The organism is Acidithiobacillus thiooxidans ATCC 19377, assembly GCF_009662475.1.
Classification (GTDB): domain Bacteria; phylum Pseudomonadota; class Gammaproteobacteria; order Acidithiobacillales; family Acidithiobacillaceae; genus Acidithiobacillus; species Acidithiobacillus thiooxidans.
The window spans coordinates 2,541,492-2,992,572 of record NZ_CP045571.1 but is presented as its reverse complement, the minus strand read 5'-3'; the positions used below and the strand labels follow the sequence as shown (position 1 = coordinate 2,992,572).

The following is a 451,081-nucleotide window of genomic DNA, read 5'->3' as shown; positions in this document are numbered from 1 at the left end:
TGGACGATTTCACGGGGGGTCATTTCAGACATGCTCATAGTTCTTCAATCGTATGGTTGTGGTTGGTATAAATGCAGATGTCCCCGGCGATGCCCAGCGCCCGTTCGGCGACCTCACGGGCTGGCAACTCGGTATTTTCAAGCAGGGCACGGGCTGCAGAAAGGGCAAATGGACCGCCGGAGCCAATGGCAATAATGCCGAATTCCGGTTCCAGCACATCGCCCTGGCCGGTAATAATCAGACTTTGTTTATCGTCCGCAACGGCCAGCATCGCCTCCAGGCGCCGCAATACCCGGTCGGTGCGCCACTCTTTGGCGAGTTCAACGGCCGCCTTGGCCAGTTGTCCGGGATGGGCTTTCAGTTTGGCCTCAAAGCGTTCGAGCAGGGTAAAAGCATCGGCGGTGGCCCCCGCGAAGCCAGTCAATACGCCCGGTTCAATGCGGCGTACCTTGCGGGCATTGCCTTTCATGACGGTATTGCCAAAAGTTACCTGACCATCTCCGGCCATCACCACATTGCTGCCGCGACGCACGCAAAGTATGGTGGTGCCGTGCATGGGTAATGCATCTGTCATAACTTGTCCTCGGTTTCCGGGCGTTTTGTGTGTCTGGCGCGCGGGTGAGCCGCATCATATACATGCGCCAACTGCTGGTAGTCCATATGGGTATAAATTGCCGTGGTTGCAATACCTGCGTGTCCCAAATACTCCTGCACGGCGCGCAAATCTCCGGCGGACTGGAGAAAATGGCTGGCTGCACTATGGCGCAGGGTGTGGGGATGAATATGCTGCCCCAGGCGTTTTTCTCCCATTTCCTTTATGCGGATCTGAATGCTGCGAACACTGAGGCGATGACCAGCGGCGTTGAGCAGTAAAGCGTTTTCTTCAAGCAGATGCTTGTCCATAAGCAGAGCATGACGGAGGGGTAAATACAGATCGAGCATTCGCCAGACGGTTTTTCCGGCTGGAACAATGCGCTCCTTGCTGCCTTTGCCCATGACCCGCACGGTCCCGCCATGACGATCCAGATCCTGCAGGTCCAATCCCGCCAGTTCACTGACGCGCAGGGCGCTGGAATAGAGCAGTTCCAGGATCAGTTGATCACGGCTCTGCGCAAAATTGGGGGCTGTAGAGGGCTTTTTGACAGGGTCCATCAACTGTTTGGCCTGATCGACGGTCAACCAGTCCGGCAGGCGTTGTTCGGATTTAGGCATCATGATGCCCTGCACCGGATTCGACAAATCCGGTGATGCCTTTTGCAAATGCCGATACAGGGCACGCAGGGCGGCGAAGCGTCTGCGCAGGCTGCGCACGGCCACTCCACGACTGCGTTCCGCCATCAGATAAGCGCGCAAATCGCCGGGCTGAATATGGGCAATGTCCTGATGTCCACGGCTTTGCATAAAGTGCAACCAGCCTTGTAAGTCGCGATGATAAGCCGCGACGGTGGCAGGGCTGCTGCGCCCGTTGCGGGCAAGCGTGTCTGTGAAGTCGTTGACTGCTTCCTGCATCAACATGGGGTCAGGCAGCGATCCAGAGCGGCCGTCACCAGACGGGCAATTTGATTGAGCAAATCCGCACCCGCATCCTTGGCATAACGCATAGGATCTTGACTGCCCAGCACAATGCCCGCCTGAATATGCTGGCCGACCAATGGAATCAGGGCAAAAGATTCCAGAGCCGCGCCCTCGGCTGCAAACAAGGTACTTCGCAATGTCGGATTGAGAGATAGGCCGGTAGCCGCTTGGGTGGGCGGCGAGCCGTCCAGTATCTCCAGAAAATCCGCTTCTTCAAGCGCCGTAAACTGGGGTAGACCCGACACCGGCGTGCGGGCAATTAGGGCCAGCGCCTCCACCTGAAAACCTTCGTGCAGCCGGGTCAGTACGGTATTCAAGGTAGCCGGACAGTCCGGCGTGTTCAGCAATTCGGTGGCCAGATCAGAAAGGTGCAGGCCCAGCGCCGCATTTTGTTGGGCGGCACCCAGCAGGGCGGCAATGCGCTGCTGCAGGCGGCTATTTTCGTCGCGTAAAACCTGTGCCTGTCTTTCCAGCAGGGAAGAAGCTGACCCGCGACCGACATGGGGAAGGGTCAGGGACAGTAACAAATCTTCCTGATCCCATAAATATTGCGGATGTTCGAGCAGGTACTGGCGGACTTGTTCTGCCTGATCATCGTGTTCGGGGGCTGTTGCCAACTTAATCATCCTCCCAGTGGGTGTCGCTGTAGCGTTCGGGGGCACTGTGTACTTCCAGCGCCGCGATCAGATGGGCGAGGGTTTCGCCTTCCTGATCTGTCAGTTTGTGCAGAAAAGCCAGATCCCGGGCGTCGCAGTTCAGGCTGTCAGCTATGGCTTGTACTGTGGTGTTCTGCATGAGGATGTTCCCCTTTGTCTGTCAAACAATGCGTTATAAGGGCCAGGTTCCGTCAAAAACCACCTGCGCTGGTCCTGTCATCATAACGGCTTGTCCTGGTCCTGCCCATTGAATGTGCAAGCGACCCCCCGGAAGATCTACCGCAACGGCCGGGTCCAGCGCTCCCCAGCGGATCCCGGCCACCACCGCCGCACAGGCATTACTGCCGCAGGCCAGGGTTTCTCCGGCACCACGTTCCCAGACCCGCAGACGAATATGGGAGCTGTCACAGATTTCCATGAATCCGACATTGCAGCGCTGCGGAAAATCCGGGTGCTTTTCGATTTGTGGCCCGAGCTGGGTGACGGGTGCTGTGGCCACATCCGGCACGCGCAGCACGGCATGGGGATTACCCATGCTGAGTGCGGCCAGGCGCAGGGTGTCATGATGGACTTCCAGCAGGTATTCGGGGCCTTCTTCCAAGGTTTTAAAAGGAATGGCCTCCGGAGCAAAACGCGGAGCCCCCATATTGACGCTTACCTCGCCATTTTCGAGAATACGCAGTTGCATTTGTCCGGATTGGGTTTCTACCTGAATGACTTCCTTGTCACTGAGCCCCGCGCGGCGGACAAAAACCGCAAAGCAGCGCGCACCATTACCACACTGAGCAACTTCACCGCCGTCCGCATTGAAAATGCGATAACGAAAATCACAGTCCGGGGACTGGGGGTTTTCTACCAGCAGGATTTGATCGCAGCCGATACCAAAATGGCGGTCAGCCATGGCGCATATTTGTTCTGGCGTCAGATGGACCCGCTGGCGGATACCATCGAACACGACAAAATCATTGCCGAGGCCATGCATTTTCGTGAAATTCAGTACGCTGCGGGCAGTTTGATCGGTTTTAGCTATCATGGACAAGAGTTTAGCACGGACTAAGGCGGAAGGCTCGAAAAGGGTCAGTGTCATCATGGCAACAAAAAAGCGCCAAGGAAAAACCTGGGCGCTGCTATGTTCTTGGCTGGGGAACGTGGATTCGAACCACGGTTAGCGGAGTCAGAGTCCGCTGTCCTGCCGCTAGACGATTCCCCAAGAGTGGCGGCGATGATAGCTTCAGGCCAGCTTCCCTGTCAAACCGGATTGCCGGATCAGGTGAAAATAACCCTGGCTTTGTATTTATTTTGCCGACGTTGTAAAAAAGGTGTTGTCAAAATGTTTCATAGTGTCCACACCGGTGCTATAACTTGCACCGTAGTATCCAAACAATGCTCTCGAGGAGGAGCTTTATCATGAAGAAGAATCTTATCGCTTTGGCCGTTGCGGCCGCAGTTTTGGTTCCTGGAGTGGCTTTTGCTGCAGATAGTGACACTTCCAGCAAGGTATTTCTGCCTGAGAACTCCCAGGATACCGGTCCTATCCTCTATGGATTTGCCCAGATTACCGGTAGTCAGCAGTTTGGTACGCCCGGAAACGAGGGTCTTATTTTCGGTGCGCATCGCATTCGTCTGGGTGTGAAGGGTACCGCTGTTCCCGGCGTGACCTATAACTTCCAGTACAAGTGGGATGGTGCTTGGATGAGTGGCGGTTCTTTGGAAAATGCCAACAAAATTTTCCCAGGTGTGAGTGGTGAGTCTGGCGTTCAAGATGCCGAAATCAATTTTGGTTTCATTCCTGAAGTCCAGCTGAAAGTCGGTAAGTTCCGTGTCCCGGTCGGCATGGAGCGGACCCAGTTCGGTGGTGATGACTTGTGGTTTATCCAGCGTTCTATGAATCAGTCCTTGGGCGCCGACCGTAGTGCTGGCATTATGTTCCATAGCCCCGACGTAATGAATACAGGTGTGTACTACAGCTTGGGTGTGTTTGATAATCATTCTCTGGATGGAAACAATGCATTTACACTGTTTGGTAACGGTAACCCGACAGGTATAGCTAATGTTGGGGTTCCCTTTGTAAAAACCACAGCACAGACAAGTGTGGGCGGAGTATTGACGCAGGGTTCTGGCCGTTATTTGTTTGCGGGTATGGTGGGATACAAGCTGAATCCGTTATTGAATATTGAGCTTTCTGGTGCGCGTGCGGATGCTTTGAATGCTGGCCCAGGTCTGGCTAATTCCATTACAGCGTGGAACGTGGGTGCCCGTGGTGGAATGATGGGCCTCAAGTACATGGGTGAGTATAGTCATGTCACCAGTTACCAGGGTGTTGGCGGATTGAATGCCAATGATTGGTACGTCGCTTTGGCTGCTAATTTGCATGAAATGACCTTGACCCCAGATTGGTTGGATATTGAGCCAGCAGTTCGTTTCGAGCGTTTCAACTGGAACTACAATGGTCAAGCGCAATACCTCAACAATACGACACTTGGTATCAACTACTCTGTGAATCCTGACAACCCCTACGCTGCCCGTATTCAGTTGAACTACGTGATTCCCACGCAGGGTGCTGCCTTCCGCACTGCATATGCTGAGGGTAACACAGGTGCAGTTCCTACTAACGGCTACATCTACAACACCTTGGTGTTGCAGTTCCAGGCTGGTTTCTAAGTCAAAGCAATTCCCGGGCGGCTTCGGTCGCCTCCTTGCCGCCCCTTCGGGGGCGGTTTTTATTTGCTTTTTGAGCAAGATACCGTTATAAGAAAACCCGCTGCGGGGAGGTTTTATCCCGCGTTTTTTCTTATGACCGTTTTGGGGAATATCAGTGGCTCGTCAAATTCGTAATATCGCTATCATCGCCCACGTTGACCATGGCAAAACCACGCTGGTGGATCAGTTGCTCCGTCAGTCCGGTACTTTTGCCGCACACCAGCAGCTGGAAGAGCGGGTGATGGACAGCAACGATCTTGAAAAAGAGCGCGGCATTACCATTATGGCGAAAAACACGGCGGTGCAATGGGGCGATACCCATATCAACATTGTCGACACTCCCGGACATGCGGACTTCGGTGCCGAGGTGGAGCGGGTGCTGGGCATGGTGGATGGCGTACTGCTGCTGGTGGACGCTGTCGAAGGCCCGATGCCGCAGACCCGCTTCGTGACCCGCAAGGCCCTGGAGCTGGGTCTGAAACCTATTGTCGTTATTAATAAAGTAGACCGCCCCGGCGCTCGCGCCGACTATGTCATCAGCGCCACTTTTGATCTTTTCGATAAACTCGGTGCTACCGAAGAACAACTGGATTTCCCGGTTATTTACGCCTCTGGTCTGCAGGGCTATGCGGGTGAAGATCCTGAGGTGCGCTCGGGTGACATGAAACCCCTATTCGAGATGATTCTGACCCATGTGCATGCCCCGGAAGGTGATCCGGAAGGCCCTTTGCAAATGCAGATTGCCGATCTGGATTACTCCAGTTATGTGGGTCGTATTGCTATTGGCCGGATCCGCCGTGGTTCCATGAAACCCGGTCAGGATATTGTCCTGATTCATGGTGTGGATCAGACCCAGACCAAGGCGCGGATTTTGCAGTTGCTGGGTTTTGATGGCCTCAAGCGGGTGCCCTGGGAAACGGCCACGGTGGGCGATATTGTGGCGGTGACCGGTATTGAAGAGCCTTCCATTGGTGCGACCATTGCCGCACCGGAAGCGCCCGAAGCCCTGCCCTGGAAACCGATTGATGAACCGACCCTGAACATGACCTTTCAGGTGAATACCAGCCCCTTTGCCGGGCGCGAAGGCAAGTTTGTCACCAGCCGCCAGTTGCGCGATCGCCTGTATAAGGAGTTGCTCATTAACGTAGCGTTACGGGTGGAAGATACGGATAATGCCGATGTGTTCATGGTGTCCGGACGCGGCGAGCTGCATCTCACCATCCTCATTGAAAACATGCGCCGGGAAGGCTATGAACTGGCCGTATCCCGTCCCCGGGTGATTCAGCGTCAGGTGGATGGTGTCTGGGAAGAGCCTTATGAAGCCTTGACCGTAGACGTGGAAGAAACCCACCAGGGCACCATCATGGAGCGTCTGGGCATCCGGCGCGGTGAATTGCAGGACATGATGCCCGATGGTCGTGGCCGGGTGCGTCTGGAATACAAAATTCCCGCACGCGGTCTGATCGGCTTTCATACCGAGTTTCTGACGGCCACTTCCGGTACAGGGGTGATCAGCCATATTTTCGACGGATACGGTCCGGTCAAGGGCAGCATTCCGGCGCGTAATAATGGTGTGTTGATTTCTGCAGAAGAAGGCGAAGCAGTGGGTTTTGCCCTCTTCAATCTGCAGGATCGGGGGCGGATGTTTGTCAGCCCCGGAGATAAGGTTTATGAAGGCATGGTGATTGGTATTCATAGCCGCGACAATGATCTCGTGGTCAACCCCCTCAAGGAAAAGAAACTGACCAACATGCGGGCTTCAGGTTCTGATGAAAACATCATGTTGACGCCACCCATCAAGATGACGCTGGAAGCTGCGGTAGAGTTTCTGGCCGACGATGAACTGGTGGAAGCAACACCCCAGTCCATCCGGATTCGCAAGCGCTATCTCACAGAAAACGAGCGTAAAAAAGCGTCACGTGGCGGTGCCGGAAACGGTTAAGCCCTAAAAACGACAGTTGCCGTGGGTGCTTTGCAGCGTGTTTCGAGCCGTTGTTGTTCTTGGCGAAATCCAGCGCTCGTCAGGAAAGCTGTCTGAGCCCGCAGGGCGAGTTCTCTCCTGACAGCAGGATGAGCCCTAGAACAACAGGCGAGGAACAACGGAGCAAAAAGCATCCACGGCAACTGCCGTTTTTAAGTTAAGAGGACCTTGCCCCCTTAACACGCTGTGTTCGGTGGCTGACTGCAGGCCCTGAAGCTGCAACGCTTACCGGGCTTGATATTTTATGCGGTCTTTTCCAGCGTGATGAGGCGGAACCAGCCGCCCATGGCACCCGGTTCGTTACGCATACACTGCAATTCCGGGCGCTCTTCCAGAATTTCCTCAAAGGTCAGATCGGTATGGGTGGCCACGGCACCCGCTACCCGACCCAACGCACGTCTTATCCATGCTTTTTGGCCGGGGCGTAAAAATTTGTCGAGTAGCAAAATCCGGCCCCCGGGTTTGAGAACCCGGCTGGCTTCTGCCAACGCTTTGCCGGCATTGGGGACCACCGCCAGAATCAAATGCATCACCACAAAATCGAAGGTCGCATTGGCAAAGGGCAGTACTTCTGCGTCTGCCTGAACCAATGGAATGGGACTTGGCAGATTTTGCGCACGGCGCAGCATGGCATAGGTCAGGTCAATGCCAATGGCGGTACAGTGATTTGGCAAAAAGGGAATGTCCAGCCCGGTGCCAATGCCATCAATTAAAATCTGACAGGACGCATTCTGGGGGATTTGGCGGAGGCTGCGCTGACGTAAAGGTTCGGAAAAGCCGCGTACTGCCTGATCGTAAATGGGCGCCCAGATGCCGTAGGCGCGTTGTAGGCTGCTGCGGCTCAATGAAATACCGTAGCGACGGCCAGACGAAATGCAGGAATGGGGCTTTCGAAGGTTTCCCCATCTGCAGTAATCCATTCGTAACTGCCGTGCATGCTGCCTACAGCCGTAGAGAGAACTGAGCCGCTGGAATAGCGAAAGCGTTGTCCAGGCTGCAGAGTGGGCTGTTCGCCGACTACGCCGGGACCTTTGACTTCCTGGATATGGCCTTCGGCGTCGGTAATAATCCAATGACGATTGAGCAGCTGTGCGGTTTGCGGGCCGTGGTTTTCGATGGTGATCTGGTAGGCAAAAGCATAGTGCGCCTGCTCGGGACTGGATTGTTCGGGAATATATCGGGTTTCTACGGTGATCCGAATGTCTGTGGGGGCGTTTTCTGCCATGATCTTTACTCCGGGCGTTGAGCCGCTAGGATTATCAAGAACCAGTCTAACGAGCGGGAAGCCACCTGCCAAGCCGCTTCAGCGTCGTTTGTTGGGCATTTTTGCAGCAGGCCGGAGCCGATACAGGATGACAATACGGCCAATACGGCCAACGATTTCGGCGTGACTGGCGCTGACCAACCGGGTAATCAGGGCATCGCGCAGCGCATGTTCCACTTGCGGCAAGCGGACTTTGATGAGTTCGTGAGCATCCAGAGCGATTTCCAGTTCGGCGAGCAGGGCATCAGTGACGCCCTGAGCACCAATCATCACAACCGGTTTGAGGGTATGGGCCTGACCGCGCAGGTTTTGTCTTTGTTTGGCGTCCAGCATGGTATCCTCGTCAGACAGATGATTCGATAAATGGTGGACGGGAGTGTACGTTTGCGCGATGCGGTGGTCAAAGGTCGGAGGTTGGTGCAGTGGCTAGAAGTAAATCCAGTGAAAAATGGCTGAAAGAACATTTTCGGGATGTGTTCGTGCAGCGTGCCATGAAAGAAGGATATCGTTCCCGGGCAGCCTATAAATTACTGGAAATTCAGGAGAAGGATCGGCTGATTCGCCCCGGTATGCGCGTCCTTGACGTAGGTGCCGCGCCGGGCGGCTGGACCCAGGTGGCTGCCCCGCTCATCGGCCGTAACGGGCGGCTGGTGGCTGTGGACCGCCTGGCCATGGATCCGGTCGCCGATGTCACGGTAATTTGTGGTGATGTTTACGAAGATGCGGTGATTGCCGCCTGTCGTGAGGCCCTGCCGGAAGGTGCCGATCTGATCATGAGTGACATGGCCCCCAATATGTCCGGAATCGCCAGTGTCGATCAGGCGCGCGCCATAGACCTGGCGGAGCTGGCGCTGGATATGGCCCAACGCTGGCTGCGTCCGGGCGGGTCACTGTTGATCAAGGTGTTTATGGGGGCGGGTGCTGAAGAGCTGCGTCGTGCCCTGCGCAAGGATTTCAAAAAAATTGTGGTACGTAAACCGGAAGCTTCCCGCGCCCGTTCTACCGAACAGTACTGGCTGGCGCTGGACTTTCAGGGAGTTGCACAGGAAAGGTTGGACAACGCGCCAGCGAGTTCCCTATAATCTGCAGCACGCGCAGTTAGCTCAGCTGGATAGAGTGTCGGCCTCCGAAGCCGAAGGTCACTGGTTCGAATCCAGTACTGCGCACCATATTCATTCAACAGATTAGACTGCACAATGACGGCGGGACGGGGTTTCCCATAGTCACCGTGCAGGGACACTGTGACCAAGTCTCCCCGTTGCATTATACCCATCCATCCATCTGCGCAGCGGCTTCTTCGGTAAACTGTAAAATATCCGCTTCGGTTGGATCATTGTTGAGTTTCAGGCACTGATGGCGAACTTGTGCAACGAACTCAGGGGAGCGGGTGTCTGGCACCCAGAACTGAACAGGGCGTAAACCTGCAGCCTTCATTCTCTCGCGATGACGGGTAGTCTTGTCCGTTGAGGTGTGAAGAGATGACATGATACCTCCACTGGTTGCATGTATAGTGACATGTTACCTTGCGCGCAGGCGCCCGACAAAAGGCATTTGGGGTTAGCTTTCAGTCGCAAATGAAGCCATCGACTTTTGCGATGGAGAGTTCACTTTTTTCCGTCGTGATACGTCCTCCAATCGTTTGCCCTTGGTAACCTCACTAGTCCACCATAGGTCGCGTGTTTGTGGTACCACTCACCAGCAATGCCGGCCGCCAATATCCGGGAGAGTCGCTGGTCATACTGTCCGGTAAGCCTGGCTTCATAATTGAACAATGTTACTGCGTAACGTAGTTTTATCGTGATGAGTCGTCCAGGGTATTTGAGGCTTCACTTGGGCATTATTTGGGCAAAGCGCCTTTCGGCACACTGCCCGATGAACCTACTGTGTTTACTGGATATTTAGTGGTTCAGGCCAGCGGATTTTCAATCCGATGGTCCAGTGGAGTACACGTTACAGTAACAAAAAGCGGGACGTGTCCTGTCATTAAAAGGCGATGGTCGAATTTAATCTGCCATCGCGGAATTGAAAAGCGCGGATTAAATTAATTTAGAAGTGACTTTAAAAATTTGAGCCTGCTCTTTTCAATAGATAGATATTCACCATCTTGATTAAGCAACTGAGCGCTACCTCTAGCCTCCTGCCAGGCGGTAATGCTTACTGTTGAATCTCGGTACTTAATCCAATCTTGCTCAGATTGGATTAATTTTTCTTTAAATTGTGGAGGCATTTCTTTTATTAGTTTGTTATAAACAATGTTAAGCTGCTTGTCAACGGCAGAAGAGCTTTCTCCACTTTCACCATTAAGTTTTGATGTTTTTAATTGATAATTGGTATAATTTTTTTGATATAATGCAGAAAAACAATTTTGTGGAGATGGGTATTTATTTTTAACACAGTAATTTATAAATCTAGCACATGTTGGAGAATTTTCTACAAAAATAAAATTAGCCTTGTGGGAGTTTCCAAGCAAGAATTTAACGCGAGAAATGTCACCAGATTTACTTTTAACGGTTTGTATTGAGCCGCCTGCTGATTCTCCGTTATCCTGTGCCTTTTTAGTGAGATCAGATAAATATATTTGTGGACTAAGGCTGCTGTCAGAGCCTCCGAGTTCGCTTCCACTTACACAGGCATGCCCCATGACCATCCTCCAGTTGTTTGCTATGGCCGAGTTGCAAAACAGAAAACCAAGTGATGATAAAATAATTATCGCTAATTTATTCATTAGATATTCATTCCTTTATGTTAAAATGTGGGGATTTGTTTTTGTCATGATTAATAATTGTTCAAAATATCCCTAATTCTTACACCAAAATCCTGTAGTAACTTATTACTGTTTAAGCCATATCTGCTTGTAGGAAAAGGACATACGGTGACAAATGTATTTTCACATCTAGACCAATAAAGATCTCTGCCACCTATTTTTTCATTGATGACTTCAGCTTCTTCACCACGGAAAGCATTAAAAAAATCATCTTTATAACTCTTGCCAAAGCAAACTACTAATTTTGGTTTATGTTTTTTTAATGATTCTCTAAAAATCTAAATCTATTATTTCTGCACCATTCTACATATTCATGCTTTGTTGATAATCCTGTCAGTTCATTTATCCAAATCTTTCATCTTTCAGCAGATGTATTCTTAAATGGAAGTGGGAAAAGATTCATTTTAAAATACCCTTTCTGACCTTTAAAAAATGGTTTTATATCCGTTGAGAACTTTTTATACTAACTCACTTGTAATCCATTTATGGCAGCTAGAGATTTTGTTGCATTTACATTGTAACGATAATCTGTGTTTGCTTTTTCTGTGTCGTAACCGCCAAAAGGATCACAATCAGCTTGTCTTTCTAGTTCTTCTTTTAGCCAGTTATAGCTTATATAGTCTCCACCCCACTCAATGCCGCACACCCAAGTGCTTGGAGACGCAGGAGAGCCTATGTCTCCTCCATCACAACCTGAGTAGCCAGTTGTCCACTTCGCAAACTCTTCTTTAATATGCATAAACTTAACCTTTTGTGAAAGTAAGACGGAAAGATGGAGCTAACAGGCTTTCTGTCGTTCTTAGTTTCCAATCATGGTAGGCAGGCGGATGTCGAAGGATTCAGAAACTTCCAGAACATATATTTCTTCTTATGAGGATAGCGTTTCCACAAGACACAATGCATCATTCTGTCTTGTGGACAGCAAACTCTGAACGACAGATCGCTCGGTTTTACTCAGTTCTTCTGTCACTCAGGATGACCGATTATGGGACATTACGGCAACCGTACTTATTCTGGCCACCAGTTAGCCAGGATTTGCGTGTCGATATCCCAAGGGCACGACTCTGGAAAAGTGGAGATCGGTAGATCAGTTTCAAAAGCAGATTCGTCAGTAGCACTATCCCAAGCGTCCGGCAGCATTTCAGGAATCAGCCTCTTGAGACTTGGTGAATCCTTGAGGAGATACTTGAGATCAAGCCGTTGGTTTCTTATGGTGGTCGCCCAGCTCTTGCTCTGTTTTTGGGGCTGCCATTGCCATTTTATCAAGTGCATGAGCAATACGCGTAGATGGCTTCTGAGGGCGTTTTTTTCACTTCTGCCCATGCTCTCCAATTCCTCCAGAATGTTGTCCCAATCTAGGCTGTTTGCCTTTCGGGTACGCAAGGCCTGAGCCTGGTCTTCTATCCATGCCAGAAAGTCCTTTTCGTATAGATTGGTTATTGGCTGCTCAAACTGTCTTGCCGTAGTCATGAGGCACCCCCTTGTAAGACTATTCTGCGAGAATATGCGAACTAAGTGATTATGAAAAGTAAAATCCTTCTGTCATGTCAGCATTTCTTTACGGATCACCCGTCGCAACACGCGTTCCAGAGTCCTATCCTGCGCGGACATCTGTTCCCGTAAGGCGGCGTTAATGTCCGTTAGCTGATTTTATCATCGGCTACATGATAATGTGGATCTTCTGCCAGATTGAATACGCACAAATCCTTTGCTTTATCCAGCAACTCCAGACAGTCCTTGCAAAGATGTTTTATCATCAGGTGCTTGCCGCGCCGCTGGTAGCGTTCTGCCAGCGAGTCAATGGCCTGTATGGCGGAGTGATCCATTATTTTTGCCTTGGCAAAATCAATGATGACTTCTTCAGGATCATCCTTGGGACTGAACAGGCGCGAGAACTGGGCAACCGAGGCAAAAAATATTGTACCTTCTACGGCATAAACTTTACGGTCATGCTCATCATGATAGGTATGCACAGTAATTTGCTTGGCGTGCTGCCAGGCAAACACCAGGGCGGCAATAATGACACCAACAATGACGGCAAGCGTAATGTTGACCAGTACGGTCAGTGCCGCCACTAAAATGCCAACAAATGCATCTGTATGGGGTATTTTCCCGAAGAAGCGAAAACTGCTCCATTCAAAAGTTTTTTCCACAACCACAAACATGACCCCCACCAAAGCGGCAATAGGTACCTGTTCAATCCATTGTGAAGCAAAAAGAATAAAGGAAATCAGAAAAACGGCTGTAGTGATGCCTGACAGTCTCTTGATGGCTCCGTTATTGACGTTGATGATGCTTTCACCCAGCATGGCACAACCGCCCATCGCTCCAAAAAAACCACTGACCACATTGGAAACGCCCTGAGCCAGAGACTCCTTATTGGGCTTTCCCCGAGTGTCGGTCATTTCATCAATCAGGTTCAAAGTCAGCAAGGTTTCTACCAGTCCGTTTGCTGCCATGATCAGCGAGTAGGGAAAAATGATCTCCAGTGTATGCCAGTCTAACGGTACATTAGGTACGTGAAACGTCGGCAATCCACCCGCTAAATGCGCCACATCGCCTACCGTAGTAGTTGGGATATGGAAGATGATCACTACGAATGTAACCACCAAGGCGCCGGCAAGGGTCGCCGGAAAGGCTTTGGTCAAGCGAGGAAACAAATAAATCACCAGCATGGTCAAGGCCACCAGACCAATCATGGTGTAAAGCTGCGTACCCTGCATCCAGTGCTCAGCACCTGTGGCGGAGGGGACTTTGAAATGATCCAGCTGTGCCAGAAAAATCACAATGGCCAGACCATTAATGAATCCCAGATTGACCTGATGAGGAATCATTCTTGCGTACTTGCTCAGTTTGGCGAGGGCAAAAACAATTTGCAGCAGCCCCATAAGAACCACAGCAGCAAACAGATACTCAAAGCCATGGGTCACCACCAGCGCCACCATCACCACTGCCGTGGCACCACTGGCACCGGAGACCATGCCTGGCCGACCGCCCATAATGGAAGTAATCAATACGAGAATAAAGGCAGCATACAATCCGGTTAGCGGCGGAACATGGGCGACAAAAGCAAAGGCAATGGCTTCAGGAACTAATGCCAAAGCGACGACTATTCCACTCAGGATATTCGTTTTGTTTTCTTCAAATCGTGACATAGCACGCATAGATGTCTTCTCCAAGGCGAGAATGCGTATTCTGTATGTGGCAATCGGAGTTCAGCCCCGGTTACACCAGCAAGAAGCAGCAAAACTTAAAAAATAACTACACAGATGAGATTTATGGAAGCTTTTCCATAAGTTGAGTTACAGCTAGGGGGGAGAAAGCTTTACATCGGTAGAATGATTACCTGTTCAGTATTTAAGCAATTCAATACAATATTACATAATATCCTAATGGTTTCAAGGATGGGCAACCCGGATGATCATGGGATAGGCCATGATCGATGAGATAGGTTCAGAGCATATGCCATAATTATTCCAACAGGGAAGTCTGAATCTGAAAAACTGCGGGTAAACGTTTAGGGCAAGGTATTCTGAGCTGTTTGTTCACATTCATTCGCCCAAATACGACTTCGATGGAAGAAGGGGGGACATCAAACTCCCGGGCCAAAAAGCGCAGCATATGATCGGTGGCGCGACCATCCTGGGGTTTTGCGGTGACGCTGACTTTGAGTTGGTTACCCTTGGGTTTGCCAATGACATCGCGGGAGGCATTGGGTTTCCCCAAAATATTGACAACCAGAACATCGCCTTCCCACCAAAAAAATTTTTGTGCTGATTCGGACATCGGTTTCCTGTTTCCTCATCCGGGGTACGCAAAACGGTGAGTACATGGTAGGATTATATCCTACTCAATACCAGTAGGAAGAGGCCCCTGACCATGCGATCCACGCAGCAGATGAGTATTACCTTACCTCTGGAAATGGTTCGTTTCATCAAGGACAAGGTCGCTTCCGGTGAGTATGCCAGTGAAAGTGAAGTCATTCGCGATGGTTTACGTACGCTCCAGACCAGGGATCGCATTATTGAAGAATGGCTACGCTCGCAGATTCATGTTGCCAGCAAGCGCTAGAATCGAAAACATGCCTACTGATCAGCAAGCGCATCTCATCATCGCTCCATGAACTACCCTGTACCATCCCGATCTCCTTCGGACAAAGAAACAGAGGCTGGTCATCAGAACGAACCTATCGTCCAGGAAGATTATCGGCTGGTATCGCTAGGATTCGACTATTCGGCAACGCAAAGCATGATGCATAAGAGCGATCCGGATTGTCTCGTCCTCGGCTATACCCGAACCATGATGGGATTTTTGCTGTTTCATCCCAAACCCAAACATATCGCCATGATTGGTCTGGGAGGCGGGTCACTTGCCAAATATTGCCGGCGTCATCTTCCCGACGCGCAGTTTACGGCGGTGGAAATCAATCCGGAGGTGATTGCATTGCGTGACCGCTTTCACATTCCGCCGGATGGCCCCGGTTTTCAGGTGCTCTGCGCTGACGGTGCCGAATATGTCAGAGAAAATCCAAAAACCAATGATGTTCTTTTGCTAGACGGCTTCAATCGTAATGGCCAAGCCGAAGAATTATGTACTACCCGCTTCTATGACCATTGCTATGCCAACCTGCGCAATTACGGTGTACTGGTGGTCAATTTGCTCAATAGTGATGCGCGGATGGATGCCTATATCAGTCGTATTCAGACCAGCTTTGATGATCAGGTCATTGTTGTGGATGCGGAAAAATCCGGCAACAAGATTCTCTTTGCATACAAGGGGGATCAATTTCCACGACTAGCCAGGAAAATATCCGAAAGAGCGCGGAGGATGAGTGCATTGCATGATGTTTCCCTGAATAGTACGGCCCACAAACTGATCCAAAAATTGAGTCGGCTATACGTGTTGTGATGGCATCAGAGCAGCACGGCCAGCATCACCAGCCACAATCAGTTGATAATTTGTCCCTGCTCTTCGATGGTTCTGACATATTGATGCTGCAGTAGAAACTCTTTAAATGCCTGCGGTGCAGGGGCCAGATGCTTGCCTTTGCGGTGCACCAGATGCCAGGCTCTCTGCAAAGGAAACCCCTCCACAGAAAGTTCGCGCAGATAACCTGCTGCTATTTTTACCACGACACTGTGGCGCGCGAGAAAACCAATCCCCATACCAACAGTCACCGCCTGTTTGATGGATTCATTACTGTCCATGATCACCCCTTCCTTGATGTGCAATCCCTGTTCGGAAAAATAGCGCAATACGGTCTCCCGCGTTCCCGATCCAGGCTCCCGCAACACAAAGGGTTCCTTAACAATTTCAGCTTGCGGAATGTTTTTTTGCCAAGCCAGGGGATGATTGGACGAAGCAACCAGAATCAGATAATTACGATGAAAGGGCAGGGCAACCAGGTCCAGCGCCGGAGACGGCTCGCCCATGATGGCCATGTCTACGTCATTACGTTCGAGTCCTGCGAGGACGTCTTTGCGGTTGGCAATGTTTAAATGGATTTTGACCCGGGGATGTTTATTCAAAAATCGGGAAAGCAATTCCACGGCAAAAGCATTGGCGGTGGAGGTCACGGAAATGCGGAGGAGTCCGTCTTCTATATCCCGTAAATGCTCCAGAGAGCGTTTCAGGTTTTCCAGTTCTGTACCGATTAGTGCGCCGGAGCGGAGAACCTGTGCTCCGGCATCGGTCAGGTAGACTTTTTTGCCGACCTGTTCGGTCACGGGCAAACCAATTTCCTGTTCGAGTTTGCGTACCTGCAGATACACCGCTGATTGAGTGAGATGCAACTGGTTGGCGGCTTTCGTGTAGGATCCAGTCGCTTCTAACATGCCCAGAATCTCCAGTTGGCGCAGGGTCAGGTTTCTCATGAATGGATCTCCTTAAGTGCAGGGGCTGCGGCCTTAATAATATATTTTATCTATTATACGCATATGAATTAATCGTTTTTTATAATGATTTTTATAGTGTACTGTCTGTTGACTTCTCAATCAATTTAAGGAACGGAACATGGACCAGTCCTCACGTTATGCCGATCTCTCTTTGCGCGAAGAAGATCTGATCGCCGGTGGCAAGCACATACTGGTTGCCTACAAAATGAAACCCAAAGCAGGATATGGCTATCTTGCATCAGCCGCGCACTTTGCGGCGGAATCCTCAACCGGAACCAATGTGGAAGTATCGACTACAGATGATTTCACCAAGGGCGTGGATGCTCTGGTTTATCACATTGACGAAGCCACCGAGGATATGCGTATTGCCTATCCTATGGATCTGTTTGACCGCAATATTCTCGACGGGCGCATGATGATTGTGTCCTTTCTCACGCTGGCTATCGGTAATAACCAGGGCATGGGGGATATTGCGCATGCCAAAATGATCGATATCTTTTTCCCGCCCCGGGCGATACAACTCTTTGATGGTCCTGCCAGGGATATTTCTGATTTATGGCGGATTCTGGGTCGGCCCATCAAAGATGGCGGTTATATTGCCGGCACCATCATCAAGCCGAAACTCGGCCTGCGGCCGGAACCCTTTGCGGAAGCCGCTTATCAGTTCTGGTTGGGCGGTGATTTCATCAAGAACGATGAGCCTCAGGGAAATCAGGTGTTTTCTCCCTTGAAAAAAACCATTCCGCTGGTTGCCGATGCGATGAAGCGTGCCATGGACAAGACCGGGCAGCCCAAGCTTTTTTCCGCCAATATCACGGCCGATGATCATTATGAAATGTGTGCCCGTGCTGACTATATTCTCGGTATTTTTGGTCCGGACGCTGACAAAGTGGCCTTCCTCGTGGACGGTTTTGTCGGTGGTCCCGGCATGATCACGACGGCACGCCGCCAATATCCCGGCCAATATCTCCATTATCACCGGGCCGGACATGGCATGATCACCTCACCCTCAGCCCTGCGCGGATACACTGCTTTCGTGCTGGCTAAAATTTCCCGTCTGCAGGGGGCATCCGGCATCCACGTCGGTACCATGGGTTACGGCAAAATGGAAGGCGAAAATGACGATCGCAACATCGCTTACATGATTGAACGCGATGAGTGTCAGGGTCCGGTGTACTACCAGAAGTGGTATGGCATGAAACCCACTACACCGATCATTTCTGGTGGCATGAACGCACTGCGCCTGCCCGGATTTTTCGAGAATCTGGGCCACGGCAACGTGATCAATACTGCCGGCGGTGGCTCCTACGGTCACATCGACAGCCCGGCGGCCGGAGCCATCTCCCTGCGCCAGGCCTATGAATGCTGGAAAGCCAAGGCGGATCCCATTGAATGGGCCAAGGAGCACAAGGAGTTTGCGGGTGCTTTTGCGTCCTTCCCGCAAGATGCGGATCAACTTTACCCGGGTTGGCGGGATAAAATCGGTGCGCATCGATAAGGTATTGTTGTAGCGGTGAGTCATCACCCAATGCCGTAGGCCGAAATCTCGCCGTTTGCAGATTTCGGCCTGTTTTCTTTTTGCGTGATTCCAGCTACCGCTGGAATGGAGATCTGCACATGAATCCTGGTAATCCGGTATACGATTACATGGTCAACAAGGAACCTTATTATCATCCGCAAGGGGATGAGATTGCCCTGTTTACCGCTGCCTATGCCCGGCGTTTGCCGGTCATGATCAAAGGCCCCACGGGCTGCGGCAAATCCCGATTCGTCGAATACATGGCCTGGAAACTGGGCAAGCCCCTGATCACGGTGGCTTGCAATGAAGATATGACCGCTGCAGATCTGGTGGGCCGCTGGCTCCTGGATGCAGAGGGTACCCGCTGGCAGGATGGTCCGCTCACGGTGGCGGCTCGCTATGGTGCCATCTGCTATCTGGATGAAATTGTCGAAGCCCGACAGGATAGTACCGTGGTCATCCACCCCCTGACTGACCATCGTCGCCAGCTCCCGCTGGACAAAAAAGGGGAACTGATTCAGGCGCACGCCGATTTCCAGCTGGTGATTTCCTACAATCCGGGATATCAGTCCTTGATGAAGGACCTCAAACAGTCCACCAAGCAGCGTTTCGCCGCTTTTCGCTTTGATTATCCGGAAACAAAGGTGGAAACAGAAATCCTGGTCCGTGAAGTGGGTATTCCTGAACAGACTGCGGAACAACTGGTTGCCCTGGCCAAAAGCTCTCGCAATTTGAAAGGACATGGCATGGATGAAGGGATATCGACACGCTTGCTGGTTTATGCGGCATCGCTCATTGCCGATGGGGTGCCCGCAACACGCGCCTGCCGGATGGCGCTGATGGACCCGATTACGGATGACGAGGACATCCGCAGCACGCTGGAGCATGCCATTGATGCCACCTTCAACTGACGCAGAAACCGGGTCAGCGATTCCGCCCGACGAGGACTACTGGCGGCGTCATCTGGACTGTGCTTTTAGTTCAGTACAGGCGGTTTTTGCGGACTGCCTCACGGTTGCCGCTGCGCAGTGGCAGGAGCAGGAATTGTTCGCTTATGTAGATGCTGCCCGCTTTTTGTGCAAATTGGGGCGGGGTGCCGAGCCAGTGATGGCCTTTCTGGAAGGCTGGCCGGAAGTGGCCGCTGCTGTCGGTCACGACTGTATTGATCCGGTTTTGCAGTGGGTGGCGAAAATTCAGCGTTCGCCCAATGGCGATGTTATCGGATTGTTTTTCCAGGCGCTTCCCGCCGTTACCCGGGCTTTGCCCAACCGGACGCTGCTTCGCGACTATCTCGATTTGTTGACGGATATTGCCGAGCGCAGCAGCACCTCCATCCATGGCCGCCACGCCATTCTCCCCAGCCGCGCTTTGCCTGAATTCATTCGCCTGGCGGCCGAACTCCTGCAAAAAGTGAATCTGGAGGGACTGCAGACCTGGGCAGAATACGGGTTGCGCTATTATGCCAGTAACCCCGAACGTCAGACGGATTATTTTGCCCTGCAAAGTGCAGACAGTCGGGCCATTTTTCAGGAGCAGCGCGATGGGACCCTGCTGCGCAGCCACGAGCGTGAGATGGACCTGTATTTGCGGGCCCTCTGGGATGAACCCGCCATGCTGGTCCCGTATTCGGAAGCTTTTGATCATCTGCGTCGGCCCCAGCCTTACCTGGATTCCCTGGGTATGCATCTGCCGGACCTGTACCATGATCGGGAGGGTATATCGGGCCTGGATCAATACCGTCTGGCCCTCGCCCATCTTGCCGCTCATCGCCGCTACAGTCAGGCGCTCCTTGCCGATAACTGGAGTCCCTTTCAGCGCTTGTACATCGAATATTTTGAAGATGCGCGCGTGGACACCCTGATTTTGCGGCGTTTCCCCGGGCTTCGGACGCTTATGCTGCAATTGCATCCCCATCCCGAGGAAGATGCCTGCGATTCCGGGCAGGAATCCTGCATACGTCATCGTTTGACCCTGTTTTCCCGAGCCGTTCTTGATCCTGAGCATGGTTACCAGAACCCCGTCCTCCGGCAATTTGTGCAGCGCTTTTACGAGCAAATGCTCAACGGACCGGGCAGCACCCACAGCATTGCGGAACTCGCCCTGGAATATCTCATTCAGACACGCCTGCCGAGTGACAGTTTTGCCAAGATTTATTTTACCGATACGGAAGTGTCCTACCGGGATGACAACCGCCACCTCTGGCAGTTCATTGATGGCGATCAGGAAAGCGAGGAAGAAAGCAGCCGGGCCGAAGCGGTATCGGAAAACGAATTGACGCTGGTCCGGCACTATCCCGAGTGGGATTACCGATCGCAACATTACCTACCGGATTGGGTCAGTCTCTACGAGCATCTGCATCCCCAAGGTTCTGCCAGCGATATCCTGCAGATATTGCAGAAACACGCTGCTTTGGCCAAGCGTCTTGAACGGTTGCTGGATATGCTGAAACCGCAGGATCGCGAACGCCTGCGCCGTCAGGAAGAGGGGTCCGATCTGGATTTGGACTGGGCGCTGCGTTCCTGGGTAGATTATCGCTGTCGACAAAATGTCGATCCGCGCATCAACGAAAGTTTCCGCCACGCACGAAGGAATCTTTCGGTGAGTCTGCTGCTGGATCTTTCCGAATCGCTGAATGATCCGGTTGAGGGTGCAGGCTCAGGACCTACCATCCTTTCCCTGGCCCAGGAAGCCGTTACACTGCTAGCCTGGGCGATTGACCGCCTGGGTGACCCCTTTGCCATTTCCGGCTTTTATTCCAACACCCGTCATGAGTTGCGCTACTGGCATATCAAGGGATTTTCTGAACCTTGGCAGGATGCAGTCTACGCACGGCTCGCAGCGCTCCGTGCCGCCTATTCTACGCGCATGGGTGCGGCCTTGCGTCACGCCGGACACTATCTGTCCGGTCAATCTGCCGACAAGCGCCTGCTTCTGATCCTGACCGATGGGCAACCGGCCGACATCGATGTGGATGATCCGGATTATTTGCTGGCAGATACCCGTCGCGCCGTTCTGGAGCTGGAGGAGAAGGGCATTTTTTGCCATTGCATCAGCCTTGATCCACATGCAGACGAATACGTACGAAAAATTTTTGGTAATCGATTCAGCATTATTGATCGGATTGAATCGTTGCCGGAAAGATTGCCGGAGATTTTTTTAAGCCTGACCCATTGAATGGCTTCATCCTAACGGCAGTTGCCGTGGGTGCTTTGCAGCGACTTTTGTTCCGGGCCGTTGTTGTTCTTGGCGAAATCCTGCGCCCTTCAGGAGAGCTGTCTGAGCCCGAAGGGCGAGTTCTCTCCTGACAGCAGGATGAGCCCTAGAACAACAGGCAAGGAACAATGGAGCAAAAAGCACCCACGGCAACTGCCGTTTTTAGCTTCATACGTTAATATGGACACGCCGTCCATTTTAACGGACAATCCGGGGCATGAAACAGCTTGCTCAACGTTTGCGTCAGCTTCGCGAAGACCGACAACTTTCCCTGCGTGCCCTGGGAGAAATGGCCGGGGTCTCTTCCAGTGCGCTATCCCAGATTGAAGCTGCGCAGGTTTCCCCCTCCATTGCAACGCTTGAGAAAATTTGCACTGCCTTGGGGCTCAGGATTGCCGCACTCCTGGATGAACCGGATAGTGAAGCATCCCCGCTCATTCTCCGTGCCGGACAAAGACGTCGGGTCTATAGTTCAGGGTCGCATGCCACGATTGAACCACTGGCACGAGGATTTTCCCGAAAAAAAATGCAACCGCTGCTGGTCACGCTGGATGCAGGTGGAGAATGTGGAGACCACCCTTATAGTAGTGCCGATGGGGAAGAGTTCGCCATGCTCATCAAGGGAAGCGCGCGCTTTGAACAGCAAGGTTCCAGCTTTGATCTGGATGAGGGGGATGCCGTCTACTATGACCCGCGTCTTTCTCACAACTGGCATAATCTGCATGAGTTGGCATCGGTGCTTCTGATTGTGGTGGCGCAGTGAACTCCGGCGACTGTCTGCTTTGGGTCCTGTATGCGTCACTGTTGTCTTTATTGCCGACAGTGCTGGTGGCAATTCCCGCATTGCCAATCCGCTGGAAACGTTCCCTGGGTTTTCTGCTGACCGTTGCATTTTGCCTGCTGCTCATCGTGGTCGGCATGCATGCGCTGGCAAGCCCTGCGCTCCATGCAAGTATCCCGGGGCCACTCACCGATCTTGCCTGGCAATTCACCCTCGACCCGCTCTCCGGTTTTTTTCTGTTGGTGCTGGGATCCGTGGGATTTGCGGCGTCCTTGCATGCTATCGGTTATTTCCATCATGGTAGCCAGAGCAAGCTGAAACAGGTGCTATTGCCTTATCCGGTTTTTGTGACGGCCATGGTTTGGGTATTGCTGGCAGCCAATGCCTACACATTCCTTGTGGCCTGGGAACTGATGGCCCTGAGTTCAACATTTCTTATCCTGGTCGAAGGCCAGGACCAGCGTCGGCAGCAAGCCGCCTATCTGTATTTACTGATCGCGCATCTCGGTGCCCTGGCCCTTTTTGTCGCTTTTGCCTTGCTGAGTCATGGTGATCTGATCAGCAATGGGAATTTTCAGCGCATGGCGCAATTGTCCGATTCTCCTATTGTCGCCAATGCGGTTTTTGGACTCACCTTGCTGGGTTTTGGCGCAAAACTGGGGCTTCTGCCACTGCATGCCTGGCTTCCGGAAGCACATCCGGCAGCGCCATCGCCGGTTTCGGCGCTGATGAGTGGGGCCATGTTGCCCGTTGCGGTCTATGGCCTGCTGCGCATTGACTGGCAAATTCTTCCGGCGGGCGCGGGGTGGTGGGGTCCGCTTTGGCTGGGACTGGGTTTAAGCTCTGCACTTTTTGCCGTTTTGTATTCGGCATTGCAAACCGACATGAAGCGGCTACTGGCTTATTCCTCCATGGAAAATATGGGACTTATCCTGATCGCTCTCGGTCTTTCCCGAATTTTTGCCGAGCAAAATCTGTGGCCCCTGGCCGCTCTCGCCTTGATAGCGGGTTTATTTCAAGTGCTGAATCACGCTTTTTTCAAGAGCTTGCTTTTTCTGGGAAGCGGCAGCGTTCTACACGCTACAGGCACCCTGGAAATGTCCCATTTGGGTGGTCTGATTCGTTCCATGCCGCAGACGGCTTTTCTGGTGCTCATTGGCATTTTTGCCCTTGCCGGATTGCCGCCGTTGAATGGTTTTGCTTCGGAATGGCTGTTACTTCAGGCTTTCCTGTTGGCCCCCAGCTTGCCATCAGGAATGCTACGGGCCATTCTTCCCCTGGCCGCCGCAGGTGTTGTGCTGGTTACTGCTGTGGCGGCTTTTGCCATCGTCAAATTTTATGGGATCGCTTTTCTGGGGCGGGCGCGTAGTGCGGTCGCCAAACAGGAGGCCGGGATCTGGGAGCGCGCCAGCATGGCCTTTTTGGCCCTGTTCTGCGTCCTGCTCGGTGTGTTTCCGGGCCGCGTAGTAGACAGTTTGTCGCACATAACGGCTCTGTTGTTACATGGCAGCCAAATAGCCCACCAAAGCGCGCTGGCGCTCACGCCGATTTCGGCGCAGCGGGCCAGTTATCTCCCCGGCGTTTTTCTTTTGGGAATCGCACTGTCCATTGCGGTCGTTTTTGTACTGGTTTGGTGGCGTTTCGGGCGCTCCCTGCGCCGTGCCCCCATATGGTCCTGTGGTTTTGCAGCAGATTATAGTGCCCAAACACAAGACAGTCCGACCGGTTTCAGCCAGCCTCTGCTCAGAATTTTTGGCGTTTCCTTAAGCACGCTCATAAACCGCCAGGGCGGGAGAAACACCCTCCCGGTGCAAATTCCTGATCCTTTCTGGAAAGGTTTTTACCTGCCCTGGGGTCGTGTCACCCTGTGGATTGCCGGAGGGATCAGCCGATTACAGCATGGTCGCATCACCTCTTATCTGCTGTATTCGTTTCTGACCCTGATTGTCCTTCTGGTGTTTTTTCGGTGAATACAAGAGGGCGAGGCTTCAATGACTAGTCTGATCAGCTGGCGGGATCAATGCTTCCAGATCCTTTTTGTCGTCGCGGCGGCTCCACTTCTGGCGGGTTGGCTGCAGACGGTCCGGGCACTTTTGCAAAATCGGCGTTCTGCAGGGATTCTCCAGCCCTATCGTGATCTTTTTCGACTGTTCCACAAGGAAACCCTGATCCCTGAACAATCTTCCTGGCTGTTTCAGTTTGCACCCTATGTCATGTTCGGAGCCAAGATCATGGCGGTGGCCATCGTGCCCATCATTGCCAATGGCTTGCCTCTGGCCAGTGCTGCCGATGTCATTGCGCTGGTGGGTCTGCTGGCCGTGGCGCGCATTTTTCAGGTGCTGGCGGCCATGGATACGGGAACAGCTTTTGGCAGTTATGGGGCGCATCGTGAAATGCTGATTTCCGCATTGGCAGAACCTGCCTTACTGGCGGCACTGTTTACCGCCTCTTTATTGGCCCGATCCACATCGCTTGTGCAGATTGTTCATCTGAGTCAAATACAGTTATTTTCCATTCATCCCAGCATGGTTTTTGCCGCCATCGCATTTGGCTTTGTTCTGCTCGTGGAAAACGCCAGAATTCCGATGGACAATCCGGCAACGCACCTCGAACTGACCATGATTCACGAAGCGATGGTGCTGGAGTATTCAGGACGGCACCTGGCACTGCTCGAATGGGCGGCACAACTCAAGCTGTTTTTATATATGACCATTGGTTTCGCCCTGTTCCTGCCCTGGGGAATTGCTGCAAAACCGTCGCTGACAAGCCTGGTCATTGCTGCAGGACTGGTTCTCGTCAAACTGTTTTTTGCGGTTGTGGTTCTGGCGCTGGTGGAAACCTTACTGGCAAAAAAACGGCTTTTTCGGGTCCCTGAGTTCGCCATCACCGGCTTCCTTTTCGGAGTCATCGGTTTATTGAGTCACTTCATGCTGGGGTCATGATCATGCATTCCATTCTTGCCCATAGCGCGATTATCAGCCCCGTGTTGAGAATTCTCGCGGCCTGGATGTTGGTACTCAGTTTCGCCCTGCTTGCGCAAAGACGGCTGCTGAGTCTTATTCGCCTGCTTGCCTGGCAGGGTGTCACCCTGGCGGTGGGTACGGCCCTCGTCGCGCAGTTAACGGGTGATCCCATCCTCTGGGTTTCGGCGGTGTTGACCTTGTCCATCAAGGGAATTCTCATGCCCTATGTCTTGCATTATCTGTTGCGTCGTCTGCAGGTGCGCGGTGATGTCGAGATGACACTCAATGTCCCTAGTACGCAACTGCTGGGTATTTTACTGGTGGTATTTGCATTTTCCATTGCCGCCCCTCTGGATGGATATTTGCCCGCCGCGACCCATGGCATGCTAGGGATTGCCCTGGCCGCATTTTTGCTGTCGTTCCTGATGATGATTACCCGCCGCAAGGCGATCTCCCAGATCGTGGGCTTTCTGGCCATGGATAACGCCCTGTTTTTCGCCGCCACCAGTGCAACACTGGGGATGCCGCTGATCGTCGAATTGGGTATTGCCCTGGATACCCTGATCGGGTTGGTGGTGATTGGCGTCTTTTTCTTTCAGATCCGCGACACTTTCGACAGTCTCGATCTGCATTATCTGGAACATATCCGGGAGGATAAATGATCATCTTCTGGGTGCTGGTTCTGGCTGGTGCCGGAGTTCCCTTACTGGCGTTTTTGGGCAGCGGGCGACGCGGAGCCAGACTGTTTCTGCTGCTTAATTTTCTGGTGTTGATCGCCTGTGTGGTTATGTCCGTGCAAGTGGCTACCGAGGGCATCATCCGGGCAGGCGGCGATGAATTCCGGGTGGACGCCTTTTCCCTGTTACTGGCACTGGTCAACAGTACGGTCGGCTTTTCCATTGCCTGGTTTTCACACAGCTACTTTTTGAAAGAAGTACAGCATCATGGTTTGTCCGCAGGGCAACAAAAGCTGTACCACAGTATGTTCCAGCTTTTTCTATTTACCATGTTGCTCGCTGTGCTCACCAACAATATGGGGATTCTCTGGGTGGCTCTGGAAGGGGCGACCCTGTCCAGTGTGCTGCTGGTCAGTCTGATGCGTAAGCCGCAAGGTCTGGAGGCCGCATGGAAATACTTCGTTCTCTGTGGCGTCGGGCTCGCCATGGCGCTGTTGGGAACGGTGTTACTGTATTTTGCGGCGGAACCCGCACTGGGTGCAGGTAGTGATGCCTTACTTTGGTCACAATTGCATGCCCATTCTGCCGCGCTCAATTCCGGGGTGCTGACCATTGCCTTTATTTTTGTGCTCGTGGGCTTTGGAACCAAGGTTGGTCTGGCCCCCCTGCACAGTTGGTTACCCGATGCCCATGCGGCAGGACCCAGTTCTGCATCCGCCGCCTTGTCCGCTTTGCTGCTGAATGTGGCGCTGTATGCCATCCTGCGTTTTAAAAGTCTCCTGTCCGGCCCTGTGGCCGGGCCTTTCACTGGGCATCTGCTGATGGGCTTCGGTCTTCTGACCCTGTTGCTTGCTGCCTTTTCCATGTTTCGGCAACAGGACGTCAAACGTCTTTTTGCCTACTCTTCCATGGAGCACATGGCACTGATCACTTTTGCTTTTGGTTTGGGCGGACCGCTGGCGGTTTTTGCGGGTATGCTCCACATGCTGGGACATAGTTTGGCAAAATCCTCGGTGTTTTTTGCTACCGGGCAGGCCAGCCAGGAAGCTGGCACTCAGGACATTTCCGCACTGAACGGCTTGATGCATTCCCGGCCCGTCTTGGGCTGGAGTGTCCTCCTGTCGGTGCTGGCGATTCTGGGTATGCCTCCGGGTTCCCTGTTTTTCAGTGAGATTCTGATCCTTGCCAGTGCGGTACAACAATCCTGGCAAACCCTGCCTTTTCTTCTGCTCGGCCTGGGCACCGTATTTGCGGCAATATACCCGCGCCTGCAGAGCATGCTCCTGGCCCCCGCCAATTCTCTCCCCCATCGGCAAAGCGGGGTGGGCGGGCTTTTGCCGGTTTTTTTTCAAATATCCCTGGTGGTGATTCTGGGGGTGGCGATCCCCGGGCAAATAGAGCTATGGCTGCATGACGTTGCAGGAATTGTCCAATGACTGAACTTGGTTCTGATACTTTGCCCTCTGTGGGCCAGTGGCAACAAATTCTGACTGCGCCACCCGTCTGGCAGGTCGAGGTGCAGACTGCATCCTGGACAAGTGCCGCGCTGGCGCTGCGCGATCAGGGCGGGCGTTTGCTGGGATTGTGGGGAGAGGCGGGCCATGAAAATGCATTTTTTTACATACATGCGCTGGGCCTTGGTTCAACCGGATATTTGTGGATCACTCTGACGGTGCAATCCAGCGAGGGACAATTTCCCTCGCTGGCCGACATTTTTCCCGCTGCCTCGCGGATGGAGCGGGCCCTGTACGATCTTACGGGAATCAGGGCGGCGGGGAATGCCGATACCAGGCCATGGCTCCGCCATCAGTGCTGGCCAGCGGGGATTTTTCCACTGCGGGAGGGTCAACTGGATGACAGATCCTTCGGCATGGATGGTGATGCCGATTATCCTTTTCAATTGATTGATAGCGTGGATGTCCACCAGATCCCGGTGGGACCGGTACACGCGGGCACCATTGAGCCCGGACACTTTCGTTTTTCGTGTATCGGTGAACAAATTCTGCGTCTGGAAGAACGATTGGGATACACGCACAAGGGCGTCGAACGCCTTTTCCAAGATCGGGATGTGTTTGCGGGTGCGCGTCTGGCAGGACGCATCAGTGGTGACACTACAGCGGGTTATGCCTGGGCCTACTGCATGGCGGTGGAATCCATTGCCCGATGCGCAATCCCGCCTCGTGCAGCAGCTTTGCGTGCTGTTTGCCTGGAACGGGAGCGCATGGCCAACCATCTGGGTGATCTTGCCGCTCTGGGAAATGACGCTGGCTTCGCCTTCTGTCAGTCACAATTTCTGTTTATCAAGGAAAGCCTGCTCCGCGAAAACCGGGAAATTTTCGGACACCGCTATTTGATGGACTGCATTATTCCCGGTGGCGTCGCTTTTGATCTGAACTCCGCGCAAACAGCCTCAATTCGGAGTAACAGTGAATCCTGGCAGCGCACCGTGCAGCGTTTGGACCTCCTCTTGCAGGAGCATTCCGGTCTGCGGGATCGCCTGGTGGGTACAGGAAAAATTGTGCCACCCCGTGCTGCAGCACTCGGTATGGCGGGGCTTGCCGGCCGCGCCAGTGGTCAGGCCTGGGATTTGCGGGTCCAGTTTCCCCATGCGCCTTATCAGAATCTGGATGTTTCCATGCAGCTTTCCCCGGAAGGTGACGTGGCCGCACGTTGGCAATTGCGCTTTTTAGAGTTCTATGAGTCTCTGCGTCTGCAGACCCGGTTGTTGATGGAACTGCCCGGGGGAGCAGTCAGTACAACCATTCCGGAAAGCATCCCCGATGGCGAAGGCTTGGGCATCGTCGAAGCCTGGCGCGGCGAGGTGTTTGTCGCCCTATCTGTGGAAAACGCCCGTATCAAACGCTGCCACCCCCACGATCCCTCGTGGGTCCTGTGGCCGGTCCTTGAGGAGGCCGTGCTGAACGATATTGTCGCCGACTTTCCACTGATCAATAAATCGTTCAATTTGAGTTACAGCGGACATGATTTATAGCGTGTCAGCACCCGGAGGATATTGGCAATGTATCGCATACTGAAAGAAATCTGGCGACTGGGGAAACCGGGTAAAAAAATCATTCCCGCCAAAGGGCAGGGGCCATTCCGCCGGAGTGCCGCCATTCGCCATGTGGATGCAGGATCCTGCAATGCTTGTGAGCTGGAAATTCAGGCACTTTCGGGTCCACATTATGGCTTGGAGCAAGTCGGGTTGAGCCTGACAGCGTCGCCGCGCCATGCTGATTTGTTGATGGTAACCGGCCCGGTCAGCCGACATATGGCGACAGCGCTGCAAGACACGTTTTCAGCCATGCCAAATCCCAAAAAGGTCGTGGCCATAGGGGATTGCGCCTGTACGGGCGGCATATTCGCCGGGAGTTATGCCGTTGTCGGCGCGGTAGAAAAAGTGCTCCCCGTAGCCGGGCAATGTCCGGGCTGCCCACCTACACCCGAAGCGATTCGGCAAACATTGGTTCAGGTAGCCCGGCAGACACGATCCTGACGGGATTGGTGGGAATTCGTATTTTAAGGGGAATCCGTATCGCGCTGGCAACGGTTGCCCATCAAAACCCAGTGTCAGTTGGGTTTGTGGGTGCAGTGCCGTGTACAGTCTGCATTGCCCTGAAATGGGCGCACCGTTTATCGACACCTGTTATTTGCTCGGGATTTTGATTCCCACCGTGCTCGGCGCACTACTCGGGAAAACATTGTTGCGTTGGTAATGCGCCTGTTGCCGCCCAACCCCCAGGGGGCGGTATTGGGTAGCTTATTGGTGTCAGGTGTTTCCGTTCGGAAGCTTCTGACCAGAAAAGTATGCACCACACCTCACAGCCAAAGTGTACGAATGGGATACTGCCTGATAGCGGGGTCAGGGGTGACCAAGGTCAGTCCACGTTCGATGGCCTGACAAATCAGCATGCGGTCGAAAGGATCCCGATGAATGGGCGGTAGTTGCGGAAGATGACGCAGGTCGGTATCCGACAGCGCTATGCGTCGAAAATCCACTGCCTCGATTTGGCGGAGCATATAGTCAAAAACCGATTCGGAACCGCTTTCGATAATCAGCTTGCCGCTCGTGTGCTTCACCAGAATTTCCCAAATGGTGACCACGCTTATACAAACCTCCATATCCTCGGCGATATGGCTGCGTGCTGTAGCCGGAATCTTTTCTGTCTGTGCCAACCACCAGATCAGGGTACAAGTATCCAGCAGCAGCATCAGGTTTTGTCCGGTCTCGCCCCGCTCTCCTGTCCATTTGGGCGCCGGCTAAGCTATTGGAGTTATTGACAACTTCATTCAGCGCAAATGAGGTATCTTGAGTCTCGAGATGTGACCGGGAACGCTCGAAGCCGACCAGTCGCAACGGGTTACTTGCGCTGCGCTATTTTTTACAGCGGTTCCGGTATTCCCGTCGCGGCCTTTAGCCAGCGCCTGGCTATGTTCGAATCGATGGCTTTGCCGGCGGGCAAATGTTGGTTGAGCCAGTCTGTAAAGGAGCCTTGGACCTGCTCGAAAGGGCGATCGGTCATTTGCCCGTAAATCTGCAGGTAATCATGTCCGCCATCATGGCCCAGTAACCAGGGTTGATCGACAATCAGGACCGGGGTTCCTGCCGGAACGCGCGCAAATAGTGCTTCGATATTTTCTGGATAGAGGCGGATGCAGCCGTGACTGACGCGCATGCCGACCCCCCAGGGCTTGTTGGTGCCGTGCAGCAGGTAACCGGGAATAGCCAGGCGCAGGGCGAACAGTCCCAGTGGATTGTCTGGACCGGCAGGAACCACTGCTGGCAAAGGATCTCCGTTTTCTGCATGTTCCTTGCGAATGCTTTCCGGTGGTGTCCAGCTGGGATTTGCCACTTTGGCGGTAATGCGGGTCTTGCCCAGGGGTGTCCCCCAACCTTCGCGACCTATGCCGATGGGATAAGTGATTACTTCCGGGGCCTGTCCAGCGACAGTGGGCGGATAATAAAACAACCGCATGGCCGCCAGATTGATCACTATGCCCTGACGCGGGGCATCGGGCAGCACATATTCGCTGGGAAGAATGATGCGGCTGCCAGCGCCGGGTAACCAGGGGTCCACCTGTGGATTTGCGGCAGTAATCTGGTCATAACCCAGGTCATATTTACGGGCAATGTCGGAAAGTGTGTCTTCATGTCGGGCGCTGATGCTCTGGATAGCGCCGACGATATTGTCTCCAGGTGGTGGCAGCAGATACGTGCTGCTCCAGGCGGGAGCACTCAAGACTGTCAGCATTAAACCCAAAAAAGACAGGATAACTGCGGAACGATTTATGGGCATATGTCTGTCCTTGAAAACAGGGTGTAAATTTTACCATAGCGCAAAAAATGACTGCGCTGCTGATGTGGAAACAGTTCGCCCATGCCGTAGGCCCCCAGCATGGGCAAATCGGGATATTGCTCGCGCCAGATACACAGATCTTGATCTTCCTGACCAAAAAATGCCGCATCCCGACCAATGGAGCTGGAAATCCAGGCAAAGGTGGGCTCTTGGGTGCTGGCGGATAATTGTTCCAGAGCAATGCGGGTGTCACGCTCGGCAATGGCCGGATCGCGCAGGCTGAGAAAGGCTCGTGAGTGTTCCGCCAGTGGTCTTTCCAGCCAGAGCCCGCTTCGATTCAGGTCGGTGGCGCTAATGTGCAGTAATTCCGGCGGAGCTCCAGGGGCAGCATCAGCGCGAATCTCCCCCATGAGCAGGCGCTCCAGGGGCAGGCGACTGTCCTTGCGGATACTGACCGGAATATTCTGGGCCAGCAGGGGGAGCGCCAGATAACGTTCCAACTGCAGCAGCAAGCTGCCCTCCTGAAGATGGACCGGGAGTGGGGCACTCAGGGTGCGCAGTCCTGCGGACCAGACGCTTTGGGATGGCTGGATGCCCTGAAAGGCAATTTCCAGAATATTCCGTGGGCTAGCTTGATACCAGAAGCGCCCGCTGCGACTGCTGAGACTGCCAAAGCGCGGTGATTGCTGCAACCATTCGCCCTGGAGCTGCTCCAGTCTTCCCCAACTGAATGTCACCAAGTCGGGGTCGGGAATCTGGGGGATAAAACCCAGCGGCGCGCTCAGGAGGAGAACGGCACAGGCATTTTCCCCCAACGCCGTATCTCTTTCGGTAAATATCCCCGGAAAAGTCCCTGTCGCAATTTGCAGGCAGGACAGTGCACGCATCTGGGACTGCAGTAATGCTGGACTCACCGGAGCAAGGGTGGGGCTGAACAAGAAAAAAGCGGCAGTGATGGCTTCACCGGAGAGTTTTTCGCGGGCCTCGGCAATGGCCGATTGAAGGAGTTCTCCGGGTGGCCGGTTACCGCGCGCGAAGCCGCTGGCTACTGGCTTTGATGGGTCCACAGTACCTTGTCAGGCCATGCGCAGCAACTGAACAGCGCGCAGCGTTCACAATGAGGGCGACGTGCCGTACAGGTATAGCGGCCATGCAGAATGAGCAGATGGTGAGCATCCTGAATATATTCAGCGGGAACCTTTTTGAGTAGAGCCTGTTCTACGGCGAGAGGGGTTTTACCCGGAGCAATACCAATCCGATTGCCTACCCGGAATATATGGGTATCCACGGCGATGGTGGGTTGTCCAAATTGGGTATTGAGTACCACATTGGCGGTTTTGCGGCCCACGCCGGGGAGTGCTTCCAGAGCGTGACGATCTGGGGGTACTTCGCCGTGATGCTGAGCAATCAGTTGCTCGGCCAGGCCATGCACATGACGGGCCTTGGCATTGAAAAGTCCGAGGCGACGAATATGATTTTTAATGCCCTCTTCACCGAGCGCAGCCATACTGAAGGCATCGGGCGCCTCTGCAAATAAAGTCGCCGTACACAAATTGACCACCTTGTCGGTGCTTTGGGCGGAAAGAACTACGGCTACCAGCAACTGAAAGGCGCTGGCGTACTGCAATTCGGTTTTGGGTTCGGGGATGCTGGCGCGGAGCGCGGCAAAGCACTGCTTGATGTGTTTGGCATCCATAGCGCTAATTTGGAAATCGGGGGCTGAACCGGTGATCCGGCCCCCGATTATTGGGCTCAGACGTGACGATAACGACCGATTTCGGGCGCTTCGGCACGGGGATGGTTGGCCGCTACGGCATTGGCTGAGGCAATCCATTCTTCATGATCGTGTTCCAGAGCATGCAGCATATCATGGTCCAACTTGGGCAAAATGCTGCCTTTGATGAGTTCGCCCAGATCCAGCATGCGCGTGGCAATGGCATAACCATGCAGGTGGAAGTCATGATCGGCGTGGGTGCCGAAATGATCACTTGCGAAAAGCACACCCTTGGCGGCGTTGAGATCGGCGTCGTTCATGACGTAATCCTTGGCCCATTTGTACCATTCTTCAAAGTATTTTTCCTGGGCTTCAATACTCCAGTTGTGGGCTTCAAAAAAGGCAAAAACAGAAACGCGGTTGGCTTTACCGGAAAAGGGAAAATGACCTGACATCGTGCGACTCCTCATGCATGTGGGAAAAAAGTCATCAGAGCATTGTAGCGGTTTATGGCTACGGTGCAACGCAAAAGCTTTTTTGTGGGGATAATGATCTCCAATGACCCCTTGATTATTCTCAAAATGAATAGGCCAGAATTTACTGCGCAGATTTGCGGCGCTCCAGAATCTGGCGATAAAGCTCCAGGTAGGACAGTGCAGCGTGTTCCCAACTGTGGTTCGCGGCCATGGCCTGTTTCTGGAGATGTCGCCATGCGGCTTTTTCCCGATGCAGCGCTGCAGCCCTGAGGACGGCATGGTGAAGATCATCACTATGGGCAAAGCTGAATACGAAGCCGTTACGTTCTTCATCCCGGGCAAAGTCGCCGGCATCGACGACGGTGTCGGCCAATCCGCCGGTATGATGGACGATGGGCAGCGTCCCATAACGTAAGCTGTACATTTGGTTGAGGCCGCAGGGCTCAAAGCGCGAGGGCATGAGAAAAGCATCCACACCCGCTTCAATCCGGTGTGACAGCCCTTCGTCAAAGGCGATGCGCACGGCGAGACGACCCGGATGAACTGCCGCCAGTTCCTGGAGCCGCGCTTCAAAGTATTTCTCGCCACTGCCCAGAATAGTCACCTGCATCCCACGCTGGAGGAGATCGGGCAAAATATCCAGAACCATATCGACGCCTTTTTGCTCTACCAGCCGACTGATCATGCCCAGCAGAAAAACATCGGGCTGGGCTTCAAGCCCGAGACTCTGCTGCAGCTGGGCTTTGCACTGACTTTTTCCAACCAGGCTGCGGGCATTGTAGTGCGCCGGAAGATAAGGATCAGCCCGGGGGTTCCAGTGGACTTCATCTATTCCGTTAAGAATGCCGGTGAGTTGCGCGGAGCGCTGCTGCAGGAGACCTTGCAGTCCCATGCCAAAGGCCTCTTTCTGGATTTCCCGGGCGTAGGTAGGACTGACTGTGCTGATCTGGTCGCTGTAGATCAAGCCGGCCTTGATGAAGGAAAAAGCCCCGTAAAGTTCGGTTCCCTGCCAATGAAAATCTTCGGCAGGAAGATGTAATTCTGCCATGATGGCGGGATCAAAGCGGCCCTGATAGGCGAGGTTGTGAATGGTGAACAGTGTGGCCGGTCGCGGGCTTCCTATTCGGGTTTCAAGATTCAGCAAATAAGGGACGAGGCCGGTCTGCCAGTCATTCACATGGACCAGATCGGGCTGCCAGTCGAGGCCGGATACGCGACCCTGAGCCATTTCAACGGCTACTCGATTCAGCAAAGCGAAGCGGCGCGGATTGTCCGGCCAATCCTGACCCTGCGCATTTTGATAGGGTCCACCATCCCGCTCGTAATAGTCGGGATAACGCAGAAAAAAAATACCGGGCCGGTTCGGCGTTATCCAGAGTTCGGCAGCTTCCTGGCTATAAGGCGTATTCACCGAACAGAACCAGTGCATTTCATGCAGATCCGGACGGCCATACCAGGGGACCAGTATCCGTACATCAACGCCCAGTTGCTGCAAAGCCAGTGGCAAAGCGCCTCCGACGTCTGCCAGGCCGCCAGTTTTGGAGTAGGGAACCATTTCGGAGAGCACGAACAGGACTTGCAACATAGAGGTTTCAGGTTCTTCAGTGAGTGACTTGTTGCTAACATATCACAAAACACTTTTTGAATGATGGCTTCAGGTCGCCTATGATCCTCCAATACATAAATCTGCAGGTAAGGAGTGCGTAGTATGGAATGGTGCGAACGCTTTAAGGAATATCGGGATCGGGGACGCTGCGTGGTGTATTTTCCCAACTTGCACGAAGGCGAGGACGCCGAAGCCTACGGAATTTTTCTGTCCCTGATGCGGGTGAAAATGGGCATCATGATTCTTGCCCCAGATCGTGAAGAGCGTTATGAACCAGTATACCGCGACGCGATCAAGTATCATCTCCAGACTATTCGCCACAGCCGCCTGTTTACCAGTTATGTACCACTGAAGACGCGGGTGTATTTCGTAGAAACAGTCGATGTTCGCGATGCCTTTTATCCCTGCGCCGATTTTTGTGTGCCCGGAGGTACGCTGATGGGTGGAGCTGTGGACCTTGCCAAACCCATTGCCGATGGCTGCCCGCTGATTCTGGGTCCAAAAATGCCGGATAATGCGTTACGTCAAGGATTGCTGGCCGCAGGTGGAGCTGTTTGGGCGCAGGATAATAATCAGTTGATTGACCTTGCCAAGGCATGGCTGACTGATCCCGCTGCGGCAAAAACGGCGGCTGAAAAAGCGCGGGAGTGGTGGCAGCAGCACGGTTAAGGATATTTCAGGATGGCTCCCTGCGCACCCTGCTAGTGAAGACGCCATCTTATTTCGCTGGACCAACTGATCATCCACAAAAAAATGAGTTGAAAAACGAGCCGGGCATTGAGTATCCAGGGAGCTATATCTGGGTATATTGATGTATGCATTGCCATATAAACATTGGCCGGTGTCACGGCAATGGTTAAACAAAAAAGACCAAACCCGGCATAGGGCCTGGTCTTTTTTGATAGCAACCCCAAGGCGCCGAGCATTTCAAGAAAACCGCTCACATAAACATCGGCTATATGCCAGGGGATATAGTCCGGAATTATTTTTGCTTCGCTGCCTGTAAAGATAAAATGTGCCAGGCTGCCGATAAAAAACCATATAAATACAAAACTCAAAATTATCTTTTTCACCAATGCTCCCTATTCTGGTGGTTTTTTCAGGCCAGATAGTCATATTTATGTCACGGCGATGATTACGTGGAATATACTGACCTGGATGCAAAAAATCCTGCTGCATCCGTCTGCACAAAAAATACGTATTCATCTATGTTGAGGCTGTTGCCTCCCTGTTGAATCTGAAAACGGTGTTAAGGAGAATTTAATGAAATATTTTAGATCAGGAGTTGCAGTGTTGATGGCAGGATTGGCGGTGAGCCTCGTGGCGCCTTTGGCTCAGGCCGCTCCGAGTGCTGCATCGGTGCAGCGGGCAGATATCAAAATGCCGATTCAAAATCATATTGATGCTTTTGGTGGCAAGTCCGGAGTTAAAGCGCTCATTAATACGTTTGTTGGTTATGTGGCGGCAGATCCCCATATTAATTATTATTTTGCTCATACCAACATCAAGGCCCTGAAATATAATCTGACGCAACAGGTTTGCGAAGTGGTGGGCGGACCCTGTACCTACACTGGCCCGACGATGACTGCAGCACACAAAGGCTTGCACGTTACCACAGCAGCATTCAATTATCTGGCACAGGATATGATCAAGGCGATGGATCAGCGTGATATTGCCAAACCGGCGCAGAACTATCTTTTGGCGCAACTGGCAGCCATGGAACCACAAATTGTTACGGCCAATGGTCCGTTGGGTTAACACACGAGAGATTGGTTATTCATTCAGGTCCTGAAGACTGGGTTTACTTTTAAATTGTCGGTATTTTCTGTGGATGACCAATCATGTCCTTAGCTGTGAGAATGAGCAAATTATTCATTGCCGGGATGACGGGCGTTCTTTCCGCCTGTTCTCCGCTACAAATTATCAATCGTCTTACCCCGACAAATACCTATAAGGTCACTCAGGGTATTCGTTATCAGCATCAGGCACGCGGACATCTGGATGTATATGAACCCGTTGCCAGGGATGGTTATCCTGAACCGGCGGGAGGCTATCCCGTGGTGCTGTTTATTTACGGCGGTGCCTGGGATAGCGGCAACCGGCAAGAATACAAGTTTGTAGGGGAAGCCCTGGCAGCCCGTGGTTTGGTGGTGGTCATACCCAATTATTGCATTTATCCACAGGTACGTTATCCTGCTTTTTTAAAGGATAATGCACGTGCTGTAGCCTGGACTTATCAGCACATCGCCGCTTTCGGTGGCAATATCCGGGATTTTTATATCATGGGCCATAGTGCAGGGGCCTATAATGCCGCCATGTTGGTGATGGATCCGCGCTGGCTGCAGGCAGTGGGACTCAAGCCGGATATTTTTAGTGGCTGGATAGGATTGGCGGGACCCTACAATTTTTATCCAATTACTTATAAACCGGTCCGTCCCATATTTTTCTACCCGGATTATCCCCCCAATAGTATGCCGATTGATTTTGCCAATAATGCGGATATTCCCCGAACTTTTTTAGGGGCTGCAGTGCATGACAATCTGGTGAATCCGAAAGTGAATACTGAAGTATTGGCGGCCATGCTGAAAAAGGCGGGGGTCAGTGTCGAGTTGAAAATGTATCGCGGTGTAAACCACGAAACCTTGATTGGCGCTTTTGCCAAGCCATTACGCTGGATGGCCCCGGTGCTGGACGATGTGGTGGCTTTCATCAAGGAGGGTCACGATCAGCGCATCCATCCATAATCATTAAAAAGCCCCGATCTGACAACAGACCGGGGCTTTCATGAAGCCAGAATGATGAAATACTTAGCTGGCTTTCAGTGACTTCATGAAAATCGTCGCAAAACGAATGAAGAATTTGAGCAGGTACTGGGTGTCCTTAGCGAAGACGATTTTCATCAGGCCAAAAATACCGCCACCCTTGTTGGCTTCATTCTGCATTTCGGTTTTGGTCAGTTCCAGCGCCTTGACAGCCTTGTCAACGCCTCCTGCAAACACTTCATCAGAGGGGATCATGGGCACAACCTTGCTCATGACCATGTTGATTTTGCCAACCAGACCGGCCTTCTGCAGGTTGCCGACCAAGGCAAATACTTCAGGTAACATGTCGATCAGATGGGCATCATGGAGGCCCTGAACAATCCCCTTAATCCGATGGTTGATGCTTTCTGCATCCCCCTTGAGTGCTTTGGCACCAATCTGGGCAATTTCCATCCAGATCAGGGCACCCTGACTGATGGTGCTGCCAATGTGCTGGATGGTGCCGTCATGCCACAGTTCGGCAACAAAATCTGCACCGGTACCGAAGGCAATATTCAGATCGCCGCGCGGGGTCAGGATTTCTTCCAGACGGATGCCCTTGGCCTCCAGGGCCTTGGCGGCAGCCTGCAGGGAACCCCCTACTGTTTCGGCCACTTTGAGCAGTGAGCCTACGCGATCGGCAAGGCTGTCTGCATCACCCTGGGCTAGATCTTTGGCGCGCATGGCAATTTTCAGCCATTTTTCGGCCTCTTCGGCAATATCATCCAGTTTGTCCGGAAGATCGAGGTCGGAGATGATGCCTTTAACGGCACCAAGGCCATCTTTACCCGCCTGCACAAAAAATCCGGCACTGGCCGCATAACCGGCCAGATGTTCTACCTGATCCAGCAGACCTTCAACCCGACTGACCATGTCCACGGAGCCGTCACCCTGGGTTAGATGCTTGACGCGCATGGCCACCTGCATCCAGCGGTTGCCGCCCGAACCGATGCTGGCCAGCGCATTGCCCATATTGGCGCTTTCCAGAACTTCAGGCATGGTGTCGCGCAGGGTGCCAATGGCAATATTCATCTGCCCGCCCAAAATTTCCGCCATGTCGAGCATGCCGCTCAGACGGGTCTGCAGATCGGGAGCATCACCCTGAATCAGGCGCTGAGCACGCTTGGCCATCTGAATCCACTGGTCGGCCATTTCCTGGATTTCATCAAGACGATCCGGCAGGTCCAGTTGACCAACCATGTTGCCAACAACGCTTACACCCTGCTTGGCGCTTTCTAGCCAGTACTGGATGGTGGCCGTACTGCTATGGATTTTCTGGATCATTTCTTCGGGATTTTCACCGATGATGGGGCACTTCAACTCGGCGCTGAGGGCGGCCATGGAGCTGAAAAATCCGGAGCGTTGCAGATTGCCGAGAAGTTGCAGGACTTCCTTGAGGGTTTTGTCCAGTTCGGCCTGCTGGGCGTCATTGATGAGCGCACGCAGGCGATCCAGCGGTTCTTCATCGGAGTTGCCCTTGACGAAAGATTGCAGGGATTCGGAAATGCCCTGCAGTTTTTCCATGTAGGGCTGCATGGTTTCCATCAATTTGTCTGTGTCGATGGCCTGAGGGAGCTCATTCAGGACGTCGCGCAGCATCTGCAGCATGTTTTGCACCTGCAGGGCGGCTTCGCCGACTTTTCCGAGCCCTTCCCACTGGCGTTCGTTGAGACTTACTACTGCTGCTGGTACTGTATTCGCGTTGGCCATGTTGCGCTAATCTCCCGCTGAAATAATGCTGTGATAAGTGCTTTTAATAGAACAAAGCAAGCTTTGTTAAGACTTGCCTTATTTACCACAAAAAGCGTCCCTTTCCTACCCATGTCAATGTGCCCTATCATCGTCAACGAGGCTTTTGCAGGCTAATTATTATGCTTTATGGCAGTAAACGAGAAACATATCGGCAGGTATTTCTGGACAGTTGGCAAGCTTTTCGCGAGGGGCGGCCCCTCGAAGGCGTGCAGACCAGGATTGTGGCCGCTATTCTGGATCACCCCGAGTATCAGCCCTTGCTGGAAGATGCCGAACGAGGATTGTACCAGGACTTTTCCCCTGAACAGGGGCAAAGCAATCCCTTTCTGCATATGTCTCTTCATGTGGGGCTGGCAGAAATGTTGGCAATGAATCAGCCACAGGGTATCGTCCATCTTTACGCGACCGCCTGCGAAAAACGGGGTGAACATGATGCCGAACATCTTTTTGTTGACTGTATGGGCGAGATGATGTGGCAGGCACAAAGGGCGGGAAGGCCTCCGGATATGGGTACCCTGCTGGCTTGTGTGCGGCGCGGACTGGCGTTGCCAGATCCGGCTTGATACGGCCCTGAGGGGCATTTGGGAGAAAATTCATGGTAAAAGCAGTGCAATCGACAACAACCGGCGCTGAAAGTATTCACTGGCGTTTACAGGACCTTTATGCGGGTTCGGATGATCCGCGCCTGGAAGCCGATATGCTTTGGGCCAGCAGCGCAGCAGAAGATTTTGCCCGGCAGTATCGACCGGGTTTGGGCGATCTGGATGCGGCTGCCCTGGCCACAGCCATGCAAAGTCTGGAGGCCATTCGTCAACGGTTGGGTCGGGTAGGGACTTTTCGTTATCTGAGTTATGTCACCCATGCCGACCAGCCCGCGTATGGGGCGGCGTTGCAGGCTTATGAAGAAGCCGCGACTCAAGTCAGCAATCAGTTGATATTTTTTGATATTGCCTGGAATGCAGTCGATGAGAATCGTGCTGAACAGTTACTTCAGGATCCCGCTCTCGCCCACTGGGCGCATCTGCTTCGCAACTGGCGGCAATATCGCAGTCACTTGCGCAGTGAGAGCGAAGAACAGATTCTTTCGGAAAAGCGGGTAACTGGTCGGGCACTCTGGGAGCGCCTTTTTGACGAAACGCTGACAGAGATGCGTTTCAATCTGCGCGGTAAGGCCATGACCGAGCAGGAAGTGCTGACCCTGCTGTCCAATCCTGACCGGACATTGCGTCATGATGCGGCAGAATCCCTGAGTACGGGACTGGAAAGCCGCCTGCACACTTTGACCACCTGTTTTAATGCCATTCTGGCCGATAAGGCCCTGGACGACCGACTGCGTTCTTATCCCCATTGGCTCAGTGAGCGCAATCTGAGTAACGAAATTTCCGACAGCATGGTCGAGGCCCTGGAGGCGGCCGTGGTGTCCCGCTACGCTCTGGTGGCCCGCTATTATCGACTCAAGGCCAAACTGCTGAGGGTAGCGCCGCTGATGGACTATGACCGCTATGCGCCCATCTCCAGTGCAGCGCGGTGTTACGACTGGGCGGAATGTCAGCGTATTGTGCTGGCGGCGGTCCATGATTTTTCGCCGGAGCTGGGTGCCATCGGTCAACGTTTTTTTGACGAACACTGGATTGATGCGGCTCTGGCACCCGGTAAACGGGGTGGGGCTTTTGCTCATCCGGTGACTCCTGACGTACATCCTTACCTGATGGTCAATTATACCGGTACGGTGCGCGACGTGATGACCGTGGCCCACGAACTCGGGCACGGCATCCATCAGTATCTGGCGCGTGAGCAGGGCTATCTGAATGCCGATACGCCGCTGACTACAGCGGAAACAGCCTCGGTGTTCGGAGAAATGCTGACTTTTGAACGGCTGATGCGCGAGGAGCAGGACCCGCAGCAACGTCTGACCTTGCTCTGCGGCAAAATTGAGGACACCTTTGCCACGGTATTCCGACAGATGGCCATGCATCGCTTTGAGGTGGTGATGCACAATGCCCGTCGCAGCGAGGGCGAACTCAGCAAGGAAAGGCTCGCAGAGCTGTGGATGCAAACCCAGACCGAGCAGTTTGCCGACAGTATCCAGTTCAGTCCCGGATACCGCTGGTGGTGGAGTTATATCCCGCATTTTATCGGCTCTCCCGGCTATGTGTACGCTTATGCTTTTGGTGAATTGCTGACTTTGGCTTTAATTCAGCGTTATCGGGAAAATCCCCAGGGTTTTGTGCCGGGATATGTCGCCATGTTGAAACTTGGGGGCAGCAAAACGCCTGCCGAGGTGGTGGCAGAAACGGGTGTCAATCTGGAAGATCCGGATTTGTGGTCAAAAGCCCTGGATTATCTTGCCAGTATGGTGGATGAGGCGGAATCCCTGGCCGGAGTCCGTTGAGCATGCGTCAGGAAAAAGACAGCATGGGTCTGGTGGAGGTGGAAGATACCGCACTGTGGGGGGCGCAAACCCAACGCTCCCTGAATTACTTTGCCATCGGCAGCGAACGGATGCCCATGGCGGTCATTTATGCCCTGGCCAGAATCAAGCGTGCTGCTGCTCAGATCAACCACGAATTGGGCCTTTTGGGTAAGGATATTGCCGATTATATTCAGCTTGCCGCCAGCGAAATCATCGATGGACGCTGGGATGAACAGTTTCCGCTGCGGGTCTGGCAGACGGGTAGCGGCACCCAGAGCAATATGAATGTCAATGAAGTGATTGCCAATCGCGCCAACGAACTGGCTGGTCAGGTCCGGGGCACGAAAAACCCCGTGCATCCCAACGATCATGTGAATCTTGGTCAGTCTTCCAATGATACTTTTCCGGCGGCCATGCATATTGCCGCCGCATTGGCGGCGCAGCAAAATCTGCTGCCCGCGCTGATCCATCTGGAAAGCCTGCTGGCGGCTAAAAGCCAGCAATTTGCGGCACTGATCAAGGTCGGACGCACGCATCTGATGGATGCTGTTCCGCTGACCCTGGGTCAGGAATTTTCCGGGTACCAGGCGCAGTTGCAGATGGGGATTCAGGCCATTGAGCAGGCTTTGCCCGGACTGTACGGACTGGCTTTGGGGGCTACGGCGGTGGGCACGGGTCTCAACTGTCATCCAGATTTCGCCAGACAGGCTTGTGCGCACATGCATGCTGAACTGGGCTTGCCTTTTCATCCGGCAGCCAATTTTTTCGCGGCGCTGGCGGGCCATGAAGCCCTCCAGCAACTGAGCAGCAGTCTGCGCCTGGTTGCCATGTCCTTGCTGAAAATAGCCAACGATATTCGCTGGATGGCATCCGGCCCCCGGGCGGGTCTGGGCGAACTGCAGCTTCCTGAAAATGAACCGGGGTCTTCCATTATGCCCGGCAAGGTGAACCCCACCCAGGCTGAGGCGTTGACCATGGTTTGCGTGCAGGTTTATGGAAATGACGCGGCCATTGCCTTCGCCGCATCCCAGGGAAATTTTGAGCTGAATGTTTACAAGCCGCTGATTGCCTTCAATATCCTGCAGTCCATCGAGCTGCTGGGGGATGCGGCCCGGTCTTTTGCCGAGCATTGTCTGCAGGGGCTGGAGCCGGTTAATGAACGCTTGCAGGAAAACATGGAAAAATCCTTGATGCTGGTGACTTCCCTGACCCCCGTGATGGGTTATGAGCGCGCGGCGGCCGTGGCCCAGCACGCCCACCGCAATCACTGTACACTCCGGGATGCGGTGATTCAGTTGGGTTTCCTCTCGGGAGAAGACTTCGACGCGCAGGTGCGGCCGCAGGACATGCTCTAAAAGCCCCACTCAGGCAGGCCGAGAAGGGACTGTTCTGGAGGATCATCGCCGGATCATGTTATCCTTTGGTCCGGCTAATCCATCAGCATTCAGACAGCGCAAGAGGACTTAGAACATGATCCTGATTTTAGAAGCAGATCTGGCGGAGCAGTCGCCCATTTTTCAACAGTTGCTGACCCGTCTCAAGGCCATGTCTGATATCCAGTACCGGATTCATCAGGAACAGGGCGTCGAGCAGTTGCTCAGCGAAATTTATCTGATTGGCAATACCAAATCGTTGCGGGTGGAAGACATGGAAGCCTTGCCCGGCGTGAAGCAGGCTATTCGGGTTTCCAAGGAGTATCGGATGCTTGGGCGGCATTCCGGCGATCATCGCAGCCAGGGTTTTGACTACAACGGCGTCCATTTTGGGCAGGATAACCTCAATGTATTTGCGGGTCTCTGCGCGGTCGATACGCCCGAGCACGTTGAGCAGATGATGAAAGCACTCCAGGAAAACGGTCAGGTCTGCACCCGTATGGGGGCCTACAAGCCACGCACCAGCCCTTATGCCTTTCAAGGACATGGCCAGGCCTGTTTACCCTATGTATTTGAGCTGGCTGGCAAATATGGAATGCGGGTGATTGCCATGGAAATTCTCCACGAGTCACACATGGATGAGATCCGTGAGGTTTTGGAAAAAACCGGACATCCAACCGGAGTGATGCTCCAGATTGGCACCCGTAATACCCAGAATTTTGAACTCCTCAAGGCCGTGGGAAGGCAGACCGAGTTTCCGGTGCTGCTCAAGCGTGGTTTCGGCATCACGTTGGAAGAGTCCCTCAACGCAGCAGAATATCTGGCCTCAGAGGGGAATACCAAGGTGGTGTTTGGCTTGCGTGGCATGAAAACCAACCTTGGTGATCCCCATCGCAATTTTGTGGATTTTGCCCAGGTGCCCACCGTGAAGCGTCTTACCCGGATGCCGGTCTGCATTGATCCCTCTCACTCCGTGGGCAGTCGTGATGCCGGGCCGGACGGAATTCCTGACGTTTTTCATGCTACCGCAGAGGGGGTTGTGGCGGGGGCCAACATGGTTCTGGTGGATTTTCATCCGGATCCGGCAACTGCGCTGGTAGATGGTCCTCAGGCCTTGCTGCTGAAAGAGTTACCCTGGTTTCTGGAAGATGTCCGTCTGGCTCGGGAAACCTACGAAGAGCGGGTGCTTCTGGCCGCCGCTCAGGGTGTCGCGGAGTAGGGTCGCAGCCCTACTTCACCCGCATGCCGGGTTCGGCGCCGGCATCTGGAGACAGGAGGAAAGGCCCCCCCGCCGGACCACTGGCGGCCATGACCATGCCCTCAGACAGGCCAAAACGCATTTTACGCGGCGCGAGATTGGCCACCATGACCGTCAGACGTCCCACCAGGCTGGCCGGATCATAGGCACTCTTGATACCCGCAAACACCGAACGGGTTTTTTCTTCGCCAATATCCAGGGTTAGATGCAGTAACTTTTCCGCACCTTCCACCGCTTCCGCCGCAACAATCCGGGCAATGCGCAAATCGATCTTGCTGAAATCCTCAATACTCATGGTGCTGCTTTCCGTGCCGGGCGCAGCTGCTGCTGTTTTTGCTGCCGCTTTGCCGTCATGTTCGGGCTTCGTTGCTGTACCTTGGGTACCGGGTGTTTCTGTGGGGGATTGAATCAAGGCGTCCACCTGGGATTTATCCATACGTTGCAATAAATGGGTGTAGGGCTGAATGTTGTGCTTCAACAGGGGTTGGCTGAGTCCCGGCCAGCTGAGCTCCGTTTGTAAAAATGCCAGCGATTTGCGCGCCAGTTCGGGAATGACCGGGCTGAGTAAAGTCACCAGAATGCGGAAGCCATTCAGAGTCACAGTGACAACGCGATGTAATGCTTCGCGCTGTTCAGGATTTTTGGCCATCGCCCAGGGGGCATTCTGGTCTACGTAGGCATTAATCTGGTCGGCAAGCGCCATAATGTCGCGCATGGCTTTGCCATATTCGCGACTTTCATAAGCCTCGCCAATCGCTTCCTGGCTGTCCAGCAGACTATCGTAAAATGCCTGATCGGATCCCAGTGATGGGGCCAGTTGCCCGGCAAAAAAGCGATGAATGAATCCTGCCGCCCGCGAGGCCAGATTGACGACCTTGCCAACCAGATCCCCGTTGCCTTTCAGCAGGAAATCTTCAAGGTTGAGGTCAATGTCTTCGACATGACTGTTGAGTCGGGTGGCAATGTAATAGCGTAAAAATTCGGGATTGAGATGTTGCAGATATTGTCCGGCAGTGATGGAAGTCCCCCGGGACTTGCTCATTTTGGCACCGTTTACGGTCAGGTGTCCGTGAGCAAAAATACCGGTAGGCAGACGATGTCCGGAGCCCTTGAGCATCGCCGGCCAGAACAGGCCATGAAAATAAATAATATCCTTGCCAATGAAATGATAAATTTCGGCGCTGGCGTCGGGTCCCCAGTAATCACTGAAATCACGACCATGACTGGCACACCAGTGGCGGGTGGCTGCCATGTAACCGGGCAGGGCATCCAGCCAGACATAAAAAAACTTGCCCGGCGCATCGGGAATGGGGATGCCGAAGTAAGGTGCATCGCGGCTGATGTCCCAGTCGGCCAGCCCAATACTGAACCACTCATCCAGCTTGTGGGCGACTTCTTCCTGGAGGGTGCCGCTGTGAATCCATTGTTTGAGGAACCCGGTAAAATCCCCCAACTGGAAAAAGTAATGCTCGGATTGGCGACGTTCGGGTACTGCACCCGATACGGCAGACACCGGATTGATCAGGTCGGTGGGGCTGTATGTAGCGCCACAGACCTCGCAGCTGTCTCCATATTGATCGGGTGCCTGGCAACGGGGGCAGGTCCCGCGTATAAAACGATCCGGTAGAAAGATGCCAGCAACGGCATCATAAGCCTGTTCGATTTCGCGGATGTTGATGAAATCGGCACTGCGCAAAGCCCGATAAATCTCCTGCGATACCTCGAAGTTTTCCGGTGAGTGGGTGCTATGGTACAAATCAAAACCGATGCCAAAGCCGGTAAAATCGCGCAGATGCTCTTCATGCATGCGTGCTATCAAGGCTTCCGGAGTGATGCCTTCACTCTGGGCGCGCAGCATGATGGGCGTGCCATGGGCATCATCGGCGCAGACGTAAACGCAATCATGACCCCGCAGGCGCTGATAGCGGGCCCAGATGTCGGTTTGGGTGTATTCAACCAGATGGCCAAGGTGAATCGGACCATTGGCGTAGGGCAGGGCGCTGGTAATCAGGATGCGTTTAGTCATAGTAGCCATAAATTACAGGGGAAGCGCTTGTCAGGCAATGCTGTTGAACGATTTTTGATGCTGGCAGTCACTGCTGATCCATGGTATAAAGGGCGCCATTTTTCAGGGAGATTTATCTGATGTCCAGAGTTTGCAAGGTGACCGGCAAAAAGCCTATGGCCGGAAACAATGTTTCGCACGCCCACAACAAGACCCGTCGGCGTTTTCTGCCCAATCTCCAGTATCATCGTTTCTGGGTAGAAAGTGAAAATCGTTGGGTGCGTATGCGGGTGAGCACCAAGGGTATTCGTACCATCGACAAAAAAGGTATTGATGCGGTTCTGGCTGAACTGCGTGCTGCCGGCGAAAAAATCTGAGGATTTAACTGATGCGCGACAAAATCAAATTGGTTTCCACGGCCGGTACCGGTCATTTCTACACCACGACCAAAAACAAGAAGACCACACCGGACAAGCTGGAAATGAAAAAGTACGATCCCAAAGTCCGTAAGCACGTGGCTTACCGGGAAGACAAAATCAAGTAATTTTCTGTGCCTCCCTGCGGTCTGCCCTGAATCTTCAGGAGAGGCCGGTTGGTTCTTTGCTCAACCATCATTATTTTGCTAAGTTATTAGCACTCCTGATGGTTGAGTGCCAAGGACCCCATTCCAATCATATGTGCATCGTCCACAATTTCTTGTTCTCCGGATATTCATGCGGCCTGGCAACAGCACAGGATAATCTCGTCTGTTGGGGACAAATCTGATGGCTATGGATGAACGTGCGCGGCACCTGCTCAAATCCCTCATCGAGCAGCATATAGCCAATGGTGTACCGGTCGGCAGTCGCCAGTTGGCCAAGGGCGCCGGTCTCAATATCAGTCCTGCTACGGTCCGTAATGTCATGGCGGATCTTGAAGATGAAGGTTATCTGATTTCCCCCCATACTTCTGCCGGACGCATTCCTACCCATGTTGGTTACCGCTTTTTTGTGGATGCGCTGCTGCGGGTGGTGCCGCTGTCCCCTGAGTCCCATCAACTGCTGATTCATCGGTTGGGGCACTACATTCCGGATACCGAGCAGGTGCTCCATGCGGCCACGGAGGTGCTTTCGGAATTGACCCACATGGCGGGGTTTGTCCGTGTGCCCCGACGTGCCAATCGAACGTTGCGCCATGTGGATTTTCTGGCACTGCGCGAAAAGGAAGTGCTGGCCATTTTTGTGACCGATAAGGGCGATGTCGAAAACCGCCTGATTCGCACCGAACACGCCCTCAGTGCCGCTGAACTCAATCAGGCGGCCAATTTCTTCAATGAAAGTTATGGTGGTCGCCCCTTGCAGGAAGTCATCCAGCATTTGCAGCGCGATCTGCAGCAATCCCGTCACGAAATGGACCGCATATTGCGCAGTGCCATGGAGCTGGGTGAGGAAATGCTGGAAGAAGATCAGCAGCGCATGCTTATTGAAGGGGAGTTTCAATTGCTGGACCTGCCGGAACTGGCCGGTAGTGAACGTCTGCGCGAGTTACTCAATGCGGTGCGGCAGAAGCGTGACCTGGTCCATCTTCTGGATGGCAGCATGCGCGGCAGTGAAGTGCGCCTCTTCATTGGTGAGGAATCGGGCTTTGCGCCCTTGAGCGATTGCAGTGTCGTTTCAGCGCCGTACGTGGTGGATGGCGAGGTGCTGGGCGTGCTCGGCGTGATTGGACCCATGCGTATGCCCTATCAACAGATTATTCCCCTGGTGGATGGCACCGCCCATTTACTGGGGCGGGCCTTGTCACAATCTTGAGTGGCTTGGCTTGAAATGCCGCCGGGTCCTCCCCATATGGAGGACATCCAAACGATCAGGAGTGAATTGCGCATGAGTGAAGAAGAAAAACCCGTAGCGTCGCCAGAAGACACCGATACACCAGCCGCATCCGAGGCGGAAGAAGTCAATTGGGAGGAAAAGGCGGAAGCCTATCGCAATGATTATCTGCGGGCCTTGGCCGATGCCGAAAACCAGCGCAAGCGCTCGGAAAAGCAGATTGAAGATGCTCGTAATTATGCCGTAGACCGCTTTGCCCGGGAATTGCTGCCGGTTATCGACAGTCTCGAACTGGCCCTGGCGACGCCCCTGGAAGGCGATGAAGCGCTCACGCAGTTTCGCCAGGGTATTGAAAATACGCTGACTCTGTTTGCTCAGGCCTTGGGAAAAGCGGGTATCGCCCCCATAGAAATGGGCGAAGGGCGTTTTGATCCGCATCTGCATCAGGCGATTGCCATGGTGGAATCGGAAGGAGATGCAAACCGGATTCTTGCGGTGCATCAGAAAGGTTATCTCATGCATGACCGTCTGCTGCGTCCCGCCATGGTTTCGGTGTCCAAGGCACCCAAAACTGCGTAATCATTGTTGATATAAACACAAATTTTTTAATTCAGGAGAACATATAATGGCTAAGGTAATTGGCATCGATTTGGGCACCACCAATTCTTGCGTCGCCGTCATGGAAGGCGACAAGGTCAAGGTCATTGAAAACAGTGAGGGCAAGCGGACGACGCCTTCCATTGTCGCGATCACTGAAGAGGGCGAGGTGTTGGTTGGCGAAGCGGCAAAACGTCAGGCAGTCACCAATCCCGAAAACACTATTTATGAAGTGAAGCGTCTGATTGGTCGTAAATACGACGATGCCGAAGTTCAGAAAGATCTGAAGCACGTTCCCTATAAGGTGGTGAAGGCTGAGAACGGCGATGCCTGGGTGGAAGTGCGCGATAAAAAATATTCCGCGCAACAGGTATCGGCCTTCATTTTGCAGAAAATGAAAAAGACGGCGGAAGATTATCTCGGTGAAACGGTCAGTGAGGCTGTCATTACCGTCCCTGCCTACTTCAACGATGCCCAACGTCAGGCTACCAAGGATGCGGGTCGAATTGCCGGTCTGGAAGTGAAGCGTATCATCAATGAGCCTACCGCAGCGGCCCTGGCTTTTGGTGAAGACAAAAAGCCCGGCGACAGCAAAATTGCGGTGTACGATCTTGGCGGTGGGACGTTTGACGTATCCATCATCGAAATTGCCGAAATGGACGGTGAACACCAGTTTGAAGTGCTGTCTACCAATGGGGATACTTTCCTGGGTGGTGGTGACTTCGACAATCGTATCATCAATTATCTGGCGGATTCTTTCAAAGCCGAAGCCGGTATCGACCTGCGCAGTGACCGTCTGGCCATGCAGCGTCTGAAGGAAGCGGCGGAAAAAGCCAAAATCGAGCTTTCTTCGGCGCAGCAGACTGATGTCAACCTGCCTTTCATCACCGCCGACCAGAGTGGTCCCAAGCATCTGAACATGAAGTTGACCCGGGCCAAGCTGGAATCTCTGGTGGAAGACATTATTGACCGCAGTATGGCCCCCTGCCGGGTTGCCATGAAGGACGCCAACCTGTCCACCAGTCAGGTGACTGATGTGATTCTGGTGGGTGGTCAGAGCCGGATGCCCAAGGTTCAGGAAAAGGTCAAAGACTTTTTTGGTCAGGATCCGCGCAAGGACGTGAATCCTGATGAGGCGGTGGCCATTGGTGCGGCCATTCAGGGTGCAGTGCTGTCTGGCGACAAAAAGGACGTGCTGCTCATGGACGTCACCCCCCTGTCTCTGGGCATCGAAACCCTGGGCGGCGTAATGACCAAGCTGATCGAAAAAAACACGACCATCCCGACCCGCAAGTCCCAGGTGTTTTCTACGGCAGAAGACAACCAGTCGGCAGTGACCGTGCATGTTTTGCAGGGTGAGCGTGAACTGGCCCGGGATAACAAATCCCTGGCCCGTTTTGATCTTGCCGATATTGCTCCGGCGCCACGGGGTATGCCGCAGATTGAAGTGACTTTTGATATTGATGCCAACGGTATCCTCCATGTGTCGGCCAAGGACAACCAGACCGGCAAGGAGCAGTCTATCAAGATCACCGCAGGTTCCGGCCTTTCCGAGGAAGAAATCAAGCGGATGGTCGCCGAAGCTGAAGCGCACGCAGCCGATGACAAGAAGGCGCGGGCATTGATTGAAGCCCGTAACGAAGCGGATGCCAGCATTCACGGCGCACGCAAGGCGCTGACTGAACAGGCATCGGCACCGGAAGCGGACAAGGCTAAGGTCACTGAAGCCATTACGGCGACGGAAAATGCTGCCAAGGGTGAAGACCCGGAAGCTATCAAGAGCGCCGTGGCGACCTTGATGGCGGCCATGTCCACGCTGCTGCAAAGTGCGGCAGGCAGTCAGGCGGAGCCCGGCGCAACTGCTCAGGGTGAAGGGCAAGCCAAGGCGGATGATGTGGTCGACGCGGAGTTTGAAGAAGTCGATAAAAAGTAATTCAGACTTTGGTGATAAGGGGGCAGGATCTGGTATCCTGTCCCCTTGCCTGTTTCAGGATAAAAAATGGCTACACGCGATTATTACGAAATTTTGGAAATTACCCGCAGCGCCGACGATGGGGAAATCAAAAAATCCTACCGTCGTCTGGCGATGCGCTATCATCCGGACCGCAATCCCGATGATCCCAGTGCGGAAGACCGCTTCAAGGAAATCAACGAAGCCTATGAGGTATTGTCCGACGCTTCCAAGCGTCAGGCTTATGACCGCTTCGGGCACGCCGGGGTGCAGGGTGGTTCTGGTCCCGGCGGTGGTTTTGGTGGCGGCTTCGGAGGTTTTGGAGGCGGCAGTGCTGGCTTTGGCGATATTTTCGGGGATCTTTTTGAACAGGCTTTTGGTGGCGGTGTGCGTGGCCAGGATTCCGGGCGCGGCTCGGATTTGCGTTATGAGCTGGATCTGACGCTGGAAGAAGCGGCACTGGGTAAGCAGGTCACTATTCAGATTCCCAGTTCCGCACCTTGTGAGGTTTGTCATGGTACCGGGGCAAAACCGGGCAGTAAGGTAGAAGATTGCAGTACCTGTGCGGGGCGCGGTCAGGTGCGGATGGTTCAGGGTTTTTTCTCGGTGACACGTCCCTGTCCGCAATGTAATGGCAGCGGCAAAACTATCAAGGATCCCTGCAGCAATTGTCAGGGGCACGGCAGGGTCCGCAAAACCCGTGATCTCGAAGTCAAAGTGCCGGCCGGAGTAGATACGGGCGACCGCATCCGTCTGAATGGTGAAGGGGAAGCTGGGGAACGCGGCGCAGCGGCGGGTGATCTGTACATTCAGGTGCGGGTCCAGCCGCACAGCTTGTTCGAGCGCGATGGAGATGATCTGCATTGTGCTGTTCCGGTGACTTTCACGACCATGGCCATGGGGGGCGAACTGGAAGTGCCCACTTTGACGGGTCGGGCCAAAATCCAGATTGCGCCGGGAACCCAGTCCGGCATGGTGTTCCGCCTGCGCGGTAAGGGTATCAAGGGGGTGCGCAGCAAGCTGCATGGTGACTTGCATTGTCGCCTGCAGGTGGAAGTGCCCGTGCATCTGTCGGCCCGACAAAAAGAACTGCTGGAAGAATTTGCCAGCACTGCCGCAGATCAGAGTCAGCATCCCCAGCAGGAAAGCTGGTGGAACAAGGCCAAAGACTTTCTGGACCGGATGGGGCTCTGATGAACCAGCCAACCCGCGTCGCTATAACCGCAGTCTCGGGACGTATGGGCCGGGCGCTGATCCAGGCTTTGGAGGGGCGCGATGACCTGCAGCTGAGCGCAGCCATTGGTCGTGCAGGTGCCGAATATCTGACGCAAGACGCCGGCCGTCTTGCTGGGGTTATGCCACTGGGCGTGCCGGTCACGGCAGATTTGCGTGCGGTGTTGGCGCAGGACAAGGCCGTGGATGTGGTCGTTGAATTCGGTCCGGTAGCCGCCGCGCTGGACCATGTGCTGGCTTGTCAGAGAACGAACACGCCCATCGTCATTGGTACGACGGGGTTTTCTTCCGAACAGCAAAATGTGCTGAAAACCGCCAGCCGGGATATTCCCCTGCTGTTGGCCCCCAATATGAGTGTTGGCATCAATGTGTTGCTGGCTTATCTTCCGGCTATCACCAAGGCGCTGGGGGAAAGTTACGATGTGGAAATTGTCGAGGCCCACCATCGTCACAAGGTGGACGCGCCATCCGGAACCGCGCTGGCTTTGGGGCGCGCCGTTGCCAAGGGACGCGGTGTCGATCTCAAGGACGTGGAGTGCCTTGATCGTAATACCATCCGGGGGCCACGCCAGGAAGGCAGTATTGGCTTTGCCACTTTGCGTGCTGCTGACGTGGTGGGTGAACATACGGTATGGCTGGCGGGCGCGGGCGAGCGACTGGAATTGACCCATCGTGCCGCCAGCCGTCTGAATTTTGCCGAGGGCGCACTGCGGGCGGCGCACTGGTTGGCGGTACAAAGCCCCGGATTTTACGATATGCAGGACGTTCTGGGTTTGAAGCAGGGGCCGGTCCTGTAATTTTCCCTGCACTTAAGTAACGAGGAGCAGCTATCATGCAATATGTTGTCGCGAATCGGGTACCTGTAAAGGCCGAATATCGGGCCGAGTTTGAGGCACGTTTTCAAAAACGCGCGGGAGAAGTGGATAAGCAGCCGGGATTTGTGCGCATGGAGGTTTTGCGTCCGGTCAATGATGACGGCGTTTATGTCGTGCTGACGCACTGGGCTGATCAGGCAGCGTTCGAGGCCTGGATGAAAAGTGACGATTTCAAGGCGGCCCATACCAATCCGCTGCCCAAGGAAGCCTTTGGTGAAGGGGGCGGTCTGGAGCGTCACGAAGTCGTGATCAGTGCAGAGACCGCACCTTGATCCACTGCCGCGAAAAAACAGATTTTTGCGGATACACCACTTAATATGACGGCAGCTTTGGATGCCGGAGATGAGGACGAGCATGGCAGAATTGACGCGGGAACAAGTAGAGCAGTCATTGCAGGCAATGGAAGACCCTTATCTGGGTAAAACCCTCGCAAAAGCCGGCGTACTCAAAAGTGTGGACGGTAACCAGGTCAAACTGGAATTACCCTATCCCAGCGCTGGTGTAGCTATCAGTCTGAGTCAGGATGTGGCGCGGCAGATTCAAAATGACCACGGCCTGCAGGCGGATGTTTTGGTCAGTCATCGTATTGTCACCCATCAGGTCCAGCGCGGCGTCAAGCTCATGGAAGGCGTGCGAAATATTATTGCGGTAGCGTCGGGCAAGGGTGGCGTGGGCAAGTCAACCACATCAGTAAATCTGGCGCTGGCGCTGGCCAAGGAAGGTGCCCGGGTAGGAATTCTGGATGCCGATATTTACGGTCCCAGCCAGCCGCGCATGCTGGGTATTTCCGGTAAACCCACCAGCAAAGATGGAAAAAAGATGGAACCCATGGAGGGGCATGGCCTTAAAGCCATGTCTATCGGTTTCCTGATTGACGAAGAAACCCCCATGGTCTGGCGCGGGCCTATGGTCATGCAGGCGCTGGAGCAGCTGCTCTCGGATACCCGCTGGGGAGAACTGGATTATCTGGTCATCGATCTGCCACCGGGTACGGGCGATACCCAGTTGACCCTGGCGCAGAAAGTGCCGGTTTCCGGGGCGGTCATTGTCACCACGCCCCAGGATATTGCCTTGCTGGATGCTCGCAAGGGTCTGAAAATGTTTGAGAAAGTCGGGGTTCCAATCCTCGGGATCATCGAGAACATGAGTTTTTATATTTGTCCCAAATGTGGCAATGAGGACGATATTTTCGGACATGGCGGCGGTGCCAGCATGGCCGAGCAGGATGGCGTGGAATTTCTGGGTGCCATCCCCCTGGACCGCAGCATTCGCAGCGAAGCTGATAATGGAGCGCCCACGGTGGTGGCGCAACCCGATTCGCGTCTGGCCAAAATCTACATCGAACTGGCGCGTCATGTGGCCGGGCGGGTGGCCAATCAGGCCGTGGATCATAGCCACAAATTCCCCAATATTGTCGTGCAGAATCGCTAAAATGAGTATCAAATCCGATCGCTGGATTCGGCACATGGCAGAAAATGAGGGGATGATCGAGCCCTTTTCCCCCCGTCAGGTGCGCCATGTAGAGGGCAGTCCCATCATTTCCTACGGCTTGTCGTCATATGGTTATGATATTCGCTGCGCCGGTGAATTTAAGGTATTTACCAATGTGCGCAGTGCCATCGTCGATCCCAAAAATTTCAGCGAAGATTCTTTTGTGGATTTCAGTGGGGATACCTGCGTTATTCCACCCAATTCATTTGCCTTGGCGCGTACCCTGGAATATTTCCGGATTCCCCGCAATGTGCTCACCATTTGTCTGGGTAAAAGTACCTACGCGCGTTGCGGTATTATTGTGAATGTCACGCCCTTTGAGCCGGAGTGGGAAGGCTATGTGACCCTGGAATTTTCCAATACCACGCCGTTGCCGGCCAAAATATACGCCAATGAAGGTGTCGCCCAGGTACTTTTTCTTGAGTCTGATGAGGTCTGCGAAGTGTCCTATGCGGATCGGCGTGGTAAATATCAGGGCCAAAGTGGTGTGACTCTTCCCAAGGCTTGAGTGGTTCTGTAAGCGGAAAAATCAGTCCTGGCAGATGTTAATTTAAATAACCGTGGATTCATTTGAGGGTGTTGTCATGCGCAAAACAGCATTGGTCATACTCAGTATCATCGGCATTTTTCTGATGCTTTCAGGCCTGTTGTTTTTTCTGCAGGGCACCGGAATATTTCCCTACCCGAAAAGCAGTTTCATGATCAATGAAACCATCTGGATTATCCGTGGAGCTATTTTATTTGTGGTCGGGTTGATTGTTCTGTTGATTGGCCGCCGTTTCCGGCGACCAGTTAAATTCCGCTAAATGGCAGAGAAATCAACGTTTCCGGTTTACAGCAGGTCCATGAAGCTGAAACCCTTCTTGATGTAGGCATTGTTGGCATAACCGTCCTTCTCCCAGGTGCCCTGTGGGCGGGTGCTGTCCAGCACAATCTTGTTGACCCATTTGACACTTTTGTAGCCGTACATTTGCGGGACCAGCAGACGCAGCGGATATCCGCCTTTTCGCAGCAGCGGCTGTCCGGAAATGTGCGTGGCGAGAATGACTCCGGGGGCGCGAGCCTGATCCATGGAAAGACTGTCTACGTAGACGCCATCGGCGCTGTAAAAAGCGACATAGCGGGCGCTTGCCTGAGGTTGTATCTGCTCCAGAAAATGCGACAGGGCAATACCCTGCCAGTGAACATTGTTGACAATCCAGCCGGTTACGCAGTGAAAGGTTTCGATTTCCCGATCCTTGCTGAGTTGATATAACTCGGGAAGGGTGAAAATTTGAGGTTTGTTGATGAGTCCCGCAGTCTCAAGACGATAGGTATCGGGATTGATTTTGGGATAAAACCCGGCATAAGTGTAATACTCCGGAAAAACCGGGATTTTGGTATCCGCCCAAGCCAGGGCAGGATATGCCAGACTACCTGCTCCAGTCGCCAAAATCAGGTCACCCGCTGCGCGTAGGAATTCTCGACGATTGATTGACATGACTTTTATCCTCTTTTCCAGACGGCGAATATACGCCAAAGGGCGTCGCCGCGCAGTGCATGATAAGTGGCCATGACAACATGGCCTATCCAGAAATAGGCTAACAGGGGGGTACCCAGGCGCATTAGCGTAAGTCCAATTTGTGCGCCTCCGCTCAGATGCAGGTCTCCACGCAGAACGAGCCAGCCAAGAAAACCCCCAAAGGTCACGATGCTGACTCCGATGAAAAAAATGGCTTGCCAGAGGCTGGATAAACCCGGCCTGACCCCATGACTGGGTAATTTTCCGCGAAATAGCCGGGCAAGGTCATGACCTACGGCTTGAGGGGTGCGCCAGGAAAACCAGGTACCCAAAAGATGACGTCCCCAGGGTGTGAGTAAATACACCAACCAGGTAAGAACCAGCCAGCCGGTCAGAATCAGCCCGGCAAGTACATGCAGCGGGAACCAGGTGAAATTGGCAAACCACAAGGCGGCCAGGCTGTTCCATAACTCAAAGGTAACACTCAGCACCAGTCCCAGATGCAAAATCTTGGCATAAACAGGATATTCCACCAGGTTTTCAGGCGCCTGAGCGGAGAATACGCTGCCGGGAATATGAATGATTTCTGCCATGTCTTGCCTCGCTTGTAGACTTATTCCAGATTACGTGAAATTTCGGGTTCCGGATGCATTATATTCACCTCGAATGCGTGACCATCTTCCAGGTTTTTGCGTATCACCTGAGCCTGGGCGCGAATCGCCGCAAGACGGTCATCGGACATGCGTTCCAGATGCTTCCATTGCAGGGCGGTACGCGGATGCTGACGGAAACGTTCCTGGTGCGTCTGCAGAAAATCCCAGTACAGCACCGTAAAGGGGCAGGCTTTTGCGCCGCTAGCCAATTTGGGTTCATACGGGCAGCGCTGACAATGCCCGCCCATTTTCTGCAGATAATTACCACTGGCGACATAGGGCTTGGATGCCATCCAGCCGCCATCTGCATACTGGGACATGCCGATGACATTGGGCAGCTCCACCCACTCCACGGCATCCACGTAAATGGCCAGAAACCAGCGATGAATGGCTTGCGGTTCGACACCCAGCAGCAACGCAAACAGACCGGTAATCATCAGTCTTTCAATATGGTGAGCATAACCATGCTCCAGAGTGCGCGCGATGGTGTCCTGCAGGCAGGACAGGTCGGTTTTTGCCGTCCAGTAGAATTCCGGCAAGGGCTGATGGGCCTGGAGGATATTCTGCTGCAGCCATTGGGGCATGTGCAGCCAATAGAGGCCGTGTATGTATTCGCGCCAGCCCAAAATTTGCCGGATAAATCCTTCTGCAGAGGCGATGGAAACTTTACCAGCCCGGAAATTTTCTTCCACCGCCTGAATGACCGTTATGGCACGGATCAGGCCGAGATTCAGCGCTGCAGACAGCCGGGAATGATAAAGCCAGACCTGTCCTGGCCAGAAAGCATCCTGCAGGGGGCCAAATTGTGCAAGACGACTATCCAGAAAATCCTGAAGCGCAGCTTGGGCCTGTTGGGAAGTCACCGGCCAGTCAAAGTGTTGCAGGTTACCCGGGTGTTCGGCGAATTGTGTTTCGACCAGGGCCATGACTTCCCGGGTGATGGCATCCGGAGTAAAACTCAAAGGTTCCGGAATCCAGCCGGGACCCTGAGAACCGGGACGCTGACGGTTTTCCGGATCAAAATTCCAGCGCCCGCCAACCGGCTGATCATTATCCATGAGTATCCCGGTTTTTTGCCGGGCGTGGCGGTACCAGAACTCGAGACGCATCTGGCGACGATTTTCTGCCCACTGGCCAAATTCCGGGACTGAAAACAGAAAATTAAGATTACGCCGTTCTTGCCAGGGAATCTGCCTACTTTCTGCGCAGTGACGAATGGTTTCGCGCAGCTGCCAGGTGCCGGGACGCAGGCTGATGATTTGCCGGGGCTGCCAGCGTAGTAGAGCCGCTTCCAGGGCCTGACTCATGCTCTGATAGGGGTGCGTGCCAAAGGTCAGATACTCCAAAGGAAAGCGACGTTGCCGCAAGGCTGCAGCATGATGACGCATGGCACTCAGGAACAGGGCAATGCGGGCCTTATGCGACCAGACTATGCTGGACTCTTCGGGCACTTCGGCCATCCAGCACAGATCCTGATCCGGATCGAAGCCTTCCAGGGCCAGGCTGTCCGGATCCAGATGGTCACCGAGAATCACTACCAGATGACGAACAGTCCTTTCAGTCTGAGACATGGGGCTGGTTTCCGGAGTGATGCCGATTTTTTCGACAGGCGGCTGAACAATAACGTACTTCATCCCAACAGCGCTTCCAGCGTTTACGCCAGGTAAAGGGGCGCTGGCAGACCACACAGATTTTTTCTTCCTGATGACGTTGTAGGGGTTTCATGGCTTATACAAAATTAGAAATTGTATAGTACAATAAGACTAACAAGGCTTCGGCGCAATGCGCAAGGTGTCTGAACCTGCATCCACTGACGAAGTATTTGCGTAATAGCTGATAAGGCCACTTTGCCAGGGTGTTGCGGTTGTGCTGTGGGGATTTGAGCGTACCGAGGCATTGCAGGTTCTGGATCATTCGAACCGACATAGGATGTTTGGGGAGCTTTGCGTTATCCTATACTAAGTGAGTACTTGTACAATACATTTAAAAACAATAAAGGAGATTTATGCGAGTTGCCATCATTGGTGCAGGTATTTCCGGGCTGGGGGCCGCCTGGATATTGCGGAAAACGCATAGCGTGAGTGTTTTCGAGGCGGCGGACTACCCCGGCGGTCATACTCACACCGTGGATGTCAGCCTGCAGGGCGTTTCAGCACCTGTAGATACCGGTTTTCTGGTGTTTAACGATCGAACCTACCCGAATTTGCTGGGGCTTTTCGCGGAACTGAATGTACCCTGGACCGCCAGTGACATGTCCCTCAGTGTGCGCCTTCCTGCCCTGAATCTGGAATGGTGCGGCTCCAGTCTGAGCACGCTTTTCGCCCAGAAGCGGAATATTTTGCGTCCGGCTTTTTGGGGAATGCTCAAGGATATTTTGCGCTTCAATCGCGAGGCGTTGGCCTGGTTAAACATAAGCGATGCTGACATCACCCTGGACGAGTTTCTGCGTCGGGGAGCCTACGGGGAGTGGTTCAAAACAGCCTATCTTCTTCCCATGGCGGCAGCCATCTGGTCTTGCCCGACCGCAACCATGCTGGCTTATCCGGCGCGTTCCATTTTGCAGTTTTACCGGAATCATGGACTGTTACAGATTTTTGATCGGCCACAATGGCGGACAGTTGTTGGTGGAGGCCGTGAATACGTCCAGCGCATCACTCGACAGCTCAGCGATGTCCGTCTGAATGCGCCGGTGGAAGCATTGCATCCGGCTCCGGAAGGCGGGGTCATGGTCCAGTTTGCCGGCAATCAGAAAGAACACTTTGATCAGGTCATTTGCGCCCTGCATGGCGATCAGGCCAGAAAGTTGCTGGGTGACCATTGGCCAGAACAAAGCGCGGCGCTGGCGCAGTGTCAATATCAGGACAATGAAGCCTACCTGCATTGGGATGAAAGTTTTCTTCCCAAGCATCGCAAAGCTTGGGCTGCCTGGAATTTTCATGAAGAAGGGGTTGCCGACGCCCGGCGTTCGGTGGCTGTCACCTATTTGATCAATCAGTTGCAACCTCTGCCCTTCAAGACGCCGGTTATGGTTACTTTGAACCCGCAGCGCGTACCGGATCCGCAAAAAACCTGGGCACAGTTTCATTATGCCCATCCGGTATTTGATCATGGGGCATTGGCTGGCCAGGAGGCCGTGCGTCGTCTGCAGGGTCGAGATGGCTTATGGTTTTGTGGTGCCTGGCTGGGCCATGGTTTTCATGAAGACGGTTTGCGCAGTGCCGTCGAAGTCGCCAACCACATGGGTATTCGCGCTACCTGGCAAAAGCAGGCAAGTCCTGCCACTGAACCCCGGATGGAAACATGGCCACAACAAGTTCTACGCTGAAGGGCGGGCTTCTGCTGGGCCGCGTCATGCATCGTCGCCTGCAGCCGTTGCGACGCGCATTTCATTACCGGACCTTCAGTATTTGCTTTGATCTGGATGATTTGTCGCTGCTGCAGAAAATTCTTTGCCGCTTCAGTCCCCTGCGTTTTCACGATCGTGATCATGGTGGCCGTGATGGTTCGCCACTTTCAGCCTGGATTCGCGACATTTTTGCCGAGCAGCAGATTGAAGTCAGCCGCTTTGTCCTGGTCACCTATCCCCGTCTTTGGGGATATGTTTTTAATCCGGTCAGTTTCTGGCTGGGCCTGGACGAAGCCGGCAGACTGCGCGGCGTGCTGGCTGAGGTGAACAACACTTTCGGCGAGCACCATAGTTATTTACTGGCGCACGCAGACCGGCGCGCTATCGGCAAGGGTGACTGGCTGGTTGCCAATAAGGCTTTTCATGTATCCCCGTTTTTACCGGTAGAAGGGCAGTATCGCTTTCGCTTTCATCTCGAAGATCAAGGATTTCAGGCAGATATTCATTATCTGGATGCGGATGGCGCGCCCTGTCTCATCACGCAAATTGCGGGGCAGCGCCGTGATCTGAATATTTCCAGCATCTGGCGGGCCGTTTTGCAGCAGCCTTTCATGACCTTCTCAGTCGTTTTTTTTATTCATTGGCAGGCCATCCGACTATGGCGTGCGCACATTCCTTTTCATAAAAAACCGGAGCCCCTCCAGCAGGAGATCAGTTTATGAGTACAGCGCTTGGTAACCAAAGAATTCCTATGTCAGGACTTCCCCGCTCTGCACAAAGCTTGCTGAAGATGCTGGAAGGCATGCATTGCGGACAATTGACGCTGAAAACCCCGGAAGGGGAAATTTTGCAGTTTCAGGGGGCAGAATCGGGTATTCAAGCCGAGTGGGTGGTGAATGACTGGCGAATTTTGTCGCTGCTGGCGCGGGATGGTGATATTGCTTTCGGGCGCGGTTACATGGAAGGCTTGTGGGAGAGCAGTGATCCGGTGGCATTGCTGCGTCTGGCTATTGCCAATCGTGCCATGGTCGAAAAATTCGTTGAGGGTTCATGGTTCCGGCGCTTGATATTCACCCTGCTGAACCGACTGTTGCGCGCCAATACCCGGCGCGGTAGCCGCAAGAATATTTCGTTTCACTACGACCTGGGCAATGAATTTTACCAGCTCTGGTTGGATTCGAGTATGACGTATTCCAGTGCCTTGTATGATGGTGACGATTCCCTGACGCTGACTGACGCCCAGGAAAGAAAATATGCACGGGCGCTCAGTGCCCTGAATTTGGCCCCTGGATCAAGACTTCTGGAAATAGGCTGTGGTTGGGGTGGATTTGCCGAATATGCAGCGCGTTGCGGGTTTTTTGTGCATGGTATTACCCTGTCAAAAGAGCAGTTGGCTTATGCGAAAGAGCGGCTTGAAAAACAGGGGCTCAGTCATTTAACGGAATTTTCCCTGATGGATTATCGGGATTTACAGGGTCGTTATGATGGAATTGTCTCCATCGAAATGCTCGAGGCGGTGGGTGCTGAATGGTGGTCCATTTATTTTCAGCAAATTCACCAGCTGCTGCGCAGAGGCGGACGGGCGCTGATCCAGAGTATTACCATCGCCGATGCGCGTTTTTCGGCCTATCAGAGAAGTTCTGATTTTATCCGTCATTATGTGTTTCCAGGCGGGATGCTCCCTTCTCCGGCCCGGCTGCAGGAAGAAATATCTACAGCCGGTTTGCAATTGCTCGAACGCAAAGATTTTGGTCAGGACTACGCCAGGACTTTGCGCATTTGGCGTCATCGTTTTGATATTCAGGAAGAGGCCGTTAAAAGCCTCGGTTATGACTCGGTATTCTGCAAAATGTGGCGCTTTTATCTGGTTTATTGCGAAGCCGGTTTTGCGGAAGGAGAAATTGATCTGACCCAGGTAACCCTGACTCATGGCTAAGCTGCTGACTATTTTCTGTTTGCTTTTGATGAGCCCGTTCGCCTGGTCTGCAGCGCCCAAGGTGCCATTGCCGGCAGCGGTAAAAACGGCGGCTCCGGATTTGCATTTGCTGGGTGCGGGACATCTGAACTGGCTTTTTTTCAGTGTTTATAACGCGGCGTTGTGGATCAGCGGCGATCAGTACACACCCACCCGGACTTTTGCCTTGGGCATTGACTATGAGCGCAGTTTCAGCAGCCACGAGCTGGTCAAGACTTCGCTCAAGGAAATGCGGCGACTGGATGATCTGGATGCCGCTCAGTTGGCAAAATATCGGACTGACCTCCAGCATGCATTCCCGGATGTGCAATCCGGTGATCAGATTGTCGGCTTGTGTATGCCCGGGAAATACACGGCATTTTATTATAATGGCGTGCTCCATAGCAAAATTGATGACCCGCAATTTTGTCCGGACTTTTTTGCCATCTGGTTGAGTCCCCATACCCAGGTACCGGGTTTACGCAAAAAGCTTTTGGACCTGCATGAATAAGCAGGACAGGCCCTCCCTGAAAATGCTCCTGCTTTACGCTCCGCTGGGAATGCCTTTGGCATTTGGTGCCTTGCCTGTATATCTGTTAATACCCCATTTATATGCCACGGATTTTGGGATGTCCCTGAGTTTGCTGGGGGTAATTTTGTTGGCAGTCCGCTTGCTGGATGCCGTGCAGGATCCCTTGATCGGGCTTTGGAGTGATCGCTGGGCAGAACAGCACCGGGGGCGGCGTCTGCTGATTCTTCTGGGTATTCCCGGAATGATTCTGGGTTTTTATCTACTGTTCAATCCGCTGGCAGGCATGATCTGGTTGAGTCTAAGCTTGTCTCTCATTGTTTTTTATATATTTTTCAGTGTCAGTAGTGTCAATTATCAGGCCTTGGGTGCAGAACTCTCCCATGACTACAATGGCCGGACCTGGCTGACGACCAGCCGCGAGGCTGGTGCATTAATTGGGGTGTTACTTGCAGCCGCATTACCCGACCTGTTGATGAAGCATTTTGGGCGTCATCATGGTCTGGAAATTTTTGCGGGTATTTTTGCGATGTTGCTCATTCTGGCCGTAATGCCTTTGCAAAGGCGCAGTATGCAGCGCCCGGTGGTCGGCGAGAAAACGCCGTGGTGGGCATTTTTTTCCGCGTTGCGACGTAAGTCATTACGGCACTTGCTGATTATTTATACCTTGTCGCAGTCTGCCAATGCCGTAGCTGGAACCCTGTTTTTCTTTTTTGTGGATGAAATTCTTGGTGCGCATCAATTGGCTCCCTTATTTCTACTGGCCTACTTTCTTTCGGGCGCATTGGGAATGCCTTTATGGTTGTGGTTATCCAGTCATTTCAGTAAGAGTCTGGCCTGGCGCCTTTCCATGTTCATTGCCACCCTGGCATTTTTCTGTGCTTTTTTTCTACGCAGCGGTGATGTCTGGGGCTACGCGCTGATTTGTGTATTTACCGGTTTGACTCTCGGGGCAGATCAGGCCCTGCCGCCCAGTCTTCTGGCAGATCACAGTGATCAGGACAGTCGCAGTCGACCGGGAAATTATTTCGGGTTGTTGAATTGGGTGGGCAAAGCCGCTACAGCCTTGGGCGCCGGTTTGATATTGCCACTTTTGCAAGCTCTCGGTTATTCCTCAGGGAAAGATCTTTGGGCCTTGTCTTTTTGTTATGCCGTGATTCCGGCGCTGACCAAAATCATCGCCATTATTTTGATGGGCTATTGGTCGGTAGAAGGTCGGGAGTTACGTTTTTCTGGTTCCATATCTGGGAGGGTATCATGAATACAGTACATAAAGTTTTGGGCTTGTCTTTGGTGATGGCGCTGGCTGGTTGTGCCACTCAGCCGCAGGAATACGCACAAAGCCATCCTAAATTTGATTTGAAGACGTTTTTTAATGGCCCCTTGATGGCCCAGGGCGTTTTTGAAAATCGTTCAGGTAAGGTCGTCAATCGTTTTGTGGTGCGCATGATGGGCTCCTGGCAGGGGAATCAGGGAACTCTGGTGGAAAACTTCACCTATTTTGATGCTGCCGGTAAAAAGACCTATCAACAGCGGGTCTGGCATCTTACTGAAACCAGTACACATCACTTTGTTGGCAGTGCTGAAGGTTCGGCCGGTGATGTCAAAAAGGCTTCTGGTGATGCCTTCGGATTTGCCCTGCACTGGTCCTACGATGTGCGTCAGCCGGTCGGTAAAAGCTTTTACAATCTGCACGCCAATGACTGGATGTACATGATCACTCCCGATACGGTCATAGATCACACTGACGTCACCTGGTATGGATTCCATGCCGGCAACATCTTTCTGGAGATGCATAAATTGCCGGATACGGCGGCTAATCGGGAAAAAGTCGCCGCAATTAAATAGTTTTATTCATCAACAAGTTCAACCAGTTGCTGCAATTTCTGGGGTTTGAAGCGGGCCCATAGCAAACCCCAGATAAATACCAATAGCACGAGTAGCACAAACAGCACCGTGGCAGCACCTTCTCCGCCGGCAGGTAAGGGCCATAAACTGACTTCCAGTACTTTGAGCAGCAGCGGCAGGGAAATGACGGCGATGATAAGGCTGAACCAGCGCCAGACATGTTTTTGTCGAAATAAATACAGAGGCGTAGCAATATTGGCGAGGCTGTAAATCAACAAAAAAGCCAATCCGGTAAATGTGCCAAAAGTCCCGACCACGGACAAAATGGAAAAATGGCCCACGCTCACCACCACTATACTGAACAGAACCAGCATAGCGAGGAGACCCAGGGCGCGGGTAGGGGTCCCATGCGAGGGGTGCCGGAAATGCAAATACTGACTGATGACTTGATGTCCCGCCATGCTGAATAAAATGCGGGAAATACTATTCAGGGTGGCGATGGTCGCTGAAAAAGCAGCAGTAGCCATGGCCAGATCCGAAAAAATGCCCAGCCAGGGCCTGCCAATAGCCTCGGCAATCCGGTTGAGAGGAGCAGGGCTGTTACCAATGGCGGTGGGGATGTGGGCAAAGGCCAGAATTTCAATGTAGGCCATAGCCACAAAAAACAAGCCGACCATCCCCACGGAAAAGAGCATGACCTTGGGAATAGCCGTGCGCGCAGCCCGGGTTTCCCCGGCAAGGTTTCCGGCTGTTTCAAAACCGCCGTAAGCCAACAGGGATAATATTAAAGCCTGGGTAAACGGGCCTTGCTGCATTTGCGTAAAATGCCACTGAGCCGGATCTCGCCAGCCAAAATGTCCCAGCGTAAATGCGGCAATCAACAAAATGCAGGCAATGGAAAAAATTTCCACCCAAAGTCCCCAGCGGGCGGAAATTTCAATGCCGCGCCGCGCCAGTCTCCAGGCAATCAGCAGGTATATAAAAGCAATAAGCGCAATCCAGCCGATGCCGTGAATGGGCCAGAAAAAGGCCAGGGCCTGCTCCAGAAACAGGCCTCCTAACAGGGGCGCAGCTGCCAGGGCACCAAAGTATCCGGCAATCATGACAAAGCCCGCCAGCATCCCGGCTATGGGGTGCAAGGCTTTGCTCAGATAAAAAAACAATGAGCCCGGAGAAGGGAAATGCCGTGCCAAAATACCAATTTGCAGGGCGACCAGCATCATCAGGATGCCTATGACGCTATAGGCCAGCCAGGTAAAATTGCCACTGTGCACCGCCACCAGGGAAATGGTAACAGCGGGCATTGCCGAGGGGGTGATGTTGGCGACCGCATGGCCCCAAATTTCACTGGGGCTGACGGACTTGGAGCTGGGGTGCATAAATCGGGATACTCATTATTCTGACTGTAGTGAAAAATTATAAGGGGATGGCCCTATGAAAGCGATGAGAGCGTTAGTCCGGCCAGTGTGAATACAGCCAGCGCCGACTGGGCTTGCCCTGAGGCACTGGCGCATCGTCCCAGAACCGTGCCGCTGGAATGCACAGCAGATAGGGCTCTTGCCATTGTTTGCGCAATGTAGAGACCCTCTCGCCGGGTACTTTTGCAACGGCGGTCAGGTGCCGTGCTCCTGGCGCGCCAAGGATAATGCTTTCGGCCTCTGGATACTGGTCCGTCAACCGGGCTTCCTCCGCTTCAGGACGGATGCTGTGGCCATTTGCCAGACTGAATCCCCCATCTTCACGGCCGCGCCAAAACAAGCAGCCGTCAGGATCCTGGCTGACTTCATCGCCACTGTTGATCCAGCCCTGATCATCCTGAATGCTTTGCCAACCCGACGCGGACAGGCGGGCATCAGCTTGCCCGGGTGAATGATAATGGAGGGTTTCGCCACGCAACGCATATTCCACCAGGGAATGTCCCAGGATAAATGGCTGAAACTCTCCGGGAGGTCCCAGCGTGATTCCCGGCCCGGCCTCGCTTTGTCCATAACCCACCCGCAGCGCAGTGCCCTGGAGTTGATTGGCAAGGACTTTACCAATGGGGGCTCCGCCAATGATGCCACTCTGTAAGCTATGCAAGAATTTTGGGGTAAGCAGGCGTGCTATGCGCGGAACCGTCAAGAGATGGGTACAGTCCCGGGGGGGATGGCGAGCGCGCTGTGCTTCTACCTGAATAACACTACCTGCCATGCAGGCAGGCAGTAATTCCAACACACCCGCAAAGGCATGGGCCCAGGGTAGGGTGTTCCAGAGCAGGCTATCGGCGCTGAGTTGCAGTGCCGGTAAATGGGTGGCAACCTGCCAATCTAACGCTGCAAAGCTGAGTCGGTAAGCATTTCCGGCTCCCATACTGCCCGAGCTCCACAAAATCAGGGCCGCATCCTGATCGTCATGGATGCCACCTTCCTGGACTTCTTCCTGAACACGATCTGATGAGTAATGTACCCATAGTGCGGGCTGGAGCAGTTGCAGGCGGCGCTGGATTTCCAATGGGTGCAAGGCAGGGACGGGGCAGAATATCCAGTCACCCATCCAGCAGGCCAGCATATAGGCCAAATAAGCGGGACTGTTGGGCAGGCAGACTGCAATTCTGCTTCCGGGGATGATTTTGGCGCGGCGCCAGCGGGTTTTGATACGGGCGGCTCTGGCCCAGAGCGACTGTCCCGGCCAGGCATGGGTATTACCATTCCGGTGCCAATCCAGTGCAAAACCCTGATGCAGACCTTCTGCCAGTTGATGCAGAAATTTATGGCGACCTGACAAGTTCAGGACACCAGATCCAAATTCATTTGCCTTAACAACAAGTGCAGCTGGTTACGAAAATCTTCGGGAATGTCACTTTCAATGTGCTGGATTTCCCGGTCAACCATTTGTAAAAGCGCAATTTGCTGCTCGTTCAGGAAATGACCGCCATCCTGCTGAAAGGCGTTGTTCAGCATTTGCCACAGGCTGTTCAGACAGACCAGGTAAAGTTGCCGTTGTTCCTGATGTATTTCGGGCAGATCTATCAGCGCTTGCAGCAGTTCATCGGCATACGCCAGAAACTGGGTAATGACTTGGTTTTCCGCAGGAATCTGCATCAGCCCAGATCCTCGTACAACTGAATAATGCGATCAATAAAAATAAAAAAAAGCGGACTTTTACGCATATCGTAAAACATGTGCACATGGGCAGAGATAGGGCGGATACGATAGGTGAACGTATAGTAAAAATGCGCGTCCAGAGACCCCTCCTGAATACCCTGGCGGAATCTTCCACGAAACAGGCGGCTGGCTGTGCAGGGTGCGACTTCCGTAAAAAAGTTGCGGCCCAGTACTTCGGTCACGCTCAAACCGCTGAGCCGCGCCTCTGCTGCGTTAAAAATTTTTACCTGAGCGTGACTGTCCAGAGCAATGATGCCAAAACTCTGCCGGTCAGCCATTTGCGCATTGATCTGGTCGGGGTTGTTCAGGATGGCATCTGCAACAAAATTGTGGGCTAACATTCACGTTCCTTGGACAAAGACACAATAACAGGCAGAACAGATTCTGTGCCATGATGTTGTCAGGCAGCGGGGTAACCGCCAGAATCCTCTCAACTCATGGGCTTTCCTGATCATTTATGGGACGATACATCCAGTCAATGTGTGCAGGAACCTGAGTGACAATGATAAAATAGATTGCTGTTCAGGGTCCATATGTCAATAAGGCGTCATATACAAAAAGGGAACGGTTGTGGATATCAGCACGGATGAAACAGAAGTATCGCAATTTCCAATCAGTGTGGTTGAGCAGGAAACCGGTATTTCAAAAGAGTTACTGCGCATGTGGGAACGGCGATACGCCTTTCCGGTGCCGGGTCGGGATGCGGCAGGTAACCGTCTGTATAGTCGTGCGCAGATTGAGCGGTTGCACCGGATTAATCAATTACTGGCAGCAGGGTATCGGCCGGGTGCTGTGGTGGGTGCCGATGCGCAGAAAATCGACAACCTGGTGGCTGAAATTCCTGCGCAGCACTCTGTACCCCGCGAAGATCCTGTCGTGCTGGCAGAAGCGCTCAATATGCTGGCCTCCGATCGTCCCGAGCAGTTGCGTAGTTACATGCGCCGCCAGCTGCAGCAGGAAGGACTCCCCCGCTTTGTGCTGCAGGTCGCCGCGCCTTTGCTGCAGCGCGTCGCTCGCGCCCGAATGATAGGTGAAATAAAGGCTTATCGGGAGGGCTGCCTTCAGGAACTGCTGATGGAATGTCTTTACGTCGCGACCAGTCAGTTACCGGGTGGTGAAACCCGTCTGCGGGTTTTGCTGGCGAGTTTTCCCGGAGAAGGCCGCACGCTGGAATTGCAGATGACCCGTGCCTTGCTGATGGGTGAGGGCGTGGATGTTTTGTTCATTGGTTCGGAGCCCGAAGTGGATGATTTGATTGCGGCGGCAGAAGCCTGTCATGTGCAGGTGATTCATCTGGCGGTATCGGCAGCTTCAGTCAATGCGCAGAATCGCCAGCTATTACATGACTTGCAACAACGCATGCCTGCAGGAGTTAGCTTATGGTTGGGGGGTAGTGGTTGCCAGGAGCTGGGAGCTGCAAAGGATGAACCCTGTTTTGTGCGCTTGCAGGATATGTTGAAAGCCATTCGCGAATGGGCCTGAACATCCCTTAGAAGTGACTAACATTTGTTTACTACAAATGATTGACAAAGTCGTGGGCGTGGTCTAAATTTCAATCGTTGATTGAATTCCAGGAGCGTGTCATGGCAAACACCGATTCAGTACTGGTAGTAGGAGCGGGTCCCGCAGGTCTTTCAGCAGCAGCAACCATTGCCTCCATGGGTAAAAAAGCCGTCATCGTCGAGAAAGAAGATGTTCTGGGTGGAGCCCCCATCATTTCCGGTTATGCGCGTCTGGTCCCCTCGGGTGAATGGGCTAAGGACGCCATCGGTCGTATGGTAAGTCGAGTCACCGGCAACAAAGATGTGGCGATTCATACTTCAACAAAAGTAACCCGATTTGAAGGTGAAGCAGGCAATTTTACGGCGACTTTGAGTTCCGGTGAGAAAGTAGATGCGGGTGCGGTGGTTCTGGCCACCGGTTTTACGCATTTTGACTCTATAAATAAACCTGAATGGGGGTTCGGCACCTATGAGGACGTGCTGACCACAACCCAGATGGAACAGATGGTCGCAACCGGACAAATTCGTTGTCCCTCGGATGGAAGAGTTCCGGAGCGGGTCGCGATATTGTTGTGCGTAGGTTCTCGCGACCGCCAGATCGGTAGAGAGTGGTGTTCCAAGATCTGCTGCACGGTGTCGACTAATCTAGCTATGGAAATCAAGGAGATGTCACCGACCACCGATGTGTTCATCTATTACATGGACATCCGTACCTTCGGTCTTTACGAGGACAAGTTCTACTGGAAAAGCCAGGAAGAATTCAAAACCAAGTTCGTCAAGGCTCGTATTGCCGAAGTAACGAAATCTCCGGATGGACGCTTACTGGTCAAAGGCGAAGATACCCTGGTTAAACGTCCTATTGTTATTCCCATGGACATGGTAGTGCACGCTATTGGCATGGATCCTAATGCACTGAATCCTGAAATTGCCAAAGTGTTTGGTATCGGTCTTGAGAAGCACGGCTTTATTGATCGCGCCGAGCAATATACCAACACGCAAGGAACAACCCGCAGGGGCATTTACGTTTGTGGCGCAGCTACAGGTCCTGAAACCATTGATGATTCAATGGCACAAGGCCAGTCTGCGGGTGCCCGGGCGGTAGCTGATTTGTATCAATTACTGGCGGCCTCTGCCTGATTTTCCTTTATTTTTGAGTTTTCTCCAGTTGTGAATTCTGGTGGCCTTGAGGGATGCTATGCATCCCTCTTTTTTGCTGTATAAAGATGTTTAAACAGTATTCACAAATTCCAGTGACAGGCGCGCTATGAAACAATACGAATCATCACTTCCGGTATTTCATATCAATCAATTTTTTAATGGTCCTGCGGTGGCTACGGGAGTTTTCCAAGACCGCTCGGGTAAGGTGGTCAATCGCTTTATCATGTATTTATTGGGGACGTGGCAGACTGATTCTGTCGGTTCCCTGAGCGAAAAATTTCTGTTTCTGGATAATGACGGTAAGGCCAGTCACGCTGAGCGTTTGTGGCAATTGCAGGTAACTGGTGCCCATAAATTTACCGCCACTGCACAAGGTTCTGCAGGGGATATTGTGGGGCTTGCTCAGGGAGAAGCCGAAGGCTTTGCCATGCGCTGGCGATATACGGTAAGGCAACCGGTGGGTAAACGGTTTTTCAATTTGCGGGTGGACGACTGGATGTATTTGATTGATAAAGATCATGTTGTTAACCGGAGCAAAATGCGCTTTTTAGGCTTTTTTGTGGGTGACGTGAGTATAGAAATCCATCGCTTGGCGGATACGCCTGAAAATCGTAAAACTATGCTGCAGTTACCGCGTGTGGGCGATGCGGTGCCCGTATGAGCGATAAGTCCTATTGGCAGGGTAAACGTTGCTGGTTGATCGGGGCCAGTACGGGAATCGGTGCTGCCTGCGCCGCAGCACTGAATGCCCAAGGTGCCCGGCTGGCGCTGACGGCGCGCAATCCAGCCAAGCTTGCGGACTTGGCCGCCAAGCTGGGTAACGATAACACCCTGGTTTGCCCCGCCGATGTGACGACTCCGGAGGAACTACACAAAGCCTATACAGATATTCGCGAACAATGGGGCGGTCTGGATGTGCTGCTGTTTCTTGCCGGCACCTATCAGGCCGCGCGGAGCTGGGAACTCAACCCGGACCAGGCCCGTCAGGCCATCAGCACCAATTATCTGGGCGCGGTAGATGCGGTACATACGGTACTTGCCGATTGGCTCGCGGCCGGACAGGGGCAGATCGTCCTGACTTCCAGTGTGGCTGGTCTGCGCGGTTTACCCCAGTCTTTATATTACGGACCCAGCAAGGCGGCACTGACCCATTTCGCCGAAGTCCTGCATCTGGATCTGGAAGCCAAGGGGATCAAGGTTCAGGTCATTCATCCCGGTTTTGTTGCAACGCCCCTGACCGCGCACAACGACTTTCCCATGCCCAATTTAATCAGCCCCGAACAGGCAGCCACGGAAATTCTGGCGGGTATGGAAAGCAGCGCGTTTGAAATTCACTTTCCCCGCGCCTTTACCCGCAAGCTCAAATTTCTGCGCTGCCTGCCCTATCGCTGGTATTTTTCGTTGATTCATCGTTTTACGGGGCTGTAGAAAAACGGCGTCAAAAGCCAAGGACCAGCAAAAGCCCTTCATCAACAATGACGGTTGAAATGTTGCAACCGGCCAAAGCCAACCAGTAATCCCCACTTATCCCGCACACCCATTTCCGGCTATCATGTCGCCACCAAAGCACCAGAAGTGTCCCAACAACATCAGAGGTCAGGAAGCGTGACAGAAACCATCAGCCGCAGTGATCGCGGTAAAAAGAATATGCGGGTGACCCTGATGGGGGCAGGGACCAATTTGGTGCTGTTTTTTACCAAATTGGCGGGGGGCATTTTCGGCCACTCCGATGCTTTGGTGGCCGATGCGGTGCATTCTTTATCTGATCTGCTTTCGGATTTGGGCCTGATTCTGGCCATGCATTTCAGCAGCCAGCCGCCGGATCAGGAACATCCATACGGGCATGAGCGTTTCGAGACGCTGGCGGCGCTTGGCACGGGTACGCTGCTGGCGCTGAATGGCACGGGTATTGGCTATGAGGCTGTGCAACGTCTGGTGATTGGACATTACGGGATGCCTGCGGTCTGGACTTTGTATATTGCCGCCTTTGCCATTTTCGCCAAGGAAACCCTCTATCAGATTACCATTCGGGTGGCGCGTAAAACCCGCTCGGCAGCGTTACGGGCCAATGCCTGGGATCATCGTACCGATGCGATTTCCAGCGTCATTGTGTTGATTGGTATTGGCGGAAGCCTTCTGGGTGCCCCTTATCTGGATTCGGTGGTGGCTCTGATTGTGGCCTTGATGGTGTTGCGCATTGGCCTGGTGACCGCCTGGGAGGCATTGCAGGAACTGGCAGACCGGGGGCTGGACGATGCAGTTTTGGCGCAAATTCGCGAGGTGATTCTGGGTTGCGAAGGCGTGCGCGACCTGCACCTGCTCAAGACACGCAAGGTCGGGCATCAGGCTCTGGCTGAGGTGCATCTGCAAGTGACTAACCCGCTACTGAGTGTCTCCGAGGGGCACCAGATTGCCGAGCGGGTGCGTATGTCCCTGTTGCAGGCGGTAGATGATCTGGTGGACGCCACCATTCATATTGATAGTGAAAATGACGAAGAGGGTGGTGCGGTGCTGCCGCCGCGCAGTGTCATTGATGAAAAGGTGGAATCCGTATTGCTGGCCCGTAATTTGCCTTTACCTCAACAAATGACCTTGCATTATCTGAAAGATGGTGTGGTGATTTGCCTGCGTTATCCTTTTCCGCCTGCGGCGAGTCTGGAGAGTCTGCAAGCGCAGGAAAAACAGATTCAGGAAGCCTTGCAGGGAAAGGTTTCCGGCCTGCAGCGGGTAGATGTCGCCTGGCAGACGTCTGCCACGGAGAAGGAATGAGCGGTTGTGCACAATGTTGGTGCAAAGCGTTTGATTGCACTGTTATGGGGTGCTAATTTGGTGCAATAATCCACCAGGATTCTGTGGGTGCTTCATTTGAAAGTGGTATCAGTTTTGCATGCTTAATGGTATTCAGGTCGTACATATTTCTTGATTGGAGGAGAAGCAGATGGGTCACAGCCCGAAAGATGTGCTGAAATTGATTAAAGAAAAAGACGTCAAATTTATTGATTTCCGTTTCACCGACACCAAGGGCAAGGAGCAGCATGTTTCTGTGCCTTCCCACACCATGGAAGAAGATACTTTTGTAGAAGGCAAGGCCTTCGATGGTTCTTCCATTGCCGGCTGGAAAGGGATCAATGAATCCGACATGATTCTGCTGCCTGATCCTGATTCCGCCGTGCTCGATCCCTTTACCGACGAAGCGACCCTGAACATTCGTTGTGACGTCATCGAACCAGCTACCGGTCAGGGTTATGAGCGCGATCCGCGTTCAGTGGCTAAACGTGCCGAAGCCTATTTGAAAAGTACTGGCATTGCCGATACTGCTTATTTTGGCCCCGAAAATGAATTTTTTGTCTTCGATTCCGTGACCTGGAATATCGACATGAGTGGCTGCGGTTACAAGGTCGATGCGGAAGAAGCTGCCTGGAATTCCGGTAAGGAATATGAATCCGGCAACATGGGCCATCGTCCCGGTGTGAAGGGCGGATATTTTCCGGTACCTCCGGTGGATTCTGCTCAGGATCTGCGTTCAGCCATGTGTCTGGCGCTAGAGGAAATGGGTCTGAAGGTCGAAGTCCATCACCACGAAGTGGCTACCGCCGGTCAGCATGAAATTGGTGTGGGCTTCAGCACCCTGACCCGCAAAGCCGACGAAGTACAGATTCTGAAATATGTGATTCACAATGTCGCTGCGGCTTATGGTCAGACCGCAACCTTCATGCCCAAGCCCATTGTCGGTGACAACGGTAGTGGCATGCACGTCCATCAGTCGCTGGCCAAGGACGGCAAAAACCTGTTTTCGGGTGATTTGTACGGTGGTTTGTCGGAACTGGCCATTTATTACATTGGCGGTATCATCAAGCACGCCAAGGCCATCAATGCGCTGACCAATCCCAGCACCAACAGTTACAAGCGTTTGGTCCCCCACTATGAAGCGCCGGTGTTGCTGGCCTATTCGGCAAAAAACCGCTCTGCTTCCATTCGTATTCCTTTCGTCAATAGCCCCAAGGCGCGGCGTATTGAAGTCCGCTTCCCGGATTCCACGGCCAACCCCTACCTGGCTTTTGCGGCGATGATGATGGCCGGTCTGGATGGTATTCAGAACAAGATTCATCCCGGCGATGCCATGGACAAGAACCTCTATGATCTGCCCGCCGAAGAGCAGTCCAATATTCCGGGCGTGGCCGCTTCTCTGGAAGAAGCTTTGCGCGCTTTGGAAGCGGACCATGAGTTCCTGATGAAGGGTGGCGTATTCAGCCAGAGCTGGCTGGAAGGTTATCTGGATGTGAAATGGGCGGAAGTGCAGGCTCTGCGCGTCACTACCCATCCGGTAGAATTCCAGATGTACTACAGCCTCTGAGCTCATGGCGGGCGGGTGGCCCGCTGATTTGCACAGTGAAAGGCCTCGCAGCATGCGGGGCCTTTTTATTACTGCGCCTTGACAATCATGAGCGGGGCGACCATATAAGTTGCGCTGGATGATGGGGAGATCGGTTGATGAAAAATGCAAGTATTTTTGGTGGAGCAGGCACTTTCGTGCGCCGCAGTGTGATGATGACTTTGCTGCTGGCCGGAACTTTCAGTGTGCTTGCCAACGCAGAAACCATATACCGCTGGGTGGGTAGCAACGGTGTGGTGAGTTACGGAGAAAATCCGCCCGCAGGCGCCCAGGGGGTTGAGCAAATTGCCGGTGCGCCTCAGCAATCGGTGAGTACGCCTGCAGAGGTTCAGCGCCCTCCGGAAGCGGCACCGAATGTTCAGCCCGGAGTAGACAAGCCGGAGCTGAATGCGAGTAATCCTGCCCGTAAACGGCTGGAAGCCGAATTGGCGGCGGCGCGTCTGCAGTTGCTGCAGGCGACCCATAATTATCAACAGGGCAAAGCTATCCGCACCGGTAATGAAAGAAATTATGCCCGTTATTTACAACGGGTAAATGGTCTGAAGCAGGAAGTGGATAATGCCCAAATGCGGGTTATGTTATTGCAGCACCAACTGGAACAGATTCCGGAAACGACCGCTCCAGCATCACCCTCACCCATGCAAGGGCATCAGGCGCACTGAGTCGGGTTGCGGTCTGGTCCCGATTGAGAATTGGGATAGACCGGTAACGCCCTCGTAGCTTAGTATATCAGCCTGGATAAAGGCCGTCAGGGAGATCAAATGCCACGTTTCTTGCTCAGTAACGATGACGGATATCTGGCACCGGGACTGGCAGCACTGGCTCAGGCAATCACTCCTCTCGGCGAAGTAGAGGTTCTGGCACCGGAGCAGGATCGCAGCGGCGCCAGTAATTCCCTGACCCTTGACCGCCCCCTGCGCATGCGTACCGGCCTCAATGGTTTTCACTATCTGGTCGGCGGTACCCCAACGGATTGCGTGCATCTGGCAGTGACTGGTCTTTTTGCCGAAGCCCCAGACATGGTGGTGTCCGGTATCAACCGGGGCGCCAACATGGGTGACGACGTGCTTTATTCCGGCACCGTCGCCGCAGCGACCGAAGGTCGTTTTCTGGGGCTGCCAGCCATTGCCGTCTCCCTCGCGGGTCGTGATTGCAGTCACTTTGAAACGGCGGCCAGAGTCGCTGCCACCCTGGTTACCGGCGTGCTCAGCCATGCGCTGCCCGCAGATACCATTCTCAATGTGAATGTGCCGGATTTGCCTTACGAACAATTGCGGGGCTTTGAAGTCACCCGTCTGGGGCGACGCCACAAAAGTGATATGGTGATTCCGGCTGCGGACCCGCGCGGTGATCCGGTCTACTGGATTGGTCCTTCCGGGCGGGAAGCAGACGCCGGGCCGGGTACGGATTTTGATGCGGTACGTCGGGGGTATGTCTCCATTACGCCCCTGGATCTGGATATGACCCGATACAATTTCCTGGAAGGCTTAAGTCAGTGGCTGCGCACTTGCCAGTCCTGAACCCGGAAGTAGGAATGATTTCTCCCCGCACCCGGGGGAGGATGGTGCTACGCCTGCGGGCGGCGGGTATTCGTGATGAACGCGTGCTGGATGTGATGAATCAGGTGCCGCGCCATCATTTTGTGGCCCAGGCCCTGGCGGGACGGGCCTACGAACTGGTCTCCCTGCCCATTGGTTATGGTCAGACCATCTCCCAGCCGTGGACTGTGGCGCGGATGATGGAGGCTATTCTCGAAAACAACCCGATTCCCCGACGCATTCTGGAAATCGGGACCGGTTCTGCTTATCAGACGGCGCTTCTTGCGGAACTGGGGGCGGAAGTATTTACTGTGGAACGCATTGGTCCCCTGCATCATCATGCGGACAAGGTGCTGAGCCGACTGGGTTATTCCCAGGTACATCTGTTGCATGGTGATGGTAGTGGCGGCTGGCCGGAGCAGGGGCCGTATGATGCCATTGTGATTACGGCGGCGGTTCCTTGCGCTTTGGCCCCCTTATATCGCCAGTTAAGGCCTGGCGGTCGTCTGGTGATGCCGGTGGAAGATCGGGGCAAGCAACATTTGCAGGTCAGCCATTGGGATGGTCATGAAGCCCGGATCAGTCATCTGGGTGACTGTTTTTTTGTTCCCTTACTGGCTGGTACGGTTTCATTAGCCTCTGGAGAGTGTTAAGCATGAACGACGCGATCAGAGAAGAGGAAGAAGATCTTTCCGTGGAGTCCGTGGATACGGCAGATGAGACGCCGGAAATTGCTGAGGAGGATTACGGCGAGGCCCCCGACTGGGATGCTACCCGCTGTTATCTGAGGGAAATCGGTCATAATCCGTTGCTGACGGCAGAGCAGGAAATTTCCCTGGGGCGGCTCGTTCAGGCGGGTGATGCGGCCGCGCGCAGCACCATGATAGAGAGTAACTTGCGTCTGGTGGTCAAATTGGCCAGACGTTACATCCACCGTGGTCTGCCTCTTCTGGATTTGATTGAAGAGGGGAATCTGGGCCTGATTCGTGCCGTGGAAAAATTTGATCCGGAAAAGGGTTTTCGTTTTTCGACCTACGCTACCTGGTGGATACGCCAGAATATCGAACGGGCCCTGATGAATCAGACACGCACCATTCGTCTGCCTATTCATGTGATGAAAGAACTGAGTAGCGTCTTGCGTGCAGCACGCTGTCTGGGCCAGACCCTGCAGCGTGATCCAACGGCTGAGGAAGTGGCGGCAGCCATGGATCGGCCTGTGGACGAAATTCGCGGCTGTCTGGAAAATGACGGCAAGGTGACCAGCCTCGATGTACCTCATGGTCGTGAATCTGAGCGCCCCCTGGCCGATGTTATTGCTGATATGGCAAATCCTGGCGTTGAAGCGGCTTTTGCTGAGCAGGATTTGTCCCTGCAGATTCATCACTGGATTGGATCCATGTCTGAAAAACATCGGCAGGTACTGTTCTGGCGCTTTGGTCTGGATGGTACGGAGGGGGCGACTCTGGAAGATGTCGGTAACCGTCTGGGTATCACCCGGGAGCGGGTGCGGCAAATCCAGGTGGAAGCCTTGCTGGCGTTACGTCACCGTATTGAAGAAGAAGGTCTGACCACAGAATCCCTGTTCGGCTGAAGCAGGCTTTCGCAGGCTCCGGCAGGCCGGTGGCGGTGAGGCTTTTTGCTCCAACGTCCCTTGCCTGTTGTTCTACGGCTCATCCTGCTGTCAGGAGAGAACTCGCCCTTTGGGCTCAAACAGCTCTCCTGACGGGCGCAGGATTTCACCAAGAACAACAACGGCGCGGGACAAAGTCGCTGCAAAGCCTCCCCGCCACCGGCCTGCCGGAGCCTGCTCTTGAAAACCGCTGGCCCAAAAATTTCAAGCCTCTGGATGCATCAGGGCGGCCAGCACCATGCGGTCTTCGGCCATTAAAATATTGTAGGTCCGACAGGCTGCGCTGGTATCCATGACTTCCACAGGAATGCCGGCATCGCGCAGGGCTGCCATCAGTTGCAAAGGAAAATGCTGTTTTTTACCGGTGCCCAGGAGCATGACGTCGGGCTTGCGGGCGAGCACTTCGTTAAAATGCTCCAGGCCGAGCCCTTCAGCACTTTCCGGTCCCCAGGGGCTCTGCAGCCAGTCCGCCGCTACCAACAATCCATGGCGGTAATGCTGGCCGCGTACCACGATGCCGTCTTGTCCATAGCCATTGATGAGATTGTATTGGGCGTCCTGTTGCAGGTGTAATTTCATGACTTTCCTCCATGATGCGGATTGACAGGCCAGCGTAGCCTCTCTATTGTTCTTCGGTTTCGGTATTCACGACAACCCTTGAAGGCCTGTGTCCCATGAACAGTGATTTTGAACGTATCCGCCGTTTGCCCCCTTACGTGTTTAATATTGTCACTGACCTGAAAAATCAGGCCCGTAAGCGCGGTGAGGATATTATCGACTTTGGTATGGGAAATCCCGACCAGCCCACGCCCCAGAATATTGTCGATAAGCTCTGCGAGACCGCCCAGCGCGGGGATACCCATCGTTACAGCGTATCCCGGGGTATTCCCCGGCTGCGGCGCGCTATCACGACCTGGTACGAACAGCGCTTCGGGGTGGCTCTTGATCCTGAATCAGAGGCCATAGTGACCATTGGCTCCAAGGAAGGTATTGCGCATCTGGCCCTGGCTACCATGGGCCCCGGGGATACGGTGCTGGTTCCCAGTCCGACTTATCCCATACATCCCTACGGTTTTGTGATTGCCGGCGCAGACGTGCGCCATGTGCCGATGCTGCCGGGCGTGGATTTTTTCGAAGAACTGGAAAAGGCCGTCAAGGCCGCCTGGCCCAAGCCGAAAATGCTGGTCATCAATTTCCCGCATAATCCGACGGCAGCGGTGGTCGATCTGGATTTCTTCAGGCGGATTGTGGAGTTTGCCAAGGAGCATCGCATCTGGGTGGTGCATGATCTGGCTTATGCTGACATCGTCTTTGATGGCTATAAGGCGCCCAGCTTTTTGCAGGTGCCGGGGGCCAAAGATGTGGGGGTGGAATTTTTCACACTGTCCAAGAGCTATAACATGCCCGGCTGGCGGGTCGGCTTTGCCGTAGGTAATCCCAAGCTGGTGGGTGCCCTGGCGCGCATGAAAAGCTATCTGGATTACGGCACCTTCACCCCCATTCAGGTGGCGGCCATTACGGCACTGGAAGGTCCTCAGGATTGTGTGGAAGACATTCGCCTGATGTATGAACAACGCCGCGATGTGCTTTGCGAGGGGCTGGATGCAGCAGGTTGGGTGGTGGAAAAGCCCATGGCAACCATGTTTGTCTGGGCGCGTATTCCGGAAAATCTGCGCAAAATGGGTTCGCTGGAGTTTTCCAAGCTGGTGTTGGACCGGGCCAAGGTGGCGGTCAGTCCCGGTATTGGCTTTGGTGAACTGGGTGACGAATATGTGCGTTTTGGTCTGGTGGAAAACGAACATCGTACCCGTCAGGCCATCCGTGGAATCAAACAAATGTTCCGTGAGGATTTATGATGAGCGACAGCATGGATCCTGTGCGTATTGGTATTCTGGGAATGGGCACTGTCGGTCAGGGCACGGTGCGGGTGCTGGCACGTAATGCCGAAGAAATCACCCGTCGGGTCGGTCGGGATTTACGGGTAGTCCATGCTGCGGTGCGTAATCCGGCGCGTCTGGAAGCATTGGACCTGCAGGCGCGGATCAGCACCGATCCCTGGGCCGTGGTGCGCGATCCGGAAGTGGATGTGCTGGTGGAAGTCATGGGCGGTACGGGGCTGGCCAGGGAACTGATTCTGGCAGCTATTGCCGCAGGCAAGCATGTGGTGACAGCCAATAAAGCCCTGCTGGCTGAACATGGTAACGAAATTTTTGCCGCCGCCCAGCAACAGGGGGTGATGGTGGCCTTTGAAGCAGCCGTAGCCGGAGCCATTCCGATTATCAAAGCCATCCGCGAAGGTTTGGCAGGTAACCGCATTCAATGGCTGGCGGGTATCATCAACGGCACCAGTAACTATATTCTGACCCAGATGTTCCGTGAAGGCTGGGATTTTCAGCAGGCGCTGACCGAGGCCCAGCGCCTGGGCTACGCCGAAGCGGACCCCGGACTGGATGTGGACGGGGGAGATGCAGCCCACAAAATCACGCTGATGGCCTCCATCGCTTTCGGCATCCCGGTGGACTTCGCTCACTGCCATGTCGAGGGCATTCGTGCTCTGGAGCGGGATGATGTGGTGTATGCAGCAGAACTCGGTTATCGCATCAAGCTGCTGGGTATCTCCCGGCGTCGCGCCGATGGTGTGGAACTGCGCGTTCATCCGACCCTGATTCCCGAAAGTCATTTGCTGGCCAATGTCGAAGGACCCTTCAACGCCATTCTCGTCGAAAGCGATGCGGCCGGACAGAGCCTGTATTACGGGCGCGGTGCGGGCGGTGATCCTACGGCCAGCGCGGTGGTGGCTGATCTGGTGGATGTGGCCCGGACGATGACGGCCGACCCCAGCAACCGCGTGCCGCATCTGGCCTTTCAGCCGGATGCCTTGAGTGCCTTGCCGCTGCTGCCCATGGCCGAAGTGGAGAGCGCTTACTATTTGCGCATTCATGCCCATAATCGTGCTGGTGTTTTAGCCCAGGTGGCGACCATGCTGGCGGAACACCAGATTTCCATTGAGGCTTTGCTGCAAAAAGAATCGCCGGAAGCCGATACGGTTCCTATCGTTCTGTTGCTGCACCGTTGCCGTGAAGGCGATCTGGAGCAGGCTATCCGCCGGATTGAAGCCCTTCCGGTAGTGGCTCGTCCCGTTTTACGGCTGCGTGTCGAAAGTCTGGCCGAACAGTGAATCCGCTTTCCGAATCCATTTTTTATTGCTTCAGGAATTAGTTATGACGCGTTACACCGGTATTATTGATCGTTACCGTGATTTTTTGCCTCTGGCCCCGGATACCCAGGCAGTCAGCCTCGGTGAGGGGAATACACCGCTCATCGAATGTCTGAATCTTCCGCGCCAATTGGGGGTGGATATCCGCTTGTTTCTCAAATTCGAAGGGCTGAATCCCACCGGTTCTTTCAAGGATCGGGGCATGACCATGGCGGTGACCAAGGCCAAGGAAGATGGCAGTGAGATGGTCATCTGCGCTTCTACGGGAAATACTTCTGCGGCTGCAGCGGCCTATGCTGCGCGGGCCGGAATGCAGGCTTTTGTGGTGATCCCGGAAGGGAAAATTGCTTTGGGCAAGTTATCTCAGGCCATGATGCACGGCGCGTTGGTCTTGCAAATTCGCGGCAATTTTGACGAAGGCATGCAGATTGTGCAGGAAGTGGCTGCCAATGCGCCCATTACCCTGGTCAATTCCGTGAACCCCTACCGTCTGCAGGGACAGAAAACCGCTGCCTTTGAAATTATCGAGGCCTTGGGCGAGGCGCCTGATTATCACGTATTGCCAGTAGGTAATGCGGGTAATATTACCGCGCACTGGATGGGTTATTGCGAAGCCACCGATGGCCGTGCTGATGTCTCTCAGGTGTTGACCACGGCCTGCAAATTCTGCAACGGGGTGTGTCGCTATGGTCATGGCAAACCCGGAAAACGTCCGAAGATGCTCGGTTTTCAGGCAGAGGGCAGCGCGCCGTTTATGGCCGGTGAGTTTGTGAAAAATCCGGAAACCATTGCGACGGCCATTCGTATCGGGCATCCCATGTCCTGGGATCAGGCGCATCGGGTGCAGGAAGAAAGTGGTGGCTGGTTTGGCAGCCACAGCGATGCTCAAATCCTCGAAGCCCAGCGCTGGTTAGCCAAATTTGAAGGCGTGTTTTGTGAGCCTGCCTCCGCCACTTCGGTGGCGGGCGTTGTTGCTGCTGCCCGCGCCGGAAAAATCGAGGCGGGGGCTACGGTGGTTTGTACGCTTACCGGACATGGTCTCAAGGATCCCGACACGGCCATTTCCCAGGGCGGCGAGGTGGTGACCGTCAATGCCACTCTGGATGCGGTACAGCGCGCCATACTGGATCGCTGATGGCCGATGTCTGCCTCTGGCTGTCGGGGTTGCACGGCATGCCGGAGGAGGACCTGGGCGCAGTATTACCGCGCTACTGGGGGCGTGGGCAGCGCACCCGATTGGTAGCGGAATCTTCTCTGGAAGTGGCCGGTCGTTTGCTGGGATTTGCCGGAGCACTCCCGGCGGCGGCGCTCCTGGCAGAAGCCGAAGGGATAAATACCGCCGGACATTGGGTCATTGCTCTGGAGCCGGTAGCTTTTCGCGGTCAGGCAGGGCGGGCGGTATTGCAGCCGTTGCCGGGTCTGGAAGAAAGTGATGCGGTGGCGTTGTTTGACGCTGCGGTCGAATTTTTGGCAGAAACACCCTGGATTTTAAAGCGTGGAGCGCGGCGCTGGTATGTGCTGAGCAGTACAAGTCCCGATCTGCACTGTCCTGATCCGGAACAGGTGTGGGGCCGTGAGCCTCTGGCTTTGCAGGTCACCGGGGCGGATGCCCGGCGCTGGAATGCCTTTCTCAATGAATTGCAGATGTTTCTGGCGGCCCATCCCGTCAATCAGGATATCCATGCAGTGGGAATGGAATCCTGGTGTTTGTTCTGGGCCTGGGGGGAGGGTTGCTTGCCGGAACAGCGTCCGCTGACAAAGTGGCAAAGTTTGGCGGCGGAGGCCGATTATCTGCAGGCCGCTGCTGCCTGGCTTGGGTTACCGCTCGCTTATCCTAAAGCACTGCAAGCAGCCGGTAAACTTCCCGATAATCTGCTCTGGGTCTGGTCCGGAGCCTGGTTGTATCCCGATGCCGCAAAATCATTCGCGGCGCTGCATCCTGCCCTGCAAAACTTCTGGCGCCGGGGTGGAACTCTGCAATGTTTGACCGGCGTGCTCGCCCATGGTGGGGTGGAGCGACTGACCCTGCGCAGTGCTGATCGCTGGCGCTTCTGGCGCAGGCTAGCCCGACCGGGTCATGCGCTTCCGGGAGTCTGGTGAATGGCTGTGAAAATACCCGAGGCGGGCGTGGTCAAAGGAGCGCGATAAGTTGCACGGAGTCAATCAGAACAAGAGTAGCGCGTGATGCCAGAACCCATAAAAATCATCGACAGGCCATTGTCACAAGATGTTTTTAATGCGGCAGTAGCGGCTGGTTATACGCCACTCCAATCGCGTATCATCGCCGGTCGATTGGGTGATGAGGATGCGGGAAGGGTGGGATTGCTTGTGCGCCCGCCGCTGAGTGCGCTCGATCCACCAGACCGTTTACCCGACATCAACGTCGCCGCTGAGGCTGTAGCAAGGGCTGTGAAACAAGGGTTGCCGTTGATTCTGCTGTCGGACTTCGACTGTGATGGAGCGTCCGGGCACGCGGTGCTGAAGTTTGCGTTGCGTGACTACTTCGGTGTGCCCGAACACCGGATACACAGCTACATCGGCCATCGCCTGCGGGAAGGGTATGGCGTATCGGAAAGCGTCACCCAGCGGATTCTGGACTCGGCACCGCGTCCTGCACTTGTCATTACTGCGGACCAGGGCAGTTCGGACCATGATCGCATCAAGAAGCTCCGCGATCATGGTCTGACGACAATAGTGACGGACCACCATGGGGTTCCAGAGCAAGGCCCGCCGCACGCCGCCATCGCCTGTGTCAATCCCGTCCGCACGGATTCAAGCTTTGCCGACCCCTACATCGCGGGCGTGCATGTGGCCTGGCTACTCTGCTGTGCTGTACGGCAAAAGCTCATCGACTGGGGGCACCTTCCGGCCAATGCGCCCCGTCTGGGCGGTCTCCTCGACCTGGTTGCGCTGGGAACCATGGCGGATTGTGTTGATCTGGCCCGCTCGGCGAATAATCGTGCGGTTCTGACACGCGGCCTCGCATTGATGAACGTACCGGAGGCGCGACCTGTGTGGCGTGCCCTGTACAAGGTCTCTCGTTGCAGCGGCCCGATTACAGCGGCGACATTGAGTTTTACCTTCGGGCCGATCATCAATGCCCGGGGCAGGCTGGATTGCGCACTGGGGGCCGTCGACCTGTTGATGTGCGACGACGAGGCGGAAGCCATACGCCTGGCGCATGTTTTGGTGGAGCACAATAGCGAGCGCAAGCGGGTCCAATCCAAGATGCTGCGCCGTATCCTGCCATTGGCGGAGGAGCAGGCGGTGGACGGGGCTATGGCCATTACCGTGTTCGATCCGGAAGGGCATCCGGGCGTACATGGGGTCTGCGCTGCCCGTCTGGTGGAAGCCTATGGACGGCCTGCTGCCTATTTCTCGCCCAAGCAGGAAAGCGAGCATATCACCGCTTCGCTGCGCACCGTGCCTGGATTTCATATACGCAACGCGCTGGCAGGGATTGCAGAATCCTATCCGGACGACTTCGTTGCCTGGGGCGGTCATGCCGGTGCTGGCGGCGTCACCTTGAAACGTGAGGGGTTTGATCGTTTCGCGACAGCCTTCAATGCAGCTGCAACCCGTGCCCTGGCAGCGTGGACCCCGGGCCCCCGGATACTGAGTGATGGGGCGCTCGAACAGCTCCCAAGTTTGGAACTGCTCAAAGAGTTCGCGCTGTTGGAGCCTTTCGGTCGGCAATGGGAGGCGCCCGTCTTCTGTACGGAAGGTCAGATTCTCAGTGTGCGTCCCGTCGGGGATGGCACCCACCTCAAATTGTTGCTGGGCATCGGGCCAAATCGATTCGATGCCATCTGGTTTGGGGCGGTTCGTGATGGAGTGTGTCCCGTGGAAACGGGGCAGCTTGTCCGGGTAACTTTCGAGCTGGAGGCCAATACCTTCAGAGACGAGACGTCCTTGCAATTGCGCGTCCGCCATGCGGTGGTTATTGCAGGGAAACCGGTGATGGTTCAGCGAGTCGCTACATGAATGCAGTAGAAGTAGTATTACCCAAACCCGCTTTTCAAGCCTCAACTCTTGGGAATATGTGCCTCACGCATTAAGGAGAGCAGCTCCTCACTGGAAGGAAATGTTGTGCCCTCTCCGCCGTCGGTAAGCACACCTTCGGCCAAGGCACGTTTTTCACGGTTGTCAAACAGCGCTGGTGATTAGCCATTTTTCAGCAGAAATCAGCGTTTAGATTGTTCCCCTTTTGGAACCTCGGTATTTCGCTAATGCACATAATATTTCAACGGATTAATGATTCATTTTCCGCGAGATGCGGTGGTAAACACCTGATGCTGACAGTTGGCAAACGAATGACGCTGATTAACAGGGATTAAGCAAAAAACCTGTTGACTCTAATGATCAACCTTAAGATTCATCAAGATTGTAGCGCTACACTAACTGCGGTTTTTCAGCCATGGTAGAGAGTTTCAAAATCATGACAGTCAGCCCGCTGAATGACCGCTTCCGCTGCAAAATCGCCCATTATTCACCTTATTCAAGCTGCGTGGCGTTCAATCACCTCATAACCGATGCAGGCCAGCCAAACGGTCTTTGGTATCGGGCGGGAGCCATTTTTGTAGTAGGCCATCATGCGCCGAGTCATACCGATGGCTTCCGCCGCACGGCTTAAGCTGAGCTTGTTCCGCTCCATCCACAGGATGAAATCCTCACGTGTTGGTAATCCGGCCTGTTTCCTCCCCAAGGCATAGAGACTGTCTGCGCCCAGATCCAGTCCGCCGGGCCAACTCAGACCATCGCCCCAGTCATCTGTATGCCCCTGAGCGAAGAAAGCCGGATCATGGAGTGCACAAAAGGGATCTTCCGCCCGTGAAGGGCCAATAAGATCCTTAAGATCCGTGGTAAACACTTCTCCGGTGGACCAATGGATTTCTACCTGGAACAGGCCAGTAATCGTCGCCGTTTCAATTTTGGGTGCTTGATTCATGGATTCAACCTCCGATATTCCGTCAATAGGGCATCCCGATGCGCCTCAATCCAGGTCCGCACCGGTTCCAATCGCTTTCGGGGCGAGACATAGCCGACTAGAAGCGCGCCTGTTTCAATGGCCAGCGACACACGGGATCCGTCACGAAACTGCACATGGACGTGCGGAAGCGGATGCTGCTCCCGGCCATTGATGCGTATACGCCAGTCATCCCCTACGGAGTAGTTGGTCATGGCTTCATAGTAGGGAAATCATTGCACCATATCAAGGTTGACATCAATTTCGTTACACTTCGGTTTGCTCGGCCATTTCCAGGGCATCGTCAACCTCAATGCCGAACTCTTGGTGAATTAAGCTGGGGGGTGAAAAAAAGTCAGGCGCGGGATAAGGCCCTGGCCAGTATTCAAAATCTGCAGGAGAGCATTCGGGTAGCCCAACTCACCCCTCAGGTTGGGATCCAATATGGGCGGATCCGCCCTGCTCTGGAAAGCTGTGGACAACCCATTGGTAATAATGATTTAAGGATAGCAGCACACGCCCGCGCCGAAGGCTGGATTTTGGTTACCAATAACGAACGCGAGTTTTGCCGGGTGGAAGGCTTGCAGGTAGAAAACTGGGTAACGGCATGACCTGCTCTCAACACCGTCAAAACTCCACTGGAGATCAGCACCGAAACTGCGCATAATTATGGGCTTTGTGTGCTAGGTGAACGGCCTGGCGCGGGTTTGATCCCGGCGCAGTCCGCTGGAAAAGGAATAATCATGAGAGAAGTGAATGAGATGCGTGCGTTGCACGAAGATCTCCAGGCCCGGGTGAGCGGCCTGAGGGGGTATCTTTGACCTCGAAGAAAAGCGTGGCCGTTTAGAAGAAGTTCAGCGCGAACTGGAAGATCCGGGCATCTGGACCCAGGCTGAAAAAGCCCAGGAATTGGGACGGGAACGAGCGGCTCTGGAAGCCATCATCGGACCGATGGACAAGTTGAGTGCCAGTCTGGCGGACGGTAACGAAATGCTGGAACTTGCGCTCAGTGAGCAGGATCAGGAACTGCTGGCTTCAGTGGATGCCGATCTGGATACGGCCCTGGCGATGGTCGAAAAACTGGAATTTCAGCGGATGTTTTCGGGAGAGCATGATGCTTCCGATTGCTTTGTCGATATTCAGGCGGGGGCGGGCGGTACCGAAGCCCAGGATTGGGCAGAGATGATTTTGCGCATGTACTTGCGCTGGTGTGAGCAGCACGGTTTTGCTGCGGAACTGGTGGAAGTCTCGGAAGGAGAAGTGGCGGGTATCAAGTCGGCCAGTATTCACGTCAAGGGCGATCATGCCTTCGGCTGGCTGCGTAGTGAAACCGGTGTGCATCGTCTGGTGCGCAAATCGCCCTTTGATTCAGGAAATCGTCGTCATACCAGTTTCGCCAGCGTGTTCATTTATCCCGAAATTGACGACAGCTTTGAAATCGAAATTAATCCAGCAGACCTCAAGGTGGATACCTACCGCGCCAGTGGTGCCGGTGGGCAGCACGTCAACAAGACGGATTCGGCCATTCGGATTACCCACGTCCCATCGGGCATTATTGTCGCCTGTCAGACGGATCGTTCCCAGCATAAAAACCGGGCCGAAGCCATGCGTATGTTGCGCTCCAAGCTTTTTGAAATGGAAATGAAAAAGCGTGATGCGGAAAAACAGGCGCTGGAAGACAGCAAGAGTGACATTGGCTGGGGGCATCAGATTCGTTCTTATGTGCTTGACCAGTCACGGATCAAAGACCTCCGCACCGGGGTCGAAGTGGGAGATACCCAGAAAGTTCTGGATGGGGCACTGGACCTGTTTATCGAAGCGGCACTGAAGGCCGGCTTATAAAATGCAGTCACGCACAATTGGCGCGAGGAGAACAAAGTGGATCAGGAACTGAATGATCAGATGCAGGTACGCCAGGACAAGCTGACCCAGTGGCGGCATGAGGGACAGGCCTACCCCAACCACTTTCGGCGCGATGCCCTGGCGGGAGATCTGCAGGCGCGCTATAACGATATGGATGCCTTGGCGCTGGAGCTGGAGCCGATCCAGGCCCGCCTGGGTGGACGTCTGATGACCCGGCGGGTCATGGGCAAAGCCAGTTTTGCCGATATTCAGGATCAGTCCGGACGTATTCAGCTTTTTGTCAGTCGTGATGCCTTGGGGGAAGAGCACTATGCGCGTTTCAAGGCCCTGGATTTTGGCGACATTATCGGCGTGGAAGGGATTTTGTTCCGCACCAAAACCGGCGAATTGTCCCTGAAAGTCCATAGTCTGCAATTGCTCAGTAAAGCCCTGCGTCCCCTGCCGGAAAAATGGCATGGGCTGAGTGATCCTGAAACCCGTTTTCGGCAGCGTTATGTGGATCTCATCGTCACCGAATCGGCCCGCCGGACGTTTCAGATCCGGGCGGAAACTGTGGCCGCTCTCCGCGAAGGCTTGCGCCAGCGCGGGTTTTTTGAAGCAGAAACGCCCATGATGCATGTCATTCCCGGTGGCGCCACAGCGCGTCCTTTCATGACCCATCATCATGCCCTGGATATGACGCTGTACCTGCGCATTGCCCCGGAACTTTACCTGAAGCGCCTGGTAGTGGGTGGTATTGAGCAGGTCTTTGAAATCAACCGTAATTTTCGTAATGAAGGAGTTTCCACCCGCCATAATCCGGAATTCACCATGCTCGAATGGTATGAGGCCTATGCCGATTATCGGGATGCCATGGATTTGACCGAAACCCTGATTCGCGCTGCGGCACAAGCGGCCCTGGGTGACACCCGGATTCAGTATCAGGGCCTGGAAATTGATCTGGGCAAGGCTTTTGTGCGGATGAGCGTGAGCGAGTCGGTGCGCGCCTACAATCCGGATCTGGCCGACGCCGATCTGCGTGATCCGGAAGTCCTGGCTGCCAAGCTGGCGCAGTTACGCGTGCCCTGTGAAGCTTCCTGGGGCTGGGGCAAAAGGCTGATCGAAATTTTTGAAAAGACCGTGGAAGGGAATTTGCAGCAACCGACGTTCATTACCGAGTATCCTCTGGAAGTCAGCCCCCTGGCGCGCCGTAATGATCTGGACCCGGAGGTGACCGACCGCTTTGAGTTGATGATTGCCGGACGAGAGCTGGCCAATGGTTTTTCGGAGCTCAATGATCCCGAAGATCAGGCCGCCCGGTTCCGCGCCCAGGTAGAGGCCAAGGATGCCGGTGATGAAGAAGCCATGTTCTATGATGCCGATTATATCCGCGCCCTGGAGTATGGAATGCCACCCACTGCGGGTGTCGGGCTGGGTATTGATCGTCTGGTCATGTTGCTGGCGGATCAGCCCAGTATTCGTGAAGTCATTCTCTTCCCGCACTTGCGACCGGAATAATCATGCGCCCTTATGAGTTGTGGATCGGGTTGCGCTATACCCGGGCCAAAAGAAATAATCATTTCATTTCTTTTATTACCGGAACGGCCATCCTCGGAATGGTCATCGGGGTAGCCGCCCTGATTGCGGTCATGGCGGTCATGAATGGTTTTGACCACACCCTGCGTTCGCGGATCCTGGCGGTGACCTCCGATGTCATCATTCAGGGCAACGGGGTGCCGGTCATGGACTGGCAGACCGCTACCCGACGTTTGTCGCGGGTGCCGGATGTGACTGGCGTGGCACCCTATGTGCAGGCGCAGGCACTGATTTCCCATGATGGTCTGGTCAGTGGAGCGATGATTGAGGGCATTGATCCTGCTCTGGAAGGGAGAGTGGACAAGCTGGCCAAGGATATGAAAGTAGGCAAGCTGCAAAGCCTGCAAAGTCATCCCTGGAGTATTGTGCTGGGTACGGCTCTGGCCCGGCAATTGGGAGTCACCGTAGGCGATAAGATCACCCTGATTTCGCCCCAGGGCGGAGTCACCCCTCTGGGCGTGAGTCCGTCCTTGCGCCAGTTTACCGTGGTCGGTCTGTTTTCTGTGGGTATTTACGCCTACGACAGCGGCATGGCGTACATCAATCTGGGGGATGCCCAGCGCCTTTATGGGCTGGATAAAGGGGTGACCGGCCTGCGTATGCAGATCAAAAATCCCTTTGCTGCACCAGCTTTTGCCGCCCATCTCCAGAAACAACTGGGGCCAGCCTTTTATATTCAGGACTGGACCCAGACCCATGAAAACTTTTTCAAGGCCCTGAGCATGGAAAAACTGGTCATGTTCGTCATTTTATCCCTGATTATTGCGGTGGCGGCATTCAACATTGTGGCGACCCTGGTCATGGTGGTGACCGACAAGGAAACCGATATTGCCATTTTGCGCACTCTGGGCGTCACGCCACGCAGTATCATGCTGATTTTCATGGTGCAGGGAGCAGTGATCGGTCTGGTCGGGACTTTGCTGGGGGTGTTTTTTGGCGTCCTGCTGGCCCTGAATATTCCCACTCTGGTGCCCGCCCTTGAACAATTACTGCATACCCAGTTCATCTCTCCGGAGGTGTATTCCATCAGTCAGTTGCCCTCCAAGCTCGAACCCTGGGATGTGGTGCATGTAGCTGTGGCGGCCCTGATCATGAGCTGGATTGCCACCTTGTACCCCTCCTGGAGGGCATCACGGGTCGCCCCGGCGGAGGCTTTACGCTATGAATGATGAATTGGTCCTGTCCGTAGAGCATTTGCGTCAGAGTTTTGCCATTGGCAGAGACAAGCTGGAAGTCATCCGCGACATCAATTTGCAAATCCGCAAAGGCGAAAGCCTGGCCATTGTCGGCGCATCGGGGCAGGGCAAAAGTACCCTGATGCATCTGATGGGGGGACTGGAAAAACCCTCAGGGGGGGTGGTCCGCATTCTCGGTCAGGAAATCTACAAACTCCGGGAATCTGCCCGCAGCCGCCTGCGCAACCAGAGTGTCGGCTTTGTGTATCAGTTACATCGCCTGTTGCCGGAGTTTACCGCCCTGGAAAATGTGCTCTTGCCGCTCCTGATTCGTCGGGTGCCCCGGCATTCGGTGCAGGCCTGGGGCGAAGAAATTCTGGCACGGGTCGGTCTGGGTGAGCGCTTGCAGCACAAGCCAGGCATGTTGTCCGGAGGCGAAAGGCAGCGGGTGGCCCTGGCCCGTGCCCTGGTAACCCGACCAGCCTTGCTTCTGGCCGATGAACCGACGGGGAATCTGGACAGTGAATCGGCCGAGAGTGTCCATGACCTGATGCTCAGCCTGAACCGGGAATTGGGCACCGCGCTGGTTATTGTCACCCATGAGCCCGCGCTGGCGGCACATATGGGGCGGGTGTTGCGCCTGCAGAATGGTGTACTGCAGACACTTGAAAGCTGATCCATTCCCGATGGTCCAATGAACTGCCGAAATTTCCGACGAACGAAGCAGGGGGGGGCGATCCAGCGGCGGCCTTTGATTTGTAGTCACAAGAAGACTACATTAGAAACTCTGAAACCGATTTATGGGAAATCACCATGAGTACCACCGATACCTATGTCCGCGCTCGCATCGACACTAACACTAAGGAACGCGCCGCCGAAGCCCTCGAAGCGATGGGCCTGTCCGTCTCTGATGCTATTCGCTTGCTGATGTTGCGCATAGCCGATGAGCGCCGTTTGCCTTTCGAGGTAAAGGTACCTAATACGACCACCCGCAAGGCCATTGCCGAGCTGGAGGCCGGGAAAGGGAAGCGCTTCGCCAGCGTTGATGATCTGATGGCAGACCTGCATGCGGGCGATTGACCGGTCTTCATCATAGCGGCGATTGGGCAGGTTATCGGGAATGTCATGTGAAGCCCGACTTGCTACTGATCTACCGCAAGTCGAATACCCATACGCTCAAACTTGCACGGCTTGGCTCACTCAGCGAGCTTTTCAGCTAAGCAGGTGTAGCGGCTTGCAACCAAACACGGCGTGCTCGCAATTAACGGGTGTTTTCGGGGCACTTGGGCGCATTTTGGGCAAGGCGCCAATAATCACGGCATGGCGCAGGCTAAAACGCCTTTTACTGCTGGTTTTTATCTGGATAGACCATCGGATTATCAATCCGATGGTCTCAATAATACAAATCTGGCTGTTGTTGCCCGCAGCTATCTCGCTTGGGGTCTTCGCCTGGTTGTTGACCCTGCATCCCACCGTTGCCGGCCAAGAATATCCTATATCTATATATTGGACATTGAGTCCGCATCCCTGCGTCTCATGAGGACATCATTCTCCGCATCATCGCAGGCATGCCTTCTTTGACAAAGCGCGTAATTTCACGTGCGTGGGCATGAATCACCTGGATCATTTCTGGATCTGACGACGTTTCTGTCACCGCCACCCCATCCTTGAGATAGTCCAGTTTTCGCTGGTATAGCGTTGGATGAGCGAACATGACGGGAACGCTTCGACTGGCCGGATAAGGGAAAGGTTGGTCTTCCGCCAGGCGCTGATACATCTGGGTCACATGCGCCTGGAGTAAAGCAACCGTATGTGGCTCGGCCGAAATCGTGACCGCATGTATTCCATTGGGCAGAAAAGTCACTTTGCGATGTACCTCTGCATGGACCTGGAACAACTCCATCCCGGTACGCATGGGTCCACGATTCTCCGGTGACATCATGGCACGCATGCCTTCGTGGTCAGGCGCATTATCACCCATCATGTTTCCCATCATGCCGCCCATACCCGAGGCACTAGCTCGGTCTGCCTGCACATAACCTGCCACAGCCAGTGCCGACAATATCGACTTTAACAACTGTCTTCTATTCACGGCATCTCTCCTTTTTTGAGTGTTACTGCGATCTTCAAAAGCGCCTTCACCATAAGTGTAACGGCTTGCAATCGAAAATACCTGTTGATTGCGAGCGCGTTAGCTTCTGGGTGCGAACATAATAACGGCCATACCCGTCAGGGCAAGAAGGCTGCCGATAACGTCCCAAAAACTTGGGCGTATTCCCTCCACCACCCAAAGCCACCCAATGGCAACCGCGATGTACACGCCGCCATACGCGGCATAGGTACGCCCGGCGGCGGTCGGATGCAGGGTCAACAACCAGGCGAAGGCACCGAGCGAGATGGCTGCGGGCAACAGCAGCCAGAGCGGTTTGTCCTGTTTGATCACAAGCCACGGCAGATAGCAGCCGATGATCTCGGCAAGGGCTGTGACCACAAACAACACGAAGACGCGCAGCAGCGTCAGCGCAGTGCCGAAGAAGGCCACACCATTTTCACCTGTCGAGACTTTCGATCATTTTATTAACCGAAACGCGCCATTATGTTTCGTGGGCGCAAAAATTAAGGCGTACAGCAAATGCTGGAGTTTTTTTGAATGGGTGGACAGGGAACTGTACCGAAAGAACAGAAAACACAACAATCACCTTCCTTCGGGCTTAGGATTGCACCGCAGTTTTTGCAATCATAAAACCATTGGCATGCATCCGTTGGCATCGTTTCTGTTTCTTGATGCCCGCATTTAGGACAAGTGATTACTGATTCTAATATTATTTCCACGAGCATGGACCCCCAGTAAAAATTTTGTTTCGAGACAGAATGCACCATTCTGTCTCGTGGCCCCAAAACCCCGAACGGCAGATCGCCCGGTTTTACTCGGTTTCCCTGCTACCCAGGAGGGCAGATTATGAGTCATTACGGTGCATCTGCTCATTCTGGCCACCAGGTTTTATTGAGTATTTGTTCGTTTGTATCCCACGGACAGGATTTAGGGAAGGTTTGAATTGGCATCCCGGTCTCTATTTCCGCATCCTCGCGGGCATCCTGCCAAAGCTCATTCAGAACTTCAGGAATGAAAGCTTTCAGGCTGGGAGATTGTTTTATAAGTCTTGCGAGTTCTCTACGCTGTCCTTGGATAAAGAAATCCTGTTCATACAAACTCGTTGTGGATTGATCAAGCTGTCTTGCCGTAGCCATGGGACACCCCCCCTATGTTGGCTTGTCCTGTGAGGATAATCAGTTTGCTGCGTGAGGAAAAGCATCTGGGATCTGGAACGATCCGGCTTCTAGCAGGAGCTAACCCACCAATCCCATTCCGCAAAGTACACGGCATGGTCAACGTACCGCCCTCGCAGGCATTCAGCCTCCTTGCGAAACCCATGAAAACGGTAGCCAAGACGTTCGGGAATGCGCCGACTCTGGCTATTTTCGACTGCGCATCGAATTTCCACACGACGAATACCTTGGCGACATAAAGCCTCTTCTGTTAAAGAATTACAGACTCGTGACATGATTCCTCGCCCCTGGCTTTCTTCGCTCAACCAGTATCCCAATCGGCCAGCGCCCGAAAACGGTTCAACATAATGAAAACCTACACGTCCCACGATCGCATGATTGAATTTAATGACGTAATTAACATCCGTTCCCTGCTGAAGCTGAACAGGAGCTTTCAGGATATGATTCCTTGTATCATCAACACAACGGGTTTCATCAACCCACGGGAGCCAACGGGCTAGATATTCCCTGTTTTCATCAATCAAAGCAAAGATTTTTTCTGTGTGTCCAACCGCCAGCACAGTAATACTTAGCGATGGATCAATTTGAATTTCTTGCGGCCACATAAGGCTTTTATTATTTCCCTTTTCATGCATTCCCCAGCCCTTCTCTATTTTGAGTGGTATGGTGGACCCGGCTGCTGCTTGATTTGAGTCGTTATGGGACCAAAAGCAGCTGCCGCTCATTTTATGGTCTTTCAGGAGAGTTCGAGGCGGCGCTCAATGCGCTCCAGGCGTTCAGTGATCCGATCATATTTTACGTGTTGATCAACAATATCCGCATAGTTGCCTGCCATTGTCCGTTCAAGGCTGATCAGCCTTGATTTTATTTCGCGGATGTCGTCGCGCATAGCAGACTGTTCCGAGCGAATGGCGCGAAGATGCTCCAGGAGGAGGTTTTCAAGGTTGTTGGTCATGATTAAAGCCTCTTAAAGCTTGACGGTTTCAATTTTGAAATGCAACGCTGCCGTTTAACTCTCTGATCTCCTATGCCATTACTTCTGATAGAAGGTAAGACGGAATGCATTGCTGGTACTCCTCTGGGTATCGAGCATCGGTGCGGGACAAACATCCACTTGGCCATCCACTCGGTCCTTAACGCTAATATTAGACGGTTTTGGATTGGCAGGAAATCATCCTGCTACCCATAAGCATCCTGAGAGTTGACAAGAGGCGCCTGCATTTGTCGGGTCCTGAAAGAACGTGTGGGACATCTCCCCATTACGGGGCTTCTGCTCGCCGCCCCTGGGCAATCAATTCTCATTTTGTGACAGATGTCAAGCAAGGATTCATAAAACTGTAACATAGCTGTGTTATGGTTCATTCAACATGTAGGTTTTAGCCCGCAAACTATCGGCATTAGCCGAAATGAGGAGCCGCAATGCTATCCATTCGTAAACTACCTTTGGCAGTCGCTATCAGTGTGCTGGGTTTCAGCGCCTTTTCCAGTGCCCAGGCGGCCACCGAGGGCCTGCCTTTCAAGATTGTAGCTTATGATGCCACCTACAACCTCCACCCCAATGGCAGTTACACCGCCCGGATTCACGAGATTATTTCGCCGCTCAGCCACTTCGGCGTCCAGAGTCTTGCCCAGTTCCATAAAAAGTACCCGGCCAAAATGGCGGATTTGCAGGTCAACAAGGCTTATACTCTCAGTCCTTCCGGTAAAAAATACGTTGTTGATAAAAATAGGATTTATACCCGGACCCTGCCGGTAGTCGCCGATGCGCCGGAATTTAGTGACGCCAAGGCGATCACGGTGGTGTTTCCCCATGTGGCCGTGGGGGATGATCTGGTTTCAGACTGGCAGGAAGATTTCAAAAAACCGTATTTCCCGAATCAGGTCAGTATCAGCCATACGGTCCCGTATTTCCTGCAAGCCGAACAGGTCCACATTGTGGTCCATGCTCCGGCGGATATGAAACTGTACTGGGCCGGCTCCGGCGCTTATCAGGACACCCACAGTATTCAGGGGAATACCCAGACCATCAGCGCCACGCTCAAACAGGCGCATCCCGAGCATTTGCAGCCCAATGCCGTGAGTCCCTATCAGATCAGCCCGACCTTCACGCTCAGCACCTTCCCCAACTGGGAAGCTATTGGTGATGCCTACTGGAAATACGCCGAACCCGCTGAAAAAGTAACGCCGGAAGTACAAAAACTGGCGGATAAGATCGCCGGCGATAAAACGGGTAAGGCAGCGGTACAAGCCCTTTATGACTGGACCGTCCATCATATCCGCTGGGTGGGCGTGGAAACGGGATTGAGTGGTTATAAACCCTATCCGGCAGATACAACCCTGACACAGCGCTATGGCGACTGTAAGGCCGCTGCCGCTTTATTGGTGGCCCTGTTGCAAGCCCGCCATATTGAAGCCCAGCCGGTCATTATTCGGGCTGGAAACGATTTCGGTCTGCAGAAAGTCGCCAATCTCCAGCGCTTCAATCATGTCATCGTCTATGTCCCTCAGTATGATCTCTATCTGGATGCCACCTCGGGTTACGCCCCCATGGGCACCATTCCTTTTCCGGATGTCTACCATCCGGTCATCCTGGTGAGCGATCACTCAAAAATGGCCACTACCCCCGGCGATAGTCCCGCAGCCAGTGGCATGACCGGCACGGAGCAAGTCAGCGTCCACGCGGATGGCAGTCTGGACGCCAGCGAATCTCTGCACCTGACGGGTTATGGCGCCTGGATCTGGAAAGATCTGCTGGCCCGTGTACCCATGAGTGAATATGGAGCCGTCCTGCATCAGGCATTGGCTCGAACCGGTGTCATGGCCCAGAGCAGTTCCCTGAAGACCTCTTCCACCCATAGTCTGAACGAACCCTTCATCATTCACGCAAACTGGCAGACGGCACCTGGCGTGCTCCTCAGTAATGGCACGCGCATTCATCTGCACTATGGCCTGAATACCGCTTCCCTGCGCAACCTGACCGCCCGGCTCAGCAGTCCCACGGTCAAATATCCAGCGTTCATGCCCTACGGTCATGGCGAATGGAGCACGGTGGTGACCTTGCCCAAGGGCTTCTCCTGGAAAGTGCAGAAACACACGGAACAGGTCAAGAATGCCGCCGGGGGATTTACCGAAACCATTGACCCCCTCAGTGCCGGGCAATTGCAGGTGACCTACCACATGGCACTGGCCCATTTGGTGTATAGCCCGGAACAGTATCCCGACCTCTATAAGCTGGTCAGTCAGGCTTATGCCATCAGTCAGGAGGGGTTTGCGGGAAATAGGGCACAACAAAATTTAGTTTGTCTGGCCTCAACTACGGGGTTGTGAGAGTACCTCGGGCAAGGTTCTCCGACAATTCTAGTGGGTAGCTGGAAAAGCGTTTTACCCAGCATGAGGGAAGTCATGTTGTTGAAGCCGGGTGTGTGGTGTCGGCTGCCTTGGGTTTTGCGGTTTGGCTGAGGGAATCAAATCAATGCAGCGTTTTTTATCCCAACGATATTCACGGGCCTATAATTATTTATCACAAATTGCCCGCAAATTCCATTCGTTATCGGATAACTGTTGTAAAACTAAATATAAAATATTATTAGCAATACTAATGTTGTTAAACGCTTTATTGTTTGCTTATTCAAGCACCTATTTCAGTACCCTGGTTTATCGCCAAAAATTGACGAATCAAATATTAAAAAGAAAGCATGTTAACATTTACGTAAAGGACGAATCTTTTTTAATAGTTACTACGCTTGAGCAAAAGACTTACATAGATTATGTGAGAAATACTCATATTCCTCATGAGATGAGGCGACAGTTTGGCTCAAATTTTATTACTGCTAATATTATTTTTCTAGAAAAAAATAGCTTTATAATTGCCGCGATAGAAAATTTATTATTTTTTTATAGTAAGGCCGATAAGTTAAACGCGGCTGTTGGTTTTGGAATTCCTGCGCTTGTATCGCTGGTGATACTTATAATCCGTAGGAAGATGTTTATTAAAAACTGGCTTAAAAATACGCTGATTTTATCTTTTTTTTTTGTTATATTGTTTTCTTGCTGCTCTTATCCATACGTAACTGCATCAACCAATCATGATAGCATTGGGTTTCATGGTAGTATTGTACTATCAATAGGATTTATATTGTTTCTAATGCTTATAGGGACTCTCGGATTCGAGGCGGGAGTTATTTATGTGCTCGCTTTTCTTTCGGTACTTTTGATTGACGTATATTTTAAGATGTCATTATTTCAATTTAATATCATGTTTCCATACACATTAAATGGAATTGGAGGTGCTGGATTTCGTGATGGACTTTTTGTGATGCCACTTTTAGCTTTCTTTCTTGTTTTAATTGGGTGGTTGATAAGGCGGACTGTTTTGTGGGGAAAACGGAAATACTCAATGATTTCGAAACGTCGTAGTGATAGGAGGCTCGCATCCAATGAACAGCAATGAAAAACTATAGTCAGTTTGATTTGACCGAGAGAGTTTTTCGATGCTATAAATTCCATGTGCTGTAATGGAGCATGTATGGCCGACAATCCTAGAAATAGATTAATAAGTTTTGTGCTGCTTTTATGTGGAGCATTTATAATTTATTTTTTATGGCCTTCAGGAAGCTTGCCAGCATATGTAATCATATGCTGGGTTGCTATCATTGTGTTGTTGATGCTTCGTATTATTTTTGGCTTAATAAAAATATGGATCAACAGGATTAACAAGTAAAGATATCATGGAGGATGGTTTTTTGTGTTTACATAAATTTCATTGGCATGCCTCACCCGGCTATGCTAGATCGCAGTTTGCCTATTGAGATAGCGATCGACCCAAAAGGAGATTATCATGTTTGGCAATCTGTTTTTTAATTTAAAGAGAAAAAATGATATCACTTATCTTACCACTAATTTCTTAGTCCCGGTTTATATAATAATAGATAATTCTAACTCTGAAGATGTTTTCTTAAAAATTGGACGCATCTACGGCGATATGGTCTCATTCAGTATTTTTATAGTGCTGTCCCTCATTCCTGTTGTCAACTATTTTTTAAAGTTATTAGAAAATATCGTCAACCAATATATTGTTTTCCCCGCACTGGCGATATCGATTGGTTTTATATTTTCTGGGATTGCGGGTATGTTTTTACTTAAACAGAAAATATCTTTCAGATTTGTGAGTTCGTTGAATCCTGGCGCAGTGTCGATGAGGATGCCTTCACGATTTTTATACTTTAATTTTATGATTTTTATCTTCTTTTCTGTGTCAGCATTGTTATCCGTATGGCTCCTCTTTGAAACGTCTGAAAATTCCTGGATGCTTGTTGTTCAGGGATTGGCAAGCCTGGTAATTGCTTCTTCGGCAATGACAATTGGTCTTAAATTGGTGCGTCAAAAAATTGTTAACGTGCGTTTTTAACCCACTCTGCTCTGACGCAGCCGTCTGCGGTGCAGGCGCCAGATCACCCAGATGCGCCAGCCCTGCATGATGCCAAAATAAGTAATCAGGGCGAGGGCTGCCCCCAGTATCAGGCTGCCTATCCAGGTAACCAGGTAGGCATGCCAGAGTCGGTCCCCCATCGCCATGATGCCGATATCACCATGAAATATTTGATGAATATCATGATAATGAATGGTGATGGCAGGTGCGATGCCTAACTGGGTGAGTAGCCAGAAACCGAATTCATAACAAGCGAAAAAAAACGGTATGATAGTCAACGGACCCGTGACCACCCAGGGCATAACCCAGCCGATGGGAATATAGGCTCTGCGCCAGAGGCAGAGCAAAGTGATGCTGAGTAAATGCCCAAAAAAAGGCAGGCTTCCAATAAAAGTCCCAATGGCGGCAGCACGGGCGACACTATGGCGATGCGGGTGCCAGAGCACCGGGCGCGCCAGATAATGGGTAAAACGTCCGAGGGGACGTTTTTTGAGGATTTCCTCACGGGTGGGAAGGCGGACAAATGCGGGTAGGCGCAATGGGATATTTCCACAACAATATTCGCCCTAGTGTAGCCAAGCTCTTGCCTGGAACCAAATCCTGGCCGTCTTTGGTTCTGGTGGTGCTGGCTGCTGGTCTGGGAATGGGGCTTTTTCACAGTTTTCGGCAGTTACCCCCGCTGTGGATTTCCTTGCTCTTATGCCTTGTGTCATTGCCCCTTGCCTGGAAATGGCGACATGGGGTGTTGTTGACTCTGGCTGCGGCGGCTTTCTCTTGGGGAATCTGGCAGGCTGAGTCGCGCCTCGCCGTGCATTGGACCAGCGCCCGGACTTTTTCGGTGGAGGGACGCATCAGCTCCATTCCCCAATTGGGCGGGCGCGATTATCGCTTTCAACTGACTCCCGAGCGTTGGTCGGGCGAGTCTCCTGCCGGAAAACATCCCGTCATTTTGCAGATTCATGGATCCCTTCCTGAACTGCCTGTGGTGGGTCAGCGTTGGCAGCTGCAATTGCATAGTGAAGCACTCAGCACTTTGCCCAAAAGTCCCTTTGCGGATCTTGACCGTAAGCGCTTCTGGGAGGGTATTGGGGGCGTGGCACGCATCGAAAATGCCCGACTGTTGCCCCCTTCTTTGTGGAATCTGGGTGATCAGATTGCTGCTGCCCGCCAGGCCGTGCTGCAGGCGACCAACATGGCCCTGGACCGTGAATCAGCCGGATTCGTCCAGGCCCTCAGCGTGGGGGTGGGTAACCAGCTTTCCCCGGAAATCTGGCAGGTTTACCGGGATACGGGTACGGCCCATCTGCTGGTGATTTCCGGTTCGCATGTGGCGGTAGTCGCTGGTCTGATTTTGTGGCTGGTGCAATGGGGCTGGCGGCGTATCCCCTGGCTGGTAACGCGTTGGCCGGCACAAATGGCGGGAGTACTCGCCAGCATCCCAGCCGCTTGGGCTTACGCCAGTTTTGCGGGTATGCAGATTCCCGGCGAACGCGCTGCTTGGATGATCAGCGCAGCGGCAATAGCCTGGTTGCTGGGCAGGTCGCATCAGGCCTGGCAGGGCTTGGCTCTGGCCGCGCTGCTGATTGTTTTAGGGAACCCCGGAGCTATGGTGGATGTTGGTTTCTGGCTCTCTCTGGGGGCGGTAGCGGCCTTGGTGGCGGTGGGCTATGGGGAAGGGGGCTGGCGTACCCTGCTGCGCAGTCAATGGGCTGTATTTATTGGCTTGCTGCCGATCCTGGCGGGCCTTTTCGGGCAGATTTCACTGGTTTCGCCGCTGGCCAATATTCTGGTGATTCCTCTGGTCGAGCTGCTGGCGGTTCCTCTTGCCTTGTTGGGAACCCTTCTGGCGCTGATGGATATGGAATGGCTCAGTCGGATACTTTTTCGCCTGGTGGCCGTGCAGATGGACGGGATTACGGCGCTCCTCAGCGCCTTGCTCCATATTCCTTTTGCCCAGGTGCGGACGGGCACAGGGCGGATCTGGGCTTTACTGGCAGCGACAGCCGGACTCAGTATTTTCTTTCTTCCCAAAGGTTGGCCCGGTCGCCCTCTGGCACTACTCGGACTGGTGCCACTTCTGGTGCCCGCTGAAGGGAATACGAATTTTGAGCTGCGCAATCTCCCGGTGCAATCCGGTATGGTCCTGTTTTGGCAAAAAGCCCAGCATAGCGGCGTGGTGACGGCCAATCTCTGGAAATCTGCTACGCGGCGTGAAGCCGGTCAGGGACTTTCGGCAGTTTTGCAGCAAAAAGGACTGACCCGGGTCTCGGACTGGGTGCGCACCGATATTTCCACACCCTTGCCCGCCCTATCGGCAATACATCAGTGGGGGCCGCCAGGCGCAAGGAACTACCCGCAAAATATCGGAGCGCTTTCTGTTTGTCGCGCAAATGCCTCTGATGCGCCTGCTGGAATGCATTTTGTGGATTTGGGTAAAGCCGTCCAGCCCTGTATTTTATCCTGGGGAGCAGGTCCTGATCTGCTGATTCTGGGAGACATGGATTTGGCTACGCTACAGCGCTTCGGAAAAGTTGGGTCTTTGTCTTTTCGGCAGGTAAAACTGGCTTTCGCGCCAGCCAGTTTCGTGACTGCAGAGCGGGCTTTTCTGGCCGGGCTCATGCCCAATGCAGCCATTCACTATGCGGGGGACGACCCATCCGGGGTATGGTCCTGGCAAAACCGGCATTTTGTCCAATCTGTTTCTCCAGTGCGGGCTTACTGGCAAATAGAGGATTGAAAAATCAGATTGCTGCCACTGCCGTTTGTCGGGTCTTGTGCTATATTCCTGCTTCGTCCAATCTGATTGAATGCTGGAGGCGGTGTGCAGGAGTTGCTGCAGTTATTTAAACTGGGTGGTTTTGTCCTACCCCTTCTGATTCTGCTGGCCGTCATCGCCCTGGCGATTATCGGAAACCGTTTCTGGGTCCTGCGTAAGGCCCGCATTGCGCCCAAGGATCTCGCCCCCCGGGTCACTGATCTGGTGGAGTCGGGAAAAGTGCAGCAAGCCGTCAAGCTGCTCTATGAAAATGATACCCCATTGGCGCGGCTGATGCTGGTAGCCTTGCAACAGGCAGGGCAATCCCGGGATGCCATCAAGGAAACCGTCGAAGAAAGTGGTCGCCAGGAAGTCGCCCATCTCGACCGTTTCCTGAATTTTCTGGGAAGTATTGCCGGGGTTTCGCCCCTGCTGGGTTTGCTGGGCACGGTTTTCGGCATCATGCATGCCTTCGCGGCCATTGGCATGGTCGGGGCGGGTGATCCCAAGGCCCTGGCCAGCGGCATTGCCGAGGCGCTTATTACTACTGCCAGCGGTCTTATTGTCGCCATCCCCAGTCTGATGTTCTATCGTTATTTCAAGGGACAAGTAGATGGAATGGTCCTGGCCATAGAAAAAGAAGCCCTGAAAGTGGTGAACACCCTTTCCGGAGGAGCAGGAAAATGAATCTGCGCCCGCGCGTCAATGAAGAGCCCGACATCAATGTGGTGTCCATGGTCGACATCGTGCTGGTGCTGCTGCTTTTTTTTATGGTGACCAGCAGTTTTGAGCATCAATCCCATTTATCCATGCAATTACCCAAAGCCCAGCAGGCCGCCGCCGGTTTGCCGAAAACGCCCATCACGATTGATCTCAGCGCCACTGGACAGGTGCAGATGGACAAGCAGCCCGTGCCCATGACGGATTTGCTGGGACGGCTCAAGGCTCTTGCGGCAAAAGATCCGCAACGCGTGATTGTGTTGCGTGCGGATAAAAACACCACGCAGCAATATGTGATTGATGTGTTGGATGCGGCCCAGGAAGCGGGGCTGACCCGGATCAGTTTTGCCACTTTGAGTAATCGCTGAGCAGTGCGGCTGGAAGGGCGTTCCCTGCGCTTGGCTGCCCGACTGGCGGCCTATCTGATCAGGGGTATATCTGCGACTTTGCGCTGGGAAGAGTTTGGCGATGCCCAGGTGCGGCAACTGATTGTTGCTGGAAAACCTTTTATTCTGGCCTTCTGGCATGGACGCGGGGTGATGATTACGGAAGCTTACCGACGGGTGGGTGGTCGTGATATTGATGTGCTCATCAGCGAACATCGGGACGGTGAACTCATTGCCATGACCCTGGCTTACTGGGGATATTCCGCCATACGCGGCTCAACGCGTCGGGGTGCGGTAAAAGGGGGGAGAGGGATGCTCAAGGCTGCTCTGAGTGGGCGAACTCTGGCGATTACTCCTGATGGTCCCAGAGGTCCTCGGGAGGTGCTGCAGAAAGGGGTCATTGATCTCGCCCGCATTTCCGGCCTGCCGATCATCCCGGTGAGTTATTCTGCGCGGCGAGCCAGGCGCTTTTCCAGTTGGGATGGTTTTTTGCTGCCCCGGTTAGCAACACGTCTTGTCGTTACCTGGGGTGAGGCGCTGTACATTCCCCGAAATGCCGACGATCTTCTCCAAACCGAGCTGCAGAAGCAACTGGAAACAAGCATGATTGATTTGCGCAAACAGGCCGACACGCTGGTGGGCCGTGAGTATGATTAAATTATGAGCTATTACGAAAATGGTTTGTTGCGCGGCCGCTGGGCAAGTTGGCAGGATGCCCGTGCCGGTCGCAGAGGACAGGCCAATGCGCGCTGGGGCTGGATTAAAGCTCCCGGTGAGCGCGGACCTATTCTCTGGATGCAGAGTTTCAGCGATCCCGACAATCAGCGTCTGGGTATTGAGCTGTCCAGAGCCATTGCTGAAAAACGCCGGGACCTGCGTATGGTCATGACTTTTGAAACGGAATATCCGCAGTTATTGCAGCAGCATACCGAATCCCTGGAGCGGCTGGGCTATGGTTTTGGACCCTGCGATCATGCTCAGGCTGTGGAGCGGACTCTGGATAAACTCAAACCGCTGCGTTACCTGGCCTTGGGTCAGATGCCGCGCAAGGGGCTGAGTGCTGCTCTGAAGCAGCGACAAATCCCCAGCGTGCTGATGGCTGCAGACCCCAAAAACCTTGTGCCGACTCTGCTCGAAGCCGTATATCCCCGGGATGCGCAACAGGCAGAGCAGTGGCAGGGTAAAGTCAGCGCAGCGGTGCTGCAGGAACCGGTCGATTTTGCGACGCTTTTTACCATTGCCCAGGTCGACCCCAATTTCCGCAGCATGATCAGTGGTACGGATGAGGGATTGCTGTGGTGGGTGGAGGGTTTGACCGGAAAACAATGGCAGGACTGGCGCCAGGCCTGGGCGGCTTCGCCACTTTCTCGCCAGGGGTTGCTGTTTCTGGGTGGAGCTGAAAGGCCGGAAGACTTACCGCTGTTATCAAAATGGCCGCGTCAGCCCCTGCCCGCCGGTTCTGTCCTGGCCGTGGATGAAGACCGCTGGTATCCCGCCTTGGCGGCGGCTGCTCAGGCGGTGCATCTGCAGTCTGCCGCACCTTTCCTGCAGTGGCAGGTTTATGCGGGCTCCCGACCGGTGAGCGTGCACCCCGGAGTTGTCCTCAATGCCGCCCGACAACTCGAAGCCGGTGCTGTGCAAGTCCTCAATAATCCCAGTCAGGTGCTTCAGCACTGGCAGGATCTATATGCCGATGTGATGCAAGCACGGCAACGCGGCGACGCAACCCGCCGGGTTTTCTGGCAGGAGCGACGCCTGGCGGGAGAACGTCTTCCGGAATTTTTGCAGCGGGTTTTTGACTGGTGAGTTTCCGCCAGACCCTCGAACAGCAATGGCAAGAGGGTGGCTGGCTCGCCACGAGTTTACGACCGCTGGGGGGGCTGACGGGCGCGGTTGCCACCTGGCGGCGGCGCCATATCCATGGTCGGGAAGCAGATATTCCGACCGTTGTGGTCGGCAACCTGAGTGTGGGCGGCAGTGGCAAGACGCCCTTGGTGGCAGCCTTGGCACAGGTGCTGCAGCAGGCTGGATGGCAGGTTGCCATCATCAGTCGCGGTTACGGCGCGCATCCACCGCATTGGCCCTATCGGGTTCAGGCGCATGATTCTCCCGAGCGTGCCGGTGACGAACCACTGCTCCTGGCGCAACTGCAGCATCAAACCCAGGCGGTATACATTTGTCCCGATCGTCACCAGGCTATTGCTGCAGCCGTAGCCGACGGCTTTGATCTCGCTTTGCTGGATGATGGTTTCCAGCACCTTGCCTTGCATCCGAGCTTGCGGCTGCTGGTGATGTCTGGAGAGCAGCCTTTTGGCAACGGCTACTGTCTTCCCGCTGGGCCATTGCGCGAGCCCCGGGTGGCCCTGGCGGCGGCTGACGCCTTGCTGGTGGATGCTGCCGCAGCCAGTGCCCTGGCGCAGACTGAATCTCCCCCCCAATTCGGTTTTCAGGTGCGTCCTCAGGATTTACAGGCGGTTGCGGATCCACAACTTACCCGCAGCCTGGACAGTCTGACCGGAGAACACTGGACGGTGGTTACGGGAATAGCCCGCCCACAACGCTTCGTGGATACCTTGGCTACTCTGGGGGCGGACGTAGATGCAGATGCCCGGTTTTTTCCGGATCATCATGTATTTACGCGGGTAGATCTTGAGGCACTGTCGCGCCCCCTCGTCATGACCGAAAAAGATGCCGTAAAATGTCGGAAATTTGCGCAGCCTGATGATTGGGCCTTGCGGATTAGCGCCGAACTGGCACCGGATTTCATGCCCTGGCTGGAAAGGGCGCTATCAAACTGGAGGAACCATGAGCATTGATCGTCGTTTGCTGGATTTGTTGGCCTGCCCCCAATGCAAAGGGAGTCTGCAACCTTGTGCCCAGCGTCAGTCCCTGTGTTGCCCGCGTTGTCATCTGCAATATCCCATTCGCGATGATATTCCTGTTCTTTTACTGGATGAAGCCAAGCCCTACGAGGATAAACCCGCATGAGTTTTTGTGTGCTTATTCCGGCGCGCCTGGCATCTACGCGCCTGCCGCGCAAGGTCATGCTGGATGTTGGTGGTTTGCCCATGATTGAACAGGTACGGCGCCGGGCGCTCGAAAGTGGAGCTTCCCGGGTTGTTGTTGCCGCTGATCATCCGGAAATCGTTGAATGTATACAGAGCTACGATGGCGAAGCAGTACTGACGTCCACGGCCCATGTTTGCGGTACGGAACGTCTTGCCGAAGCTGCGCGTCTGCTGGAATTGCCTGCGGAGGCAATTATCGTCAATCTGCAGGGAGATGAGCCCGGCATGAATCCCGCACTTTTGCAGGCTACGGCCCAACTATTACTGGACGATGCCGGCTTGCAGATGGCTACGGCTGCTGTTCCCATTGGGCACTGGGATGAACTGGCAGATCCTCATGTCGTGAAACTGATCCGCAATGATCTGGGCCATGCCCAGTATTTTTCCCGCGCGCCTATTCCCTGGTACCGGGAGCAATTTCCCCTGCGGGCGGGAGCAGCTCTTCCTGATTCCGGAAATTGGTGGCGCCATTTGGGCCTATATGCTTATCGCGTTGGATTTCTCCAGGATTATGCGCAATGGCCCGCCAGTGCCCTGGAGCAGATTGAATCCCTGGAACAAATGCGGGCGTTGGAGCGCGGCGTGCAAATTGCGGTATATTGCGCAGCAGAAGCCCCGGCATCTGGGGTTGATACGGTAGCTGATCTGGAGCGGGTGCGTACCCTTTTTTCTTAAACCAACCTCAAGGAGTGTCGTATGGATCTGAAAAAAATACCGGCTGGTAAGTCCTTGCCAGATGATATCAATGTGGTGATTGAAGTCCCCCAGGGTTCTTCCGTCAAGTATGAAATGGATAAAGAAGCGGGCGCAGTCTTTGTGGATCGTTTTCTGTTCACTGCCATGCACTACCCTCTCAATTACGGATTTATTCCCAACACCCTGTCTGATGATGGTGATCCCACCGATTGTCTGGTTTGGTCACCCCAGCCGGTGGCTCCCGGTACGGTGATTCGGGCGCGTCCGGTTGGTGTACTGATGATGGAAGATGAACACGGTATAGATGCAAAAATTGTCGCCGTACCCCATGAAAAGGTGGCTGGAGGCTATGCGGACATTCGCGATGTCGAAGATCTGCCGGAAAACATTCGTCAGCAGATTCGGCATTTCTTTGAACATTACAAGGACTTGGAGCCAGGCAAATGGGTGAAAATGAAGGACTGGGCTAACTTGGCCGAAGCCCGCAAAATCATCGAAGCCGACGTCAAAAGACACGGTTAGGTTTTTTCATCGCGTTGCTCTGCCGGGGCTTGCCGCCCCTAGGCAGAGCAGGCAGACTAGGGAGGTGACTCGCACATGCAGGAGACAACCCCATGTCTGCAGCACCGCCAGTATCCCGGCAACCGCAACAAAAAGGCCTGAAAAACTCCTTTCATGCCGCCCTGCACCCTGACGTGCCGCTCTGGCGAAGGGTTCCCAGTCGTGACGAAAACGGTCATCTTCTCGCTGATTTTCGTATGCTTATCCCCGGATTACGGGATCGTAGCGGCCTGCGTCAGCAGCATACCTTGCGTATTATCAATGCAGTACTCAAACATTATGATGCCTGGGTGGTATTTGCAGATATGAACATGCGCACCAATTTGCTCTGGGTGAGTATACGCCCTCGCCCCGGTCTAACCCTCGAAATTCCTGCCGCCATCAAGACGCTGGTGCCAGAGGCTTTGTTATTGGCTCCCTACTGGCGTAGTGCTTGAACTCATAATTTATAATTAGTCTACTATTTAACTAATAAAATATATATTGACAGTCTAAATCCGTTGTGGGATATTGACCCCCGTAGTGAAGTTGAGCAGTTCCTGACCCGTTGCTTCGTTGGTTATATAGAGAGGATGACTCAGATGACGATTCGTATTAATGATGTTGCTCCAGATTTTACCGTTGACTCCACAGCCGGAAAGATTAATCTCCATGAGTGGATTGGCGATAGCTACGCCATTCTCTTCTCCCACCCGCGTGACTTCACCCCGGTTTGCACCACCGAATTTGGTGCGGTAGCCCAACTGGCTCCCGAATTCGCCAAACGCAACACCAAGGTCATGGGCGTCTCCGTGGACAATGTGGAAGAGCACAAAAAGTGGAAGCGGGATATTGAAGCCTTTGCTGGCGCACCTGCCGATTTCCCGATTATCGATGACACTTCTCTGCACGTTTCCAAGCTCTACGACATGCTCCCTGCGGATGCCTATCTTCCGGACAGCCGGACGGCAGCCAATACGGCAACGGTTCGCTCGGTATTTATCATCGGACCCGACAAGAAAATACGGCTCACCATGCTCTACCCCATGTCAGTAGGCCGCAACTTTGCGGAAATTCTGCGGGCTCTGGATGCCATTCAGATTACCGATGGGGTGCCGATTGCCACCCCGGCCAACTGGGTACCCGGTCAGGATGTGATCGTGGCGCTGTCCCTCAATGATGAACAGGCCAAAGACAAGTTTGGCGATATCAATATCAAGCTGCCCTACTTACGGATGGCTAAAGCCCCTAAAAAATAAGGGCTGCTAAGTGCTGTAGTCATGGCCCCGTCAGGTTCATCCGGATTTGACGGGGCTTATGTTTTTAATTCAATCAAAAACATTTTCAGTTGAATCCTCCCCATTCAGGGCATAATCTCAAGGGTCGGGAGAAATATCTTAGGAGGATTTTCAGCGATGCGCGTTCATGTTCTCCAGCATGTGGCTTTTGAAGGACTGGGTAGTATGGAAACCTGGCTTGAGGACCGCAAAGCCAGAGTGTCCTGGACGCGCTTTTATGAAAATAGCGCATTGCCAGCAACCACAGAGTTTGATTTACTGATTATTCTCGGTGGTCCAATGAGTATTCACGATGAAGCGACTTATCCCTGGTTGTCTGCGGAAAAACGCTTTATTGGTGAAACCATAGCAGCGGATTTGCCGATTCTGGGCATTTGTCTGGGTGCGCAGCTTGTTGCTAATGTCTGCGGGGCGCAGGTTGTTCCGGGCAAGCAGAAGGAGATTGGCTGGTTTCCCGTATATGCGGAAGTATCTGACGCCGATCATTTTCAATTTCCCCGGCAAATACAGGCTTTCCATTGGCATGGCGAGACTTTTGATTTGCCGCCTGGAGCGACCCGTCTGGCCCATAGCGCCGCCTGTGAGAATCAGGCTTTTCAGATAGGAAATCAAATCATAGGATTACAATTCCACCTGGAAAGTACGGCGTTCAGCATTGATGCCCTGATCCGGCACTGTGCGGATGAAATTATTCCCGATCAGCCGACCATTCAGAGTGTGGAGCAGATGCTGGATGCTCCTTCAGACGCTTATGAGCAAATCCACGCACAGGTTCAGCGCGTTCTGGATTTTCTCAGCACTCAGGTGCCACAGAAGGTTTTGTAAACTCCGAAGCTTTCGGGTGCGGGCTGCGCGTAGCTTTCCAGACCGGGGCGTTCAGTAAAGGGCTCGGCGAGGACTTCGAGCAGCTGGCGGAAAAGACCGAGATCGCGGTTTTGGGTGGCTGCATTCAGGGCTTCTTCCACTTTATGATTGCGCGGGATATAGATGGGATTCACCTGATCCATATCTCGCGCTATTTCCTCAGCCTGCATGGGTTCCCGTGCCAGACGATCCTGCCAGCGTTGCAACCAGGCATCCACAGTTTCGGCATCGTCAAACTGGCTGCGCAACGCTGCAGGGTTCCCCAAGACTACTGCCGAGAGGCTCCGGAATGCCCGCGTATAATCCACGGATCGACCTTCCAGCGTCGTCAGAAAGTCCTGGGCCAATTCCTGGTCCTGTTCTTCCTCTGTGTGTAGGCCCAGTTTGGCCCGCATACCCTGTAACCAGTAATCTGCATAAACTTTCGGGAAATGGTTGATGGCTGCGGTCAGCTGGTGAATGGCGACCTCGCTGTCAGGATCAACCAGTTCGACTAGAGTTTCCGCAAAACGGGTCAGATTCCACTGGGCTATCAGCGGTTGATTGCCGTAGGCATAGCGTCCCTGACTGTCGATAGAGCTGAATACGGCGGCAGGATCGTAGCGGTCCATGAAAGCACAGGGACCGTAATCAATGGTCTCTCCGGCAATGCTCATGTTATCGGTGTTCATGACGCCATGGATGAATCCCACCAGCATCCAGCGGGCAAGCAGCGCTGCCTGCCGGTCGGCGACGGCATTAAACAGGGCGAGATAGGGATTGGTAACGCTTTGTACTGCAGGATAATGACGGGCAATCGTATAATCGGCCAGTTGCCTGACTTTTTCCTGATCATTGCGAATCGCAAAAAACTGAAAAGTACCGACGCGAATATGACTGGCAGCAACACGGGCCAAAATGGCACCGGGCAGAGGCGTGTCGCGATGAATAATTTCACCGGTGCTGACGGCCGCCAGTGCACGGGTGCTGGGAATGCCGAGCGCGGCCATGGCTTCACCCATGAGGTATTCCCGGAGTACGGGGCCAATGGCTGCTTTGCCGTCCCCACCGCGCGAAAAAGGGGTGCGTCCGGAGCCTTTGAGCTGGAGGTCCCAGCGCCGACCGTTCGGGTCGAGTAGTTCACCCAGCAACAAGGCTCGACCATCTCCCAATTGCGGGGATAGATTGCCAAACTGATGCCCGGCATAAGCCTGGGCCAAAGGCTGCGCACCCTGCGGAATTTCATTGCCGGAAAAAATAGCAGCGCCCTGGTCACTCTCCAGGGCGGCAGCGTCCAGTCCCAGTTGCGTCGCCAGAGCATGGTTGAGAAGCAACATATGTGGGGAAGGCACCATTGCCGCTTGCCAGGGGGCGAAAAATCCCTCCAGTTCGCGGGCGTAGCTATTGTCAAAATGAAAGCCGTAAGTGCTCATGATTTATCGAAGTATCCAGAATTTGGCAGAGGGCCCGGAGGCTTTCTGTGCTAACGGTACGGGCCAAAATTGCGGCAAAGCCGCCGGACCCTCTGCTGTTTTCAGCTTCATTCCTGGGTCACCGCTTCGGGAATCCGCAACTTCACTGCACCATCTTCCAATGTGGCGCTGATCCGGGTGCCCTTGGGCAGATCTCCAAAAAGAATATGCTCGGCCAGAGGCTTTTTCAGGTGTTCCTGAATGACGCGCGCCATGGGCCGTGCGCCCATTTGCGGATCATAGCCCTTATCGCCCAGCCATTGCCGGAGTTCAGGACTGATTTCGAGACTGTATCCCTTGCTGAGGAGTTGCTCATCCAGTTCCATGATGAATTTGTCGACCACATGAAGAATGGTGTCCCGAGACAGGGCGCTGAAGGGCACAACCGCATCCAGACGATTTCGGAATTCCGGTGAAAATACCCGCCGGATGGTTTCCATTTCCTGACCACCTTCCAGTTCTGCGGGCTTCATGAAGCCAATGCTGGCCTTGTTTCGGGTCTCGGCGCCGGCATTGGTGGTCATGATCAGGACGACATTGCGGAAATCTACCGAACGACCGCCAGCATCGGTCAGCTTGCCGTGGTCCATGACTTGGAGCAATACATTGAAAATATCCGGATGGGCTTTTTCAATTTCGTCGAGCAGCAGCACGGAATGGGGGTTACGACTGACCGCTTCCGTCAGTTGACCGGCCTGATCATGCCCCACATAACCCGGAGGCGCGCCAATGAGACGGGATACCGTATGGCGCTCCATGTATTCACTCATGTCGAAGCGCAATAACGGGATACCCAGCAGGCTGGACAACTGGCGGCTGAGTTCGGTTTTGCCCACGCCAGTGGGTCCGGAAAACAGGAATGTGCCCACCGGTTTTTCGTGATGCCGGAGCCCGGCCCGGGCCATTTTGATGGCTGCGGAAAGCTCATGAATGGCTTTTGCCTGTCCGTAGATGACCAGACCCAGATCTCTTTCCAGATTTTTCAGCGCCTGACGATCATCTAAAGAAACATTTTTGCCGGGAATGCGCGCTACGCGGGCCACCATTTCTTCAATGTCGTGGACGCCAATGCTTTTTTTCCGCCGCGAGGGAGGCAGTAATGCCTGAGCTGCACCCACTTCGTCAATCAGATCAATGGCCTTGTCAGGCAGATGGCGATCATGAATATGCTTGACCGAAAGCTCCACTGCTGCCCGCAGCGCCGTATCGGTGTAGCGGAGATTGTGGTGCTGCTCAAACTGACCTTTCAGTCCGCGTAGTATTTGCACAGATTCCTCCTGAGAGGGCTCTGGAACATCAATTTTCTGGAAGCGCCGGGTAAGCGCCCGGTCTTTCTCGAAATGCTGGCGGAACTCCTGATAAGTAGTGGCGCCAATGCATTTGAGCTCGCCGGAGGCCAACGCCGGCTTGAGCAGGTTGGAAGCATCCATGGCGCCTCCGGAGGCTGCTCCGGCACCAATCAGAGTGTGAATTTCATCAATGAAGAGAATGCTGCCCGGCTGTTTGCGCAGCGCTTTCAAAACCGCCTTGAGGCGTTCCTCAAAATCTCCCCGATAGCGGGATCCGGCAATCAGGGCACCCAGATCCAGCGCGTAAATCGTGACATTCTCCAGCATTTCCGGCACTTTCCCGGCGACAATGGCTCTGGCAATGCCTTCCACAATAGCCGTCTTGCCGACCCCCGGTTCGCCGACAAACAAGGGATTGTTTTTGCGGCGACGCGCCAATACCTGCAAGGCTCTGATGACTTCCTCCTGACGCCCGATCAGCGGGTCCAGGCGTCCGGCACGGGCCATAGCATTGAGATTGCGTGCATAAGCCTGCAGAGGGTCCTTGCTGTTGCCCTTTTTTTCGGTACTCCCTTCGACTTCTTCTTCTTCCTCGTCCATGGCTTCATCCTTGCGCATTCCGTGCGCCAGATAGTTGACAACGTCAAGTCGGGTAACGTGTTCTTTCTGCAAGAAGTAAACCGCATGAGATTCGCGCTCGGCAAACATGGCGACAATAACATTGGCCCCGGAAACGGCATCCTTGCCTGCGGATTGGACATGGTAGAGGGCGCGCTGAATGACCCGCTGAAACCCTACGGAGGGCTGGGTGTTGACGGTTCCGGCGGGGCCCATGGCGGGCACCTTGCGCTCCAGAAAGTTTTGCAATTCCATGGATAGATGCTCGGCATTCCCGCCACAGGCCTTGAGTACATCCAGCCCTTCTGGGTTGTCCAGCAGAGCCAGCAGCAAATGTTCTACCGACGCATACTCATGACCGTATTGACGGGCAATCTGAAATGCCTGGTTGATGGATTTTTCCAAGGCCTTGTCAATCATCGGGATTACTCCTTTTCCATGATGCAGCGGAGTGGGTGCTGGTGTTGCCGGGCATCTGCCGTGACCAGTGCGACCTTGGTTTCGGCCAGATCATAAGGGAATATACCGCAGAGACCCTTACCCTGATGATGTACGGACATCATCACCGCAACGGCTTCCTCATGAGGTTTATGGAAATAGGCTTCAAGAACATGCACGACATAATCCATCGGCGTGAAGTCATCATTCATCAGCAATACCTTGTACATCCTCGGCTCTTCCGTCTTCGGATCACGCTCCAGGATCGTACTGCGGCGATGCTGCGTTTTACTCATTTCCCAAGCTCCATGATTTACTTTGTCTGCCTCCATTGTGGCGTCTGCCCCGACCGCTGGCAAGGCGAAACCGCTTAAACAAACAGCTCAGGCTCGATTGGATATGGGGGCGGGCACCGACAAAAAAAAGCGCCGGGAAAATCCCGGCGCCAGCAGATGCAAAACTGCTGCAATTACTTGGTAATGTTGATTTTCGCCTGACTACGCAGCTGGGATACGAACTTGGCGGCTTCCTGCTGGGAAAGCTGGGCCTTGATACGATCCTTCATGGCACTCAGAGGCGGCGGGGTCAGAGCACGCGTCGCCTGTACTTCAATGACATGGTAGCCGAACTGGGTCTGTACCGGACCTACAGGCTTGTCAATCGGCGCGGTTTCGATAGCCTGGGCGAAAGGCGGTACCACCATACCAGGAACAATCCAGCCGAGTTCGCCGCCATGGGCTGCACTGGCCTTGTCGATGGAGTCTTTTTCTGCCAAGGTTGAAAATTTCTTGCCAGCCTTGAGTTCAGCCATGATCTTGTCGGCTTCTGCCTTGGTTTTGACCAGAATATGCCGGACTTCGTATTCTTTTTTGCCCATGGCCTGCACAAATTTGTTGTACGCCGCCTGAATATCGGATTCGGGAACTGGATGCTCCTGAACATATTGATCTACAGCGGCATCTGCCAATATCTGGCGCTTGGCCATAGCCAGTCGTTCTTTGACATCAGGAGACTGAGCCAGGTTATGGCTGGTGGCATACTGGGACAGGACTTCCATGTTGACCAGATTCTGCACGACCTGCTCGTGGGCATTGGGCTCTTTGGCCAGCGCCGGACTCATGGACATGATGGCCTGGACTTCACTATTGTCGATGGGGGTACCGTTGACAGTGGCTACAGGAGCAGCAAAAGCAGGTACTGCAAAAGCGCTGAGAGTGGCAGCAAGAATGACCGCGCGAAGTTTCATAAATTTTCCTTCAGGTTAAGTAATGCTCCCCTATTATCCATAGTCACAGACAAAGGGGAAGTGTTAGCAGGAACTACGTTGCAGTGGAATTTCTGTTTCCTGTCTTTTTTCAGGACCCAGAAGGAGTTCCACCAAGGTAAGGGCAAAGTCCATAGCCGTACCGGGACCACGTGAACTGATTAGTGGACCATCAACGACTACGGCAGAACTTTCATAATGATATTCCTTGCTGAGCGGATCCAGCACTCCCGGGTAGGCCGTTACATGGCGGTTTTCCAACAAGTGTTGGCGGGCCAGCAAACCCGGTGCCGCACAAATGGCCGCAATCAGTTTCCCCTGCTGTTTCCGCTGAAGCAGCAACTCCCGAAGAGGGCTGTGTTTTTCGAGGTTTTCAACGCCGGCTGCTCCTCCGGGAAGCACAATCACGTCCACCTCGGTAGCGGCCAGCTCATCCCAGGTGGTGTCGGGGATCAGGCAGAGGCCGCGACCACCGGTGACCGGCCCCGGGCGCAACGCGACGATCGTCACCTGACATCCGGCACGGCGCAGAATGTCACTACAAATAACGACTTCCATATCTTCAAAGCCGTCGGCGACCGGTATGAGTACCTGAATGGCTGAAGACATTAGACAGCAACCTCGTAATTTTTACCTAAGTGCATGATTACCAAATCCGCTCATTTCAGAAACCACGGTGCTTTGACCGCATTTTCATGGGATTTATCCCGATTCAAATTTATTGGCCAGAGGCAACAGACAAGGGAATCACTTCCTGAACGCTATGACCATTTTCATCAACAGGTACTGCCTGTTTTTCGAGAATTGCCAAAGCCTCGCGCAAAACATAATCTTTTCCCAGATTCGGTTTGAGGACGCTGGCAGCTTCCATGGCCTCTTCCGAAGCAGAGCCACTACTGGTTTTTGCTGTGACGAGGGCGGGCTTGCTGGCCGGTGCCGTAATGGTGTACTGCGGTTTTACCTTGCTGCAAGTGTCGGGAGCTTTGAGAACGCCCTGTAATTCCGATTCCTTGAGCAGATCTTCATCCATCGCTCGCAGCTGGGGATTGGCAGGCTGAATTTCTACATTGGGCACAATGCCCTGACTTTGAATGGAGCAACCCGCCGGCGTGTAGTACAGAGCGGTGGTCAGTTTGAGCGCGCCACCATTACTCAGGGGGATGACGGTCTGGACAGAACCTTTACCAAAACTGCGCTGCCCCATGACGAGGGCACGGTGGTCGTCCTTGAGTGCGCCAGTGACAATTTCGGCAGCCGAAGCAGAGCCGCCATTGATCAAGACGATCATGGGCGCGCCGTGAAGATAATCCGGGCCATGTGCCGTAAAGCGCATGTCGCTGTCGGGGGTTCGCCCTTTGGTGTAAACAATCAGTCCCTTGTTTAAAAAGGTATCTGCGGTTTCTACACCGGCGCCAAGGACCCCACCGGGATTATTACGTAAATCCAGAATCAGACCTTTCAGGTGTCCATGAGCGGTTTTTTCCAGTTGCTCCACGGCCTGGCGCGTTTTCCGACCGGTGTTTTCCTGGAACTGACTGATGCGAATATAGCCATAATCCGGTGCCAGCATGGCTGAGCGTACACTCTGAACCTTGATAATGGCGCGGGTAAGGGTCAAGTGGATGGGCTGATTCTGATGCGGACGCAAAATGGTCAGGGTGACCTGAGTGCCCGGTTTGCCGCGCATCATGTCCACGGTTTTTTGCAGACCAATACCCTGCAGTGCCTTGCCGTCAATTTTGACAATCAGGTCTCCGGGTTCGACGCCAGCTTTGGCGGCAGGAGTGCCATCAATAGGAGCGACGACCTTAAGCACACCATGATCTCCGGTCACTTCAATGCCGAGGCCACCAAACTTGCCATCGGTGACCACCTGCATCTCCTTGAATTCTTTGGGCGTCAGGTAAGCGGAGTGCGGGTCGAGGGCGCTGACCATGCCACTGATGGCACCGGTCATTAATTTTTTGTCAGAAGTAGGGTCCACATAATTGGATTTGACGATTTCAAAGACCTGACTGAGGGTCTGGATTTGTTCCAGGGGGATGTGGTTCTGATCCGCATCTGCGTAAGCACTACCCGCGTAACTGCTGCCCAGGCCCAGCATCAACACAACACTGAGCTTGAGCCATGTGCCAGCTGGGCGCGACAGGATGCGATTGAGCGGGATCATAATGCATTTCTCCAAAAAGCATGGGTCCGGTTTCCAGGAATCGGAGGATCCGGATGAAATTCAGTTGTGAATGTAATCCAGAGGATTGACGGGATGACCGGCGTTGCGAATTTCAAAGTAAAGTCCATCATTACCCAGTTCACCGCCACTGCCTACCGTGCCTACCTGATGCCCTGCAGCGATTTGTTCACCGACATGGGCATCGGTGGAACCCAGATGTCCATAGATGCTGAGCAGGCTATGACCAATCTGGACAATCACAATTTGTCCGTAACCTCTGAGCGGGCCAGCATAAAGTACCATGCCGGGAGCAATGGCGCGAACCGGTGTTCCTTGTGCCGCCTGAAAAGTAATACCCTGCCAGTCGAGACCGCCGGTTACGCGCGGACTGCCATAGCGTGCGGTAATGGGACCGTTAACGGGTGCCGGATAACGGCCATGGCCGATGATCGGGGTGCTGGGCGGGCTGATGCTCGGGCTGGGAGCAGGCCGAGGTGCTGGCGGCGGAGGTGTCGAGGGTGAGACCGCTGCCGGAACAGGTTTCTGGGGAACCGTGGTAATGTGCGGCGGATGAACTTCGGTCGTCGGAGGTGCAGCATTTTCGGCAGCACGTTGGACTTGTTCCGCACGCTGTTGTTCCTCGGCTTTTTGCACGGCTGCAGCGCGTTGTTCGGCACGCTTTTCCGCAGCCAGGCGGCGTTGTTGGGCAGCTCTTGCCTCGGCGGCGGCGCGTGCTTGCGCTGCCGCACGCGCCGCCGCTTCGGCCGCTGCCTTGCGTCGCGCTGCTTCGGCAACAGCCTCCTGGTGTCGGAACTGAACCACCAGGCGACTCACCAAGCCATTAAGAATATTGGCGTTAGCCTGTAATTCGGCAATTTTGGCCTTGTCTTTGGCGATCCGGTCGGTCAGCTGATTTTCGAGAGTGGCATGTTGCTGACGCTGCTGGTTCAGGGTATTTTCCTGGGCCTGGATTTGCGTGGCGAGTTTCACTAATCCCGCTTCTCTCAGCTCTACCTGGTGTTGTGTCTGAACGATTTGTGCCGCCGTATTTTGGGTTTTTACAATGAGCGTGCTGCGGGCTTTGGCCAGGGAAGCGTAATAAACACTCATCCGTCCCAATTCTCCGGGCTTTTCGGTTTGTAGCCAGACCGCGAGGGGGGTTGTCCCACCGAGCATGTAAGCCCCCCGCAATTGTTTACCCAGAATTTCTTTCTGCTGGACCAACTCTGCCTGCAATGCCGTTATTTTTTGTTTCAGTTCATTCAGTTTTAATTGGGTTTGTTGTTGTTGCGCCTGAATGTCAGCCAGCTTTTTTCGGGTCGTCGCAATTTTTAGATCAAGCGTTTTGATTTCGTCGCGCAGCTCCGCCTGGGTTTTTTGACCGGCGTTCAGATGGGCCTGAATTTGCCCCAGATTCTCGTGGAGATGCTCCAGTTTTTCGCGACTGTTTTGGATTTTTTCCTGAAGCGAACTGGCATCTGCTCCCAGTGGGAGTAATCCGGTCAGTATCAGCAGAGTAACCGAACGGAGCAAAATCCTCGAGGTCATTTAGGCAGTCTGCACCAGATTTTTTCCGCCCATTTCCGGTGGTTTGGGCAAACCCATAAGATGCAGAAGCGTTGGCGCCAGATCTTCCAGAGCACCGCCCGACAATAGCTCGGCAGGACGTCCAATATACAACAGGGGGACCGGGTTGCAGGTATGCGAAGTGTGTGCCTGACCACTTTCGGTATCCAGCATCTGCTCAACATTCCCATGGTCTGCGGTAATCAGAACTTCTCCACCGACATTACGTACGGCGCTGACAATACGTCCGAGGCTTTGATCGACGGCCTCTACTGCCGCAATGGCGGCACTGAGTTTGCCGCTGTGACCAACCATATCGGGGTTGGCAATATTGCAGATGATGGCATCATATCGGCGACTTTCCACCTGCTCTACCAGCGCATCCGTCAGAGCGTTCACACTCATTTCCGGCTGCAGATCGTAGGTGGTGACCTTGGGAGAAGGAATCAAAATCCGGTCTTCGCCAGGATAAACGGTTTCGTCGCCACCATTCAGAAAGAAGGTTACATGCGCGTATTTTTCTGTTTCGGCAATGCGTAACTGATGTAATCCGTGTTGGGCAAGCCATTCCCCGAAGGTGTTTTTGAGCCGGGTCGGAGGAAAAGCCACATGGACGTCAAAATGTTCACTATATTCAGTGAGTGTCACAAAATCTGCGAGTTTGGGCGTGGCCTGACGGGGAAAGCCGTCGAAGTCGGGCTCAATGAAGGGGCGGGTAATCTGCCGGGCGCGATCAGAACGAAAGTTCATGAACAGGACGGCGTCATGATCCTTAATACAGATGGGTGTGCCGCCGATTTGTGAGGGGGCAACAAATTCATCACTTTCGCCCCGGGCATAAGCGGCGGCCAGCGCCTCCTGACCCGTGGCATAGTGGGTACCTTTGCCAAGAGTAAGCAAATCATAAGCCTGTTGTACCCGATCCCAGCGATGATCCCGATCCATGGCATAAAACCTACCAATCAGCGAGGCCAGTTCGCCACCGTGGGTTTTCAATTCGGCTGACAGTTTTTCCAGAGAATTTTCCGCGCAGCGGGGTAGGGTGTCGCGTCCATCCAGAAAAGCATGTACGTACACCCGTTCCGCTCCCCGACTTCGAGCCAGACGCAGGGCGGCAAACAGGTGTTCTTCGTGGGAATGAACCCCCCCCGCCGAGAGTAATCCAAGGATATGGACCGCTCCGCCCTGAGCTTTGGCCGTATCAACTGCCGCACAAAGTGCGCTGTTTTTATAGAAACTTGCGTCCATGATGCCACGGTTGATGCGTTCGTATTCCTGGTAAACAACCCGTCCGGCCCCGATATTGATATGCCCGACTTCACTGTTGCCCATCTGTCCGCCGGGCAACCCTACGGAAGCCCCGGAGGCATTGAGGAGGTTATGAGGATGGCTACGCCACCAGCCGTCCCAGTTAGGCGTATGGGCCAGGGCAATGGCATTGTTTTCAGGATCTTCGCGATAACCCCAGCCATCCAGGATCAGCAACAGTACGGGGCGCGGTGTGTGGGCCATCAATTTCCTCTAAACCGGGAAGGAATACAAATTAAGGACGCATTAAAGCAGATCAGGCGAATTCTGTCATGGGGTCATCACCAGGGGTTTGAGATGCCAGATATCGGCATTATATTCCCGAATGGTGCGGTCGCTGGAAAATACACCGCTGGCAGCACTGTTCAAAATACTCAGACGCTGCCATTCCGTCTGGTCACGCCACAATGCTGCTGCCTCCTGTTGTTTCAGCTTATAGCTGGTGAAGTCGGCCAGTACCATCCAGGGATCATGCGGATTATTGAGGGTGTGCATGATGGGATCAAAAATGCCCGGTTCAAAGGCATTGAAATACCCGCTGTGCAGGAGATCCATCACTCTCTGCAGATCGTGGTCGGCCTGCAAATAAACTTCTGGATGATAGTTGCCCCTTAACTGACTGACTTCCTGGGCATTCAGGCCAAACAGAAAAAAGTGTTCGGGCCCGACGGCATCGCGTATTTCAATATTGGCACCATCCAGCGTACCAATCGTCAGTGCGCCGTTCATCATGAACTTCATGTTGCCGGTTCCTGAGGCTTCCTTGCCTGCCGTGGAAATTTGCTCGGACAAATCGGTGGCTGCACAAATCTGTTCCATAAGGGAAACCCGGTAATCCGGCAGGAAACAGACCCGCAAGCGACCGGCAGTATCGGCATCATGATTGACCACGTTGGCAATGTTATTGATGAGTTTGATGATCCGCTTGGCCATGAAATAACCGGGGGCGGCTTTCCCGGCGAATAGCACATTACGCGGGGTGACTTCGGAGCCTTCACCGCGTTTGATGCGATCGTAAAGGTGAATGACATGGAGGGCGTTGAGCAGCTGCCGTTTGTATTCATGAATGCGTTTGACCTGGGTATCAAGCATGGCACCCGGAATAAAATGCACACCGGTTTGTTCCAGAACCAGCCTGGCGAGGCGGGCCTTGTTGATTTGGCGGACCGCATCCCAACGTTTGCGGAACGTGGCGTCTTCTGCAAAGGGGGCCAGAGCCTTGAGATGATCCAGGTCGTTCTTCCAGTCAGGACCAATTTGCTCGGTAAGCAGTTCCCGCAAGGCGGGGTTGGCCCACTGCAACCAGCGCCGGGGCGTGACGCCATTGGTTTTGTTGTTGAACTTTTGGGGCCAGAGCTTATGGAAGTCGGCGAACAGTTCGTCGCAAAGCAGTTCCGTGTGCAGTGCGGCTACGCCGTTGACGGAAAAGCTCCCCACCACGGCCAGGTGGGCCATGCGGACCATTTGTTCGCCATTTTCCTCGATGATGGACAGGCGTTGTAGCAAGGCATTATCCCCTGGCGCCCGACGGGCCACTTCCTGCAGGAAACGGCCATTGATTTCAAAAATGATTTCCAGAAGGCGTGGCAGGAGCTGGCGAAACAGGCGTACCGGCCAGCGTTCCAGAGCTTCTGGAAGCAGGGTATGGTTGGTATAGGCCATGGTGTGGCTGGTAATTTTCCAGGCGCTATCCCAGTCCAGGCCATGTTCATCCATCAACAGGCGCATCAGTTCCGGTACTGCGCAACTGGGATGCGTATCGTTGAGCTGAAAACAGTGATGTTCGGCAAAATGGGTAAAATTTTCACCATGTACAGCGACCCAGTCGGCCATCACATCCTGAAGACTGGCTGAGGCCAGAAAATACTGCTGACGCAAGCGTAGTTCCTTGCCATTTTCACTGCTGTCATTGGGATAAAGCACCATGCTGATATGTTCAGCATTATTTTTAGCTGCTACAGCTTCGGGATAGGCACCCGCATTGAATTCGCCGAGATCAAATATGTCGGTGGAGGCGGCGCGCCATAGCCGCAGGGTGTTGACGACCTCATTGCGATAACCCGGTATGGGAATGTCATAAGGGACAGCGAGGACATCGTGGGTATCCACCCAACGATGATGTAATTTGCCCTGAGCATCCTTATAGACATCGCTGCGCCCGAAAAAATGAATATGACGCACGCGTTCTGGTCGTTTCAGTTCCCAGGGGTAACCATTTTTCAGCCAGTGGTCGGGTTCTTCGACCTGCTCGCCCGCCCGAATTTCCTGACGAAACATGCCATAACTGTAGCGTATGCCATAACCCGTGACGGGGAGCCCCAGTGACGCACAACTATCGAGAAAGCAGGCAGCCAGACGACCCAAACCGCCATTTCCCAAGCCGGCATCGGGTTCGGTCTCAATGATGTCCGTCAACTGCCGGTGTTCCTGTTCAAGCGCTGCTCCTGCGGCTTCTTCCAACCCCAGATTAAGTAGGGCGTTACCCATGGTGCGGCCCAGCAAAAATTCGAGGGACAGGTAGAAAGTACGTTTGCCTTTCTCTTCCATAACTTTCTTGTGGGTTTTTTTCCAGCGTTCCACCAGACGATCACGCAGGCTCATGGATAGCGCAGTATAGAGATCTTTTTTCGAGCCGGTTTCTTCTTCGGCACCGAGGGTATGAAAGAGGTAATGACGGGTATCTGAGCACAGGCTGCTGGCATCCATTCCCAGGGGTGGTAAGACACAGGCGTTTTTAGCGGGGCGTCTGGCAGGCATGAAGCAGTTCCTCATATGCGGATGGTCGACACCCCCATCATAGAATGATGTTATGGAGAAATGAAAGGGAATGTGAGGTCTGAATTCAGTGACGATTCATGCTTGATCGCCATTTCAGGCAAGCACGATAAAGATGCTAATCTTGCAGTCGTAAAGGTGTTGCTGAGCATTAATCAGGTCAGCAATTCATGTCCTTGAAAAGGAGTCGTCCATGGCTAAATCTTTGGCGGATTTTATACGCAGTGCGCGCAGTCAGATTCGTGAAGTGGATTGCGATACTCTGGAAGACTGGTTGCGTACCCGCGACGACTTGGTGCTGGTGGATGTGCGGGAAGCCCATGCTTTTGTCGAGGGGCATCTACCGGACGCTATTCATGTTCCCCGAGGCTATCTGGAAGCCCTTGCTGATCCGGATTACGGGCATTGCCACCCGGTGTTATCCCAGGCGCGGGATCAGGTGGTGGTGTTGTATTGTGACAGCGGAACGCGTTCCGCACTTTCTGCCGTCACTTTGCAGGAAATGGGTTTTAACGAGGTGTATAACCTGGGTGGTGGCATCAATGTCTGGGATGCAGAAGATAAGCCCATTGTGACATGATGCGTTGACCTTCAATCGGGCCGCTGGCAGCGGCCCGATTGAAGCGACGGCATCAATTACTCAATCTGGCTTCCAAAATTTTCCTGGTAACGTTTTTTGAATTCGCTCCAAGTGAAATGATGATTTTGGGTGCCAGCCGTTTCGATTTTGTAGGCGCCCATCAACGAGGCAATCTTGCCACTGGTTTCCCAGCCCAGATTATGTTCAAGGCCGTAAAGCAAACCGGCCCGATAGGCGTCGCCGCAACCGGTGGGATCAATCACAGCCCTGGGTTTGGCCGTAGGAATGTGGGTTTCCTGGTCTTCGTGATAGATGACGGAACCCTGTTCGCCTTTGGTAACGATCAGCGCTTTCAGGCGCTGGCGTAACTCCGCGACGCTTAAGCCGGTACGGGCCTGAACCATCTGGCATTCGTAGTCATTGACCGTCAGATAGTCGGCCATATCAATGAGACGGGTCAGGGTTGCTGCGTCAAACAGCGGCAGTCCCTGTCCGGGGTCAAACAGTGTGGGGATGCCCGCGCGGGTCAAGTCTTCCAGATGCTGGATCATGGCCCCCAAACCATCGGGTGAGACAATGGCCCAGTGCACATCGCTGGGGATTTGCCCGTCCAGATGATTTTCCTGGGCCATGAACATCGCACCGGGATGAAAAGCGGTGATCTGATTGTCGTCCAGATCGGTGGTGATAAAGGCCTGCGCCGTATAATGATCGGGGAGGATGCGAATCAGATGGGTATCCAGGCCCTGCTGTTTGATGTGCTCAAGGTAGGGTGTGAAATCCTGGCCAGCGGTGCCGGCAATGACGGGGTTTCCTCCCAGCAGCTTGAGATTGTAAGCAATGTTACCGGCACAACCGCCAAAATCGCGACGCATTTCCGGTACGGTAAAAGACACATTCAACATGTGTACCTGCTCAGGCAGGATGTGGGCCTTGAAACGGTCCTGAAACACCATAATGGTATCAAAGGCCAGTGATCCGCAGACGAGTGTGGACATGGCAACTCCTTGTTGGGTTTTTGTCAAATTGTTGGGTTGGGTGTGGTATTTTTGCTGAAAACAGGCTATTATCATAACAGGTTTTTACGAATTGTGTTGTCCTGTCCGGGGTGGGTCTGGTCATGAACAGGGGTCTGTGTACATTACTGGCGGTTGCCATGCTGGCTTTTGCCGTTCCGGCCTGGGCTGCGGGTTCTGCTGCCCATGATCAGACCTATGTGAACCTTTTCGGGGGTAATACTTTTCTCAGTGGTGCCAGTGGACTTGCTCATCATGATGGTAATACGGTGCTGGGATTGCGTTTCGGGCAGCGTCTCAGTGCGCACCTGGGTGTCGAGGCGCAGGTTGCTGCGGCTTTTGCCCATTTGCAGGATGCTGCACCCAATGCTGACGCTAACCAGTACAGTGGCGCGCTGCTCGGCAATGTGTATGCCTTTGCCAGTCCGAACACCCCCTATGTTTCTCTGGGTCTGGGTGCTTCCAGTAATCGCTTTAATCAGGATCTGGGGCGCGGTACTTCGCTGATGGGCGTATTGGGACTGGGTTATCAATATTCCCTGGGGGATCATTTTGGGTTGCGCCTGGATGTCCAAGATCAACTGCTGTTCAATACCCCGACGCCCAGCGCCGCAAACCTCAACAATGTGCAGGTGACGGGCGGTATTTCCTATTTTTGGGGCGGCAGCAAAAAATCTGCCTTTCCAGTCATCGGTCCTTCCCATCCCTGAAGCTTGAGTGGATTTTGTTTGCGGGGTGAGCGTCTTTCACTTCGCTTGGCCGTGTATCCTTTGCTATAGTGCGCTCTGTCCCCGTCGACGATCAATTCATCGGCCACGCCAGCAAGGAGCCTGAACGCATGTCCAAAAGCCATCTTTTTACTTCTGAGTCTGTTTCCGAAGGTCATCCCGATAAGGTCGCAGACCAGATTTCCGATGCCATCCTTGATGCCATTCTGGCGCAGGATCCGCGTGGTCGGGTAGCTGCTGAAACTCTCATTACTACCGGCCTTATTGTTCTGGCGGGTGAAATTACGACGACGGCTACCGTCGATTATGCAGACGTTGCCCGTCAGACGGTGCGCCGGATTGGCTATGATTCATCGGAAATGGGCTTTGACTGGGCCTCCTGCGCAGTGATGCAGACGCTCGACAAGCAGTCTCCGGATATTGCCCAGGGTGTGAATGAAGGGGCTGGTCTGGATCTGGACCAGGGTGCTGGTGATCAGGGCCTCATGTTCGGTTTTGCCTGTGATGAAACCGACGTGCTGATGCCAACTCCTATTTATTTCGCCCATCGTCTGACCGAGCGCCAGGCTTTGGTACGCAAGGATGGCCGCTTGCCCTGGTTACGTCCCGACGCCAAAAGTCAAGTGACGGTGCGCTACGAAGATGGTCGCCCGGTGGCTATTGATGCCGTCGTCCTCTCCACCCAGCACAGCCCAGATATCAGTCATGCCGATCTGGTGGAAGCGGTGCGGGAAGAAATCATCAAGCCGGTATTGCCGCCGGAAATGCTGCACAAGGATACCAAATATCTGATCAACCCCACCGGACGCTTTGTCATTGGCGGACCCGTAGGCGATTGTGGCCTGACGGGCCGCAAAATCATTGTAGACACCTACGGTGGTCAGGGCAGTCACGGTGGTGGTGCTTTTTCAGGTAAGGATCCTTCCAAGGTAGACCGATCTTCTTCTTACGCCGGTCGTTACGTTGCTAAAAATATTGTTGCTGCAGGTCTGGCGAGTCGCTGTGAAGTTCAGGTGGCTTATGCCATTGGGGTATCCCAGCCGGTCAGCCTGATGGTTGATACTTTTGGCACCGGTAAAATTGATGATGATCGCATCGCGGCGCTGGTCCGTGAGCATTTTGATCTGCGTCCCAAGGGTATTATTCAGATGCTGGATCTGCTCCGTCCGATTTATGGTAAAACCGCTGCTTATGGGCATTTCGGTCGTGAAGAACCGGAATTTACCTGGGAACGTACCGACAAGGCTGCAGCCTTGCGGGATGCTGCTGGATTGCGATAAAAAGACCTCTGCGCGGAGAACCTCTCCGCCGGAAGTTCGGGCCGAGGAGCGCTGCAGTCGCCAGGTCTCTGGTGGTCAGGCTCGGCCCGTTTTCCTTCGTGTAAAACCGCGCTCGCTTTCATGATCAAAGGAACTACCTACATGAATGCTGTGCTTAAAACGGGTGAAGACTTTAAAGTGGCTGATATGTCTCTGGCCGCCTGGGGACGTAAGGAAGTCCGTATTGCTGAAACGGAAATGCCGGCATTGATGGCTATCCGCCGGAAATATCAGGCTCAGCAGCCCTTGCAGGGTGCGCGTATTGCGGGCTGCATTCATATGACCATCCAGACCGCTGTACTTATCGAAACCCTGGTGGCTTTGGGGGCTGAAGTGCGCTGGTCTTCCTGCAACATTTTTTCTACGCAGGATCAGGCTGCAGCAGCTGTTGCAGCCGCAGGCGTTCCTGTTTTTGCCTGGAAGGGCGAAAGCGAGGAAGAATACTGGTGGTGCGTAGAACAGACCATTATGGGTCCTGACGGCTGGCGCCCCAATATGCTGCTGGATGATGGTGGAGACCTCACAGGATTGCTCCATGAGAAGTATCCCGAGTTGCTGGAGGGCATCCATGGTGTTTCCGAAGAAACGACCACAGGTGTGCATCGTCTTTGGGAAATGGCCAGGGAAGGCAAGCTCAAGGTGCCGGCCATCAATGTCAACGACTCGGTGACCAAAAGCAAAAATGACAACAAATACGGTTGTCGTCACTCCCTCAATGATGCCATCAAGCGAGCCACGGACCATTTGTTGTCTGGTAAGCGCGCCCTGGTTCTGGGCTATGGGGATGTGGGCAAGGGCTCGGCAGCCTCCCTGCGTCAGGAAGGCATGATTGTGCGCGTCACCGAAGTGGATCCCATTTGTGCCATGCAGGCCTGCATGGATGGGTATGAAGTGGTTTCGCCCTACAAAAAGGGTATCAACGATGGTACCGATGCCTGTATTGATCGGGATCTGCTGGGCCAGACGGACTTACTGGTTACTGCTACCGGTAATTACAATGTCTGCGATGCGGGCATGTTGAAGGCCCTCAAGAAAGGCGCTGTCGTTTGTAATATTGGTCATTTCGATAATGAAATTGATACGGCTTTCATGCGTGCGAACTGGGCCTGGGACGAGGTTAAGGCTCAGGTGCATAAAGTGTATCGTGATGCGCCGGCAGGCAGGGACTTTGATGCAGACAGTGATGATTACCTGATTCTCCTTTCTGAAGGCAGACTGGTGAATCTGGGCAATGCTACCGGGCATCCCAGTCGCATCATGGATGGTTCTTTTGCCGATCAGGTGTTGGCGCAGATACATCTTTACGGGGAGCGCTTTGCTGATCTGCCTGCCGCACAGAAGTCTTCGCACATCAGCGTCACCGTCCTGCCGAAAACCCTGGATGAAGAAGTGGCCCGTTACATGGTGGAAGGTTTTGCCGGGGTGCTGACCCAGTTGACAACAGCTCAAGCCGAATATCTGGGCGTTGACGTCCACGGGCCTTTCAAGAACGACGCGTATCGTTACTGATGGCGCACTCCGTCGAGTTTTTTCCGCCCAAAAATGCTGCAGGCGAGGAGCGCCTGCGCGAAACCATTGCTGCTCTGTTACCTTTGGGGCCGGAATATGCCTCAGTGACTTTTGGGGCTGGTGGTTCCACCCGTGAACGAACTTTTGCCACGGTGGACATGATCCGCAAGGACTATGATCTGGAAGCTGTTCCGCATCTTTCGTGCATTGGCTCAACGGAATCGGGTATCCGGGAGATTCTGGAAGATTACCGGGCCCAAGGTATTCAGCGCATTGTCGCCCTGCGTGGTGATTTACCAGAAGGCATGAGTAACCCTGGTCATTTTGAATATGCAGCCGATCTGGTGGGTTTTATCCGTCAGTTCGGCGGTTTTAAAATTTATGTAGCCGGTTATCCGGAAGTGCATCCCAAGGCCGTTTCTGCTGAAGAGGATTTGCAGCATCTAGTGGAAAAGGTGCAGTCGGGTGCAGATGCGGTTATCACCCAGTATTTTTATAATCCCGATGCGTACTTGCAGCTCCGGGATGATTTACAACGGCGGGGCGTTGAGGTGCCGATTGTAGTGGGTGTCATGCCCATCACAAATTTTGAACAGATTTCCCGTTTTTCGGCCATGTGCGGAGCCGAATTACCGCAATATCTGCGGCGCCGCATGGAAGCTTATGGGGAAGATCTGCAGTCCCAATATCAGTTGGGGATTGAGTTGCTGAGTCGGCAGTGTGAGACATTACTTGCGCAAGGCGCACCCAGCCTGCATTTTTATACGCTGAATCAGTCCGAGGCGACTACGGCCATCTGGCAGAATCTCGGGCTTTAAGTACTTTTGACGCCATTATCGAAGCCTCGAAAGCGTTGGTAATGGCGTGTTTTATGTTGACCGGCTGATAACCTTTGTTAAACTGGATTCAAGACGGCCATGGAATATATTGGTCAGCAAAAGAATTTTTCACTATAAGAGGTTCATACCATGTCTAAAAAGTATCCTGTTGTTGCGGTCACCGGCTCTTCGGGAGCTGGTACAACTACGGTCAAACATGCATTTCATGACATTTTCCGGCGCCTGAAGGTCAATCCGGTCATCATTGAAGGAGACAGTTTTCACCGTTATAACCGGGCGGAAATGCGTGAAGCCATTGCCAAAGCAGCAGCAGAAGGTAAGACCATCAGCCACTTTGGTCCCGAAGGTAATGATTTTGAGTCTCTGGAACGTCTGTTCCGTAGTTACGGAGAGACCGGTCATGGCCAGATGCGTTACTACGTGCATGATGATGAGGAAGCGGAACTGCGGGGTAGTGCTCCGGGAACCTTTACGCCATGGCAGGATATGCCTACTGGCACCGATCTGCTTTTTTATGAAGGGCTGCACGGCGGGGTGAAAACCGAAGATGTGGATGTCGCCAATTATGTGGATCTTCTGGTTGGTGTCGTGCCGGTTGTGAATCTCGAATGGATCCAGAAAATTCATCGTGATAATTCCCAGCGTGGGTATTCAGCGGAAGCCATTGTGGACACAATTTTGCGCCGCATGCCCGATTATATTAATCATATAACCCCCCAGTTTTCGCGCGCGCATATCAACTTTCAACGTGTCCCTTTGGTGGATACATCCAATCCTTTCATTGCCCGGGATATTCCCACACCTGATGAGAGCATGGTAGTCATTCGCTTTCGGGATCACAAAATTGAGCATTTCCCGACCTTATTGCAAATGATTCCCGGAAGCTTTATGTCGCGCTCCAATACCCTGGTTATTCCGGGTACGAAAATGGGCTTCGCCATGGAAGTGATTCTCGGTCCGCGCATTGAACAGATGCTGGATGAAAAAAAAGAAGCACTCTGATAGCGCGTTAGTTTCATCCTGGTGACATCCGGTATCGGTAACATCGATACCGGATTTTTTATGTCCTGCATTTTAAGCCAGAGAAGGCAGATCAGCAGTTTCTGTCATGACGAAACTGTAGAGATGTCATGACGTGTCATGCAGAATCAGAAGAAATACAAACAGTTCTATTTGTATGATGTGTTGATGCTTGTTCATAATAAACAAGTTGTTACAAATAATTCTTGTGTGTTGTAGAGGTTTCTGAGATTTTGGCCCCTTTCTTGCTCTTAAGTTTTTTGAGTGCTCTGGCATTCAAGAACCGCTTAACGGCTAGGAGGAGGTATGAAAATTATGGGTAAGTCTGCGAAATCACCCGCTACAAAAGCAGTCATTCTGGCAGTGGCCTGCACGTTGGGTGCAATGGTCCCTGTGGCCGCCAATGCGGCGATAGGTTCGGCCTGTTTATTTGGCCAGGGCCGTATTTTGGGCACCGGAGCAGTAACAGCGATAGACGGTGCTGCTGGTGGTGGTATCAACCCCTGGGCAGTGATTTCGGGTTATGGCACCAATCAGCAAATTGGCGCGACCGCTTTTTATTCACATGTATTGCTGAACAACTATAACTTGAACGCTTACGGCGCATCGGTCGGATTATTCAACCGGGTTGAGATCTCTTTTGCCCGGCAGGGGTTTAGTTTAGGTAATACAGGGCAGGTACTTGATAATAAGATTCTTGGCACAGCAGTAACAACACCAGGTGTATCCTTCCCGTACGGAACGACGACCACAGCGGGTTTGACTGCCGATAAAGCATTTGCCGGGGGTCCCGCATTTTTTGGTAGCAATTACGATTTAAATCAGGATATCGTAGGTCTGAAGGTGCGTCTCTTCGGGAATGTTATTTACGATCAAAACTGGTGGGAACCACAGGTATCCGTGGGTGTCGATTTCCACCACAATGAGATGCCCAAAGATTTTGCAGCGACACTGGGTGTTAAGCGTAATGGCGTCAGCTATTATCTATCGGCTACTAAAGTCTGGATTAACGGTATATTCGGGTTGACGACTTTAGCGGATGTAAATATTGATGTTACCAACGCCAATCAGCAAGGCTTGCTGGGTTTCGGTGGCGTCAATGGTATGGGTTACAAAGTATTGACGGCTGCTTCGGTGGGTGTTTTTCTGAACCGCCATGTGGTCTTGGGTGCTGAGTATCGAGATATGCCACAAAATCAACTCATAGCAGCTTCTGGTACAGTTGTTACGCCGGGAGGAGGTATTCCTCTACATTTGGGTGCTGTCGGTGATGCGGTATCCAAAACGAGTGCCTGGAAAGACGTTTATGTCGCTTGGTTCCCCTACAAGCAGCTTTCACTGACAGCAGCCTATGTGGATTTGGGTACTATTGCCACAGAAAAGAACCAAAACGGTCTGTATTTATCTCTGACCAGCAGCTTTTGACCTAATTTAAGAGGAGTTTACCATGTCATTTATACCAACCTCTTCCCGTCTTTCGGCAGTAGCCAAGGGTGTCGCTTTGGCGGCAGGGTATACGGCTGTTGCCATGATGGGAATTTCGACCGCATCCGCTCAGGATTACTATGCCCAGTACGGCGGTAAGGCGGGCATTACCAAGCTGATTAATACGTTTGTGGGTAATGTTGCTAATGACCCGCACATCAACTACTACTTCGCACATACCAATATCCCCCACCTGAAGTACGAATTGGTGCAGCAGGTGTGTATGGCGGTGGGCGGTCCCTGCAAATACACCGGCCTGAGTATGCGTAAAGCCCATGAAGGGATGGGTGTTACTACGGCAGCCTTCAACTATCTGGCCCAGGACATGATGGATGCGATGCAAACCCAAAGGATTCCCATGTCGGCGCAGAATTACCTGATTGCTATTCTGGCTTCCATGGAACCACAAATCGTCACCGCTAACGGCCCCTTGGGCTGAAAAGGGACATCAAGTAAATGTTGTATGCAGTCTCCTCCTCCCGCTAGCAAAATCGGGAACTTCAGGCTCCATCCTGGATGGGGCCTATTTTGTCATTGAATTTGTTGATTAAAATTGTAGAAAGTGAATGCATCTACCCAAAAAATCAGCTACTAAGGAGACGTAATATGAAAAAAATATACAAGCAAACACTGGCTGTGGCAGTGGTCTTGGCCGCTGCTGGCTGTGGTACTAATCCTTTTGCCTGTTCTCCCGGGATTCCCCCGGCCGCACCGGCGGCTCCAGCCGCAAAACCCGCACCTGTGGCACCTATTGCACCGGTGCAGCATACGGTTCTGGAGAGTAAACCAATTACCATTACCGGGATTAATTTCCAGACCAATTCTTCCAAACTGATCAGCCATGATATTGCCGTGCTGGATCAGGTGGCCGATTTTGCCCATAAACATTCAGCCGCTGTTCTGGATGTGAATGGTTACTGCAGTAAAACAGGTAGTTTTGCTTACAATCAAAAACTCTCTGAGCAACGTGCACAAAGCGTTGCCGGTTATCTGGAAGCGCATGGTATAGCTGCTTCACGGATTATGACGAAGGGGCATTCCTATCTGGATCCCGTCGCCAGCAATGCGACGCCACGGGGACGTTTCCTGAATCAGCGCGTGGAAATCAATTCCAGTATTAAGGTACGTAAAACTGTGCAATAACTGGCTTGATGAATCACTAGTCAAGACGTCATGATTAACAGGCGATGCTGCTTATGGTATTGCCTGTTTTTCTTTGGATCGCTTTAATCAAGGAGAATTTGTGTGCGAAGTATTCTAAAAACACTCACAGTGGCTGGATTAACAGTGGGAATCTCAGCTTGTGGACTTTTTTCGAGTTCAGGTCCAGAGAATACGGCTATGCATTTTGTGCATGGTATGGCGAAAGGGGACATCCAGAAAGTAGACAAACTGGTTTATTGGGGACCTGAAGTGCAAAATCCTGCACAACCCTATGCAATGCGGCTCGAAGAAGCGAAAGTGAATGGATATGTGATGGCTACTTATCAGCGTCTGCAAGCTGAAGGCGGTTTGAAGGAGGCCAAAATAGTCAAAAACCAACGGACCATGATACATGGCGTTGAACATGCCACGGTGATTATCAGCCTGATTCCTGAGAAAGGTAGCCCACGGAATACGACGTTGCAACTGGTACGCAGGGACGGGAAATGGTTCGTGAGTGTGGACTGACGGCATATCTACTGCTGCGCGAAGGGCTGGGGGTGGAGGCACGCCTGGTACGCCTCAAAAATCGCGGGCCCTGGACGCATGTCGGGGTTTTGGTAGGTGGTGCTTTATTTGAAAGCATACCGTCTACGGAACGCACCCGAGGTGGGGTGCATATGGGTAGCCTGGACGATTTTTGTGCGCCGGAACGTGCTGTAAAAGTGGGCTACATACCGATTAGCTTGGTAGAACCACAGTGTGAAAATTTGTTTCACTGGTGTCATAAACAGGTGAAGTTGCGTATTCCTTTTGATGATAATTATGACTTGCAGGATGATCGGGCATTATATTGTTCCGAGTTTGTTTATAAGGCATTTTTGCAAATACAGATCAACCTGATCTCAGCGGAGTTAAGTACTTTATCCATACCCTTGGTAGGGCTGCGGAAGGTGGTATTTCCGGGAGATTTGATCGGAATGAAGCCGGTATTCAATAATGTTTTTACTCTACGCAGTTGATTGTCCAATTATGAATATATGCTGGGGATCAATTTTCTGTTGCCTGCATCCATTCCGGCGCAGATTACGTAGAACTAAGTGGGCCCTTTATAGGCGCCTCATTCATCATTTGGGAGAATATACTATGAAATCTATGAATCGTCGTGAATGGTTGAAATCAACAGGTAAAATAGCCGCAGCGGCCGCAGCGGCCGCAGTGGCTCCTTTGGTGTTTTCATCCATGGCTGAGGCTGGTACTGCAGGTGGGTTGCAAAGCAAAAGTTCTGTCAGTTATCAGGATCATCCCAGTGGCAAGGACATGTGCAGTAATTGCGCGCATTTTGTACCGGGAGCCTCTCCCAGTGCGGATGGCACCTGTAAAGTGGTTGCGGGCAAAATCAGCCCACATGGATATTGCTTTGCCTATACACCTATTTCTAGCTAACGCTTAAATAAAAAAGCCCCTGAACAACAGGGGCTGCAAGCGGGGCGAGTAGAACACGTTAAAACGGTAAAAGTTAGTTCATGATCAGTGCCTGAGTCGGCAGGAACGGAAATGTTTGCCGACCAGCATGAGGAACTGGATGGTTTGCTGGGTTTCCGGTTTTTTCATCATGTCCCAGAGTCCGGCGATTCCTCCCTTGGGAATGGGGGCGCTGGCGGCCTCCTCAGTGGCGCCACTGAGGCAGTGCAGGAAATCGGTGAGGATATGATCCTGATCCATTTTCTCAGCGACAGCGAGCAAACGGTCCATGACCCCGGTGCGCGTTGCCCGATCCAGCAGGCACATGGCATCGGTTGCCAAAGTGGCCAGGCGTGAGACCATCTCATCATTCATAGAATCGCCAGCGGCACCCGCCATGCGGGCCAGATGAACGATGCGCTCCAGATCGCCGTTTTCGACCAGTGCCGAGATGGCCGGTAAAGCATTGACCACCTGACTGCGGTTCACCCGATCCAGTAAATCCATGCCATCGCTGGCCAGACCGGCCAAGCGACCCACCATTTCATCGCTCATGGAATCGGCGGCGGCCCCACTCAGCCGGGCCAGTTGCACGATGCGCTCCAGATCCCCGTTTTCCACCAGGGAGCTGATGGCCGGCAGGGCCCGCGCCACCTGACTGCGGGTGACCTGATCCACCAAATCCAGACCGTCGCTGGCCAACCCCGCCAGACGACCCACCATCTCATCACTCATGGAGTCTGCTGCCGCACCACTCAGTCGTGCCAGGTGCACAATGCGTTCGAGATCCCCGTTCTGCACCAGATGGACCAGGGCTTCCTGCGCGCGTTGCAGTTCATCTTCAGAAGTTTCTGCCATGACCGCAGCCATACGTCACCTCCTCAGAGTAAACCACGGGCGGTAGCCCAATAGAGTTTGTTATAGGACATCTTGAAGGCGTGTACGGCTCCGGTAGGCGCTTTCGGCTGGGGTGGGGTTTTATAATCGAACATGGCATACGTTGCCCGGTCCTTGCCCGCCTCAATGAAGCAGAACACCTTGCCATCATAACTGCGCACCGGCCGTCCCATCTTGATGACCGCCGCCACATTCTCGGCAGCCACTTCCGCTTCGAAGTGGGCGGTTGAACCGGCCTTACTGATGGGCAAATTGGTGGTATCTCCCAGTACCAGAACATTCTTGCCATGTTCTCCTTCCATGTGCAGGGAAGAGCGATTGGTGGGAATCCAGCCGTTTTCACCCAGACCGTTCTTCTCGATGACTTCCTGACCCTTATGGGGCGGCACGGCTACCAGCAGATCGTATTTCACTGCTCCGCCTTCTTCACTCAGTACCTGGGCATTCTTACCATCCACTTCCTTCATGTTGAACAGGGTTTCGTATTTAATGCCCATCCGGTCAAATTCCGGCGCTGCCCACTTGGCGACATTTTCCAGACTGTGCACCCGGCCAATGGGGTAGGTGTAGTAGAACTCGGTCTTGTCCAGCAGGCCGCGATCCTTGATGAAGTCGTGCATGGCGAAGGTGATCTCCAGGGGAATCATCGGGCACTTGTGCGGCAGACCGACGGTGACCACGATGCGTCCACCCTTGAAGTCCGACAGTTGCTTGAAGAATTCGACGGCATTTTCTGCGGTATAGCAGTTGATGGAATTTTCCTTGAGACCGGGAACTTTCTCGGGCAGGGCACGCGAACCGGTCGAAATGACGATGAGGTCATACTCATGCACCTTGCCGCTTTTGCATTTGACATGGTTCTCGGCCAGATGAAATTCTTCAACCGGATCCACATGAAATTCAATCCCCGGCTCCAGCAGGCTTTGCTGTTCGCGGACCAGTTCATCGGGCGTCGCCCGACCCATGGCGACATACAACCAGCCGGGTTGATACACATGCTCATGACTGGCGGACAACATCGTGATGCGTGCCTTGCCGGTTTTCATTTCATGGTGAATACGCCGTGCCAGATGATTGGCAAAAATAGTACCGCCCATACCGCCACCTATGACCAGAATTCTCATGATGTCACTCTCCTTAGGGTTTTACGCCTGCGATTGTTTGTGCGCTTACTTGGCCTTGCGGACCCGAATGTGCCAGGTGCCTTCGCCGTCCTGCTCAGTATCTACCATTTCGTGACCGACTTTTTTGATCCACTCCGGCACATCCGCAGCAGAACCGGCATCTGTGGACAACAATTCCAGGGTGTCCCCGACCTGCATCATTTTCATGTTGGAAATCAGTTCCATCAGCGGCCCCGGACAAAAACTGCCACGGGCATCTACAACGCGTTCACTCATGTGCTCCTCCTTTTAAAAAGTCAGAATCTGACCATTTTCGGCGTCACTCAGGAATTTGGTCAGGCCCAGAGGCCCGGCTACGATTTCCTCCATGCCGTCCTCTTTGACGCCGAGAACATCCATAGCCATGGAGCAAGCCCAGATTTTGGCATCGCCCAGTTCCACCGCCTGCTCGAAAATCTGGTAGAAGGGGGGCACTTTACGTTCGGCCATGACTTCTCCCAGCTTGCCTTCAGCGGGGGCTTCCTTACTATGACCCTTCACAAAGTAGGGGAAGGCGTTCATCGACAGAAAAATATGGACGTCGGTTCCGGATACCGCCGCTACGGACGCCGCCATGGCTGCGAATTGCAACTTCTCGCGCTCGCCACTTAAACAAATGATGTACATGCCTGACATTTTGTCTCCCCATCGTAAGTGAATGGTTTAGTAATAGCAGTAAATATGCCAGCCTGTATGAACGTTATTAGATTGAAGCTAACTCGCTTATCACGCTAGACAATTAAAAATTAAGAATAAACTAATTAACTGTATTGTTAACCCATTTATCTATCGCGACGGATGAAATGTGTCATGACATGTCATGACATGTGCTGACAAGCAGAACACCTTGTTCATAAACAAATATAATTAAGTTATGGTAATAGAAATTTTCTTGCATCCAAAAAGAAAGAGGATGCGTATTATTTACGAAAGGATATTTTTTAGATCTTAAAAGCAGTAGCCGACCAGACGCCGAGGCAAATTATGGAAATGCAGAATCGTGACCGTACTACTCCTGATGTGCATAAGCCCACAAAAAAGCATCAGTCAGCAACTGGTCTGGATGTTCAGAGTGTTTTGAATATTCAGCAGAATCCAATGGTTTTGATTGATGACCACTACCGGATCATTGCGGCGAACCGGGCCTATCAGGAAGCCTATGGCGTGCAATCCGACGAGGTCATAGGACGTTGCTGTCATGAAATTTCCCACCATTCGCCGGTGCCTTGCCATATGCGTGGAGAAGATTGTCCCCATCAGGCTGTTTTTACAACGGGAGAAGCCCACGATGTCCGGCACATTCACTATGATCACCAGAATCATGCTGAACATGTGCGTATTCGTGGACATGCCATCAAAGATCAGGAAGGGAATACCTATCTTGGTGAGGAAATCATTCGCTTGCCGCATCAGGAAGAAGACATTACTTGTGGTGACATGCGCATGGTGGGCCGTTCTCCGGCATTCATGAAATGTCTGAATCACATTGAAATGGCGGGCCGTACGGATGCCAGTATTTTGCTTTATGGTGAAAGTGGGGTCGGCAAGGAGTTGGCAGCCAGCGCGCTGCATCAATTTTCTGCACGTGCATCTGAAGCATTTATTACTGTGGATTGTACCTCGCTACCAGAAACACTTTTTGAAAGTGAAATCCTGGGTCATGAAAGAGGGGCTTTCACAGGTTGTCTGGGACGTAAGCGTGGACTGTATGAAATGGCCGACCGGGGAACCCTGTTTCTGGATGAGGTGGGGGAATTGCCCTTAAGTATGCAGGCTAAATTATTGCGGGTTCTGGAAACCGGGACTTTCCGGCGTTTGGGGGGCTCAGAGGAGCTATGCTCGAAAGTGGTGTACGGGCGCGTTACAACTGGCTTGAATGAGGTGGCGTACTGTTGCTACAAAGGGTTTCCGACTCAAAGAGCAACATAAGGAGTACGCCGTGGAAAAGAATACCGTAATAGCAGGTGGGATGGGAGAGTTGGGTCTGGGCATTGAAGGGATACTTCGACGCGCGGCACGCTCTCTGATTGAGCAGGCCATAGAGGCAGAGGTGGCGGTATTGCTGGAAGAATTTGCGACAGTGCGGATGGTTGATGGGCGTCAGGCGGTCGTGCGTAATGGGCATCTGCCGGAGCGCGAGATCATGACCGCTCTGGGTCCGGTACCCGTCAAAGTACCCAAGGTGCGGGACCGCTCAGGATCGGGGATCAAATTCAATTCGGTACTGGCGCCTCCGTATGTACGCAAATCACGAACGGTAGCCGCTACAGTACCTTGGCTCTATCTGCATGGGGTGTCTTCCGGCCACATGCAGGAAGCCCTTTCCATTTTGCTGGGTGATGAGGCCAAGGGACTTTCACCTGCGGTGTTGGGACGTCTCAAGGCGGAGTGGGCGCAAGAGTATGCCCATTGGCAACACCGCTCCCTACAGGGAAAGCGCTATGCTTACTGGTGGGTAGACGGTATTTATACGAACCTCCGTGCGGAGGAGGATCCGCGTATCTGCCTGCTGGTGATTATCGGCGTGACGGCAGAGGGCAAGAAAGAGCTGGTCAGTGTCAGTGACGGCCTGCGCGAATCCAAAGCTTCCTGGCTGGAGATCCTGCGTGACCTGCAGGCGCGCGGTCTGGAGGCGGCCCCTTTGCTCGCCATTGGGGATGGTGCCATGGGGTTTTGGGCCGCACTGGATGAAGCCTATCCCGAAACTGGTCAGCAACGCTGCTGGGTGCATAAGACCGCCAACATTCTCAACGAACTTCCCAAAGCCCAACAGAGCAAAGCCAAGGCAGCGTTGCAGGAAATCTGGATGGCCGCCAATCGCCAGGCTGCGGAAAAAGCACTGGACGTGTTTGTGCGCAATTACCAGGCAAAGTATCCCAAGGCCGTGGCTAAACTGGAAAAAGATCGGGCTGAATTGCTCGCTTTCTATGATTTTCCAGCCGAACACTGGCGGCATATCCGGACCACCAATGCCATTGAGTCCACCTTCGCTACGGTACGCCACCGGACTACCCGGACGAAGAACTGTGTATCACGCAGCAGCTTTCTGGGATTGGGTTTCAAGATGCTGCAGCAGGCTGAAAAACGCTGGATTGGGATTTATGCTCCAGAGAAAGTCCTGCAGCTTTTTGCAGGGGTGAAATTTATCGATGGCTTACCGGCTAACCTCACCCTGCCGGATGATCAACAGACCGCCGCCTGATCTATGTCAGAAAATGCTCATACACCAGATTTGACTATAGCTCGGCTCAGAGACCTTGCATGCCGATGTGCGTATCATCGCGGCGACCAACCGTAATTTATTGGAAATGGCCGGGCAAAGACAATTTCGGGAGGATTTATATTATCGTCTCGCGGCTATTACCATTGATTTACCGCCCTTGCGGGATCGTCGTGATGATATTGCGGGTATTGCGGCGGTGTTGCTGGAACGCATTGGTAAAAGTTGGGGGGGGCAGTGGACGCTGTCGAAAGATGCAGAACGGCGCCTGTTTACTTATGATTTTCCGGGAAATGTTCGGGAGTTGCGCAATATTCTGCAAAAAGCAGCAGCACTGGCGGATGGACCGGTTATTCAGGCAAATCATCTGAATTTTACGGGAGCCAGACCAGCGTTTGCGGCGCATGCGGCTTCGCCGGGTGCAGTGAGAGATTTTGGACCTGCGCCATCAGTCCAACGCGGTGGCGCGCAACCGGATGATCTGGAGGCTTTGTTGCGTCAGTATCAAGGCAACCGGCGGAGGGTGGCGGAAACCCTCGGGGTCAGTGAGCGCACTGTTTATCGCTGGTTGCGGCGAGATGCCTGAATCCTTCACGAAGAAGATGCGTTGTCTTCGTTAATTGTCTGTAGCGGGGTACAATCCTCTCAATTGATTGGGAGACACAAGCTATGACAACGTCCAAAGAGCATTTGATTATTTTTGACACTACCTTGCGCGACGGCGAGCAATCCCCGGGTGCTTCCATGACCCGGGATGAAAAACTGCGTATTGCCCAGGCCTTGGAACGCTTGCAGGTGGATGTCATTGAAGCCGGTTTTCCAGTTGCCAGCCCCGGGGACTTTGCCGCCGTGCAAGCCATCGCCAGGACCGTACGTGAAAGTCGGGTATGCGGGCTGTCGCGGGCGCGCGATGAAGACATTCGCCGTGCCGGTGAGGCGTTGAAGGAAGCCAATGCTGCACGTATTCATACCTTCATTGCCACCAGCCCGATTCATATGCAGGCAAAATTACGGATGAGCCCGGAGCAGGTTCTGGAACGTGCAGTGGCTGCGGTAAAACTGGCGCGGCAATATTGTGATGATGTGGAGTTTTCAGCGGAAGATGCGGGCCGTTCCGAGGAGGATTTCCTGTGCCGGGTGATTGAAGCAGTCATTCAAGCGGGAGCCCGTACCATCAATATTCCTGACACCGTTGGTTATAATCTGCCAGATCGCTTTGGTCAGCTAATTGCCAATTTGCGCAACCGGATTCCCAACGCCGATCAAGCCATTTTTTCAGTACATTGCCACAATGATCTGGGCCTGGCGGTGGCCAACTCCCTGTCTGCTGTGCAGCATGGTGCCCGACAGGTTGAATGCACGATCAACGGTCTGGGTGAACGAGCGGGTAATGCCGCCCTGGAAGAAATCGTGATGGCGGTGCGCACGCGGCAAGATGCTTTTGCCTGTGATACCCGCATTGATACCAACCAGATTGTGGCTACCAGCAAGCTGGTGTCTACGATTACCGGCTTTCCGGTCCAGCCCAACAAGGCCATTGTCGGAGCGAATGCTTTTGCCCATGAGTCAGGCATTCACCAGGATGGTGTGCTCAAGCATCGGGAGACCTATGAGATCATGCGTGCGGAAGATGTAGGCTGGTCGGCCAATCGCATGACGCTGGGCAAACTTTCCGGTCGGGCGGCGGTACGTGCGCGTCTGGAGGCGTTGGGTATTCATCTGGACAAAGATACGCTGGATCAGGTTTTTGCCCGCTTCAAGGATCTTGCCGACCGCAAGGCGGAAATATTTGATGAAGACCTGCAAGCGCTGGTCAATGAAGATCTGCAGGAAGAGCAGGCAGAACATTATCGTCTGGGTTATTTGCGGGTTTGCTCGGAAATGGGTACACATCCCGAAGCTACGGTGGAAGTCTGGGTGGACGGGGTGGCCAAAACCGCCAAGGCCGTAGGTGGCGGGCCGGTAGATGCGGCATTCCAGGCCATGGAAAGTATTTTGAAAAGTGAAACCCGTTTGCTGCTGTATTCAGTCAATGCTATTACCACAGGTACCGATGCCCAGGGCGATGTGACCGTGCGTCTGCAGGACGCCAGTGGTCGGGCCGTCAATGGACAGGGTGCCGATACTGATATTGTTGTGGCCAGTGCCAAGGCTTACCTTTCGGCGATGAATCGTTTGCAGGGTCCGTCACATCGCCAGCATCCGCAACTATAGGAAAGAACGGACCCGACTGTTTCAAGACAACGCCGGGTCATCCTTCATTCAAAATACTTAGGCAGACAGTATGTTGACGGCTTGGTCAAAAGCCCCCATGGCAGACTGCGTGTCACCCAAGAGCGCGTAAATTTTACCCTGTAGGCTAAGAGACTCGGCCAATGTTTGCAAAAGAACTGATGTATGAGTGATGTTTTCCTGGTTGCGCAGGTTTTCAAGGATAGTTGTGGCGTGCTCACAGGAAGTTTGTGCAATCTTGGGCTTTCCCATGGCCAACTCCGAATTGGCTCGTTGTAGGTGAGTCTTGGCCAAGCTAATCCACAAATGCGGACCAAAGTCTTTATTCATGTTTTCCCGCAATTCTTCAAATATGCGCGCTGATTTATCCAGCAAAGTAATCACTTGCTCGTGGTCGCTGGTGCAGGCGAATATTTGAGCCTGATTATTCAGATTGAGGGCGGACTGCAGGCTTAGAGCGGGCATGTCATTATTCTTGAATTGTTCGCGTAATGTGGTCAGCAGCTTTTCCGCCTCACCATTTTGCTGTATCGCATTTTGCAGTTTGCCCTGAATAAGTAGCGCCTGGCCACGTTGTCCTTGTAGTCGGGCAAACTGTAAGCGCCATTCGGGGAGTTCGTTCACTTGCTGGAATTGGGGGGTTTCGCTGAGGACGGCCTGTGCCCGATCAATCAATGAAAGGGCATCAGTGGTTTGCTCTTGCGCCAAAAACAGTTCTGCAAAGCTGTTCAGCGTTACGGACAGGTGCAAGCGCACACTGGGCAGGCTTTTTGTTTCGAGCTTTACGACCAGGGCATCTAATTGTTCAAGAGCGCTTCTGTATTCCCTTTCAGAAAGGGTAATATCTTGATCAGAAAGTATTTGTGCATGCGTAAGCAAGGTTATTGCTAGGTTTTCCAACCAAGCAGGCATGTCTTGCAACTCGGCACCGGGATAAGCTTGCAGTAAGGCCAGAGCTTCTTCGATTACAGCGGATGCTTCTTGATCGCGTCCTAATGCATGAAGTGCTACTGCCTGCCCTCGAAGTGCAACAGCCTTGAGTTCTTGTTGAGACAAGGTTATGATTCCATGAGAATTTTTTCCATCATCCTGAAAGGCAAGGAGCTCATTGACACGCTGGAATTGTTCAAGGGCCTGATGAAATTCAAAGCGTTCAAGATGCAGGGTTCCGCGCTGGGAGAAGACTAACGCCAGTTCATTATTGAGCATGAGTGATGCTGCTTTTCCTGGCCCAGGCTTTGCAGATTTCCGTAATGCGGGAATTTCCCTGTAAGTGGAACCCTCCCGGACTGTGTTTTGCACAGTTACTGATTGCAGATGCTCATTTTCTGGGGCTTGGGGGAACTGTTCTTGGTCGCTCATGCTGTCCTCGCGGGAGTGGCTGACTGGTTTAGAAGGAGAAATAAAAGCTGGTGGGGTATTCAGATCGGATGGGTTGCCTTCGATGATCGTTTCAGGAGGAAACAGGATTACCGGGTTGTCTTCTTTTTGCGGTTTGGTTTCAGGCTTATCAGAATCTAAGTCAATAAGCGCTGTATTTTCATCGGTTGATTGCTGATCTATCTTTGAAGGTGCCACTTCTTGAAGTGGCACTTCTGAAGGCAATATGTCGTGACTGGATATTTGACTCTGTTGCTGTTCAATATTTTCATTTTCGGATTTTTGCTCGCCTGGAGCTGAATCTTTATTTTGAAATTCATTCGCAGGCATGACTAAATAACTCTGGGATTGGAAATCAAGAGGGATTCCCTGTGCAGAAGGTACTTTGTTATCTGGGGAATAATAGTTTGGTGACTGAGAAAAAGACCCAGAGATGCGAGATGATTCATCTTTTTCAGGGCTAGCAACACTTGGTTTTGCTGATGAGATAAACGATGAATCGTGTATGTGTCTCAATTGCAGTGAGGTATTGCCTTGTCTGGTGTTGCAAATATATATACGTTCAATATCAGCCTTCTGGGCTTTCGTTGGTAAAAAGCGAGCAGCAGCAAAAATTTTATGATTCTGGTGAAGATTTTCTTCTTGACGGATAATAATCGCTGCGCTTTCGTAGCCTCCACAGTTATCAACGATAAACTCAATCAGAACCAGTTCACCTTCTGAAAAGTCCATCACATTAGTTTGGAAGCCAATTCCAGTCATGCTGAAATCATACAAGCGGGCCAGCAACTGTTGACCATTTTTGCGAGATATGGTGAGTTGCGTATCCAGAAGCAGACGATTGTTGTGTCGTTTTTTGCGCCAATGAATCAGTTTGGGGTGGCTGAAACGATAAACATCTGAATCTGTTGAGTGAAAGTCTATGAAAAATGTGGCAATAGAACCAGGACTATCCATAAATGCCAAAGTTCTGGCATATGAAAAGATTGATGATGGAGATTCTTGAGGTAAAAAAAGAAGCTGTGAGTCTTCACAACGAGAAAAAATGAAAGAATGACCCTCATCATCCTCTTCTTCGCAGTAGAGAATGGCTTCGTGGAAGTCGTTTTTGCATAGATCCACAGGATCCATGAAACCGGTATTGCCACCGCCAAAGAGGAAAACTCTCTGAAAATCAAATAAGTTTAACCCTGATCTGGAGGGTAGGCGGGCACGAAGAGGAATGGTTTCTGATTGTGGCATCCGTCGAAATTCAGATGGTTGGGTATGATTGAGAATTAATGTTACGTAACATGCATAATCCTGTACTGTCGTATTTTCTTGCACTCTAACCAATAATACGGAGAGAATCCAGAACGCTTTAATTTTTCCTGCTGCTCGGCATATGTGATTCCATTTGTTGCGCGATGGGTGAGGGGGAGGCATCTATGAAAACTGTTTCTGAACTGGGTTTTTGGCAGCGTATGGCGGAAACCCGGGGTGAAGTCATTTTGTTTTTCAGCTCTGCAGGCTGTCATTCCTGTCGGATCTGGCGGCGGTTGCTGAAAAATCTGGAAGATAACCGGGGTGGTCTGCAGGTTTGGGAGATTGATGCCGGCATTGATATGGGCATTACCCAGGAATTCGAGGTGTATCACCTGCCTGCTCTGTTCATGTTTCATAACGGCCAATATCAACGTCCGATTCAGGTTGAGGCGCGGGTCCATGCTCTTGAGCAATGGCTGGACGCGCATGCTGATCTCCCTCCTGAAGAACTTCCTTGAATCCTGATCTGCTCAATCCCTGGAATGCGGCGGGCTGGCATGCCATGGCGCATGCTGCACCCTCGCCCTATTTTGATCAAAGGCCTGTGGGCGGAGATATTGATCTGCTGGTTGTTCATGCTATCAGTTTGCCCCCGGAACAATTTGGGAGTGGCGAGGTGCCACTATTTTTCACGGGACTTCTGGATTTTGAACAGGATCCTTATTATGAACAGTTAAGAAACTTGCGGGTGTCTGCACATTTTTTCATTGAACGAGATGGCAAGCTTTGGCAGCATGTGAGCGTCTGGGATCGCGCCTGGCATGCAGGCGTATCTTCATGGCAAGGCCGTTCTGCCTGTAACGATTACAGTGTCGGTGTGGAGCTGGAAGGCAGTGAATCCAGCAAATTTCTGCCCATTCAATATCAATGTCTGGCGGCTTTAAGTCGGGATCTGCAAAAGCTGTTTCCGGCTATGCTGCGAGAACGCATTGTCGGCCACGCAGATGTTGCGCCTGGACGCAAATGGGATCCCGGTCCGGGTTTTTCCTGGGACTATTTTACAGAGGTATATGCAGCACATGGCTGAAATCAGAGAAGCACCAAAACGTGACTGGCGACGTGGCTGGACCGGACCCTTGGTCGTATTTGTTCTGCTGGTGTTGGGAACCCTGTGGTGGCTGGGCGTGTTTCATTCCGCCCAAGTGCTTGAAGAAACCGGTTCAGTCCATGCTTATATTTATCAGAATTTTCAGGGTACCTATCGGCAGATGGTCAAGGCCAGAGGCAAATTATCGCCGCAGTTGCCCGCCGATTTGCGCGGGCATCCTGAAATCACGATGATGGAAAATGAAAGCGGTAGCGGCGGAGATGCGATGGTTAAGGCGCGGATCGGCTATCTAGTAAATGCCGGCGATGCGACGCCACCGGGGTGGTTAAGAGGGGATTGGCCCGCACAGAGGGTGGCAAAAGTGGAGGTGAACGCAAATGCGGCCATCGCTTCGTGGAAGGCCTATTCCGCCCTGGATGACTGGGGAAAGGCCAGAGGAATGCCTTTACATTATCCCTTGTTTGAAATGATGGGGCCGGGTAATCGTTATGTGTTATTGATGCCTCTGGATAAATCACTGGCCTCTTCCTGACGGACGTTGTCCTTGCCATAGAATTTGATGCCACGAATAATTTTTTCGCGGCCCTGACTCAGGCGGTGCAGGTTGGTATCACGCAGGGAATAGACACATCCGCAGTATTCCTGCTGATAAAACTGTTCCTGCTTGGCTATTTCAATCATGCGGGCGCTACCACCGCCCTTGCGCCAGTTGTAGTCCCAATATTGCAGTCCTGCATGACGGGATGCTGCCCGGGCACCACAGGCATTGATCTGGTCCATGTCTTTCCAGCGCGATATCCCCAGGGTGCTGCTGAAGACGCTGAAGCCATGCTCCGCTGCATACAGTGCCGAACGCTCAAAGCGCATGTCGAAACAGGCCGTGCAGCGCTCGCCGCGCTCCGGTTCCCATTCCAGGCCTTTCACCCGGGCAAACCAGTTGTCCTTGTCATAATCCAGGTCAATGAAAGGCACGCCTAATGCCTCGGCATAGCGGATATTTTCTTCCTTGCGCAATTCATATTCGGCCTGCGGGTGGATGTTCGGATTGTAAAATAGCACCGTAAATTCGATACCGGCTTTGCGAATGTCATCCATGATGGGACCAGCACAAGGTGCACAGCAGGAGTGCAGGAGAACATGCGTACTGCCGTCGGGTGTCTGCAACGGTGAGGGAGGCGTTTTTTTGGACATGAATGATACCTGAAAAAGCACTATGCTAATGACAAGCATACAACCCATCAGTCTATTTGCCAAAAAGGAGTTTAGCGATGCCCAGTGATTTGCGACAGGGAAAATGTCAGGCTTGTGAAGGCGGTGTCGAGAAACTTGCGGATAATCAACTCACCGAACGTATGAGGAGTTTAACCGGATGGCGTCTGGAGCAGGGCAGTTTATGCCGGGATTTTCAATTCAAAAACTTTTACGAAACCATGGCGTTCGTGAACGCTGTAGCGTGGATTGCGGATCGTGAAGATCATCATCCAGACATGGAAATAGGTTATGGACACTGCCTGCTGCGCTATTCAACCCATGCAGTCAAGGGGATCACCGAAAATGATTTTATTTGTGCTGCACAGGTGAATCAACTGCTGGAATGAAACATGATGGTTTCACCCCAGCTGCCTAACTGCCGTTGTTAGGATCAGGCGTTGTTGGCAGGACGCAGCAGCGGGCGCATGCCTTCGCGAACCTGACGCTGAATGAATGCAACGCGGCCGGGTTCTTTTTTGTCCAGTTCTGCGGCACATTCTGAATTGGTCAGCGCGGCAGCACTGAGCATGACTTCCAGCTCGCAGGTGTCAACTTTGGGATCAGTCAGGGCGGCAGGTGCTACATTCATCTGATCACCTACATGCCAGAACATCCGCGCATTCCACATGCGCAGACGGACGTTGGGATTTTGGAAAAGTTCTACGCAACGGGTATTGATAGCCTTGCTGTCCACAGTCTTCCTCCTGTCAAAACGGATCATTTCATCGCCTGTTCGGGCGAGCGTGCTTAAGCATACTCGAAAAAGGTACCTGAAGGGGAGTTTTTTGGGGATTGAAGTATTCCATGCCCGGATAGATTTCGTATGGTAATAAAAAACCCCGCTGCAAGGCGGGGTTTGATCAGCATGATGCTATTTCAACTGCTCAGGCAGATGCGCCCGCTTTCATGTTGATATGTTGGTTAGTGGCGAGTTCGGGGTTGTAGAGATATTCCACGTTGCCCTGCTCGACCTGTTTGAGATATTCCTGGAAGTCGGCTTTGGCCTTGTCCCAGCTGATGCCCATTTTTTCCACCAGATCTTCACAGGGTGAAGCATGCCACTGGAGCTGGACGATCTTGAAGGGATCAGCGCCACAGGCCAGGGCGGCCAGCTGCACGTCCGCAATGATCGGGATGCTGTAGTTCATGTCATGAGCCTTGCCGATCCACTGGTTCTTGTCCATGGTGGTGATACAGCCGGTGTCAATGCCAATCATGACGTCGGCGTTGGCTTCTTCCCGGGCCACCTTGATCTTGCGGTTCATGGTGAAGCTGCGGGTGAATTCGCGCTCGGAGATGATGTGCCGGAAGCCAAAGCCACAGCAGTCATACCAGGTGGAGTAGTCGATGACCTGAGCTCCCAGCGCCTGGGCGACCGAGGTGCCGACGGCCGTGCGGTTGCCACCGAGAATGCTGTTGTCGTAAATGGCGTCTTCCGCCACCATCTTGTAGTAGTGACAGGCCGCATGGGTGGTCACCCGGATGTTGCTCATGTCGATGGTCTGCAGTTCGCTGGCAATGCGGTTGCGCATGACATGCAACCATTCACTGTAGTGCACGACTTCTTCGGGAATGACAATCTTGCCATCGACCAGACGACCGAGCTTGCCGAGGATTTTCTTGACCTTTTCGCGCAGTTCGGCTGATTCAATCAAATACTTGCGGATTTCCTTGTAGTTGCCGAAGGAGGTGCCGCAGTGGACCAGCGGGAAGAAGTGGCCGTTTTCATAGCCGTGCTGCTTGCCGGAGACATAGGCCTGATGGAAGTTGCGCAGGAAGACGGCGGCGAGGGATTCAACATTGCCGATGCCAGAGCCGTGGTAGTTCCAGGCGGTGCAGGAGGTCTGGTCGGTTTCGTCCAGATAATCCGTGCCAAAGTGGTTCATGAACCAGAGCAGGCTGGTGGGATAGCCGGGAATGTTGCCACACTGGCCGCAGCTCTTGTGATGCCAGAGCTGGTTGGTGGGTACCCGCTTTTTCCAGCCATAGAGAGTGTCTACTTCAATAGGCTTGTGGTCATCGGTAATGCGGTGAACAATGATTTCACCTTCTTTTTCCAGTTCCCACATGTGCTCGCGAATGTCGTCCATACGCTCGCCCAGGTCCATGGTGCGACGGTCTACGTGACTGCGTACCCATGCCGTGGCCGCTTCCGCTTCGTTGGCCGATAAGTTCGTGTCCTGAAAAAAAGCTCCGTGCCCCGCTAATCCTTGCTGCGTGCTGTTGTCGCTCATTGCTGCACTCCTTGGCCGAATGGCCAGCTATTGCGAATAAACATTATTAACTGTTTATATAATTGACTATTATGCTCCACAATAATTCCTTTGCCAAGGAAAGTGGTTTTGTCGTTCAGCTTGCCGCACCATGCGGGAACAGGCACAAATTTGCAGAGACCAAACTAAGGATCAAATGAAATCAATGGAAAATACTCAAAAAGAACAGTCTGAATTACAAATAGCAGAGCGTTGCCGGACGCTTTACCTGAATCCGCTGGTGCAGAGCAAGGGTTGGTTACCGAATTTATTTTGGCGCAGCAAAAATGCGGAGGATCCTTTTGGCTGTTTGCGGGTGAATCCTCTGGAACTGGAGGTATTGTTTTCGGCAATCTGCGGACAGACATCCGAGGCGCGCTGCAGCCTCGAGCAAATCAAGCCGGGAAGGGCGAGTTTCATTGAGAGGTCCATCGCCCATGGTGAACTCCCGTTGCTGACTTTTCGTGCGGATGTGTCCTGAATATGTCGGAGACTCCAAGAATTGCGGTACTGTCCCGCTTTCCCGGGCTTTATTCCACCCAACGATTGCTCCAGGTGGTGGATGCGGCGGGAATGGAAGCCGTGTTGTTGGCCCCGGAGCAGTGTTTGTTGACTGTGAATGGCGTCCATGCGGATCTTTATGTGCAGGGTGAAAAATTTCCTTATTGTGCGGCGATCATTCCCCGCATTGGCGGACCGATAACGGCCTTGGGGGCGCGATTGCTGCGCTATTTTGCCGGAGCAGGTACTTTTTGTCTGAATTCTGCCGAGGCATTGCAACTGGCAAGAGACAAATTTGCCTCCCTGCAGGCTCTGGCTGCGGCGGGAATAGCTGTTCCACAAACCGTTTATTTCACGGAATCCAGGCAAAAAGAGCTGGCCTTGCAGATGCTGGGCACGCCCCTCGTTCACAAAATATTGCAGGGTTCACAGGGGGTCGGGGTGAGTCTGGCCGAGACCCCGGTAGCCGCACGGGGAATGCTGGATACTTTTTTGAGTCTGCAGCATGAGGCCATGGTTCAGCGTTTTTTGCCGGGCCGCCAGGATGTCAGAGTGATTGTCTTGTTCGGGGAGGTTGTTGCGGCCATGCGTCGGGAATCTGCGGCGGAAGATTTTCGCAGTAATCTGCACTGTGGAGGCCGCGCTTCGGCGTTTCCTGCTCTGCCTGAGTCCTGGGCGGAAATTGCCCGGAAAGCTGCTGTTGCATTAGGCCTTGATTTTGCCGGTGTGGATTTGATGGCGGACGCGGATCAAAACGCACTGGTATTGGAAGTTAATCCCGTACCCAGTCTGGAGGGTATTGAAAAAAGTACAGGTGTGGACGTGGCAGGACGCGTAATTACGGCTTTGCAGCTTCGCCTGGCATCTGCATGACGGCGTTGCGAATCCAGGATTCTGCCTGTTCGGTCAAAGTGGAAGATTTTCCGTTTGGTGCAAAAGCCGGACCAATCCATAAGTCCATTTTTCCGGATTTTTTTCGCCAGTTGTTACGGGCCCAATAGCAGCCGCTGTTGACGGCAATCGGTAAAAGCGGGACTTCTGCGCGCAGGGCCAGCCCGGCAGCCGTGCTGCTGAAGGGCCCGACTTCGCCGCAGGGGTAACGGGTTCCTTCAGGAAATATGACCACATTAAATCCCGCTGCGAGGCGTAGTTTGCCTTCTTCCATGACCTGCACGAGTGCCTGACGACCGGCACTGCGATCAATGCCGATCGGCCAGGCCAGACGTAAGCCCCAGCCAATAATCGGAATCCGAAACAGTTCCTGTTTGAGCACATAAGACAGGCGCGGGAAAAGGCACCAGAGCAACAGGGTTTCCAGCGCCGATTGATGGTTGGCTACAATGACGCAGGGCGTATCCGGGATATTTTCCAGACCGGTGACCCGATAACTCAATCCGCAACTCAGGCGCAACCACAGGACGGCCGTTCGCGCCCAGAGGCGGCTGGACCAGACCCGGGCGGAAAGGGGCATGGGGACGGTCAACAGGGTGAAAAATGCCCAGACGAGTGTCCATACGGTAAAGCCGATGTAAAAAATTCCGCTACGCAGGGTTTGCATCAAGAGACACCCAGGATGGCCTGTACAGCGGCAGCAAGATCCAGAAAAATCGGGAAACCAGCAGCTTCGGCATCGCGACGGGTATTTTGGCCTTTACCGGTGAGCACGAGAATAGGTTTCGCCCCGGCTTCCTGGGCGGCTTGAAGATCCCGCAGGCTGTCACCAATAGCCGGGACATTGTCAAGAGAAATTTGCAGGCGTTCGGCAATTTCGTGAAACATGCCCGGCAAAGGCTTGCGGCACTGACAACCGGCATCGGGCAGGTGGGGGCAAAAAAATATGGCTTCAATGCGTCCGCCAAAAACGGCGAGTTCCTGGCGCATGCGCTGATGGATGGCTGTGAGGGTACGAATATCGAAAAGCCCCCGTCCCACGCCGGATTGATTGGTGGCTACGACCACTTGAAAACCAGCCCGGTTGAGGCGGGCGATGGCTTCCAGGCTGCCTGGAATGGGTCGCCATTCGGCCGGTGATTTAATGAAGGCGTTACTGTCTTCGTTGATGACACCGTCCCGATCAAGGATGATCCATTGCGCCATCAGGAGCCCTGGAGTTGTGTAAAGTCGGCAATACGCAGAAACGCATCCTGCAGCCTGGTGAGGAGAGTCAGGCGGTTCTGGCGTATTTCGGGATTTTCAGCAAGGACCATGACTTTGTCGAAAAAAGTATCGACCGTAGGACGTAATCCGGCCAGAAGGTCCAGTGCGCTGGCATATTGTGCGTTCTGCAGGTGAGTATGAACGGGGCCGGCCATGACTTGCCAGTGTTCCCAAAGTCGATGTTCGGCGGGATCTTCAAATAATTGTGGATCGGGGTCGTGTTGAACTTCCACATTTTCCTTGCGAAGCAGATTGTTGACGCGTTTGATCAGAGCCGCAAGCGCCTCAGCTGCCTGGTGTTCGGTCAGGAAGCGTGCCAGAGCTTCCAGGCGTTTACGGGCATCGAGAATCTGATGGGGTTGACGGCTGAGTACGGCATTAATCTGGTCGGTACGAAAACCCTCTTCCCTGAAATAGACACGCATCCGGTCCTGGAAAAAATCCAGGACGCCAGTGCGGATGGCGGTGGGATCTTTGACGATATGCGGACCTAAAGCTCCCAGCGTCATGCCCACCGCTTCATCCAGGGGCAGATCAAGCTCTGCATCCAGAATGATGCGTAAGACGCTCAAGGCAGCCCGGCGCAGGGCGAAGGGATCGCGATCGCCTGTGGGTATTTTGCCAATGGCAAAAAAACCGCAGAGGGTATCCAGCTTGTCGGCAATGGCCAGACACTGGCCAGCAGGACTCTGCGGCGTGTCATCATCCCGCCCATTGGGCAGGTAATGTTGGGCAATGGCCGCAACGACCTCGGCATTTTCACCATCATGACGGGCGTAATGTCCACCCATGATGCCTTGCAACTCGGGAAACTCCCCCACCACGCCAGAGAGTAGATCACTTTTACAAAGTGCGGCAGCGCGTTCCAGATCGTCAGCTTTGACGTTGCAGCGGCTGCTCAATGACCGCGCCACTTTTTGCAGGCGCAGGGTTTTGTCGTAAACGCTGCCCAGCCCTTCCTGGAAGAGGACGTTCTGCAGTTCAGGAAGCCTTGCAGCCAAGGATTTTTGGCGGTCCTGATCCCAGAAAAAAGCCGCATCCGCCAGGCGCGCCCGCAGCACTCGATTATTGCCGTGAATGACAATTTGGGCATCCTGGCTGTGGATGTTGGCGGCAAAAAGGTATTGGGAAATCAGGCGACCGTTTCCATCACGCAACGGGACATAGCGCTGATGTTGCATCATGACCGTAATCAGCGCCTCTTCAGGAATTCGCAGGTAATCTTCTGCAAAGCTGCCGATCAGGATGACTGGCCATTCATTGAGTCCGGTAATCTCATCCAGCAAAGCTGCCGGCAAGATGGGGGATGCTCGCAGGTCTTCAGCAATGGCGGAAATTTTATGGGAAATATGCGCCCGGCGAGCGTCGAAGTCAGCCATGACATGGCCATCCAGTAAAGCTGCAGCGTAATCGGCGGGCTGATGAATCTGGATCGCTTCAGGATGATGTACACGGTGACCAAAGCTCTGTCCGCCTGCCTGAAGGCCGAATGCCTGCCAGTCCAGCACTTGTTGTCCTTGCCGCAATAGTAACCAGCGCACCGGGCGAATGAAGCTATCCTGACGGGTTCCCCAGTGCATGCGTTTACGCAAGGGCAGGGCGGCAATGGTCTGACTGGCAATATCAGGCAGAAGACTGTGACTACTGCGTGCTGCTTCGACTTCCCGCCAGGCCAGAACCAGTCCTTTTTCCGTGTCGAGGGTACTGAGATCGGTAAAAGCAACCCCACAGGAACGGGCAAAGCCTTCGGCAGCCGGCGTTATGTTACCCGCCCCATCACGCGCTCTTTCTAGGGGAGGGCCGCGCCGGATGCTTTCCCGGGGCTGGCTGAGCAGGGCCAGGTTCTGAATCCATAACGCCAAACGCCGTGGGGTGACGTAAGCCGTGATTTGCCCAAAGCTGAGACCGGCTTCATTGAGCAGGCGCGTCATTTGTTCTATGGCGGCGTCACGAATGGGGAGCTGCTCACGCGCGGGTAGCTCTTCACAACCGATTTCCAGAAGACAATCTTTCTGGAGAGGATTTTCATGGGCTGACATCATTCACTCCGTAGCAGAGGGTGGCCGAGTTCGGCACGGGCTTCTGCATAAATTTCTGCAACGCCTTTGGCCAGTCCGCGTACCCGGCCAATGAAACGGGCGCGTTCATTGACGCCAATGGCATGGCGGGCATCCAGGAGATTAAACGTATGGGAACAGTCAAGAACCCGTTCGTAGGCTGGTAAAGGGAGTTTGTGTTCAAGCAGCTTGCGGCAATCCGCCTCAGCGCGATCAAAACGCTGGAAAAGGTCGTCTACGGGTGCCATCTCGAAATTGTAGCGGGACTGTTCCACCTCGTTTTGGTGAAAAACATCTCCATACAGTACGCCTGGTGTCCAGATCAGATCGTACACACTTTCTACACCTTGCAGATACATGGCGAGACGTTCCAGGCCATAGGTCACTTCGCCCATGACCGGGTGACAATCAAGACCGCCCACCTGCTGGAAATACGTGAACTGGGTGACTTCCATGCCATTCAGCCAGACCTCCCAGCCAAGACCCCAGGCCCCCAGCGTGGGTGATTCCCAGTCATCTTCGACAAAGCGGATGTCCTGCAATTTTGGATCAATGCCCAGCACCGCCAGGGACTCCAGATATAAATCCTGAAGATTACTCGGGTTGGGTTTGAGCACCGCCTGAAACTGGTAGTAATGCTGAAGACGATTGGGGTTGTCTCCGTAGCGGCCGTCTGTGGGGCGTCTGGAAGGCTGCACATACGCGGCTCGCCACGGTTCTGGACCAATGGCGCGAAGAAAGGTGGCAGGATGAAAGGTGCCCGCTCCAACGGGCATGTCCATGGGCTGCAACAATACGCAACCCTGAGTGGCCCAGAAGTTTTGGAGCCGCTGGATGATTTCCTGAAAATTCATATGCGTCTCAGACAGTGATTTCGGGCATTATGAACTAATGGAGCAGAGGCTGTGAAGGGATCAGGACCGGATCCCTCGAAAATACCCGGTCACAGCAGTTCGGCGATACCGCTTGATGCGCGTTTGGCATCCAGAAACACCAGGCCCAGCTTGGCTTCCTTGCGGGCGATGATGGTCAATACTGCATCAGGGCCAGCGTGAATGAGCAGTACATAACCATTATCACCCTTGATCATGACCTGTTCGAGTTCGCCGCGAGCCAGCTCGGCTGCCGTCCGGTCGCCCAGGGAAAGCATGGCGGCGGCCATCGCACCGACGCGGTCCTCGTCCATGGTGGAAGAAAGCAGGGAGGCAATGGTAAGACCATCAGTAGATATGACCGCAGAAGCCTCAATATCGGCGGATGAGCCATTGAGATCACTGAGGATGGATTTGAGCATTTCTTCGCGCATGGGTTTTCTCCTGAATAAACTGTCAATAATGCAATATTAAAATGGGTCAAGCTTAGCGGTAACGTTTGTCGAGTTCTTGAACCAAGGTCACGAATGATTGATCCTGGAGACGGGGCGTTCCGCTGACGACGAGCATGAAACGTTGTTGTCCGATGAAAAGCGGCCAAAAGCCCAATTCTGATCGGCCGGAAGGGTCCAGCAGCCCCCAGGTTTCCGTGTTGATCCGTAAATTGTTTTTGAGCAGGCGATTATGGCGTGATTGCAGGGAGAGCAGATCAGCAGAAAGTCCCGCCAACTCTTCCGCAGCTTCATGAGCAAAGCCTGCTGCAGCTAGATAAAAACCATTTTCATCGGCCAGGAGGGTTTTTTGCTGGTCAGACAGGCGGGCCAGTAGCGGTGGTAAAGCATCTTCCAGGCGCAGTGTGCTGTCAGTACGTGCCTCATGGGTGCCACGCAGAAGACCAAGGCGCTGTAGCCGGAAAATGCTGCGCAAGGCTTCATCCGTATTGTTGTTTTCCGCCCATTGACTGGCTATTTCCGTCGTAAAAGGAGCGCGGTGACCTTCACGTAGTACGTGCAACAGAATGGCACGGTTACCTTCCTGATCAGGACTGGATGTCGCGTAAAAGGCTCCCGCAGGAGTAACCTCGGCATATACTTCAGTACGCGTTACAACCAGCTCTACACTCATAAGATGTCTCCAATTCCCGGATCAATGGAATAAAGCAGGGCCATGACCAGGTTTTTGATGTCCTCCTTTTTACGGCCATCAATTTCAAAAATGGGAGGGATGGGATTGAGCATTTTGAGGTCAGCGGTGACTTCAGGAAGCATGTTCGCATAATCGGCGGGACCGGGACGGTTCTGGACATCGGTTTTGGAAATACCAATGACGACCGGAACATTGACAATGTAGTCCTTGAAGGCGTGCAGGAAAAAGTGGAGATCCTTCTTCGGATTAGGACGGGTGTTGTCCAGCATGAGCACCAGGCCCAGTCCGCCCGTGGTCAGGATGTCCCACATAAAATCAAAGCGTTCTTGACCCGGGGTGCCATATAGATGAATTTTGGTTTGGGCGTCCAGTTTGAGAATGCCATAGTCCATGGCGACGGTTGTATGACCCTTACGATTCAGGGTCATGTCCGAAGCCTGGGCATCTGTAGATATGATGGGGGTATCAGATAATACGGATATGGCCGTGGTTTTCCCCGCACCTACCGGACCGGTAAAAACGATTTTATTATCTTCTCTCACAAATTGGCTCCTTGATATTCATTGTTATCTGCATCGCAGCGCGCCTCAGCCCTATATCCCGGCTATGCGTTTCAGGAGACGGCCCAAAAAGCTTCTTTTGGCTGCAGGGATTTCTGTCTCTAAGGATGCTGAATCATGTGGTATTCGAACGAGATTGCCCGGATTTTCCGGCGTGTTGTAGCGTAGTAATTCCAGGCTATCTGCAGCAGCAAGGAAATTGAACAAATCCCGGGGTTCGATGCGTAATATCTTGACGGTGAGTGCGGGCGAGGCCGGGGAACGGGCTAGAAACGCAGCCAGTCTTAATGCATCAGGAAGCATGGGCAGACGCGTCAGGTTAGGCCATTGTTTCAGCTGAACCGGCGCGTTGAGTGGCAATTTTTGATTCAATCGCCCATTGGCTGTCCATGCGGCTACTTGCCAGAGCAAGGATTGCAGGGACATATGACGAAGGCTGCTATTTTCTCCTGAGTCGCCATCTCTTGGGGCTCTCAACTGCAGATTACTGGCAGAAACCTGGCACAGTTGCTGCAATTGTTCATCATCTATTAGGGCCGCTGCCTGGTCTGCGGAGGGATCAAGGCGCAAAACCGCGCACTGATTTTGATCGGAAATTACACTAATGCCCTGATCGCGCTGCGCAATTTTTAGAAGTCCCAATAATCCTTCGTCAGAATTGAAATACTGTACTTCCTCGGGGCGAAGAACGGGAGCGGGCTTGCTGGGTGCCACGGGTACTTCGGATGCATTTTGCGGAGCCGGAGGGGGGCTGGCTTGCTGAGTATTGAGGCTGGTGACCGGGACTGTTATATCCGGTCGAATCGGTTTGACATTGGTATCCTGTTTTTCAGTTGTTCTGGGTGTATCCAACAGCAGAGCTTCCAATGCCGGGAACAAGGTTTCCATGCGCACCGGCTTTTGGAGTATGGGGAAAATACAATCTGCCGGTGAAGATATAGTGGTCACGAGTATCCGCAGCCCAGGTTCGCTCTGATGCAAATTTCTCGCGAGTTCAGTGCCGCCTGGCCCGTCAATGTCCACAATGCTCAGATGGGCGACGCGATCATCTCCTGATTCCAGCAGTTGATAGTGACGCCGTGTATGCATTTTAAACGCCATGCGAAAAACAGCTTCTTTACGGGTATCCATGCCGAAGCTGCGGACGAGGATGCTGGCATTGTCTGGAATATTATTCGTCATGATCAAATCCTAAATAACCTGTCGCTGCGGTTGGCGTTGCATGCGTTCAGCAAGGCTGAACATCTGCCGCATGATTTCTTCATCAGGTGTCGTATCCATATTGAGTATGGATCGGGTAAAGTTGGAAAAGCGCTCATGAGCGCCCATGCGCTCATACATTTCCAGAAGCGGGCGATAGTAAAGCTTGTGATCAGGACGTGCCAGGGTGGCTTTTTCAAGAAGATCAACGGCCTCTTCCACTTGCCCGTACTCCAGTAGGCTGTCAAATTCTTCAAGGATACTGTCATCACTGTTGTGGGGCATGATCTGATGATCACGATGAACTTCCTCCAGGACCAGTGCCGGGCTGGAAAAAGGGATGGCCGTCAAGGGAAGATAAAGACCATATATTTCCGCCTGTTCAGCGAGAAGGTGTTTGTTGGTTTCGCTGTCTTCCAGATGATCCCAGAGCGGATGTTCGCCCAGTTGTCGGCCATGTTTAAGCATTCGGGCGCGGAGTGCGCTTCCGGCACCCCACAAACTTATATATAACTGCAATAAAGATTCTGCGTAATTGTCACAGCGTTTTTGTCGGTAAAAAATATCCAGCAAGGTGACATGCAGTATCAACTTACGTGGTTCAAAAATGAGATTACGTTTTAAAATACGTTCGGCTTCCTGAATTTGTTGGGTCGCCAGTAATGCGCGAATAGCAGCCAACGGCTCTACCAGCGTCGCACAGATTCCCCATTCTTTAGGATTAATGGCATCAAGTTTGGCATTACCTTGGAGCAGCGCGTCCATCTTGCCGGCCAATTCGGAAGGATTATTGTTCTGGATTGATTGCAGCGGCTTTTCGGAAAAGCCGCTGAGATCCATATCCATGGGTTCAGGATTGACAAGGGCCTGCTGGAGTTCCTGTTGCACCCTGATAAGTGCCGGTGAAGGTGCTGGCTGGGCTTCGCTGGTTTTGATGGTGCTAATGGCTGCCAACTGACTATTGCTGATGCCCAGATTTTCGGCAAGCACACGGAGCTGGAGGTTTTCCGGGTCAGCTTGCAGGCCGGCGAGGGTCAGGTCCTGGGCTTCGGCGCCTGATATGATTCCTGAATCACACAAATTACTCAGCAATTCTGCAAAGCGATCCGGGTCTGGAATTTCCTGATATAAAGCCAGTAATCTCCGGCTTTGCCGGGTATCATCCGGATTGTGGGTAACGTACCAGCTGAGTGAGGTGGCCGCTTGTTCCAGATGGCCGTAAGCGAGGTAAATTTCAATTTCATCCAGGATACTGGTTTCATCAACTTCAGCAGCGGCGGTAAGACTTGCATTATCAGCGCTGCTCGATCCGGAAATTTGTATAGTTGAAACAGAAGCGGAATTTTTAGAGGCAGGCGTGATTTTTTGGGATTTTGCGTTACTTTTAAGGAGCTTCTTCCGGTTGAACAGCTTCCACAGCCCCGCTGAAACCACCAGGGCGAGCAGTAACACAATAATAATCAGGCTGCTTAGGGGTAGTTCCATACTCGAAGCTCAGTTCCGGTTAAGCGCATTTTTGCGGCAATTGACTCATGGCCTCGTAAATAGGCGTTTTAAATGTTCTGTCAATGTGCAAACAGTTCAGCGAGGGATTTCAACCGGGACACGCTCGGGCGCGAAGGCTCAGCAGATTGAGCGGCAATGGCTGCGTAGCCGGTAAAAAAGCTGGGCAAGGCCTGGACGACAATGGGCAATCTTTCGCGACTGACCGTGGCCAGCGTCCATTCTGCCCGCAAGCCGTAAACAGGATGATGGCTGCAGATGGCTGCGCCCCAATAGGAATCAGCTTGGGACCAGCGATGTTCCGCAACGCTGAGCAAATGCTGTTCCGGTGCGTGGCGCAAACCCACGTACGGTCCCATGAAAGGGATCTGCAGGTCGCTGGCCAGATCGGTGAGCATATGGTCGAGGCGATGGAGGGCATCACGGATTTCTGGTGAGTTTGCCGGTGTTCCCTGCGCTACATTTTTTAAAAATATCAGATGAGGTGATTCCACAAAGGCCTCCTTTTCCCTTATGATTATGACCGTTAGATAAAATGCTGCCAACAATCCTTTGGATTGGCTGGGCATCTTAATGGTATTTGCCGCAAACAGGAAGGCTAATGAAGCAAAAACAATGGGGTATCTGGCTGTTAACTGCTGCACTGAGTGCTTTGGGTGTTGGCGTCGCTCAGGCGAGCGTGTTTGCCTTACCGGAGCACGGCAATGTGGTGGGTACATTGCATGCAGTCACTACGCATCGAGACGATACCCTTCTGGATATCGGCCGGTTTTACGATCTGGGCTACAATCAGGTTACCAAAGCCAATCCCGGAGTGAATCCATGGTTGCCGGGGCAGGCAAGTAAGGTGGTCATTCCCGCCCAGTATATATTGCCGCCCAAGCCCTGGACCGGAATTGTGGTGGATATTCCGGCGCGGCGCATTTACTTTTTCCCGAATAATGATCATGTGGTGTACACCTATCCGGTAGGGGTGTTTCTGCCTGGTTGGAAAGAGAATCTGACTACGACCCAGATTATTGCCAAGTTCAAAATGCCAGCCTGGAATGTTCCCAAAAATATTCATTCCTGGTTCAAGACAAAATTCCACATGGATATTCCCTGGTATTGGCCGCCTGGACCGGAAAATCCGATGGGTGAGCTGGCCATGGAAACGGGCCTTTCAGGAATATTTATTCATGGCACCTATCATCCCTGGGGTGTGGGTATGCGCGCCAGCCAGGGCTGTTTTCAGATGTTCCCTGAGAATGTCGCACAACTGTTTCCGATGGTTCCGGTCGGAACCCCGGTGCGGATTATAGATATGCCTAATCTGGTAGGCGTGCACGATGGCGAAGTCTATTTGCAGTCCTACAAACCTATGCATGCTTATCACAAGGGCGTTCCTGAGCTGCAGCGAGCAGTCATGCGTATCAAGGATTTCATGGCGGAAAATCATATTCAGGAGGCGATTGACTGGAGTAAGGTGCGGCGTATTGTCGGCGAGCACAACACCGTCGCCCTGCCCATCGGTGTGAATTCGCCCAGTTATCAGACCCTGGCTGCGGCCTTACCAGCCAGGCCTTATGCTTATGCGCCTTATGGGCCTTCAGCCAATGGCGCAGCAGTACCGGCGCCGTTGCAGCTGGCCAAGCCCAGTGATCGCGAACATTTGCATGTGCAAGTGAGTCTCCCGGATAGCAAAGACCAGTAATTTCGTGAATATTACTTGCCGTTATCGAGGCCCTGTTCTTGCAGCCAAAGCCAGAGCAGGCCAAGGTATTCATGGCAGGCCTCACTGCTGATTTCCATGAAAATGGCACGTGGTAGCCAGCTATCCAGCTTCAGTTCCCGGACCTGATTCAGCCGATAGTCGGTGGGTACAGGGATTACTTCCAGATGAGACAAACGAAACCAGGCGACAGCCCGGGGCATGTGCAGGGCTGAAGTCACCAGATATATTTTTTGGATATGATGCTTTGCCAGCAAGGTCCTGGAGTCGGCGGCGTTGGCCGCCGTATTGTAGGAGTGGGTTTCCGGCCATATTGGACTGGTAACATGAAAATCCTGGCGGAGAATGTGTGCCATGGTCGTGGCTTCCGCAGCGACTCCGAAACGTGGCGCCCCGCCACTGGGGACCACCGGTAGCTGCGTTTGTCTGGCGAGTCGCGCCGCTGCCATGAGCCGTACCAAAGTGCGGGCATTGGCGGTTTCCAGGCGGGAATGGGGAGAATCCATGACTTCACCACCACCCAGTACGACAATGGCTCCTGGGTGCTCTGCTCCCGTTAATGGCTGGTTTAGGGGTGGGTAGCGGTTTTCCAGAGGCATGAGCAGCAACCGGGCACCGATTGCGGTTGAAAAAAAGTATAAAATGCCCAGCGCCAGAATAATCAGCGTCCGTCCCCAGTATCGCCAGCCCAGCACCTCACCCAGCCAGCCTAGCATCGCCAACAGGAACAATACTCCCGGGGGTTGGAGTAGCGCCGATGCCAGCGTCAGTACCGTGGTGTAACGCAGTAGCATGAAAACTTCCGGTCAGTCTTCGGTCATTTCATGAAAACTGCGTTCGGCATGGTAGGAAGAGCGTACCAGCGGGCCACTGGCGACATGACGGAAGCCCATGGCCAGTCCATCCAGGCGCAAGATTTCAAATTCATCCGGGGGCACGAAGCGGGCTACAGGCAAGTGGTGACGGGAAGGAGATAAATACTGTCCCAAGGTCAGCAACTCGCAACCCGCCTGTCGAAGGTCCTGCATGACCTCTCGAATTTCATCCAGCTCTTCCCCGAGCCCAAGCATCAGCCCTGATTTGCTGGGAATATCTGGATGTTCTGCCTTGAAGGCCGCAAGTAAATTAAGGGAATGTCGATAATCGGCACCGGGACGGGCCTGTAAATAAAGGCGAGGCACAGTTTCGAGGTTGTGATTGAATACATCTGGGGGAGTATTGCGGAGCGCCGTCAGGGCTTTATCGACGCGTCCACGAAAGTCGGGCACCAGAATTTCTATGTGGAGGTCCGGGCAATGATCACGTAACGCACTGATTACCTGTGAGAAATGCTGGGCACCGCCATCTCTTAGATCATCCCGATCTACGGAGGTGATGACCACGAAACGCAGTCCCATCGTTGCGACGGTCTGGGCAAGGTGCAGCGGTTCTGCCGAATCAGGGGGCTTGGGGCGGCCGTGAGCCACATCACAAAACGGGCAGCGACGTGTGCATACATCGCCCAGAATCATGAAGGTGGCCGTTCCGCCGCCGAAGCATTCACCCAGATTGGGGCACGAAGCCTCCTCACAAACGGTATGCAGATCCGCTGCGCGCAGAATTTTCTTGAGCCGGTCGACTTCCGGAGACAAAGGAGAGCGCACTCTCAACCATTGCGGTTTAGGCACTCTCGGCGTTTCTACGGGAATGATGGGGATTGGAATAGGATTGCGGGCTGTTTTTTCAGCGCCTCTTCCGGTTTTGTTGTCTGTGCGGGTTTCCATGATCAGGCACCTCCTTTTTGTAGAGGCCGCTGCAGCTGATCGGAAAGCGCGTTCATCAACGCTTCGGCAACGTCACGACTGGGCCAGTCGGGACAGAGATCGTGGATCTGAGTGACGGTGAGTTGGGGCATTCCGCAAGGATGAATGCGCTGAAAAGGAGATAAATCCATGTCAGTATTCAGGCTTAAACCATGGTAGCTACGCCCGCGCTGGACGCGCAGCCCCAAAGAGGCGATTTTCGCCTCGCCCACATAAACGCCGGGAGCATCCCGACGGGCATGGGCATTTACCCCATGATCTGCCAGGATTTGAATAACAGACTGTTCCATCATGCTGGTGAGTTGCCGCACATTAATACCCATTCGGGGTAAATCAATCATCAGGTAAACAATCCATTGCCCGGGGCCATGGTAGGTCACCTTTCCCCCCCGGTCACTGCGGATGACCGGTATGGAGCCAGGATCCAGAACATCGGCGGCATCGGCATTGCGGCCGAGCGTAAATACCGGCGGATGCTGGAGCAGCCACATTTGATCAGGCGTTTCCGCATCGCGCTGGGTAGTGAATTCGCGCATGGCATCCAGCACGGTGAAGTAGGGCAGGATTCCGGGCCAGCAGCGCACCAGTATGGGGGAAGTATTCATAAGCAGAGGATGACTCCGTCCACGGCTTTTACCGCCGTATAAATATTCAGAAGCTGGGCTTCATTTTGTATTTCCAAAGAGATCGTTACCGAAAGGTACTGTCCCTGACTGCTGGCGCGCAGGGCAAAAGCGCTTTCCGGTAAATCGGGGGCATGGGGCTCTACGGCTTCGCGCACTGCACCCAGCAGATCAGCATGCTGCCCAATTACCTTGACATGATGCAGATGGGGAAAGTCATCTGCTTGCCGGGTTTCTGTCTTCATGCAAGCCCCTTATTCTGTTTCAGAGCGCGTCACCGATTTTGTGGAACATCCGCGATAACCAGCCAGCCTTCTCTGCAGAAACCATGCTGACCACCGGGACTGTTTTAAGTGTTTTACCGTCAAGCTGGAAAACCAATGTTCCCACGACCGTACCTTTTTTCAGAGGGGCCTGCAAATTCGGATTGAGTTCGACAACGCGCTGCAAATCAGAAAAATGTCCCTTGGGTACGGTGACAGTGACCTTTTGGGTGACACCTACGGGAACATGCATGGGAGAGAAGTCGTTCCGCGTGATTTTACCAACCTGCTGGCCTGACTGGTACACCGGATGATTCACAAAAAAACGGTAACCGTAGTCCAACAGTGCTTCTACGGCATTGGTACTGCCAGCCCAGTTGGGTCCACCCATCACTACGGCGATCAGGCGCCGACCATTGCGCTGAGCGGTAGCGTCAATGCAATAGCCGGAGGCATCTGTCAGTCCTGTTTTAAGGCCATCCACGCTGGGATCCCGAAACAATACAGGATTCCAGCTCCGTTGGGTGATTTTGTTGTAGGTATAGGATTTTTGTTTCGTAATTTGAATGACTTGGGGGTATTGCTGAATCAGTGTCCGGGATAGCCGCGCTACATCCAGAGCAGTGGTATACAGGTTGTCATCCGGTAAACCATCAACATTGTTGTAATGGGTATTATGCAGTCCCAGTTGTGCTGCCGTTTCATTCATCAGGGTTACAAAGCCGGACCGGCTTCCTGCTACGGTTTCGGCCAATGCCACGGCGGCATCGTTGCCCGAATCAATCAGTAGCCCATGTAGGAGTTGGTCAATATTGACCGCCAGACCGGGCTGGATGAACATGCTGGAACCACCAGTTTTCCAGGCTGTGTTGGATATTTGAATGTTTTCATTGAGATTGAGGGTGCCATTGTGGATGGCCTGATAGGTCAGATAGGCCGTCATCAGCTTGGTGAGACTGGCCGGTGCGCGGCGCAGGTTTTCACTTTTCGCCGCAATAATCTGACCCGTGTCATAATCCATCAGTACATAACTGACGACGGACGGCAGGGCGGGTGCTGGAGGTGTGGGCAGTCTTGGGGTCGGCACGACGGCAAAGGCGGTGCTGGCAAAAAGCAGCCCGAAAAAAACAAGAAATATTTTACTTATTAGGGAGGGGCGGGAAATCATCAGGGCCTCAATACGGAGTGTTTAATTGGAGTGTAATCTTGATGGTATCCGAAGAATTATAATGATGTCCGTCAAGAAAGCTATGTTTGTATGCTAAGCGGGCCAAAGTCGCGGCAAAGCTTCCCGGCCCAACACCGCTTGCAGGGCTATTCATGGGTTCGTGGATGGGCGTGCACTGACATCAGAATCCCCAATCCGATCATGAAAGTCAGCATGGCCGTACCGCCATAGCTGATGAGGGGCAGCGGCACTCCGACTACGGGTAAAATCCCCGTGGTCATACCCATGTTGATAAAAATATACAGAAAAAATGTCAGACTCAGGGTGCCGGCAATCAAACGGCCAAAAGCATCCCGGCTTTCAAAGGCGATGACCAGTCCGCGCAGGACAATCAGGAGGTAAGTGGCAATTAGAATGAGTACACCAAAAAGACCGAATTCTTCAGCAAAACCAGCAAAAACAAAATCTGTTTGTGCTTCGGGCAAAAAGTCGAGATTCACCTGGGTACCGTTAAACCAGCCCTTTCCCCAAAACCCCCCGGAGCCAACAGCAATCATGCTCTGAATGATGTGATATCCCGCTCCCAAAGGGTCGCGTTGAGGGTCAAGGAAAGTCAGAATGCGCTCCTTTTGATAACCGTGCAGAAAATGCCACATGACGGGTCCACTGACTGCGACAATGATGAGTAGTCCAATAAACCAGCGCCGTCGCACGCCAGCCAGCCACATCATGAAAATGCCAGCGGCACCAATTTGGGCGGCGGTACCCAGATCTGGCTCCTTGGCAATCAACAGAAAGGGGATGGCGATCAGTATCAATCCGGTAATTGCGGCACGCCAATGGCGCACGTTTTCCTGCTGGGAGTAGTAGTAGGCCATCAGTAGCGGTAAAGCCAGTTTCATGAGTTCCGAGGGCTGGAAAGTGACGGGTCCGGCACCTAACCAGCGTCGGGCTCCGAGGCTTGTTTTGCCAGCGACCAGGGTCAGTGCCAGGAGGATAACGCCGATGCCATAAAGTGCCGGGGCCCAGGCGCGAATGCGTTCCGGCGGAGTGTTAGCAATGGCGATCAGCACAATAAATCCGATAGCAAAGTGGAATAACTGGGCGAAAACTACGCGCAGACTTTCCTGGCTGCCGCTGTAAAGCACGGCCAAACTGATGCCCATCAGAATGACAACACCGGTCAACAGGGCTGGATCCAGTTTTTGCAATGGACGAAACAGGCGCTGTGTCCGGTTCATGGCGATGCCTGCAAATGATGGCGCAGATAATCCAGCAAATAGGTAAACAGGGGCCATAGTAAGGCCCCCATCAACGGGCTGAGGAGCAGGCTGAAATGCCAGCTCACTGGCCCGGACCATAGTTGCCAGGACCAGACGATCAGTCGATGGGCGAACAGCAGCATAAATATGAAAACCAATTGTTCCCAAACGGATAGGTGGCGTACCCTGACCAGACCATTGACCAGCGCATAAATCATGAGAACATCGGCAACAGCCTGTCCACCGGGCACATTACCCATAACCATATCCTGAAGCAATCCAATGAGCCATACCACCGTATAGCTGAGTTCGGAGCCGCTACGGATCGACCAGTAAAGCAGAAGCAGGGCTACAAAATCCGGATGGATCATGCCATAAACAGGGCCAGAGGGGAGTGTTTCCAGGGCCATGGCCAGGAAAAAGGCGATTACCAGGGCAACCGCATTCATGGCTTGCTTGGCCGTGATGTTGTGTTGTTGTTCAGAAGGATAAGTACGGTAGTGAGCTGACCCAAGGGTACTGAGGGCTGCACTGAAATTTGCGCAAAGGGTTCGTCACCATTATGAATGACCCTGGAAATGGTACCAATATGCAGGCCAGAGGGAAAACGCCCTCCGAGTCCAGATGTGACCAATTGATCACCTGCTTTCAGGGGGGTGTTGCGCGGCTGAAAGGGAACACTTAACCAATGAATATTGCCCTTTCCATTAACCAGCAGCGGAAGGTTTGTGCCCGCCAGTTGCGCCGGGATGCTGCTGTCGAGGTCGGAAATCAGGGCGATCTGGGCGCTGAGATCGGCTACGTGAATGACTTGCCCGGCCACACCGCCAGCGGCCAGCACCGGCTGACCTACCTGAACACCATTGCGACTGCCCAGATTGACGGTAATGAGCTGGCTACCGGGAGAAAAGTTTTCGGCGATGACCTGGGCTACAGCCATCTTCCCGGGTGGCTGGGGAAAACTGTCGAGTAATGCCAGCAGTTGCCGGTTTTCATTGTGTAATATCTCGTTTTCCAGCAGTTTTGGTTCCAGTGTTTTGAGTTTTTCCCGCATTTGCGCGTTTTCAGCAAGCAAACTGCGGCGATCTTGCAGGTATTCACTCACTTTACGCCAGTTTTCTGTGGCCTGCAGATCCAGCCAATGAATGGGATAAGTCAGATTACCGGACCAGTTCAGCATATTGGGATGCTTTTCGCTGAGCGCCGCAATGACAATACTCAACAACACAAACGCCGCTACACGAAGGAGCGGCGGGTAGCGGCGGGGGAAAAACAACGCTGGCATGTAGAATGTTTACAGTTTCGCCGGATTAATCGTCGGCGAATACCTCACCCAGAAGTTCTAGCTCTTCCAGAGCACGACCACTGCCTCGAGCCACACAGGTCAAAGGGTCTTCGGCAACGATCACCGGCAAGGAGGTCTCCTCCATGATGAGGCGGTCCAGATCGCGCAACAGGGCACCACCTCCCGTCAGCACCATACCGCGCTCGGCAATATCGCCAGCGAGCTCCGGAGGGGTTTGTTCCAGGGCCAGCTTGATGGCGCCAACAATGGCCCCCAGCGGTTCCTGAAGAGCCTCCATGATTTCATTGCTGTTGATGCTGAAAGTGCGGGGAACGCCTTCGGCGAGATTACGCCCGCGCACTTCAAGCGTCAGCACTTCCTGACCGGGATAAGCACAACCCACTTTTTTCTTGATTTCTTCGGCCGTACTTTCACCAATCAACATACCGTAATTGCGGCGAATATAATTAACGATGGCTTCGTCCATCTTGTCGCCCCCTACCCGGACGCTTTGGGAATAAACCACACCGCCCAGAGCAATTACCCCGACTTCAGTGGTCCCACCGCCAATGTCCACCACCATGGAGCCGGTGGGTTCGGCGACCGGCATGCCGGCGCCAATGGCTGCTGCCATGGGTTCTTCAATCAGATGCACTTCGCGGGCTCCTGCGCTCATGGCTGATTCGCGGATGGCACGGCGTTCAACCTGCGTGGCTCCGTAGGGCACACAAACAATAATACGGGGACTGGGGCTGAGAAAACGCTGGTGATGGACGCGCCGAATGAAGTGCTTGAGCATCGCCTCCGTAATTTCAAAATCGGCAATGACGCCGTCTTTTAAAGGCCGAATGGCGGTGATGTTGGCGGGGGTGCGTCCGAGCATCCGTTTGGCCTCTTCACCGACATGTAAACGCCGACTACCTCCACCACGGCGGCCAGTATGAATGGCAACGACAGAAGGTTCCGAGAGGACAATGCCCTTTCCTCGCACATAAATCAGGGTATTGGCCGTACCCAGGTCAACAGCGAGGTCCGTGGAAAAGAGTCCAAGAATGCGTTTCATGATCATCTGGTTACAAGCCTTTATTATGCAAGTGGGGACACGGCCGGGACGTGAACAAAGTTAAACATCATTTCCGGGCTGCAAAATTCAGTGCGCAGTCTAGCATGAGGTATGGTTGAGATAAAATCTGGTGAAATGGGGTGATTTGGCTACAGGACCTTGTTTTGTCCACAAAAAAAACCAGCGGTAAAACCGCTGGCTAATGCTGCTCGTCACCTGAACATGGTTAAAGCTTGTAGGTTTTGGGAAAGGCAATGCCGTGGTTGTTTGCCATGTCCTTGTTGAGTACTGGCAGATCTACCTTGTCTACCCGTACATTCTTTTTGGATTGCAGCCACTGTGAAAAAATATCCCAGACTGGTTTCCCTTCAACAGGTTGCATGGCTGCCCATCCTGCCACTTTGTATTTTTTGCTGGCAGACATCGTTTGACCACCAATCCGCATATTGCTGCAACGATGATAGATTTTTTCATCGGGATTGAAATCATACTGAATATTCCCGACCCTTATCATATCCCCGCCCTGCTGATAATAGGGGTTCGGATTGAAGATGTTATCTGCCACCTGCTCCATGATGTTCTTGATTTGTTCGCCGGTGTAGGTGTTGACGGTAACCTGGGGATAGGTAATGGCCGTCTGACCCATGACGTCTTCCATGGTGATGGTTTCGCCGGGGAGCTTGCAGTAGCCCCAACGGAAACCGGGGGAGAAAGAGACTTCGCAATCCATTTCTTCCCGTAAGGCATCACAGAGCAACTGGTCAAAGCTGCCATTAAAGTTGTCACGCCGATAAAGCAGGCTTTCGGTAGTAGCCAGAGGTTGCGCCAATTTCTGCTGATAAGGGCTGCGGACCTTATGGATATAGTCAGCCATCTCCGGATCTTCCTTGATCAGGTTGGAGAACACCGGCAGATAATGGAAACGCCAGCCATTGAGTTTGCCTTTGCCGACATCCAGATCGAAACGGGCTAATACCTTGCCATTGGTGCTGGTATTGATAATCAGCGTATTGCCGACCATGAAAGGCTTGGGTCCCATAATATCATGGGTATGGCCACCCAGAATGATGTCAATACCCTTGACCATTGCGGCCATTTTCTTGTCAACGTCAGCGCCGTTATGCGAGAGCACAACCACCAAGTCTGCGTGTTGTTTCTCACGGCATTCTGTCACCATTTTCTGCATATGTTCGGTATGAATGCCAAACCCCCAGTCAGGTATCATGTAACCGGGATTGGCGATGGGGGTAAACGGAAAGGCCTGTCCAATAACGGCAATTTTACGGCCACTGACCTCATGAATATGGTAGGGTTTGAAAACCAGTTCCTGCCAGGTGTTGTTGAAGATATTCTGGGCCAGAAAATTGGCCTTGAGTTCAGTTTTGACCAGGTGCTCCACCTGATCCTGCCCGTAAGTGAATTCCCAGTGACCCACAAAATCATTTATTCCCAGGAGATTCTGGGCACCGACCATATCCGCGCCCTTGGTCCAGAGACTGGTCGCTGAACCCTGCCAGGTATCGCCTCCATCCAGCAGCAACACCTTGTCTCCCCTTTGTTGCCGATAACGTTTGACCAGGCTGGCGATGTGCGCGTATCCACCGATTTTACCGTATTTGTGCGCGAGGGTGTCGAAGTCCAGGCAAGAATAGGCATATTTGCTGGAAGAGGGGGTGGCTACTCCATAATAATCCAGCATCCACTGTCCGCAGAGATGGGGAACCTGATTCAGTACCTGCCCTACGCCGATGTTGGTATCCGGCTCACGCCACCATACCGGCAGCAATTGCGCATGGGAGTCAGTCATGTGCAATAAGGTGACATTCCCATAATCAGGAATTTCATAAGGGTCGGCATCTGACCCCCACGCCGACTGCACGGCACCCGGTGTCAGGAAGCTGCCAGCACCGGCTATGCCCATTAATTGCATGAAATCACGTCTACTTAAGTTCATTGAATCCTCCGGTACGGATTAAAGCCCGCCAGCAGCGGCTTGCTTCATCACGGTAATAATCTGGTGATCCAGTTCCTGAGCCACTTTGGCGGATTCTGGATTTTTCGGGAAATATTTCAGGGCATAGGTGGGTAAATAGGTCATCAGTTTGAGTTGACCATTTTGTTCATACATGACAATTTTACAGGGTGCAAAAGCCCCAAATTCTGGTGTGCTTTTGAGAATTTTGGCACCCAGTACCAAATTACAAACCTCATAAATGACATAGGGCTGATTACTTTTAATACCCCTTTCCTTGAGTCCCTGCTGAACATCCAGCGTGCCCACTACATTCATGTTTTCAGCCTCGGCACCGCTCTGAATACCCATTTTGATCTGGGCCGGAGTAACGCCTTTTTGCACATTGACAATGTACAATGGGCTGGCGGTATTAATTGCTGGCATTCCGGATACTGTCGAAGAAATCTCGGCACCCTGTGCCCAGCCGCCAAGAGTCAATCCCGTGCAACATAAGCCGAGCACGAGTAATGATTTTTTCATATTCATGGTATTCCCCATTGTTTCTGGTAGTAAGTAGTACCGGGTAAAAATTCAGGATTTATTACCCGGGGTTGAGTTCAGGGGCGATATCCCGGCACGTTGATCTTGATGCCGTTGCTGAGATAACTCATGAAATATTCCAGCCGCTGGTAATCTGCACTTTCGAGCGGTTGTGGCACCGCACCTACTTTTTTGTCACAACCCTGCATCCGCTTTTGCAAAGTATTTACTGCCGACCAGGCAGCCCGATAAGTCGGGAAATGGGCGCTTTGACCTTGTACTGGAGAAATAATTTGTGCGCGTAAATATTTCCCGGCATAAGCAACATGGCAAGTAGCACAGGAAAAATTCAGTTGCCCGCGTTTCATGAAAAAGTAGGCTTTACCTTCTTCAAAGGCTTGCGTGGCCCCCGGACCCTGCACCTGAACATCCATTGGCATGCCATTGGACAAGGACGTCAGATATGTTTGCAAAGCCACCATATCACTGCTGCCATATTTAAGCGGTGCCTCACCATTAGCCTTGCGGCAGGCATTCAGACTGGTACCGATAGTTACTATGTCATGGGTTTTGGGGTCATACATGGGGTAGTGCGCCGCCACACCCTTACCACCATCAGGATAACAACTGGCATAAGACTTGCCGTTAGCAAAAGGCTTGGTCCACAAAGCCTTGCCTTGGGATAAAGTCAAATCTCCGGGATTAAACTGAATGGCCTCCTGATATTGACTGTACATTTCCGGGCTGAATGCATAAGAACCCAGCGCGTACTTCTCCAAAGGCATTTTGGGATTTTGTTCCTTAAAATAGGTATGAAATTGTTTAAGCGTCTCGGCCGGTCCGACCTTGGTATTTCCCAGGTCCCACCAGTTGACTGCCTGCGCGGCGTCACTGACACCAGCTAGGCCTATGATTGAAAGCGCAATCAGCAACCGCTTCATGGGTTCCTCCTTTTATTGCAGGGGCGATTTCATTCGCCCCGATATAGGTATCAGGCTACTGTCAGTTTGGAATCGGCACTCCAGTTACCGCCGGTATTGTCTTTCCAGACCATTTTCAGGGTTCCGCTACTTTCGGCCCGCAATTTGAATGCGAGGTAGGGATTGGCACTGACGGCTGTACTCCAGTCAATGTCCAGTAAAGGTTTGTCATCAAATGTCACTGTGACGGTTTGGATAAAATGGGCCGGAATGACTTTTCCAGCCTTATCTTTGGTCAGACCCGTAGTCATGGGATTCATAATCAGTGAACGGATTTCGACAATTTCCCCTTTTTTGGCGCTGCTCGCCATGCGAATCATTGGGTTACCTACATTTCCTGCCATGGATAATTCCTCTTTTTAATGGGTGTATATTGGTTTAACCGCCGCAACCACCAATGGTGACTTTGACTTCCCGGGGAGCAGAGGCCATCAGAACGCCCTTATTGGTTTTGGCAACGACCCGGACATTGTCCGTTTTTGCCATTTTGATGCGTTGTTGGATGTATGCTTTACCTGCTGCGGGCGTAAACGTGAACTGACTGGCCAGAGGGGTGGGATTGTGATCGACAAACAGATAAACCGCTGCAATGTAATCGTCCGCCGTCATGGGCGAATCAACTTCAATGGTGACGGGAACCGCTCCGCCGTTTTCAGCAATAGTGGGCGCGGTCAGTTTGACTTTGGATGACACCGGCACGTTAGTTTTACCGACGGAATCGGACATAGCCTCTTTCAGTAACTTGGCATCAAAAGCTTTTGCAGGCCATCCGGCAACATTGTCTGCAAAGGCCAGTTGAGGCTTGATCAAGCCAAGACCAGCAGCCGTAGCTACGGCCCCTGTAGCCAGGCTGGCACCTAAAAACTGGCGTCGCTCAATGGGTTTACTCATCATTATTGTCTCCTTAGGAATTACAGATGGATTATTTACTTCAAAGACCACAAATAGTCGGCAACCTGCTCTAACTGTGTCTGCGTCAGCACTTTGTTCTTGCCAAATTCCGGCATGTTTGCGTAAGGAAATAGTTTTTCAGGATCACCTAAAAAAGCGACAAGTTTTTCCTTGGTCTGAAACATCTGCTGAAAGGTCACCCCCTGCATGGGCAGGGCCGGACCCACATTGCCCGCCATGGTTCCGCCCGGTAGAGCGTGGCAGGCAAGACAGTTTCCCTGAGCGCGATTGAAGGCAATAGCTTTGCCGGCCTGAATACTGCTGACGTTGCCCGGCGCTTCTGCCGCTGCGCCATTTAGGCTAAATCCCAGACAGGAAATACCCGTCACCAGCAAACCGATCTGAGCCAGCTGTTTATTTCTGTGCTTCATAAAATGCTCCTTTAATGCAGCGCGACCTACTGGCGCGGCAAGATTAATTAGCAGCTTTTGTGCCATCATTTTAGACAGAATGGCTTCTTATAATAAACAATAAAATAGTCTGTAATGTATAATTTCTGGTACCGTTTTTTTAGCCATTTTTACGGCATTTTCAGCCCTAAATCTGGATCAATAGGTGTTTTTCAATGATTCAGGCCGGACGGTACAAAGGCGCTGTGCGGGTGAGGGTGTTGCCGCGAGCAAGAGAAGGGGCAGTCGAGAGAAAAAACAGTGTGCCAAAAGGACCAGATGTTTCGCACCGGTCCCTGCAATGGATCAGTTATCGAGGTTGTCTTCTTCAGAATCCTGGTCGCCAAGCAGGCCGATATTTTTCATTTTGGTCCGCAATTGTTTGCGGCTGATACCCAGAAGAACAGCCGCCTGACTTTGATTAAACCGGGTTTTTTCGAGGGCGCTGAGCACGGTTTGCCTTTCCAGGGCAGGTAAATCAAAGGGGCTTGCCGTACCGGATCCACCAGCCCCAGCATTTTGCTGGCAGATGTCGGGAGGGAGGTCCTGCCGCTGTATGTGTCCATGACGATTGAGCACCACCATCCGTTCCAGAAGGTTTTCAAGTTGTCTGATATTGCCGGGCCACTCATAGGCCTCCAGGGCAGCCAGGGCTTCACTGCTGATGGTTACGGTCGGGCTACTGCCAATGACGCTGCAGATTTGTTCCAGAAAATGATGTACCAGCGGTGCGATGTCCGCGCGTCGCTCGCGCAGCGGAGGAATATGGAGCGGAATGACATTCAGCCGATAATAGAGATCTTCCCGGAACCGGCCTTCAGCTACGGCCTTGGCCAGATCCATGTGGGTGGCTGCCACGATCCGGGCCAACATGCGCAAGGGTTGATGGGTGCCCAGACGGGTAAATTCCCGTTCCTGCAGGGCGCGGAGCAGTTTGACCTGCATGGCGAGAGGCATATCTCCCACTTCATCCAGAAAAAGGGTTCCGGCACCAGCCATTTCTAGTTTGCCAGCTTGCGTACGGGTCGCTCCCGTAAAGGCGCCTTTTTCATAGCCAAAAATTTCACTTTCCACCAACTCCAGGGGAATGGCGCCACAGTTAAAAGCGACAAAAGGTTGGTCGGCCCGATTGGAAGCTTGATGCAAGGCACGCGCAACCAGCTCCTTACCGGTCCCGGATTCTCCGGTAATCAGCACATTGGAGGGAGCTGGAGCTACCAGATCAATGGTTTCCAGCAGGGCTTCGATAGCGCGGCTGACTCCGATCAAGCCGTGCCGGCGTGGCTCCTGACGCATGGGGGGTAGTGACCTGCCACGACGTCCCAGGGTTTGGCGAATCAAGGCGATCAGTTCGCCCTCATCAACCGGTTTAGTCAGATAATGTTCGGCACCCGCCTTGATGGCTTCGACCGCCTGCTCAATTTCTCCGTAGGCTGTCGTAATAATGACCGGTATTTCAGGATGCGTCGCCTTGATATTGCGCAATAGTTCGGTGCCGGAAAGCCCGGGAAGGCGCTGATCAGTCAGGATCAAGTCGGGTGCATTGCTTGCAATGATTGCCAGCGCCTGTTCGCCATTTTCGGCTTCCAGTACCTGGAAACCCTCGGCAGTCAGTACCGCTGCCAAAACACAGCGAAGGTTTTTTTCATCTTCTACAATTAAAATCAGATTTTGCATGTTTATAGGGTCGGTCTCAGAAATTTTTTGGTCATGGTCATCATCAGGATGACAGGGGAAGCTTACAGGGCAAATGGAGAATGAATCTGGCACCGGAATGGGTTTCGCACAATTCTACGCTGCCATCATGCACCATCATGATTTTGGTGACCACGGCCAATCCCAGACCGCTACCCTTGGTTTTGGTGGTGACATAGGGTTTGAAAATGTTCTTCCGTTTTTCCGGAGGAATGCCCGGCCCATTATCAGAAACCATAATGTCCAGCTGCGCAAGCCCGGATTTTTCTGCAGCAAGATGCAGTTCCCCATCTTGCATGGGCAGGGCATCAATGGCATTGAGAATCAGATTGCTCAAAGCCTGTTCGATCAGGGAAGGGTCCAGCATGGCATGCAGGGATTCCGGGCAATCCAGAGTGGCCATAATGGTTTTGGTCTCCAGGTCTGCGCGATGCCTGGATAGACACCGCTCCAGCAGATGCCGGATTTGCGTGTCGACAGGAATCGCCGCGTAGGGCCGGCCAAAGTCCAGAAAGCCCTGTGTCATGTCATACAGGCGCTGCACTTCTTCTTCAATGATGCGGATAAAATCGCCCTGATTGTCAGCCTGACCATAGCGTACCAGGTAACGTGCGGCACCGCGCAGGGAGGACAGGGCATTGCGGATTTCATGGGCCACCTGTGCAGACATTTCACCAATGGTGGCCATACATTGCATGGCCTGTTGGCGCTGGTGCAGCTGACGAAGCTCCAGCAAATGTTCCCTGAGGCGCTGTTCGGTGAAGCGAAAAGCCCATTCCAGGCGGTACAGTTCGTCGCCCGACTGGGGAGTGCGGACAAGGGTGAACTTCTTGTCGAGGCCAAGACGGTCTTCCATGCTTTCAATTTCATCCAGTAGTCTTAATACGGGACGCGTCATTGCCAGGCTGACCAGATAGGCTCCCAACAGGCCCAGTAATGCGGTAATCAAGCCAAGTACAATCAACCGACTGGTGGTTCTATCCAGGCGCTGGTTCACCAGTCTGTTAATGTGTTTCTGATTACCCTGGAGATATACGGCGCCCAGCTGATTACCTCCGGCCAGAACAGGTGCAGCGAAGTGATCGGCCTGATGGGCGTTGGCTCTGGACAAATATGAAGGGAGGGTTTGTCCCAGCTGGCGGATATCGGGGCTGGCTACCACGACATTTCGGCTATTGGTGATGACTACTGTTTGCACCAAAGGATTGTGCAGATCTGCCAGCTTGCCCAGTTTCCCACCATCTTTCAGCAGGAGAGGGTCTGCTGCCGAGCTGGCCAGCGTTTCCGTCAGCCGCAGCAATTCGGTCTGTACCTGATTGGTGAGATCGTTGCGTACGGAGGTGTATAAAAATATGGAGATTGATAAATAAATCAGAGCCACCAGAAGCAGCACAAAAGTCATGCTTTTGGCTCGCCAGGACATATTTTGCCAAAAGTGCATCACTGGCTGGAGAATATGTACAACGACTGCCCGGGTCTTCCAAACATCCTGTTTTTTTGAGGAAGCAGGAATATCTGGTCCTGAAGCCTTGCTCGGACTAGGCATCAGGCAGAATGCTGAAACGCATGAAACCGGCCGTGTCCAGCACGTTGAGGGGCATTTTCGCAACCTGTTGTTTGACAGCGCTGTGTATTCCGAGCGGCAGCTGGCGTTTGCCGACCAGTGTCCATACCGGTGCCCGGCCGGCGCTTTGAACAATCGACCAGATACCGGGTAATTCTTTTTCTAGGGCCATGACAGTAGCTGTACGGACTATGCCGAGTGTGGCACGATTTTCTGCCAGTGCTGTAAAAACAGCGTGCTCTGAACCTTCCGGAACCCATGTCACCGGTCTGTTACCGGCCAGGCGGAGCAGTTTGGCTTTAGCCAGAGAGCGGGCGCTGCAGTAAGGGCTGGCAAAAGCAATGCGCAGGGGACCCGTGGATGGCCCGGTGCCTGGTATCGACATATCCCTACGAATAATCGCCAGGCCATGCAGGTCATGGCGAGGAACTGACTGGGCAATAGGCAGCATCTGCGTTTTTTCCATGGCGACCATTCTGGGGGTTAGCAGGGCGAAGTCAAATTTGCCAGCGCGCCCATCGGCGACGAAACTCTGTTCGTTATGGGGAATGACCAGCTGTACAGGAAGTCCCGTGGCTTCATTCAACGCCTTTTGCAGCGGGGCAAAAATTTGGTATGCCGCTATCGGTGTGAAAGTGGGCGGAATTCCCAAGGTCATGGCTTCTTGCGGCACTTTGGGAAGGAGTTTGACCCCGTGTATTTCTTGATAGAGGGTGCGTAGCGCATTGTAATCCCCATCATTGATGGCTTTGAATCCTGCTGCCAGACCGCCAAGAGCCTGAATGCTGACGGGATCCTGCATTTTTGCTGTCAGTAGAGCGGCGGTGAGTTTCGTGCGGACGTTGGCGGGCACGCCGGCAGAAGCCGCCAGTAGGTCTCCGGGGCCGACCTCGGCATCGGCAATGGCGCGCAGGGTTCCCGAATGGATATAGGGTGCTGCCACGTTTTTGGCAACCGCTGTAGCATCGTAAAAACGCGCAGCCACATCCATGAGCGCACTCTGATCTGATCCACTTTGCCGAAAAACACTAAAACTTTTGGGTGTCATCCCCAGCTCACGAAACATGGACAAGGGTACCAGCGAGGAAGCTGCACAGGCAGGATCCCCCATGACAAAGCTGCGGTTCCTGAGTTGTAACACGTTGTGGATGGGGCTGTTACGACGCACGACAATAACACTATGGTTTCCGCCGGGAGTGGGAATCACTCCGGCGAGAGGGTAATAAGCCTGTTGATGGGCACTGCGGATGTAAGCAATAGGACAAAAAAGCACCATTTGCGGAGTGTTTTGGTCGGCCTGATTGTAAAAGCTTTGTAGATTGGCGCTGAAGCTCAGTGTGATTTTTTGATTAATGGCATGGCTTAAGTAGTTGGCCAGCGGTGTGAATGCGGCATACATGACGGCCGGGCTACTGACCGGGGGCAACAGAAAGCGTAAATCGGCTTGCGCTGGCAAGGCGAAACAACAGAGAATCAAACACAGCCAGAGCTGTCTTTTGGTTTTCATGAGAAATTCCAGAGCCGTTCGGATAGGTTCAAATTGTAAGCAAAAGGAGTGCCAGATTCATGTCTGTTCCTGAAAATCTGAATCATTTTAATGCGCAGGGCGAAGCCCGCATGGTCGATGTTGGCGCGAAGGCGGTGAGTACGCGGATTGCCATTGCAGAAGGCGAAATCAACATGGCAGAAAGCACCTTCCACCACATTACCGAAGGGCAGATTCACAAAGGTGATGTGCTCGGAATTGCCAGAATAGCCGCCATCCAGGCCACTAAAAGAACCTGGGAGCTGATCCCTTTGGCACACCCGTTGTTCTTGACGGCTGTTCAGGTGGACCTTATTCCTGAAACTGACCCCACCCGCATTGTTTGTCGTGCGGAAGTACACTGTGCAGGGCAAACCGGCGTGGAAATGGAAGCATTAACTGCCGTATCTGTTGGGTTGCTGACCATATACGATATGTGCAAGGCAATAGACAGGGGTATGATCATCAGTGACATCCGCCTGCTTAAAAAGGAAGGCGGCAAGACGGGCCTCTGGACAAGAGAGGCCCACTCGTAAACTTCAACTATTTGCCGCGATGCGGGCTGGAGCTATAACGCATCATGACATCCGTGTCTTTCCAGCTGGCTTCCTTCAGAATTTCATCCGGAATCATATAACGATCCTGGGGAGCCACATCCTGGAATTTCACCACGCGCAGCACATCTCCATAAGGTAACTTGCGCAGCAGGCCATCTTTGTCGGTGGCCCGAACGATCATGGCATCCTTGAGCAGGGCGTAGACATAGAAATTACCGGGACGCAATTTACCTTCCTTATCCTTCCAGGTCACGGTAATGCGGGAATGTTCTTTGAAATCGTTGCGAATCATGAATGCATCTCCTTGGACTAAGCGCCATTAAACTAATCATCGTCCCCACCACAAAGCAAATAAGGACTACTTATTACAAAATCAAAAACGCTGACTTGCTTTATCAGGCACGCTCCGCCAAGATTTCGGCGATAACGGGATGTCCCCGATTTGTTGCAGCCAGGCGCGAGGTACAAATATGGCTACGGTTATGGAATTTGAAGACCACAGCAAGCAGGAAATCAAGTACTCCACTTGCTACATGTGTGCTTGTCGTTGTGGCATCAAAGTCACTGTAGAAGACAATAAGGTACGATTTATCCAGGGTAACCGCAACCACCCCATCAATCAGGGTGTGCTTTGTGCCAAAGGCTCTGCAGGCATCATGAAGCAGTATTCGCCGGGTAAATTGCGTAATCCACTGCGGCGTAAGCCCGGTACCGAGCGTGGAGCCGGAGAGTTCGAGGAAATTTCCTGGGACGAAGCCATTAACACCCTGACCGAAAGATTGGCCCATATCCGGGCCACCGATCCAAATAAACTCGCCTATTTTACGGGACGTGACCAGATGCAGGCGCTCACAGGATTGTGGGCGCAGCAGTTTGGAACCCTGAACTGGTCGGCCCATGGCGGCTTCTGTTCGGTGAACATGGCTACTGCCGGATTATATATGCTGGGTCACGCGTTCTGGGAATTTGGTGATCCGGATTGGGATCGTACCAAGTATTTCATGCTCTGGGGTGTGGCCGAAGATCACTCCTCCAATCCCCTGAAAATCGGTCTGGAAAAACTCAAGCGTCATGGTGGCAAGTTTGTCGGAATCAATCCTGCGCGAACGGGGTATCAGGCCATCGCCGATGAGTGGGTGCCCATCAAGCCAGGTACTGATGGCATGCTTGCCCTGTCCATGGTCCATGTTCTGCTTCAGAACGAACAGTTCGACTGGGATTTCCTGCTACGCTATACCAATGCCCCTTTCCTGGTCGTCAACACACCGGGTAAAGTCGGTGACGGCCTGATTCTGCGTGATGCCGAAGGACATCCCATGATTTGGGATATCCAGAAGGAATGCTTCGCCAATGGCATGGAAGCGGGCTCAGCCGGAGCCATGTTTGGAGAATATACGGCCCCCGACGGCAGGCCGGTGCGTACGGTCATGTCGATTCTGGCGGAACGTTATCTCAGCGACGAATTTTCTCCGGAAAATGCCAGTAAAATTACGGGCATTCCCGCCGAGACCATTGAACGGCTGGCGCTGGAAATGGCCCATGTGGCTTTCAAGGAAAGTATTGAAATCAATGTAGAGTGGACGGACTGGGCTGGACGCAAGCATGACAAGTTCATTGGTCGTCCGGTTTCCATGCACGCCATGCGCGGTATTTCAGCGCATTCCAATGGTATGCAGTCAGCTCGGGCCATTCACTTGCTGCAGGTATTGCTGGGTACGATTGATTGCCCCGGAGGCTTCAGATCCAAGGCCCCTTACCCCAAGCCCGTCCCGCCAGCAGTTAAACCCGCTCAGCACAGTGCGCCCAATACGCCCCTCAAGTCTTCGCCTTTGGGTTTCCCCACTGCACCGGAAGATCTGGTTATTGATGAAAATGGTCAGCCCAAACGCATTGATAAGGCCTATTCCTGGGAAGCACCTATAGCCAACCACGGCTTGATGCACATGGTGGTCACCAATGCGGTCAATAAAGACCCCTATGCTATTGATACCCTGATTTTCTTCATGGCCAACATGAGTTGGAACTCCACCATGAACACGGCCAATGTTCAGGATATGCTGAAATCCAAAGACGAGAATGGCGAATATAATATTCCCTTTCTGGTGGTGGTAGACGCCTTCCATTCGGAAATGGTTAATTTTGGTGATCTGATTCTGCCAGATACCACTTATCTGGAGCGTTATGATGCCATCTCACTGCTGGATCGTCCGATTTCCGAGCCGGATGCCATTTGTGACTCCATTCGTCATCCAATCCTCAAGCCTGATCGCAATGTGCGTCCCTGGCAGGAAGTCATGGTGGACATTGCCGGTCGTCTCAAATTCCCGGCTTTCACCAAGGAAAATGGAGAACCCCGTTTTTCCGGCTACAAGGATTTCATTACTAACTACGAGCGTGCGCCCGGAATAGGCTTCCTGGCAGGCTGGCGTGGTGAAGATGGTGAAACCCACTTGCGTGGGGCACCAAACCCCAATCAATGGGATCGTTACATCGAAAATCAGGGGTTCTTCAAGTATCACTTGCCGGAGTCCATGGCTTTTTATCGCTTTGCCAACAAGGAATACCTGGAGTTGTCTCAGCGTATTGGTTTCAATCCGACGGCTGATCCCATCATCATTGAACTGTATTCCGAGACCTTCCAGCGTTTCCGTCTGGCAGGTATGGGTCTCTACGATGGTCCACAGCCCAAGGATCCGGTAGACCGCGAGCGTTTGGCGACCTACTTTGATCCGCTGCCAGCTTTTTATGAGCCGCTGGAACAGCAGCGCGTGGACAAAAAAGAATACCCATTTTTTGCCGTCAATCAGCGCCCCATGATGATGTACCACTCCTGGGACAGCCAGAACGCCTGGCTGCGTCAGATTATCGCCCAGAACTATATGTACATGAACCGCAAGCGCGGTGAGCAGATGGGGATCGTTGATAAAAGCTGGGTATGGGTGGAAAGTCATAACGGAAAAATCCGGGTGCAGGTCAAGCTCATTGAAGGTTGTCAGGAAGATACCGTCTGGACCTGGAATGCCATTGGTAAACAATCCGGAGCCTGGGGCCTGAAACCGGAAGCCGCTGAGGCAACACGCGGTTTCTTGATGAATCATCTGATTTCCGAACTACTGCCAGCCAAGCAGGGGGAAAGACGTTTGACCAATTCCGATCCCATTACTGGTCAGGCGGCCTGGTACGATCTGATGGTCAAAATATATCCGGCGGCACCAGGAGAAGAAGGCACCTGGCCCGTATTCCCAACCATGAAGCCTTTACCTGGTGATACCCCAGCACCTGACGTGCTGCGTTACCATACCCACAAGCCCGTCAATCTGAAATCCTGACGTGCCAAGGAGACTATTATGAGACTCGGATTAGTCATTGATCTGGACACCTGCGTGGGCTGTCATGCCTGCGCGGTGGCTTGCAAAGAATGGAATACCAGTGGCACCACAGCGCCGCTAACCGATTATGATCCCTACGGCGCCAAGCCATCCGGGGTCTGGTTCAACCGTATCCGGCATTTTGAAATAGGGGACTACCCCTATAACAAAACCGTCAATTTTCCCATGTCCTGTATGCATTGTGAAAACGCCGAATGTGTGACGGTTTGTCCCACCGGTGCTTCCTACAAGCGCGCTGAAGATGGCATTGTTCTGGTCGATCAGAACAAATGTATGGGTTGTAATTATTGTTCCTGGGCATGCCCTTATGGTGCCCGCGAGTTGGATCGCGTCTCCGGAACCATGAAAAAATGCACCCTGTGTATTGACCGTATTTATGATATGGAAATTCCGGAAGAAGAAAGGCAGCCTGCCTGTGTACTGACTTGTCCGGCTCATGCTCGTATGTACGGCGATCTGGATGATCCGGAAAGTCCGGTTAGTCGTGCTGTGCGTGATCGGGGCGGCTATCAGCTGATGCCCGAACTGAATTACAACCCTACCAACCATTATTTGCCGCCCCGTGTTCATGCCCCGATCCCCACTGAAGAGCTGAAGAAAAAAGCAGTTCGTAAAGTGAAAGAATGGGTCAACCGCGTAGTTGAGCGTTAAGGAGATACCATGCATCCGGCACTCGCAGTTATTTTTCTGACGCTTTTTTCTGGCGGTGGTTTTGGCATTATGGCCTTGACGGCCATCATCAATGATTTTCAGATTGATGGCGGGTTAAATCCCCTGCAGACCATGGTCGCAGTCGTTCTCTCGCTGGTTTTTGTCACCATCGGCATGCTTTCTTCTACCGCGCATCTGGCGAACCCCAAGAACGCCTGGAGGGCTTTTACCCGTTGGCGCACCTCCTGGTTGGCCCGCGAAGGTGTTTTTGCGGTGTTATATTATCCGTTTGCTTTTGCTTATCTGGTCTGGGTGTTTTTCACGGCAGGCACACAGGATACGGTAGGTTTGATTCTAGTGAATCTGGCTGGCCTGATTGGTCTGATTACCATTTTCTGTCAGGGTATGATTTATGCCGTGCTCAGAACCATTCGCCAATGGAATACGGCTCTTGTACCCGCAAATTTCTATGTTATGGGTTTGGCCATTGGTGCCACGATTCTTGCTGCCGAGCGAATGATCATGGGAGCACCGGCGCTTACCCTGGTAGGTATTGCCCTGGGTCTGCTGGTCGCGGCAGCGGTCATGAAAGGTATTTATTATTTCTGGATTGGTCGTCCAAACGGTCCGACCATTCGTACGGCAACCGGTTTCAACCGTTCAACCGTGCGGATTCTAGAGCAGGGCCATACCTTTGGTACTTTTCTGACGGAAGAGTTCGGACATACTTTGCCCAGTGCCAAGGCGCGCAGTATTAAATTCATGATGTATATATTTGCCTTCATTATTCCGGTGGCCGCTCTGATCATTGGCTTCCTGACCGGGCAATTGTTTTTCGCATGGCTTGCCATTGTATCCGTTGTTTTTGGTATTGGTGTTGAACGCTGGCTGTTTTTTGTTGAGGCCCAACACGTCATCAATCTGTACCATGGCCGTCAGCAATGTTGAACTGGGTCAGAAAAGAGGTCTAGTATAGTTTTTTCATTATTGCTGAGGTGAATGGATATGGCGCAGGAAGTGTTTGCTGTACCGGCACGGGAATCCGCTCTGGCGGATCGTTTCGGGAGGCAGATTACTTACCTGCGTATTTCCGTTACGGAACACTGTAATTTCCGTTGCTCCTACTGCTCACCGGCAGAAGGCACTCCTTTTTTTGCCAGGAAAGATCACCTTCAGGTGGATGAGTATGATCGCCTGATCGGGGTTTTTGCAGACTTGGGTGTGCGCCACATGCGCTTTACTGGTGGTGAGCCACTCATACATCCGTACTTGCCTGATCTGATTGCTGCTGCCCATCAGCATGGAATTGGTAAAATCAGTATCAGTACAAATGGCCTGTTACTGGCTCGCAAGGCCGAACAACTACAACAATCCGGGGTCAATAATCTCAATATCAGTCTGGACAGCTTGGAACCGGAAGTATTTGCCCGGGTCACCCGGGGTGGAAATCTGCAAGAGGTTCTGCACGGAATTTCTGTCGCAATCAGTGCTGGTATTCCCCGTATTAAGCTGAATGTGGTGCTCATGCGTACCGAAAACGGCCATAATCTCGCTGATCTGGTGCGCTACGCTTTGGCGCAGCATGTTGATATCCGTTTTATTGAAACCATGCCCCTGGGACAAGCCGGAAGCGAGGCCCAAAACGCGGAATTTTTGAGTGCAAGCGAAGCGAAAATGCTCATCGAAAAAGAGCTGGGCACTTTGTATCCGGCCTTTCGGCCGACGGATAATGGTCCCGCCCGGCTTTTTCAGTTTGCAGAGCACCCACGTTCGCAAATCGGATTTATCACGCCCATCAGCGAAAATTTTTGTGCCACCTGTAATCGGGTCCGCCTGACTGCAAGTGGTCGACTGGTATTTTGTCTGGGCCAGGAAAATGGTATGGACCTGCTACCTTTGCTGAGAGGAAGCAGCAGAAACGAAGAAATTGCCGATGAAATCCGCGATAGGATTTGGCAGGATAAACCCGAACGTCACGAATTTGTCACAGATCCGGAACGTTCTTCGCGGATATTCATGATGCGTTTGGGTGGATAATGGTGCTACACGTGAACGAATACATGGTGTAAGCTAGAAGATGACATTATTTAATTAATTGGTGAATAGCTTATGTACGGTTTTCAGGAAATCACGGCAGATCAACTCAAGGCCTTGAGCGATCAAGGTGATGAGTTCATTCTGGTGGATGTACGTTCTCCCGCTGAGGTGGCACGTGGCATCATCGAAGGAGCCCGGCACGTACCCTTGCACATGCTGCCGATGTCTCTACAGCAGTTGGATAAATCCAAAACGGTGGTATTTTATTGTCTCAGTGGTGGACGTTCAGCCCAGGCTGCAGCTTTTGCCGTTGCTCAGGGTTTTGGACAAGTGCTTAATTTGCGCGGTGGAATTTCAGCCTGGGCGAATCGTGGACTGCCTATTGGTCAGTTACCCGGTTGATTAGCATTTTCTAAAATAGGGGTGCTTAATCATCAAATCAAAATATTTGCCTTGCTGTTCCCCCTTTTCCTGATACAGTCTTGCAGGTAGTTTTCAGACATCAATAACCTTAGGAGGTTAAACCATGGTACAAGAAGATCAAGTACTCGACGCACGTGGCCTGAATTGCCCCTTGCCCATCCTGCGCACCAAAAAGGCTCTCGGTGAGCTGACTTCCGGTCAGGTTTTGAAGATCGTCGCCACTGATCCTGGCGCGGTAAAAGATTTTGAAGCATTTGCCAAGCAGACCAAGAATCCTCTTTTGGAGCATGCTGAAGCAGCCGGCGAATTTATCTTCTTCATCCAGAAAGCATAATTGAATGAGGTTGGGCTGACCGCCTGACCAGGAGTAGAAAATGGACGAGAAAAAACTAGCGATTGTTGCCACAAAAGGCACCCTTGATTGGGGGTATCCTCCCTTTATCCTGGCATCCACTGCTGCAGCCCTGGGCTACAGTGTGGAAATCTTCTTCACCTTTTACGGCCTGCAATTGCTCAAGAAAGATCTGAGTCATCTGCGCGTCAGCCCCTTGGGTAACCCAGCCATGCCGATGCCTGTTCCCATGCCTACCCTGATGATGGTGTTGCCAGGTATGGAAGGAATGGCCACATCCATGATGAAAAGCAAAATGAAAGCCAAGGGCGTAGCCAGTCTGGATGAATTGCGCGAGCTTTGTGTTGAGGCTGAAGTAAGAATGATCGCTTGTCAGATGACAGTCGATCTTTTCGAGTTTGATACGGCTGACTTTATTGACGGAATTGAATTGGGCGGTGCAGCGGCCTTTTTTGAATTCGCCGGTGAGTCCGATATCACGTTATTTATTTGAACCAATGATCTGTGCTGCGGGTCGAAAAGGTACGACGTATTAATTACGAGCGAGGAGCGAGTAGATGGCGACTTACGCTGAAATGAAAGAGATGTTTGACGAAATCCGTGCGGATTTTCGTTATGACCACGAACTCAATGGCTGTTTGAATTGTGGCATTTGTACGGCTACCTGCCCGTCGGCGCAGTTCTACGATTATAGTCCCCGTGAAATTGTCCAGTTGCTCTGGACCGAAAACGTGGAACAGATTTATGACGCCATGCAGGAAAAAATCTGGGCCTGTGCTCAGTGCATGACCTGTGCAGCACGTTGTCCTTTCAAGAATTCTCCCGGTGGACTGGTCATGATCATGCGCGAAGTCTCCATTCGCCATGGTATGCAATCGGCCAAAGATGTGTTGCGCCCCTTTGGTCGCGTAATGCTCAAACTGATTACCACGGGTAATCAGCTTTCTCCTGACATGATCCAGCCCGATCATTTCCCGGACTGGGGCCCCAATATTCAGAAGGTTGAAGGAGATTTGCGGATTCTACGCAAAGCAATCCCGGTTCGCACGCTGCAAACGGTAGAAACGGCCTGGGAGGTTTCCCTGAAAACTTCCGTAGAAATGTACACCATCTGGGAAATGACGGGTGTGCTGAAGTCTCTGGAAACCATGGATGAAAACCTCTTTGATGTGATTGAGGATTTCATTGATGAAAAACGGGAAGATTATGAAGACTGGCTCGAGAGCCAGGAAGACTGACGGATCAAGGAGATCGTTATGAGCGACAACAGCACGCAGCAAGGATTAGCAGGGCACGGAGCTTTTTTTCAGGACACGAACTTATCGGCCAACGAAGCGGAAGCGGCCACGGCATGGGTACGCAGTCACGTAGACCGTCGCACCATGGACCTGGGCGAGCGTATGGACGACATTCGCGAGCACATGTGGGAACTGGAAAAAGAAGGTGAAATCATTGTTCACCGCATTACCGATGACCACAAGCCTATTGAAGTAGACACTCTCTATGGCTGGAAAAAGCGGGTACCCACCAACCAGCTCTGGCATCACAAGAGCTGCGGCCAGTGTGGCAACATTCCCGGCTATCCCACCAGCCTGCTCTGGTTCATGAACCACTTTGGCACGGATTATCTGGACGAAACCGACCAGACCTCCTGCACCGCCTGGAACTACCACGGCTCTGGCATCGGCAATGTTGAATCCCTCGCCGCCGTCTTCCTGCGCAACTTCCATCAGGCCTATGTCTCCGGCAAGCAGCACGGCTATGAAAACGGCCACTTCTTCCCGCTGGTCCACTGCGGCACCTCCTTCGGCAACTACAAGGAAATCCGCAAGTATTTGATTGAATCAGCCGAACTGCGCGAAAAGGTCAAGAAAATCCTCGGCAAGCTCGGTCGTCTGGTCGATGGCAAGATTGTCATTCCCGAAGAAGTCGTGCACTACAGTGAATGGTTGCATGTCATGCGCAACCGCATTGCCAGCGAACTGCAGACCATCGACATGAGCAACATCCGGGTGACCACCCATGCGGCCTGTCACTACTACAAGATGGTGGCGGAAGACGCCATTTACGACAACAGCATTCTCGGTGGCAACCGCACGGCCGTCGGCACCTCGGTCGCCCAGGCGCTGGGAGCTCAGGTCATCGACTACTCCACCTGGTATGACTGCTGTGGCTTTGGCTTCCGGCACATCATCTCCGAGCGCGAATTCACCCGCAGCTTCACCATGAACCGCAAGATCAAGGTGGCCCGGGAAGAAGCCAACGCCGACGTCATGATTGGCATTGACACCGGCTGTATCACCACCATGGACAAGAACCAGTGGATCGGCAAGGCTCATGACATGAACTACAGCATCCCGATCATTGCGGACGTGCAGCTGGCCGCCCTGGCCTGTGGCGCTGATCCCTTCAAGATCGTCCAGCTCCAGTGGCATGCTTCACCCTGTGAAGATCTGGTGGAAAAAATGGGCATCAGCTGGGACAAGGCCAAAGCCGACTTCCAGGAATATCTCAAACAGGTCGAGCAGGGCAACGTGGAATATCTCTACAACCCCGAACTCGCCACTAACCAACATATCAACATGAAAGCGGGCGCTTAAGGAGAAAAATCAGTGAGTGCACAGGATACAGTATTAGTCGTAGGTGCCGGCCCGGCCGGTCTGTCAGCAGCTGCAACCATCGCTTCGATGGGCAAGAAAGCGGTCATCGTCGAGAAGGAAGATATTCTCGGTGGCGCCCCGATCATCTCTGGTTACGCCAAGCTGGTTCCCTCGGGTGAGTGGGCCAAGGACGCTATTGGTCGTATGGTCAGTCGGGTAGAAGGAGATGGCAATGTGGCTATCCACAAATCTACCAAGGTGACCACGGTTGAAGGGGAAGCCGGTAATTTTACGGCGACTCTGAGCAATGGTGAAAAGGTCGAGGCTGGATCCATTGTGCTGGGTACCGGTTTCACCCACTTTGACTCCATCAACAAGCCGGAATGGGGTTTTGGTACCTATGAAGACGTACTGACCACCACCCAGATGGAACAGATGGTTGGTACCGGTCAAATTACCTGTCCTTCGGATGGACGGGTACCCGAGCGGGTTGCCATTCTGCTCTGCGTAGGGTCACGTGACCGTCAGATTGGTCGTGAATGGTGCTCCAAAATCTGCTGCACCGTTTCCACGAATCTAGCGATGGAAATCAAGGAAATTTCACCGAGCACCGACGTGTTCATTTACTACATGGACATTCGTACCTTTGGTCTTTACGAAGACAAGTTCTACTGGAAGAGTCAAGAAGAGTACAAGACCAAGTTCGTCAAGGCGCGTATTGCCGAAGTCACCAAATCACCGGACGGTCGTTTGCTGGTGAAGGGCGAAGATACTCTGGTCAAGCGTCCTATCGTGATTCCCATGGATATCGTGGTTCATGCTATCGGTATGGATCCCAATGCTTTGAATGCTGAAATTGCCAAGACTTTTGGTATTGGTCTCGAAAAACACGGCTTTATTGATCGTGCCGAGCAGTATACCAATAGCCAGGGAACGACGCGCAAGGGTATTTACGTGTGTGGCGCGGCTACCGGCCCGGAAGATATCGATACTTCGATTGCTCAAGGGCAGTCAGCTGGTTCACGAGCAGTAGCCGATCTCTTTGGACAGCAGAAAGTTGCCAGCTGATATCTACCAGGACAGGAACGAAGAACATATCGTTCCAGCCACGCTGCCCATTGAGCTCGACAAGGGTCTGCTCAATCGTTCTTTCTATGAACTGGAAGAAGCTTTTGAGGGACAACAGGGACTTGCCGATCTGGTGAGTAGCATGGCAGAAAAGACGGCAAGTTTTCGCCGTCTGCTACTGGAAGAACAGCAACCCCTGACCGAAACACAATTGGAACATCTCGTCGCGCAGATGTTTACGGCGCGACGGAAAATATGGCCGCTCATTGAGGAACAAGGTGCGGCCAAGGTTGGGGAGTTGATGCGCGATCTGCTCACCGGACACGGCGATCTGACGCAGCGCATGGCAAGATTCGAAGAGGCCTTGCCAGCTACCGGAAAAGTCAAACGCGTCATCAGGGATGTGGCTGCTGAAGTCCTGCACTTCAGCGATCCGGAGCGGTATCCTCTGATGACTCGCTGGGTCTGGGATCAAGGAACCACTTCCGGAGCCATTCGTGAGTTTATACGTGGTGGGGATTACCTCACGGATTTTCCTTTTGGCGAGAGTCCCGAAATGTTTGAGGGGCTGCGCCAGTGGATGCGTGAAACACTGCTGGAGTTGGGCGTATATCGTGATGTTCCCTACATGGTGGACATCATCCTCGCTCATCAGTATTCACAGTATGTACGGGCAATGGCAGAAGGCTTTTTGCGTTCGGACTTTGGCGGTCAGACCGACTTTACGGAGCAGATTCGTAAGTTGCTGGGTGTTGAAGTGCAGCGGCGGATGGGCGGGTCTCGCATCAAAAGAGACGACATTCATTGATGAATTAGGGTTTAGGAGCAGCTATGGCTATTCATGAAAAAACACTGATCGATCCAGATCGGATTTTACAGCACGACCATCTGGTAGTGGACGGAGTGGATGTTTCAGGGTCCTGGAACACGATGATTACTCCCCGTACGCTCACCGACTATGAAGAAAATTTCGAAAAAATCATTCAGAGCTACAGCGGTGGCGAGAATGTGCATCGTTGTTGGCAGTGCGGTTCCTGCACCAACTCCTGCACCATGTATGCACAGAACGTGGACTTCAATCCGCGTTACTGGATTTATCTGATTCGTCTGGGCCTGAAGGCCGAGTTGATGAAAGATAAGGACATCATCTGGCAGTGCGTGTCCTGTAACAAGTGCACCAACATCTGCCCAAAGGACGTGCGTCCTGAAGGCGTCATGAAAGCCACCGCACACTGGATGGAAGATAATGGGTTGACCCCCAAGACCCTTTCCACTCACTTTGACGAAGAATTCACCCATCAGTGTATTGAGTTTGGTCGCATTGAAGATACCGAAGTCATGATGGGTTTTTACAAGCGTTCCAATCAGCCTCTGGTGCAGGCCTGGATTGTTGAGTTCGGAAAGCGTCTGTCCAAGGGCTTGCCTTTGGGGCAGTTGGCGAAAATGGGTATGAATGTTGTTTTCCGTCCGAAAACCAAGTCCTGGGGCAAGACCGGAGAAGTACTCGCAGAATATGTGAAAGCACAGAAGGAGGCCGCTCATCATGGCTAAGGTTGCATATTATCCGGGGTGTGCGCTGGAAGGTTCTGGCGGCCCCTACGACAAGTCCACGCGCGTTCTGGTCAAGGAACTTGGCCTGCAGATGGAAAACCTCGAAGACTACAACTGTTGCGGCGCCATGGAGGTGAAGAACATCCACCCCATGCTGCAGACTTACATGTCCGCACGCAATCTGGCCATTGCCAGCAAATTGCAGGGTTGTGATACGGTGATGGCCCCTTGCAACGGTTGTTACCGCAATCTGAAGCAGACGGAATATGAATGTGCCACTTCCGAAGAGACCATGAAGACGGTTCAGGATCTGGCCGACAAATCCGGCGATCCGGTATACGACGGTGATGTACGGACGTTGCATGCTCTGGAATGGTTCATGGAAGAAGTCGGTCCTGATGGCATCAAGAGCAAGGTCAAAAAAAGTCTGAACGGTCTGAAAATAGCCAATTATTATGGCTGTATGTATACCCGTCCCCGGCAGATCTTCCCGGAAAAGGACCAGGGTCCCGGCTCTGAATCCAGCTATGCCCCGCATTTTATGGACGACCTGCTCAATGCAGCGGGTGCCGTAGCCGTAGACTTTCCCTTGAAAACTGCTTGCTGTGGTGGTGCGCATACGCTTTCTGATTCGGATACCTCCACGCAGTTGGTGTTGAATATCCTCCAGGCAGCCGAAGATGCCGGCGCTGAAGTTATTGCGACGGAATGTCCGACCTGTCACTCCGGGCTGGAAATGCACCAGGTCCGTGCGGAGACGGAATTCGGTATCAAATCCAACGTCAAGGTCATTTACTTCACCCAGTTGTTAGGGTTGGCTATGGGCCTGTCTGCGCGCAAGGTCGGCATTCCCGACAACGTCAGCGATTCCATGGACCTGCTTGCGGCCAAAGGCATCGTATAACAAGGTTGGGAAGCGCCCCGTAATGGGGCGCTTTTTTTTACCTGCCGCTGTCAACAGGGGGAGGCTATGGAATGTAACGGATGCGAATTTCGCGCCGAATTATACTATGATCAGGAGTGTCAAATCTGGGTGCGTCGCGAAGGCGACGGAACCCTGACGGTGGGCATGACGGATATTTCTCAATCTATTGCTGGTAAAATTTTGCATGTGCGGGTGCGCCGTCCGGGCACACGCAGGCCCGTAGGCAAGCCCGTGGCAACCATTGAAAGTGGCAAATGGGCGGGTCCGGTTCCTAATGTGTTTGATTGTGTGATCGATTTGGCCAACGAAGATGTGCTGGAAGATCCCAACCTGCTGAATATTGAGCCTTACGAAGCGTGGATCGCCCGGGTTCGACCGGTGGCATCCGTGGACGTAGCGTTAAAAAAACTGTCTACTGGGGATGCGGCCTTTGAGTTGTATCGGCAGCGCTGTCTGCGCGACGATATCCATTGTGAGCGAGGTATGCGATGAGCGATCATTATTTAAACGATGACGGTGAAAAGTCAGTGGTTATCGTTATGACCAGTGGCCCGAGCACTGCCCATCGTTGTGCAACGCCTTTCTATCTGGGTTCGCTGTTGTCTTCCATGGACGCAGAGGTTAAGATTTTTTGCACCATGGAAGCCGTAAAACTCATGAAAGTAGGTGTCGCAGAAAATTTGGCAGCGATGGAAGGTGGCAAGCGGATTATTGATTTTATTCGCGATGCCAAAAATGCTGGAGCACAGCTTTATGTATGCAGACCGGCACTGCCTGGATATGAGATTGAAGCAGACAACTTGATTGATGAAGTGGATGAAGTGGCTTCAGCAGGTGATCTTGCTGATTTGATTTTGTCCGTTGACCGGCTATTGTTTTTTTAATTTAAAACCCGAAGGAGAAAATGATGGGAACTGTACGTGGCTGTGAAATCCCCGAAGATTTGATGTACAACGTTGATAATAACGTTTGGTTGCGCAAGGAAGATGACGGCAGCGTCACCATTGGTATGACTTCTTATGCCTGTGCTTTGGCCGGTCAGATTGTTTCTTACACCCCCAAGGGTGCTGGAAAAGACATCAAAAAAGACAAGTCTGCCGCAACGGTTGAATCCGGTAAGTGGGTAGGTCCGCTGAAGAGCCCGGTGAGTGGCACCGTGGTTTCCAGCAATGATGACGTAGCCAAGGACCCGGGTCTGATCAACAAGGACCCTTATGGTAGTGGCTGGATTGCCAAGTTGACTCCGGCTGACTTTGCTGGTGATTCTGGCGAACTGAAAACCGGTGCTGACGCTCTGGCCGCTTTTGAAGAAAAGATGACGGCTGATGGTTTTGGCGGCTGCTGAGTTATTCAGATAGCCCTATCCAGTCAGACGGCCGCATTTTGCGGCCGTCTAGCTTTCTTAATGGTTGACAAGGATGGAAATTAATATGAACCCATGGTTAAACGCTGTTTCGCAAGTGGAAGCTTTAGAAGATCTGACGCTCAACGCTGATCTGGTCGAATCCATGCGGGAACGGTGGTCTGGCCTGGCTGGCAGTCAGGTGGGTCGTATCAATTTCTATACCCCTTCATTCAAACACCACGAGACTTCGGAAGTTTCTGCTTGTGGTAAAAATGCGTTCCCGGCCATCTCCATTACCGGTGGTGACTGCAAACTCCAATGTGATCACTGCAAGGCTAAAATTCTGGAACCCATGATTCCAGTACGCAGTCCTGAAGAACTGGATCGTCTGGTCGATCAGATTGTTCTCGACGGTGGTCGCGGTTTACTCTTGTCCGGTGGGTCGGACCACCAGAATGTGGTCCATTATGAACCGTATTTCCCCATGGTGCGTAAAATCAAGGATCGTTACCCCAACCTGCAAATTGCCATGCATACAGGTATTGCTACCCCTGAGTTTGCCAGAGGCATGGAAGATGCGGGCGTTGATGTAGCGATGATGGATGTGATCGGCGCCCAGGACACCATCAATCAGGTCTACCATCTACGTCGCACTGTGGATGACTTCGAGGCGGCTCTGGAGGCTTTGGTTGCCACCTCAATGAAGGTTGTTCCCCACATTGTTATCGGTTTGCATTATGGAGAACTGCTGGGTGAGTGGAATTCGCTGGAAATCATTCAACGGCATCTGCCCAGTGCCTTGGTGCTGGTTGTGATTATGCCGCAGTATGCCTCTTCCAGTCGTCCTTTTGTGACTCCGCCCACCGATGAAGTTGGTAAATTCTTTATGGATGCCCGTGCTGCACTTCCAGAAACCCCGGTATTGCTGGGTTGTGCGCGACCATCAGGCGTTCATCGCTCCATTACCGATACCTATGCAGTCATGGCGGGTCTCAATGGGGTGGCATTCCCCTCCGATGGTATGTTGGCTTTGGCCAAACATCTGGAACGGGATGTGTTCGTGACCCCGTCCTGCTGCTCCATGATTGTCGGCGAAGAAGTGCTGAGCATGGGTGACGAGTCCACGACCATGCCTCTGGATTACGTGCCTGCTGCTCCCAAGCGCCGCACCCAACTGCGCGATATTCCCATCGTCTTCACGGCCTGAGCAATGTACGTGGTACTTGTGAACAGCTTGCCGCAGCATCGGGTTCACCCGCAATGAACCCTGTTGTTCAGACTCCCTGGCTGGTCGTGGATACGGGTTTGCGTCCAGCCGATGAAAACATGGCGCTGGATAAAGCCTTGCTGCAGGCCATGGCCGATCAGGCCATTCCCAATATTTTCCGCTTTTTGCGCTTTGAAGAATCAGCGCTGGTGGGTTACCACCAGTCTCCGGATCAGGAATTGAATCTGGATTTTTGCCGGGAAGAAGGCATTGCTGTGCAGCGTCGGCTTACTGGTGGTGGCGCGTTGATTTTTGATCCGACCCAAATTGGCTGGGAACTGGTCTGCCATCGGGATGCTCTGCCCAAAGGCGACATGGCGGCAGTATCCCGGCAAATTTGTTTGGCGGCTGCGGCAGGTTTGTCGAAGCTAGGCGTCGATGCCCGTTTCCGACCACGTAATGATATTGAAGTGGAAGGCAAAAAAATCTCGGGAACGGGCGGTATCATGGACGGCGATGTTTTACTTTTTCAGGGTACCGTGCTGGTGGATCTGGACATACCGAGAATGCTGCGGGTCCTCCGGGTTCCCGTGGAAAAGCTGGATGCCCATGCCATTGCATCCGTTGCCGATCGGGTCACCAGTTTAAGAGCTCTGCTGGGCGCAGCTCCTGAGCTAAGCATGGTTCAAGAGGCCTTGCTGGAAGGTTTCCGCTTACACTTGGGGCTGTGTTTTGAAACAGGAAAAATGCCGGAACCGGTCATGGCCTTGCTGCCCGAGATGTTGACTAAAGTCCGCGATCCGGAATGGTTGGGTGTGAATAACCGTGCCCGCGACGGTATGCCACTGCGCAAAGCCAGTCTGCGTGCGCCGGGAGGAACCCTGCAGGCAGAAATCCTCTGGGATAGCTTTGGTAATCGGGTGCGTCAGGTGCATTTCAGCGGCGATTACTTCATCCAGCCCCGCCGCGCCATCGTCGATATGGAAGCCGCCCTGCGTAATGTGCATCTGAATGACGTGGACAGCATTCTGACGGAGCTGTTTGTGCAGCAACATATTGATGGCTTTGGTTTGCAGGCTGAACACTTCGCCAGGGTGCTGCGTATGGCAGCGGAGCAGCCATGAATAAAATCAAGCTGGATCTGCTGATTGTCGGTGCCGGTCCGGCGGGAACGGCCGCTGCTCGTGCCGCCGCCGATAAGGGGCTGCGGGTACTGTGTGTGGATCGTCGGGCACAAATTGGCCTGCCGGTACAATGCGCCGAATTTGTCCCCATGCCTTTGTTGCGTACTGTTCATGAGACCCGGGCGCGGGTGCAGGATGTGGCAGGGATGATGACTGTTCTTCCCTCCGGTTTGGAACATCATAGTGTCTTCCCCGGTATCATGATTGACCGGGGACGTTTTGATCAGGGTTTGGCAGAGCTCGCTCAGGCCGCTGGTGCTGAGGTGAAAACACGCAGCACCTTTCTTGCCTGGGATGGTCGCCACGCTCAAATCAAGCTGCCTTCTGGTGAGATTCAAGCGGTTGAACCCTTGCTGATGGTTGCCGCAGATGGTCCGCATAGCCCGGTTGCTGAGGCGATTGGGCTGCCGCATCAGCAGGTGGTTTATACCCGGCAATACACGGTACCCTTGAGTCATCCCTATGCGGATACGGATATTTTTCTGTCTGATGCTTTTCCAGGTGGTTACGGCTGGCTGTTTCCGCGTGGACCTGTTGCCAATTTGGGTTTGGGGGCGGATAAACGCTTTGAGGATAACCTCAAATTTCCTCTCGAACATCTCCATCAGCAGATGGTGGAGCGCGGCATTATTGGCCCAGAAGTGCTCGGTAGAACCGGTGGTGCCATACCCGTTGGTGGTTTGCGTCCCATGATCCACGGTAATGTTTTGCTTTGTGGGGATGCCGCCGGATTGACGCATCCCATTACGGGTGCTGGCATCCCTGCGGCGGTCATCAGTGGGGAAGCCGTAGGTTTGGCCGCTGCCGCTTTTCTGTCCGGCGATGAAGATGCGCTGGAAAGTTATGAAGAAGACATGCAGGATCAGTTCGGTCCCGCTTTGCGCCGGGCTGTGCAGCGCAGAACATCTTTGGAAGCTGTGTGGCGCAAGCCTGCAGCCCGGGAAGACCAGGTAATGCGATCCGCCTGGATCGCTTTTGATGAATACTTTGCCGCTTAAGGCAGATTGACAGGAGGAACGTCCATGAGTGCGGTAGTCGAAGAAAATTCTCAGACCCTAAATTTTTATCGCCCGGATTATTTCGTCAAAACACCGACGATGCGTTCCCCGGACTATGTGCAGTTAAGTACGGCGGCAGCCATTACCCTGGGTCTGGTGCCCGGCGTGATGCATCGCACCTCCTGTACCAACTGCTTGAATCTGCTGATGACCTACCCGGAAGGTTGCCGCGCCAACTGCACCTACTGTGGTCTGGCCCGCCATCGCGAAGAAAGCCGCGATTATGCCGACCGCAATTTCATTCGGGTGGACTGGCCGACGGTACGGGTGGACGAAATGCTCGAACGCATTGCCCAGAACAGCGACAAGGGTGATTTTCAGCGCATGTGTATCAGCATGATCACCCACCCCGATTCAGACAATGACACCATGACCATGCTCAAACGCTGGATGGAAGTTGCCCCCCATATTCCGGTTTCCATTCTTTCCAATCCGACCACCATGGAAAAGCAGGATCTCATCAACCTCAAGGAAGCCGGTGCGGACATTTTTACGGTAGCTTTGGATGCCGTGACCCCGGAAATTTTTGAGCGAACCCGTGGCAAAACCGTACAAAGCCCGCATTCCTGGGATAAATACTGGCAGACCATTGAATGGGCCGCAGAAATTTATGGACCGGAAAAATTCGGCGCCCATCTGATTTGTGGCATGGGCGAAACCGAACAGGAAATTCTTGAAGTCTGTCAGAAAATGAAGGATATGGGCGGTCATAATCACATGTTTGCCTTTTTCCCGGAGAAGGGTTCCATGATGGAAGACTGGGATCCGGTTCCTCAGGATCATTGGCGTCGCGTTCAGTTGGGTCGCTTCCTCATTGATTATGCTGGTGGCCGTTACGATGACATGAAATTTGACGAATATGGTCGGGTCGTGGACTTCGGCTACCCCGAAGCGGAGCTGGAAGACATTATCAACTCCGGTAAGCCTTTCCAGACTTCCGGCTGCCCCGGCAAAGACGATGAAGAAGTCAGCGCCTGCAACCGTCCCTATGGGGATTCTTCGCCCTCGGACATTCGTTCCTTCCCCTTCGCCCTCAACAAGGAAGATGTGGAAATCGTGCGTCGGCAGATGCGTTTGCAGGACCTGCAATTCCCGGGCTGACAGGCTTTTGGGAAGAGTATTCAGCCGATTCATGATAAATTGGCTGAATGAAAAAAGGGGCTTCGGCCCCTTTTTTTAATGGGGACTCCCTAAAATCCAGTAATATTTATTGTTGCTAATATACCCATATTTTAAGCGCTGATAATTGGATTAAAAATTTGATAGATTAACGTTCTTGCAACACTGTTCCCGATAAGACACAATCATCGTGTCATTAGCGACACAACTGTGGGCGGAGGATACAGATGAAAAAATCACGGATTTTAGGGGTAGCAGTAGCGGCAACTCTGGCAATGGGCATTTCCAGCAGCGCCCTTGCAACGGATGGTTATCAGTTGATTGGTATTGGTCAGTACGCGATCGGTATGGGTGGCGCGGTTGTCGCCGCGCCTGATGATCCTTTGTCTGCAGCGATCAGTAACCCTGCAGGTTTGGCTAATATGACTCCGCAAGCAGCTTTCTCGGCAGAAGTTTTTAACCCAACCCGTAAAACGAATATGGGCAATGGCGAAATTGGTAGTCATAGTAATATTTATGGAATTCCTGCTATCGGTTGGGTAGCTCCCGCTTTTGGTGATGGGATTGTTTTTGGTGGTGGAGTTTATGGAACTTCTGGTCTTGGGGTGAATTATCTTCAAAATATTGCAGCGAATCCCCAAGGTTTTCCCTATGGAGGATATACAAAAGCTTACAGTAGCATCACGTTTATTCAAATGGCGCCTTCTATTGCTATGAAGGTCAATAGTCATCTGTCAGTTGGCGGTTCTCTCAATATCGCCGCAGAACAGGGTTCTTTTCAACAAACTTTGACGCAATATGCACCAGCTACAATTATTCAACCGGGTGTAGGACCGGTAAATACTGTGGCTCCAGTAACGGCTGGTTTAAATTTATCCTCGCCTTCTTGGGCTTATGGGGTAGGTTTAACTTTAGGCGTGCTTTATAAAGTAAATGATATGGTAACCTTGGGTGCTACATACAAATCACCAATGATGTTTACCCCTCTTACCTTCCAAGGTGGTGCGCAATCTGCCCAGCTGGCTCTTCGTCAGATCGAGTGGGTAGGGTTTACAATGCAGCGGAGCAGTTGTGTCCCGAATAGGAGTTAGCTGATGGTCCCAGAAGAGCTGTTTTCTCTCGCGTTAGGGTTGGTACCGCCGTGGTTGGTGGACGATGTGACCTTCCAAGTGGAGGAGAAGCGCCTGGATCTGCACATCAACTTTCCCAAGGGCAGTCGCTTTGCTTGCCCCGTCTGTGGTGAGGAGTGTCCGGTACATGACACCCGTGAACATACTTGGCGGCACATGGATTTCTTTCAGCATGAAGCCTATCTCCACGCCCGCGTACCCCGTGTGATGTGCCCGGAACATGGGGTGCATCAGATCCCTGTTCCCTGGGCGCGGGAAGGCTCGCGTTTCACCCTGCTCTTTGAAGCGCTGATCATGACCCTGGTGCGGGAGATGCCGGTATTGACAGTAGCCCGCCTGATCGGCGAGACCGACACGCTCCTGTGGCGGGTGATTGACCACTATGTGCCCGAAGCCCGTACCAGAGTGGATATGGCCCATGTCCATGCCGTCGGCGTCGATGAAACCAGCAGTCGGCGCGGCCATGACTACATCACGCTCTTCGTAGATCTGGAAGCTAGGCGACTGCTGTTTGCCACCCCCGGTAAGGACGTCTCCACTTTTGCGCGATTTGCCACAGACCTTGAAGCCCATGGGGGCAGCGCAGAAGCTGTCACGGACGTCAGCATGGACTTGTCTCCCGCCTTCCAGAAAGGGGCTAAAGAGCATCTTCCCAACGCCCAGGTGACCTTTGATCGTTTCCACCTCATGAAGCTCGTCAACGAGGCCGTGGACGCGGTACGCAGGAGCGAAGCATTTACCCAGCCAGACCTCAAAAAGACCCGCTGGCTCTGGCTCAAGAATGAACGGAAACTCAAGGTGAAGCAGAAAGAAAAGCTGCAGGCATTACTCAAAGACCAGAACCTCAAGACGGCGCAGGCCTACCAATTCCGCCTGACCTTTCAGGACATCTTCACGATCAAGAATCGCCATCAGGGTGCTACCCTCTTGAAAGCCTGGTTGGAAAACGCCAAGACCAGCGATCTGCCGCCTATCGTCAAGGTTGCCTACACCATCATGAATCATTGGGATGGTGTGCTCCACTGGTTTGAGAGCCAGATCACCAATGGAATTCTGGAAGGTTTTAACAGCCTCATTCAATCCGCCAAGGCGAAAGCTCGGGGTTACCGTACCCACAAGAACTTTATCAATATGGCCTACCTGATCTTGGGTAAGCTGGATCTCAGGCTACCCACTTGAAATGACGAGGAACCGCCCAGCTTCCTAATGGACAGCCCGTTCAGGGGACACAAGGAGAGTATAGTGGGCATTTGAACTACCCTCAGCAGATTGCCTTAGGGCTTGCTATTCGTCCTACCTCTCAGTGGTTGGTGAGCGTTGAGGGACAATGGATTAATTGGCACAACACCCTAAATACGTTTAATATTTATGGACCTTGGCAGGGTACCAATGTGGTTCCGCTTGGTTTACACTGGCATAATCAGTTTGTTGCAAATTTTGGTACCCAGTATGATATCAACAACTGGTTGCAGGTGCGTGCTGGTTATACCTGGAGTTCCAATCCAATCGATAACAAAGATGCAGCAGCGAATACCATTTTCCCAGCTGTAGTCCAGAATACCATAACCTTTGGTTCTACTCAGAAACTGGGAATGGGTTGGAAGCTTACCGAAGCGTATATGCATGCATTTGCAAATACGATCACGGGACCAGCTGGTACAGCTCCTTTTGGAATGGAAACACCAACATCAACACTTGCTGAAAATTCCTTCGGTCTGCAAGTCGGTTACGACTTCTAAAACTATACCCCTCCTCAGGGTACGTGGGAGACGGGCGACCGTCTCCTTTTTTTGTGTTCAGGTTACGGGGCCGCGTTGGTGCCGCAAAATCCCTTACCTTGCACCCCAAGGGGGTTTTGCGCGAAACTGGCCTGAATCCGATCAGCAGAGAATCCAAGGAAACGCATGAAGTCCATACCGATTACCGATGTTAGTAGCCTCAAAAATGAACTCAACAAATACAAGATGGGGAAAAAGCTGGAAATTCCCCGTTTCAACCAATTGGCGAGAATGGCCTATATGGGTCGTTTGGTCATGACGCCACTGGATCCCGAAGATCCTGCCTGCAAATCATTTCTGGTGCATGTGCAGGAACCTCTGGGCATGGCCGCGCACTTTATCGAGCTGGATGAAGATTTGCAGGATACCATCCTGATTCTGGATAGTGAGCAGTCCATGGCCATGGCGGGTATCATGCAGGCGGGTGTGGAAGAACGCGTGCGCTGGCATGAAGCCCTGAATGAGCGGGATTTCTATTTTTCGGCCTTTTACCGCCCCAAGGACAGGGAAACCCGGGAAGAAAACGCCTGAGTTGATGACCTTCGGCTATCTTCCGCTCCAGTCAGGACAGCTCTGAGGGATGCAGTTACGCATCATCTCCTTGGGGGTGTTGTCTCCGGAGTTACTCCACAAAACCTATGTGGGGCTGGCAGAGGCGCAAAGTGACAGTGATCTGCCCATTTTGCTGCTGGTACAAAGCGCTGCGCATCTGAGTCTGGGTGCGGCACAATCTGCCGGAGCGGAACTCGACCTGCTGGTCTGTAAAAAGCTGGGGGTCCCGGTGCTGCAAAGATCCCTGGGTGGCGGGCTGGTCTGGGTGGATGGCGGACAGCTCAGTTACTTTTTTATTTTTCCGACGGCGTGGGGTATGCGCCGTGCTACTGAGCTTTTTGACCATATCGCGCCCTGGATAGTGGCTCTTTATGCCCATTTTGGGGTGCTCGTTGAGGCGCGCGATGGGCACGACTTCTGGTGCGCCGGGCGTAAAATCGGTGGGACCGGAGCGGCGAGTATCGGGCGTAGTCTGGTGCTGGGCGGCAGCATCATGCTCCATGTGGACTGGCAGGGTTTTGTCGGCTGTGTGGCAGCCCCTTCGGAAGCGTTTCGTGCCTGGCTTGCAGAGGCCCTGGAGGACAGTGTCTGGAGTTGGTCGCAACTGTCCTGCTCTCCACCCACGCCTGAGGCTCTCCGCGCGGCTTTTCCTCTGGTGCTGGAAAAGTCGGGTGTGCAAGCGGTCATCGAGACGGTGCTGAGTCGTGATGAGCAGCGCGCCGTGGCAGAAGCGGAACTGGAAGAGCCGGAATGGGAAGACCGCAGAAGCCGCCGCGTAGCTGCGGGTATCAAGATTAAAGCGGGCGCTTTTTTGACAGAACGTCATTGGCCGGAAGGGCAGTATTTACGTATCTGGACAGAAAATGGCTGCTTTCGTAGGGTGAAAGCCTCGCTGTGGGCCGAGAGCGAGACGCAGATATTCAGCGGCTTGCAGATGGATTCCCCCGCTTTCAACGCCGCCTTGCAACAATTGGCTGGTAACGAATACGATCTTTGGGCGGCACGATTTGCCGAAACGGCTGTCTGGAAAGATTAAAATCCGAATCCAGAATGACAGGAGATGACGAATGCCCAGTATTGATGACCGGATGCGCAAGCGTTTTATATTGATGAATAGTGATGCGGCATTGAGTCAGGCGGTGGAGTCTTCTATTCCGGAAAAGTGGGAAATGACGGAAGCCACTGATCTGGATGCTTTTGATGAATGGCAGGAAATTCTCTTGCACCGCTTTATGCTGCTGAATATGGAAGACCCGCAAATCAGTGATCCGGTGGAGTTGATAGACATGATCCGCCGCGAGCACCAGCTGAATATCCCTATTTTCTGTTTGGGAGGGAGCCGCGAACTGCGTGATCAGGCGCGTTCAGCGCGGGCTGACCGCTTTTTTGATCGGGAAGAAGGTTTGCAACGCTTGCCGGAATTTTTCCAGCAGTTTGCCTGGTAATAAAAAGCACCAAAAAATAGCGCCGCTGGCTTTGCTCAGCCGGACGGCGCTTGATAGGCCGATTGGCTCGGTGGTTCAGCCGACTTTGGCGTGGGCCTCGGTGTCCAGCAGCAGATCATGGCTTTCGCTCTGGCCTTCGGCGCTGACGGTCAGAGTGGCAATGCGAATGCCGGCATCCTTGAAGGTGACTTCGTAGGAGAAAATACCCGGCAGTTCCAGGGTGCTTTCTTTCAGAGTCTTGCCTTCACAGGTTACACTGACTTTGGCGCTGCCCTGACCTTCCAGCATGGCCTGAATCCGGAAAGGATGTCCGGCGACGCGACGGTAGACCTGAGGATCGCGATTGGCGTTGTATTGCAGGTTGTTCAGTTTGACCATCTTGACGAGTTTGTTGCTCATGGTTGCCCCTTATTAATCACACTATAAAATGAATTATACACGCATTTAGCTAAAACTCTTTTATCCTAGACGAAAATCTCCCGGAGTGGTAGCGGGTTTCGCCGAAAAACCGATCAGGAGTGATGATGACCGAGTCAACACAGTTAATTACGGCACTGGATGCCGCCCATGAACGTATTGAAGCACTAGCCAAACAACAAATTGCAGGAATGCCCTTGCCCGGATTGCTGGAAGCAGGCATTGCCGAAGCGCAGGCCATGTTGCGCATTATGCTGGAAAACGAGCATAAGCCTTATGCCAGTGATGCGGATTTGCTGGAATTGTGGAAAACCCTGGTGAAGGGCAAGCCTCACTGGAATACCATTCGCGATAATTGTCGTGAACTGATTTACTACCAGAATTGTCTGAAAGCGGAGCGTCAGGATGCGCTGCCCGCCCAGCCTGAGCGGATGGTGATTCATACCCTGCGTCACATATTTCTGTATTTACGTAGTCATGCCGAACAAAATCAAGAGGGTTGAGTAATGAGTGAAATGATTATCCAGGAACCTTTTTACCAACCCGTAGCCAATGAAGTCGGGGTGTTTATGGCGGCCTGGAGCCGCCGTTTGCCGGTCATGCTCAAAGGACCGACGGGTTGCGGCAAAACCCGCTTTCTGGAACACATGGCCTGGCGTCTCAAGCGGCCCCTGATTACTGTAGCCTGCCACGAAGATCTGACCAGTTCAGACCTGGTCGGGCGCTTTCTCATTGAAGGAGATGCCACGGTCTGGCAGGACGGACCCTTGACCAAGGCAGTGCGTGAGGGGGCGATCTGCTATCTGGATGAAATTGTTGAAGCGCGGACCGACACGACGGTCGTGATCCATCCCCTGACGGACCATCGCCGCCATCTACCTATTGAAAAGCTGGGCACGGAAATCAATGCGCATCCCGATTTCATGCTGGTCATTTCCTACAATCCCGGTTATCAGACGGTTTTGAAAGATCTTAAACCCTCGACCAAACAGCGTTTTGTGGGTATGAATTTTACCTATCCCCCGGCCGAGGTGGAAACCCGGATTGTCATGAAAGAGGCGGGGCTGGATGAATCCCGCTCCAAGGCCCTGGTGGCGGCAGCAGATAAAGCCCGGAATCTCAAGGATCAGGGTCTGCAGGAAGTGACTTCGACGCGCGCGCTGATTTACGCTGGAGCGTTGATGGTGGCGGGACTGGAATCCCTGGAAGCCTGCACCATGGCGATCATCAACCCGCAAACGGATGATCCGGAGTTGAGCGAAGCCTTGCTGGAAATTTTCCGGACTTTTTTCCCGGAACGTTAAGGAGCTTTCATGTCGGAAGCGACCGAAGAAATCCTCGAGCATCTGGCGGCCATCAGTTTTGTGGCCGGACGGGATGCCCGCGAAGCCTTGCCCGCAGTGGCGCCGCTTGGGGAAGCGGCTGCCCTGCGCTTTCTGGAAACAGGCCGAGACCTGTTTTTTTATGACCGGGAAGCCGGTAAGGCCTATTTTCATGCCACGGCCAACATGGTAGCGGCTTTTGGCGGTCTGGATCCCTGGCTGGAACAAGCGCGGCAGTTTCTGACTCAGCGCGGAACCTTTCGCGCCGTAGTCGGTTTTTTTGCGCAGGCGGCCATGGTGCGTAAAAACTGGGGGGCCGAAGGTGAATCGCTATGGTTCAAGCTGGGGGCGGCCTGGGTTGATCGTCATGTAGATAGTGCTGCGGCTTATTTTCGGATGCCGGTGGCGATGCTTTTTGGGGATAACGGTACCACTGGCCTGACTGCCCTGCTGCAGCCTGCTGACAGTCTGGCCAAGGGCCGTCTGGGTCTGGGGACTTATCTGGATGGCGCCATCAAGGTGCGCGGCATCTGTGGTCTGGACGGTGTAGCGGAATGGGCGCGACGCGGGGCAGATGTGCTGGCTGCCGGTCGGATTCGGGGTGAGGCCTGGTTTCGTCTGGAAAGTGATGAAGCCCGCAGCTTTCTGCTGGAGGTGCTGCCCGGTTTTCGGATGGGAACCCACAAGCGCTTGTTTGGTTTATTGCTGCAGGCCTGGACCGGATTGCATTTGCCTTTGGAAGAGGGCGACTGGAGTCTGGAAGGAGGCCGCAGTTTTCTGGAAACCGATGGCCGCAGTCTGTTTGTACCAGCGGTCATGCCGGATCGGGAAGAAGCCCTGCTGGCTTTTTACCATACGGGTGCGCATCTGGCTTATGACAGTTATGAGCAGGACGCCATCCACGCCCTGTTTGCGGAAATTGGCATGGAGCATCCACCCCTGGACCCCGATCAGCGCATTACCTGGCGACCGCTGTTTGCCCGGTTTGGCGAAGACCTGATTCGTTTCCAGATGATTTTTGATTTGTGTGAAGACCTCCGCGTAGATGTAGCGCTGGATCGGGAAATGCCAGGATATATCTCTCGGGTTGTGCGGGCGGCCCGCAAGCACGGACTCCCTGAGGGTGTGGCTGCTGCCTACTATGAACAGGCCCAGCGTTATCTGGAAGATTACCAGCTAGGTCGGTTGAGTCCTGATCTGGCGGATCTGACCCGTAGCGAAGCCGGTATTGTGGATGCCTTCCGGGTGGCTATGGCCTTGTATGCCACAAGCACCCTGCCGCCTTTGACCCTCACGGAGCGTGCCCGCGCTTATTTGCCAGGCCATTCTCCCAATGCTGCAAGGCCCGTCTATCCCCGGCAAAAACGCGGCAGCGATGGACCGGAAGTAGAGGGCGACAGTGCCCTGGGTGCGGCGGGGCATCAGGAAAAACCCAAGGAAGCGCCGCAGGCCGCCGAGGGAAATGATCCGGACATGGAAATCCCGCCCGAAGATATTCAGGGTACGGGCGGGCGCGTGGGGGTGGGTATTCCTTTGCCGGCCAAGGTGGCGGGCAGTGGTCGGGGGGTGAAAGGCCCCAAGGGTGGCTGGCCCTACCGCGAGTGGGACTACCGCCATCAGCAGTATAAAATGGACTGGGCGCGGGTGCACGAGCGTAAGCTGCGCGAAAAAGATGAAGCCAGGGCCATTGAAATAGCGGCTGAATATGATGGGACTTTGCGGCGTCTGAAGCGCGCCTTACAGGCCCAGAAGCCGACCCGGATGTCTCCCCGTCGTCGTCAGTATGAAGGGGAGGAACCGGATCTTGAAGCTGCTGTGCAGTTTCTGATTGAAAAACGTGCCGGACGTTCGCCCAAAGCCAGCGTGTATTTGCAACGTCGTCCCCAGCAAAGGGATACGGCGGTGCTGCTGCTGGCCGATCTTTCCACCTCGATCATGGCCGAAGCGGGAGATTCCGGGGTGCGGGTGGTGGACCGGCTGCGTGCAGCCATGCTGCTGTTTGGCGAAGCGTTGCTGGAAGTGGGAGATCCCTTTGCGGTCTATGGTTTTGCGAGCAAATATCATGATGAGGTGCTGATGTATCCCATCAAGCGCTTCACCGACAGATTTGACGCACGGGCCAGGGCCCTGCTGGGAGGCTTGTCGGGGCGTCTGGCGACGCGCATGGGCGCGGCTATCCGCCACAGCAGCAAACTGATGCTGCGCAGCCCGGCCCAGCGCCGCCTGTTACTGATTCTTTCCGATGGTCGTCCGGCAGATTATGATGACGGGGGAGATGCCCGCTATTTGCAGGAAGATACCCGCATGGCGGTGCGGGAAGCGCTGGAACTGGGTATTCACGCCTTCTGTATCAGTCTTGATCCCCAAGGTGGAGAATATTTGCCGCAGGTTTTCGGGCAGGGACATTATCTGGTGCTGCCGCATCTGGATAGCCTGCCGGCGCGCTTGCCCGAAGTGTACTTGCGCCTGCGGGGGCATGGCTGATGAATGAAAAGGAATTATTGCAGCCACGACTTGCGGCCACGCTTCCGGCCCGCTTTGTCGGCGCTGCCCGATATCGCCGCGCCAGTTATGGCAGCAATCATCCGCTGGCGATTCCGCGCGTTTCCCTGACTCTGGATCTGATCAACAGTTATGGGGCCATTGCTGCCGAGGAATATTGCCTGGGGCGTCCGGCCAGTCATCAGGAGCTGTTTGGCTTTCATACCCGCGATTATATCCAGGCCTTTGAGCATGCCCAGTTTCGCGGTAATGTCCGCGATACGGATCGTAAACAATATCAACTGGGTACCTTGGAAAATCCGTATTTCCCCGGTTTTTTTGATACGCCCAATCTGGCTACGGGCTCCAGCATATTGGCTGCAGAGCAGATATTGCAGGGTTTCACCGCGTTCAGTCCGGCAGGAGGCATGCACCATGCGGCACCCGGTCAGGCACGCGGATTTTGTTATCTGAATGATCCGGTACTGGCTATCCAGCATCTGCGCAGGGCCGGGCTGCGCGTGTTGTACTGGGATATGGACGCTCATCATGGCGACGGGGTAGAGGCGGCTTTTCATGCGGATCCTGATGCCTTGACGGTTTCCCTGCATATGGACACGGCTTATGCTTATCCTTTTCAGGGGGGCGGGCTGGATGACCATGAAGGAATGGCAGTCAATCTGCCCCTGCCCGCAGAAATCAACGACACGGAATATGCGGCAGTTTTCGAGGCCCTATGGCCCCGGGTCATGCGGCAGTTTGTTCCGGATGTGGTGGTCTTGCAGGCGGGTACGGACATTTTGTCTCCCGATCCGCTGAGCAAGTTCCGGATATCCAATGGACTGTTCTGGCAGGTGCTTCGGCGTCTGCTCGCCGAAAGCCCGCGTTTGCTGGTGCTGGGTGGAGGAGGGTATCATCCCATTGCTTTGGCACGCTGCTGGACCGGGGTCTGGGCGATTTTGTCCGGACGGAAGCTGGATGAAAATCTGCCCGAGTCAGGCCGAGCCCTGCTGGAAGGCGTGGAATGGGATCTGGACGATGAAGACGCCCCCGATTATAGCCGTCAATTCCAGTATCTGGATGATCTGCCCTTGCCGGGTCCCTTGCGAAGCGAAGTGACTGATCGTCTGGAGTATCTGTTCCACCATCATCCCCTTTTTGCAAACAGGAGAAACGCTGCGTGAATGCTGCGGATAACACATTGATTCCCGGGGCCGCCAATAGTGTCGGCAGTAAGGCCTATGTAGCGCGTTTTGCAGAGACTCTGGCGGAAGAACATTTCAGTGATTTTCTGAATACCCGCATCAAGCTGTCCTCCTTGGGGGTAGGCACATTCCCCGGCGCCGTGGATGATGTGACGGATCTGGCCGTGGCGGCCATTGTCGCTCAGGCCCTGCAATCCGGGATTAACGTGATTGATACTGGTGCGAATTATCGTTTTGGCCGGGCGGGTCGGGCGGTGGGGGCGGGTATTGCCAAGGCCATGGCGGCGGGAATTCTCCGCGAGGAGTTTTTTGTGGTGGGCAAGGGCGGATTCCTGACCTTCACGGGCGGGCGTCCCGAAGATCCTCTCGCCTTTTTCCGTGAGGAAGTGGTCGCCAAAGGCCTGGGCAAGGAAGAAGACCTCGCCCAGAATGTGCATTGTCTAAGTCCCGAATATATTGCCTGGCAACTGGATGATTTACGCAGCCAAACCGGTCTGGAAACCCTGGATGTGTTTCTGGTGGATCAGCCGGAGGTACATATTCCGCTGATTGGCAAAGAACGCATGTACCAGAAGTTGCTCCAGGTCTTTACCGTGTTGGAACAGGCGGTCAATGAAAACAAAATTCGTTATTATGGCATCTCTACCTTCAACGCCTGTCGGGTGGAAACCGATCACACCCTGTTCCAGTCCCTGACCAGTCTGATTGGCCTGGCTGAGAAGGCAGCTGGTGAAGGTAACAGACACCATCTGCGGGTAGTGGAACTCCCCTTTAATGCCCTGATGCCTGAAGCCTACACGCGCTTCAGTCAGGTTACCGGACAGGGAAATATTGGTTCGACCATTCAGGCCGCTTTTCAGCTCAAGCTGACCGTCATGGCCAGCCATACCCTGGGCAAAGGATTGCTGGCCCGGGAAGAAATCCCCTCCTTGCAGGAAGGAATTCCCGAACTGGCCAATGCGGCGCAACGGGCCATTCAGTTTGTGCGCTCGACGCCGGGCATTGGTGTCACCCTGGTGGGAATGAGTTCACCCCTGCATCTGGCAGATTTTTTAGCAGTGGCCAAGCAGCTCCCCTTACCCAAAGAACGCTATCTGGCGATGTTTGAAAAGGAAAAGTAGGTTTGAGCGAACCTGACTTTTCTGGTTTTTACGCACATGGCCGTTCCATTTGGTCAAGACGGTGATTTTGGACAGCGGGCACTCATAGATCGCATAAACAACGATCTGGGAAATGATCTTGGTAATTTGCTCAATCGGCTTATCGGAATGAGCTATAAATACTTCGATGGAGTCATCGTTTCCGGGCAATGCGAAAAATACTACAGTGAAGAGCTGAAACGGATTCAGACGGTGATAGGCGAACTGGAGGCTAATTATTTTGAATTGAAACAGGGGAACTCACGGCGAGCATGTACCACGTTCACGATCTCTATGCAGGTGGCCGTGACACGATGATGTAGTCTATGATGGCGGCCAGATCGGCGTCGGCCGACTCAAGCCAGAAGATGGGTAGCATCATCAGGGCGTCTTGCGCTGTCTGAGCCGTGCTAGTCGCTCGGCCATGCGCCTCTCAATCTCATCGTGCGGGATGCTCGGGCGCTGGTCAGCTATGCTAGCGGCCGTCTTGGCCTGCAGCCAAGCCGTGTAGCTGGCCTCCTGCTCGGCGGTTTCAAACTCGGAGATGATGGATGGTAAAATGGCATTCATCCTAGTGTAGTGTTGCATTCTGTTTGCTGCTTAAATGGCTGTTGGCGCGAATGACTTTTTGCAGGATGTCGCGGGCGGTTTTGGTCCAGATGAAAGGTTTGGGATGGGTGTTGTGGTGGTCGATGTACCCCTCAATGGCCTGGATGAGTTCAGGCACACTGGTGAACACCCCACGACGTAACCGCTGGGTCGTGATATCCCGAAAGAAACGCTCGACCATGTTGAGCCAGGATGCCGAAGTGGGCGTAAAGTGCATGTGAATACGCGGGTGCTTGTCGAGCCACGCCTGTACTACCGGGTGTTTATGGGTCGCATAGTTGTCGGCGATCAAATGCAGAGCCTTGTCCTTGGGCGTCTGCCGATCAATTTTCTTCAGGAACTTCAGCCATTCCACATGGGTATGGCGCTGTTGACACTGTCCGATGACCTGACCATCCAGCACGTTGAGGGCGGCAAACAAGGTCGTGGTACCATTACGTTTGTAGTCGTGGGTCATCGTTTCTGCGCGGCCCTTTTTGAGGGGAAGTCCCGGTTGGGTCCGGTCCAGGGCCTGCACCTGACTTTTTTCATCCGCGCAGAGCACCAAGGCATGCTCCGGGGGAGACATATACAACCCCACAATATCTTCCAGCTTTTCCACAAAATGCGGGTCACGTGACACCTTGAAACCACGCAGCAGATGAGGCTTGAGGCCATGCTTGCGCCAATGCCGTGACACACTGGCGGCACTGACACCCAGTTCTGCCGCCATCCTACGCGTACTCCAATGCGTCATCGCTTCCGGCTTACTCTGCGTGGTCAATTCTACCAGACGGGCCACATCCACTTTCACCGGAGGGGCGCCGCGCGGTAAATCGCGTTCAATGCCCGACAAGCGGTGTTCCAGATAACGCTTGCGCCAACGTGCGACTTGCAGGCGATCCACCCCCAGGCGCTCCGCAATTTCTTTGTTCTGCAAGCCCTCTGCCGCCAGCAATATCATCCGTGCCCGTAATGACAAGCGGACACTGCTTAATCGGGAGGCGACTATACGGGACAACTCGGACCGCTCTTCGCTGGTTAAAGTGACTGTGGGCGCAACTCGCAAGGCTCGACTCCATTCATACCCTCAACATGGAGCTATTTTATCATCATTAACCTTAAGGTTCACCAAGAATGCAACACTACACTAGGTTGCTCCTTGGTATCTATCCTCAGAGAGGGTTTAACGCCCTCATTTGGCCAACCATGCGGCCCTTAAAGGCTATATTAGGCGCTTTTCGCTCTTGCCGGAACCATCCTAACATCCAGACCCACCTAATGATCTTTGGGCTTTTCGCCTTTGGGCGCGCTGGCAATTTCCCGCAACAGTTTTTCCTGTTCCGCAAAAGACATGCGTCTTTGCCCCGGCGCGAAACCTTTTTGGGCAGGGTTTTGTGGAGCAGGATGCCCGGCCCGTTCACTTTCCTTGGTGGCCGTATAGTTTTGTAACTCACGTTGCCACTGGGCAGGTGCTTCACCTGTGTCCGTGCGCCCCTGATAACCAGCAGGCGCGGCAGGGGTCTGCCGGGCAAACCAGCTGGCCTTGCGCAACTCCTTGTTATAGGTGCTGATCCAGTGGCTGATGCGGCTGAGATCCCAAAGGGCGAATGCCAGCATCAGGACGGCCACAACAATGGCCTCCCAGAGTAACCCTAATACGGCCAGAACCACCACGGCGGCTGTCACCAGCGGAAATACCCAGGCCCAGGACTCTTCCAGATAAAAACGATGGGCGCCAAAGGGGAACAAAAACCAATATAGATAGGCCCATAGAGGTTTTTTCTGGAGTTTTTGCAAGCGAATTTGTAAACTCTGTACCCCGGCGCCTTGCAGATCGAGCTTTTCCCAAGCCTTGGGCATGGGTTATCCTCCTTAAATACTGTATTGAAGCGCTCAGATATTACCCCTAAACTCATTAAAAGTCGTGGGTGACTAAGGATTTTCATGGCAGATCGACGGTTACAGGTTTTTCACACGGTGGCAAGGATGCTCAGCTTTACCAAAGCGGCAGATACTTTGCACATGACGCAGCCTGCGGTGACTTTTCAGGTGAAGCAGCTTGAAGAGCAATTCAATACACGGTTGTTTGACCGTACCCATAATCGCATCAGCCTCACTGAAGCGGGCCTGGTGGTGTACGAATACTCGGAACGCATCATTTCCCTGTACACGGAAATGTCCAATCGGGTTGGAGAAATGACGGGAGACTTGCGTGGTCATTTGCTGATCGGAGCCAGTACCACCATTGCCGAGTATATGCTTCCCCGTCTGCTCGGTGATTTCAAAATGAAATATCCGGACGTGCAGGTACGCCTGCATGTAGGAAATACCGACAAAATTGTCCACATGATTGAAGACAACAGCATTGATTTGGGACTGGTGGAAGGTGTGGTGACCAATAAAAGTCTGGCCACGCTCAAATGTTGCATGGATTCCATGATTGTCATCGCCCAGCCTGATCATGCCCTGGGTCTCCATGAAAGCGTGTCTGCTCAAGAGTTGCTGGATTATCCTTTTGTTTCCCGCGAAGAAGGTTCCGGCACCCGGGAAGTCACCATGGAATATCTGCATCAGGCCGGCATAGATACGGATGATTTGCATATCACCATGGAATTGGGCAGCCCTGAGGCGGTCAAGGGCGCGGTAGAAGGGGGGCTCGGCGTGGCCATTGTCTCTGAGGCCACAGTGCTGAAAGAACTGGCCCTGGGGACCTTGCTGGCCCGGCCCTTGAGCCCGGCCCTGGCAAGGCCGTACTTTTTTGTGTACCAGAAACAAAAATTCCGCAGCCTGGTTATGGATGAATTTCTGGAGTTTGCCAAGGAACGTTGCAGCAAGGACATGTTGGCCATGCCGGTGCGTCGCGAGGTCTAATCAACGAGAAGTTTTGAGGAGTATGAATGAAGCATTTTGCAGTCGTGCAGCACAGTTATTCCGAATTTCTGGGAATCGTGGAAAGCCAACTGGAAAAGCGCGACATCGGTTTCAGTTATTTTCGGGTTTTTTTGAGTGGTGAATTACCGGGGAATGCCCTGACTTTTGATGCCCTGTTTTTGTTGGGTGGGCCGATGTCTCCGCTGGAAACAGAAAAATACGAATGGCTGGAGCAGGAAATCAAAACAATTGCCATGTTCCGTAAAAACCGCAGACCGGTAGTGGGTTTCGGGCTGGGGGCGCTGCTGCTGGCTAAATATGAAGGCGCTGAATTACAACTCGAACCTTACCATAACGCTTATTTTACAACGGCGCATGCCACGGAAGCGGGTAAAAACGATCCTCTGGCTCAGGCTGTGGACGGTGCCAAAGTGATGGTCTGGTCGCCGGGAACCGCCATTTTGCCGGAAGGCATCCAGCCTCTAGTAGTAGATGATGAAGGCCGCTGGATTGCTTTCCGCCCTGAAGAGGGTGCGGTAGGTCTGCTGTTTCGACCGGAAATGAAACCGGGTCTGATTGAAGACATTCTCATGGAAGAGGATCGCGAACCCCCTGAAAATGTTGGTGAGTTACTGGAACAATGCCGCAGTCTCTGGCCGGAAATGCAGAAAACCACTGACCGCGTGATTGTTGCCCTAGTTCGCGAGCTGGCGCTGATGACCGAAAAGCGTAAGCCTCCGGTATTTTCCCTGAAAGTGGATACGGGTAGTGATGTATGAATAGTCGTGAGCGTCAGTTCCTGAAAGTGATGCGCAAACTGGATGCTGCCGGGCAGGAACAGGTAGTGGCTTTTGCCGAGTTTATGCGCAGTCGCCAGAAACCTGAAGCGCCGCAGGAAAAAGTGATTGAAAAGCCCAACCTGTTGCCTGCCCGCGAAGGCGAAAGCGTAGTGGGTGCCATCAAGCGGCTGCGGGAGAGTTACAGCATGCTGGATGCCAAGGAAATGCTCAATGATACATCCAGCCTGATGTCCAGGCATGTCATGGGCGGGATAGAGGCAGAAACGGTGATCGCCGAAATGGAAATCATGTTTGAGCGCCACTATCAACGCTACTGCGGAGTTTCGGAAGACAGCTGATGTCGGATGTTCATCACTTGCTGCAGATGCTTCTGCACTTTGACCATTACCTGCTTTTGTTTTTGCAGGAGTACGGGGCTTGGGTGTATGCCCTTCTTTTTCTGATTCTGTTTGCAGAAACCGGGCTGGTCATCATGCCCATTCTTCCCGGGGATTCCATGCTTTTTGTGTGTGGCACCCTGGCCGGAGTGGGAGCCATGAGCGCACCCTGGCTACTGTTTTTGCTGGTGACAGCGGCGGTACTGGGAGATGCAGTCAATTACTGGGTGGGCAAGCGCTGGGGTGTGCATCTGTTTGGCGGTAAGCTGTTGAACATCCGCCATCTGGAAACCACCCAGCGTTTTTATGCCCGGCATGGCGGAAAAACAGTAGTCATCGCCAGGCTGCTGCCCATTATCCGCACCTTTGCACCCTTTGTCGCCGGTATTGCCGCCATGCCTTATCGGCGTTTTGTCATCTTTAATCTGACCGGGGCATTTCTCTGGGTGGGCGGACTGCTCGGTGCTGGCTATTTTCTGGGTAGCTTCCCCTGGGTGAAAACCCATCTGAACCTGGTTTTGATCGCCATCATTGTGATTTCCCTGTTGCCAGCGGGTTTTGCCTGGTTACAACAGCGTCTGCAGCCCGCCGGTAATCCTGCACCCTGAATCTGTGTAGAGTTCGGCTGAAGCCTGCAAGATTAACCGTTCAGCTCTTGTTTTCCTGTCGTTCGATGGTCCGCACAATGCGGCGCTCGGCACGTTTCACCAGCCAGTTGAAAAGCGCCTGCTGATGGGGATCACCAGCGGCAGTATGTTCCGGGTGCCACTGTACGGCGAAAATATCCGGGTTGTCGGGCATGTCCACGGCCTCAATCACGCCATCTTCGGCGATGGCGTTGATACGCAGGGACGGGGCCATGTTGGCAATAGCCTGATGATGCCAGGAAGAAATTTCCAGGGTTTCCCGACGAACAATGCTGCCCAAAAGGGTATCCGGCAGGACAATGACTTCATGCATGATGGGATCCCCGTCATTGTTGCGATGACAGATGCGGGTACCAATATTTTTGGGTAAATCCTGCAGGAGGTCACCCCCCAGCGCGACATTGATGATTTGCAGGCCGCGACAAATACCCAATACCGGAATGCGGCGGGCGATGGCTTCCCGTGCCAGGGCAATTTCTGCTGCATCGCGATCTGGATGCACCATGTACACACTTTCATCACAGGTAGCGCGATAAAACTCCGGGGAAATATCTCCACCACCCGTCAGCACCAGGGCATCGCAGCGCGACAAAATAATCCGGGCTTCCGGACATTGGGGTGGAAACAAAACCGGCAGACCTCCCGCCTGGCATACGGCTGCGGCGTACTGGGGCGCAAGGGAAAAAGGTTCGCCGTTCCGCTCATAAGCGCTGAGGGCGATGACCGGGGGTTCCGGAGGTAAAATCTCATCCATCGGAAGGGTTTCCATCCAGGCTGAGGATGGGCGCGTACAACTCCGGGCGGCGATCCCGGAATAATCCCCACTCGGCCCGTTGTGCCGCCAGTTTGGATAAATCCAGATCAGCATAGAGGATGCATTCCTCCTGGTCAGCCTGGGCGAGCAGGGCCCCGGTCGGATCACTGATAAAAGAGCCGCCATAAAAGGTGATGCTGCTTTCCGCGCCTATTTCGTGGCCGATCCGATTCGCCGCTACGAGCGGGACCAGATTGGCAGCGGCATGTCCCTGCATCACCCGGGTCCAGTGCCCACGACTATTGATTTCCGGGGCACGGGGTTCGGAACCGATGGCGGTGGGATAAAACAGGATTTCCGCCCCTTGCAGTGCCATCACCCGGGCGGCTTCGGGAAACCATTGGTCCCAGCAGATGGCGACGCCAATTCGGCCATATTGGGTGTCGAAAATTTTGAAGCCGGTGTCGCCGGGACTGAAGTAAAATTTTTCCTGATAGCCGGGACCATCGGGGATATGGGCTTTACGGTACAGCCCCAGATCCTTTCCGTCGGCATCAAAAACCACCACACTATTAAAAAAGGCGTTGTTGGCGCGCTCAAAAAAACTCACGGGCAGGACCAGATGCCGGTCTTTCGCCAGCTTTTGCAGGGCGAGTAATGCGGGATGGGAGCTGCGCGGCTGAGCCAGTGCCAAAAAATCCGGGTTCTGATCCTTGCAAAAGTAGGGTGTGCTGAATAACTCCTGGAGGAGGATGATGTTCGCTCCAGCATCTGCAGCACAATGTACCTGCTGCAGTGCCTTGTCGATGTTTTCCGCTTCGTTGTCGCCGACTGCCATCTGAATGGCAGCTACTTTTACCTGCATGATGCACCTCTGTCCGCAAACTTCTGGCCGATTCTCCAAATTGGAGTATAGAGGAGCCACCGGGAGGGGCAAGAGGGCCTGATGATCCGAGCAGTTTTCGGGATTTGGCTGAACTCAGGGATGTTGTGGCGGGTGAAAAGTCATGACGCTACCCGCAGAAACTTCGGACGGGTCCCGCCAACGCCAGGCTTGCAGTGCCGCATTTTGTGCTGGGCTGGCGCAACTGCTGCAACTTCCAGACTGGCACGAACTCCCACAGCTTTTAGCTGAAGAGAGTGAAACAGCCTCGACGCGCCCCCGGCTTTGCCAGTAAAGCAGCATATCTTCTACCGTGCTTTTGGGCAGGTTCAAAATTACGGCAATCTGGCTGCTGGTCAGCAGAGTGTGATCACGCAGGCTGTCGCGCACGGCAAACAATGTGCTCATACCGCAGCCTGCTTTTTGAGGCTGGCTGCGGGACTCGCTTCCTGGCGTCGCCCATAAATGCGCAGGGCAATGATCAGCAGTCCGAAGCTCGTCAGAATCCCGGCTATCCAGGCCAGTGATGCAGCAGGGTGGGCGACGAAAGTTCCTGCCTGAAAAATGAGCGTACTGGTACCCCAAGCGAGACCGGTGCCGTAAAGCAGGGAAAACCCCATCCATCCCCAACCGACTTCCCGGCGCAGGGCTCCCATGGTGCTGGCGCAGGGTACATAGAGCAATACAAACACCAGGTAAGCAAAAGCCGAGAGCGGCGTAAAGCCTGCGGCAATGGCTTGCAGGGTGGCGCTTTCTGCGCCGGAGGCCTGCTCCGTTTCAGTGGTGGAAGTCATGGCACTCAAGCCCAGAGGATCGTCCAGTGTGCGTATAAAGGTCAGGGCATTAGCCGGAATGGTCATTAGCGCATCCCGCAGTTGGCCGATAATGTCGGGCTGCCGGTAATCCGCCATCAAATCCGCCGCATTTTGGCGTTGATAAATACCATTGAGGGTGCCGATGACGATTTCCTTGGCTGCCGCACCGGCAATGAGGCCGGATACGGCGGGCCAGTTGTCAGTCTTGATGCCCATGGGTGCGAATATCGGAACCAATGCCTGACTGCCTTGGGCCAGCAGGGAGTGATCAATGTCCGTGCTGCGCAGTCCCTGACTGGTCCAGCCGATGCCGGGCAGGATGAAGAGCACCAGACCGATGACGGCGATGACCTTGCCGACCCGGAAAATAAAGACCTTCAGGCGCTGCCAGCTTTGCAGGACGACGCTGCGGAAACTGGGCAGGCGGTAGGGCGGCAGTTCCATGACAAAAGGCATGGCTTCACCGCGCAGGGCCGTTTTCCCCAGCAACCAGGCCGTGAGCAGCGCGACCACTATGCCCAGAACATATAAGGCAAATACGACCTGACCACCATTGCTGCGGAAAAATACGACCGCAAAAGCCATGTAGATGGTGAGACGCGCCGAGCAGGACATGAAGGGTTGCATCAACACGGTCAAAATGCGTCCACGCGGATCCTCGATAATACGCGCACCCATAATGGCCGGAACATTGCAGCCAAAACCAATGACCATGGGCACCAGCGCGTTGCCGGGTAAGCCCATGCGTCGCATCAGGCGATCCATGGCATAGGCGGCACGCGCCATATAGCCGGAGTCATCCAGAAATGCCAGAAAGAGAAAAGTAAGGCCAATGGGGGGGATAAAGGAAATCACCAGATTGAGACCGCCGCCAACCCCGCCGGCAATCACTGAAATCAGCCAGTCCGGTAAACCCGTCAGCAACAGGAGATGCCCGGTTCCATGGATGAGCAGAGCCGCAGAAGCCTGATCAAAAAAATCCAGGAAAATATTGCCGCCACTGAAACTTACGACAAACACCAGATAAAGAACCAGCAAAAATATCGGTACACCCAGCCATTCATTGAGCACAATGCGATCCAGATGGTGATTGATTTTTTCACGCAGACCCTTCTTCCCGTGGTCTTGCAGGGCAATACCCGCCATGTCGTGAGCCCAGGAAAAACGCCGGTCCATGACCAGGTCAGCGGGATCCTCATCACTGATCAACTCAATATGCCGGCGCAAGTCTTTCAGGATTTTCGCGTTCTGCTCTGAAGAGGGTTGCGCAGAGCCATCCAGCAGACGCAGAGCGTCCACCCTGGTTCTGGCCGTATTTGGTCCGCTTATTGCTGTCCCCAGTGTTTGCAGTGCTTCTTCCACAGGGACCGGATAAACGATTGGATGACCCTGCGGCTTTTTTTGCAAGGCTTCAATCATCCTCTGGAGTAAATAGTCTCGACCTTTGTTTTTTCGCGCTACCATAGGCACTACGGGAATTCCCAAAGCATTTTCCAGCTCAGCACAATGTAACTTCCAGCCTCTGGCTTCTGCCTCGTCCGTCATATTCATGATGAGCAGCATGGGGTGGCCGGTTTCCAGCAATTCGGCGGTCAAGGCGAGATGGCGTTCCAGATTGGAAGCATCAACAATGTTGACAATCAGGTCTACCGGGGTATCCAGCAGAAAATCCCGGGCGACCCGTTGATCCTCTCCGCCACCACCCATCAGGCTGTAAACGCCGGGAAGATCGATAACCGAAACTTTCTTCTTGGCAAGCTGCAGGCTGCCGCTGCGTTTTTCTACCGTGACCCCCGGCCAGTTGCCGACCTGCTGGTGAGCGCCGGTGAGCAGGTTGAACACCGTGGTCTTGCCACAGTTGGGATTACCCGCAAGAACAATGCTTTGTTCGGACAGGACTGGGGCTGCTCTTCCCTGATTTTCATGACAGGCGCTCATGCGGATAGCTCCGTAACCCATATTTTCTGAACCATGCTGTTGCCGATGGCAAAACGCGCCCCGTTGATTTGAATGACTACCCCACGTTTGTTGGGGCCGTGGACAATATGCAGTGCGACGCCCGGACGAATACCCAGCATTTGCAGACGTTGCTGCATGGTCCGATCACCAGCAATTCGGTCAATGCGCGCGGAGGCAGCGCCGGGTAACTGATCGAGGCTGCGTGAAGGATTTTCAGAAGTAAGATTGTGCATGTTCATGGATGAATAGGCTTCCTGATTCAACATTCAAAAAAATTCGAGGTGCAGACGCAAAATACCGACCAGAGCATCCGGGTAATAACCGGAAGGATGCTGGATGTATTGCAAATCCGGCTGAATATTGATGTGCTCCGTTACTTTTGCCAGATAAGTGAGTTCATAGCTGGTTTCAGCGGGATGGATGCTGGCTGGTTCCACATCCAGTCCCGCAGCGACGGCCTCAGGGCGTAACCAGGCTCTGGCCATACCAATGGAAATGCTGTCGTCCGGGCGGTCTGCAAAGGGATGCCCGAGCCGCAAGCCCACGCCCAGGTACCAGGGGACGGGATTGAAGTTTTGCGGCGCTGCCCCGGCCTGCACAAATGCGCCGAGCTGGCGTTCACCCGGCAGTGTCCAGTTTCCTTCGACGATGCCATAGGCACCGGCGGTGCTGGGTGATAAGCCATAAAGTTCGGGGTTGGCCTGCTGGTAGTGCCAGGCACCGATTTTTAATTCATATTGGCCATATTCATCGGTATTGTCCTCCATGTCTTCGTCGGCTTTGTGACCCCAGTGCAGAGCGCCTTCCCACAGGGCCATGTAGCCTCGTTCAAAAGCAGAAGTCTGATGCTGTGGGTCACCCTGAAAAATTGCTAATTTGTTACTCACATTTTGCGTGTGTGTGCTGACCAGCAGGCCGAGGCCGGAATAGGGATAGGTGGCAGTGCCGGGGACGTTGACCGTGATGGTGGGCGATATGCCAAAAGAGCTGTTGATCAATTGCAGGGCATTGGCGGCAACATCAAAATAATAGTTGACGTCCATATAACCTACCCGGGTGTTGAGCCAGTCATTCCAGCGTTGCCGATAGGCGGCATCGTAAAAACGGACGGCATTGGGCGCCCAGATATTACTGGCAGTCTGAATATCACCACTATAGTTTTGCTGAATGCCACTACTGTAAATGCCCATCAGGGAGAGGGTGAATTTGCCTCCCTTCCAGAGCCCGGCTTTGTCGGTGTCATATTCAGCCCCGATTTGTCCGACAATATTGCCTTCACTGCCTTGCTTGATTCCTCCCGAAAAATTGGAAAAAATCTCGCTGTCCAGATGTCCCGCCCAGGATAGCCCGTTGCCGATGTGGGAGTAAGCAGGTAAGTACTTTGCAGAAAGTCCGGGGGTGTTGGGTATGGAGGATTCCGGGTTGCTGTCAGCAGCATCAGCGTAACCGATTACTGGACAGCCCAGAAAAGACGCCGCACAAAGTGCAGTCGCCAAGGAAAAAGACAGGCGAGACATTGCAGATACGCTCCGTTATTAGAATATTAACGATAATGATTCTTAATATTATAGAGGCTGTTGGCAATGTCAATATTTTTGGATTATTTTTTTGCGGGAAGCTGGAGCCGATGCCGGGCCGGGAAGCTTTTTGCTCCAACGCCCCTTGCCTGTTGTTCTAAGGCTCATCCTGCTGTCAGGAGAGAACTCGCCCTTTGGGCTCAGACAGCTCTCCTGACGGGCGCAGGATTTCACCAAGAACAACAACGGCGCGGGCCAAAGTCGCTGCAAAGCTTCCCAGTCCGGCATCGGCTCCAAATTTGGCTAGTGAAGTCCCTTTAGGGTCTGGGCGAGATTTTTAGCATCCAGAACCTGCCAGACAATTTGTGGCTGATTGTGGCTATCCATGTAAAGCATGGTAGGGACAGTTTTCTGGCCGGTGGCTTCGAGTATGCTCAGGTTGTTTTTCAGTGCTTTTTCAGTTGCCGTACTGGGCAGAATTTCCCGGATGGCACCATCATGACCTTTTTCCGTAAACCCTTTTTCATTTTCCCATAGGGCCTTCAGTGGGTTTTTCGCCTCCAGAATCGCGGCAGCTTTGCCGGTACTGGAAGGTTCCAGAAAGCCCACGGGAACATAGCGTATGCTGAGTTGATCGGGTTTGATCAGAGATTGCAGTTCCTGGATGAGAAGATGGCAATAGGGGCAGTTCGGATCAAATATCAGATAAATGATGTGTGGCCCCGAACCTTGGACGAACCAGCGGGCATGATTGAGTCGCTGCCAGATCTGTGCAGAGCTGGCCACTGTGCGCTTTGGGGCAAAACTGGCTGCCATCTGGCCCAGCGTCGAGGCTTGGCCAGACGGGCTGAAGCCGCTTGTCATGAGGGTCATGGAAAACGCTAAGCCTATAGAATAAAGCCAACTTTTTTTGCTCATTAAGACAGAAGAGAACATGCATGCGCTCCTTGATTTTTGCTATCTCCTTGTATTAAAGCAATACTCAGGCCAGTTTTAAGTATTTTTCGGAAATCAGGAAAAAAATTGCTTTTCAGACCTTGCCTGTCCCGGCAATTCCACCTATATTCCCAAATACGGACTATGGAGCATCGATTTTACTAATGGCTAATATTCGAATTGATTCGGGAGAAGACTGTCTGGTTATTTGGGGCTTGGCGCCCCAAGCTGCCGGCAGTTTTGATTCGGTGTCGGCCCGCGTGTTCCGTAGTCCGGGTAATTCTCATCGAGCCGAACCAACGTTCGGCTTTTTTGTTGGGTTCAGGGGGTAGCCTCGAAGTTTCTCTTTCAACTTTATGAGAAATGGCAATGTCTCTGCATAATCAGCCCTTGGGCAGATTACGCAGCGGCGATTCCCAGGTGATTCTGGAGATAAGAATGAAGAAGAAGCATCGCTGGCAGATTGCTTTAGCGGTATGTTTGTGTACAGGAGGTGTTGCTGTGGCTCAGGCCGCGCCACATCATGTTAAGACGGCAGCTCATCGAGTGGATGCGCATCGGTATCATCGGGAGACCTCTCCCAGGCATCTCTATTCGAGACGTTATCATGCCGTCAAATCGGTCCGAAAAGTTTCGCATAGGCATAAGGCTTTACCAGTCGAAGCAGCCGATTATACGGCTTTGACGCCAACGGCCCTGCAGTTGATGCATCTTTCCCCGGTGGAATTTGCGGGAGTAGGTGCAGCACCTCAGCCGGTAACAAATTACCAATTTCCTGTTCATTCGTTTCCGGATGCCCCTGACAATTCGGTCACCAGCCCCGACTTTGTGGATCAATCCCTGGTGCTGGTGAAAACCGGTCTCGCAGCCAGCACGATGACTACAGATTCTCCGGCCAAGCCAGCGGCAGCCCCGGTGGATGCAGTGGTCGCCACTTCCGCGCCGGAACAGTCACATCTGCGCATTGCCCTGGAAATGTTCGCCAGTCAGGCCTATCACTGGGCCCGTCATCCGCTGCAGGCTTTAGAGTCCAGCGGCGACGCCGCCAGCGGGCCTCAGGCTGCTGCTGAATTGGCAGACGATATGGCCCAACAACAGGCGGATCAAACTAATACCGGGAGCAATGCTTCGTCGTCCTCGGGCGATTCCTGGCTTTCGCCCCGGGCCATGGTGGTTTCGGCCTTGAAGTTTATTGGTGCCCCCTATCGCTGGGGCGGGATGAGTCCGGCTTCAGGTTTTGATTGCAGTGGCTTCGTGAAATACATACTGGCCAAATTTGACATTCAGGTGCCGCGCACTTCTTATGCCCAGGCTGCGGAGTTGCACAAGGTGTCCCGGGAAAACCTCAAGCCCGGAGATCTGGTGTTTTTTGATACCATGCATCGGGCTTATTCTCACGTAGGTATATACATCGGTCACCAGCGTTTCGTCAGCGCCCAGACACCCAGCACTGGTGTCCAGATTGGCAGCCTGAATGATCCTTATTGGGCAGCGCATTATGACGGCGCGCGCAGCTTGCCGGTAGCCAACTCTTATTAAGTTTGCTTTACCGACAGAGCATTGCACAAAAAACCCGCAGACTTGAAGCTGCGGGTTGTGCTTCTTTGATGTTTGGCTTTACGGTTCATCGTAAAGGCGGCCGTGGGCCGGGAAGCTTTTTGCTCCAACGTCCCTTGCCTGTTGTTCTAAGGCTCATCCTGCTGTCAGGAGAGAACTCGCCCTTTGGGCTCAAGCAGCTCTCCTGACGGGCGCAGGATTTCACCAAGAACAACAACGGCGCGGGCCAAAGTCGCTGCAAAGCTTCCCGGCCCACGGCCGTCTGTCTGACAATTCAGAGTTTGCCGTAGGAGTGCAGCCCACCCAGGAACAAGTCGACGCCGATGAAACAGAAGGTAACGACGATCAGGCTGATAAATGCCCACCAGGCCATGGGGCGTCCTTCCCAGTTGCGCTGACTACGGGCGTGCAGGAAGCCGGCATAATTCAGCCAGACAATCAGAGCCCAGGTTTCCTTGGGGTCCCAGGACCAGAATCCCCCCCAGGCCTTGGCAGCCCAGACTGCACCGAGAATGGTGCCGACCGTAAAAAACAAAAATCCGAAGGCGATGGTTCCGGAAAAGGTCTTGTCCAGTAATTCCAGGCTGGGCAGGCGATCACGCAGGAAGTTACCGCTGCTGATGGCGCGTTCTTTCAGCAAATAGGCCAAACCGGCCATGGCTGAAATGTAAAAATTGGCGTAGGCAATGAACATGGAGGGTACATGGATTTTCATCCAGAAACTCTGCAATGCCGGAATCAGTGGTTGAATACGGTTCAAATGATAAGCCGCACCCACCCAGATCAGAAAAATATCAGCGACCAGCACCAAAGGCAGAACAAAAGCCCCCAATCCCCGGTTTTCTGTGCGATTTTCGTGAAACAAGTAAAACAGGATGGTGGTCGCACAAAATAACACCATCACATCATATATATTGCTGACGGGAATATGTCCCCAGGATGGGTGGCCGATATAGGTTTCTCGCCAGCGAATGGCCAGACCGGCAAAGCCCAGAACAACGGCAATCCAGGCCAGGCGATGCCCCCAGTTGCCCGCATTCTGGTTACCGGCAAACAAATACAAATAGTAGCCGGCGGCACTGAGCAGAATCGCGCCACTCATCCAGTAAAACATTGCATTACTGTGGAAAAAATAACGTATTGCGAGGCTGTTGTGCGTTGTGAAACCCCATTGATAAAGCCCTACTCCGGTGCCGGCAATGGCCATGACGACCAGAAACAAAGCCCGGAAAGCCGGCCATTTCAGACCAAACCACATAAGCCCGGCATACCACATACCGAGGATGATGAATTGCCACATCCAGAATTCGGCACGAAATACGGCCCAGGTGGCAACGGCGCCGACGCTCAGAAAAATGGCCCAGGCAATACGCTGAGCTTTGGAGTTTTCTATGGATGCGGGCTCTTTGAGTGAAAAATAGGGTGATTGGAGTTGCGCTGACATCTTGTTGGCTCCTGTTTCGCGGTAGTGTTTGGCATCTGTTTACAATTTTATAAGGGCTTTAAGCAATAATTAAGCCCGAACAGTCAGGGCTTTTTATCTATCCGCAAGGGTCAAGATGCTCGCTTTCAGAATGCGCTAACTTACACATAATTTTAAACTTTTGGGCCTAATCGAACAATCGGGACAATACGCCTGGTTCCGAAAGGGCCAGCTTGTTCACCCGGGCTCAGGCTTGCGGCGGTGTACTTTGATCCAGTCTGGCCAGTAAGCGAAAACCGCCGATGACACCCAGAATGCGTTCTCGCAGGTTATTTTCAGGATCCGTGGAGTAAACTGGCCAGAATTTGCATTGGGTATGAGTTGCCCGTTCCAGATCAGGGATCCCATCACAGTCCAGCGCAATAATAAGATCGGGCCATAAGTATTCTGCCGAATTGGCTTTGGCGATCAGCCACTCACCGCCAAGTTCAGCGGCTAACTGGGCAGCATATTGGGCCTTTTCAGGTTGGCTCGGATGCCAAAAGAGTATGTGTGCACGTCGTTTATACATGAATGCCCTATTTATGGCGGAATTGTGTAAAAATAGCAGGACAGAGCGCGCAGCGGGAGTAGGCATGAAATTCAGGCGTTGTCAGTGACAATAACAGACTGGTCAGAAAATCTGGGACAAAATGGGGCCTTGGCACAACGCTTGCCGCAGTTTCGGGCGCGTGCCCAGCAGCAGGCCATGGCCGCGCAGGTTGCCCAAACCTTGCAGCAGGGTGGGGTTGCATTGATTGAAGCGGGTACGGGTACAGGTAAAACGTTTGCCTACTTGTTGCCCGCCATGCTTTCCGGACGCAAGGTGCTGGTTTCCACCGGGAGCAAGGCGCTGCAAGACCAGATTCTCGAAAAAGACATTCCCTTGCTCACGGATGTGGTGGGTAAGCCGATGCGCGTCAGCCGTCTCAAGGGGCGATCCAACTATCTTTGTCTGCACCGTCTCCAGCGTTTCAGCAGTGAGGGCGTTGCGCCATTGCTGGCGGCTCCTCTCGCCAAAATTGTGGATTGGGCGGGGCGCACCCGGGAGGGAGATATAGCGGAAGTCAGTGGGGTCCCGGAAGACTCGGCGGTGTGGCCGCTGGTGACTTCAACCCGGGATAATTGTCTGGGTAGTGAATGTCCTGATTATCAGCGTTGTCATGTCGTGGAAGCACGGCGCAAGGCTCACGAAGCCGATTTGCTGGTGGTGAACCACCATCTGCTTTTTTCCGATCTGGCACTCAAGGCCAATGGCATGGGCGATCTGCTGCCCCGGGTGGAAGCGATGGTGCTGGATGAGGCTCATCAGGTTTTTGACCTGGCGGGCCGCTACTTTGGGCGGCAACTCAGCAGTCACCAGTTGTGGGATTGGGCCCGGGACAGTCGTGCGGAAGCCCTTGGCGAAGCGTCAGATGACGCGCCTTTACTGCTGGCCGCCGCCGGGGTGGAGACGGCGACCAGTGCCTGGCGCACTGCCCTTGGGGCTGGTGAGGACCGGACTCAGTGGGCACTGACACCAGGGTCTCCCCAAGAGGCGGCTTTTATCCATTTACGTCAGGCCGGAATCACCTTGCTGCACGCCCTTCAGCAGGCCTCCGCCCGAGGCAAGGGGTTGGAACAATGTGCGGCACGGGGCGTGGCGCTGCTGGCCAGCGTCGAGTTTTTTTTGCTGCATAATGCCCCGGAAATGGTGTTCTGGCAGGAGAAGAGAACGCGTACTGTGCAGTTACACGCCACCCCCCTGGATGTGGCTGGACCGCTGCAAAAATATCTGCTGGAGCCCATCGAGGCACTGGTGTTGACCAGTGCGACCTTGCGGGTGGGAGACAGTTTTACGGTCACCGAGCGGGCGCTGGGCCTTAGTGGCGCACAGACTTTCAATGCCGCTTCACCTTTTGATTATGCCCGCCAATCTTTACTGTATTTACCCTCTGGCCTGCCTGAGCCCAGTCATCCAGGTTATACGACAGCCTGCTTGCAAGCCGCCATACCAGTGATTGAGGCCAGTGCCGGGCGGACTTTTATCCTGTTTACCAGTCATCGCGCCCTGCAGGAGGCCGCATCCTTTTTGCCCCGCCAACTGGGGTTTCCCGTGCTGGTACAGGGCAGTATGCCGCGTTCGCGCTTGCTGGACCGCTTTCGTAGTCTGGGCAATGCCGTGTTGCTGGGCGCGGCGAGTTTCTGGGAAGGTGTGGATGTGCAGGGAGAGGCCTTGTCCTCGGTCATCATTGATAAGCTGCCTTTTGCCAACCCATCTGATCCGATTTTGCGCGCACGTACCGAACAATGTCAGGCAGCGGGAGGCGACCCCTTTCGCGAACTGCAAATACCCCAGGCCGTCATTGCCTTGCGCCAGGGCGTAGGGCGCTTGATCCGCTCGGAAACTGATCGTGGTGTGCTCATGCTCTGCGATCCGCGTCTGCGCAGCAAAGCTTATGGCAAGATTTTTCTGGAAAGTTTGCCACCCATGCGGCGAGTGAGCGATCTGGAGGCCGTGCAGCAGTTCTGGAAGGCATCGCTGTCATGAGTGATCCGATTATTCTCGCGATAGATACGGCTACCGAAGCCTGCTCGGTCGCCGTGAATGGCGTTGCGGAGTGTCAGGTGGAGGCCAACGCCCACAGCCAGATTTTGTTGCCGATGATCAGTAGGGTATTGCAGCGTGCTGGACTGGTTCTTGGCGATCTGGACGCTATCGCCTGCGGGGTGGGACCGGGCGGCTTTACGGGTGTCCGTATTGGAGTTAGTACCGCGCAGGCTCTGGCGATGGCGCGGGGTTTGCCCGTATATCCGGTTTCCAGTTTGCAGGCGTTGGCAGCAGCGACCGTCCAGCCATCAGTTTTGGCGGCCCTGGATGCGCGTAAAGGCGAGGTCTATGCCGCCGTCTATGTGCAGGATGAGCGTACCGGGCTGCCAGTATTGCAGGGCGAGGAGCGCGTTTGTCCGCCCGGGGCAGTGGCCTGGCCCCATGAGGGCGGGTATTGGGGGCTGGGTAGCGCTTGGCCCCTGTATCATTCTGAATGGCAGCAGGATAACGTCCTGGGGTGGACGGAAGATGCCTATCCGCAGGCAGATGCAGTTCTTCGTCTGGCACTGGCTCGTCATCTCGGAGGTGATGAAGGTTGTCGTCCTGACCAGCTCGAACCTCATTACATCCGGCCCTTTCTGCCCCAGGACCAACAAAAATGAAGTTGCGACCGATGCAGGCGGAAGATCTGGATGCGGTGGCGGCACTGGAGTCGCACATTTCCCCTGGACCCTGGACGCGGGGCATATTCCGGGATTGTATGCAGGCCGGATATGATGCCTGGGTGCTGAAGGATGAAACGGATCTCCTGACTGCCTTTGGTGTTCTGTCTACCGGAGCCTCTGAAGCGCATGTGTTGAATCTGGGGGTGAGTCCGGCACAGCGTCGCCGTGGTTATGGGCGTAAAATGCTCATGCACCTCCTGTCGCGCGCCGGGCAACTGGGTGCAGAACGCGCCTTTCTGGAGGTCCGGGTATCCAATACGGCCGCCCAGCAGTTGTACCGCTCGGCGGGTTTTCATGAAATCGGGGTGCGCTTGAATTATTATCGAAATACCGAGGGTCGCGAAGATGCTCTGGTTTTGTCCATGTCTTTGGTTCGTGATGTGCATTTTTTCAAAGAAGGTTAAAAAAAACTTATGTCTTCCTCACCTGAAGCACTGGTTCCGTCAGTGGATGCCTTTCTGGAGGCTATTCAACGGCGCCGGACTTTTGCGATTATTTCCCATCCTGATGCGGGTAAAACTACCCTGACGGAAAAACTGTTGTTGTTTGGTGGTGCCATTCAACTGGCAGGGACCGTCAAGGCGCGTAAAAGTAGCCGCCATGCTACCAGTGACTGGATGGCCATTGAAAAAAATCGCGGTATTTCCGTGGCGAGTTCGGTGATGCAGTTTGAATATGCGGATCACGTGATCAACCTGCTGGATACGCCCGGTCACCAGGACTTCTCCGAAGATACTTATCGGGTGCTGACGGCCGTGGATTCAGCCCTGATGGTCATTGACGGCGGTAATGGTGTGGAAGCCCAGACCATCAAATTGCTGGAAGTGTGTCGGTTGCGCGATACGCCCATCATCACCTTCATGAACAAGTTTGACCGCGAAAGCCGGGATCCTACGGAACTGATGGATGAAGTGGAGTCGGTGCTGGGCATTCAATGTGCCCCCGTCACCTGGCCGATTGGTATGGGCAAGCGTTTTCGAGGGGTCTACCACCTTTTGCGGGATGAAGTATTGGTGTTCGCCCCTGGTGAGGAAACCCGTGAGCATCAGCTGGAATGTATAGCTGGCCTGGATAATCCGGAGCTGGACCGGCGCTTTCCTGAGGAAATGCCCGAGTTGCGGGAACAGGTGGAGTTGCTGCGAGCCGCTTCCAACCCGTTTTCACTGGAAGATTTTCTGGCTGGACAGCAGACTCCGGTATTTTTCGGCTCCGCCATCAACAATTTCGGCGTCCGGGAATTACTCGGAGCCCTGATTGACTGGGCACCCTCGCCGCGTCCAAGACCAACGACTGGCCGTGCGGTGCAACCCGATGAACAGGCTTTCAGCGGCTTTGTATTCAAAATACAGGCCAATATGGATCCCCAGCATCGCGATCGGGTAGCGTTTTTGCGGGTTTGTTCCGGTCATTTTCAGCGTGGCATGAAAATCAAGCATCTGCGTATAGGGCGTGATATTCAGGTGCACAATCCCATCACTTTTCTGGCCCAGGAAAGAGAACTGGTGGAAGACGCCTATGCTGGGGACATCATCGGCCTGCATAACCATGGCAGCATTCAGATTGGTGACAGCTTCAGCCAGGGCGAGGCGCTGCAATTTACGGGAATACCCTATTTTGCGCCGGAATTGTTCCGGCGGGTGCGGCTGCGCAATCCGCTCAAGGCCAAGCAACTGCAAAAAGGCCTGCAGCAGTTGGCAGAGGAGGGCGCGACCCAGGTTTTCAAGCCACTGCAGGGTGGCGATATGATTCTGGGGGCAGTGGGCGTGCTGCAATTTGATGTGGTGGCAGAGCGCCTGAAAACTGAATACGCGGTGGAAGCCATTTTTGATCCGGTTACCGTCCAGACGGCCCGCTGGATTCAATGTGAGGATGCCAAAATCCTCGCAGAATTCACCCGTAAGCATGAAGATCATTTGGCTGAAGATGCGGGGGGGCGCCTTGCCTATCTGGCCCCCTCGCGGGTGAATCTGGATTTGACCATGGAACGCTGGCCGCAGGTCATCTTCCATGCCACCCGGGAGCATGCGGATACCTGAGATTATAGACAAAAGGAGATTGCACGGATGAAAAAATCCACCCTGATGGTCCTGATGCTGCTGATTTGGCCCCTGGCAGCGGCCGCCCAGGACCTGGAGTCATTGCGCAATCAGGCCGAGTCTGATCCGGCCACTTTAGCACAGTTGCAGGCGCTCGCCCGTGGGCATGATGCCAAGGCGGCATTTTATCTGGGGACCCTGTATTCACCGCTGATCACCCGTAAGGAAGTCACCGTCCATAAAGGCTGGCCAGAAACCCTCCATTGGTACCGTAAAGCTGCAGGATTGGGTCTGGCTCGTGCTGATTTTGACCTGGGTCTTGCTTACGAAGAAGGCCTGGGTGTGCGCAAAAATCCGCAACAGGCCAAGGCCTATTTTGCGCGCATGGCCCATATTGCCCAGCTTGAAACAGCCCTGCCGGCCGCTGCCCAGGTTCCCGCAAACCCGCAGGAGTCAGCGCGGCAGGATTGATGGTTGTTGTGACCGGTCGTATCGCTTATTTGCGCGTCAACAGAAAAACCACTATCCCGAAAAATACCAAGCCTCCTGATAAAGCCAGTAATATTAAAGGATTGCTTAAGCCTGCGAAGGGACTGGCACCGTACATGATCGCTCCTCTGATAATAAACGTATGGCTAATTTTGGGTTACAGCTTGCCTACAAAGTAAAGCTTTGCGCCAGCCGCCGATACTGGATGGCTTCGGACAGATGCTGCAGGCTGATCGTGGTGCTTTCTTCCAGATCGGCAATGCTGCGGGCCAGACGCAAAATGCGGTGATAACCACGGGCGGAAAGATGCAGGGTGTCAGCGGCGCGCGTCAGTAAGCGGGCGCCCTCGGGCTGTAGCGCACAATGCTGGTCCAACGCTTCGCCCTGCAGTTGGGCATTGCGGCAGGACTGTCGTTGCCACTGTCGGTTTATGGCCGCGCTGATCCGTTCGCGCCAGTAGGCAGAACTTTCGCCTTCTGGCGCTTTTTGCAGGAGTTCTACCGGAAGACTCGGTACTTCTATTTGAATGTCCATACGATCCAGCAGAGGGCCGGAAAGACGGCCACGATACTGGGAAATTTGGGTCGGGGTGCACACACAGGCCTGATGTGGATTACCGAGATTGCCGCAGGGGCAGGGATTCATGGCGGCAATCAACTGAAAACGCGCCGGGAAGGTGCTTTGCCGGGCGGCTCTGGAAATATGGATTTCGCCGGACTCCAGAGGTTCCCGAAGCACTTCGAGAACACTCCGCGAGAATTCCGGCATTTCATCCAGAAAAAGAACGCCATGATGCGCAAGACTGATTTCTCCGGGGCGGGGGCGCGATCCCCCACCCACCAGTGCTGCTGAAGAGGCACTATGATGAGGGGAGCGAAAGGGACGTTGTCCCCAGCGTTGCACATCAAATCCACCGCTTTGCAAACTATGGATGGCGGCCACTTCCAGGGCTTCGCTGCGGCGCAGGGGCGGAAGCAATCCGGGCAAACGCGCGGCCAGCATGCTTTTCCCGGTCCCGGGAGGCCCGGACAGGAGAATATGATGACCTCCGACGGCCGCAATAATCAGTGCCCGTTTGACGGTTTCCTGACCGCGCACATCCCGCAAGTCCGGATAGGGGATGGCGTTTATGCCGATCTCGTCATGAGGCACCGTTTCCGGCAGTGGTTGGGTGCCGCGCAGGTGGGCCACAGCTTCCGCGAGATTGCGGCAGGCCAATACGGGCGCAGTGCGAGCTAAAGCGGCTTCCACGGCATTGCCTTCCGGGAGCAGTAAAGCATGTCCGGCCTGACCGGCAGCCAGACTGCTGGAGAGGGCCCCGGTCACCGGACGCAAACTGCCATCCAGCGCCAGTTCCCCGATCATTTCCAGATTTTCCAAGGCTTTCAGAGGAATCTGACCACTGGCGGCGAGAATGCCAATGGCAATAGGCAGGTCAAAACGCCCTCCATCCTTGGGGAGATCGGCGGGCGCCAGATTGACGACCATGCGCCGGGCCGGAAACTCGAATCCACTGTTCTGAATGGCGGAGCGGACGCGATCCCGGGATTCCTTGACGGCAGTCTCGGCCAACCCCACCACAGCAAAAGTGGGTAGACCCGGCCCCAGATCGCATTCTACGGCGACTGCAGCAGCATGCACCCCCGTGAGCGCACGACTCTGGACAATCGCCAGAGGCAAGGTTCAGTCCTTGTCGGTATTTTCGTCGAGGGCTGCTTTGGGAGCCAGGGCGTCCAGGCGCGCTTCCAGGGCGGCCACGCGCGAGGCCAGTCGGGAGACCAGATCCTGCTGGACATCAAATTCGTCGCGGGTAACCAGATCCAGACGATCCAAGGCGTTGGAGAGAATGGCCTTAACCTGTTTGTCCACATCTTCCTTGACGGTGCCCAGGCGCGCAAATGCGTCACCAAGAGTGGCAGCAATATCATCAGCAATACGGTGTTGCATGGTGGTCTCCTTAAAGGCCCATGGCCTGACGAATCAGAAAGCGTTTGACCGGTGGCAGCATTGCCGTTCCCAGCATGCCAATATCGCGCAGGCGGGCAAGGCCGCGACTGCGATTGGAAAACAGATGGCTCAGTGCCCCGCAGGTCATCACATTGAGAAGATTATCAGGGCGTCGCGCCCTTTGATAGCGGCGCAGCGCAGGATTATCTCCCCAGTCCTCATGTTGGGCTTGCGCGTCGCGAATGTTGCTGATCAATGCCTGCGCATCGCGAAAGCCCAGATTGACCCCCAGTCCGGCCAATGGATGCACCCCATGGGCACTATCTCCCAGAACTACGCAACGGTCACCTAGGTAACGGCTGCTGTGCAGACCGGAAAGCGGGTAACTGCTGCGCTGGCCGATACGCACAAAGTGCCCCAATTGTGGTCCGAATGCCTGATACAGAGCGGTTAAAAATGCGCTGTCGTCCATGGCCATCAAACGCCGCGCCAAGGCATGTTTGGCGCTCCAGACGATGGATGCACGGGGATGATTTTCGGCATCCGCGCTGAAGGGCAGGACGGCCAGGGGGCCGGTCGCCAGAAAACGCTGATAGGCGATCCCGCGATGGGGCTTTTCCATCCATACGGTGGCGGTGATGGCATCCTGGCCGTAGTCTTCCTGAAAAACCGGCGCCTGAATAAGTTGTTTGCGCAGGGTTGATTGGCGGCCTTCGGCAATGGCCAGAAGGGTGGTTTTGTATCCGGTTCCATCTCTCGCGTTAAGTTGCATGTGCTGCTGATCAGCCCAGGCATGAGCGATTTCCTGGGCGTAAAGCACCGTGACTCCCGCTTCGGCCAGGGCGGCATGGAGTTGCTGCTCCAAACGCCGGTTTTCAACAATATGACCGAGAAAGGTTTCGCCGGCTTCTTCGGCGTCCAGATGAATGCTGCCGGAATTTTCAGCATCCCAGACCCGCATTCTCTCGACTTTACTGCCAAGCGTGGCCAGGTCGATACCGAGTTCCTGTAAAAAGCGCTGCGAACCATTGGCAACCAGGCTTGCTCGCTCCGAGGGATCGGCCAGGGCGCAGACCGATTGCGGACGTTTTTCAAAAAGTGCGACCCGGAGACCGCTTTGCCGGGCAGCCAGCGCCAGGCTGGCACCCACCATGCCGGCTCCGGAAATGATCAGGTCGTAATGTGCGTCAGTGGACATGGACAGACTCCCACATCAGGTCTGGGATGCTGCTCCCGGCAGGCAGGCGAATTCCCGCCAGACGGGCAGCGAGTTCGCGTTTCCCGAACGTGCTTTGTTCGAGCAGGGCAAGGGCTGCAGCGCGGGCGAAACGCAATGGCAGGCGCGGACTGCTGAACAGGCGATTCATGGCTTCGGTGAAGGCGATGGTTTCCAGGCGGTCCCGGTGGCGAATCCGGCTGTAATCTTCCAGCAAGAGTCTGGCCCCGGGATCATGCCCGGCAGCGGCGGCCTCCCGAAGCAGGGCGGCCAGGGTGACGACATCGCGCAAGCCCAGATTGTAACCTTGGCCAGCCAGGGGATGGAGCGTTTGCGCGGCATTTCCCACTAGTGCCAGACGTTGACTGGGCTGAGCCCATAAGCGCTGGAAAAACAGCGGATATACGCTACGTGGACCAACGCCGGACAGTAGAGGAAGATGGGGAGGCCGTTGGCGGTTCAGGGCTTCCAGAAAAGCGAAATCACTTAAATCCAGCATCTGGCTTGCGGCGCTGGGACGCAGGCTCCAGACAATGGAAAATTGCTGTTGACCAATAGGCAAAAAAGCCAGTGGCCCGCTCTCCTGAAAATGTTCAAAGGCAATGCCCGGTAAGGCTTCACGCGGTGTTACCGTGGCGACAATAGCATGGCGGTTATGATCCCAGCCCATGCGCTGCAAAGCCGCCAGACGGGCAAGACCCCCATGTCCTCCGTCGGCCACGACCGCCAGCGCTGTGTCCACGCGCAGGTCCGGCCAATCCAGCTGGAGACGATCGGGAAACCACTGCAAGTCCTCCAGAGGCCCCGCCGCCTCCTGTTGCAGCGTACTACATTGCGCCAGCGGCACTGCCAGCGCTGCTTGCAAGGTGTTCAGTCCGGCCACCTCTCCCAAGCGTTGTTCCGGCGCCTCCAGGAGCTGCTGCTCCAGGCGGACCCGACCGCTAAGTCCCTGTTGGGTAATCTGGACGGTTTCAATGGCGGCAGCATCATGCAGCGGCATTTGGACGCCAAGATGGCTGAGAAGACGCCGACTTCCCAGTGCCAGGGCAACCGTCCGCTCACTATGCGCAGGGCGGGGCTGCTGCAGGGGAAAGGTGTCCACCATGAGAATTTTGAGAGATGTCTGTTTCAGGGCCAGCACCAGACTGTGCGCCACAGGCCCATTGCCGAGGATGGTGATATCGGCGGTCAGGCTACGCATAATTTCTCCGGTACTTGGGCATATACTGCCATTTAAGACCAAGATGCCGCTTGCAGCAAGTCATGAAGCTGCGAATCCGGCGGTGCATGCGGACACAAGCCATCAGAAAGTCCTAGAATAGCTGGATGGAGATTCGCTCAGTGAACCATAACGGCAACTCAGCTGGAACGCCGCAAAACCTTTTCCTGCAGGGTTTGATTGACAGTCATTGTCATCTGGATGACGAGGCCTTTGCTCCAGACCGTAGCGCCGTCATACAAAGGGCCAAAAATGCCGGCGTCGATAAAATTCTGGTGCCTGCTTACAGCCCGGCATTTTGGTCGCGTCTGCACCATCTCTGCGCGCAACAGTCCATGCTTTATCCGGCTTACGGAGTGCACCCTTTATATATCAATGCGTGTGCTTCCAACTGGCTTGAGCAACTGCGAAGCCTGCTGGATCAGGCGGTGGCGGTCGGCGAAATTGGACTCGATCTTTCGGAAAGCGCGCCTGATTATGGGTCGCAAGTGGCCTGCCTGAAAATGCAGTTGCATCTGGCCCAAGAGTTAAATTTGCCCGTGATTCTCCACGCGCGTCGCACCCTGGAAGATCTATCACTCATTCTCAGGGATTTTTCGGGGCTGCGCGGGGTGGTGCACAGTTTTTCCGGGAGTCTGGTACAGGCCCAACGACTGGTGGACAGGGGATTTTATCTGGGGTTAGGTGGGGCTTTTACCCATGCGCGGGCGCTGCGCCTGCGGGCCACTATCCAGTCCCTGCCGCTGGAGCGGATTCTGGTGGAAACGGACGCTCCCTGGCAATCTGCCGAAAGTTACCGGGGGCAGCGCAACGAACCCGCCTTTCTGCTGGAAACCGTGCATGCGCTTGCAGGTCTGCTCCAGATGGCGCCGCAAGCGTTGGCAGGGCAGCTCATCCGTAATACTCTGACTCTTTTTCAGGAAAAATTATAAATGCAAGATCCCTTTATTCGTAGCGAAATTCTTTTGGGTGCTGCGGCAGTAGCCGATTTGCGCCACCGCCATGTGCTTATTGCCGGGGTGGGAGGCGTGGGGGGATATGTAGCAGAAAACCTGGCCCGGTCGGGGGTCGGTAAAATCACCCTGGTTGATCACGATGTAGTCTCCTCATCCAATATTAACCGCCAGTTGGTGGCTTTGCACTCGACGCTGGACCAGCCCAAGGTGGCCGTGATGGCGGCAAGGATTCAGGATATTTCTCCAGATTGTGAAGTGGACGCCAGACAGGAATTTATTACCGTCGACAATGCCGAGCAGATCCTGCGTAACAGTGGCGCGGAAGTGGTAGCAGATTGCATTGATGCCATTGCCTGGAAAGCGGTGCTTATTCAATCAGCCCAGCATTTGGGTCTGGAAGTGTTTTCGAGTATGGGCGCAGGGAATCGTCTGGATCCCCGGCGGGTGCGAGTAGCCAAATTGAATCAGACGGAGACATGTCCGCTGGCCCGTGAAGTCCGGGCGTTACTCCGTAAAAACGGCGCCAGCCTCGATTTTCTGACTGTATTTTCCGATGAGGCACCGCGACCTGCCGCTCCCCAGGAGCCGGTTAGCGGCCCGCAGGGACGGCCCAGAACGGTCAATGGAACCATTTCCTATATGCCCGCGATATTTGGTGTGTTGCTTTCTGGAATGATTGTGCAATATTTTCTTACGGCTGGCGAAAACGAAAAAAACAACTAACTATAAGTTTATATTGGGAAGATAAGAAGCATGTAACCAAATTATTATATTATTGGGTTCGGTAGCGTAGAGGCGCTTCAAGTTATGGCAAAATTCATGAGTACGGAGTGGATTCGTCTGGTGGGTAAACAATGGGACACCCATCCGGAAATCCAGAAAGATCTGAAAAATTTTAATGCGACCTGGGAATACTATATTGAGGATCGTCCCGATATCCCCCATGTCATGCTTTTCTGCAAAGCCGGAAAAGTCATCTATGCGGGCCCTTCTGATGGTCGTCGTCGTGATTTCATCATGTGGACCTCCATGGACAACTGGAAAAAAATTCTTTCCGGCGAGCTGTCTGGAAAAGCCGCGCTGATGACGCGTAAGCTGAAATTTAAAGGGTCCATGATGACCGCCATGAAATATATGACCCCATTCAATATTCACCTGAGTATTCTGGGTGAAATACCCGTCGATTTTGATATTTAGGGCGGATGCATTGATGACAGAAGAAGTTTTGCCTTCCAAAACCATACTGAACTTTACGGTTGACCCGAATTATTCCGGGAAAAATCTGCCAGGCTGGTTTTTGATGAATACTTTTTTGCAGCGCCACCTGGGTCGGGTAATGCATTTTCAGCCGCAGGATGATTTTGACAGCGGTCGGGCGGCAGTGCTGTCCGGAAATTATGATCTGGTATATGCCAATCCTTTTGATTGGGTGCAGTATCAGCAAAAGCTGGGTTTTCTGCCCATCGTCAAGCCGCTAAACCATTTTGATGAAGTGTACTTGTGCGCACCAGCAGCAGGTTCTATTCATCATGCTGAGGATTTTCCGGAGCGTATCCGGATTGCTTCGGCGCATCCCTCAACGCTGGTCCATATGGTGGGGTTATTCCTCATGGATAAGGCTGACATTGATCGAGCGCGTCTGGATTTTGTGTTTACCGGCAGCTATCAAGGGGTGCTCAAGGCCTTACTGCAGGGCCAGGCGGATTTGGGTTTTCTTTTTAATGAAGTTTACAGCAGTGCCAGTAAACTGATCCGTGAACGTTTAAGAGTGATTGATCAGTCTGATGATGCCTTTGCTTTTCATGCTTTTTGCGTGGGCCCACGCTTACTGCCACAACGGGAATTACTGACTGACTTGTTGATAAACATGGATCAGGATCCTCGTGGAAAAAGCCTGTTGGAAGATTTGGGTTTTTCCGGATTTGAGGCGGTTACGGAAGATGAAATCGCCTGCCTTGCCACCCTTGCCGATGAATACATCAGCGGTCACGAAGCCATTGATATTCGTGCGACCTCCAGCCTGGCCGTGGCAGACAGCGCCTTTGTCGTCGCCCGTGAAGATCCCGAAGGCGGGACAAATTAGCCGTGCTGCGGTTACAATGCGCCCATGAGCTATCGTGACCTGCGTGCCTTTATTGCCGACCTTGAAAAACGTGACCTGCTGCGCACGCTGGATGTGCCGGTTTCTCCGCAGCTGGAGATGACGGAAATTTGTGATCGTACCCTGCGGGCAGGTGGCCCTGCGGTGTTATTCAAAAAGCCCAGCGGGTTCGATATACCGGTGCTGGGCAATCTTTTTGGAACCACGGAAAGAGTCGCTCTGGGTATGGGTGCAGAGTCTCTGGCTGATCTGCGCCAGATTGGTCAGTTGCTGTCCTATCTCAAGGAGCCGGATCCGCCCCGGGGACTGAAGGACCTGTGGAGCAAATTGCCGACCTTGCGCAAGGTGCTGTATATGGCTCCGACAAATGTTGCGCGCCCGGTTTGTCAGGAAGTGATCATGCGCGGCGACGATGTGGATTTATCCACCTTGCCGGTGCAGACCTGTTGGCCCGAAGACGTAGCACCACTCATGACCTGGGGGCTGACCATTACCAAAGGTCCGCACAAGCGCCGTGCCAATATGGGAATTTACCGACAACAGGTCATTGGCCGTAATCGGGTGATCATGCGTTGGCTGGCGCACCGGGGTGGGGCGCAGGATTTACGTGAATTTCAAAAATTACATCCGGGTGAGGCTTTCCCGGTTGCTGTGGCCTATGGCGCTGACCCGGCCACCATTCTCGCCGCCGTTATTCCCATTCCCGATACGGTTTCCGAACATCAATTTGCGGGATTACTACGGGGCGGGCGGACGGAACTGGCCAAAGCGTTGATCGTACCCCTGCAAGTTCCGGCGCGCGCGGAAATAGTCCTGGAAGGGCACATATATCCCGATGATATGGCTGAAGAGGGACCTTTTGGCGACCACACCGGATATTACAACGAAACCCAGAAATTCCCCGTTTTTACGGTCGAAGCCGTCACCCACCGCGAAAATCCCATTTATCATAGTACCTATACCGGACGCCCTCCGGACGAGCCAGCCATTCTTGGTGCGGCCCTGAACGAGGTTTTTGTGCCTCTCCTGCAAAAGCAGTTTCCGGAAATTGTTGATTTTTATCTGCCTCCTGAAGGCTGCTCCTATCGCCTGGCTGTCGTCAGTATCCGCAAGGGATATCCAGGACATGCCAAACGCGTCATGTTTGGTATTTGGGGATTTTTACGGCAGTTCATGTACACCAAATTTATTATTGTCGTGGACGACGACATCAATGTGCGCAGTTGGGAGGATGTCATCTGGGCGATGACAACGCGCATGGACCCGGTACGGGACATTACGCTGATAGACAATACGCCCATCGATTACCTCGATTTTGCTTCGCCGGTGGCTGGTCTGGGCGGTAAAACGGGTTTCGATGCCACCAACAAGATGCCGGGAGAAACCAGTCGGGAATGGGGACGTCCCATCCAGATGACCAGTGCCGTGCGGGACAGCGTGGATGCTATACTGAGTAGTCTGGATCGACCGCTATTCTAATCGGGTATGGTTGGGGTTTCTAAAATTGTTGTATGGGGTTATTCTCATTCGCTGATGGTGGAGCGGGTGATGGGAATCGAACCCACGTCATGAGCTTGGGAAGCTCAGGTTCTGCCATTGAACTACACCCGCATGCGCTGGATTCTAAGCGTTTGCAGATGAAAACGCAAGGCAGCAAAACAGGCATTTTTTTAAGAATTTTCAATTAAAGTCAATAAGATGGTTAATAGACCAAGAGGCAAGAATATGGAAGAGTTACCAACCCGGGAAGAGGATATCGAGCAGGCTTCGCGTTCTCTGAAAGCCATGGCCCACCCCCTGCGCCTCAAGGTGCTTTGTGTTTTGGGTTCAGAAGAAATGAGTGTTCAGGACATTGTCTCCGCAGTGGGTACCACACAAAGTAATATTTCTCAGCATCTCGCCATTTTGCGGGAAAAAGATATCCTCCGCGCTCGCAAGGACGCCAACAAGGTTTATTATCGAGTGGGTGATCCGCGCACTTTGCGCCTGATTTCCATGATGAGTGATGTGTTCTGCAGTATCCACTGAAACTCTGGATAGATCTGAATCATCGGCTAGCAAAGGCAATGGCAGCAAGAACCGGTGCCTGATGCGCATTTGTGGAATATGATGATATTCTGATATACTCCGCCGCCTGTGCCTGCTGGTTTTCAGAAAACGCAAGGAAAAGCAATTGGTAATGGCTGCGTGACCTGATTTGTGGCGGCTTTGTTTGGCGGAGAAATCAATGCATTACGGTCCCTATAAAAAATCCCTGGCGCTCGTTGCCATAGCTGTCTCAGGAACTTTTTTTGCCCTATCTGCTCAGGCAGTGGATTTTAACCAGTGTGTGGCCATGGCGCTCAAACAGAATCCGCAGATGATGGCCGCCAAGGCGGAGCAGGCGGAAGCCAAGGGGGCGGTGTCCCAGGCGCGTGGCCACCTGCTGCCGAAACTGAATGCTTCGTTTTCTGCCAGCCAGTCCAATAATGCCTTGACCGTTTTCGGGATGAAGTTGTCCCAACGCCAGGCAACTTTCAATGATTTTGGCGCAAGTCAGTTTAATCCCAGTAATCCCAACAGCCTCAATGTGGCACCGGCTGGTCTCAATTTGCCGGGTAGTTATCATAACTACGGTACCAAACTCCAGTTGGAAATTCCGATCTGGAATGGTGGTGAAATCTGGGGGCGCCTGAGCCAGGCCCACGCCATGCTGGAAGCCGCCCAAAGCGGAAATGTCATGGCCCGGCAAAAGCTGACTTTTGCGGTTTTGCAGGCCTACGACAGCGTCATTGCGGCTGAAAGCGCCATTCAGGTTGCCCATAAAGCCCAGAAGGCCGCTGAGTCCTATGTCAAAACCAGCAAATTGCTTCTGGATAAAGGGGTGCTGGTCAAAAGCGATTGGCTGGCAGCTGAGGTGAATCTGGAAAAAGCTCAGCTGGCAGTGCAGACCGCAGAAAATGACCATGCTAATGCTCTGGAAAATCTGTCTATTCTGATTGGCTGGCCGGAAGAAAAAACATTATCCGTGGGGAAACCCGTACAACCCGCCTTACCTGATCACTCCCTCCTGGATTTGCAGCGCCAGGCGATGACAGAAAATGCGGGCATTGTCGCGCTACGCCACAAATTGAAAGCCGCTCAGGATGGTATCCAGGTCGCTCGTGCAGCCTATCTGCCCCATGTGAACGCCATGGCCAATCAGGAATGGAACGGTACATCCTTGGGTAATGCTGCTCCTTCCTATACCGTTGGCGGCGAAGTCACCTGGAATGTGCTGGATTTTTCCCGGGGCGGGGGCATGGATCGGGCGCAGGCCGAACGTGAGCAGGCCATGGCCGCCTTGCAGGAAGCGCAGGACAAGCTGCGCTTGCAGGTGGCAGAAGTCTGGCGCGGTGCGCGTGAGGCGGCACTGCGCGTCAAAATGCGCCGTCTGGCTGTTCAGCAAATGGAAGAATCCCAGCGTCTGGTGCGACTGCGTTATGAAAATGGCGTTGAAACCATTACCGGCTTGTTACATGGGCAAGCCGAGCTGGATCAATCCCGGGCTGAACTGGTATCGGCCGATTATGCCGAGGCTGTCCAGCGTGCCGCACTGCTGCTGGCCATTGGTAAACTGAATCCGCAAGAAATCGTCGACGTGGCCCCGGTGTCCGTCGTGGAAGGAGCTTCCTGATGTTGACCTTGAAACGCACCGTCATGCTATCAGCCATTGTTTTGGCCAGTGCCGGCTTGGCTGCCTGCAGTAAATCCCCTCCCCAGACCCCTGCTGTGCATCACAGTGTGAGTGCTCCAGTCATGCAGATTGGAGGGAAGAACATGGCCGCCTTTAGCCAGGTCCCGGGCACGGTGACTGCTGCCCAGCAGGTGCAAATCAGCTCGCGACTCAGTGGTTATATTCGTCATCTGGATCTACGCGAAGGTCAGGCGGTGAAAGCTGGGCAGCTCCTCTTTGAGGTCGATCCAACGGATGTGCAGGCCCAGGTCCAGCAGGCTCAGGCGGGTCTTGCCGAGGCACAGTCCAGTCTGATTGATGCCCGGTCCAATTATGAGCGCTTCAAGGCCCTCTATGCCCAGCAGGCGATTCCCGAAAAGCAGTGGGATCAGGTGAAGTCGGCCTATGCCATGGCCCAGGCGCGTGCCGCTGCCGCGCGTGCGGGTATTGCCAGTGCTGAGGCCCAGATGCGTTACGCTCGGGTAACTGCACCGTTTTCCGGAACCATTATCAATAAACAGGCCCAAAATGGCGATATGGCCTCGCCGGGGCAACCGGTGCTTACTTTGGCCAATACCAGTCAACTGGAAGTGCGCTTTGCCGCCGGCAGTGCTTTATACCGCAGCCTGAAAATTGGTCAGACGCTCAGCGTGCTTGCAGACGGCCAGCGGATACCCGCGACGGTGCTGGATATGGTCAACGCGGCAGATGCCATGACCCATGCCCACACCGTCAAGCTGAGTCTGCCCGCCGATAGTCATCTCCAGGCAGGAGATTATGTGACCGTTGCGGCCCCGCTGGCAGCCCGCAAGATTATTGCAGTGCCTGCCAGCGCTTTGCTGGATCGTGCCGGCATCCCCGGCGTGTTTGTTGTAGACGCCCACGGCATCGCCCATTACCGGATGGTGCGTCCCGGCCCGGAAACACCGGATGGTGTAGAAATTCTGGCCGGCCTGAGTGCTGGCGAAACGGTGGTGACGGGTAATCTTGCTGCAGTCAACAATGGCGATCAGATCAAGGCCGGAGCAGCCCATGGCTGATCAGCAGCACAAAATGAATCTGGCCGGACGGCTGGCCCAGTCTTTTTACCAATCCAAAATTACCGTGCTCATCATGATTGCCATCGCCCTGTTCGGGCTCCTGGCGGTTACGGTGACCCCGCGTCTTTACAATCCCGAGATTGTGGTTCCGGCAGCAGAAATTTTCGTCATGCGCCCCGGTTCCAACAGTGAGGAAATCCACAATTTAGTCATCCGCCCGTTGGAAGCGCTGATGGCTTCTCTGCCGGGAGTGCATCATACCTTCGGTTACTCCGTGAATGACATGGGCATTGTCACTGTGGAATTCCAGGTGGGAGCCAATGAAGAAAAAAGCCTGCTGGAGGTGTATAACCAGCTCAGCCGCAATATGGACAAAATGCCGCCGGGGACGGAACAGCCTCTGGTCAAGTCCATAGGGATCAATGATGTTCCCATCATGACGGTGACTTTAAGTACATCACAGTTGACGCCGGTGGCCTTGCGTCAGGTGGGTACCCGCTTGATGGATCAATTGCAGAATGTGCCCGATGTGGCTAATGCTACCCTTATTGGTGGAGGCAGGCAGGCGGTCAATGTCTGGCTCAACCCCGCCAAACTCGCGAGTGCCGGTCTCAGTCTGAAAAATATCCAGCAGTCCCTGCAGGGCAACAATGTGATTTTGCCGGGTGGTCATCTGGTCAATGACAATCACGAAATTCCTCTGCGCATCAATGGCGCACTGGGTTCCGCGCAAGATGTCGGTAATGTGATTATCGGCAGCCATGATGGCCAACCCATTTTTCTGAAAAATGTAGCACGTATTGAGGAAGGCGCAGCGGAAGGGCACACTGCAATCAGCAATACGGCAGGATTGGCGAATCGCATGCAGCTGCCGGCCGGAACAAATATGCCGGCAGTAACCATTACCCTGGCCAAGCGCCCGGGAACCAATGCGGTCACTGTCGCTGATGCCATCAAGGCCAAGCTGGGGCGCCTGGAACAGGAGGCACTGCCCGAGGGCGTGCATGTCACCATTACCCGGGATTACGGTGCCCGGGCTGATGATGCCGTCAGTACCCTGTTTGAGCATCTCAGCATCGCTGTCGGCGTGGTGGCCATCATCTTGATGATTTTCCTGGGTTGGCGGGAAGCCGGTATTGTCATTTTGACGGTGCCCCTGACTCTGGGAGCGGTACTGGGCATTGGCTGGTTGCTGGGCCAGACCATCAACCGCATCACCCTGTTTGCCCTGATTTTATCGTTGGGCTTATTGGTCGATGGCGGCATTGTGGTGATTGAAAATATTCACCGTCATTTGCATGGATGTGCCAAGGGTGGTTTTGCCAACTGCGTGATTCATGCCACCAATGAAATTGGTAATCCTACCAATATCGCTACGTTAGCGGTCATTCTGGCTTTTGTGCCGATGGCTTTTGTGACCGGCATGATGGGTCCTTTCATGTTGCCGATCCCCATTTTTGTGCCCATTGCCATGATTGCTTCGGTGCTGTTGGCTTATACGGTAGTTCCCTGGGGTGCGTATCGTTTTCTGCGCAAGAAGGCTGCCAAGGCGGCAGATACCCATTCCCATGCGGGACATGAAACAGAGCATGAGGATGGGACCCAAGCTCCCCCAGATGCGTTACAAAGGGGGTATTTGCGCGTGGTAACCCCCCTGCTCGAGTCTTCTGGAAGGCGCAATATATTCTTCCTGATTGTCGTGGTATTGCTGTTGTTGGCCATGTTGATGCCCCTATGGCAGTTTGTCCGTCCTCAGGGTATGAATGGCCCCCTCAGTGCCTTGGGCGTCAATCTGAAGATGCTCCCGGAAGGTAATGTCAGTGATTTCATGATTCAGGTGGATACGCCTGCAGGTACTGCATTGGATGCCACCGGTCAGGTGGCGCAAGCGGTAGGGGATGTCCTCAGTCATAATCATTACATAGAAAACTTCCAGACGTATTTGGGACGTTCTGCTCCGGTGGATTTTGCGGGACTGGTACGTGGTGACATGATGCGCGAAGGCAGTAATTACGCCCAGATACAAATCAATCTGGTACCGCGTGATGAGCGCCCCATGTCGCATACGGTGGCGGTGGAGGTGTATAAAGCCCTGCAGAGTGTGCGCAGTCGTTACCCCCAGGCCGTCATCAAGATTTTTGAAGTTCCGCCGGGGCCCCCCGTGCGTGCCCAGGTGGTGGCAGAGATTTATGGCCCGAATTACCAAAAATTGCGGGAACTGGCGGGGACGGTAGAGCAGCACTTCCGGAAAGTGTACGACATGATTAACGTGGATGATTCGGTCACGGCGACTGTGCCCGAATACCGGATTCACGTAGATCGGCAAAAGGCCATGCTCGCAGGGGTGGCTCCGGCACAAGTGGCTGAGCTGGTACATGACTATGTTGCGGGCACCAAGCTCGGTGCCTTGCATGATCCTTCAGCGCGGGAACCGGTAGACATCATTTTGCGGGTCCCCCCCCAGGATCGTGCCTGGCGTCAGCAGATTCTTGATCTGCATATTCGCAACAGTCAGGGGCAAGAGGTGGCCTTGTCCAGTATTGTCCAGATCCAGAAAACCACTCTGGCCAAACCGATTTATGATCGGGACCAACATCCGGTGGTCTATGTGACCGGCGATCTGATTGGTTCAAGCCCGGTGTACGCCGTCCTGAGCCTGAATCACTGGCTGGATGATCAGCACATTGACGGTGTCCATCTGACCACTGGCAATCTCGGCTTCACGCCTGCCCAGCCCGATGATATTACCCACTACCAGATTCTCTGGGGGGGGGATATGCGCCTGACTCTGGATGTGTTTCGCGATCTGGGTGCCGCTTTCATTGTGGCTCTGGTGTTCATCTATCTGATGTTGGTGGCTTATTATCAGTCTTTTATGATGCCGGTCATTGTCATGGGCGCCATTCCTATGACCCTGATTGGTGTGTTTCCCGGGCACTGGTTGTTGAATACGCCCTTTAACGCAACTTCCATGATTGGTGTCATTGCATTGGCCGGTGTAGTGGTGCGTAACTCACTACTGTTAATTGATTTTATTATTGATTATCGGCGTCAGGGGTACGCGCTTGAAGAGGCTGTGTTGCAGGCGGGGGCAGTGCGGTTTCGCCCGATTTTGCTGACGGCTCTGGCTATCATGTTCGGCTCGGCCATTATGGTGACCGATCCGGTATTTGGTGGTCTGGCGGTTTCCTTGATTTTTGGTACCTTCGCCTCCACACTGCTGACATTAGTGGTGATTCCGCTTTTATACTTTTTGTGGGAGCGGCGCCTTGAAAAGCAGACGCAGAGGATTTAACAGAAAATGAATACAGAACGTTGGGTACGTGTGGTTGCTGGTTTTTTTGTTCTGGTGAGTGTGGTTTTGGGTGCGCCCGCCAGCCCGATTTTCGTCAGTGAGTGGTTCCTGGCATTTACGCTCTTTGTCGGTTTCAATTTGTTGCAGAGCGGTTTCACTTGTTTCTGCCCTCTGGACAAAATTTTACTGAAGCTGGGCGTACCGGGTTCAGGGTCCTGCGGGAGATAATTCATGGAAGCCAAAATTCTCACCTTTGTCCAGGCGCAATGGCCGCTTTTACTGGCAGCAGTAGCCTTGATCATCATGATTTTTAAAGGCCCACTGACGCGCAAAGCAGCAGGAATCAGTGAGGTGGATGCGAAAACGGCGGTTCAGTTGATTAACCACGAAGAAGCTGTAGTCATTGATGTGCGCGAACAAAAGGAATGGGCTCAGGGGCATCTCCCCGGCGCCCGTCATATTCCCCTCGGGGATCTTCCCAAATACATGAAAGATTTGGAAAAACATCGTGGTCATCATGTTATTTGCCAGTGTGCCAGCGGAATGCGTTCGGCGCGGGCTGCTGCGAGCCTGAAAAAAGCGGGATTTGATAAAATCTACAGCCTCAAGGGTGGTATTAGTGCCTGGCGGGGTGCTGGATTACCGGTCGAAAAATGAAAGTAGCAGCCGAAGTGTTGATGTATGCTACGGGGACTTGCCCCTATTGCCATCGCGCAGAGGCCCTGCTGCGGAGTAAGGGCGTCAATCCACAAATTATTCGGGTGGACCACAACCCGGCTTTACGTCGGGAAATGCAGCAGCGCGCCCACGGAAGGCACACCGTACCGCAGATTTTCATTAATGGTCAGCATGTGGGTGGTTCTGATGATCTGGCGGCCCTGAATCATCGTGGGGCTCTGGACGCTCTCCTGCAGTCTGCACCCCAGGAATAGCCGGCGAGGCGGATTTGGAGGAGAAAATGAAGGGATTGATGGTAGTTTGTCCTTCCTGTGGAAGCCTGAATCGGGTGCCGCAGGAGCGTCTGGGTGACAAAGCCAAATGCGGCAAGTGTCATGCTGAAATCTTGCCCGACCACCCGGTTAATCTGGCTGCTGCAAGCTTCAATACCTACATTCAGAAAAATGAATTACCCGTATTGGTAGATTTTTGGGCCCCCTGGTGTGGTCCATGCCGCAGTATGGCCCCGCAGTTTGAGCAGGCTGGACGAACTTTGCGTGGTCGCGTGCTTTTTGCCAAGGTTAATACGGAAGAAGAACAGTCCTTGGGGGCGCGCTTCCAGATCCGCTCTATTCCCAGCATGGTTCTTTTCAAAATTGGTAAGGAATACGCGCGGGTCAGTGGTGCCATGGGCGCTGCGGATATTCAGCGCTGGCTTGCTGCTCAGGGTGTCTAGATCAGAATTCTTTCAGTAAAGGTGCAAGCCATCATTATCTGTCTTGACTTCTTTCGAATAAACACTAAATTACCTCTATAACTTGAGATTTTAAAATAAGTTGGGGGCGTGTTGTGTGTGATTCATCCAGAACTTATTCCAATCGGCGTCAATTTCTTCGGCAGTTAGTTCTGGGTGGAGCTCTGCTCGGAACCTGGAAAATGGCGGATGCGGGCAATTTCCTGCGCAGCCGATCGAAAGAACGTCCCATTGTGGTTTGCCTGGATCCCGGTCACGGGGGCCACGACCCTGGTGCGGTTGGTTTGCGTGGCACCCGGGAAAAAGACGTGGTGCTCGACGTCGGCCTTACTCTGGCCCAACGTTTGCGCGAAACTCCGGGGATACAGGTCGTCATGACCCGGCATACGGATCAATATATTCCGCTGATGTCGCGTATGCATCTGGGTTCACAACATCGGGCCGATCTGTTTATTTCCATTCATGCGGATGCTTTTCCTGACCCCGACGTACGGGGTTCCACGGTCTGGGCGTTGTCAGGGAAGGGCGCCAGTAATGCCGCAGCGCGCTGGCTGGCGAAAACCCAAAATGCAGCAGACCCCTTACTGAGCAAGTTGCCTGCAGGCAGCCCCAATCCCATGCTCAATGAAGTATTAATCAATATGACCCAGACGGCCGCCATGAATGCAGCGGCAGCGGCAGCAGATGTGATGATTCGCGGGCTGGTGGGGGTGGAAGGGCTACATAATGCGGCCGTGCAACATGCTAATTTTGTGGTGTTGCGTGCGCCTGATGTGCCTTCCATGTTGGTCGAGACCGCCTTTATTTCCAACCCGCAGGAAGAACAGCGATTGCGTGACCCGGAATTTCGTCAGACCCTTGCGCGCAGTATGTACGATGCTATTGTTGCCCACTTTGTGAAGGCACCACCTGCTGATAGCTGTTGGTCATCGGCTAATCATATTCTGGGTCATCATGAAACTCTCTCGGAAGTCGCGCGACGGTATGGCCTCAGTGTTGAAGCGCTCCGCCTCGCCAATAATCTCCCCCATGGTGAAGAGCCAGCAGGCACCCATCTGCGTGTTCCGATCATGAGTGCTTGAGATCAGGTTCTGTGCAGTTTTACGGGCAAGTGATATAACTAAGCAGTTGGCCGACAGAACCATAGGTGGACATTGCAGTATTCTCAGGCAGAACCCCAGACAGAAAGAAATCAGACGCGGCTAGAAGAGTGGATTAATGGACTCTTGCATGGCGCAGGAGCCATGGGTGCGCTGCTGATATTTATTATCTGGTTGCTGGGAGCGGTGTTGCACAGTAAGGCGCTGGCCATTGTCAGTGTTTCGGTATTTGTGACTACCATCCTGATTTTATATGCTGCATCCACCATTTATCATTTGCTGCCACAGGGACCCGCCAAACTGTTTTTTCAATGGGTGGATCGTTCGGCCATTTACCTGTTGATTGCCGGCACCTATACGCCCGTGACCCTGATGGTTTTGCACGATGTCTGGGGGATGATTCTTCTGGTGCTGGAATGGGTGCTGGCGTTGGTGGGTATTTTACTGTTGGTGTTCACCGGAAAGCGCTTTTATACCCTGTCTTTGATGCTCTATTTGCTGATGGGTTGGATGGCAGTGTTTGCGGTGCTGCCTTTGTATCGCGCCTCTCCAGGCTGGTTTTTGTGGCTGTTGCTGGGTGGTGGTGCCGCTTATACGCTGGGAGTTGTTTTCTTTCTGTTGGATCAACGTAAATACTTCCATTCGATCTGGCATATTTTTGTCATTGCCGGTACGGCTCTGCAATTCTGGGCTATCCTGCAGTTTGCGGGTTGACCTGATTATACTTGCTAATTATTCGGTGGATCCTTATAATCTGTGGCCCTGCTCCCATCGTCTAGCGGTCTAGGACACTGGCCTCTCACGTCGGTAACAGGGGTTCGAACCCCCTTGGGAGCACCAGTTACCGTCTCAGTGAAAATTATACTGGCTGATCTGCTGGCTATTGTTGCAGAAATGACCATGAAGGCAGACAGCTTCGTAACGCCATTAAACAATTTGGGTCAATGGCTTTTCCCACTTCCTGTTCCATGATTTCCAGAGTGCGGGCAACAGGTACTGCGTCGCGATAGGGTCTTTTGGCAGTGATTGCATCAAAAATGTCAGCGGTGGTGATGATTTTGGTTTCAAGGGAAATATCCTTTGCATGCAAGCCTAAGGGGTATCCCATTCCATCCAGGCGTTCATGATGGGCGCCGGCAATAGCAGCTATATCCTGAAAATGAAAAATTCTTTGCAGAACATCCTTGGTTAATCCGGCATGAATCCGAACCGCTTCCCATTCCTGATCATCCAGTTTGCCGGGTTTGTCGAGGATATGATTACTGACGCCAAGCTTTCCTACATCGTGCAATAACGCACCACGTCGCAACCAGCGTCGATGCTCTGGGGTGAACCCCATTTGTTCCGCAATTCCGTCAGTGTAAAGGCTTACCCGACGACTATGATCATGTGTATAGGGGCTTTTTATATCGACTATGGAAGCAAAAACCTCTGCAATATGATCTAATCTGTCCTCGTCAATAAATGTTCTGCAGGATACGGGTTCCAGGGCGCTGACGCGTGACTCAATCCCTTCATCCTTAAGTCCTTCCCAAAACCCATCGGTCCGATAAAGTGCCTGAAAAGCTTTTACTATCTCAGGATTAAACCAAGTTCCCTGACGTCGACGCAGCTCTTTATGGACGTCATGGCGTGATCCTGTCTTGTAGAAAATATCTATGACCTGAGAAATCAGGGCTATTTGTGAAAACAATGGAATCTGGTTGCCTTTTAAGCCTTCCGGACGCCCTTTACCGTTCCAGTGCTCGTCAAGACTCTTGATGCTTTCGGCAACCTTTGCGTTGAAACCTAATTTTAGCGCTATATTGGATCCACGTTCACAGCGGGTTTGAACCAGTTCTGTCGCCAGTTCTTCTCCTTTGCTGCCAAGATGCACAACACGACGCATTTTTCCCAGAATATCCTCATGTTGACCAACGTGACGAAACACAAATTTGGCTAGCTGCAAAAAATTCTGATTGTCTACCAGCTTGTAGTCTTTTTTGACCAGTCTTTCATCGGTGCCATAAAGCTCCCACAGACGCGCGGCGTTACTGCTGCAACCGGCGTCTTTCAGTAATACCGAGTAGTACAGGTCGGTTAAGGCAGTATCGTCAAGCCGTAATTCACGACCGATATGCATGGCAATCCAGGTGCAGCGCAAAGAATGGCCGGCTGGCTGCCCCTCGGTTAGATCCAATGCGAAGCTTATGGCACCCACAATTTCTGCGAGTGAGGCGGTTGATTCATGTTGAGCAAAGTTTTTCATAAGCTTTGTATTTTAACGGGCATCCATACTGAGGTACAGATGCATCAAGACTGTCTGGAATAGAGTGTTATGGAGTTGGTTATGACGCGGGGTCAGCCAGCCAATTGATCCCTTTGCCTTGCCAGCCCTCTGTCGGGCAAGTACCATCCCATGCAGAAATGGAACGCGTAAGAGCGGGAGCATAAAAATCATGTTTCACGGCAGTATGGTAGCTTTGGTGACGCCCATGCGCGCAGATGGCGCTGTGGACGATAAGGCATTGCGGGATTTAGTGGAGTGGCATATCAGTGAAGGCACGCATGCGCTGGTAGCTGTTGGTACCACCGGTGAATCTGCCACCTTGGAAATGAAAGAACATGTTACGGTGATTCGAAGCGTCGTTGAGCAGGTCAAGGGGCGGATACCCGTCATTGCCGGAACCGGTGCCAATGCCACCCATGAAGCCATCAGTCTGACCAAAGCGGCCATGGAAGCCAAGGCAGATGCGGCGCTTCTGGTTTCCCCCTACTATAACAAACCGACTCAGGAGGGGCTTTTTCAGCATTATACGGCTATTGCCGAGGCCTGCCATTTTCCTATGATCCTTTATAATGTGCCCGGTCGCACGGCGGGAGACATTCTCCCGGAAACTGTGGCCCGCCTGGCGCCGCGCGCCTGTGTGGTGGGTATCAAGGAAGCCAGTGGTAAAGTCGAGCGGGTGGCCGAAATCCTCCATCAGTGTGGTGATCAGGTTGAAGTGTATACCGGAGATGATGCGGCGGCCTTGGCGGCCATGTCTTTGGGGGCCAGAGGGGTCATTTCCGTGACGGCCAATGTCGCCCCGCGCCTCATGGCTGAAATGTGCAATCTGGCGCTGGCAGGGGAGTTTGTGGCCGCCAGGGCGGTAAACGCTCAGTTGCTGGGTCTGCATCGTGACTTGTTCGTAGAGTCCAATCCCATCCCGGTGAAATGGGCCTTGCAGGAAATGGGAAGAGTGGGACCGGCGTTGCGATTGCCCCTGACTCCGTTGTCCGAAATGTATCACGAGCGTCTGCGCAGCAGTTTGCACGCAGCGCATTGTCTTTGATTTTTTTCGCGCTCTGTCGCGTTTAGTGGGGTTTTGCATGCGCCGTTATGTTGCTCTTGCCGTGGTTGCCAGTCTGGGTTTGGGAGGGTGTTCGTATATTCCTTTCCTGCATACAAGTACGGGTCCGAAGTATGAAGATTCGCAGGTGATGAAACCCTTGGCCGTTCCGCCGGACCTGCTGGCGCAGGTCCCGGCGCCGGGAGTGACTATTCCAGGAGGACCTGTAAATCCTGCTAGCGTGTCGGATAGCACCATGGGCGGATATGGGGTTTTCCAGCCGCGTGAAGCGCCCGGCCAAATGCCCATAGAAGAAAAACCGTTGGCCGGGGTCAGTTCGCAAATTGTCGGTAGCGGTGCAGATCTGAGCCTGACGACGCAGGCCAAACCTGAGCAGATATGGGCTGCAGTCAAGGAAACCCTGGCAGCCAGCAAGACCCCTATCGAAAAATTTGCGCCGGAGCAGGGTGAACTGGTGACTGGCTGGCATAATTTCCGTACCGGTATTTCGGCCTTTTTCGGCAATACCCTGGCGCCTTCACATCGTGAACGCTATGCTTTTCATTTGCAGACCGCCACCGATGGTAATCAGGTTTTAAGTATCCAGCAGGAGCGTTACTGGAATAACCCCCAGGGCAGTTCGGTGGAATGGAAAAAAGTCCCTGCCGATGCCGATCATAATCGCGACTTGCTGCAGGCTGTGCAGAAGCGTCTGAGCCAGTCGGTGCTGCTGGCAGAAATGCCCAAAATCAAGGTGACGCGCTATCGGGATGATGGTGGTCCTTATCTGGTTCTGAATGCGGTTCCTGCCAAAGCCCAACCAGCCGTTGAGGTGGCCCTGCAAGGCCTGGGTTATCCAGTTCGCAGCGAAGGAATGGGGGATTGGTCGGTGATGATTCATGAAGGCGGTAAGCAGGCCCGGCAAAAGCAGGGTTTTGTGGGCGGGATTCTGAACCGTACCTGGGACAGCATCAAGGCTATCTGGAGCAGCCCGAAAGATCAGGAGCCGGTTTCGGTGCGGGTCCGCCTGCTGGCCATGAAAAACAACTCCGGTAGCGTTCTGGAAACCGAGCCGGGGGTGGGTAAAACAGCACCCAAGTGGTCGGTGGAACTGCTCAACAAGTTGCAGACGGCCCTGACCCCGCAATCCGGGGGTAATGCATGATTGAGCGTTATACGCGCCCGGAAATGGGTGCCTTATGGACTCAGGACGCTAAATATCAGGCGTGGCTGGATGTCGAGCTGGCCGCCTGTCGCGCTCTGGCTGCGCGTGGCGAGATCCCGGCCGAGGCCCTGGCAGAAATTGCAGCAAAGGCGGCTTTTGACAGTGCCCGCATTGCTGAAATCGAGCTGGAAGTGAAGCATGACGTCATTGCATTTTTGACCTCCGTGGCAGAATTTGTGGGGCCTTCCAGTCGCTTTATTCACGTGGGACTCACTTCCTCAGATGTGGTGGATACGGGGTTCGGCTTGCAGCTCAAGCGCTCCGGTGAACTGCTCCTGAAAGGCATGGAGCGGGTTTGTGCCGCGCTGGAGCAACTCGCCTGGAAATACAAGGATACGGTCATGATGGGCCGTTCTCACGGCATTCATGCCGAGCCCATTACTTTTGGTCTGAAAGTGGCGGTCTGGTATGCCGAGGCGCAGCGTAATCACCAGCGTCTGCAGCGTGCCATTGCGGCAGTTTCTGCGGGAATGCTGTCCGGAGCGGTGGGTACTTTTGCCAATATCGACCCGGACATAGAAGAAGCGGTTTGCCGGGAGTTGGGCCTCAGCCCGGAGCTGGCCAGCACCCAGGTGATCTCCCGTGATCGTCATGCCGAGTTTTTCAATACTCTCGCCATCATCGCCGGTTCCATCGAGAAAATCGCGGTGGAAATCCGGCATCTGCAGCGTACGGAAGTCCTGGAAGCCGAAGAACCGTTTACAGCAGGGCAGAAGGGCAGTTCCGCCATGCCGCACAAGCGCAATCCCATTCTTTCCGAAAATCTTACCGGCTTGGCGCGCCTGCTGCGCGGCTATGCCAGCATGGCGCTGGAAGACATTGCCCTCTGGCATGAGCGGGATATTTCCCATTCCAGTGTGGAGCGGGTTATTGGCCCGGATGCCTGCATTGTCATGGATTTCATGTTCCACCGGGCCAGTGGGTTGCTGGAAAAACTGGTGGTTTATCCTCAGCATATGATGGATAACCTGAATAAAATGCATGGTCTGATTTTCTCTCAACGGGTATTGCTGGCTTTGACGGCCAAGGGCATGTTGCGGGAAAGCGCTTACCGTGTCGTCCAGCGCAATGCCATGCAGGTTTGGGAAAATAATGCCGATTTCAAGGCGCTGCTGGCTGCGGATCCAGATGTTTCGCAGTATCTGCAGGAAAATGACCTGGCAGAATTGTTTGATCTTGCTTACCACACCCGCAACATTGATCGCATCTTTGCGCGGGTCTTTCCGAAAGGACAGCCGCAATGAGTGAACGTCAGGCGTTGTACGAAGGTAAGGCCAAAATTGTTTATGCCAGCAGCATGGAAGATGAGCTGATTCTGCACTTCAAGGATGACACTTCGGCTTTTGATGGAGAAAAAGTCGAGCAGCTTGCCCGCAAGGGCGAGGTCAATAATGCTTTCAATGCTTTTATCATGGAGTACCTGCAATCCGAGGGCGTGCCGACCCATTTTATCCGGCGTCTGGATGCGCGCGAAAGTCTGGTGCGCCGCCTGGAAATGATTCTGGTGGAATGCGTGGTTCGCAATCGTGCTGCAGGCTCTTTAACGAAGCGACTGGGTATTGAGGAAGGACGGATACTGGAACCCCCGACTCTGGAGTTTTTTCTGAAAAATGACGCCTTGCATGATCCCATGATCAACACCGCACATATTCGCACCTTTGGTTGGGCCAGTGCAGAAGAGGTGGAAGCCATGCGGCGCTGGACCATGCGCGTAAATACGTTATTGAAGGCTTTGTTTGCCAAAGCCAACCTGATTCTGGTGGATTTCAAGCTGGAATTTGGACGTTTTCACGGCGAATTATATCTGGGTGATGAATTCAGCCCCGACGGTTGTCGATTATGGGATGCCCAAAGTCTGGAAAAAATGGATAAGGATCGCTTCCGGCGTAATCTCGGCGGGGTGGTGGAAGCCTATCTGGAAGTAGCCCAACGTCTGGGTGTGCCCCTTTAAGTTTATTATCGGTTCCAGGTCTGATTTTTAAGCGAGGAAACACTTCATGCTGCTGCTGCGCGGCTCTGCGGCCCTTTCTGCCTTTCGTCTGCAACATCTGCTGAAACTCCTGCAAGAAGCGGACCTTCCGGTTGCTTATCTGAATGCGCGCTTTGTGCATCTGCTTGACCTGAGTGAAGCCCTCAACGCCGAACAAACTGGTGTGGTCACCGCTCTGCTGCACTATGGAACGCCATTTACCGAAGAGTCCCAGGATGGAATTCAGGAAATTTGCGTGTTGCCGCGCCTGGGTACCATTTCTCCCTGGTCGAGCAAAGCCAGCGAAATTTTCCGGCATTGCGGGCTTGGCAACGTCCGCAGGGTCGAGCGCGGTGTGTCCTATACGCTGATGCGTGCCGGAGTGGGTATTTTCAGCACGACAGAAATGGAGCAAATCCGTCGGCAGCTTCATGATCCCATGACCGAATCTGTGCTTTCTGACTGGTATGCAGCCGAGGCCATTTTCAAGCACCCCGAGCCGGCACATTTGCGGCGGGTGGCGCTGCAGGCAGAGGGCATGACGGCCTTGACTGAAGCCAATCGCAGCATGGGACTGGCGTTGTCTCCTGCTGAACTGGATTACCTGAAGGATTATTTTTCAGATTTGGGCCGAGATCCCAGTGATGCCGAACTGATGATGTTTGCCCAGGCGAATTCCGAGCATTGTCGCCATAAGGTATTTAACGCCCACTACCATCTGGATGGCGAAAATCAGTCCCAGAGTCTGTTTGGCATGATCCGTGAAACCCATCGCCTGAATCCGCAAGGCACTTTATCTGCCTACAAGGACAACGCAGCAGTCATGGCGAGTATCATGACCAGTCAGCCCTTTGCCGTGGCTGCCGACGGTCAGTATCGGCCAACGGAAGAAAACACCGCCATTTTGATGAAGGTGGAAACCCACAATCATCCAACGGCCATTTCTCCCTTTCCGGGCGCGGCCACGGGCAGTGGTGGGGAAATTCGGGATGAAGGGGCCACGGGGCGGGGCGGCAAACCCAAGGCGGGTCTGACCGGGTTCTCGGTATCTCATCTGCGTATTCCGGGTTATACCCAGTCCTGGGAACAGCCTTTTTATGGAAAGCCGGCGCGGATTCGTTCCGCTCTGGAAATCATGCGCGGTGGACCGCTGGGTGCGGCTGCTTTCAACAATGAATTTGGACGTCCGGCCATTGCCGGTTATTTCCGGGTTTTTGAGTGTGATCACGATGGGGTGCATCGCGGTTACCACAAGCCCATCATGCTGGCCGGAGGGTTGGGGCAAATCCGCCCGCAGATGGTGGAAAAACAGCCTTTGCCGATCGGCGCGAAAGTGTTGGTGATTGGTGGTCCGGCTATGCTCATCGGTCTGGGTGGCGGTGCCGCTTCCAGTGTGGCCAGCGGATCGGGCGATGAACAACTGGATTTTGCCTCGGTGCAACGGGGTAATCCTGAAATGCAACGGCGGGCCCAGGAAGTGATTGAACGCTGCGTGGCTTTGGGCCAGGATTCCCCCATCCTCTCCATTCATGATGTGGGTGCCGGTGGATTATCCAACGCCGTTCCCGAGTTATTACATGATGGGGGTCGGGGCGGGCGCTTGCAGTTGCGCACGATACCTAATGAAGAACCCGCCATGTCGCCCATGCAAATCTGGAGTAATGAAGCGCAGGAGCGCTATGTGTTGGCGGTTACTCCAGAGGATTTGCCGCGCTTTGAGGCCATTTGTCAGCGTGAGCGTTGCCCCTACGCCGTACTGGGTGAGGCTGTGGAAGAAGATGTCCTTCTGGTCGAAGATGCGCTCCTGCAGGATACTCCTGTAGATATGGCACTCAGCGCGCTACTGGGTTGTCCGCCGCGCATGGAAAGAAATAGCCGGCATCAAATGGTTCAGACCCAATCTCTGGACCTGTCTGGAACGGTTTTGCGCGATGCTGCCTATGCGGTGCTCCGTCATCCCTCGGTAGCCAGTAAGGAGTTTCTGATTACCATTGGCGACCGGAGCGTGGGGGGCCTGATTCACCGCGATCAGATGGTCGGTCCCTGGCAGGTGCCGGTTGCTGACTGTGGAGTGACTGCAGCAGATTTCTGGAATACCCACGGTGAGGCGATGGCCATTGGCGAAAGGGCGCCAGTGGCAGTTCTGAACCCTGTGGCCAGCGCGCGCCTGGCCATTGCTGAAGCACTGACCAATCTCTGGGCGGCAGATGTGCGGGTACTGGATAACATCAAGCTCTCGGCCAACTGGATGGCGGCAGTGGATCATCCCGGCGAAGATGCAGCTCTCTTTGATGCCGTCAAGGCAGCAGCCCTGGAAGTTTGTCCTGCCCTGGATCTGGCCATTCCGGTGGGAAAAGACTCCTTGTCCATGCGCACGCTCTGGCAGGAAGAAGGGCAGGACAAAGCGGTCGTCTCTCCTCTTTCCCTGATTATTACGGCTTTTACGCCCGTGCAGGATCTGCGCAAGACCTGGACGCCCCAGTGGGCGGCCCAGGAAGAGACGGATTTATGGCTGGTTGATTTAGGACAGGGCCGTCTGGGGGCTTCTATCCTCGCCCAGACAGTGGGGCAAATGGGCGCGGAAACGCCGGACATGGATCAGCCTGAACTGTTGCGTAAACTTTTTGCGGCGCTATGCAGCTTGCGTGAACAGGAACTCGTGCTCGCCTATCATGACCGTGCCGATGGCGGGCTGTGGGCTACGCTGTGTGAAATGTCATTTGCGAGTCGTTGCGGAGCGGATATGGTGCTGCCTGCCGGGGCCGATGTCTGGTCTTTCCTGTTTGCGGAGGAGCCGGGCGTATTGCTTCAGGTAGCGGCCAAAGATCGGGAAACCGTGCGGGGCATTTTTGCGGAAAAGGATCTGGACACCCGGGCTCAGTGCCTTGGTACCGTGCATGTCGGGCATTGGCAGCTGCGGGTACTGCAGGGTGAACAGGTATTACTGAACGAACCCATTGCGGAGTTGCTGCAGGCATGGACTGAAAACAGCTATCAGATGGCGTCGTTGCGTGACGATCCGCAATGCGCCAAAGAAGCATTTGCTGCCGCGACCGCAATGGAAGCTCCGCTTTTCTCCCGTGTTCCCTTCAGTCCGCAGATGCCCATGATTCAGCAGGGTGTGCAGCCCAAAGTGGCCATTTTGCGTGAGCAGGGCGTCAATGGTCAGGTTGAAATGGCGGCTGCTTTTCACCGTGCCGGATTCACGGCTGTGGATGTCCACATGAGTGATCTGACTAGTGGACGTTATCGCCTCAATGATTTTCAGGCATTGGCAGCTTGTGGCGGCTTTTCTTATGGCGATGTGCTGGGTGCCGGGGCTGGTTGGGCCAAGTCCATTCTGTTTCATTCGGCATTGCTGGACCAGTTTGCGGCGTTTTTTGCAGATGAATCGCGCCTGGCCCTGGGTGTCTGCAATGGCTGCCAGATGATGGCTGAATTGCGGGAAATCATTCCCGGAGCCGGGCATTGGCCATTATTTACCCGCAATCGTTCTGAGCAATTTGAAGCCCGCCTGGCCATGGTGGAAGTGCTGGACTCTCCTTCCCTGTGGTTTAGCGGGATGGCCGGAACCTATGCACCGATTGTCATCGCCCATGGCGAAGGCCGTGCCCACTTTGACAGTACCACCGAAGGGTCTCCTGCACCGGTCACCATGCGTTACGTGGACGCCATGGGGCAAGTGGCACGTCACTATCCGGCCAACCCCAACGGATCGCCGGAAGGGATCACCGGGCTCTGCAATGAAGATGGTCGGGTTGCCATTTTGATGCCGCATCCCGAGCGGGTCGTGCGTAGCCTGCAAATGAGCTGGGCACCAGCAGATTGGGGCGAATTGACGCCGTGGATGCAGATATTCACCAATGCCCGCAAAGTGCTGGGATCCTGATGTAAATAAAAACAAAGGCACTTGGCCGCATGTGCCAAGTGCCTGTTTTAATTGGTCGGGGCGATAGGATTCGAACCTACGACATCCTGCTCCCAAAGCAGGCGATATGCAGTTCTATTGGGTCCCATGCTGTTTTTCTCAAAAGTACGTTATCAATAAAAACAGTCGCTTAATGTTTACAGTGGTTCCATGATGTCCTATGCTGTCCCAATCCAAGTGTAACCGGTAGTGTAACCGGTAAATTGAAAGGGGGCTGATATGGCCGAGAAACTGCTCAATGACAAACAGGTGCAAAACATCAAACCCGAAAAGCGGGAAATGATTTATCGGGATGGTGGCGGTTTGGAGCTCCGTGTATATCCTTCTGGTGGGAAAATCTGGCAGCTTCGCTATCAGTGCGACGGCAAACGCCGGATCATGCGAGTAGGTGAGTATCCGCATGTATCATTGAAGGATGCCCGAAAAAAAGCAGATAAAGCCCACGAGCAGCTAGATAGTGGCGTGGACCCTCAGGTTTATGCTGAAGAACAGGAACGCGCCAAGCAGGAAGCCGCGCGTATTGCCAAGATGGAGCAGGCCGCCCGCAAGACGTTTGCGGATGTATTCGCAGAATGGGATGTAGCGAAGCTATCCAAGCGCAAGGATGGCCCCGATTTGCTCCGAGCTATGCAGAAAGACGTGATCCCGAAAGTGGGCGACATAGAGATAGCCAAAGTTACCCGCGCTGATTTGCTGGTGTGCCTGGATACCGTATCCGCACGAGCGCCAAGAATGGCTAACAGGCTGCTGACAACGCTTAAAACATTCTACAAGTGGGCGCAGTTGCGAGAGATCGTCAGCGTTGATCCTCTGGCCCCCGTTCAGGCTGCTGACGTAGGCGGCAAGCTGGAAAGCCGTGACCGGGTCCTGGCTGACGATGAGATCGTGGACCTGATCCGAAAGTTACCTGTCAGTGGATTGTCTGTCAGTGTGCAAGCTGTTCTGCTGATCGTGCTTTCCACCGGATGCCGCCTGGGGGAGATATGCAGCGCAGAGTGGGCGCATGTAAACGGCAACGTCTGGACCATCCCGGCTGAAAACGCCAAGAACAAAAAGGAACACCGTATCACTCTGTCAGGGTTCGCGCTGGCGCAGTTCTCGGTACTTCAGGAAATCCGGGAAGGCGTCTGGTGTGTCCCGTCACCTAAAAAGATTGGAGATCATCAGACACGGCTTTCCATTGGAACCGCCATCTATGACCGTCAGACGCAAAAGGCCCAACGGCAGGGCAGGACGGCAGCAACCGACGCCCTTACCCTGAATGGTGGCCGATGGACCGCGCACGACCTACGCCGCACATGCGCCAGCGGTATGCAGGAACTCGGTATCATGCCCGCCGTCATCGATGCCGTTTTGAATCACAAAGAATCGAAAGGCGTCACTAAGATTTATCAACGATATGATTATTCAAAAGAAGCCGCCGATGCCTGGGCGAAGTGGGGAAGGCACCTGGCTGGATTACGCGCAACGGCTACGGGTGACAATGTTGTGATGATTACTGGCTAAAGCTATACTGTCACCCATAAGGTTACGATATGATACAGAGATTCAGGCACAAGGGTTTGCGCCAGTTTTATGAAACAGGCAGTAAAGCGGGAATCATTGCTGATCATGCCAAGCGGTTGAGCCTGCTGCTGGTCCGTCTGGACGCCGCAAGGCAGCCGCAGGATATGGACTTGCCGGGTACACGTCTGCACCCGCTCAAGGGCGATATGGACGGCTTCTGGGCTGTTTGGGTTTCAGGAAACTGGCGTCTGACTTTTTGTTTTACTGGATCAGATGCTGATGACGTTGATTATGTGGATTATCACTAGGAGCTAATACCATGATGCACAACCCTCCGCATCCCGGCGAAGTGATCCGGGAACTCTGCATTGACCCTTTAGGGCTGAGTGTCACTGATGCCGCGCAAGCCCTGGGCGTCACCCGCAAGGCTTTATCTGAATTGCTGAATGGGCATACCGGAATCAGCCCCGCAATGGCCGTGCGCCTTTCTCTGGCATTTGGTGGCAGTGCTGAATCATGGCTCACCCAGCAAGCGCAATATGACCTGTGGAAAGTCCGACAGAACCCGCCAGAAGTGAAGCGCCTGCAAATGGCGTGACCTTTTAAGCCATGCCCTAGGGTAGCTCCCGAAAAGCCGGAACCTTCACCGGCTTGAGCATGGCACCTATTCCCGAAGGAGGCGCAGAGAAGGAGCGCATGAATGACCAGCAAACGCGGCAGGAAGCCCGTCATTCCGACCAGTGCGGCGATACCGGAGCAACTCCAGAGGGCCTTCGAGATCATTGTGGCGTACGACTCTTCCCAGCGGCTACAATTCGGGCACCCCGATGACCTGATTCGCGCGATTCGGGATGCACCGACGCTGGAAGAACAGAACAGGCTAAAAAGAGCATGGGCCGACCAGCCAGCCCCAACGATAGAGGGGTGTCCACCGACCGGGCTTCCGGCATTGGATCGCGCCCTGCCTTATGTTATTGGCGGAATCAACCATGCAAGAGTTTTGCCTCTCTACCTGATAAGCGTCATCAAGGATGATAGTGACCTGGGGGAATATGCCCGCCGAGAGAATGCTCTAAGAGCAGTCAAGGATGGCATGGATAAGGCAGTCGAGTTGCTCAAGGGTGTCAGGCAGGAACATATGGCGGCTATAGTCGCCAAGCTGGCAGAGATCGTCCCTCTCGGCGTAGCGCATCACCTGGAGATCGAGACAAATCAGGCACCCGGCAAGCTGGACCCGAAGCAGCTTGAGGCATTTGCTACGCTTAATGAAGTTGACCCGCGCGATAACTGGCCGCTGACTCCGGTCCAGAAGCACGCATACGGTCAGAGCAGAGGGGCATCGGTTTTCCGCACTTTGGATCGGTACATATCAAAGGGCGCCCCCAAACAGACGCGCATCATTATAGACCTGGCGGCGCTGGCGGGCATCACCATCAAGCCAAACGAGATCACGGCGTGGCGGAAATCAGACAATACCGAGATCACAAGCGGGTGCCTTAAGCGCCAATTCCGAGAGATTACCTGAGCACCACTACGGCGGCCATTGTGCCGCTTTTTTTATCCCCGCGTGAATTGTTTGCAAACCTTGCGGCGATGTTCGGTAGCATAAATTAGACCGGATTAAATGGCACTTGTCGTTCACAAGAGGCTTATCCCATGAAATCCGAAGAGCAGATACAACCCCGAGCACTACGCGCTACCGGCGCAGCCGCCTATTGCGGGATGTCCCGCAGCACTTACCTAAAACTGGTGTCTGAAAAGAAAGCACCACAACCCCGGCGGCTTGGCCCCGGTGTGGTTATTTGGGATCGTGTTGAACTTGATCAATGGATAGAAACAGGGGAACGCGCATGAAAAAGGCCGCCCCACTTCCGCAGAACGACCAGTACAACGCACCCAACTATTCTACCACCGCACGCGGGCGTCGCGCCATCTCATCACTATGGAACGCCGGACGGCTTATCTCAGGCGCACAGCTAAGTGACGACGATCTGGCCTTGATCGGTGAGATGCTGACCGAAATTAGCAGCATGGTGGGGGTGGCTCATGCAAAATGATCCAATCACTCAATTTCGCCAAGCTCTTGCAGATGCGGGCGTTATTCTGGCCCTACACAGCCCGATCATTGCTGATGGTGCATTACATCGCGCCCCTCTCGTTACTGACCGCCCAGGCCAAAAGACGGCGTGGTATCGCCTGCATCTTGACAGCCCTATTGCTGGCGCCGGTGGCGATTGGCGACAAGGGCTTTCCGTTCGCTGGAGTATGAAAAGTCAATCAGCGTTGACCAACAAAGAGCGCGAAATGCTTCAGCATCGCATCGAGCGCGAGCGAGCAGAAAGGCAGGCGGATCTTGAAGCTCAACACAAAGAAGCTGCAAAGCGGGCGCTCTGGATCTGGAATCATGCCAGTTCAGCCAAAGCCGATCATGAGTATCTTCGCCGGAAGCAAATCCACCCTGGTATCGCCCGGCAACGTGATGATCTTTTGCTTTTGCCTATCACTGGCTTTGATGGCGATTTACGCGGCATCCAGACGATCGCCGAAGACGGTAGTAAACGCTTCACAAGAGGCATGGCAAAAATGGACGCGTTTATCCGTGTTGATGCCATGCCTGCACAGGACCGGCAAATGATCGTTTGCGAGGGCTGGGCCACTGCTTCCAGTGTCGCAGAGCTTTCACCAGGCGCGTGTGTCATTGCTGCACTGGATGCTGGAAACCTTATGCATGTGGGCACAGAGGCACGGAAGCGGTTCCCCCGCATCGATCTGGTCATTGCTGCCGATGCTGATCCGGTGGGTATGGAAAAAGCAAAAGCTGCGGCCATAGCCGCCAATGGAAAGTGGATTTGGCCGAAGTTCCCGAAGGATGCGCCAGCTGGCCTATCAGATTTTAATGACTGGATCGTCTGGAGGCGCAGTCAGCGCAGGGATGGCTCCAATGCTGGATGATACCGACTGGACAGGCGATGTTCCCTTTTCCTATGGCGAAGATGAACCAGAACCCACTCAGGAGCCAACTGCTGGCGCTGTTGATGTTCTGCCGGAACCACAACCACCGCGCCCGCCGTTACTGCGTCACGTCAGAGAACTGCTGACTAATCCGCCTGCTGTCCGTTGGTTGATCCGCGACATTGTGGAAGCGGACACACTGGCGCTGCTATATGGGCAGCCGGGAGCAGGTAAATCGTTCTGCGCTCTCAGCATGGCGGCATCCATCGCCTGCGGTTCTGACTGGTACGGGCACCGCGTCACCCAAGGCCCAGCCGTTTATATCTTGGGCGAAGGTGGCGGGGGTGTATCTCGACGCCTGCGAGCATGGCACCTGACAAACCCAGACGCGAGACTGCCAGACGCGCCGCTGTTCATCTCCCGCCGCATTGTGCCCCTTGGCGAATCTGAAGCGGTTGCAGAGATTACGGCCGCCATACAGGAAGCAGGAGCAGGCACCCCGTCCGTGGTGTTTATCGACACTCTGGCGCGTGCTGCTGCTGGGCTGGATGAAAACAGCGCCCGCGACATGGGCGAACTGGTACAGGCTTGCGACAAAATCCGCGAGCAATACAAGTGCAGTGTGATCCTCGTTCACCATGCCGGACACAATCAGGATCGGGCACGCGGTAGTTCAGCGATTAAGGCCGCACTGGATGCTGAATTGTCACTCACCCAGTCCGAAGGCGTTATTACCCTATCGAGTAGCAAGGCCAAGGAATCCGAAGGGTTCAAACCCTTGACGTTCAAACTGGCGAGCGTGGACACGCAATGGCTGGATGAAGATGACGAGCGGATTTATTCGGCAGTGCTGGAAGAATGTGAGCCACCAGAGCAGGCCGAGCAACTGGGGAAAAATCAGACGTTATGCCTTGGAGTGTTGCGGGAGATGCACGAAAACAGGCGAACGAACCTTGAAAGCGGGAGCCGTTCATCAGATGACGCCAAGGTGACACTTGCAGAGTGGCGAGAAGGGACAGGCTTAATCCGTCAAAGATTTAATGAAACCAAATCAGCCCTAATAAAACGTGGACTTGTAACAGTCTCAGGCAATTTTGTAAGGGTATCGGAAGGGCGAACGAACGCGAACGAAAGCGAACGAAATGTTACGAATCGTTCGGGGGAACCAGAGCGAACGGAACGTAACGGGGGGGTATGTAATACCCCCGTCCGTTCGTTCGTTCGTTCCCGGACGGATGCACCAGACGACGAAGGGGAAAATTATGAAGAGTTCTAACCCTTCCCTTTTGGTGGCAGAACTCAGGGCGGCAGGACTCACCCTATCCGCTCATGGTGGAAAGCTGAAAGCCGGGCCTGCTGACTTGCTTACCGATGAAGTGCGCCAGAGCATCAAAGACCGTCGCACCGAGATTCTTTCCATATTGGCGGCAGAATCGACGCCAGCCGTTAATACCATCCCAGCCACTCCGATGCAGCACAGCGCAGCTATGGCCCCGCAATCGGAGTTCTCCACCCCTGACGTCATGGCCGAAACCCTGCTGACCACCATGCGGCAGATTGGTTTGCGTGTCCGGTTGACCGCGCAAGGTGAATTGCGAATCGGGCCATCAGACATGCTCTGGCCTTACGACCGAGAATTTATTGAAGAACTGAAACCGCATTTAGTCGTTTTACTGAAGCAGGAGCAAAAACTATGAATACCGATACATTCCCGAATATGGTCACCGTCTTGCTCTCGAAAGCGCAGGACATGCTGGGCCAGCGTCTACCCAAGGACGCGGGCATCCATCTTCCGTACTGCTGGCATGACGTACCTGGCACCACTGAGATGATTCTGCTGAACAGGTCGTATAAACCAGTTGGTAATAACAGCGGGGGTAAAACATGGCTCGATTATGCAGACTTCCCCGAACTCTTGGCCCCGCGTGCAGTGATACATGGCATTGGTGGGATGCGCCGTAACCAGAGCTTTCCAGAGGATCCACGGCAATGGTTTTACAACGACCTTACAGCCCCACAGCGAGGCCCGGTGGTGTACAAGCAACGGCTGGCGGATTTGATACAGGCCAATCTCGACGCTTTGCAGGTGGCATCATGAGTGCATCCCAACGATCAAAGGGTCAACGTGGAGAGCGTGAACTGTTTCATCTGCTGACCGATCACCTGGGCGTCACTGTAACGCGCAATCTGGATCAGGTCTGGCAGGGTGGCGCCGATTCTCTGGACATACCGAACTGGGCTATCGAGGTCAAACGCCAGGAAGCCCTCAGCATTGCATCTTGGTGGGCTCAGGCGCAGCGGCAGGCAGAAAGGACCGGACGTAAGCCTGCCCTGTTTTATCGTCAGAGTCGAAAGCCCTGGCGCGTGGTCATGGATCTGCACCACATCGCGCCGGAGATTTTTACCACTGCAGGCAGTTTGTGCGAGATGGCCTTGTGCGATGCCTGTACTGTCATTCGTGAATCGTTAGGGGGTGCATTATGAGTTTCGGTGAACGGGAAATACGGGTCACGATTGAGTATTACAAGACCAAGCAGGTTATGACGTTTTCAGGGCTTCGGGTTCAGCTTTCTCTTGAGGCGATGCCCAGTGAGGCAGGCGGAAGTCTGGCTATTCGGATATTTGGGCTGAAGCTCAACGTCATCAACGAGCTGCTGGCGATCAGTAACGTGGCCGCATCTGCTATCAGCAAGAACCTGCTGAATGTAGAAGTGGGCCTATCCGGAAGCCCCATGTCCCGCATCTTCAGTGGCGCGATCATGCACGCATGGGGTGACTTCAGCAGTCAGCCGGATGTGAGCCTGGTCATCAACGCCAGCGTACAGGGCATTGCCGGGCTGACCGCTCCCCCGCCCTACAGCTACAAAGGATCGGTCCCTGCCGCCACGGTCATGCAGTATTTTGCCACGCAAGCAGGCTGGGCTTTCAAGAATAACGGAGTCACCACGATCCTGAATAACCCGGCCTTCAGGGGCAGCTTGCGTGACCAGTACCACAGTTGCGCGAAACAAGGAAACTTTCACGTGGTGATAGAGGACGGGACGATGATTATTTATCCCAAGGGATTGACGGTCGACGCATTGGGCTCAACCTCGATGCCGATTCTGAAGCCTAATGCGGGGCTGGTGGGATACCCGACCTTTACGCAGCAGGGGATCACCGTCCGGTCTATTTTCCTGCCCGGCATGTATCCCAGCAGTCCGTTTCAGGTACAGGATAGCCAGATCAGCGCCGCTAATCGGACCTGGCTGACGAGTAAAGTCATTCATCTTCTCGAAAGCCAGACACCGGGCGGGGCATGGTTTACCGAACTGGAGGCTTACGCAAATGTTCAGTAACGACCATATCCATAACATTGCTGGCTCTGCGGCAAACCTGCCCAGCCAAGGCCTCAAAGAACAAATTCGAGCATCCACGTCAACGCGTCATATGGTGCACGGCCTCAAGAAAAACCTAATTCCACCAGAAACTTACTTGATACAAGTGGATAGCTGTAATAAAATACAGTGTATATCTTTACACCTTCCCGATTCGCCAGGAGGAAGCATGAACACTGAATACCAGCGGCAACGCCGCCAACGTCTCTACTCCACCGGTCAGCGCATTTCCTTTGCGGTCGAAGTCCATCCAGAAACGCGCCATGCATTACGGCGCTTGGCTCGCTCCAACAGCACCAGCATGCGCGCCACCCTGGAAAAAATTATCACGGAGGCTGATATGAAAATTGCGATGACAACAGAAGGCAGTCACATGATCGACAACCACCACCTGCAATGCGCTGCAGAGAGGGGAGCATAATGGCTACCGTGATAGATGCATTACTCGTTACCCTAGGCCTAGATGCCTCCGCTTTTAAAACAGGCACGATTGAGGCGGCCAAGCAGCAATCCAAGCTGGAGAATCTACTCAAGAAGGACAGCAAAGAGCGTACGGAGCTCGACAAAAAGGCTGCAGACGCGCAGAAAAAACGGGCCGAACAATTTGAAAAGCAGGGCAAACATGCAGCCGAAACCTTTGGTAAGATACGCGACCATGCGCTTGGCCTGATTGCCGTCCTTGCGGGTGGGGTGGGGATAGCGGAGTTTGGCAAGGAGATGATTACCGGCGCTGCGAACGTCAAGCGGCTGGCCGATAATCTGGGTATGCACAGTCGGCAGGTTCAGGCGTGGCAGTCTTCGCTGAAGGCAGTTGGAGGAACAGCCCAGAGCGCCAGCAACATGCTCCTGACTATGTCCGACTCGATGACGGCCTTGCACACCTCAGGAATGGGACCAACCTCGCAGATGTCCGCGATGCAGAAGTTCGGCATAAACCCCGGCGCCACAAACAACGCGGCTACCGGTCTGCTTCGAGTATCCAGGTACCTGAGCGCCCTTTACAAAATCCATCCCAACGAAGCGCGAGAGCATGCGGCGGAAATGGGTTTTGATGAAAGCCAGTTTAACCTGCTCAAGCATTACTACGCGCTCAAGAAGAAGCTGGCCTATTACGAAGTGCACCCGGCTTACACCAAGGCGCAAGAGCAGCAGGCCGTGATGATGCAGACCAAGCTCGTGCAATTCGGCAACTCGGTCAAGCGCGTGGCAACCGCCATTGCTTACCAGTTCCTGCCGATATTCCAGAAGCTATTGGTCAAGCTTCAGGGATGGGCCAACTGGGCCATGTCGCACCAGTCCCAGATTGTCGGGTGGGTAGATGTGTTCGTGGCTGGGCTGACCAAGCTGGGCATCGAGATTAACAAAGGGGTGCAGTGGTTTGGTGGGTGGAAGGACGTCTTAATGACGCTGGCCGGGTTAAAGCTCGCCTCGATGATTGCAGGGTTCGGCCAGTTGGCTTGGTCCATCGGCCTGGTCGCTACGTCCCTGGCTCGTGTTGCTGGCTTGGGTGGTGCTGCCAAAGTGCTAAGTAGCGCAGCGGGTGCAGCAGCAGGGGGTGCGACACTGGCGGGCGGCTTGGCAGTTCTTGGTGGTGGCGTGGCTATGCTTTACTCGCAGGACACGGACGAAGGCGAGAAATCCGCGCTTAATCATGCCGAAAAGCGTGCGGCCATGATGTCCTACCTGCAAAGGCTTGGATACGGCAAAGCCGGAGCCGCAGCCATAGCCGCAAACTTCAACGCAGAAAGCGGCCTGAACCCAGACATACAGCAGCCTAACGGCCCCGGCTACGGTCTCGCGCAATGGGGCCATCAGCGGCAAGCCCTTTTCCAGAAGATGATGGGGCGACCGATTCAAGGCTCTTCCATGGCGCAGCAGTTGACCTTTGCCAACTGGGAGTTTAAGACCCAATATCCCGCAGCCTATGCCAAGTTCATGGCGGCTAAGACAGCTTCCGAAAAGTCAGCGATCTTCACCAAGTATTACGAAGCCCCGGCTAATCTGCAGTCCCAGACGATCAAGCGGCAGGCTCTGGCGAACGAGTATTACAACGACCCGACGGTCAGGATGGCAGTCCCCAGAGTCTCCGCCCACTCCAGCGCCCCGGCTCGTGCGGCCTCGATAGTCAACCACCACAACCGCAGCGCGGCTTCCGTAGTCAATCAAAACAGCAGCGAGGCACACATCGGTCAGGTGGTGGTCCATACAAACTCACAGGATCCGGCAGATCATGGACGGCTGCTCGCACAGGCCTTCCGCCGATACACGACCGTAGATGCAATCAATTCCGGAATCTTGTGAGTAATCCGCTTCTCATTCTTGGATCCCCGGCGCTTCCTAATGTGCCGGGGTTGAAGTCTGATCATAGCGGCGACCCGCACTTGGCTAACAAGCAGGAGCAGCCTCATGGTTAAACTAACTCAAAATAACTTGCGCGGACCCGGGCCAGGCAGGCCCAAGGGCAGCACAAACAAAATCACTGGAAGCGTGAAGGAGCTAATTATAGGTGCTCTAGAACAGGCTGGAGGTGTGGGCTGGTTGGCAAAGCAGGCAACTGAAAACCCTGTTGCTTTTATGGCGCTTCTGGGCAAACTGCTACCCAGCGACTTACAGGTATCCGGGGCAAACGGGGCACCTATCATGTCAATATCTGCTCAGGCTGTGGCGACACCCGAAGAAATTCGCCGCCTGCTACGGGAAGAACGAGAAAGCGGGGAGTCTTTAGCATGAGGCGCCGGAAATCCGCCCCAGCTGTAACCCCTGCATATATGGCGGCATGGACGAAACTGTTTGCCCGCAACCCTACCGAACTGGAAGCCGAACGGCAGGCCCAGAAGCCAAAACCCGCACCGCACCGCAAGACGACCGGAAAGTAAAATAGCGAGCGTTCCTGTAACCGGAACCACCTAAAGGCAACCCAAAAGCAAACGCTATCCCCAGCAATAGCGGCTCGTGCAAGGGCAAAAGCAAACGCCTGCAAGGCCCTTTCCGTGCCCTCTGCTGCATCCTGCGGCATGGGTTGGCATCACCACCGTACCGTTCACACGAAAAACGCCCTTAACGCGCCCGTTCATCGTGACCGCTGATAGTCAGCACTGGCGGGGCTTGTAGCCTCATTGTGAGCGCATTGTGAGCGCCGCGACCGAGACGTAATGAATTAAATTCATCGCTTCTTTACGGTCTGCATAGCAAGTGCCATGATCTCCCCATTGATACTCTTTGCCGCCGTGGGGGGTGCATTCTTTGATCGGCATAGGCTTCACCGTCGGAGAAAACCAAAATGAAAAAACTGTTATTGTCTGTTGCGCTTGTGCTGTCTGTGCCGTTTGCTTATGCGAATACGGACAACGGGATGATGCTCCATTTTAATGAGGCCGGAGATCTCGCAACTTATGGTGTGGGCATACCACCGACTCCTACGACGCCAGTCCCTTCACCGAAGCCCGTCAATAAGAAGATATCAGACGGGTTTGTTCCCCCAACCGACGCCAACGCTTGTCACGCTGAAGGCAAGCTCGCTGAAACGGTGGCGACAAAACGCGAACAGGGCACCCCTAAGCGCATGGTCCTGCTTCAGCTTGAGAAGACCGGCCCAGTGCAGCAATGGGTTCACCGGATAGTAGACCGCGCCTATAAGACGGACCTTCCGCCGCAGATGTTCGGGATTTCTGAAACCCTGCGCTGCGACAAGGATCATGGGATGGTGCTGCCAGGAGGTTAATTGAAACGCTGAATCAATTAACGCGCGCACGAGTTCTTGCCGACTATAAAAAAAGCTGGTGCTGATACCGTCCACCTTGACCTCCCGCACAACCGCGACTATTCTCTTGCTCATGGTGCTCAAAACACCTATAGGCGGAACTCCGCCCCGTCAGACTTGCGGGATTTTTTATGCCTGTTGCGCAGCAATAGGTGCGTCCTCGATGGCCGGGGGTGGCCGGAATACAATACCCGAGAGGGAAATACGTCCGGTGCACCTATAGCACTTTTGAGCCCCTGGCCGCCTGAGTCATTCAGGTACTATGCACAGAGGGCTTATCATGGAAAAAACACAGAATCGTACATACGGCGAGTTCGGTACTCGGTTATTTGATGCCTATCACGTCTCCAAAAACCCGGAAGGACTGACAGCCGGGCAACTGAACGGCCATCTAGAGGTCGCCAGAGAAACTAATTATGGCCTGTTCGCGAACATCAATAGTTTGGGGCAGATCCTCATGCATACGCGCAGCAATAGAGATGCCTGGGATGAAGCCACACTATTTGATTTTGGGTCTCTGCTGGCTTCTCTCGGTGGCGTCGGGTGTCTCATTGATGGAATCACCGAAGATTTGCAGCACCATATCAATACGCTGAACGCGAACAAGGAGGCTTAATCATGCATTACACACCATGTCATGAAACGATCTACAAAGCGCGGGAAGCAGCCAACCATCCCGATGGATACACCACGGAGGAGCTGGCTCGCTTTGCGGATGCCATGCGCTCAGCCAACTTGAGCTTGTGGAACTCGGTCAGCGCCATCAGTCTGGCAATGATAGAATCCAAGGACAACATAGATATCTGGAACGAAGGCACTCTTTACGGCATTGGCGAAGGGCTCGCGGTATTCTCCGATTTGGCAATGGGTATCAGCTTTACGCTGGACTCGCTCACCAATGAAATGACCCGGCGCAGAGGGGGTGCAAAATGATTATCACCGCAGCCGACCATGCCGAAGGCCTACAGAACCGCATCAACCGTATCCGCGTTATGGTGCGATTACTGACCACAGACAGCGCATATAACGAGCTTGGCAAGAATGACCTTGCCTATGCTCTGGATGCTGTTGAGAACGCGCTGGAAGATGCCTGTAATTGCTCTGGGGTGCTTACCGAGATGGTGACGCACGCGAAACTTTAATCAGATACGACCCCACCCCTGCACCAGCTTGGTCAGGGGTGGGGTGAAAGGCACAGGCGAACACCAAGGAGGAAATTATGAAGCGGTTCGTATCTGAAGATATGCCAATTTACGAAATCATGAAGGAAACTGGAGCAGATGAAGATCTCGCGGCTACTGCTGTTCACGAAGCGGGGCACTTGCTCGCCGCTATCCGACTCAAGTTATATCCGGGTACAACAACTATCATCCCCAACGAAGAGGAAGGCACTGCAGGTCATTCTTGCCATGACATAGTTGAGTTTCCAGCCGATGCAACAGACGAAGATATAATTGCCTCAGGCATGGCGCAGAAGTTAGGTATCCATTCGATGGCAGGGGCGGCAGCGTTGCAACTGATGGGGATATCCGAAAAGGATTCACTGCTGGGCGCAGATTCAGGTATTGAAGCCGCCATGAGGCTGCTTGGGGGATTGGGCGCGGAATTCTACCTTGATAAGGCGTTAAGCTTGTTCCACCAGGAGAATAATCCAGCTGCCCTGCGACTTTTGGCCGTGCAGCTGCTTCTGCATAAAACCATTGGCGCGGGGTATGCTGAACAGATCGTGGATGTTGCCGATGATGAAGCTACTATGGCTGAAATTGACGAGGCGATTGCAATACAGGGCAAAGGATTCATTTTGGAGTAAGTGAAAACCCGTAACAGCATTGTAGGGGGAGGATAGATAGATGGCCGTCAGACGCCAAGAACTCTGTGCTGAGCTTCAGATCAGCGAAAGCACCGTCCGCCGCATGGAGTTGGAAGGACTGCCTTTCTTGCTAGTCGGGAAGCGTGGTAAAAGATACGACCTGGACGAAGTGAAAGCGTGGATGCGGGAGCAGAGAAGGGAATGTCAATCTGGACCGATAAAGACGGTCGTAAGCATGTCGGCCTTATGGTCAATGGCAAGCGCCTGCACAAAATCTGCCCAACAGGTACGACGGCGCGTGATGCCAAGCAAATCAGGTTGATAAGAGACTTTCGATGTTCCTAACTGATGAAGAGCTGGAAGAGTTGACCACCTACCGGACGCGCCCAAAGCAAATAGCGTGGCTCAAGGCCAATGGTTATCCTTTTGAAATCGGCGGTAATGGTCGCGCCCGAGTGCTCAAGGCTATGGTGCTTGCCAAGTTGGGGGCACCAGTGCAACCACCCGAGACAAGGCCCCAAGTCAGGATTCCCTCTAGTGCCAGAAAGGTATAGGCAGTTTTCCATTGTCACGACAACATCACGATCAACTGTCCTGATGCACGCGGGGCATTTTTGCACCTATACGGGCCCGATATGGCCCTTTGCTGGGCATTTAAACCCTATACCCCAGCCAATTCTATCTGTTGGAGGATATCCGCAAGCATCTGATAGACGGGTGCGACCTTGACGCCTGACGCAGGCATTTTGCCTTCCGCTCTAGCGGCGCCCGCCAGCCGGCGAAACACATCCGGAATAGCCTCATCGGGAATGCCGCCTACTTTTGCGCCACGATAATTACTGGAGAGTGACTGAATGGCCTTGGGTAACCGCTTCAGATCGGTAGAGCCATCAGCCAACAGGTAGGGCAGTTTCCAGGTGGACGTCTTGCTGGGATTGCCGACATAGGCAAAGCAACGAGCAGGGATCTGATACTTCGGATGAAGGAGTACATCTTGACCAGCATCAACAGCCTCATCGGCAGATAGAGCGGCACCAATCTGCCCTAGCAACGATAAATCTGCGAGCGCCTCACAAGGACGGTGCACGCCATCCATGCTCACCCACCAGAGCTCATCAATCGGCGGCTCTTCTTGAGCCAGATTGAGCGTCACACGCGGGCGCGAGCCACCATCAACGATGTCTGCAGCGAAAAACAGGATGCCATCACACACAGCCACCTGCTTAACATGCTGTTCGTGGGCGTAGCGGATGGCTTGGGCGAGCGCATTATCAATGGCGGTCCTGTTAGATAGGCTACCTGGGCGCTTGGCCTCGACAATAAGGTATTTGGTGAAGTTGTGGGTTACCACCAGATCAGCACGGCCGAGCTGCCAATTCAGATCCCGCTCTTGCCAATCCAGCACACTGGTGAGTAACGCGCCGACGATGTTTTCAGCAGCTTTTTCTGCCACCTTGCCGAAACGCTCCTGAGCAGAAAGCATGGACTCACGCCGCTGCAGGAATAAAGGCCACGCTGCCCGAGTTCGTTGTACGCACTTACGGTATCCGGCGAGGTCCTGATAGTTGGTCATAGGAGTTCCTTTGGAATCTGGACGGTCAATGCCTGGTGGCTTCTATATCATCGACCAGCATGTCGAGTAGTGCCACCAACTGCAGATCTTCAAAACGCATAGCGTGGCCGCAAATCATGCAGACGATCAGGTCATCTTGATGTTTAAATTGTTCGCTGCCGCACCTTGGGCAATGCAACTCTTGGGAGTCTGCCATGATTCCACCGTATTGATCTAGGGTTACTGTTACGGTAACGACTACCTTGCGTCTGGACGTGGGCAGCGCCAGCTTCAAAAACCCGTTATGACATTCGCCAAGTGTAACCGGTAATGTAACCGGTAAACGCTACAGACAAAAATAAAGGCCCAAGCGAAACGCTCAAGCCTTTGATTTTTTTGGTCGGGGCGATAGGATTCGAACCTACGACATCCTGCTCCCAAAGCAGGCGCGCTACCAAGCTGCGCTACGCCCCGTCGCGGCAGAGAATAGCCGCTTGCTGCTCCGTGGTCAATCTAAACGGGACAGTTTCCGACGCAGGCGGTCCAACTCGCTACGGGCCAGGGCGATGCCATCATTGAGGCGTTGCCGTTCCCGGTCGCTCAGGTCTTTACCCTTTTGGACCAGCTCTTCACTGTAAATGGCGATGGTATCCAGCAACTCTTCCACGCGTTCATTCATCCGTTCACGGGAAGCGACCACTTTGTCCCAGGCACGATTAGCCTGATGGCGAATTTGTTCGCGGGTGCGGTCGCCTGCCTGAGGGGCAAAAAGCAAAGCGGTTACTGCTCCGGCAGCGGCACCCGCCAGCAGGGCAATGCCCAAAGCACTATATCCAAGACCATTACTATCGTTGTCGTAATCCATCATAGTCAGACTCCTTCATCAGGTGATGACAGTGGGGGCCTTGCGGCCCGTAAGTTTTTCAATACGGGTCAGGTCCTTGCCCAAGGCAATCAGTTCACGCAGAACCCGTTGTGGATCCAGGTGCTGGCGCGCAGCATCCTGTTCCAGATGTTCATGATAAATCCTCAGAGTCGCACCCTCGGTTCCGGTTCCGGAAAGACGGAAAACCAGGCGCGCTCCATCGCTGAACAGCAGGCGCAATCCCTGATGGCTGCTAATGCTTCCATCTATCGGATCCGTATAGGCAAAATCATCAGTGGTTTGGACAATCCTTCCCGCCAGCGTTTGCCCTGTCAGCACCGGAAGCTGAGCAGTGAGTGTTGCCATGATTTCTTCCCCGGCGCTGGCAGGTATCCCTTCGTAATCATGACGGGTGTAGTAATGGCGGCCAAATTCCTGCCAGTGCCGGGTCACGATTTCTGCCACGGATTTGCCGGTCGCGGCGATCACCGACAACCAGGCAAGGACCGCCCAGAGCCCATCTTTTTCGCGGACATGATCAGAACCGGTGCCGAAACTTTCCTCGCCACAAAAGGTAATCTTACCGGCATCCAGAAGATTTCCAAAAAATTTCCAGCCGGTCGGCGTTTCATAATGTGGTATGCCCAGTTTTTGTGCTACCACATCAACGGCCTGACTGGTGGGCATGGAGCGTGCAACGCCCTTCAATCCGCCGTGGTAACCGGGAATATGGGTAGCATTGGCAGCCAATGCCGCCAGAGAGTCGCTGGGTGTGACAAAAAACTGGCGACCCAGAATCATGTTGCGGTCGCCATCACCGTCGGATGCTGCGCCAAAGTCGGGAGCCTCTTCGCCGAACAGATAATCAGCAAGAGACTTGGCATACACCAGATTCGGATCGGGATGACCACCACCAAAATCCGTCAGGGGAATGCCGTTGACGACCGTGCCAGCAGGGGCACCCAGTTGGTTTTCAAGAATCTCCAGGGCATAAGGACCGGTGATGGCGTGCATGGCGTCAAATCGCATGCGGAAATTGCCATTAAAAAGACGACGCAACGTTTCAAAGTCAAAAATGCGGGCCATCAGCTCGGCATAGTCCCGGACCGGATCGCAAATTTCAACGGTCATGTCGTCGAGTTGAAAAACACCATCGTGATCGATATCGACATCCGCAGTATCCAGAGTTTGATAGCTCTGGATGCTTTTACTGCCGGCCCAGATGGCATCCGTGATTTTTTCAGGAGCGGGTCCTCCGTTGCTGATGTTGTATTTGATGCCGAAGTCATGATGGGGGCCAGCCGGATTGTGGGAAGCGCTGAGAATAATGCCGCCATGGGCATGGTGGGCCCGAATGATTGCAGAAACAGCGGGGGTAGACAAAAGTCCTCCCCGGCCGACCATGACTTTGCCCCAGCCATTGGCTGCGGCCATCCGCAAAATGATCTGGATGGCTTCGCGATTGAAAAAGCGTCCATCGCCACCAAGAACCAGCGTTTTACCCTTGCGGTCTGGAATCGCTGCAAAGATCGATTGGACAAAATTTTCGAGATAATGAGGCTGCTGAAAAACCGAGACTTTTTTACGCAGTCCCGAGGTGCCGGGGCGTTGATCGGGGAAAGCCTGTGTAGGAATCGTCAGCACCGCCATGGTACACCTCAGGATTCAAGTGGTAAGTCGATGATGGTCGTTTTTCTGCTGGAATCGGTCCGGATCCAGACCGTATAACCACTGATCTGCCAGGAACTGACTATAACCCCTTCACTCTGGATGGCCTTTTCACTGGCACGCACAACCTCCGGGTCACTGGCTTCGTCCCAATCGGCAGTAACATGACGCCGGAGCAATTCCTGTGGATCCAGCTCGCCAGACTCAAAAATGGCCTGGGCATCCGGGGAAACGTAGATGGATCCGAGTTCAAACAGCATGGTTTTTTTCATGGTTCTCAAATTATAGCAGGAGGAAAAAAATCACAAGGCAAAGCCTTGGGTGCGCAGAAAGTCACGACTGGGGTTTGCACACTGGTTCATCAATGCAATCCGGTGCGGATTGTGACGGGCGCGACGCGCCCAGACCCGGGGATGGCTCAGGCCGGCCGCAGCATAAACTTGTTCTGAGGGGAAAAAGCAGGTGCGCAGAAACTGTCGGAATACTTCGCGCAACACCGGGCTGATAGCCTTTTTTTTCAGGCTATGCATGGCCTGACTGCGCATCTGGATGGTCGTCCGGGCAAAAGCCATATGCCGCGCTTCCTCGCGCATGTGCACATGGGTAATGGCGAGCACGGCAGAAGGAAGATCCTTACGGGCGAAAATCAGGCGGTTCATGCGATCGGGCACATCCTCGCCGATGAGAATAGTCGCCCAAAAAGCCGCAGAACCCTCTGGAGCGTAGCGGGCGAACAGACGTGCCAAGGGCGGACGCTCCCCAAGAGGGGTCATAAACGGCAGATGGGAACGCTGCTGGAGCTCCAGAAACATGAGACTATGCCCGACTTCTTCACGCAGTTCGTGAAGCTGGTAATGATAGCCCTGGGGATCGCGATACATCTCGTGCAGGGAGTTGGCACTGAGTCGCTGGATGAACAGTGCCTCCAGCCAGAGGCCCAGCTCACAAAATGAAACAAATTCCACCTGCGAAAGCCGGGTGCGTTCATCCACGCTGAGCTGCTCGTATTCCGGGAGCCCATAAAGGGAAACCAGGGAATCCGGCAGCCAGGCACTGTCAGCATCCAGACTTTCCCAGGGGATGGTGCTGACCGGATCCCGGTATTGGCTGCTATGTGCAGACAAGCGTTTGACCAGCGCATCATGATGGCGCTGAATCCGGGCCTGGACGGGGATGTTGGACGCAAAAGTCATGCGCTATTGTGCCATGGTCTAGGAGACCCTCCAAGCTTTAAGCGGACTGAGACCCTGGGCCTGACGTAGGGAGGACAGTGCTTCGCTGACGGAGTAGCGGGCTTGCCAGCCAAGTGTCTCTTGAGCGCGGCGGGTATCGACAATGAGCGGATTTTCCAGAGCCTGAAGCCAGCCCGGATCACCCAAAGCCCGATTGAAGGGCCGCAGACGGCGATGGATGCGATGTAACTGTCCCGGGTTCAATGGTAAAGACCAGCGGCGCGGAATGCTGGACCACGGGACAGGTTCTGCTGCGGCAATATTGAACACTCCACCATGGGCGTGATCCAGAGCAGCAATGATGGCGCTGGTCGCATCTTCTTCATGCAGACATTGGATGGGTAGACCCGGGTTCTTCATGCGTACATTAAAGGGGCTGGTCGCAATGGCGTTTACCAGTTTTTGCCCATGGGGGCCGATGATGGCATGAAGACGCAATCGGGTAACTGCCAATGCCGGTTGTTGGGCGGAGAAAATATCCAGCCAGGATTCCAGTGCCGCCTTGTCTTCACTATAGGCAAAACCGGGCACCGGCCGGCAGGGCCAGTTTTCATCCAAGGGAATGGGATTATCGGGCCAGGCACCGTATGCGGCAACACTGCTGGTGTAAATGACATGTCGCACGCCGGCGCTGGCCGCTGCTTGAAAAAGGTGCTGGCTACCGCGCAGATTGATGTCGCGCATCTCGCTGCGCCAACGGTTTTGCGGCCCCAGACGGGGGCTGAGAACCACAAAAGCCAGGTGAATGATCTGGTCGATGCCTGCCAGCTGCTCTGCAAGACACGGGTCGCGAATATCCATGCTGAAGTAGCGCATTTTGGCAGAGCTAAAAGCGGGCGGGTGAATATCAACAGCAATCACCTGCTGAATATCCGGCCGTTGCACGAGAACCGGAAGTAATGCTGCAGCCGTATGACCAGCAGCACCAGTAACCATGACCCGCATCAGCGAGCTTCCGGCGGGTTCAGGAAAGGAATGACTTCTTCCGCGAGCAGTTGCAGGGAACGCCGGGTAACTGCACTGGGCACCATGCCTGCGCCAACCGCCAGAATCAGGCGATCAACTCCGGCACGTGCATATCTGGAAAGCTTCTTTCGACAGGTTTCCGGATCACCGACCACCACCATGCCCATACTTTCGAGCATGCGTAAACTCAGGCCGCGCCGCAGCAGGGGCTCAAGGAAGCCGAGCCGGTGATAGTATTCATAGCTTTCCCGCAATTGCGCGAGAACCGGCCTGGTCTGATCCAGCAAGCGTTGATAGTACCAGGTAAATCCCTCAGCCAGCCGTCTGGCTTCAGCGGCATCTTCCAGGCAAAGGCAACCAATGGTCATGGCAAATCCATTATTTTGTCCGGCCTGCAAAGGGCCTTGACCATGTTGCTGTTGCCAGCTCTTTTTATAAGCGCGTAAATCCTGTTTGATCATGAACCAAGGCTTGAAGGGTCCGGAGAGTACCCCGATGCCTTCCTGAGCGGCCCACTGAAAGGTGGCGGGACTGACGGCTGCTGTCCACAGGGGGGGGTGAGGTCTCTGGATGGGTTTGGGTAATATATCCAGATTTTCAAACTGATAAAGTTTATCCTTGTGGCTGAAAGCAGGTCCTCCAGCCGCACGAAGAATTTGCAAACCTTCCTGCATATGTTGGCGGCTGTCGGCCATTTGGCTGCCGAAAAGTTGATATTCCTTGGGAGAAAAGCCGCGACCAACGCCGAGCTCCAGACGACCATTGCTGAGAATGTCCAGGGCGGCAACCCGTTCGGCAACCCGGATTATGTGATTATAAGGCAGTACCACAACAGCATGTCCCAAGCGCAATTTGCTGGTACGTTGACTGGCAGCAGCCAGAAAGATTTCGGGGGCGCTGGAATGCGAATACTCGCGCATGAAATGATGCTCTACCAGCCAGGCACCATGAAAACCCAGCTGGTCCGCCAGGCTGAGTTCGTCTAGCGTTTCGTGATAAACTTGGGCTTCGCTGCGGCCCTGATGTTCGGGAACAGCAAGTTCGTAGAAAAGATCAATTTTCACTATTGAGGAGCCTCCGTGACCCAGATTGCATCTACTCCGCGCCAGATTGCCGAACGCTTGCAAGAGCCATACTAACATCAGAACAAATGCGCCTGCACTGGGCGGATGAAAGTACGGGCATTCATTACATGGAAGTCGTTATGCCCCTGGAGTGGCAGGAAAGTCCGGAGGGAGACTACCTGCTTTGCAAGGTTCTGGCAGAAAATCTGGAAGTGCGGGTACGGGTTGAGCTGATCCAGAATCTTCCGGCACCGGTAAAATAACGGGATCTACTTTTCAGGAGACTCCAGAAGCTGCGGAAAGATCTTCTCCCGATAGTAAGCCAGTTCGTCAATGGATTCACGGATATCCGCCAGGGCCTCATGTTTTTCTGCTTTGGGAAATCTCGGGAAGCCGGGATACCAGCGGGAAGTCAGCTCTTTAAGCGTGCTGACATCAATCATCCGATAGTGAAAAAAGCGCTCCAGTCGGGGCATCAGTCGTGCCAGAAAACGCCGATCCTGGCAAACACTATTGCCGCAAATGGGCGAAGTTCCGGCAGCAACATGCGCGCTGAGAAAATCCAGGGTCTGGGTTTCCACGGCCTGGGTATCCAGGCGACTTTCTCGCACCCGCTGAATCAGCCCGGATTGACCATGGGTACGCTGATTCCAGTCATCCATTTTGGCCAGCACAGTGTCGGGATGATGCACGGCCAGCACCGGCCCTTCGCAGATAATGCGAAGCTGGTTGTCGGTGACAATGCTGGCGATTTCAAGAATTTCATCCTGCTCAGGGTGCAGACCGGTCATTTCAAGATCCACCCAGACTAAGCGTTGGTTTTTGGGGTCCATACGACATCCTTGTTGAACAAGCAACAATAGTGTAGCATGATAACCACGATATAAAAAAAGACGGATCAAAGATCCGTCTAATAGCCGCAAAACAACCGCTACAAAACTGTTTCATACCTAAAGCACTGCGGCCTTCGGGCCGACGGTGCATAAAATTCTTAAAGCGCTCCCTCTTTCTGTGAGGTTTGGGTACGTTGCGCCCTCGCCATGGATTGCATAATACGGACGTTTTGTTTCTGGAATATTTCCGCAAAATACCCTGTTTGATTTTTTTTGAAGGCCCGTTTGCTTGTTCACAGCGCCCATAAAAAAAGACGGATCAAAGATCCGTCTAATAGCCGCAAAACAACCGCTACAAACCTGAAAGCATAACCGTTTTTATTATTTACCGGCTTGCTGAAAAACGCGCTCCACTCTATCTTTTGGTTTGGGTACCGCTGCTGCCTATGGTGTTATAGTAGGCGGTAAATATTTCGGGAATATTTCCTGATGGGGCACTGTGCTTCACAGGGAAGAACAAGCGAGGCAGGTTATGGCGGTCGTGTTGATAGTGGATGATGATCAAAGGCTTGCAGACATGCTACGGGAGTATCTGGTAGCACAGGGACTTGCGGTTTTGTTGGCAGCCAATGGCAAGCAGATGCGTCAACACCTGCTTGCTGGCCCAATAGATGTCATCGTATTGGACTGGATGTTACCAGGACAGGATGGCATCAGTCTGGCCAAAGAGTTACGCAGCAAGGAAGGCGGCCCGCCCATTCTGATGCTCTCGGCCCGGGGAGAGGATGACGAGCGCATTCTGGGTCTCGAAAGTGGGGTGGACGACTATTTGGCCAAGCCTTTTAACGCCAGGGAATTGTTGGCGCGCTTGCGCGTACTGTTACGGCGTAGCGGTAAGGATGAAGGTGCTGACAAGGTAGAGATCGGAGAATTTCACCTGCAGATTTTGGAGCGCCGGCTATATCGAGGCGATGCTGAGGTGGACATCAACCCGGCGGAAATGGATTTATTGCTGGTTTTTGCACAACGACCAAAACGTATTTTGAGCCGGGATTTGCTGTTGCAACTTTTGGGCGGCGAAGAAGATGGACGCTTTGATCGCAGTATTGATGTACGCGTAACCCGCTTACGAAAAATACTGGAAGAAAATCCCCGCCAACCGCGTTTTTTGCAGACAGAGCGTGGCTTGGGCTATCGTTTTGTGCCGGGTCCATGACTTTGCGGCGGGGCAGAAATTTATTTTCGCAGACGGCCTGGACGCTGGGGCCGGGTATTGTCATTTTACAGATTCTTACCTTGGTGATAGTTGTTTTGACCGTGCTTTATCCATTGGCAGAACGATCGGCGGAAGATCTGGCCGGTCTGATTGTGATCAGCGCTAAAACCTACACCGAGCTTTCGCCCGAAAAACGACCGGCTTTTCTGGAAAGCCTGCGTGCCGATAATGGGGTAGAAATTTCGGCGCAACTGGACCGTACAATCAAACATACGCATGGCCATATTTATGGCTGGCTTTTGAGCCAGGCACTCAGTAAACGTCTGGGAAAACCCGTTCCCGTAGATGTCTTGGGTGGCGCGGTACGAACTTTCTGGGTGCCGGTAAACATTTCCGGACAAACCATCTGGGTGCATTTTGATCGGGGGCGCCTCGCTTCATCACTGCCTATCGCCATGATTTTTGTTTTGGTCTTTTCGACCCTGGCGCTGGTGGTTTTGACCATGATTCTGGTACGCAGGGTTTTAAAGCCGCTGGATGTTATCTCTACAGCTCTTCAAAGCTCGCTCAAAGCGCCATTGCCAAGCTTGCCACCCAGCGGAGCCTATGAGTTTCAAAATATTCTCGATATTTTTGCTGAATTACGCACGCGTTTGCAGGCAATGATTAATCACCAGTCTCTTTTATTGACGGGCATTTCCCATGATTTACGTTCGCCTTTGGCCCGATTGCGCATGGCTTGGGAACTGCTTCCGGAAAATACTCCCCGGCATTTGCACGATGGCATGTTGCAGGACATCGAGCGCATGGACGCGCTGCTGGCACAATCGCTGGATCTGGGGCGCGGTATGGCGGCCAAAGTGGCAGATTTCGATTTGATGGTTTTATTGCAAGAAGTTGGCGCCGATTTTGAGCGGGCAGGGGGGCGATGGCATGCCCAGTTGCCTCGCCGTTATGCTTTTCGGGGAGATCGGGAAGCTTTACGTCGTTTGTTGTCCAACTTGCTCGATAATGCCATACGCTACGGCGGCGGAGAAGTTCGCGTGGAGTTCAGAAAAATGGCCAACCAGGTTCTGATCCGGCTCTGTGATGCCGGTCCGGGAATTCCGGAAATCGAGATGGAAAAGGTTTTTGAGCCATTTATTCGTCTGGATGATGCCAGAGGGCATGGTGAGGGAAGTGGATTAGGCCTGGCTATTGCCCGCCAGCTGGCCGAAGCACAAGGCATGCGCCTGCGTCTGATGAATGGGGCTGGGGGTGGTTTATGCGCAGAATTATCCTGGCCCGTTTGAGGCTGCGAAATTCAGGATTCCACCAGGAACAACAACGGCGCGGGCCAAAGTCGCGGCAAAGGCTGCAGGCCCAGTGCCGTTAGAAGATGTTGGTTTTTTGGCTCAGATGTAGCCCAGATCGGCGCTGCTGATTTGATGTTCCCAAAGGGTCTTACCCTCGGTGGATTTGCAACTCAGGAGTAGATGACGCCCCGCGCCCTTGCCGAGGAATTCAATGCTGCAGTAGTTTCTGGCTTGTATCAATGTCCCTGGCACTCGATAGGGGTTGGCGTCTCCTTTGGCCGGACTTGAGTTGAGTGGAGAGCTGGTGAGTTCCCAGAGGGGATAATCGTGTTTGCCGGAGTAATGCGGGCGGGGTCGGCGCATTAATTCGCTGATATGCCGATCTCCCGAAAGAAACAATAATCCCCTGATCTGATTATTCTGGAGCCAGTCCATAAAATCCTGACGTTCTTCCGGATATAAATTCCAGCCTTCATAAGCATCGTCATCATTAAAAAGTTGGCCACCTGCGGCAATAATTTTGAAATGCGCACGAGAGCTGAGCAGGGCGTTTTTTAACCAATCCATTTGCGCTTTGCCAAACATTTGCTTGCCGCGTGACAAGTGGGCAGCATCTGCATCGCGATACCAGCGATCATCCAGCAGAAAAAAATCGGCATCATTCAGGGTGCACTGGGTAAATACCCCGGGTATTCCTGGTAGGCCATAAGAGGGATTCGCCCAATAACTCTGAAAAAGGCGGAGTGCACTTTGTTTCAGGACAAAACTGCTGTCGCTGTCATTGGCTCCGTAATCATGATCATCCCAGATAGCTATCTGTCGCGTAGATTGCAGAAACTTTTTCAAAGGCGGAAAGGCGCGATCCGTCCAGTAGCGCATGGCCATTCCTGCAGGACTTTGAATGTCGGCTTCGCGAAAATAAAGATTATCTCCTAACCAGATCATCATATCGGCGGCTTCAGCGGTCATGGGATCATATATTTCGTACCCACCCCCATATGCTTTGCCCGGCCGATCATATTGCGGATCGTTGATGTACGCGCAAGACCCCGTGAGGACTTTGAAATCCGGAGCGGGATGACGCCATTGCCAGAGTTCAGGGGTATGTATTTGCAGATTTTTTCCGCTCCAGGTTTTGCCGTCCAATTGTATTTCAGTTTGGTAGGTTGTATTCGGGGCAAGGTCATCCAAGGTGAGCAAGGCGGTATAAAACTCCCTGGCGCTGGTGCTTATTTCGCTGCTGTTTTCACGTAAATGCGGTTGATGGACGGGCCAATAAGCGATACTCACCCTGGCAGGTCCCAAAGTCTGCATCCAGATGTTGGCTGAGCGTTGCGCCGGATAACCGGTCATGGGCCCGGCATGCAGGCTCGTGGCACGGACCGGCACCGGCATGGCAAAAGCGGTCACGGGCAGGCTGAGACCAAGCCCTAAACCCAGTCCTGAGTGAGTTATAAATTTTCTACGCGAAATGTACATCGGTATTGGCTCCCTCTTGGAATAAGATATTTACCCCGGATATTTCAGCTTCTGTGACTGTGGTCTAAATAGCTGCAATCATCCGGGTCTGTTAAGGATTATTCGTTTTGATCACTAAGTTTGAACTCCACCCAGATGCTCAAATCGAAGCTTTTGTCCTTGAGACCTGCGGGGACGGTGGGCAGGCGGGCATTGCGCAAGGCGGCAATGGCGGCGTTATCGAAGGCACTCATGCTTCCTTTTTGCATGATTTTCACCTCACTAATCTGGCCGTTATGAAGGAAAAAGTGCAACTGTACCCGTCCATTTTCACCCAGCATTTTTGCAGATTCCGGAAAACGGACCGCTGCCTGAATGGCGCCTTTTACTTGTGCCAGATAGTCCTCGCGCACGGCCGGGCTTACCGGAGCAGGACTCTGCGGGGGAGGCGGTGGTGTCGCTATGACTTTGGGTGCCGGAGCTTGCACCGGGCTGGGCAATGGTGATGGTGGCACCGGAATTTTCTCCTGGGGTTTGGCAACAGGGTGTGGAACCGGCCGTAGCGTTGGTCGTGGAGTCGGTCGCGGTACGGGCTTTGGTTGTACCTTTGGCTTGGGCGTGGGTGGCAACGGTTTGGGCGGAGCGGGTGGCACCAGGCTGATGGTAACGGGGGCATTGATGGCTGCCGGTGGGGGAGTCTGTGTTGCACTTTGCCAGATCAGTACAGCGACAAAAGCCGATTCAATGGCGGCTGCAATCACCAGCGCCTTGAGGTTGCCGTTACCACTTGGTGCCTTGACCAGACTTCCCAGCGGACGCAAATCTGCGGACATCATGACACGGGTTTGGCGGCAAGGCCGATTGCGGTGACGCCGGCATGACGACAGGCATCCATGACTTTTACCAGGGCCTGAATGTCGGCACCTTTATCGGCGGCAATGGTTACCTGGGTTTCTGAGGGGTTCCCCCCCTGGCGCAATTGGGTTTCGAGATCCTGAAGAGTGATGGTTTTGTCCTTGATTTCCAGGCTGCCATCGGCATGTAGGGTCAATACCACTTTGGGTTTGGGTAATTCCTGAGCAGAACTGGAACCGGGAAGGTGCGCTGGTAGTCCTTGGCTGGGAATCATGTGGACGGTGATCATGATGAAGAAAATCAGCAAAAATAGCATGATATCAATCATCGGGATAATCGCGACACGCCCTTTTTTCATTTCGAGGTATTGCATGACTCAGGCCTCTTTCGCCGCATAAATGACAGGCTGGGTCTCGGTAGCATTCAGGGCATGACTATGGTCCAGTCCGGACATACGATTGATGAGCATGCTGCGTAAGGTTTCCATTTGGTGTACAACAAAACGCATCTGGTTTTGCAGACCATTAAAACTGACCAGACCGATAATGGCGATGACCAGACCGGCTGCAGTGGCCATCAGGGCTTCAGCAACACTTCCGGTAATGGCCGTGGGATTGTTGGCCACGTTGTTTAAAATCTGAAAGGCATGAAACATACCGATAATGGTGCCCAGAAGACCCAGTAGGGGGGCCAGGGTAACCGTGGTATCCAGGAGCCAAAGACGCTTATCCAGCAAAGGGACCTGACGCATGACCGCTTCCTGAAGAATCTCAGAAAGCTGCGCGCTGTCCTTGATATTGGGGAAACGGATGGGGATCTGGAGCAATGCGCGGAATGGAAATTCGGCAGAATCCGCCAGAGGACGCAGGCTTTGCTCCTTAATGTCCGGAAGTTGTTCCAGAGTGCTCGCCATTTTTTCGCCGAGGCGACTCATGCGGCTTAAAAACAAAAAACGTTCTATGCTCACCCATAAAACGATCAAAAGGAGTACAGGCATGATATAAAGAATACCGCCGGATTTGGCGGCAATGCTGGCAATAGTTGCAAAGTCCATGTTCGTTTACTCTCTTAAAAGTGACTCTCCAGAATGATCTGGAGAGGTTGTGCTGAATAATGACTACTTAAAAAGTGGCATCAATACTCGCATAAACATTGGTGGGAAGGTTGAGCTTCAGATTTGGATTGCTGCTGCTGCCGGTATAGCTCTGTACAAAGCGGCGATCAAACAAATTGTTCAGGTTGAGGCTGGCAGTCACATTTTTGAAGCCCAGGGACTGGCCAAGGGGCGCATTTCTGAAGGTGTAACGTAGAGAAGCGTCCGCAAAGAAACGACTACCCAAAGGCAGAAATTTTCCACCCAGGTTGTAGTACGACTGCCCCATCTCATGTAAGGAAACTGTTGCTCTCAGGCCATGGTAACGGGCAATTAACCCCAGTGCCTCGGTATGATGCGGAGCATAGGGAAAAGGCTGATGAGACGAGGTTAAACGGGCGTCGAGGACGCCGAAGTTGGCGTAGGCACTGAAAATATCGTTCAGCACGACGTTATTTTGCCAGGAGAGGCCCTGATTTATGGCCGTACCCGCGTTTGCCAGCACAGTCTGATTCAGCGATCCAACCAGTATGGTCGTACTTAAAATGTAGTTCTGGAAATCGACGCGGAAGGCCTGGAGACTGGAGCTCCAGGGGCCGATGTCCCAGTGTGTACCGAGGCTGTAGGTGTTGGCTTTCTGGGGTTTAAGCTCGGCATTGTAGGTTCCGGTATAAAACTGGTTGTATCCTGGAGGATTGGTATTTTGGGTAAAATTGGCAAATGCATGCCAATTGTCGGTGATGCGCAGATTGGCACCCACAGAAGGTAATACCGAGCCGAAATTCACATTGAATTGACCAGGCTTGTTTTGCGCCAGAGCCACTGTATTTTTAAAATCCCGGGTGACATAAAGATATTTAAAACCGGCAGCCAGGGTAAGTGCATCAACAGGCTTGTAAGTTAAGTTGATATAGGGCTGATAGGTGTTGGTGACCACCGGCTCCGAATAGGAAGATCCAAGATAGGTGTTACTGGCACTGAAATAACGGGAATCGTGCAGTGTATTATTATGATTGAACCAGAAACCCAGTTCTGTGCTGACCGGACCAAGCGGATAGATGATGCGGGCCAGATTCCCCCAGCGATGAGTATTGTTAACGCTATTTCCCAGTAAAACGCCATTCCTTGCAGGAGAAAATCTGCCAATCGTCCCTGCTGGTGTCAGTAGTGTCTGGGTATATGTAGTTGCGCTGGCGCTGAATCCATTTCCGTAGTAATAGTATAATTGATCGGAAAACTTGACCTTGCCAATTTCGCCTTCATATTTGGCGTAGCCCAGCCAGTTCAGGTACTGGTTATAGTTATATCCCGTGTAATTATAATTAGCCTTGCCGTCCGGGAGTAGAGGATTGCCGGTATAACTGTTGTAATCTTGTCCGTATTGGGCAATTTGCGCTGCTGTGGCGCCATTATAATAGTTGAAGCGTTGATTGTTTTGAGAGAAAAATAAAGTCAGGGCACCGGGTCCGATCTGGGTGACAGATTTGAATAAAAACTGATTTTGCAGGGCAGCATTATTTTGAAAGTACCCATCCCGTTGGATTTTATTCACATAGATCCACGCCGAGGTTGGGGCAAAGCTTTTGGCAAAAAGACCGGTGTTGATCAAACCGCCGACATTGTATTTACCAAAAGATCCAGCTCCGACAATAGGCCGCACAAACGGTGATGGCGAAGGCTTGAGGCTGTAGGTTTCTACGGAGCCTCCGAAAGCAGAAAGCCCGGGGATCGCTGCGGATTCAGCGCCGGGATAATATTTGGTGCCGGCTATCAGTACAGAGGGGATAAACTCGTTGGTATAATAGGTATAACTGTCATTATCATTGAGCGGGATACCATCCAAGGTAAAATTGATCAGTGATTTGCCGAATCCGTTGATGTAAACGTCATCGCCATCCATGCTGTCACCACTGCTGACGACCATGGCGTTGGGCATATTGTTCAATACCTGGGTATAGGAGTCGGTGGGTGCCAACATTTCAAATTGCCCCCGGGTGATCAGGGTCTCCTGATTGGTGGCTTTTTTATTGAATTTCTGGATGCGCTGGATGTCGCTTTTGGGCGTTTCTCCGGTATTGACATTAGGACTGCTACCGAAGAAATCGTTGCTGGCTGTAGCCGTTCCGGTTACAGTCCCCAAGGATTCATCAGCTTCTGCATTGATGCCGTAGAGGCTCACAGTGGCGCTAATAATGGCAAGATAAAGTACTTTCTTACGACGATTGATCATGACTGGCTCCCTTCCGTTAGTGTTTGACGCAAAAAACCCTAACAACGCAATTTTCAAGTTTGCATTGCCTTAAACCCTGCCATATCTCATCTGAGCTTACCGTGCGGTCAGAAGAGGGCGGTATTTATTTCAAACAGTTGTTTTGGGCTTACGCTTGGTTATTTAATTGTTGTTCATAATTTACAATGCTAATGTGACAGTATGATGACAGTTCTGTGAACCTTTTATGACAGTGGGTTGGTTTTTCTGGGCTGAAATAGATTGTAGGGCATGGACAGCTCTTGAAGCCTATGGGTTCTGGTGGTATTATCAATAATGTTATTTTGCCGGGATGGCGGAACTGGTAGACGCGCCGGACTCAAAATCCGGTGGTGGTGACATCGTGTCGGTTCGAGTCCGACTCTCGGTACCAAATATGATTTGAACGGCCCGGTTGATCCGGGCTTTTCTGTATTTGGCTTTCAGGTGGTATGGAGGAGCAGGTACATGTTGATTCAAAGACGTTTTACCTATTTGGCTTTGGCTGCTGCGGTCTCCGCCCTTCCCTTGGGGGGGTGCGTTGCTCTCGTGGCTGCCGGTGCTGGTGGTGGCGCTGTAGCCTATGTGCAAAATGGCGGGGTCGCCAATTTTTATGCGTACTATCCAGCTTCCATGAATCGGGTAAGCGCTGCTTCTCAGGCGGCATTTGCAGACATGGGCATACGCTATAATGGTGAAATCCGCAAAAGTCCTTCCAAATATCTGTTAGAAGGGATGACCACGGAAGGAGATACTGTGCGGGTAACCTTGACCTCCATGGCAACGGATGTCACCAAGGCGAATATTCGTATTGGTACCTTGGGTAACAAATCGATGTCCTTGCAGTTTCAGAAGCTGCTTTCCCAGCATTTGGGTTTGGCTGCCAGTGCGACAGCGCCGACGAGTCTCCCGCCTGCGCAAGATAATGTTCCTGCAGAAGCGGCGCCGCAGCAGCCATCTCAGGAAACCATCCCCCTACAGTAGGGCATGGGGAAACTGTCATAAAAGTGTCATAAAAAGTTCACAATACGGTCATAATTGGGGTGTAGCCTATCGTAAGGTCAAGACTAGAAAGGAGACCACGATGGCAACACCGCAAGGCAGTTCAACACAAAACAATGTGGCAGATGCACTCAACTCTGTCAGTTTCAGTCCGTTTCATCTTAAAGCCATGTTTGCGTCCGCAATGGGCTTTTTCACTTCTGCTTATGATCTTTTCATTATTGGTACCGCCCTGGTACTGATCAAGAGTGAGTGGCACTTGGGCGCAGCCGAAGTCGGGCTGATTGGTTCCATTTCGCTCATCGCCACTTTTGTGGGTGCCTACGTATTTGGTACCCTGGCGGATCGGCTGGGCCGCAAGGCCATTTACGGCCTTGAAGCACTGTTGATGACCGTCGGTGCACTCCTATCCGCTTTTGCGCCGGATGTGACGGTGCTGCTCATCGCCCGCGTTATTCTGGGTTTGGGGATTGGTGGAGATTATCCGCTCTCTGCTGTGCTGATGAGCGAATATGCGAACGTCAAATCCCGTGGTCGCATGGTCAGCCAGGTTTTTTCAGCCCAGGCCATTGGTTTGGTAACAGGTCCGGTAGTGGCTCTAACGCTGCTGGCGGCGGGTGTGAATCATGATCTGGCCTGGCGTCTGATGCTGGGACTGGGAGCTTTACCGGCGGCCGCCGTTATCTATATTCGTCGTACCCTACCCGAATCTCCGCGCTGGTTGGCCCGTGTCAAAGGCGATGCCGTAGCCGCAGGCAAGCAACTGGCTTCATTCAGCTTGGGAACGGCCACGGCTACAGTTCAGGATAAAATTGTCAAACAACCCCTGAGCCGTTACTGGTTGACCCTGCTGGGTACAGCCGGTGGCTGGTTCATGTTCGACTATGCCTATTATGGAAATACCATTTCCACGCCCATGATCATGTCGCATATTGCCCCGCATGCCGATGTGGTGACCAGTACGGCTTTGAGTTTGATGGTATTTGCTATTGCTGCTGTCCCCGGTTATTTTCTGGCGGCGTTTACGATTGATCGTGTCGGTCATAAAACCCTGCAGATGCTGGGATTTTTTCTGATGGGATTGATGTTTCTGCTGATTGGTGCTTTCCCGGTGCTGACTGAATCTGTGGGTGTTTTTCTTGTGCTTTACGGGGTTTCCTACTTTTTTGCGGAATATGGCCCCAATACCACCACCTTTGTTCTGGCTGCAGAGCTTTTCCCGGTCAATTTACGGACTACCGGACATGGCCTGTCTGCAGGAACAGCCAAAGTAGGTGCTTTTTTGGGCGCTCTGATTTTCCCGATCTTGCTGCATGATTATGGTTTGCATGGAACTTTGATGATCACTTTCTTTTTTGCTCTGGCTGGTTTGCTGCTCACGGCTTTTTGCCTCAAGGAGCCTGCTGGTAAATCTCTTGAAGAAGCCAGTGGTGAAGATATTGTGGTGCCGATGCGCAAGAATACCTCTGCAGGGATGACGCCTTCCTGAGGTTTTCATGATGAATCATCAGGCAGGTTTTTTACCTGCCTGATTTTATAAATGAATGCCTTTTGCGGAAAAAGATGTGCGTAAATTTTTTTCCGGAAAGTGCGCAGTTATTGATTAATCAAAAAAATCAGGAGCGAATATGTTTTATACCCTGGTCGGTGGGGTGCTTCATCATGCGATGCATATGACAGATGCCCTGCTATTAATGACGGCTGCTAAAGTGGAAAACCTCAGCACGCTGGTCGGTTCCAGAATTCTGATATTTTCTGCAGGTAATCCAGCCGATAAGATGGCTTTACGGTTACAGCGCTCCGGCGCTTTTGTCAAAGCGTTGAATGGTCAAGAACGTGATGTTTTACCACTCATTAAACGCTGGCATCCGGTTTTGCTGATTATTACGGATTGGACTGTGGATATGGCGCCATGGCTGAATGAATTATTATCCCTTCCGGTTTGTACGCACTTATGCGTTCTGGCATTGGGTGCCGATGACGAAGCTCATGCCATGTCCGCACTGGATGCCGGTGCCAGCGCCTATCTGGCGGATACGGTGACGGAATCTGTTTTACGCGCCCAGATAGGAACCCTGTTAAAAAACGGCCATCATTGGGAGAATACTGAAGTCCGGCAAGATCCTTATATCTGGATCAATCCTGAAAGCAGTCGAATCCGCTTGAACGGTTCTGAAATCAGATTGAGCCGAAGGTTATTCCGGTTTCTCCATTATCTGGCTTTGCATCCAGATCGGACATTTACGGCCTCGGAAATTGCCAATGTCCTCAGTGACGGTCAAAAATTCATTCAGGAAAACTCCGTTGCCGCTCAGGTACACCGATTACGTAAATATATGGAGGCGGCTGGCGCCGGAGAATGGCTCGAAACCGTGCATGGTTTTGGTTATCGGCTGACTTTGCCGCAAAAAAAATCATTTGATGTGAAATTGTCATAAAAGGTTCATAAAACTGTCACATTAGTTTGTTAAGGTAGCACCTTCATTGTTACAAGGTGCTTTTCTGATGAACCTCCAATATCTCATTCACCTCGCCAACTATTCGGACGGGGTTCTATACATTCTGGGCCTGATGCTGCTGGTGGAACTGGCCGTGATGGTGGATCGCTTCTGGTACCTGCGGCGGACCATTTTGCGCGGTCTGGTATTTGTGCAAGAACTGGGGCGTCATGGCCGTCTGGACCGCGAAGCTCTCAATACCCTGGCAGAAGATGCGGGCGACCTGCCCGAGGCTGCTCTGCTGCGCACTGCTGCCGCCCATAGTGGTCAGGTGAAAGGCGAAGCCCTCGCCAGCCGCCTGGAAGAAAGCGTGCTGGTCATTGCGCCGAAACTGGACCGCCGCCTGTGGTTGCTGGACACCATTATTACCCTGGCCCCGCTGCTGGGTTTGTTCGGGACCATCATCGGCATGTTTCATGCGTTTTCGGTATTGGCCCAGCCCGGACACGCGCCTATGCAGGTCACCGGTGGCGTTGCCGATGCGCTGGTATCCACCGCTTCCGGCCTGTTCATCGCCATGCTCGGATTGTTGACCTTCAATGCCTTCAATAATCAGGTGCGCATGATTCTGCTGCAACTGGACTCGGTGAAAACCATGCTCATCAACCGCATGGATGGTCAGCCGGTCGTGACCTTTGACACCGAAGGCCGCCCCAATGCTGAAGCGGTGGCCGTGGCGAGGGCGGGATAATGGAAAGACGCTATTTCGAGCAGAAAAAGGGTCGGGTCGAAATCATTCCAATGATTGACATCATGCTCTTCCTGCTGGTGTTTTTCATCATGATCACCCTGCAGATGATTCCCGACAAGGGCCTCAATCTGCAGTTGCCCACTTCCAGTGAAGCCCAGAGTCTGCCGCGTCCACATTTCACCATCAACATTCAGAAAGACGGGTCGGTGAACGTCAAGGGTCATCATTACGACCTGGATGGTCTGGAGAAAATGCTCGCCAGCGACGGCGACCCCGGCAAGACCCAGATCACCATCGCCGCTGACAGGGGCGTGCCCTTTCAGGATTTCATTCATGTCATGGACCGCTGCCAGAAGGCGGGGGTGAGTGATATCGGGATAGCGGCAAAAAGTTCTTGAACAAACTTTTTCCTAACATTAAGGAGTTATAAAAAATGTACCGTAAAACAAATATGCGTCCATTAACCCTTGCCTTGGCCGCTACCGGCATCTTGGGCTTGATACCACTGGCCCATGCGGGGGTGACCGCCCAGACGCGCAGCGCACGGGTACGACACAAAACCAATCAGCAAAGCATTGCTGTAGGCGAAGTTTCCAGTAATGTGGTGACACAATCTGCTTATGCGCAGCATACGCCAGAATTACCCAAGCAAAAGCATATTTTCAAGTCAGGCATTTCTTCAAAAGTGTTAGGCAGAAAAGAAATTGAAGCAGCAGGACCAGGTGCCGGCGGTGCGCAAATGCTGAATTTTGCTCCCGGGGTGAGTACCTTGGCCAGTTATGGGACGGGCGCTGCCAAGGCTCAGATCAGCATAGATGGTATTAAACAAGGCTGGGGTAATCCCAAGGGATCTGAGGCCGCACACAGCATTGCCATCTCTTTTGATGGTATCCCCATGAATAATCCGGCTACCGGGTTGTGGCAGTCTCCCCAAGTCAATCAGCCTTCCATGATCCAGGGCATTCATGTCACCTATGGCCCTGGTAATCCTGAGAATCGCTGGTACAACAATATTGGAGGTGGTATTGATTTTGTGCCGATCCAGCCGACCAACAAACCTGGTGCCAGTATTGGTATGAGTTACGGAAGTAATGATTTCAAGAATATTCACTTTGATGTGCGTACCGGTAATTTTGATGGTTTTTCAGCGGTTCTCGCGGGCGGCGTGAGCAGCGGTAACAGTTTCCTTGGCGTACCATCCGGAACCAGTTTACTCAGTCCTTCTGGAGTGGTTTTGCCGAGCAATAGCTATGCCTGGTTCTTCAAGATTCGCAAGCGCTTCCGCCGGGGCGATGACAGTTTCGGAGCCTATTTGGCCAAGGGTTCAGCCTACAAGCCTTATGATATACCGGTATCGGCGGCATCGGGCACGACTATCAACGGTTTCAATAATACTACCGGTAAGCCTATACCGGGCCCGCTGTATAGCCAGCAGACCTCTGGTTTTTACAATGCTGTACCCTACAAAATTGACAGTAACAGCACCTGGATGTTCTACAACAAGCTGAACGTGGATATTGGTGCCGCGACCTGGCTGCATAATGACATCTGGTATCGTTATGGACACCGTTTGCACAATCGTTATGTTTCCTATGCAGTCGGTGCACCCAATACTAATGAGTATAATGATCCCCACAGTGAAACTTACGGGGATAAGCTCTGGTTTGATAGCAAGTTGCCCTATAACAAGCTGGGATTTGGTGGCTATTTTATCAAATCCAGAGACAACTCTAAAAATGCCTTCTACAGCCAATATGCACCCTACTATGCCACGCGTTTTGTTCCCAATGACAAGTACCGGAGCGACTTTCTGGATGTGACTGATGTGGCGGCTTTCTTCCAGGATAAAATTCATCCGATATCCTCTGTGGATATTACTCCAGGAGTTCGCGTAGAACAATTTCAGATGAATTATACGCCTTTTACAACGGAAACCTTCCCGGAGTCGAGTCAATTGTATCCTAAGGGTAATCAGGCTATACTCCCTACGGATTCTCGCAGCCTGAGTGCGGTGGAACCTTCGGTGAATATCAGCTGGCGTCCTATTCATCATCTGGCGTTGTTTGCAGGTTATAGTGAGGCTTATCAGACACCTGCATTCGGTGGTGGCGGTGGTCCTTTCCAGGCTATCCCAGCCAGTTCGCTTTCGTTGGAAAAGGGACAGAATTATCAGGCCGGCTTCAAGGTCCACGTGGCGCATGATGGTTACCTGCATCATTTTCTGTTTAGTGCCAACTGGTACTTCACCCGCTTCTCCAATCAGTATCTTCCCATTACTTTGACCAATGGTGATGTGATCAATGCCGACGGCACTTCGGATTATGAAGGCGTCAATATTTATGCTGTGGATAATCCACTGTACTGGCTCCACACCTTTGCCAATTTGTCGTTCCAGAAAGCGTATTTCAGTAATTATACCGTGAAAGGTAAAAGTTATGATGGTTTGCCAGTTGCCAATGTCCCGGATGCAACTTTCAATATTGGTGCCTATACCAAAAGTTTCGTTGACGGTATTTTGCTGGAACCGCGTATTTGGGTGCAGTACACCGGACCCCAGTCCCTGTATGACAGTATCACCAAGTCACCCTCAGCTACGGCAAAACTGCCCTCTTATACTTTGCTGAACCTGGCTTTGCACAGCAAGATTCCCATGCACATGGCTTATTTCAGGAATGTGGGCGTGGATGTGGATCTGCTCAATGTGCTTGGAAACCGCTACAACAGTTATGAATATATCAGCAGTGGTGGAACTTACGGACCCAACACCAAGGGCGATCTGATTGGTCTGCCCGGGGCACCGAGAACTTTTTATGTAAGCCTGACGGCTAATTTCTAAGCCGTTATTTGTTCGCGCCGTAACTCTTTTAAAGGATTTGCGGCGCTATTTGAAAGCCATTGCCCGGCATGGTGCTTCGGTACATTTCCGGGCAATGTCATTCGATGAGGGTTAAATGATGAATACCATGGTGACAAATCCTTCCTGGTCGCCCCAAGGGCCTGATAAGTCTGAGGGGCATTTTGGTAAGGCCCTGCTGGTGGGGGCGGTTATGGAAATTGCGCTGCTGGCAGGCCTGCTGTGGATCAGCTCGGCGCCGCCACCGCCCAAGCCGGTGGTGAAAAAAATCATCGCTATTCATATGGTGCATCCGGCGCCGCCTAAGCCTAAACCCATTCCGGTTCCGCCGCCGCCCAAACCAGTGGTGCAACCCAAGCCGGTACCGGTGCCGAGGCCCAAACCTATCCCCCAACCGCGTCCAGTGGTCCATCATACTCCGGCGCCCAAGCCGCTGATGGCCAAGACGCCGTTGCCGACTGCTCCAGTCGTACCGCCGGCGCCACCGGTAACACCACCTGCGCCGCCGCCGCCCCCTCCGGCTCCCAGTATGGCGGCGCGGCAGGCAGCATTGGCGCGCTATGCGGCCATGGTACGTGCCCAGGTTCAGGCCGATGCCCATGTGCCTGAGGCCGTGCGCCTGATGCACTTAAGTGGTACGTCAGTCATCACTTTCCGGTTGACCCCTTCCGGACAACTGCTTTGGGCCAAAATCACCCAGTCCAGTGGTGTGCAACCGATTGATAAGGCGGCTCTGCAATCCGTGAAAGAGGGTAACTATCCGCCCTTCACGAAAAACATGCCCAAGCATGCAACCAACTTTACGGTTGAAGTACATTTGTCCAGCCACTCCAGTTAATATGAACACTATTTTTCGGGGAGCATTTTGCCAGTGAATATTTTGCGAGTCATAAAAGTTTCAGTTTTATCTCTCGGTCTTGTTGGGACTGGTCTGTCATCTTCGCTGGCAGCGGCAGACGTTCCCCAGGGTATGCAGAATTTCAACCACTATACTTTTGCGGTCATGTGGCATCCCGGCGTGTGCGCGACCTGGACCAATGCGGGTGCTGCCTGCAAGGATTTGTCCCCGGACGCAAAAATTAACCAGGAGTGGACCATGCATGGGCTGTGGGCGAGCCGCCCCCAATCCCTCATTGCCTCCGGAATGAATGGCCCGACCTGGTGGCATTACGGCTGTTACTGGTATAACCCGGGCCATACCCTGCCAAAGGATAGTTGTGCCAATCCGGCTCTGAATTTACCGGCTGCACTGCATCAGCGTTTGTATGCACACATGCCCATGGCCAATATTTGTCTGGATCGCCATGAGTATTACAAGCATGTCGCCTGCTTCGGCGAAACGCCCGAACAGTTTTTCCCCAAGGAGCTGGATTTGCTGGATAAACTCAACGCCAGCTCGTTCACGGCCTTTATTCGTGAGCATCGCGGGCAATGGGTGGAGCGCAATGCTATTCTCAAAGCCTTTGCCAAAAGCTTCAAAGTGAAAAATGCGGATGCGCTGGAACTCCGTTGCGAGACGCCCGGCCGTCATACCCATGAACTGGAGCATCAAGGTGATATTTTGACCCAAGCCTGGATTACCATTCACAAAGATAAAGTTAATGATTTCCCTGCCCCGGACAGTCTTGAAAAGGGCCGCAAGGGAAATTGTGCTGAAAAAATTCATATACTGAATTAAACCACCAGAATAACAAACTCTCTCTTTTTGATGAGGAATATATGATGGAGCGTCAGAATCGTCGGCAGTTTTTGAAGCAATTGGGGTTAGGTGGTGCAGCAGTAGTTTCCGCACCCAAATTAATGGGTATAGCCCATGCGGCTGGTGTGGATGAAAAAACCATCCTGCGCAAAAAAATTGAGCATGTGGTTGTCATTTTTCAGGAAAATCGCAGTTTTGATCATTATTTTGGGACTTTTCAACCCAAGAATGGTCAAAAAGTCATTAATCTCTTGGATTCATCAGGAAATCTGGACCCTCGCTTCAATGGTCTCCAGAAAAATCCGGCCGGAATTCCCTATGGTAACTTACCTTTGCCCCTGGATATTCCCGGTTTTCAGAATGTGCAACTGGCTAATAAGCCCTTTCATTTGGCACCATATATTCCAGCCAAGGGCAACGTCAACTGGGATCCAAGGCATCGTTTCTTTCGGATGATGGCAGAAGTCAATAATGGGAAAATGGACCGTTTTGTAGCCCTGGCCGGGGGTAGCAAAACCCATTTGCACCGTGATGAATTCAGGAAAATGTCGGCAGAGCAGATGGCTTTTGATCTGGCCCGTCCCAGTGGCCCTGTTCTGGGGCACTATACGGGAGAAGATCTTCCTTTTTATCATCGCGTGGCGCATAAATACACCTTGTTTGACCATTTTTATCAGGCAATGAGTGGTGGTAGTACGGGCAATGCCCTGTATCTCGTCGCCGCGCGTTCGTGCATCAATCCTCAGGCTACAGCGGATATTTGTGCACCCTTCGATCCGCGTGAAGCCGGTCTGGAACATGGATTTTTCGATTTGCCTTATGATCATCGGAAAATCATGGTGAATGATCTGGCGCCTATTCAAGGTCCTACGGACGCAGGTAGAATGAAAGAGCTGAAAATTTCGCCGCCGCCAGCAGCGCAGACGTATGACAATATTGGTGATCGTTTGGATGCGGCAAAGGTTTCCTGGGCCTGGTACAACGAAAATTGGAACAAGGTAAAGCCCTGGGCACTGAAAACGGCTTTCGGACCGGGAGATGGTTCGGCAGTGATTGATACCAGCCAGTTATATGTTGCCCATCATAATCCTTTCCAGTATTACCCGCGTTGGCCTGATTATGTTAAGGCAGGTCATATTCGGGATAGTGATGATTTTCTGGCGGATGCGCGTGCCGGCAAGTTGCCATCGGTTTCTTTTTTGAAGGCTACGGCATCCCATGATGAACATCCGGCGGATAGTGCGCCCGCTTATGGTATGGAATGGGTGGAGCAACTGGTGCGCGCTGCGGCTGATGGGCCAGCCTGGGATAAAACCGCCATATTTATCACTTATGATGAAGGGGGTGGTTTTTGGGATTCGTTACCTCCGAAAGTGGTGGATGATTACGGATTTGGAACCCGTATTCCCGCCATGTTGATCAGTCCATGGGCGCGGAGTGGCCTGGTTGATCATCATCTGGCCAGTACCGCCAGCATTCTCAAATTTATTGAAACCCGTTTCGGTCTCGATCCCCTCAATCATCGCGATCGGGATGCTTATGATCTGTTGGGTGCTTTTGACTGGGATCAGCAACCCAAGGATTTCAGCGTTTAGTGAATCCTTTCACCAGCAGTAACCCCTCGCGGGTACTGCTGGAGCTCAATATCGCCAGTTGGTGCAAGGCCGGGTAGTCCTTCGCGCTGATCACAAACTCCGGCAGCTTCAGCCGCTGATCAATTTTGAGGGTTTGTCCGGACAGTGCGTAGTGAATGCTATAGCTTCCAACGGATGTCTGTACGTCGATATTTTTCGGTAAATAGGCGGGCTGATAACCTTGCGGCAATTTCAGGGAAATATCTGATTGCATATAGCTGGGGTTGATCAAACTCGGTGTTGTGCGGACGCTCTCGGCAGTAAAGGCCTGCAGAGGTTTGGCAATGGACGTATCTGTGGGCATGATCATGGCGACACTATGACCGGGTATAAACAGGCCGTTTTTTACGGCGCTGGTTTTCAGGCCCAGAGGCTGGTCGAGCTTTTTCCGGTTCTGAAAAGCAATGCTTTCCAGTTGCCCCAGATCTCCCTGTTCATAAAAACCGTTGCGCAATCCTTTCATCAACATGCGTCCCTTGCTGCCCATCAGGGCGGAGCGAATATCCTGGGCGGCGTAACCCCGGCGTATTTCGACGGTCTGGTCGTGCATGGTGCCGGAGGCGCTCAGGCGGAGTTGGCTATGTTTGTCGATGAGCGGCAAGCTGAGATCGGGCAAAGGGGTTTGCGTCATGCGTGGATTTTTTCCGGTAATGAGCACCGGTCGGCCCGCATCCTCCAGGGGCAAACTATGGATGCCGGCATAGCGCGAAGTGGGGTCCAGAAACAAATGATAAGCGGGCACATACACCAGAAAATGACCAAAGGCAAAGGGATCCACAGCGGGGTAGGGGTGAAAGCGCGCTGAAGTGGAAATCATGGCCGGTACTGCCTCAATATGGAGGGCGCCTAGCAGGGTGCAGAGCAATACCGCATTGGCATTACTGTCGCCGACTCCGCGTTGCAGGGTGCTGCTCGCGCTGGGTGGCGTAAAGCCGGCATTGGCGTAGTTGATGGATACCGAATGAATGTTTTTTTGCATCCAGTAATAAATGACCTTGACCGCATCCAGCCCCGTCGCCCCATGCGCAAGATGTTCAGCGGCTTTTTGCAATTCCGGGGTCATCTGCATGGCTGGGGTGGCAAGCTGATTGTAAGCCTTGGCGACTTCAGTCCAGTGTTCTGCCGTCGAAATCACCGCCAGGGGCGCATATTGGGTCAGTGCCGGACTACCCAGTGGTGGGTAGGAAACTTTATTGAGGCTGGTTTCAAAAGATCGGCTGGTCGCATCTTTAGCGGGACTGACGGACATGGCATGCCAGGCATCCCCTTGTTGGGCGGCATAGAGTTTTTGCGCGGCAGGGGTGTGCAAAATGATTTGTGCCTTGCTGACGGGCACATTGGGGGCCAGGAGCGTGCTGATGGCGTAGATACCCGGCAAATAGGGATGATCATAGTGGATAGTGTAGCGGATGTGCAGCGTATCTCCGGGCGCTACCGCCGGAAAGACCACACTCTGGATGCGACCATCACTTAAAAAAGGGGCACTCAGGGCATCCGGGCTGGATTGGGTATAAATGGCATCGGCCGGGACGGGATGTTTAACGCCCGAGGCCGTTTCCGTATAGGCTTCGAGTATGTGCACCTGGGCAAAGTTAGCTGGATAGCCAATTTGCATCTGGGATTGTGACTGTACGCCAGCCATGGTCAGCGGTTGAATCACCCGGTCAATGCTGTCGGTATAGGCACCGTTTTTCTGGACGCTCAGTTCCTGACGCAGGAGTAACACCTGATAATTCACCTGGGCGGGTTCCCGGGCAAAAGCCGGGTTGGCGCTGACAGTCAGCAGGATAAAACCGGCAGTCAATAAAGCCGCTTTGGGAGTGAGATGACGGGTCATATGCAGGTTTCCTGAACTCATTGGCGAACAAGGATAATCGGGCTTTGCTGCGCGGCATAATCCAGTTTCAGGAGCGTGCGCAAGGCCGGATATTGCTGAGGGTTGTACACGACCCGCTGGAGTTGCAGTGTGTAGTGTACGATGACGCTGTGTTCTTGCAGGGTGAGGTTATAAGTGAAACTTCCCGCCTGATTATGGAGCTGCTGTGCGGGCGGTAGATATTGCACCTGATAACCAGATGGCAGATGAATAGTCGTTGTCCAGTGAATTCCACCGAGATACGTGGTGACAGGATGTTGACGCTGCAGCGGGCCAATGACCCGGGTCAATGCTTCCATGGGTCGGGCGGTGGCGGAAAGGCCGGGGGTCAGATAGGGGCCGGAGGGAATGGGAAAACTGATATGATCGCCAACATGGGTGTAAGCCACCGTATGCCAATGCGCAGTCACGGCAAAGGGCTGATCGAGAATATCCGGATTGCCTGGCACAAAGGTGCCACTCCCGCCTCCATCCGGCAGCAGCAGGGTATTCATGACCCGGTGATAGGCTGAGGGAGGAATGGAGGCGAAGGTTTGCCGATACATCCAGGCCCACCAGCCTTTGGTCTGCATTTTGGCAATACCGCTCAGGTCACCATTTTGCTGCAGGGTCAGATCGGCTGCATAGTCCAACTGATTGGCATCGGGCTCGGCACCAGGGGTGGTCACTACCCGGGGATGCGGACCGGTGACAATACTGGGCTTGTCGCGTTCACCAATAGCCAGCTGCCCCGGTGTTTCGTAGGTGCCGGTACTGTCCAGAAAAAGATGACGCTGCGGGGCGTAGTCGATGGCGTGATTAAACCAGAAAGGGGTGGGCAGCGGCGGCAGGGTGAACACATTATTCCAGTTGATTAGTGTTGGATAAAGTTTGAAGCCTTTGGCATTGAAAAGCGCCTGCAGCAGAGTGGCGTGGGCCTTGCAGTCTCCATAGCGGGTTTCCAGGGTTTTGCTGGCCGAGATGGGCACATAACCGCCGACACCCAGTTCCAGACCTACATAACGAATATGGTGGGAGTCCCAGGTATACAGGGCTTTTTCCGCATCCCAGCCCTGCAGTCCATGACTTGCTGTATCGGCGGTTTTTTGGACAATGGGGGTGACTGCCGCCTTGTCGGCGGCGCGTGACCAGTAGGCCTTGCCGACGGCTGCCCAACTGGGAAAAGTACTGACTTCAAAAAGCGGACTGAACTGCCTTTCATCCACGGTGCTCGGTCCCGGATAACGCGCGTGGTGTACCGCCATACGGGCACTGATATGAATCAACTGGCCCTGAGTGCGCTGCGAAACAATCCAGTTGCCGGTGTGGGCGGCCCGTAAATGCATGCTGCGTGGTGCGGTGATATCAATACGAAAGTTGCGTGCAGACTGACTGACCGGCATTTCCCAGATTTGCGAAAACTGTCCGGCAAAATAGGGCGTGGTCTGGGTTTTTTCGGTGATGATATGAAGCTGATCGTCTTTGCCCAATTTCGGCAGAACGATGGAAAGCACCTTGGCATGACTATACATGGGGGCTCCGGCAGCCATCGGTTCCGGGCGCACAAAAATGGCACTGGCAGGAACGACATATTTTTGGCCACTGGGCGTGCTGACCCAGGCGCGCAGCACCCGCAGCTTGGCCATATCGGCAGAATACTGGATTTGGTAGGGATTGATCATGGTTTCCAGGGCCGGATTGAGAAGTTCCAGCACCTGATGATCGCGCTCGGTAAACAGTCCGCTGGATTGCACCGAAACATTGACATGGTTTTTGAGAATCCGCAGGGGGGCTCCGCTCTGCTTTTCATTGAGCGGGATAAAAGGCGCGTTGCTGTTGCCAGAAACCGTCGTCCCGGCCTGGGCCAGGCTGCCCAGTAAAGTGCCGCTTAGCAGGCCTGCCCCACCAAGAACCATCAGAGCGCGCTGGACAGATTTCAGAAGAAGCATGGATGAGTTACCTTTATGAGAGATCGGGATTCAACGCAACGGCTTGCGTCCGTTTGCGACGTGGCCAGGAGAGCCCGTCAAACCATAAATAAAAAGCGGGCGTGATATACAGGGTGAGAAACTGGGAAAATATCAGACCGCCAACCACGGCAATACCCAGGGGTACTCGACTTCCGGCACCGGCGCCAAAGCCGATGGCAATGGGCAGCACCCCGAGAATGGCGGCAAAAGTAGTCATCATGATCGGCCGATAACGAATGGTGCAGGCATCAATAATGGCTTCGTAGGCATCTTCGCCCTCACGGCGCCGACTGACGGCAAAGTCAACGAGGATAATCCCGTTCTTCTTGACCAGCCCCAGTAACATGATGATGCCGATGAAACTGTATAAATCCAGCGGCTCATGAAAAATGACCAAAGACAGCAGCGCACCGAAAGCCGCCAGCGGCAAAGCCGTCAAAATCGTCAGGGGATGGAGAAAATGTTCATACAAAATGGCAAGGACCACGTAAATCAGCAACACCGTTGCCAGCAATAAAAAAGGCAAAGATTTGAAGGCAGACTGAAATTGCGCGGCATTACCGCCCAGATGCCCGACAATGCCTGCGGGCAGGACTTGGTGAGCCGTATGCTGCAGGGCGCTGATGGCCGAACCGAGCTGCACCCCGGGAGCCAGATTGAAGGAAATGGTGGTGGAGGGCTGGCCATTGTGCTGCATCAGATTCAGGGGGGCTGCGTCATAATGAAAACTGGCTACGGCAGAAAGGGGAACCAGCGTTGATCCCGCCCCCGGCACGCTCAGGGTGGACAAGGCGTTGATATTTTTCTGATAGCGCGGTTCAAGTTCCATAATTACTTCATATTGATTACTGGCCCCGTAAATGGTTCCCACCTCATGTCCGCCAAAGGCCAGACCCAGGGTGTTTTCGATGGCGGCCGGGGTGACCCCCAAAGCGGTGGCACGAGCCCGATTGATATGAATGGTGACCTGCGGATTATTGTTTTCCAGACTGTTACTGACTGAATTCAGTTGCGGAAGCTTTTGCAGGGCTTCGGTCATTTTCAGCGTGGCCGCATTCAGATCTGTCCAGTTGCTGCCCATGAGTTCATAAATATAGCTGCCATTGCCGCTGGCGGTTCCCGAGTGGGCGCTTTGCGGTCCCTGAAAAACAATCTGGGCATTATGGAAGCGACGGGTGGCGCGCTGCAGATCCACAATGATGTTTTCCGTCTGTGGCGCATATCCACTGCGAATGTGGATGAACATATGGCCGGAGTTGCGGCTGCCAAAACCTCCTGCACCCTGGCCTGCCGAAGACACCACCGATTGAATGCGGGCATTGGATTTCACAATCCGGGCGATTTCTGACTGCTCATGCCTGACTTCAGCAAAAGTCATTCCGGTCGGGTATTCAATGTTGGCATTGATCATGCCCGAATTCTGGCTGGGTAGAAAAGCCTTGGGAACAATCATGACCATCCAGACGCTACCCGCCAGCGCAAGTCCGGCCAGGGCCAGCATCCAGTATTTATGCTGCAGGGCAACTTTCAGGGTGCGAATATAAAAATCGCGACTGTCCTTGAAAAAGCGCTGAAAAATTCCGTCTTCAGGTAAGTGACCCGTATCATGCAGATCAGTCAGGGCGTGAGCATGATTGGGTTTGAGATAACGGCTGCAGAGCATGGGAGTAACGCTCAGGGCGACCATTCCGGAAATCAGGATGACCACAGCAATACTGACCCCGAAGTCCGAGAATAAATGACCGACAAAGCCCCCCAGGAAAATCAGCGGCAGAAAAATGATGGATAGCGACAAGGTCATGGACAGAACCGTAAAACTGATTTCCCGACTGCCATTGAGGGCGGCAGTCATGCCGGTTTCACCCCGGTCGATATGTCGGTTGATGTTTTCCAGCATCACCACGGCATCATCCACCACAAAACCCACGGAAAGGGTCAGGGCCAGCAAGGTCAGGGTATTGATGCTGAAACCGAGCAGCATCATGACCAGAAAGGTGCCCAGCAGGGAAAGGGGTATGGCGACCGCACCGATGAGGGTGGCCGAGGGGCGGCGCAGAAACAGCCACATGACACCAGCTACCAGAATGCTGGCCAGGATGAGGGTCATCAACACTTCGTGTACTGCCGCGCGAATGTAATCGGCCAGATCGAAAACATTGGTCAGATGCACCCCGCCGGGCATGGCCGCCTGCAGTTGCGGCAACAGGGCGCGGATTTTGTTGGAAATCTCTACGGTATTGCTGCCGGGCTGCCGTGTTACGGCGAGAACAATGCCGGGCGTTTTGTTGATCCAGGTCTCCTGCTGGTTATCTTCGGTACTGTTGACGGCCTTGCCAACCGCACTGAGGGGCACCGCCTGTCCGCCTTCGTAGGCCAGAACCAGATGGTTGTAGGCTTTTGCGGTATGTAACTGACCATGTACCTGGGTGGCGAAAGCCTGATCGCCCCCATCCAGGGTGCCACCGGGCAGATTGACATTGGCATTACCCAGGGCGCTTTGCACGGCCTGCAGACTCAGACCCCGGGCAGAAAGGGCAAAAGGATTCACATAAATGCGCACGGCGTAGGTTTGTGCACCGTAAATTTGTACGTCAGATACCCCGGATATGCCGGATAATGCTGTGCTGACCTTGGTTTGCGCGTACTTGTCCAATTCATAAAGCGGCATGTTGGGCGCGGACATGCCAATATAAAACACGGGCTGGGCCGAAGGATTCATTTGCCGGACCGAAGGTGGCTCGGGCATACCCGGTGGTAGAAAATGCTGGGCCTGGGAAACGGCGTTGGACACCTGCTGGGTGGCCCCCAGCGCGGATTTGCTGAGATCGAACTGCAGGGTGATCTGGGTCACTCCATTTTGACTGACGGCACTCATGGAGTTGAGACCGGGAATGCTGGCAAATTGCCTTTCCAGTGGGGTGGCTACTGCGCTGGACATGGTTTTGGGGCTGGCTCCCGGCAGTTCTGCGGTGACCATCACCATCGGAAAGCTGACGTTAGGCAGCAAAGCCGTGGGTAATTGCAGATAGGCAAACAAACCCAGCAGAGCTACTGCTACGGCGAGTACCGTCGTGGCAACGGGACGGCGAATAAAGGGTGCCGATAAATTCATGACTTGATCACGCGCACTTCAGAACCGGGATGAAGTCGGGTCGGCGCTCCCACAATCACCCTTTCTCCCAATAAATGGCTTCCGGCGATGGCCACCTGCTTACCGTTCTGCCCTAAAAATTGCACGGCCTGCATAATGGCCTTGTCTTTTTTTATGGTATAGACATAAGGGCCGGAGACGCCCTGCTGTAAGGCGGTTGCAGGAATGATCAGGGCATGACGCAGTTCTCGGGCGGTGAAATCTACCTGCACATATTCACCGGGCCAGAGTCGGGCCGGTTGATTACTGAGGGTAGCGCGCGCCGTGACGGTTGCTGAAGCCGTGTTGACGGTATTATCAATCACCGTGACCGTCCCGGTGCCAATCCGGGTCTGATGATTTTCATCCCAGACTTCTACTTTGCCGGAGTGATTGCTGATGGCGGTATGTAAATCGTCGAGATAGGCCTCAGGCAGGCTGAATTGCACGTAAATGGGTTGAATTTGATTGATGGTGACCAGTGCTGTGCTGTTGGCAGTGACCAGATTGCCTGATTTGAGGCTCAGGATGCCTACGCTGCCACTGATAGGTGCGGTAATCCGAGTTTCAGCCAGAGTAATTCGAGCGGCTTGCAGTGCCGCCTGATCAGCGGCCACGGTGGCACCAGCGGTGTTGGCCTGAGCCTGAGCCTGCTGGACCGTCTGACGGGTGACATAATCCTTGCTGAGCAGCGGCGCATAAGCCTTGACCTGGGCATCATCATATTGTTCCTGGGCCATTTCACCCTGCAGATTGGCTTGGTCTTCAGCCACCTGGGCGGCGGGTGTGGCAGGATCAATCTGGAAGAGAAGCTGGCCTTTTTGAACCACTTGCCCCGAGTGAACGGCAACCTTTTGCAAAATGCCGCTCACCTGCGGGGTGATGGTGACACTGTGGGATGCCACGGCTTGCCCCAGGGTATTGACCACAATGGGTAGATTGCCGGTCTGCACCGTCGTGGTTTCGACCGGCAGTGCCGTATTTTTGTGGGAGGGCTTGTGCTGGGCGCAGCCCGCCAGGATCAGGGCTGCCGCAACGGGAAGCAACAGGGATCTTACGGACAGAGAGCGCATCATGAGTGGAATCCTGTGGTCGTGTTGGGGAGCCCGATCATTCCCAAGGCGTTAGCGAGATTAGCCAGTTGCACATAGGCCGTCGTCATATCCTGAATCCGGGTCTGTTCAGCAGTCGTCAGCGTCGCCTGGGCAGTCAGCAAATTGAGCATGGTCGAAAGTCCTACCTTGTATTGGGCACGGATGGCAGCCAGCGAAGCCTGGGCACTTTTGACCGCGATTTGTGCCGCTTTTGCCGCTGAGCGCGCACCCATGACGGTCTGGTAATCCTGATACACGGTTAAGGCAATGCTTTGGGTCTCCTGGTTCAATGAGGCCTGAGCACTACGCTCCTGGCGCCGCGCCTCCTGAATTTGGTAACTGTCATGAAAACCCGTAAACAACGGCACTTTAAGACTGAAACCGATGGCCCAGTTCTGGGAAGGTTCCAGCCCGTTCTGAAAGCGTTTTCCGGCTGAAACCGATGCGCTCAAGGTCGGCAGTCCCTGAGCCTGATCCTCCCGGAGTGTGGCACGGCTGGCCAGAATCTGGGCTGCAGCCGCCATGACATTGGGGTTGTGTTGAGTAGCATGAAGAACCAGGGAGTGCACAGAAGGGGTAATGTCGGGGGGTAGTTGATGGGTGTTTAACGGTACCAGCGGAATGGGATTGCCGGGTGGTAATCCACAACTTTCCGCCAGGGCGGCCTGATCTGAACGCACAGTAGCCTGGGCCGAAATCCATTGGGACTGCGCTTGCGCAAGAGCCGACTGGGCCTGCAGAATATCGGCAATAGTAGCCATACCCGAATGCTGTTTCAGTCGCGCAGCATCCAGATTGGCAGTATCTTCGGTGACTGTTTGTGCATAAGCCCGAACCAGCGCCTGCTCGCCAATGAGCTGGTAGTAATTCTGGGTGACGCTGAGAGCGACTTTCGTCAGCGCGCTATTGTTATCAAAGCCGGAAATGTACAACTGGGCCAGCGCCCCGTCTTTCTGCGAGGCGCGTAGGCCAAAATCCAGCAGTACATAACTCAGGCTGAGAGAAGCCGAATTACTATTGATGATGGGAATGCTAAAACCCGCTGTGGTATTGCTCTGGGAACGCGCTGCAGTGTCACTCAGGGAAATACTCGGCAACCAGGCAGATTCGGCGACACCCAACCCTGCCGCAGAGGCCTGTAAATTCTCATAGGCCACCCGGGTTTGCGGGTTGTGGGCCAAGGCATAATTGGTCAATGCGGCAAGGCTTTGGGGTTTTACGAAAGTGCGCGTGCCCGGCAGAGCCGCCTTGGGCAACTGTAGTTGCCGATCTTGCCAGCTTTGTCCCAGTGGTTGCTTTACCCATCCTTGAGTATCAAAAGGGTCGTGAAACAGCATGTCCAGAGGCGCTGCCGAGGCAGTTTGAGCACTCAAAAGCATCCCGAGAGTCATACAATACAGAATGCCCTCGCACCAGCTCCGTAAGCGATCCCTAAAAAATGGTTCGTTTAGGAAGCTACGGATAAGACGCATAGTGCGGGTACCTTGTTCTTGCGGATGTTGTCTGATGCGTGAAGCATCTTAAAGACTATAGATGCATCACGCTAGCCATGCGACCGGGAAGTTCTGTTGATTTAAAGTAGAACAGGTTGGGTATTGGCCGGATCACTGAAGCTCTCGTCCCCGTTTTCGATGTGTCCTGCCAGTTGCCACCGGTGCTGAGGGGTGGAGACCATCAGGTCATACCAGTGATGACTGGGTTGCAGGTTCCAGTGCAGCTCCCGGGTTTGTCCTGCTGCCAACTGGATTTTTCGAGTACCCTGTCCGTACACCGGGTCCGTTACTTCAATGGGCAAGGTATCGGCACCGGCGTTATACAAGAGCACCTGGATATCCCCAGTCATGGTTCCCTGAGTATCAATGTGCAAAGTGGAAGGACCCGCACCCGTAATCTTGCGGATATAGCTGTCCGGACCATAAACCGTGAGCGCGAGCTTCTGATCCTTGGGCAGTATCATCTCGTCTTCCAGTTTGGCTCCTGCTCCCAGAGTGTAATGATGAGGAAGTTGATGGCTGTGATCCCAGTAGGCGGTGCAGACAACGCCTAGCTCAGAAGGGTTATGCAGGTGCAGACGGACTCCTTGATGCGTTGCTTCCAGCCGCACAGCGGTGGCGTAAGCGAGGGGCCGCCGTTTGCGTACGCCACTTTCTTGAGGATCTATGGCAACGGCCTGCTCTGTAGGCACTTGCGGAGCGGGCAAGGTGGATTCGTGATGTACCGTCGCCACATAGTTGGCGGTGCTGGGCAATGACACCTTACGCTCATCAGGGCGTGAGAAGTCAAAGGCCGAAGTCAGATCACCACAAATGGCGCGTCGCCAGGGGGTGATGTTAGGTTCACTGACGCCGAAGCGTTTTTCGATAAAGCGGATGACGGAAGTATGGTCGAAGACTTCCGAACACACATAGCCGCCTTTACTCCAGGGCGAGATAGTAATCATTGGTGCACGTGGTCCGAGACCATAGGGCAGTTGGTCGGCGCTATAAAGCGTAGGCCAGTCCGGGTTGATCCGATTGTGGATTTCGCCTTCGGTGCTCACCGTACTTTTGCCGGGTCGCACCGGAGTGGGAGGTTGAGGTGGCGGCACATGGTCGAAAAAGCCATCATTCTCATCATAATCCAGAAGCAGCACAGTCTTGCCCCAGACCTCCGGATTACTGGTCAGGGCATCCAGCACCCTGGCAATGTAAATGGCGCCATAGGCCGGTGGATAGGAGGGATGTTCGGAATAACCGGCGGGCACCACAATCCAGGAAACCTGCGGCAGACGATTACGCAGCACATCCTCACGCAATGCTGCCACTCCGCCCGGTCGCCGTGCGCGTTGGGCCAGCGGTGAACTGTCGGGAATGTCTGTAAACGCCTGGAAATACAGCAGCGCATTTTCCCCGAAATTCCCCGTCATCGGATTATGATCCTCTTCGTGGAGTCCTTCCTGATAGACGCGCCAGGAAATGCCTGCCTTTTGCAGGCGCTCGGCGTATGTCGTCCAGGTAAAGGGTTTGACGCCCTTGGTCCAGAGATGGGTGTCATCATCAATATAGGGCCCGCCGTGATGACCTTCGGGATCAATGGAGCCGCTAAACAGCATGCAGCGATTGGGACAGGTAGGCCCGGCAAGAGAAGTAAAATAATGGTCACAAATGGTAAAATGATCGGCCAGGGCATAATGAAAAGGAATGTCCTGGCGTTGGAAATAACCCATGGTCATGTCGGTCTTGTTGAGCGGCCAGGCATTCATTAGGCCCCCCGCAATGGCTCCGTGCTGAGACGCCCAGCTATGGTCCAGGTCCTGAAGGAATTGCGCGGAAGTTTTCCGGGTATTGAAATGAAAAGGCAGAATGGGCCGGGTCGGGTCGTTCATGCGCCCCTGAAACCAGACGGGTTTACCGTCGGGTAACTTCAGCGGAAAGCGGTCATTATAGCCGCGTACTCCACTCAGATGCCCAAAGTAATGATCAAAAGATCGGTTTTCCTGCATGAAGACCACAATATGTTCCACATCTTCCAGGGTCCCGGAACGGCCCAGGGCGGGCAGCATGGCGGCACGGGCTACCGAACTGCCCAGAAAAGCGGTGAGTGTGGCACCAGCCCCCAGGCTTTTTAAAAAATCGCGACGTCTCATGTATTTTTCTCCTCAAGATGTTGAAGGGCAGCGGCCGCTGGCGGGTAGTGCTCCGCCAGGGCGCGTCGGAAATACTGTTCAGCCTGATGAGCGTCTTTTTTGACCCCATAGCCGTGCCAGTAGGCAATGCCGAGATCATAGGCGGCAGCGCCCACGTGCTCGGCATCCAGTTGTTTCAGCAGAGCAAGACTGCGCCCTTCATACCAGGCCGCCTTGGTCGGATTTTTCGGCATGAGCTTGCCCGCTGCATAGGTTTTGCCTAACCAGAAGTCGGCATTGGCCACCTGCGGGACCATCAGACCCTGGCGAAACCAGAAAGCCGCCCGTTGGGGATTGCGGGTCACGCCCCAGCCATTGAGATAGGCATTGGCTACCTGACGCTGGGCAAAACGATCTCCCGCCTCAGCGGCCTGCAGATACCAGTGAAAAGCGGTCTGGGAGTTTGCGGAAACGCCCAAACCGGCCTGATACAAATGACCCAGCGTGTCAGCGGCCCAGAAATCGTACTTGTCCGCCGCCGCTTTTTTGAGGAGGGGTACCGCCTGGGTATAAGCAGAATGATTCAGCAGATGGACGATGGGTGCATCCGCCTTGCGGATGGCCCGGGCATGGGACAGATAGGCATCAGCAACGGCGCCCGGATTGGCGGGGTTGCTCATGGCAATGAGTGACGTGTTGTCCTGGGCAAAGGCTTGAGTGAAAGGAATAAGCATCAACATGATGCCGATTGCCGAAAACCTGAAATTTCTGATTGTCATCTCAATCCTCAAAAATGGGTAACTAGTGAATTAAACTGTTCAATTTTCAATTGAAAACATCATATCAGGGTAATGTGACAGTATTGTGAAGGTTTTATGACAAAAATATGATATTTTCTGGTCTGTATTTTGCTCAGGATAGGTATTAATTAAAACTCATGACCAGTGTTTTTTAAGTAACGGTCTATAACGAAAAGCGTAATGCTCACAGAAGTCAGGTAAACCCTGTTTTTTCATCTATCTCTTTAAGGGACTGTCATAAAAGTGTCATATTGGCATGTTATGGTGAACGCTTTATAACGGCTTTGATGGCGAGATGATGAGTAACCTACTCAGTGCAATAGACGACGAACAAAAAGTCACCAGGCGGCATCGGCGGATTCTCTGGGCTTCTGGCCTCGGCATTTTTCTGGATGGTTATGATTTGAGTATCATGGCTATTGTACTGATTCTGCTCAAACCGCAGTGGCATCTGGGCCCAACTCTGCTGGGATTGCTGGGTACTGCGGCGCTGGTGGGCGCACTGATTGGTGGACTTTTTGGCGGTATTATTGCGGATCGTTATGGTCGCAAGACGGTTTATTTAATTGATATTGCCGCGTTTTTCTTTGCGGCCTTGCTTTCCGGATTTGCCTGGGACATCACCTCTCTGGTTATTTTGCGCTTCATTCTGGGACTTGGGGTAGGCGCAGATTATCCCTTGAGCTCCACTTACATTGCGGAATTCATGCCCAAAAACAAACGCGGGTCGGCCATGACCTGGATTTTCGGGTTATGGATGGGAGGGGCTTTGGTGTCCAGTCTGGTGGGTCTGGCGTTGCTGCATACGGGCCCGGACGCCTGGCGCTGGATGCTGGCATCCGGTGCGTTGCCGGCGGTATTGGTACTCTGGTTGCGGCGGAGCTTGCCGGAGTCGCCGCGCTGGTATATTTATCGCGGCCGCTTGCAGGAAGCCGCACAGGTTTTACGCTGGCTGGTGCCGGATGTGGATGCCCATGAGCGGGAGCGTCTGGTCCAGGAAACGGCTTCCAGCATGCAGGCCAGCCGTAATGTGTCGTGGACCATGCTGTTCAGTAAACCGTATTTGCGGCGCACTGTTTATGCTTGTGTGCCCTGGTTCATGATGGATGTCATGGGCTATGCCCTGGGTATTTTTCTGCCCTTTATGCTTATGCACATGGGGCTTAAAACGCCGGAACAGGCCATCATTGGAAACAGCTTTTTTACAGCCAGTTTTGTGCTGGGATGGATTCCTCTGGCCCTTATGATTGATCGGATTGGGCGCCGTCGTGCCCAGATTTGGGGTTTTCTGGGGGATGCCATCAGCCTCGGCCTGGTCGGGCTTTTTGCCCTCTCCGGCGAACCACCCTTTATTATTGTCGCGGCAGGATTGATCATCTGGCAAATCGCCAACAGTTTTGGACCGGGCAATACCACCTGGATTATCCCTACTGAATTATATCCAACAGAATTACGGGCCACAGGCCACGGCTTTGCTACCGCCTTCAGTCGTTTTGGTGGAGTAGTCAGTGTGTTTTTCCTGCCTACGCTCCAGGCCGAATTGGGTAATGGCGGATTATTGTTGGTGCTGGCGGGGGCAGGATTGATTGGGGTGCTCACTACCTGGTGGCTGGGTTCGGAGATGGCAGGTCAGGCTTTGCCGGAAATGCTGGAGCCCGGCAGTCAGCGTGCTGCCTGATGATTTAACGCCAACGGTTCTGAATCCAGAGTCAGGGGATCAGCGAAGTGCCAGCGTCAATCACATCACCGGTCGCTGACGCAGTGTCGGACACGGCGGCGCAGCCCGCCAAAGAAATCAGCAGGCACAACAAGCACAGTAAGCGTGACCAATAAATCATGACCGTTTTATTCCTGAACATTGATGGCAGTTCCCAGCGCGGCACTGATATGGCAAAAACCATCTTGTTCAAAAAGATCAGGCAACTCCAGCAAAATCTCGCGAACCAGTTCCGGCCCTTTAAAAACCAGACCCGTATAAACTTGCAGTAAACTGGCCCCCGCCCGGATTTTTTCATAGGCGTCTGCAGCACAGGATATACCACCGACCCCGATAATCGGCACCTTGCCTGCGCAGTCTTGATACAGTTGGGCTATGACCGCGTTGGCACGTGACCGGAGGGGCATACCACTCAGCCCTCCCGCCTGCACATATTCGGGATGCCCGGCAGGACGATCAATGGTGGTGTTTGTAGCAATGAAACCATCCACCAGTGGCTGGTCGCCTTTGGCGAGTTGCGCGATGGCGCTAATATCCTCGGGATCCAGATCCGGAGCAATTTTCAGGAGCAAGGGAAGGGCTGGACGCTGATATTCGGCGGCCAGACGTTGATTGGCAGCGGCGACGGCGGCCAGCAATTCCGGAAGAGCATCGGCACCTTGCAACAGGCGCAGTCCCGGCGTATTGGGAGAGCTGACATTCACCGTCAAATAATCTCCATAGGGAAAAAGTACTTCCAGGGCAAAGACATAGTCCTCCGCCGCGTGCTCGAGCGGCGTATCCTTGTTTTTGCCAAGATTGATCCCGATAGGAACGCAATGAGGATGGGGTAGGGCGCGCAGACGTTCAGCTACCGCAGTAGCGCCTTCTCCGGGAAAGCCCATGCGGTTGATGATTGCCTGGGAAAACGGATAACGAAATACCCGGGGGCGGGGGTTGCCCGACTGGGCACGCGGCGTGACCGTACCAATTTCCACAAATCCAAAACCCAAGGCCGGCAAGGCCGCCGTTGCGCGGGCATCCTTGTCATAACCGGCGGCCAGACCCACGGGATTGCGAAAATTCAGTCCCCACAAGGTTTGCTGCAGAGCGGGATTCTCCACCGCAAAATACTCGGCCATCCGTTCCAGAATGCGGGGCATGCGACCCAGAGTTTCCAGTGCCGCGATGCTGAGTTGATGGGCCTGCTCCGCCTCCAGTCCAAACAGTAATGGCCGCAGCAGCGGATAAATCATACCCAGTCCCTGGGGGTCAGAAAATCTTCTTTCAGGCGGGCCTCAGGACTGTCTGCCGGTGCCTCCCAATCATAATGCCAGGCGGCGAGGGGCGGCAGGGACATGAGAATGCTCTCGGTGCGCCCGCCGGATTGCAGGCCAAACAATGTGCCCCGGTCGTACACCAGATTGAATTCCACATAGCGACCCCGACGGATCAGCTGAAAATCCCGTTCGCGCTCACCAAAAGGAGTGTTGCGGCGCCGTTCGGCAATGGGCAGATAGCTCTCCAGAAAACTGTTGGCCACCTCTTCCCAGAACGCCTGCAAAGTATCGGCATTCCCGCTGAGATCATCAAAGAAAATGCCACCGACCCCCCGCATTTCCTGGCGATGTTTGATGGTGAAATATTCATCACACCACTCCTTGAAACGGGGATAAAAATCGGGGCCATGCCGGTCGCAGGCGGCCTTGAGAGTTTGATGAAAATGCCGGGCGTCTTCCACAAAACCATAACTCGGGGTGAGGTCAGCCCCGCCACCAAACCACCACACGGAACCCGCCGCAAAAAACCGGTAGTTCATATGGACAATGGGTACATAAGGATTGCGGGGGTGCAGAACCAGCGAAACACCCACTGCCGTGAAAGGTTGCCCCGCCAGTTCTGGTCGCTGTGCAGTGGCCGAGGGTGGCAGTTTATCGCCATGCACCCTGGAGAAGTTGACCCCGCCCTTTTCCAGCAGATCACCGCCACTGATGACCCGGGTACGCCCCCCGCCGCCACCGGGCCTTTCCCAGAGATCTTCGCGAAAACTGGCGTGACCATCAGCCTTTTCAAGAGCCATACAAATGCGGTCCTGAAGCTGGAGGAGAAACTGTTCTACGATTTGAGTGGAAGGCTGCTGCATCCTTTTAACTCCTTAAAGTCTGACCGGTACGGGCATCGACAATTCTGCTTGGACGGCGCTGCCTACCCAGTCGGGCATGCAGTACCGGAAGATGTTTTCCAAAATAGCGGCGGATGGTCCGCAAGTCACGGGCGGGTTGCTGACCAGCGCGATTGGCACTGGTTGAGACAATGGCGCTGCCAAAAGCCCGGGTCAGAGCGCGGACCCCAGAATGATTGCTGACCCGAACGGCCACGCTGGTATGCCGTCCGCGAATCCAGGTCGGAACCTGCCGACGGGCGGGCAGCACCAGGGTGGTCCCCGGCCAGTATTGTTCCAGCAGTGCCGGACTTATGCCCTGATCCGACCAGAAGGCGGCAGTTTCGGAGCGGCGTCCGGCAATGAGCAAAACGCCCTTGTGTTGTGGGCGCTTTTTCAAATGCAGAATACGGCGTAAAGCTCGCCGTTGCCGGGGATCACAACCCAGCCCCCAGACCCCTTCCGTGGGGTAGGCAATGACCCCGCCCCGACGCAGATGCGTAACCAGCTGGCGTAATTCCTGACGACGCGGAGTATGACCTGGCATACGTCTCAGACCTGCCTAGTCACGGCGTAAACCTAAATGACCAATATCCCGACGGAACTGCACCCCGGACCAATGGATTTTAGCGACTACTGAATAAGCATGATGCTGGGCAATGGCGAGACTATCGCCCAGCGCGGTCACACCCAGCACCCGCCCACCAGCCGTAGCCACATGACCATCTACACTTTTGGTACCCGCATGAAACACCTTAACGGTATCCGTTTCGGCTGTACCCAGTCCGGCAATGGCATCCCCCGTGCGCGGATGCTCAGGATATCCCTCAGCCGCCATCACTACGCACAAGGCGCTGCGCTCGTCCCATTCCAGTTCAGGCGGTAATCGCTCACCCAGGGCAGCCAGCAGCAAGACCGTATAAAGATCCGAGCGCAGGCGCATCATCAGCGGCTGGGTTTCAGGATCGCCCAGGCGGCAATTGAACTCCAGCAACTTCGGCCCATCCCGGCCAATCATCAAGCCGGCATACAAAAACCCGCAATACGGCGTGCCGTCAGCCATCAGACCCTGCGCTGCAGGGCGCATGATTTCCCGCAGCACCTGCTCGCTCATGGCCGTGTCCAGCACCGGGGCAGGGGAGTAGGCACCCATCCCACCCGTATTGGGCCCCTGGTCATCATCGAGCAGGCGCTTATGATCCTGAGAACCCGCCAGAGGCAGCACCTGACCATCGACAATAATGGCGATAAAGCTGGCTTCCTCACCTTCCAGGAATTCTTCAATGATGATGGGGCCCCACTGCAGAAACTGCCGTACTGCGGTTTCTGCTTCCTGCATGGTACTGGCTACCACCACGCCTTTGCCTGCAGCCAGGCCATCGGCCTTGACCACCACCGGCAGCGGGTGCCCATGCAGGTATTCCAGAGCATGGGTAGTGTCCGTAAAACGTTCGTAACGGGCGGTCGGCAGCCCGTGACGCATCATGAAAGCCTTGGCATGGGCCTTGCTGCCCTCCAGCATGGCCCCCGCCTGATCCGGACCAAAAACCGGAATTCCGGCGCGGCGAAGAGCATCTCCCACTCCCGCCACCAGTGGTGCTTCCGGTCCAATCACCACCAGTTGAATATCCAGAACATGCGCCTCAGCCACTACCGCCTGAGGATTGTTGGGATTCAGCTTCAGGTTGAACAGCTTCTCTTCACCGGCCGTGCCAGGGTTACCGGGCGCGCAATAGACGGTCTCGACCTGTTCTGATTGGGCCAGCTTCCAGGCGATGGCATGTTCACGACCGCCGCCTCCCAAAACCAAAACCTTCGCACCCATAAATATCCCTCTTAACCGTGGCGGAAGTGACGGACGCCGGTAAACACCATGGCAATTCCATGCTCATTGGCGCTGGCGATGACTTCTTCATCGCGAATGGAGCCGCCGGGCTGAATAATAGCTTTCACTCCGGCAGCGGCCGCCGCATCAACCCCGTCCCGAAACGGGAAAAAGGCATCGGAAGCCAGTGCCGCGCCGTGCAAATCAAAGCCCAGATCCAGTGCCTTGGCGGCCCCGCAGCGGGCCGCATCTACCCGACTCATCTGTCCCGCGCCAATACCCACGGTCTGCCCTTCACGACCATAGACAATGGCGTTGGATCGTACATATTTACCAACCCGCCAGACAAAGGCGAGGTCACGTTGCTCCTGCAGGTTGGGCGCGCGCGCGCTGACCACCTGCCAGTCGTCTTCCATTTCCATGGCCTGATCAAATTCCTGCACCAGCAGACCACCACGCACCCGCTTGTAGTCCCAGCCCGGACGCTGCCATGCGTGACCGTCTTCAAAAGCCAGCGCCCGCAGGTTTTTCTTTTTGGCCAGAATCAGGCGGGCATCGGGCAAAATGGCCGGAGCCAGTACCATCTCGACAAACTGATTACTGATCAGTTCAGCGGTTTGGGCATCCAACGGCGCATTAAAGGCAATGATGCTGCCAAAGGCCGACACCGGGTCGCCCGCCCAGGCGCGCTGAAAGGCACTGAGCAAATCCTGACCCAAAGCTACCCCACAGGGGTTCCCATGTTTGACCACGCAGCAGGCCGGTTCCGAGAATTCCATGACCAGAGCGACGGCCGCATCCCCATCGCCAATGTTATTGTAGGAAAGCGCCTTGCCCTGCAACTGATGGGCATCTGCCAGCCCCCCGCCACTGCCATCGCGGTAAAAAGCCGCCGCCTGATGGGGGTTTTCGCCATAACGTAATTCCTGCACCTTCTCGAACTGCAGGGAAAGGGTCTGGGGAAACTGACTTTGCTGGCCTTCCACATTGCGGCTTGACAAATAATTGGCAATAGCTCCGTCGTACTGGGCGGTATGAGCAAAAACCTTGGTCGCCAGATGAAAACGGGTAGCCGCCCCCACGCCACCGTGGCTTTGTTCCATTTCCTGCAAGACGCGGGAATAGTCATCAGGATCAACGAGAACTGTCACTCCTTCCCAGTTTTTGGCCCCGGCCCGGAGCATGGTCGGTCCACCAATATCAATATTTTCGATGGCATCTTCCAGCGTGCAGTCGGGGCGCGCCACGGTTTCGGCAAACGGGTATAAATTAACGCAAAGCAAATCAATGGGAAGGATATCCTGCTCCGCTATTTGCCGATCGTGGTCAGCATTACCGCGACGGGCCAGCAGGCCACCATGAATTTTGGGGTGCAGGGTTTTCAGGCGGCCCTCCAGCATTTCCGGAAAGCCGGTGTAATCGCCCACTTCCTGAACGGCAATACCGTCGGCCATCAACACCTTGGCGGTTCCACCCGTAGACAGAATTTCCACCCCAAAGTCGCGCAGTCGCCGTGCAAACTCCACCACCCCGCGCTTATCAGAAACGCTGATGAGCGCCCGTGTTATTTCACCCATAAAGCCATGCCACCTTTGCCAGCCTAAAATTAAAAAAGGTACGATCAGGAGACCTGTCGTACCCAAACCTCCTGATGGAGGGAGCGTTCTTACTCGCATAACGCAAACTGCGTTAACGGAATGAGGCTATTGTAGAAGAGCCGCGCGGGGGATGCAAGCTGTCGGACAGCTGCGACACACCAGCAGCGGAACAGTTTTTGTCGTAGATGCTGAGATTCTCGTCGTAGTCCGTCTTAGGTGGATGCCTGATCTTACTATGTGGCGTTAAACCTGTTCGGACATGAGCACGAGCACGGCCGAATGGTGTCAGGATCTTAGACCAGACACCATTGCTGGTAGCGTCTTATGTTTAGTAGGCCCCGCTTTTCGAAAAAACCACCTTGATGGTGCGCAACAAAATGACGATGTCATACCATAGAGACCAGTTTTTTACATACCAGGCATCCAGATCTGCACGGTCTGCAAAGGTGGTTTCCGAACGTCCACTCACTTGCCAGAGACCCGTTATACCTGGCTTTACCTGGGCGTAGAGATTAATACCGTCACCATATCGGTTGATTTCGCGTGCCAGCAGGGGGCGCGGCCCAACCAGACTCATCTGACCCAGTAACACATTGAATAATTGAGGTAGTTCGTCCAGACTGGTGGCTCTTAGCAGACGCCCGGTTCGAGTCACTCGCGGGTCGTTTCTCAACTTGAAATTTCTGGAGTATTCAGCAGCTATATCTGGATTGGTTTCCAAATATTCACTTAATTTTGCTTCGGCATCATGCACCATGCTCCGGAACTTGAAACAACGAAAAGTTTTTCCGTTATGACCGACCCGCTCTTGTGCAAAAAATATTTTTCCACCATCTTCAGATTTTATTTTCCAGGATAAATAAGCAAGAACAGGGGAGACCGCAATGATGATCAAAGACGCGGCTAGCAGGTCAAATATGCGTTTCAGAATACGTGGACCGGGTCGGGCGAGGTTGTCGCGTACCCGCAGCATAAAAACTTCCTGACTGAAAAAATGCATGACTTCCAGACCGAAAAGCGGTAAACCCCGCAAAGGCGGTGCAATGGTCAAACGGGGATAACCAAAACCCAAGGTGCGCACCAAGTGTTCTTGTGCCTCCCATTGCTCCATGTCCAATGCCAAAACAACGTGCGGGTTGCCCAAATCCGCTAATTGGCCGATCGGGTCATGACTCAGAGGCTCCATTCCAACCGGTGGATAATTCTGTCTTTCAGCTGACAAGCAGGCATTGTCAGGAATCAGGATTTTTTTGATGGAGTAGCCCAGTAAGGGTTCGCTGGTCAGGGCGCGAATGGCTTCGAGAGCATTTTTTCCGCAACCAATAATGACAACGGGCTTCGCCCAGGCCCCAAGACGAGCCAGCATCCAGCGCGTGGAATGTCGGGCGACGGGTAGAAACAAAAATACAAGACCCCATGTGGAAAATAACCACAGTCTTGAAAGAGGCCATTTCCCAATGAACGCGATAGCTGAATTAAGGGCAATAAAAAGAATGAGAACAGCTAACACATCTCCTGCTTCATCCCAAAAAGCTTTTCTTTGGCTATAGTGCCCCTTGATGGCAAAGCTGATAATGACGGAGACGGTTAATATTAAAAAAAGCAATGTGTTAATTTGAGCCAGGCTCCCCCACCAATGCTGAAGAACCCACAGCGGATTAATATCATAGTAGAGTGCGTGAGAAAGCCGGGCAAAGTAAAAAGCGGCAAGAAAGGCTAAAATATCTCCCAGCGCCATAATAAAAGGCGTCCAGCTAGACCATTGGAAGGTAGAGTGTGTGCGCATACTGATTCTTATGGTGGCCATTGTTCATTCTCCGAGCTTCGGCATGGACAATTCCCGATAGGCAAGCCGCAGAGAAAACCTGAGAACCAGCATATCCTGTGACGACTATCGAGAGCAATGATGATATCTTCTGCGGAAACTAGACAGATTCTCCACAAAGGGTCGTTTTTTGCTGGTTAAAACAAACAGTGATGATGTCATCCAGACGTTTGTGCATATTGTCAAGGGAAAACCGGTTGAGAGCTGTTTCCCTGCCACGTTGCGCCATCAGCAAAGCCTGTTCTGGTTCATTAATGATCTCAGAAAGAACAGATTGCAGAGCCTGAGAATCGCCCGGGGTATAGAGCATTCCCGTGACGCCATTTTCTATGATTTCATTGGGCCCCCCGGATTTGCTGGCAACTACCGGCCTTCCGGAAAGCATACCTTCAACGATTACGCGACCAAAAGGCTCAGGTGCAATAGACGTGTGTGCGATTATATCGCAAGTCTTCATAAGTTCAGGGATATCACTCCGAAAGCCGAGCAGCTTTACTCTGTTTTCCAGGCCAAGAGTTTTGATTTCCTGTTCCAGATGTTGAGCGTAAGCATCCTCTCCGAACATGGGGCTGCCAACAATCAAGCCGTGTACTGCCGGCATCATAGCAAGCGTCCTCAAGAATACATCCTGCCCTTTCCAGGGGGATAGTCTGCCAAAAACACCAACCAGAGGCCGACTATCAAAGCCTAAGGCCTCACGCTGGTTTTCCTGAGAATTAGCAGTTTGGACAAATGGTTTCGTATTAAAAGCATTATAAATTAAATGAGTATTATCGTTACGACCAGTCAAAATCTGGAGAGCTTCTTTTGTTGACTTCGAGTTGACCAAAATTTGCGTAGACTTCCTTGCGGTATATCGAGCGGCCAGCAATTGAGCCTTGCCAAAATGCTCGGAATTCAAAATATCATGCAAGTACCAGACGACAGGTTTGGACGCTAATTGTCCAGCAAGAACAGAGATAAGACCAGCCTTTTGTGAGTTAGCAAAGATAAAATCGAAATTTTTTGCTTCCTGAGCTACGCTTCTGGCTAGACGAACCAATGAAGTGATGCTTGCCATGGGAATACGAGAACCCCTACGAATATTATTAAGGGCGCCATTTGGAATAATTATTTCAACTTTAACCTGACGTTTTACGAGTTCAGCGCGGAGTGGACCATCTTCAAATAAAATAACTTTGCTACCATCTTTATATGGTGTAACAATGTCCAAAAGCGCTAATTCACCACCACTAAGTTTTGCTGTTTGATCAACGAATAAAATATTCATGACATTGCCTCCCGATAAATTGCAGAAATCTTCGGAGTAACTGCTTTCCAATCGTAACGATTTGCATAGACTTGGCAAGACTCAGGCGAAGGCATTTTTGTTGTCCCGGATAAAATGCTAATAATTGATTCAGATATTGCTTTGCTCCCGATATCTCTGGTTATCCATTCAGGATTGAAAGGTTTTATGATTTCTGGTAACCCCCCTACTGGGGTAACCAGTACAGGTGTGCCAGTTGCCATGGATTCTGCCGTTATGAGACCAAATCCCTCTAAAGAAGTGCTGGGAACAACAGTGAAGTCTGCAGCACGATAAGCCATTGAAAGTTTATCATCTGGTACGAAGCCGAGAAAGCGAATATTGTTTTTCAAGCCCATCTCATCAGCACTTTTAGCAAGCTCATTGGCCATATTGCCTTTGCCTGCAAGCATCAGGAGTACATCAGGAAACTTTTTACGGACGTCTTTTAATGCTATTAGAAGATTTTCCAGCCCCATCCGTCTGGAAAGACGACGGACAACGAAGAGGGTAGGTCTATCAGTGGGCCATCCCAGTTTTTTCCGAGCTTCTACCTTACCAATGGATATATTGAATTTTTCAGTGTCAATAGCACCGGGTACGACAGAAATTTTATCAACCGGAATTCGATAATCTTTTATCAAAATCTCCTTGAATGCTTCTGAAAGAACAATTAATTGGTTTGCTTTGCGGTAAACTTTTTTTTCAATATAATATTTTATAGCAGATCTGTTTTTTCCATTTTCCACTGCTGTTTCTTGAGCCCATGGCCCATGGAAGTGGACCACCAGAGCCTGTCGGGAAAGTAAATCAGCGGCAGGAAAACCATATAAGGCAAAATGGACACAAACAAGATCTGGATTAAACTCGTTGATTAATTTTTTTGTTGCAATGCGAGCATTGTACAATCTTTGCAAAAGTGGTAAATTTTTTTGTGAAAAAGCGCTGACCCGATTGTTGGTGCTTTTTTCTACTGCATTTGTTCCAATTACGAGACCACGACTTTGAATGTTTTGGTTTATTAGATGCTGGATCAAATCAAAATAATATCTTTCGAGTCCCCCAGAATGTTCAGGGAACCATGATGAACCCAGTTGTAGTGTTCGTATATTATAGGTCATTATTTTTCCAGATTAAAAATTATCCCAGTGTTTCTGGTACCAATGTATGGTTTTCTCCAGACCCTCTGTAAGCGCTGTTTTGGGATACCAGTCAAGTTTCTGTCGCGATTTGCTGATGTCGAGATACTTAATGGATGGAACAGACTTGATAGGACCGGAAAATATAGGTGTTCTTTTTTTTCCGTCGTAAGCCTGAGAGGCCTTGTTAGTGAGTTCCTTCAGAGCAGTGGGTACACCTGTCCCGAAATTAAAAGCTTCGCCAGCAATTGTTTCCAGATTTTCGGCAACACTAGTGTAGGCGTGTGACATGTCACCGATGTAAAGACAGTCAATTCGCGAACTGCCATCGTCGCGTGATCCAAAGTCATAGGGTGCAGCGGTTATCATGTTTTTAATCGCGCGGGGGATTATTCGGCTGAAATTACTATCGCCTGGGCCATATGTATTCATAAAACGGCACGCAGCAGTTTTCATACCATATACATGTGCGTACGTTCTAACCGCCACATCACCTGCTACCTTTGAAGGCGCATAAATGTTGGTGGCTGGTAGCGGTGGGTGATTTTCCAGAATGGCATTATCGGTTGATGTGGCTCCGTAATAGGCCCCACTTGATGCAAAAACAAGTCGTTCAGTGCAGCTTACTGTTCTTACAGCTTCCAGGATTGTATATGTGCCTTGAGCGTTGATGCTGAAGGTCTCCTGTGGAAGGATGTTGCTGATAGGAACGATAGGCTGCGCTGCAAGATGAAAAACCGTGTTTATCTCAAAGCGTTCCAAGGTTAAGCGAAGCAAATCCATGTCTCTGATGTCGCCTTGAATATAATTGACCTTCGATATCATGTCTGTGAGGACAAGATATGAGTTGGTGGGTAACCAACGGTCAAGCACATATACTAGGGCTCCTAAATTCAGGAGATGCTCACAAAGATGGGAACCGCCAAACCCGGCCCCCCCAGTGACGAGGCAGGGGCGCCCACTCCAGAATGGATTCATATCAGCAACCTTCATTCTTGGTTTTAAGATAATTTCGGTAAAAGCGAATGGTCTCGCGCAACGAACTCAGAAAATCAGCTTGTGACCTGAAACCTGTAGCATCTTCAATCTTGCTTCCATTAAGATGTTGCTTGGTAATGGCATGTACCGTAGCGCCAGTGCTGCGTACGTGTATGGATATACCATTATTCAGGATTTTTTCAGCCCGGTCACTGTCGAATTCTTTTTCCACTTGCACGGCCTGCTCGACGATGGTTTTCAGCATTTGTGGGGTAGGCAGATAGGTTCCAGCAGAAAGATTGTAGACTTCGCCACGACATTTTTTACCATGCGCCAGTAACAGGATGGCAGTCACCAGATCGTCTACATACAAATAGTCGCGATGGTGTTCAATGGCATCGAAATAAAGTTCCGGAGCTGTCGGCTCGGAATTTCCAAATATATTGGCCATGGCCTTGGGTAGAAGTCGGTAACCCATGTTGAAATCATAGGGACCATATATATTACACATGCGTAGAGTGACTGTCGGCAAGCCAAAGGCTTCGTGATAAGTCCTCGAAAATACATCTGCGGCAAGTTTTGCTGAATCATACACGCCGATGCCTCGGAGCGGAGTTAAATGTTCAGTGTAGGAATCGCCCTCCATCTCTCCATAAACTTTATCTGTAGAGGAGAGGAAAATCATATTTGGCTTATGATTAGCTGTCCGGCAGGCTTCAAGTACATTTACCCAGCCCATAGTATTAGCCATGATGGTGTCGTAAGGCGCGCTTACTGCTTTTTCAATCACTGTAGCGTACGCGGCAAAATGAAAAATGAAGTGGAAACGGCCTTCATGAATGATTTCCTTCATGGCGTTAACATCAACTACATCCGCTTTCTGGACGAGTACTTTGGAACGAAGATCCATAGAAGCGCAGTTCATGATTGAATCTCTTTGGGGATCTGTATTGATATCGACCACTGTCACGTTGGCACCCAGATCCACAAGACGTTTTGTTACATGACCACCAACGAAGCCGAAGCCGCCAGTAACTAGAACATTCTTGGCATCGAAAAATTCATTAAGGTGTTCATATTCAACGGTTAAGCGACCTGAAGTTGTCATTATCATTCTCCAAATATTTTTAAAATTACTAAGTTTGCAATGATTGAATACGGCCAGTGTGATGAATAAAAGCCTATCTAGGCAGGAATATAAGCATTTAACGTGCCAAAAAATTAATATAATAAAAACATGCTGTTAAAAAATATAACACTTTAGAAGGCTTCATAGAGTTGTATTATTTTTGTAACATATAATAGTGATTTTTGTCTTGAGATTGTTGCAACATTCTGTAAAGTTAGAATTTTATTTAGAATACGTTCATTGTTATACCGTTTGTGAACGCCAGAATTGCAGGTCCTTGCCCTTCTCTTGCTTGCTGATGTCAGTTACTACGTATGTATAAATGATATCTTCTTGACTTTCAAGGCCGATTTGTTCAGTTTACCCGGAGGATAGATGAATAGATTTTTATTCAATGAGGATCCGAGCAGAGAAGCTACCGGTTGTGAGTTATTGTTTTCGATTTGTAAGCTATGCGATACATAATTTTAATTTTGTTTGTTATAAGACCTTTTCCCTCGTCTTGAATATAGTGTGCGGGATTCAATTTGCCAGAACTAAAATTTTCAAATTATTGTTTTATAATATGATATATATTTTTTACGCTTCTTGATATGGATTCCTATATATTGGTATGATTTTTGCTTTGTAAGCGCTATGGTTGTTTGTGATCGCTGTTTTTTTGCTATTGCTTTTGTATGTCTGGGTTGTAGGTCTTAGCTGAGATGCAGGCAAGTTGATAACGTATCGTTAGTACTTAAGGATTATTCTACATGATCAACAGATTAAAGTTGTTGCTGGTGGTTGCTGGTGTACCAATTTTACTTGCGGGTTGCGCTTCGACTTTCTCCGCTGATCATGCAGTCTCTACAAAGAGGCTGCCCAGTCCGGTAATTGCGGTTAAACCCGAATCCTTGCCCGCCAGTACGATTAAAAAAATGCTTCATCCTGACATAGCTTATCATTTGGGCGCCGGAGATGTGGTATCGGTCTCGGTTTATCTGCACCCAATGCTTTCCGCTGCAGGTGTGACAAATGGTACGGGAATCCCTGGTGCTTTGGTGACGAATCAAGGGAACATCCAATTACCTGAACTCGGTCTGATTCATGTAGCAGGACTGACAACTGCCCAGCTGCAGCAGAAACTTACCAGAATGTATGCCAAATACATTATCCATCCAGATGTGACTGTTCAGCTTCAAGTTGCGCATAGCATTCGCTATTACTTGCTCGGTGAATTTACTGCGCCCGGTCTGAAATTTTCTGATAGAAATCTGAGCCTGCTGGATGCCATGGCTTTGGGTGGCACAGTGAATCTACCAGAGGCCGATTTGCGTGGGGCTTATATCGTACAAAACGGTAAGAAATTGCCGGTCAACTTCCATCAGCTACTCAGAGATGGCAATTTGAACCAGAATATACCCTTGGAAAGTGGCGACACGGTAGTTGTACCCAGCGTTGCCACAATGAGGGCATTTGTATTCGGGGCGGTAAACAAGCCAGGTCCTGTGCCTTTTGTAGATGGGCGCTTGGGATTGTTGCAGGCACTGTCTTCAGCGGGCATGGACACTACATCCCTTACCAACGCACAGCTCAGTGATATCCGTATTATTCGTTCGGAAGGTGCCAGCGGAGAATTGATTACAGTCAATGCACAAGCCATTCTTCAAGGGAAGGCTGCGCCATTTTTTCTGAAATCAGGTGATGTAGTATTTGTGCCGCAAACGGTTGTCAGCAATTGGAATCAGGTAATACAGCAAATTTTACCATCATTGCAAGCCATATCAGGGATATTGAATCCTTTTGTATCCATTAAGTATTTGTCTCAATCCAATAATTAGGAATAGATACCGTGACTGATCACACTGAAAATATGCATCCGTCCGAGAACGTCGATCTGCAACGGCGGCCATCAATTGCCAACAACTCTGAACGTATGGGAGATGAAGGAGAAAAAATTGATCTTTCTGCACTGCTTCGATCGTTGAAAAGACATTGGCGTTTACCCTTGGGACTCGCCGGAGTTGGTGCTGTTCTAGCCATTCTTATTACCCTGTTTTCGGTGCCTGTATTCGAGTCTTCCGGTTCTGTCTATCTGGGTAATGCAGAAAAGGATCAAGCAGCCGTGTCTGCTGCCACGGAAGGTCTGTCACTGGTGCCTGGCCTGGTTCAAGCCCCCAACCTTGAGACTCAGGTCCAGATTATGCAGAGTCGCCAGGTGGTTGAACGGGCCATCGTGCGGTCGGGAGTAAATGTTTCCATTTTAAATCCAGATCAGAGTCCTGTAGTCCATTTTTGGTATTGGCTGGTTAGCGGTCATTCCTTTAATATTTATGAACATCAGAAAACCGGTTTGCGAGCTACGCTTGCAAAAGCCGTAAATCCTGATATCTATGGAAAGTCATTGGATCTGAAATTTACTAAAGATGGTCACTATCAAATTTTCGATGATAAAAATTTGATATTGAACGGTGTGCTTGATGAGCCTGCAGTAAGCCCAAACCTACGTATAATCATTAAACCAGATGCTCAAGGGTTCATTCCTGGTAATAATAGTATTTATCATTTGACAGTCAGCTCGCCTCTGGCTGTTTACAAGGAATTTGCTGGCAATATTTCGGTAAGCCAAGACATTAAGGATAATGGTGGGACACCTACGCTGAGTTATTTGATCTATTTGTCTTTCAAAAATCCCAATCCCTATGTATCCCAAAGGTTCCTGAATAGCCTGATGTTGAGTTATCTGGAACAAACACATGCATGGGCTACGGGTCAAGCGTCATCTACCTATGATTATTTGAATGGACAACTGGAAAAAGTGCGAACCGCTTTGGCAACAGCGGACGGTAAACTGGCTCGCTATCAGAGTCACAGTGGCTTGTTGTCGGTGACTTCGAATGCTCAGGCGATGATCACCCAGATGACCAATTATGAAAGCCAACGCAATGCTCTTGATCTAAAGCTAAAAAATCTTCAACAAGTGTCTTCCGAACTCAGTGGTAAAGGTGGAAGCCATGTTGATTCTTATTTGGTCACTTCGTTGAATGATAGTGTGCTCAATAGCCTTTCTGAAAAATTGGTGACTGCCCAAAACCGCAAGGCTTCATTGGCGACCATGTACACTGACCGCGCCCCGGAAATTCAGCAACTGGATAAGGAAATTGCCTCTATCAGATCTGCGATTAGCAGCGTGATTCATAATCAGGAAGTACAAACACAACAGCAACTCAAGTCGCTGGATGGCGCGATTGAACAATACAAGGGCAAGATGGGGCAATATCCTAGGGAAGCCTTACAGGTTCTGTCTCTCACGCGATCCACGGAAGTGTTAGGCAAATTGTATATGTTCCTGCTCGAAAAACAGAAGGAAGCTGCCATCAGTAGGGCGAGCACGATTACCAAAAATCGCATATTAGATACTGCATTAGTCCATAGTGTTCCGGTTTCACCAAAGGCTTCTAAGGCTGTTCTCATAGGTGCTTTTTTGGGTTTACTCCTTGGTCTCGCTGTAGTCTTTGCGAGGTTTCTCCTGCACAAAGGGTTTCATTCGGATGAAGGAATTCTGAGTAGATATCCTTCGATACCACTATTTGGAAAATTACCAGAATATGAAGCCTTTCAGAGCGTGGGCGATTCAGCAAAAATCAAGCCAATTGTTCCTTCTGATCCTCGTTCCACATATGGAGAGGCGTTGCGTTTGTTGCGCGGGAAGCTTTATCTTGATTCCGGAGCGGGAAATGCAGGCAAGGTATTGATGTTTTCTTCGGCATTCCAGGGAGATGGAAAAACAACTGTGGTCAGTCAGTTGGCCGTGGCTTTAGCGAAAGACGGAAAACGCGCACTGTTGATTGATGCTGATCTCAGGCATCCACAGTTACATTCGGCATTTGATTGCAAACAAAGTCCGGGATTAGCGGAATATCTGGCAGGTAATGCAAAATTGGAGGACTGTACGCGCGTCATGACTAGATTTGATGTACCGCTGACTTGCTTACCCTCTGGTCAAACTCCCGATAGTCCAGTGGAGCTGATTGGCAAGGAGCGTTTTGCTGAACTAATTGATAAAGCTCGTTCCGAGTATGATTATGTACTCATAGATACACCACCGTTTCCTGTGCTGTCTGATGGCCTGATTATCGCCCGGTTGGTCGACCGCTTGGTATCTGTAATTCGCGTCGGTGAAACCCCTCGGTCGGCTTTTAAAGAGCACATACAAGGGGTGGCGGAAATTGGTTGCCCACAGGCCTTGTTAATTAATGGGGCTCCAACCTCTCAGGGAGGGGTGTACCACTATCACCCCAGATCTTCCGTTCGTTTGGATCTGGAGAACCGAGTGCGCAGCCTCATTAGTCAGTTCCAGAGAAAGCGTTGAAATGACGATAACGCACCTTGTAAGCGCCAATCTGTTGAGGATTCCGGGTCATGGCTGCTAGCCTAAAACTTAACACTTTATATAACTTGATGGGCAGTTTGTTGCCTATTGTGGTTTCACTGGTAACGGTCCCTTTGTATTTGCGGCTAATAGGTGTGGATGGATATGGAGTGCTGGCGATAGTTTGGTTGTTTCTGGGCTACTTTGGGGTTTTTGATCTTGGGTTGGGCATGGCATCAGCTAACCAGTTTTCAAAACTCTCTAATCACAAAGAGATGGCCAGCGTTTTCTGGACAGGGGTATGGACTAACCTGGTATTGGGGATAATAGGTGCGGGAGTCCTTTTTTTTCTGGGAGACTATTTATTCGAACACCTGTTTAAAATGTCCAACGAGATGCACGCATCGGTAGTGGGTGCCTTACCTTGGCTGGCGCTGGCGGTTCCTGTAATAACAGTAAGCGGAATTTTTTCCGGAGTAATAGATGGCCGCCAAAAATTTTTGATGCTCAATGCACTGGGTGTAGCAAGTACCTTTTTTTTGCAAGTCCTGCCGTTATTGACAGCCTATCTCCACGGCCCCAATTTGACATGGATTATTGCTGTGACGGTACTATCCAGGTTGTTGTTTGGTGCGTTGCCGATGGGCGTTGTAGCTATCCGGATTCTTGGGGCGGCCAAGCCTGAGTTACCTCAGTGGCACTGGGTAAAAAAGTTGTTGGGATATGGAGGTTGGACCACTATTTCAAGTATGGTGGTGCCGATAACTGGTGCCATGGACAAATTCATGCTTGGGAGTATGGTGGGTCCAGCTGCTGTTACTTTTTTTGCCCTTCCAGAGCGTCTGGCGCGTCAAGGTGCCATAGTTCCTGGCGCAGTTACCCGTGCATTGTTTCCTAAGTTGTCGGCTGGGAATGAATATGATGCACGAGAAATTACCTTACATTCCTTGGACCTCTTGCTCCTTATTCAGACGCCGTTGATTTGTGCCCTCATTCTTGTTTTGCAGCCTTTTCTCGGCATTTGGGTGGGCTGGTCGGTAGCAGAAAAAGCCGGGCCGGTTGGATTGATCATCGCTGCAACAATCTGGATAGTCGGCTTGAATTACTTCCCCTCCATGTTGTTGCAAGCACGTGGACGCCCGGATATAGCAGCAAAATTACGTATTTTGGAGTTGCTTCCATATTTTTTGGTGCTGTGGACAGCTATTCATTATTTAGGCTTGATTGGAGGAGGTATTGGGTTATTATTTGTATCTGTTCTGGATATGATTTTTTTGTTTTTTGGGGCTGGACTTCCTGTGTTCATGAACAAAATATTTTGGCAATCAGTGGCATGGATTTTTATTGCTGAATTTTTGGCTTGGAGTTTTTATAAAGCAGAGATGGCTTGGTACTTTTTTTCAACCTTGCTGATTATTCTTTCTATAATTTGGGTAGGATATGTTTCCCCTGAATTGAGAAATACGGTATTTATATGGGTTGGAAAAGTTGCTGGAAATAAATTCAAAGAGGTACAAAAATGATATTTTAAGATTTCTTTATATGGTGGCGCGATTGCATTTTTGTGCAGAAGTAAAGAGGCTTGTAAAATGTTAGAGAGAAGTGAAAAGGAAAATTGTAATCAGACTGTTGCTGGTAACCTTGGTGTATGCATATGCACCAGAAACAGGCCGGATGAGTTGGAACGATGTCTGTTATCGGTCCTTGCATGTGGTAAAGAAGTCAATGAAATAATTGTTTCTGATGACAGCACAGACACCAGAACTGCGGAAATGATTCGATTGAAGTTTCCTGTTGCAAAATATGTCACTGGTCCAAAAAAAGGGCTTGGTGCTAACCGGAATTGTGCCATTGATAGTGCTAGCAGTATGTATTTAATTTTTCTAGATGATGATTCAGAAATTGATCCTGGATTTGTTGCTGCTGTTGACGAATTGGTAGCCAAAGATAAATTAAATTTACAAAACACAATGGTTACGGGAAATCAGATAGAAGATGGGGTGAGTATAAAGCCGCATGATCAAAGTTTTCTGGGCTTTCAGAATGTATTTTACCAACCTGGAGAAGAGCTTAATACAGTAAATATTATGGCTACCGTTTTCCCTCGTTCCATGTTGAGTAAAGTCCGTTTTGATGACCTGTTGGTGTATGGGTATGACGAGGTAGATGTTTGCGCCAGATGCCGCCATTACGGAGCTGTTGTTAAATATTGCGATAAAGCTAACGTTTACCATTATCCTTCTGTAGTAAATAGAGATTATTATAGTCCATATACTGAATCATCAAGGATTTATGTGACGTTTAAACGCTATTATATGGTGGATAATAAGCGTTTAAAATCGTGGATTTTTCTGTTTATTGCCATGGCGCATTTATTACTATCAAGGATCAAGCATGAAGGATTTTGTGGTATAAAAAAATCATTTTTAATTGGCGTTAAAGCATTGGGCTATATTAGAGAGAATGCCAAATCATCTCAATGCTACAGAGAATATAAATCTTTTTTTAAAAATCTTTTAAGAAGGCTAATATGAGAATCAATGTTTTGATAAATGGTGGAAACAGGCCTCGGGATATGGAAAGGATGCTGTCGGCATTGATGGCGCAAACTCGCAAGCTTGATGCGTTGTTCATCTTGATTCATCCCCGTGATACCGAAACTGCTGATTTGCTGAAAAACATACTTGGTTCAGCTATCCCTTATACCCTGATCTACAAAGATCAATCTGGCCCTATTGCGGCCATGCTGAAAACTTTACATTTGATGTCTTGTGATGTGGTCGCCTTCACGCACGATGATGCTGCGCCTCGGCCGGATTGGTTGGCGAGGATAGAGAGTCTTTTTGCTTGTATGCCCGAGATGGCGGGTGTGGGAGGAAGAGATTTGCCGGTGTCTTCTAACTTTGAAAATACGCCTTACTGCGATGTGATGGGCAGGGTTACCTGGTATGGAAAAATTTACGCAAATCATCATTTACCCTGTTCGAGTGCCCGTAAAGTTGATTCTCTTTCCGGGGTTAATGCGGCTTATCGTCATGATATTCTGATGGCTACAGGTCTAAATCAGCGTTTGCAATGGCAACAGGATACAGTATGGTTTTGGGAGCTGGCGCTGGGCATGGCACTCAAAAAACAAGGTGTTAAGCAATGGTATGATCCCGACATGGTGGTAGAACATTTCCCCGGCAAACTGTTTTCTGATCAGAAGGATGGTTACTGGTCTGCCTCGACTCGCAAACGGGCGCAAAATGAAACATATATTCTTCTGAAATACCTGAGCATGTTCGGACGCTTCGCTTGTATGGTGTACGTTCTTATGGTTGGCAGCCGGGACAGCTATGGTTTGCTGCAAGTAATGCGCTATTTGCCCAGAGAAGGGAGCTTGGCCTTCCGTAAGATTCTGGATGCCTTGCGTGGACGCTATAATGGTATGCAGACATGGATGTTCCCTGACAACCCAATTCCGCACCAAATGATAAAGGAATAATAATGCATGTGTCTGTGATGATTCCTACCTATCGTCGCCCAAAGGATTTGGAGCGATGCCTGCGTGCCTTGGGTGATCAGTATCGTGCCGCCGATGAAATCATCGTTGTGGCGCGACGTGATGACTTGGAAACCCATGACGTGCTTAATGGTGATGCAGCAACATCCCTGCCACTGCATGTGGTCATCGTGGATCTTCCTGGGCTTGTTACGGCGATGAACCTGGGTCTGAATGCAGCAGGTGGGGATATACTGGCGATTACTGACGACGATTCGGCACCTTTTCCGGATTGGTTACAGCGTATCGAGAAAACTTTTCAAAAAGATCAAACGCTTGCTGGTGTTGGCGGACGGGACTTTATTCGTCAAAATGGTACGCTGCTAGATGACCCGGTTCGTCGCGTTGGGAAAGTATTGTGGTATGGAAAGATTATTGCCAATCATCATTTACGTATAGACAAGGCACAATTTGTCGATTTGCTGAAAGGAGTCAATGGTGCTTATCGTTTGTCTGTATTGAAAGAGATTGGTTTTGACCGACGCTTGCGTGGAAGGGGTGCGCAATGGCACTGGGAACTTTCTCTGGGTCTGAGTTTGCACCAAAGAGGCTGGCGCCTGCTGTATGATCCGGAAATACGAGTAAACCACTATCCGGGAAAACTTTTTGAGGATCGTTCAAGAGATGTTTATAATTTCGAAGAAGTGCGTAATCGTTCTCATAATGAAACCCTGGTGTTGCTAGGTTATTTGCCAAGCATTAACCGAATGGTGTTTCTGACTTGGGCCATCCTGGTCGGGACCAGTGAAAGTTACGGAATGATACAAATGCTGCGCTATGTTTCGAGAGAAAAAAAACAGGCACTTGCCAAGTTTCGGGATAACCTGTATGGCCGTTACATGGGGGTACGTTCTTGGCTACGATATTGAAAGACCTCAGCTCGAGTGTTCACTATCGTCGAGGCGTAAATGGGATATGGCTTTATATTGTGCTTTATTGGACATTTCCATTTGCTTTTTATTTTGCCCACCTAAGCTCATTAACCAATTACTTGTTTCCACTTTTTGGATTTGTTTTAGGGGTAAAGCTGTATCGGAATTTCCCAACATTATATGTCAGTAATATGTGGTGGCTCTGGTTCGTTACGCCGGAAATAAGGCGCCTGGTGGATTATCAAATTGGATTTCAGCCCGTTGATCCAATTATGCTTACTCCTTATTTGGTGACGGGGCTTGCATTTTTTACTGTAATAAATTATCTCCCGGAATTGCGTCGAAAGACCCTGTTTCCCATGGCGCTGGTGGTCGTAGGCATTTTTTATGCCTATGTAGTCGGAATGTTGACTGCAGGTTTTATGCCTGCCACCTATGGTTTGCTGAACTGGCTACTTCCGGTTTTATTTGGCTTGCACATGGCTATTCGCTGGCGGGATTATCCGCAAGTTCGTCGCACCCTGTATCACACTTTCGTTTGGGGAACCCTGGTTATGGGGGGGTATGGCCTGATTCAATATGCCCATCCTCTACCCTGGGATACCTACTGGATGACTGCCTCAAAATTGTTGAGTATCGGTCGTCCAGAACCCTTTCAGGTTCGTATTTTCAGCACAATGAATTCTCCAGGGCCTTTCGCCTTTGAATTGATGGGAACCTTGCTTATGTTGTTTGCTGGAGGCGGTTTTTGGCGAATTCCTGCAGCACTTTTTGGTTATTTGGCTTTTTTGTTGTCTATTGTTCGAGCAGCCTGGGGTGGTTGGTTTATTGGTTTGCTTTATATCTTGTCCCGGCTGAAACCAGCACACATGGTGCGTTATCTCGCAGGGATTATTGTAATTTTTATACTTGCAACACCTATGCTGCTTTACAAACCAGTTTATGATCGATTGGAAGCGCGTTTCAATTCCATTGAAAATGTAAAGCAAAATGCCAGTTACCAAGCGCGAACGAAGTTTTATGAAGAGTTCTTTTTAGAGGCCTTTGAAACACCATTGGGAGCAGGTATTGGCAGTACCGGTACTGCAGCCCGGCTTGGTCAAAAAGGGCATGTGATCAATTTTGACAGTGGTATCATGGAGATTCCTTATGTCCTCGGATGGGCAGGAGGAACTTTATTTTTTCTGGGTACTATCTGGACATTAATATCCATATTAAATAATAAGTGGTCAAAAAAAGATCCATTTATAGCCATTTCTTCCGGGATCAGCCTGGCGGTGTTTTCCACTTTAATATTTGTGGATACTTTAATTGGTAGTACCGGGATGCTGTTTTGGGCATTTGCAGGAACTGCTATTGCCGGCATTCACTATCGTCAGGCGGAAGGTATGAAAAATGACTGAGGATAAACTCGGTAGCGATCTGCACGGGAGTAAAAAAATGCGGATCTTGCATATCACTAATCACGTCCTCGAGGTCGGTAATGGTATCGTAAACGTTGCTGTTGACTTGGCCTGCTCACAAAGTGCGCTTGGGCATGATGTTTTTTATGCCTCCGGCGGTGGAGAATATGAAAGGCTTCTGGATTGCCATGGGGTGAAGCACCATTCTATGAGTTTTAGCAAGTCATTGATTGGTTTTCCTAAAATGCTCGTTAATCTAGAATGGGTTATACAGCAAACCCGTCCCGATATCATCCATGCCCATATGATGACAGGAGCCCTGCTTGCAAAATTACTGCGAATACGTAGGCGCTACCGGTTGATTACCCATGTGCATAATGAATTTCAAAAAAGTGCGCGAATTATGTCTGTCGGTGATGCGGTAATTGCAGTCAGTGATGCAGTCTGTCGTTCCATGATAGGGCGCGGAATACCAGCCAGAAAATTGCATGTGGTCCGTAATGGCACAATCAATAGCCCCCGTATGCAAGGAGTCGAAGCCAAGCCGTTGGTTCATCCGGCCATTGTTACGGTTGCCGGGATGTATGAAAGGAAAGGTATTCGCGATCTGATAGCCGCTTTTGCAAACTTGCCTGCGGACCTCCCCAGCTATTTGTATATTGTTGGAGAGGGGCCAGATCGTGCGGTTTTTGAGGAGATGGCAAGAAACAGTTCACGTAAGGACCACATTTTTTTTGAAGGCTTCCAGCCTCAGCCGCACTCTTATTTGAAAAGTGCGGATATTTTTGTTCTCGCTTCCCGCAAAGATCCTTTTCCGCTGGTTGTTCTGGAGGCGAGAGAAAATGCCTGTGCCATTATTGCCAGTGATGTGGATGGTATTCCTGAGGCTTTGGAAGGTGGAAAAGCGGGACAGTTGTTTACTGCCGGAGATGTCACTGATTTGAGTAATCACTTGTATCGATTTTTGTGCGATCAGAATTTGCGCGAACAATTTGCCAAACGTGCATGCACTGGTATTGAATGGCTCACCGTTCAACGCATGACCCAAGAAACTCTGACTTTGTATCAACGAGTTCTGCAGTCATGAAAAATGTGTGCATCATTACCCATAAGTTGAAAAAAGGGGACGGTCAGGGGCGAGTTAATTATGAAATTTTGCTGGCGGCCCACTCCGCAGGGTATGCCATTACTCTTCTGGCCAGTGAATGTGCTCCGGAGATAGCTAGTCTGGAGGGTGTGACGTGGATCCCTGTACCTGTCTCGGGCTGGCCTACCCAGTTGTTGCGTAACCAGTTGTTTGCCTTGCGTAGCTGGTGGTGGTTGAAGAGAACATCGCTAGTTTTCGATTTGGTGCATGCGAATGGCTTCATTACCTGGTATCCGGCTGAAATCAATTCAGCGCACTTCGTCCATGGAGCATGGCAAGATTCTCCATACAATGAAACCCGTACTGAAAAGGGGCTCAAGAAGGCATATCATCAGGTATTTACTTGGATAAATGCAGTGTTGGAGCGCCGATCGTATCGACAGGCGCGATGGGTGACTGCAGTGTCTCCGAATGTTGCTGAAGAGTTGATTGGTATTGGTGTTGATCCAAAAAAAATTATTATTTTGCCTAACGGCGTAGATGTTTTGGAATATTGTCCCAGGACTGCTGGACGAGAACTGCCTGAATTTAGGAAGATGAATGATGTGGCCTTATTTGCAGGAGATTTGCGTTCCTCACGAAAAAATCTAGAAACGGTATTGCGTGCTTTAATTGTCGCCAGATCCTGGCACCTGATTGTTCTTGGATATCTCGAGCATAGTCCCTACCCCGATATGGTTCGAGACATGGATCTTGCTGATCGCGTACATTTTATGGGCTATCGCGAAGATGTGACGGCTTTTTTGCATTCCGTCGATCTGCTGGTTTTCCCTTCACGTTATGATCCTTGGGCCATGATTGTTTCTGAATCTCTGGCTTGTGCTGTGCCGGTGATTACCGCCAGAACGGTTGGGGCTTCATTTCAGATCCCCGCTAATGGTGGATGGATTCTTGATGATCCTGACGACTATCAGTCTATTGCAGAGTTTATGCAGGGCTATGCTCAAATGAGCCTTTCAAAGCGCAAGGAAATGGCAACTGCTGCGCGTAATTCGGCCATGAATCTATCGTGGGAAATTGTTTCTAAAAAGTATGTTGAGTTATATGATTGTATGTCATCTAATGAGTCCGATAATTGCTGTCATTATTTTAATATGAACTCTTTTTTGGGCCATTAAAGTGAATGAAAATAATTGTACAATAACTAGTATGGAAGTGTTGGCTACAATCATCATTCCTGCTTTTAGGCGCACACGTTATGTTGGTGATGCTATCCGATCGGCGCTCGCGCAAACTTTAAAAAATATTGAGATTATTGTTGTTGATGATTCTGATTCAGAAGATATTAAAAATATTTGCGATAGTTTCGAGGACGCAAGGTTGACTTATCGATCTAATAAAATCCGTCTGGGTGTCCTTGTAAGTTGCAATAATGCCGTATCTGAATCTAATGGGCAGTATATCACTGTCTTGAATGATGATGATTTGATCGCTCCTGAATTTCTGGAGCGTTCTGTAAATATTATGGAAAATAAACCACATTTGGCTTTGATTTTTTGTGATCACTGGATTATTGACGAGCATGGAATTATACAAAATTATTTAAGTGACAGTAATACAACATATTGGCATCGAAATTCCCTGATGGAGGGAGAGTTAAAAAATCCGGTTGAAGACTTGTTTAACGGATCTATATCTGTTGGTTCGACAAGCGTATTCAGAAAATCCCTTATTGATACTTCAATGGCCTATAAAGACGTTGGCGTGTGTGCTGATTTATGGATGGCATGCGTATATGTGCATTCGCAATTACCTATCTACTATATTCCTGATCGTTTAGCAAGTTACCGTGTTCATGGAGATTCTGAAACTAACGGTGGTACACCCAGGCTCCCTGATTCAGAAAGATATATTTATGGTTTTTTACTTCATGAACAGTGGTTTCCGGATAAGAATGAACTGATTAATAAAAGGATTGCCAATGCTACATTCAGAAGTGCAAAAGCTCGTTTAGTTTCTGGTAATAAGAAGGAGGCGCGTAAACTATTTGCGCCTTGTGTCAAGAAATACAGATCGCTTCGATGTGTTATAGGTTTCATTTTGTGTATGCTTCCACATTCTTTGTCGACGCGATTTATTTCTCTTAAAAGAAAAAATTTTTACTCTAATATTCGTTAATTATTGAATTTATTTATATTTTTAATTTTTATCATTAAAGCTTATCCATTCTTTTTCTGTAACCTCTTTAAATTCTTCACAAAAGCGTTCAGAGCCGAAACGCAAAGCGTTTTCCCGGCAGTTGATGGGTTTGATCAGCGCAATATTTTTTTCGAAGTATTCTACGGCTGCCCTGATAGCTGACTGGGTTTGTTCGTAAAAAAAGACGCCGGTAGCTTTCTGCATTTCTGGTCCATTGTGTTGGGCATTACCTTCAAGCAGCGGAACGATGGTTTCACGCGCCCCCCCCTTGCCAAAGGCTATCACTGGCGTACCGCAAGCCTGGGCTTCCAACGGTGCGATGCCAAAATCTTCTTCTGCTGCAAATACAAAGGCTTTCGCATTCTGCAAATGCTCCAGCAACACCTGGCTTTCGGCAAAGCCCAGTAACTGCACATTAGGACCTGCAGCGGCCCTGACTTTTTCATAGTCTGGTCCATCACCGATGACGATCAGTTTTTTGTCGGGCATGGCCGTGAAGGCCGCGACAATCAGGTCTACTTTTTTGTAAGGGACCATGCGCGAGGCGGTTACATAATAGTTTTGTTTTTCTTGCTGCAGAGTAAAGCTGGAAATGTCTACCGGTGGCGCAATAATTTGTGCCTGACGCCGGTACACCTTGAAAATTCTCCGCGCAACAAAGGTAGAGTTGGCGATGAAACTGTCCACACCATTGGCTGTGCGGGTATCCCAAAGACGTACATAGTGCAGGATAATGCGCGCTATCCATCCCTTGATACCATGATCCAGTCGGGACTCCTTTAAGTATTGATGCTGGAGATCCCAGGCATAACGAATGGGCGAATGCACATAACTGATGTGTAGTTGATCCGGCCCGGTCAGTACACCTTTGGCAACGGCATGACTACTACTGAGGATGAGGTCATAACTGGAGAGATCAAATTGTTCGATGGCTAGAGCCATGAGGGGTAAATAGCTACGGTACTTGGTCCTGGCTTTGGGCAGTTTTTGAATAAATGAGGTGTGGACGGGCTTGTTGGCGATGAAGCCACGTTTGTTGTCGGGAAGAAAATCTACCAGACTAAACAGATCTGCTTCGGGATAGCACTGGATCATCTGTTCCAGTACGCGTTCGGCACCAGCATAAGTTACCAGCCAGTCATGAACGATGGCCACGCGTGGCTTTTGGAGCGTCATTGGGGGTGTCCGGTGGTTTGCATGTGGGCTGATTATAAAGGGTTTGGATGGCAAGACAAATATCGCTTTCTGATGATGCACTGGAATGCCTCTGCTTCCGGTATGAAATTCTGCTAAAATCCTCCAGTCAAGATTTTTCGGATACATCCAATGGAAACCAGCAATCCCCCCAAGCGGCGGCTTGAGCCGCTCTGTGACAAAATATCCCTGCCGGTGATTCGCGCGGTGGTAGATGACTTTTACAATCGTATTCAGGTGCATCCGACCCTGGCCGAGCCATTTTCCATTGTTCAGGACTGGGACTTGCACAAGGATCGTCTGGTGCATTACTGGTGGACGGTATCGGGTGGACTGCCCTACAAGGACTACCGCTATGCGCTGGGGGACAAGCACGCCCCGGTGGGGGTCACCAATCCTTTGGTGGATGACTGGCTGGCTTTGTTTCACGAGACCATGCTGGACCACATGGACGCGGATTTGGCCAAACGCTGGCACGGTATGGCTGCGGGTATTGGTGAATCCCTGCGCTTGATGTTCGCGCCTCGCGAGAATTAGGCCGGGCCGTCACCCTGGTCCAGGAAAAAGCGATAGGCGGGATTGCTGCTTTCGGGATAATTGGGATAGTTTATTCTGGTCAGCATGTCTTCAAAGCGCTGCAAATCCGTATCAGGGACTTCAAAACCGGCCAGGACGCGCCCCAGGTCCACCCCGTTATTCCGGTAATGAAACAGGCTGATATTCCACTGGCCGCCCAGCTTTTCCAGAAATTCCATGAGCGCCCCCGGCCTTTCCGGGAACTCAAAGCGGTAGATGCGCTCATTTTGCGCTTCGCTGGCATGCCCGCCGACCATGTGGCGGATATGCAGCTTGGCCATTTCGTCATCGCTGAGGTCCAGCGCCTGATGTCCGCTTTCGCGTAATTGCCGGAGGAGGGCAGCGGCATCTTCCCGATTACGAATGGCGACGCCGACAAAAATATGGGCGCAATCCCGTCGGTGCAGCCGATAGTTGAATTCGGTGACGACGCGCTGGCCGATTGCCGTACAAAAGTCCTGGAAGGCACCGGGCATTTCCGGAATGGTGACAGCAAACAGGGCTTCCCGGGCTTCGCCCAGTTCGGCGCGTTCGGCAATGAAGCCCAGCCGGTCAAAATTCATGTTGGCGCCGGAGAGCAGGGCGACCCAAGCCCCACCCTGTCCAGGGTCTTCAGCCGCCTTGCGTTTCAGTCCGGCGAGAGCAAGAGCGCCAGCGGGTTCCATGATGGAACGGGTTTCATCAAACACATCCTTGATGGCGGCGCAGATTTCATCATTGCTGACCCGGACGACCTCATCCACATATTGCTGGCAGAGGGCAAAGGTGTGTTCACCGACCTGTTTGACGGCCACACCGTCGGCAAAAATACCTACCTGGGGCAGAGTGATCCGTTTCCCTGCCTGCAGGGACTGATACATGGCATCGGCTTCAAAGGGTTCGACGCCAATGATGCGAATTTCCGGGACAATGGACTTGAGGTAGGCGGCTACTCCGGCGATCAGTCCACCACCCCCGACGGGCACAAAAATCGCCTCGAGACCGGCACCCCGCTGCCGTAATATTTCCGCCCCCACGGTTCCCTGCCCGGCGATGACCAGGGGATCATCAAAGGGCGGGATAAATACCATGTCCGATTGCTGCACCAGTTGAAAACAATAGGTTTGGGCGTCCGAAAAGTTATCGCCGTGCAGAATCACTTCAGCGCCCCGCGCCCGCACCGCATTGACCTTGATTTCGGGCGTGGTGGCAGGCATGACGATGATGGCACGAATGCCCAGTTTCTGGGCGGAGTAGGCGACGCCCTGGGCATGATTGCCCGCGCTGGCGGTAATCACTCCGGCGGCTTTTTCGGCGGCGGAAAGTTGGGCGATTTTGTTGTAGGCGCCGCGTAGCTTAAAGCTGAATACCGGTTGCAGGTCTTCGCGCTTAAACAGAACCTCGCGCTGCAGGCGTGCACTCAACTTGGGCGCGGCTTCCAGCGGGGTTTCCCGGGCAACATCATAAACCCGGCTGCAAAGGACTTCCCGAAGCAGATTTTTCACGATTTTGGCTGCTCCCGGGGCTGGAGTTGCATGAGTTTGCGGAATTCGGCAATGTCCGGGGCCAGTGCGGCATTGGCTTTTTCTTCCATGGTTTCATAGCGGCGCAGCACTTCTTCACCCATTTCCGTCAGATGGGCACCGCCGCCGTGACTGCCGCCGGTGGCAGTGCTGACCACAGGCGTAAGAAAGCTGTGATTCATGGTGTCTACCAATAACCAGGCGCGTCGGTAACTCATGTGCATACAGCGGGCCGCAGCGGAAATGGAACCGGTTGCGCGGATATGGCGAAGCAACTCGGCTTTGCCGGGGCCAATGGCAATGGCTTCTGCCAGTAAAACCCGCAGACGTGGTTGCAGATGATCGCTCATGCGTTGTTCCTCCCGTCAAAATAATCCAGCAATGTGTGCGGTAACCAGTCCAGACGTCCGGGAAAAGGCCCGGACATGAAGCCTACATGCCCCCCATGTGGGGTTACGCAGGGCGTTATCGCCGCACTCAACATCGCCTTACGAACGCTGGCTATGGGTACAATCGGATCATCCGCGCTGTTTAGCAGCAGGGTAGGCACGGTAATATGACGAAGCAGGGGAGCGGATGATCCTTCTTCCCAAAAACTTTGGGCGCCTGCGAAACCATGTACCGGGGCCGTAAAATGCTCGTCAAAATCATACAGGTTTTTGGCGGAAAAAACCTGTGGCCAATCTGCCAGTTCTGGATAGTGTCGCTGAAAACGGCGCACACTTTGTTTCATGTTTTTCAGAAAGTAACGATTGTAAAAACGAATTCTGCCTTTCTGCAAAAATTCAGCAGTCGCTACCAGATCAATGGGGGCACAGACGCCAGCGGCTTTACTCAGGATCGGCTCAGCGTTGGCTCCCTGTTCACCGAGATATTTCAGAAGAGCATTGCCGCCCAGCGAAACACCTACTGCATAACGATTTCTGTCGGGCAGGAGTTCTGCAACTTTTTCCAGCATCCAGGCAATTTCGCTGCTGTCGCCGGCGTGATAACTGCGGGGCAGGCGATTGTCGATACCACCGCAGCCACGAAAATTGATGAAACAGCCGCCCCATCCTCTGTGGCGCAGGGCACTTGCCAGTGCCAGTGCATAATGTCCCCGTGAGCTGCTACCCAGGCCATGAAACAAAATGACCACGGGCGCTTGGGGAGGGGCGTCTATCCAGTCGACCGCCACTTGATCATGATCGGGTGTGGTCCAGATTTCACGGCGCAGGGGAACCTTGCCGGATCGGGCGAAAAAGGGGGCCCAGATCGTCTGCTGATGCCCACCCCGGGACCACCAGGGTGGTTGAAATTCACAGGACAACTTTAATCTTCGATGTAAGCGTCGTGCTGACGTAGGTAAGCCTCAAGATCGTCAATACAGCTTCCACAACCGCCGCCACAACCGGCGTGGACCATCAGCAGTTCCATAAAAGGTAAAGGTTCAGCGCGTTGGCGCTCCAGAATTTCCATAAAAGTGGCGGCCGAACAACAGCAGTAAGGGCTGTCATCGGCTTCCTCGGGTTCGGCAGACATGGTAAAAGCTTCACCTCTCAGCAAGGTACGCTGGAACAATGCCATACAGTAGCCATTGCGGGCGCGGGGTGCAAGACTTTGACAGCGGATTTTTGCAGGGAGTCGATTATTTTGCACTTGGGGCTGGTAATGTCTGAATCATGCTATAAAATGGCCCTATTGGGTGAACTGGATCTTGTTTGTCACAAAAGGTTCATAAAAGTGCCGCACTATTGTCATATTTGTGAGTCATAATAAGGAAGGTTTGCTATCGTTTTTGCACGGAGAGCTCTGCATGTTAAGCACTCAATCTCACGGCAGTACCGATCACGTGACTAAGAAAAAAGATCGTTCCTTGCGACTTTATCTGGCCCGTCATCAGGACGAAGTGGAGGCAGCGCAACGTTTACGTTATGAAGTGTTCAGTGCCGAATATGGCGCCCAACTCAGTGGTGGGCCGGGTCTGGACCAGGATGAATATGATCCTTTCTGTGAGCACCTGATTGTAGAAGATGAAAACCGTCAGGAGGTGGTGGGGACTTATCGCCTTTTCCTGCCCGAGAAAGTCCCTTCAGTGGGCCGCTATTATGCCGAGACAGAGTTTGATTTATCCCGTTTGCTCGCCCTGAACAGCCGGATCATGGAGCTGGGTCGTTCCTGCGTACATCCCGATTACCGTCAGGGCGGGGTGATTACCCTGCTTTGGTCGGGGCTGGCTGAGGCCATGTCCATGTGGCAGATCGATTACCTGATGGGTTGCGCGAGTGTGCACAGTACGGATGGCCCGGCCCTTGGGGCGTTGTATCAGCAACTTCAGCAATATTTGACTCCGCAGGAACAACGGGTTTTCCCGCTGCGCGAGGTTCCGGGTTTTGACCGGCTTGCAGAGGTGGAAGCCGCTTCTTTGCCTTCTCTGTTGAAAGGATATTTGCGGGCCGGTGTCCGGGTGGGGGGAGAGCCGTTCTGGGATCCCCAGTTTCACTGCGCAGATTTTTTTGTATGGTGTGAATCCAGCCTCATCACCCCCCGTTATCAGCAGCGCTTTCTGGAACCGGTGGGCTCCAGAAAATGAGAAGGCGCAAACAAACGCCGGCTCCGGTTCTCATTCACTATCCGGGGCGGCGTTTGCGGCGTATGCGGCCCAATGCCCTGCGGCGTTTTTGGCGGATCCCTATGCTGTTGCTTTATCTCTTGTTGGCTTATCCGCTGGCGCTGTGGACTTGTGCCCGCAAAGCGCAACCTGATGCGTCCAGTTATCGGGCTTTTGCCTGGTGGAGCCGTCGCGCCTTGCGGGTTTTGGGAATTCGCCTGCGTGTAGATGGTAAAATCCCGGTACAACCCGTGATGATTGCCGCCAACCATGTGTCTTATCTGGATATTCTGGCTCTGGCGACCTTGATTCCCGGCCGTTTTGTGGCGAAAAAGGAGATGCGTGACTGGCCCTTTTTCGGGATCATGGGGGTCTGGCTGGGAACTTTGTTTATTGATCGCAGCGATGCCCGTGCCAGTCAGCGCATCATGCGTCAGGCCAGTGACATTATTATGGCCGGAACCAGCGTGGTGCTGTTTCCGGAAGGAACCACCAGTGATGGTAAATCGGTGGGCGAATTTTATGCCGCGCCTTTTGAAACAGCCGCAGCCGCCAAAGCTGAAACGGTTCCGGTGGCCCTGCGTTATGAGGACGTGCTGCAACCGGGGCAACCCGATGGATTGTGTCCTTTTGTTGGGGACGACAGTTTGTTCGGACATCTCTGGCGGCTGGCCGCTGCAGCACCCTTAACCCTGCGGGTGGAATTTCTACCCGCCTTACCTTCTGAACTGGGGCGGCGGCAGCTCGCACAGCAAACCCGTATGGCAATCAGTGAGGCCTTGCAGCGCATGGAACAGGGTGCTTCTGTAACTTATCTGCAACCACGGCGCGGGCGTCATCCGCTGCGCGATGCTTGGGCAGCCTGGCGACGCAGCCACGGTGGCTGAGATTTAACTCTTTTCAAACTTAAATGGACTGCCTTGCAGGGTTCCAGCCATGGACCGTGTCCACGAGGGTGGCAACATTCTCTATGGGTGTTTGGGGCGTGATTCCATGTCCCAGATTGAAAATATGACCTGTTCCAGCACCATGACTTTCCAGAACCCGTAGAGCTTCCTGCCGTACGCCTTCGCTGCTGCCATACAGGGCAATAGGGTCCATGTTTCCTTGCAGGGCGACCTTTTGACCCAGCCGCTGCCGGGCGACATGCAGTTCCGTACTCCAATCGAGTCCGATGACATCAGCACCACTGTCGGCCATGGCCTCCAGCCAGTTGCCGCCACCTTTGGTAAAGATAATGACGGGAACTCTTCTCCCGTCTGCTTCGCGGCGCAGGCCAGCAATAATCCGGGTCATATAGGCCAGAGAAAACGCTGCATAGGCGGGAGTGCTGAGGCTGCCGCCCCAGGTATCAAAAAGCATGACAGCCTGGGCACCAGCAGCAATCTGGGCATTCAGATAGGCGGTTACTGAAATGGCAAGATGCGCCAGCAAATGGTGCAAGGTGGCGGGGTCGCTGTAAAGCAGGCTTTTGATATGGATGAAATCCCGGCTGCCACGACCTTCGATCATGTAGCAGGCGAGGGTCCAGGGGCTGCCGGCAAAACCGATGAGGGGTACGCGCCCATCGAGCTCGCGACGAATCAGGCGTACGGCATCCATCACAAAACGCAGTTCATTTTCAGGATCAGGTTGACTGAGGCGGGCAATGTCCGCCGCAGAGCGCAGGGGCTTTGCGAAAACCGGGCCTTCTCCTTCCTGAAAACTCAAGCCCAGACCCATCACGTAGGGGATGGTGAGAATGTCCGAGAAAAGGATGGCGGCGTCCAGGGGGAAGCGGTCGATGGGTTGTAAGGTGACTTCGCAGGCCAGTTCTGGCGTGGTGCAAAGAGTCAGGAAGTCACCCGCCCGGGCGCGGGTGGCACGGTATTCCGGGAGGTAGCGACCCGCCTGCCGCATCAGCCAGACCGGTACCTGATCTACGTTCTGCTGCAGGCAGGCGCGCAGAAAGCGGTCATTGTGCAAGGTGCTGGCCATAATCCTTAAACTCCCAACTGATCGAGAATACCCTCGGCGGCTTTGCGGCCTTCATCCACGGCAGTGACCACCAGATCCGAACCGCGCCGCATGTCGCCGCCCGCAAAAATGCGGGTATTACTGGTCTGAAACTGGGCATTGGTGCGAATCCGTCCGCGCTCGTCAATTTCAATGCCGTGTTCTCCAAACCAGGAGGCGGGGGAGGGATCAAAGCCAAAAGCAATGATGACCACATCCGCATCCAGAATTTGCTCGGAACCGGGGATGAGTTCGGGATGACGGCGACCTTTGGCGTCGGGTTCGCCCAGCTGCGTTTCCACCATACGGACAGATTTTATACCTTCTTGTTCAGTGCCGATAATTTCTACAGGCTGGCGATTGAAGAGGAATTTCACGCCTTCTTCGCGGGCATTGGCGACTTCCCGTCGGGAGCCGGGCATGTTTTGTTCATCGCGACGATAAGCACAAATGACGCTGCTGGCGCCCTGACGCACGGCAGTCCGTACACAGTCCATGGCCGTATCGCCACCACCCAGTACGACCACTTTTTTGCCGGAAAGGTTGATGTAGGGCAGAGTCGGGTCCGGAAGCTGCATCAGATGACGGGTGTTGGCAATCAGATAAGACAAGGCCTTGATGACGCCGGGCAGATGCTCACCGGGGAGATTGCCGGTCTTGGCGGTATAGGTGCCCATGCCGAGGAAGACGGCATCAAAGTCTTTGAGCAGTTGTGCCAGGGAAATGTCTTTACCTATTTCTGTTCCCAGTTGAAACTCAATGCCCATTTCCTGCAGCAGATCCGCGCGGCGGGCAATGACTTCCTTTTCCAGCTTGAAGGGTGGAATACCAAAAGTCAGCAGTCCACCTACGGCCGGATAACGATCAAAAACCGTGACTTGGGTGCCGGCACGATTGAGAACATCCGCACAGCCCAGTCCTGCGGGTCCGGCTCCGACGACGGCCACCTTTTTACCGTTGGGGCTGACGGTACCGGTGCTGGGACGCCAGCCGCGTGCCAGGGCTTCCTCGCTGATGAATCTTTCGAGATTGCCGATAGTGACGGCTCCGTAGCCGTCATTGAGGGTGCAGGCGCCTTCGCAAAGCCGGTCTTGCGGGCAAATGCGTCCGCAGATTTCCGGGAGGGTATTGGTCTGATGGGAAAGTTCTGCCGCTTCTTCAATGCGGTTTTCAACAATCAGCTGCAGCCAGTTGGGAATGTAATTGTGCACCGGGCACTTCCATTCACAATAGGGGTTACCGCAATGCAGGCAGCGATCGGCCTGGAGCTTGGCACTGTCCAGATCAAAACTGGTGTAGATTTCCTTGAACGCTTCGCGGCGTTCTTCTACGTCCAGTTTTTTCGGGTCCTGCCGTGGGTCTTCGATGAATGCAAAATGGCTCATAATTTTTCCTCGGGATAGCGCTGAGAATCAGCTGGCTTCTTCCAGCAGAACATCCAGCTTCGCTGCCTTGGGCACCACGAGCCAGACATCACGAATGAAATGAGACCAGTCTTTCAGCAGGCTGGCGGCGTAGCTGCTGCCGGTTTGGGCAACGTGGGTTTCGACATGACGGCGGAGCAGGGCCGCATAGCCGCGCATGGATTCGGTCTCGATGCGGTGACAGTTGACCAGTTCGCCATTGACCTGATCGGCGAACTGCCGGGCCTGATCGCGGACAAAAGCGAGACCACCTGTCATGCCCGCACCAAAATTGACACCCACGGAGCCGAGAATGATGACCTGGCCTCCGGTCATGTACTCGCAGGCATGATCCCCTGCGCCTTCAATGACGGCAATGGCCCCGGAATTGCGCACTGCAAAGCGTTCTCCGGCGCGCCCTGCGGCAAACAGGCGCCCACCTGTGGCGCCATACAGGCAGGTGTTGCCGACAATGGCCGAGTCCTGGCTGGCATAACTGGTCCCTGCCGGGGGGGCAATGACAATGGTGCCGCCGTTCATGGCCTTGCCCACATAATCATTGGCATCCCCATGCAGTTGCAGGGTTACACCCTGCACGCAGAAGGCACCAAAAGACTGACCGGCCGTGCCCGTCAGTTCCACATGAATGCTGTCTTCTGGCAGGCCGCTATTCCCGTAACGGCGCGCAATTTCTCCGGACAGGCGGGCACCAATGGAGCGATTGACGTTGCGGATCGGATAGTGCAAACGGGTGGGAATTTTGTCTTCCAGTGCCGGACGGGCATCCTTGACCATCTGTTCAGCCAGTTCACCCTGATCAAAGGGCGGATTGCGGTCCTGGGTGTGGAAGTTGACATCAGCATTACGCAGCTCTGCATTGGCGAGCAGTGGCAACAAATTCAGACGTTCCTGCTTTTCAGTCTGGGCTCCACCGATTTCCAGCAACTGGCTGGCGCCAATCAGTTCATCAAAGCGGCGGATGCCCAACTGCGCCATGATCTGACGGGCTTCTTCGGCCACAAAGCGGAAATAATTGATGGCCATTTCCGGCAGACCGGTGAAATGCTTGCGCAGGGTTTCATCCTGGGTGGCAATGCCGGTAGCGCAGTTGTTGAGATGGCAAATACGTAGGTATTTGCAGCCCAGGGCAATCATCGGCGCAGTGCCAAAGCCAAAGCTTTCTGCACCCAGTAAGGCCCCCTTGATGACATCCAGACCGGTTTTGAAACCACCATCAGCCTGCAGGCGTACCCGATGCCGCAACTGGTTGCGACGCAGGGTGACCTGGGTTTCGGCAAGTCCCAGTTCCCAGGGGGATCCGGCATATTTGACCGAGGTCAGCGGGCTGGCGCCGGTGCCACCATCATAACCGGCAATGGTAATGCGATCGGCATAAGCCTTGGCCACACCCGCAGCAATGGTGCCGACACCCGCTTCGGAAACCAGTTTGACGGACACATAAGCCTGGGGATTGATCTGCTTCAGATCAAAAATGAGTTGAGCCAGATCTTCAATGGAGTAAATATCGTGGTGGGGCGGGGGGCTGATCAGGGCCACGCCTTCCTTGGCATAACGCAACCGGGCAATGATGCCACTGACTTTGTGACCGGGCAGTTGACCCCCTTCACCGGGTTTGGCTCCCTGGGCAACCTTGATCTGCAATTCTTCGGCATTGACCGCATACTCTGGCGTCACGCCAAAACGCCCAGAAGCAATCTGCTTGATTTTGCTGACCTTGTTGTTGTGGTAGCGGGCAGGATCTTCGCCGCCTTCACCCGAGTTGGAGCGCCCACCAATGCTGTTCATGGCGATCGCCAGGGCTTCGTGGGCTTCCGGCGACAGTGCCCCCAGAGACATGGCTGCTGTATCAAAACGCGGAGTAATGGATTCAATGGCCTCCACTTCGCTGAGGGGGATGGGTTGCGCAGTGCTTTTCAGTTGCAGCAAATCCCGCAAGTTGGTGACCGGACGTTCGTTGACCAACCCTGCAAACACCTGGTAATCCTCATAGCGTCCGGATTTGACGGCTGTTTGCAGGCTTTGGACGACATCAGGATGGTAGGCATGATACTCACCCCCATTCACATATTTCAGTAGTCCACCCACGGGCAGGGTTTTTCTGGGAATGTAGGCATCGCGCACCTGCTGGCGGATATCGGCTTCGAGCAGTTCAAAACTGGCCCCGGCAATCCGGCTGACAGTACCCTTGAAGCACCGCTCCACCACCAGTTCATCCAGACCCAGGGCTTCAAAAAGCTGGGTACTGCGATAGGAGGCGAGGGTGGATATGCCCATTTTCGAGAGGATTTTGTAGAGCCCCTTGTCGATGCCCTTGCGATAATTTTCCAGGGCCTTGACCAGGGTCAGGGGCTGACTGAAGGCGTGCCGTTCGCTGAGGCTGCGGACAATGGCATAGGCGAGGTAAGGGTAGACGGCGGTCGCACCATAGCCAATCAGGGTGGCAAATTGATGGGGATCGCGGGCATGCGCCGTGGCTACGACAATGTTGGCTCGGGTCCGTAGGCCCGCATCAATGAGTGCATGATGAACAGCCCCTACTGCCATGAGCGCCGGAATGTAAAGGCGATCCCGCTCCAGAGCATGATCGGACAGCACCAGAATGACGGCACCATGGCGGACGGCGGTAATTACTTCTTCACAGAGCGCTTCAATGGCCCCACCCAGGTTGCTGTCTGTGGCAGAATAGCAGAGGCTGAAAGTCTGGCTGCGAAAGGCCGGTTCTTCACGACTGGTCAAAGCGACAAAAGTACTATCGGAAAGAATCGGTGAATGAATTTCGATGCGGCGGGCATATTCGGGACGCTCTGCGAACAGATTGCTTTCGCTGCCAATCACCGTATTCAGGGACATTACCAGGGCTTCACGCAGGGGATCAATGGGAGGATTGGTGACCTGCGCAAACTGCTGGCGGAAATAATCGGCAATGTGGCGTTTCTGCCGGGAAAGTACCGCCATGGGGGTGTCGTCGCCCATGGAGCCCACCGCTTCCTGAGCGCCTTCGGCGAGAATGCGGATGACCTGATCTTCTTCCTCAAAACTGACGCCAAAGGCCTTTTCGCTGAGCAGCAGGTCGGTAACGGGCAGGGCCGGGGTCAGATCATGGTCATCGCGATGCAGATGCTCCGCAAATTCATCCAGCCATTCCCGATAAGGATGACTGTTCATGATTTCGGTATCGATGCTTTCCGAGTCGAGGAAGCGTCCGCTCGCCATATCTACCGCGACCAACTGGCCGGGTCCGACCCGCCCCTGCACGGCAATGTCCTGATGCTGGTAGTCGAAAACGCCTACTTCCGAAGCAATGTTGATGATGCGGTCTTTGGTGATGACATAACGCGCGGGCCGCAAACCATTGCGATCCAAAGCGCAGGCGGCGATGCGGCCGGTGTTCAGAACCAGACCGGCGGGGCCATCCCAGGCTTCCATGCGCATGGAGTGATATTCATAAAAAGCCCGCAGAGCCGGTTCCATATGCGGAACATTGTGCCAGGCCGGGGGCACCAGCAGGCGGATGGCCTTGAAGAAATCCATGCCGCCCTGCACCAGCAGCTCCAGCATGTTGTCGAGACTGAAGGAATCACTGCCACCGCCTACGGCCGGAAGTACCTCAGCCATGGGCAGCAGGTCACTGTGCAATTGCGCTTCCCGGGCCTTAGCCCAGAGTCGATTACCCTGCACCGTATTCAGTTCGCCATTATGGGCGAGAATGCGGAAAGGTTGGCAAAGGCGCCACTCCGGCCAGGTGTTGGTGGAAAATCGCTGATGATAGGTGACCAGTGCCGAGCTGAAGCGCGCGTCGCGCAGGTCGGGATAAAATACTGGAAGATTTTCCGGAAGGACCAGGCCCTTATAGCCGATTACCTGAGAAGAACAGGTGACGGCAAAAAATTGCGGGTCTGCGACGAAACGCTTTTCTACCCGGCGACGCAGGCGATACAACAGCCGCTCATGCGTATCCACGTCCTGATCTTCGGGCAGGCCGACAAATACCTGCCAGACGGCGGGCAAGCTGCTCAGGGCTTCTTCTCCGCATGCCGAGTTGTCGGTCGGTACCTGCCGCCAGGCAACACTGCTCAGGCCGAGATCCCGGGCTTCTGCATCTAATGCATCACGGATGGTCTGGGCAAGGGTGGCGTCCCGGGGCAGAAAAAACTGACCCACACCAAAATGTTCAGGAAGCTTAATCCCCATTTCCGCAGCAACGCTGTGGAAGAACGCGCGCGGCATCTGGACCAGCAGGCCGCAGCCGTCGCCACTTTTACCATCAGCGGCTACTGCACCGCGATGCGTCAGGCGGGCCAGTGAGGCAATGGCCGTGGCGACAATAGCATGGCTGGCCTGATTATCCATCTGGGCAATCAGCCCGAAGCCGCAGGAATCTCTTTCAAAGTCGGAGGAGTATAAGCTTTGCGTCATTAGGTCACCTGGTCCGTTCCGTCACCCTGTCGCTGAACTGCAAAGCAGGGCTGGACATTATAGCGGGCTTATGGACGAGCTCCAAGAGGCGCAGGAGGGCCGATTGTCAGGCCTCCCCGTGGGGATCAAAGAGCCGGTCATATTCAGCAATGGCAAAACGGTCGGTCATGCCGGCAATGTAATCAGCGACTATGCGGGCCTTGCTTTTGTCCTGCTGATCCGTGGCCTGAATGCGTGCCTGATACTTTAAGGGAAGCAGGCGGGGATCTTCGCGCAGGGTGTGAAAAAGACGGCGCACCAGGCGTTTGGCTTTTTCCGCCTGCCGGTGAACCCGGGGGTGCCGATACATGCGATGAAACAGAAAGCTTTTCAGCGACTTGATTTGGCCAGCGATTTCCGGGCTGTGAGCCGCCAGTGGCCGGGTACTGGCCCGGACCTCGGCAATGCTGGTGATATGATTACTCTGGATACGCTGTCGCGTTTCCGCAACCAGGTCATTAATCAGCAGATTGATCAGGCGCCTGCCGGTTTCGTGACGGAGAATGGTTTTAGAAGCCTCCGGATACCGATCCTGTACTTCGGAATAGATCGAGCCGTACAAACTGTTGCTGCACAGTTCCTGCAAATCCAGCAGGCCCGCGCGCAGGCCATCGTCAATATCGTGATTATTGTAGGCGATTTCATCGGCCAGATTGGTGATTTGCGCTTCCAGGGAAGGTTGGGTACCGCGCAGAAAACGCTCGCCCACATCGCCCAGATCGGCGGCTTTGCTTTTGGCGCAATGTTTGAGAATACCTTCCCGGGTCTCAAAACTCAGGTTCAGACCGGGGAAATCGCCATAACGGACTTCGAGACGGTCCACAATCCGCAGCGACTGAATATTGTGCTCGAAGCCGCCGAGATCGTCCATGCATTCCTGCAGGGCATCCTGTCCGGCGTGACCAAAGGGGGTATGGCCGAGATCGTGGGCCAGGGCGATGGCTTCTACCAGATCTTCATCGAGTCCCAGCTGCCGGGCAATGGCACGCCCAACCTGCGCGACTTCAAGGGTGTGGGTGAGGCGGGTACGATACAAATCTCCCTCATGATTGACGAACACCTGGGTTTTATACTCCAGACGGCGAAAAGCGCTGGAATGAATGACCCGGTCGCGGTCGCGCTGAAAGGGGCTGCGGCTTTCCGGAGGCGTTTCGGGATGTTTGCGGCCCAGGCTGCTTTCGGCACGGGCGGCGTAGGGGGCCAGCATCCCCTGAAAAACGCTGCCTTGATTATTCTGCACGACCGGCATGCTCCTCGCTGGGCGGGGATTGTTCCGACTCGTCGATGACCCGCTGCATGGTTTCTGCCAGCAATGGCAGGCGGGCGGCAAAAAGCGCATAGGCCGCATCTGCATATTCGCGGATTTCATACTGGGCATCTTTTTTGCGCCGCAATTTGAAAAAATTCATGAGGCTACGAAAGTTGATGGTCCAATACACATCCGAGTAGGCAGCAACCGGCATGACGTTACGGAGAAGCTCCCGGGCACGGCCCCGATAAGGGTCACGACCGCCTTCCTTGGGTGCCAGTTCGCCGGATTCGCGGGCCTGATCAATACGTGTGCAGGCAGCGCTGTACTGGGTTTCATACCACCGGAAAAGTTGACCCATCAGGGCTTCGTATTCGGACATCACCGTATCGTCCAAAACGGCATAACCATCTACCGTGCGTGCCGACTCATCAGGAATATAGGCAACAGAGATGGGCTTGCGGTAACGCATGGAAAATTCATTCCAGCTGGAAACCCGGTGTTTGACCCATTGGCGGAGCACAAAAATGGGCGCAATAAAGCGAAAACGGAAGTAGATGGTTTCAAAGGGGGTGCCATGTTGATCGCGGAGCAACTGGTAGAGCAGATTGCGATCGCGCTCGTTAAAGTCATGACCATTTTTCAGGCGTTGATTGGTCGTACTGATGCGGGCGGTATTGATGATGGTGGCTTCATCTCCCCAGCTTTCCTCCAGCTCGATGAAGCCAAAATTACCAATGCGCCGGGTTCCCCCGGGATTGAGAGCCATGCGCTGTGTCATTTCTGCCTGCAATTCTGCAGTGGCCTTGTTGATTTCGTTCATGCACTACGCTCCATAAAAGCCTGCAGGGTCTGGATAATGGCCGCAGGCGGCACATCGCCGGTAATCAGGGCGTTGCCAATGCTATTGAGAAGAATGAAGCGGATTTGACCGCCTTCCGCTTTTTTATCGACTTTCATGAAATCCAGATAGACGGAAGTTTCCAGGCGTGGGGCCAGAGTAGGGAGTCCCGCTGCCTTGATCAATTTGAAAATGCGATTTTGTTCGCTTTCCCGCAGCAAATCCAGACGTCGGGACAGATCAGCGGCCATGACCATTCCGATAGCTACGGCTTCGCCATGCAGATAATGTCCGTAACCACTGGCGGCTTCAATGGCATGGCCAAAAGTGTGACCAAAATTCAAAATGGCGCGCAGCCCCCCTTCCAGCTCGTCCCTGGCGACCACATCCGCCTTGTCCCGGCAGGAGGTTTTGATGATTTTTGCCAGGGCTTCGGTGTCGCGGGCGAGCACGGCATCCAGGTTGTCTTCCAGCCAGGAAAAAAAACCGGGATCATTAATCAATCCGTATTTGATCACTTCGGCAAGACCTGAACGAAACTCCCGTTCTGGCAGGCTATCGAGGGTGTCTGTATCGACGATGACCGTGCGGGGTTGATAAAACGCACCGATCATGTTTTTACCCAGAGGATGATTGACGCCGGTTTTTCCACCCACGGAAGAATCCACCATGGCCAGCAGGGTGGTGGGAATTTGCACACAGGCCACGCCGCGTTGATAAACGGCAGCAGCAAAGCCGGTGATATCACCCACCACCCCACCGCCCAGCGCGCAGAGTGTACAGTCGCGACCATAACCGGCACTGAGCAGATGCCCGGCGATGAGCTGGATATTGTCGAGAGACTTGCTTTCTTCCCCCGCTGGCAGGGTGATGACCAGTGAATCCTTGTTCAGGGCCTTCAGGGTGTTTTGCAGGGCCTGCAGATAAAGTGGCGCGACATTCGTGTCGGTAATGATGGCGACCGGTCCCTTACTCAAAACCGGAGCGAAGAAGGTTGTGTCGCCGATAATGCCGCTGCCAATATGAATGGAGTAGCTGCGCTGACCAAGTTCTACACGAAGACTTTGCATATAATCTGAGCTCTTGTGGGCGGGTTTACCCTTCCATTGTTGAGTTTCTTGGGCCTGCAGGCAAGAGGGGCGTCCTCATTTAACCTGTTTGTGTGTGTAAATACCTTAAAATTCGCCGTAATACCTGATCTGAGCGCAGGCCATCACCGCTCACCCGCCAATGGGCGGTCTGCTGGTAAAGGCTGCTTCTTTGCTGGGCGAGGCTGCGCAGACGACTTTCCAGGTCTGAAGTTTGCAGCAAAGGACGGTTACGGTCGTGGCGGACTCTTTTTAACTGTTCTTCTACGCTGACATCCAGATAAATTACCTGACCCTTGTGGCGCAGATGAACGCGGTTGCGGGGATCGAGAATAGCACCGCCGCCAGTGGCAAGGACCATATCCTGATTGTGCTCAGCCAGATCGGCAATGACTTTCGCTTCGCGCTCGCGAAAGCCGGCTTCTCCCTCAATTTCAAAAATAGTGGGTATGTCCACGCCCGTTTGGGTGACGATCAGTTGGTCACTGTCAACGTAGGGAATACGTAAACGGGCGGCCAGAAGCCGCCCGATGGTCGATTTGCCCGAGCCCATCGGCCCGATCAGAATGACCGTTCCGGTCATTGTCCGAGATTGCTATCGCCGTCGGCACCCGCGAGGCCGTCCTGGGCGTCACCGCCCACAACTTTGGGGGTGATGAACACCAGTAATTCGGTTTTGGCGACGCTGTCAACGTTACTTTTGAAGAGCCAGCCCAGCAGCGGAATATCTTTCAATAGAGGTATACCTGTCTGGTTGTGATTGGTGGTGTCCGTATAAATACCGCCAATAACGATGGTCTGTCCATTGTTGACCAGCAGTTTGGTTTTGACTTCCTGAGTCTGGATGGGAATACCGGAAGGCAAGGCATTGGCGTAATTGGGCTGATTGTTTTTGGCGTCCACATCCAGGGTGATTTTGCCGTTGGGTGAAATATGCGGCGTCACATCCAGACTCAATTCGGCTTTTTTGAAGGAAACCGAAGTGGCGCCACTGCTGGTGGATTGCTGATAGGGGATTTCCTGACCCTGAGAAATGACTGCCTTTTCATTATCCTCAGTCATGACTTTCGGACTGGAGATGATTTTGGCGCGGTTATTCACCTGCAGGGCCTGCAATTGCAGGTTCAGAATGCGATTACCTGCAGCCGTTCCCAGGGCAAAGCCCAGAGAAGCTGGGCTAGCACTGGCCAAGGCCGTACCCGCATTGGAAGCAGCGAGATTGGCAAGAGCCGGTACGGTGAAGCCCGTGCCGGTCGTAGAACTGGAACTGCTGCCGCCCTGGATGGGATATGCACCACCCTGGGTTTCCGTTGTGCCCGTGGCTCCGGTTCCGGAAAGATTGACGACGCCACCTGCACCGTTGGAGGTATAGGTGCCACCCCAGTTGACGCCCAGAGAATGCGCCGCACTGGTGGTTATCTGGACAATGCGCGCCTCAATCAGGACTTGCGGTACGGGCTTGTCGATTTTGGCAATCAGTTTTTTGATATTTTCAATGTCTCGCGGGGTATCCCGGACCAGCAGGCTGTTGGTCCTCGTTACTACGGCCACGGAGCCGCGTGGGCCAAGCAGGGAGTTACCGATAATGCTGGATTTTGGCAGTCCAAGGGCGTTTGCCAGAGATTGTTGTTGATAGCTGCTCATCTGATCGTCAGGGGCACCAGGTTGCTTGTTCTGGTCAAAACCTTCCAGCAGTGAAGCAATACTCGAGGCCTTGGCGTACTTGATCTGAATGAGCTGGGTTTCCAAAGGTTCCAGCTTGCGCTTGCTGGCATCGGCTTTAAGTTCCGCCTCTTCCTGGCTGGTAATCTGGTTGGCGGGCGCCACCCAGAGGATATTGCCAATGTGTTTGACCGCCAATCCCTGAGATTCGAGAATGACCTTGAAAGCCTGTTCCCAGGGTTCATTTTTCAAACGGATGGAAAGGCTGCCCGTCACATTATTGGAAACCACAATATTCTGGTGGGTGAAGTCGGCAATAACCTGCAAGGCATCCCGTACGCTGATGTTCTGGAAATCCATGCTCAGACGGGCGCTATCCTTGGGATTCTCAACCGCACTTTCGGTCTTGGGATGCACATCAATCATGGTCTGCTGACCCAGTTGATAAGCCGAGTATTCATAGGGACCATGAATGGCAAATACCAGGCGGGTATTCCGGCCAATAGGATAACTATCCACAAACTGTACCGGAGTGCCGAACTGGGTCACCCCAAAGCGATGGGTGTAGCTGGCGGGTAAGGTCGTGTTTTTGAGTTCAACCACCAGTTTGCCATCTTCCCGGGTAACGTTCATTTCCGGTTGCGGTCCGGTGATGGATAAATCCAGAATACCGCCACCCTGTTTGCCGCGCTTGAAATTCAGGCCATTGACCTGAGTGCCGTAGGTCATGACCGGAGCAGGAGCTGCTGCGGGACTTGCCATGACAGTAGCAGGACTGGATACCTCTGTTGCGCTTGAGGTCGCTGCCGGGGCAGGAGCTGCTGCAGGTGCGGTGCTGTCGACAAACGCCAGGCGATAACCGCCAACTGTAGGTTCTATCATGACTGCCTGGGGAGATTTCAGCAGCAGGTCCAGCCGAGCATTATGTCCCTCGTTTTCGGTCAGTACATTTTGTACTGCTCCGCTACCCATGACGGTGCCCACAGAGGGCAGAAAGTGCGCGTTGGTGAAATCGATTTGAACCCTATACCCGCCGTTAAGGGTATTGACATCATAGGCAGGGCGCGAATCACTATGAATGATGAAAGCGGTACCATGTTGATCCGGGCTGGGCGTGATGCTGCTGATAAGACTTTCCGCCCAGGCTGCCCCAGAGCTCAGGCTGAGTGCCGCAGCCAAAATGGCGCCGGTTAATGGACGCAGGCGCGGATGACGGCTACTGAGTGGAAGCTGGGCATTGTTTGCTGTGCGCATCTTTTTGTATTCCTCTGTATTCTTCGGGGTCAGGCTCGTCATGTTCAGTTACCACCCTGCATGTGTAAAACGGTCTGTTGTTTTTTGTAACCACCAAAAGCATTGGGTAAATATTGCTCAACAGTGACAGATTGTTTGCCCATCCTGTCGTCAATGCCCGTTATGCGTCCGTCATGTGTTCCGATGTAGCTACCCAATGTCGCGCGATATACTTTTGAGTCTGGAGCCGCAATGACGGCCCAGAGCTGTCCGTTAGCAGTACGCATGATGCCGCTGACGCTCAGGCTGGAAAGTGCATATTTCTCGAGGGGTTGAACAGGGCCATGAGAAGCCGGACGAGGGCCGGTATCTTCACTGGCGGCTTCCTTGCGCAGCAGCATTTCGGAAAAGCTGGTAAATGGATCATGATTGGCCGGGTTATTATAGGCAGTAGGCTGATAAGCCGGAGTTTTGGGCAAGGGCGTAATGTGATGGTTGGTTTTTGGTCCGTTGGCCACAAACTCCCGTAAATGACTTAAGTTATCGCTGTCCGAGCAGCCCGCCAGCAAAGTGATGGCGACGCTGAAAGCCAGAATATGACGGGTTTTTATATAGAAATTCGCTCGGATTGGTTTCATGGCTTACCCCCGGCCTGGTTATTATTGCTTTTGTCTCCGCTATCCAGATAACGATAAGTGGTTGCCGTACATTGCATGGTCAGCTGCTGGGCAGCAAGGGCCTTGGCGGCAGGTGTGCTACCGGTATCAGGAACCCGGGTAATATCAATCCCGCTGATAGTGACGATGCGGGGCATGGCAGCTACTGCTGCAGCAAAACGTCCGATGTCATTATAGGTACCAACCACTTTCAGTTTTACCGGAATTTCAGCGTAAAAATTCTTGTTGATTTCACCAGTGGGTTGAAACAGCTCAAAATCCAGCCCCCGGCTGCGTCCTGCCAAAGTCACATCATCCAGGAGTGATGGAATCTGGGTCCGGTTTGGAAGCTGTTCCAGAAACTTCTGAAACCGCACATTCATTTCCTTGATTTGTGCTTGATAGGCCGGTAACGATGCCGCCAGTAGCTGCTTTTGCCTGATCTGGATTTTCAGGCTCTGTTCCTGAGTATGCAGCGCATCGTATTTGTCGTTTTCCGGGGAGATGAATTCAAACCAGACGACAATGCCCAAAATCACGATAATGATGGCAATGGCAATCAATTTGGTTTTTAGCGGCCAGCGGAGGACGTCATCCACCTGCAAATTACGAATTTCGTCGAAAGTCACGGCTGGACCTCCTGTGTGCCCGTTGTCTGAGCGCTTTTATCGGCTGCGGTGGGTTTGCGGATGTTCATTTGTAAGGTGAACTGTCCAACCTCCTCGGAACCCAGTTTGGATTTGCTGATAATGTTTAACTGCGGTTCGGTAAATATTTTGGAGGCATCAATATTCCGCATAAAAGCGGCTACCTGATCATTATCTTCCGCATAACCATTCACGGTCATGGAATTTCCGGATTGCTGTAAATGGGTCAGAAAAACACCATTGGGGGTTTCTGCGGCCAGGGTATTGAAAACCTGTACTACCATATCCCGTTTATCCTGAAGATCGGTGATGATACCTTCTCTGGCGAGTAATTCATCCCGTTTTTTGCGGAGGTCGGCAATGGACGCGATTTTGCTGTCCAGTTGTGTGGTTACACCCTGCAGGTAATTGACTTTGGTCTGTTCACTGGCGACCCGGGCACTGAAAATGCTGTAAATTCCATAATAAAAAAGTGCTGCCAGCAAAAGAATGCCGAGGAGTGCGGCGGCCAGGAACTGGCTGCGTTTGGTGCGGCGCGCTTCGCGATAGGGAAGCAGGTTGATGCGAATCATGCCGAAATCCTCCGCAAAGCCAGACCACAGGCAACCGCCAGGGATGAGCGATCGGAGTCCATAAAACGCCTGCTGATTTGGGGTGAAATTTCCATGCCAGCAAAGGGATCGGGGACCAAGACCGGAAAACTGACCATTTGCCGTAACTGGTCGGCCAGTTGTGGAATTTTTGCACCTACTCCAAAAAGGTGGACGGCTGCTGTGGGTACGTCGGGCATGCTGGCCTGAAAAAAATCCAGAGAACGGAAAAGTTCCTGAGCCATATTGCGGGCAAAAGGCTGAAGCACTTCTTTTTCGTATTCTGGTGGGAGTCCGCCAAAACGCTCCATGCGCTGGGCGTCGTTACTGTCGAGATTATAGCGGCGCTGAATTTCTTCCAGTAGTCGGCTCAGACCAAAATTATGTTCCCGGGAATATACGGGATGTCCATCCTGAAAGACGTAAATGTTGGTAGTGATACTGCCGATTTCTACTAGAACAATGCCTTTGCCAGCTTGGTTAACGGTTTTGGTATTTGCTCCATTCAGATGCTCATGAAGTAACCACAGTGCAAACGGTTTGACATCGACAATCTGTGGCTTCAAGCCTGCCTCTTCGAGAACTGCTGCGCGATCTTCAATAGCTTCTTTTTTGCTGGCAACCAGCAAAACGTGATTGAAGCCCTTGCGCGTCTCATCTGGACCAAGAACAGAAAAATCAAAATTCACGGCATCAATACTGTAGGGGATGTATTGACTGCCTCCGTAGCGGATCTGGTCTTCGATCCCGACTTCGTCCAGATCAGCCGGCAGGGAAATGACTTTGACAATGGCGGTATTGGCGGGAAGGGCTGTAGCAACAGCCTTGGTACGAATGCGTGAACGTTCCAGAATAGTGCGCAGGGCGCGGGAAACGGCTTCAGTATCCAGAATATCCCGATCACTGACCGCTCCTGGCGGTAATGTCTCGGAATCAGCGTGCTCCACCCGGATTTTTCCACGGCTTTGGGCCAGCGAAACGAGCTTTACGGCATCAGAGCTGATATCCAGGCCCAGCAAAGGAGAACTTGGTATGCTTAGCACGTCTATTCCTTTTTTATGGTCTGACAAATGTTACAATCATTGCCTTGCAAATTAAGTTGATGAAACGTATGCATGGCTAGTATCTTTTTCGCAACTTGCGGTGGAAATTAGCAGCATTCCGGATTCTGTCAAGGCGCGAGACTACAAATAGTTACTCTTGTAGTGTCCGGTACGGCTATAAATCAGGCAAATAGCAGGAACCTTGATGACAGCAGAGCAACAAATATCGGATAGGCGCTGGATGAGCATGGCTCTGGATCTGGCGGCGCAGTCGGCTGCTGTCGGAGAGGTGCCGGTCGGTGCGGTGCTGGTGAACGAGGACGGAGTATTCATGGCGGGCGCCCACAATGCACCCATTGCCGAACACGATCCCAGCGCGCATGCAGAAATACGGGTGTTGCGTGCAGCAGCACGTCTGGCTGAGAATTATCGACTGACGGGATCCACGCTCTACGTCACTTTGGAACCCTGTGTCATGTGTGTAGGAGCCATGCTTCATGCCCGGGTCAGCCGGGTAGTTTACGGAGCGGCTGATCCCAAGGCGGGGGCGGTGGAAAGCCTTTATCATTTACTGGACGACTCGCGTTTTAATCATCGCATTATGGCGGAAGGTGGTCTGTTGGCAGAACAGTCAGCAATCTTATTGCGGGATTTTTTTCGGGTGCGGCGCGCCCAACAAAAGGGTAAAGCATGAAGCATTTCAGTGCGGAGTGGAAAATTCAACACGGTGGCCGGGGGCTGCATGAGCTGACGGAAAAGCTCCAGGATTGGCTCCAGAGCATAGGTGCCCGGGAGGGGCTGGTGAATGTGTTTGTTCCCCATACTTCGGCCAGTCTGATTATTCAGGAGAATGCTGATCCGGACGTGCAAAGGGATATTCTCGGGTATTTTGCCCGGCTGGTGCCCGATGATGATCCCCATTTTTATCATCGCAATGAAGGCCCGGATGATATGTCTGCGCATTTGCGTTGTGTATTGACCCAAAATAGTCTGGTCATACCGGTCAGGGAAGGCCGCGCAGCCCTTGGGGTCTGGCAGGGCGTTTTTTTATTTGAACATCGTACCCGCCCCCTGACCCGGCAGGTATTGCTCAGTTTTCAGGGCGCAACAGGAGAATTTTGAATGTCGAAATTTACAGATGTTTATCGGGGGATGCTGTGGGGTATCAAGGACTGGGCACGTTGGGACACTTTTGTGGAAACCCTGGACGCTCAGGCCGATGATGGCTGGTATGTGTATTTTGTCGGGGTGGATTATCCTGAACAGCCGGTGAAGGCTGAAGTGCTCCGGCAGCGTCTGGCGGCCATCAGTGCGCTGTTGCACCAGGATCATCGCGAAAAATACCTGGGTATTGTCTATGTGGATGATTTTGACCATCCACAACTCATTAAAATATATGATCCCAACAACCTCGGCGCATCTTGCGGCAGCAGTGGCAAACTGGTTCCGCCCGGCTGGATTTTGTCGCGCATGGCACCTGATGATCTCGGATCATTTATCGTCCCGGAAGGCCGCAAACGCTGGTGGCGAGAACTGACTCAAGCTTAAGCGGATTGGCATTAGACGGTAGCCTTTTGTACTCTTGATAAAATTCCAAACTGAGGAGAACCCATGGAAGCCGACCTGAAACCCCTGGAATTCGAGGGGATTCGCCGATTACTGGAAAAATTGTGTGCGACCCCTTTTGGTGCCGATGCGGCCCGTAATTTGGGGCCTGCCCCCAGTGTCGGTGTCGCCCGGCAGTTACAGGATGCCATTACGGCGGCGCGCTTTGGTCTGGAGTCCGGCGAAGGACCGGTGGTTCCGGAATTACCGGATATTCGTGCTGCTATCCGCCAGGTTGCCAGTCCTGGTGCAGCACTGGCAGGAACCGCTTTCCGCAACCTGGCGCTGGTGTTGCGCGTGGGCAAGGAATTGCGTCCTTTTGCTGAAAAGCGACCTACCTTGTTGCCAACCGGGCCGGAACGTCTGGATGCAGCCGCCGATCTCCTTCCCAAAATTGACGCCGTGTTGATGCCCAACGGCAGCGTCCGCGAAGATGGTAACGCCGCGCTGCGCCAATTGCATGCCGAACTCAAAACCGAACGCGATCAGATTCAGAGGTCCATGCAGTCCCACCTGGGCACTCCGGGTGCCAAATTGCACTGGTCCGGGCAGCGTGCCTGCGTACATCTGCCCGATGGCGCTACGGATCAGATTCGCGGCGTGCGGCGGGGTACTGGTCCGGGTGGTCATGGTTATCTGGTAGAGCCTATGGAACTGGTGGCCAGCAATAATCGGCTGGAGAAAATCGCCGGGAGTATTGAGCAGGAAAATCAGGCCATTCTGCGTGCGCTCAGTGATGAAGGCAGGGAACGGCTCAGTGCCCTGCAGCACTTGGTGGAATCGCTGACCTGGCTGGATCTGGCCATTGCTGGTGCGCAATTATCCATTCATTTACAGGCCAAGGCGGCAGAAATGGTGGATGAACCGGTATTGATTCTGGAAGAGGCCTATCACCCGCAACTGATCCTGGCCTACGCTGAAAAGCGCGGCCCGCAACCCAAGCCGCTGACGGTACATATAAATCCCGATTGTCCGATTCTGGTAGTGACCGGACCTAATACGGGCGGGAAAAGTGTTTCACTGAAAACCGTGGGCCTGCTGACCGTAATGGCCCATTGCGGACTGCATGTTCCGGTGGCGGGACGGGCTGTGGTCGGTAACTTCACCCGGATTTTTGTCGATATGGGCGATCCGCAAAGTGTGGCTTTTCAGCTTTCCACCTATTCCGGGCATGTGGAAGTGCTCAAACGTCTTCTTGCCGACGCCGATGATCATACCCTGATTTTACTGGATGAATTGGGTACTGGTACCGACCCGGAAGAGGGCGCCGCCCTGGCCATGGCGGTACTGGACCACCTGGCCGAGCGGGGGGTGCGCGGCATGGTGACGACCCATTTGACCCCTCTCAAATCCTTTGCTGAAAGCCATGCCTGTCTGCGTAATGCTTCCATGCGTTTTGATCATGAACGGCTGGAGCCTACCTACGAGCTGGAGATTGGTGTGCCTGGCCGTTCGCTGGGACTGGTGATTGCCGCCAAACGCGGCCTGCCGGAAAACCTGGTCGCCAAGGCCCGCGATTACATGGAAAATTTACATAAGCATTACTAATGGCGGGCTATAGATGGCGGGCAAAGTACGCCAAGGCATTTTTATTTGACCTGCATGGGAAAACTGTCTAGTTTTTTGCGCTGATACTTTATTCCCTGAGGAGTACGACGATGACGTCCCCGACCACCACCCATGAGCGCCTGAGCCCAAAAACTGAATCCGAAACCTTGACCGGTGCCGAGATTGTGGTGCGCGCCCTGCGTGATGAAGGTGTGGAATTCGTTTTTGGTTATCCCGGTGGTGCTGTTCTTTACATTTACGATGCCCTGGATAAGCAGGAAGCCGTGCAGCATGTACTGGTACGCCATGAGCAGGCGGCTGTGCACGCTGCTGATGCTTATTCCCGGGTGACCGGCAAGGTGGGCGTGGCGCTGGTGACCAGTGGTCCGGGTGCCACCAACGCCGTTACCGGCATCGCCACGGCCTACATGGACTCCGTCCCTCTGGTGGTGATCAGTGGACAGGTTCCCGTTGCGCTGATTGGTAATGATGCCTTTCAGGAAGTGGATACGGTGGGTATTACCCGGCCTTGTACCAAGCACAATTTCCTTGTCAAGGACATCAAGGATCTGGCTAGTACCTTGAAGGCCGCTTTTTATCTGGCGGCAACCGGCAGACCTGGCCCGGTGCTGGTGGACATTCCCAAGGATGTGACCAGCCATCAGTTTGCCTATCACTATCCGGACAAGATTTCCTTGCGATCCTACAAGCCGACAGTCAAGGGACATCCCGGGCAGGTGCGCAAGGCCATGCAGATGATTGCCAGTGCCCAGCGTCCGATGTTTTATACCGGTGGCGGGGTGATATTGGGGAATGCTTCTGAAGAGCTCCGCAAGCTGGTCCGGAGCCTGAATGTGCCCATTACCCATACCCTGATGGGCCTGGGCGCTTACCCTGCTTCTGACCCCCAGTTTGTAGGCATGTTGGGTATGCATGGCACTTATGAAGCCAACATGGCGGTACAGCATTGTGATGTGCTGGTGGCGTTGGGCGCACGTTTTGATGACCGGGTTACCGGTAATCTCGCCAAGTTCGCGCCGCATGCCAAAATTGTGCATGTGGATGTGGATCCTTCCTCCATTTCCAAAAATGTCCGGGTGGATGTGCCGATTGTTGGTGATCTCCAGCAGGTCCTGACGGAAATGAATCAGGTACTTGGTGAATTGGATGCACTGAACGACCCCCATGCCATGCAGGCCTGGTGGGCGCAGATTGCGGAATGGCGCAAGCGCGATTGTCTCCATTACCAGCAGGATGAGCAGATCATCAAGCCGCAGTTTGTGGTACAAAAACTGTTTGAACTGACTGGCGGAGATGCCATTGTGACTTCTGATGTGGGACAGCATCAGATGTGGGCTGCCCAGTTTTATGGTTTTGATAAACCCCGTCGCTGGGTGAATAGTGGTGGTTTGGGAACGATGGGTTTTGGCTTGCCTGCAGCCATGGGAGCGCAGGTGGCTGAGCCCGATGCTACGGTGGTCTGTATTACCGGTGATGGCAGTATCCAGATGAATATTCAGGAATTATCTACCTGTCAGCAATACAAGTTGCCCCTCAAGGTGGCCTGCCTGAATAATCATTATCTCGGTATGGTCCGCCAGTGGCAGGAATTCTTTTATGAAGATCGTTATGCCATGAGCTATGTGGATGCCTTGCCGGATTTCGTGAAACTGGCTGAAGCCTATGGGCATATTGGTTTGCGTGCGGATACTCCCGCTGACGTCGAGCCAGTCATCCGCGAAGCCTTACTTCTCAAGGATCGTATGGTATTCATGGATTTCCGCGTGGATGCCAAGGAGAATGTTTATCCCATGGTGCCTGCTGGTGCGGCACTTTCTGAAATGATCCTGGTGTAAGCATGCGCCATATCATTTCTATTTTATTGGAAAACGAAGCGGGTGCCTTGTCGCGGGTGGCAGGTTTATTTTCGGCGCGGGGTTATAACATTGAGGCCATGACGGTAGCGCCAACCCATGATGCCAGCATCTCGCGCATGACTGTGGCCACCAGCGGTTCCGAAGAAATCATGGAGCAGGTACTCAAACAGTTGAACAAGCTGATTGAAGTGATTCGCGTGCATGATCTCAGCGAAGGGCCGCACATTGAGCGTGAGCTGATGCTGATCAAGGTTCACGCTGTCGGCCCTGATCGTGAAGAGGTGAAGCGGCTTTCGGATATTTTCCGGGGGCGGATCATTGACGTCACTGATCGTTCTTACACCATTGAACTCACGGGTCCTGGTGACAAGCTGGATGCCTTTATTCATGCGCTGGACCCGGGCATGGTCATTGAGGTGGTGCGCAGTGGTGCCAGCGCCATCAGTCGCGGGGCCAAGGCCATCTGAATTTTTCCTGATTATTATTCATTTTTGGTACATACGCAGAGGTTTACATGAAAGTTTACTACGATAACGATGCTGATTTGGCTCTCATCCAGAAAAAGAAAGTAGCCATCATTGGTTACGGCTCACAGGGGCATGCCCATGCTCTGAACCTCAAGGATTCCGGGGTTTCCGTAGTGGTCGGTCTGCGCAAGGACTCTGCTTCATGGGACAAGGCCGTCAAGTCCGGTCTGGAAGTGAAAGAAGTCGGTGACGCAGTGGCCAGCGCTGATGTGGTCATGATTCTGACGCCGGATGAAGGCCAGGCCGCTTTGTACCGTGATGAAATTGCGCCCAAAATCAAACAGGGTGCGGCACTGGTTTTTGCCCATGGTTTTAACGTGCATTTCGGTCAGATTCATCCCCGCGCTGATCTGGACTGCTTTCTGGTGGCGCCCAAGGGGCCCGGCCATCTGGTCCGTTCCACTTACACCCAGGGAGGTGGGGTGCCCAGTCTGATTGCCGTGCATCAGGACGCCAGTGGCAATGCCACCAATATTGCTCTGGCTTATGCCAAGGCCAATGGTGGTACTCGTGCCGGGGTCATCGAAACGTCCTTCCGTGAAGAAACCGAAACCGATTTGTTTGGTGAGCAGGCGGTACTCTGCGGCGGCGCCACGGCCCTGGTACAGGCCGGTTTTGAAACGCTGGTCGAAGCAGGGTATGCGCCGGAAATGGCCTATTTTGAGTGTATGCACGAGCTGAAGCTGATTGTCGATCTGATGTACGAGGGGGGTATTGCCAACATGCGTTACTCCATCTCCAACACGGCAGAATATGGGGATCTTACCCGTGGCCCGCGTGTGGTGAATGCCGAGACCAAGGCCGAGATGAAGAAAATTCTCACTGAAATCCAGACGGGTCAGTTCGCCAGGGAATTCATTCTGGAAAATCAGGCTGGCAAGGCGACCATGCAGGCCATGCGCCGGATAGGTGCCGAGCATCCTATTGAAGTGGTGGGTAACAAGCTGCGGTCCATGATGACCTGGATTGGTCAGAACCGGATTGTGGATCGTTCACGCAACTAAATTTGTTTGCACTTTTGAAAAAGGGTGAATTCCTCTTGGGCCAGAGCCTTGGGTGTTCGCCCTTTTCTCATGGCTCCGGTCCTGATACGCTCCGCCCATGAAAACTGACTATCCATATCCTGTTCTGGCGCGTGAAGGCTGGCCTTTTCTGCTCGCCTTTCTGATTATCGCCGTTGTCTTGCAGATTTTTTTGACAGGTTGGTGGTTGCTCCTCTCGGCGTTTTTTTATCTGTTGTTTTTGTTCAGTCTGCAGTTTTTTCGGGATCCTCGTCGGCCCTTACCGGATTTGTCCTCTCGGTCTGTCCTTTGTCCAGCGGATGGTCGGGTGATTGCCATTGAGCAGGTCGATGATCCTTACCTGTCGCGGCCCGCGCTTAAAATCAGTATTTTTATGAATGTGTTTGATGTACACGTCAATCGCATGCCGGTCAGTGGACATATACAAAATGTCTGGTATTTCCCGGGCAGGTTTTTTAATGCCGCCCTGGACAAAGCCTCAGTGGAAAATGAACGGAATGCGATTTGGGTGAAAACTTCCGGAGGGCATGACGTCACCGTTGTGCAGGTGGCGGGTCTGGTGGCCCGGCGCATTGTCTGCTATGTCCGTAACGATCATGACGTGGCCAGTGGACAGCGTTTTGGTTTTATTCGTTTTGGATCGCGGGTCGATACCTATTTACCACTGGACACGGAAGTTCAGGTGCGGATTGGTGAGAGGGTGCGTTCCGGCGCGCAGTGTCTGGCTACTTTGCCTGGATCCATATCATGAATCCCCGGTATCCCCGGCGGGGCGTTTATGTACTCCCCAATTTGTTTACGACAGCCAGTCTTTTTGCCGGTTTTTATTCCATTGTTGCGTCTATTCATGGCCATTATCGTACCGCCGCAATCGTCATATTCATCGCCATGATTCTTGACGGTCTTGATGGCAGAGTTGCCCGCATGACGCATACGGAAAGTGCTTTTGGTGCAGAATATGATTCACTGGCCGATGTAATCGCCTTTGGATTGGCTCCAGCTATTCTGGTACTGCTTTGGGGGCTTCAAGATTTCGGCAAGTTCGGCTGGTTGGGTGCTTTTGTTTATACGGCTTGTGGAGCCTTGCGTCTGGCGCGTTTTAATACCCAGGTGCACAGCACTTCAAAACGCTACTTTCAGGGCTTGCCTATCCCCACTGCGGCAGCCGTTCTGGCCAGTCTGGTCTGGGTGGCGGTTGGCGAGGGGTATCCCTGGCTGACCCAAATCAGTGAATATATCGCCTTGGGGTTGGTCTATGTTCTGGGGCTGCTGATGGTCAGTAATGTCCGTTTTCGCAGTTTCAAAGACTTTGACCTGCACGGGCGTGTTCCTTTTGCACTGGCTATTATTGTCGTTTTGGTGGTTGCCCTGATCGCCGTACATCCGCCTTTGGTGCTTTTCTTTGCCGGGATTATATACGTGGCAGTGGGTTTGGTGCTGACCCTTTGGCAGATCCGCAGCCGGCGTTTAAAAAGACGCCGTGGAAGCCATTCGTCTTGAGTTGATTTTTATATCACCACAGGGAAGTGTTTAGATGGGAGCGAAAACAGTTCTTTGGTGTCGTGAAAAAGTCCCGTTCATGGCATTATGGTTGTTATTTCTAACCATTCCTTTGGCCATTTCGCTCACCAAATATGCAGCCATAATTTTTTTGATTACGTTCTTATGGTCGGGATATTGGCGACAATTGCGGCCAAACATTTTTGTTTTGACGATAGCTATTATTTTCATTATCAATATGTATGATTTGTTTCGTTATCATTTGGCTGCGAATGATTACGAGCCAGTAAGACATATTTGGTATTTATGGTTTTTGCCCCTGGTGGCGGTAATGCCCTGGCAGAAGAAAGACTATGTTTACCTGTTGCGATCTTTTATTGTCGCGCTGACCACCAATGGATTGATAGGTATATTGCAAGTACTGGGTTGGCACTTCCGGGATCTCCTTGGGCAGGGGCCAATTGGTCTAGCACAAACCCATATTACTTTCAGTATGATGCTGGCCTCAGGGTTGTTGCTGTTGATGTTTGCCATCACGGAAAAAACTTTGTTCTGGAGCCCACGCATTGCTCTTGGCATATTTATATTATTGCTCTGGCAGTTGATGTTTACGATTGGCAGAACGGGGCAGGCGGTATATTTTATATTGGCTTTGCTGGTTTTATTGTGGATGTTTCCGCGCTATCGGGTTGCCGGAACAGTAGCCGGTTTTGTTCTTGCGGGCATTGCCTTGCTTTCCCCGGTTTTGCGTAGTCGCTGGATTCAGGCTGTGTACGATGTTTATCTGTTTTTTAATGGCTGGGTGATTACCAGTGTTGGTTTACGTCTGGTCTATGCACACTCAGCTATACAGATGTTTGCTGAACATCCTTTTTTTGGAGTGGGCGCAGGACAGTTCAGAACGTCCTATTATGATCTGGCAAGAAGAGGTCTGGAGCCTAAATTGCCTCCTGTTGTGGATAGCATGATCGGTCCTAATAATTCATTTTTGGCCTATTTATCAGAGTTGGGTTTGTTTGGATTTATTCCGCTGGTTATTTTGATAGGCTATTTGGGGATCCGGGCATGGCGCCATAGTGATCCACTGCTGCGCTATGTGCAGGTGGTTACCTGGTTATGGTTTGTGCTGGGTAGCTTTGCAGATACATTTATCTGGCTGGAGGGTCAGGCAATTCCTTTTGCCATTTTAATGGCTGTGCAATATGGGCAAGAAAAAAGATTAGCTCCTGAAAATGCTTTTTGATTGACTTTATTGGTGCGCCTGAAGGGACTCGAACCCCTGACCTACGGCTTAGAAGGCCGTTGCTCTATCCAGTTGAGCTACAGGCGCATGAACGAACAACGGATGTTTGTACAAGCCGATATATTGTAAAGTAGGCATCGTGATCAGGGAAGGGCGTAGATCTGCATTGAAGTAAACCAAACGTAACTCGTGGAGTGGCCAATGGACAAAAGCCTTATTCTGGAAAGCCGCTTTTCGCCCCAGGGCGATCAGCCGGAGGCGATTCGTCAGCTGGTCCAGGGGCTGACGGACGGAGAATTTTTCCAGACGCTTCTGGGGGTAACCGGTTCCGGGAAGACCTTTACAGTTGCCAATGTCATTGCCACGACCCAGCGCCCAGCCATTATCATGGCCCCCAACAAGACGCTGGCGGCGCAGCTCTATGCAGAAATGCGCAGTTTTTTTCCGCATAACGCCGTCGAGTATTTTGTCAGTTATTACGATTATTATCAGCCGGAGGCCTATGTCCCGTCTTCGGATACTTTTATTGAAAAAGATGCTTCCATTAATGACCATATTGAACAGATGCGCCTTTCCGCGACGAAAGCTCTGCTCGAAAGGCCTGACGTCATTATTGTGGCGACGGTCTCCGCCATATACGGACTGGGTGATCCCGCTTCATATCATGGCATGATTTTGCATTTGCGCGAATCCGACGTCATGGATCAGCGTGCGATTCTTCAGCGGCTGGCAGAAATGCAGTACACCCGTAACCAATTGGAACTGAAACGCGGTAACTTTCGGGTTAACGGTGATGTGATTGATATCTGGCCCGCAGAAAGTGAAGACGAAGCCGTGCGGGTGGAATTATTCGGGGAGGAAATTGAACGGGTTTCGCTTTTTGATCCGCTCACGGGGAAAACCATTGTGCGTTTGCCGCGCTATACCATTTATCCCAAAAGCCATTATGTAACCCCCAGAGAGAAAATTCTGGAAGCGCTGGACAGTATCAAGGATGAATTACGGCAGCGTCTTGAAGATCTCCGCAAGGCCAACAAACTGGTAGAAGCCCAACGTTTGGAACAACGCACCCGTTTTGATTTGGAGATGATGGCAGAGTTGGGATATTGCTCGGGTATCGAAAACTATTCCCGTTATTTATCGGGAAGAAGCGCCGGGCAGGCACCGCCTACCTTGATGGATTACCTGCCACCCAATGCTTTACTGTTTATTGATGAATCTCACGTCACCGTGCCCCAGTTCGGGGGGGTGTACAAGGGGGATCGCTCCCGCAAGGAAACTCTGGTGGAATATGGCTTTCGCCTGCCTTCTGCGCTGGATAATAGACCCCTGATGTTTCCTGAGTTTGAAGCACTCATGCCCCAGACCATCATGATTTCGGCAACTCCCGGACCCTATGAAATGGAGCACTCCGGGCAGATTGTCGAGCAGGTGGTGCGGCCTACCGGATTAGTGGACCCGCTCGTGGAGGTACGCCCGGCAAAAGGCCAGGTCGATGACTTGATTAGTGAAATCCATGTAGTCATCCGCAGTGGCTGGCGCATTCTGGTTACCACCCTGACCAAGCGTATGGCAGAAGACTTGACCGATTATCTGCATGATCTGGGTATCAAATGCCGCTACTTGCATTCAGATATTGAAACAGTTGAACGGGTGGAAATTATTCGGGATTTACGCGCAGGCGTTTTTGATGTGCTGATTGGCATTAACCTGCTGCGTGAGGGGCTGGATATGCCCGAAGTGGCGTTAGTGGCGATTCTGGATGCAGACAAGGAGGGCTTTCTGCGCTCGGAGCGCTCGTTGATTCAGACCATTGGCCGCGCAGCCCGGAATTTGCACGGTCGAGCGATTTTGTATGCGGATCAGATCACCAAATCCATGACGGCGGCCATGGCAGAGACAGATCGCCGCCGCGAAAAGCAGGTGCATTTTAATGCGATCCACCATATTACCCCCAAGGGTATAGTGAAACCCGTGGCGGATATTATTGAGGGCGTGTATCGGCGTAACGCGCAACCTGCAGCGAAGGTGGCAGAGAAAAACAGCGCTTATCGTCTGCTCAATGACCCCAAAGCCGTTGCCAAAAAAATCAAGGAGCTGGAAGAGGAAATGTTCCGCCATGCGCGCAACCTGGAATTTGAGCAGGCGGCAGCATTGCGGGACGAAATAAAAAAACTGGAAACCCGTCTGTTGGGTACCGATCTGGAAGTGTCTTTGTTAGAAGACTAATACCAGACCGGTTAGATCATTCATCCAAAAAACGGCAGTTGCCGTGGGTGTTTTTTGCTCCGTTGTTCCTCGCCTGTTGTTCTAGGGCTCATCCTGCTGTCAGGAGAGAACTCGCCCTGCGGGCTCAAACAGATCTCCTGACGGGCGCTGGATTTCGCCAAGAACAACGACGGCTCAAAACAAAAGTCGCTGCAAAGCACCCACGGCAACTGCCGTTTTTAGCTTCATGATAAATCAGGCGTTTTCTTTCGGTTCAGTACCCGCTACCAGGAAAAACGACTCCTGATCAGCGGGCATTTCTGCCAGTTCGGCATCAGTCAGGCGGGCGTACACTTCAATGTTGTAGCCCGTAGGATCCCGCAGCCAAAGTTCATGTAGAGGCGTACCGCGCCAGGTGGTGCGGGGCGGTTTAACAATTTCGGCACCTGCCGCCATGGCGCGATGATAGCTTTCGATGACTGCCGCCCGGTCTTTCACACCCAGCCCCACATGGTAAAGGCTGTAAGTGTCCAGCGCTTCTCCCCGGTCATTCACCAGAATAACGAGATTCAGGCACAAATGCGGGACGATAAAAGTGCTGAAGCGTGCCGTGCTCTGTTTGGGCGCGACCCCCAGAAAGTGCTCGTAAAAACGAGTGCTTTCGGCTAGGTTGCTGACCCGGAAACTGAGATGAAATTCCTGGGCATCCGGAATCATCACCGGGTTCTGATTGGTTGTATCCATACGCTCAGGGTTCCATGCTGCCAATGCGATTCAGTTCCTGCCTTAACTGAGCGGGATCTTTTTCGAGCCATTCAGCAACAGGCAATTTCAGCAAGGCTTCAATGCGGTGCCGGAGAATACGGTATGCTGTTTGAAAAGCCGCATCAATTTCTGCTTCGCTGCCGGTGGCCTTGGCCGGATCTTCCACCCCCCAATGCGCGCGTATGGCGGGTCCGAGGTAGGCGGGGCAGGCCTCGCCAGCAGCACTGGCACAAACGGTAATGACAATGTCCGGCGTGGTTTTCAGTTCATCCCAGGATTTGCTGCTCAGGCCTTCCGTGGCAAACCCCTCCTGCTGGAGAAGCTGTATCGAACGCGGATGAACATAACCCGCAGGATGGCTTCCGGCACTGGTCGCGTGCAGACGTGAATCGGCCAGTCCGTTCATGGTGACTTCGGCGAGAATGGAACGACAGGAATTTCCGGTGCAAAGAAACAGGATTTCAGGAGTTTTCATTCAGTGCTTCCTCGTCAAGTGGCAGATCTGTAGGTTGGGGTAAAGAACAATTCCGGGTACCACGACAGCAATTTTCTGTCAGATAGGCGACTAATGCCCGAACTACGCTCATGTCAGCCCGATAGCGTTGATAACGACCCTCGCGTTGCACCGTAACCAGACCGGCATGTTGAAGGCTTTTCAGATGAAAGGAGATACCATTGTGGGGTTGGTCCAGATGTTCGGCAATATCACCGGAAACCAGTCCTGTGGGCTCCTGTTCAACGAGCAAGCGAAAAATTTCCAGGCGCACGGGAGAGGCTAGCGACTCCAGTTGCTGAACAACATTTTCCGTTTCTTTTGAAATTTCCATCATTCTACCCGCGAACATTTCTTGTAGTATTGACAAGTATCAACGCCTCGTCAAGACTGATGTCACTTTCCAATCGTCTGGAGTATAGCCCCATGCTGGCCGTAGTCATTTTTCTCGTTACCCTGATTTTGGTCATCTGGCAGCCCAAAGGCCTGAGCATAGGCTGGAGTGCCATGGGCGGGGCGGTCGTTGCCTTGGCAACGGGCGTTATTACCTGGAGCGATATTCCTATTGTCTGGCACATCGTCTGGGATGCTACCTTCACCTTTGTAGCCCTGATTATCATTTCCCTGATTCTGGACGAGGCCGGATTTTTCCACTGGGCAGCCCTGCATGTAGCGCGTTGGGGCGGGGGACGCGGTCGCTTGCTCTTTGTCCTGATTGTCTTGTTGGGTGCTTGTATTGCTGCGGTTTTTGCCAATGATGGCGCCGCTCTTTTGTTGACGCCCATTGTGATGGCCATTTTGCTCCGTCTGGATTTTTCACCCACAGCGACTTTTGCTTTTATTATTGCTACTGGCTTTGTCGCCGATACCACCAGTTTGCCGTTGATGATTTCCAATCTGGTGAACATTGTCAGCGCCAACTATTTTAATATTTCCTTTTCACAATATGCGACCGTCATGGTGCCCGTTGATATTGTGGCATTGCTTTCCACTTTGGCGGTTCTCTGGCTGTATTTCCGACGCAGTTTGCCAGGCAGTTATCCTACGGCGCATTTGCCGGATCCGGCGACGGTCATTAAAGATCATCTGGTGTTTCGTGCCAGTTTTCCAGTGCTTATCTTATTGTTGGTAGCCTATTTTGTGACGGCGCACTGGAATGTACCCGTGTCGGTAGTCACCGGAACCGGGGCCTTGATCATGTTGGCTTTGGCTGGTCGCTGGTTGCAGGGTGGTCGCGATGCACAGATTCCGGTGCGCAAGGTGTTGCGCGGCGCTCCCTGGGCCATTGTGGTGTTCAGTCTGGGCATGTATCTGGTGGTTTATGGTTTACGCAATGCCGGACTGATCCGTTTTGTGACCATAGCACTCCATGATTTTGCCAGCCATGGTCCGGTAGTGGCGGCGCTGGGCACCGGCTTCATGGCCGCGCTGCTGTCTTCGATCATGAACAATATGCCCGCTGTGCTGGTGGGTGCGCTGGCTATTCATCATCTGCCTGCCACGGCGGATCCCATGCTCCGTGAAATCATGATTTATGCCAACATCATCGGTTGCGATCTGGGGCCGAAGTTTACGCCCATCGGCAGTCTGGCCACCTTGCTCTGGTTGCATGTGCTCAGCCGTAAGGGCGTCACCGTGGGATGGGGGCAATATATGAAAACCGGTCTGCTCATCACTCCACCCGTATTGTTTTTGACTCTGTTGATGCTGGCCTGGTGGTTGCCTCTGGTCTAATGCCGTTGGCGACTTGACGTTTGGGTCGCTATTTCCTAAAATTTATACCAACCAGACGGTATGTAATAACAGGAGATAGTGATGCAGCTCAATACCGATTGGTCCAAAATGGTGGTCATTTACACCCCGGACTTACCCTGGCAGGGTTCTCCGGCAGAGGGCGTTCAGCGTCGTTTGCTGGAGCGGGACGGGGAGGAAGCGGCCCGTGCGACTTCCGTGGTACGTTATGTTCCCGGTGCCCATTTTCCAGAACACCAACACCCTCTGGGTGAAGAAATTTTTGTTCTGACTGGGACGTTTTGCGATGAGACAGGAAGTTATGGTCCCGGGACTTATTTGCGTAATCCTCCTGGTTCTGCCCATGCCCCTTATTCAGATGAGGGCTGCATCCTCTTTGTGAAGTTGCGCCACTTCAATCCTCGGGATCTGCAACCGGTACGTGTCAACCTGGCCCAGGCGCGTTGGTCATCCGGTCTGGTAGATGGCCTTACGGTACTCCCTCTGGCTGACTTTGAGGGAGAGCATACCGCGCTGGTGCGCTGGCAGCCGGAAACTTATTTTCAGGCACACCGTCATTATGGCGGTGAAGAAATACTGGTTTTGGAAGGTATATTTGCCGATGAGCACGGCGAATACCCCGCCGGAACCTGGATGCGGAGTCCCCATTGGAGTGCCCACCAGCCTTTCAGCAAGGAAGGTTGTCTGATTCTGGTCAAGACGGGCCATCTGCCTTTGTCGGCAGATGGCAGTTAAGTACACACGATAAGTGATTTAAGGAGATATTATGACGAAAGCCTATGCAGCCCAATCATCCACCAGCCCTTTAGCCCCGCATGAGATTGAAAGACGTCAGCCTGGTCCGGATGATGTCAAAATTGAGATTCTTTACTGCGGTGTCTGCCATTCTGATTTGCACACAGCCCGTAATGAGTGGAAAAACACCATTTATCCCTCAGTGCCTGGTCATGAAATTGTCGGCAGGGTGGTGGCTGTCGGTGATCAGGTCAAAAATTTCAAAGTAGGTGATTTTGCAGGCGTGGGTTGTATGGTGGACAGTTGCGGACATTGCAGCTCCTGTGACGAGGGTGAAGAACAATATTGCGAGAATGGTTTTACCGGTACGTACAATGGCCCGGTGTTTGGCGGGGAGAATACTTTTGGGGGTTATTCTCAAAGTGTGGTCGTCAAGGAGTCTTTTGTATTAAAAGTCCGCCATGACGAGAAAAGTCTGGCCAGTGTGGCTCCGTTGCTTTGTGCGGGCATCACCACTTACTCGCCGTTACGTCATTGGCAGGTTGGACCGGGTAAAAAAGTGGGTATTGTCGGTTTGGGTGGATTGGGTCATATGGGCGTCAAGCTGGCTCATGCGATGGGGGCTCATGTCGTTTTATTTACGACCTCGCCCGGTAAAATCGAAGATGGTAAACGTCTGGGCGCGGATGAGGTCTGCATTTCCACGGATCCCAAGCAGATGGCTGAGCAGGCCAACAGTTTTGATTTTATCCTCAATACGGTGGCCGCTTCCCACAATCTGGATGCCTTCCTGAGCCTGTTGAAGCGGGATGGCACCATGACGCTGGTGGGTGTTCCCGCCGAGCCACATCCTTCTCCGGAAGTTTTTAACCTGATATTCAAACGTCGTCAGCTGGCGGGCTCGCTCATCGGTGGTATTCGGGAAACCCAGGAAATGCTCGATTTCTGTGCAGAACACGGAATAGGTTCGGACATTGAAATAATTCCCATGGACTACATCAACACGGCCTATGAACGGATGCTGAAAAGCGACGTTAAATACCGTTTTGTCATTGATATGGCTACCCTGTAACAAGGGGTCCGAAAAATGTATCTACCGGGTCTGCTACAGCGGGCCCGGTTACCAGACCCTCCTGTTTCTCCCTTCCTGTTTATTGTTCGCGTTGTGCCTTAGGTCCGAATTGGCTACCATGCACAGCATCAAGCGCGTGCACGTCGAGACCTATGAGCAAATACATTTTCGTTACTGGTGGTGTGGTTTCTTCGTTGGGCAAGGGCGCCGCCGGCGCGGCTCTTGCCGCGTTGTTGGAGGCGCGCGGACTTAAAGTAACCATGATGAAGCTGGACCCTTATATTAACGTAGATCCGGGTACCATGAGTCCTTTTCAGCATGGCGAAGTGTTTGTCACCGCAGACGGTGCGGAAACTGATCTGGATCTCGGTCACTACGAGCGTTTCATTTCGACGCGCATGACCAAGCGCAATAATTTCACGACCGGGCTGGTTTATCAGACAGTGATTGAAAAAGAACGTCGTGGTGATTATCTGGGCCGCACCGTGCAGGTGATTCCCCATGTGACCGACGAAATTAAACGCCGGATTCGTATTGGTGCCAGTGATGCGGATGTGGCTTTGGTGGAAATCGGTGGAACAGTGGGTGACATTGAATCGCAACCGTTTCTGGAAGCCATCCGCCAGATGGCCGTGGAAGAGGGGCGCGGCAATACCCTGTTCATGCATCTGACCCTGGTACCCTATCTGCCCTCGGCTGGTGAAATGAAAACCAAGCCGACCCAGCATTCAGTGCGCGAGCTGCGCGCTATTGGTATTCAACCCGATGTTCTGTTGTGTCGGGCAGACCGCCCGATCCCGGAAGACCATCGTGCCAAAATCGCCCTGTTTTCCAATCTCACTGAAAAAGCCGTTATTTCAGCCATTGATACAGACAGTATTTACCGTCTGCCGCTACTTTTCCATGACCAGGGCCTGGATGATCTGGTATTGCAGGACCTCGGCCTGCAGGCTCCGGCGCCGGATCTCGGCGCATGGCAGGGGATTATTCATGCCCTGGAAAATCCCGAAGGGGATATCGTCATTGCCCTGGTCGGTAAATATGTAGGGCTGACCGAGTCTTACAAGTCGCTGGCGGAAGCCCTGTTACATGCGGGATTGCGGGCCCGGCGCAAGGTGCATTTTCTCTATGTAGATGCCGAAGATATTGAATCCCGGGGTACGGGCATGCTGGCTGAAGCTGATGCAGTCCTGGTACCTGGTGGATTTGGCGGGCGTGGTACAGAGGGGAAAATTACCGCAATTCGTTATGCCCGAGAAAATAAAGTGCCCTATCTGGGAATTTGTCTGGGTATGCAGTTGGCCGTAGTGGAATTTGCCCGCCATTGTGCCGGGCTGGTCAATGCCAACAGTTCCGAGCTGGACCCGGAAACGCCGGATCCGGTAATTACCCTGATGACCGAATGGTCTGATCCTGAAGGTAATACGGCTTATCGGGAAGAGGGCGGTAATCTGGGGGGAACCATGCGTCTCGGTGAGCAGGAATGTACCTTGCAGCCGGACAGTCTGGTCGCTAAAGCCTATGCCCAAACCGCCATTTATGAGCGCCATCGCCACCGTTTTGAATTCAATAACCGCTATCGGGCGCCTTTGGCAGCGGCCGGTTTGCAGTATACCGGCTTTTCGGCGGATAGTGCTTTGGTCGAGGTGGTGGAATTGCGGGATCATCCCTGGTTTCTGGGTTGTCAGTTTCACCCTGAATTTACCAGTAACCCGCGTCAGGGCCATCCGCTTTTTGATGCCTTCATGGCGGCTGCGGTTACCCAGCGGGAGAAACAGACATGAATCTCTGCGGTTTTGAGGTCGGGCTGGATCGTCCTTTCTTTCTGATTGCGGGCCCTTGTGCCATAGAAAGTGAAAAGCTGGCCTTGCAGACAGCGGAAACGCTCCGGGACATCTGTCATCGCCTGAATATTCCCTTTATTTACAAAAGCTCTTATGACAAGGCGAATCGTTCTTCGGGCACCAGTTTTCGCGGTCCCGGCATGGATGAAGGGTTGCGGATTCTCGAAAAAGTGCGCCGGGAGTTGGGCGTGCCGGTCATTACCGATGTCCACGAAAAAGAGCATGTAAAGGCGGTTGCCGAGGTCGTAGATGTCCTCCAGACTCCCGCTTTTTTATGTCGTCAGACCGATTTTATTCAGGCCGTGGCTGCAGCCGGAAAGCCGGTCAATATTAAAAAAGGCCAGTTTCTGGCACCCTGGGACATGCTTCATGTTGCCGCAAAAGCCAAGGCGACGGGTAATGCCCAGATTATGGTCTGCGAGCGGGGCGCTTCTTTCGGATACAATAATCTGGTTTCGGATATGCGCTCCCTGGCAGTGATGCGCCAGACTAACTGCCCGGTTGTTTTTGATGCCACGCATTCCGTGCAACTGCCGGGAGGGCAGGGGGATCGTTCCGGCGGGCAGCGGGAGTTTGTGCCGGTACTGGCCAGATCCGCCGTAGCTGCGGGGGTGTCCGGTCTGTTTATGGAAACCCACCCACGTCCTGCCGAAGCTCTGTCCGATGGTCCCAATGCCTGGCCACTGGGTCGGCTGGAAAGCTTGCTGCGCACCCTTCAACACATCGACCAGTTGGTCAAAGCCCAAGATTTTCCTGAAAATCATCCTGAGGATTTAATATGAACGCCATTGTCCGCATTCAAGGTCGTGAAGTACTGGATTCACGTGGTAATCCTACTGTAGAAGCCGAAGTTCATCTGGAAAATGGGGCCATGGGACGCGCCATTGTCCCCAGTGGCGCATCGACGGGTGAGCGGGAGGCCATGGAATTGCGGGACGGTGGCTCACGTTATGGTGGCAAGGGCGTACGCAAGGCGGTAGAGCATGTAAATGGTGAAATTCAGGATGCCCTGTTGGGGATGGAAGCGGAAGACCAGGAGCATCTGGATGCTGCCATGTGCGCCCTGGACGGTACTGAAAACAAGTCCCGTCTGGGGGCTAACGCCATTTTGAGCGTTTCCCTGGCCGCTGCCCATGCCGCCGCTCATGCCGCCGGACAGCCGCTCTATCGTTATATTGGTGGTCTGGGTCCGGTGCAGTTGCCGGTACCCATGATGAATGTCATTAACGGTGGTGCCCATGCCGATAATGATGTGGATATGCAGGAATTCATGCTGATTCCTGCGGGTGCGGAATCGTTTTCGGAAGCCTTGCAGATGGGTGTGGAAGTGTTTCACAGCCTGAAAGGGGTCTTGCAGAAGAAAGGATTGGCGACAACGGTAGGCGATGAAGGGGGTTTCGCCCCGAACCTTCCTTCCAACGAAGCGGCTCTGGAACTGCTGATGGATGCCATTACCCAGGCCGGTTATCAACCGGGTAAGGACATTTGGCTGGGTATGGATGTGGCCTCCAGCGAATTTTATCGGGATGGCCGTTATCATCTGGCCAGCGAAAAACGTGAATTAAGCAGTGCGGAATTTGTGGATTATCTGGCTGCTCTGGCTGATCGTTATCCCTTGATCAGCATTGAAGATGGTATGGACCAGAATGACTGGGAAGGGTGGATTACCCTGACAGATCGTTTGGGCGACCGTCTGCAACTGGTGGGCGATGATATTTTTGTGACAAACACCGCCATTCTGCGTGAAGGTATTGAGCGCGGTGTGGGTAATAGTATTTTAATTAAACTCAATCAGATCGGGACCTTATCAGAAACTCTGGCGGCCATTGAAATGGCCAAAACCCATTGTTATACCGCCATTGTGTCGCATCGTTCGGGTGAAACGGAGGACACAACCCTGGCAGATGTGGCGGTGGCTACGGGTTGTGGACAAATTAAAACCGGTTCTTTGTCACGCACCGATCGGGTGGCCAAATATAATCGTCTTTTGCGTATTGAAGAAGAATTGGGTGAGGTTGCGCGTTATCCAGGACTTGCAACTTTTTATAATCTCGACTAAAAGGTAGATACTATAGAGCGTTTGCAAAGGCGCTTGCATTTCCCGGAGATTATTTCGATATGTTTGATTGGGCGCAGTTCAAAGCCAAAGTGAATACGGCAAAATCAGAAATGCGCCTGGTTGATTTCATGTTGCTCGCCGCTTTGTGTGCTTTGCAATACCCGCTGTGGTTTGGAACGGGCAGCTGGTTAAATGTGGGTGAATTACATCACAAGCTGGAGAGCAAGGAAGTAGTTTTGAAAAAGCTGGAAGCGCGCAATGATCATCTGGAAGCCAAGGTGGTCAGCCTGCAAAGCGGAGATCGCGCCGTAGAAGAGTTGGCGCGCCGCCATTTGGGGATGGTCAGTAAAGGCGAAATTTTTGTCTGGGTGATTCCGGCAACGGAAAAATCCTGAACAAGCCGCCTAACCTGTTTTGCTCAGGCGGCTTTTTCATTCAGGCCCGGTCTATATACGTCCCATCAGTAGTATTTACCCGGATTTTCTCCCCGGAATTCACAAACTGGGGCACCATCACCGTAATGCCAGTTTCCATGCGCGCTGATTTGTAGGAGCCGGTTGCTGTCTGTCCTTTGATGGCCGGATCGGCTTCGGTCACTTCAAGAACGACCACCGAAGGTAATTCCACCCCAATGGGGCGATCATTATGCAAATTGACCTGAATTTCCGTATTGGGCAATAAATACCCGGTCTGACCTTCCAGCAGATCTTCGCTGAGAATGGATTGTTCAAAGCTTTCGTTATCCATGAATACATAACCGGTGCTATCGGCATACAAATATTGCATGGTTCGGGCTTCCACAACGGCTTTTTCCATGGTTTCACCCGAGCGGAAACGGGTATTGGATTTGGTTCCTGTTTCGATGTTTTTCATTTCGACCTGAACGAAGGCCCCGCCTTTGCCAGGCTTCACAAAATCCGTTTTGAGTACACGCCAAAGCCCTTTTTCATGTTCCAGAATATTGCCGGGGCGAATATCAAAGGCCGAAATCTTCATACCATCATCCTTGTGGGCATTCCCTTTAGAGGGCGTGAATTGTACCCTAGAGGTTTATTGCTGACCAGTCCGCTCCTTTACGAGGTTTCTCATGTCCGACACGCACACCCAGCCCCTGGAAATTCGCCCCTTGATGATCAGTCGGAAGATGGAAATTGACTGGGCAGACGGTCATACCAGTGTTCTCAGTTTTGAACATTTGCGGGTGGAGTGCCCCTGCGCGGAATGCAAGGGTCACACCCCGGATGAAGCCCGGGTGATCACCGGCAAGGAAGACGTGAGTATTGTCGATGTGCTGCCGGTTGGAAACTATGCCATTCAAATTCATTTCAGCGATGGCCACAGCACCGGGATTTTTACCTGGGAATATCTGCGTCGTCTGGACGCGCAGCAGGCCGGGACAGCATAAACCCCCGTTGACGTGATGACGCAAGAATCCTCTGAAAATTCTGCCAATCAGGTGCTGGAATCTGATACACCTTTTGATCTCCGGGAGTTTTTGCGTACGCTGACCAGTCAGCCCGGCATTTATCAGATGTACGGCGTCGGCAGACGCCTGCTTTATGTCGGTAAGGCGCGCAATCTGAAACGCCGCGTGAGTTCGTACTTTCAGAAACAGCGGCATAGTCCCAAAACCCTCGCTATGCTGGCGCAGGTGCAACAGGTCGAAGTGCTCGTCACCCATACGGAAACAGAGGCCCTGGTGCTTGAGGCGAATCTCATCAAGCGCCACCATCCCCCCTATAATATCTTGCTGCGCGATGACAAAAGTTATCCGTATTTGCTGATTGAAACCGGTGCGTCTTACCCGCAAATGAGTCTGCACCGTGGCGCACAAAAGAAAAAGGGACATTATTTTGGTCCATACCCGGCGGTGACGGCCTTACGTGAAAGTATGGTGCTGCTGCAAAAGGCTTTCCGTTTGCGGACTTGTGAAGAACCTACGTTTCGCAATCGCAGTCGCGCCTGCCTGCAATACCAGATTCAGCGTTGCAGTGGCCCCTGTGTGGGGCATATTCTCCCTGAAGACTACGCCCGGGATGTGAATGATGCCGTTCGTTTTCTGGAGGGCAGGAGTGACGAGGCCATTCGCAATCTGGGCGAAAGGATGCAACAGGCATCAGAACAGTTGAATTTTGAAGAAGCGGCTCGGCGTCGCGATCAGATTGCCGCCCTGTCCAAAATTCAGGAGCGCCAATATGTGGCGCAAGCGGGTGGTGGCGATTTTGATGTGATAGCCCTGGTCCAGGAAAATGGACAATGGGTCATTTTTGTCAGCTTTATCCGCAATGGTCGCCAACTGGGTGGCAGGGCCTTGTTTCCTCAGCATACTGAAGACCTGCGCGGGCCGGATGTCATGGCAGGTTTTCTCATGCAGTTCTATAATAACAAGGATGTGCCGGGGAATCTTTTAATCAATATATTGCCTCGCAACGGCGCTGCAGTGACAGAAGCCTTGATAACCCAGTCCGGGCATAAAGTGGTTATGGATGCGCCGCAGCGGGGGCCCCGTAAACGCTGGATGGCTATGGCACATACCAATGCTGTGGGGGCATTGCGTCAGCGTACCCATAACGCTCGTGCGGGGCGGCGGAGAATGTTGTTGCTGCAGGAGTTTTTTGAGCTTCCTGAGTTGCCGCAGAGAGTGGAATGTTTTGATATCAGTCATACCCGGGGTGAGGCGGCAGTAGCTTCCTGCGTGGTTTTCGGTGAAGATGGGGCGATGAAGGAAGCCTATCGCCGTTTCAACATCCGTGATGTGACCGGTGGCGATGATTACGCGGCGATTGAGCAGGCGGTCTATCGGCGCTATGGTCGTCTGCAAAAAGAAGGAATGGCGTTGCCTGAGATTGTTCTGATAGATGGCGGACCAGGGCAATTGGCACGTGCCGAGGCGGCACTGGCGATGCTGGAAATTGATGAGATTCAGCTTTGCGGCGTATCCAAGGGGACAACCCGCAGACCCGGAATGGAACTGCTGTATGTACCCGGTTGGCCGATGGCCCGGCAGTTGCCGCCCGATGATCCTGCCTTGTTGGTGATTCAGGAAATCAGGGATGAAGCGCATCGTTTTGCCATTACCGGTCATCGTGCGCGACGGAGCAAAAACCGTCAGGAGTCAGATCTGGATAGCATCACGGGCATTGGTGCCAAACGCCGCATGGCGTTGCTGCGTGCTTTTGGCGGGCTGAAGGGCATTCGCGATGCGGGTCTGGACGACTTGCAACGAGTGGAGGGAATTCATCAGGAATTGGCCCAACGCATTTATGATCATTTTCATTAAGGAAGCCAGCGGACTGTGATAAAGCGTTTACCCAATTATCTGACCATTCTCCGCATTCTGCTGGTGCCTATATTTGTTGCCCTGTTTTATTGGGGGGGCGAAGCAAGAACCTGTGCAGCAACGGCTGTTTTTGCCATTGCCGCCATTACCGACTGGGCAGATGGTTATCTGGCGCGACGCTATCAGGGTGTTTCACCATTCGGAACCTTTCTGGACCCGGTGGCCGACAAGATCATGGTGGTGACCGCCCTGATACTTATTGCCTCTTCGCAGGAAATGCCGCCCGTGCTGGCCGGAATACTCATCAGTGTGATCGTGGGCCGGGAGATTACCGTGTCTGCCTTGCGGGAATGGATGGCGGAACTCGGTGAGCGCAAAAAGGTGGCGGTGTCCTGGCTGGGGAAGGCCAAGGCGACTACCCAGATGCTGGCCATTTTATTTCTGGTTTATCGCGAAGCGTTGTGGGGGGTGTCCGCCCGTATTATCGGAATCGGGCTTTTGGTTATTGCCGCCATCATGACTTTGTGGAGTATGCTCGGTTACCTGCAAGCTGCCTGGCCCAGTTTGATGGCCTCTGGCGCTGATCTTGACAAGGATGGGTGATACCTTTATCTTTGCGCCCATGCGGGAATAGCTCAGTGGTAGAGCACAACCTTGCCAAGGTTGGGGTCGCGAGTTCGAGCCTCGTTTCCCGCTCCAATATCGAGGGAAAGTTTTACGCTTTCCCTTTTCTTTTAAGGCTGGGTGGCAGAGTGGTCATGCAGCGGCCTGCAAAGCCGCGTACCTCGGTTCGATTCCGGGCCCAGCCTCCAAATAAATTAAAAAAATTCTCCTGCACCTGTCAAATAAACGCTGCATTTATGCGGCTCTTTGCTGAGTTAAGCTTGGTACGCCAACTGGAACGCTGGTAGATCCACAAGAAACCACCACCACTTGTTCGAGAATGGCTCTAATCCAACGGAAGTCGCCGCCACTAAGGCCACAAGACATTTCAGAAGTTGAGGCGGTACAATCAGTTGATGGCAGAAAATATGGCGAAGAGGTTTGATTGAAAATAATTGGACCCATCCAGTATATTGAGGCCATCGCTGATGGTTCAGGCATTCGGGAGTTGGCGGGTCTCAGGGCGCGGTATGGCGACGGAAACTGGAAAAAGAAAAAAGGCATTGCCGTGATAGGCTTGAGCGATGGTAGACAGGCTCTGGCAAGAATGACTGCATAATGAGTATGATGTACCTACTCTCGAAGGTTCCAATAGTGTTAAGCAATGATTATGCATCAACGCGTCAGCGTAGTTATGTTTGCGGTGACTTTATTCTGTCTATCCCATTGAATCAATCTAAGCGCTGAAATTCACTCATAACTAGCCAATTTTGAATGCAGTTTTAAAATTCATGCGTAAGGCGTTTTATGCGTTATATCTGTTGTAATAAGATGTGTTTTGATCTCTATTTTATTTATTTTATCCATCATATCCCATCTCCTGTTGATGTCTGAGTTTATGATATGAATAATAAATTATAAAGTTTACCATGTTGTCGTTTTAATAAAAATTGACATTTTTATATAAATATGAGATATATATGGAAACATTCAATATTTGTTTATTATAAAAATAAATATTATTTGTCCAGCTTTAACGTTTTTTTCATATTTTATTAATCAGGAGGTTCGCACATGCCTGTGTCCAGGAAATCCGACACTTCTCAAAAAAATGCTCTAAAACGTGAAGGCGGACTCGTTGGTCTGATATTGGCCTGTGTAGGAGCATCCATAGGTTCTGGCTGGTTATTCGGGCCGTTGTTCACGGCAAAAATGGCTGGCCCGTTGGCCATCGGGTCCTGGATTCTGGGAGCGGCGGCCATTCTTTTGCTGGCCCTGGTGTTTGCCGAGTTGGCACCCATGATTCCGCGTGCCGGAGCAGTCGTCCATCTGGCGCATGTCGGCAATGGACCTATTGTCGGACATATGTGGAGCTGGATTTTATTTCTTTCCTACGCCTCCATCGCCCCGCTGGAAGTGACGGCCGTATTGACCTATGCCAATAACTATTATCCGGGTCTGTTGCAGCCGCATACGGATTTGCTGAGTAGTTTCGGGTTTTTGATCGCCGTGATCATGCTCGGTTTGTTTGTAATCACCAATTTCATGGTGATTGGCTGGGTACTCAGGATCAATAATGCGGCGACCTGGTGGAAAATTGGCATTCCTTTATTAACGGCGGTGATGTTGATTGCGGTGGCCTGGCATCCCGGAAACTTTCACATGCGCGCTGACAATACCCTGAGTGATGTGCATGGCATGTTCATCGCCATTGCCAGCGGTGGGGTCATATTCAGTTTGCTGGGTTTTCGTCATGCCATAGATTTGGCCGGAGAAAGTAAAAATCCCAAGCGGGATGTGCCTATTGCCGTTATCGGTTCGGTGCTGATTGCTTCAGCGGTCTACATCGCCGTCCAGGTTGCTTTTCTCGGTGCGGTGAATCCTGCAGATATTGCCAAAGATGGATGGGTACATTTGCATTTCCAGGGGGTAAATGGCCCCTTTGCGGCCTTGGCAGCGGCGGTGGGCATTGGCTGGTTGGCTACCTTACTGTATGTGGATGCTTTTATTTCGCCCGCAGGCACCGGGCTGATTTACACGACCACTGCGGCGCGGGTTACCTTGGCTACGGCTGAAACTGGTGCAGCACCCATGTGGCTGAACAAGATCAATCGATATGGCGTTCCCTGGGTGACGCTTATTCTATTGTTTCTGGTTGGCATTATATTTTTTCTGCCTTTCCCGTCCTGGCAGAAAATGGTCGGATATATTGCCTCCATGACGGTGCTTTCCTATGCTATCGGACCCATTGCCCTGATTCAGATTCGTAAGGCCATGCCCAATCTTGAGCGTCCATTTCGTTTGTGGGGGGCACCGGTGCTGGCCCCTATCGCCTTTGTGGTATCCACCTGGATTGTTTACTGGTCAGGTTTGCGCACGCTGAACTTTATTTTTATTACGCTATTTGTGTTATTGGCTATTTATGCGCTTACTGGAGTTTTTCGAAAAGGCCGCTGGGCAGAAATGGGCTGGCAGTACATGTGGTGGATATTCCCATATTTTATAGGGATGTGGGCCCTCAGTTGGGTTGGTCCCAAAGATCTGGGTGGTCTGGGTTATTTGGCATTTTTCCCGAGTATGGGGGCCTTGGCGGTTTTGGCTCTCAGCGTATTTTATCTGGCTATTCGTGAGTCAGTAGCGGATAAAACCATGCGCATATATATGCGTCAGTTTGGCAACAAGGTGCCTCCAGCCGCTCCTTAGATAAGAATGGAATCATGACTATAATCCAAAGGCTCGCCGGATAATATGCTTCTGCTAAAACACCTGCCCACTGTGCGCGAGCCCAGGCTTTACCTGAGCATGGAAAGAACTTACCTGTCTTACTTGAAATTTATGTTTATAGCTTTTGGTACAGGTATTCTTTCTAAAAAAATGATCTTGTTACTGGCTGCTTTGCATTTTTATGGGCTGATTCCTTTTTTTCAGGACTTGTATAAGCTTTTGACCTGGCCAGTGCTGATTTTGTTATTTATGGTTTTTTATTTTTTTGTGCGTGATCTGCGCTATATCAATCGTGGTGCCCCGGTCACTGCCAAAGAAATTCAGGATCCACGTATTTATTTTTCGGCGGAGCGCACTTTTCTTTCATGGATCAGAACCGGGATCAGCATTGTAATTTTTGGTTTTGTGATGGAAAAGTTCGATTTTTTTCTGACCAAGCTGGCGCTGATGATGCACCGGGTGATTACGTTGCATGCGAGCTTCTCAGGAATGAGCATTATTTTCCTGGTATTGGGGATTATCAATATTGCTGTTGGACTCGGTGGATTTATGCTCACCGTTTATCAGGTAGAGCATGGTGCGTATCATCCCCACCACAAATTATATGGGTTTTATGGCTTGTCTTTGTTGGTCTGTTTGTCATTGCTGAGTTATTTGCTGATCAAACTTTCGATTTGAGTCAATCTGGCCGCTGGACATCAAAGCGCTATACAGTACGGGCGCCAACCATAAAGACATGAATATCGAGAGCAGCAACCCACCCATGACCGCAATGGCCAAAGGCTTCAGTAAATCCGTGCCATGGCCAATGCCAATGGCCAGAGGTAAAAACCCGAAAACATCCGCGAGCATGGTCATGAGGATGGGGCGCAGGCGCTGTCGCGCAGCAAAGGCCACCAAAGCCGGGCGGGGATGGGTACCCCCAATTTGGCGCGCACGTGCAAAAATCAGAATGACATTGTTGACGGCAATGGCAAAAACCAGCAACACGCCCAGAAAAGCCGTACTGTCGAGTTCCAATCCACAAATCCATAACAAAAGCAGGGAGCCCGGTGCGGCCAAGGCGATGGAAAGAAGCGCCGCCACGGCGGCGCGTTGACTGCTGAACTGAAATCCCAGCAGGATCAACAGTAAACCCAGTGCACCAGCCAGAATCAACGCCATCTGCTGAAAGCTTTGCCGCTGTTGTCGATAGTAACCACCCAGTACCGGGGTGATGTTGCCGGGCAAGTGCATTTGGGTGATGATTTTTTTGGTCTGACGGGCAGCCTGGGCCAGGCCTTCTCCCGGCTTTGGTTGTAACCACATGTAAGCATCAGGCACCAGATTCTGATGAGTCACAAAAGGAATGGCACCTTGAATGTGCAGGGAAGCAATGCTGGAAAGAGAGGTCATGGCCCCGTCGGGCAGTTGGATAGGCAGCGCGGACAAGGTCTGCGGGGTCTGTGGCTGCCCCACCAGTTTAACGCGAATAGGCAGTATTTGTTCGCCATGCAGCAAAAAACCCGCTTGTCTTCCCCAGAAACGGGCCTTGAGCTGCTCAGCAATGCCCGGCGGGGTAATGCCATAAAGTGCGGCCATGGGCGTGGGGGTGATTTCCAACTCAGGCCCAGCCGATGGGGACTTGAAGTTGACTGATGCAAAATCATGACTGTTTTTCAGGGCGGCAGCCAGCCGTGCGCCTTCACCACGCAAAACGCTGGAATCGGAGCCAAACAGATAAACTACCAGGGGGGCATGTGCGCCCGAGAGGTTTCCCAGACGGACAATCATGGTCTGATGCAAAGACAGTCCGATCAGATTGGGGGCCATGCTGCGGTATTGTTTGCGCAGTTCTGCCATCACGGTTTCGGTGCTGTCGTGATGATCCGGTTTGAGGACGATGGTGATGGCACCTTTGTTGGCGGGTGCATGACGGAACTCGAAACCACGACCGACCATAAGGGACGCCCGCTGCACATTGGGATTGTGCAGTGCCGCCTGCATGAAAGCGCGGCCGATCCGGGTGGTTTCGGCAACGCTGCTGCCCACCTGGGTGCGATAGGGTACAGAAATAATGCCTTCATCCCAGTGCGGGAGAAAAGCGGTCGGCAGGATCGTGAGTGCCAGTCCGGCGGCCCCTGCCAGTATAGCGACGGGTAAAATGGCCCAATAAGGGCGGCGCATCCCGGCGATGAGCCATTGACTGTAGTGCCGGCGCACCCAGCGCTCTGCATGATGCAAACGGCGGGAAGATGAGGTCACACGACCGGCGAGCCATGCTGTCAGAATCGGTGTGACCAGCAAGGCCACCATTTGTGATGCCAGCAGGGCAATGACGATGGCCAATGCCATATGGCGGAACAGCAGCCCCAGGGTGCCCGATAAGAAGAGCAGGGGCAGAAACACCAGGCAGGAGGTGAGGGTGGCAAGACTCATCAATGGTAGGATGTCGGCGCTGCGGCGCAACGCCAACTGGCGACGCTGCGAAGCTTTACCCTGCAGGCCATGGAGACCGCGTTCGACCACGACGATGGCATGGTCCACCAAAGCACCGATGGCTGCGGTTATGCCCCCCAGGGTCATGATATTCAGGCCATATCCGAGCATATGCAGAACCAGAAAAGTGGCAGCCAGGGCCAGAGGGACCACGGCCAGCGTTGCCAGCGCTCCGTCCAAACGTCCCAGAAAGGCCAATACGACCAGCCAGGCAATCAGGCTGCCGAGTCCCAGGGCAATCCAGACATCACGCAGGCTATGGCTGATCAGGTGGCTGAGATCATAAATGGGTACCAGATGGACGCCCGGGGGGAGATGTTTGCGCAGATTGTTCAGACGTGTTTGCACGGCGTGGGCGACGCTGACGTCATTGGCGCCCGACTGTGCAAGTACGTCAATGATCAGGGCGTGTTGATAACCGGGTATGGCTGCTTCACTCAGCAGCGGGGGCGGCCCGGTATGCACCTGACCCAGGGCGCCCAAGGCCAGCGGAGTGCGGGCACCGGAAGCATCGGGTGGCCCCAGTGGCAGGGTCAAGGCAGCCAAGGTCTGATCGTTTTCAGGCCGCGCTGTTGTCGCCAGAATCAACTGCTGATGATAGGCGTGCAGAACCCCAGAAAAAAATGGACCTTGGGCGGATTGCAAGGCGTTGATGACCTGCCGGGCACTGAGGTGATGCTGCGCTAACCGTGCCGGATCCAGATCCACATGCACCTGTGGCCAGCCGCGACCGGTGCCCTGCACCTGATAGATCCCGGGAATGGACAGTAGAGCCGGTCGTATCTTAAAGGCAAAAGTAGGCATCATTGCCGAACTACTCTTTTGATTGGACACCAGCGCATATTCAGCAAATGGATAGGTATAGGGTGCCATGCGGATCACCCGCAATTGCGCACCGGCGGGCAGGCGGTATTGCGCCAGGCGTGCCTGGAGCATCAGATATGCGGTTTGCGGGTTGGTCCCTGGTTCAAAATAAATATTGAGCTTGCTCAGGCCGGTACCGGTTTGCGAGCGAACCAGACGCACCCCTGGCTGACCTTTTGCGAGCGCTTCCAGGGGCTTGGTTACCTCCACTTCCATGAACTTGACGGGCAGACTGCCGTCATTGACGAGGACCGCCACTCTTGGAAAATTGACATTCGGAAAGACGCTTTCCGGAAGATTCTGCAGGGCAAACCAGCCTGCACCGAGTAATAATAAGGCGCTGAGTAAGATGCTGAAGCGATTGCTCCAGAGAAAATGCAGATACACTCTCATGGTTGTTGCTCTTGTACCGGGGTGCCACTGAGCAAGCGATCATTGGCGCTGACGATGACCTGCTCGCCGGTTCGCAGAGCGCCCTGTACCCAACTTTGCCCGGCCTGACTGGCAATAATATGTACGGGAACAGCCATGGCCTTGCCCTTGCGGATAACAAACACTTCGATCTGTGCGGCATGCATTACCACAGCGGCAGTAGGAATCTGGACGGCTCGGCCTTGAACTTGTTGTACTTCTGCCTGCAGCCATTCGCCGGGCAGCGCCCGGCTTTGTACTGGCAGATCAATATAGACGGACACCAGTCCCAGATGGCGGGCGCTTTGTCCTACGGAACGGACCTGTCCCAGGCCGTGCCAGTCTGCACCGTGCAGAACGACGGTACTTCCGGGGCGTAAGTTTCGGGCGAGGGAGGGGGTGACATAGGCCTGTGCCCAGGGTTTTCCGCGACCATCCAGGGTCGCAATGGCTGTTCCAAAATTGACTACGGCCCCAGCCGGAACCAGATAATGTAAGCTGCCTGCAAAGGGCGCACTGAGGGTTTGTTGAGCGGCCTGCGCCTGTAAAATGCGCAGATGAGATTGCGCCTCTGCCAGCGTCAAACGACTGGTTGCGACATTTTGCTGGGCAATGACGCCATCCTGATACAATTTCTGGTCGCGCAAATACTGTCCTTGAGAAAAGGCAATCTGTTTTTGTGCGGTCTGGATGCTGCTCTGCAACCCGGGTGACGCGATTCTGGCGATGATCGTTCCGGCAGTTACGGGTCCATCGGGGAGCAGCGGACCGAGGACGCGTCCGGTAACGGGGGCTGTCAAAGTGGCGGCACCATTACTTTCAACCTGGGCCAGCAGGGCGCTTTGCTGAATGGCAGCACTTACCCTGACTGGAGCCGTCCGCACGGGTATGCCAGCCCCCCAGGCGTTATGAACGCTCAAGAGGAGCAGAATGCCTGAAAAAATGCTGAAGCAGTAAGGTAGCGATGCCCGGTAAAAATATGGTAAAAATTTCATGCGGTTAAGCTTCCATGAGTGGATTATCATGAGGATGCACGCTGTCCCGGCAGGAAGCCGCTGTCCAGGATCAGTTGCGTGCGACTTAAACGGGCGCGAATCATCGCGTTGGTAGCCTGCAGCTGAGCCTGAACCCAGGCATCTTCAGCTTGTTGCAAGGATAATGCGCTCTCGGCACCGGCCAGATAGCCCTTGCGGGTCATGTCGTACACCGCCTGAGCACTGTGCTCGATTTCCCCGGCATCTTTCAGGGCAATGCTGGCCGCCCGGGCGGTCCCGGCGTCCTGTGCCAGACGGCTGCGTATCTGCATTTGCAGAGCCGATTTAGCTGACTGCAATGCCGCAACCTGTTCCCGGGCTGCTGCAATCTGATCGCGGTTGCGACCAAAGCCAAAAATGGGCATCTGCAGGCTGAGGCTGGCCTGCCAACCTAACTGCGCACTATGCGGTATGGTCGCAGTATCAACTCCGTAAGCGGCGTTGGCACTGAATACCGGTAAGCGGACACTTTGTTGGAATTGCAATTGGGCGTGTGCCGCCTGAATTTGCGCATCAGCCGTCCGGAGTAAGGGCTGCGCCTGCATGGCTCGACTCTGGATTTTGGATAAATCCGGTAACGGCTTGAGTGGGGTGCTGATTTTTGCCAGCGTTGGTAAATGGCTTCCAAGGCCGGTTTGCAAGGCCAGAACCTGGCGTATGGCCACACTTTGGGCCAGGGTTTGTTTCAGTTTGCTCTGGATGCGCAACAGGTTCAGTTGTGCCTGCTTCAGCGCCAGGCGGGAACGGGTACCAGCAGCATAACTATCCCGGGTGGCTTGAAATACTTGCCTGGCAGTAACGAGGGCGCGTCGCCAGATGGCGATCATATTATTACTCAGAGCCAGCCGGTAATAGGTCATACTCACTTGTGCGGCCACTGACAGGCGGGTTTGCAGCAGATGAAAGCGCTCAATAGTGACCCGATCTTCGCTCAGTTTGCTGAGTGCCCGGGTTTGCGGCGCATAAATGGGAACATGCAAACGGATTTGTCCCAGCATTTCCCGTGCGCCATTGGCACTGACAAAAACGGGCTGACCGGAGCGGGATTGGGTCCAGATAGTGGCCGCATTCAGGGAAAGAGCGGGTAGCAGTCGGGCTTCGGCACTGCGACTGAGATCTTGTTGCGCTTCCAGTTGGTGCTGGCTTGCCTGAACGAGGGCCTGATTATGCAGGGCGCTGTTAATAGCCTGGTTGAGCGTCAGAGGGGCCGCATGGGCGCCAATCGATATGCAGCCCAAGCTTAAAACCAGTAGCCAATTTTTGGCAGCAGACTGACGATTATTCGGTATAAATTGAAAAAGCATTTTTCTCGACTATCTGTAAAATGTGTTTATGAATGGGGACGGTTTTTTTATTATGACATTGCTGCATGTCCAGAAGATGACCGCAAGATGACCAAATCGTCATATTATGTTGTCATCATTGTTATCCTTAGAAATTATCGGGAAAGATAAAATGGCCGTCGTCCCTTTTCCGGCAACGCTTTTTAAGCGGATCTTACCCCCATGTAGATGCACGATGGATTGTACAATGGCCAGTCCCAGCCCGGTTCCCTGTCCACGCCGCATGCGTGCGGCATCTGCGCTGTAAAAACGGTCAAATACCCGGTCAAGATCCGCATCGGCGATGCCCGATCCGGTATCGCTAACAATCAGTTGGACCTGCTCGCGGGACTGTTCACAATAAATCCGGATGCTGCCACCGGCTGGCGTATGACGCAGGGCATTACTCAGTAGATTACTGACAGCGCGGCGCAGGAGATCAGAGTTTGCAGTGATGGATCCCTGAGCATCATTGTTCAGGGTAACATCCTGTTCATCCGCCATTGCCTGATAAAAACTGCAAAGAGAGGCCATTTCCTGATGAATGTCCAGCTGTTGCTTATCCAGCGCGTTATGATCCTGTTCTGCCCGGGCCAGAAACAGAAGGGCATCTACCATACGCGACAAGCGTTCATATTCATCCATGGCGGAGGCGATACAGGCCTGGTATTCCGGGATGCTACGGTTCCTGGAGAGTGCCAGCTCGCCCTCACCGCGTAAAATATGGATGGGCGTGCGCAACTCATGGGCAATGTCTGCCGAGAAGCGGGAAATCCTGGCAAAGGAGTCTTCCAGCCTTTCCAGCAGCCGGTCAAAATTTTCGGCCAGTGTGGCGAGTTCGCTGGGCCAGTTATCTCCAGCAATGCGCCGATGCAACTGGCTGGCGCTCAGTTCGTCCACCAGGCTGGCCAACTGATGGACGGGTCGCAAGCCACGCCGGGCAATCAAATACCCTGCCAGTATCGCGATGAATAACGCCAAAATAATCGATAGCGCGAGCGCGTAACGATAAAAAGCCAGAAAGTGTTCACTTTCGCTGGTGCGGATAGCCACGTAAATGATACTGGCTGGCTGGCCTGCAAAGCGTTGCGCCATCACTTGAAAATGTTCATGCTTTTTAACTTTCCAGTGCCATTGTTGGGGCTCGAAAGCCTTGGGTTTGCGGTCAAAGGGCTTGTTGCTGTCGAGGAGAGGATTATCACTGCGACCCCGGGCAATAATGCCCTCCTGTGACCGGCTTACCCAGATGTATACCCCGCGAATGGTATTGGACTCCATCTGTATTTCATGAAGCAGTTCGGAAAAGTGATCGGTGCTGTTGCGCATGGCCGTATGTATGGCATGGATTTTACTGATGAGAATCTGGCTGTCGGCCGCACGCAGTTGTTCAGCCAGAATCCAGTACAGGGCAGCGCCCGCTACCGCAATCAGGATGGTGCTCAACAGGGCGTACCAGAGGGTGAGCCGGACCGCCATGGAGCGCCCCGGACGCTTTAAGATTTTAATGACGTAGTTCAAGAACATAGCCAACCCCTCGTAAAGTATGGATCAATTTGTCCGGAAAGGGATCGTCCACTTTTCGGCGCAGGCGGCGAATGGCAACGTCCACAACATTACTATCACTTTCAAAATGCATATCCCAGACCTGCTCGGCAATGCGGGTGCGGGTCAGCACTTCGCCGGGAAAGCGCATGAGGTAGGCCAGCAGGCGGAATTCCTGAGGGGCCAGGTTTATGGGCGTGGCGGCACGCCAGATTTTGTGGCGGAGCAGATCCATTTCCAGATCGGCGTAATAAATGGTCTCTTCCGTACGCAGATTACTGCGTCTCAGAATACTGTGAATTCTGGCTAGTAATTCTGAAAAAGCAAAGGGTTTCACCAGATAGTCGTCTGCGCCCCGGCGCAAACCTTCCACGCGCTGGGCTACGGCATCCAGGGCGGTCAGCAGAATGACCGGCTGATCGGGATGCCTTTTACGGATTTCCTGAAGAACCCACCAGCCATCCCTCTGCGGCAACATCAGGTCGAGCACAATCACTTCATATTCGCCGATTTCGGCGAGGTGCTGGCCGTCTACGCCATTGTCGGCAACATCTACCACATAGCCTAGCTCGTTGAATCCTTTTTTGAGAAAGGCAGCCGTTTTAGATTCATCTTCAATAACCAGAATTTTCATGGGGAAAAGCCAAAATGAGTCAAGAATAATGTTGGAAAAATACGCTGTATTAATCCTCTTAACAACTTTTCTGCGGATAAGAGCGGAAAGGAGGATATTTCATAATAAGTCATTTTTTGACCTTTTGGAGAATATGTATACAATAAACTCTCTCTTAATGGTCCTATTCCGAGATACTATGAAATCCTCAATGTCCATGGAACATAAACGCCGCTTGGCTTTCGGCGTTGTTCGTATCGTTTTTGGCCTGGTCTGGCTGATCAACACTTGGTTACAGTTTAATCCAGCCTATGCAGCCCACTTTCTGGGGAGTTTTAATGCGGACTGGGTGAGTGGACAGCCTGACTGGATCATCCAGTATGGACATTGGATGGCGAATCTGGTGCAGCACGTAGGGCCACAGTCTGTGGCTTATGGAACGGTAGGGCTGGATGCCATTCTGGCGGTTGCCCTGATCACCGGGCTGGGCTTGCCATTTCTGGCCGGGGTAGGGGTGCTGTATAACCTCTGGCTCTGGAGTACGGTGGGTGGATTTGGCGGACCCTATACCCAAGGGGCCACAGATCCGGGCACGGCGATTATCTATGCCCTGTGCTTTGTTTATGTGATCTGGTCCCGAAGCTGGGAAGGTCTGAGTTTGAGCAAAGTGCCGCATAAGCCTTTGTATGCCCCGGCCATGCACACTGCCCGGATTCTTTTCGGTCTGCTTTGGGCTTTTGATGCATTCTGGAAGTGGCAGCCCTATTTTCTGCACAATGCCGTGACTTATTTGCAGCAGGCACTTCCAGGAGAGCCCGTCTGGATTGCTGCTTATATTTCCTTCGTGATTGCCGTGATCAACCTGGCAGGACCGGTACTTTTCGGCTACGTCGCCGCCATCATGGAAAGTATCATCGCTTTTTTTCTGCTCATCGGACGAGGTATGCGCTGGATTATTCCTGTGGGTATTGCCTACAGTTTCGGGGTGTGGACAACAGCCGAGGGATGGGGAGCGCCTTATCTGCCCGGCAGCACGGCCAATAAAGGCGATGTGCTGGGCACCACCAACATTTATATCATTGCCTTCCTGTTCCTGGCGGCCTGGGTTTATTTCACTCCCCGTGCCCAGCGCAGGGGCAACGGCGATGCCTGAAGCCGCCTGATCAGCTCACGGTAAACTGCCCCATCATGCCATTGTCCTCGTGTTCCAGCATGTGGCAATGATACATATAGGGGAAGTCGTCGGGGGCGGGCTGCCCATAGTGGGCAATAAAACGTATGGTTTCAGCACGCCGGATCAGCAAGGTGTCTTTCCAGCCATTTTCATAAGCAGGAGGCGCCTTGCCATTGCGGGACAGTATCTGAAACGAAGTGCCATGAACATGAAAAGTGTGGGCCATCTCCGCATCGTTGTAGACCTCCCAGATTTCCGTGCTTCCCAGGCGCAGACGCTGATTGATGACCTGCATATTCATGTACTGATTATTGATGGAAAACAGCGGTTGGCGACCGATCCCCATGGACATTTGCGCCGGACCGTTGTGCAGAGCGTTCTCCAGAGCCCTTTGGGCGAGAGACATTTTGTCCATAGGCATGCCCCTGAGCTCGAAACGGCGCGACGGCGCATCCGCCTGCATGGTGGGGATGGCTACCAGGTGATCGGGCAAGCGTCCAGCTGAGCCTGTGGCAGAACCGACATGAATTTCCAGGAGATCAAAATTGCTGCGATCAAAATGATCGCTGTCCATGGGATGTAGGCTGAGTCCGGGAACCACCGCGGCAGAATCACTGCGTAACGCCAATGTATTGCCTGCAAGTGAGCGCAAATCGAGGAGGATTTCGGCGCGTTCAGCCGGTGCCAGAAGTAATCTCTGCACCTTCACCGGCGCCTCAAGATAGCCGGCATCACTTGCAATGACATAAAACGCCCGATCTCCACTCAGGGCAAAATTGTAAAGGCGGGCATTGGAGGCATTGAGCAGGCGTAATCTGACCCACTGTGCCGGAACATGCAGGACGGGAGATTCGCGACCATTGATGAGAAAGCGGTTACCCTTCATCCCCATGACGTCCATGGCCTGAGGCATATAAACCAGTTTGCCCTGCGCATCGAGCAGGCGGTCCTGGACGATAACCGGAATGTCATCTATCCCCCAATGGTGGGGGAGACCCAGTCGCCGATCAGTGCCGTCCTCCACCAGATACAGACCCGCCAGCCCCCCGTATACATGCGGTCCGGTTCTGCCGGCAGGGTGAGGATGATACCAGAGGGTGGCTTCGGGCTGATCAATCGTATAGCCATAGGTCCATGTTTTTCCAGGCAGGATGAGGCTTTGCGGACCACCATCCATGGTTCCGGGCACGTGCGCGCCATGCCAGTGGGTGGTTGTGCTCTGATCAAGGTGATTGTGCACATACAGCCGCAGCGGCTGTCCTCTGGGGATGCGCAGGGCGGGTCCTAAAACAGCGCCGTTATAACCCCAGGTGGCCGTTTTGAGACCATCACTCAAAACGGAATGACCATCCGCCATGTGCAAGTGAAATTCCCGAACCTTGTCGCGCCCCATGACTCCCGTATATACCGGCGGAATGGGTAGTGCGCCGGAAAACACCGGCTTGGGTAACGGCGAGGATTTGCCATGCACTCCGGCCATATTCATGCCACTCATATTCATGGCCACGGCAGACGGCAGGGCAAGCAGCGCTGCAGTGCCGGCACCATAAGTCAGAAACTGACGTCGGGAAATGTGAGACGCAGAGGATGGTTCGGCGCTGGCGGGTTTGGTCATGGCAGGAGTTCCCTGGTGGGTATGATTGACCGTGGAACCATAACATTGGAGTTGGCTTGAGGGTCAACACTCTGCCGAACTTGCTAATCCATGATGCGTATTTTGGGGCCGCTATAGCGATACCCGAATCCCGGAACGGTTTCCATCCAGTGATGTAAACCGGTATGTTCAAACAGGCGTCTGAGCCGATATACCTTTACGACCAGCGTGTTAGGGGCAATAAATACTTTTCTGCCATTTTTCAGCGCTTGTGTAAGTTGCTGATAAGACAATGCTTCGCCGGGATTCTGGACCATACAGCAGAAGAGGGCGTACAAATTGCTGGGGAGATATATTTTTTGATCATCGATATTGACTATCCGCGCCTTATGATTGATCGATATGTGCGTGGATTTGATCCGCTCTGCTGCGCTGCAGCCTGATGATGGAACCGGTTCCAGCAACCTGTGCAGATAGGCCAGGAGAGGCGCCGTACCCAGGCTCCAGGGAATAAAAGTCTGGGCGCCGGAGTGAATGGCATCTTCGGCAAGGCTGCCCAGAAGCGCATTGTTCGCCTCGGCCATGACTAAAAATGGCAGATCGGATCCATAGTTTTTTTGCAAGACCAGCAGTAACTCCCTGATTTTATCATTCCAGCCATTGGTGATGAGGACGGGTCTGTTTGAATGATTCAGCAGTTTTTCGCAATCCAGAGCGGATGTTACCGTCTGAACTATATAAGCGGTATGAAGATTTATGCTTTGCAACAGTCTGGATTCATGGTGATCACTTTGCGGGGATAACACGACAATATCCGGATCACTTTTGAACATGCTTTTTGCTGTGGGCATATGTAGCCAGGCCAGTCCTTCCACCACAATCCAGTGCAGATGAACGGAAATGAAGGGGATTATAGAATGAAAAAACATGTGTATTTTCCTGCAATGTTCAGATAAACCAGTCGGTGAGTGCACACTTTTTGAACCCATACATGGTAGCTTGGTAATGTGACATTATTATGACAATCTGCTCTCCCCGGCTTGCTTCTGAAAAGATGCGGGAGCCATCTGCCATGATAAGGACATTTTTTAAGGTGTTCTTCCGGGTGTGCATGATGAAAATGGTCATAATATCGTCATCAAATTGTCATCTTTTTGACATATTCCCCTGATAAATTGTGCGGCTGCAAAACCAAGGGCTGACTCAGTCCTTAACGCCTACATAAACAGGGAGAAACAAAATCATGAGTAAATCCGTATCATTACGTCCTTTGGTGTTGGCCCTCGTGACTGGTGGTGTGTTGTTGACGGCTACCAGTGTCATGGCAGATACCATCACTGCTGCCACGGTAAGCAGTCAGGACAACGAAGCGGTGAATGTGGGAGAGGTCAATGCGGCCGCTGCTTCTCAATCCTTTCTGGGTAGCAGAGGAGTACATTCGCTCACCCAGAAACACCGTTTTGACTCCGGTCAGTCCATAAAGGTATTGGGTAAACAACAAATTGCAGCTGCAGGACCGGTGGGCGGCAGTGCTCAGGCATTAGCCTACGCACCAGGCGTAAATGTGACGGGATACGGAAATACCGGCTCCACCAAAACATCCATCAGTGTCAATGGAATCAGTCAGGGCTGGGGTGGTTTTGGCGGGAGTGTCATAGATGCCGGTAACCTCTCGGTGACTTTTGATGGCGTTCCCATGGTCAATCCATCCACTGGTCTTTGGGAAAGTCCGCAAGTCCCACAAACGGGAATTTTACAGGGAATTGGTATCACCTACGGGCCGGGTAATCCGGTGAATCGCTGGTATAACAATATTGGCGGCCAAATCGCCTTTGTCCCTTTGCAGCCAACGGCACAGCCGGGCGCCAGCATCAAGATGACCTATGGAAGCTATAATTCCAAGAATATTGTGTTCAATGTCCGTACCGGCAGCATAGACGGATGGTCAACCATTATGGCGGGTGGCGCAGGATCCAGTAACAGTTACCGGCAAAGCCCCGATGGATTCGCGAACCCGAGTTACAATTATGCCTGGTTTCTGAAAACCAAAAAAACCTATACGGATGGGAATTTTTCATTGGGGGCCTATCTGGCCAAGGGTTCCGGATACCGTCCGGTTCCGGTTCCGGTCAACCCTATTGCCGGCGTTACTTATACCGGTGCCGCAACGGGACCATTATATAGCCAGAAAACTACCGGGTTTTATTCGTCCATTCCCTTTGATATCTGGAACAAGGATGACAGCAACACGACCTGGTTGATTTACAGCAAGCTGAATCAGAAGCTGGATAAAACCTTTGCTTTGCACAATATGATCTGGTATCGCTACGGCCATCGCTTGCATCAGCATTATAATAATTACGGCTTGAGTAATCCCAGCAATCTCTATGAATACAACAATCCTCATGACAGCGTGTACGGGGACAAGCTATGGATTTCCGCCAAGCTTCCCTACAATGATGTCAGCTTCGGCGGCTTCTTTCTGAACAGCCAATACAATACCAAAAACGCTTTTTATAATCCGGCGGATGGTGGTTCTCTTGCGCTTCCCAATCATTCCTATCGGAATGATATTTTTAGCCAGACGGACCTGGCGGCATTTGTGCAGGATCGCATCAGCCCCATGCATAATCTGCATATTACTCCGGGGGTGCGCTTTATCAATTATCAGACCCAATACACACAGGGGGCAGATATACCCGGAGCGACAGGCACCAATCAGGGCAAGCTGCCTGCTTCCAATAAAAGCTTTACCAAGGTGGAACCCTCGGTGGATTTCAACTGGAAGCCGCTGCAGTGGTTGGCGGTATTTGCAAGTTATGCCCAGGCCTACAAAGAACCGCAGGTTGGCGGTGGTGGTGGTCTCTACCAGAGTATCCGGCCGGTGTATAACCTTGAACATAGTGCGGATTATAATGCCGGCATAAAATTGCATTTTAATGATGCGGATTATCTGCACCATTTCTTCGTCATGTTCAGTTTTTATCATCTGCATTTCAGCAACCAGTTTGTTGCCGCCTATGATGCTAATGGAAATTATCTCGGGGACGCCGATGGTGACTCCATTTACCAGGGTGTGAACATCGCTCTGGAAGATGATCCCCTTTATAATGTCCATGTTTTTGCCAACCTGAATTTCGAGAAAGCCACTTTTGCACACTATACGACGGGTGGCGTCAGTTATCAGGGCTTGCCGGTATCCAATGTTCCCGAAAGCACGTTTAACATTGGTGCCAAATATCGTTATTTTCTGGATGGTATCCTGATTTCGCCCAGCATTTGGTACACCTATACCGGTGCCCAGAATATGTGGAATAACAATACGGTTATGCCCAGCAGCCAGAAAATTCCCACCTATGACACGCTGAACCTCGGGCTGGAAAGCGTAATTCCCACCCATGGATCGTTACCTCTGCTGAAAGACGTGAAGCTCAACCTGGATATGTTGAATGTGACCAACAATCATTATAATCCGTTTGAGTACGTTACTTCCGGTGGTTTGCTCGGTGGAAATTCGCAAGGACAGGTGCTGGCTCTCCCCGGAGCACCATTTACTGTCTATGGAAGTATTTCTGCTGACTTCTAAAAACCGCTATACAGCGGGGATGGAAATTTCTTCATCCTCGCTTAATGATCTTGTTCGGACGTAATTTGAGGGAAATTATTCACATGAAAAAAACCGCACTGGCCAGATATGTGCTTTCGGTAATGACCATTTTTTTGCTATTTTTGGGGGTTGCCAATGCCGGAACAAGCACATTCAAGCTGATCAAAGTTATTCTATTGCCGACCACGGATCAAGGTGGTGATGCAGTCAGTTATGATCCTTTCAATCATTGTGTTTATGTATCCATGGGAAAGACCGATGCCGGTGGCGTGGTCATCAATGCGGATACGAACGCACTCGTCAAGGTGGTTCGTGACGGTCTTGTCCGTCCATATGGTATGGCTTTTGACCATCAATACGTTTATTGGACATCCAATAAACTGGAGCATTCGGCGGGCGCGGGCAATAATACTGTACCTGAAAAAAAGTCCAGAATTTTTGTTGTCAATAAGGCTGACTGGAAGGTGGTTAATGTCTTTGATACGGTAGGTTCTGGTGCTGATGGCATCTGGGTGGACCAGAAATTGGGACGCCTTTATGTGGCCATGGATGACAGTAACTGGATTGATGTTTATACCTTGGGAAAAGCACCCAAATTTGTCGGGAAAATTTCCTTGTATCCGGAAACTGGTCATGGTCCTGATCTGGGTGTGTTGCTGAGTGCCCGGCATTTGTTGTACATGCCGGATGATTCCTGGGAAGAAAAAATCAATTTGCTGAACGGGCAAATTGAAGACAAGACCAATGTTGCTCCTTACTTTCCGGTCTCAGCGACAAAGCATCATCCTGATACCAAGGGACAAATTGTTGATCCGGAAAATCATACACTTTGGGTGGGCACTACGGGTTCCCGGATTTTTGTCTTTAATGCGGGCAATTTGAAAGTGCTCAAGCAGTTGCCTGCGCGAGCCGGTATTGATCAGGTTGCCTATGATCCGGCCTATCATTTGGTTTATGCCTTTGAAAGTAATGCCAAAGGCTTCAATGTCTATAATGCCCGAACCATGAAACCGGTTACTTTTGTCTCTACCGGTTATGGCAAGACCCATACTGGAGCGGTAGACCCCGGTAATCACAAGATTTTTGTTTATGTGGGCGAGGCGCATGCGGTTTATGTGTATCAGCCTGTCCATGATTGAGGGATAGACTTCCGGTTGCTACTCATAGCTATAATTCACGACTTGCCATAAGCAGGTCGTTTTTTAACCAAGCAACCGGACATTTTATAAAAAGGGTTTCATCGATGCACGGATCAGATAGCTTACCCTGGCCACGCAGTGTCAAGTGGCTGCATATATTTTTGGCGCTGTTCATCACCTTTCAGTTGATGAGCGAGCTGGACATGAAAGCCATCTGGAAACATGTAGGTATTTCAGCGTTTCGGCACTTTCTGTTTGTATCCCATATGTGGGTGGGGATGGCCAGTACTCTGGTGATCATCCTGTTCTGGCTGGTTGTTGCCGGGAACGCTCAATTACGTGCCCATCTGTTTCCCTATCATGGGGTTTATCTGCAGCGTATTGGTAAAGATATTCAGGGTGCGACACGCGGTATTTTCCCCCCGGCGGGTATGCGTGGCGGATTACCGGGCCTGGTCCATGGTTTGGGTCTTCTGGCCATTTCCGCCATGGGGGCTTCGGGGGTGGTGATGTTTGTGATGATTTATGCGGCTGGCGGCGTCAAGCCCGGCGATGCTTATGGCATTCCCCATGCCATCCATTCCCTGATTGCCAATCTGGTATGGGCTTACTGGTGGGGTCATATTGCCATGGCTCTGCTGCATGCGTCGCGTACCCCACGGATTTTGCGAATATTTATTCCCTAATTTTGGGCTAATACCGGGGCGGTATAGTGCGTAAACGGAAGGGGTCAATGGGATCCATCCATCATTTAACGCAGGTAACAGGAGCAAAATCATGAAGATATCTATACGGCTGGTGGGCGGTATTGTGGGCGGGGTGTTATTGCTGTCTGCTTTTGGTGCTTATGCTTTTACCGGCCAGGAATTGGCTGGGAAAGCAAAGATCAGTATCGCCCAGGCACGCGCTACGGCTTTACGGACTTATCCAGGTAGCATCACCGATCAGGAGCTGGAGAAAGAGAAAGGCGGCAGTGGATTGCGATATTCTTTCGTGATCAAAAAGGGGCATGTCAGTCATGAAGTCGGTGTTGATGCCATGACTGGCGCCATTCTGGAGAACTCGGTTGAAGGTGACCATGCCGATTGATGCGTTATAGTTTTCAATAGGCGCTGACCCGCTCTTAGGAGCGGGTTTTGCGTGTATTTGTGGAGGGTATCACTCAAAAATGCGTATTCTTCTGGTTGAAGACGACCGAATGATTGGTGAAGCCATCTCTGTTGCGCTGCGGGATGCCGCTTATGCTGTGGATTGGACGCGTGATGGTGAAACGGCCCTGCAAGCCATTGCCAATCAGGAATATCAGGCCATTCTTCTGGATTTGGGCTTGCCCAAACTGGATGGTTGTACGGTGCTGCAGCGGGTGCGGGCAATGGGTAGTGATCTGCCGATTATTATTATTTCTGCCCGGGATGCCCTATCAGACCGGATAGAGGGTTTGGACCTGGGGGCGGATGATTATCTGGTCAAACCTTTTGCCATGGATGAATTGTTGGCACGCTTGCGTGCCATTATCCGTCGTCAGGGTGGACAGGGGTCGCCTGTGCTCAGCAGCGGATCCCTGCAGCTTGATTTAAGCACCCATATCGCGCAACTTGGCGAAGTCAGTGTGCTGCTGAGCCGTCGGGAGTTCGCCTTGCTGCAGGCTTTATTATTACGCCCCGGTGCGATACTGAGCCGGGCACAACTGGAAGAACGGCTATATGGTTGGGGCGAAGAAATAGAAAGTAACAGCATTGATTTCCTGATTCATGCTTTGCGCAAGAAACTCGGTGCGGAGGTCATCAAAAACGTGCGTGGTGCGGGCTGGATGGTTTCGCGTCCATTATGAAAAAATCCTTGCAGCGGCAATTGTCCATTGGCTTGGGTATTGCCATTATCTGTATGGGCTTGCTGGCCGGTTTGGCGGCTTTCTTTTTATCCCTGAATGAAGCCCAGGAATATCAGGATGCTTCCTTGCAGCAGATTGCTGCACTGGTCCCTCCCCAGGTCTGGCAGAATGCTTACCGCTATGATCAACGACATGTGGATATTGATCCGGACGCGCGTATCGTCGTTGAACCGTTATGTTTATCAAATTGTGGGAAGCTGGATACTCCTTTGCAACTGCCCCCGCAATTATCACAGGGATTTCATACGGTTGCTGTCAAAGATCAGGATTGGCGGGTTTTTGTACGGCGTCTGGGACCAGATAAGGCGCTGGCCGTGGCACAATCTACCGATCTGCGCAGTGATGCAGCTTTTGCCAGCGCGCGTTGGACCCTGTTGCCCTTGTTGATTTTGATTCCGTTGTTGGTGATATTCGCACGGATTATTGTTCGCCGCAGTCTGAGACCGATCCATGCTTTGGCCGAGGCCGTGGATCAGCAGAATGCCGACCGACCCACGCCGCTTTCTGTGGAACAGGTACCCGAGGAGATTGTCCCGTTTATACAATCCCTGAATCGCCTGCTGGAAAGGATTCGGCAGTTGTTGGCTAAGGAGCGGCGTTTTATTGCCGATGCCGCCCATGAATTACGCACGCCTCTAACGGCCTTGTCACTCCAGGTGCAAAATCTGCAGCGGGCGGATTCTCTTGAGGAAAGTCGAAAACGTTTGTTGCCTCTACAGGATGGTTTGGAACGGACCCGTCATTTGTTGGATCAGTTGCTGGGTTTTGCCAGGCAGCAGAGTGTCGTTTCCACGATAGAACCGGTTGATCTGACCGCCGTAGCCCGTCAGGTTGTGGAAGATCTTTATCCTCTGGCGGAGCTGAAAAAAATAGATTTTGGCATGGATGCCGAACAAGCTTTGCGCGTGCAGGGTAGTTTTGCTGCCTTTTACAGCCTGTTGCGCAACGCTGTGGATAATGCCCTGCGCTACAGCCCGGACCATTCCGAAGTGACCGTGCGGGTGCGCAGCGAAGGGAATGATGTACTGCTGGAAGTGCTGGACAGTGGTCCGGGGATTCCGCCCGAGGCCTCAGAACGCGTATTTGATCCTTTTTACCGGCTTCCCGGTTCAGCAGGAGACGGCAGTGGTTTGGGCCTGAGCATCGTGCGCAGTATTGCCGAACAAATGGGCGGGGAAATTATCCTGCAAGCACGGACAGATCACGCCGGGTTGCATTTCATCTACCGTCAAAAAGCCGGCTAAGTTTCGCTATGACGCAGCAGCATTCTATACTGAGTATCCATATTTTTATGAAGAACACGAATCACTTGAATCTCCTCTTCGGAGCGGCAGTTGTAAAAAACGACGTGACTCTGAAAAGGATGTTTACGCAGGTCAGGTTCGATATAATCACAGGGATTCCCAAGTCTTGGCGAATCGGCCAGTATCTTGAAAGTTTCATCCAAGCCTTTCAGGTAATGCAGGCGTTGTGCCCTTCCCCAGCGTTCCTCTGTGAATCGAGCAATTCCACGCAAATCGTTTTTAGCCGCAAGGGTAAGGGCAAATACGCCCATTAGCCCAATTCATTATCGAGTTCAGCCATAAAAGTTTCGTAGCTGTATGCAGCCGTTCCGCTGGCTCGACCTTCTGCAATCAACTGGCGCAGCGCTTCCAGTTTCTGTTCTTCATTCTCAAGCAGACGCAAACCGGCTCGCACCACCTCTGTCGCAGAGCCATAACGGCCCCTAGAAAGTTGGGCAGCAATAAACTGATCGAAATGGTTTCCCAAGCTAACACTGGTGTTTTTAGACATTGTGGTAATCTCCAGAAAATACCAATAATTGGTAAATATTGCAGTAGGCGCTTAACAAGTCAATCCCGCCGCCTCACAACTCCGCACAGCTCGTACATCGAAGCCAAAAGCCAATCCAATAGGTGTAAGCACTACGGGCAGATGCTGCGAAGGCTTGGCATTGGTAATGTTTTCCAACCTGGGCAGATCTATATTCAGCACCTGCTTGTACAAAAAAAGCAGAGCTGCCTTGGCCTGATTTTGAGTGGATGACGAAACGTGACGCTCATTGGCGAGGTAACTCAGAAAAGCCTCCACCTCAGCGACCCCCATATTTTGGGGATGGCGCTTCCGATGGAACAAAATAAAACGCCGCACCCAATCGGTATAAACTTCTTCAGTGCGGATACTGTAATGCATCGTCCGGATGCGGGCGCGCAGCTGATCCAGAAGCTTGGGCGGGTTGCTGGGATCTGGTCGGGAGTTTTTCATCTGGGAAATTTTAGGCTGTTAAATTATTGCGCAATGGGAAATGTCATGAATATACAGCATGTTGATTACTACTAATATTGTATTAGACAATTCTTTGGTGGTAGTATTTCAGAATCTAAATTACGTTAGCTTTCAATTGTCTGAAATGCAGACAATCCTCACTCTCAATTCGCGCGACCACATCATGCTCGAAGTGTTCCGCGATCATCTCGGGATCGCGGCGCCGCAAATGCGAAAGGAGATCCTGCGGCTGCAAGGAGATGTGGTCAAGATTCTTGCGTCAAAGGGCATTCAATACTCGGATCTGCGTTCGGCGCTGGTGCCAAGCGCAGATCGGCACGAAGCAGCTTTCATTTTCGACTCCACGGAGATTGAGTCTGGTATGTATGGAAGAGAAGTGCTCAAGCAAGTACTTCCTCTTCTGGATCCACGCACAACGCAAAGCGTGCTCGTCGGTGATCTTCTAGGTGATGATCAAGACTTGATAGTTGAGATTCTCCAAGAATCTATGATCTTGGCGCGTTCCTTTACATTCAGGCATTCCACGCTTCTCTACGGCGTGTACATCAACAATCTGTCCTCCACCACCCTGTCACAGCTTCATGAGAAGTTGGTGGCCTTCCCAGCGTACCTTGGTCATATTCCAACATCCTTCGCATCACGGGCAAAGGCCTATCTTTCTCTTAGTATGGCAAACCTGTTCCTCAAAAAGAACAGAACTCTCATCCTCGGGCATGAAGGTGACCGATCCAATGCCGAGAACATAAATATCACTCTCTAGAGCTATAGTCAAATCTGGTGTATGAGCATTTTCTGACATAGATCAGGCGGCGGTCTGTTGATCATCCGGCAGGGTGAGGTTAGCCGGTAAGCCATCGATAAATTTCACCCCTGCAAAAAGCTGCAGGACTTTCTCTGGAGCATAAATCCCAATCCAGCGTTTTTCAGCCTGCTGCAGCATCTTGAAACCCAATCCCAGAAAGCTGCTGCGTGATACACAGTTCTTCGTCCGGGTAGTCCGGTGGCGTACCGTAGCGAAGGTGGACTCAATGGCATTGGTGGTCCGGATATGCCGCCAGTGTTCGGCCGGAAAATCATAGAAAGCGAGCAATTCAGCCCGATCTTTTTCCAGTTTAGCCACGGCCTTGGGATACTTTGCCTGGTAATTGCGCACAAACACGTCCAGTGCTTTTTCCGCAGCCTGGCGATTGGCGGCCATCCAGATTTCCTGCAACGCTGCCTTGGCTTTGCTCTGTTGGGCTTTGGGAAGTTCGTTGAGAATGTTGGCGGTCTTATGCACCCAGCAGCGTTGCTGACCAGTTTCGGGATAGGCTTCATCCAGTGCGGCCCAAAACCCCATGGCACCATCCCCAATGGCGAGCAAAGGGGCCGTCTCCAGACCGCGCGCCTGCAGGTCACGCAGGATCTCCAGCCAGGAAGCTTTGGATTCGCGCAGGCCGTCACTGACACTGACCAGCTCTTTCTTGCCCTCTGCCGTCACGCCGATAATCACCAGCAGGCAGATACGCGGATCCTCCTCCGCACGGAGGTTCGTATAAATACCGTCTACCCACCAGTAAGCATAGCGCTTTCCCTGTAGGGAGCGGTGTTGCCAATGGGCATACTCTTGCGCCCACTCCGCCTTGAGACGTCCCAACACCGCAGGTGAAAGTCCCTTGGCCTCATCACCCAGCAAAATGGAAAGGGCTTCCTGCATGTGGCCGGAAGACACCCCATGCAGATAGAGCCAAGGTACTGTAGCGGCTACCGTTCGTGATTTGCGTACATACGGAGGCGCCAGTACCGAATTGAATTTGATCCCCGATCCTGAGCGGTCCCGCACCTTGGGTACTTTGACGGGTACCGGACCCAGAGCGGTCAGGATCTCGCGCTCCGGCAGATGCCCATTACGCACGACCGCCTGACGCCCATCAACCATCCGCACCGTCGCAAATTCTTCCAGCAATACCGCCACCTCTGCCTCTATGGCCTGCTCAATCAGAGAGCGTGCCGCGCGTCGAAGTATCCCTTCAATGCCCAGACCCAACTCTCCCATCCCACCTGCTATTACGGTATTCTTTTCCACGGCGTACTCCTTATGTTGCTCTTTGAGTCGGAAACCCTTTGTAGCAACAGTACGCCACCTCATTCAAGCCAGTTGTAACGCGCCCGTACACCACTTTCGAGCATAGCTCCACTCTCTATCCACTTGAAGATTTTGGCTACAAGGTCGCAAGTCTGCAAGAGGTCTACTTCGGAATCTTCCTGTCATACAAAATCGAACGCCCTGTCTTTGGCGCGTTCGCAGTTGACTCGGAGATGGCACTGAACGCCATCTCCGATGAAGTTTCCAGTCTTGGCGATTTCAGCGTCATCTTGGAGGAAGCCAAGCATGGATACCTGATCAACGAGAAGCTTGGCAAGCTGGCCAAAGCTGGTCTTGCTGACGCAGATCGCGACTACATCGCATCGCTGATTGAATCAAAAATCATGGCCAGTTACCTCTACAACCTCATATACCTCGATGAGCATGACGTAATGAAGTTCAACTTGATGGTTGAGGTCGATCGAGTCGACGGATACCCTGCACGAATGACAGTCGCGCTTGAGTACCTTCCGGCAAGCAAAACTCTCAGGGTCATTACGCTCTACTAGCGGTGAAACCTAACTCAAACGTTAGAGGTCTTCATGTTCTCGCGCATCAAACGCTGGCATGAAGGCAAAAAAATGCATTATCAAACAATGGCTTCTGGCTGCTCCTGGACAACGGCGAGCTTTTTGTTTCCTATGCCGAGTTCCCGTGGTTCAAACAAGCCACAGTTGAGCAAATCACCACGATTGAACGGCAATCTTCTGCTCATCTTTATTGGCCCTTGCTTGATGTTGACCTTGCAGTTGAATCTATCCGCAATCCAGCTTCGTTCCCATTAGTCGCCAAGCCCAACCCGTCATTCCGGCGGACGCGCTGAAGCACTCCGTTGAATTCAGACGTTAGTCTTTACAAGGGGCACTTTCATCATGTCGAAATACCGGCAAGTTGCGGTTCTTGCTGCCAGGCGCGCTCAATCGGACGTCCCTGAGCTACGTTATATGTAAATTGCATTACGTAGGCCGAGGTGTTCTACAAAAGATTTGAAATCTTTATCTGAAAACAGCAGGGGGAGGTGATGTTCAATGCAAAACGATGCAATTATTACATCGGCAGTCTTTCTGATGGTAATTCCCTTTTTGCGTAGCTTGTGAAAATTATCCGCGCTCTGCACTACCAATTTTGTACCAAGCAATTCGAATATTTTTAGCGCGCTGGAGACCATCTCGACGCCAAAGATGGTCTGTATCTGCAACATGGTGACTACGACTCACGGCGCACTGGAAATCCTCATCCTAAGTTTCGCCTAATTCCGTCATGACATACTGATGGACAGACGCCGGGTGGTTGATAGACACCTCGATTAAGCGTTCTCAACCTTCAGGGAGCATTGGATTTATGGCATTACGATTATGGTTCGCCTGCACGGCGAGCCTGTTGTTACTGCTGACAGGATGCGCGCATTATCAGGCAGCGCCTTTGCCTGAGCATCTGTCCTCCAGTCAGGATCTGCATCAGAAAATGGCAGCGGCATTGGCGCGGATGTACTCCCATGTCCAGTCAATGGATTTGCAGGGACCATTTTCCGGGAAGGATCTTGGAACCATTGCGGTGTTGCTCAACCCGCAGTTGCGAGCCATGCGGGCCAATCTGGGGGTCGCCCAGGCCCAGGTTTTCGCGGCCGGTCTGCTTCCCGATCCCCAATTGTCACTCAGTGCGGACTTGCCCAGTAATGTTGCAGCCGGTTATTACAATGCCTATAGCATGGGTTTGAGTTGGAGCCTCGCCAGTCTGTTTACCCGCTCAGCCAATCTGGATATTGCCCGCGCCCAGCAGAAATTCGTGCAATATCAGGTCGCCTGGCAGGAGTGGATGCAAGCCGGTAATACGCGCGTGCTTGCCCGTCAGCTTTATTATTTGCAGGCGCAGGAAGCGGTCGCGGCAGCAGCGGCCAGGACCTCCGGGAAATTGTATCAAGCCGCCGCTGAAAATTTACGTCTGGGGGATAGCACCATCACTACCGCTTCACTGCGGCAAATTGCCTGGCTGGATAGTCAGGATCGGGCTTTGGCCTTACGTCGACAAGTCACGGATACCCGCCAGAAACTCAACCAGGCTATTGGTTTGCCCCCGAAAATGACGTTCAACATAAAACCTCCGCAGCTGTGGAAAAGCATGCCCGATGCGGCGTCATTAGTGAAATTGGCCGACCAGCGCCGCTTGGACCTGGTGGCCCTGCGGGCCGGTTATCAGGCACAGGAAGCCCGGGTACGGCGGGCTATTCTGGGTCAATATCCGGGTTTCACCATCGGTTTTGGAAAGGCTGCTGATACTTCCAATATACAAAGCTACAGCCCGAGTTTGACCCTGGATATTCCCCTCTGGAACCGGAATCGCGGGGCCATTGCCGAAAGCGAGGCGACCCGTACTCAACTGCGGGCAGCCTATGCCGCCCGTTTGTTTCAGACCCGCGCTGACATTTACCGTCTGGTGACGGACCTCCACCGTTTGGCCCGGGAAATCCTGCCTCTGCAGCAACAGGTTCCGGAACTGGAGAAAGCCGAAAACCGCTTACGCAAGGCGGCTGCCGAACATGACGTGACCTTGCTGGATTATGAAACCATACGTAGCCAGTCCCTGGCGAAGCGTCTGCAATTACTGGCGCTGCAGGAGTCCTATGCCGCCCAGCAGGCCGCTCTGGAAATGGCGGTTGGAGTACCTTATGCAGATTGGGAGAGTCAGAAATGAGAACACGGTTTTCGGGCGGAAAAATTCTGGCCTGGGGATGCTGCCTGTGCTTGCTGTTTGCGGGATCTGCCGGGGCAGAGGTTTCCGCTCTGGTAAAAGTTACGCCAGCGCGCATGATGTACATGGCCGATCAGCTGCGGGTCTACGGTACCGTAGAGTTTGCGCCGGAAGATGGCAGGACCATCGTGCTGCCAGCTGAAACCCTGGTCAATCAGGTGTTGGTGGCTGCCGGGCAGAGGGTCAGGCAAGGACAACCTTTGCTGCAGATACAGGCTTCGGTCAGCGATCAACTGCAACGGAAACAGGCGGAAATTGCCCTGAAATTCGCCATTGCCGACCAGCAACGGGTGGCAAGCCTGCGCCAGCGCCAACTGGCGACCAATAGCCAACTGCAGGCGGCCGATCAATCGCTGGCCCGGGCGCGGGCCGCCTTGCAGGATATCCAGTTGCGGCTGCAGCAACTGCAAAAAGGACAAGTCTCTGCGCCCATCAACGGGGTGGTGACTATCGTACATGTCCATCAGGGCGACCTCGTCCCCGCTGGTCAGCCTTTGCTCAGTTTGAGTACGGCTAATGCCCTGCGGGTGTTGTTGGGGGTAGAGCCGGCAGATTTGGCGCGCATACAGGTGGGAGATTCCGTGCAGCTGCTCCCGGTATATGGAGGGCAGGCAGCGGTGCAGGGGAAAATCCGGCAGATTTATAGTCAGATCGATCCACAAACCCGACTGGCCCAGGTGGTGGTCCCTTTGCCTGCAAGTCCCGATTTAATGCCGGGTGCCATGCTGCAGGCGGAAATTATTCTACATCGACAAAAGGCTGTGGCGGTTCCGGACAGTGCGGTTCTTCAGCAGGGCGGTAGATCCTATTGTTTCGTAGACGTGGCGGGTAAAGCTCAAAAACGCTGGGTGAAAACCGGTTGGCAGCAGGGTGGCTGGATTGCGGTCAACCAAGGGCTGAGCGCGGGGGATTCGGTGGTCAGTCTCGGCAACTATGAGCTGAAAAACGGCATGGCCTTGCGGATAGAAGGGAAATCCTGATGGGTGCCTGGTTGCTGCAGCATCGGCGTTCCATGCTTTTCCTGTTGCTGGTGTTGGTCCTGGCGGGTCTGATGGCCGCCATGAAAATGCCGGTGGCCCTGTTTCCCAATGTGGTTTTCCCACGGATCGAAGTCTCGGTAAATTCCGGGAACATGCCCATTCAACAGACGGAAATTGCGGTCACCCGGCCGTTGGAACAGGCCTTGCGGGCGGTTCCCGGTGTCGAGCGCATTCGTTCTACCACGGCGCGTGGTGCCGCCGATGTATCCGTACAGTTCGCCTGGGGCAGCAATATGACCGAAGCGCTGTTGCAGGCGGAATCGGCGGTCAACAAGGTATTGCCCGCTTTGCCGCCAGACACCCGGTTTACGGCGCGGCGCATGGATCCGACGGTGTTTCCGGTGTTGGGTCTGTCGCTGACCTCGGATCGTCTGGATCCGGTCGCCCTGCGTCGCTATGCCGAATATGACCTGCGGCCGCTGCTGTTGGCTATCCACGGTGTGGCACAGGTCGAAGTGCAGGGCGGGGCGCGTGAGGAATATCAGGTGGTGGTGGATCCCATGCGTCTGCAGAGTTATGGGCTGCGTCTGACGGCGGTGGAGCAGGCACTGAGTAACGGCAATGTCATTACCGCCGTGGGTCGATTGCAACGACATTACCGCCTCTATCAGATTCTGAGTGAAAGCCCCCTGAAAAATGTGCAGGATATCCGTCATATCGTACTGAAGACCGGCACGGCCGGGGTCGTGGACCTGGCCGATGTTGCCGAGGTCCGGGTAGGAACCGCACCTCAGTGGACCACAGTAACGGCCAATGGCAAAAACGCTGTGCTGGTCAATATCAAGCAACAGATGGGTGCCAATACGGTGGCCATTGATCAGGATATCCGGACTCTGCTGCGCAAGGATGCCAAGAGTATTCCGGCAGGGATAAAGCTGAGTACCTGGTACGATCAGAGTCAGTTGATTACCGCTGCAGCATCCAGTGTGCGGGATGCCATTTTTATCGGCGCAGCTTTGGCCGCTCTGGTGCTGCTGGTGTTTTTACGAAATTTGCGGCTGACCTTCATTGTGGCCATCGTGCTGCCCAGTGTGCTCCTTGCCAGCGTGCTGATCCTTTATGTGTTGCACCAGAGCTTTAATATCATGACGCTGGGGGGCATGGCGGCAGCTGTGGGCCTGGTAGTAGATGATGCTGTGGTCATGCTCGAACACATCATGCGCCGCATTACCGATAACCCCAGTGAAGGTAAGCCGGTGTCCGTGCTGCATTCTGCCCTGGAAATGAGTAAACCCCTGGCGGGCTCATCGGCAGCAACCATTATCATTTTTATACCCCTGGCCTTTTTATCCGGGGTTACCGGTGCTTTTTTTCAGGCATTGGCCATTTCCATTGCAGCGGCCCTGCTGGTGTCCTTTCTGGTGGCTTATCTGGCGGTGCCCCTCCTCGCCGATCTACTCCTGAGACCCCGGGATGCCGAGCAGGCCGAACATCAGGGCCGTTTTTTGGCCTGGTTCAGCCGCATGTATGGGCATTATCTGGAAAAACTGTTGCGGCGGCCATTGTTTTTATCTTTGATTGTGCTGGCTTTTTTGCTGTTGGGAGGATGGTCCTATACCCAGGTGGGCAGTGGTTTCATGCCCGCGATGGACGAGGGGGGCTTCGTGCTGGATTATACCGCTGCTCCCGGCACTTCTCTGGCGGAAACGGATCGACTGCTGGATCAGGTACAGCAGATTCTCGCCCAGAATCGGGATGTGGCCAGTTATTCACGGCGCACGGGTCTGCAGTTGGGCGGCGGCATCACCGAAGCGAATACCGGAGACTTTTTCATCCGACTGAAGGCGCAGCGACAGCACAGCATATGGCAGGTGATGCAGGCCGTTCGTGCGCAGATTCATAATCAGGTTCCGGGGTTGCGGGTGCAAACGGGGCAACTGATGGAAGATCTTATCGGAGATTTAACCGCCGTCCCTCAGCCTGTCGAAATCAAGCTCTTCGGAGCGGATCCCCAAACCCTGCAAAAATTGGCCCGGCAAGTGGCTGGGCAAATCCGGCAGGTGTCGGGTGTTGTCGAGGTGTTTGACGGGATTACCATTGCCGGTGACGCCGTTGATATTCATGTGGATCCGGTGAAGGCGGCCCTGGCGGGAATGACTCCCGGTCAGGTCAGCAGCCAGTTGCAAACCTTGATGGAGGGCCGCGTGGTCAGCCGAATACCCCAAGGCCAGGAAATGATCGGGGTCCGCGTCCGCGCTCCCCATGCACTCTGGAGTGAAATTCACCGCCTGAGACAACTCCCCATAATCGCCCCCGATGGGCATTATCTGACTCTGGGACAGGTGGCTGAAATTCGAATGCAATCCGGGCAGGCGGAACTGAACTCCGAAAATCTCAAACCCATGGTGGCAGTGACAGCCCGTATCGAAGGGCGGGCGATGAGTACGGTGATGGGCGAGGTGAAGGCCCGTCTGGCCCACCTGCAGTTACCCCAAGGGGTCTATTTACAGTACGGGGGATTATACCGCGAACAGCAACAATCCATGCGCGAGCTGGCGCTGGTGCTGCTGGCAGCCATTCTGCTGGTGACGGTATTGCTGCTGTTTCTCTACGAGCGTTTTACCGTGGTCCTGAGTATTCTCGCTACGGCGCTTCTGGCTTTGGGCAGTGTGTTTATCGGCCTGTGGCTGACCGGCACCGAGCGCAATATTACCGCTATGATCGGGATGACCATGATTGTTGGCATTGTCACGGAAACGGCGATTTTCTTTTTTGCGGAAGCGCAGTCCGCAGAGTCCCACGAACTGGTTCGGGCTGGTAAGGCGCGGCTACGGCCGGTGCTGATGACGGCCATTATCGCCATTTTGGCCCTCATGCCGCTGGCCTTGGGGATGGGCGCCGGAGCACAAATGCAGGCGCCTTTGGCCATCGCCATTATTTCCGGATTGCTGGCTGAAATTCCTCTGGTACTGCTGGTGATGCCTGGAATTTACGCGTGGCTGGAAAGACTTTCTAAAAAGGGATCAGTGCGCGTCATACACTGATCCATTGGTTCAGGGAAAGGCCCGTCCTTGTGAAAGGGAGTCATGATGCTACTACCATGCGCGGGTCGCTAAACAATATGTTAGTCCCTCAGGTATGTCTTGGTTCTTTGTTGCTTTTGACAACATACCGGACAGTTGGTACCTTATGTTTTCATTATCTAACAGAGGAGAATGGTCATGACCACACTTACCCTTACCCCGCCTTCGGAAGCCACCGGCGAGCTGGCAGAACTCTATGCAGCCATTGAGAAATCTTTCGGAGGCGTCCCGGAAGGCCTGCAATTATTTGGTGTCAGCCCCAAATTGCTGGCCATTCAAATGCAGTTATTGGGGTATTTCGGACAGCATCCACGCCTTTCGGCTAACTTTCTGGCATTGCTGCGTTATATCCTTTCAGAAGATGGACACTGCCAGTTTTGTATTGGTTTCAATCAGTCGCTGCTGGTCAATGCCGGAATCTCGCCCGAGGCTATCCAGAAAGCCCTCGAAAATCCCCGTAATGGTCCCTTGGCCGAGCGCGAAAATCTGTTGCTGGATTATGTGGTCCGTGCGGTGAGAAATCCTCATGCTGTCAAAAATGCTGAGGTTGACCAACTGCGCCAGGAAGGCTGGACGGATCAGGACATTTTTGACGCTGTTGCCCACGGTGCCCAGCATACTGCCGTAGATATTCTCTTTGAAACGTTTCGGGTGGCGCCTTTGTAGCCTCCTGAAAATCTATGGCTGGCGCGATTTAGTGCTTGTGTAAATGATGCATGTCCGGCACGTGAGGGTGGCTGTGAGTGAGGGGCTCGTGATGATGCGGATGCGCATGGCGGGTTCCTGGAGCAACCGGAAAGGCATGGGCGTGTTGGTGATGGACGTCATGGATATGCATGTGGGCATGATCCATGGCCTCATGGGAATGGACATGATCGTGGCGTTCATCCAGATGCATCCAGATGCCCCAGGCCATCAGTGCTGCCGTGATCAGTAGTAGCGGGGTGACCGGAGTGCCCAGGATGATGACGCTGAGAATGGCCCCAAAGAAGGGAGCGCTTGAAAAATAGGCCCCCGTGCGGGCACTGCCCAGATGGCGTAAGCCAACCACAAACAAGGCGAGGCTTACCCCGTAAGCAAAAAATCCCAGAATCATGGCAGCAATGGCATCGGGTAGAGCCGGTATTGTGCTGCCCAGCCATAAGGCGAGTAGTAGATTGACGCTACCCGCGACCCATCCCTTGTTTGCGGCAATCCAGCTGGAATCCGTCAGGGAGACTTTCCGGGTCAGATTATTGTCTACGCCCCAGGCAAAGCAGGCGGCAATGATGGCCGCTGCTGGCCACAACTGTTGGATATGAAATTGCAGTATTCCGGCACCGGGCCAGCTGAGCAGCACCATGCCGAGCACAATGGCGAACATGCCCCAGGCAATCCGACGATCAAAGTTTTCCTTGAACACCCACCAGGCCAGCAGCGTGGTGAATACGGATTCGGCATTGAGCAGCAAGGAGGCATCGGATGCTGCCGCACCCCGCAGTCCGAACATGAACAGCACTGGTGCGATGATGCCTCCTGCCAGTACGGAGGCACCAAACCAGAAGGTGTCTGTACGCGATAAATGGACGCGCGGACTGCGGCGCAGCAGTCGATACACGCTGAGCCCCAGACCGGAACCCAGATAAAGCAGGGCCGCGAGCATCCAGGGGCTGACCGACGCTAGGAGAATTTTGGCCAGAGGGGTGCTGGCACCAAAAAGCAGGGCGGAGAAAATCGCTGCCGGAATTCCGGGACGAATCAGCTTCTGGATCATATTCATGGAATTATGCTCAGCATCCTGGCTCAGTACGAGTGGAACAGGAATTATACGTCCATATGGCGCGTCGCGGCTTGTGCCGATAGTATCCGATTACGTCTACCTGCCGATCCATTGTCGTCTCGCGAGGATTTCATTATCCAGACTGCAATTTTATAAATCAATTCATGGGTCAGCTTCTGGCCCGATCAGAGTGAATCCTGCTTGCCAGGATGGTTTTGTGCTTGCGGTGCTGACGGGCGATGGCTATCCTGCCTTTTTCTCCAGTGAGTGCCTATTTTGATGGAAGCCATCACGGATAATGTACCCTCACTCCTGCGCGAAACGTCGCTTTTTTCGGCCTGGCCAGAAGCGTTGCTGGATTCCTTGCTGAAGCACAGCAAAACAGTCCATTTGGGATCAGGCGATATTCTGTTTGTCGAAAAGGCGACCGCAAATGCTTTTTATCTGGTCCTCTCCGGTCGTATTCATCTGATTGCTGCTGCCGCCACTGGTCAGGAAAAAATTGTTGAAATTATTCGGGAAAACGATCTATTTGCCGAAGCCGTTGCTTTTCTGGGGGGATGTTATCCAGTAACGGCTGCTGCGGAAGGTTCCACAACGGTTCTGGAAATACCCCTCGCCTTATTTCTGGAAATTCTGGAGCAAAGGCCCCAGTTGATGCGGCAGATGCTGGCACGACTGAGTATGCGCTTACATTTTCTGGTCAAGGAGCTCCGCCAGCTCAGTGTCGAGTCGGCAGAACAACGTCTGGTAAGTTATCTGCTGGATTTGTGTCCGGTTCTGGATGCTGCAGCTGTTGTGGAGCTTCCCGCCAAAAAATCAGCAGTAGCTGCCCGTCTGGGCTTGACCCCGGAAACCCTGTCCCGCTTGCTATTGCGTATGCGCAAAGCCGGGCTGATTACAGTCAATCGCCGCGTGCTGGATATTCCCGATCCACGTGCCCTGCAGTGTTGGGCCGCCGGTCATTCGTCATAACGTTTGAAGTAGGCCGATCGTGATGGTGTCAGGATCAGCAGGACTGTGATAGCAAAAACTCCCGAAGTACCACAGCACCATTATGGATTTTATCGTGGGCGGCATACAGCAGAATGACCGGCCGACCTTCCGCATTATCCAGTAAACGACAGGCTTCTTCCTGGTGTTCGGCAAGTTCTTTCAGATAACGCTCACGAAACTCGGTCCAGCGATCCTCTACATGCCCAAACCATTGACGCAAGGCGGTGCTGGGTGTGAGTTCCTTGGGCCAGTCGTCCAGGGGAAGATCCTCCTTGCGCACCCCGCGCGGCCAGAGGCGTTCAGCGAGCACGTGGTAGCCTGCTGGCAGAGGGCGCTCATAGACGCGCCAGGTAATGATCTCAGGGGGATGCAGTCGCAACGGCGAATGGGATGTCATGGTATATGTCCCTCCTTCTCCAGGCGGTTTAAGAGCAGAAGAAAATACAGCATGCCAGCATAGGGTTGCCAAGGCTGCAACCTTTTGGCTACCTGCGTATAGTCCGGAGCAGACTTTTCTTCCAGCCACTGATACAAGGCCTTGCGGGCACCTACATCATCACCGGGAAACACGTCCAGACGCCCCAGCCCGCGCAGTAACACATATTCTGTAGACCAACGGCCGATACCGCGCAACTGATGCAGGCGCTGTGCGGCTTCAGAATTGCTCAGGCCTTGCCAGTTTTCACGCGCCAACTGACCTGCTGCAGCGGTTTCTGCAATTCCATGCAAAAACTTGGCCTTCTGGATGCTGAACCCCAGGCTGCGCAGGCTGGCTGCTTCCAGCTGCAGTAAGGTGGCAGGGTTCGGGAAAGGCACAAACGAGTTCGTTGCTTCGGGAGCGTTACTGCACAGCCTCGCCATGCGATTGAGCAGGAGAATGCCGACGTGCAGACTTAATTGCTGGCAGGCAATGGCATTACTCAGCGCTTCGAAAAGAGAGGAAAAACGCGGCGGCCTGAATCCTTGAAAGCGATCCGCCAGAGCTGCCAGCCGCAAGTCGCTGGCGGCCATCGCGTAGAAGGGGCGAAGATCCTGGTCCAGACTCAGCATCCACGAAAGTTGCCTGCTGACCCAGGCAACGCTTGATGCATCAACGCAGTTCCCCTGGACTTCTCCTTCCAGCAGTGGCGTCCTGCCAGCCTGAGTTTGCCAAAGCCGGACCTCCAGCCTGTTTCCTGAATATTGCCAGGCCCGCCGGTAGATTTCGCCATCCCAGCTATCTATCTGATTATGAGCCTGACGACGGAGTGCCCAGACGGTCAGGTCCAGGCGAAAGGGCGCGGGCGGGCTGAGCGTAAAACGGCTTGCGGCCTGATTCATGGATCATTCCGAACAGCGCATACACTGCACTCCATAGCGTTTGATCCAGGCCTCCAGTGCTTCAATAGCTTCACTACCGGTTTTGACGTTGTCCAGGGCATGTTGGGGATCATCCGGTTTGACGCGGGCAATCCAGGCGTCCTTGTAAGGATCAATATTGATTAGGTGCGGGTCTTCCAACAATTGCTCGTTGCGGGCAATGACTTCACCGGCAAAGGGCACGGGTACGCCGCCCGCCCATTTGCCACTTTCCAGCGTAGCCACATGCCGTCCGGCCTCCAGATGTGTTCCGACTTTTTTAATACGGGCTTTTTGCAGGCGGCCCGACATGGTCTGTGCAGGGTCTGTGACGCCAATCGTCAGCGTACCGTCCTCTTCCGGACGCACCCAGACATAATCGAGATCATAAAACAGGTCTTCAGGTAGTTCACAACCATTATGTTCGCTCATGATCTGGCCTCCGCCTCAAAGTCGAGAATACGCTTTCCCGCAGCTTCACCCTGATCCGCCAATGCGGCAGCCAGATAGGGATAAAGTTCAGTTTCCTCCTTGGCATCGTGTTGTTTGAGAATGGTTTGGACGGTACTCAGCAGATCGTCAAAGGTCTCGGCGTCTTGGTCTGCAATGGCCTCCGCCATTTCTTCAAAAAACACCCGCAGATCCTGATGCCCCTTGCGGAGTAGCGCAGTCAGAGGATGATCTTCGCTACCTTCCTGCAGCTCAAAGGCAGGGAATAAGGTGTTTTCTTCCACAACCATATGACCATCGACAATCCCATGGCGGAAGGCTTCCAGTAACTGCGCAGCTTCCTGCCATGCGCCTTGGCGGACAGCCTGGGCACTTTGCTCCAAAAGTTGATCCAGGCGTTCATGGTCCTGTTGCATGATCTGATCTATGGGTGTCATGACATTCTCCAAAAAGGTTGTGGTGTGTTTCTACGGGACATGAACGTGGCCGAAGCTTTGTTCAGGCGCATTCAGGAAGTTGTATTCATTGGACGCCGAGCATTTTCAGCACTTCGCCCAGAGGCTGTGCGCCCACTGTCTTCAGGGCACCGTCCACGACAATGGCCGGGACCGTTTTAATGCGCAGATTGCTGACGATTTCGCGCCCTTCGCGATCCGCCACATCCAGTACCTGCAGTTCCATCGGCACCTTTTCCGCAGCTTGTTTCCATACTGCTTCAGCCTGCGGGCAAACCGGGCACCATTTCGAGACCAGAATTTGTACTTTCATCTTCATCTCCTCCAATCGCGCTAACCGTTGGGTGCAAAAGAATCAAAATGTATGTGCGCATGAGGCACGTCATGAGAACGCAGGAGATCAATGGCCGCTTCTATCATGCCGGGTCCGCCACACAAATACACTTCATGATCCTGCCAGTGGCCGTTGGCTGCCACCGTGGGCAGAAGACGGCGGGCACCTTTCCACTGCGTATCTTCGCCATCGGAAATGGTGGGTGTAAAAGTGAAATGGGCATACTGTCCGGCCCATTGCTGCAGGGTTTCCAGATGATAAAAATCCCGCTGTTTTTTGGCGCCGTAAAAAAGATGAATCGGGCGGGTTTGCCCTGTGTGCATACTTTCCTGAATGATGGCTTCAATGGGTGCCAATCCTGTTCCTGCGGCAATACAAAGCAGGGGCCGCGTATTATCCTGGAGAGCGAAGTCTCCTTGTGGCGGTCCGAGCGTGATTGCGTCGCCGCATTGAGCCTGGTAGAAAAGCCAGCGACTGAACAGACCACCCGGAAGTTCGCGGATATGAAAAACCAACTCGTCCCGGTCCTGTGGAGGGGTGGCCATGGAGTAAGAACGCCATTGATTTTCCTGTCCCGGCACGGCCATCCGTGCATATTGCCCGCTTCGGTATGGATAGGGTTTTTCCGGCCGTAACCGCAGTTCCAGCACATTCCAGGCCAGTTTGCTCAACCCCACAATTTCAGTATTCCAGACGTCCCCGGAAATCACTTCAGCTTGCAGCCGCAGATTGCTGCGCGGATAAAGCTTGCACAAAATGGCCATGCCCGCAGCGCGCTCTGTGGGCAATAAAAGCAGGGGCATGAAGGGTCCCTGCTCACTTTCTCCGGACAGGATGGTGCCCTTGCAATCTCCGCAAGAACCGCTGGCGCATCCATGTTTAATGGCCACATGATGGGCTTTTGCTGCTTCGACAATATTCTGGCTTTCATCCGCCTTGAAGCGGACACCGGAGGGCTCCAGACAAATTTCGTATTCCATGCAGTCACCTCATCAGCGTGGCGCAGCGGAAATATCCCTGCGCCACCGGTATGTCTGAATCACACAGCAGGCGGAACGTCGTCGATGGTGACCGGGACAAAACGGGAAGGAGCCATCGCCTCATAGGCTGCCTCAATACAAACCGTGGACGCGAGGTTGTAGGCCTCAATCCAGGATTCTGCCATTTCCTGAGTCCATGCAGCGCCCAGAAAATGTTTCAGGGTATTGAGCAGGCTTTTACCGACGATGGGATAATGTTCCGGACGCGTATCATATTTGATGTGTGAAATGCCCAGTTCTTTCAGATAGGGGACCAACACTTCCAGATTGTCGATAGTGGTCGCAATCAGAATGACCGAATTAAAAAGCCGAATACGTTGTTCGGTCATGTCTCCCGGAAACATTTTCCGGACTTCCGGAAAATGCGTAAACATATAATTATAAAAGTGCTCGGCAACCGGAACACCCAGGTCTTTCACAGCTGCACCACTGGACTGGATCAGTTGAATATTGATGCTCATTACGGATGACTCCTATATGTGTATTTGGTGGATAGGCTGCGTAACACAGCCAGCGTTTTAGAGAATAAGGATTGGTTAATGGAATTTCCTTGATTTCGGTCAAGTTTACGAATTCCCGATTTAGCTATTCTGGTGAATGATGACCTCCGCCCGCTGTTGAGCCTGCAGCAGTTCAGTGCGGTATACCGTGGTTGCATAACCTTGGGTCGGGGTGGTGGTCAGGGGCTGGAGTACCGAATGTTTTTGCCCGGATTTCCAGTGCAGTTGTGCAATCATGGAAAGCCCCGGACGCAAGGGGTGTTCCGCGAGTTCCCTGGCAGGTATGGCAATACGTACCGGCACGCGTTCCACAATATGAATGTAATTTCCGGTAGCATTCTCGGGGGGCAGAATGCTGAATGCACTGCCGGCACCGGGAAGCAAACCCAGAACGGTGCCGTGATAGCGTACCTGATGGCCGTAGTAATAGCTGGTCAACTGAACGGCCTGTCCGGGACGGACATGGCGCATGGCCGTTTCCTTGATATTGGCCACCACCCATAAGTCATTGAGCGGCACCACCGAAAACAGGTGCTGGCCTGCAGCCACTTTTAAACCGGGGTAGGCAGAGCGTTGCGCGATATAACCCGATATGGGGGCACGGATGAGTCGCCGTTGCCAGTTGATGTCGGCTTTTTCAAAAGCCGTGGCAGCCTGCTGAACCAGCGGATTATCAGATACCGTGGTGCCCGCGACAATGGCTCGTGCCCCTCGCAACTTGGCTTGGGCCTCTGCGACTTGTGCTGCTGCGGAAGTGATTTCATTTTGCGTATTTTCAATGCGAATCCTGGAAACCGCCCCGCTGGGCAGCGACTGTTGGTAGCGGTTCAAATCCATTTCCAGTTTTTGCCGTTCAGCCAGTTGGGCCTGAACGCTCTGTTGCAACGCCTGGACCCGGGCGAAATCCTGGCGGACCTGTCTGACTGTTGCCGCCAGATGGGCACCGGCCTGTTCCATGGCCAGTCGGGTCTGCGAACCCTGGAGGGCTGCCAGAATCTGACCGGCATGAACATATTCCGTATTCTCCACCCGCACCTGCTTGACGGTGCCTGCCGACAAACTATCCACCGGGGTGATGTTGCCGGTGACGTAAGCATCATTGGTTTCAATCCAGTACTGGCCCCGCAACAACCACCAGAGGACTCCCAATCCAGCAGCAATAAGCACAATAACGGCAAGCAGCAGCAACAGTCTGCGCCGCTGTTTTTCCCGCGAGCTGTAGTCAGGGGCTGAGGAGGATGCTGTTGTACTCATGCTGGTTTTTTCTCCACCGTATATCCGCCCCCCAGGGCAACATTGAGCAGCACCCAGGATTGTGCGTTATGTATTTGCAAGGTGATCTGCTGGTTTTGCAGATTGATTTCCCGAATCCGGCTGCGATAAACACTTATCTTATTGGTGGTACCCGAATGAAAAGCGGCTGTAGTCAGTGCGCTATCCTGGCTGGCGGCCTTGCTCATCCGTGTCTGTTCCTGTAGTTGCTGACGATATTTTTGCCAGCTGGCCAAATGCCCGGCAATTTCACGCACCGCGCTGAGAATGGTATGGCGATAATGATCTTGTGCGGCCAGATACAAGGCATTTTGCGCTTTGAGACGGGCACGGAGCTTTCCGCCTTCAAAAATGGGCAGGGATACCACCGGACCAATGGCATGGGCCAGATTTCCGGGACTGAATAAATCACCCAGATCAATACTGTTCCAACCGGCAAACAGGGCAATATTGACATCGGGATAAAAAGCCGCGCGGGCGGCCCCGACCTGTTGCGCAGCGACTTCGATTTCCCAGCGTGCAGCGACCATATCAGGACGGTGGCTGATCAGACGCAGAGGTAATTGACGGGGGATATTTATGGTGGAGAAATCCGGTAACGGTTCTACGCCAATACTCCGTCCCCAATCGGGTCCATGCCCGGCCAAGGCGGCCAGCACATAGCGCTGTTGCGCAATGGCGGCCCGCAGTTGGGCGACTGACTGCCGCGCACTGCCATAAGTTTCTGTCTGCGCATACACCGGCCGGGCATTGTTCAGACCATCCTGCCAACGTTGTTTTTCCAGTTGCAACAAGGATTTTTGCAGGTTTTCCAGACGCTCCGCCAGATGCAGTTGCCGTGTTTCACCCGCCAGCAGAAAATAATGCCAAGCCAGTTGTTTCTCCAACTGTAATTTTGCCTCGGCATAATCCGCCTGATGAACGCGTACTTGCCCCAAAGCTGCACGAACCTGATCGCTGTCGCGTCCCCACAAGTCCAGATGATAACGGAGTTCCAGCGGGTTGATTGCGGTATAGGTGAAGCTTTTGCCATTGGCCTGAAGGTGCAAACCATTCTGTGAAAAATACTCCTGAGTAAGGGCGGCTCCCGCCGAAAACTGCGGGAGGAGGGCGGCCTGCTGCTCTGCAGTCATGGCTTTGGCGGCCAGAATACGGGTGCTGGCAAGCTGCAGCGATGGGTTTTGGCGAAGGGCAACCTGAATCAGATGGTCAAGAGCAGGCAGTTGCGCCGCTTTCCACCACTGCTGTGCAGGCCATGGACCCGCCGTGATTCCATAGTGATGATCGGCCCGTGCCAGGGTCTGTTGAATTTGAGGGCTATGGGCGAGATGCGCACCGGGAAGATGCTCCGGCAGGCGCGCACAAGCCGCAAGCAGTAACAATGTTAGCAGTAGAACAATGGATTTTTTCATCAGAGATCCACCAGTTCTTCTATGGCGCGGCGTACCCGAATATCAGGTTCTGCGTAAACCACCTGTTTGCTGAACAGCATGAGACCCGCGCCGAGCAGGAATCCCCATGCAGCTATATAAAATATTTCGTTGAAGGCGAGCATGGCTGCCTGATGCGCAATGTAGTGAGCAGTGCGGATATTGCTTACTGTTGGTTTGGGCGCATAAACCCTAGTGCTGTTGTGAACTTCGGCAAGAAAATGCGCATGCAGAATCATTCTCCGGTCGAAAAGTGTGGCAATAAGGGGGATGCCCATAGCTTGTCCACAGAGCCGCAATACATTCAAAAAGGCGGTACCACGTATTTCGGCAGGGCCGGATAATCCGGACAAGGCAATGGCGATGATGGATGGAAATAAACTGCCCAGAAATATTCCTACAAAAGCTTGTGGCCACAGTAATTCGCTGAAAGAGGCCGGATGGTTGTAGGAGGCAACCCAAAAACTGGCGGCCGCAAACCCCAATAAGGAGAAAATAGCCAGGATACGTGCATCCAGATGATTGAGCAGGCGCTGGGTCAAGAAAAAACTGATTTTCGAAAAAATCGCCATGGGTAATATCAACAGGCCGACCAGCCAGGCGCTGTAGCCCATGACCAACTGAAATCCCACAATATAAATGGCGATGCTGCCTTGGAAAAACAGGGCCGTAAAAAACAGCACAATACCCCCGATCATGAAGTTACGTCGTTTCAGGAGCGTGAGTTCAAGTAAGGGATGCGTGCTATACCATTCCCAAATCCCAAAAAAAATCAGAGTGATCAGGCTGATGCTGCCGAGAAAAATAATGGGTAGTGATCGCCACCAACTGATGATTTCCCCGGCATTAAGGGCTGACTCCAAAGTGGCCAGGGCAATCAGCAGCATTAGCAGACCCGGCCAGTCCAGAGGGGGATGGCGATGTTCCATTTCCCGACCAAATAACAAAATCACAATGATGATAGCCACGCTGATGGCAATGGGTATATTCAGGAAAAACAGCCAGCGCCAACCGATACTGTCGGTGATCCAACCGCCTATAACCGGACCCAGGGTAAACGGGGTGAGGGCAGCGACCCCCCACAGACCCAGGCCAATATTACGGCGATGTGCCTGATAATGGCGCAGGATAATCTGCAAGGAGACCGGGATGGTTAATCCACCCGAAAATCCCTGAACAATACGGGCACTCAGAAATGCATCATAATGGCCGGTTTGCGCGCAGATGGCCGAAGCCAGGGCGAACGCCATAAAGGCACCTGCCAAAACCCGCATTTCTCCCCAACGCTGCAAAAACCAGGGAGAAGTCGGAAAGGCCAGGGCCATGGCTAGAAAAAAATCTGCCTGGGTCCAATCCGCAAAATCCGGGTTGACGCCCAAACTGCCGGCAACATGGGGTATCATGGGCAGATAGGCGCCAGTGTTGAACAGCACCAGAAAATGTCCGAGCCCGATCACCAGGTTCAGCAGCAATACCATGCCGGTGCTGAGTGGAGAAACTGCCGGAGCATCGTGTGAAAAAGCCATGAATAGGAAACCGCTTCTATGCTGATGAACTAAACGCGCCGATCATGCGGGGCATGAATACATAGGTCAAATTGGTAATATATATATAATCTATCGGACATAGCGATATATGGACACAGAACTTTTATTAACCTTTCTGACCGTGGCCAAAAGTGGCGGGATCAGTGCAGCAGCGCGAGTACTCCATCGCAGCCAGCCGGCCGTCACGGAAAGACTGCAGAAATTGAGCCAGATGGTCGGAGAACCTTTGACGATGCGTCATGGTCGCGGCATTCAACTGACCCCCGCCGGTGAGGCGCTCCTGACCACCGCCCAACGTATGCGTGAAGTCATCGACGAATTCGAGGATATAATCTTACGTCGCCAACGCCTGCAAAGTGGGGTTTTACGCATTGCGGCGACTAATACCGTAGCCAACTATTTTTTACCGGAACGCCTGGTTGCTTTTCAGCAGCAATTTCCTGATGTAGAAATTCAGTTGCGCGGAGGGGTTATTGACTGGGAAAGCATTGCTTTGTCTGACTGGGATTTATTCTTTCTGGAAGGTGGTCTGGATCTGGAAGGCTTGCCTTCCTATTACGCCGTAACACCCTGGCTGGATGATGAAATCATGACGATATTTCCAGAAGGACACGCTTTGCTGCAACGCGATGTTCTGAATCTGGAAGATCTGATGGCCTACCCTCTGATCTGGCGCGAATCGGGTTCGGGAATCCGCCGCTCCGTCGAAAAAGTTTTTCGGGATGCCGGGTTGAGTCCCAGACAGTCTATTGAAGTGACAGGTGTTGAGGCGGTCGGCGCCGCTGTGGATGCCGGGTTGGGCATCGGCTTTGTGACAGCCGCCGCCTTGCTCTGCCGAAAAGACTGGCGCGTACAGGCGCGGCGTCTACCTGCACCGCATGGTATCCAGTGGACTTTATACATGGCCAGACCACAACCCGCTTATCAGTCTCACACCATACGCGCCTTTTTGGAGTTTCTGGAAACCGCTACGGTAGGACTTCCGTTGATAGGCCGATATGTGATCAATCCAGACGCTGAAATTCACTCATAACTGGTCACCGGTAGATTACGAATCGACACCACGACGGAGCGCGAATACCAGCTCCTCAAAGCGATTGGTATCCGTGGATCCTTCCTCCCGCAAGTCGATGGAAGACAGGTGCTGTACGGCCCAAGAGGGCTGGTAGAGTGCGCAGACTTCGGCCTCGGGCACGGCAAAGGGTGGGCCTTGCCGGGTTTCCTGGGGATAATCGAGGGTGATGAGCAGGATCGGTGGCCGATGGGGAAGAATATCCCGTAATTTTTCGGTGTAGGCGCGGCGCAATTCCGGGGGAAGGGCGATGAGTGCGGCCCGATCATACACGGCGGTAATATCCTTCAATTCTGCACCGGTGAGGTCGAAAAAGTCTCCGCAAAAGATTTCGACAGGACCCGCCTGCCAGCGTTGAAAGGCACCCACGCTGTCCACTTGCGGATGCAGATGGTGTTCCTGAAAAAACTCCTGGACAGCAATAGGGCTGAGTTCGACGCCGCGCACCCGATAGCCTTGCTCGACCAGCCACAGCAGGTCCAGGCTCTTGCCACACAGCGGGACGAAAACTGTACCCCCTTGAGCGACTTGCAGACGATCCCAAAAGGCGGGAAGTCGTGGGTGAACATCCGGACGGTGGAAGCCGATGCGATGTTCCTGCCAGCGTTGTCGCCAATACGCCTGATTCATATGGTTTCCTGTCCTTGCGCTTCCCGGCACTGCCGGGCCATGGCGACCAGTGCTGTCCGCGCTTCCTGCGGGCCGGTAATGGGCTCAGGAAAATCAAGGCGCAGTAGCTTGCCATCGGCACGTAAATCAAAACCATCGTAGTCAATGCCCACCATTTCTACATCAACAGCGTCGCAAGCGCACAGATGACGACAATAATCGCGCATATTGTCGCGATGGTCAGCATTCATATGGGCAAGAATCCCTGCTTCAGCTTCTAGCAGAGCCGCTGTGGGTGGGGGTGCATAATGTTCAGGTCGCACCCAGTGGATTTTGCCGAAACCGCCAATATAGCGAATGTTTTCGACCTGAATCCGATAGAAATAAAAATCATGGGCAGCGAAGTAATCCTGTGCCTGGGGTAAGTAACGCAGATAGCGTTCTCCAAAACCATTTTTGTCGGGCAAGCGGGCAGCGCGCCCTGTTAAAGTCACCCGGCCCACGGCTTGCGCATCGTCTGCACAGGGATAAACCAGCAGGCTCACCCGGGGATCGGCATCAATATTTTTGGTGTGTTCGGCCAGATTGGAGATGAGAATGACTGGATTACCTGCGGCGTCGAGCACAAAAGGACTGACCGAGGCAAAAGGATAGCCTTCCAGTTTTTTGGAGAGTGTGCAGAGCGATCCATTATGGTAGCTGCGTACGAATCGCCTGGCTTCTGCGCCAATGGCAACTCCCTGGTCAATAGGTGTCATGAGATTATCCAGACTGGGGGCATTCAGCCCAACCTCTGCAGTCTAAAGAGTGATTATTTATCTGTCGATGATTTGCCACTTGGCGAATGCCTTCATTCACATTATCTTCACCCAAAAACCTGATGAGCGTAAATCCCATGACCTTGATGAAAAAGTCCCTGCTATACCTTTTGTTGCCTTTTTTTCTGAATCCATTGCCGGCTTCGGCAGAAGCTTCGCTGTGGCAACAAGTCCAGCATTGGGGCAAGGAACAGTGGTCCATGGCGACAGCAACCATGCCGCAATCGCCAGTCACTGTTCCGGCGCAGGGGAGCATCGAAGTGGCTTTTTCTCCGCCGGGAGGGGCAACAGCCGCCATCGTCCGCGCCGTGGACGGCGCCCGCCAGCGGGTCTGGGTGCAGGCCTACAGTTTTACCAGCGCCCCTATTGCCAAGGCGGTTTTGCAGGCGGCACGTCGGGGGCTGGATGTTCAGGTGGTGCTGGACAAAAGCCAGCGTACCCAGAAATATTCCGTGGCGGACTTTTTTGCCAATCAGGGCGTGCCCGTATTTATTGACGATCAGCATGCCATTGCCCACAACAAGGTGATGGTCATTGATGCAGACACCCTCATCACCGGCAGTTTCAACTTCAGCAAAGCGGCAGAACAGGCGAATGCCGAAAATCTGCTGATTTTTCGGGGAAATCCCGCACTACAAAAGCTGTACGCCGAGAATTTCCGCTTTCATCTCAGCCATTCCACTCGCTACCAGCCGCGTCATGGTCTGGACTGACGGCAGCTGTTACGAGCAATTTAGACCAGACCCTCCAGCAATTGCACATCCACCATGCTTCCGGCTGGAGCACCCTCGGCTTCGGCGGCCAGAATAATCAGGCAATCCGCATGGGCCAGTCCACTCATGATGTGCGAAGCCTGTTGACCGACCCCCGCCACCTGCAGACCGTTTTCCCCAGAAATCAGCACGCCGCGCTGAAAGTCGGTGCGCCCCGGTTTTTTCTTGAGGGAATGTGCCAGCGGTATTTTGAGAACGGTGGGCGTCCAGGGGGCGCTTTTCCCCATACGTTTGAGGATGCAGGGCTGCACGAACTGATAGAAAGTCACCATGGTGGAAACCGGATTGCCGGGTAGCCCAAAAAAAGTAGCCTCTCCCAGTTGGCCAAAGGCCAGCGGGCGACCGGGCTTCATGTTCATTTTCCAGAAATTGATGCTGCCGATGCGTCCCAGCAGTTCGGCAATGTAATCCGCATCACCTACCGACACGCCGCCGGTGCTGATCACTAAATCAGCCATGCCTGCGGCTTGTTGCAGAGTTTTTTCCAGATGCTCCGGGTTATCCAGGATCCGTCCAAGGTCGAGAATTTCACAACCGAGACGTTGGAGCATCCCTTGCAGGGCGTACCGGTTACTGTCGTAAATCTGCCCTGCCTCCAGGGTGCTACCCAGCGGACGCAGTTCATCACCCGTTGAAAAAAAGGCCACACGCAGACGTCGAAAAACCTTGACCTCGGCAATGCCCAGACTGGCGAGCAGGGCCAGTTGGGCGGGTCGGAGCAGTGTGCCGGCAGGGAGGGCCTCGACGCCGGGCTGCAGATCTTCGCCAGCCTGACGAATATTGGCGCCGGGTGCCGGGTGCTGCTGGGGAAGGATGGTTTTATCCTGAATTTCTGCCTGTTCCTGAATCAGGACGCTGTCTGCACCCTCTGGCATGACGGCGCCGGTCATGATGCGCACGCACTCACCAGGCCCGACAACACCCGTGAAGGGATGTCCGGCAAAACAATGCCCAATGAGCTGTCGGGGCTTTTCGCCGTCACTGCTGCGCAGGGCGTAACCATCCATCGCCGAGTTCGGCCAGGCGGGGACCGCTTGCGGTGCGCGTATGTCTTCAGCGAGAACCCGTCCCAGTGCAGCACTGAGGTGCAGAACTTCGGTATCTGTCAGGGCCGGGCTGCTGGCAAGAATGGCAGCGCGCGCTTCCTCAACACTTTTGGCCATGGGGTCATGTTCATTATCACTACAGCAGTGAGCCATTCAGGGTTCCTCGTGTATCCAGTGGTGAATAAATTGCGCAATGCTTTCAGGGGCATTGAGGTCCAGTACCGCGCAGTGTGTGAGTAAGGTCGCATCGCTGGCTACGGCAATAATCCGGTGATCTTCTGCGGCCAGCAAAGGTTTTTGCAGCGCCGGGCGGTGTACCTCTATTTTCGGAATGGGCAAAGCCTTGTTCCCCTCAATCAACAGCAAATCTGCAGGCGCAGGCAAGCTGGCAACGATGCTTTCCAGAGTGATCTTTTCCGGCGCCGGACAGGTAGTGAACCAGCGTTTGGGGCCTTGGAGCATGACCGTTTCGGCACCGGCCTCACGCAGGCGATAACTGTCTTTTCCGGGGGTATCCCAGTCCACGTCATGATGCGTGGATTTGACCATGGCGATGCGTAAATCCGCTGCGCGAAGCAGAGGGATCAAGGCACAGAGCAGGGTGGTTTTTCCGCTACCGCTATATCCTATCACACCCAACGCTTTCATGACAGATCCTCGGGCGCGTTACAATTGTGCAGAACGGCTTCATCCAGATGCAGGGTGGCGTAATCCAGATCACGAAACCAGTCCTGAACCCGCCGTCCGCCTTGATCCAGATAAGCTTGCAGGTGGGGTAAAAGACGGCGATGACATAAGACGAGTACCGCATGCCAGCGCTGGTTGCTGCGCACCACGACCAGATCCTTGTCCATTTTTACCTGCCACATCTGCCGCAACAGATCGTGGGGGAGGAGCGGACTGTCCACGGGAATACTGGCCACCCAATCCTGACCGGCAGCGGCCAGTCCGGCACTCAGGCCCATAAGTGGACCCTCAAAAGTGGCGCAGGAGTCAGAAATAACGGGGTAGCCTAAGGCCCGATAATCTTCGAGCTGACGATTGGCACTGATCAGAATTTCTGCAGTGTCTGCCTGCAGGATCTGGATGGCATGGGTAATCAGAGGAGCATTGCGCCAAAGGACCCAGCCTTTATCCACCCCGCCCATGCGCCGGCCAGCCCCTCCGGCAAGAATCAATCCGGTGATCGGGAGCGGTGGAAGAGCCGATGAGGAAACAGTTTGCCGGTGGTCCATGCTATTTAGCTGCTGCCCTGTCATAAAAGCCTATGCTATCCTTCCACAATTCTCAGGCAAGTAAAACCCGGAGCAGGTATGTGGGATTGGTTGCGGGGCAAGTCAGGGCCGACTGCTCCCCCCCGTGGTGTGGTGGTGGATGCTGGTATTCCCAATCAGGAGCGCGTCGCAGAATTGCCGCTGCCCGAAGCACTGTTTGTGCTCCATTACAATGGCTTCGCAAAGCTCCCGGAAAATGCCGAGTTGCGGCAATTACTGCTGAACACGGCGCGTAATGGTGATTTTTTGCGAGATTTACCCCGGGTCAGTGCCCGGCGTCTGGAAGAAAGTGCTGCGCTGCAGTCCCGTTTCGGCATAGAGCTGGAAACCGTTGTGCAATTTTTCAAGGTCTTGCACAGTGAAATTACCCGCCGCATGTATATTGATGCGGCCCGCAAGCGCGAGGATGTCGCCGGGCTGCAATTTACCCTCCGTGACCCTGCCGGGGCCGATGCCGAGGTATGCGCCATTGCCGAGGCCAATCCCTATGATTTGGGTGTTGGTACTTACCCTTTTACCCATATTCCCGAGAATCCGCATCCGGGAACAGAAAACCCCTTTATTATTCGTATTGTTATGAAAAAGGATCTGGCATGAAAAAAATAGCAATTTTCCCGGGTGACGGGATTGGACCCGAAATTGTGGACGCGGCCCGACTGGTGCTGGATGCCGTGGACCAGGCTGCAGGCCTGAATTTGCAATGTACCGATGGATTGGTCGGTGGTGCCGCCCTGGATGCGACCGATGACCCCTTGCCTGAAGCTTCCCTGCAATTGGCCATGGCGGCCGATGCGGTCATTCTAGGTGCTGTCGGTGGCCCGCGCTGGGATGGTCTGCCGCCGGCCAAGCGTCCTGAGCAGGGTTTGCTGCGCCTGCGCAAGAATCTGGATTTGTTTGCAAATTTGCGTCCAGCACAAATTTTCCCGCAGTTATTGAGTGCATCGCCACTGCGTCCGGAGCTGGTGCGGGATGTGGATATTCTGGTGGTGCGCGAGCTGACGGGCGATATTTACTTTGGTCAGCCCAGAGCTGTGGAGCTGGTGGACGGCAAGCGTCGTGCCTACAACACCATGGTGTATGATGAGGACGAAATCCGGCGCATTGCCCACGTTGCCTTCAAGGCAGCACAGGGTCGCCGTAAACAATTATGTTCGGTGGACAAGGCCAATGTGCTCGAAACCACCCGTCTCTGGCGCGAAGTGGTGACTGAATTGGCTGCCGAGTATCCCGATGTCCACTTAACCCACATGTATGTGGACAATGCAGCGATGCAGCTGATTCGTGCCCCTTCCCAGTTTGATGTGCTGCTCACAGGCAATATGTTCGGTGACATTCTGTCGGATGAAGCGAGCCAACTGACCGGCTCCATCGGTATGTTGCCTTCGGCTTCCCTGGGCGAAGGGCGGGGCATGTATGAACCCATTCATGGCTCTGCTCCGGATATTGCCGGACAGGATAAAGCCAATCCGCTCGCCACGATTTTGTCTGTGGCCATGATGTTGCGTCATTCTCTGGGTGCTGAACAATGGGCGCAGCGGGTGGAAAAGGCGGTTCAGAAAGTGCTGGATGATGGACTGCGTACGGCCGATATTGCTGCAGCCGGTGAAGCCGTAGTCGGAACCCGTGCCATGGGCCAAGCCGTGGTCAAGGCGTTGCAACTCTAAGGATGAATGAAGCATGAAAAAAACGCATTACAACGTGGCGGTACTGGGGGCGACGGGTGCCGTCGGCGAAGTCATGCTGCAAATCCTGGAGCAGCGCAAGTTTCCCGTTGATCAGCTTTACCTGTTGTCCAGTAGTCGCTCTGCAGGGGGGCGGCTGCCGTTTCGGGGTAAGCAGGTTCTGGTGCAGGATGCGGCCAATTTTGACTGGTCCCAGGTGGATATCGGCTTGTTTTCTGCCGGCGCCAAAGTCAGTGCTCAATTTGCGCCATTGGCGGCGGAAGCGGGCTGTGTCGTCATTGATAATACCTCCCAGTACCGTTATGACGACGATATTCCCCTGGTGGTCCCGGAAGTCAATCCTCATCGTATTGCCGATCATGTGAATCGGGGCATTATTGCCAATCCCAATTGTTCCACTATCCAGATGTTGCTGGCTTTGAAACCCATTGCCGATGCCGTGGGCATTGAGCGCGTGGTCGTGGCCACCTATCAGGCGGTCAGCGGGGCAGGTAAGCGCGCCATTGAAGAATTGGGACAACAGACCATGGCCCTGTTCCGCCACGAAGAAGCTGTCTGCGACATTTTCCCCAAGCGGATTTCCTTCAATTGTCTGCCTCAGATTGATGTGTTTCAGGACAACGGTTACACCAAGGAAGAAATGAAAATGCTTTGGGAAACCCGAAAAATTCTGGAGCTTCCTGACATCGCGCTGACGGCAACCTGCGTGCGGGTGCCCGTATTTTACGGCCATTCCGAGGCGGTCAACGTGGTGACCCGTGACCCGATTACCCCGGAGGCCGTGCGGGCCTTGCTGGAAAAAGCACCGGGCGTGACGGTGGTGGATAATCAGGAGAAGAATTTATGGCCATCTGCTCTGGATGCAGCAGGCCAGGACACCACTTATGTGGGGCGCATTCGCGGGGATTGTTCCCATGAGAAGGGCATTAATTTCTGGGTGGTGTCCGATAATATTCGCAAGGGCGCGGCATTGAATAGTGTGCAGATTGCAGAGTTGTTGATTCGCGACTATTTATAGGAACACTGCGGGTTGAAAGTGGCCCATTGCAATACGCTTGCGTTACAGAAAAATGAGGAAATAACAATGGAGAGAAAGAATTGGTTGTGGGCCATGGCCGGAATGGGCTTACTCTTGCCAGGCCTGGCTCAGGCACTGGGGTTGGGATCCCTGCAGGTCTTGTCTGCCCCCGGAGAACCCTTTCGTGCCGAAATACCCATCCAATCAGTAACCCCTCAGACTGCATCCAGTCTTAATGCCAGCCTGGCTCCGAACAGCGCGTTTGCCATGATCAATCTGCCACAGGCTCCGACCCTTGAGCATTGGCAATTTACGGTGCGGCGTGGGAGTCAACCCGCCATTCTGATTTCCAGTCCTCTACCCGTGAGTCAGCCAAATTTACAGTTTTTGGTACAGCTCAACTGGTCGGGGGGGCAGTTAGTCCGGGAATACTCGGCCAGTGTTGCGAATGCCGCTGCAGCGATGCCCCTGGTATTCAGCCCGGCACCCGTTGCCCCGTCGGCAATTTCGCCAGCGAGTGTGCCAGCGACCGAATCTGTGGCGCAGCCTCCCGCACCCGCTAGACTGTACCATGGTTGGTCGCGGGTAAACCGTTATGGCCCTGTTCCGGTAAACAGCTCTCTGTATGATATAGCGCAGTCTATCACCAACAGTAATGCAGTTACTCTGGATCAGGTCATGTCGGCAGTCGTCAAGGCCAATCCACAGGCCTTCAAAAATGCCAACCCGACCTATTTGTATGCGGGAAGCATGCTGAATTTGCCCAATGTGAATCAGGTGCAGGCCATGACTCCGGCTCAGGCTACAGCCTGGTTGTCAACCCAAAGTCAAGCGGGAAGTGCGGCGCCTCTTCCTGCTACTCAAACCTCTGGGGCTGCGGCTTCCACAGCTCAGCCACAAAAAGCTTCCACAAGTCCCACCGAAAGTGCTACGCATCTGGTGCTGTCCAGTGCGCCAGCCAATGCAGTAGCTGCCAGTGCTGAGACGGCATCTGCCACTAGTTCGCCTCTGGCAGTGGACACCCTGGCCCTGCAGACGGAAAATCAGAAGCTGAAAAGTGAAGTAACGGGCCTTGGACAGCGTTTGAGCGCAGAAGAACGTTTACTGGCCAATCAGGGCGTCCAGTTGGCTACGCTCTCGCGCAATAGTGCCAATAGTAGTCTATTCAACAACATCCCACTATTGATTTCTCTGGGAGGTAATCTGCTGCTGCTCATCCTCTTTATATGGATGCTGCGCCGTCAGAAAGAATCGGAAAGACGTCAGCGTGAAGTTTCTCAACGCCTTTCCACACTGAACAGTAGCAAATCGAAACCGGTTGCCGAGCCCCCGGTTGTTGCACCGGCACCGGCACCGGCATCGGCTGCCGCATATAGTGCGGCAGCGGAACCGGCAATAACTCCTCCAGCCGTTTCCACGCCAGCACCGACTCCGACTCCTGCCTCCAAAGAGGCGGCGGTGGAGGAGATTGTGCCGGTTACTGAACTGGCTCCAGTGCAAACGCAAGGCGAAGATCATGACGATGTGATGGAAATTGATCCCATCGAACAGGCGGATCTCTACCTGACTTATGGTAAATCCGAACAGGCCATTACGGTAATGAATGAAGCGCTGGATGAGAATCCCAGACGCAAGGAGCTTTATGTCAAGCTTCTGGATATGTATGCCACTCTGGATCGTCGAGCAGATTATCTGGATCTGGCGGAACGGATGCGTGCCCGCTTTGGTCCCCATAACGCCGCCTGGCAGGAAGTGGCTGCTCAGGGGTCCCGCCTGTTTCCGGGGAATGCCTTGTTTGCTTCGGAGGATGAACGCGAGGCGGACGTAATGGTCAAGCAGGCTCCCGTAGAAACGCCTGCTGATAAAGTGCAAGAAGCTCCGGCCACTGGACATGATGCAGACGATATGCTGGATTTTGATTTTTCCCATGGGCAGGTTGCGTCTGCTGCGGACGAATCCTTTCCTGCCGATGAAAAAGACCGCTTGTTGCAGGATATTGATGAACAATTCCGGTTGATGGATGCAGAACATTTTCATGCTGAACAAGTGACTGGCGAGGGGGAATCTGCAAGTCATGAGCCCATCCCGACTCCCGAGGCACCCAAGGCCGAAGCCCCGAGTGCGGAAGATACGCTGCCATTCTCTTTCGGGCTGTCACCTTTTGAAGAAGAGCGAGCTCCGGCTGTGCCTGCCAGGGAACTCGATCCCGAGCCTGAAGCGCTTCGCGAAATGCCCAAGCCGGCCATTGTTGAGGAGACGAGTCCTGCAGCCGAAGACTGGGATGCAGTCGGGACCAAGCTGGATCTGGCCAAAGCCTATGTCGAAATGGGAGACAGTGAATCGGCGCGCGACCTTCTCGAAGAGGTGAGCAAGGAAGGGAGTAGTGCTCAGCGCGAAGAAGCCCAGAAAATGCTCGAAGACTTGTAATTTGTCCCCTGACATTCTGGCAGATACCCCAAGGCCCGGCATACGCTGGGCCTTGGGCGTTGAATATGATGGCAACGGTTTTTGTGGCTGGCAGCGTCAGTTGGGTCAGGCCAGCGTGCAGCAGTCTCTGGAGGAGGCCCTCAGTCGTCTGGCCGGGACGGCTATTCCGGTCACTGTGGCAGGGCGGACCGATACGGGCGTGCACGCGCTGTGCCAGGTGGTCCATTTTGATGCACCCGTGCAGCGTTCTGCAGAATCCTGGCTGCGGGCCACCAATACTTACCTTCCAGATGGCGTGGCAGTGCGCTGGGCGCAGCCGGTATCGGCGCATTTTCATGCCCGATTTTCGGCAACGGCCAGACGCTATCGCTACGTGATTTTAAATCGCCGGGAAAAATCGGCGTTATGGCGCCATCACACCGCCTGGGTGTACAGTCCGCTAGCCATTGAACCCATGCAGGTGGCGGCGGACTTGCTACTGGGTACCCATGATTTTTCTGCTTTTCGGGCTTCATCGTGTCAGGCCAATAGTCCCGTCCGCAGTTTACATCGCCTGACGGTCAGCCAGCGTGGTGACCTGATTAGTATTGATGCCGAAGCCAATGGATTTTTGCACCATATGGTGCGTAACCTTGCGGGCGTTTTGATAGCCATTGGCCGTGGCGATCAGTCTCCACAATGGGCGGCAGAGGTCCTTGCCAGCCGGGATCGTTGTCAGGCCGGAGTCACCGCCCCGCCTGGAGGCCTGTATTTTGTTGCACCGCGCTATCCGGATGAATTCGCTTTGCCCGTCGATGCGGTGGATCCCGGTTTTCTGACGGGTACTTGAAGGCCTGCCATCCAGCATCAGTAATAGCTGTGGATGTGGGTTTATCCCGATGGCAGTGTTAGAATGCGCTGATGATACGGGCGAAAATATGTGGCATAACGCATGTGGGTGATGCTCTAGCGGCGGCACGAGTTGGCGCAGATGCCATTGGCCTGGTGTTTTATGAAAAAAGCCCGCGTGCGGTATCAGTTTCCCAGGCTCGGGAGATACTTCAGGCATTACCCCCTTTTGTGAGTTCGGTCGGACTTTTTGTTAATGCTGATCCGGCTGGCATAGAAAGGGTTCTGGATGACTGTCCATTGGATACTCTCCAGTTTCATGGAGATGAAACGCCTGATTTCTGTCGGCGTTTTGGCCGTCCCTATCTAAAAGCCTTGCGTGTCTCAGGAGAAGAAGACTTGCGCCGCCCGGTTGATGATTATTTTGACGCTCAGGGCTTGTTGCTGGATTGTGCGGTAGCTGGACACTGGGGTGGTTCCGGACAGAGTTTTGCCTGGTGGAAACTGCCGGACTTGGGCAAGCCCCTGATTCTGGCGGGTGGTTTGCGTGCCGACAATGTGCAGGAAGCCATCCGCGTGGCTTGCCCCTATGCGGTGGATGTCAGCAGTGGGGTAGAGCAGTCGCCGGGTATCAAGGATCATGACAAAATGGTGCAGTTTATGGCCCAACTGCAAGGGTTTTGAGGAGAAAATATGGACAACTATGAACTTCCGGATGCAACGGGACATTATGGACCTTATGGCGGGCGTTTTGTGGCGGAGACGCTGATTCCGGCACTGGATGAATTAAACCAGGCTTATCAGGAAGCTCAGGCTGATCCCGAGTTTCGCGCAGAATTACACAGTGAGTTGCGGCAGTTTGTCGGGCGTCCCAATCCTTTGTACCACGCCGAGCGCATCTCCCGCAGACTGGGTGGTGCCCAGATTTATCTGAAACGGGAAGACCTGAATCATACGGGCGCGCATAAAATCAATAATGCCGTGGGACAGGCATTATTGGCCCGGCGCATGGGCAAAAAGCGGGTCATTGCGGAAACGGGAGCCGGGCAACATGGCGTGGCTACTGCGACGGTAGCTACCCGTTATGGTATGGAATGTCTGGTGTATATGGGTGAAGAAGATATTCAACGGCAATCCAGCAATGTTTTCCGGATGCGTTTGCTGGGTGCACAGGTGGCGGCCGTAACCAGTGGCACCCGCACGCTGAAAGACGCGCTCAATGAAGCCCTGCGCGACTGGGTCACCCATGTGGATAATACGTTTTATGTTATTGGTACCGTAGCAGGCCCCCATCCTTACCCTGCCATGGTCCGGGATTTCCATCGGGTTATTGGTGATGAAGCGCGGGCTCAGTGTCTGGAACTGACTGGTCGCCTGCCGGACGTGTGCGTCGCCTGTGTGGGCGGCGGCAGTAATGCCATCGGCCTGTTTTACCCGTTCATCAATGACCAGTCAGTGCGTCTGATCGGTGTGGAGGCGGGGGGGCTGGGCCTGAGTACCGGCCAGCATGCTGCACCACTGACCACGGGGCGCCCGGGGGTGTTGCATGGTAATCGCACTTATCTCATGGAAGATGAAGACGGCCAGATTCTGCCCACCCATTCGATCTCGGCAGGGCTGGATTATCCGGGAGTGGGGCCGGAGCACGCCTACCTGAAAGACATTGGTCGTGCTGAATATGTGGCAGCGACAGATCAGGAAGCCTTGCAGGCCTTTCACGAACTGTGCCGCACGGAAGGCATCATTCCGGCCCTGGAGACCTCCCATGCCCTCGCCCATGCCTTTGCCATCGCGCCCGGCATGCGTTCAGATCAGACCATTATCGTCAATTTATCGGGCCGGGGTGACAAGGATATTCACACGGTTGCGGCTCTGGAGGGTATTCATTTATGAGTCGTCTAGCGGCCATGTTTGCGCAGTTGCAGCAGAAAAATCGGGCGGCCCTTATCCCTTTTATCACCGCCGGCGATCCTTCCCTGACGGCAACCGTGCCCCTCATGCATGCCCTGGTAGAATCCGGAGCGGATGCGATTGAGTTGGGCATGCCCTTTTCCGATCCCATGGCAGATGGACCCAGTATTCAGCGGGCCAGTGAGCGCGCCCTCGGGCGTGGCGTCAAGTTGCGGATGGTGTTGGAGTGGGTCCGCGAATTCCGGCGCAGCAATCAACGGACGCCGGTCATCCTCATGGGTTATCTGAATCCGCTCGAAGCCATGGGTATGGCGACCTTTGCGGAGTTGGCGGCAGGGGCTGGCGTGGATGGGGTTATCATTGTCGATCTCACCCCCGAAGAGGGCCGCGAGGAATCAGCTTTGCTCAAGGCCTGTGGTGTGGACCCCATTTTTCTGCTGGCTCCCACCAGTGGCGCGGCGCGGGTGCAGACGGTCCGCGAACTGGGCAGCGGTTTTGTCTACTATGTCTCCTTGCGGGGCATTACCGGGGCTGCGCAGTCTGACTGGCCCGAGGTCCTCAAACGGGTTGGTGAATTGCGCCGGGAATTGGCTTTGCCAGTTGCCATCGGCTTTGGAATTCGTGATGCCGAGACAGTGACCCGGGTTGCCCAAGGTGCGGATGCCGTAGTGGTAGGCAGTGCCCTGGTCGAACAACTGGCCGATTGCAGCAATGATCAGGCAGCCGTTCAGGTGGCCAAAAACTTTATTCAAGCGTTGGCGGGTGCCGTACAAAAACCCCGGAGTGTTCAATGAGCTGGTTTGACCGGGTATTACCCCCCAAAATCAAGAAAAACCCTAATCCAGAGCCGCAAGCGGCGGAAAACAAGCGCACGGTACCCGAAGGGCTTTGGTCCAAGTGCCCCACCTGCCAAACGGTTTTGTATCGTACCGAGCTGGAAGAAAATCTGTTTGTCTGTCCCAATTGTGGTCATCATCAGCGCATTACGGCCCGGCAGCGTCTGGATTTTTTCCTGGATGCAGAACCGCGCCTGGAAATTGCCAAGGAATATGTCCCCGTTGATCCCCTGCGTTTCAAAGATCAGAAGCGCTACAAGGAGCGTTTGCAGGAAGCCCAGACCAAGACCGGTGAAAAAGATGCTTTGGTGGTCATGCGCGGCCTGCTGCAGGGGCGTCCGGTGGTGGTTGCCGCTTTTGCTTTTGAATTCATGGGGGGGAGCATGGGTTCGGTGGTCGGCGCCCGTTTTGCCCGGGCCGCAGAAACCGCCCTGGTAGATCGCTGTCCATTGGTCTGTTTTTCAGCCAGTGGCGGTGCCCGGATGCAGGAAGGTCTGCTGTCACTGATGCAGATGGCCAAAACCTCGGCAGCCGTTGAACGCCTGGCCAAGGCCGGACTGCCTTTTATTTCGGTGCTGACGGACCCCACCATGGGCGGGGTTTCTGCCAGCCTCGCGACCCTGGGCGACGTGCTGATTGCCGAGCCCAAGGCCCTCATTGGCTTTGCGGGGCCACGCGTCATCGAACAGACGATCCGCGAAAAGCTGCCGGTTGGTTTTCAGCGTTCGGAGTATTTGCTGGAACACGGGGCTATTGACCAGATTGTGGATCGCCGCCAGTTGCGCACGGTGATCGGTGAAATACTGGGGATGCTGACCCAGTCCAGCAGCAAACCCTAGGAGCTGATCGTGCTGCAGAGCAGGGCGTCGACGGATGCCCTCAGTGATCAGGTGATTCGCATGGCCGGCCCGCCGGAACGGATTGTCCTGGGTCTGGAGCGTATGCGGACGGCCATGGCTTTGCTGGATTTGCCTGCGCGTTTGCCGATGCCGGTCATTACCGTGGCCGGTACCAATGGCAAGGGTTCTACGGTGGCTTGTCTGGAGACTTTTTATCGACAGGCCGGTTACCGGGTAGCCGCCTATACCAGCCCGCATATCTGGTCGTTTAACGAACGTCTGCGGCTGAATGGCACATCTGCTTCGATGTCCGACTGGGACGCTGCACTGGATGACATTGCGGCCGTTGCCGGAAGCATTGCCCTGACCTTTTTTGAAATCACGACCCTGGCTGCAGTGAAAATTCTCTGTGCGGCGCAGGTGGATCTGGCCATACTGGAGGTCGGACTGGGTGGGCGACTGGACGCTGTCAACGCTTTTGATCCGGACTGCAGCGTGCTGACTACGGTAGATCTGGATCATCAGGACTGGCTGGGCCCGGATCGACTGTCCATCGGTCGGGAAAAATCCGGAATTTTTCGGCCCGATGTGCCGGCTCTCTACGGAGATGCTGCAAATCCCTGCGCCTCCGTGCTGGAAACAGCAGCGCAACATCAGGTGCCATTACAATTACTCGGTCGGGATTTCGACTTTGATGCACAGGCCCGCCGTTGGTGGGGATTCGGCCAGACCCTGGCAATACCGGAACCGCTCTGGCCCGCTGCTGCGCAATGGCAGAACCTGGCCCTCGCCCTGGCCGCCGTCTGGTTTTTGCAAAAAAAATTACCCGTTTCCGCTGCGGCATTGAGCCATTGGTCAATCCGGCCAGATTTGCCGGGCAGGGCACAGATGTTACGGCCTTGGGGAGAAAACGGTCCGCGTCTGATTGTTGATGTCGCCCACAATCCTCAGGCAGTGGCACAATTGGCAACGCTGTTGGAGGGCCAGGGCGGGCGCTGCCATGCCGTAGTGGCCATGCTCGCCGATAAAGACGTTGCAGGTACCCTGAAAAACTTGCTCAGGCGTGTAGAAGTCTGGCATGTTCTGGAAATAACCGATACGCCACGTGCCGCCAGTGCTGCCAGTCTGCAGAAATGTTTGTGGGAAATGGGCGCTGCTCATGTGGAAATTGAGGAAAACATGCAAACCGCTCTTGATGCACTGGGTTCCGTTTTGACAGCCGATGACAGCATTGTCTGCTTCGGATCATTTCATCTGGTCAAGCAGTTGCCCCGGCAATGGCTGGACGGTACCAGCGTGTGAATTACTGGCTGGATATTGTCGTTGTCGGGCTGGTCGTATTATCCGCCCTGTGGGGACTGTTTCGGGGCATGGTTCGCGAATTTTTTTCATTGGCGGCCTGGGTTGGTGGATTTTATGTAGCCTGGACCTGGGGGGGGAGCTGGCTGGCGCCCCAGTTGTCCCATGATATTCCTGTCGGATGGCGGGTACCCTTAGCTTCTTTTATCCTGTTTTTTGCCTGTCTGGTAGTTGGAACCCTGTGCGCTTTTGTGGTGCGTAAGTTATTATACGGCATTGGCTTTGGAGCCACCGACCGGTTTCTGGGCACTTTTTTCGGATTCCTGCGGGGCTTGGTGCTGATCGCCATTCTGGTCACATTGGTACAATCTTCGGATTTGTCCCATGAGTCCTGGTGGAAAAACTCCTGGCTGGCGCAGGAGCCCATAAAACACTGGTCACAATCGTTGACGGCGCCAGCCGTGTCCTATTTGGAGTCGCAGAAAATTGCACACTGAACGTTGGGAAGAACAATTGATAGAAGATGATCATTTCCATGATGAATGTGGAGTGATCGGCGTTTTCGGGCACCCGGAAGCCGCCAATCTGACTTATCTGGGGCTATACGCCCTGCAGCATCGTGGTCAGGAATCTGCCGGTATTGTTTCGGAAGATCAGGGCAAGTTATTTGTCCAGCGCGGTATGGGACGGGTGGCGGATGTGTTTGGTCTGGAACAGATCAGCCAGCTGCCCGGCGAGCAGGCCATTGGCCATGTGCGTTATTCCACGGCGGGCGGTTCTGTGCTCAGGAATACTCAGCCGATTTTTATCAATTACCGGCACGGTGCTTTTGCCGTTGGGCATAATGGTAATCTGGTCAATGCCGATGAATTACGTCTTCGGCTGGAACAGGAAGGCGCTATTTTTCATACGGATATGGACACGGAAGTCATCGTCCACCTGCTGGCGCGAGTGCCCGGAGACGACCCGGGAACCCGTCTCGCTGCTGCACTGAAACAGGTTTCGGGTGCTTATTCCCTGGTTTGCCTGACCGAAACCCGCCTGATCGGCGCGCGCGACCCCATGGGTTTTCGTCCCCTGGTTCTCGGTCGTCTGATTGATTCCGGGGGGTTTGTGCTGGCTTCCGAAACCTGCGCCCTGGATTTGATGGGTGCTGAATTTGTCCGGGATATTGAGCCCGGCGAACTCATCATTATTTCCAAGGAGGGCATCGAAAGCCGCAGGCCTTTTGCCCCCGTCGAACGCAGAATGTGTGTGTTTGAATACATTTATTTTGCGCGACCCGATAGCGTTCTGGATGGCACTCATGTGTATTCGGCGCGTAAGCAGATTGGCAGGGCCCTTGCCCATCTGCACCCGCGTGAGGCCGATTTGGTGGTGCCCGTGCCGGACTCTGGTGTTGCTGCGGCCATGGGTTATGCAGAAGCTTCCGGTCTCCCCTTCGAACTGGGCCTGATCCGTAATCATTATGTCGGCCGCACCTTTATCCAGCCCGCCCAGCGTGGCCGCGATTTTGGCGTCAAGGTCAAGCTCAATGCCCAACCCAATATTCTCCGTGGTAAACGCGTCATTCTGGTGGATGACTCGATTGTGCGCGGCACCACCAGCGCCAAAATTGTCAACCTGGTGCGCGCTGCCGGGGCCCGTGAAGTACATTTTCTGGTCAGTTCACCACCGACGACGGGGCCCTGTTATTACGGTATTGATACTCCGGACCGCTCCCAATTGATTGCTGCCCAGCATAGTATTGAGGAAGTGCGGAAAATCATCGGGGCGGACAGCTTGGGCTATATCAGTCTGGACGCCCTGTACGAAGCAGTCGGTGCGCGCACTCAGGGATTTTGTGATGCCTGTTTCAGTGACGACTATCCGTTGCCTACCCCTGAAGGACATGGCTCCCGTCAGTTGCACCTGCTCAAGGAGGTGAAATGAGTTCAGAAAATCAGGATGCGGCTTGGACTGCGCAATTGCGTCCGGAAACCCTCGCTATTCGTTCGGGCATTCATCGAACCCAGGAACAGGAACATAGCGAAGCCATTTTCCCGACTTCCAGTTTTGTATTCGACTCTGCTGAAGAAGCGGCCGAGCGTTTCGCCGGGCGAGTCCCGGGAAATATTTACGCGCGTTTTACCAATCCGACGGTGCGCACTTTTGAAGAGCGTCTGGCAGCCCTGGAGGGTGCTGAGGCTTGTGTGGCGACCGCTTCAGGGATGGCCGCCTGCATGACGGCCTTCATGGGGTTATTGAAGGCCGGCGATCATATCGTCGCATCGCGTTCCATTTTCGGGACGACGGTACAGTTTCTCAGCAGCATTCTCGGACGTTTCGGGGTGGAAACCACCTTTGTGCCCCTGGCGGATTTAGAGGCCTGGAAAGCCGCCATTCGTCCGGAAACCCGCTTGCTGTTTCTGGAAACCCCTTCCAATCCCTTGACGGAGATTGGCGATATGGCGGCTTTGGCCGATCTGGCGCATCAACACGACGCCTGGCTGGTAGTAGATAATTGTTTCTGTACGCCGATACTTCAGCAACCCCTCCGGTTTGGGGCCGATCTGGTGTTACATTCTGCCACCAAATATCTGGACGGGCAGGGCCGGACTCTAGGTGGTGCCGTGTGCGGCAGTAACGCCCTGTTGAATAATGGGCCCCGCAATTTTGTGCGCACAGCTGGCCCCAGCCTGAGTCCGTTTAATGCCTGGGTGCAGCTTAAAGGGCTGGAAACGCTGGCTTTGCGCATGGAAAAGCATTGTCAGAACGCCCAGCAAATGGCCGAGTGGCTGGACAACCGTCCGGAAGTGGAACAGGTGTATTTCCCAGGCCTGAAAACGCATCCGCAATATGCCCTGGCCGCGCAGCAACAAAAGCGTCCAGGTGCCATCCTCTCCTTTGATCTGAAAGGTGGGCAGGCAGCAGCCTGGGCTTTCGTCAATGGCCTGCGTCTGCTTTCCCTGACCGCCAATCTGGGGGATGCCAAAACCACCATCACCCACCCGGCCAGCACAACCCATAGCCGGGTCAGTCCTGAAGCCCGGGCTGCTGCCGGTGTTGGCGATGGTTTGCTGCGCATCAGTGTCGGTCTGGAACATGTAGATGATCTACGGGATGATTTGCTACGAGGTTTTGCAGCCGCAAATAGCGCTGTCTGATTTGCGCTATGCTGTGTTTACAGAGAGTTGTTTTCCTATCATTAAACTGACGGAGAAAAAGAGATGACAAGATTCCGTGCCTTACAACGTTACGGCCTCCAGCCGGATACCCGCATTTGTCTGTTTGATAATGGTTTGCCCCTGAGTCTCAAGCCGGAAGACTCCGCACTGAATAGTATGACGGATCTGCGCCGCGTCCCGGCTGCATCCATCAAGCCGGAGTCCACTATTGATCAGGCCATGCAGCGCATGATTCATGTGGGCGTACGCCTGTTATTTGTTCTGGATGATTTGGGGACCCTGGTCGGCTTGATTACGGCCCGGGACATCATGGGGGAAAAGCCGGTTCGGCTGGCTGCAGAAGACCATATCGCCCGTGATGACATCAAGGTCCAGAATATCATGGTGCCCCTTGGACAAATTGATGTGCTGGATTTTCCCGAGGTAGAACGCTCCACTGTAGGGGATATTGTCCTCACCTTGCGCAAGGCGGGTCGTCAGCATGCCCTGGTGCGTGAGGAAACCACGCATGGATTTGAAATACGTGGAATTTTTTCCATCAGCCAGATTGCCCGGCAGCTGGGTGTAACCCTGCAAAGTAATGATGTGGTGCAAAGTTTTGCGGGTTTGGAGCAACTCATCGCCAGTGATGACTAAACACATTCCGAGCAAAGTGCTGCAGGTGGGGGTCTGCCCCGGTGACTGAAGCAAACGGGCTGCTACTGGCAGCCCTCCTGATTTTTCTCAATGGATTCTTTGTGGCGGCCGAATTCGCCCTGGTCCGCCTGCGCAGCACCCATGCGCGTACTCTGGCCCAGGAACACGGGCTGCGTGGGCGCATTCTGGTGCGGATGCATGCGCGTCTGGATGCTTATCTTTCGGCCACGCAACTGGGCATTACCTTTGCCTCCCTGGGCATTGGCTGGATTGGTGAGCCCGCGATGGCGCATCTACTGGAGCCGGTGTTCCGGTTTTTCGGGGTTCGGGACCCGACTCTGCTCCATTCCATCGCCCTGGCAGTGGGATTTGCACTGGTTTCATTCGTGGTTATTGTGATTGGCGAGTTGGTACCTAAATCCCTGGCCATTCGTAAAGTCGAAGCCGTTTCTCTGTGGACGGGTGCTCCGCTCTACGCCTTCTATTGGCTGATGTACCCCGCCATTTTTGTTCTCAACGGGGCAACACGCATGGTGCTGCGCCTGTTCGCCCTACGTCTGGATCAGCATGCCGGTGATGCGCCGCATTCCCGGGATGAACTGGCGATGATTCTTGCCCTCAGCCAGGCTCAGGGAACCCTGGGTCAGCGCACCGGTGATATTCTCGACCGCACCCTGGACTTCAATGAATTGACAGCCGGTGATTTGATGCGTCCCGCAGCAGACATGATCTGCCTGATGCGCGAAGAGAGTTCCGAAGAAACCCGGGCAATGATGTTGCGCCATCGTTTTACCCGTTACCCGGTTTGCGAGGGCGACCGCCAGCATGTGATCGGTCTGCTGCATGTGAAAGACGCTTTTGCGCAGATGGTGCGCCATGATAATCTGGGCGATCTCAAAAGTCTTTTACGTCCCTTGCCTTCGGTCAATAAAGCCATGCCCGCCATGGACCTGCTGAGCCATTTTCGTTCCGGTCATCCGCATTTTGCGCTGGTGGTGGATGACCTAGGCACTATCACCGGTTTTGTGACGCTGGATCATGTTCTGGAAAGTCTGCTCGGCGTTATCCCCGACGAATTCCGCCATCAGCGCAAGGAGTGGCAGCGACGCCTGGATGGTAGCTGGGTGGGTTCAGGAAGCCTGTCCCTCTATTCCCTGGAGCGTTGTCTGGATCGGGATATTGACGAAGATGCAGCAGATACCATCGGTGGGCTGGTCATGCGCCAACTGGACAGGGTTCCGGAAGAAGGTGAAAGAGTAGCGTTTCCCGATTTTGATGTTCTGGTATTGCGCAAAAAAGGCCCGCGTATTACCCAGGTGCAAGTCATCCCGCATCCTGAGAATGATGAGTCGGACTGGTTTTCCTGAAAAAGAGACAAGATGCTGAAAAGTGATTTTACCTACGATTTGCCCCCGGAACTCATTGCCCAGGAGCCACTGGCAGAGCGCAGCGCCTCGCGGATGCTGGTGCTTGATGGTAATTCCGGTCAATGGCAGGATAGCTGGATTCGTGCGTTGCCAGAATGCCTCAATCCGGGTGACTTGCTGATTCTCAACGATACCCGGGTCCTACCGGCCCGGCTGCATGCCCACAAGGAAACCGGTGGAGCCGTCGAGTTGTTGCTGGATCGTCTGCTGGGGGAGGATGAAGGCTGGTTTCTGGCCAAATCTTCCAAAGCCTTGCGACCCGGCATGATGTTACAACTGGCGCAGGGCGATCGTGCGGAGGTGCTGGAAAAAGACGGGATGGATGTCCGCCTGCGCCTTCACCAGGCCTCCTGGTTGGCGGTGCTGGAATCTGAGGGAAGCATGCCGTTGCCCCCCTACATTCACCGTGCTCCCGAAGCCCGTGATCAGGAACGTTACCAGACAGTCTATGCCGATAAACCGGGAGCAGTCGCCGCACCAACGGCCGGACTGCATTTTGATCAGGGCTTACTGGAGGCGTTGGATGCCCGAGGCGTGGAGCGCCGTTTTGTGACCCTGCATGTGGGGGCGGGGACTTTTTTGCCGGTCCGCAGCGAGCAGGTTCAAGAACATCAGATGCATGCCGAAACCCTGATTGTTTCCCCGGACACCGTGGCAGCCATCACAGCTACCAAAGCCCGGGGCGGACGGGTGATTGCGGTAGGGACAACAGCCTGCCGGGCCCTGGAAACCGCCGGACAGGACGGCACCTTGCGTCCTTACGTGGGTGAAACCCGCCTGTTTTTGTATCCCGGCAAAAAATTTCAGGTGATTGATGCACTGCTGACCAATTTCCACTTGCCCGAGTCCACGCTGCTGATGCTGGTTTGTGCTTTTGCCGGTACTGAATGTATGCTCGCCGCCTATCAGCATGCGGTTGCCGCCCGCTATCGTTTTTTCAGTTATGGAGATGCCATGTTCATTACCCCTGCAGCGCTTTCGCGGTGCTTGCCCTGATGGGTATTTTTGAATGTCTGGCCAGGGATGGTGCAGCCCGGCGCGGTATTGTCCACTTGCCCCGGGGAGATATTCCAACTCCGGCATTCATGCCGGTAGGAACCTATGGCACCGTCAAGGCCATGGCCCCGGAAGAACTGAAAGCCATCGGTGCGGACATTATTCTCGGTAACACCTTTCATCTTTTTCTGCGCCCAGGTCTGGAAGTCATCACGGCCCTCGGCGGCCTGCATAAAATGATGCACTGGGACCGCCCCATCCTGACCGATTCTGGCGGCTTTCAGGTGTTCAGTCTCGGGGCACTGCGCAAACTCCGTGAAGCGGGTGTGGAATTTCGTGCGCCTACGGATGGTCACAAGGTTTTTCTGGGACCGGAAGAGTCCATGCAGATTCAGGCCGTGCTGGGTTCGGATATTGCCATGGTTTTTGATGAATGCACGCCGCATCCGGCGACCTACGAGGAAGCACGGGTCAGCATGGAACTCTCCCTGCGCTGGGCGGCACGTTCGCGTCGGGCTTATCAGGGTCCCGGTCAGTTGTTTGGCATTGTCCAGGGTGGAATGTATGGCGATTTACGTCAGCGTTCTCTGGAAGGTTTGCAGAAACTGGATTTTCCGGGCTTGGCCGTGGGTGGTCTGTCGGTGGGTGAAAGCAAGGCCGAGATGATGGAGGTACTGGAAAATCTCATGCCGCAGATGCCCGGCGACCGACCCCGCTACCTGATGGGTGTGGGCACGCCGGAAGACCTGGTAGAGGGGGTGTACCGGGGCGTGGATATGTTTGATTGTGTCATGCCGACCCGGAATGCCCGCAATGGCTGGCTGTTTACGCGCAACGGCATTCTCAAGCTCCGTAACGCCAGTTACGAAAAAGATCCACTCCCTCCGGATCCGGAATGCAGCTGCTATACCTGCAGCAATTACAGCCGGGCTTATTTGCGGCATCTGCAGCGTAGCCATGAAATATTGGGCGCGCGCCTGAATACCCAACATAACCTCCATTACTATCAGGAGCTCATGGCAGGACTGCGCGAGGCTGTTGTCCAGGGCCGTCTGGAGGCCTTCCGAAAGGAATTTTATCAACGTCGTACCGCGAGTTCCCTCATTGACGCCTAAAGGCTACAATGGGCGCCCGCAAACCTGATCAGGAGTGAATAATGAGTTTTTCACCGATTGCCAATGCCTATGCCGGAACTGCAGCCGGTGGTGGTTCAGACTCTGGACTGATCATGATTGTCTATATTCTGGTCTTCGGGGCAATTATCTATTTTATGATGATTCGTCCGCAGATGAGAAAATCCAAGGAACAACGCCAGCTCATGGCTTCCATCTCCAAGGGGGATGAAGTAGTTACTGTCGGCGGCCTCGCCGGGCGCGTCATGCAACTGGGCGACGAATACTTGCACATTGAAGTCGCTGAAGGGGTTACCGTAAAAGTCCAGAAGGCGGCGGTCACCTTGTTGCTTCCCAAAGGGACTCTGAAAAAACTTTAAGGCCTGTTCATGACCCGTTATCCGTGGTGGAAGTACCTGATCATTCTCCTGGTTGTCATACCTGCGCTGCTTTATGCACTGCCCAATTTTTACGGTTGGCATGCTGCCGTGGAAGTCCGCGCCCCGATCGGAACGATCATTCCGCCCGTAACGACCCTGCAAGGCTGGCTCCA

The 451,081-nt window shown here is 53.2% G+C and carries 456 protein-coding genes, 9 tRNA genes, 3 pseudogenes and 1 riboswitch (2 of these 469 only partly in view); of the genes and pseudogenes, 275 read left to right on the top strand and 193 right to left on the bottom strand.

Annotated features, from left to right (window positions below):
• From hslU to GCD22_RS15730, 7 genes are all read right to left on the bottom strand, one after another.
• On the bottom strand, nucleotides 1-32 hold the 5' end (the start) of the coding sequence (hslU, locus tag GCD22_RS15755) for an ATP-dependent protease ATPase subunit HslU (RefSeq protein WP_031569963.1). Its footprint begins 1,291 nt before the window's first position; 32 of the gene's 1,323 nt are visible here — the first part of the coding sequence; the start codon lies at nucleotides 30-32; its stop codon lies beyond the left edge, outside the window.
• 2 nt (nucleotides 33-34) lie between these two features.
• The gene (gene hslV / locus GCD22_RS15750; protein WP_010639818.1) at nucleotides 35-574 is read right to left on the bottom strand and encodes an ATP-dependent protease subunit HslV; all 540 of its coding nucleotides are present in this window, start codon (nucleotides 572-574) and stop codon (nucleotides 35-37) included.
• Nucleotides 571-1,515: a tyrosine recombinase XerC gene (locus tag GCD22_RS15745; RefSeq protein WP_035209780.1), complete on the bottom strand. Its 945-nt coding sequence runs from the start codon at nucleotides 1,513-1,515 to the stop codon at nucleotides 571-573. Before GCD22_RS15745 ends, hslV begins: the two co-directional genes overlap by 4 nt.
• On the bottom strand, nucleotides 1,509-2,201 hold the full coding sequence (locus GCD22_RS15740) for a DUF484 family protein (protein WP_226859258.1): 693 nt from the start codon (nucleotides 2,199-2,201) through the stop codon (nucleotides 1,509-1,511). The genes GCD22_RS15745 and GCD22_RS15740 overlap by 7 nt, the downstream gene beginning before the upstream one ends.
• A complete protein-coding gene (locus GCD22_RS18055; protein ID WP_010639806.1) occupies nucleotides 2,194-2,370 on the bottom strand; it encodes a hypothetical protein in 177 nt (58 codons plus the stop codon). Before GCD22_RS18055 ends, GCD22_RS15740 begins: the two co-directional genes overlap by 8 nt.
• Before the next feature lie 33 nt (nucleotides 2,371-2,403).
• The gene (dapF, locus tag GCD22_RS15735) at nucleotides 2,404-3,321 is read right to left on the bottom strand and encodes a diaminopimelate epimerase (protein WP_404811862.1); all 918 of its coding nucleotides are present in this window, start codon (nucleotides 3,319-3,321) and stop codon (nucleotides 2,404-2,406) included.
• Between the two features lie 46 nt (nucleotides 3,322-3,367).
• Nucleotides 3,368-3,441: transfer RNA gene (locus tag GCD22_RS15730), tRNA-Gln, on the bottom strand.
• Between the two features lie 197 nt (nucleotides 3,442-3,638).
• Between GCD22_RS15730 and GCD22_RS15725 the strand changes: the two genes are divergently transcribed.
• Complete coding sequence (locus GCD22_RS15725; RefSeq protein ID WP_031569971.1) at nucleotides 3,639-4,892, top strand: porin; 1,254 nt, start codon at nucleotides 3,639-3,641, stop codon at nucleotides 4,890-4,892.
• Nucleotides 4,893-5,046: 154 nt separating this feature from the next.
• Entirely contained in the window at nucleotides 5,047-6,873 is a 1,827-nt protein-coding gene (gene typA, locus GCD22_RS15720) for a translational GTPase TypA (RefSeq protein ID WP_081577617.1), read from the top strand.
• Nucleotides 6,874-7,154: 281 nt separating this feature from the next.
• Here typA and GCD22_RS15715 read toward each other — a convergent pair whose 3' ends face one another.
• The 3 genes from GCD22_RS15715 to GCD22_RS15705 form a co-directional block, all read right to left on the bottom strand.
• Nucleotides 7,155-7,757, bottom strand: coding sequence for a class I SAM-dependent methyltransferase (locus GCD22_RS15715; RefSeq protein WP_031570026.1), 603 nt, complete (start codon nucleotides 7,755-7,757; stop codon nucleotides 7,155-7,157).
• Complete coding sequence (gene apaG, locus GCD22_RS15710) at nucleotides 7,754-8,137, bottom strand: Co2+/Mg2+ efflux facilitator ApaG/CorD (protein ID WP_024892925.1); 384 nt, start codon at nucleotides 8,135-8,137, stop codon at nucleotides 7,754-7,756. Before apaG ends, GCD22_RS15715 begins: the two co-directional genes overlap by 4 nt.
• A 78-nt stretch (nucleotides 8,138-8,215) precedes the next feature.
• Nucleotides 8,216-8,509 (bottom strand): YhbY family RNA-binding protein, encoded by a 294-nt coding sequence (locus GCD22_RS15705; protein WP_031570024.1) that lies wholly within the window; start codon nucleotides 8,507-8,509, stop codon nucleotides 8,216-8,218.
• A gap of 89 nt (nucleotides 8,510-8,598) precedes the next feature.
• Here GCD22_RS15705 and GCD22_RS15700 point away from each other — a divergent pair, with 89 nt between their 5' ends.
• Both GCD22_RS15700 and GCD22_RS15695 read left to right on the top strand, forming a co-directional pair.
• On the top strand, nucleotides 8,599-9,258 hold the full coding sequence (locus GCD22_RS15700) for an RlmE family RNA methyltransferase (protein ID WP_010637009.1): 660 nt from the start codon (nucleotides 8,599-8,601) through the stop codon (nucleotides 9,256-9,258).
• A gap of 10 nt (nucleotides 9,259-9,268) precedes the next feature.
• Nucleotides 9,269-9,345 (top strand) — tRNA-Arg (locus tag GCD22_RS15695).
• Between the two features lie 5 nt (nucleotides 9,346-9,350).
• Here the strand turns inward: GCD22_RS15695 and GCD22_RS19040 are convergent.
• The 7 genes and pseudogenes from GCD22_RS19040 to GCD22_RS15665 form a co-directional block, all read right to left on the bottom strand.
• Nucleotides 9,351-9,440 (bottom strand): annotated as a pseudogene (locus GCD22_RS19040) (type II toxin-antitoxin system PemK/MazF family toxin); the annotation flags it as partial.
• Nucleotides 9,440-9,661, bottom strand: coding sequence for an antitoxin MazE family protein (locus GCD22_RS15690; RefSeq protein ID WP_031570022.1), 222 nt, complete (start codon nucleotides 9,659-9,661; stop codon nucleotides 9,440-9,442). The gene GCD22_RS15690 and the pseudogene GCD22_RS19040, both read right to left, overlap by 1 nt.
• 556 nt (nucleotides 9,662-10,217) lie before the next feature.
• Nucleotides 10,218-10,901 (bottom strand): lysozyme inhibitor LprI family protein, encoded by a 684-nt coding sequence (locus GCD22_RS15685; protein WP_080707746.1) that lies wholly within the window; start codon nucleotides 10,899-10,901, stop codon nucleotides 10,218-10,220.
• Nucleotides 10,902-11,403: 502 nt separating this feature from the next.
• Entirely contained in the window at nucleotides 11,404-11,679 is a 276-nt protein-coding gene (locus GCD22_RS15680) for a hypothetical protein (protein WP_140391133.1), read from the bottom strand.
• A 269-nt stretch (nucleotides 11,680-11,948) separates the two neighbouring features.
• A complete protein-coding gene (locus GCD22_RS15675; RefSeq protein ID WP_010637016.1) occupies nucleotides 11,949-12,410 on the bottom strand; it encodes a DUF29 domain-containing protein in 462 nt (153 codons plus the stop codon).
• Nucleotides 12,411-12,580: 170 nt separating this feature from the next.
• A complete protein-coding gene (locus tag GCD22_RS15670) occupies nucleotides 12,581-14,104 on the bottom strand; it encodes a SulP family inorganic anion transporter (protein WP_031570017.1) in 1,524 nt (507 codons plus the stop codon).
• 307 nt (nucleotides 14,105-14,411) lie between these two features.
• Nucleotides 14,412-14,726 carry a DUF167 domain-containing protein gene (locus GCD22_RS15665; RefSeq protein WP_024892931.1) on the bottom strand — a complete coding sequence of 105 codons (315 nt, stop codon included), beginning with the start codon at nucleotides 14,724-14,726 and terminating at the stop codon, nucleotides 14,412-14,414.
• A gap of 93 nt (nucleotides 14,727-14,819) precedes the next feature.
• On the opposite strand from GCD22_RS15665, the gene GCD22_RS15660 reads away from it, so the two are divergent.
• Nucleotides 14,820-15,011, top strand: coding sequence for a type II toxin-antitoxin system ParD family antitoxin (locus tag GCD22_RS15660; RefSeq protein ID WP_010637020.1), 192 nt, complete (start codon nucleotides 14,820-14,822; stop codon nucleotides 15,009-15,011).
• Nucleotides 15,012-15,059: 48 nt separating this feature from the next.
• On the top strand, nucleotides 15,060-15,848 hold the full coding sequence (locus GCD22_RS15655; protein WP_031570015.1) for a spermine/spermidine synthase domain-containing protein: 789 nt from the start codon (nucleotides 15,060-15,062) through the stop codon (nucleotides 15,846-15,848).
• A 38-nt stretch (nucleotides 15,849-15,886) separates the two neighbouring features.
• Here the strand turns inward: GCD22_RS15655 and GCD22_RS15650 are convergent, their stop codons facing one another.
• Nucleotides 15,887-16,813 (bottom strand): LysR family transcriptional regulator, encoded by a 927-nt coding sequence (locus GCD22_RS15650; protein ID WP_031570013.1) that lies wholly within the window; start codon nucleotides 16,811-16,813, stop codon nucleotides 15,887-15,889.
• Between the two features lie 139 nt (nucleotides 16,814-16,952).
• Here GCD22_RS15650 and GCD22_RS15645 point away from each other — a divergent pair, with 139 nt between their 5' ends.
• The 11 genes from GCD22_RS15645 to GCD22_RS19035 all read left to right on the top strand — a co-directional run bounded on the left by GCD22_RS15645 (nucleotide 16,953) and on the right by GCD22_RS19035 (nucleotide 29,703).
• Entirely contained in the window at nucleotides 16,953-18,332 is a 1,380-nt protein-coding gene (locus GCD22_RS15645) for a ribulose-bisphosphate carboxylase (RefSeq protein WP_010637025.1), read from the top strand.
• A 119-nt stretch (nucleotides 18,333-18,451) separates the two neighbouring features.
• Nucleotides 18,452-19,264 (top strand): CbbQ/NirQ/NorQ/GpvN family protein, encoded by an 813-nt coding sequence (locus GCD22_RS15640; protein ID WP_010637027.1) that lies wholly within the window; start codon nucleotides 18,452-18,454, stop codon nucleotides 19,262-19,264.
• A complete protein-coding gene (locus GCD22_RS15635; RefSeq protein ID WP_031571237.1) occupies nucleotides 19,248-21,527 on the top strand; it encodes a nitric oxide reductase activation protein NorD in 2,280 nt (759 codons plus the stop codon). The genes GCD22_RS15640 and GCD22_RS15635 overlap by 17 nt, the downstream gene beginning before the upstream one ends.
• 256 nt (nucleotides 21,528-21,783) lie before the next feature.
• Entirely contained in the window at nucleotides 21,784-22,329 is a 546-nt protein-coding gene (locus tag GCD22_RS15630) for a helix-turn-helix domain-containing protein (protein ID WP_031571239.1), read from the top strand.
• On the top strand, nucleotides 22,326-24,317 hold the full coding sequence (gene hyfB, locus GCD22_RS15625; RefSeq protein ID WP_031571241.1) for a hydrogenase 4 subunit B: 1,992 nt from the start codon (nucleotides 22,326-22,328) through the stop codon (nucleotides 24,315-24,317). Before GCD22_RS15630 ends, hyfB begins: the two co-directional genes overlap by 4 nt.
• 21 nt (nucleotides 24,318-24,338) lie before the next feature.
• Nucleotides 24,339-25,289 carry a respiratory chain complex I subunit 1 family protein gene (locus GCD22_RS15620; RefSeq protein WP_035210163.1) on the top strand — a complete coding sequence of 317 codons (951 nt, stop codon included), beginning with the start codon at nucleotides 24,339-24,341 and terminating at the stop codon, nucleotides 25,287-25,289.
• Nucleotides 25,290-25,291: 2 nt separating this feature from the next.
• Nucleotides 25,292-25,972, top strand: a complete 681-nt coding sequence (locus GCD22_RS15615) for a formate hydrogenlyase (RefSeq protein WP_051488033.1) — start codon at nucleotides 25,292-25,294, stop codon at nucleotides 25,970-25,972.
• Nucleotides 25,969-27,423 carry a hydrogenase 4 subunit F gene (locus GCD22_RS15610; protein WP_031571244.1) on the top strand — a complete coding sequence of 485 codons (1,455 nt, stop codon included), beginning with the start codon at nucleotides 25,969-25,971 and terminating at the stop codon, nucleotides 27,421-27,423. Before GCD22_RS15615 ends, GCD22_RS15610 begins: the two co-directional genes overlap by 4 nt.
• Entirely contained in the window at nucleotides 27,420-28,979 is a 1,560-nt protein-coding gene (locus tag GCD22_RS15605; protein WP_051690529.1) for a hydrogenase large subunit, read from the top strand. The genes GCD22_RS15610 and GCD22_RS15605 overlap by 4 nt, the downstream gene beginning before the upstream one ends.
• A 27-nt stretch (nucleotides 28,980-29,006) precedes the next feature.
• A complete protein-coding gene (locus GCD22_RS15600; RefSeq protein ID WP_024892940.1) occupies nucleotides 29,007-29,483 on the top strand; it encodes an NADH-quinone oxidoreductase subunit B family protein in 477 nt (158 codons plus the stop codon).
• Nucleotides 29,484-29,583: 100 nt separating this feature from the next.
• Nucleotides 29,584-29,703 (top strand): NrsF family protein, encoded by a 120-nt coding sequence (locus GCD22_RS19035; protein ID WP_198926076.1) that lies wholly within the window; start codon nucleotides 29,584-29,586, stop codon nucleotides 29,701-29,703.
• A 103-nt stretch (nucleotides 29,704-29,806) separates the two neighbouring features.
• On the opposite strand, the gene GCD22_RS15585 is transcribed toward GCD22_RS19035, so the two are convergent.
• From GCD22_RS15585 to glgA, 6 genes are all read right to left on the bottom strand, one after another.
• Nucleotides 29,807-30,199, bottom strand: coding sequence for a type II toxin-antitoxin system VapC family toxin (locus GCD22_RS15585; RefSeq protein ID WP_051690530.1), 393 nt, complete (start codon nucleotides 30,197-30,199; stop codon nucleotides 29,807-29,809).
• Nucleotides 30,200-30,369: 170 nt separating this feature from the next.
• Nucleotides 30,370-31,284, bottom strand: a complete 915-nt coding sequence (locus GCD22_RS15580) for a L,D-transpeptidase family protein (protein ID WP_031571249.1) — start codon at nucleotides 31,282-31,284, stop codon at nucleotides 30,370-30,372.
• The gene (locus tag GCD22_RS15575; RefSeq protein WP_031571250.1) at nucleotides 31,275-32,351 is read right to left on the bottom strand and encodes an FIST domain-containing protein; all 1,077 of its coding nucleotides are present in this window, start codon (nucleotides 32,349-32,351) and stop codon (nucleotides 31,275-31,277) included. The genes GCD22_RS15580 and GCD22_RS15575 overlap by 10 nt, the downstream gene beginning before the upstream one ends.
• Nucleotides 32,330-32,980, bottom strand: coding sequence for an endonuclease III (gene nth, locus GCD22_RS15570; RefSeq protein WP_031571252.1), 651 nt, complete (start codon nucleotides 32,978-32,980; stop codon nucleotides 32,330-32,332). Before nth ends, GCD22_RS15575 begins: the two co-directional genes overlap by 22 nt.
• A gap of 56 nt (nucleotides 32,981-33,036) precedes the next feature.
• Nucleotides 33,037-33,453: a hypothetical protein gene (locus tag GCD22_RS15565; protein ID WP_031571255.1), complete on the bottom strand. Its 417-nt coding sequence runs from the start codon at nucleotides 33,451-33,453 to the stop codon at nucleotides 33,037-33,039.
• 142 nt (nucleotides 33,454-33,595) lie between these two features.
• A complete protein-coding gene (glgA, locus tag GCD22_RS15560) occupies nucleotides 33,596-35,059 on the bottom strand; it encodes a glycogen synthase GlgA (RefSeq protein ID WP_153940861.1) in 1,464 nt (487 codons plus the stop codon).
• Between the two features lie 123 nt (nucleotides 35,060-35,182).
• Here glgA and GCD22_RS15555 point away from each other — a divergent pair, with 123 nt between their 5' ends.
• The gene (locus tag GCD22_RS15555; protein WP_031571260.1) at nucleotides 35,183-35,749 is read left to right on the top strand and encodes a hypothetical protein; all 567 of its coding nucleotides are present in this window, start codon (nucleotides 35,183-35,185) and stop codon (nucleotides 35,747-35,749) included.
• A 32-nt stretch (nucleotides 35,750-35,781) separates the two neighbouring features.
• Here the strand turns inward: GCD22_RS15555 and GCD22_RS15550 are convergent, their stop codons facing one another.
• Complete coding sequence (locus GCD22_RS15550; RefSeq protein ID WP_051690531.1) at nucleotides 35,782-36,153, bottom strand: DoxX family protein; 372 nt, start codon at nucleotides 36,151-36,153, stop codon at nucleotides 35,782-35,784.
• Nucleotides 36,154-36,343: 190 nt separating this feature from the next.
• On the opposite strand from GCD22_RS15550, the gene GCD22_RS15545 reads away from it, so the two are divergent.
• Together GCD22_RS15545 and GCD22_RS15540 are read left to right on the top strand one after the other, a co-directional pair.
• The gene (locus GCD22_RS15545) at nucleotides 36,344-36,838 is read left to right on the top strand and encodes a group I truncated hemoglobin (protein ID WP_029315963.1); all 495 of its coding nucleotides are present in this window, start codon (nucleotides 36,344-36,346) and stop codon (nucleotides 36,836-36,838) included.
• An 83-nt stretch (nucleotides 36,839-36,921) separates the two neighbouring features.
• A complete protein-coding gene (locus GCD22_RS15540; RefSeq protein ID WP_081577595.1) occupies nucleotides 36,922-37,824 on the top strand; it encodes an alpha/beta hydrolase in 903 nt (300 codons plus the stop codon).
• Between the two features lie 63 nt (nucleotides 37,825-37,887).
• Here the strand turns inward: GCD22_RS15540 and GCD22_RS15535 are convergent, their stop codons facing one another.
• Nucleotides 37,888-39,591: a hypothetical protein gene (locus GCD22_RS15535; protein WP_010637066.1), complete on the bottom strand. Its 1,704-nt coding sequence runs from the start codon at nucleotides 39,589-39,591 to the stop codon at nucleotides 37,888-37,890.
• A 161-nt stretch (nucleotides 39,592-39,752) separates the two neighbouring features.
• Between GCD22_RS15535 and GCD22_RS15530 the strand changes: the two genes are divergently transcribed.
• The 4 genes from GCD22_RS15530 to GCD22_RS15515 all read left to right on the top strand — a co-directional run bounded on the left by GCD22_RS15530 (nucleotide 39,753) and on the right by GCD22_RS15515 (nucleotide 44,638).
• Nucleotides 39,753-40,196 (top strand): DUF1841 family protein, encoded by a 444-nt coding sequence (locus GCD22_RS15530; RefSeq protein ID WP_031571264.1) that lies wholly within the window; start codon nucleotides 39,753-39,755, stop codon nucleotides 40,194-40,196.
• Nucleotides 40,197-40,228: 32 nt separating this feature from the next.
• Complete coding sequence (locus tag GCD22_RS15525) at nucleotides 40,229-42,025, top strand: M3 family oligoendopeptidase (RefSeq protein ID WP_024892952.1); 1,797 nt, start codon at nucleotides 40,229-40,231, stop codon at nucleotides 42,023-42,025.
• Nucleotides 42,026-42,027: 2 nt separating this feature from the next.
• Nucleotides 42,028-43,401 carry a class II fumarate hydratase gene (gene fumC, locus GCD22_RS15520; RefSeq protein WP_031571266.1) on the top strand — a complete coding sequence of 458 codons (1,374 nt, stop codon included), beginning with the start codon at nucleotides 42,028-42,030 and terminating at the stop codon, nucleotides 43,399-43,401.
• Nucleotides 43,402-43,516: 115 nt separating this feature from the next.
• Nucleotides 43,517-44,638: a 3-deoxy-7-phosphoheptulonate synthase gene (locus tag GCD22_RS15515; protein ID WP_024892954.1), complete on the top strand. Its 1,122-nt coding sequence runs from the start codon at nucleotides 43,517-43,519 to the stop codon at nucleotides 44,636-44,638.
• Nucleotides 44,639-44,648: 10 nt separating this feature from the next.
• Here the strand turns inward: GCD22_RS15515 and metG are convergent, their stop codons facing one another.
• Complete coding sequence (gene metG, locus GCD22_RS15510) at nucleotides 44,649-46,703, bottom strand: methionine--tRNA ligase (protein ID WP_031571277.1); 2,055 nt, start codon at nucleotides 46,701-46,703, stop codon at nucleotides 44,649-44,651.
• 119 nt (nucleotides 46,704-46,822) lie between these two features.
• Here metG and rpmB point away from each other — a divergent pair, with 119 nt between their 5' ends.
• From rpmB to GCD22_RS15455, 11 genes are all read left to right on the top strand, one after another.
• Nucleotides 46,823-47,059, top strand: a complete 237-nt coding sequence (rpmB, locus tag GCD22_RS15505) for a 50S ribosomal protein L28 (RefSeq protein ID WP_024892956.1) — start codon at nucleotides 46,823-46,825, stop codon at nucleotides 47,057-47,059.
• A gap of 11 nt (nucleotides 47,060-47,070) precedes the next feature.
• Nucleotides 47,071-47,226, top strand: coding sequence for a 50S ribosomal protein L33 (gene rpmG / locus GCD22_RS15500; protein ID WP_010637078.1), 156 nt, complete (start codon nucleotides 47,071-47,073; stop codon nucleotides 47,224-47,226).
• Nucleotides 47,227-47,446: 220 nt separating this feature from the next.
• On the top strand, nucleotides 47,447-48,472 hold the full coding sequence (gene hrcA, locus GCD22_RS15495) for a heat-inducible transcriptional repressor HrcA (RefSeq protein ID WP_024892957.1): 1,026 nt from the start codon (nucleotides 47,447-47,449) through the stop codon (nucleotides 48,470-48,472).
• 72 nt (nucleotides 48,473-48,544) lie between these two features.
• Nucleotides 48,545-49,069, top strand: a complete 525-nt coding sequence (locus GCD22_RS15490) for a nucleotide exchange factor GrpE (RefSeq protein WP_031571279.1) — start codon at nucleotides 48,545-48,547, stop codon at nucleotides 49,067-49,069.
• Nucleotides 49,070-49,115: 46 nt separating this feature from the next.
• A complete protein-coding gene (dnaK, locus tag GCD22_RS15485; protein ID WP_031571281.1) occupies nucleotides 49,116-51,020 on the top strand; it encodes a molecular chaperone DnaK in 1,905 nt (634 codons plus the stop codon).
• 66 nt (nucleotides 51,021-51,086) lie between these two features.
• The gene (gene dnaJ / locus GCD22_RS15480; protein ID WP_031571283.1) at nucleotides 51,087-52,232 is read left to right on the top strand and encodes a molecular chaperone DnaJ; all 1,146 of its coding nucleotides are present in this window, start codon (nucleotides 51,087-51,089) and stop codon (nucleotides 52,230-52,232) included.
• A complete protein-coding gene (dapB, locus tag GCD22_RS15475) occupies nucleotides 52,232-53,068 on the top strand; it encodes a 4-hydroxy-tetrahydrodipicolinate reductase (protein WP_031571285.1) in 837 nt (278 codons plus the stop codon). The genes dnaJ and dapB overlap by 1 nt, the downstream gene beginning before the upstream one ends.
• 35 nt (nucleotides 53,069-53,103) lie before the next feature.
• Nucleotides 53,104-53,418, top strand: a complete 315-nt coding sequence (locus tag GCD22_RS15470; RefSeq protein WP_010637090.1) for an antibiotic biosynthesis monooxygenase family protein — start codon at nucleotides 53,104-53,106, stop codon at nucleotides 53,416-53,418.
• An 82-nt stretch (nucleotides 53,419-53,500) separates the two neighbouring features.
• On the top strand, nucleotides 53,501-54,577 hold the full coding sequence (gene apbC, locus GCD22_RS15465) for an iron-sulfur cluster carrier protein ApbC (protein WP_031571287.1): 1,077 nt from the start codon (nucleotides 53,501-53,503) through the stop codon (nucleotides 54,575-54,577).
• Between the two features lies 1 nt (nucleotide 54,578).
• Complete coding sequence (gene dcd, locus GCD22_RS15460) at nucleotides 54,579-55,145, top strand: dCTP deaminase (RefSeq protein ID WP_010637093.1); 567 nt, start codon at nucleotides 54,579-54,581, stop codon at nucleotides 55,143-55,145.
• A 76-nt stretch (nucleotides 55,146-55,221) separates the two neighbouring features.
• The gene (locus GCD22_RS15455) at nucleotides 55,222-55,443 is read left to right on the top strand and encodes a hypothetical protein (RefSeq protein ID WP_031571290.1); all 222 of its coding nucleotides are present in this window, start codon (nucleotides 55,222-55,224) and stop codon (nucleotides 55,441-55,443) included.
• Between the two features lie 26 nt (nucleotides 55,444-55,469).
• Here GCD22_RS15455 and GCD22_RS15450 read toward each other — a convergent pair whose 3' ends face one another.
• The 4 genes from GCD22_RS15450 to GCD22_RS15435 are packed head-to-tail and all read right to left on the bottom strand — an operon-like array spanning nucleotide 55,470 to nucleotide 58,516.
• Nucleotides 55,470-56,117, bottom strand: a complete 648-nt coding sequence (locus tag GCD22_RS15450; RefSeq protein ID WP_031571292.1) for a molybdopterin-dependent oxidoreductase — start codon at nucleotides 56,115-56,117, stop codon at nucleotides 55,470-55,472.
• 5 nt (nucleotides 56,118-56,122) lie between these two features.
• Nucleotides 56,123-56,731 carry a hypothetical protein gene (locus GCD22_RS15445; protein WP_031571294.1) on the bottom strand — a complete coding sequence of 203 codons (609 nt, stop codon included), beginning with the start codon at nucleotides 56,729-56,731 and terminating at the stop codon, nucleotides 56,123-56,125.
• Nucleotides 56,732-56,751: 20 nt separating this feature from the next.
• Nucleotides 56,752-58,425, bottom strand: a complete 1,674-nt coding sequence (locus GCD22_RS15440; protein WP_051690532.1) for a cryptochrome/photolyase family protein — start codon at nucleotides 58,423-58,425, stop codon at nucleotides 56,752-56,754.
• The gene (locus GCD22_RS15435; RefSeq protein WP_080707771.1) at nucleotides 58,349-58,516 is read right to left on the bottom strand and encodes a DUF2256 domain-containing protein; all 168 of its coding nucleotides are present in this window, start codon (nucleotides 58,514-58,516) and stop codon (nucleotides 58,349-58,351) included. The genes GCD22_RS15440 and GCD22_RS15435 overlap by 77 nt, the downstream gene beginning before the upstream one ends.
• Nucleotides 58,517-58,796: 280 nt before the next feature.
• On the opposite strand from GCD22_RS15435, the gene GCD22_RS15430 reads away from it, so the two are divergent.
• Genes GCD22_RS15430 through GCD22_RS15405 form a run of 6 tightly spaced genes read left to right on the top strand, consistent with a single transcriptional unit; the run spans nucleotide 58,797 to nucleotide 64,468 of the window.
• Nucleotides 58,797-60,116 carry an NAD(P)/FAD-dependent oxidoreductase gene (locus tag GCD22_RS15430; protein WP_035210178.1) on the top strand — a complete coding sequence of 440 codons (1,320 nt, stop codon included), beginning with the start codon at nucleotides 58,797-58,799 and terminating at the stop codon, nucleotides 60,114-60,116.
• Nucleotides 60,092-60,859 (top strand): DUF1365 domain-containing protein, encoded by a 768-nt coding sequence (locus tag GCD22_RS15425; RefSeq protein ID WP_081577593.1) that lies wholly within the window; start codon nucleotides 60,092-60,094, stop codon nucleotides 60,857-60,859. The genes GCD22_RS15430 and GCD22_RS15425 overlap by 25 nt, the downstream gene beginning before the upstream one ends.
• Nucleotides 60,856-62,073: an SAM-dependent methyltransferase gene (locus GCD22_RS15420; protein ID WP_051690533.1), complete on the top strand. Its 1,218-nt coding sequence runs from the start codon at nucleotides 60,856-60,858 to the stop codon at nucleotides 62,071-62,073. The genes GCD22_RS15425 and GCD22_RS15420 overlap by 4 nt, the downstream gene beginning before the upstream one ends.
• Complete coding sequence (locus GCD22_RS15415; RefSeq protein WP_024894761.1) at nucleotides 62,066-62,602, top strand: chalcone isomerase family protein; 537 nt, start codon at nucleotides 62,066-62,068, stop codon at nucleotides 62,600-62,602. The genes GCD22_RS15420 and GCD22_RS15415 overlap by 8 nt, the downstream gene beginning before the upstream one ends.
• A complete protein-coding gene (locus tag GCD22_RS15410; RefSeq protein WP_031571305.1) occupies nucleotides 62,595-63,881 on the top strand; it encodes an MFS transporter in 1,287 nt (428 codons plus the stop codon). Before GCD22_RS15415 ends, GCD22_RS15410 begins: the two co-directional genes overlap by 8 nt.
• A complete protein-coding gene (locus GCD22_RS15405; protein WP_031571307.1) occupies nucleotides 63,878-64,468 on the top strand; it encodes a DUF3833 domain-containing protein in 591 nt (196 codons plus the stop codon). Before GCD22_RS15410 ends, GCD22_RS15405 begins: the two co-directional genes overlap by 4 nt.
• Before the next feature lie 2 nt (nucleotides 64,469-64,470).
• On the opposite strand, the gene GCD22_RS15400 is transcribed toward GCD22_RS15405, so the two are convergent.
• From GCD22_RS15400 to GCD22_RS15385, 4 genes are all read right to left on the bottom strand, one after another.
• Nucleotides 64,471-65,847 carry an APC family permease gene (locus GCD22_RS15400; RefSeq protein ID WP_031571309.1) on the bottom strand — a complete coding sequence of 459 codons (1,377 nt, stop codon included), beginning with the start codon at nucleotides 65,845-65,847 and terminating at the stop codon, nucleotides 64,471-64,473.
• A 73-nt stretch (nucleotides 65,848-65,920) separates the two neighbouring features.
• The gene (locus GCD22_RS15395) at nucleotides 65,921-67,231 is read right to left on the bottom strand and encodes an AMP-binding protein (RefSeq protein WP_051690534.1); all 1,311 of its coding nucleotides are present in this window, start codon (nucleotides 67,229-67,231) and stop codon (nucleotides 65,921-65,923) included.
• Between the two features lie 2 nt (nucleotides 67,232-67,233).
• On the bottom strand, nucleotides 67,234-67,548 hold the full coding sequence (locus tag GCD22_RS15390) for a hypothetical protein (protein WP_031571313.1): 315 nt from the start codon (nucleotides 67,546-67,548) through the stop codon (nucleotides 67,234-67,236).
• On the bottom strand, nucleotides 67,548-67,952 hold the full coding sequence (locus GCD22_RS15385; protein WP_024894767.1) for a PAS domain-containing protein: 405 nt from the start codon (nucleotides 67,950-67,952) through the stop codon (nucleotides 67,548-67,550). Before GCD22_RS15385 ends, GCD22_RS15390 begins: the two co-directional genes overlap by 1 nt.
• 229 nt (nucleotides 67,953-68,181) lie before the next feature.
• Between GCD22_RS15385 and GCD22_RS15380 the strand changes: the two genes are divergently transcribed.
• From GCD22_RS15380 to rpoS, 10 genes and pseudogenes are all read left to right on the top strand, one after another.
• Nucleotides 68,182-69,093 carry a MerR family transcriptional regulator gene (locus GCD22_RS15380; protein ID WP_031571316.1) on the top strand — a complete coding sequence of 304 codons (912 nt, stop codon included), beginning with the start codon at nucleotides 68,182-68,184 and terminating at the stop codon, nucleotides 69,091-69,093.
• A 101-nt stretch (nucleotides 69,094-69,194) separates the two neighbouring features.
• Nucleotides 69,195-70,250 carry a CoB--CoM heterodisulfide reductase iron-sulfur subunit A family protein gene (locus GCD22_RS15375; RefSeq protein WP_010642931.1) on the top strand — a complete coding sequence of 352 codons (1,056 nt, stop codon included), beginning with the start codon at nucleotides 69,195-69,197 and terminating at the stop codon, nucleotides 70,248-70,250.
• A 118-nt stretch (nucleotides 70,251-70,368) separates the two neighbouring features.
• Nucleotides 70,369-70,932: pseudogene (locus GCD22_RS15370) on the top strand (DUF3833 family protein); the annotation flags it as partial.
• Entirely contained in the window at nucleotides 70,929-71,699 is a 771-nt protein-coding gene (locus GCD22_RS15365) for an SDR family NAD(P)-dependent oxidoreductase (RefSeq protein ID WP_031571320.1), read from the top strand. The pseudogene GCD22_RS15370 and the gene GCD22_RS15365, both read left to right, overlap by 4 nt.
• Nucleotides 71,700-71,876: 177 nt before the next feature.
• Nucleotides 71,877-73,040: a cation diffusion facilitator family transporter gene (locus tag GCD22_RS15360; RefSeq protein WP_031571322.1), complete on the top strand. Its 1,164-nt coding sequence runs from the start codon at nucleotides 71,877-71,879 to the stop codon at nucleotides 73,038-73,040.
• Between the two features lie 169 nt (nucleotides 73,041-73,209).
• The gene (gene glnA, locus GCD22_RS15355) at nucleotides 73,210-74,625 is read left to right on the top strand and encodes a glutamate--ammonia ligase (protein ID WP_031571324.1); all 1,416 of its coding nucleotides are present in this window, start codon (nucleotides 73,210-73,212) and stop codon (nucleotides 74,623-74,625) included.
• 137 nt (nucleotides 74,626-74,762) lie between these two features.
• Nucleotides 74,763-75,326 (top strand): DUF4124 domain-containing protein, encoded by a 564-nt coding sequence (locus tag GCD22_RS15350; RefSeq protein WP_031571326.1) that lies wholly within the window; start codon nucleotides 74,763-74,765, stop codon nucleotides 75,324-75,326.
• Between the two features lie 99 nt (nucleotides 75,327-75,425).
• A complete protein-coding gene (gene surE / locus GCD22_RS15345; protein ID WP_010641154.1) occupies nucleotides 75,426-76,184 on the top strand; it encodes a 5'/3'-nucleotidase SurE in 759 nt (252 codons plus the stop codon).
• Nucleotides 76,160-76,855 carry a protein-L-isoaspartate(D-aspartate) O-methyltransferase gene (locus GCD22_RS15340; protein ID WP_024894773.1) on the top strand — a complete coding sequence of 232 codons (696 nt, stop codon included), beginning with the start codon at nucleotides 76,160-76,162 and terminating at the stop codon, nucleotides 76,853-76,855. The genes surE and GCD22_RS15340 overlap by 25 nt, the downstream gene beginning before the upstream one ends.
• Before the next feature lie 2 nt (nucleotides 76,856-76,857).
• Nucleotides 76,858-77,793, top strand: a complete 936-nt coding sequence (gene rpoS / locus GCD22_RS15335; protein WP_031571328.1) for an RNA polymerase sigma factor RpoS — start codon at nucleotides 76,858-76,860, stop codon at nucleotides 77,791-77,793.
• Nucleotides 77,794-78,036: 243 nt separating this feature from the next.
• Here the strand turns inward: rpoS and GCD22_RS15330 are convergent, their stop codons facing one another.
• Nucleotides 78,037-78,411 carry an Mth938-like domain-containing protein gene (locus GCD22_RS15330; RefSeq protein WP_010637117.1) on the bottom strand — a complete coding sequence of 125 codons (375 nt, stop codon included), beginning with the start codon at nucleotides 78,409-78,411 and terminating at the stop codon, nucleotides 78,037-78,039.
• A 95-nt stretch (nucleotides 78,412-78,506) separates the two neighbouring features.
• Between GCD22_RS15330 and alaC the strand changes: the two genes are divergently transcribed.
• The 5 genes from alaC to GCD22_RS15305 all read left to right on the top strand — a co-directional run bounded on the left by alaC (nucleotide 78,507) and on the right by GCD22_RS15305 (nucleotide 85,033).
• Nucleotides 78,507-79,688: an alanine transaminase gene (alaC, locus tag GCD22_RS15325; RefSeq protein ID WP_031571331.1), complete on the top strand. Its 1,182-nt coding sequence runs from the start codon at nucleotides 78,507-78,509 to the stop codon at nucleotides 79,686-79,688.
• Between the two features lie 11 nt (nucleotides 79,689-79,699).
• A complete protein-coding gene (locus GCD22_RS15320; protein WP_024894807.1) occupies nucleotides 79,700-81,010 on the top strand; it encodes a homoserine dehydrogenase in 1,311 nt (436 codons plus the stop codon).
• A 43-nt stretch (nucleotides 81,011-81,053) separates the two neighbouring features.
• A complete protein-coding gene (thrC, locus tag GCD22_RS15315) occupies nucleotides 81,054-82,184 on the top strand; it encodes a threonine synthase (RefSeq protein WP_031571334.1) in 1,131 nt (376 codons plus the stop codon).
• The gene (locus GCD22_RS15310; protein WP_031571336.1) at nucleotides 82,184-83,149 is read left to right on the top strand and encodes a hypothetical protein; all 966 of its coding nucleotides are present in this window, start codon (nucleotides 82,184-82,186) and stop codon (nucleotides 83,147-83,149) included. Before thrC ends, GCD22_RS15310 begins: the two co-directional genes overlap by 1 nt.
• Before the next feature lie 84 nt (nucleotides 83,150-83,233).
• Nucleotides 83,234-85,033: a single-stranded-DNA-specific exonuclease RecJ gene (locus GCD22_RS15305; protein WP_031571339.1), complete on the top strand. Its 1,800-nt coding sequence runs from the start codon at nucleotides 83,234-83,236 to the stop codon at nucleotides 85,031-85,033.
• Between the two features lie 514 nt (nucleotides 85,034-85,547).
• Here GCD22_RS15305 and GCD22_RS15300 read toward each other — a convergent pair.
• Together GCD22_RS15300 and GCD22_RS15295 are read right to left on the bottom strand one after the other, a co-directional pair.
• Nucleotides 85,548-85,997 carry a DUF2442 domain-containing protein gene (locus tag GCD22_RS15300; RefSeq protein WP_153940812.1) on the bottom strand — a complete coding sequence of 150 codons (450 nt, stop codon included), beginning with the start codon at nucleotides 85,995-85,997 and terminating at the stop codon, nucleotides 85,548-85,550.
• Nucleotides 85,994-86,230 (bottom strand): DUF4160 domain-containing protein, encoded by a 237-nt coding sequence (locus tag GCD22_RS15295; RefSeq protein WP_035218775.1) that lies wholly within the window; start codon nucleotides 86,228-86,230, stop codon nucleotides 85,994-85,996. Before GCD22_RS15295 ends, GCD22_RS15300 begins: the two co-directional genes overlap by 4 nt.
• On the opposite strand from GCD22_RS15295, the gene GCD22_RS18795 reads away from it, so the two are divergent.
• The 7 genes from GCD22_RS18795 to GCD22_RS15260 all read left to right on the top strand — a co-directional run bounded on the left by GCD22_RS18795 (nucleotide 86,153) and on the right by GCD22_RS15260 (nucleotide 91,848).
• The gene (locus tag GCD22_RS18795; protein ID WP_319803960.1) at nucleotides 86,153-86,626 is read left to right on the top strand and encodes a PIN domain-containing protein; all 474 of its coding nucleotides are present in this window, start codon (nucleotides 86,153-86,155) and stop codon (nucleotides 86,624-86,626) included. The genes GCD22_RS15295 and GCD22_RS18795 overlap by 78 nt on opposite strands.
• Nucleotides 86,627-86,758: 132 nt before the next feature.
• A protein-coding gene (prfB, locus tag GCD22_RS15285) for a peptide chain release factor 2 (protein WP_139110756.1) occupies nucleotides 86,759-87,857 on the top strand; the annotation gives its coding sequence in 2 pieces (ribosomal slippage) (nucleotides 86,759-86,833 and nucleotides 86,835-87,857; 1,098 coding nt in all).
• Nucleotides 87,858-87,893: 36 nt separating this feature from the next.
• Nucleotides 87,894-89,375, top strand: coding sequence for a lysine--tRNA ligase (gene lysS, locus GCD22_RS15280; RefSeq protein ID WP_031568517.1), 1,482 nt, complete (start codon nucleotides 87,894-87,896; stop codon nucleotides 89,373-89,375).
• 2 nt (nucleotides 89,376-89,377) lie between these two features.
• Complete coding sequence (locus GCD22_RS15275) at nucleotides 89,378-90,622, top strand: lipoprotein-releasing ABC transporter permease subunit (RefSeq protein ID WP_031568515.1); 1,245 nt, start codon at nucleotides 89,378-89,380, stop codon at nucleotides 90,620-90,622.
• Nucleotides 90,615-91,304 (top strand): ABC transporter ATP-binding protein, encoded by a 690-nt coding sequence (locus tag GCD22_RS15270; protein ID WP_081577592.1) that lies wholly within the window; start codon nucleotides 90,615-90,617, stop codon nucleotides 91,302-91,304. The genes GCD22_RS15275 and GCD22_RS15270 overlap by 8 nt, the downstream gene beginning before the upstream one ends.
• Before the next feature lie 137 nt (nucleotides 91,305-91,441).
• Nucleotides 91,442-91,708, top strand: coding sequence for a type II toxin-antitoxin system RelB/DinJ family antitoxin (locus GCD22_RS15265; RefSeq protein WP_024894798.1), 267 nt, complete (start codon nucleotides 91,442-91,444; stop codon nucleotides 91,706-91,708).
• The gene (locus GCD22_RS15260) at nucleotides 91,705-91,848 is read left to right on the top strand and encodes a type II toxin-antitoxin system mRNA interferase toxin, RelE/StbE family (RefSeq protein ID WP_010637141.1); all 144 of its coding nucleotides are present in this window, start codon (nucleotides 91,705-91,707) and stop codon (nucleotides 91,846-91,848) included. The genes GCD22_RS15265 and GCD22_RS15260 overlap by 4 nt, the downstream gene beginning before the upstream one ends.
• 314 nt (nucleotides 91,849-92,162) lie before the next feature.
• Here GCD22_RS15260 and GCD22_RS15250 read toward each other — a convergent pair whose 3' ends face one another.
• The 6 genes from GCD22_RS15250 to GCD22_RS15225 form a co-directional block, all read right to left on the bottom strand.
• The gene (locus tag GCD22_RS15250; protein ID WP_176212067.1) at nucleotides 92,163-92,720 is read right to left on the bottom strand and encodes a hypothetical protein; all 558 of its coding nucleotides are present in this window, start codon (nucleotides 92,718-92,720) and stop codon (nucleotides 92,163-92,165) included.
• 99 nt (nucleotides 92,721-92,819) lie between these two features.
• Complete coding sequence (locus GCD22_RS15245) at nucleotides 92,820-93,170, bottom strand: YnfA family protein (RefSeq protein ID WP_010637143.1); 351 nt, start codon at nucleotides 93,168-93,170, stop codon at nucleotides 92,820-92,822.
• A gap of 74 nt (nucleotides 93,171-93,244) precedes the next feature.
• Complete coding sequence (locus GCD22_RS18790; protein WP_080707715.1) at nucleotides 93,245-93,466, bottom strand: GDCCVxC domain-containing (seleno)protein; 222 nt, start codon at nucleotides 93,464-93,466, stop codon at nucleotides 93,245-93,247.
• A gap of 144 nt (nucleotides 93,467-93,610) precedes the next feature.
• Nucleotides 93,611-93,877 carry a DUF29 domain-containing protein gene (locus tag GCD22_RS15235; RefSeq protein ID WP_031568684.1) on the bottom strand — a complete coding sequence of 89 codons (267 nt, stop codon included), beginning with the start codon at nucleotides 93,875-93,877 and terminating at the stop codon, nucleotides 93,611-93,613.
• Between the two features lie 89 nt (nucleotides 93,878-93,966).
• Nucleotides 93,967-94,551 carry a GNAT family N-acetyltransferase gene (locus tag GCD22_RS15230; RefSeq protein ID WP_051690411.1) on the bottom strand — a complete coding sequence of 195 codons (585 nt, stop codon included), beginning with the start codon at nucleotides 94,549-94,551 and terminating at the stop codon, nucleotides 93,967-93,969.
• Between the two features lie 101 nt (nucleotides 94,552-94,652).
• Complete coding sequence (locus GCD22_RS15225) at nucleotides 94,653-94,871, bottom strand: hypothetical protein (protein WP_024894793.1); 219 nt, start codon at nucleotides 94,869-94,871, stop codon at nucleotides 94,653-94,655.
• Nucleotides 94,872-95,335: 464 nt separating this feature from the next.
• Here GCD22_RS15225 and GCD22_RS15220 point away from each other — a divergent pair, with 464 nt between their 5' ends.
• The 3 genes from GCD22_RS15220 (at nucleotide 95,336) to GCD22_RS15210 (ending at nucleotide 99,323) form a co-directional block, all read left to right on the top strand.
• Complete coding sequence (locus tag GCD22_RS15220) at nucleotides 95,336-97,243, top strand: DUF3857 domain-containing protein (protein ID WP_153940860.1); 1,908 nt, start codon at nucleotides 95,336-95,338, stop codon at nucleotides 97,241-97,243.
• Nucleotides 97,244-97,388: 145 nt separating this feature from the next.
• A complete protein-coding gene (locus tag GCD22_RS15215; protein ID WP_140391131.1) occupies nucleotides 97,389-98,366 on the top strand; it encodes a hypothetical protein in 978 nt (325 codons plus the stop codon).
• Between the two features lie 387 nt (nucleotides 98,367-98,753).
• The gene (locus GCD22_RS15210) at nucleotides 98,754-99,323 is read left to right on the top strand and encodes a hypothetical protein (protein ID WP_031568673.1); all 570 of its coding nucleotides are present in this window, start codon (nucleotides 98,754-98,756) and stop codon (nucleotides 99,321-99,323) included.
• On the opposite strand, the gene GCD22_RS15205 is transcribed toward GCD22_RS15210, so the two are convergent.
• Nucleotides 99,320-99,883: a DUF2062 domain-containing protein gene (locus tag GCD22_RS15205; protein WP_010637153.1), complete on the bottom strand. Its 564-nt coding sequence runs from the start codon at nucleotides 99,881-99,883 to the stop codon at nucleotides 99,320-99,322. The two genes, GCD22_RS15210 and GCD22_RS15205, sit on opposite strands and share 4 nt — an antisense overlap.
• Between GCD22_RS15205 and GCD22_RS15200 the strand changes: the two genes are divergently transcribed.
• The 12 genes from GCD22_RS15200 (at nucleotide 99,868) to GCD22_RS15145 (ending at nucleotide 109,632) form a co-directional block, all read left to right on the top strand.
• The gene (locus GCD22_RS15200) at nucleotides 99,868-102,081 is read left to right on the top strand and encodes a ComEC/Rec2 family competence protein (RefSeq protein ID WP_226852278.1); all 2,214 of its coding nucleotides are present in this window, start codon (nucleotides 99,868-99,870) and stop codon (nucleotides 102,079-102,081) included. The two genes, GCD22_RS15205 and GCD22_RS15200, sit on opposite strands and share 16 nt — an antisense overlap.
• Nucleotides 102,082-102,165: 84 nt before the next feature.
• Nucleotides 102,166-102,786 carry a MotA/TolQ/ExbB proton channel family protein gene (locus GCD22_RS15195; RefSeq protein WP_010637155.1) on the top strand — a complete coding sequence of 207 codons (621 nt, stop codon included), beginning with the start codon at nucleotides 102,166-102,168 and terminating at the stop codon, nucleotides 102,784-102,786.
• Nucleotides 102,783-103,187 carry an ExbD/TolR family protein gene (locus tag GCD22_RS15190; protein WP_031575733.1) on the top strand — a complete coding sequence of 135 codons (405 nt, stop codon included), beginning with the start codon at nucleotides 102,783-102,785 and terminating at the stop codon, nucleotides 103,185-103,187. The genes GCD22_RS15195 and GCD22_RS15190 overlap by 4 nt, the downstream gene beginning before the upstream one ends.
• A 30-nt stretch (nucleotides 103,188-103,217) precedes the next feature.
• On the top strand, nucleotides 103,218-103,862 hold the full coding sequence (locus GCD22_RS15185) for a lysophospholipid acyltransferase family protein (protein WP_226852279.1): 645 nt from the start codon (nucleotides 103,218-103,220) through the stop codon (nucleotides 103,860-103,862).
• Nucleotides 103,863-103,865: 3 nt separating this feature from the next.
• The gene (locus GCD22_RS15180; protein ID WP_031575729.1) at nucleotides 103,866-105,011 is read left to right on the top strand and encodes a hypothetical protein; all 1,146 of its coding nucleotides are present in this window, start codon (nucleotides 103,866-103,868) and stop codon (nucleotides 105,009-105,011) included.
• Nucleotides 105,008-106,021: a tetraacyldisaccharide 4'-kinase gene (gene lpxK, locus GCD22_RS15175; protein ID WP_031575725.1), complete on the top strand. Its 1,014-nt coding sequence runs from the start codon at nucleotides 105,008-105,010 to the stop codon at nucleotides 106,019-106,021. Before GCD22_RS15180 ends, lpxK begins: the two co-directional genes overlap by 4 nt.
• Complete coding sequence (locus tag GCD22_RS15170; protein WP_010637160.1) at nucleotides 106,011-106,193, top strand: Trm112 family protein; 183 nt, start codon at nucleotides 106,011-106,013, stop codon at nucleotides 106,191-106,193. The genes lpxK and GCD22_RS15170 overlap by 11 nt, the downstream gene beginning before the upstream one ends.
• Nucleotides 106,190-106,948, top strand: a complete 759-nt coding sequence (gene kdsB / locus GCD22_RS15165; protein WP_031575723.1) for a 3-deoxy-manno-octulosonate cytidylyltransferase — start codon at nucleotides 106,190-106,192, stop codon at nucleotides 106,946-106,948. Before GCD22_RS15170 ends, kdsB begins: the two co-directional genes overlap by 4 nt.
• Before the next feature lie 21 nt (nucleotides 106,949-106,969).
• Entirely contained in the window at nucleotides 106,970-107,491 is a 522-nt protein-coding gene (ppa, locus tag GCD22_RS15160; protein WP_010637163.1) for an inorganic diphosphatase, read from the top strand.
• 92 nt (nucleotides 107,492-107,583) lie between these two features.
• Nucleotides 107,584-107,967: a hypothetical protein gene (locus tag GCD22_RS15155; RefSeq protein WP_031575721.1), complete on the top strand. Its 384-nt coding sequence runs from the start codon at nucleotides 107,584-107,586 to the stop codon at nucleotides 107,965-107,967.
• A gap of 144 nt (nucleotides 107,968-108,111) precedes the next feature.
• Nucleotides 108,112-108,768 (top strand): peroxiredoxin, encoded by a 657-nt coding sequence (locus GCD22_RS15150; RefSeq protein WP_024894838.1) that lies wholly within the window; start codon nucleotides 108,112-108,114, stop codon nucleotides 108,766-108,768.
• A 156-nt stretch (nucleotides 108,769-108,924) separates the two neighbouring features.
• On the top strand, nucleotides 108,925-109,632 hold the full coding sequence (locus GCD22_RS15145; RefSeq protein WP_031575719.1) for a type 1 glutamine amidotransferase: 708 nt from the start codon (nucleotides 108,925-108,927) through the stop codon (nucleotides 109,630-109,632).
• On the opposite strand, the gene GCD22_RS15140 is transcribed toward GCD22_RS15145, so the two are convergent.
• The 9 genes from GCD22_RS15140 to GCD22_RS15100 form a co-directional block, all read right to left on the bottom strand.
• On the bottom strand, nucleotides 109,608-111,083 hold the full coding sequence (locus GCD22_RS15140) for a protein adenylyltransferase SelO (RefSeq protein WP_031575717.1): 1,476 nt from the start codon (nucleotides 111,081-111,083) through the stop codon (nucleotides 109,608-109,610). The genes GCD22_RS15145 and GCD22_RS15140 overlap by 25 nt on opposite strands.
• Nucleotides 111,084-111,190: 107 nt before the next feature.
• Nucleotides 111,191-113,449: an ATP-dependent Clp protease ATP-binding subunit ClpA gene (gene clpA / locus GCD22_RS15135; protein ID WP_010642911.1), complete on the bottom strand. Its 2,259-nt coding sequence runs from the start codon at nucleotides 113,447-113,449 to the stop codon at nucleotides 111,191-111,193.
• A gap of 5 nt (nucleotides 113,450-113,454) precedes the next feature.
• Nucleotides 113,455-113,763: an ATP-dependent Clp protease adapter ClpS gene (gene clpS / locus GCD22_RS15130; protein ID WP_010642909.1), complete on the bottom strand. Its 309-nt coding sequence runs from the start codon at nucleotides 113,761-113,763 to the stop codon at nucleotides 113,455-113,457.
• A 173-nt stretch (nucleotides 113,764-113,936) separates the two neighbouring features.
• Nucleotides 113,937-114,713, bottom strand: a complete 777-nt coding sequence (locus GCD22_RS15125; RefSeq protein ID WP_024894842.1) for a peptidylprolyl isomerase — start codon at nucleotides 114,711-114,713, stop codon at nucleotides 113,937-113,939.
• A 63-nt stretch (nucleotides 114,714-114,776) separates the two neighbouring features.
• On the bottom strand, nucleotides 114,777-115,340 hold the full coding sequence (locus GCD22_RS15120; RefSeq protein WP_031575713.1) for a DJ-1 family glyoxalase III: 564 nt from the start codon (nucleotides 115,338-115,340) through the stop codon (nucleotides 114,777-114,779).
• 109 nt (nucleotides 115,341-115,449) lie between these two features.
• Entirely contained in the window at nucleotides 115,450-116,901 is a 1,452-nt protein-coding gene (locus tag GCD22_RS15115) for a S41 family peptidase (protein ID WP_031575711.1), read from the bottom strand.
• Nucleotides 116,902-116,961: 60 nt separating this feature from the next.
• Nucleotides 116,962-118,449, bottom strand: coding sequence for a murein hydrolase activator EnvC family protein (locus GCD22_RS15110; protein ID WP_153940859.1), 1,488 nt, complete (start codon nucleotides 118,447-118,449; stop codon nucleotides 116,962-116,964).
• Complete coding sequence (gpmI, locus tag GCD22_RS15105) at nucleotides 118,450-119,979, bottom strand: 2,3-bisphosphoglycerate-independent phosphoglycerate mutase (protein WP_031575704.1); 1,530 nt, start codon at nucleotides 119,977-119,979, stop codon at nucleotides 118,450-118,452.
• A gap of 66 nt (nucleotides 119,980-120,045) precedes the next feature.
• Nucleotides 120,046-122,532 carry a glycogen/starch/alpha-glucan phosphorylase gene (locus tag GCD22_RS15100; RefSeq protein ID WP_031575700.1) on the bottom strand — a complete coding sequence of 829 codons (2,487 nt, stop codon included), beginning with the start codon at nucleotides 122,530-122,532 and terminating at the stop codon, nucleotides 120,046-120,048.
• Nucleotides 122,533-122,743: 211 nt separating this feature from the next.
• On the opposite strand from GCD22_RS15100, the gene GCD22_RS15095 reads away from it, so the two are divergent.
• On the top strand, nucleotides 122,744-123,130 hold the full coding sequence (locus tag GCD22_RS15095; RefSeq protein ID WP_010641172.1) for a rhodanese-like domain-containing selenoprotein: 387 nt from the start codon (nucleotides 122,744-122,746) through the stop codon (nucleotides 123,128-123,130).
• A gap of 56 nt (nucleotides 123,131-123,186) precedes the next feature.
• Here the strand turns inward: GCD22_RS15095 and GCD22_RS15090 are convergent, their stop codons facing one another.
• Nucleotides 123,187-124,128 carry a carbohydrate kinase family protein gene (locus GCD22_RS15090; RefSeq protein WP_031575697.1) on the bottom strand — a complete coding sequence of 314 codons (942 nt, stop codon included), beginning with the start codon at nucleotides 124,126-124,128 and terminating at the stop codon, nucleotides 123,187-123,189.
• A 122-nt stretch (nucleotides 124,129-124,250) separates the two neighbouring features.
• Here GCD22_RS15090 and GCD22_RS15085 point away from each other — a divergent pair, with 122 nt between their 5' ends.
• The 11 genes from GCD22_RS15085 (at nucleotide 124,251) to GCD22_RS15035 (ending at nucleotide 133,635) form a co-directional block, all read left to right on the top strand.
• Nucleotides 124,251-124,856, top strand: coding sequence for an outer membrane beta-barrel protein (locus tag GCD22_RS15085; protein WP_031575694.1), 606 nt, complete (start codon nucleotides 124,251-124,253; stop codon nucleotides 124,854-124,856).
• Nucleotides 124,857-124,984: 128 nt separating this feature from the next.
• Complete coding sequence (gene metK / locus GCD22_RS15080; protein WP_031575691.1) at nucleotides 124,985-126,154, top strand: methionine adenosyltransferase; 1,170 nt, start codon at nucleotides 124,985-124,987, stop codon at nucleotides 126,152-126,154.
• Nucleotides 126,155-126,191: 37 nt separating this feature from the next.
• A riboswitch (S-adenosyl-L-homocysteine riboswitch) is annotated at nucleotides 126,192-126,275 on the top strand.
• A 20-nt stretch (nucleotides 126,276-126,295) separates the two neighbouring features.
• On the top strand, nucleotides 126,296-127,702 hold the full coding sequence (ahcY, locus tag GCD22_RS15075) for an adenosylhomocysteinase (RefSeq protein WP_031575688.1): 1,407 nt from the start codon (nucleotides 126,296-126,298) through the stop codon (nucleotides 127,700-127,702).
• Nucleotides 127,702-128,520: a methylenetetrahydrofolate reductase [NAD(P)H] gene (gene metF / locus GCD22_RS15070; protein WP_031575686.1), complete on the top strand. Its 819-nt coding sequence runs from the start codon at nucleotides 127,702-127,704 to the stop codon at nucleotides 128,518-128,520. Before ahcY ends, metF begins: the two co-directional genes overlap by 1 nt.
• 150 nt (nucleotides 128,521-128,670) lie before the next feature.
• Nucleotides 128,671-129,543 (top strand): phosphoribulokinase, encoded by an 873-nt coding sequence (locus GCD22_RS15065; protein WP_010637179.1) that lies wholly within the window; start codon nucleotides 128,671-128,673, stop codon nucleotides 129,541-129,543.
• Nucleotides 129,544-129,867: 324 nt separating this feature from the next.
• The gene (locus GCD22_RS15060) at nucleotides 129,868-130,986 is read left to right on the top strand and encodes a DUF3034 family protein (protein WP_211371672.1); all 1,119 of its coding nucleotides are present in this window, start codon (nucleotides 129,868-129,870) and stop codon (nucleotides 130,984-130,986) included.
• 22 nt (nucleotides 130,987-131,008) lie between these two features.
• The gene (locus GCD22_RS15055) at nucleotides 131,009-131,485 is read left to right on the top strand and encodes a group I truncated hemoglobin (RefSeq protein ID WP_031575681.1); all 477 of its coding nucleotides are present in this window, start codon (nucleotides 131,009-131,011) and stop codon (nucleotides 131,483-131,485) included.
• Between the two features lie 167 nt (nucleotides 131,486-131,652).
• Complete coding sequence (locus GCD22_RS15050) at nucleotides 131,653-132,189, top strand: OmpA family protein (protein ID WP_031575678.1); 537 nt, start codon at nucleotides 131,653-131,655, stop codon at nucleotides 132,187-132,189.
• A 198-nt stretch (nucleotides 132,190-132,387) separates the two neighbouring features.
• Nucleotides 132,388-132,717: a hypothetical protein gene (locus GCD22_RS15045; RefSeq protein ID WP_031575675.1), complete on the top strand. Its 330-nt coding sequence runs from the start codon at nucleotides 132,388-132,390 to the stop codon at nucleotides 132,715-132,717.
• A complete protein-coding gene (locus GCD22_RS15040; protein WP_031575673.1) occupies nucleotides 132,696-133,211 on the top strand; it encodes a YiiX/YebB-like N1pC/P60 family cysteine hydrolase in 516 nt (171 codons plus the stop codon). The genes GCD22_RS15045 and GCD22_RS15040 overlap by 22 nt, the downstream gene beginning before the upstream one ends.
• Before the next feature lie 124 nt (nucleotides 133,212-133,335).
• Entirely contained in the window at nucleotides 133,336-133,635 is a 300-nt protein-coding gene (locus tag GCD22_RS15035) for a high-potential iron-sulfur protein (RefSeq protein WP_031575670.1), read from the top strand.
• 84 nt (nucleotides 133,636-133,719) lie between these two features.
• On the opposite strand, the gene GCD22_RS15030 is transcribed toward GCD22_RS15035, so the two are convergent.
• Genes GCD22_RS15030 through GCD22_RS15015 form a run of 4 tightly spaced genes read right to left on the bottom strand, consistent with a single transcriptional unit; the run spans nucleotide 133,720 to nucleotide 136,340 of the window.
• Nucleotides 133,720-134,523: a helical membrane plugin domain-containing protein gene (locus GCD22_RS15030; protein WP_075323230.1), complete on the bottom strand. Its 804-nt coding sequence runs from the start codon at nucleotides 134,521-134,523 to the stop codon at nucleotides 133,720-133,722.
• Between the two features lie 11 nt (nucleotides 134,524-134,534).
• The gene (locus tag GCD22_RS15025) at nucleotides 134,535-135,674 is read right to left on the bottom strand and encodes an NAD(P)/FAD-dependent oxidoreductase (RefSeq protein ID WP_024894824.1); all 1,140 of its coding nucleotides are present in this window, start codon (nucleotides 135,672-135,674) and stop codon (nucleotides 134,535-134,537) included.
• A gap of 45 nt (nucleotides 135,675-135,719) precedes the next feature.
• Nucleotides 135,720-135,950: a sulfurtransferase TusA family protein gene (locus tag GCD22_RS15020; RefSeq protein ID WP_010637198.1), complete on the bottom strand. Its 231-nt coding sequence runs from the start codon at nucleotides 135,948-135,950 to the stop codon at nucleotides 135,720-135,722.
• A 12-nt stretch (nucleotides 135,951-135,962) separates the two neighbouring features.
• Nucleotides 135,963-136,340, bottom strand: coding sequence for a DsrE/DsrF/DrsH-like family protein (locus tag GCD22_RS15015; protein ID WP_010637201.1), 378 nt, complete (start codon nucleotides 136,338-136,340; stop codon nucleotides 135,963-135,965).
• 357 nt (nucleotides 136,341-136,697) lie between these two features.
• Between GCD22_RS15015 and GCD22_RS15010 the strand changes: the two genes are divergently transcribed.
• The 4 genes from GCD22_RS15010 (at nucleotide 136,698) to GCD22_RS14995 (ending at nucleotide 141,147) form a co-directional block, all read left to right on the top strand.
• On the top strand, nucleotides 136,698-137,642 hold the full coding sequence (locus GCD22_RS15010) for a sigma 54-interacting transcriptional regulator (RefSeq protein WP_280527708.1): 945 nt from the start codon (nucleotides 136,698-136,700) through the stop codon (nucleotides 137,640-137,642).
• 40 nt (nucleotides 137,643-137,682) lie between these two features.
• Entirely contained in the window at nucleotides 137,683-138,915 is a 1,233-nt protein-coding gene (locus tag GCD22_RS15005; RefSeq protein WP_306670500.1) for an IS256 family transposase, read from the top strand.
• Between the two features lie 55 nt (nucleotides 138,916-138,970).
• Nucleotides 138,971-139,519, top strand: coding sequence for an AAA-type ATPase lid domain-containing protein (locus GCD22_RS15000; protein WP_280527707.1), 549 nt, complete (start codon nucleotides 138,971-138,973; stop codon nucleotides 139,517-139,519).
• 83 nt (nucleotides 139,520-139,602) lie between these two features.
• Complete coding sequence (locus tag GCD22_RS14995; RefSeq protein WP_031575505.1) at nucleotides 139,603-141,147, top strand: 2-isopropylmalate synthase; 1,545 nt, start codon at nucleotides 139,603-139,605, stop codon at nucleotides 141,145-141,147.
• 57 nt (nucleotides 141,148-141,204) lie between these two features.
• Here the strand turns inward: GCD22_RS14995 and GCD22_RS14990 are convergent, their stop codons facing one another.
• Nucleotides 141,205-143,787: a PilZ domain-containing protein gene (locus GCD22_RS14990; RefSeq protein ID WP_051690755.1), complete on the bottom strand. Its 2,583-nt coding sequence runs from the start codon at nucleotides 143,785-143,787 to the stop codon at nucleotides 141,205-141,207.
• 185 nt (nucleotides 143,788-143,972) lie between these two features.
• Between GCD22_RS14990 and GCD22_RS14985 the strand changes: the two genes are divergently transcribed.
• The 3 genes from GCD22_RS14985 to GCD22_RS14975 are packed head-to-tail and all read left to right on the top strand — an operon-like array spanning nucleotide 143,973 to nucleotide 145,430.
• Nucleotides 143,973-144,308: a thioredoxin family protein gene (locus GCD22_RS14985; RefSeq protein ID WP_031575511.1), complete on the top strand. Its 336-nt coding sequence runs from the start codon at nucleotides 143,973-143,975 to the stop codon at nucleotides 144,306-144,308.
• A complete protein-coding gene (gene ampD, locus GCD22_RS14980) occupies nucleotides 144,305-144,877 on the top strand; it encodes a 1,6-anhydro-N-acetylmuramyl-L-alanine amidase AmpD (protein WP_031575514.1) in 573 nt (190 codons plus the stop codon). Before GCD22_RS14985 ends, ampD begins: the two co-directional genes overlap by 4 nt.
• Complete coding sequence (locus GCD22_RS14975; RefSeq protein ID WP_031575519.1) at nucleotides 144,870-145,430, top strand: hypothetical protein; 561 nt, start codon at nucleotides 144,870-144,872, stop codon at nucleotides 145,428-145,430. The genes ampD and GCD22_RS14975 overlap by 8 nt, the downstream gene beginning before the upstream one ends.
• Here GCD22_RS14975 and GCD22_RS14970 read toward each other — a convergent pair.
• A complete protein-coding gene (locus GCD22_RS14970) occupies nucleotides 145,385-146,089 on the bottom strand; it encodes an epoxyqueuosine reductase QueH (protein ID WP_153940858.1) in 705 nt (234 codons plus the stop codon). The two genes, GCD22_RS14975 and GCD22_RS14970, sit on opposite strands and share 46 nt — an antisense overlap.
• Before the next feature lie 77 nt (nucleotides 146,090-146,166).
• Here GCD22_RS14970 and GCD22_RS14965 point away from each other — a divergent pair, with 77 nt between their 5' ends.
• Nucleotides 146,167-146,496 carry a 4a-hydroxytetrahydrobiopterin dehydratase gene (locus GCD22_RS14965; protein WP_031575528.1) on the top strand — a complete coding sequence of 110 codons (330 nt, stop codon included), beginning with the start codon at nucleotides 146,167-146,169 and terminating at the stop codon, nucleotides 146,494-146,496.
• Between the two features lie 44 nt (nucleotides 146,497-146,540).
• Here the strand turns inward: GCD22_RS14965 and GCD22_RS14960 are convergent, their stop codons facing one another.
• Both GCD22_RS14960 and GCD22_RS14955 read right to left on the bottom strand, forming a co-directional pair.
• Nucleotides 146,541-146,843, bottom strand: coding sequence for a hypothetical protein (locus GCD22_RS14960; RefSeq protein WP_010637211.1), 303 nt, complete (start codon nucleotides 146,841-146,843; stop codon nucleotides 146,541-146,543).
• 190 nt (nucleotides 146,844-147,033) lie between these two features.
• Nucleotides 147,034-148,383: a heterodisulfide reductase-related iron-sulfur binding cluster gene (locus GCD22_RS14955; protein ID WP_153940857.1), complete on the bottom strand. Its 1,350-nt coding sequence runs from the start codon at nucleotides 148,381-148,383 to the stop codon at nucleotides 147,034-147,036.
• Nucleotides 148,384-148,567: 184 nt separating this feature from the next.
• Here GCD22_RS14955 and GCD22_RS14950 point away from each other — a divergent pair, with 184 nt between their 5' ends.
• Nucleotides 148,568-148,882 (top strand): hypothetical protein, encoded by a 315-nt coding sequence (locus GCD22_RS14950; protein WP_031575977.1) that lies wholly within the window; start codon nucleotides 148,568-148,570, stop codon nucleotides 148,880-148,882.
• Nucleotides 148,883-148,884: 2 nt separating this feature from the next.
• The gene (locus GCD22_RS14945; protein ID WP_031575974.1) at nucleotides 148,885-149,775 is read left to right on the top strand and encodes an ATP-grasp domain-containing protein; all 891 of its coding nucleotides are present in this window, start codon (nucleotides 148,885-148,887) and stop codon (nucleotides 149,773-149,775) included.
• Here the strand turns inward: GCD22_RS14945 and GCD22_RS14940 are convergent.
• The 10 genes from GCD22_RS14940 to GCD22_RS14895 form a co-directional block, all read right to left on the bottom strand.
• A complete protein-coding gene (locus GCD22_RS14940; protein ID WP_024892970.1) occupies nucleotides 149,741-150,460 on the bottom strand; it encodes a lysophospholipid acyltransferase family protein in 720 nt (239 codons plus the stop codon). The genes GCD22_RS14945 and GCD22_RS14940 overlap by 35 nt on opposite strands.
• Nucleotides 150,460-150,999, bottom strand: a complete 540-nt coding sequence (gene gmhB / locus GCD22_RS14935; protein ID WP_031575970.1) for a D-glycero-beta-D-manno-heptose 1,7-bisphosphate 7-phosphatase — start codon at nucleotides 150,997-150,999, stop codon at nucleotides 150,460-150,462. Before gmhB ends, GCD22_RS14940 begins: the two co-directional genes overlap by 1 nt.
• Nucleotides 150,999-153,098: a glycine--tRNA ligase subunit beta gene (glyS, locus tag GCD22_RS14930; protein WP_153940933.1), complete on the bottom strand. Its 2,100-nt coding sequence runs from the start codon at nucleotides 153,096-153,098 to the stop codon at nucleotides 150,999-151,001. Before glyS ends, gmhB begins: the two co-directional genes overlap by 1 nt.
• Nucleotides 153,098-153,970: a glycine--tRNA ligase subunit alpha gene (glyQ, locus tag GCD22_RS14925; RefSeq protein ID WP_031575967.1), complete on the bottom strand. Its 873-nt coding sequence runs from the start codon at nucleotides 153,968-153,970 to the stop codon at nucleotides 153,098-153,100. Before glyQ ends, glyS begins: the two co-directional genes overlap by 1 nt.
• A gap of 89 nt (nucleotides 153,971-154,059) precedes the next feature.
• A complete protein-coding gene (locus tag GCD22_RS14920) occupies nucleotides 154,060-154,422 on the bottom strand; it encodes a roadblock/LC7 domain-containing protein (protein ID WP_024892973.1) in 363 nt (120 codons plus the stop codon).
• Nucleotides 154,423-154,474: 52 nt separating this feature from the next.
• Nucleotides 154,475-155,113: a hypothetical protein gene (locus tag GCD22_RS14915; protein ID WP_024892974.1), complete on the bottom strand. Its 639-nt coding sequence runs from the start codon at nucleotides 155,111-155,113 to the stop codon at nucleotides 154,475-154,477.
• Entirely contained in the window at nucleotides 155,110-155,676 is a 567-nt protein-coding gene (locus GCD22_RS14910; protein ID WP_010637225.1) for a GTP-binding protein, read from the bottom strand. The genes GCD22_RS14915 and GCD22_RS14910 overlap by 4 nt, the downstream gene beginning before the upstream one ends.
• 51 nt (nucleotides 155,677-155,727) lie before the next feature.
• Nucleotides 155,728-156,876, bottom strand: coding sequence for a hypothetical protein (locus tag GCD22_RS14905; protein ID WP_031575955.1), 1,149 nt, complete (start codon nucleotides 156,874-156,876; stop codon nucleotides 155,728-155,730).
• A 9-nt stretch (nucleotides 156,877-156,885) separates the two neighbouring features.
• Complete coding sequence (locus GCD22_RS14900) at nucleotides 156,886-158,379, bottom strand: type IV pilus assembly protein FimV (protein WP_031575953.1); 1,494 nt, start codon at nucleotides 158,377-158,379, stop codon at nucleotides 156,886-156,888.
• A gap of 80 nt (nucleotides 158,380-158,459) precedes the next feature.
• Complete coding sequence (locus tag GCD22_RS14895) at nucleotides 158,460-158,891, bottom strand: hypothetical protein (RefSeq protein WP_010637229.1); 432 nt, start codon at nucleotides 158,889-158,891, stop codon at nucleotides 158,460-158,462.
• Nucleotides 158,892-158,998: 107 nt separating this feature from the next.
• Between GCD22_RS14895 and GCD22_RS14890 the strand changes: the two genes are divergently transcribed.
• Complete coding sequence (locus GCD22_RS14890; RefSeq protein WP_176212084.1) at nucleotides 158,999-160,090, top strand: L,D-transpeptidase family protein; 1,092 nt, start codon at nucleotides 158,999-159,001, stop codon at nucleotides 160,088-160,090.
• An 11-nt stretch (nucleotides 160,091-160,101) separates the two neighbouring features.
• On the opposite strand, the gene GCD22_RS14885 is transcribed toward GCD22_RS14890, so the two are convergent.
• The 18 genes from GCD22_RS14885 to GCD22_RS14800 form a co-directional block, all read right to left on the bottom strand.
• The gene (locus GCD22_RS14885; RefSeq protein ID WP_031575948.1) at nucleotides 160,102-160,902 is read right to left on the bottom strand and encodes a YdcF family protein; all 801 of its coding nucleotides are present in this window, start codon (nucleotides 160,900-160,902) and stop codon (nucleotides 160,102-160,104) included.
• Between the two features lie 12 nt (nucleotides 160,903-160,914).
• A complete protein-coding gene (lipA, locus tag GCD22_RS14880) occupies nucleotides 160,915-161,871 on the bottom strand; it encodes a lipoyl synthase (protein ID WP_031575945.1) in 957 nt (318 codons plus the stop codon).
• 2 nt (nucleotides 161,872-161,873) lie between these two features.
• Nucleotides 161,874-162,515, bottom strand: coding sequence for a lipoyl(octanoyl) transferase LipB (gene lipB, locus GCD22_RS14875; RefSeq protein WP_031575942.1), 642 nt, complete (start codon nucleotides 162,513-162,515; stop codon nucleotides 161,874-161,876).
• Nucleotides 162,512-162,778, bottom strand: a complete 267-nt coding sequence (locus tag GCD22_RS14870) for a YbeD family protein (RefSeq protein WP_010637236.1) — start codon at nucleotides 162,776-162,778, stop codon at nucleotides 162,512-162,514. Before GCD22_RS14870 ends, lipB begins: the two co-directional genes overlap by 4 nt.
• 19 nt (nucleotides 162,779-162,797) lie before the next feature.
• On the bottom strand, nucleotides 162,798-163,964 hold the full coding sequence (locus GCD22_RS14865; protein ID WP_031575940.1) for a D-alanyl-D-alanine carboxypeptidase family protein: 1,167 nt from the start codon (nucleotides 163,962-163,964) through the stop codon (nucleotides 162,798-162,800).
• 146 nt (nucleotides 163,965-164,110) lie between these two features.
• On the bottom strand, nucleotides 164,111-165,205 hold the full coding sequence (rodA, locus tag GCD22_RS14860) for a rod shape-determining protein RodA (protein WP_024892980.1): 1,095 nt from the start codon (nucleotides 165,203-165,205) through the stop codon (nucleotides 164,111-164,113).
• Nucleotides 165,202-165,675, bottom strand: a complete 474-nt coding sequence (mreD, locus tag GCD22_RS14855; RefSeq protein WP_010637241.1) for a rod shape-determining protein MreD — start codon at nucleotides 165,673-165,675, stop codon at nucleotides 165,202-165,204. The genes rodA and mreD overlap by 4 nt, the downstream gene beginning before the upstream one ends.
• Complete coding sequence (gene mreC, locus GCD22_RS14850) at nucleotides 165,672-166,511, bottom strand: rod shape-determining protein MreC (RefSeq protein WP_010637243.1); 840 nt, start codon at nucleotides 166,509-166,511, stop codon at nucleotides 165,672-165,674. Before mreC ends, mreD begins: the two co-directional genes overlap by 4 nt.
• A gap of 25 nt (nucleotides 166,512-166,536) precedes the next feature.
• Nucleotides 166,537-167,574: a rod shape-determining protein gene (locus GCD22_RS14845; RefSeq protein WP_372606774.1), complete on the bottom strand. Its 1,038-nt coding sequence runs from the start codon at nucleotides 167,572-167,574 to the stop codon at nucleotides 166,537-166,539.
• Between the two features lie 226 nt (nucleotides 167,575-167,800).
• A complete protein-coding gene (gene soxB / locus GCD22_RS14840) occupies nucleotides 167,801-169,528 on the bottom strand; it encodes a thiosulfohydrolase SoxB (protein ID WP_031575937.1) in 1,728 nt (575 codons plus the stop codon).
• 18 nt (nucleotides 169,529-169,546) lie between these two features.
• Nucleotides 169,547-170,074 carry a DUF302 domain-containing protein gene (locus GCD22_RS14835; protein WP_035211608.1) on the bottom strand — a complete coding sequence of 176 codons (528 nt, stop codon included), beginning with the start codon at nucleotides 170,072-170,074 and terminating at the stop codon, nucleotides 169,547-169,549.
• A 71-nt stretch (nucleotides 170,075-170,145) separates the two neighbouring features.
• Nucleotides 170,146-171,009 carry a sulfur oxidation c-type cytochrome SoxA gene (gene soxA / locus GCD22_RS14830; RefSeq protein WP_010637249.1) on the bottom strand — a complete coding sequence of 288 codons (864 nt, stop codon included), beginning with the start codon at nucleotides 171,007-171,009 and terminating at the stop codon, nucleotides 170,146-170,148.
• A gap of 50 nt (nucleotides 171,010-171,059) precedes the next feature.
• Nucleotides 171,060-171,392 carry a thiosulfate oxidation carrier complex protein SoxZ gene (gene soxZ, locus GCD22_RS14825; protein ID WP_024892985.1) on the bottom strand — a complete coding sequence of 111 codons (333 nt, stop codon included), beginning with the start codon at nucleotides 171,390-171,392 and terminating at the stop codon, nucleotides 171,060-171,062.
• A gap of 34 nt (nucleotides 171,393-171,426) precedes the next feature.
• Nucleotides 171,427-171,939 (bottom strand): thiosulfate oxidation carrier protein SoxY, encoded by a 513-nt coding sequence (soxY, locus tag GCD22_RS14820; protein ID WP_010637252.1) that lies wholly within the window; start codon nucleotides 171,937-171,939, stop codon nucleotides 171,427-171,429.
• Nucleotides 171,940-171,974: 35 nt separating this feature from the next.
• Complete coding sequence (gene soxX / locus GCD22_RS14815; RefSeq protein WP_010637254.1) at nucleotides 171,975-172,370, bottom strand: sulfur oxidation c-type cytochrome SoxX; 396 nt, start codon at nucleotides 172,368-172,370, stop codon at nucleotides 171,975-171,977.
• 324 nt (nucleotides 172,371-172,694) lie between these two features.
• Nucleotides 172,695-174,065: a sigma-54-dependent transcriptional regulator gene (locus GCD22_RS14810; RefSeq protein WP_153940856.1), complete on the bottom strand. Its 1,371-nt coding sequence runs from the start codon at nucleotides 174,063-174,065 to the stop codon at nucleotides 172,695-172,697.
• A gap of 43 nt (nucleotides 174,066-174,108) precedes the next feature.
• Nucleotides 174,109-175,485 carry an ATP-binding protein gene (locus tag GCD22_RS14805; RefSeq protein WP_226859301.1) on the bottom strand — a complete coding sequence of 459 codons (1,377 nt, stop codon included), beginning with the start codon at nucleotides 175,483-175,485 and terminating at the stop codon, nucleotides 174,109-174,111.
• 136 nt (nucleotides 175,486-175,621) lie between these two features.
• A complete protein-coding gene (locus GCD22_RS14800; RefSeq protein WP_031575923.1) occupies nucleotides 175,622-177,154 on the bottom strand; it encodes a PhnD/SsuA/transferrin family substrate-binding protein in 1,533 nt (510 codons plus the stop codon).
• A gap of 59 nt (nucleotides 177,155-177,213) precedes the next feature.
• Here GCD22_RS14800 and moaC point away from each other — a divergent pair, with 59 nt between their 5' ends.
• The gene (moaC, locus tag GCD22_RS14795; protein ID WP_031575921.1) at nucleotides 177,214-177,708 is read left to right on the top strand and encodes a cyclic pyranopterin monophosphate synthase MoaC; all 495 of its coding nucleotides are present in this window, start codon (nucleotides 177,214-177,216) and stop codon (nucleotides 177,706-177,708) included.
• 7 nt (nucleotides 177,709-177,715) lie between these two features.
• Here moaC and GCD22_RS14790 read toward each other — a convergent pair whose 3' ends face one another.
• The gene (locus tag GCD22_RS14790) at nucleotides 177,716-178,021 is read right to left on the bottom strand and encodes a hypothetical protein (RefSeq protein WP_010637263.1); all 306 of its coding nucleotides are present in this window, start codon (nucleotides 178,019-178,021) and stop codon (nucleotides 177,716-177,718) included.
• Nucleotides 178,022-178,199: 178 nt separating this feature from the next.
• Between GCD22_RS14790 and GCD22_RS14785 the strand changes: the two genes are divergently transcribed.
• The 26 genes and pseudogenes from GCD22_RS14785 (at nucleotide 178,200) to GCD22_RS14660 (ending at nucleotide 201,543) form a co-directional block, all read left to right on the top strand.
• Nucleotides 178,200-181,058, top strand: coding sequence for a molybdopterin oxidoreductase family protein (locus tag GCD22_RS14785; RefSeq protein ID WP_010637264.1), 2,859 nt, complete (start codon nucleotides 178,200-178,202; stop codon nucleotides 181,056-181,058).
• An 18-nt stretch (nucleotides 181,059-181,076) separates the two neighbouring features.
• Nucleotides 181,077-181,769 (top strand): 4Fe-4S dicluster domain-containing protein, encoded by a 693-nt coding sequence (locus GCD22_RS14780; protein WP_010637265.1) that lies wholly within the window; start codon nucleotides 181,077-181,079, stop codon nucleotides 181,767-181,769.
• A gap of 9 nt (nucleotides 181,770-181,778) precedes the next feature.
• The gene (locus GCD22_RS14775) at nucleotides 181,779-182,717 is read left to right on the top strand and encodes a dimethyl sulfoxide reductase anchor subunit family protein (protein ID WP_031575918.1); all 939 of its coding nucleotides are present in this window, start codon (nucleotides 181,779-181,781) and stop codon (nucleotides 182,715-182,717) included.
• A gap of 57 nt (nucleotides 182,718-182,774) precedes the next feature.
• Nucleotides 182,775-183,806, top strand: coding sequence for a GTP 3',8-cyclase MoaA (moaA, locus tag GCD22_RS14770; RefSeq protein ID WP_031575915.1), 1,032 nt, complete (start codon nucleotides 182,775-182,777; stop codon nucleotides 183,804-183,806).
• Between the two features lie 72 nt (nucleotides 183,807-183,878).
• Nucleotides 183,879-184,208: a rhodanese-like domain-containing protein gene (locus GCD22_RS14765; RefSeq protein WP_031575913.1), complete on the top strand. Its 330-nt coding sequence runs from the start codon at nucleotides 183,879-183,881 to the stop codon at nucleotides 184,206-184,208.
• 124 nt (nucleotides 184,209-184,332) lie between these two features.
• Nucleotides 184,333-184,563: a sulfurtransferase TusA family protein gene (locus tag GCD22_RS14760; RefSeq protein ID WP_010637274.1), complete on the top strand. Its 231-nt coding sequence runs from the start codon at nucleotides 184,333-184,335 to the stop codon at nucleotides 184,561-184,563.
• A gap of 40 nt (nucleotides 184,564-184,603) precedes the next feature.
• Entirely contained in the window at nucleotides 184,604-185,074 is a 471-nt protein-coding gene (dsrE2, locus tag GCD22_RS14755; RefSeq protein WP_010637276.1) for a sulfur carrier protein DsrE2, read from the top strand.
• A gap of 64 nt (nucleotides 185,075-185,138) precedes the next feature.
• Nucleotides 185,139-185,819, top strand: a complete 681-nt coding sequence (locus tag GCD22_RS14750) for a 4Fe-4S dicluster domain-containing protein (protein ID WP_010637278.1) — start codon at nucleotides 185,139-185,141, stop codon at nucleotides 185,817-185,819.
• Nucleotides 185,820-185,837: 18 nt separating this feature from the next.
• Nucleotides 185,838-187,181 carry a heterodisulfide reductase-related iron-sulfur binding cluster gene (locus GCD22_RS14745; protein ID WP_153940855.1) on the top strand — a complete coding sequence of 448 codons (1,344 nt, stop codon included), beginning with the start codon at nucleotides 185,838-185,840 and terminating at the stop codon, nucleotides 187,179-187,181.
• Nucleotides 187,182-187,193: 12 nt separating this feature from the next.
• Nucleotides 187,194-188,249 (top strand): CoB--CoM heterodisulfide reductase iron-sulfur subunit A family protein, encoded by a 1,056-nt coding sequence (locus GCD22_RS14740; RefSeq protein ID WP_010637279.1) that lies wholly within the window; start codon nucleotides 187,194-187,196, stop codon nucleotides 188,247-188,249.
• Complete coding sequence (locus tag GCD22_RS14735) at nucleotides 188,239-189,057, top strand: hypothetical protein (RefSeq protein WP_031573175.1); 819 nt, start codon at nucleotides 188,239-188,241, stop codon at nucleotides 189,055-189,057. The genes GCD22_RS14740 and GCD22_RS14735 overlap by 11 nt, the downstream gene beginning before the upstream one ends.
• A 23-nt stretch (nucleotides 189,058-189,080) precedes the next feature.
• The gene (locus GCD22_RS14730; RefSeq protein ID WP_010637284.1) at nucleotides 189,081-189,800 is read left to right on the top strand and encodes a 4Fe-4S dicluster domain-containing protein; all 720 of its coding nucleotides are present in this window, start codon (nucleotides 189,081-189,083) and stop codon (nucleotides 189,798-189,800) included.
• On the top strand, nucleotides 189,793-190,704 hold the full coding sequence (locus tag GCD22_RS14725; RefSeq protein WP_010637286.1) for a CoB--CoM heterodisulfide reductase iron-sulfur subunit B family protein: 912 nt from the start codon (nucleotides 189,793-189,795) through the stop codon (nucleotides 190,702-190,704). The genes GCD22_RS14730 and GCD22_RS14725 overlap by 8 nt, the downstream gene beginning before the upstream one ends.
• 66 nt (nucleotides 190,705-190,770) lie before the next feature.
• Nucleotides 190,771-191,217 carry a biotin/lipoyl attachment domain-containing protein gene (locus GCD22_RS14720; protein WP_010637288.1) on the top strand — a complete coding sequence of 149 codons (447 nt, stop codon included), beginning with the start codon at nucleotides 190,771-190,773 and terminating at the stop codon, nucleotides 191,215-191,217.
• Nucleotides 191,214-191,609: a DsrE family protein gene (locus GCD22_RS14715; protein ID WP_010637289.1), complete on the top strand. Its 396-nt coding sequence runs from the start codon at nucleotides 191,214-191,216 to the stop codon at nucleotides 191,607-191,609. Before GCD22_RS14720 ends, GCD22_RS14715 begins: the two co-directional genes overlap by 4 nt.
• Nucleotides 191,610-191,632: 23 nt before the next feature.
• Complete coding sequence (locus tag GCD22_RS14710; RefSeq protein ID WP_010637291.1) at nucleotides 191,633-192,070, top strand: glycine cleavage system protein H; 438 nt, start codon at nucleotides 191,633-191,635, stop codon at nucleotides 192,068-192,070.
• A gap of 85 nt (nucleotides 192,071-192,155) precedes the next feature.
• The gene (locus GCD22_RS14705; RefSeq protein WP_024892999.1) at nucleotides 192,156-193,277 is read left to right on the top strand and encodes a radical SAM protein; all 1,122 of its coding nucleotides are present in this window, start codon (nucleotides 192,156-192,158) and stop codon (nucleotides 193,275-193,277) included.
• 53 nt (nucleotides 193,278-193,330) lie between these two features.
• The gene (locus tag GCD22_RS14700) at nucleotides 193,331-194,401 is read left to right on the top strand and encodes a lipoate--protein ligase family protein (protein ID WP_031573192.1); all 1,071 of its coding nucleotides are present in this window, start codon (nucleotides 193,331-193,333) and stop codon (nucleotides 194,399-194,401) included.
• The gene (locus tag GCD22_RS14695; RefSeq protein ID WP_081577701.1) at nucleotides 194,398-195,459 is read left to right on the top strand and encodes a geranylgeranyl reductase family protein; all 1,062 of its coding nucleotides are present in this window, start codon (nucleotides 194,398-194,400) and stop codon (nucleotides 195,457-195,459) included. Before GCD22_RS14700 ends, GCD22_RS14695 begins: the two co-directional genes overlap by 4 nt.
• A gap of 24 nt (nucleotides 195,460-195,483) precedes the next feature.
• A complete protein-coding gene (locus GCD22_RS14690) occupies nucleotides 195,484-196,620 on the top strand; it encodes a radical SAM protein (protein WP_010640287.1) in 1,137 nt (378 codons plus the stop codon).
• 245 nt (nucleotides 196,621-196,865) lie between these two features.
• Nucleotides 196,866-197,729 (top strand): OmpP1/FadL family transporter, encoded by an 864-nt coding sequence (locus tag GCD22_RS14685; RefSeq protein ID WP_153940854.1) that lies wholly within the window; start codon nucleotides 196,866-196,868, stop codon nucleotides 197,727-197,729.
• Nucleotides 197,730-197,732: 3 nt separating this feature from the next.
• Nucleotides 197,733-198,947, top strand: coding sequence for an ISL3 family transposase (locus tag GCD22_RS14680; protein ID WP_065973572.1), 1,215 nt, complete (start codon nucleotides 197,733-197,735; stop codon nucleotides 198,945-198,947).
• A 56-nt stretch (nucleotides 198,948-199,003) separates the two neighbouring features.
• A pseudogene (locus GCD22_RS14675) lies at nucleotides 199,004-199,507 on the top strand (OmpP1/FadL family transporter); the annotation flags it as partial.
• Nucleotides 199,508-199,672: 165 nt separating this feature from the next.
• Nucleotides 199,673-200,077 (top strand): hypothetical protein, encoded by a 405-nt coding sequence (locus GCD22_RS14670; RefSeq protein WP_031572237.1) that lies wholly within the window; start codon nucleotides 199,673-199,675, stop codon nucleotides 200,075-200,077.
• Nucleotides 200,078-200,126: 49 nt separating this feature from the next.
• Nucleotides 200,127-201,134, top strand: coding sequence for a lipoate--protein ligase family protein (locus GCD22_RS14665; protein ID WP_051690597.1), 1,008 nt, complete (start codon nucleotides 200,127-200,129; stop codon nucleotides 201,132-201,134).
• A gap of 31 nt (nucleotides 201,135-201,165) precedes the next feature.
• Nucleotides 201,166-201,543, top strand: a complete 378-nt coding sequence (locus tag GCD22_RS14660; RefSeq protein ID WP_031572239.1) for a hypothetical protein — start codon at nucleotides 201,166-201,168, stop codon at nucleotides 201,541-201,543.
• A 75-nt stretch (nucleotides 201,544-201,618) separates the two neighbouring features.
• Here the strand turns inward: GCD22_RS14660 and GCD22_RS14655 are convergent, their stop codons facing one another.
• Nucleotides 201,619-201,942 carry a hypothetical protein gene (locus GCD22_RS14655; protein WP_024893006.1) on the bottom strand — a complete coding sequence of 108 codons (324 nt, stop codon included), beginning with the start codon at nucleotides 201,940-201,942 and terminating at the stop codon, nucleotides 201,619-201,621.
• A gap of 125 nt (nucleotides 201,943-202,067) precedes the next feature.
• Between GCD22_RS14655 and GCD22_RS14650 the strand changes: the two genes are divergently transcribed.
• The 6 genes from GCD22_RS14650 to GCD22_RS18250 are packed head-to-tail and all read left to right on the top strand — an operon-like array spanning nucleotide 202,068 to nucleotide 208,425.
• Nucleotides 202,068-202,463 carry a hypothetical protein gene (locus GCD22_RS14650; RefSeq protein ID WP_031572240.1) on the top strand — a complete coding sequence of 132 codons (396 nt, stop codon included), beginning with the start codon at nucleotides 202,068-202,070 and terminating at the stop codon, nucleotides 202,461-202,463.
• 3 nt (nucleotides 202,464-202,466) lie between these two features.
• A complete protein-coding gene (locus GCD22_RS14645) occupies nucleotides 202,467-203,264 on the top strand; it encodes a CbbQ/NirQ/NorQ/GpvN family protein (RefSeq protein ID WP_010637306.1) in 798 nt (265 codons plus the stop codon).
• 9 nt (nucleotides 203,265-203,273) lie between these two features.
• Complete coding sequence (locus GCD22_RS14640) at nucleotides 203,274-205,766, top strand: nitric oxide reductase activation protein NorD (protein ID WP_081577703.1); 2,493 nt, start codon at nucleotides 203,274-203,276, stop codon at nucleotides 205,764-205,766.
• Nucleotides 205,766-206,947 carry an acetoin utilization protein AcuC gene (locus GCD22_RS14635; RefSeq protein WP_031572241.1) on the top strand — a complete coding sequence of 394 codons (1,182 nt, stop codon included), beginning with the start codon at nucleotides 205,766-205,768 and terminating at the stop codon, nucleotides 206,945-206,947. Before GCD22_RS14640 ends, GCD22_RS14635 begins: the two co-directional genes overlap by 1 nt.
• A complete protein-coding gene (locus GCD22_RS14630) occupies nucleotides 206,944-208,089 on the top strand; it encodes an aldo/keto reductase (protein ID WP_031572242.1) in 1,146 nt (381 codons plus the stop codon). Before GCD22_RS14635 ends, GCD22_RS14630 begins: the two co-directional genes overlap by 4 nt.
• 36 nt (nucleotides 208,090-208,125) lie before the next feature.
• Complete coding sequence (locus GCD22_RS18250; RefSeq protein WP_031572243.1) at nucleotides 208,126-208,425, top strand: hypothetical protein; 300 nt, start codon at nucleotides 208,126-208,128, stop codon at nucleotides 208,423-208,425.
• A gap of 63 nt (nucleotides 208,426-208,488) precedes the next feature.
• On the opposite strand, the gene relB is transcribed toward GCD22_RS18250, so the two are convergent.
• From relB to GCD22_RS14610, 3 genes are all read right to left on the bottom strand, one after another.
• On the bottom strand, nucleotides 208,489-208,677 hold the full coding sequence (gene relB / locus GCD22_RS14620; RefSeq protein WP_081577704.1) for a type II toxin-antitoxin system RelB family antitoxin: 189 nt from the start codon (nucleotides 208,675-208,677) through the stop codon (nucleotides 208,489-208,491).
• Between the two features lies 1 nt (nucleotide 208,678).
• The gene (locus tag GCD22_RS14615; RefSeq protein ID WP_153940443.1) at nucleotides 208,679-209,764 is read right to left on the bottom strand and encodes an IS630 family transposase; all 1,086 of its coding nucleotides are present in this window, start codon (nucleotides 209,762-209,764) and stop codon (nucleotides 208,679-208,681) included.
• Nucleotides 209,765-209,973: 209 nt separating this feature from the next.
• Complete coding sequence (locus GCD22_RS14610) at nucleotides 209,974-210,558, bottom strand: NINE protein (RefSeq protein ID WP_031573203.1); 585 nt, start codon at nucleotides 210,556-210,558, stop codon at nucleotides 209,974-209,976.
• A gap of 84 nt (nucleotides 210,559-210,642) precedes the next feature.
• Between GCD22_RS14610 and GCD22_RS14605 the strand changes: the two genes are divergently transcribed.
• The 4 genes from GCD22_RS14605 to GCD22_RS14590 are packed head-to-tail and all read left to right on the top strand — an operon-like array spanning nucleotide 210,643 to nucleotide 213,354.
• Nucleotides 210,643-211,569 carry a selenium metabolism-associated LysR family transcriptional regulator gene (locus GCD22_RS14605; protein WP_010637323.1) on the top strand — a complete coding sequence of 309 codons (927 nt, stop codon included), beginning with the start codon at nucleotides 210,643-210,645 and terminating at the stop codon, nucleotides 211,567-211,569.
• Between the two features lie 26 nt (nucleotides 211,570-211,595).
• Nucleotides 211,596-212,348: a type 1 glutamine amidotransferase gene (locus GCD22_RS14600; protein WP_031573206.1), complete on the top strand. Its 753-nt coding sequence runs from the start codon at nucleotides 211,596-211,598 to the stop codon at nucleotides 212,346-212,348.
• Nucleotides 212,345-212,707: a hypothetical protein gene (locus tag GCD22_RS14595; protein ID WP_031573209.1), complete on the top strand. Its 363-nt coding sequence runs from the start codon at nucleotides 212,345-212,347 to the stop codon at nucleotides 212,705-212,707. Before GCD22_RS14600 ends, GCD22_RS14595 begins: the two co-directional genes overlap by 4 nt.
• Complete coding sequence (locus GCD22_RS14590) at nucleotides 212,707-213,354, top strand: VTT domain-containing protein (RefSeq protein WP_024893016.1); 648 nt, start codon at nucleotides 212,707-212,709, stop codon at nucleotides 213,352-213,354. Before GCD22_RS14595 ends, GCD22_RS14590 begins: the two co-directional genes overlap by 1 nt.
• 40 nt (nucleotides 213,355-213,394) lie before the next feature.
• Here the strand turns inward: GCD22_RS14590 and GCD22_RS14585 are convergent, their stop codons facing one another.
• From GCD22_RS14585 to GCD22_RS14555, 7 genes are all read right to left on the bottom strand, one after another.
• Nucleotides 213,395-214,147, bottom strand: a complete 753-nt coding sequence (locus GCD22_RS14585; RefSeq protein WP_024893017.1) for a gamma-glutamyl-gamma-aminobutyrate hydrolase family protein — start codon at nucleotides 214,145-214,147, stop codon at nucleotides 213,395-213,397.
• On the bottom strand, nucleotides 214,140-215,012 hold the full coding sequence (aguB, locus tag GCD22_RS14580) for an N-carbamoylputrescine amidase (RefSeq protein WP_031573213.1): 873 nt from the start codon (nucleotides 215,010-215,012) through the stop codon (nucleotides 214,140-214,142). Before aguB ends, GCD22_RS14585 begins: the two co-directional genes overlap by 8 nt.
• A gap of 114 nt (nucleotides 215,013-215,126) precedes the next feature.
• Nucleotides 215,127-215,438 (bottom strand): FeoC-like transcriptional regulator, encoded by a 312-nt coding sequence (locus GCD22_RS14575; protein ID WP_010637335.1) that lies wholly within the window; start codon nucleotides 215,436-215,438, stop codon nucleotides 215,127-215,129.
• On the bottom strand, nucleotides 215,435-217,783 hold the full coding sequence (feoB, locus tag GCD22_RS14570; RefSeq protein ID WP_031573215.1) for a Fe(2+) transporter permease subunit FeoB: 2,349 nt from the start codon (nucleotides 217,781-217,783) through the stop codon (nucleotides 215,435-215,437). Before feoB ends, GCD22_RS14575 begins: the two co-directional genes overlap by 4 nt.
• On the bottom strand, nucleotides 217,780-218,043 hold the full coding sequence (locus tag GCD22_RS14565; RefSeq protein ID WP_031573216.1) for a FeoA family protein: 264 nt from the start codon (nucleotides 218,041-218,043) through the stop codon (nucleotides 217,780-217,782). The genes feoB and GCD22_RS14565 overlap by 4 nt, the downstream gene beginning before the upstream one ends.
• A 27-nt stretch (nucleotides 218,044-218,070) precedes the next feature.
• Nucleotides 218,071-219,321 (bottom strand): carbohydrate porin, encoded by a 1,251-nt coding sequence (locus GCD22_RS14560; RefSeq protein ID WP_031573218.1) that lies wholly within the window; start codon nucleotides 219,319-219,321, stop codon nucleotides 218,071-218,073.
• Between the two features lie 303 nt (nucleotides 219,322-219,624).
• A complete protein-coding gene (locus GCD22_RS14555; protein WP_158006105.1) occupies nucleotides 219,625-220,194 on the bottom strand; it encodes a thioredoxin fold domain-containing protein in 570 nt (189 codons plus the stop codon).
• 432 nt (nucleotides 220,195-220,626) lie between these two features.
• Between GCD22_RS14555 and GCD22_RS14550 the strand changes: the two genes are divergently transcribed.
• The gene (locus tag GCD22_RS14550; RefSeq protein WP_226831102.1) at nucleotides 220,627-221,796 is read left to right on the top strand and encodes a C40 family peptidase; all 1,170 of its coding nucleotides are present in this window, start codon (nucleotides 220,627-220,629) and stop codon (nucleotides 221,794-221,796) included.
• Nucleotides 221,797-222,088: 292 nt separating this feature from the next.
• On the opposite strand, the gene ccsB is transcribed toward GCD22_RS14550, so the two are convergent.
• The gene (gene ccsB, locus GCD22_RS14545) at nucleotides 222,089-223,258 is read right to left on the bottom strand and encodes a c-type cytochrome biogenesis protein CcsB (protein ID WP_010640363.1); all 1,170 of its coding nucleotides are present in this window, start codon (nucleotides 223,256-223,258) and stop codon (nucleotides 222,089-222,091) included.
• A gap of 226 nt (nucleotides 223,259-223,484) precedes the next feature.
• The gene (locus GCD22_RS14540; protein ID WP_031574028.1) at nucleotides 223,485-223,808 is read right to left on the bottom strand and encodes a hypothetical protein; all 324 of its coding nucleotides are present in this window, start codon (nucleotides 223,806-223,808) and stop codon (nucleotides 223,485-223,487) included.
• A gap of 84 nt (nucleotides 223,809-223,892) precedes the next feature.
• Here GCD22_RS14540 and yoaA point away from each other — a divergent pair, with 84 nt between their 5' ends.
• From yoaA to GCD22_RS14515, 5 genes are read left to right on the top strand one after another with little or no spacing between them, the layout of a single operon-like run.
• The gene (gene yoaA / locus GCD22_RS14535) at nucleotides 223,893-225,806 is read left to right on the top strand and encodes a DNA repair helicase YoaA (RefSeq protein WP_051690696.1); all 1,914 of its coding nucleotides are present in this window, start codon (nucleotides 223,893-223,895) and stop codon (nucleotides 225,804-225,806) included.
• Nucleotides 225,803-226,468 (top strand): tRNA (adenosine(37)-N6)-threonylcarbamoyltransferase complex dimerization subunit type 1 TsaB, encoded by a 666-nt coding sequence (tsaB, locus tag GCD22_RS14530; protein WP_031574022.1) that lies wholly within the window; start codon nucleotides 225,803-225,805, stop codon nucleotides 226,466-226,468. Before yoaA ends, tsaB begins: the two co-directional genes overlap by 4 nt.
• Nucleotides 226,465-226,935, top strand: coding sequence for a ribosomal protein S18-alanine N-acetyltransferase (rimI, locus tag GCD22_RS14525; RefSeq protein ID WP_031574019.1), 471 nt, complete (start codon nucleotides 226,465-226,467; stop codon nucleotides 226,933-226,935). Before tsaB ends, rimI begins: the two co-directional genes overlap by 4 nt.
• A gap of 9 nt (nucleotides 226,936-226,944) precedes the next feature.
• A complete protein-coding gene (locus GCD22_RS14520; protein WP_051690695.1) occupies nucleotides 226,945-228,567 on the top strand; it encodes a peptide chain release factor 3 in 1,623 nt (540 codons plus the stop codon).
• Nucleotides 228,568-228,594: 27 nt separating this feature from the next.
• Complete coding sequence (locus GCD22_RS14515) at nucleotides 228,595-229,038, top strand: SEL1-like repeat protein (protein ID WP_031574014.1); 444 nt, start codon at nucleotides 228,595-228,597, stop codon at nucleotides 229,036-229,038.
• A gap of 186 nt (nucleotides 229,039-229,224) precedes the next feature.
• Here GCD22_RS14515 and GCD22_RS14510 read toward each other — a convergent pair whose 3' ends face one another.
• Genes GCD22_RS14510 through GCD22_RS14495 form a run of 4 tightly spaced genes read right to left on the bottom strand, consistent with a single transcriptional unit; the run spans nucleotide 229,225 to nucleotide 233,420 of the window.
• Nucleotides 229,225-230,736, bottom strand: a complete 1,512-nt coding sequence (locus GCD22_RS14510; protein WP_081577707.1) for a YifB family Mg chelatase-like AAA ATPase — start codon at nucleotides 230,734-230,736, stop codon at nucleotides 229,225-229,227.
• Nucleotides 230,737-230,739: 3 nt separating this feature from the next.
• On the bottom strand, nucleotides 230,740-231,003 hold the full coding sequence (locus tag GCD22_RS14505; protein ID WP_010637786.1) for an accessory factor UbiK family protein: 264 nt from the start codon (nucleotides 231,001-231,003) through the stop codon (nucleotides 230,740-230,742).
• 10 nt (nucleotides 231,004-231,013) lie between these two features.
• Entirely contained in the window at nucleotides 231,014-232,201 is a 1,188-nt protein-coding gene (locus GCD22_RS14500) for an FAD-dependent monooxygenase (protein ID WP_031568739.1), read from the bottom strand.
• Complete coding sequence (locus GCD22_RS14495; RefSeq protein ID WP_031568741.1) at nucleotides 232,191-233,420, bottom strand: FAD-dependent monooxygenase; 1,230 nt, start codon at nucleotides 233,418-233,420, stop codon at nucleotides 232,191-232,193. Before GCD22_RS14495 ends, GCD22_RS14500 begins: the two co-directional genes overlap by 11 nt.
• A 140-nt stretch (nucleotides 233,421-233,560) precedes the next feature.
• On the opposite strand from GCD22_RS14495, the gene GCD22_RS14490 reads away from it, so the two are divergent.
• The 5 genes from GCD22_RS14490 (at nucleotide 233,561) to ubiD (ending at nucleotide 237,974) form a co-directional block, all read left to right on the top strand.
• On the top strand, nucleotides 233,561-234,370 hold the full coding sequence (locus GCD22_RS14490; RefSeq protein WP_031568743.1) for a TatD family hydrolase: 810 nt from the start codon (nucleotides 233,561-233,563) through the stop codon (nucleotides 234,368-234,370).
• A complete protein-coding gene (locus tag GCD22_RS14485; protein WP_031568745.1) occupies nucleotides 234,371-235,117 on the top strand; it encodes a tRNA threonylcarbamoyladenosine dehydratase in 747 nt (248 codons plus the stop codon).
• 84 nt (nucleotides 235,118-235,201) lie between these two features.
• Entirely contained in the window at nucleotides 235,202-235,591 is a 390-nt protein-coding gene (locus GCD22_RS14480; protein ID WP_010637778.1) for an SCP2 sterol-binding domain-containing protein, read from the top strand.
• Between the two features lie 13 nt (nucleotides 235,592-235,604).
• Nucleotides 235,605-236,477: a phosphate/phosphite/phosphonate ABC transporter substrate-binding protein gene (locus GCD22_RS14475; RefSeq protein WP_031568748.1), complete on the top strand. Its 873-nt coding sequence runs from the start codon at nucleotides 235,605-235,607 to the stop codon at nucleotides 236,475-236,477.
• Nucleotides 236,478-236,501: 24 nt separating this feature from the next.
• Entirely contained in the window at nucleotides 236,502-237,974 is a 1,473-nt protein-coding gene (ubiD, locus tag GCD22_RS14470) for a 4-hydroxy-3-polyprenylbenzoate decarboxylase (RefSeq protein ID WP_031568751.1), read from the top strand.
• A gap of 58 nt (nucleotides 237,975-238,032) precedes the next feature.
• On the opposite strand, the gene GCD22_RS14465 is transcribed toward ubiD, so the two are convergent.
• Nucleotides 238,033-238,106: transfer RNA gene (locus tag GCD22_RS14465), tRNA-Gly, on the bottom strand.
• Nucleotides 238,107-238,220: 114 nt separating this feature from the next.
• Between GCD22_RS14465 and GCD22_RS14460 the strand changes: the two genes are divergently transcribed.
• The 11 genes from GCD22_RS14460 (at nucleotide 238,221) to GCD22_RS14410 (ending at nucleotide 247,875) form a co-directional block, all read left to right on the top strand.
• Nucleotides 238,221-238,523, top strand: coding sequence for an ArsR/SmtB family transcription factor (locus GCD22_RS14460; protein WP_024893036.1), 303 nt, complete (start codon nucleotides 238,221-238,223; stop codon nucleotides 238,521-238,523).
• 199 nt (nucleotides 238,524-238,722) lie between these two features.
• Nucleotides 238,723-240,150: a TolC family protein gene (locus tag GCD22_RS14455; RefSeq protein ID WP_081577708.1), complete on the top strand. Its 1,428-nt coding sequence runs from the start codon at nucleotides 238,723-238,725 to the stop codon at nucleotides 240,148-240,150.
• Nucleotides 240,150-241,229, top strand: coding sequence for an efflux RND transporter periplasmic adaptor subunit (locus tag GCD22_RS14450; protein WP_024893038.1), 1,080 nt, complete (start codon nucleotides 240,150-240,152; stop codon nucleotides 241,227-241,229). The genes GCD22_RS14455 and GCD22_RS14450 overlap by 1 nt, the downstream gene beginning before the upstream one ends.
• Nucleotides 241,222-244,524: an efflux RND transporter permease subunit gene (locus GCD22_RS14445; RefSeq protein ID WP_153940852.1), complete on the top strand. Its 3,303-nt coding sequence runs from the start codon at nucleotides 241,222-241,224 to the stop codon at nucleotides 244,522-244,524. Before GCD22_RS14450 ends, GCD22_RS14445 begins: the two co-directional genes overlap by 8 nt.
• Before the next feature lie 6 nt (nucleotides 244,525-244,530).
• Entirely contained in the window at nucleotides 244,531-244,752 is a 222-nt protein-coding gene (locus tag GCD22_RS14440; protein WP_010637351.1) for a YgaP family membrane protein, read from the top strand.
• A 3-nt stretch (nucleotides 244,753-244,755) separates the two neighbouring features.
• Nucleotides 244,756-245,181: a rhodanese-like domain-containing protein gene (locus GCD22_RS14435; protein ID WP_010637353.1), complete on the top strand. Its 426-nt coding sequence runs from the start codon at nucleotides 244,756-244,758 to the stop codon at nucleotides 245,179-245,181.
• Nucleotides 245,178-245,456, top strand: a complete 279-nt coding sequence (gene grxC, locus GCD22_RS14430; protein WP_010637355.1) for a glutaredoxin 3 — start codon at nucleotides 245,178-245,180, stop codon at nucleotides 245,454-245,456. The genes GCD22_RS14435 and grxC overlap by 4 nt, the downstream gene beginning before the upstream one ends.
• 26 nt (nucleotides 245,457-245,482) lie before the next feature.
• Nucleotides 245,483-245,917: a thioredoxin TrxC gene (trxC, locus tag GCD22_RS14425; protein ID WP_031572233.1), complete on the top strand. Its 435-nt coding sequence runs from the start codon at nucleotides 245,483-245,485 to the stop codon at nucleotides 245,915-245,917.
• 113 nt (nucleotides 245,918-246,030) lie between these two features.
• On the top strand, nucleotides 246,031-247,017 hold the full coding sequence (locus GCD22_RS14420) for an N-acetylmuramoyl-L-alanine amidase family protein (protein WP_031572232.1): 987 nt from the start codon (nucleotides 246,031-246,033) through the stop codon (nucleotides 247,015-247,017).
• A 72-nt stretch (nucleotides 247,018-247,089) separates the two neighbouring features.
• Entirely contained in the window at nucleotides 247,090-247,749 is a 660-nt protein-coding gene (gene trhA, locus GCD22_RS14415; RefSeq protein ID WP_031572231.1) for a PAQR family membrane homeostasis protein TrhA, read from the top strand.
• Nucleotides 247,750-247,799: 50 nt separating this feature from the next.
• Nucleotides 247,800-247,875, top strand: a tRNA-Glu gene (locus tag GCD22_RS14410).
• A gap of 40 nt (nucleotides 247,876-247,915) precedes the next feature.
• On the opposite strand, the gene GCD22_RS14405 is transcribed toward GCD22_RS14410, so the two are convergent.
• Nucleotides 247,916-249,235 carry an HD-GYP domain-containing protein gene (locus GCD22_RS14405; RefSeq protein ID WP_211371671.1) on the bottom strand — a complete coding sequence of 440 codons (1,320 nt, stop codon included), beginning with the start codon at nucleotides 249,233-249,235 and terminating at the stop codon, nucleotides 247,916-247,918.
• 238 nt (nucleotides 249,236-249,473) lie between these two features.
• Between GCD22_RS14405 and dapA the strand changes: the two genes are divergently transcribed.
• The 20 genes from dapA to GCD22_RS14305 all read left to right on the top strand — a co-directional run bounded on the left by dapA (nucleotide 249,474) and on the right by GCD22_RS14305 (nucleotide 268,033).
• Nucleotides 249,474-250,349, top strand: a complete 876-nt coding sequence (gene dapA / locus GCD22_RS14400) for a 4-hydroxy-tetrahydrodipicolinate synthase (RefSeq protein WP_031572229.1) — start codon at nucleotides 249,474-249,476, stop codon at nucleotides 250,347-250,349.
• A 37-nt stretch (nucleotides 250,350-250,386) separates the two neighbouring features.
• A complete protein-coding gene (locus tag GCD22_RS14395) occupies nucleotides 250,387-251,511 on the top strand; it encodes an outer membrane protein assembly factor BamC (RefSeq protein ID WP_031572228.1) in 1,125 nt (374 codons plus the stop codon).
• Nucleotides 251,508-252,815 carry an adenylosuccinate lyase gene (gene purB, locus GCD22_RS14390; protein ID WP_081577711.1) on the top strand — a complete coding sequence of 436 codons (1,308 nt, stop codon included), beginning with the start codon at nucleotides 251,508-251,510 and terminating at the stop codon, nucleotides 252,813-252,815. Before GCD22_RS14395 ends, purB begins: the two co-directional genes overlap by 4 nt.
• Nucleotides 252,812-253,522, top strand: a complete 711-nt coding sequence (gene purC, locus GCD22_RS14385; RefSeq protein WP_031572226.1) for a phosphoribosylaminoimidazolesuccinocarboxamide synthase — start codon at nucleotides 252,812-252,814, stop codon at nucleotides 253,520-253,522. The genes purB and purC overlap by 4 nt, the downstream gene beginning before the upstream one ends.
• 46 nt (nucleotides 253,523-253,568) lie before the next feature.
• On the top strand, nucleotides 253,569-257,429 hold the full coding sequence (gene purL, locus GCD22_RS14380) for a phosphoribosylformylglycinamidine synthase (protein ID WP_031572225.1): 3,861 nt from the start codon (nucleotides 253,569-253,571) through the stop codon (nucleotides 257,427-257,429).
• 258 nt (nucleotides 257,430-257,687) lie between these two features.
• On the top strand, nucleotides 257,688-258,974 hold the full coding sequence (locus GCD22_RS14375) for a tyrosine-type recombinase/integrase (RefSeq protein ID WP_081577471.1): 1,287 nt from the start codon (nucleotides 257,688-257,690) through the stop codon (nucleotides 258,972-258,974).
• Between the two features lie 29 nt (nucleotides 258,975-259,003).
• Nucleotides 259,004-259,282, top strand: coding sequence for a type II toxin-antitoxin system RelE/ParE family toxin (locus GCD22_RS14370; RefSeq protein WP_031572222.1), 279 nt, complete (start codon nucleotides 259,004-259,006; stop codon nucleotides 259,280-259,282).
• An 11-nt stretch (nucleotides 259,283-259,293) separates the two neighbouring features.
• A complete protein-coding gene (locus GCD22_RS14365) occupies nucleotides 259,294-259,572 on the top strand; it encodes a HigA family addiction module antitoxin (RefSeq protein WP_031572221.1) in 279 nt (92 codons plus the stop codon).
• Nucleotides 259,573-259,674: 102 nt separating this feature from the next.
• The gene (locus tag GCD22_RS14360; protein ID WP_031572220.1) at nucleotides 259,675-260,499 is read left to right on the top strand and encodes a hypothetical protein; all 825 of its coding nucleotides are present in this window, start codon (nucleotides 259,675-259,677) and stop codon (nucleotides 260,497-260,499) included.
• A 131-nt stretch (nucleotides 260,500-260,630) separates the two neighbouring features.
• The gene (locus tag GCD22_RS14355; protein ID WP_031572219.1) at nucleotides 260,631-260,828 is read left to right on the top strand and encodes a helix-turn-helix transcriptional regulator; all 198 of its coding nucleotides are present in this window, start codon (nucleotides 260,631-260,633) and stop codon (nucleotides 260,826-260,828) included.
• The gene (locus GCD22_RS14350; RefSeq protein WP_031572218.1) at nucleotides 260,825-261,031 is read left to right on the top strand and encodes a hypothetical protein; all 207 of its coding nucleotides are present in this window, start codon (nucleotides 260,825-260,827) and stop codon (nucleotides 261,029-261,031) included. Before GCD22_RS14355 ends, GCD22_RS14350 begins: the two co-directional genes overlap by 4 nt.
• Nucleotides 261,021-261,926, top strand: a complete 906-nt coding sequence (locus GCD22_RS14345) for a toprim domain-containing protein (RefSeq protein WP_051690593.1) — start codon at nucleotides 261,021-261,023, stop codon at nucleotides 261,924-261,926. Before GCD22_RS14350 ends, GCD22_RS14345 begins: the two co-directional genes overlap by 11 nt.
• Nucleotides 261,871-263,202, top strand: coding sequence for an AAA family ATPase (locus GCD22_RS14340; protein WP_170286754.1), 1,332 nt, complete (start codon nucleotides 261,871-261,873; stop codon nucleotides 263,200-263,202). Before GCD22_RS14345 ends, GCD22_RS14340 begins: the two co-directional genes overlap by 56 nt.
• Complete coding sequence (locus GCD22_RS14335; RefSeq protein ID WP_031572215.1) at nucleotides 263,189-263,623, top strand: TubC N-terminal docking domain-related protein; 435 nt, start codon at nucleotides 263,189-263,191, stop codon at nucleotides 263,621-263,623. The genes GCD22_RS14340 and GCD22_RS14335 overlap by 14 nt, the downstream gene beginning before the upstream one ends.
• A complete protein-coding gene (locus GCD22_RS14330; RefSeq protein ID WP_031572214.1) occupies nucleotides 263,620-264,024 on the top strand; it encodes a hypothetical protein in 405 nt (134 codons plus the stop codon). The genes GCD22_RS14335 and GCD22_RS14330 overlap by 4 nt, the downstream gene beginning before the upstream one ends.
• Nucleotides 264,021-264,410 (top strand): putative PDDEXK endonuclease, encoded by a 390-nt coding sequence (locus GCD22_RS14325; RefSeq protein ID WP_035210464.1) that lies wholly within the window; start codon nucleotides 264,021-264,023, stop codon nucleotides 264,408-264,410. The genes GCD22_RS14330 and GCD22_RS14325 overlap by 4 nt, the downstream gene beginning before the upstream one ends.
• The gene (locus GCD22_RS14320) at nucleotides 264,407-265,264 is read left to right on the top strand and encodes a baseplate hub protein (RefSeq protein WP_031572213.1); all 858 of its coding nucleotides are present in this window, start codon (nucleotides 264,407-264,409) and stop codon (nucleotides 265,262-265,264) included. Before GCD22_RS14325 ends, GCD22_RS14320 begins: the two co-directional genes overlap by 4 nt.
• Before the next feature lie 208 nt (nucleotides 265,265-265,472).
• A complete protein-coding gene (locus GCD22_RS14315; RefSeq protein WP_031572212.1) occupies nucleotides 265,473-265,724 on the top strand; it encodes a hypothetical protein in 252 nt (83 codons plus the stop codon).
• Nucleotides 265,724-267,604 (top strand): phage tail tip lysozyme, encoded by a 1,881-nt coding sequence (locus GCD22_RS14310; RefSeq protein WP_031572211.1) that lies wholly within the window; start codon nucleotides 265,724-265,726, stop codon nucleotides 267,602-267,604. The genes GCD22_RS14315 and GCD22_RS14310 overlap by 1 nt, the downstream gene beginning before the upstream one ends.
• Nucleotides 267,605-267,709: 105 nt before the next feature.
• Complete coding sequence (locus GCD22_RS14305) at nucleotides 267,710-268,033, top strand: hypothetical protein (protein WP_051690591.1); 324 nt, start codon at nucleotides 267,710-267,712, stop codon at nucleotides 268,031-268,033.
• A 383-nt stretch (nucleotides 268,034-268,416) separates the two neighbouring features.
• Here the strand turns inward: GCD22_RS14305 and GCD22_RS14300 are convergent, their stop codons facing one another.
• Nucleotides 268,417-268,557, bottom strand: a complete 141-nt coding sequence (locus GCD22_RS14300) for a hypothetical protein (RefSeq protein WP_153940851.1) — start codon at nucleotides 268,555-268,557, stop codon at nucleotides 268,417-268,419.
• Between the two features lie 26 nt (nucleotides 268,558-268,583).
• On the opposite strand from GCD22_RS14300, the gene GCD22_RS14295 reads away from it, so the two are divergent.
• The 6 genes from GCD22_RS14295 to GCD22_RS14270 all read left to right on the top strand — a co-directional run bounded on the left by GCD22_RS14295 (nucleotide 268,584) and on the right by GCD22_RS14270 (nucleotide 271,427).
• Entirely contained in the window at nucleotides 268,584-269,024 is a 441-nt protein-coding gene (locus tag GCD22_RS14295) for a hypothetical protein (protein ID WP_031572209.1), read from the top strand.
• Between the two features lie 319 nt (nucleotides 269,025-269,343).
• On the top strand, nucleotides 269,344-269,679 hold the full coding sequence (locus GCD22_RS14290; protein WP_031572208.1) for a hypothetical protein: 336 nt from the start codon (nucleotides 269,344-269,346) through the stop codon (nucleotides 269,677-269,679).
• Between the two features lie 2 nt (nucleotides 269,680-269,681).
• Entirely contained in the window at nucleotides 269,682-269,996 is a 315-nt protein-coding gene (locus GCD22_RS14285; protein ID WP_031572207.1) for a hypothetical protein, read from the top strand.
• Nucleotides 269,993-270,205 (top strand): hypothetical protein, encoded by a 213-nt coding sequence (locus GCD22_RS14280; protein WP_031572206.1) that lies wholly within the window; start codon nucleotides 269,993-269,995, stop codon nucleotides 270,203-270,205. Before GCD22_RS14285 ends, GCD22_RS14280 begins: the two co-directional genes overlap by 4 nt.
• Nucleotides 270,206-270,282: 77 nt before the next feature.
• Nucleotides 270,283-270,873 carry a hypothetical protein gene (locus tag GCD22_RS14275; RefSeq protein ID WP_081577468.1) on the top strand — a complete coding sequence of 197 codons (591 nt, stop codon included), beginning with the start codon at nucleotides 270,283-270,285 and terminating at the stop codon, nucleotides 270,871-270,873.
• Between the two features lie 335 nt (nucleotides 270,874-271,208).
• A complete protein-coding gene (locus tag GCD22_RS14270) occupies nucleotides 271,209-271,427 on the top strand; it encodes a DUF4224 domain-containing protein (RefSeq protein WP_031572203.1) in 219 nt (72 codons plus the stop codon).
• Between the two features lie 107 nt (nucleotides 271,428-271,534).
• On the opposite strand, the gene GCD22_RS14265 is transcribed toward GCD22_RS14270, so the two are convergent.
• From GCD22_RS14265 to GCD22_RS14225, 9 genes are all read right to left on the bottom strand, one after another.
• Nucleotides 271,535-272,446: a hypothetical protein gene (locus tag GCD22_RS14265; protein WP_031572202.1), complete on the bottom strand. Its 912-nt coding sequence runs from the start codon at nucleotides 272,444-272,446 to the stop codon at nucleotides 271,535-271,537.
• Between the two features lie 25 nt (nucleotides 272,447-272,471).
• The gene (locus GCD22_RS14260) at nucleotides 272,472-272,642 is read right to left on the bottom strand and encodes a hypothetical protein (RefSeq protein WP_153940850.1); all 171 of its coding nucleotides are present in this window, start codon (nucleotides 272,640-272,642) and stop codon (nucleotides 272,472-272,474) included.
• A 180-nt stretch (nucleotides 272,643-272,822) separates the two neighbouring features.
• Nucleotides 272,823-272,899, bottom strand: a tRNA-Pro gene (locus GCD22_RS14255).
• Nucleotides 272,900-272,933: 34 nt separating this feature from the next.
• Complete coding sequence (locus tag GCD22_RS14250) at nucleotides 272,934-273,293, bottom strand: YtxH domain-containing protein (RefSeq protein ID WP_024894610.1); 360 nt, start codon at nucleotides 273,291-273,293, stop codon at nucleotides 272,934-272,936.
• A 15-nt stretch (nucleotides 273,294-273,308) separates the two neighbouring features.
• Entirely contained in the window at nucleotides 273,309-274,940 is a 1,632-nt protein-coding gene (locus tag GCD22_RS14245) for an alpha-D-glucose phosphate-specific phosphoglucomutase (protein ID WP_031572201.1), read from the bottom strand.
• 8 nt (nucleotides 274,941-274,948) lie between these two features.
• The gene (locus GCD22_RS14240) at nucleotides 274,949-275,230 is read right to left on the bottom strand and encodes a hypothetical protein (RefSeq protein WP_010640394.1); all 282 of its coding nucleotides are present in this window, start codon (nucleotides 275,228-275,230) and stop codon (nucleotides 274,949-274,951) included.
• 30 nt (nucleotides 275,231-275,260) lie between these two features.
• On the bottom strand, nucleotides 275,261-276,151 hold the full coding sequence (locus GCD22_RS14235; RefSeq protein WP_031572200.1) for a diiron oxygenase: 891 nt from the start codon (nucleotides 276,149-276,151) through the stop codon (nucleotides 275,261-275,263).
• A gap of 18 nt (nucleotides 276,152-276,169) precedes the next feature.
• Nucleotides 276,170-277,135 carry an NAD-dependent epimerase/dehydratase family protein gene (locus GCD22_RS14230; RefSeq protein WP_024894608.1) on the bottom strand — a complete coding sequence of 322 codons (966 nt, stop codon included), beginning with the start codon at nucleotides 277,133-277,135 and terminating at the stop codon, nucleotides 276,170-276,172.
• Nucleotides 277,135-278,220, bottom strand: a complete 1,086-nt coding sequence (locus GCD22_RS14225; protein ID WP_031572199.1) for an LLM class flavin-dependent oxidoreductase — start codon at nucleotides 278,218-278,220, stop codon at nucleotides 277,135-277,137. Before GCD22_RS14225 ends, GCD22_RS14230 begins: the two co-directional genes overlap by 1 nt.
• A gap of 86 nt (nucleotides 278,221-278,306) precedes the next feature.
• Here GCD22_RS14225 and GCD22_RS14220 point away from each other — a divergent pair, with 86 nt between their 5' ends.
• Complete coding sequence (locus GCD22_RS14220; RefSeq protein ID WP_244947536.1) at nucleotides 278,307-278,483, top strand: hypothetical protein; 177 nt, start codon at nucleotides 278,307-278,309, stop codon at nucleotides 278,481-278,483.
• Nucleotides 278,484-278,489: 6 nt separating this feature from the next.
• Here the strand turns inward: GCD22_RS14220 and orn are convergent, their stop codons facing one another.
• Nucleotides 278,490-279,053, bottom strand: a complete 564-nt coding sequence (gene orn / locus GCD22_RS14215) for an oligoribonuclease (protein ID WP_031572198.1) — start codon at nucleotides 279,051-279,053, stop codon at nucleotides 278,490-278,492.
• A gap of 532 nt (nucleotides 279,054-279,585) precedes the next feature.
• Here orn and GCD22_RS14210 point away from each other — a divergent pair.
• Together GCD22_RS14210 and GCD22_RS14205 are read left to right on the top strand one after the other, a co-directional pair.
• Entirely contained in the window at nucleotides 279,586-280,269 is a 684-nt protein-coding gene (locus tag GCD22_RS14210) for a response regulator (RefSeq protein WP_024894606.1), read from the top strand.
• Nucleotides 280,266-281,561 (top strand): sensor histidine kinase, encoded by a 1,296-nt coding sequence (locus GCD22_RS14205; RefSeq protein ID WP_010640407.1) that lies wholly within the window; start codon nucleotides 280,266-280,268, stop codon nucleotides 281,559-281,561. The genes GCD22_RS14210 and GCD22_RS14205 overlap by 4 nt, the downstream gene beginning before the upstream one ends.
• A gap of 102 nt (nucleotides 281,562-281,663) precedes the next feature.
• Here GCD22_RS14205 and GCD22_RS14200 read toward each other — a convergent pair whose 3' ends face one another.
• The 5 genes from GCD22_RS14200 to GCD22_RS14180 all read right to left on the bottom strand — a co-directional run bounded on the left by GCD22_RS14200 (nucleotide 281,664) and on the right by GCD22_RS14180 (nucleotide 287,200).
• Nucleotides 281,664-283,043 (bottom strand): alkaline phosphatase D family protein, encoded by a 1,380-nt coding sequence (locus tag GCD22_RS14200; RefSeq protein WP_031571214.1) that lies wholly within the window; start codon nucleotides 283,041-283,043, stop codon nucleotides 281,664-281,666.
• Nucleotides 283,044-283,141: 98 nt separating this feature from the next.
• A complete protein-coding gene (locus GCD22_RS14195) occupies nucleotides 283,142-283,858 on the bottom strand; it encodes a TonB family protein (RefSeq protein WP_226842554.1) in 717 nt (238 codons plus the stop codon).
• A complete protein-coding gene (locus GCD22_RS14190; RefSeq protein ID WP_031571218.1) occupies nucleotides 283,855-284,250 on the bottom strand; it encodes an ExbD/TolR family protein in 396 nt (131 codons plus the stop codon). Before GCD22_RS14190 ends, GCD22_RS14195 begins: the two co-directional genes overlap by 4 nt.
• 3 nt (nucleotides 284,251-284,253) lie before the next feature.
• A complete protein-coding gene (locus GCD22_RS14185; RefSeq protein WP_024894603.1) occupies nucleotides 284,254-284,931 on the bottom strand; it encodes a MotA/TolQ/ExbB proton channel family protein in 678 nt (225 codons plus the stop codon).
• 67 nt (nucleotides 284,932-284,998) lie between these two features.
• Nucleotides 284,999-287,200 (bottom strand): TonB-dependent receptor, encoded by a 2,202-nt coding sequence (locus GCD22_RS14180; protein ID WP_140391102.1) that lies wholly within the window; start codon nucleotides 287,198-287,200, stop codon nucleotides 284,999-285,001.
• Nucleotides 287,201-287,525: 325 nt separating this feature from the next.
• Here GCD22_RS14180 and GCD22_RS14175 point away from each other — a divergent pair.
• The 10 genes from GCD22_RS14175 to GCD22_RS14130 all read left to right on the top strand — a co-directional run bounded on the left by GCD22_RS14175 (nucleotide 287,526) and on the right by GCD22_RS14130 (nucleotide 297,557).
• Nucleotides 287,526-287,612: transfer RNA gene (locus GCD22_RS14175), tRNA-Leu, on the top strand.
• 74 nt (nucleotides 287,613-287,686) lie between these two features.
• Nucleotides 287,687-288,202 (top strand): DUF3568 family protein, encoded by a 516-nt coding sequence (locus tag GCD22_RS14170; protein WP_081577466.1) that lies wholly within the window; start codon nucleotides 287,687-287,689, stop codon nucleotides 288,200-288,202.
• Nucleotides 288,203-288,302: 100 nt separating this feature from the next.
• The gene (locus GCD22_RS14165) at nucleotides 288,303-289,709 is read left to right on the top strand and encodes an MFS transporter (RefSeq protein WP_153940849.1); all 1,407 of its coding nucleotides are present in this window, start codon (nucleotides 288,303-288,305) and stop codon (nucleotides 289,707-289,709) included.
• A gap of 139 nt (nucleotides 289,710-289,848) precedes the next feature.
• A complete protein-coding gene (locus GCD22_RS14160) occupies nucleotides 289,849-290,658 on the top strand; it encodes a winged helix-turn-helix transcriptional regulator (protein ID WP_031571229.1) in 810 nt (269 codons plus the stop codon).
• 67 nt (nucleotides 290,659-290,725) lie between these two features.
• Entirely contained in the window at nucleotides 290,726-291,409 is a 684-nt protein-coding gene (locus GCD22_RS14155) for a MotA/TolQ/ExbB proton channel family protein (protein ID WP_031571231.1), read from the top strand.
• Nucleotides 291,409-291,807, top strand: coding sequence for an ExbD/TolR family protein (locus GCD22_RS14150; RefSeq protein WP_153940848.1), 399 nt, complete (start codon nucleotides 291,409-291,411; stop codon nucleotides 291,805-291,807). Before GCD22_RS14155 ends, GCD22_RS14150 begins: the two co-directional genes overlap by 1 nt.
• A 35-nt stretch (nucleotides 291,808-291,842) precedes the next feature.
• Nucleotides 291,843-294,245, top strand: a complete 2,403-nt coding sequence (locus GCD22_RS14145; RefSeq protein ID WP_031569439.1) for a TonB-dependent receptor — start codon at nucleotides 291,843-291,845, stop codon at nucleotides 294,243-294,245.
• Between the two features lie 118 nt (nucleotides 294,246-294,363).
• Nucleotides 294,364-295,101: an energy transducer TonB gene (locus GCD22_RS14140; RefSeq protein WP_031569437.1), complete on the top strand. Its 738-nt coding sequence runs from the start codon at nucleotides 294,364-294,366 to the stop codon at nucleotides 295,099-295,101.
• Between the two features lie 33 nt (nucleotides 295,102-295,134).
• Nucleotides 295,135-295,941: a ribonuclease T2 family protein gene (locus tag GCD22_RS14135; RefSeq protein WP_031569435.1), complete on the top strand. Its 807-nt coding sequence runs from the start codon at nucleotides 295,135-295,137 to the stop codon at nucleotides 295,939-295,941.
• 41 nt (nucleotides 295,942-295,982) lie between these two features.
• Nucleotides 295,983-297,557, top strand: a complete 1,575-nt coding sequence (locus GCD22_RS14130) for an alkaline phosphatase family protein (protein WP_226842568.1) — start codon at nucleotides 295,983-295,985, stop codon at nucleotides 297,555-297,557.
• Here GCD22_RS14130 and GCD22_RS14125 read toward each other — a convergent pair.
• From GCD22_RS14125 to GCD22_RS14095, 7 genes are all read right to left on the bottom strand, one after another.
• Entirely contained in the window at nucleotides 297,547-299,433 is a 1,887-nt protein-coding gene (locus GCD22_RS14125; protein ID WP_051690452.1) for a DUF3857 domain-containing protein, read from the bottom strand. The two genes, GCD22_RS14130 and GCD22_RS14125, sit on opposite strands and share 11 nt — an antisense overlap.
• A 17-nt stretch (nucleotides 299,434-299,450) precedes the next feature.
• Nucleotides 299,451-301,400, bottom strand: coding sequence for a DUF3857 domain-containing protein (locus GCD22_RS14120; RefSeq protein ID WP_031569399.1), 1,950 nt, complete (start codon nucleotides 301,398-301,400; stop codon nucleotides 299,451-299,453).
• Nucleotides 301,401-301,413: 13 nt separating this feature from the next.
• Nucleotides 301,414-304,533 carry an efflux RND transporter permease subunit gene (locus GCD22_RS14115; protein WP_035209579.1) on the bottom strand — a complete coding sequence of 1,040 codons (3,120 nt, stop codon included), beginning with the start codon at nucleotides 304,531-304,533 and terminating at the stop codon, nucleotides 301,414-301,416.
• Nucleotides 304,530-305,627, bottom strand: a complete 1,098-nt coding sequence (locus GCD22_RS14110; protein ID WP_031569395.1) for an efflux RND transporter periplasmic adaptor subunit — start codon at nucleotides 305,625-305,627, stop codon at nucleotides 304,530-304,532. Before GCD22_RS14110 ends, GCD22_RS14115 begins: the two co-directional genes overlap by 4 nt.
• A complete protein-coding gene (locus tag GCD22_RS14105; protein WP_226856149.1) occupies nucleotides 305,624-307,024 on the bottom strand; it encodes a TolC family protein in 1,401 nt (466 codons plus the stop codon). The genes GCD22_RS14110 and GCD22_RS14105 overlap by 4 nt, the downstream gene beginning before the upstream one ends.
• Before the next feature lie 194 nt (nucleotides 307,025-307,218).
• The gene (locus GCD22_RS14100) at nucleotides 307,219-309,270 is read right to left on the bottom strand and encodes a phosphocholine-specific phospholipase C (protein ID WP_081577463.1); all 2,052 of its coding nucleotides are present in this window, start codon (nucleotides 309,268-309,270) and stop codon (nucleotides 307,219-307,221) included.
• On the bottom strand, nucleotides 309,267-310,028 hold the full coding sequence (locus GCD22_RS14095; RefSeq protein ID WP_081577462.1) for a tetratricopeptide repeat protein: 762 nt from the start codon (nucleotides 310,026-310,028) through the stop codon (nucleotides 309,267-309,269). Before GCD22_RS14095 ends, GCD22_RS14100 begins: the two co-directional genes overlap by 4 nt.
• Nucleotides 310,029-310,344: 316 nt before the next feature.
• Here GCD22_RS14095 and GCD22_RS14090 point away from each other — a divergent pair, with 316 nt between their 5' ends.
• A complete protein-coding gene (locus GCD22_RS14090) occupies nucleotides 310,345-311,727 on the top strand; it encodes an MFS transporter (protein WP_226842696.1) in 1,383 nt (460 codons plus the stop codon).
• Nucleotides 311,728-311,894: 167 nt separating this feature from the next.
• On the opposite strand, the gene GCD22_RS14085 is transcribed toward GCD22_RS14090, so the two are convergent.
• The 10 genes from GCD22_RS14085 to GCD22_RS14040 all read right to left on the bottom strand — a co-directional run bounded on the left by GCD22_RS14085 (nucleotide 311,895) and on the right by GCD22_RS14040 (nucleotide 323,667).
• On the bottom strand, nucleotides 311,895-313,001 hold the full coding sequence (locus GCD22_RS14085) for a quinone-dependent dihydroorotate dehydrogenase (protein WP_031568585.1): 1,107 nt from the start codon (nucleotides 312,999-313,001) through the stop codon (nucleotides 311,895-311,897).
• Nucleotides 312,998-313,888, bottom strand: coding sequence for an oxygen-dependent coproporphyrinogen oxidase (hemF, locus tag GCD22_RS14080; protein WP_031568584.1), 891 nt, complete (start codon nucleotides 313,886-313,888; stop codon nucleotides 312,998-313,000). Before hemF ends, GCD22_RS14085 begins: the two co-directional genes overlap by 4 nt.
• A gap of 4 nt (nucleotides 313,889-313,892) precedes the next feature.
• The gene (gene tsaC / locus GCD22_RS14075) at nucleotides 313,893-314,453 is read right to left on the bottom strand and encodes an L-threonylcarbamoyladenylate synthase type 1 TsaC (protein ID WP_031568582.1); all 561 of its coding nucleotides are present in this window, start codon (nucleotides 314,451-314,453) and stop codon (nucleotides 313,893-313,895) included.
• Between the two features lie 15 nt (nucleotides 314,454-314,468).
• Nucleotides 314,469-315,731: a phosphoribosylamine--glycine ligase gene (gene purD / locus GCD22_RS14070; protein ID WP_031568580.1), complete on the bottom strand. Its 1,263-nt coding sequence runs from the start codon at nucleotides 315,729-315,731 to the stop codon at nucleotides 314,469-314,471.
• 11 nt (nucleotides 315,732-315,742) lie between these two features.
• A complete protein-coding gene (purH, locus tag GCD22_RS14065; RefSeq protein WP_031568579.1) occupies nucleotides 315,743-317,308 on the bottom strand; it encodes a bifunctional phosphoribosylaminoimidazolecarboxamide formyltransferase/IMP cyclohydrolase in 1,566 nt (521 codons plus the stop codon).
• A 349-nt stretch (nucleotides 317,309-317,657) separates the two neighbouring features.
• The gene (gene wbaP / locus GCD22_RS14060; RefSeq protein WP_226856043.1) at nucleotides 317,658-319,136 is read right to left on the bottom strand and encodes an undecaprenyl-phosphate galactose phosphotransferase WbaP; all 1,479 of its coding nucleotides are present in this window, start codon (nucleotides 319,134-319,136) and stop codon (nucleotides 317,658-317,660) included.
• A 118-nt stretch (nucleotides 319,137-319,254) separates the two neighbouring features.
• Entirely contained in the window at nucleotides 319,255-320,424 is a 1,170-nt protein-coding gene (locus GCD22_RS14055) for a glycosyltransferase family 4 protein (RefSeq protein WP_153940847.1), read from the bottom strand.
• Nucleotides 320,421-321,563, bottom strand: coding sequence for a glycosyltransferase family 4 protein (locus GCD22_RS14050; RefSeq protein WP_081577461.1), 1,143 nt, complete (start codon nucleotides 321,561-321,563; stop codon nucleotides 320,421-320,423). Before GCD22_RS14050 ends, GCD22_RS14055 begins: the two co-directional genes overlap by 4 nt.
• A gap of 12 nt (nucleotides 321,564-321,575) precedes the next feature.
• A complete protein-coding gene (locus tag GCD22_RS14045) occupies nucleotides 321,576-322,559 on the bottom strand; it encodes an NAD-dependent epimerase/dehydratase family protein (protein WP_031568573.1) in 984 nt (327 codons plus the stop codon).
• Nucleotide 322,560: 1 nt separating this feature from the next.
• The gene (locus tag GCD22_RS14040; protein ID WP_031568571.1) at nucleotides 322,561-323,667 is read right to left on the bottom strand and encodes an NAD-dependent epimerase/dehydratase family protein; all 1,107 of its coding nucleotides are present in this window, start codon (nucleotides 323,665-323,667) and stop codon (nucleotides 322,561-322,563) included.
• Nucleotides 323,668-324,440: 773 nt separating this feature from the next.
• Here GCD22_RS14040 and GCD22_RS14035 point away from each other — a divergent pair.
• From GCD22_RS14035 to GCD22_RS13990, 10 genes are all read left to right on the top strand, one after another.
• Nucleotides 324,441-325,508: a polysaccharide biosynthesis/export family protein gene (locus GCD22_RS14035; protein ID WP_226855993.1), complete on the top strand. Its 1,068-nt coding sequence runs from the start codon at nucleotides 324,441-324,443 to the stop codon at nucleotides 325,506-325,508.
• Nucleotides 325,509-325,519: 11 nt separating this feature from the next.
• A complete protein-coding gene (locus tag GCD22_RS14030) occupies nucleotides 325,520-328,039 on the top strand; it encodes a GumC family protein (RefSeq protein WP_081577460.1) in 2,520 nt (839 codons plus the stop codon).
• A 50-nt stretch (nucleotides 328,040-328,089) separates the two neighbouring features.
• Nucleotides 328,090-329,562: an oligosaccharide flippase family protein gene (locus GCD22_RS14025; protein ID WP_051690713.1), complete on the top strand. Its 1,473-nt coding sequence runs from the start codon at nucleotides 328,090-328,092 to the stop codon at nucleotides 329,560-329,562.
• 66 nt (nucleotides 329,563-329,628) lie between these two features.
• Nucleotides 329,629-330,573 (top strand): glycosyltransferase family 2 protein, encoded by a 945-nt coding sequence (locus GCD22_RS14020; RefSeq protein ID WP_051690714.1) that lies wholly within the window; start codon nucleotides 329,629-329,631, stop codon nucleotides 330,571-330,573.
• Nucleotides 330,570-331,526 carry a glycosyltransferase gene (locus GCD22_RS14015; protein WP_080707854.1) on the top strand — a complete coding sequence of 319 codons (957 nt, stop codon included), beginning with the start codon at nucleotides 330,570-330,572 and terminating at the stop codon, nucleotides 331,524-331,526. The genes GCD22_RS14020 and GCD22_RS14015 overlap by 4 nt, the downstream gene beginning before the upstream one ends.
• Nucleotides 331,527-331,528: 2 nt before the next feature.
• Nucleotides 331,529-332,452, top strand: coding sequence for a glycosyltransferase family 2 protein (locus GCD22_RS14010; RefSeq protein WP_031574466.1), 924 nt, complete (start codon nucleotides 331,529-331,531; stop codon nucleotides 332,450-332,452).
• Nucleotides 332,437-333,858, top strand: a complete 1,422-nt coding sequence (locus tag GCD22_RS14005; protein WP_140391100.1) for a hypothetical protein — start codon at nucleotides 332,437-332,439, stop codon at nucleotides 333,856-333,858. The genes GCD22_RS14010 and GCD22_RS14005 overlap by 16 nt, the downstream gene beginning before the upstream one ends.
• Complete coding sequence (locus GCD22_RS14000; protein WP_226855992.1) at nucleotides 333,851-334,945, top strand: glycosyltransferase family 4 protein; 1,095 nt, start codon at nucleotides 333,851-333,853, stop codon at nucleotides 334,943-334,945. Before GCD22_RS14005 ends, GCD22_RS14000 begins: the two co-directional genes overlap by 8 nt.
• Nucleotides 334,942-336,123 (top strand): glycosyltransferase family 4 protein, encoded by a 1,182-nt coding sequence (locus GCD22_RS13995; RefSeq protein WP_031574473.1) that lies wholly within the window; start codon nucleotides 334,942-334,944, stop codon nucleotides 336,121-336,123. The genes GCD22_RS14000 and GCD22_RS13995 overlap by 4 nt, the downstream gene beginning before the upstream one ends.
• A 1-nt stretch (nucleotide 336,124) precedes the next feature.
• Nucleotides 336,125-337,123 (top strand): glycosyltransferase family 2 protein, encoded by a 999-nt coding sequence (locus GCD22_RS13990; protein ID WP_140391099.1) that lies wholly within the window; start codon nucleotides 336,125-336,127, stop codon nucleotides 337,121-337,123.
• A gap of 21 nt (nucleotides 337,124-337,144) precedes the next feature.
• Here GCD22_RS13990 and GCD22_RS13985 read toward each other — a convergent pair whose 3' ends face one another.
• Entirely contained in the window at nucleotides 337,145-338,320 is a 1,176-nt protein-coding gene (locus GCD22_RS13985; protein WP_153940846.1) for a glycosyltransferase family 4 protein, read from the bottom strand.
• Nucleotides 338,321-338,470: 150 nt separating this feature from the next.
• On the opposite strand from GCD22_RS13985, the gene GCD22_RS13980 reads away from it, so the two are divergent.
• Nucleotides 338,471-338,875, top strand: coding sequence for a truncated hemoglobin (locus tag GCD22_RS13980; protein ID WP_031574484.1), 405 nt, complete (start codon nucleotides 338,471-338,473; stop codon nucleotides 338,873-338,875).
• Here GCD22_RS13980 and ilvA read toward each other — a convergent pair.
• Genes ilvA through GCD22_RS13960 form a run of 4 tightly spaced genes read right to left on the bottom strand, consistent with a single transcriptional unit; the run spans nucleotide 338,872 to nucleotide 341,937 of the window.
• A complete protein-coding gene (ilvA, locus tag GCD22_RS13975) occupies nucleotides 338,872-340,398 on the bottom strand; it encodes a threonine ammonia-lyase, biosynthetic (RefSeq protein WP_031574486.1) in 1,527 nt (508 codons plus the stop codon). The two genes, GCD22_RS13980 and ilvA, sit on opposite strands and share 4 nt — an antisense overlap.
• Entirely contained in the window at nucleotides 340,395-340,766 is a 372-nt protein-coding gene (locus tag GCD22_RS13970; protein WP_031574488.1) for a winged helix-turn-helix domain-containing protein, read from the bottom strand. Before GCD22_RS13970 ends, ilvA begins: the two co-directional genes overlap by 4 nt.
• Nucleotides 340,763-341,725, bottom strand: coding sequence for a YheT family hydrolase (locus tag GCD22_RS13965; protein WP_031574491.1), 963 nt, complete (start codon nucleotides 341,723-341,725; stop codon nucleotides 340,763-340,765). Before GCD22_RS13965 ends, GCD22_RS13970 begins: the two co-directional genes overlap by 4 nt.
• 2 nt (nucleotides 341,726-341,727) lie before the next feature.
• Nucleotides 341,728-341,937 (bottom strand): (2Fe-2S)-binding protein, encoded by a 210-nt coding sequence (locus tag GCD22_RS13960; protein ID WP_031574494.1) that lies wholly within the window; start codon nucleotides 341,935-341,937, stop codon nucleotides 341,728-341,730.
• Between the two features lie 274 nt (nucleotides 341,938-342,211).
• Between GCD22_RS13960 and GCD22_RS13955 the strand changes: the two genes are divergently transcribed.
• Complete coding sequence (locus GCD22_RS13955) at nucleotides 342,212-342,988, top strand: GNAT family N-acetyltransferase (RefSeq protein WP_031574497.1); 777 nt, start codon at nucleotides 342,212-342,214, stop codon at nucleotides 342,986-342,988.
• Nucleotides 342,985-343,893, top strand: a complete 909-nt coding sequence (locus GCD22_RS13950; RefSeq protein ID WP_031574500.1) for a lysophospholipid acyltransferase family protein — start codon at nucleotides 342,985-342,987, stop codon at nucleotides 343,891-343,893. The genes GCD22_RS13955 and GCD22_RS13950 overlap by 4 nt, the downstream gene beginning before the upstream one ends.
• 19 nt (nucleotides 343,894-343,912) lie before the next feature.
• Here GCD22_RS13950 and hemE read toward each other — a convergent pair whose 3' ends face one another.
• From hemE to pilM, 12 genes are all read right to left on the bottom strand, one after another.
• Complete coding sequence (gene hemE, locus GCD22_RS13945; RefSeq protein WP_081577457.1) at nucleotides 343,913-344,983, bottom strand: uroporphyrinogen decarboxylase; 1,071 nt, start codon at nucleotides 344,981-344,983, stop codon at nucleotides 343,913-343,915.
• Between the two features lie 5 nt (nucleotides 344,984-344,988).
• The gene (locus GCD22_RS13940) at nucleotides 344,989-346,386 is read right to left on the bottom strand and encodes an FAD-dependent oxidoreductase (RefSeq protein ID WP_031574502.1); all 1,398 of its coding nucleotides are present in this window, start codon (nucleotides 346,384-346,386) and stop codon (nucleotides 344,989-344,991) included.
• Nucleotides 346,387-346,413: 27 nt separating this feature from the next.
• Complete coding sequence (gene gltB, locus GCD22_RS13935) at nucleotides 346,414-350,841, bottom strand: glutamate synthase large subunit (RefSeq protein ID WP_153940845.1); 4,428 nt, start codon at nucleotides 350,839-350,841, stop codon at nucleotides 346,414-346,416.
• 106 nt (nucleotides 350,842-350,947) lie between these two features.
• On the bottom strand, nucleotides 350,948-352,129 hold the full coding sequence (locus GCD22_RS13930) for a deoxyguanosinetriphosphate triphosphohydrolase (protein WP_031574508.1): 1,182 nt from the start codon (nucleotides 352,127-352,129) through the stop codon (nucleotides 350,948-350,950).
• Entirely contained in the window at nucleotides 352,110-352,952 is an 843-nt protein-coding gene (gene thyX, locus GCD22_RS13925) for an FAD-dependent thymidylate synthase (RefSeq protein ID WP_031574511.1), read from the bottom strand. The genes GCD22_RS13930 and thyX overlap by 20 nt, the downstream gene beginning before the upstream one ends.
• Nucleotides 352,949-354,040, bottom strand: a complete 1,092-nt coding sequence (gene aroB / locus GCD22_RS13920) for a 3-dehydroquinate synthase (RefSeq protein ID WP_024893859.1) — start codon at nucleotides 354,038-354,040, stop codon at nucleotides 352,949-352,951. The genes thyX and aroB overlap by 4 nt, the downstream gene beginning before the upstream one ends.
• A gap of 79 nt (nucleotides 354,041-354,119) precedes the next feature.
• On the bottom strand, nucleotides 354,120-354,641 hold the full coding sequence (locus GCD22_RS13915; RefSeq protein ID WP_024893860.1) for a shikimate kinase: 522 nt from the start codon (nucleotides 354,639-354,641) through the stop codon (nucleotides 354,120-354,122).
• Nucleotides 354,638-356,974: a type IV pilus secretin PilQ gene (locus GCD22_RS13910; protein WP_176212027.1), complete on the bottom strand. Its 2,337-nt coding sequence runs from the start codon at nucleotides 356,972-356,974 to the stop codon at nucleotides 354,638-354,640. The genes GCD22_RS13915 and GCD22_RS13910 overlap by 4 nt, the downstream gene beginning before the upstream one ends.
• Nucleotides 356,975-357,018: 44 nt before the next feature.
• Entirely contained in the window at nucleotides 357,019-357,591 is a 573-nt protein-coding gene (locus GCD22_RS13905) for a pilus assembly protein PilP (RefSeq protein WP_031574517.1), read from the bottom strand.
• Nucleotides 357,588-358,238 carry a type IV pilus inner membrane component PilO gene (locus GCD22_RS13900; protein WP_031574520.1) on the bottom strand — a complete coding sequence of 217 codons (651 nt, stop codon included), beginning with the start codon at nucleotides 358,236-358,238 and terminating at the stop codon, nucleotides 357,588-357,590. Before GCD22_RS13900 ends, GCD22_RS13905 begins: the two co-directional genes overlap by 4 nt.
• Nucleotides 358,235-358,828, bottom strand: a complete 594-nt coding sequence (locus GCD22_RS13895; RefSeq protein WP_031574523.1) for a PilN domain-containing protein — start codon at nucleotides 358,826-358,828, stop codon at nucleotides 358,235-358,237. The genes GCD22_RS13900 and GCD22_RS13895 overlap by 4 nt, the downstream gene beginning before the upstream one ends.
• The gene (gene pilM, locus GCD22_RS13890) at nucleotides 358,825-359,889 is read right to left on the bottom strand and encodes a type IV pilus assembly protein PilM (RefSeq protein WP_153940844.1); all 1,065 of its coding nucleotides are present in this window, start codon (nucleotides 359,887-359,889) and stop codon (nucleotides 358,825-358,827) included. The genes GCD22_RS13895 and pilM overlap by 4 nt, the downstream gene beginning before the upstream one ends.
• Nucleotides 359,890-360,094: 205 nt before the next feature.
• Between pilM and tadA the strand changes: the two genes are divergently transcribed.
• The 10 genes from tadA to GCD22_RS13840 all read left to right on the top strand — a co-directional run bounded on the left by tadA (nucleotide 360,095) and on the right by GCD22_RS13840 (nucleotide 369,211).
• Nucleotides 360,095-360,583, top strand: a complete 489-nt coding sequence (tadA, locus tag GCD22_RS13885; RefSeq protein WP_029316417.1) for a tRNA adenosine(34) deaminase TadA — start codon at nucleotides 360,095-360,097, stop codon at nucleotides 360,581-360,583.
• Nucleotides 360,580-361,011 (top strand): secondary thiamine-phosphate synthase enzyme YjbQ, encoded by a 432-nt coding sequence (locus tag GCD22_RS13880; protein WP_024893867.1) that lies wholly within the window; start codon nucleotides 360,580-360,582, stop codon nucleotides 361,009-361,011. The genes tadA and GCD22_RS13880 overlap by 4 nt, the downstream gene beginning before the upstream one ends.
• A complete protein-coding gene (locus GCD22_RS13875) occupies nucleotides 361,012-361,437 on the top strand; it encodes a hypothetical protein (protein WP_024893868.1) in 426 nt (141 codons plus the stop codon).
• A gap of 63 nt (nucleotides 361,438-361,500) precedes the next feature.
• Nucleotides 361,501-363,042, top strand: a complete 1,542-nt coding sequence (locus tag GCD22_RS13870) for an endonuclease MutS2 (RefSeq protein WP_031574528.1) — start codon at nucleotides 361,501-361,503, stop codon at nucleotides 363,040-363,042.
• A gap of 110 nt (nucleotides 363,043-363,152) precedes the next feature.
• Nucleotides 363,153-364,898, top strand: coding sequence for a biosynthetic-type acetolactate synthase large subunit (gene ilvB / locus GCD22_RS13865; protein WP_051690716.1), 1,746 nt, complete (start codon nucleotides 363,153-363,155; stop codon nucleotides 364,896-364,898).
• 2 nt (nucleotides 364,899-364,900) lie between these two features.
• A complete protein-coding gene (gene ilvN, locus GCD22_RS13860; protein WP_010642225.1) occupies nucleotides 364,901-365,386 on the top strand; it encodes an acetolactate synthase small subunit in 486 nt (161 codons plus the stop codon).
• 47 nt (nucleotides 365,387-365,433) lie between these two features.
• The gene (gene ilvC / locus GCD22_RS13855) at nucleotides 365,434-366,450 is read left to right on the top strand and encodes a ketol-acid reductoisomerase (protein WP_031574534.1); all 1,017 of its coding nucleotides are present in this window, start codon (nucleotides 365,434-365,436) and stop codon (nucleotides 366,448-366,450) included.
• A gap of 97 nt (nucleotides 366,451-366,547) precedes the next feature.
• Nucleotides 366,548-367,219, top strand: a complete 672-nt coding sequence (locus GCD22_RS13850) for a phosphatidylserine decarboxylase (protein WP_024893871.1) — start codon at nucleotides 366,548-366,550, stop codon at nucleotides 367,217-367,219.
• Nucleotides 367,216-367,968, top strand: coding sequence for a CDP-diacylglycerol--serine O-phosphatidyltransferase (gene pssA / locus GCD22_RS13845; RefSeq protein ID WP_024893872.1), 753 nt, complete (start codon nucleotides 367,216-367,218; stop codon nucleotides 367,966-367,968). Before GCD22_RS13850 ends, pssA begins: the two co-directional genes overlap by 4 nt.
• Before the next feature lie 34 nt (nucleotides 367,969-368,002).
• The gene (locus GCD22_RS13840; RefSeq protein ID WP_031574540.1) at nucleotides 368,003-369,211 is read left to right on the top strand and encodes an O-antigen ligase family protein; all 1,209 of its coding nucleotides are present in this window, start codon (nucleotides 368,003-368,005) and stop codon (nucleotides 369,209-369,211) included.
• Nucleotides 369,212-369,221: 10 nt separating this feature from the next.
• On the opposite strand, the gene GCD22_RS13835 is transcribed toward GCD22_RS13840, so the two are convergent.
• Nucleotides 369,222-369,298: transfer RNA gene (locus tag GCD22_RS13835), tRNA-Arg, on the bottom strand.
• 114 nt (nucleotides 369,299-369,412) lie between these two features.
• On the opposite strand from GCD22_RS13835, the gene uvrB reads away from it, so the two are divergent.
• On the top strand, nucleotides 369,413-371,440 hold the full coding sequence (gene uvrB / locus GCD22_RS13830; RefSeq protein ID WP_081577193.1) for an excinuclease ABC subunit UvrB: 2,028 nt from the start codon (nucleotides 369,413-369,415) through the stop codon (nucleotides 371,438-371,440).
• 234 nt (nucleotides 371,441-371,674) lie between these two features.
• Here the strand turns inward: uvrB and GCD22_RS13825 are convergent, their stop codons facing one another.
• The 3 genes from GCD22_RS13825 to GCD22_RS13815 are packed head-to-tail and all read right to left on the bottom strand — an operon-like array spanning nucleotide 371,675 to nucleotide 373,014.
• Nucleotides 371,675-372,163 carry a VOC family protein gene (locus tag GCD22_RS13825; protein ID WP_081577194.1) on the bottom strand — a complete coding sequence of 163 codons (489 nt, stop codon included), beginning with the start codon at nucleotides 372,161-372,163 and terminating at the stop codon, nucleotides 371,675-371,677.
• Between the two features lie 4 nt (nucleotides 372,164-372,167).
• The gene (locus tag GCD22_RS13820; RefSeq protein ID WP_010640437.1) at nucleotides 372,168-372,659 is read right to left on the bottom strand and encodes an arsenate reductase ArsC; all 492 of its coding nucleotides are present in this window, start codon (nucleotides 372,657-372,659) and stop codon (nucleotides 372,168-372,170) included.
• On the bottom strand, nucleotides 372,646-373,014 hold the full coding sequence (locus GCD22_RS13815; protein ID WP_244947535.1) for an ArsR/SmtB family transcription factor: 369 nt from the start codon (nucleotides 373,012-373,014) through the stop codon (nucleotides 372,646-372,648). Before GCD22_RS13815 ends, GCD22_RS13820 begins: the two co-directional genes overlap by 14 nt.
• Nucleotides 373,015-373,103: 89 nt before the next feature.
• Here GCD22_RS13815 and GCD22_RS13810 point away from each other — a divergent pair, with 89 nt between their 5' ends.
• From GCD22_RS13810 to GCD22_RS13780, 7 genes are all read left to right on the top strand, one after another.
• Complete coding sequence (locus GCD22_RS13810) at nucleotides 373,104-374,411, top strand: arsenic transporter (RefSeq protein WP_153940843.1); 1,308 nt, start codon at nucleotides 373,104-373,106, stop codon at nucleotides 374,409-374,411.
• 81 nt (nucleotides 374,412-374,492) lie between these two features.
• Nucleotides 374,493-375,164: a cupin domain-containing protein gene (locus tag GCD22_RS13805; RefSeq protein ID WP_081577197.1), complete on the top strand. Its 672-nt coding sequence runs from the start codon at nucleotides 374,493-374,495 to the stop codon at nucleotides 375,162-375,164.
• Nucleotides 375,165-375,195: 31 nt separating this feature from the next.
• On the top strand, nucleotides 375,196-376,236 hold the full coding sequence (locus GCD22_RS13800) for an NAD(P)-dependent alcohol dehydrogenase (protein ID WP_010642205.1): 1,041 nt from the start codon (nucleotides 375,196-375,198) through the stop codon (nucleotides 376,234-376,236).
• 152 nt (nucleotides 376,237-376,388) lie between these two features.
• The gene (locus GCD22_RS13795; RefSeq protein WP_153940842.1) at nucleotides 376,389-378,020 is read left to right on the top strand and encodes a CTP synthase; all 1,632 of its coding nucleotides are present in this window, start codon (nucleotides 376,389-376,391) and stop codon (nucleotides 378,018-378,020) included.
• Nucleotides 378,017-378,862 (top strand): 3-deoxy-8-phosphooctulonate synthase, encoded by an 846-nt coding sequence (gene kdsA, locus GCD22_RS13790; RefSeq protein WP_081577199.1) that lies wholly within the window; start codon nucleotides 378,017-378,019, stop codon nucleotides 378,860-378,862. The genes GCD22_RS13795 and kdsA overlap by 4 nt, the downstream gene beginning before the upstream one ends.
• Nucleotides 378,859-380,139, top strand: coding sequence for a phosphopyruvate hydratase (gene eno, locus GCD22_RS13785; protein WP_031574247.1), 1,281 nt, complete (start codon nucleotides 378,859-378,861; stop codon nucleotides 380,137-380,139). The genes kdsA and eno overlap by 4 nt, the downstream gene beginning before the upstream one ends.
• Nucleotides 380,140-380,198: 59 nt before the next feature.
• Complete coding sequence (locus GCD22_RS13780) at nucleotides 380,199-380,534, top strand: FtsB family cell division protein (RefSeq protein ID WP_010642198.1); 336 nt, start codon at nucleotides 380,199-380,201, stop codon at nucleotides 380,532-380,534.
• A 40-nt stretch (nucleotides 380,535-380,574) separates the two neighbouring features.
• On the opposite strand, the gene efp is transcribed toward GCD22_RS13780, so the two are convergent.
• Nucleotides 380,575-381,135 (bottom strand): elongation factor P, encoded by a 561-nt coding sequence (efp, locus tag GCD22_RS13775; RefSeq protein ID WP_010642195.1) that lies wholly within the window; start codon nucleotides 381,133-381,135, stop codon nucleotides 380,575-380,577.
• Nucleotides 381,136-381,226: 91 nt separating this feature from the next.
• Between efp and GCD22_RS13770 the strand changes: the two genes are divergently transcribed.
• The 8 genes from GCD22_RS13770 (at nucleotide 381,227) to GCD22_RS13735 (ending at nucleotide 387,424) form a co-directional block, all read left to right on the top strand.
• On the top strand, nucleotides 381,227-381,544 hold the full coding sequence (locus GCD22_RS13770) for a gamma-butyrobetaine hydroxylase family protein (RefSeq protein ID WP_010642194.1): 318 nt from the start codon (nucleotides 381,227-381,229) through the stop codon (nucleotides 381,542-381,544).
• 15 nt (nucleotides 381,545-381,559) lie between these two features.
• The gene (uvrC, locus tag GCD22_RS13765; protein WP_081577200.1) at nucleotides 381,560-383,419 is read left to right on the top strand and encodes an excinuclease ABC subunit UvrC; all 1,860 of its coding nucleotides are present in this window, start codon (nucleotides 381,560-381,562) and stop codon (nucleotides 383,417-383,419) included.
• A gap of 15 nt (nucleotides 383,420-383,434) precedes the next feature.
• Nucleotides 383,435-384,022: a CDP-diacylglycerol--glycerol-3-phosphate 3-phosphatidyltransferase gene (gene pgsA / locus GCD22_RS13760; RefSeq protein WP_081577201.1), complete on the top strand. Its 588-nt coding sequence runs from the start codon at nucleotides 383,435-383,437 to the stop codon at nucleotides 384,020-384,022.
• Between the two features lie 21 nt (nucleotides 384,023-384,043).
• Nucleotides 384,044-384,118: transfer RNA gene (locus tag GCD22_RS13755), tRNA-Gly, on the top strand.
• Nucleotides 384,119-384,157: 39 nt separating this feature from the next.
• Nucleotides 384,158-384,231: transfer RNA gene (locus GCD22_RS13750), tRNA-Cys, on the top strand.
• Nucleotides 384,232-384,467: 236 nt separating this feature from the next.
• Entirely contained in the window at nucleotides 384,468-384,641 is a 174-nt protein-coding gene (locus tag GCD22_RS13745; protein ID WP_153940841.1) for a hypothetical protein, read from the top strand.
• 455 nt (nucleotides 384,642-385,096) lie between these two features.
• Nucleotides 385,097-386,725: an APC family permease gene (locus tag GCD22_RS13740; protein ID WP_081577202.1), complete on the top strand. Its 1,629-nt coding sequence runs from the start codon at nucleotides 385,097-385,099 to the stop codon at nucleotides 386,723-386,725.
• A gap of 99 nt (nucleotides 386,726-386,824) precedes the next feature.
• Complete coding sequence (locus tag GCD22_RS13735) at nucleotides 386,825-387,424, top strand: YidH family protein (RefSeq protein ID WP_226859327.1); 600 nt, start codon at nucleotides 386,825-386,827, stop codon at nucleotides 387,422-387,424.
• On the opposite strand, the gene GCD22_RS13730 is transcribed toward GCD22_RS13735, so the two are convergent.
• The 5 genes from GCD22_RS13730 to GCD22_RS13710 all read right to left on the bottom strand — a co-directional run bounded on the left by GCD22_RS13730 (nucleotide 387,386) and on the right by GCD22_RS13710 (nucleotide 395,031).
• Nucleotides 387,386-390,481, bottom strand: coding sequence for an efflux RND transporter permease subunit (locus GCD22_RS13730; protein WP_075323081.1), 3,096 nt, complete (start codon nucleotides 390,479-390,481; stop codon nucleotides 387,386-387,388). The genes GCD22_RS13735 and GCD22_RS13730 overlap by 39 nt on opposite strands.
• On the bottom strand, nucleotides 390,478-391,494 hold the full coding sequence (locus tag GCD22_RS13725; protein WP_226859326.1) for an efflux RND transporter periplasmic adaptor subunit: 1,017 nt from the start codon (nucleotides 391,492-391,494) through the stop codon (nucleotides 390,478-390,480). Before GCD22_RS13725 ends, GCD22_RS13730 begins: the two co-directional genes overlap by 4 nt.
• Nucleotides 391,495-391,520: 26 nt before the next feature.
• A complete protein-coding gene (locus GCD22_RS13720) occupies nucleotides 391,521-392,837 on the bottom strand; it encodes a TolC family protein (protein WP_081577203.1) in 1,317 nt (438 codons plus the stop codon).
• A gap of 99 nt (nucleotides 392,838-392,936) precedes the next feature.
• A complete protein-coding gene (locus tag GCD22_RS13715) occupies nucleotides 392,937-394,379 on the bottom strand; it encodes a heavy metal sensor histidine kinase (RefSeq protein ID WP_081577204.1) in 1,443 nt (480 codons plus the stop codon).
• On the bottom strand, nucleotides 394,357-395,031 hold the full coding sequence (locus GCD22_RS13710) for a heavy metal response regulator transcription factor (protein ID WP_010642177.1): 675 nt from the start codon (nucleotides 395,029-395,031) through the stop codon (nucleotides 394,357-394,359). Before GCD22_RS13710 ends, GCD22_RS13715 begins: the two co-directional genes overlap by 23 nt.
• A 190-nt stretch (nucleotides 395,032-395,221) precedes the next feature.
• Here GCD22_RS13710 and GCD22_RS13705 point away from each other — a divergent pair, with 190 nt between their 5' ends.
• Complete coding sequence (locus GCD22_RS13705) at nucleotides 395,222-396,163, top strand: hypothetical protein (protein WP_226859325.1); 942 nt, start codon at nucleotides 395,222-395,224, stop codon at nucleotides 396,161-396,163.
• 10 nt (nucleotides 396,164-396,173) lie between these two features.
• On the opposite strand, the gene GCD22_RS13700 is transcribed toward GCD22_RS13705, so the two are convergent.
• Together GCD22_RS13700 and GCD22_RS13695 are read right to left on the bottom strand one after the other, a co-directional pair.
• Nucleotides 396,174-397,799, bottom strand: coding sequence for a multicopper oxidase domain-containing protein (locus tag GCD22_RS13700; RefSeq protein WP_140391032.1), 1,626 nt, complete (start codon nucleotides 397,797-397,799; stop codon nucleotides 396,174-396,176).
• Between the two features lie 83 nt (nucleotides 397,800-397,882).
• Nucleotides 397,883-398,707, bottom strand: a complete 825-nt coding sequence (locus tag GCD22_RS13695) for a winged helix-turn-helix domain-containing protein (RefSeq protein WP_170286752.1) — start codon at nucleotides 398,705-398,707, stop codon at nucleotides 397,883-397,885.
• Nucleotides 398,708-399,021: 314 nt separating this feature from the next.
• Between GCD22_RS13695 and GCD22_RS13690 the strand changes: the two genes are divergently transcribed.
• From GCD22_RS13690 to GCD22_RS13665, 6 genes are all read left to right on the top strand, one after another.
• A complete protein-coding gene (locus tag GCD22_RS13690) occupies nucleotides 399,022-401,364 on the top strand; it encodes a TonB-dependent receptor (RefSeq protein ID WP_153940839.1) in 2,343 nt (780 codons plus the stop codon).
• Nucleotides 401,365-401,447: 83 nt separating this feature from the next.
• A complete protein-coding gene (locus GCD22_RS13685; protein ID WP_153940838.1) occupies nucleotides 401,448-402,524 on the top strand; it encodes a YncE family protein in 1,077 nt (358 codons plus the stop codon).
• A gap of 104 nt (nucleotides 402,525-402,628) precedes the next feature.
• Nucleotides 402,629-403,210 carry a cytochrome b/b6 domain-containing protein gene (locus GCD22_RS13680; protein ID WP_010642168.1) on the top strand — a complete coding sequence of 194 codons (582 nt, stop codon included), beginning with the start codon at nucleotides 402,629-402,631 and terminating at the stop codon, nucleotides 403,208-403,210.
• 91 nt (nucleotides 403,211-403,301) lie between these two features.
• Nucleotides 403,302-403,613, top strand: a complete 312-nt coding sequence (locus GCD22_RS13675) for a PepSY domain-containing protein (RefSeq protein ID WP_010642165.1) — start codon at nucleotides 403,302-403,304, stop codon at nucleotides 403,611-403,613.
• A gap of 79 nt (nucleotides 403,614-403,692) precedes the next feature.
• The gene (locus GCD22_RS13670) at nucleotides 403,693-404,355 is read left to right on the top strand and encodes a response regulator transcription factor (protein ID WP_081576944.1); all 663 of its coding nucleotides are present in this window, start codon (nucleotides 403,693-403,695) and stop codon (nucleotides 404,353-404,355) included.
• Entirely contained in the window at nucleotides 404,352-405,659 is a 1,308-nt protein-coding gene (locus GCD22_RS13665; protein WP_081576945.1) for an ATP-binding protein, read from the top strand. The genes GCD22_RS13670 and GCD22_RS13665 overlap by 4 nt, the downstream gene beginning before the upstream one ends.
• On the opposite strand, the gene GCD22_RS13660 is transcribed toward GCD22_RS13665, so the two are convergent.
• Genes GCD22_RS13660 through GCD22_RS13650 form a run of 3 tightly spaced genes read right to left on the bottom strand, consistent with a single transcriptional unit; the run spans nucleotide 405,656 to nucleotide 406,680 of the window.
• Complete coding sequence (locus GCD22_RS13660) at nucleotides 405,656-405,970, bottom strand: type II toxin-antitoxin system RelE/ParE family toxin (protein WP_010642161.1); 315 nt, start codon at nucleotides 405,968-405,970, stop codon at nucleotides 405,656-405,658. The two genes, GCD22_RS13665 and GCD22_RS13660, sit on opposite strands and share 4 nt — an antisense overlap.
• A complete protein-coding gene (locus tag GCD22_RS13655; protein ID WP_031574175.1) occupies nucleotides 405,970-406,209 on the bottom strand; it encodes a type II toxin-antitoxin system ParD family antitoxin in 240 nt (79 codons plus the stop codon). Before GCD22_RS13655 ends, GCD22_RS13660 begins: the two co-directional genes overlap by 1 nt.
• A 51-nt stretch (nucleotides 406,210-406,260) precedes the next feature.
• On the bottom strand, nucleotides 406,261-406,680 hold the full coding sequence (locus GCD22_RS13650; RefSeq protein WP_031574172.1) for a phage integrase N-terminal SAM-like domain-containing protein: 420 nt from the start codon (nucleotides 406,678-406,680) through the stop codon (nucleotides 406,261-406,263).
• A 58-nt stretch (nucleotides 406,681-406,738) separates the two neighbouring features.
• Here GCD22_RS13650 and GCD22_RS13645 point away from each other — a divergent pair, with 58 nt between their 5' ends.
• Complete coding sequence (locus GCD22_RS13645; protein WP_176211946.1) at nucleotides 406,739-407,461, top strand: hypothetical protein; 723 nt, start codon at nucleotides 406,739-406,741, stop codon at nucleotides 407,459-407,461.
• Between the two features lie 42 nt (nucleotides 407,462-407,503).
• Here the strand turns inward: GCD22_RS13645 and GCD22_RS13640 are convergent, their stop codons facing one another.
• Nucleotides 407,504-408,736 (bottom strand): IS256 family transposase, encoded by a 1,233-nt coding sequence (locus tag GCD22_RS13640; RefSeq protein WP_425321085.1) that lies wholly within the window; start codon nucleotides 408,734-408,736, stop codon nucleotides 407,504-407,506.
• A 263-nt stretch (nucleotides 408,737-408,999) separates the two neighbouring features.
• On the opposite strand from GCD22_RS13640, the gene GCD22_RS13635 reads away from it, so the two are divergent.
• The 6 genes from GCD22_RS13635 (at nucleotide 409,000) to GCD22_RS13610 (ending at nucleotide 416,303) form a co-directional block, all read left to right on the top strand.
• Nucleotides 409,000-409,335: a hypothetical protein gene (locus tag GCD22_RS13635; protein ID WP_211371670.1), complete on the top strand. Its 336-nt coding sequence runs from the start codon at nucleotides 409,000-409,002 to the stop codon at nucleotides 409,333-409,335.
• A gap of 98 nt (nucleotides 409,336-409,433) precedes the next feature.
• A complete protein-coding gene (locus tag GCD22_RS13630; protein WP_080707851.1) occupies nucleotides 409,434-409,649 on the top strand; it encodes a DUF2442 domain-containing protein in 216 nt (71 codons plus the stop codon).
• Nucleotides 409,650-410,167: 518 nt separating this feature from the next.
• Entirely contained in the window at nucleotides 410,168-411,517 is a 1,350-nt protein-coding gene (locus GCD22_RS13625; protein ID WP_031574165.1) for a TolC family protein, read from the top strand.
• Nucleotides 411,514-412,554 carry an efflux RND transporter periplasmic adaptor subunit gene (locus tag GCD22_RS13620; RefSeq protein WP_031574163.1) on the top strand — a complete coding sequence of 347 codons (1,041 nt, stop codon included), beginning with the start codon at nucleotides 411,514-411,516 and terminating at the stop codon, nucleotides 412,552-412,554. Before GCD22_RS13625 ends, GCD22_RS13620 begins: the two co-directional genes overlap by 4 nt.
• On the top strand, nucleotides 412,554-415,598 hold the full coding sequence (locus GCD22_RS13615) for an efflux RND transporter permease subunit (protein WP_081576946.1): 3,045 nt from the start codon (nucleotides 412,554-412,556) through the stop codon (nucleotides 415,596-415,598). Before GCD22_RS13620 ends, GCD22_RS13615 begins: the two co-directional genes overlap by 1 nt.
• Nucleotides 415,599-415,775: 177 nt before the next feature.
• A complete protein-coding gene (locus GCD22_RS13610; RefSeq protein ID WP_081576947.1) occupies nucleotides 415,776-416,303 on the top strand; it encodes a carboxymuconolactone decarboxylase family protein in 528 nt (175 codons plus the stop codon).
• 28 nt (nucleotides 416,304-416,331) lie between these two features.
• Here GCD22_RS13610 and GCD22_RS13605 read toward each other — a convergent pair whose 3' ends face one another.
• Complete coding sequence (locus tag GCD22_RS13605; protein WP_081576948.1) at nucleotides 416,332-417,396, bottom strand: DMT family transporter; 1,065 nt, start codon at nucleotides 417,394-417,396, stop codon at nucleotides 416,332-416,334.
• A gap of 279 nt (nucleotides 417,397-417,675) precedes the next feature.
• Here GCD22_RS13605 and GCD22_RS13600 point away from each other — a divergent pair, with 279 nt between their 5' ends.
• Nucleotides 417,676-418,371: a Crp/Fnr family transcriptional regulator gene (locus GCD22_RS13600; RefSeq protein ID WP_010642128.1), complete on the top strand. Its 696-nt coding sequence runs from the start codon at nucleotides 417,676-417,678 to the stop codon at nucleotides 418,369-418,371.
• A gap of 34 nt (nucleotides 418,372-418,405) precedes the next feature.
• Here the strand turns inward: GCD22_RS13600 and GCD22_RS13595 are convergent, their stop codons facing one another.
• The 10 genes from GCD22_RS13595 to GCD22_RS13550 form a co-directional block, all read right to left on the bottom strand.
• On the bottom strand, nucleotides 418,406-418,789 hold the full coding sequence (locus GCD22_RS13595) for a DUF488 domain-containing protein (protein ID WP_031574149.1): 384 nt from the start codon (nucleotides 418,787-418,789) through the stop codon (nucleotides 418,406-418,408).
• On the bottom strand, nucleotides 418,786-419,712 hold the full coding sequence (locus GCD22_RS13590) for a DNA-3-methyladenine glycosylase family protein (RefSeq protein ID WP_081576949.1): 927 nt from the start codon (nucleotides 419,710-419,712) through the stop codon (nucleotides 418,786-418,788). Before GCD22_RS13590 ends, GCD22_RS13595 begins: the two co-directional genes overlap by 4 nt.
• 3 nt (nucleotides 419,713-419,715) lie before the next feature.
• Nucleotides 419,716-420,162 (bottom strand): biotin/lipoyl attachment domain-containing protein, encoded by a 447-nt coding sequence (locus tag GCD22_RS13585; protein ID WP_065980237.1) that lies wholly within the window; start codon nucleotides 420,160-420,162, stop codon nucleotides 419,716-419,718.
• The gene (locus GCD22_RS13580; protein WP_065957845.1) at nucleotides 420,159-420,617 is read right to left on the bottom strand and encodes a hemerythrin domain-containing protein; all 459 of its coding nucleotides are present in this window, start codon (nucleotides 420,615-420,617) and stop codon (nucleotides 420,159-420,161) included. Before GCD22_RS13580 ends, GCD22_RS13585 begins: the two co-directional genes overlap by 4 nt.
• A gap of 85 nt (nucleotides 420,618-420,702) precedes the next feature.
• Entirely contained in the window at nucleotides 420,703-420,948 is a 246-nt protein-coding gene (locus GCD22_RS13575) for a thioredoxin family protein (protein WP_065957850.1), read from the bottom strand.
• Nucleotides 420,949-420,968: 20 nt separating this feature from the next.
• Complete coding sequence (locus GCD22_RS13570) at nucleotides 420,969-421,949, bottom strand: 2Fe-2S iron-sulfur cluster-binding protein (protein WP_153940837.1); 981 nt, start codon at nucleotides 421,947-421,949, stop codon at nucleotides 420,969-420,971.
• 59 nt (nucleotides 421,950-422,008) lie between these two features.
• A complete protein-coding gene (locus tag GCD22_RS13565; RefSeq protein WP_153940836.1) occupies nucleotides 422,009-422,470 on the bottom strand; it encodes a globin domain-containing protein in 462 nt (153 codons plus the stop codon).
• Between the two features lie 120 nt (nucleotides 422,471-422,590).
• Complete coding sequence (locus GCD22_RS13560) at nucleotides 422,591-423,763, bottom strand: HlyD family secretion protein (protein ID WP_153940835.1); 1,173 nt, start codon at nucleotides 423,761-423,763, stop codon at nucleotides 422,591-422,593.
• On the bottom strand, nucleotides 423,760-425,193 hold the full coding sequence (locus GCD22_RS13555; RefSeq protein WP_153940834.1) for an efflux transporter outer membrane subunit: 1,434 nt from the start codon (nucleotides 425,191-425,193) through the stop codon (nucleotides 423,760-423,762). Before GCD22_RS13555 ends, GCD22_RS13560 begins: the two co-directional genes overlap by 4 nt.
• On the bottom strand, nucleotides 425,193-426,737 hold the full coding sequence (locus tag GCD22_RS13550) for a DHA2 family efflux MFS transporter permease subunit (RefSeq protein ID WP_153940833.1): 1,545 nt from the start codon (nucleotides 426,735-426,737) through the stop codon (nucleotides 425,193-425,195). Before GCD22_RS13550 ends, GCD22_RS13555 begins: the two co-directional genes overlap by 1 nt.
• 109 nt (nucleotides 426,738-426,846) lie before the next feature.
• Between GCD22_RS13550 and GCD22_RS13545 the strand changes: the two genes are divergently transcribed.
• A complete protein-coding gene (locus GCD22_RS13545) occupies nucleotides 426,847-427,791 on the top strand; it encodes a LysR substrate-binding domain-containing protein (RefSeq protein ID WP_081577319.1) in 945 nt (314 codons plus the stop codon).
• A 15-nt stretch (nucleotides 427,792-427,806) separates the two neighbouring features.
• On the opposite strand, the gene GCD22_RS13540 is transcribed toward GCD22_RS13545, so the two are convergent.
• Entirely contained in the window at nucleotides 427,807-428,460 is a 654-nt protein-coding gene (locus tag GCD22_RS13540; protein ID WP_081577320.1) for a thiopurine S-methyltransferase, read from the bottom strand.
• On the bottom strand, nucleotides 428,457-429,197 hold the full coding sequence (locus GCD22_RS13535; protein ID WP_010642110.1) for a HugZ family pyridoxamine 5'-phosphate oxidase: 741 nt from the start codon (nucleotides 429,195-429,197) through the stop codon (nucleotides 428,457-428,459). Before GCD22_RS13535 ends, GCD22_RS13540 begins: the two co-directional genes overlap by 4 nt.
• Before the next feature lie 137 nt (nucleotides 429,198-429,334).
• Between GCD22_RS13535 and GCD22_RS13530 the strand changes: the two genes are divergently transcribed.
• Nucleotides 429,335-429,970, top strand: a complete 636-nt coding sequence (locus GCD22_RS13530; RefSeq protein ID WP_010642108.1) for a phospholipase D family nuclease — start codon at nucleotides 429,335-429,337, stop codon at nucleotides 429,968-429,970.
• A 20-nt stretch (nucleotides 429,971-429,990) separates the two neighbouring features.
• Here GCD22_RS13530 and moeA read toward each other — a convergent pair whose 3' ends face one another.
• From moeA to mobA, 3 genes are read right to left on the bottom strand one after another with little or no spacing between them, the layout of a single operon-like run.
• Nucleotides 429,991-431,229: a molybdopterin molybdotransferase MoeA gene (gene moeA / locus GCD22_RS13525; protein WP_081577321.1), complete on the bottom strand. Its 1,239-nt coding sequence runs from the start codon at nucleotides 431,227-431,229 to the stop codon at nucleotides 429,991-429,993.
• Nucleotides 431,230-431,724, bottom strand: coding sequence for a molybdopterin-guanine dinucleotide biosynthesis protein B (mobB, locus tag GCD22_RS13520; RefSeq protein WP_081577322.1), 495 nt, complete (start codon nucleotides 431,722-431,724; stop codon nucleotides 431,230-431,232).
• Complete coding sequence (mobA, locus tag GCD22_RS13515; protein ID WP_024894254.1) at nucleotides 431,721-432,311, bottom strand: molybdenum cofactor guanylyltransferase MobA; 591 nt, start codon at nucleotides 432,309-432,311, stop codon at nucleotides 431,721-431,723. Before mobA ends, mobB begins: the two co-directional genes overlap by 4 nt.
• A 78-nt stretch (nucleotides 432,312-432,389) precedes the next feature.
• Here mobA and GCD22_RS13510 point away from each other — a divergent pair, with 78 nt between their 5' ends.
• From GCD22_RS13510 to secD, 19 genes are all read left to right on the top strand, one after another.
• The gene (locus GCD22_RS13510) at nucleotides 432,390-432,947 is read left to right on the top strand and encodes a hypothetical protein (RefSeq protein ID WP_153940832.1); all 558 of its coding nucleotides are present in this window, start codon (nucleotides 432,390-432,392) and stop codon (nucleotides 432,945-432,947) included.
• Complete coding sequence (gene leuB / locus GCD22_RS13505; RefSeq protein ID WP_010642099.1) at nucleotides 432,944-434,014, top strand: 3-isopropylmalate dehydrogenase; 1,071 nt, start codon at nucleotides 432,944-432,946, stop codon at nucleotides 434,012-434,014. Before GCD22_RS13510 ends, leuB begins: the two co-directional genes overlap by 4 nt.
• Nucleotides 434,015-434,027: 13 nt before the next feature.
• Complete coding sequence (locus GCD22_RS13500) at nucleotides 434,028-435,050, top strand: aspartate-semialdehyde dehydrogenase (RefSeq protein WP_081577323.1); 1,023 nt, start codon at nucleotides 434,028-434,030, stop codon at nucleotides 435,048-435,050.
• Nucleotides 435,051-435,116: 66 nt separating this feature from the next.
• Nucleotides 435,117-437,477, top strand: coding sequence for a motility hub landmark protein FimV (locus GCD22_RS13495; protein WP_081577324.1), 2,361 nt, complete (start codon nucleotides 435,117-435,119; stop codon nucleotides 437,475-437,477).
• Nucleotide 437,478: 1 nt separating this feature from the next.
• A complete protein-coding gene (truA, locus tag GCD22_RS13490; RefSeq protein WP_176211997.1) occupies nucleotides 437,479-438,306 on the top strand; it encodes a tRNA pseudouridine(38-40) synthase TruA in 828 nt (275 codons plus the stop codon).
• Nucleotides 438,307-438,377: 71 nt separating this feature from the next.
• Entirely contained in the window at nucleotides 438,378-438,989 is a 612-nt protein-coding gene (locus GCD22_RS13485; RefSeq protein WP_081577325.1) for a phosphoribosylanthranilate isomerase, read from the top strand.
• A gap of 9 nt (nucleotides 438,990-438,998) precedes the next feature.
• Entirely contained in the window at nucleotides 438,999-440,198 is a 1,200-nt protein-coding gene (gene trpB / locus GCD22_RS13480) for a tryptophan synthase subunit beta (RefSeq protein ID WP_010642088.1), read from the top strand.
• A complete protein-coding gene (gene trpA / locus GCD22_RS13475; RefSeq protein ID WP_081577326.1) occupies nucleotides 440,195-441,010 on the top strand; it encodes a tryptophan synthase subunit alpha in 816 nt (271 codons plus the stop codon). The genes trpB and trpA overlap by 4 nt, the downstream gene beginning before the upstream one ends.
• The gene (accD, locus tag GCD22_RS13470; RefSeq protein WP_081577327.1) at nucleotides 441,007-441,891 is read left to right on the top strand and encodes an acetyl-CoA carboxylase, carboxyltransferase subunit beta; all 885 of its coding nucleotides are present in this window, start codon (nucleotides 441,007-441,009) and stop codon (nucleotides 441,889-441,891) included. The genes trpA and accD overlap by 4 nt, the downstream gene beginning before the upstream one ends.
• A gap of 9 nt (nucleotides 441,892-441,900) precedes the next feature.
• Nucleotides 441,901-443,193 (top strand): bifunctional folylpolyglutamate synthase/dihydrofolate synthase, encoded by a 1,293-nt coding sequence (locus GCD22_RS13465; RefSeq protein ID WP_176211998.1) that lies wholly within the window; start codon nucleotides 441,901-441,903, stop codon nucleotides 443,191-443,193.
• Entirely contained in the window at nucleotides 443,169-443,687 is a 519-nt protein-coding gene (locus GCD22_RS13460; protein ID WP_035218281.1) for a CvpA family protein, read from the top strand. The genes GCD22_RS13465 and GCD22_RS13460 overlap by 25 nt, the downstream gene beginning before the upstream one ends.
• Entirely contained in the window at nucleotides 443,677-445,122 is a 1,446-nt protein-coding gene (gene purF / locus GCD22_RS13455; RefSeq protein WP_081577328.1) for an amidophosphoribosyltransferase, read from the top strand. The genes GCD22_RS13460 and purF overlap by 11 nt, the downstream gene beginning before the upstream one ends.
• On the top strand, nucleotides 445,119-446,336 hold the full coding sequence (locus GCD22_RS13450; protein ID WP_024894243.1) for an O-succinylhomoserine sulfhydrylase: 1,218 nt from the start codon (nucleotides 445,119-445,121) through the stop codon (nucleotides 446,334-446,336). The genes purF and GCD22_RS13450 overlap by 4 nt, the downstream gene beginning before the upstream one ends.
• A 63-nt stretch (nucleotides 446,337-446,399) precedes the next feature.
• On the top strand, nucleotides 446,400-446,993 hold the full coding sequence (locus tag GCD22_RS13445) for a CBS domain-containing protein (RefSeq protein ID WP_081577329.1): 594 nt from the start codon (nucleotides 446,400-446,402) through the stop codon (nucleotides 446,991-446,993).
• 41 nt (nucleotides 446,994-447,034) lie between these two features.
• Nucleotides 447,035-448,360 carry a hemolysin family protein gene (locus GCD22_RS13440; protein WP_081577330.1) on the top strand — a complete coding sequence of 442 codons (1,326 nt, stop codon included), beginning with the start codon at nucleotides 447,035-447,037 and terminating at the stop codon, nucleotides 448,358-448,360.
• A gap of 12 nt (nucleotides 448,361-448,372) precedes the next feature.
• On the top strand, nucleotides 448,373-449,416 hold the full coding sequence (gene queA / locus GCD22_RS13435; RefSeq protein WP_081577331.1) for a tRNA preQ1(34) S-adenosylmethionine ribosyltransferase-isomerase QueA: 1,044 nt from the start codon (nucleotides 448,373-448,375) through the stop codon (nucleotides 449,414-449,416).
• Nucleotides 449,416-450,531, top strand: coding sequence for a tRNA guanosine(34) transglycosylase Tgt (tgt, locus tag GCD22_RS13430; protein WP_081577373.1), 1,116 nt, complete (start codon nucleotides 449,416-449,418; stop codon nucleotides 450,529-450,531). The genes queA and tgt overlap by 1 nt, the downstream gene beginning before the upstream one ends.
• Before the next feature lie 41 nt (nucleotides 450,532-450,572).
• Nucleotides 450,573-450,908, top strand: a complete 336-nt coding sequence (gene yajC / locus GCD22_RS13425) for a preprotein translocase subunit YajC (protein ID WP_010642072.1) — start codon at nucleotides 450,573-450,575, stop codon at nucleotides 450,906-450,908.
• 9 nt (nucleotides 450,909-450,917) lie between these two features.
• On the top strand, nucleotides 450,918-451,081 hold the 5' end (the start) of the coding sequence (gene secD, locus GCD22_RS13420; RefSeq protein ID WP_081577332.1) for a protein translocase subunit SecD. The gene runs 1,621 nt beyond the window's last position; only the first 164 of its 1,785 coding nucleotides appear in the window; the start codon lies at nucleotides 450,918-450,920; the stop codon falls past the right edge of the window.

Excerpts from the sequence above, each read along its gene's own strand:
- hslV (WP_010639818.1), bottom strand. The coding sequence starts at position 574 with ATGACAGATGCATTACCCATGCACGGCACCACCATACTTTGCGTGCGT.
- GCD22_RS15745 (WP_035209780.1), bottom strand. The coding sequence starts at position 1,515 with ATGTTGATGCAGGAAGCAGTCAACGACTTCACAGACACGCTTGCCCGC.
- GCD22_RS15740 (WP_226859258.1), bottom strand. The coding sequence starts at position 2,201 with ATGATTAAGTTGGCAACAGCCCCCGAACACGATGATCAGGCAGAACAA.
- GCD22_RS18055 (WP_010639806.1), bottom strand. The coding sequence starts at position 2,370 with ATGCAGAACACCACAGTACAAGCCATAGCTGACAGCCTGAACTGCGAC.
- dapF (WP_404811862.1), bottom strand. The coding sequence starts at position 3,321 with ATGATGACACTGACCCTTTTCGAGCCTTCCGCCTTAGTCCGTGCTAAA.
- GCD22_RS15725 (WP_031569971.1), top strand. The coding sequence starts at position 3,639 with ATGAAGAAGAATCTTATCGCTTTGGCCGTTGCGGCCGCAGTTTTGGTT.
- apaG (WP_024892925.1), bottom strand. The coding sequence starts at position 8,137 with ATGGCAGAAAACGCCCCCACAGACATTCGGATCACCGTAGAAACCCGA.
- GCD22_RS15705 (WP_031570024.1), bottom strand. The coding sequence starts at position 8,509 with ATGCTGGACGCCAAACAAAGACAAAACCTGCGCGGTCAGGCCCATACC.
- GCD22_RS15690 (WP_031570022.1), bottom strand. The coding sequence starts at position 9,661 with ATGTCATCTCTTCACACCTCAACGGACAAGACTACCCGTCATCGCGAG.
- GCD22_RS15685 (WP_080707746.1), bottom strand. The coding sequence starts at position 10,901 with ATGAATAAATTAGCGATAATTATTTTATCATCACTTGGTTTTCTGTTT.
- GCD22_RS15680 (WP_140391133.1), bottom strand. The coding sequence starts at position 11,679 with ATGCATATTAAAGAAGAGTTTGCGAAGTGGACAACTGGCTACTCAGGT.
- GCD22_RS15675 (WP_010637016.1), bottom strand. The coding sequence starts at position 12,410 with ATGACTACGGCAAGACAGTTTGAGCAGCCAATAACCAATCTATACGAA.
- GCD22_RS15670 (WP_031570017.1), bottom strand. The coding sequence starts at position 14,104 with ATGCGTGCTATGTCACGATTTGAAGAAAACAAAACGAATATCCTGAGT.
- GCD22_RS15665 (WP_024892931.1), bottom strand. The coding sequence starts at position 14,726 with ATGTCCGAATCAGCACAAAAATTTTTTTGGTGGGAAGGCGATGTTCTG.
- GCD22_RS15660 (WP_010637020.1), top strand. The coding sequence starts at position 14,820 with ATGCGATCCACGCAGCAGATGAGTATTACCTTACCTCTGGAAATGGTT.
- GCD22_RS15655 (WP_031570015.1), top strand. The coding sequence starts at position 15,060 with ATGAACTACCCTGTACCATCCCGATCTCCTTCGGACAAAGAAACAGAG.
- GCD22_RS15650 (WP_031570013.1), bottom strand. The coding sequence starts at position 16,813 with ATGAGAAACCTGACCCTGCGCCAACTGGAGATTCTGGGCATGTTAGAA.
- GCD22_RS15645 (WP_010637025.1), top strand. The coding sequence starts at position 16,953 with ATGGACCAGTCCTCACGTTATGCCGATCTCTCTTTGCGCGAAGAAGAT.
- GCD22_RS15640 (WP_010637027.1), top strand. The coding sequence starts at position 18,452 with ATGAATCCTGGTAATCCGGTATACGATTACATGGTCAACAAGGAACCT.
- GCD22_RS15635 (WP_031571237.1), top strand. The coding sequence starts at position 19,248 with ATGCCACCTTCAACTGACGCAGAAACCGGGTCAGCGATTCCGCCCGAC.
- GCD22_RS15630 (WP_031571239.1), top strand. The coding sequence starts at position 21,784 with ATGAAACAGCTTGCTCAACGTTTGCGTCAGCTTCGCGAAGACCGACAA.
- GCD22_RS15620 (WP_035210163.1), top strand. The coding sequence starts at position 24,339 with ATGACTAGTCTGATCAGCTGGCGGGATCAATGCTTCCAGATCCTTTTT.
- GCD22_RS15615 (WP_051488033.1), top strand. The coding sequence starts at position 25,292 with ATGCATTCCATTCTTGCCCATAGCGCGATTATCAGCCCCGTGTTGAGA.
- GCD22_RS15610 (WP_031571244.1), top strand. The coding sequence starts at position 25,969 with ATGATCATCTTCTGGGTGCTGGTTCTGGCTGGTGCCGGAGTTCCCTTA.
- GCD22_RS15605 (WP_051690529.1), top strand. The coding sequence starts at position 27,420 with ATGACTGAACTTGGTTCTGATACTTTGCCCTCTGTGGGCCAGTGGCAA.
- GCD22_RS15600 (WP_024892940.1), top strand. The coding sequence starts at position 29,007 with ATGTATCGCATACTGAAAGAAATCTGGCGACTGGGGAAACCGGGTAAA.
- GCD22_RS15585 (WP_051690530.1), bottom strand. The coding sequence starts at position 30,199 with ATGCTGCTGCTGGATACTTGTACCCTGATCTGGTGGTTGGCACAGACA.
- GCD22_RS15580 (WP_031571249.1), bottom strand. The coding sequence starts at position 31,284 with ATGCCCATAAATCGTTCCGCAGTTATCCTGTCTTTTTTGGGTTTAATG.
- nth (WP_031571252.1), bottom strand. The coding sequence starts at position 32,980 with ATGGATGCCAAACACATCAAGCAGTGCTTTGCCGCGCTCCGCGCCAGC.
- GCD22_RS15565 (WP_031571255.1), bottom strand. The coding sequence starts at position 33,453 with ATGTCAGGTCATTTTCCCTTTTCCGGTAAAGCCAACCGCGTTTCTGTT.
- glgA (WP_153940861.1), bottom strand. The coding sequence starts at position 35,059 with ATGTTGCAAGTCCTGTTCGTGCTCTCCGAAATGGTTCCCTACTCCAAA.
- GCD22_RS15555 (WP_031571260.1), top strand. The coding sequence starts at position 35,183 with ATGGAATGGTGCGAACGCTTTAAGGAATATCGGGATCGGGGACGCTGC.
- GCD22_RS15545 (WP_029315963.1), top strand. The coding sequence starts at position 36,344 with ATGAAATATTTTAGATCAGGAGTTGCAGTGTTGATGGCAGGATTGGCG.
- GCD22_RS15540 (WP_081577595.1), top strand. The coding sequence starts at position 36,922 with ATGTCCTTAGCTGTGAGAATGAGCAAATTATTCATTGCCGGGATGACG.
- GCD22_RS15535 (WP_010637066.1), bottom strand. The coding sequence starts at position 39,591 with ATGGCCAACGCGAATACAGTACCAGCAGCAGTAGTAAGTCTCAACGAA.
- GCD22_RS15530 (WP_031571264.1), top strand. The coding sequence starts at position 39,753 with ATGCTTTATGGCAGTAAACGAGAAACATATCGGCAGGTATTTCTGGAC.
- GCD22_RS15525 (WP_024892952.1), top strand. The coding sequence starts at position 40,229 with ATGGTAAAAGCAGTGCAATCGACAACAACCGGCGCTGAAAGTATTCAC.
- fumC (WP_031571266.1), top strand. The coding sequence starts at position 42,028 with ATGCGTCAGGAAAAAGACAGCATGGGTCTGGTGGAGGTGGAAGATACC.
- GCD22_RS15515 (WP_024892954.1), top strand. The coding sequence starts at position 43,517 with ATGATCCTGATTTTAGAAGCAGATCTGGCGGAGCAGTCGCCCATTTTT.
- metG (WP_031571277.1), bottom strand. The coding sequence starts at position 46,703 with ATGACTAAACGCATCCTGATTACCAGCGCCCTGCCCTACGCCAATGGT.
- rpmB (WP_024892956.1), top strand. The coding sequence starts at position 46,823 with ATGTCCAGAGTTTGCAAGGTGACCGGCAAAAAGCCTATGGCCGGAAAC.
- rpmG (WP_010637078.1), top strand. The coding sequence starts at position 47,071 with ATGCGCGACAAAATCAAATTGGTTTCCACGGCCGGTACCGGTCATTTC.
- hrcA (WP_024892957.1), top strand. The coding sequence starts at position 47,447 with ATGGCTATGGATGAACGTGCGCGGCACCTGCTCAAATCCCTCATCGAG.
- GCD22_RS15490 (WP_031571279.1), top strand. The coding sequence starts at position 48,545 with ATGAGTGAAGAAGAAAAACCCGTAGCGTCGCCAGAAGACACCGATACA.
- dnaK (WP_031571281.1), top strand. The coding sequence starts at position 49,116 with ATGGCTAAGGTAATTGGCATCGATTTGGGCACCACCAATTCTTGCGTC.
- dnaJ (WP_031571283.1), top strand. The coding sequence starts at position 51,087 with ATGGCTACACGCGATTATTACGAAATTTTGGAAATTACCCGCAGCGCC.
- dapB (WP_031571285.1), top strand. The coding sequence starts at position 52,232 with ATGAACCAGCCAACCCGCGTCGCTATAACCGCAGTCTCGGGACGTATG.
- GCD22_RS15470 (WP_010637090.1), top strand. The coding sequence starts at position 53,104 with ATGCAATATGTTGTCGCGAATCGGGTACCTGTAAAGGCCGAATATCGG.
- apbC (WP_031571287.1), top strand. The coding sequence starts at position 53,501 with ATGGCAGAATTGACGCGGGAACAAGTAGAGCAGTCATTGCAGGCAATG.
- dcd (WP_010637093.1), top strand. The coding sequence starts at position 54,579 with ATGAGTATCAAATCCGATCGCTGGATTCGGCACATGGCAGAAAATGAG.
- GCD22_RS15455 (WP_031571290.1), top strand. The coding sequence starts at position 55,222 with ATGCGCAAAACAGCATTGGTCATACTCAGTATCATCGGCATTTTTCTG.
- GCD22_RS15450 (WP_031571292.1), bottom strand. The coding sequence starts at position 56,117 with ATGTCAATCAATCGTCGAGAATTCCTACGCGCAGCGGGTGACCTGATT.
- GCD22_RS15445 (WP_031571294.1), bottom strand. The coding sequence starts at position 56,731 with ATGGCAGAAATCATTCATATTCCCGGCAGCGTATTCTCCGCTCAGGCG.
- GCD22_RS15440 (WP_051690532.1), bottom strand. The coding sequence starts at position 58,425 with ATGAAGTACGTTATTGTTCAGCCGCCTGTCGAAAAAATCGGCATCACT.
- GCD22_RS15435 (WP_080707771.1), bottom strand. The coding sequence starts at position 58,516 with ATGAAACCCCTACAACGTCATCAGGAAGAAAAAATCTGTGTGGTCTGC.
- GCD22_RS15430 (WP_035210178.1), top strand. The coding sequence starts at position 58,797 with ATGCGAGTTGCCATCATTGGTGCAGGTATTTCCGGGCTGGGGGCCGCC.
- GCD22_RS15425 (WP_081577593.1), top strand. The coding sequence starts at position 60,092 with ATGGCCACAACAAGTTCTACGCTGAAGGGCGGGCTTCTGCTGGGCCGC.
- GCD22_RS15420 (WP_051690533.1), top strand. The coding sequence starts at position 60,856 with ATGAGTACAGCGCTTGGTAACCAAAGAATTCCTATGTCAGGACTTCCC.
- GCD22_RS15415 (WP_024894761.1), top strand. The coding sequence starts at position 62,066 with ATGGCTAAGCTGCTGACTATTTTCTGTTTGCTTTTGATGAGCCCGTTC.
- GCD22_RS15410 (WP_031571305.1), top strand. The coding sequence starts at position 62,595 with ATGAATAAGCAGGACAGGCCCTCCCTGAAAATGCTCCTGCTTTACGCT.
- GCD22_RS15405 (WP_031571307.1), top strand. The coding sequence starts at position 63,878 with ATGAATACAGTACATAAAGTTTTGGGCTTGTCTTTGGTGATGGCGCTG.
- GCD22_RS15400 (WP_031571309.1), bottom strand. The coding sequence starts at position 65,847 with ATGCACCCCAGCTCCAAGTCCGTCAGCCCCAGTGAAATTTGGGGCCAT.
- GCD22_RS15390 (WP_031571313.1), bottom strand. The coding sequence starts at position 67,548 with ATGCAGATTCCTGCGGAAAACCAAGTCATTACCCAGTTTCTGGCGTAT.
- GCD22_RS15385 (WP_024894767.1), bottom strand. The coding sequence starts at position 67,952 with ATGTTAGCCCACAATTTTGTTGCAGATGCCATCCTGAACAACCCCGAC.
- GCD22_RS15375 (WP_010642931.1), top strand. The coding sequence starts at position 69,195 with ATGGCAAACACCGATTCAGTACTGGTAGTAGGAGCGGGTCCCGCAGGT.
- GCD22_RS15365 (WP_031571320.1), top strand. The coding sequence starts at position 70,929 with ATGAGCGATAAGTCCTATTGGCAGGGTAAACGTTGCTGGTTGATCGGG.
- glnA (WP_031571324.1), top strand. The coding sequence starts at position 73,210 with ATGGGTCACAGCCCGAAAGATGTGCTGAAATTGATTAAAGAAAAAGAC.
- GCD22_RS15350 (WP_031571326.1), top strand. The coding sequence starts at position 74,763 with ATGAAAAATGCAAGTATTTTTGGTGGAGCAGGCACTTTCGTGCGCCGC.
- surE (WP_010641154.1), top strand. The coding sequence starts at position 75,426 with ATGCCACGTTTCTTGCTCAGTAACGATGACGGATATCTGGCACCGGGA.
- rpoS (WP_031571328.1), top strand. The coding sequence starts at position 76,858 with ATGAACGACGCGATCAGAGAAGAGGAAGAAGATCTTTCCGTGGAGTCC.
- GCD22_RS15330 (WP_010637117.1), bottom strand. The coding sequence starts at position 78,411 with ATGAAATTACACCTGCAACAGGACGCCCAATACAATCTCATCAATGGC.
- alaC (WP_031571331.1), top strand. The coding sequence starts at position 78,507 with ATGAACAGTGATTTTGAACGTATCCGCCGTTTGCCCCCTTACGTGTTT.
- GCD22_RS15320 (WP_024894807.1), top strand. The coding sequence starts at position 79,700 with ATGGATCCTGTGCGTATTGGTATTCTGGGAATGGGCACTGTCGGTCAG.
- thrC (WP_031571334.1), top strand. The coding sequence starts at position 81,054 with ATGACGCGTTACACCGGTATTATTGATCGTTACCGTGATTTTTTGCCT.
- GCD22_RS15310 (WP_031571336.1), top strand. The coding sequence starts at position 82,184 with ATGGCCGATGTCTGCCTCTGGCTGTCGGGGTTGCACGGCATGCCGGAG.
- GCD22_RS15305 (WP_031571339.1), top strand. The coding sequence starts at position 83,234 with ATGCCAGAACCCATAAAAATCATCGACAGGCCATTGTCACAAGATGTT.
- GCD22_RS15300 (WP_153940812.1), bottom strand. The coding sequence starts at position 85,997 with ATGAATCAAGCACCCAAAATTGAAACGGCGACGATTACTGGCCTGTTC.
- GCD22_RS18795 (WP_319803960.1), top strand. The coding sequence starts at position 86,153 with ATGGACGTGCGGAAGCGGATGCTGCTCCCGGCCATTGATGCGTATACG.
- GCD22_RS15295 (WP_035218775.1), bottom strand. The coding sequence starts at position 86,230 with ATGACCAACTACTCCGTAGGGGATGACTGGCGTATACGCATCAATGGC.
- GCD22_RS15275 (WP_031568515.1), top strand. The coding sequence starts at position 89,378 with ATGCGCCCTTATGAGTTGTGGATCGGGTTGCGCTATACCCGGGCCAAA.
- GCD22_RS15270 (WP_081577592.1), top strand. The coding sequence starts at position 90,615 with ATGAATGATGAATTGGTCCTGTCCGTAGAGCATTTGCGTCAGAGTTTT.
- GCD22_RS15265 (WP_024894798.1), top strand. The coding sequence starts at position 91,442 with ATGAGTACCACCGATACCTATGTCCGCGCTCGCATCGACACTAACACT.
- GCD22_RS18790 (WP_080707715.1), bottom strand. The coding sequence starts at position 93,466 with ATGCTCGTGGAAATAATATTAGAATCAGTAATCACTTGTCCTAAATGC.
- GCD22_RS15235 (WP_031568684.1), bottom strand. The coding sequence starts at position 93,877 with ATGGCTACGGCAAGACAGCTTGATCAATCCACAACGAGTTTGTATGAA.
- GCD22_RS15230 (WP_051690411.1), bottom strand. The coding sequence starts at position 94,551 with ATGCATGAAAAGGGAAATAATAAAAGCCTTATGTGGCCGCAAGAAATT.
- GCD22_RS15225 (WP_024894793.1), bottom strand. The coding sequence starts at position 94,871 with ATGACCAACAACCTTGAAAACCTCCTCCTGGAGCATCTTCGCGCCATT.
- GCD22_RS15220 (WP_153940860.1), top strand. The coding sequence starts at position 95,336 with ATGCTATCCATTCGTAAACTACCTTTGGCAGTCGCTATCAGTGTGCTG.
- GCD22_RS15215 (WP_140391131.1), top strand. The coding sequence starts at position 97,389 with ATGCAGCGTTTTTTATCCCAACGATATTCACGGGCCTATAATTATTTA.
- GCD22_RS15210 (WP_031568673.1), top strand. The coding sequence starts at position 98,754 with ATGTTTGGCAATCTGTTTTTTAATTTAAAGAGAAAAAATGATATCACT.
- GCD22_RS15200 (WP_226852278.1), top strand. The coding sequence starts at position 99,868 with ATGCGGGTAGGCGCAATGGGATATTTCCACAACAATATTCGCCCTAGT.
- GCD22_RS15190 (WP_031575733.1), top strand. The coding sequence starts at position 102,783 with ATGAATCTGCGCCCGCGCGTCAATGAAGAGCCCGACATCAATGTGGTG.
- GCD22_RS15180 (WP_031575729.1), top strand. The coding sequence starts at position 103,866 with ATGAGCTATTACGAAAATGGTTTGTTGCGCGGCCGCTGGGCAAGTTGG.
- GCD22_RS15170 (WP_010637160.1), top strand. The coding sequence starts at position 106,011 with ATGAGCATTGATCGTCGTTTGCTGGATTTGTTGGCCTGCCCCCAATGC.
- kdsB (WP_031575723.1), top strand. The coding sequence starts at position 106,190 with ATGAGTTTTTGTGTGCTTATTCCGGCGCGCCTGGCATCTACGCGCCTG.
- ppa (WP_010637163.1), top strand. The coding sequence starts at position 106,970 with ATGGATCTGAAAAAAATACCGGCTGGTAAGTCCTTGCCAGATGATATC.
- GCD22_RS15155 (WP_031575721.1), top strand. The coding sequence starts at position 107,584 with ATGTCTGCAGCACCGCCAGTATCCCGGCAACCGCAACAAAAAGGCCTG.
- GCD22_RS15150 (WP_024894838.1), top strand. The coding sequence starts at position 108,112 with ATGACGATTCGTATTAATGATGTTGCTCCAGATTTTACCGTTGACTCC.
- GCD22_RS15145 (WP_031575719.1), top strand. The coding sequence starts at position 108,925 with ATGCGCGTTCATGTTCTCCAGCATGTGGCTTTTGAAGGACTGGGTAGT.
- GCD22_RS15140 (WP_031575717.1), bottom strand. The coding sequence starts at position 111,083 with ATGAGCACTTACGGCTTTCATTTTGACAATAGCTACGCCCGCGAACTG.
- clpA (WP_010642911.1), bottom strand. The coding sequence starts at position 113,449 with ATGATTGACAAGGCCTTGGAAAAATCCATCAACCAGGCATTTCAGATT.
- clpS (WP_010642909.1), bottom strand. The coding sequence starts at position 113,763 with ATGAGTAAAACGCAGCATCGCCGCAGTACGATCCTGGAGCGTGATCCG.
- GCD22_RS15125 (WP_024894842.1), bottom strand. The coding sequence starts at position 114,713 with ATGAAACTTCGCGCGGTCATTCTTGCTGCCACTCTCAGCGCTTTTGCA.
- GCD22_RS15120 (WP_031575713.1), bottom strand. The coding sequence starts at position 115,340 with ATGTCTTCAGCCATTCAGGTACTCATACCGGTCGCCGACGGCTTTGAA.
- GCD22_RS15115 (WP_031575711.1), bottom strand. The coding sequence starts at position 116,901 with ATGATCCCGCTCAATCGCATCCTGTCGCGCCCAGCTGGCACATGGCTC.
- GCD22_RS15110 (WP_153940859.1), bottom strand. The coding sequence starts at position 118,449 with ATGACCTCGAGGATTTTGCTCCGTTCGGTTACTCTGCTGATACTGACC.
- gpmI (WP_031575704.1), bottom strand. The coding sequence starts at position 119,979 with ATGGCCCACACACCGCGCCCCGTACTGTTGCTGATCCTGGATGGCTGG.
- GCD22_RS15100 (WP_031575700.1), bottom strand. The coding sequence starts at position 122,532 with ATGCCTGCCAGACGCCCCGCTAAAAACGCCTGTGTCTTACCACCCCTG.
- GCD22_RS15095 (WP_010641172.1), top strand. The coding sequence starts at position 122,744 with ATGGCTAAATCTTTGGCGGATTTTATACGCAGTGCGCGCAGTCAGATT.
- GCD22_RS15090 (WP_031575697.1), bottom strand. The coding sequence starts at position 124,128 with ATGTCCACACTCGTCTGCGGATCACTGGCCTTTGATACCATTATGGTG.
- GCD22_RS15085 (WP_031575694.1), top strand. The coding sequence starts at position 124,251 with ATGAACAGGGGTCTGTGTACATTACTGGCGGTTGCCATGCTGGCTTTT.
- metK (WP_031575691.1), top strand. The coding sequence starts at position 124,985 with ATGTCCAAAAGCCATCTTTTTACTTCTGAGTCTGTTTCCGAAGGTCAT.
- ahcY (WP_031575688.1), top strand. The coding sequence starts at position 126,296 with ATGAATGCTGTGCTTAAAACGGGTGAAGACTTTAAAGTGGCTGATATG.
- metF (WP_031575686.1), top strand. The coding sequence starts at position 127,702 with ATGGCGCACTCCGTCGAGTTTTTTCCGCCCAAAAATGCTGCAGGCGAG.
- GCD22_RS15065 (WP_010637179.1), top strand. The coding sequence starts at position 128,671 with ATGTCTAAAAAGTATCCTGTTGTTGCGGTCACCGGCTCTTCGGGAGCT.
- GCD22_RS15060 (WP_211371672.1), top strand. The coding sequence starts at position 129,868 with ATGAAAATTATGGGTAAGTCTGCGAAATCACCCGCTACAAAAGCAGTC.
- GCD22_RS15055 (WP_031575681.1), top strand. The coding sequence starts at position 131,009 with ATGTCATTTATACCAACCTCTTCCCGTCTTTCGGCAGTAGCCAAGGGT.
- GCD22_RS15050 (WP_031575678.1), top strand. The coding sequence starts at position 131,653 with ATGAAAAAAATATACAAGCAAACACTGGCTGTGGCAGTGGTCTTGGCC.
- GCD22_RS15045 (WP_031575675.1), top strand. The coding sequence starts at position 132,388 with ATGCATTTTGTGCATGGTATGGCGAAAGGGGACATCCAGAAAGTAGAC.
- GCD22_RS15040 (WP_031575673.1), top strand. The coding sequence starts at position 132,696 with ATGGTTCGTGAGTGTGGACTGACGGCATATCTACTGCTGCGCGAAGGG.
- GCD22_RS15035 (WP_031575670.1), top strand. The coding sequence starts at position 133,336 with ATGAAATCTATGAATCGTCGTGAATGGTTGAAATCAACAGGTAAAATA.
- GCD22_RS15030 (WP_075323230.1), bottom strand. The coding sequence starts at position 134,523 with ATGGCTGCGGTCATGGCAGAAACTTCTGAAGATGAACTGCAACGCGCG.
- GCD22_RS15025 (WP_024894824.1), bottom strand. The coding sequence starts at position 135,674 with ATGAGAATTCTGGTCATAGGTGGCGGTATGGGCGGTACTATTTTTGCC.
- GCD22_RS15020 (WP_010637198.1), bottom strand. The coding sequence starts at position 135,950 with ATGAGTGAACGCGTTGTAGATGCCCGTGGCAGTTTTTGTCCGGGGCCG.
- GCD22_RS15015 (WP_010637201.1), bottom strand. The coding sequence starts at position 136,340 with ATGTACATCATTTGTTTAAGTGGCGAGCGCGAGAAGTTGCAATTCGCA.
- GCD22_RS15010 (WP_280527708.1), top strand. The coding sequence starts at position 136,698 with ATGGAAATGCAGAATCGTGACCGTACTACTCCTGATGTGCATAAGCCC.
- GCD22_RS15005 (WP_306670500.1), top strand. The coding sequence starts at position 137,683 with ATGGGAGAGTTGGGTCTGGGCATTGAAGGGATACTTCGACGCGCGGCA.
- GCD22_RS14995 (WP_031575505.1), top strand. The coding sequence starts at position 139,603 with ATGACAACGTCCAAAGAGCATTTGATTATTTTTGACACTACCTTGCGC.
- GCD22_RS14990 (WP_051690755.1), bottom strand. The coding sequence starts at position 143,787 with ATGCCACAATCAGAAACCATTCCTCTTCGTGCCCGCCTACCCTCCAGA.
- GCD22_RS14985 (WP_031575511.1), top strand. The coding sequence starts at position 143,973 with ATGAAAACTGTTTCTGAACTGGGTTTTTGGCAGCGTATGGCGGAAACC.
- GCD22_RS14975 (WP_031575519.1), top strand. The coding sequence starts at position 144,870 with ATGGCTGAAATCAGAGAAGCACCAAAACGTGACTGGCGACGTGGCTGG.
- GCD22_RS14970 (WP_153940858.1), bottom strand. The coding sequence starts at position 146,089 with ATGTCCAAAAAAACGCCTCCCTCACCGTTGCAGACACCCGACGGCAGT.
- GCD22_RS14965 (WP_031575528.1), top strand. The coding sequence starts at position 146,167 with ATGCCCAGTGATTTGCGACAGGGAAAATGTCAGGCTTGTGAAGGCGGT.
- GCD22_RS14955 (WP_153940857.1), bottom strand. The coding sequence starts at position 148,383 with ATGAGCGACAACAGCACGCAGCAAGGATTAGCGGGGCACGGAGCTTTT.
- GCD22_RS14950 (WP_031575977.1), top strand. The coding sequence starts at position 148,568 with ATGGAAAATACTCAAAAAGAACAGTCTGAATTACAAATAGCAGAGCGT.
- GCD22_RS14945 (WP_031575974.1), top strand. The coding sequence starts at position 148,885 with ATGTCGGAGACTCCAAGAATTGCGGTACTGTCCCGCTTTCCCGGGCTT.
- GCD22_RS14940 (WP_024892970.1), bottom strand. The coding sequence starts at position 150,460 with ATGCAAACCCTGCGTAGCGGAATTTTTTACATCGGCTTTACCGTATGG.
- gmhB (WP_031575970.1), bottom strand. The coding sequence starts at position 150,999 with ATGGCGCAATGGATCATCCTTGATCGGGACGGTGTCATCAACGAAGAC.
- glyS (WP_153940933.1), bottom strand. The coding sequence starts at position 153,098 with ATGTCAGCCCATGAAAATCCTCTCCAGAAAGATTGTCTTCTGGAAATC.
- glyQ (WP_031575967.1), bottom strand. The coding sequence starts at position 153,970 with ATGAATTTTCAGGAAATCATCCAGCGGCTCCAAAACTTCTGGGCCACT.
- GCD22_RS14920 (WP_024892973.1), bottom strand. The coding sequence starts at position 154,422 with ATGCGCGAAGAAATGCTCAAATCCATCCTCAGTGATCTCAATGGCTCA.
- GCD22_RS14915 (WP_024892974.1), bottom strand. The coding sequence starts at position 155,113 with ATGAGTGTAGAGCTGGTTGTAACGCGTACTGAAGTATATGCCGAGGTT.
- GCD22_RS14905 (WP_031575955.1), bottom strand. The coding sequence starts at position 156,876 with ATGACGAATAATATTCCAGACAATGCCAGCATCCTCGTCCGCAGCTTC.
- GCD22_RS14900 (WP_031575953.1), bottom strand. The coding sequence starts at position 158,379 with ATGGAACTACCCCTAAGCAGCCTGATTATTATTGTGTTACTGCTCGCC.
- GCD22_RS14890 (WP_176212084.1), top strand. The coding sequence starts at position 158,999 with ATGAAGCAAAAACAATGGGGTATCTGGCTGTTAACTGCTGCACTGAGT.
- GCD22_RS14885 (WP_031575948.1), bottom strand. The coding sequence starts at position 160,902 with ATGCTACTGCGTTACACCACGGTACTGACGCTGGCATCGGCGCTACTC.
- lipA (WP_031575945.1), bottom strand. The coding sequence starts at position 161,871 with ATGGAAACCCGCACAGACAACAAAACCGGAAGAGGCGCTGAAAAAACA.
- lipB (WP_031575942.1), bottom strand. The coding sequence starts at position 162,515 with ATGAATACTTCCCCCATACTGGTGCGCTGCTGGCCCGGAATCCTGCCC.
- GCD22_RS14870 (WP_010637236.1), bottom strand. The coding sequence starts at position 162,778 with ATGAAGACAGAAACCCGGCAAGCAGATGACTTTCCCCATCTGCATCAT.
- GCD22_RS14865 (WP_031575940.1), bottom strand. The coding sequence starts at position 163,964 with ATGATTTCCCGCCCCTCCCTAATAAGTAAAATATTTCTTGTTTTTTTC.
- rodA (WP_024892980.1), bottom strand. The coding sequence starts at position 165,205 with ATGAACCGGACACAGCGCCTGTTTCGTCCATTGCAAAAACTGGATCCA.
- mreD (WP_010637241.1), bottom strand. The coding sequence starts at position 165,675 with ATGAATGCGGTTGCCCTGGTAATCGCCTTTTTCCTGGCCATGGCCCTG.
- mreC (WP_010637243.1), bottom strand. The coding sequence starts at position 166,511 with ATGCCAGCGTTGTTTTTCCCCCGCCGCTACCCGCCGCTCCTTCGTGTA.
- GCD22_RS14845 (WP_372606774.1), bottom strand. The coding sequence starts at position 167,574 with ATGAAACGCATTCTTGGACTCTTTTCCACGGACCTCGCTGTTGACCTG.
- soxB (WP_031575937.1), bottom strand. The coding sequence starts at position 169,528 with ATGAACTTAAGTAGACGTGATTTCATGCAATTAATGGGCATAGCCGGT.
- GCD22_RS14835 (WP_035211608.1), bottom strand. The coding sequence starts at position 170,074 with ATGAATATGAAAAAATCATTACTCGTGCTCGGCTTATGTTGCACGGGA.
- soxA (WP_010637249.1), bottom strand. The coding sequence starts at position 171,009 with ATGAAGCGGTTGCTGATTGCGCTTTCAATCATAGGCCTAGCTGGTGTC.
- soxZ (WP_024892985.1), bottom strand. The coding sequence starts at position 171,392 with ATGGCAGGAAATGTAGGTAACCCAATGATTCGCATGGCGAGCAGCGCC.
- soxY (WP_010637252.1), bottom strand. The coding sequence starts at position 171,939 with ATGAGTAAACCCATTGAGCGACGCCAGTTTTTAGGTGCCAGCCTGGCT.
- soxX (WP_010637254.1), bottom strand. The coding sequence starts at position 172,370 with ATGAAGCACAGAAATAAACAGCTGGCTCAGATCGGTTTGCTGGTGACG.
- GCD22_RS14810 (WP_153940856.1), bottom strand. The coding sequence starts at position 174,065 with ATGCAAAATCTGATTTTAATTGTAGAAGATGAAAAAAACCTTCGCTGT.
- GCD22_RS14805 (WP_226859301.1), bottom strand. The coding sequence starts at position 175,485 with ATGACTTTTGTGCTGCTTCTGGTGGCTCTGATTTATTTATCAATCTCC.
- GCD22_RS14800 (WP_031575923.1), bottom strand. The coding sequence starts at position 177,154 with ATGAAAACCAAAAGACAGCTCTGGCTGTGTTTGATTCTCTGTTGTTTC.
- moaC (WP_031575921.1), top strand. The coding sequence starts at position 177,214 with ATGTCTGTTCCTGAAAATCTGAATCATTTTAATGCGCAGGGCGAAGCC.
- GCD22_RS14790 (WP_010637263.1), bottom strand. The coding sequence starts at position 178,021 with ATGATTCGCAACGATTTCAAAGAACATTCCCGCATTACCGTGACCTGG.
- GCD22_RS14785 (WP_010637264.1), top strand. The coding sequence starts at position 178,200 with ATGGCTACGGTTATGGAATTTGAAGACCACAGCAAGCAGGAAATCAAG.
- GCD22_RS14780 (WP_010637265.1), top strand. The coding sequence starts at position 181,077 with ATGAGACTCGGATTAGTCATTGATCTGGACACCTGCGTGGGCTGTCAT.
- GCD22_RS14775 (WP_031575918.1), top strand. The coding sequence starts at position 181,779 with ATGCATCCGGCACTCGCAGTTATTTTTCTGACGCTTTTTTCTGGCGGT.
- moaA (WP_031575915.1), top strand. The coding sequence starts at position 182,775 with ATGGCGCAGGAAGTGTTTGCTGTACCGGCACGGGAATCCGCTCTGGCG.
- GCD22_RS14765 (WP_031575913.1), top strand. The coding sequence starts at position 183,879 with ATGTACGGTTTTCAGGAAATCACGGCAGATCAACTCAAGGCCTTGAGC.
- GCD22_RS14760 (WP_010637274.1), top strand. The coding sequence starts at position 184,333 with ATGGTACAAGAAGATCAAGTACTCGACGCACGTGGCCTGAATTGCCCC.
- dsrE2 (WP_010637276.1), top strand. The coding sequence starts at position 184,604 with ATGGACGAGAAAAAACTAGCGATTGTTGCCACAAAAGGCACCCTTGAT.
- GCD22_RS14750 (WP_010637278.1), top strand. The coding sequence starts at position 185,139 with ATGGCGACTTACGCTGAAATGAAAGAGATGTTTGACGAAATCCGTGCG.
- GCD22_RS14745 (WP_153940855.1), top strand. The coding sequence starts at position 185,838 with ATGAGCGACAACAGCACGCAGCAAGGATTAGCAGGGCACGGAGCTTTT.
- GCD22_RS14730 (WP_010637284.1), top strand. The coding sequence starts at position 189,081 with ATGGCTATTCATGAAAAAACACTGATCGATCCAGATCGGATTTTACAG.
- GCD22_RS14725 (WP_010637286.1), top strand. The coding sequence starts at position 189,793 with ATGGCTAAGGTTGCATATTATCCGGGGTGTGCGCTGGAAGGTTCTGGC.
- GCD22_RS14720 (WP_010637288.1), top strand. The coding sequence starts at position 190,771 with ATGGAATGTAACGGATGCGAATTTCGCGCCGAATTATACTATGATCAG.
- GCD22_RS14715 (WP_010637289.1), top strand. The coding sequence starts at position 191,214 with ATGAGCGATCATTATTTAAACGATGACGGTGAAAAGTCAGTGGTTATC.
- GCD22_RS14710 (WP_010637291.1), top strand. The coding sequence starts at position 191,633 with ATGGGAACTGTACGTGGCTGTGAAATCCCCGAAGATTTGATGTACAAC.
- GCD22_RS14705 (WP_024892999.1), top strand. The coding sequence starts at position 192,156 with ATGAACCCATGGTTAAACGCTGTTTCGCAAGTGGAAGCTTTAGAAGAT.
- GCD22_RS14700 (WP_031573192.1), top strand. The coding sequence starts at position 193,331 with ATGAACCCTGTTGTTCAGACTCCCTGGCTGGTCGTGGATACGGGTTTG.
- GCD22_RS14695 (WP_081577701.1), top strand. The coding sequence starts at position 194,398 with ATGAATAAAATCAAGCTGGATCTGCTGATTGTCGGTGCCGGTCCGGCG.
- GCD22_RS14690 (WP_010640287.1), top strand. The coding sequence starts at position 195,484 with ATGAGTGCGGTAGTCGAAGAAAATTCTCAGACCCTAAATTTTTATCGC.
- GCD22_RS14685 (WP_153940854.1), top strand. The coding sequence starts at position 196,866 with ATGAAAAAATCACGGATTTTAGGGGTAGCAGTAGCGGCAACTCTGGCA.
- GCD22_RS14680 (WP_065973572.1), top strand. The coding sequence starts at position 197,733 with ATGGTCCCAGAAGAGCTGTTTTCTCTCGCGTTAGGGTTGGTACCGCCG.
- GCD22_RS14670 (WP_031572237.1), top strand. The coding sequence starts at position 199,673 with ATGAAGTCCATACCGATTACCGATGTTAGTAGCCTCAAAAATGAACTC.
- GCD22_RS14665 (WP_051690597.1), top strand. The coding sequence starts at position 200,127 with ATGCAGTTACGCATCATCTCCTTGGGGGTGTTGTCTCCGGAGTTACTC.
- GCD22_RS14660 (WP_031572239.1), top strand. The coding sequence starts at position 201,166 with ATGCCCAGTATTGATGACCGGATGCGCAAGCGTTTTATATTGATGAAT.
- GCD22_RS14655 (WP_024893006.1), bottom strand. The coding sequence starts at position 201,942 with ATGAGCAACAAACTCGTCAAGATGGTCAAACTGAACAACCTGCAATAC.
- GCD22_RS14650 (WP_031572240.1), top strand. The coding sequence starts at position 202,068 with ATGACCGAGTCAACACAGTTAATTACGGCACTGGATGCCGCCCATGAA.
- GCD22_RS14645 (WP_010637306.1), top strand. The coding sequence starts at position 202,467 with ATGAGTGAAATGATTATCCAGGAACCTTTTTACCAACCCGTAGCCAAT.
- GCD22_RS14640 (WP_081577703.1), top strand. The coding sequence starts at position 203,274 with ATGTCGGAAGCGACCGAAGAAATCCTCGAGCATCTGGCGGCCATCAGT.
- GCD22_RS14635 (WP_031572241.1), top strand. The coding sequence starts at position 205,766 with ATGAATGAAAAGGAATTATTGCAGCCACGACTTGCGGCCACGCTTCCG.
- GCD22_RS18250 (WP_031572243.1), top strand. The coding sequence starts at position 208,126 with ATGGCCGTTCCATTTGGTCAAGACGGTGATTTTGGACAGCGGGCACTC.
- relB (WP_081577704.1), bottom strand. The coding sequence starts at position 208,677 with ATGAATGCCATTTTACCATCCATCATCTCCGAGTTTGAAACCGCCGAG.
- GCD22_RS14610 (WP_031573203.1), bottom strand. The coding sequence starts at position 210,558 with ATGCCCAAGGCTTGGGAAAAGCTCGATCTGCAAGGCGCCGGGGTACAG.
- GCD22_RS14605 (WP_010637323.1), top strand. The coding sequence starts at position 210,643 with ATGGCAGATCGACGGTTACAGGTTTTTCACACGGTGGCAAGGATGCTC.
- GCD22_RS14600 (WP_031573206.1), top strand. The coding sequence starts at position 211,596 with ATGAAGCATTTTGCAGTCGTGCAGCACAGTTATTCCGAATTTCTGGGA.
- GCD22_RS14595 (WP_031573209.1), top strand. The coding sequence starts at position 212,345 with ATGAATAGTCGTGAGCGTCAGTTCCTGAAAGTGATGCGCAAACTGGAT.
- GCD22_RS14590 (WP_024893016.1), top strand. The coding sequence starts at position 212,707 with ATGTCGGATGTTCATCACTTGCTGCAGATGCTTCTGCACTTTGACCAT.
- GCD22_RS14585 (WP_024893017.1), bottom strand. The coding sequence starts at position 214,147 with ATGGATGAGATTTTACCTCCGGAACCCCCGGTCATCGCCCTCAGCGCT.
- aguB (WP_031573213.1), bottom strand. The coding sequence starts at position 215,012 with ATGCAGGTAAAAGTAGCTGCCATTCAGATGGCAGTCGGCGACAACGAA.
- GCD22_RS14575 (WP_010637335.1), bottom strand. The coding sequence starts at position 215,438 with ATGAGCACATTGTTTGCCGTGCGCGACAGCCTGCGTGATCACACTCTG.
- feoB (WP_031573215.1), bottom strand. The coding sequence starts at position 217,783 with ATGAGCGCCTGTCATGAAAATCAGGGAAGAGCAGCCCCAGTCCTGTCC.
- GCD22_RS14565 (WP_031573216.1), bottom strand. The coding sequence starts at position 218,043 with ATGAACATGCACAATCTTACTTCTGAAAATCCTTCACGCAGCCTCGAT.
- GCD22_RS14560 (WP_031573218.1), bottom strand. The coding sequence starts at position 219,321 with ATGTCTCGCCTGTCTTTTTCCTTGGCGACTGCACTTTGTGCGGCGTCT.
- GCD22_RS14555 (WP_158006105.1), bottom strand. The coding sequence starts at position 220,194 with ATGACCCTCATGACAAGCGGCTTCAGCCCGTCTGGCCAAGCCTCGACG.
- GCD22_RS14550 (WP_226831102.1), top strand. The coding sequence starts at position 220,627 with ATGTCTCTGCATAATCAGCCCTTGGGCAGATTACGCAGCGGCGATTCC.
- ccsB (WP_010640363.1), bottom strand. The coding sequence starts at position 223,258 with ATGTCAGCGCAACTCCAATCACCCTATTTTTCACTCAAAGAGCCCGCA.
- GCD22_RS14540 (WP_031574028.1), bottom strand. The coding sequence starts at position 223,808 with ATGTATAAACGACGTGCACACATACTCTTTTGGCATCCGAGCCAACCT.
- tsaB (WP_031574022.1), top strand. The coding sequence starts at position 225,803 with ATGAGTGATCCGATTATTCTCGCGATAGATACGGCTACCGAAGCCTGC.
- rimI (WP_031574019.1), top strand. The coding sequence starts at position 226,465 with ATGAAGTTGCGACCGATGCAGGCGGAAGATCTGGATGCGGTGGCGGCA.
- GCD22_RS14520 (WP_051690695.1), top strand. The coding sequence starts at position 226,945 with ATGTCTTCCTCACCTGAAGCACTGGTTCCGTCAGTGGATGCCTTTCTG.
- GCD22_RS14515 (WP_031574014.1), top strand. The coding sequence starts at position 228,595 with ATGAAAAAATCCACCCTGATGGTCCTGATGCTGCTGATTTGGCCCCTG.
- GCD22_RS14505 (WP_010637786.1), bottom strand. The coding sequence starts at position 231,003 with ATGCAACACCGTATTGCTGATGATATTGCTGCCACTCTTGGTGACGCA.
- GCD22_RS14500 (WP_031568739.1), bottom strand. The coding sequence starts at position 232,201 with ATGTCCACTGACGCACATTACGACCTGATCATTTCCGGAGCCGGCATG.
- GCD22_RS14495 (WP_031568741.1), bottom strand. The coding sequence starts at position 233,420 with ATGCGTAGCCTGACCGCCGATATCACCATCCTCGGCAATGGGCCTGTG.
- GCD22_RS14485 (WP_031568745.1), top strand. The coding sequence starts at position 234,371 with ATGCAAGATCCCTTTATTCGTAGCGAAATTCTTTTGGGTGCTGCGGCA.
- GCD22_RS14480 (WP_010637778.1), top strand. The coding sequence starts at position 235,202 with ATGGCAAAATTCATGAGTACGGAGTGGATTCGTCTGGTGGGTAAACAA.
- GCD22_RS14475 (WP_031568748.1), top strand. The coding sequence starts at position 235,605 with ATGACAGAAGAAGTTTTGCCTTCCAAAACCATACTGAACTTTACGGTT.
- ubiD (WP_031568751.1), top strand. The coding sequence starts at position 236,502 with ATGAGCTATCGTGACCTGCGTGCCTTTATTGCCGACCTTGAAAAACGT.
- GCD22_RS14460 (WP_024893036.1), top strand. The coding sequence starts at position 238,221 with ATGGAAGAGTTACCAACCCGGGAAGAGGATATCGAGCAGGCTTCGCGT.
- GCD22_RS14455 (WP_081577708.1), top strand. The coding sequence starts at position 238,723 with ATGCATTACGGTCCCTATAAAAAATCCCTGGCGCTCGTTGCCATAGCT.
- GCD22_RS14450 (WP_024893038.1), top strand. The coding sequence starts at position 240,150 with ATGTTGACCTTGAAACGCACCGTCATGCTATCAGCCATTGTTTTGGCC.
- GCD22_RS14445 (WP_153940852.1), top strand. The coding sequence starts at position 241,222 with ATGGCTGATCAGCAGCACAAAATGAATCTGGCCGGACGGCTGGCCCAG.
- GCD22_RS14440 (WP_010637351.1), top strand. The coding sequence starts at position 244,531 with ATGAATACAGAACGTTGGGTACGTGTGGTTGCTGGTTTTTTTGTTCTG.
- GCD22_RS14435 (WP_010637353.1), top strand. The coding sequence starts at position 244,756 with ATGGAAGCCAAAATTCTCACCTTTGTCCAGGCGCAATGGCCGCTTTTA.
- grxC (WP_010637355.1), top strand. The coding sequence starts at position 245,178 with ATGAAAGTAGCAGCCGAAGTGTTGATGTATGCTACGGGGACTTGCCCC.
- trxC (WP_031572233.1), top strand. The coding sequence starts at position 245,483 with ATGAAGGGATTGATGGTAGTTTGTCCTTCCTGTGGAAGCCTGAATCGG.
- dapA (WP_031572229.1), top strand. The coding sequence starts at position 249,474 with ATGTTTCACGGCAGTATGGTAGCTTTGGTGACGCCCATGCGCGCAGAT.
- GCD22_RS14395 (WP_031572228.1), top strand. The coding sequence starts at position 250,387 with ATGCGCCGTTATGTTGCTCTTGCCGTGGTTGCCAGTCTGGGTTTGGGA.
- purB (WP_081577711.1), top strand. The coding sequence starts at position 251,508 with ATGATTGAGCGTTATACGCGCCCGGAAATGGGTGCCTTATGGACTCAG.
- purC (WP_031572226.1), top strand. The coding sequence starts at position 252,812 with ATGAGTGAACGTCAGGCGTTGTACGAAGGTAAGGCCAAAATTGTTTAT.
- purL (WP_031572225.1), top strand. The coding sequence starts at position 253,569 with ATGCTGCTGCTGCGCGGCTCTGCGGCCCTTTCTGCCTTTCGTCTGCAA.
- GCD22_RS14375 (WP_081577471.1), top strand. The coding sequence starts at position 257,688 with ATGGCCGAGAAACTGCTCAATGACAAACAGGTGCAAAACATCAAACCC.
- GCD22_RS14370 (WP_031572222.1), top strand. The coding sequence starts at position 259,004 with ATGATACAGAGATTCAGGCACAAGGGTTTGCGCCAGTTTTATGAAACA.
- GCD22_RS14365 (WP_031572221.1), top strand. The coding sequence starts at position 259,294 with ATGATGCACAACCCTCCGCATCCCGGCGAAGTGATCCGGGAACTCTGC.
- GCD22_RS14360 (WP_031572220.1), top strand. The coding sequence starts at position 259,675 with ATGACCAGCAAACGCGGCAGGAAGCCCGTCATTCCGACCAGTGCGGCG.
- GCD22_RS14355 (WP_031572219.1), top strand. The coding sequence starts at position 260,631 with ATGAAATCCGAAGAGCAGATACAACCCCGAGCACTACGCGCTACCGGC.
- GCD22_RS14350 (WP_031572218.1), top strand. The coding sequence starts at position 260,825 with ATGAAAAAGGCCGCCCCACTTCCGCAGAACGACCAGTACAACGCACCC.
- GCD22_RS14345 (WP_051690593.1), top strand. The coding sequence starts at position 261,021 with ATGCAAAATGATCCAATCACTCAATTTCGCCAAGCTCTTGCAGATGCG.
- GCD22_RS14340 (WP_170286754.1), top strand. The coding sequence starts at position 261,871 with ATGACTGGATCGTCTGGAGGCGCAGTCAGCGCAGGGATGGCTCCAATG.
- GCD22_RS14335 (WP_031572215.1), top strand. The coding sequence starts at position 263,189 with ATGAAGAGTTCTAACCCTTCCCTTTTGGTGGCAGAACTCAGGGCGGCA.
- GCD22_RS14330 (WP_031572214.1), top strand. The coding sequence starts at position 263,620 with ATGAATACCGATACATTCCCGAATATGGTCACCGTCTTGCTCTCGAAA.
- GCD22_RS14325 (WP_035210464.1), top strand. The coding sequence starts at position 264,021 with ATGAGTGCATCCCAACGATCAAAGGGTCAACGTGGAGAGCGTGAACTG.
- GCD22_RS14320 (WP_031572213.1), top strand. The coding sequence starts at position 264,407 with ATGAGTTTCGGTGAACGGGAAATACGGGTCACGATTGAGTATTACAAG.
- GCD22_RS14315 (WP_031572212.1), top strand. The coding sequence starts at position 265,473 with ATGAACACTGAATACCAGCGGCAACGCCGCCAACGTCTCTACTCCACC.
- GCD22_RS14310 (WP_031572211.1), top strand. The coding sequence starts at position 265,724 with ATGGCTACCGTGATAGATGCATTACTCGTTACCCTAGGCCTAGATGCC.
- GCD22_RS14305 (WP_051690591.1), top strand. The coding sequence starts at position 267,710 with ATGGTTAAACTAACTCAAAATAACTTGCGCGGACCCGGGCCAGGCAGG.
- GCD22_RS14300 (WP_153940851.1), bottom strand. The coding sequence starts at position 268,557 with ATGCCGATCAAAGAATGCACCCCCCACGGCGGCAAAGAGTATCAATGG.
- GCD22_RS14295 (WP_031572209.1), top strand. The coding sequence starts at position 268,584 with ATGAAAAAACTGTTATTGTCTGTTGCGCTTGTGCTGTCTGTGCCGTTT.
- GCD22_RS14290 (WP_031572208.1), top strand. The coding sequence starts at position 269,344 with ATGGAAAAAACACAGAATCGTACATACGGCGAGTTCGGTACTCGGTTA.
- GCD22_RS14285 (WP_031572207.1), top strand. The coding sequence starts at position 269,682 with ATGCATTACACACCATGTCATGAAACGATCTACAAAGCGCGGGAAGCA.
- GCD22_RS14280 (WP_031572206.1), top strand. The coding sequence starts at position 269,993 with ATGATTATCACCGCAGCCGACCATGCCGAAGGCCTACAGAACCGCATC.
- GCD22_RS14275 (WP_081577468.1), top strand. The coding sequence starts at position 270,283 with ATGAAGCGGTTCGTATCTGAAGATATGCCAATTTACGAAATCATGAAG.
- GCD22_RS14270 (WP_031572203.1), top strand. The coding sequence starts at position 271,209 with ATGTTCCTAACTGATGAAGAGCTGGAAGAGTTGACCACCTACCGGACG.
- GCD22_RS14265 (WP_031572202.1), bottom strand. The coding sequence starts at position 272,446 with ATGACCAACTATCAGGACCTCGCCGGATACCGTAAGTGCGTACAACGA.
- GCD22_RS14260 (WP_153940850.1), bottom strand. The coding sequence starts at position 272,642 with ATGGCAGACTCCCAAGAGTTGCATTGCCCAAGGTGCGGCAGCGAACAA.
- GCD22_RS14250 (WP_024894610.1), bottom strand. The coding sequence starts at position 273,293 with ATGATGGATTACGACAACGATAGTAATGGTCTTGGATATAGTGCTTTG.
- GCD22_RS14245 (WP_031572201.1), bottom strand. The coding sequence starts at position 274,940 with ATGGCGGTGCTGACGATTCCTACACAGGCTTTCCCCGATCAACGCCCC.
- GCD22_RS14240 (WP_010640394.1), bottom strand. The coding sequence starts at position 275,230 with ATGAAAAAAACCATGCTGTTTGAACTCGGATCCATCTACGTTTCCCCG.
- GCD22_RS14235 (WP_031572200.1), bottom strand. The coding sequence starts at position 276,151 with ATGACTTTTGCGTCCAACATCCCCGTCCAGGCCCGGATTCAGCGCCAT.
- GCD22_RS14230 (WP_024894608.1), bottom strand. The coding sequence starts at position 277,135 with ATGCGGGTCATGGTTACTGGTGCTGCTGGTCATACGGCTGCAGCATTA.
- GCD22_RS14220 (WP_244947536.1), top strand. The coding sequence starts at position 278,307 with ATGCGCCTGCACTGGGCGGATGAAAGTACGGGCATTCATTACATGGAA.
- orn (WP_031572198.1), bottom strand. The coding sequence starts at position 279,053 with ATGGACCCCAAAAACCAACGCTTAGTCTGGGTGGATCTTGAAATGACC.
- GCD22_RS14210 (WP_024894606.1), top strand. The coding sequence starts at position 279,586 with ATGGCGGTCGTGTTGATAGTGGATGATGATCAAAGGCTTGCAGACATG.
- GCD22_RS14205 (WP_010640407.1), top strand. The coding sequence starts at position 280,266 with ATGACTTTGCGGCGGGGCAGAAATTTATTTTCGCAGACGGCCTGGACG.
- GCD22_RS14200 (WP_031571214.1), bottom strand. The coding sequence starts at position 283,043 with ATGTACATTTCGCGTAGAAAATTTATAACTCACTCAGGACTGGGTTTA.
- GCD22_RS14195 (WP_226842554.1), bottom strand. The coding sequence starts at position 283,858 with ATGATGTCCGCAGATTTGCGTCCGCTGGGAAGTCTGGTCAAGGCACCA.
- GCD22_RS14190 (WP_031571218.1), bottom strand. The coding sequence starts at position 284,250 with ATGCAATACCTCGAAATGAAAAAAGGGCGTGTCGCGATTATCCCGATG.
- GCD22_RS14185 (WP_024894603.1), bottom strand. The coding sequence starts at position 284,931 with ATGGACTTTGCAACTATTGCCAGCATTGCCGCCAAATCCGGCGGTATT.
- GCD22_RS14180 (WP_140391102.1), bottom strand. The coding sequence starts at position 287,200 with ATGATCAATCGTCGTAAGAAAGTACTTTATCTTGCCATTATTAGCGCC.
- GCD22_RS14170 (WP_081577466.1), top strand. The coding sequence starts at position 287,687 with ATGTTGATTCAAAGACGTTTTACCTATTTGGCTTTGGCTGCTGCGGTC.
- GCD22_RS14165 (WP_153940849.1), top strand. The coding sequence starts at position 288,303 with ATGGCAACACCGCAAGGCAGTTCAACACAAAACAATGTGGCAGATGCA.
- GCD22_RS14160 (WP_031571229.1), top strand. The coding sequence starts at position 289,849 with ATGTTTTATACCCTGGTCGGTGGGGTGCTTCATCATGCGATGCATATG.
- GCD22_RS14155 (WP_031571231.1), top strand. The coding sequence starts at position 290,726 with ATGAACCTCCAATATCTCATTCACCTCGCCAACTATTCGGACGGGGTT.
- GCD22_RS14150 (WP_153940848.1), top strand. The coding sequence starts at position 291,409 with ATGGAAAGACGCTATTTCGAGCAGAAAAAGGGTCGGGTCGAAATCATT.
- GCD22_RS14145 (WP_031569439.1), top strand. The coding sequence starts at position 291,843 with ATGTACCGTAAAACAAATATGCGTCCATTAACCCTTGCCTTGGCCGCT.
- GCD22_RS14140 (WP_031569437.1), top strand. The coding sequence starts at position 294,364 with ATGAATACCATGGTGACAAATCCTTCCTGGTCGCCCCAAGGGCCTGAT.
- GCD22_RS14130 (WP_226842568.1), top strand. The coding sequence starts at position 295,983 with ATGATGGAGCGTCAGAATCGTCGGCAGTTTTTGAAGCAATTGGGGTTA.
- GCD22_RS14125 (WP_051690452.1), bottom strand. The coding sequence starts at position 299,433 with ATGACCCGTCATCTCACTCCCAAAGCGGCTTTATTGACTGCCGGTTTT.
- GCD22_RS14120 (WP_031569399.1), bottom strand. The coding sequence starts at position 301,400 with ATGCTTCTTCTGAAATCTGTCCAGCGCGCTCTGATGGTTCTTGGTGGG.
- GCD22_RS14115 (WP_035209579.1), bottom strand. The coding sequence starts at position 304,533 with ATGAATTTATCGGCACCCTTTATTCGCCGTCCCGTTGCCACGACGGTA.
- GCD22_RS14110 (WP_031569395.1), bottom strand. The coding sequence starts at position 305,627 with ATGATGCGCTCTCTGTCCGTAAGATCCCTGTTGCTTCCCGTTGCGGCA.
- GCD22_RS14105 (WP_226856149.1), bottom strand. The coding sequence starts at position 307,024 with ATGCTTTTGAGTGCTCAAACTGCCTCGGCAGCGCCTCTGGACATGCTG.
- GCD22_RS14100 (WP_081577463.1), bottom strand. The coding sequence starts at position 309,270 with ATGAGACGTCGCGATTTTTTAAAAAGCCTGGGGGCTGGTGCCACACTC.
- GCD22_RS14095 (WP_081577462.1), bottom strand. The coding sequence starts at position 310,028 with ATGACAATCAGAAATTTCAGGTTTTCGGCAATCGGCATCATGTTGATG.
- GCD22_RS14090 (WP_226842696.1), top strand. The coding sequence starts at position 310,345 with ATGATGAGTAACCTACTCAGTGCAATAGACGACGAACAAAAAGTCACC.
- GCD22_RS14085 (WP_031568585.1), bottom strand. The coding sequence starts at position 313,001 with ATGATTTATCCGCTGCTGCGGCCATTACTGTTTGGACTGGAGGCGGAG.
- hemF (WP_031568584.1), bottom strand. The coding sequence starts at position 313,888 with ATGCAGCAGCCTTCCACTCAAATCGTAGAACAGTTTCTCCTCCAGCTT.
- tsaC (WP_031568582.1), bottom strand. The coding sequence starts at position 314,453 with ATGCCAGGTCATACTCCGCGTCGTCAGGAATTACGCCAGCTGGTTACG.
- purD (WP_031568580.1), bottom strand. The coding sequence starts at position 315,731 with ATGGGTGCGAAGGTTTTGGTTTTGGGAGGCGGCGGTCGTGAACATGCC.
- purH (WP_031568579.1), bottom strand. The coding sequence starts at position 317,308 with ATGGGTGAAATAACACGGGCGCTCATCAGCGTTTCTGATAAGCGCGGG.
- wbaP (WP_226856043.1), bottom strand. The coding sequence starts at position 319,136 with ATGGCCACCATAAGAATCAGTATGCGCACACACTCTACCTTCCAATGG.
- GCD22_RS14055 (WP_153940847.1), bottom strand. The coding sequence starts at position 320,424 with ATGAATATTTTATTCGTTGATCAAACAGCAAAACTTAGTGGTGGTGAA.
- GCD22_RS14050 (WP_081577461.1), bottom strand. The coding sequence starts at position 321,563 with ATGACCTATAATATACGAACACTACAACTGGGTTCATCATGGTTCCCT.
- GCD22_RS14045 (WP_031568573.1), bottom strand. The coding sequence starts at position 322,559 with ATGAATCCATTCTGGAGTGGGCGCCCCTGCCTCGTCACTGGGGGGGCC.
- GCD22_RS14040 (WP_031568571.1), bottom strand. The coding sequence starts at position 323,667 with ATGACAACTTCAGGTCGCTTAACCGTTGAATATGAACACCTTAATGAA.
- GCD22_RS14035 (WP_226855993.1), top strand. The coding sequence starts at position 324,441 with ATGATCAACAGATTAAAGTTGTTGCTGGTGGTTGCTGGTGTACCAATT.
- GCD22_RS14025 (WP_051690713.1), top strand. The coding sequence starts at position 328,090 with ATGGCTGCTAGCCTAAAACTTAACACTTTATATAACTTGATGGGCAGT.
- GCD22_RS14020 (WP_051690714.1), top strand. The coding sequence starts at position 329,629 with ATGTTAGAGAGAAGTGAAAAGGAAAATTGTAATCAGACTGTTGCTGGT.
- GCD22_RS14015 (WP_080707854.1), top strand. The coding sequence starts at position 330,570 with ATGAGAATCAATGTTTTGATAAATGGTGGAAACAGGCCTCGGGATATG.
- GCD22_RS14010 (WP_031574466.1), top strand. The coding sequence starts at position 331,529 with ATGCATGTGTCTGTGATGATTCCTACCTATCGTCGCCCAAAGGATTTG.
- GCD22_RS14000 (WP_226855992.1), top strand. The coding sequence starts at position 333,851 with ATGACTGAGGATAAACTCGGTAGCGATCTGCACGGGAGTAAAAAAATG.
- GCD22_RS13995 (WP_031574473.1), top strand. The coding sequence starts at position 334,942 with ATGAAAAATGTGTGCATCATTACCCATAAGTTGAAAAAAGGGGACGGT.
- GCD22_RS13985 (WP_153940846.1), bottom strand. The coding sequence starts at position 338,320 with ATGACGCTCCAAAAGCCACGCGTGGCCATCGTTCATGACTGGCTGGTA.
- GCD22_RS13980 (WP_031574484.1), top strand. The coding sequence starts at position 338,471 with ATGGAAACCAGCAATCCCCCCAAGCGGCGGCTTGAGCCGCTCTGTGAC.
- GCD22_RS13970 (WP_031574488.1), bottom strand. The coding sequence starts at position 340,766 with ATGAGCGATCATCTGCAACCACGTCTGCGGGTTTTACTGGCAGAAGCC.
- GCD22_RS13960 (WP_031574494.1), bottom strand. The coding sequence starts at position 341,937 with ATGTCTGCCGAACCCGAGGAAGCCGATGACAGCCCTTACTGCTGTTGT.
- GCD22_RS13955 (WP_031574497.1), top strand. The coding sequence starts at position 342,212 with ATGTTAAGCACTCAATCTCACGGCAGTACCGATCACGTGACTAAGAAA.
- GCD22_RS13950 (WP_031574500.1), top strand. The coding sequence starts at position 342,985 with ATGAGAAGGCGCAAACAAACGCCGGCTCCGGTTCTCATTCACTATCCG.
- hemE (WP_081577457.1), bottom strand. The coding sequence starts at position 344,983 with ATGGCCAGCACCTTGCACAATGACCGCTTTCTGCGCGCCTGCCTGCAG.
- GCD22_RS13940 (WP_031574502.1), bottom strand. The coding sequence starts at position 346,386 with ATGAGCCATTTTGCATTCATCGAAGACCCACGGCAGGACCCGAAAAAA.
- gltB (WP_153940845.1), bottom strand. The coding sequence starts at position 350,841 with ATGACGCAAAGCTTATACTCCTCCGACTTTGAAAGAGATTCCTGCGGC.
- GCD22_RS13930 (WP_031574508.1), bottom strand. The coding sequence starts at position 352,129 with ATGCCGGTCGTGCAGAATAATCAAGGCAGCGTTTTTCAGGGGATGCTG.
- thyX (WP_031574511.1), bottom strand. The coding sequence starts at position 352,952 with ATGAACGAAATCAACAAGGCCACTGCAGAATTGCAGGCAGAAATGACA.
- aroB (WP_024893859.1), bottom strand. The coding sequence starts at position 354,040 with ATGCAAAGTCTTCGTGTAGAACTTGGTCAGCGCAGCTACTCCATTCAT.
- GCD22_RS13915 (WP_024893860.1), bottom strand. The coding sequence starts at position 354,641 with ATGACCGGAACGGTCATTCTGATCGGGCCGATGGGCTCGGGCAAATCG.
- GCD22_RS13910 (WP_176212027.1), bottom strand. The coding sequence starts at position 356,974 with ATGCGCACAGCAAACAATGCCCAGCTTCCACTCAGTAGCCGTCATCCG.
- GCD22_RS13905 (WP_031574517.1), bottom strand. The coding sequence starts at position 357,591 with ATGAAACCAATCCGAGCGAATTTCTATATAAAAACCCGTCATATTCTG.
- GCD22_RS13895 (WP_031574523.1), bottom strand. The coding sequence starts at position 358,828 with ATGATTCGCATCAACCTGCTTCCCTATCGCGAAGCGCGCCGCACCAAA.
- tadA (WP_029316417.1), top strand. The coding sequence starts at position 360,095 with ATGACAGCAGAGCAACAAATATCGGATAGGCGCTGGATGAGCATGGCT.
- GCD22_RS13880 (WP_024893867.1), top strand. The coding sequence starts at position 360,580 with ATGAAGCATTTCAGTGCGGAGTGGAAAATTCAACACGGTGGCCGGGGG.
- GCD22_RS13875 (WP_024893868.1), top strand. The coding sequence starts at position 361,012 with ATGTCGAAATTTACAGATGTTTATCGGGGGATGCTGTGGGGTATCAAG.
- GCD22_RS13870 (WP_031574528.1), top strand. The coding sequence starts at position 361,501 with ATGGAAGCCGACCTGAAACCCCTGGAATTCGAGGGGATTCGCCGATTA.
- ilvB (WP_051690716.1), top strand. The coding sequence starts at position 363,153 with ATGACGTCCCCGACCACCACCCATGAGCGCCTGAGCCCAAAAACTGAA.
- ilvN (WP_010642225.1), top strand. The coding sequence starts at position 364,901 with ATGCGCCATATCATTTCTATTTTATTGGAAAACGAAGCGGGTGCCTTG.
- ilvC (WP_031574534.1), top strand. The coding sequence starts at position 365,434 with ATGAAAGTTTACTACGATAACGATGCTGATTTGGCTCTCATCCAGAAA.
- GCD22_RS13850 (WP_024893871.1), top strand. The coding sequence starts at position 366,548 with ATGAAAACTGACTATCCATATCCTGTTCTGGCGCGTGAAGGCTGGCCT.
- pssA (WP_024893872.1), top strand. The coding sequence starts at position 367,216 with ATGAATCCCCGGTATCCCCGGCGGGGCGTTTATGTACTCCCCAATTTG.
- GCD22_RS13840 (WP_031574540.1), top strand. The coding sequence starts at position 368,003 with ATGGGAGCGAAAACAGTTCTTTGGTGTCGTGAAAAAGTCCCGTTCATG.
- uvrB (WP_081577193.1), top strand. The coding sequence starts at position 369,413 with ATGGACAAAAGCCTTATTCTGGAAAGCCGCTTTTCGCCCCAGGGCGAT.
- GCD22_RS13825 (WP_081577194.1), bottom strand. The coding sequence starts at position 372,163 with ATGGATACAACCAATCAGAACCCGGTGATGATTCCGGATGCCCAGGAA.
- GCD22_RS13820 (WP_010640437.1), bottom strand. The coding sequence starts at position 372,659 with ATGAAAACTCCTGAAATCCTGTTTCTTTGCACCGGAAATTCCTGTCGT.
- GCD22_RS13815 (WP_244947535.1), bottom strand. The coding sequence starts at position 373,014 with ATGATGGAAATTTCAAAAGAAACGGAAAATGTTGTTCAGCAACTGGAG.
- GCD22_RS13810 (WP_153940843.1), top strand. The coding sequence starts at position 373,104 with ATGCTGGCCGTAGTCATTTTTCTCGTTACCCTGATTTTGGTCATCTGG.
- GCD22_RS13805 (WP_081577197.1), top strand. The coding sequence starts at position 374,493 with ATGCAGCTCAATACCGATTGGTCCAAAATGGTGGTCATTTACACCCCG.
- GCD22_RS13800 (WP_010642205.1), top strand. The coding sequence starts at position 375,196 with ATGACGAAAGCCTATGCAGCCCAATCATCCACCAGCCCTTTAGCCCCG.
- GCD22_RS13795 (WP_153940842.1), top strand. The coding sequence starts at position 376,389 with ATGAGCAAATACATTTTCGTTACTGGTGGTGTGGTTTCTTCGTTGGGC.
- kdsA (WP_081577199.1), top strand. The coding sequence starts at position 378,017 with ATGAATCTCTGCGGTTTTGAGGTCGGGCTGGATCGTCCTTTCTTTCTG.
- eno (WP_031574247.1), top strand. The coding sequence starts at position 378,859 with ATGAACGCCATTGTCCGCATTCAAGGTCGTGAAGTACTGGATTCACGT.
- GCD22_RS13780 (WP_010642198.1), top strand. The coding sequence starts at position 380,199 with ATGTTTGATTGGGCGCAGTTCAAAGCCAAAGTGAATACGGCAAAATCA.
- efp (WP_010642195.1), bottom strand. The coding sequence starts at position 381,135 with ATGAAGATTTCGGCCTTTGATATTCGCCCCGGCAATATTCTGGAACAT.
- GCD22_RS13770 (WP_010642194.1), top strand. The coding sequence starts at position 381,227 with ATGTCCGACACGCACACCCAGCCCCTGGAAATTCGCCCCTTGATGATC.
- uvrC (WP_081577200.1), top strand. The coding sequence starts at position 381,560 with ATGACGCAAGAATCCTCTGAAAATTCTGCCAATCAGGTGCTGGAATCT.
- GCD22_RS13740 (WP_081577202.1), top strand. The coding sequence starts at position 385,097 with ATGCCTGTGTCCAGGAAATCCGACACTTCTCAAAAAAATGCTCTAAAA.
- GCD22_RS13735 (WP_226859327.1), top strand. The coding sequence starts at position 386,825 with ATGGAAAGAACTTACCTGTCTTACTTGAAATTTATGTTTATAGCTTTT.
- GCD22_RS13730 (WP_075323081.1), bottom strand. The coding sequence starts at position 390,481 with ATGAGAGTGTATCTGCATTTTCTCTGGAGCAATCGCTTCAGCATCTTA.
- GCD22_RS13725 (WP_226859326.1), bottom strand. The coding sequence starts at position 391,494 with ATGAAATTTTTACCATATTTTTACCGGGCATCGCTACCTTACTGCTTC.
- GCD22_RS13720 (WP_081577203.1), bottom strand. The coding sequence starts at position 392,837 with ATGCTTTTTCAATTTATACCGAATAATCGTCAGTCTGCTGCCAAAAAT.
- GCD22_RS13715 (WP_081577204.1), bottom strand. The coding sequence starts at position 394,379 with ATGTTCTTGAACTACGTCATTAAAATCTTAAAGCGTCCGGGGCGCTCC.
- GCD22_RS13710 (WP_010642177.1), bottom strand. The coding sequence starts at position 395,031 with ATGAAAATTCTGGTTATTGAAGATGAATCTAAAACGGCTGCCTTTCTC.
- GCD22_RS13705 (WP_226859325.1), top strand. The coding sequence starts at position 395,222 with ATGTCCATGGAACATAAACGCCGCTTGGCTTTCGGCGTTGTTCGTATC.
- GCD22_RS13700 (WP_140391032.1), bottom strand. The coding sequence starts at position 397,799 with ATGACCAAACCCGCCAGCGCCGAACCATCCTCTGCGTCTCACATTTCC.
- GCD22_RS13695 (WP_170286752.1), bottom strand. The coding sequence starts at position 398,707 with ATGTTTTTTCATTCTATAATCCCCTTCATTTCCGTTCATCTGCACTGG.
- GCD22_RS13690 (WP_153940839.1), top strand. The coding sequence starts at position 399,022 with ATGAGTAAATCCGTATCATTACGTCCTTTGGTGTTGGCCCTCGTGACT.
- GCD22_RS13685 (WP_153940838.1), top strand. The coding sequence starts at position 401,448 with ATGAAAAAAACCGCACTGGCCAGATATGTGCTTTCGGTAATGACCATT.
- GCD22_RS13680 (WP_010642168.1), top strand. The coding sequence starts at position 402,629 with ATGCACGGATCAGATAGCTTACCCTGGCCACGCAGTGTCAAGTGGCTG.
- GCD22_RS13675 (WP_010642165.1), top strand. The coding sequence starts at position 403,302 with ATGAAGATATCTATACGGCTGGTGGGCGGTATTGTGGGCGGGGTGTTA.
- GCD22_RS13670 (WP_081576944.1), top strand. The coding sequence starts at position 403,693 with ATGCGTATTCTTCTGGTTGAAGACGACCGAATGATTGGTGAAGCCATC.
- GCD22_RS13665 (WP_081576945.1), top strand. The coding sequence starts at position 404,352 with ATGAAAAAATCCTTGCAGCGGCAATTGTCCATTGGCTTGGGTATTGCC.
- GCD22_RS13660 (WP_010642161.1), bottom strand. The coding sequence starts at position 405,970 with ATGGGCGTATTTGCCCTTACCCTTGCGGCTAAAAACGATTTGCGTGGA.
- GCD22_RS13655 (WP_031574175.1), bottom strand. The coding sequence starts at position 406,209 with ATGTCTAAAAACACCAGTGTTAGCTTGGGAAACCATTTCGATCAGTTT.
- GCD22_RS13650 (WP_031574172.1), bottom strand. The coding sequence starts at position 406,680 with ATGAAAAACTCCCGACCAGATCCCAGCAACCCGCCCAAGCTTCTGGAT.
- GCD22_RS13645 (WP_176211946.1), top strand. The coding sequence starts at position 406,739 with ATGTTGATTACTACTAATATTGTATTAGACAATTCTTTGGTGGTAGTA.
- GCD22_RS13640 (WP_425321085.1), bottom strand. The coding sequence starts at position 408,736 with ATGGGAGAGTTGGGTCTGGGCATTGAAGGGATACTTCGACGCGCGGCA.
- GCD22_RS13635 (WP_211371670.1), top strand. The coding sequence starts at position 409,000 with ATGGCACTGAACGCCATCTCCGATGAAGTTTCCAGTCTTGGCGATTTC.
- GCD22_RS13625 (WP_031574165.1), top strand. The coding sequence starts at position 410,168 with ATGGCATTACGATTATGGTTCGCCTGCACGGCGAGCCTGTTGTTACTG.
- GCD22_RS13620 (WP_031574163.1), top strand. The coding sequence starts at position 411,514 with ATGAGAACACGGTTTTCGGGCGGAAAAATTCTGGCCTGGGGATGCTGC.
- GCD22_RS13615 (WP_081576946.1), top strand. The coding sequence starts at position 412,554 with ATGGGTGCCTGGTTGCTGCAGCATCGGCGTTCCATGCTTTTCCTGTTG.
- GCD22_RS13610 (WP_081576947.1), top strand. The coding sequence starts at position 415,776 with ATGACCACACTTACCCTTACCCCGCCTTCGGAAGCCACCGGCGAGCTG.
- GCD22_RS13605 (WP_081576948.1), bottom strand. The coding sequence starts at position 417,396 with ATGAATATGATCCAGAAGCTGATTCGTCCCGGAATTCCGGCAGCGATT.
- GCD22_RS13600 (WP_010642128.1), top strand. The coding sequence starts at position 417,676 with ATGGAAGCCATCACGGATAATGTACCCTCACTCCTGCGCGAAACGTCG.
- GCD22_RS13595 (WP_031574149.1), bottom strand. The coding sequence starts at position 418,789 with ATGACATCCCATTCGCCGTTGCGACTGCATCCCCCTGAGATCATTACC.
- GCD22_RS13590 (WP_081576949.1), bottom strand. The coding sequence starts at position 419,712 with ATGAATCAGGCCGCAAGCCGTTTTACGCTCAGCCCGCCCGCGCCCTTT.
- GCD22_RS13585 (WP_065980237.1), bottom strand. The coding sequence starts at position 420,162 with ATGAGCGAACATAATGGTTGTGAACTACCTGAAGACCTGTTTTATGAT.
- GCD22_RS13580 (WP_065957845.1), bottom strand. The coding sequence starts at position 420,617 with ATGACACCCATAGATCAGATCATGCAACAGGACCATGAACGCCTGGAT.
- GCD22_RS13575 (WP_065957850.1), bottom strand. The coding sequence starts at position 420,948 with ATGAAAGTACAAATTCTGGTCTCGAAATGGTGCCCGGTTTGCCCGCAG.
- GCD22_RS13570 (WP_153940837.1), bottom strand. The coding sequence starts at position 421,949 with ATGGAATACGAAATTTGTCTGGAGCCCTCCGGTGTCCGCTTCAAGGCG.
- GCD22_RS13565 (WP_153940836.1), bottom strand. The coding sequence starts at position 422,470 with ATGAGCATCAATATTCAACTGATCCAGTCCAGTGGTGCAGCTGTGAAA.
- GCD22_RS13560 (WP_153940835.1), bottom strand. The coding sequence starts at position 423,763 with ATGAGTACAACAGCATCCTCCTCAGCCCCTGACTACAGCTCGCGGGAA.
- GCD22_RS13555 (WP_153940834.1), bottom strand. The coding sequence starts at position 425,193 with ATGAAAAAATCCATTGTTCTACTGCTAACATTGTTACTGCTTGCGGCT.
- GCD22_RS13550 (WP_153940833.1), bottom strand. The coding sequence starts at position 426,737 with ATGGCTTTTTCACACGATGCTCCGGCAGTTTCTCCACTCAGCACCGGC.
- GCD22_RS13545 (WP_081577319.1), top strand. The coding sequence starts at position 426,847 with ATGGACACAGAACTTTTATTAACCTTTCTGACCGTGGCCAAAAGTGGC.
- GCD22_RS13540 (WP_081577320.1), bottom strand. The coding sequence starts at position 428,460 with ATGAATCAGGCGTATTGGCGACAACGCTGGCAGGAACATCGCATCGGC.
- GCD22_RS13535 (WP_010642110.1), bottom strand. The coding sequence starts at position 429,197 with ATGACACCTATTGACCAGGGAGTTGCCATTGGCGCAGAAGCCAGGCGA.
- GCD22_RS13530 (WP_010642108.1), top strand. The coding sequence starts at position 429,335 with ATGACCTTGATGAAAAAGTCCCTGCTATACCTTTTGTTGCCTTTTTTT.
- moeA (WP_081577321.1), bottom strand. The coding sequence starts at position 431,229 with ATGGCTCACTGCTGTAGTGATAATGAACATGACCCCATGGCCAAAAGT.
- mobB (WP_081577322.1), bottom strand. The coding sequence starts at position 431,724 with ATGAAAGCGTTGGGTGTGATAGGATATAGCGGTAGCGGAAAAACCACC.
- mobA (WP_024894254.1), bottom strand. The coding sequence starts at position 432,311 with ATGGACCACCGGCAAACTGTTTCCTCATCGGCTCTTCCACCGCTCCCG.
- GCD22_RS13510 (WP_153940832.1), top strand. The coding sequence starts at position 432,390 with ATGTGGGATTGGTTGCGGGGCAAGTCAGGGCCGACTGCTCCCCCCCGT.
- leuB (WP_010642099.1), top strand. The coding sequence starts at position 432,944 with ATGAAAAAAATAGCAATTTTCCCGGGTGACGGGATTGGACCCGAAATT.
- GCD22_RS13500 (WP_081577323.1), top strand. The coding sequence starts at position 434,028 with ATGAAAAAAACGCATTACAACGTGGCGGTACTGGGGGCGACGGGTGCC.
- GCD22_RS13495 (WP_081577324.1), top strand. The coding sequence starts at position 435,117 with ATGGAGAGAAAGAATTGGTTGTGGGCCATGGCCGGAATGGGCTTACTC.
- GCD22_RS13485 (WP_081577325.1), top strand. The coding sequence starts at position 438,378 with ATGATACGGGCGAAAATATGTGGCATAACGCATGTGGGTGATGCTCTA.
- trpB (WP_010642088.1), top strand. The coding sequence starts at position 438,999 with ATGGACAACTATGAACTTCCGGATGCAACGGGACATTATGGACCTTAT.
- trpA (WP_081577326.1), top strand. The coding sequence starts at position 440,195 with ATGAGTCGTCTAGCGGCCATGTTTGCGCAGTTGCAGCAGAAAAATCGG.
- accD (WP_081577327.1), top strand. The coding sequence starts at position 441,007 with ATGAGCTGGTTTGACCGGGTATTACCCCCCAAAATCAAGAAAAACCCT.
- GCD22_RS13460 (WP_035218281.1), top strand. The coding sequence starts at position 443,169 with ATGGCTGGACGGTACCAGCGTGTGAATTACTGGCTGGATATTGTCGTT.
- GCD22_RS13450 (WP_024894243.1), top strand. The coding sequence starts at position 445,119 with ATGAGTTCAGAAAATCAGGATGCGGCTTGGACTGCGCAATTGCGTCCG.
- GCD22_RS13445 (WP_081577329.1), top strand. The coding sequence starts at position 446,400 with ATGACAAGATTCCGTGCCTTACAACGTTACGGCCTCCAGCCGGATACC.
- queA (WP_081577331.1), top strand. The coding sequence starts at position 448,373 with ATGCTGAAAAGTGATTTTACCTACGATTTGCCCCCGGAACTCATTGCC.
- tgt (WP_081577373.1), top strand. The coding sequence starts at position 449,416 with ATGGGTATTTTTGAATGTCTGGCCAGGGATGGTGCAGCCCGGCGCGGT.
- yajC (WP_010642072.1), top strand. The coding sequence starts at position 450,573 with ATGAGTTTTTCACCGATTGCCAATGCCTATGCCGGAACTGCAGCCGGT.